This window comes from Micromonospora sp. SCSIO 07396, from assembly GCF_053667945.1.
The window spans coordinates 1,285,116-1,746,488 of record NZ_CM132210.1 but is presented as its reverse complement, the minus strand read 5'-3'; the positions used below and the strand labels follow the sequence as shown (position 1 = coordinate 1,746,488).

The window sequence follows — 461,373 nt, the reverse complement described above, 5'->3', positions numbered from 1 at the left end:
CGCGGCAGCGCCATCAACCAAGACGGCGCCTCCAACGGACTCACCGCACCCAACGGACCCGCCCAACAACGCGTCATCCACCAAGCCCTCCACAACGCCGGACTCCAACCCCACGACATCACCCTCATCGAAGCCCACGGCACCGGCACCCGACTCGGCGACCCCATCGAAGCCCAAGCCCTCCTCGCCACCTACGGACAACACCGCGACCAACCACTCTGGCTCGGCTCCCTCAAATCCAACCTCGGCCACACCCAGGCCGCCGCCGGCGTCGGCGGCATCATCAAAGTGATCGAAGCCATCCGACACGCCACCCTCCCCCCCACCCTCCACGCCGACGAACCCACCCCCCACGTCGACTGGACCACCGGCAACATCAAACTCCTCACCCACGCCCGACCCTGGCCCGACACCGACCGACCCCGCCGCGCCGCCGTCAGCAGCTTCGGCATCAGCGGCACCAACGCCCACGTCATCCTCGAACAACCACCCACCCCACCCACCCCACCACCACCACCCACCACCAACCCCCCACCCCACCAACCCCTCATCATCTCCGCCCACAACCACCACACCCTCACCCAACAAGCCACCCGACTCCACCACCACCTCACCAACCACCCCCACCTCAACCCCACCGACGTGGCGTACTCGTTGACCCGGCGCGCGGCGCTGCCGGTCCGGGCCGTGGTCGTGGGCGCGGACCGGGAGGAGATCCTGGCCGGCCTGGGCTCGGTGTCGGGCACTGTCGTCCCGCCGCAGGTGCGCACGGCGTTCCTGTTCACCGGCCAGGGCGCGCAGCGGGTGGGGATGGGTCGCGAACTGCGGGAGACCTTCCCGGTGTTCCGCGCCGCCTTCGACGAGGTGTGCGCGGCCCTGGACCCGCTGCTGCCCCGTCCACTGCGGGACGTCGTCGACTCCGGCGACGGCCTCGACGACACCGGCTACACCCAGCCGGCCCTGTTCGCCTTCGAGGTCGCCCTGTTCCGGCTGCTGTCCTCGTGGGGCGTCACCCCGGACTTCGTGGCCGGACACTCCATCGGTGAACTGGCGGCCGCACACGTGGCCGGCGTGCTGTCCCTGACCGACGCCGCCACGCTGGTCGGCGCACGGGCCCGCCTGATGCAGGACCTCCCCGCCGGTGGGGCGATGCTGGCGGTCGAGGCGACCGAGGCGGAGGTCGCCGAGGGGCAGCCCCGGCTCGACGTCGCGGCGGTGAACGGCCCCCGGTCGCTGGTGCTGGCCGGCCCCGAGGCCGTCGTCACCGAGGCGGAGGCGTCGTGGTCGCGGCGGGGTCGGCGGGTACGCCGGCTGGCGGTGTCGCACGCGTTCCACTCCTCGCTGATGACGCCGATGCTTGAGGCGTTCGCCGAGACGGCTGACGCGGTGCGGTACGCGACGCCACGGATTCCCGCCGTGTCGACGGTGACCGGCCGGCCCGTCCGGGACGAGTGGAGCGACGGCGGGTACTGGACGAACCAGATCCGCTCCACCGTCCGGTTCGCCGACGCGGTGGCGACCCTGGGCGAGCTGGGAGTGACCACGTTCCTGGAGATCGGCCCCGACACGACGCTGGCCGCGCTGGTCGACGGTGCCGTTGCGACGGGTCACCGGCGGACGTCCGAGACGCGGTCACTGGTGTCCGCCGTCGCGACGGCCTGGGCGCGGGGGGTGCCCGTCGACTGGGCCGCCTGGTTCGCCGGGACCGGCGCGACCCGGGTCGAGCTGCCCCGCTACGCCTTCCAGACCCGCAGCTACTGGGCAGTCGCGCAGACGCAGGCCGACACCGGCCCCGGCCGTACGGCCACCGGTCACCCGCTGCTCGGCGCGGCAGTCGCCCTCGCGGGTGACGATCTCACCTTCGACAGCCGGATCTCCCGACGGGACCTGCCGTGGCTGGAGGAGGTCCTGCCGGCTGCCGCCCTCACCGAACTGGTGGTCGAGGCCGGCGGGCGGGGCGGCACGCCCCTGCTGGAACAGCTCACGCTCAGCGGCCCCCTGGTGCTGCCCGCGGAGGACACCCTGGCGCTCCAGGTACGGGTGGCCACCCCGGACGCGCAGGGGCGACGCCCGGTGAGCGTGTACGTGCGGCCCGGTGACGACGGGCCGTGGCAGGTGCACGGCACCGGTGTGCTGGCCCCGGAGCCCCCCGAGTCGCCGACCGCTGCGCCGACCGGCGGCCCGCTGGTCGCCCTGCCCGAGCACCTCCACGACGAGGCGGGCCGCTACCGGCTGCATCCCGTCCTGTTCGACGCGGCCGTCCACAGCGACCTGCTCCCGGTCGAGGCGGGGACGGTCCTGGTGCCGACCGGGTGGCGCGGGGTGCACCTGCGGCACCGGGGCCCGGTGGCGGTCCACGCCGACGTCACCGTGCTCGACGAGCGGAGGGTCCGGGTCCGGCTCACCGACGGGGACGGCGACCTCGTGGGCACGGTCGACGAACTGACCTACACGGCAGTCGCGCCGCAGCAGCTGTCCCCGGCCGCCCCGGCCCTGCTGGCCCTGGGCTGGCAGCCGGCCGAGATGTCGACGCACCGGCCGGGTGGGGCCACGGTGGCCGAACTCCCGCGCTTCGACGCCCCCGTCGCCGACGCCGTGCACGCCGCCGCCGGTTGGCTCTCCGACCTGCTCGACACCGTGCCGGACGGCCGGCCGCTCGTGGTCGTCACCCGCGGCGCGGTGCGGGTCGACGACGACGACATGCCCGACGCCACCACCGGCGCCGTCCGGGAGCTGCTGCGGGTTCGGCAACGCTCCGCCGTGGGCCGGTTCGTCCTCCTCGACGCCGACGCCGACGAGGTCGCTCCCGACCTGGTCGATGCGGTCCTGGGCCTGGACGAACCCGACGTCGCGGTACGCCGCACCCGGCTCTACGTGCCCCGGCTGCGGCACGCCACCCGACCGGCCGGCCCGGGGTGCGTCCTGGACCCGACGGGCACCGTCCTGTTGACCGGGGCGGAGACGACGCCGGGTCGGATCCTGGCCGCCCAGTTGGCCCGCCGACGCGACGTCGGACGGCTGTTGACGGTGGGCGACGCACGGCTCGGCCGGGAGGCACTGGCCAAGATCCTCGCCGACGTCCCGCCCGGAGAGCCGTTGACCGCCGTCATCCACGCCGGGGACGACGATCCCGGCGAGGATCTGCCCGTACACCTGGACGAGCTTCTCCCCGGTCCGGGGCCCGCCGCGTTCGTGCTGGTCAGCACGCTGGACAACCGCGCCCTGGCGGAGGCGGTGGCGCGGCGGCGTGCGCACCGCGGACTGCCGGCTGTCGTCGTGGCGTGGGGGCCGCCGGCCGGGGACGCCGTCCACCGGCCGCTGACCACGACCCGGGCGGCCACCCTGCTGGACGCCGCGTTCGCCGCCGGACCGATCGGCGTCGAGCCGCTGTTGCCGGCCTCCGCCCTGGACCTGGCGGCGGTGCCGGCCGGCACCGACGTGCCGCCGGTCCTGCGTGACCTGGTCCCCCGGCCGACGGCACCGGCCACCCGCGACGACGGCGTGCGGCTCGTCGACCGCCTCACCGGCCTGGACCCCGACGCCCAGGAGCGGCTGGTCCGTGGCCTGGTGCTCGACCAGGCGGCACGGGCGCTGGGGCACGTCGACGCCACGGCCATCGGCCCGGACCTGCCGTTCCAGAACGCGGGCATGGACTCGATGACCGCCGTGCAGTTGCGCGACCGGCTACAGGCCGCCACCGGGCTGGTGCTCGCCCCGACACTCGTGTTCGAGCAGCCCACCCCGGCGGTCCTGGCCCGCTACCTGCTCGCGCAGCTCACCGCCGGGTCGGCCGGCACCGGTCCGGCCCCGTCGCTGTCGGCGCTGCTCGACCGGTTGGAGGCGACGGTGGCCGCCCGGGACGACGCCGACCCCGAGACGCCCCAGCTCGTCGCGCGCCTACAGGCGGTGCTGACCCGGCTCACCGACGAACGCGCGGCACCGGACGTCGACCCGACGGCCCGGCTCGCGACCGCCTCGGCCGACGAGATCTTCCACCTCATCGACACCGAACTGGGCCGCCGCGCCGACTGACGAAGGAGACGGACCCGATGTCCAACGAAGAGAAGCTCGTCGACTACCTCAAGTGGGTCACGGCCGACCTCCAGAAGGCACGCGGACGGATCGCCGAACTGGAGGCCGGCGACCGGGACCCGGTGGTGGTCGTCGGCATGTCGTGCCGGTTTCCCGGTGCCGCCAACGCCGACGAACTGTGGCAGGTCGCGGTCGGTGAGCGCGACGAGATCAGCGCCTTCCCGACCGACCGGGGCTGGGACGTCGAGGCGCTCTACCACCCCGACCCGGCCCACCCGGGCACGACCTACATCCGGGAGGCCGGCTTCGTCGACTCGGCCGGCCGGTTCGACGCCGCGTTCTTCGGGATCTCACCCCGGGAGGCGCTGGCGATGGATCCGCAGCAGCGGATTCTGCTGGAGGCCGCCTGGGAGGCGCTGGAGGACGCCGGCATCGACCCGACCGGCCTGCGGGAGAGCCGCACGGGGGTCTTCGCGGGGCTGGTGGAGCAGAGCTATCTCGGCCTCGACGCGCCTGCCGAGTTCGAGGGCTACCAGATGACCAGCAAGCTCAGCAGCATGGCGTCGGGTCGGATCGCGTACACCCTCGGGTTGGAGGGGCCGGCGGTGTCGATCGACACGGCGTGCTCGTCGGCACTCGTCGCGGTGCACCTGGCCGCGCAGTCGTTGCGCGCGGGCGAGTCCACACTGGCCCTGGCCGGTGCGTCGTACGTCGCCGCGCACCCCGGCGGGTATCTCGACGGGGCCCGGCAACGGGGCCTCGCCGCCGACGGCCGCTGCAAGCCGTTCGCCGCCGCGGCGGACGGTATCGGCTGGTCGGAGGGGGCCGGACTGGTCGTCCTCGAACGTCTCTCCGACGCCCGACGCCACGGTCACCGGGTCCTCGCGCTGATCCGCGGCAGCGCCGTCAACTCCGACGGCGCGTCCAACGGGCTGACCGCGCCGCACGGCCCGGCCCAGGAGCGGGTGATCAGGCAGGCGCTGGCGAGCGCCGGCCTGACCCCCGCCGACGTCGACGCCGTGGAGGCACACGGCACGGGCACCCGGCTGGGCGACCCGATCGAGGCCCGGGCGCTGCTCAACACCTACGGTGCGGCGAGGGCACCCGGACGACCGCTGCTCGTCGGGTCGCTGAAGTCCAACATCGGGCACGCCCAGGCCGCCTCCGGCATCGGCGGCATCATCAAGATGATCCAGGCCCTGCGGCACGGCGTGCTGCCCCGGCTCCTGCACCTGGACGAACCGACCCCGCTGGTCGACTGGTCCGTCGGTGACCTGGAACTGCTCGCCGAGACGCGGCCGTGGCCGGTGACCGGGGCACCCCGGCGGGGCGCGGTGTCGGCGTTCGGCGCGAGCGGCACCAACGCGCACCTGATCCTCGAACAGGCCCCCGCCCCGGACGACCCGCCCGCGGAGCCGGACGACGCGAAGGCCACCGCCCTGCCCTGGTTGTTGTCGGCCCGGACCCCGCAGGCGCTGCGGGCACAGGCCGCCCGCCTCGGCGGACACCTGCGGGACCTGCCGGAGGCCGCCGAGCCCGCGACGCTGCGGGACGTGGCGTTCTCGCTGGCCACCACCCGTGCCGTACTGGAGCAGCGGGCCGCCGTGGTCGGCCGGGAACTGCCCGAGGTGCTGGCCGGCCTCGACGCCCTGGCGGCGGGCGGGACGGCCGAACACGTGGTCACCGGCACGGCCGCCGACCGTGGCCGGACGGTCTTCGTCTTTCCCGGCCAGGGCAGCCAGTGGCCGGCCATGGCCGCCGAGTTGCGCCGCACCTCCGACGAGTTCGCCGACCGGATCGCCGAGTGCGTGAAGGCGTTCGAGCCGTACCTGGACTGGTCGCTCGACGACGTGTTGCGGGGCGCCCCCGACGCCCCGGGCCTCGACCGGCTCGACGTGGTGCAGCCGGCCCTGTTCGCCGTGCACGTCTCGCTGGCCGCCGTCTGGCAGGCGGCGGGGCTTCGGCCGGCCGCCGTCGTCGGCCACTCCCAGGGCGAGATCGCCGCCGCGGTCGTCGCCGGGGCGCTGAGCCTCCAGGACGGCGCGCGGGTGATCGCGGTCCGCAGCCGGCTCGCCCTCGCGTTGGAGGGTCGGGGTGGGATGGGGGCCGTCGCCCTGCCCCGCGCGGTCGTGGAGCGTCGGCTGGCCGACTGGGACGGTCGCCTCACGGTCGCGGTGGAGAACGGTCCGACGTCGGTGCTCGTCGCCGGTGACCGGGACGCCCTCGGCGAGTTCCTCGCCCGGTGCGCCGCCGAGGGCACCCGGACGAAACGCTTCCCGGCCGACTTCCCGTCGCACTCCCCGCAGGTGGCCGCGATCCGCGACGAGATGCTCGCCGCGCTCGCCGGGATCAGCCCGCGCCCCGGCACGGTTCCGCTGCTGTCGACAGTGACCGGGGACTGGCTCGACACGTCCACCATGGACGCCGGCTACTGGTACGACAACATGCGTCGGCCGGTGGAGTTCTCCTCGGCCGTCCGCGCCCTCGCCGACGCCGGGCACGGGGTGTTCGTCGAGGTGAGCGCGCACCCGGTGCTGATCGGCCCACTGCGCGACAACCTGGGGGAGGCGGCCGTGGTCGCCGGCACGCTGCGCCGCGACGCGGGCGGCCCGGCACAGTTCCACCGGTCCTTCGCCGAGCTGCACGTGCAGGGCGTCGCGGTCGACCGGGCGTACCCGTTCGCGGGGTCGGGGGCGCGGCCGGTCCGGCTGCCGACGTACCCGTTCCAGCAGGAGCGTTACTGGCACGTGGCCGGCGGGCGGTCCCGGGAGGCCGGCGGGCTGGGTCTGCGGGCCACCGACCACCCGTTGCTCGGGGTGGCGGTCCCGGTGGCGGGTAGCGCGGAGACGCTGTTCAGCAGCCGGTTGTCCCGGGCGGCCGTGCCCTGGCTGACCGGGCACACCGTGGCCGGCCAACCGGTGGTGCCGTCGGCGGCCCTGCTGGAGCTGGCGGTACGCGCGGGCGACGAGGTGGGTGCGAACGTGGTGGGCGAGTTGCGGGTCGTCGCACCGCTGGTGCTGCCCGCGCGGGGTGGGCTGCACCTCCAGGTCCGGGTCGGTCCCCCGGACGAGCGGCAGGCCCGGCAGGTCACCGTGCACGCCCGGCCGGAGGACGGCGAGGTGAGCTGGCGGCTGCACGCCGAGGGCGAACTCGGGGTCCGCGCGGCCCTCGACGTCACCCCCGACAGGCAGTGGCCGCCTGACGACGCCGTCGAGATCCCGTCCGACGAGGTCCACGAGCGGTGCTCCTGCGCCGACGTCCGGTACGAGCCGCAGCTGCACGCGGTGACCGCGGCCTGGACGGTCCCCGGTTCGTCGACCGTCCACGCCGAACTCACCCTGCCCGCCGGGCTGGTCGACGAGGTGTCCCCCTACGCCACCCACCCCGTACTCGTCGAGGCGGTCGCGCAGGCGGCGCGGCTCGCGACGCCGGGCGGGGCCCGGGTGGTCGCCGGCTGGCGTGGCTGGCAGGTGCACGCCGTCGGTGCGACGACGGTGCGGGCCCGGGTGACGCCCACGCCCGACGGCGCGTTCCGGGCCGTCCTCACCGACCTCGCCGGCCGGGTGGTGGCCACCCTCGACGCGCTCCGGTTCGCCGAACTCGATCCGGTGGCGCTCTCCCGGGCCGGTGACCGCGCCCACGATGCCCTGCTGCACCTGGGCTGGGAGGCGATCGAGCTGCCCGACCCGGCGACGCCGACGACCTGGGCCGTCCTCGCGCCCGAGGCCCCGGACCGGCCGGAGACGTTGGTCCGGGCGCTGGCCGGGGTCGCCGGGGCGGACGCCGTGCGCTACGACTGCCGGTCGGCCGCCGCGGGCGGGGCGGACAGCGCCGCCGAGGCCCACCGGCACGCCCGGCGCGTACTGCTGCTGGTGCAGGCGTGGCTCGCCGATCCGACGCTCGACGACGTGCCGCTCGTGGTGACCACCCGGGGTGCCGTCGGTGCGCCGGTGACCGACCCGGCGGCGGCCACGGTCTGGGGTCAGCTGCGGTCGGCCCAGTCCGAGAACCCGGGGCGCTTCGTGCTGGTCGACGGCGGGTCCGACGACGTCGGGTCCACCGGGCTGCTGTCGGCAGTCGTCCGGGCCGGCCTGTCCCAGTGCGCCGTCCGGGCCGGCCGGGTGCTGCTCCCCCGGCTGCGCCGGGCACCCGAGCCACCGGCGACGCCGCCGGTCTGGCGGCCGGGCGGCACGGTGCTGATCACCGGCGGTACGGGTACCCTCGGCCGGCTCTTCGCCCGGCACCTGGTCACCCGGCACGGCGTCACCGACCTGCTGCTGACCAGCCGGCGCGGCCGGCAGGCCCCCGGCGTCGACCTCCTCGTCGAGGAGTTGACCGCGCTGGGCGCACGGGTCACGGTGGCCGCCTGCGACACCGCCGACCGGGAGGCGCTCGCCGCGACCCTGGCGGCCCTGCCGGCCGACCGTCCGTTGACCGGGGTGGTGCACGCGGCGGGCACCATCGACGACGGCCTCGTCACGGCGGTGACCCCGGCGCGGCTGGCGGCGGTGCTGCGGCCCAAGGTGGACGCGGCCTGGCACCTGCACGAGCTGACCCGGCACCTCGACCTGTCGGCGTTCGTGCTGTTCTCCTCGCTGGCCGGCGTCATCGGCGGTGCCGGACAGTCCAGCTACGCCGGCGCGAACACCTTCCTGGACGCGCTCGCCGAGCACCGGCGGGCGCTCGGGCTCGCGGCCACCTCGGTCGCCTGGGGGCTGTGGGCGGTCAGCGGCGCGGACGGGGAGTTGAGCAGCGCCGACGTCGAGCGGATCACCCGGGCCGGTTACCCACCGATCGCCACCGAGCAGGGGCCGCCGATGCTCGACGCGGCGCTCGCGTTGCAGTGGGCGACCTCGGTGGCCGCACCGCTCGACCTCGCCGCCCTGCGCGGGCAGCCGTCGGCGGTGCCGGCGTTGTTCGACGGGTTGCTCCGTCAGCCGCGCCGGGGACGTGTCCGCAACGACGCGACGTCGGGCCCGTCGCTCACCGAGGCCCTGGCCGGCCTACCCGTCGAGGAACGCCGCGAGCTGCTCGTCCAGGTGGTGCGGGCCGAGGCCGGGGCGGTGCTGGGTCACGCCGACCCCGCCGGGATACCGGTCGGGCAGCCGTTCACGGAGCTCGGCTTCGATTCCCTGACCGGGGTGGAGTTCCGCAACCGGCTCGGCGCGCTGACCGAGCTGCGGCTGCCCACCACGTTCGTCTTCGACCACCCGAACGTCGACGCCGTGGCCACGTTCCTCGACGGGCAGCTCGGTGGTGACGTCGCGCCCGCCGCCCCGGTGGAGATCGACTTCGCTGCCGAGGTACGGCTCGCCGAGGACATCCGGCCCGCCGCCGACCTCGTCCGCGTCGTGGAGGATCCGCGTGCGGTGCTGCTGACCGGCGCGACCGGTTTCCTCGGCGCGTTCCTGCTGCGGGACCTGCTGCGCGACACCGACGCCCGGGTGCACTGCCTGGTCCGGGCGGCGGACGGGGAGGCGGCGTGGCAGCGGCTGCGCGCCAACCTGGAGTGGTACGGCATCGGGAACGAGATCGACGCGGAGCGGGTGGTGGTGGAGGTCGGCGACCTCGCCGCACCCGGACTGGGCCTGGACGGCGACCGGTACGACGTCCTCGCCCGTACGGTCGACGCGGTCTACCACGCCGGCGCGGCCGTCAACTGGGTGCAGCCGTACGCCACGGTGAAGGGGGCGAACGTGCTGGGCACGGAGGAGATCCTGCGACTGGCGGCGCGGTACCGCACCGTGCCGGTGCACCACGTCTCCACGCTCGGCGTCTTCGTCGGCAGGGACACCGCCGGGGTGCCCATCCGGGCCAGCGACCCGACCGGTCCCGGCAGCACCCTGCCCACCGGGTACACCCAGAGCAAGTGGGTGGCCGAGCAGATGATCGAGATCGGCCGCGCCCGTGGGCTGCCGATCTCCGTCTACCGGATCGACCTGATCGCCGGGGACGACCGTACCGGGGCGTGCCAGAGCCGGGACTTCGTCTGGCTGGCGGTGAAGGGCATGCTCCAGGCCGCCGCCGTGCCGGGGCGCATCCCGGTGCGGTTCCGGCTGATGCCGGTCAGCTACAGCAGCGCCGCGATCGTGCACATCTCCCGGCGGGCGCAGGCCGCCGGGGGCACGTTCCACGTGGCCAACCAGAGCGCCGTGACGTTCGGGGAGATGGTGGACGAGCTGCGGGCGGCCGGCTACCGGCTGACCGACCGCGACCCGCAGGACTGGCGGGCCGCGATCACCGGTGACCCGGAGAACGCGCTGCTGCCGCTGCTGGACGCCTTCGAGGTGATGGCGCAGGCCCCGGAGCGGTTCTACCCGCCGGTGGACGACCGGGAGACCGTCGAGGCGCTCGCGGGCAGCGGCATCGTCTGCCCACCGGCGACCCGGGCGCTGTTCCGCCGGCACGTCGAGTTCTTCGTCGCCCGCGGGTACCTGCCCGCCGCACCGTCCGACGGGTCGTGACCCGTCGGACGGTGCCGGGCCGGCGGCACCGTCCGCGCCCGGTCACCGGGCCCGCCGGGTGCGTACCCGGCGGGCCCGGTGACCGGAGGTGACCAGCTAGAAGACGATCAGGGTCAGCGGGTGGGAGATGCCGATGCCACCGCGGGTGTCGTACGCCCGGACGGTGAAGGTCGACGAACCGACCGCCGCCAGGTCGACCTGGAACTGGAAGCGCTGTCCGTTGCGGGTCGGCGTCGCGGTCGACCGGGTCGCGCCGAGGTACAGCTCCACCCGGTCGACCGCGTCGCCGGCGTCGACCTCGGTGACGTCGGCGGTCAGCGTGACGGTGGTCGGTCCGGGGAAGTAGGTCTGCCCGCCGGGGGTGCTCAGCGCCACCCTCGGTGGCTGGTTGGTGCCGCTGGTCGGGGGCGTGACCACCGTGATCAGCCGGGGCGGGGCACCGCCGGACAGCGACTGGTCGGTGCCGGCGGAGACGTACAGCTGGTAGCTGGTGCTGGTCCCGGGGGCCCCGACCGGCGGGGTCCACGACGCGTCGTACCGGTCGCCGGCGGACCGCACGCCCTGGGCCACCGTGACGCCGTCCACCCGGAACGACACCCCGGTGATGTGGTGGCCGCCGCCCACGGTCGCGGTCGCCGCGAGCGGGACGGGACCGGGTGCGGTGTACACCGCCCCGACGGCCGGGCTGAGCCAGGTGACGATCGCCGGGTAGTCGGCGACCGGTGGCGAGGTGGTCGGCCCGGTCGGTGTCATGCTGGGCAGCACCCCGCCGGTGCAGGCGACGCCGTTGAGGGTGAACGCCGCCGGTTTGGGGTTGCTGAGGAACCAGGCACCGACGAAACCGATGTTCGCCGAGCCGTTGGTGCCGAGGGCCGCGTTCCAGTTGAGGTTGGTCGCGCTGACCTGCTGGCCGGTCTGGGTCCAGGTGGCGCTCCAGCTCTGTGCGATCTGCTGGTCGACGGCGGGGAACGCGAACCGTAACGTCCAGCCGTTGACCGGCGCACCGAGGTTGGTGACCACGAGGTCGGCCTGGAAGCCGTCGGTCCACTGGCTGGTGACGACGTAGTCCACCCGGCAGCCGGCGGCGGCGTTCGCCGTACCGGCGTGCGAGACCGCCGCCATCGTCGCGACCAGGGCAACAACGACGGCGACCACCGCCGTCAGCGATTTTCGCATGGCACACCCCGCCATAAATCGTTGGGCATCAATAAGTACGACGACTGTCCTGCGGTCCCGCTAGCCTTGTCAAGACAAGGACGGGAGTCCTGCCGCCGGCAGGACGTCGGGGTGGCCGGCCGATGGTCCGGCCACCCCGACGAGACGTCCCGACGGGCCGCCCCGAACGCCCTATCCCCCGGCCGGGACGCGCGCCGTCACCGCCCGCAGGTGTCGCAGGCCGTCGGTGGCCAGCCGGTCCTGCGAGGGGGCCAACGGACGCCAGATCGCCGCCGCGGTGGCGATGGTGTCGTTCTCCGCCGTGAACGACTCGATGCAGACCGCACCCCGGTAGCCGGTCTCCCCCAGCACGGCGAAGAACCGCGGCCAGTCGAAGTGGTCCGACCCCGGGGCACCCCGGTGGGTGCCGCTGACCTGGACGTGCTTGACGTACGGGCCGGCGGCGGCGAGCGCCGCGTACGGATCGGACTCCTCGATGTTCATGTGGTAAGTGTCGATCATGATGCCGACGCTCGACGGCAACCCGTCGATCAGCTCGATCGTCTGCCCGACGGTGTTGACCACGCTCGTCTCGTACCGGTTCAGCGCCTCCACCCCGATGCTCACGCCGCACTCGCCGGCCTGCTCGGCCACCGGCGCCAGCGCCCGCCGGAAGTCCGCATGGCAGGCCGCCCGCGCCGCCTGCGACATCCGCCAGGTACGCCCGACCGAGGCGTACACCGGGCCGCCCACGCAGGGCGCACCGACCGCCGCCGCAGCCGCCACGCACCCCCGCAGGTACGCCACCGTCGACTCCACCACCGCCGGGGCGGCGTCGACCAGTTCCCGCCCCGGCGGGGTGACCGCGCAGACCGCCGCCGCGACCAGACCGTGCGCGGCCAGCAGGTCCCGGGTCCGGGCCGGGTCCCAGTCGCCGGGCTGCTCGATCGGCAGTTCCACCGCGTCGAAGCCGAACGACGCGATCCGCGGCACCAGCGTGGCGAGGGCCTCGTCGTCGACGGGCGACGCCCACACCCAGGGGTTCACCCCGAACGCGTACACCGGGCCTACTTCCAGCGCTGCGGGTAACCGGGCAGGTCGGTGCAGCCGCACATCGCGTAGTGCAGCGGCGGCATGCCCGGGTCCAGGTACCGGTCCAGGTTGTCCTGGGTGATGGTCGGCTGGGGCAGCTTCCACGGGTTGGCCACCTGCTGCCCGTCGAGGATGCGCAACGCCGCGATGACCGGCGTACGCCACTGGTACGTCGGGTACGTCGGCGCGATCGCGGTCAGGCCCTTGTCCTTCCACACCTTCAGGAAGTCGAGCTGGTCCTCCCCGTTGATCGGCGGCACCGGCTTGCCCGCGTCCTGGAACGCCTCGACGGCCGCGACGGCGACCGCGCCGGCGTCCATCCACACGCCGTCGATGGTGCCGTACCGCTGGAGGTAGTCGTCGACGATCTTCTTGGTCTTGGCCGGGTCGCCGTCGGTGAACTCGACCCCCACCACGTCGACCTTCGCCTTGTCGAACGCGACCTTCGCCGCCGACCAGCGGGTCTCCAGCACGTCGACGCCGGGCAGGATGCGCAGGGCGAGGACCTTGCCGCCCGGCTTGATCTTCTGGCTGACGAACTCCGCCCCGACGTGGCCGAAACCGTAACCGCCGATCGGGTTGATGAACGTCACCGGGCACTTCGTGCTGACCCCACGGTCGAACACGACCACCGGCAGGCCGGCCTTGCAGGCCGCCTCGACGGCCGGGGTCAGCGTGGCGGTGGTGTTCGGCGAGACGATCAGCGCGTCGCAGCCCTTGCCGAGCAGGTCGTTGATGTCGGCGATCTGCTTCTGGTCCTTGCCCTCGGCGTCGACGTGCACGAACTCACTGATCCGGCTGCCCTGCGCGGCCACCTCCGCCTGCATGGTCTTGAACCCGACCTGCCGCCACGGGTTGTTCAGCGCCGCGTTCGAGAAGCAGAGCTTGTGCGGGCCGGCCTTCCTGAACGTCGTGGTGTCCACCATGGTCGGGTTGAGCATCTGCTCCCACGGCTTGTCCGCCGGGCCGGTCGGGGTCGCGCCGAGCAGCGCCAACTCGGCGTCGTAGTCGGCCTGCACGAAGAACTTCGACTGCTCCCCGGTGCCCGAACCGGCGGCCGAGGTGGAACCGCCGCCCGGCCCTCCGCCCGGTTCGTCGGTGGCGCAGGCGGTCAGGGACAGCAGGGTGACGGCGGCCAGCGCCGCCAGGCAACGTCGCACTATGGTTTCCCCTTATCGTGACGAAGAACGGGTAGCCGAGACCGCCACGGCGAGCAGGATGATCGCGCCCTGGACGGTGGACCTGAGGGCGCCGGAGACGCCGTAGAAGTTCATCAGGGCGAAGAGCAGTTCGAGGCTGAGCGCGCCGAGCATCGCGCCGACGACCGAGCCACGGCCCCCGCCGAGCGCCACGCCACCGAGCACCACCGCGGTGATCGCCCCGAACTCCAGGCCCGCCCCGGCCTGGAAGGACACCCCGCTGTAGCCGCCGAGCAGGATCGCCGCCACGGCCGCCGCGAGCCCGCTGAGGACGAAGGCGACCGTCCGGGTACGCCAGACGCGCACCCCGCTCAGCTGCGCGGTGCGCGGGTTGTCGCCGACGGCCAGCAGGGTCCGGCCGAAGTCCGACCGCATCAGCAGCACCGCGAGCGCCGCGACGACCACCAGGACCAGCAGCGCGTACGGCATCCGGCCGAGCAGCGGCACGTCCTCGATCGCCCGCCTGCCGAACCGGCGGAACTCCTCGGAGAGGCCACCCTTCGGCGCGCCGTCCGACCACAGGTAGACCGCGCCGACCAGGATCAGGAACATGCCCAGCGTGGTGATGAACGACGGCACCCGCAGGCGCGTCGTGACCAGGCCGTTGACCAGCCCGACCAGCGCGCCGAAGACGAGCAGGAGCAGCACCACCGGCCAGGTCCGGGCCGGATCGCTGTCGATCAGCCGGGCCGCCACCACCACCTGCGCGGTGACCAGTGAGCCCACCGACAGGTCGAACTCACCGGAGACGATCACGAAGTACTGGCCGGCGGCGAGCAGGATGACCGGCGCCGACCGGCCGAGGAAGGACATCAGCGACGGCGGGTCGAGGAAGTCGGGCTGCCGGATGCCGACGAGCACCAGCAGCACCGCGAGGAGGGCCAGGATCGGCAGCACCCCGCCGGGGCGCAGCCGGACGCGACGCGGTGACGACGGACGACGCTGGACGAGCTGCATGGCTAGGACGCCGCCTTCCGCAGGGCCCGACGGGCGTAGACGGCGACCGCGGCGATGATCACCACGCCGCGGATCACCTGCTTGAAGAACGCGTCCACCTCAAGCTGGTTGAATATCGCGTCGATGCTGGCGAGCAGCAGCACCCCGCCGACCGTGCCGACGACCCCGCCCCGCCCACCGGCGAGCGCGGTCCCGCCGATCACCACCGCGGCGATCGACTCCAGGTCGTAGAGGCCCTCGGTGCCCACCCGGGGCGCACCCGAACCGAGCCGGCTGGCCAGGTAGATCCCGGCCAGCCCGGCACACAGCGAGCACAGCACGTGCGCGGCGACGAGGACCCGGTCGTTGCGGACCCCGGAGAGCCGGGCCACCTCCGGATCGCCGCCCACGGCGACCAGGTGGTGCCCGAAGCGGGTCCGTGCCAGCGCGAACCAGACCACCCCGGTCAGCGCCAGCAGCAGCAGGAACGACAGCGGCACCGGGCCGACCCGCTGGTAGCCCAGCGACTGCACCAGCGCGGGCGAGGTGGTCCCGGCCGGGCCGTCGTAGTTGCTGTCGAGGTACCCCTTGAGCAGCAGCCCGACGCCGAGGGTGGCGATGAACGCGTTGACCCGGAACCGGGTCACGAGCAGCCCGTTGAGTAGCCCCACCCCGGCGCTGACCGCGAGCGCCAGACCGACCGCCGGCAGCAGCGCGCCGTCGCTGCCGTTCATCGTCTCGGCCGCGACCAGGGTGCTCAGACTGATCACGTACGCCACGGAGAGGTCCAGCGAACCACCGAGGATGACCAGCGTCTGGCCGACGGCGACGAGCCCGAGACCGGCCGCGACGTGCAGCAGGCTCACCGTCGTAGCCTGGTTGAACAGCTGCCCGCCGTCGACCAGGACGACCAGCCAGCCGACCGCCAGGGTGAGCGCCAGCGCCACGAACACGCCCGGCATCCGACGTCGGACCGGCAACAACGACAGGGCGCTCACCGGTCGGTCTCCGTTCGCGACTGCGGGGCTCGCAAACCCGGCTCACTCCTCGCGCTCACCGGTCGGTCTCCGTTCGCGACTGCGGGGCTCGCAAACCCGGCTCACTCCTCGCGCTCACCGGTCGGCCTCCGTTCGCGACTGCGGGGCTCGCAAACCCGGCTCACTCCTCGCGCTCACCGGTCGAACTCCGGGGCGTGGCCGACGGCGAGGGCCACCACGTCCTCCTCGGTGGCGTCGGCGGGGAGTTCGCCGGCTATCCGGCCGTCGCGCATGACGACGATCCGGTCGCTCATCCCCAGCAGCTCGGGCAGGTCCGACGAGATCATCAGCACCGCCGCGCCGTCGCGGGCCAGCCGGCGGACGAGGTCGTGGATGGCCGACTTCGCCCCCACGTCGATGCCCCGGGTCGGCTCGTCGAACAGCAGCACCCGGGGGTCGAGCGCCAGCCAGCGGGCCAGCACCACCTTCTGCTGGTTGCCGCCGGACAGGAAACGGATCTCCTGGTCGTCGCCGGCGGCGCGGACCTCGACGGCGGCGAGCAGGTCACGGACCCGGCGGGTGCGGGCGGCGTGACCGGACCGGGCCGGGAAGACGGCCCGGCCGGCGAGCAGCGCGTTGTCGAGCACCGACTGCCGGGGCACGATCCCCTCGCCCTTGCGGTCCTCGGTGACGTAGGCGATACCGGCCCGCACGGCGGCGCGGGGTGAACGCAGCCGCACCGGCCGGCCGTCCAGCGTCACGTCGCCGGTGGTGAACGGGGAGACGCCGAACAGCGCACGGGCCAGCGCCGAGCGTCCGGAACCCTGCAACCCGCCGATGCCGAGCACCTCGCCGGCCCGCAGGTCCAGGTCGACGGCGCGCAGCTTCCGGTTGCCCGCGCCCCGGACGGTCAGGCGTACCGGGCCGAGGTCGTCAGGGGCGGCCCGGTCGGGGTAGTAGCTGGACAGTTCCCGACCGACCATGTGCCGGACGAGGTCGTCGGTGGAGGTGTCGGCGGTGTCCACGGTGGTGACCAGGCGGCCGTCCTTGAGGACCGTGATCCGGTCGGACAGGTCGAAGACCTCGGTGAGCCGGTGCGAGACGTACAGCACGCCGATGCCCCGCTGCTGGAGCCGGCGGACCAGCCCGTAGAGCAGCTCGACCTCGTGGTCGGCCAGCGCGGCGGTGGGTTCGTCCATGATGAGCAGCCGGGCGTCCAGGGCGAGCGCCTTGGCGATCTCGACGACCTGCTGCTGGGCGACGCCGAGCCGCCCCACCCGGGTGTCGGCGGCCAGGTCGGTCTCCCCGATCGCGGCGAGCAGGCTGCGGGTGTGCTCCCGCATCGCCCGCCGGTCGACCAGCCCGTGCCGCACCGGCTCGTGTCCGAGATGGACATTTTCGGCGACGGTACGCTCCGGCAGCAGGTTGAACTCCTGGTGGATGATGCCGATCCCGGCCCGCTGTGCGTCACGGGGGCCCCGGAGGACCCGGCGTGCACCGGCCACCTCGATGCTGCCCGTGTCCGGGGCGTACCCGCCCGAGACGATCTTCATGAGGGTGGACTTGCCCGCCCCGTTCTCACCGACGACGACGTGCACCTCGCCCGGTGCGACGTCGAGGTCGATCCCGTCGAGCACGCGTACCCCGAGGAAGGACTTGCCGATACCCCGGAGGGTCAGCAGCGGCGGCGGATCGGGCATCCCGGAAACCCTCACTGAAAGTAGTCATCGGCGTGGTCGATGTTCCGCGTCCGACACGGTCGGACTGCCGGACGGTGAACTTTCGCTGTCCCTCGTGAGCGCTTACGTCGCCAAGGAGCAAACTTTCCTTGACATCGACGAAACATCACACGTATGAAGATAGATGTTTCGATGCTTCTCCACAATCCTCGATCTTCGCGCGCCGCCGGTCCGGGCACCCGAGCGGCGTCGACACCGGGTCGAGGGTCGACGCGCGCCCGCAGCCGGATCGTCGAAACATCGAACCTTACCCCATCCATTGACAGCTATCGATGACTGACCCATCCTGGCCTCGCGGCCCACCGGGCGGGCACATCACCGACGTCACTCTGCGTGACGAAATGCGGGGCGGACGGCCGTTGCGGCGGACGGCCCGCCGACCCCGGCAGCACGCCCGCGCCCGCCACGCGTCCCGGCGTCCACCGGACGCGCGGACGGGCCGTGGTCGCCACCGGAAATTCCCGCCGACACCTAGGAGACGGCATGCGTCGCACCACGTTGCTCATCGGCATGATCGCCGGGCTGTTACTGTCACTCGGACTCGCACCACCCGCGTCGGCGGCCCCGGCCTTCCGCGCCCTGCTGTTCACCAAGACGGTGGGCTACCGGCACGACTCGATCCCCGCCGGGATCAGCATGTTCCAGCAGCAGGCGGCGGCGAACAACTTCGAGCTGGTGCAGACCGAGGACTCCAGCGTCTTCACCGCGGCCAACCTGGCCACCTTCGACGTGATCATCATGTTCCAGACCTCCGGCATGGTCTGGACCTCGGCGGCCCAGCGGCAGGCCGTGGAGGGCTACCTGGCCAGCGGCAAGGGCATCGTCGGCATCCACAACGCCCTGGACATGGGCATCGAGGGCGAGTACCCCTGGTGGGACCAGACCCTCAACGGCGGCGCCCACATGCCCGAGCACTCCCCCGGCGTACTGCCCGGCACCGCCATCGTCGCCGACAAGCAGCACCCGTCGACCACCGGCCTGCCGGACCGATGGAACCGCAGCGAGGAGTGGTACAACTTCGACACCAACCCGCGCGGCAACGTGCACGTGCTGGTGACCGCCGACGAGCGGACGTACAACCCGGGGTCCCGGGCGATGGGCCCGGACCACCCGATCTCCTGGTGCCGCACCGCCGCCGGCGGGCGGGTGTGGGCCACCGCGATGGGCCACGCGATCGACTCCTACAGCGAGACGAACTTCCGCAACCACGTGCTCGGCGGGGTGAAGTGGGCCGCCGGCAACCTGCCCGGCGACTGCGGCGGCACCGTGTGGGGCAACTTCGAGAAGCGCACCCTGGACGACAACACGGTCGACCCGATGGCGCTGAACGTGCTGCCCGACGGCCGGGTCATGTACGTCCAACGCGGCGGCCAGGTCAAGATCTTCAAGCCGGCCACCAACAGCACCGTCACCGCCGCCACCCTGAGCGTCTACACCGGCGGCGAGGACGGTCTCACCGGCATGGCGATCGACCCGAACTTCGCCACCAACGGCTACGTGTACCTCTACCACTCGCCGGCGAGCAGCAGCACCGACGTCAACCGCGTCTCCCGCTACACGCTGTCCGGTGACACCCTCAACCTGTCCACCGAGGCCCGGATCATCGACATCCCGGCGTACCGGGACCGCACCTTCCCCGAGCCCGGCCACACCGGCGGCTACATCGACTTCGGCCCGGACGGGAACCTCTACATCGGCACCGGTGACGACACCCCGCCGAACCTCGACCCCAACTGGCAGGGCTACGCGCCGCTGGACTGGCGGGCCGGCAAGTCCAACCTCGACGCCGCCCGCAGCGCCGGCAACACCAACGACCTGCGGGGCAAGCTGTTGCGCATCCGCCCGTCGGACAGCGGCGGCTACACGGTCCCGACCGGCAACCTCTACCCCCAGGGTACGGCGCAGACCCGGCCGGAGATCTACGCGATGGGCTTCCGCAACCCGTTCCGGTTCTCGATCGACCCGGCCAACGGCTGGGTCTACCTGGCCGACTACGGGCCGGACCGCAACCCGCCCACCACCAACCGCGGCCCCGAGGGCCTGGTCGAACTCAACGTGATCAAGTCGCCAGGCAACTACGGGTGGCCGTTCTGCCACGGCGACAACCAGCCCTACGCGCCGTTCAATCCGGACACCGGGGTGGTCGGCGCGAAGTTCAACTGCAACGCCCCGGTCAACAACTCCCCCAACAACACCGGCCTGACCAGCCTGAAGCCAGTCGTCGCCCCCAACATGTGGTACGGCTACGGCACCTCGCCGAACTTCCCGGAGCTGGGCTCCGGCGGCTCCGGCCCGATGGGTGGCCCGGTCTACCGCTACGACCCGGCGAACCCGTCGGCCACCAAGTTCCCGCCCTACTACGACGGGGTGCACTTCTTCTACGAGTGGTCGCGCAGCTACCTCAAGGAGGTGCACTTCGACTCGGCGACGGCGGTGACCCGCACCAACACGTTCCTGCCCGGCGGGCGGTTCAACAAGCCGATGGACCTGGAGTTCGGCAAGGACGGCTCGCTCTACGTGCTGGAGTGGGGCACCAACTTCGGCGGCGGCAACAGCGACTCCGGGCTGTACCGGATCGACTACATCCAGGGCGGCCGGTCGCCGATCGCCAAGGCCGTCGGGACGCCCACCAGCGGCCTCGCCCCGCTGAACGTCCAGTTCAGCAGCGCCGGCACGGCCGACCCGGACCCGGGCAACACGCTGAGCTACCAGTGGACGTTCGGCGACGGCACCACCTCGACGGCGGCCAACCCGTCGCACGTCTACACCACCAACGGCAACTACACGGCGCAGTTGAAGGTCACCGACAACACGGGTAAGACAGGCTTCGCCAACGTCCAGATCACCGTCGGGAACACCGCACCGGTGGTCACCATCACCACCCCGGCCAACGGCGGCATGCTCACCTTCGGCGACAAGGTGTCATACCAGATCAGCGTCACCGACCCGGACGGCGGCACCGTCGACTGCACCAAGGTGGTCGTCAACCCGGCGCTGGGCCACGACGACCACGCCCACGAGACCACCGAGTACCCGGGCTGCTCGGGCACCATCTCCACCGACCTGCTCGGCGGGCACCCCGACGGCGCGAACCTGTTCTACGTGCTCAACGCCCGCTACACCGACAGCGGCGGCCCCGGCGGCGCGTCTCCGCTCACCGGCACCGCGCAGGCGATCCTGCAACCCAAGCACAAGCAGGCCGAGTACTTCAGCAGCCAGTCCGGCATCCGGGTGGTCGACCAGGCCGCCGCGGAGAGCACCAAGCGGGTCGGTGACATCTCCAACAACGACTGGATCGCGTTCACCCCGATGAGTCTGTCGGGCATCTCGACGGTCAGCTACCGGCTGTCGTCGCCGTCCGGTGGCGGCACGATCGAACTGCGGGCCGACTCGCCGACCGGCACGCTGCTGGCCACCACACCGGTGCCGAGCACCGGGGGCTGGGACAACTACCAGTCCACCGCGCCGGTGAGCGTGGCCGCGTTGTCCGGGACGCACCCGCTGTACCTGGTGTTCAAGGGCAGCACGAACAACTGGTTCGACCTCGACTCGCACACCTTCGGCGGGGCGGGTGTCGGCGTGCCCGGCACCGGAACCGGCACCGGCGTGGCAGGGAAGACCTGGACGCTCACCGCGCTGCACAGCGGCAAGCTGATGGACGTCAGCGGCGTCTCCACCGCCGACGGCGCGCAGCTCACCCAGTGGGCGGCCACCGGCGGCAACAACCAGAAGTGGCAGGCCGTGGACGCCGGTAACGGGGCGGTCTACCTCAAGGCGGTGCACAGCAACAAGTGCGCCGAGGTGATCGGCGGCTCCACCACCGCAGGGGCGTTCCTCCAGCAGGCCACCTGCACCAACGGCAACCAGCAGAAGTTCACCGCGACGGCGACCACGACCGCCGGGGTCTACACGGTGCGCAACGTGCAGAGCGGGCTCTGCCTGGACGTCAACGGCGCCGCCACCACCGACGGCGCCCGCCTGTTGCAGTGGACCTGTCACGGGGCGAGCAACCAGCAGTGGCGGTTCACCCAGGTGTGACGAACGGTCCACCGCCGTCGCGGCGGCGGTAGGCCGGGAGGGCCGGCTCCGGATGTCGGAGCCGGCCCTCTGCGCTCGCGTCGGGCCCCGCCCACCCCGGGCGGTAGGCGGGCCATCCCGGTCCGGGCCGACAGGTCGGTACCCCGTGACCAGGGTTTCGGCGGGTAGACGGTGATCGGCAGGGCCCGGGGTGCGGGCCCTGCCGATCGGTGGTGCGCAGGTCGTTCCGGTGGCCCGGTCTGTCCCGGGCCACCGGCGGACCTCAGGAACCCCCGAGGTCCGCCGGTGTGCGCATGCTCAGCGCTGCCGGGTGAGCAGGCCCGGCCGGTAGGGCAGCAGGCCGTAGTCGACGCCGTCGGAGCTGGGCGACCGGCCCTGGTAGAGCAGTTGCAGGTTGCACGGGTCGATGGTCATGGTCTGGTCGGCGCTGGTGCGCAGCAGCTCGCCGTGGCTGATGTCGTTGGTCCAGGTGGCACCGCTGTTGACCTTGCCCGCGAACGGGTTGTTGTAGGTCGCCGCGTTCGGCGTCCAGGTGCCGTTCAGGCTGGTCGCCGTGAACGAGCGGAAGTAGCGCTCCCAGGAGCTGGTCCGGGCCTCGACGATCATCAGGTACTGGTTCTGGCCCGCGACCTTGTAGACCTGCGGCGCCTCGAACAGGTTTTCCGAGGTGTCGCTCATGATGGTCGTGTAGCTGGAGCCGAAGTTGCCGGGGAAGTTCCCGATCGGCATGCTGGCCCGGTAGATCTTGCCGTTGTCACCGGCGAAGAACAGGTACATGTTCTGACTGTCGGCGATCAGGGCCTGGTCGATCGGGCCGGTGCCGGAGCCGGAGATGCTGCCGGTGAACATCGTCTGGGCGGGGCCCCAACCGTTCGGGTTGGTCGGGTCGGTCGACGTGCGGTAGGAGAACGCCGCGCCGCCCCACTGGTAGGCGAGCACCCAGATGTTCTTCGGTGCGAAGTAGAACAGCGACGGCGCGACGGTGCCCTGGCTCATGGTGTTCTGCGACGCCGAGCCGAGCTGGTTGAGGTTGTCGACCAGGCCGAAGTTCATCGACCCCCACGAGCTGCCGAAGTCGTGCGTGGTGGCGTAGACGAGCTGCTTGCCGTTGTACGGGGCGACGGTGAAGTCCTTCAGCGACACCCAGCCCGACTTCGGGGTGGCCAGCGGACCCGTCGACGACCACCGGTACGACGACGGCAGCGTGCAGTTGCCGCTCGGCGGCGGGGTCGTGGGCGGCGGGGTGGTGGTGCCACCGAGCTTGACGAGTTGCCACTGCTGGTTGGTGCCGTTCCAGTCGGCGTACTGCACGATGTTGGCGCCGTCGGCGGTGGACGCGCCCTGCACCTCGACGGCCTTACCGCTGTTCCGGTTGATCAGTTGGATGTAGCCGTCGATGTCCTGGATGCTGAACTGCTGGTTGGTGCCGTTGTTGTCGGTCCACTGCACGATCGGTCCGCCGTCGGCGGTCGACTTGCCGGAGACGTCGAGCACCTTGCCGGACAGCTTCGACTTCAACCGGTAGTAGCCGCCGCCGGAGTCGACGAACTGCCACTGCTGCTGGCTGCCGTCGTTACGGGTCCACTGGACGATCCGGGCCCCGTCGGTGGTGGCCAGGTTGTAGACGTCGAGGGCCTTGCCGCTATTGCGGTTGACCAGCACGTACGACGCGCCGGTGTCGATCGTGGCGGCGGCGGCCTCCGTCTCGGTGGCCGCGACGACGACGCCACCGCTCAGGGCGGTCACGAGCGCGGTGGCCGCCGACAGCAGCCAGCGCCGACGGCCGGGACTGCGGGGAGCCGGGCTGGGATGGTCAGCCGGGAGGTGCATGGGGGTGCTCCTTCATGAGGACGGGTGGCCCCTGCGCGGCGGCCCCCGGTGACGTCGTCGCCGAGGGCCTGGGTGGTCTGACCGACCCGCGCTCCGTGGACGGAACCGGAGACGACCGGCAATTGTGAACGCTCACATCGACCGGCGCGGAGTCGGGCACATGCATGATCGGTTTGGTGGGGGCGAACGGACCGGCAGGGGTTCCATTCAGATCCGGCGATGTTACCAGAGGGTTTCCGACGGCTCAAGAGCTGGTCCGGGCACCCATCCAGGTCCGCACCGTGCGGCAGGGGCCACCCACGGGGCGACCTTCACGGCCGCGATGTTAACGCTCACTCTCCGGGTACCCCGGTTCGGGAGACGCCGGAACTCCTCCGCCGCCCGGCAGGCGACGGAGATCCCTTCCGATCCGGTGCGCGATGTGCCATCTTCGATGAATGCGGGTCAATGGCCGGGCAGGTGGACGAGGTCGCAGCCGCGGGCACGGGGCGGCGGCCCGGTGCCGCTGACCGGCCGGACACGGCCGGCGACCCACGCCCGGCCACGGACCGGGCTGGCCGTCGGCCTGCTGGTCGTCGCTCTGCTGGCGGTGGCCGGCGGGGTCGGCTACGCCGCCCTGGTGCACGTCCAGCAGGCCCGGATCCGCCACGAACTGGACTGGGCGATGGTGCACGGCCGCCCGGCCGACCCGTCCGGCTGCACCTGGATCTTCGGCGGCGCGAGCGACACCGGTCACGGTGGCGCGCCGCCGGCCGGGTTCCCGGAACACGGGGCGATCCACACCGTGGCCCGCACCGGCCGCCCCCAGGTCGGGCAGGTCGCCCGCAACGGCACCGTCTACCACCTGCGTACCCAGTGGCGCGACGGCGAGGTCGTCCAGGTGGTCTTCGACGCCCGCTTCCAACTCGCCGAACGGCGTTACCTGCTGTGGGCGGTGTCGACCGCCGCGCTGGCCGTCCTGGTCGCGGCGACCGCGACCGACCTGCGGCTACGTCGCCGGTCGGTGCTGCCGCTGGCCGAGGCGCTCGACCGGCAACGCCGCTTCGTCGCCGACGCGAGCCACGAGCTGCGCGCCCCGATCACCCGGGTGCACACGGCGGCCCAGTTGCTGGCCCAGCGGACGACCGGCGCGGCGCACGACGCGGACCGGCAGGATCTGGACCGGCTGCTGCACACCACCAGGCGGCTCGGGGAGATCGTCGACGAGTTGCTCCTGTCGGCCCGGCTGGCCGACCCGGCGGCGATGACCCGGCCGCCGGCCACAGTCGACCTCGCCGCGCTGGTCGTCGAGGCGATCGGGGCCGACGCGCCGCGCGCCGCCGCCCTCGGGGTGACGCTCGGGGTGACCGGCGCGGACCACCCGGTGCCGGTGCACGGTGTCGGGCCCGCACTGCACCGGGTGGTGGCGGAACTGCTGGCGAACGCCCTGCACCACACGCCGGCCGGCGGGCGGGTGCAGGTGCGGTTACGCCCGGCCGGCGCGGACCGGATCGAGCTGCTGGTCAGCGACTCCGGCCGGGGATTCGACCCCCGGTACGCCGGCCGGATCTTCGACCGGTTCCACCGGGGGCCCGACGCCGGGGACCGCCGGGCCGGGCTCGGGCTGGCGCTGGTCCGCGAAGTGGTCACCGCGCACGGCGGCACGATCAGCGCCACCGGCCGGCCCGGGGCGGGCGCCACCTTCACCGTACGGCTGCCGGTGGCCGACCCGGGGCGGGCCGGTGGCCCACCGACGGACGGCGACCCGGTCGGCGGCCGGTGGCCCCTGCGCTGGTGGGCGGGCCGGGACCGGGCGGGCGGGGAACGCGCGACCAGCAGATTCTGACCGGCGAGAAATTCCACCGGTCAACCTTCTGCCGTTTCGGTGCGACCATGAACGGATGACCGACCCGTCACCCCCGGCGCACGGCCCGTTGCTCCTGGTCGAGGACGACGCGGAACTGGCCGACATGCTGGTCGAGCTGTTCCGTCGGGCGGGGTACCCGATCGACCTGGCCCGCGACGGTCAGCGGGGTCTGCACCTGGCGCTGCGCGGCCCCTACCAGGTGATCATGTTGGACCGGCGGCTGCCCGCCATCGACGGGGTCGACCTGCTCGTCCGGCTGCGGCGACGCTCCGTCGCCGCCCGGGTGCTGATGCTCAGCGCGCTCGGCGACCTCGACGAACGCATCCGGGGCCTCGACGCGGGCGCCGACGACTACCTGCCCAAACCGTTCGAGGTGACCGAGCTGATGGCCCGGGTGCGGGCGTTGACCCGCCGCCGCTTCGACGGGGCCGAACTGATTCCCATCGGGGCCGGTCAGCTCGACCTGGCCCAGCGCGGGGTACGGCTGCCCGACGGGCGGGAGGTGACGCTCAGCGGCCGGGAGTTCGAGCTGATCCGGCTGCTCGCCAGCCAACCCCGGATGGTGCACAGCCGCAGCCAGCTCCGCGGACACGTGTTCGGCGCGGACCGTACCGAGGCGGTGGTCGACACGTACGTGCACTACCTGCGGCGCAAGCTCGGCGACCGGGTGGTGCGCACCGTGCACGGCCTCGGCTACCAGATCGGCGCCCTGTGAGCCGGCCGCCCGGGACCCCGACGGGCCCCGGGCGGCGCGGTGGCTCAGCGACCCGCGAACCGGGCCTGGCGTTTCTCCAGGAAGGCGGCCATCCCCTCGCGCTGGTCCTCGGTGGCGAACAGGGCGTGGAAGGCCCGCCGCTCGAACAGCACCCCGGCCTGCACCCCCACTTCCTCGGCCTGCCGGACCGCCTCCCGGGCCAGCATCGTCGCGAGCTTCGGATATCCGGCCACCACCGCCGCCGCGGCCTTCGCCTCAGCCAGCAGCCGGTCCGTCGGCACCACCCGGGACACCAGGCCCCACCGGTACGCCTGCGCCGCGTCGAGCTGCCGACCGGTGAGCACCAGGTCCATCGCCCTGGCCGCGCCCACCAGCCGGGTCAGCCGCTGGGTGCCGCCGATGCCGGGCATCACCCCCAGCCGCAGCTCCGGCTGCCCGAACCGGGCGTTGTCCGCCGCGAAGATCAGGTCACACATCATCGCCAGCTCGCACCCGCCGCCGAGGGCGTAACCGGCCACCGCCGCGATCTTCGGGGTACGCAGCCCAGCGAACGCGTCCCAACCGGCGAAGTGGTCGTCCAACGCCACGTCCAGGAAGGACTTCCCGGCCATCTCCCGGATGTCCGCCCCGGCCGCGAAGACCTCGTCCGAGCCGGTGAGCACGAAACAGCCCACCCCCGGGTCGCGGTCCAACGGGCGCAGCGTCTCGACCAGTTCGGTCAGCAGCGCCGTGTCCAGCGCGTTGCGCGCCTCGGGCCGGCACAACCGCACCGTGACCACCCGGTCGTCCTTCTCCACGGTGACCCTCATCGTCGCCTCCCTCTCCTCAGGAATCCCAGATCGCGCCGTACGCGGGCACCCCGCGTTCCTCCATGCCCCGCACCACCTGCCAGGTCAGTGGGCGGTTCGAGATGCAGATGACCGCCTCGGCGTCGTACCGGCGGCACGCCTGCCAGGCCAGCCGCAGCATGTCGGGCTTGCCGTCGCGGGCGGTGTCCCACAGCAACGCGTCGGGCTGGTGGGCGAGGATCTCGTCGACCAGGTCGTCGCCGAAGGTCTCCCGGTGCCGGCGGGCCACCCAGACCAGGTTCGCCGGCACCTGCCCGGCCAGCAGGTGCGGCAGCACCGGGCCGATCCCGCTGCCGGTCGCCACGTACAGCACCCGGCGGAACAGCGTCTCGATGTTGGCCACCCCGGCGGTGCTGATCCCCTTCACCCAGACCCGGCGCGGCGGGTCGTCGACGAACCGGCCGGTCCAGTCACCGGCCCGGCTCACGGTCAACCGGAACCCGCTGCGTCCCGGCGTCGGCACGTTGGCGAAGGAGTGCCACTCCCACAGCGGGCTGCGGCTGACCGCCGTGGACGAGCCGGGGAACGGCGTCACCCCGTGGTCGAAGTGGACCAGCGCCACGTGCGAGGACGGACGCTGCACCAGCACCGGCACCCAGCGCAGCCGCAGCCAGGGCAGGGCGATGCTGACGGTCAGCACCGCGAGCACCCCGCCCTGCGGGGAGGTGGCCAGCGCGGCCGGCCCGCCGGCCAGGAAACCGGCCTGCGCCCAGAGCAGCAGCAGGGCCGCCCAGCCGCCGAGGCGGTGGGTGCGCTCGAACAGGTCGTGCCGGCGGGACCGCACCGGTGGCAGCGCGGTGCCGACGACGGCCAGCAGCAGGACGGCCACGGCGTACCCGGTGACCAGTGCCCCCGCCGGGCCGCCGCGCACGGTCAACGCGCCGAGCTGGGCGAGGAACCAGGCGGTGCCGGCCAACGCCGCGCCGACGTGCAGCCCACCGAAGTGGTAGACCTTGCCCAACGTGGCCCGCACCCGCAGCGGCCAGCTGGTGGGTGCCCGGGTGGCCAGCCGGAACAGCAGGTTGATCACGTACTGCTGGCGGATCAGCACGGCCAGCGCGACGTTGCCCAGCGCGGCGGCTCCCAACGTGTCGGCCGCTGCGGGGCCGGGCCACCAGCCGGCGGCCAGCCCGTACGCCAGCAGCGCGGTGTTGCCGGCGAGCACCGCCGCGACGAGCCGGTGGTGGTGCATGAACCGGGGATGGGCCAGCACCCGGCGCAGCGTCGACACCGGCGGGGGAAGCATGTCGTCGGGGACGCCCGCCGGGCCGGTGCGCGGCGGCGTCGACGCGGGTCGCAGACCGGTCGTGCTCACGCCGCCGCCTCCTCGACGTGGGCCCACTGCCACCGCAGGTCGAGGGCGAGCCGGTGCAACGCGTCCCGGTCGACCTTGCCCCGGCCGGTCATCGGCAGTTCCGGCAGCGGGTGCACGGCCGCCGGCACGCAGTAGTAGGGCAGCGCCGCGGCCACCGTCTCCCGGCACCGCTGCGGGTCCAGCTCGGCGGGGGCGACGAAGGAGACCAGGTCCCGGTCGGTGACCCGCAGGGTGACCGCACGCCGGCAGCCCGGCACCGTCTCCAGCACGGTGGAGACCGCGTCCAGCTCGACCCGGAAACCCCTGACCTTCACCTGGTCGTCGGTGCGGCCGAGATGCTCCAGCTCACCGTCCGCGCGCCAGCGGCCCCGGTCGCGGGTACGGAACATCAGCCGGTCGCCGCCGAGGAACGGGTCCGGGGCGTACCGCTCGCTGTTGAGCGCGTCGTTGTCCAGGTAGCCGGCGGAGACGCAGTCGCCACCGGCCCACATCTCGCCCACCTCACCGATGCGGCAGGGCCGTCCGTCGGCGTCGAGGACGTAGACGGTGTTGTTCGGGGTCGGTCGGCCGATGGTCAGCGGCGCGCCCGGCCGGTGCCGGTGCATGGTGTTGACGATGGTGGTCTCGGTCGGCCCGCAGCAGTTGTAGAACACCCGGCCGGCGGCCCACCGGTCGGCCAGCGGACGCGGGCAGGGCTCCCCCGCCACCGCGACCACCCGCACCCCGGCGCACCGGTCCGGGTCGATCCGGGCGAGCACCGAGGGGGTGGCGACCACCACGCCGGCCCGGGCGGCGGTGGCGGTGAGGTCCCCGTCGCGCACGAGCAGGGTGCCGCCGTTGGCGAGGCAGCCGAGGATCTCCCAGGCGGCCATGTCGAAGGCGACGTTGAGCAGTTGGGCGACCGTCCGTCCGGGCCGTATCCCCAGGTCGCCCGGGGCGGTGAGCAGGATGTTGGCGACGTTGCCGTGGGTGACGGTGACGCCGTTGGGGGTGCCCGTGGTGCCCGAGGTGAACAGCACGTAGCAGCCGTCGTCGGCGCGTACCGGACGGTCCGGGACGGGGGCGGTGAGGTGCCCACCGGGTGGCAGCGGCTCGGCCATCAGCTCGTCGACCGCGAGCCGGGGCACACTGGGCAGCTCCGGCACCGCGTCCAGGGTGGCCGCGGTGGTGAGCAGCACCCGACAGCGGGCGGTCGAGGCGACCTGGCGCAGCTGCGCGGCGGGGGCGATCCGGACGTCCTGCGGTACGTAGGCCGCCCCGGCCTTGAGGGTGGCCAGGATGCCGACCAGCATCGGCAGCGACCGGCTGGTGAACACGCCCACGGTGTCGCCGGTGCGCACGCCGAGGGCGACGAGGTGGGCGGCGAGCCGGTTGGCCTGGCGGTCCAGTTCGCGGTAGCCGATCCGTACCCCGAGGTGCTCGGCGGCGACGGCGTCCGGCGTGGTGGCGGCCCACCTGGCGAACGCCTGGTGGATGCGCAGCTCGGGGGCGGGCACCCGGGGCCCCTGGCCGAACCGGTGGAACAGCCGCCGGTCGCGCGGTGGGAGGTGGTCCAGCAGGCTCGTCCGCCAGCCGTCCGGCCCGGCGGTCAGAAGGCCGACCTGGTGGATGGCGGTGTCGTCGGTGGACTGTCGTACGGACATGGGCCGCTCCTGTTCTGACCGGCCGCCCTGTGCGGCGATCGGAATCGATGCTGGCCAATGCAAATGGGAAATCTCTTAGACCCGTGGCGCGGCAGCCGACCGGGCGGCAGAGGCGCGGACGACACGCCGGAAAACTACTGATTTCGCGGTAACGTTCATCGGGGCGCGGCCACCTCCGCCACCATCCGTGGCACACCGGAGCCGAGGGCGTCCGAGCGGACGCGGCATTGGTACGACGTCTACCGCCGCAGCGCGGGTGCCAGCCCCCGACAGGCCGCCCTCGGCCGCACGTGGAAGCCGATGTCAAGGCATTGACGTTACACAATGGAAACTCTAACGTCTGATGTCTCGACCGTGCATGCCGGCACCACCCCACCTCCCACCCACGGAGGGTCTCCGTGTCCCGTCCCCGCACCCGGCATCCGGCGGCGGCCGGACCCGCCGGGCCACTCCCGCAGAAACGGAGCGAACACGATGAACCACGGACGTCTGGTGAGCGCGGGGCTGACGGTGCTGCTCGGCGCGACGGCCGCCCTCACCGCCGGCTGCGGTGACCGGGGGGCCGGGACCGGCGCGGGCGGCGGCAAGCCGCTCATCGGGGTCGACTACCCCCGCTCGGACACCGACTTCTGGAACTCCTACATCAGGTACGTGCCGCAGTCCGCCGGGCAGTTGGGGATCGACCTCAAGACCACCAACTCGCAGAACGACATCGCCAACCTCATCTCGAACACCCAGACCTTCATCAGCCAGGGCGTCAAGGGGGTGGTGATGGCCCCGCAGGACACCGCCGCGATCGCGCCGACCCTGGCCCAGCTGGAGAGCCGCAAGATCCCCGTGGTCACCATCGACACCCGGCCCGACACCGGCACGGTATTCATGGTGGTCCGCGCCGACAACCGGGCGTACGGGACGAAGGCCTGCCAGTTCCTGGGCAGCAAGCTCGGCGGCCGGGGCAAGGTCGTCATGCTCCAGGGCGGCCTGGACTCCATCAACGGCCGGGACCGCACCGAGGCGTTCAGCGAGTGCATGGCCAAGGAGTTCCCCGGGATCAAGGTCTTCGGGGAGGCGACCGACTGGAAGGCCGACGTCGCGGCGTCGAAGTTGCAGACCCGCTTCGCGTCCGACCCGGACGTCCGGGGCGTCTACATGCAGTCGTCGTTCGCGCTGTCGGGCACCCTGCAGATCCTCAAGCAGCGCGGCCTGCAGGTGCCACCGACCGACCCGAAGCACGTCTTCGTGGTGTCCAACGACGGCATCCCCGAGGAGCTGAAGAACATCGGCGACGGCCTGATCGACGCCACCGTCAGCCAGCCCGCCGACCTGTACGCCCGCTACGGGCTGGAGTACGCCAAGGCGGCGATCGAGGGAAAGACGTTCCGACCCGGCCCCACCGACCACGGCAGCACCATCATCCAGGTACGCGACGGCCTGCTGGAGGACCAGCTCCCGGCACCCCTGGTGACCCTGGACGGCGCACCGGTCGCCGGTCAACCCACGGTGCGGTACGACGACCCCTCGCTGTGGGGCCGACAGGGATGACCACCGCCCCGTACCACCCCGAGGGCGCACCGGCCGACGTCGACCCACCGGTCGTCGAGGCGGTCGACATCACCAAGCGCTTCGGCTCCACGCTCGCCCTGTCCGCAGCGGGGATCACGGTCCGGCGCGGCGAGGTGCACGCGCTGGTGGGCCGCAACGGCGCGGGCAAGTCGACGCTGGTCGGCATCCTGACCGGGTTGCTGGCCGCCGACGACGGGGTGGTCGCCTTCGGCGGCCGTCCCGCGCCGCCGCTGGCCGACCGGAACGCCTGGCGGCAGCGGGTCGCCTGCGTCTACCAGAAGTCGACGATCATCCCCACCCTCACCGTGGCGGAGAACCTGTTCCTCAACCGGCACGCCCGCTCCCGGGCCGGCCTGATCCGCTGGTCGAGCCTGCGGCGGGAGGCGCAGCACCTGCTGGCGCAGTGGTCGGTCGACGTCGACGTCCGCCAGCCGGCCGCGACGCTCTCGGTCGAGCAGCGGCAGTTCGTGGAGATCGCCCGCGCGTTGTCCTTCGGTGCCCGGTTCATCGTCCTGGACGAACCGACAGCCCAGCTCGACGCCGCCGGCATCGACCGGCTGTTCACCCGCATCCGGGACCTGCGCGCGCAGGGGGTGACGTTCCTGTTCATCAGCCACCACCTCCAGGAGATCTACGACCTGTGCGACCGGGTGACGGTCTTCCGCGACGCCCGGCACATCCGCACCGCCCCGGTCGCCGGATTGAGCCGGCAGGCGCTGGTCGCCGCGATGACCGGGGAGGACGTGAGCATGCCGGCGGCCGACCACCGACCACCGGCGGCCGACGCGCCGGTGCTGCTGGCGGTGCGGGACCTGGTCACCGCGTCCGGGGCCCGGCTGTCGGTGCGGGCCCGGGCGGGCGAGGTGGTCGGCATCGCCGGTGGTGGCGGCAGCGGCAAGGTCGAGGTCGCCGAGGCGGTCGTCGGTCTGACCCGCCCGGTGGCCGGGTCGGTCGCCCTGGCCGGTCGGGTGCTGCGGCCGGGCAGCGTGCCCGACGCCCTCGCCGCCGGCGTGGGGCTGGTGCCACAGGACCGGCACCGGGAGGGCCTGGTGCCGGCGCTGTCGATCGCGGAGAACGTCACGATGACCGTGCCGCAGCGGGTCGGGCGCTACGGACTCGTCTCCCGGGCCCGCCGGGACGCCCTGGCCCGCGAGACGATCGCCGCGCTGACGATCAAGGCGGCCGGGCCGCAGACGCCGGTGGCCGACCTGTCCGGCGGTAACCAGCAGAAGGTCGTGATGGGTCGGGCGTTGGCCAACGATCCCCGGCTGCTGGTGCTGATCACGCCCACCGCTGGGGTCGACGTGCGGTCCAAGCAGACCCTGCTCGGTGTCGTCGAGGATGTCCGCCGCCGGGGCACCGCCGTGCTGGTGGTCTCCGACGAGCTAGACGACCTGCGCATCTGCGACCGGGTGCTGGTGATGTTCCAGGGCCGGGTGGTCGCCGAGATGGCCCGCGGCTGGAGCGACAACGATCTGGTAGCCGCCATGGAAGGGGTGGACCTCCACCATGTCTGACACGCTGTCCACCGGCACGGTGCCGGCGTCGGCGCCCCCGCCGACCCGCCCGTCGTCGCGGCGCCTGGCCGTCGCCCGGCTGCGTGACCTGGCGCTGGTGCCGGCAATCGTCGCGGTGGCGATCGTCGGGTGGATCATCAGCCCGGTCTTCCTCAGCACCGACAACATCCTCAACGTGCTGCAGAGCATGTCGGAGATCGCGATCCTGGTGCTGGCCCAGACCATCGTGCTGATCACCGGCAAGATGGACCTGTCGCTGGAGTCCACCTTCGGGCTCGCCCCGGGCATCGCCGCCTGGCTGGTCGTCGACCCGGAGCTGACCCGGGGGCTGGGGCTCGACCTGCTCCCGGACGCCTGGGCGGTGCCGGTGACACTGCTGGTCGGGGCGCTGGTCGGGGCGTTCAACGGGCTGCTCATCGTCCGGTTCGGCCTCAACGGCTTCATCGTGACGCTGGGCATGCTGATCATCCTGCGGGGTCTGCTCACCGGCATCTCCGGCGGGCAGACCTTCTTCGCGCTGCCCGGCTCGATGACGTACCTCGGCTCGACGAGCTGGCTCGGGGTGCCGGCCTCGATCTGGGTGTCGCTGCTGCTGTTCGCCGCCGGCATCGTCGTGCTCGGCCACACCCGCGCCGGCCGCGCCCTGTACGCCATCGGCGGCAACGCCGACGCGGCCCGCGCCGCCGGCATCCGCACCGACCGGGTGCTGTGGGTCGCGCTGGTCGTGGCCAGCGTGCTCGCCGCCCTGGCCGGCCTGCTGATCAGCGGCCGGCTGGCGGCGGTGCCGGCGGCCCAGGGCGACGGCGCGATCTTCCAGGTGTTCGCGGCGGCGGTGATCGGCGGGGTCAGCCTCAACGGCGGCCGGGGCAGTGTCTTCGGCGCGTTCACCGGCGTCCTGCTGCTCTTCCTGATCATCAACGTGTTGACCCTGGCCGGGGTGCCCGCACAGTGGACGAACTTCCTCAACGGCGCGGTCATCCTGGTCGCCCTGGTGGTCTCCCGCATCACCGGTGGCAAGGCGCAGACCTGACCGGCCCACCGGCCGGACCCCGCGCGACCCGCCCACGAGGCGGGCCGCCGACGCATCCGACCCCCTCAACCAGGAGTTCCGTTGACTGAGCGCATCACCGCGGTGGACACCATCGACGTCCGCTTCCCCACCTCCGTGCACCGCGACGGGTCGGACGCGATGAACCCGTTCCCCGACTACTCGGCCGCCTACGTCGTCCTGCGGACCTCGGCGGGCGGCGAGGGACACGGGCTGGTCTTCACCGTGGGACGCGGCACCGAGATCCAGGTAGCCGCCGTCCGGTCGCTGGCCCCGATGGTGATCGGCCAACCGGTCGACGAGTTGACCGCCGACCCCGGGGCGCTGGCCCGGCGGCTCGTCGGGGACAGCCAGATCCGCTGGCTCGGTCCGGCCAAGGGGGTCGTGCACATGGCCGCCGGTGGCCTGGTCAACGCGGTGTGGGACCTCGCCGCCCGCCGCGCCGGCAAGCCACTGTGGAAACTGCTCGCCGACCTCAGCCCGGAGCAGATAGTCGCGCAGGTCGACTTCCGCTACCTGCGCGACGCCCTCACCGAGGACGAGGCGTTGACCCTGTTGCGGCGGGCCGCCGACGGCCGGGCCGAACGGGAACGGCGGCTACGCGCCGAGGGCTACCCCGCGTACACCACCACGCCGGGATGGTTGGGCTACGACGACGGGAAGCTGGCGCGGCTCTGCGCGGAGGCGGTCCGCGACGGCTACCGGCTGATCAAACTCAAGGTCGGCGGCGACCTGGCCGACGACGTACGCCGGATGGGCATCGCCCGGCAGGCCGTCGGGCCGCAGGTCCGGCTCGCGGTCGACGCCAACCAGATCTGGGGGGTGCCCGAGGCGATCGGGTGGATGCGGGAGCTGGCCGCGTTCGACCCGTACTGGATCGAGGAGCCGACGTCGCCTGACGACGTCCTCGGGCACGCCGCCGTCCGCAAGGCGCTCAGCCCGATCCGGGTCGCCACCGGCGAACACGTGCACAACGCGGTGGTGTTCAAACAGCTGCTCCAGGCCGACGCCGTCGACGTGGTGCAGATCGACGCCTGCCGGGTCGCCGGGGTCAACGAGAACCTGGCGATCCTGCTGCTCGCCGCACGGTACGGGGTGCCGGTCTGCCCGCACGCCGGTGGGGTGGGGCTGTGCGAACTGGTGCAGCACCTGGCGATGTTCGACTTCGTCGCGGTCAGCGGCAGCACCGAGGACCGGGCCATCGAGTACGTCGACCACCTGCACGACCACTTCGTCGACCCGGTCCGGGTCACCGGCGGACGCTACCTGGCCCCCACCGCGCCGGGCATGAGCGGGCAGATCCGGCCGGAGTCCCTGGCCGCGTACCGGTTCCCGGACGGCCCGCAGTGGGCCGACGCCGCCGCCACCCCGGGCCCGGTGACGCCGTGATCATCGACGCGCACCACCACCTGTGGCGGCCCGAACGCGGGTACACCTGGCTGGACGCGCCCGGACTGGCGGCCATCCGGCGGCCGTTCACCCCGGCGGACCTGACCACCGAGCTCGCCGCCGCCGGGGTCACCGGCACCGTGCTGGTCGAGGGCGGGCGCTGCCATCGCGACGAGGCCGCCGAGTTCCTCGGCTACGCCGCCGACACCGCGCCGATCCTGGCGGTGGTGGCCTGGCTCGACGTCGCCGCCGACGACGTGCCCGCCACCGTGGCCCGCTACCGCCGGCTACGCGGCGGCGAGTACCTGGCCGGGGTGCGCTCCCAGGTGCAGGGCGAGCCGGACCCGGACTACCTGGACCGGTCCGACGTCCGTCGCGGGCTCGCCGCGCTCGCCGACGCCGGGCTCGCGTTCGACCTGGTGATCCGCGCCGACCAGCTCCCGGCGGCGGCGCGGGCGGCCCGTGCGGTGCCGGGGTTGCGGTTCGTCCTGGACCACCTGGGCAAGCCCCGCATCGAGGCGGGCGACGCGGGGCTACGCAGCTGGCGTGGCCCGCTGGCCGCGCTCGCCGCCAACCCCAACGTCACCGCGAAGCTGTCCGGCCTGGTCACCGAGGCCGCCCCGGAGTGGACACCTGACGACCTGCGGCCGTTCGTCGCGGTGGCCGTCGCCGAGTTCGGCGCGCAGCGGCTGATGTTCGGCTCGGACTGGCCGGTCTGCCTGCTCCGGTCGGACTACGCCGGGGTGCTGCGGGCGTTGACGGCCGCGTTGCCGCCGCTGTCGGAGCGGGAACACCGGGAGATCCTCGCCGGCACCGCCGTGCGCACCTACGGGCTGGCCGACCGGGTCAGCGCGACCCACCCGGCGGGGCCGGCGTGACGCCGGCCGGGTCAGGCGGGCCCCGCGTTGGCGGCCAGCACCGTACGCAGCCACGCCTCCGACGTGTTGACGTGCATCAACGCGCTCGCCTGGGCGAGCAGTTGGTCACGCGAACGCAGCGCGCGGTAGATCGCGTGGTGCTCCTCGATGGTGGTGTGCGCCGAGTTGCCCTCGATCAGCCCGCGCCACACCCGGGCCCGCAGGGTACGGCTGGACAACCCGTCCAGCAGCGAGGTGAGGGTCTCGTTGCCGGTGGTGGCGACGACGGTGTGGTGGAACGCCGTGTCGAACCGGATCAGCTTCTCGGCGTCGTCGGCCGCCGCCCGCATCTCCTCCAGAATGCCGCCGAGGTCGTCGAGCTGGGCCTCGGTCATCCGCAGTGCCGCCAGCCCGGTGGCCATCGGTTCCAGCAGCCGGCGCACCTCCATCACCTCCAGCAGGGTGTCGTCGCGCAGCAACTCCACCGCGACCCCCAGCCCCTCCAGCAGCAGCCGGGGGGCGAGGCTGGTGACGTACGTCCCGTCGCCGCGGCGGACGTCGAGCACCCGGGCCGATTCGAGGACCTTCACCGCCTCCCGGACCCCGCTGCGCGACAGGCCCATCTGCTCGGCGAGTTGCGGCTCGGGTGGCAGCCGGGCACCCGGCGGCAGCTCGCCGCTCTGGACCATGCTCCGGATCTTGGCGATCGCGTCGTCGGTCAGTGCCATCACGTCCCCCTCCGGCCGGCCGGTCGCGCGTCGTCCCGGCCGCTGCGGCTGGGGCGGCCGGCGGCGACCCCCACCAATATAGAGACATCCGACGTTTTCGCCGACGGCGGTCGTCCCACCGCCGCCCACCGCCGTCGACCAGCGGCCACCACCCGCACCGGAGGGGCGTGACGTGCAGCGCTACGGCTGGGTGATCCGGCTCCGACCCGAGCAGCGCGAGACCTATCTGCGGCTGCACGCCGCCGTCTGGCCCGACGTCGAACGGACGCTGCGCGCCGCGAACATCCGCAACTACAGCATCTTCCTGCACGGCGACCTGCTCTTCGGCTACTACGAGTACGTCGGCGAGGACCACGACGCCGACCAACGGCGCATCGCCGCCGACCCCCGGACGCAGCAGTGGTGGACGCTGACCGACCCGTGTCAGGAGTCGGTCGCCGAACCCGGCTCGGGGCACTGGTGGGCACCGATGCGGGAGGTCTGGCACCTGTCCGAGGAGGAGTCGTGAACCACAGCGCGCACTACGTCGGGGACCACACCTTCGTCGTCGAGCGGACCGCCGTCGTACCGCCCGGACCCGGCGAGGTGCGTATCGACGTCGCGTACACCGGGATCTGCGGCACCGACCTGCACGTGGCGCACGGCGCGATGGACCAGCGGGTCCGGGTGCCGGCGGTGATCGGGCACGAGATGTCCGGACGTATCGCCGAGGTGGGCCCGGGGGTGGCGGGACACCGGGTGGGCGACCCGGTGACCGTGATGCCGCTGGACTGGTGCGGCGACTGCCCCGCCTGCCGGGCCGGCAACAGCCACATCTGCCACCGGCTCACTTTCGTCGGCATCGACTCCCCCGGCGCGATGCAGCGCTCGTGGACGGTGCCCGCACGGATCGTGGTGCCGCTGCCGGCGGACCTGCCGCTGACCCACGCCGCGCTGATCGAGCCGACCGCCGTCGCCGTGCACGACGTACGCCGCTCCCGGTTGACCGCCGGGGAGCACGCGGTGGTCGTCGGCGCCGGGCCGGTCGGCCTGCTCATCGGGACGGTCGCCCGGGCCGCCGGGGCCGAGGTGACGGTGCTCGAACTCGACCCGCGTCGCCGGGCCCTGGCCACCGAACTCGGGCTGCGTACCGTCGACCCGGCGACGGTCGACGTCGCCCGGCACGTGCACGAGACGACCGGCGGGGCCGGGGCGGCCGTGGCGTTCGAGGTGTCCGGGTCCGCCGCCGGGGTCCGCACCGCGACCGACCTGCTCGCCGCACGCGGCCGGCTGGTCGTGGTGGCGATCCACCCCACCCCCCGGGAGGTGGACCTGCACCGCGTCTTCTGGCGGGAGCTGGAGCTGATCGGGGTGCGGGTGTACGAGCGGGAGGACTACACCGAGGCCGTCCGGTTGGTGCACGCCGGGCTGGTGCCCGCCGGGCGGCTGATCACCCGGGTCGTGCCGTTGCCCGAGGTGGCCGAGGCGTTCCAGGCGCTCGCCGCCGGCGGCGAGGTGAAGATCCTCGTCGACTGCGGGGTCACGTGGTGAATCCCGGCCGTGTGATGATCGGCGGATGCGGGTGGTGCTGGCGACCGACGCGGGACACCCCGGGCGGGACAACGAGGACTTCGCCGGGGCGGTGCCGGCCGGCCTGGTGCTGGTCGACGGCGCGGGCGGCGTCCCCGGGGCCGGCGAGGTCTGCCGGCACGGCGTGGCCTGGTACGCCAGGCGACTCGGTGGCGCGCTGCTGGGCGCCCTGTCGACGGGCGGGAGCCTGCGGGCGGTGCTGGCCGAGGGGATCGAGCAGGTCACCGACGCGCACCGGGGCACCTGCGACGTCACCCACCCGAGCAGCCCGCACGCGGCCGTGGCGGTGCTGCGGTGCACCGATGGGCTGGTCGAGCACCTGGTCCTCGGGGACGCGGTGGCGGTCGTCGGCCGGGTGGCCGGCGGGCCGCTCGTCGCCCACGACCCCCGCGAGGTGGTGATCGCCAGGTCCTTCGAGCGGCGGCTGGTCGGCGTGGCCGAGGGCAGCGGGGAGCACCGGCGGTTGCTGGCCGAGCTACGGGGGCACCGCAACGCCCCGGGCGGCTTCTGGGTGGCCAAGGACGACCCGCTGGTGGTCGAGGAGGCGGTCACCGGCGACTGCCCGGCGGGCGGGGTGACGGCGGCGGCGCTGCTGAGCAACGGGGCGAGCCGGCTCGTGGACACCTTCGGGCGCACCGACTGGGCGGGCCTGCTGCGCCTGCTGGACACCGACGGGCCGGACGGGATCATCAGGCGGGTCCGGGCGGCCGAGGCCCGGCACGGGGTGGCCACCGACGACGCGACGGTGGTCGGGTGGCGCGGGACGGGGCCGGCCGCCGACGACTGAGCCACCCGGCCCGCCGGTCGGGGGTGGGCCACCCGGACATGGCCGGTTCGACCACGATCCTGTGCCATCGGGATACTTGTATACTCTGGTCCGCCGACCTAACAGCCCCTGGCAGAGAAGCAGTGAGCGGACCAGCAGCGAGCAAACCCCAGGTGAGCAGCAGGTCGGTCGTTCTCGACGCGATCCGCGCGGCCGGCACGATCAGCCGGGTCGGGCTGATCCGGGCCACCGGTTTCACCGCGCCGACCATCTCCACCCTGGTCCGCAAGCTGATCAACGAGGACCTGGTGGTCGAGACCGGCCACGCGAAGTCGACGGGCGGCAAACGTCGGGTCCTGCTTCAGCTCAACCACGCCTCCCGGTACGCCGTCGGCGTGCACCTGGACCACGGCGTCATCACGTACGCCCTGACCAACCTGGGTGGCACGGTGGTGGCCCGGATCTCCCGCCCGGGGGCCGGGGCGCAGGAGCCGGCGGCGGTGGTCGCCCGGATCGCCACCGAGATCGCCGCGCTGATCGACGGGGTCGGGGTGGAACGGGACCGCATCCTCGGCGTCGGCCTGGTGTTCCCCGGGCCGGTCAACGCCACCCGGGGCATGGGTGGCCCGCCGGACGTGGGGCTCGCCCCCGCGATGCGGCAGTGGAACGGGTTCCCGCTGGGCGCGGCGCTGGAGCGGCTGACGGCCCTGCCGGTGGCGCTGGACAACGACGCGACCGCGGCGGCGCTGGGCGAACACTGGACCGGCGGGTTCGGCACGGCGACCTCGGCCGCCGCCCTCTACATGGGCACCGGCATCGGTGCCGGGCTGGTCATCGACGGCAGCACCTACCGGGGGCCGAGCGGCAACGTCGGCGAGTTGGGGCACGTGTGCGTGTCGGCCGACGGGCCGCGGTGCTGGTGCGGGGCGCGGGGCTGCGTGGAGGCGCTGGCCGGGCCGGCCGCCGTGGTCGCCGCCGCCCGGTCGGAGCCGACGACGGCGCGGGCGGTGGGGTTCACGCCCGGTGTCCGCCGGCCCTCGGTGGTCGCCGACTTCGCCGCGATCAGCCGGGCCGCCCGTCGGGGCGAGCCGCACGCGTTGGCGTTGCTGGAGCGGTCGGCCCGGCACGTCGGGGTGGCCGCCCGGACGCTGGCGAACCTGATGGACCTGGAGGTGCTGGTGCTGACCGGGCCGAGCCTGGCCACCGCCGGGTCGGTGTACCTGCCGATCGTCAGGCAGGAACTGCGCGCCTGCTTCGCCCGGGGCACGCACACCGTCGACGTCCGGCTCTCCCGTTCCGCCGCGACGGCCTCGGCGATCGGCGCGGCGGCCCTGGTCCTCGAATCGGAGCTGGTCCCGCCGGGCCACGGGCCACGCCCACCCGAGCAGGTGGCCGGTCACCGGGTCCGGCTCACCGAATCGGCAGGCTGAGGATCCGGGGGTAGGCGATGGACGACACGTGGCGCACGAGCGCGGTGGGGCTGGTGCTGGCCCGGCCGCCCCGCCTGCTCGGCACCGAACCGTTCTTCATGGAGTTCATCGCGGGCATCGAGGAGCGGCTCGCCGCGCACGGCCGGTCGGTGCTGCTGCACGTCGTCGCGCACCACGACGCCGAGATCGCCGCGTACCGCCGGTGGGCGCGGCAGCGGCTGGTCGACGCGGTCGTGCTGGTGAACCCGTCGGTCGACGACGCCCGGCCGGCGGTGCTGCGGGAACTGCGGCTGCCCGTGGTGGTGGCGGGTGAGCCCACCGGGGACAACCCGGCGGTACGCCGCGACGACGCCGGGTCGATGCGGGCCGCCCTGGCGCACCTGGTGGCGTTGGGGCACCGGCGGGTGGCGCGGATCAGCGGCCCCGACGCGCTGCTGCACACCCGGACCCGCACGGCCGCGATGCTGGCGGCGGCGGCGGCGGCGGAGTCGGGGGTCGACGCGGTCGTCGTGGCGGGCGACTACTCGGCGGAGTCGGGGGCGCGGCTGACCACCGGGCTGCTGGACGGGCCCACACCCCCCACCGCGGTCATCTACGACAACGACCTGATGGCGGTGGCGGGCCTGCACGCAGTGACCGAGTTGGGGTACCGGGTCCCCCGGGACGTCAGCCTGATCGCCTGGGACGACTCCAGCCTGTGCCGGCTGGCCTCGCCGGCGCTGACCACGATGAGCCTCGACGTGCACTCGTTCGGCGAGTCGGTCGGCGAGTCGGTGCTGCGGCTGGTCACCGGCGAGTCGGTGCCGCAGCGCTGGTGCGCGACCGAGACGGTGGTCGCCCGGGGCACGACCGGCCCACCCCGGTAGGGCGGGAATGCGGTTCCACCTGGCGGTCCGTCGAAACGGCATCGATACGCTTGACTTAATAAGGCGAATAAAGAAAGCTCGCAGGCGCGCTCCCATCGACGCTCCCCTCTATGCCTAGGAGAGCTTCATGACACGTCGTCATGCCCTGCTGGCGGCGACAGCCGCCGGCACGCTGGTGGCCGCCAGCCTGACCGCGGCCACCCTGCCGGCCTCGGCCGCCGCCGCGGGCTGTGCCGTCACCTACACCGTGCAGAGCCAGTGGAACGGCGGGTTCAGCGGCAACGTCGCCATCACCAACCTCGGCTCGGCGCTGACCGGCTGGACGTTGACGTTCGACTTCCCGGACACCGACCAGCGGGTCACCCAGGGCTGGAGCGCCACCTGGTCGCAGTCCGGTGCCCGGGTGTCGGCGGCCAGCATGAGCTGGAACAGCGCGCTGAACACCGGCGCGTCCACCACGATCGGCTTCAACGGCGCGTGGAGCGGGACCAACCCCGTGCCCACCTCGTTCGCGCTCAACGGGACGACCTGCACCGGCGTGGTCAGCCCGACGACACCCACGCCCCCACCCACGACCACGCCACCGCCGACCACCCCACCGCCCACCACGCCGCCACCCACCACTCCCCCGCCGACCACCACCCCGCCGCCGGGCGGGGCCGCGCCGAGCCTGCGGGTGTCGGGCAACCGGCTGGTCACCGCGGCCGGGGCGACCTACCGCCTGCTCGGCGTCAACCGGGCCAGCGGCGAGTTCGCCTGCGTCCAGGGCAAGGGCATGTGGGACAGCGGCCCGGTCGACCAGGCCTCCGTCGACGCGATGAAGGCCTGGAACATCCGCGCGGTACGCATCCCGCTCAACGAGGACTGCTGGCTCGGCCTGTCCGGGTCGCCCAGCGGGGCCACCTACCAGCAGGCGGTCAAGGCGTACGTGAACCTGCTCGTCGCCAACGGGATCAACCCGATCCTCGACCTGCACTGGACCCACGGCCAGTACACCGGCAACATCTCGGCCTGCACCGACGTCAACGCCACCTGCCAGAAGCCGATGCCGAGCCGGCAGTACACGCCCCAGTTCTGGACCGGGGTGGCCACCGCGTTCAAGGGCAACGACGCGGTGCTGTTCGACCTGTTCAACGAGCCGTACCCGGACGCCGCCAACAACTGGTCGGACATGACGGCCGCGTGGCGCTGCCTGCGGGACGGCGGCACCTGCACCGGCATCGAGTACCAGGTGGCCGGCATGCAGAGCCTGGTCGACGCCGTCCGCGCCACCGGGGCCACCAACGTGCTGCTGGTTCCCGGTCTGACCTGGACCAACGACCTGACCCAGTGGCTGACCTACAAACCGACCGACCCGCGCAACAACATCGTCGCCTCCTGGCACTCGTACAACTTCAACGCCTGCGTCACCGAGACCTGCTGGGACACCCAGATCGCGCCGGTGGCCGCGCAGGTGCCGGTGCACGCCGGGGAGATCGGCCAGGACACCTGCGCCCACGACTACATCGACCGGTTGATGACCTGGCTGGACGGCAAGCGGCTGGGCTACACCGCGTGGACCTGGAACCCGTGGGGTTGCAGCGGCGGCAACGTGCTCATCGAGGACTACAACGGCACCCCGACCAAGAGCTACGGCGAGGGCTACCGGGCCCACCTGCTCTCCGTCACCCCGTAACCGACCATCCGACCGGTTCCGACCGGCCGGGCCGGCCACGGGTCGGCGCGACACCACCGCCCTCGGCGTGGCGGTGGTGTCGCGCCCTCCCGCGCCGGGCGCCCAGGGGTCAGGAGCAGTTCTTGCCCTTGTTGATGCAGGTCGCGATGCGTTGCATGGTCTGGGCGGAGTTGACGTTGACGAAGTCGTTGTGGTCGGAGAACGGGTTGTGGTTCTCCTCCGGGAACGAGTCGAGTGCGTACTGGCCCTTGAGCTGCACGTCCCGGGGGATGTCGTAGCCGACGGTGATCCGCAACTGCGGGATCGCCCGGAAGCCCTGCGGGCAGGCGCCGGTGGCCCGGTCGGCGAACGCGACGTGGTTGCGGTGGTTGTCGCTGTCGATGTTCCTGCCGTCCCAGCAGCCGGGGAAGTCGTGCACCCGCTGCACCTGGCTGCCGGCGGGGCAGATCGGGTACTTGTCGGCCAGCCGGTCGGCGAAGCCCGAGCAGGTCCAGGTGGCGCGGGCGTTGGCCGGGCCACGGCTGGTGGGCTTGGCGTCACCGGTGAGCGCCCGGAGGAACTTCGGCATCGGCACCACCCGGCTGACCGGGTTGCCGCGGTATTCGATCAGCACCTGCGCCGGGCGGACGATGCCGCCGGTGTTGCCGGGCAGTTCCAGGTCGGGCCCCTGCGGGTCGGGCAGTGCGGCTGCGGTGGTGGGCGCTGCGGTGGTGGGCGTACCGGCCGGGGCGGGGGCCTGGTCCAGGGTGCAGGTGGCGAACGCGTCGAGGCCCTGCGGGCGGGTGGCCTGCCGGCTGATCGCGATGGCGATCCGGTCGAGCACGGCGATCCGCTTGGCGCGTAGCGGGCCGAGGATGGCGTTGTCGACGAAGGCCGGGCCGCCCTGACCCCGGCTGGTGACGAGGCGTTCGTTGGCCTCGGAGAGCTGCCTGTCGAGTTCGTCGAGGTTGCGGTTCACCTCGGCGAGCGCCCCGGCCGGGACACCGGGCAGCTTGTCCCGCACGGTGGGGCACTGGATGCGTGGGTTGGCCGCCTGGGCCGCCGTGACGCTGGCGCGGTGGGCACCGGCGGGCATCCGGGCGTGCATGTCGTCGTAGCTGACGTCGCACTCGACCAGCGAGACCAGGCCGGGCTGGTTGCCGCCGGCGGCGGTGACCGTGCTGCTGATCTGCCTGATCGTCGTGGCGCGGCGGGCCCGCAACGCGTCGGTGACCTCCCGGTTGAACGCGGCGTCGATGCGGCCCCGGCTGGCGGTCATCCGCTGGTTCGCGGCGGCCTGCTGGCGGTCCAGGTCGGCCAGCAGCCGGTCGACGGTGCCCCGGGCCCCGGTGGGGACGGCGCGCAGCCGCTTGCCGACCGGGGGGCAGACGACCATCGGCTGGGTCTGGGCGAGGGCCTGCCGCACCTGGTCGTCGTTGCGGACGCTCTTGTCGATGCGTACCACCGGCCAGAAGTAGGACGACTTGTCGCCGTTGCGGCAGGTGGTGCCGGAGGCGTCCAGGTCGGCGTTGGAGGAGTTGGCGGTGATCGCCAGGTTGCCGACGAAGTCGTGGACGTGTTCGGCGCCGTTGCGGATGCCGGGCTGGGCCACCGGGTTGTCCGGGCTGAACTTGCCGTTGCCGTTCGTGCCGCAGTCCACGGTGAACCGGCCGGTCGACCCGCCGGGGGCCGGTTGCGGGTTGCGCACGTTCGGCGGCACCTTCTCGATCGGCACGAACTGGTCCAGGCTGGTGGCGGCGTCCGCGGTGCCCCTGCCACCGCCGGAGACGAAGGTGACGGTGAGCGCACCGGTGGCCGCCAGAACCAGTGCGGCCAGGGCGATCCGGGCCGGCCGGGTGTGGATCAGCGGGGTCCCGTCGGGTCTGCGGTTCATCGGAAATCTCCTCCAAGCCGGAAACCGGCTGCGGTGATGTGCTGTCGTGCGGGGATACGGCCCGGCGGTGGGCAACGGTCACCGTCGGCCGGGTGCGTCATGGTTCGGTAAGAAGTCCCGACCCGACCGGGCACAACCGGACGCGGCGGCCGGGTGACGGGGTCACCGGCCGCCGCGCGTGCCCGGCACCGTCGAGAGCAGGCGGTGGACTACCAGCCGGTCAGCAGCAGGTGGTTGACCGTGAGCGCCACCGCCGCCTGCACCAGGAGCCACCCGCGCCGGTCGGCCGCGGGGATCAGAGAAGCACCTGCCGTCAGCCAGACGGTGAACGGCAGCCAGATGCGTTCCACCTCGGCCTTGCTGTAACCGGACAGGTCCGCCGCGACGATCACCGCCGTGGCGGCCATCGGCAGCAGCCAGGCGGCGCGTTCGGGGTCCGGCAGCCGCAGCACGACGGCCCGCCACCCGGCCCGCACCGTCCGCCGCAGGATCACCGCCGCCACCGGGCCGGCGGCCACCACGACCAGCGCCAGGTCGGCCCAGACCCAGTAGCCGTACGCCCGGTCGGCGGCGACCCCCTGGTAGTAGCGTTCGACGACCAGGTGGTAGCCGGTCGGCCACCAGAATCCGGCGGCGGTGAACCCGGCGACGACCGGCAGCGCCCCGACGAACGCCCACCCCACGGTGCGGCGGTGCCGGTCGGCCAGCACGACGACCGCCAGCGCGAGCGGGCCCATCAGCACCAGCCCGTACGACAGGTAACAACCGGACGCCAACAGGGCCCCACCGGCGAGGGCCGCCACCGCGCGGCCCCGGGTGACGCCGTGGGCCAGCAGGGCGATCCCGGTGGCGGTCACCCCGGCGAACAGCCCGTCGGCCGACACCCCGGCCCACACCGCCCCGGGGAACAACACCACGAACGGCAGGACCGCGCGGGCCGCCGCCTCGGTACCGAGCAGCCGTACGGTGTGCGGCACGGCGACGGCGACAAGGCCCGCCACCAGGATGCACAGCATTCCCGCCCAGCCGCCGCCGCGCAGCCCGACCCGGTCGAGCCCGACGAAGACGAGCAGCGCCCCCGGCGGGTGGCCGGAGACGTGGGTGGTCCACGAGTCCGGTTGCCCGTCGAGGATGCGGCCGGCGAAACCGGCGAGCATGGCGGGGACGTCGGTGACGCCGGGGACCTCGTGCAGGTATTCGTAGCGGGTGGCCAGCCGGCCGGCGACGCCGCGCTGCCAGCCGTCGACCAGGGCCAGCGACAGCGTCCAGGCCACGGCGGTGGCGTAGCCGAGCGCGAGCAGCGGTCGCCAGGGCAGCCGGGCGGCCACCGCCGGCCCGTGCCAGCAGACCAGCGCGGCCAGCAGCAGGGCCGCCGGGGTGCCGAGGCCGACGTGCGGCAGCCACTGCGCGAACAGCGGCGCGGCGCTGGCGTGCACCGGGCGGCCCAGCAGGTAGAGCACCCCGCCGGTGACGGCGGCCACCGCGAACAGGCCGACGGCGGCAGCGGCGGCGATCACGTCGGCGCGCGGCGGGCGACGGCGCGGACCACCGTCCGGCTCCGTTCGGAGTCCTCCTGCGCCCTCGGGCGGAGCCGGACGGTTGCCGGGGGTGGCGCTCACCCGCGCAGCGGGGCGTGGGCGAACTCGGCGATCCCCTCGGCGAGTCCCACGGCGGCCCGGAACCCGAGTTCGGTCTCCGCCCGGGTGGGCGAGGCGACCACGTGCCGCACGTCGCCGAGCCGGAACTCGCCGGTGACCACGGGCGGCGGTCCGTCGGCGGCGCGGGCCAGCTCCGTGGCGACGTCGGCGATGGTGACCGGCCGGCCGGAGGCCACGTTGTACGCCCGCCAGCCGGTGCCGGTGCCGGTCGCGTCCAGCCCGGCGAGGTTGGCCGCCGCCACGTCCCGGACGTGCACGAAGTCGCGCCGCTGGCCGCCGTCCTCGAAGACCCGGGGTGCCCGGCCGGCCTCCAGCGCGGACCGGAAGATCGCCGCGACCCCGCTGTACGGGGTGTCGCGGGGCATCCCCGGCCCGTAGACGTTGTGGTACCGCAGCGCCACCACCGCGCCACCGGTCTGCCGGGCCCACGCGGCGGTCAGGTGCTCCTGGGCGGCCTTGCTGGCGGCGTACCCGCTGCGCGGGTCGAGCGGATCGTCCTCGTCGACCAGCCCGGGGGTGAGCGTGGTGCCGCACCGCGGGCAGGTCGGGTCGTACCGGCCGGCGGCCAGGTCGGCGACGGTTCGCGGCGCGGGGCGCACCGGACCGTGCCCGGCGCAGGTGTACGCGCCCTCGCCGTAGACCACCATGGAGCTGGCCAGCACCAGCCGGTGCACGCCCGCCCGGGCCATCGCGGCGAGCAGCACGGCGGTGCCGAGGTCGTTACAGCCGACGTACTCGGGCAGGTCGTCCAGGTCGACGCCGAGGCCCACCATGGCGGCCTGGTGCACCACCGCGTCGACCCCGTCGGCCAGGACGGCGGCGAGGGCGGGCCGGTCGCGGACGTCGAGCCGGACGAGCGGTGCGCCCGCCACGGTGTCCGGCAGCGGCCTACGGTGCGCGCCGGGGTGTCCGGAGTCCACCACGGTCACCCGGTGGCCGGCATCGTGCAGGGCGGTCACCACATGGGTGCCGATGAAACCGGCGCCGCCGGTGACGAGTACGTGGGTCACCCGCCGACGGTAGGGCCGGCGACCGGCGTCGCGCCGCGACGGCGACCAGCCGTCAGTGGTTCGTAAGAACTGCGGCGGCGGGCGGGGATCCGTCATCGTCAGGTAAGAATTTCCGGGCCGGTGGTGCCCTAGCGTCCCGCTGCATGACCGATGTGGTTCTTCCCTGCCGCGACGAGGCCCCGGCCCTGCCCGACCTGCTGGCCCGGATGCCGGCCGGCTACCGGCCGATCGTGGTGGACAACGGCTCGACCGACGGGTCGGCTGCGGTGGCCCGGGCCTGCGGGGCCGAGGTGATCAGCGTGGCCGAGCCCGGGTACGGCGCGGCCGTGCACGCCGGGGTGCTGGCCGCCGACCCGGTCGACGGGGTGGTGTGCGTGCTGGACGCCGACGGCTCGTTCGATCCGGCTCAGCTGCCCCGGCTGGCCGATCCGGTCCGGTCCGGCGCGGCGCACCTGGGCACCGGCCGGCGGCGGCCGACGGGACGCGGGGTGTGGCCGTGGCACGCCCGGGTCGGCAACGCCGTGCTGGCCCACCGGCTGCGCCGCACCACCGGCCTCGACGTGCACGACATCGGGCCGATCCGGGCCGTGCGCCGCGACGACCTGCTGGCGCTGGGGTTGCGGGACCGCCGCTTCGGTTACCCGCTGGAGTTGCTGATCGCGGCCGGTCGGGCGGGCTGGCGGGTGCTGGAGGTCGACGTCGACTACCACCCCCGGGCGGCCGGCACCCGGTCGAAGGTGACCGGCACCGTGCTCGGCACCGCCCGCGCCGTGCGGGACATGGGCACGGTGCTGGCCCGGTGAACGTCCACCGCCGGCCGCCCGCCCTCCAGGTGCTGGTGCTGGCCAAGACGCCGGTGCCCGGCCGGGTCAAGACGCGGCTCTGCCCGCCCTGCACCCCGGCGCAGGCCGCCCGGGTCGCCGCGGCGGCCCTGGCCGACACCCTCGACACCGTCGCCACCGCCACCGCCGACGCCCGGGTGCTGGTCGTCGACGGTGACCTGCCGGCCCCGCCCGGCTGGGAGCGGCTCGCCCAGCGGGGTGGCCCGCTCGCCGACCGCCTCGCCCACGCGTTCGCCGACACCCGGGTGGCGGGCGCGGCGACCCTGCTGGTCGGCATGGACACCCCGCAGCTCACCGCCGTGCACCTGGACACCGCGCGGCACCTGCTCGGCCGGGCGGACGGGCCGGACGCGGTGCTCGGACCGGCCGACGACGGCGGCTGGTGGACGCTGGGGCTGCGCGATCCCGGCCACGCCACGGCGCTGCGGACGGTGCCCACCTCGGTGGCGAGCACCGGCGCGCGCACCCTGGCGGCGTTGCGCCACCGGGGTCTGCGGGTGCACCTGCTGCCCCGGCTGCGGGACGTGGACACCGCCGTCGACGCGCACGCGGTGGCGGCGCTGTGCCCACCGGACAGCCGGTTCGCCCGCGCGGTCGCCGTCGACGTCCCGTCGCCCACGGCGGTGGCCTGGTGAACGCGGTGGCGCTGTTCGACGCCGTGTTCGACCGGGCCGCGGCGGGTGTGCCCGCCGCGTTCACCGCCCGGTATCCCGGTGGTGGGGTGCTGCGGTTCGATCCGGCGGTGTGGTGTCGGGACGCCGTCGCCGGGGACGCGTCGCTGCTGGCCCGGTGCACCGGCCCGACCCTCGACGTCGGGTGTGGACCGGGCCGGCTCACCGGTGCGCTGATCGACGCCGGGCAGCCCGCGCTCGGCATCGACGTCAGCGCCACCGCCGTCCGGTTGGCCCGGGGGCGCGGCGCGGTGGCCCTGCGCCGGGACGTGTTCGGGCCGGTGCCGGGTGCCGGGCGGTGGCGGCACCTGCTGCTGGCCGACGGCAACGTGGGCATCGGCGGTGACCCGTACCGGCTGCTGCGCCGGTGCCGGCGGCTGGTGGCCCCCGACGGCCGGTTGCACGTCGAGTTCGCGCCGCCGGGCACCCCGGCCTGGTCCGGTACGGCCACGGTGCGGACGCCTGACGGTGCGGACGGTCCGTTGCCCTGGGCCTGCGTACCCCTGGACGGTCTTGCGGCGCTGGCCGGGGCGACGGCGCTGCGGGTGCGCGACACCTGGACCGAGGGGGGCCGGTGGTTCGCCACCCTCGGCCCCGGGTGAGCGGCCGGCCGATGGTGCCACGGCGGCCGGCCCCGCCGGTGACCCCCGACCGGTTCCCGTCCCCGCTGCGGTCGACCCGGCTGACCAGCCAGCTCGGTGTCGCGCTCGGGGTGGCGTTCGCCGTCTGTTTCCTCACCGGGCTGCTCAGTCACCTGATCCAGCACCCGCCTGGCTGGTTCCGGTGGCCGGCACGGCCGGTGGGGCTCTACCGGTTCACCCAGGGGCTGCACGTGGCGACCGGGCTGGCCACGGTGCCGCTGCTCGGGGCCAAGCTGTGGTCGGTCTACCACCACCTGTTCCGCTGGCCGCCGGTGCGCTCGGTCGTCCACGCGCTGGAACGGGTGAGCGTCGGCGTGCTGGTCGCCGCAGCCCTGTTCGAGGTGGTCGGCGGGGTGTTGAACGTCGCCCGCTGGTACGCGCCGATGCCGTTCTTCTTCACCGCCGGGCACTACCGGGTGGCCTGGCTGGCGGTGGGTGCGCTGCTGGTGCACGTCGGCGTGCAGTTGCCGGCGGTCCGGGCCGCGCTGGCCCGCCCCGGCGGTGGGTCGCCGCAGGAGCGGCTCAGCCGGCGCGGGCTGCTCGCCGGGGTGGCCGCCGCGGCCGGGCTGATCACCCTGACCACGGTCGGGCAGACCGTCCGGCCGCTGTCCGGACTGGCGGTGCTCGCCCCGCGCCGGCCCGACGTGGGCCCGCAGGGGCTGCCGGTGAACCGGACCGCCCGCCGGGCCGGGGTGGACGTCGCGGAGCCGGCGTACCGGCTGGTGGTCGAGGGCCCGGGTGGACGGGTCGGGTTGGATCTCGCCGCGCTGCGTGCCCTGCCGCAGCACACCGCCGACCTGCCGGTCGCCTGTGTGGAGGGGTGGAGCGCGACCGGGCGGTGGACCGGGGTGCGGCTGCGGGACCTGGTCGCGCTGGTCGGGGCGGACCCGGACCGGGCGAGCGTCCGCGTCGAGTCGTTGGAGGCGGCCGGCCGTTACCGGGCGTCGACGGTCGGGCCGGCGCACGTACGTGACCCGTTGACGCTGATCGCGTTGCGGCTGGGCGGGGAGCCCCTGCATCCCGACCACGGCTACCCGGCCCGCTTGATCGCCCCGAACCGGCCGGGTGTGCTCCAGACCAAGTGGGTCGGCCGGCTCGTCGTACGGGAGGCGGAGTGAGGACCCGGGTGGCGCTGGTCGCGGCCGGCGTCCTGCTCATCGGGTACGCCGTGGTGGGCGCGTCGACCGACCCGGGGCTGGCCCCGACGGGGGTGCTGGTGTTCCTGGCCGGGGTGCTGGTCGGGCACGACGTGGTCTGGATGGCCGGGCTGCTGGCCGTCGGGGCGCTGCTCGCCCGGTTCGTGCCGCGCCGGCACCGGCCGGTGGTGCGGGCCGGGGCGGTCGGTGCCGCCGCGCTGACCGTCGTGGCGCTGCCCCTGGTGCTGGGCTTCGGCCGGCCGTCTGACGATCCTTCGGTGCTGCCGCTGCCGTACGGCCGCAACCTGGTCGTGGTGCTGCTGCTCGTCGCCGCCGCGACGGCGGTGGGCTGCCTGGCGGTGGAGTTGCGGCACCGCCGCCGCACGGCCGGTCGGGGCGGAGCGGGGGCGCGGCCACGGGCCGCCGACGAGGGGCCGCCGGGGCGCGTCGATCCACCCTGATCGCACCACGCGCCCGGCAGCGCGAACGACACTTGTCGATGCTTGACACCCCGGGGGCGTTCGGTGAGACTTGCCAGCAACACGCAGGCAACATTCAGGACACCCTTCGCGACCCGCTCATGTTAACGCTAACAGCGGTGGTCGCCCGCCGCCGGCACGCTCGGACGACATCGGCGCGATGTCCCGACCAGAGAGGCCCGATCACGTGACCGACCACTCCCCGCCCCGGACCACGTCACCCTCGGCGGCGTCGCGGCGACACCGTCCGCTCCGCCGGCTGCTGGTCACGCTGACCGCCGTGGCGACCGCGATGGTCGGCGGCGCGGTCGTCGTGTCGTCCCCGGCCGCCGCCGCCACCAGCGGGTTCCGTGGCATGAACTGGGCCGTGCTGGGCGACAACTTCAGCACCGGTCCGCTCGTCGTGCAGGGCCTCAGCTCCTCCGACAGCAACGCGACGGTACGGGCCAAGGCCAACGCCCTCTACGACGACATGGCCGCCACCATGGGGGTGAACACCGTCCGGCTGCCGATCAACACGCACACGGTCGGTACGGCGTGGTGGGAGGCGTACCGGGGGGCCATCGACGCCGCCACCGCACGCGGGTTCAAGGTCATCCTGGCGTACTGGGAGGACGGCGCCGCCTCCGGTGGCCGGATCACCAACCTCGCCGCCTGGAACGCGATGTGGTCCACGGTGACCAACACGTACGGCAGCAACCCCAACGTCTACTTCGAACCGATGAACGAGCCGCACGGCTACAGCTCGGCGGAGTGGCGCACGGTGGCCGCCAACTGGCTCAGCTACCACTACTCGGCGGTGCCCGGCCGGGTGCTCATCGGCGGCACCGGCTTCAGCCAGGACCTGCGGGACATCTGCAACGACAGCCGGTTCAACGCGACGCTGCTCTCCTTCCACCACTACGCGTTCTTCTACAGCGAGATGAGCTACGACGCCTTCCGCAGCCACATCCAGACCCGGCTGGGCAACTGCGCCTCCCGCGCCGTCGCCACCGAGTGGGGCGCGCCGATGAACGACGGCCGCAACTACGCCGACCCGAACAGCACCGACAACTTCGTCCGGCACATCCGGGCGATGGCCCAGGTGATGCGGGACAACCAGATGGGCGGCACCTACTGGCCCGCTCTCGGCGGCAAGCCCGGCACCATCGGCTACGACTGGTACTCGATGTACGCGCTCAGCGGCAGCGGCACCGACCTCAACCTGAGCATCCGTAACCCCTCCGGGGCCGACCGGGTCCGCTACGGGTGGGGCGACACCGTCGGCGACGGCCCCACCACGCCGCCACCGAGCACCGGCACGTACTACCGGGTCACCGTGCGGCACAGCGGCAAGGCGATGGACGTCCAGCAGCCGAACACCGACAACGGGGCGCGGGTCGGCCAGTACACCTACGCCGGCAACGCCTGGCAGCAGTGGCAGTTCGTCGACGCGGGCAGCGGCTACTGGCGCGTCGTGAGCCGGCACAGCGGGAAGTGCCTCGACGTGACCAGCGCCTCCACCGCCGACGGCGCCGAACTCATCCAGTACACCTGCGGCAGCGGCACCAACCAGCAGTTCCAGATGGTCACCAACGGCAGCTACTTCCAGCTCCGGGCCCGGCACAGCAACAAGTGCGTGGACGTGCCGGCCTCGTCGACCGCCGACGGCCAGGTGCTCAAGCAGTACACCTGCAACAGCGGCGCCAACCAGCAGTGGTCCCGTACGGCCGTCTGACGACCGGTCCGGTCGCCGCACCGACCCCGGTGCGGCGGCCGGGCGTCGGGCCTGCCGTGGGCCGGTGACCCGCGACCCGGGCACCAGGCTCTACCGGCCGTCGGCGGCCGGGCCGGGCAGGCGGCGGGCCAACTCCCGGCGCAGCAGGGCACGGCCGGGGCTCAGGTAGGCCAGGGGAACCCGGACCTCGTACGGCCGGCTCTGCCCGGCGACCGCCCACTCCCATCGGCCGAACGCAGGGACGGTCCGCGCCGGGTCGGTCGGCTCGATCACCAGGACCGGGTACAGCCGCCCCGTGATCTCCGCACGGGCGACGTTCGACCATCCGATGACCAGGGTGCGCTCCCCCGGGCCGGTCACCTCGAGGTGGTCCGGGGTGAGCCGCAGCGGCAGCCGGGCCTGGTGACCGGTGGACGGCAGCGGAGCCACCCCGCGCAGTAGCCCGAGGGCCAGAATCCACGCCGGTGTCCACAGCCCGTCCCACCACGGGTCGCCGGTGGCCAGGTTGACCACCACCGCCACCACCACCAGCGTCGACAGGCTCACCACCAGGACGGCGACCAGACGCCTGTGGGAACGACGGAACTCGATGGTGGGTGGTTCGTCGGCTACGGTCACCGGGGTGTCCTGCCCGGCCGGTCACCGAGTCAAACGGGCCGTCCCGCCAGGCGTGCCCGTTAGTGCAGTCGACGCTTCCAGTCCGGCGGCACCCGACCCTCGGGGCCGGGGGCCGGCTGGTCGGACGGACGCGACTGCGGCGGGGCCAACTGTGGGCCGTGCGGGTGGAACTGGTCGGCCGGGTAGTCCCAGAACCAGTCCTCGCCCGGTTCGAAACTCTGCACCACCGGATGCCCCTCGCTGGTGGCGTGCGCCGTGGCGTGCTGGCCGGGCGAGGAGTCGCAGCAGCCGACGTGGCCGCAGGCCGCGCAGCGGCGCAGGTGGAACCACCACCCGCCGGACGACTCGCACTCGACGCAGCCGGGGCCGCTGGGCGGGGTGGCCGGACTGATCCCCACCGTGGTCGCGGTGAGCGGCTCGGGTTGATCCTGCACGCGGTGTCCTCTCGACTCGCCGGCTACGGTACCCGGACCGCCGGGCCGGCGTCCCGTCCCGATGCCGCCCACGCGTACCCCGCCCGGGCCGGGTCACCCGACCGCACCGGTGCGCCCCCGTTCACCGTCGCCCGGTACCGCCGGGTCACCGTCGCGCCGGGCGGGGTCCGCCGGGTACGCGCCGGACCCGTCAGAGATCGGCCAGGATGGCTGCCAGTTCGACCGGCCGGCTGAGCATCGGCCAGTGCCCGGAATCGATGTCGACCAGGTCGACGTGCCGGGCCTTGGCGAGTTCGGGCAGGTCACCCGCGTCGATCAGGGCCTGCGCATCGGCCGGGGAGTACTCGGGGCAGACCAGCACGACCGGCACCTCGTACCGCCGGGTGTCGGTCAGCCGGACGGTCCCCCGGGCGACGGCCTCGGGCACCGGGACGGCGGCGTCGGCGAACTCCCGCCGGGCCCGGTCGTCGAGGTCGGCCGCGTCCGGGCCCTCGAAGGGCGCCCAGCCGGGGAAGGGCATCACGCCGTCCTCGATCGGGAAGAAGTCGGCGTAGGAGTCCCCGTCGGCAGGGGGGAACCCGCCGATCAGCACCACCCTGCGCACCGTCGAGGGACGGGCGTCGGCGGCCAGCCAGGCCAGGGAGCAGGCGGCCGAGTGCCCCACCACCAGCGATCCGCCAGGTGCCGCGTCGACGGCGGCCAGCACCGCGTCGACCTGGTCGTCGAGCGTCGCCGTGGTCTTCCCGTCACCCTGGCCGGGCAGGCGTACCGCCACCGCGTGCCGGCCACGCCGGGCCAGTTCGGCCAGCACCCCGTCCCACACCGGGGCGTCGAGCCAGAGCCCACCGACGAGGACGATCTGTTCATCCGTCATACGGTCAACCTAGAACGGGTTCCGGACGTTTTCCTTCCGGTACCGTCCGGGCGTGGAGAACGTCAGCCCCACCGCGCGTGCCCTGCGGACGCTCGACATCCTGCGCGACCGGCCCGGCACGACGGCCGCCCAGCTCGCCGCGGGCCTCGGCGTGACCGAGCGGGCCGCGCGCCGCTACGTCGAGGTCCTGCGGGAGGCCGGCATCCCGGTCGAGTCCGTCCGGGGGCCGTACGGGGGCTACCGGCTCGGCCGGACGGCGCGGTTGCCGGCCGTCGTGTTCACCCAGGAGCAGGTCCTCGGCCTGGTGATGGCCGTGCTCGACGGGCAGCCGGCCGCGGTCGACGCCGACGGGCTGGTCGGCGTCGCGTTGAGCAAACTCATCCGGGCGCTGCCCGACAGCGTCGGACGGCAGGCGGCGGCGCTGCGCGCGTACGCGGCGGCCGCCGCCGACCGGCGGGCGGTGCAGGCCGACCCGATCACGACCAGCGCGCTGGTCACCGCCGTGGCCGACCGTCGCCGGGTGGCCATCAGCTACACCACCGAGCGGGGCACGTCGTGGGAGGCCGAGGTCGACCCGTGGGCGGTGGTGGTGCGTCACGGCCGCTGGTACCTGCTGTGCCACTCGCACCGGGCGGACGCGGTCCGCACGTTCCGCATCGACCGGATCGGGGCGGTGCGGCACCTGGCCCGGCCGTTCACCCCGCCCGCCGACCTCGACCCCGTCGCCACCCTGGAGGCGCACCTGGGTTCCGGGTGGAAGTACCCGACCCGGGTGGTCTTCCACGAACCCTACGAACGGGTGGCCCCCTGGGTCGGACCGACGATGGGCCGGCTGGAGCCGGCCGGCGAGCGCTGCGTGCTCACCGGCAGCACCACCAACGCCCGGATGTACGCCGGGGAGTGGCTGGCCGCCGTCCCGTTCGGGTTCACCGTGGAGGAGGGGCCCGAACTGCGGGCCGCGGTGGCCGCGCTCGCCGCCCGCCTCACCGCCGCCGTGGCGGACACCCCCCGACCGGTGGTCACCGACCGCGCCACCCGTTCGGACGGGCCCCGGTCCCGCCGGTCGCCGCGGTAGTACGTGGCGTACGACCTACTGGGTATTCGGGCTACGCCGATCCGCTACCTGAAACGCCCCTGCCCGCTCTGCTAGTTTGATGCCGTAGTGGGGAGAGGCGGGTGTTTCCGAAATGACCGTCCGGCGCGGCGTTTACTTCCTGGCCAATGACTACGTACTGGATCGGGCAATCGCCTTCCTGAACAGCTTTCGCGCCCACCACGAGTCGTTGCCGTTGTGCCTGATCCCGTTTGCGGACGATATCGACGACGTGCTGAAGCTGCAGTCCCGCTTCGACTTCTCGGTCTGGTCGGGTGACCCGGCCGTCCTGGCCGCCTGCGACGACATCAGCCGGGCGTTCCACGGTGAGGTCAAGGGGCACTATCGAAAGCTGGCCGCCTGGGAGGGTGGGTACGACGAGTTCGTCTACGTGGACACGGACACGATCGTGCTACGCGACCTGAGCTTCGCCTACGACCTTCTCGACACGTACGGTTTCGTGACGACCACCTCGAACGTCCCGGCCAACACGAAATGGGTGTGGCAGCAATCCGTCCACGGGACCGGGGCGCTGACGGCCGAGCAGATAGAATATGCGGCCGGAACCCAGTTCATCGCCTCCCGCAAGGAGTGCCTGCGGTTCGCCGAGGTGCTTCCCCGAATGGATGCCGCACTGGCTCTTTCGGGGCACATGGCGCTGGTGACGCTGGAGATGCCGCTGCTGAACTATCTGATGGTGACGTCGGGTCGGCCGTACACCAGCCTTCGGGTGCTGGCCGGCGCGGAAGGTGGGGGTGAACCCCCACCTGGCGACATCCCGCAGGAACGGTGGGCCGGCGACCCGATCGGCCCCGTACGCGACGGCCGGCTGGTGACGCCCGGATCGCCGCCGGTCTTCCTGGTGCACTGGGCGGGCATGTGGTGGGAACTCGAACGGGGCGACCGCGTCGAACTGCCGCACGGCGACCTGTGGAGCTACTACCGGTGGCTGGGCGACGCCGGGGGTCACTTGGCGGACCTGCCCTGATTTCCTTCGATCAGGTAGGCGGCTGCGGCCTTGCGTACCGCGTCGACCCGGGAGACGGCGTCCAGCTTGCCGTAGATGTTGGTCAGGTGACGTTTGACCGTCGCCTCGGTGATCCGTAGCCGGGTGGCGATCTGGGCGTTGCTCAGGGCCTGGGCGGTCAGCCGCAGGACCTCCAGCTCCCGCTCGGTCAGCTCGCCCTCGTAGGGGATGCGCCGCTGCTTGACCAGGCGTTCGACGGTCCGCCGGGACACCGACAACCTGATGGTTGCCGGCTCGTCGGCAGCGGCGACCACCACCGCGATCAGTTCGGCCCGGTGGATGGTCTTGACCAGGTAGGCGACCGCCCCGCATTCGAGCGCCTCGTACACCACGTCGGCGTCGTCGTGCATGGCGAGCACGACGGCCCGGGTGCGCGGGCACAACCGGCGGAGCTGCCGCAGCACCGCGACGATGCCGGGGCCGGGGATCTCCACGTCGAGCAGGAGCACGTCCGGCTGCCGCTCGACGCAGAGCGCGATGGCCGCGTCGCCGTGCGCCGCCTCACCGACGACCCGCAGACCCGGGTTGTTGGCGAGCATCTCGCGGACCCCGTCGCGGAACAGGGTCTGGTCGTCGGCGAGGGCGACCGTGACCTGCTCGCTGGCGGGGCGGCTCACCGCCGTCCGCCGGCCGACGCCAGGGCGGGCCCGGACGTGATCCCGGGTACGTCGGCCCCCCGGCGTCCACCATTTCCTCCGGCCTGTGCGCTCCACAGAGGAGCGTCGCTCTCCCGGGTCAGTTGACTTCTCGGGACATCCAGAGCTTTATCGACAGTTTTCGGCACCCGTAGCCTCCTGGAGGGACCCTGAGCACGACTTATCGGATGCGCTGGAAGCGCTCCCAGCCAAAGTACCCAAAAAACACCCAACGGTCATCGGCGTCGACGGCTGAATCGCCGATGCACGAGGACGGACATTAGGCAATATTCGGGTCGAGCGTCGGCGCAGCGGGACAGTGCCGACGAACCACGCCCGACGATCATCAGATCCACCGGCTACAGCTTTGGTCGTAGGGTCGGCTACTACTTTCGTATATTGGCGTCGGTCTACGTCAGTTCGCTACTGTTCTGCCAGTCGCGCAGCACGGGCACGAATGGCGGAGGTGTTCGGGTGTCCATCAGCAATGCGTCCTTCCTGCAGGTGAGCGGTTCCAATATCGTCGATTCCAGCGGCACGCCCGTAACACTATTCGGCATCGGCGTCGCCGGCTGGCTCAACATGGAGAACTGGATTACCGGCTTTCCGGCGTACGAGGAGGGACAGCGGGCGGCGGTCGGGCAGGTACTCGGGCCAGGGCTGCGGGACTTCTTCTTCGACCGTTTCCTCGAACACTTCTTCACCGCCGACGACGCGGCCTATCTCGCCTCCCTCGGCATCAACATGGTGCGCCTGCCGTTCAGCTACAAGTACCTGGAAAGCGACGACGCACCTTTCGAGATCAACGAGAACGGCTTCCGCTACCTCGACCGGGTGATCGACCTCTGCGGCGCCCAGGGCATCCGCACGGTGCTCGACCTGCACACCGTCCCCGGATGGCAGCACCAGGACTGGCACTGCGACAACCCCACGCACACCTCCCAGTTCTGGGTGCACCGGACGTTCCAGGATCGGGTCGTCAACCTGTGGCAGGCGATCGCCGCGCGGTACAGGAACAATCCGTGGGTGGCCGGTTACAACCCGATCAACGAGCCGGCGGACCCGAGCGCCGAGAAGGTGGGCCCGTTCTACGAACGCCTCGTGGCGGCGATCCGGGAGATCGACCAGGACCACATCCTCTTTCTCGACGGCAACCGGTACGCCCTCGACTTCGACTTCTTCGGCGAGCCGTTGCCCAACACCGTCTACTGCCCGCACGACTACCCGGCACCGGGGTACACCCCGGGCAGCCGCTACCCGGGCAAGCACCGACCCATCCACGTGCTCGACGCCGGCCGGGGGCTGGCCGCCGCGGCCGAGAACGAGGCGTACTGGGACCGGGCGGAGGTCGAACGCAGCTTCCTGCACCGCACCACCTACATGCGGGAGACGGGCACACCCATCGTCGTCGGCGAGTTCAACGCGGTGTGGCCGGACGTGGAGGAGGAACGCCTGCGGCTGCTCGGCGACCAGCTCGACGTGTTCCGCAAGTACAACGCGAGCTGGACGTACTGGTCGTACAAGGACGTCGGATTCGCGGCCCCGCTACGGCTCGCCGCGAACGGTCCGTACCTGGAGCGCATCCGGCCGATCCTGGACAAGAAGGCACGCCTGGCAGTCGACCTCTGGGGTGGCGACCGCCGGAAGATGGGCCACGTGCTCGGCCCCATCCACCAGGCCCTGGCCCAGGAGTGTCCCGACTGGAACCCGTACCCCTGGGGGAGCGAGTTCATGGTCTGCCGTCTGGTCCTGCAGATCCTCTTCTCCGAGGCGTTGCTTCCGCAGTTCGGCGAGCTGTTCCGCGGCATGGGCGAGGACGACATCGACCAGATGATGCAGTCCTTCCGACTGGAGAACTGCCAGCCCTGGCAGCCGCTGGTCGACCTGCTGCGGCGTGACATCGCGACCCGCAGTCCGCAGTCCGCCGCCGTCACCGCCTGACCAGGACGCGGGACACGAGGAAGCAGGCCTGGCGATGCCTGACGCGGTAACGAGCGCCCCGACCGTGGGGGCGGGGGCGGCACTGCAGGCGACCATGACCGCCGGGTTCCGGCTCGACGTCGTCTCCGCCCTCTTCGCCCCGGACAACCCGACGCTGTCGTACGCCTGGGGGCCGGCCCGGCGGCTGCTCGTGGTCCGCGACGACGTGGCCGGTGAGCGCAGCGAACTGCTGGTCGAGTACCTACGCGCCGCGCGCCGCCGGGGCGACCTGGACGACTTCCACTGCATCGACGCGGACGCGACCGCCGGTGAGCCCAGGGCCGCCGGGGTGGGTGCCTGCGGCTACGTCGTCGAGGCCGCCGTGAAGGCACAGCTCGGACGCCGCGACGCGGTGGTCGCGTTCGGGGGCGAGCGCACCGGCCGGGTGGTGGCGGTGGCGGCGGCCTCGTTCCGGCGGCACACCGCGGCGATGCGCATCCACGGGGACCTGGCCGCCGTGCTGAGTTGCCTGCGGGACGGTCTGAGCGCATCCCTGTACGAGGAGGGGATCACCGCGATGGCCCGCCGTACCCATGTCCTCGTCGACGAGGACGGGTTGCTGGCGCGCCCGGCGGAACCGGCCGCGCTGCTCCTGCTGGCGCTGCTCGACGCGCGGTTGCGCGACCGGTTGGTGCGGGCCGACGTGACGGGCTGCCAGGCCGACGCGCTCGCCGCCGTCCTCCGGCTGTGCCGGCGGTTCCACACGGGCCACCCGGCGTGGCGAATCGGCGAGGCATGGCTGCCGCTGGCCCCCACCACGCTGACCGGAGCCGAACGACGCGCCTGGTCGTTGCTGACCGCCGCCCGGGTCGCCAGCCGACTCGGGCGGCTGCCGGCACCTGTGGTGAGCGCCCTCGACGGGGTGGCCCGGCGGCTGGGTCTGCACCGCGCCACGACCGTGGTGGACGCCCCGACGGCGCGGCGGTGGGCTGCCAACGCCGCGCCCGGCGACGGCCCGGTCGCGGTGATGCTGCCCAGCACGGACGGCGGTGGCGCGTCGGTGACCCTGGCTCGGGACACCCTGGCCCGGTTGCTCAGCGACCGGGGGGACGACTGCGGTACGCCAGGCCCGTCGACACCGGGTGCCCCGGACGGGGGGTCGACCCCGGACGAGGTGTCGACCCCGGGCGGCACGGCGGTGGCGCAGACGCCGCGCCGCGGTGTCCGGCCGGTGCTGGGCACCCGGCTGCGGGTCGACGTGTCCGCCAACTTCCCGGTGCGCTTCACCGACGACGTGCTGACACCCCACACCGACGCCCTGACCGACCTGCTGCCCGAGCGCTGTCAACTGCTGGCGGTCGTCGACCCGTACGCGCCGGACCAGGTCGACCGGGTGCAGCGGCTGTTGTCCGGGTTCCGGGACCGCGGGCACCTCGCCCGGTTCACCGTGCTGCCGGTCGTCGCGACCGAGCACACCAAGAACCTGACCCAGGTGGCCACCGTGCTGCGGGTCGCCGAAGGGCTCGGGCTGGGCCCGGACGACCGGCTGCTGGTGATCGGCGGCGGCACCCTGATGGACAGCGTCGGCTACGCCGCCTACCTCTACCGTGGCGACACCCCGTACATCCGGGTGCCCACCACTCTCGTCGGCATGATCGACGCCGGTGTCGGCCTGAAGGTGGGCGTCAACCTCAACGGGCACAAGAACCTGGTCGGCGCGTACCATCCGCCGCTCGCCTGCCTGCGCGACGTGGCATTCCTGCGCACCCTGGCCCCGGCGGAGCTGCGCTGCGGCCTCGCCGAGGTGATCAAGATAGCGGTCGTCTGCGACGCCGACCTGTTCGCCCTGGTCGAGCGGCACCACGCCGACGTGCTGGCGGCCCGCGACACCCCGCAGGTGAGGGAGATCCTCGACCGCGCGACCCGGGCGATGCTCCACCAACTCGCTGCCAATCCGTGGGAGGAGGACCTGCGCCGGCTGCCCGACTTCGGTCACGAGTTCGGCCACGCCCTGGAGTCCATGTCCGGCTACCGGCTGCGCCACGGCGAGGCGGTCGCGATCGGCATGGCGCTCTCGTCGTACCTGGCGTTCCTGATCGGCTACCTGGACCACGACGACCTCGACCGGCTGTTGGTGCTGCTACGCCGCAGCGGCCTCGCGCTGTGGAGTCCGGTGTGCGACCCGGCCGCGCTCTGGCGGCGACTGCACGGGGAGGTGGTGCCGCACAAGGCCGGGGCGCTGCACCTCGTGGTGCCGCGCCGCATCGGCGTCGGCGACTTCATCGATTCGATTGACGAGATCAGTGCCGATCTGGTCGCGGAGGCCTGTACGGCGCTCGCGGTCAGGGCCCAGGAGCCGGCGCGGTGACGAACCCGCGCGAAGGAGGACAACGGTGATGTCGCTGACCGATCCCGTGATCTGTGTCGACATGGGTGGCACCACGACGCGGATCGGAGCCTTCGCCGGCGGACGCCGGCTGACCGAGGTGGTACGGTTCGCCACCCCGAAGCCGTCGCCGGGCGGCTCGATCCGCGACGAGCACCTGGACCGGATCGCCGGGGCGGTGACCCGCCTGCGGGACGCGACGCCGGGTCAGCTGCGCGAGGTCGGAATCGCGGTCGGGGCCACCGTCGACGCCACGGGCCGGATCCGCAACGCGTCCATGCTGTGGCACGAGTCGAGCGACGGCTTCGACCTTTGCGGAGCCCTGGCCACCCGGCTGCCGTGGGCCACCATCACGGTGGCGAACGACATCGCCGCCGCCGCCTGGCGGTACCGGGCACTGGGGCGGTTCGGCCTGGTCACCGTCAGCACCGGAGTCGCGGTCAAGGTCTTCGACGATGCCCTGCCGGTCGACCGCAAACTGCTCCTCGACGCGGACGGGTTGGGCGGCGAGGTCGGCCACGTCCGGGTCGACCCGCCGGCCGGGCTCCTCGGCGCGGGCACGCCGTGGTGCGAGTGCGGCAACACCAGCGACCTCTGTTCGTACGTCTCGGGGCCGGCCACCATGCGGCTCGTGGCGCTGCTCGCCGGGGCCTGGCCGCAGCGGTGGCGCGACTCGAAGCTGTCCGCCTGCGCCGGAGGCGTCCCGGAACACCTGACCAGTCGTGATCTCGCCCGCGTCGCCGGCAGCGGCGACGAGTTCACCGCCGCCGTGCTCCGGGTGTCCACCCGCCCGCTCGCCGCGCAACTGTTGCACATGTCGGCGCTGCTCGGGTTGCGGCGCTTCGTGGTGATGGGCGGATTCGCCAACGGGGTGGGCACACCCTGGTACGCCGCGCTGCGCGCCAACCTCGACGAACTGCTGCCACAGGGCGGCTGGTTCACCGGATGGTCCGCGGCGGACGTGGCCGCGTTGGTGTGCCCGTCGCAGGACGACGACGACAGTCTCCTCGGCATGGCGGAGTTCCTGGCCGCCCGCCGCGACCAGTACCGCGAACTGCGTAAGCCGGTCGGTGAACCGACCACCCGGGTGCACTCGCGGCCCCGGCCACGCTGCGGCCGTGAGCAGTTCCTGGCCCGCGTGGCCTATGCCGGCATCTGTGGCACCGACCTGCAGATGCTGCGCGGCGAACGCGGATGCGAGCCCGGTGTGCTCGGCCACGAGTGCGTCGCCCAGGTCGTCGAGGTCGGATCGGCCGTGCACGCCGTCGCCCCGGGCCAGGTCATCGGGGTCAACCCGAACCACCCCCACGACGACCACGACAAGATCGGCCACAACCAGCCCGGAGTCCTGCGGGAGATCGCGGTGTGGGACGGCGCCCTCGCCGAGCGGGGCCAGGCGGTGCGGCTGCCGGATGAGGGGCGGGCCGAGTGGGTGCTGCTGGAGCCGCTCGCGTGCGCGGTGCGCTCCCTGCGGTTGGCCCGCGACCGGGGACGCGGCGGGCGGGTGCTGGTGATCGGCGGCGGGATCTCCGGCCTGCTACACGTGCTGCTGGCGCGCCGGTGGGGTGCGGAACGTGTGCTGCTGGCCAATCGCGGCGGCGACCGGCTGCGCCTGGCCGTCGACCGTGGTGTGCTGCCCGACGAGGACTGCCTGCCCCTGTCCGCCGGACTGCCCACGGCGGTGCTGGACGCCACCGGCGGGGCCGGCGTCGACACGGTCGTGGTGTGCGTCTCCGGCGGCGGACCCGACCTGTTGACGGGCCTCTGGCCCGCGATGGCCGACGATGCCACCGTCCACCTGTTCGGGGGTTTCCTGCCCGGCGACACCGTTCACCTGCCCGGGGGCGACGCGGTGCCGACCCACCCGATCCGGTCCGGACAACGGCGCACGGTCCGGTTGCCGGGTGGACGCACCAGCACGTTGCTCGGCTCGCGGGGCGCCTCGGCCGAGGAGTACCGGGAAGCGCTGGACCTGTGTGCCGGCCCGGACGGGCTGCGCCTCGGTCCGTTGGTCAGCCACGTGGTGTCGCTCGACGCCGCGCCGTCGGTCCTCGACGGTCTCGCGGCGACCGGTCGGGTGAACGGTGATCCGACCCTGCGGGTGGTGGTGGACCTGACGCTGCCCGGCCGGTCGGTACGCGCGGTCGACGGCACCGCGCTCCCCCACCTGCAAGCGGCGTCGTGACCGGCCACCCGTCCCCGGCCGGGCCGGTACGCGGCAGCGGGGTCGGCCTCGCCGGACTCGACGCCGACGAACTCTGGTCCGCGCTGCGCGCCGCCGCGGCGGGCTCGCGGGCGGGCGCGGCACGCGCCGTGGCCGACCGCTGCACGGTTGCGGGTTCGGCGCGGCTGGGCTGGGTCTCGCCGCCGCCGTGGCCCGTGGTCGACAGCGGCGTCGCCGCCGTCCGGGCCGCCCTCGGCGTGCCGGACGGGGCGGAGGTGGTGCTGTTGGGCACCGGCGGCTGGTGTTTCGCCGCCCGGGCGCTGATCGAGACGATCGGCGGATCCGCCGGCCTGACCCCGCTGGACAGCCTCGACCCGGCCGCGATCGGGCGCGTCCTGGACCCGCGCGCCGGGACGCCGCGCGGGGTCCTCGCGGTGTCCGGCTCCGGGACGACGCTGGAGACCCGGCTGCTGGCCGGGGCGGTACCACCGGGCGGTGGCGGACGACTCGTCTGGCTGCGGGACGAGGGGGCGCCCCCGGACGCGTTCGCGTTGTCCCCACGCGGTGTCCCCGACCAGGTGGCGATGCTCGGTGCCCCGCTGTCCACCGCCTTCCTGACCGCCGCCGCCGTCCTGGACGCCGCCGCGCTCGCCGCCGCGTATCCGCGTCTCGTGGCCCGCTGTCACCGGATCGGCCTCGCCGCGGCCCGCAGGGCAATGGCGGTGCCGACGCAGGGCGCCCCGAGGATACGGATCGTCGTGCCGTCCTGGGGCGGGCCGGGGCTGCGGAACTGGCTGCTGCAACTCGGGCGGCAGGTGCTCGGGGGAAAGACCGACGACTTCCGGCCCACGGTCGAGGTGACAGCCGACGACGTCGGCTCCGTCCCGCCCGATGTCGTGCTCGACCTCGGTGGGCTGCGTCGTGACCTGCCCGCGCTGATCGAAGGGCTCTACGCCGCCGGGGTGTTCGTCGCCTGTGTCGGCATCCGCGCGGGCCTCGACGTCGTCGACCATCCGAACGTGCGCGCCTACAAGGATCGCCTGGCGCACGCCTGTGCCGACCGCCCGTCCCACCGGCCCGCCGTCGCAGCCGACCTGCCCGGCCTCGCCGCGACCTGGCTGGCGCGGCATCCGGAGCTGACCCGGCTGCACGTCGTCGGATACTGGTCGGCCGCGGCGCGGACCCTCCCGTCCGCAGGTCGGTTCGCCGCAGTCACCGGACGCCCCTGCGAGGTGCACGAGGGTAGCGCCTGGAACCACCACTCCTTCCAGGCCGTTTACGCCGATCCGACCGTCGCGGTGCTGATCGCCACCACCGACACCGACACCGACGCCTCACCGCCGGTCCGCGCCGCCGCCCGGACGTTGCACACGATCGCCGCAGCCACCCACGGGTCGCTGCCGGGACGCAGCCTGCTGGTGACGACCGGGCACGGGCGCAGCGGTCACCCCGCAGCGGTCGCCGGAGGTGACTGAGATGCCCCTTCCCGCAGCGGTGCTCTTCGACGTCGACGGCGTGCTGCTCGACACCGGCGAGCTGTTCCGGCAGGTGTGGAGCCGTTGGGCGACCGGCCACGGACTGGATCCGGAGCAGGTGCTGGCCCGCACGTCCGGGCGGCGCACCGTCGACGTGCTCGGCGAGTTCGCCCCGCACCTCGATCCCCGGGTCGAACGGCTGTCGTTGGACGGTCTCACCAGGCAACGGATGGCCGAGGTACGTCCGGTGCCGGGGGCCGTGCCGCTGCTGCGGGACTGCCGACGGGTGCCCTGGGCCATCGTGACCTCCGGCAGCCGATGGTTCGTCGGCGAGTGCTTCCGCTCGACCGGTCTACCGCTGCCCGCAGTCGCCGTCTACGACGAGGACGTCCGGCACGGCAAGCCCTCCCCCGAGGGCTATCTCACCGCGGCCCGTCGGCTGGGCGTCGCCCCCGCACGCTGCGTCGTGGTCGAGGACGCGCCCGACGGCGTACGGGCGGCCAAGGACGCCGGATGCACGGTCCTCGCGGTCAGCACCACGCACACGCCGGCGCAGCTCGCCGGGGCCGACGCGTGCGCGCCGACCCTCGCCGCGGTGCGTGAGCTGCTGTGGACGGCACGGAACGAGGAGGTCACGGATGACTGACGAGATGGCCCTGCGGGTACGCGGCCTGCGCAAACGATTCCGGCAGGTGACCGCCGTCGACGGGGTGGACCTCAGTGTGGCCGCCGGTGAGCGCGTCGCGCTGGTCGGGCCCAACGGCGCGGGCAAGACCACCACGCTGATGAGCTGTCTCGGTGCCGTCGCGCCGGACGCCGGAACGATCGAGCTGCTGGGTCAGCACACCCGCCGGGCCCGCCGGGCGGCGCTCGCCCGGGTGGGGTTCGCCTCCGGATATCTGCCGCTCCCCCCGCATCTGCGGGTGCTGGAGTTCCTGACGCTGTACGCCCGCCTGTACGGCGCGGCGAACCCGGGCGAGCAGGCCCGCGCCGGGCTGCGACAGTTCGACATGGACGGCCTGGCCGACCGGTGGGGCAGCGACCTCTCCAGTGGCCAACGCACCGTGATCGGTGTGGTCAAGGCGACCATGCACGCCCCCGCGTTGCTGGTGCTCGACGAGCCCACCGCCTCACTCGACCCCGACGTCGCGCTACGGGTGCGGACCGGCCTGCTCGGCATGTGCCGCGAACAGGGCACCGCACTGCTGATAACCAGCCACAACATGGTCGAGGTGGAGCGGATGGCCCAGCGGGTGATCTTCCTGGCCGCCGGTCGGGTGCTGGTCGACGGGCCGTTGGCGGCGATCGCCGCCCAACTCGGGCAGTCCAGCCTGGAGGACGTGTACCTGCGGCTCCAGGAGGCCAACGCGGGCGGCAAGGCCACCAACGCCGGAGCGGCCTCGTGAGCACCGGGGCGACGGCCGCGACGACGGGTGGCGCGCTGCGCCGGATCGCCGCCGTGGTGGTCCGGCACTGGTACGTGACCCGACGCAGCCCGCACCGGTTCCTGGAGATCGGCGTCTGGCCGGTCTTCGACATGCTCCTGTACGGCTCGATCGCGATGTACGTGCGCAGTGCCGGCGGTGACGCGGCCGGCCGTACCGCGCTGTCGGTGGTGGCCGGCATCGTCATGTGGCACGTCGTCTACCAGTCCCAGATCGCCGTCTCGGCCAGCTTCTTCGAGGAGATCTACGCCCGGCAGCTGCCGAGCCTGCTCACCACGCCGCTGCGTCCGGTCGAGTGGGTGGCCGGTGCGGCCCTGCAGGGACTGATCCGGGTCGGCGTGGGCATCGCCGCGGTGTCCGTGGCGGCGGCGCTCATGTTCGGCTTCGACCTCAGCGACTCCGGTGGCGCCATCGTGCCGGTGATGGCGTTGCTGTTGCTCACCGGCTGGGCGATCGCGTTGATCGTGATGGGCGTGGTGATGATCCTCGGCTCGGGCACCGAGACACTCGCCTTCACGGTGCTGTTCATCGTGCTGCCGCTGTCCGGCGCGTTCTACCCGGTGTCGGTGTTGCCGGCGGTGGTCCGGCCGGTCTCGGCGGTGCTGCCGACGACGTACACCTTCGGCGCGGCCCGTGCGGTGGCTACCGGTGACCCCTCACCCTGGGGCGAGATCGGCGTGGCCGCCCTGGCCACGACGGCGTTGGCGGTGGCGGCGCTGGCGTTCGCGACGTTCTCGCTGTGGGTGTTCCAGCGGCGCGGCTTCGTCAGCCGCTACCAGTGAGGGTGGGTGACGGCGATGCCGACGACCACAGTGCCGCCGAACGTCGCGCCGACGACGCGGGTGGCCTCCTCGGGATATCTCGCCCTGCTCGCCCCGGGTGCGGAGCCCGCAGCGCCCCGGTCGTTCGACGGCGACGGACCGACTCGCGGCGTGACCGTGCTCATCCCCACCTACAGCCCGCCGGGCGGTGGGCGTACCGGGAGCCTGTCGCTGTGTCTGCACACCGTCCTCGCCGCCGCACCGGACGCCGTCGTGCTGGTCGTCGACAACGGCCTGTCCGGATCGGACGCCCGGGTCGTCGGCGAGTTGCTACGGGCGACCGGCTGCGATCACCGGATCGTGGCCGCGCCCCGGTCGCCGGGGACGCGCTACACGGCGGCGCAGGCACGCAACGCGGGCCTGGCGCTGCTCGCGCACCCGGACGGGGCGGTGCTACGCCGCCGGATGCTGCTCTTCCTGGATGACGACACCGCCCTGGCGTCCGACTCGCTGGACCGGCTCCGGGCCGTCCTGGACGCGAGCCCGCGCGCCGTGGCCGCCTGCCCCCGGGTCGTTCCGGTACCGAGCCTCGACGACTGGCGTCGGCGTCGGCCGGCGTCGCCCCCCGCCACCGCGGCGCGGCGGCTGCCCGGCGCGCTCAACCGCGACGGGTACGACCTGCTGTCGGTCACCTCCCACGGCAGCCTGGTCACCGGCCGCACGGTCGGGTTGCTCGTGCGGCAGGACCCGGTGCTGTGGTGGGTCCGCCACCGGGGGCCGCTGTTCTACGAGGGCACCCCCTACGGCAGCACCGAGGACATGCTCGCGATGGCGGTGCTGTCCCGCCTGGGTGAGCTGTGGACGGTGCCGGCCGCCGAGGTCGTCGACGAGGCGCGCCGGACCCCCGGCGCGACCCGTCGCCAGCAGTTCGCCTGGGGGTACGACCACGCCTGGCTGGCTCACGCCCTGACCGAGGCCGGTGCGATCCGCCCCGGGGTCCACGCGCTCTCCTGGCGGGACGACGGGTGGGAGGAGCAGCGGAGCACCGACTGGGGCCCGTACGCCGGATTCCTCATCAACCCGGCCGAGCTGCGCCTGGGCTACCGCATGCTGCACGCGATCGGCGCGGAGCCGGAGGTGGCGACGGCGATGTTCGGCGCGGACGCCGACCGGGTACGTGCCGGCACCCACGCCCTGGGCAGGGCGCTGCGGCGCTGGCACGCGGGTGCCGGCACGGCACGACGGCGGCCACGCCCCGACCTTCCGCCGTTGGCCGGCAGGGACTGGGCTGGCCTGCGTGACGGCCTGGACGCCCTGATCGGCCACCTGGCCGGGAACGTCGCGGGCAGCCTCGACCACGGACCGTCCTTCCTCTATGGCGCCCGGCAGCCGGCGGTCGCCCCACCCCTCGATTGGAGTACGCCATGAGCTACCGCGTCGGTATCGTCGGAGCGGGCTTCCTCACCCGACATTCGCTGATCCCGGCCCTGCGCGACATGCCCGGTGGCTGCCTCGCCGCCGTGCTCGACCCGGACCCGCAGGCCCTCGAGATGGCGCGTCGGGACTGCCCGGACGCCCTGTTCACCACCGACGAGGAGGCGTTCTTCGCCGTCGCCATGGACGCCGTGCACGTGGCCACCCCCAACCACCTGCACGAACGTTTCGCCGTCGGGGCCCTACGGCGCGGCCTCGCCGTCGTGGTGGACAAGCCGTTGGCGCACACCGTCGCGTCCGGACGGAACATCGTCGCCGCCGCCACCGCCGCCGGGCTGCCCGCCATCGTCGGCTACATGTCGAAACACAACGTCTACAACCAGGAGGCACGCCGCCTGGTGCGGGCGGGTGCCATCGGCACGCCGCAGACGATGGTCGCGGCCCGCCTGGGCTGGCGCAAGGACGACTGGCGCAGCAGACCGGCCGAGAGCGGCCTGGGCTGCCTGGCCGACCTCGGCATCTACCCCGTCCTCACCGCGATCGACATCTTCGGCGCCGACCCGGTGCGCTGCCAGGCCACCGCCTGGCCGGTGGGCGACCCGACCCGCACGGACCTCTACGCGCAGGCCACCCTCTGGTTCGACGACCGCCGTTACCTGCATTTCGAGACTGCTGCCACGTTCCACGAGCAGCCCGCCTCCGCCGAGGTGGCGAGCTACACGGTCGTCGGTGACGGCGGCATCATCCAGGTCACAGGGGCCTGGCAGATGGACGGCACCGGCGCGTTGAACAGGTGCGACGCCTCGGGTTGGCACCCGGCCGCCCGGTTGACGCCGAGCGATCCGTACCGCAGCCAGTACGAGTTGCTCGCCCGGTGCGCGGCCGGCGAGCCGGTGCCCGGGGACGTGTGCCTGGAACGTGGGCTACGCGACCTGGAGATCCTGTACGCGATCGCGGACACTGCCGCTGCCGGGGCGGGTGCCGCCGATGTCCGGCTGTCCGGTGGCGTGCCGCTGGCCGAGGTCAGGTGAGTGGCGTGCGTCCGGTCCTGCACAGCTACGCACTGCGCGACTATCCGCTGGAGCACGTGCTGCGGGTCGCCGCCGCCGACGGATGGCCGGCGATCGAACTGTCCTCGTGGCACTTCGACCCGGAGTTCGATGCCGACAACATCCGCACCGGCATCGCCACCGCCGTACGGATCGGTCGCCGGTACGGCGTGGAGGTGTTCTGCGCCGACTACTGGGCCGTCTTCACCGCCGCCGACGAGCGGGAACGCGCCATGTGGGTGGAGAAGGCGTGTCTGGTCGTCGACGCCTGCGCGGACAACGGCATCACGCTCGTCAACGGCGCCGGCGGGTGGCTGGTGCGCGACGGGACGGACTGGGACCGTGACTGGGCGGGCAACGGCAGCGCGTTGGCGTCCGACGTGCAGCGCGGGTGGGTCGCCGACTGCTACCACCGGGTGGCCGCGCATGCCGCCGAGCGGGGCGTACGCGTGGCGGTGGAGGTGCACCCCAACACGGTCCACGACACGGTGGCCGCCACCGCACACCTCCTCGACCTCGCCGGACACGACAACCTGGTCGTCACCCTCGATCCCGCCAACGCCGCCGCCCTCGGTGCCGACGACCGGGATCCCGCGGTCATCGACCTGGTGGCCGACCGGGTGGCCTTCTTCCATCTGAAGAACTGCCTGATCCGCGACGGTGTCACCGACTTCACCGTGGATGCCGCCGCCGGCGTCGTCGACAACTACCGGTGGCTGGCCCGGCTGGCGCAGATGCCGGCGGTGACCGACATCTGCGTGGAGTACTGCGGCGACGGTGATCCGCATCCACGGCTCGTTGCCGGCCGCCGGTACCTGGAGGACACCCTGCGGTTGGTGGCCGCCGACCGGGACTGAGCCCCGGCCCGGCGACGACCTGCGGCCCCGCCCTCCGGGGGCCTGGGGTGTCGTCGCCGGGTCGGGTCGCCCGGCGGACGGCGTGGCCTCCGCGCGCCGGAGGGAGCGCCGGATCGCCGCCCGTCCGGTCAGTAGACGAACGGCCAGCCGGCGGTGTCGTAGCCGAGCAGGTTGATGCCGAGCAACGACGTGCCGTTGTCGGCGTAGTAGTGGTAGACGAGCACCTCGGCGTCGGTGTCGGTGAACACCGCCTGGTGCCCGGGTCCGTGGATGCTGCCGTGCCCGGCGAGCACCTGGGTGCCACCGCCGGCGGTCATCGCCACCCCGTTGCGGTCGACGTACGGCCCGGTGACCGAGGTCGACCTGCCCACCATGACCCGGTAGGTGCTCGCCGCACCCTGGCAGCACCTGTCGAACGACACCCACAGGTAGTAATGGTTGCCGTGCCTGACGATCACCGGGGCCTCGATGGCGCCGCCGTTGCGCCCGGCGATGCTGAGGATGGTCGTGTCGGAGCGTTTGCCGGTGGCCGGGTTCAGCGCCACCATCTTGATGCCGGACCAGAACGACCCGAAGCTGAGCCACCACCTGCCGGTGGCGTCGACGACCAGGTTCGGGTCGATGGCGTTGAAGGTGTCGGACGTGCGGGACTCGATCACCAGACCCTGGTTGGTCCAGCTGCCCGAGGCGCCGGTGGTGCTGGTGGCCAGGAAGATCGCCGACCGGTTGGAGCCGAACGTGGAGGCGGAGTAGTACAGCCAGTACCGACCGTCGCGGTAGGTCAGGTCCGGTGCCCACAGGTTACTGCTGCCGCCGGTGTACGTGGTGGTCCAGGGTGCGCCGTTGGGGAAGACCGTGCCGGCGTTGCGGAACGCGGTCCGGTCGGTGGAGGTCTTGAGCGCGATGTTGGTGCCGGTGTGCGCGACCAGGTAGCCGCCGCCGGGGCGGATCACGATCGTCGGGTCGTGCACCCCGACGTCCCCGGTGACCCGACCCGGTCCGGGGTAGGCGGCGGGTGGGGTGGTGGGGGTGGCCGCCACCCGGGGCGCGGCGGTCGAGGCCGACGGTGATCCGGTGGCGATGCCGGCGCCCACCAGCACCGTCGACAGGGCGATCAACACCAGGCGGCGGACGGGTGCCGGGGGTACGGCGCGGAGCGTAGTGGTCATGACGGTTCCCTGGGTCGGGCGTCGGGCGGCCCGCTCGCAGGCCGTGCCGGTCGGGGCGTCCGCTGTGGCCGGCCCGACCGGGGCGGAACACCGTCGAGGATGTCACCTCGACGTTCCCTGGAAAGTTAACCTAAACATCGACGAGCGTCAACGAAATGGACATGGCCGGGCCGGTGCCGGTCACCGCTGGCGCAGGGTGGCCAGGGCGCCGCCCCAGGCCACCACCTGGTCGAGCATCCGGTGCAGGACCTCCACCTGGTTCCCGGCGGGCCGCACCTCGCCATCCGCGTCGATCTCGGTGAAGCAGTGCAGGCCGACCTGGTCGCGGACGTCGGCGACGTGCACTTCGGCCAGCACCAGCCGCAGGTGCTCGACGGCCCGGACGCCGCCGTTGAGGCCGTACCCCACGAATCCCGCCGACTTGTCGTGCCACTCGGCGTAGAGATAGTCGATCGCGTTCTTCAGCACGCCGGGATAGGAGTGGTTGTACTCCGGGGTGACGAAGACGTACCCGTCGTACGACGCGACGGTCTCGGCCCAGCGGCGGGTGTGCGCGGCGGTGTAGTGCTCGGGGCCCATGGCTGCCGGCACCGACTCGTCGAGGTGCGGCAGGTCGTGGTCGGCCAGGTCGACGACCTCGTAGACCGCGTCGCCCCGCTCGGCGGCCAGCCGGTGGACCCAGCGGGCCACCGCCGCGCCCCGTCGTCCCGGGCGGGTGCTGCCGATGATGATGGCGGTACGCATGAGATGACCTCCTGATCGGTGGGATGTGCCGGGTGGTGTCCCGGTCACCGGGCCTGCGCGCGTCGGGCGTGTCGTTGCGCCCGGTGCAGCCGGGCGGCCAGGGCGAGGGCGACCAGTGCCATCCCGGTCAGCCACCGGAAGGTGACCCGGAAGGCCGCGGCGACCTCGGCGTCGGAGCCGGCGTCGGCCAGCGCGCCGGAGAGCACCACCGCGCACAGCGCGCTGCCGAGCGCGCCGCCGACCCGGGACAGGGTGTTCACCTGCGAACTGGCGTCCGGCATCTGGTCGGGCCGCACCCGGGCCAGCGCGGCGGCGACGACGGGTGAGCCGGCCAGCGCCAGACCGACACCCCGGACGACCTGGAGCGCCTCGACGAGCACCAGGTCGGGGTCGGCCGGCAGCAGCGCCATCGCCACCGTGCCGGCCACGACGACCGCCAGGCCGACCAGGGCCACGACGCCGCCACCGTGCTCGTCTGCCAACCGGCCGGCGAGGGGAAACGTCGCTGCGGCGCCGATGCTGAACGCCATCAGCAACAGCCCGGTGTCGACGATGCCCCGGCCCATCCCGAGCTGGAAGTAGAGCGGCATCACGATCAGCCCGCCGAACAGGGCGGCACCGGAGAAGACGATGGTGCCCGCGGCGGCGGCGTAGACCGGGTCCCTGGCCAGGCGGAGGTCCATCAGCGGCTCGTCGGCGCGCAACGACCGGTGGACGAAGAGCGCCAACGCGACCAGCGCGGCCCCCAGCGGCACCAGCACCGATGACGCGAGCAGCCCGCCGCGGTCCGTCGCCCGGGTGACGGCGTAGGTGAGCAACGGCAGCCCGAGGGCGACCAGCAGCAGGGCCGGCAGGTCGAGCCGGCCGGCATGACCGGCCTCGCCGCGCGGAACCACCCGCAGGGCCAGCAGCAGTCCGACGATTCCGATCGGCACGTTGATCAGGAACATCCAGTGCCAGGAGAGGTTCTCGACGAGCAGGGCGCCGATGATCGGTCCGAAGGCCGGGGCCAGGATCGACGGGACGCTGGCGACGGCGACGACCCGACCCATCCGCTCCCGGCCGGCGACCTGGCCGAGGATGGCCATTCCGGCGGGGATGAGCAGTCCGCCGGTGAGCCCCTGGAGCACCCGGGTAACGATGAGCATGTCGGCACTGCGGGCGAACGCGCACGCCGCGGAGGTGAGCGTGAACCCGGCCAGCGACCAGAGCCAGAGCCGACCGGGCCCGATCCGCCGGCTGAGCCAGCCGCAGACCGGCAGTGTCGCGGCGAGTGCCAGCAGGTAGCCGCTACTGATCCACTGTGCCTCGGTCAACGAGGCGCCCAGGTCGCGCCCGATGGTCTCGATGCCCACGTTGACCAGCGAGGTGTCGAGGCCGGTCAGTACGGAGCCCGAGGCCAGGACGGCCGCGATCCACCACACCGGGACAGGCGCCGCCGTAGCGGGGACCCGCCCCGGTGCGGGTGCCGTGTCCGCGTTCCCGCCGGCTGCCGCCATCACCACCCCCGACCCAATATTGTTGGACCTCCAACGATATCAGAGAATCGTTGGAGGTCCAACGTTTGGGTACACTGGGCGGGTGACAGAGCGGACCGAACTCGCACCGGGGGCACCGCCGGCCCGGCTCCGACGGCTGACCAGCTGGCTGCTCCACCACGCGGCGGCCCGCGCCAACCGGGTCGTCACCCGGCACCTGGACCGTCCCGCCGACCGGATGCGGTACGCCATCCTCGCCGCGCTCGACGAGTTCGGCGACACCAGCCAGGCGGACCTGTGCCGCCGGCTCGGCATCGACCGGGGCGACGCCGTCGACACGCTCAACGGGATGGAGGCCGAGGGACTGCTGCGCCGCGAGCCGGACCCGGCGGACCGGCGTCGCAACGTCGTGCACGTCACCGCCGCCGGGACCGCCCGGATGCGGGAGCTGGACGCCCTGGTCGACGCCGCCCAGGACGAACTGCTCAGCGGACTCACCCCGGCCGAACGCGCCCGGCTCAGCCGCCTCCTGCACCGCCTGGTCGACCTGCCGCCGAGCTGACCGGCAGGCCATCGCCGGGCCGGCCGCGCCGAGCAGGCAACGCTCGGCCGGCCCGGACGCCGTCGGCCGGGCCGGCCGAGCACCCGGATCAGACCGGGACGACCCGGTTGTCCACGATCGAGGTGAACGTCGACTCGGGAGCGATGAGACCCCACTTCACCATCCACCGGTAGGTGCGCTCGAACTCGGCCTCCGGGTACGGCTCCGGGTCGACGTAGCGCAACCGGCCCAGCCGGAAGTCCGCCGGCTCCAGCTTCACCAGGTCCTCGGGCACCTCGGCGACGAAGTGGTGCAGGTACGGCCGGATGTCCTCGTTGATCTTCACAACCGCCCGGCGGACGGCCCGGTCGACGGCGGCGAAGGTTTCCGGGTCGACATCGGCGCTGGCGATCTCCGAGCCGACGTAGAACGCCTCGGTGATCAGTACGTAACCGAGCTTCTCGGCGGCGGTGGTCCACGGCTCCATCAGCGCGACCGCGTCGATCTCGCCGTCGCGCAGTTTGCGGAACCGTTCGGCCGGCCCGCCGGCGTGCACCACCTTGATCTCGTCGGGGTCCAGGAAACCCTCCAGGGACTGGATGGCCAGGTAGTGCGAGCCGTGGTGGAAGTTGACGCCGACGGTCCTGCCGGCCAGGGCCTGCGGATGCTTGATGCCGGAGTCGGGCCGGACGAAGATCGCCTGGCTGGCCACGGAGGCCCGCTTGGCGATGATCTGGCCGCCGCGTCCGCTGTCGTGGGAGCGGCGGATCTGCCCCCACTCGCAGGCCCGGTAGAGGGAGACGTCGCCGCTCTCGAACGGCGTGGAGATGCCGCCGAACGAGCTGACCAGCTCGTGCTCCTCGATCGGCTTGAGCACCGCGTCGTACGAGCCGGGGGCGACCAGTTCCAGGTCGATGCCCTCCTCGGCGAAGTAGCCGTGCTCCAGGCCGACGAGGTACGGCAGGGTGAAGATGGCGCCGCTGCGGACGCTCCTGACCTTCTTGAGTGTCACCGGGGTGGTCCCTTCTGCTTCGTTGTTGTGCGTTAGCTGGCGGTTGTCGCGGTCGGTGGTGCCGTCGGCGCGTCCTCGATCCCCACCACCTCCTCTCCCACCGGCCGGTCCGGTGGCGGCCGGAACAGCCGCCACGTCGCGTACGCGCAGTACGCGGCGGTCACCGCCACCAGCGCGTACGCGACGCGCAGGGCGGTGGTGAAGTCGTCGCCGGCCTCGGCGGCGACCCGGGCGATGTCGTCGGTCGGCTGGCCGGTCAGGGCCAGCACCGAGACCACCACCGCGCCGAGGACGGCGACGCCGAGGTTGGTGCCGATCTGCCGGGAGGCGCTGGTGATGGCGCTGGCCACCCCGGCCCGCTCCCGGGGCAGGCTGTTCACGGCCGTGTTGGTGGCCGGCGGGTTGACCAGGCCCATGCCCGCCCCGAGCAGGAGATAGCCGACGAGCAGCGGGGCCAGGCCCGCGTCGGCGGTGACGGTCAGGGCGAGCAGGGTCATCGACGCCACGAACGCCAGGTGCCCGACGGTGGCCGGCCGCCGGCCGCCGTACCGGCCCACGATCCGGCCGGAGACGTTGGCCAGCACCAGCGTGCCGAGGGTGGTGGGCAGGGTGAGCAGGCCGGTGGCCAGCGGGCTGAAGCCGCGTACCTGTTGCAGGTAGAACGTGTTGACGAAGGTGAAGCCGCCCAGCGTCAGGTAGGCCACGACCGCCGTGAGCACCGCGCCACGCAGCGCGGGGATCGCCAGGTGGCGTGGGTCGAGCACCGGGTCGGGGCGGCGGCGGGCGGCCGGCAGGTAGCCGACGGCGGCGGCCACCGCCACGGCCACGGCGACGAGGACGGGCCCGGTCAGCCAGCCCCGGCTCGGGCCGTCGATCAGCGCGAACGTGAAGCCGACCAGCACCAGGGAGGCCAGCGTGTTGCCCAACGCGTCGAGGCGGCGGGGTGGGCCGTCGACGACGCCCGGCGGCAGCAGCCGGGTGCCCAGGTACAGCAGCGCCGCGCCGCCGACGCTCACGGCGAACAGGCTGCGCCAGCCGGCGGCCTGCACCAGCACCCCGCCGACCAGGGGTCCGCAGGCGGCCGACACCCCGGCCGTCGCGCTCCAGGTGCCCAGCGCCCGGCCGCGGTGTACCGCGTCGGGGAACAGGTTGGCGATGAGGGCGAGGGCGGGCGGGGCCATCAACGCTCCCCCGACGCCCTGCACGCCCCGGGCGGCGATCAGGGCGGGCGCGTGCGGGGCCGCCCCGCACAGCACCGACCCCACAGCGAACACCAGCAGCCCGACCCGGAACGTCCGCCGCCGCCCGTACCGGTCGGCGACCGCACCGCAGAGCAGGGTGAGGCTGGCCCGCACCAGCGCGTTGCTGGTCGCCACCCACTGCAACTCGGTCGTGCTCAGCCGCAGTTCGCGGTGCACCGACGGCAGGGCCAGGTTCAACGCCGCGCCGTCGAGGACGCCGAGGAACAGCGTCCCGCAGCACACCAGCAGGGCGGCGCGGCGGCGCCGGGGCAGGGACATCGCCGGCTCAGAGCTTCTCGTACACCGGCTTGGCGGCCCGCTTCTTCAGCACGCCGACCTCGACGGCCAGGTCGATCTGCTTCTCCAGGTTGGCGAAGACGGTGTCGTCCCACACGTCGGCGTAGACGGGGGCGAGCCGTTCCGGCAGTAGTTCGATGGCCTTCTTCTCGGTGGCGGGGACGCCGTAGTCGGCGTGGTACCTCCCGATCAGGGTGGGGTCCTGTTTGATCAGTTGCCACGCTTCCAGGGTGAAGTCGACGTACGCCCTGGCGGTCTCCCGGTGGGCGGCCAGCCAGTCGCGGCGGACGGCGGTGCCGTTGAGGAACAGCGGGCTGCGCTCGCCGGTGCCCTTACGCCACAGCTCGTCGACGGAGGCGAGCTGCCGGTTGCCGGAGCCGACCAGGCGGGTGGCGTTGGGTTCGATGGCGATGATCGCGTCGAGGTCGCCGCGTTCGTACAGCGCGAGGTTGGCGATGGGCTGCCCGGTGAACAGCTTGAACTCCCGGTCGAAGCGGATGCCGTTGACGGCTGCGGCGAGCGCCGCCGCCCGGTAGGTGTCGCTGCTGGGTGGCTGTACGCCGACCTTCCTGCCCTTCAGGTCGGCGATGCTCTGGTAGGGACTGTCGGCGGGGACGATCCAGCGGCCGTGGTTCCACAGGGACGGTCCGACGATGACCACGTCGTGGCCGCTGGTGTTGACCTCGGTCGCGCCCAGCGGGCCGAAGGCGTAGATGTCGAGCACGCCGGTGAGCAGCTGCTCCTGTCCCGCGCCCGGACCGCCGCCGGCCTTGCGGTCGAGGCGGAGCCCGTGTTTGGCCTCCAGGCCGAACTGCTCGGCCACGGAGTCGCGGATCGCCCCCGCCGTGCCGGGGCTGCGGGGCTGTACCTTGGCGCTGCGGGTGCCGGCGGCGGCCGGCTCGTCGGTGCCGCAGGCGCTCAGCAGGGTGGCCGCGCCGGCGCCGCCGGCGACAAGCCCGGCGGCGCGCAGCAGGGATCGTCGAGTGAGGGGTGTCGTGGACACGGGGGTTCCTTCCAGGTGGTTCAGGGGTGCCCCGGCTCGCGGGGTGAGGGTGGCGGGCCGGTGGCCACGCCGAGGGGTGGGGCGGGTTCAGGTGAGGGCGGCGACGATGCGGCGGTGCACGTCGAACAGGTCGGGGTCCTCGGGGCTGCGGGGGCGCGGGCGGTCGATGCGGTACTCCCCGACCACCTCGGCGGGGCGTCCGCCGAGCACCACCACCCGGTCGGCGAGGAACGCGGCCTCCAGCGCGTTGTGGGTGACCAGCAGGCCGGTGCGCGGGGTGCGCAGCCAGAGCTGTTGCAGCAGCAGCCGCAGGCGGCGGGCGGTCAGCTCGTCCAGCGCGCTGAACGGCTCGTCGAGCAGCAGCACCTCGGGGCGGACGACGAACGCGCGGGCCACGGCGACGCGTTGACGTTGCCCACCGGAGAGCACCGACGGGTACGACCGGGCGTACTCGGTCAGGCCGACGGCGTCGAGGATCGGGGCGACCTCGGCGGGGTCGACCCCGGCCGCCGTCGCGGCGAGCCGCACGTTGGTCTCGACGGAGGTCCAGTCGAGCAGCCGGGGCTGCTGGAACACCATGCCGAGGCGGGGCCGCCCGTCGCCGGTGGAGACGATGCCCGCGTCGGGGCGTTCCAGGCCGGCGATCAGGTGCATCAGGGTGGTCTTGCCGGTGCCGGAGCCGCCGACCACGGCGACCAGTTCGTCGGGGGCGAGGGTGAGGGAGAAGTCGCGGAAGATCTGTTGCCGTTCGCCGGTGCGCCGGCTGGTGAACGCCTTGTCGACGCCGTCGAGGCTGATCCGGACGCTCATCGCAGGGCCACCCGCCGCCAGCGCACCGAGCGGCGTTCCAGGGTCTGTAGCAGCCCGTACTCGATGGCGGCCATGACCAGGGCGAAGGCGACGGTCCAGGCGAGCACGCCGGCCACGTTGTGCTGGGAGAACTCCAGGTTGAGCTGGTAGCCGACGCCGTCGGCGAGGCCGAAGATCTCCACCAGCACGATGACCTTCCAGGCCATCGCGATGCCCAGGCGTGCCCCGGTGAACAGGTCGGGGACGATGGCGGGCAGCCATACGTAGCGCAGTCGGGTCAGCGCGTCGAACCGGTAGACGTGGGCCATCTCGCTCAGCGCCGGGTCGACCGACCGGACGCCCTGCGCGACGTTGATGGTCAGTGCGGGGGCCGCCGCGAGTGCGACGGTGAGGACGGGGTTGAGCAGGCTCACCCCGAACCAGATGACGCACAGCAGGGCTTTGACCAGGCCGGGGGTGGCCAGTCCGATGAGCACGGCGGGCTCCAGGAAACGGCGCAGCCATTCGCTGCGGCCCATCGCGATGCCGGCGGCGACGGAGACGACGAAGGCCGCCGCGAAGCCGAGCACGACGCGGGTGAGGGTGACCCGGACGTTCTCCGCCAGCGCGCCGCTGGTGGTGATGTCGGCCAGGTTGCGGGCGACCGCGCCGAGGCCGGGGATCAGGGCGCTGCCGGCGGTGTGTGCCATGAGCTGCCAGCCGGCCGCGAGCAGGCCGACGAGCAGCAGCGCGGGCAGGGGCCGGGTGAGGCGCGCGGCGACGCCGGTGACGGGTGGACGGTCCGGCGGTGCGGGTGACCGCCCGCCGCCGAGCACGACCTCCTCGACGCCGACGGGGTGCGTGACGGTCATCGACATCCCATCCTTCGGTACATGGGCCGCGTCGTTCTCGACGCCGGCAGACCGGTGACCAGCACGACAATGCCAGCCCGTTCATTTCCTATCCTGCCGATAGGATTAGTAGGCTTGCAATGACCTTCTCACCTGACGGGATACGCCTTGTGGGGTAGTCGACCGAGCGCAACGGGTAACCGTCGCCGACCGGAGGCGTCCCGGGTCGAGCCTCCGGTCGGGCCGTCCGCCGGGAGGACCGGGCCGGACGGGAGGGCGGGCGGGCGGATGGACCACGGGACCCGCGTGCACACATGGACGGCCGGTGTGACCGCGGCTCCGAGGGGAGGCGGTCACACCGGCCGGTGTGACGGTCGGGTCAGGAGACGACGCAGCTGACCCCGTTGAGGGTGAAGGAGGCGGGCCGGGCGGTGTTGCCGGTGTGGGTGGCCTGGAAGCCGATCTCGGTGGAGCCACCGGCCGCCAGCGTCCCGTTGTACGAGACGTTGCGGGCGGAGACCTGGCCGCTGGTGCCGGTGTAGGTGGCGTTCCAGCCGTTGGTGAGCGTCTGCCCGGCGGGCAGGGTGAAGGCCAGGGTCCACCCGTCGATCGCCGACGTGCCGAGGTTGGTGATGCGGATGCTGGCGGTGAACCCGTCGTTCCAGGAGTTCATCGTGTAGCCCACCGCACAGTCACCGGACTGGCCCGGCGGCGGCGTGGTGGGCGGGGGCGTGGTCGGCGGCGGCGTGGTGGGCGGCGGCGTGGTGGGGGGCGGGGTGGTCGGCGGCGGGGTGGTCGGCGGCGTGGTGGTGAAGGTGATGTTCGAGACGTAGGAGTTGATGTTCCAGCTCGCGTCCGAGTCGGTCTGGCTGGTGACCGGTCGACCCTGGACGGTGAAGTTGGTGAAGTGCACCCCGCTGATGTTGACCGTCGAGGAGCGTCCGTGCAGGTTGACGACCTTCTTCACGTCCGAGGAGACGTTGGTGAAGTAGGCGTTGCGGATAGTCGAGGTGTTCTTCACCGTCCGCCAGGACGGCGGCCGGTCCTCCTGGAGATCGATCAGACTGTCGGTCTGTTCGACCCGGACGTCCTCCCACCGGGTGTTGGACACGACGGCGGTGTCGACGGCGTCGATCACCATCGAGCGCCCCGCCTTCACCACGTCGATGTCGCGGAAGACGATCCCGTCCATCGACGTGCCCTCGGTCTTGGTGCCGATCTTCGCGCAGGCGGAGTTGCTGTAGCAGACGACGTGCTCGTGGACGACGTTCCTGGTGTTGACGATGCCACTGGCGAACTCGTTCTTGGTCGCCATGTTGTCGTCGCCGGTGTAGAGGAACGCGTTCGACAGCAGGCTGTTGGTCGACTCGTCGAAGTCCACCCCGTCGGTGTTGTTGTACCCCGAGTTCGGCCGGCAGTTGATCAGCTTGTAGTTCCTGATGGTGACCCGGTCGCTGCGGTAGACGAGGGTGTTCCAGTAGCTGGAGTCGCGGACGGTGACGCCGTCGACCAGGATGTCGGAGCTCTCCTCGATCTTCAGCACGGCCAGGTTGATGCCCTGGGCCCGCAGGTACTTGCCGTTGCCGTCGATGACCCCACGGCCCAGCAGTTTCGCGTTGCGCACCTGGTACATCCGCAGCGAGGCGTGCTGCATGCCCTCGATGTTCACCCCGCCGCTGCCGGTGTTGAAGTCCGCCTTCTGGTTCGAGCCGTAGAGGACGGCGCCGGCGGCCAGGTAGAGGGTCATGTTGCTCTTCATCCACAGCTCACCGACCTGATAACGGCCCGGCGGCACGTACAGGATGTTCCGGGTGGCCCCGGACGCGGCGTTGATGGCGCTCTGGATCTTGGAGGTGACCAGCGTTCCCCCGGTGTTGTCGACGCCGTAGTCGGCCAGGTTCTTGACGTCGGCGTCACCCACCTGCGGCGCGTCCGCCTCGGGCGCGTCGATCAGGACGAACAGCAGCTCCTTGGCGTCGAACTGGACGATCAGGTAGTTGGGGCCGCTGGTGAAGCTGATCGTGTTGCCGCTGCGGGCGACGGCGAGTTTCCGGCTCTTGGGGCTGACGGTGTACGAACTGAAGCTCTCGGCGACGGTGACCGAGAACTGGGCGGTCCCTGCCGCCGCCATTGAGCAGTGCGCGTAGTGCACCTGCATCTCCGGGGCGTACTTGGTCATCTTCTCGACGAACAGCGGGTTGGCGTCCGCCGTGACGGTGTAGAGCGTGCTCTTCGTCGCGCCGCGCAGGGCGGGGTCGGCGACGCAGCCGCCGGCGGCCGCACCTGACGAGCCGTTCGCGGCCGCCGCGGTCGCACCGTGGACCGGTGCCACCACCGCGCCCGTCGCGACACCGCCGACGGCGAGGAGAGCGATCGTTGCCCAGATCGCGAGGCGTCTGTTCTTCATGGGGACCCTTCTCGGGAATGGATTGGGTGCCGCCCGGACGACCGCCGCCGCTCGAACACCGATACCGACACCGGCGCCGGCACCGGGGCGACCGCCGCCCGGGTGGGGCGGGATCCGCCCCCGTCCCGACGAGCCCTTCCGGGTCGCGATGTTTTCGTCGCGGCGGGGAAACGGAGCCGACAAAGGACCCCGTCAAGAAACATTTCCATAGCGGACACTACGCTTGACATGGATGTTCGTCAATTGTGAGGAGCCCAGCTCCTGGAAACTATCGGCGTGAGAGAGGAAACTTTCCGATCGATCACGCTGATGCCGGCGGCGGTTCGGGGCGGCGAGGAAGCGCGACGGCGAACCGTCGTCCTCCGGCGGTCGGGGCGACGAACCGGTCGGGTGCCGGCGGCCGCCCGACACCCGCCGGGCCGGGAACACCGACCCGCCGCGCACCCACCGTCACCGCGTCGTAGTCGGCGGCGGGCGGCACCCGCCACCGGCGACGACGCCGGTTCGACATCGGCTATTGACGTCGCCGTAACAGGGGGCTTAGCGTCTGTCGAACCGCTTCGTCGAACCGCTTCGACGATCATTTCCGTGCGGTTCGACGCTGCCCGGGGAGGTGCGCGATGGCCACCATGCACGACGTCGCCCGCCTGGCGCAGGTCTCGGTCAGCACCGTGTCCTACGTCCTCACCGGGACCCGGCCGATCTCACAGGCCACCCGGGCCAAGGTGCTCGCCGCCATGGCCCAGCTCGACTACCAGCCCAACGCGATGGCCCGGGGCCTGGCCAGCCGACGCAGCCGGATCCTGGGCCTGCTGCTGCCGATGGACGAGCGCGGGCTCGGCGCGACCGAGGCGGCGTTCGTCACCGGGGCCGCCGCGGCGGCCAGCGCCGTCGGCTACCACCTGGTGCTGTCGCCCGTCGGCGGGGGCGGCGACCTCGACGAGCTACGCCGGCTGGCCAGCCAGCGGATGTTCGACGGTGTCGTGCTGATGGAGGTGCAACTCGCCGACGAACGGGTCGACGCGCTCCAGCAGGCCGGGGTGCCGCTGGTGCTGATCGGGCGAACCGGGGACACCGACGCGCTCTCCTACGTCGACATCGACTTCGAGCAGACCGTGCGGGAGGCGGTGGCGCACCTGGTCGGCCTGGGGCACCGGCAGATCGTCTACGTCAACCACTCGGCCGGGACCCTGGCCAGCGGCTACGGGCCGGCGCTGCGGACCCGGGACGCGTTCGTCACGGCGATGACCGACCACGGCCTGGAGCCGGTCATGATCCCGGCGCAGGACAGCGCCGCCGGCGGGCGGGCCGCGCTGGCAGCCGCCGTCGCACGGGCACCGGGCCTGACCGCGGTGCTGGCCATGAACGAGACGGCGATCTTCGGCATCCTCGGCGAGTTGACCGCGCGGGGGCTGAGCGTGCCCGACGACGTGTCGGTGGTCTCGATGGTCACCTCGCCGCAGGTCGCCGAGCTGGCCACCCCGGCGCTGACCGCGATGACGTCGCCCGGCTCGGCGCTGGGTCGGATCGCGATCGAGGCGCTGGTACGCCACCTGGACGGGGCCGGCGACGAGCGCCACCAACAGTTGCTGCCGTGCGCGTTGGAGATCCGGGGATCGACCGCAGCACCCCGAAGCCGTCACCCCGATGGGGGTTGACCAGGTAAAACGGCCCGTCGCCGCGCGGCAACGCGACGACGGACCCAGTGAAGTACCGGGCTCGATACTCAACGAGGAGGATAGCAATGCAGCGATTCCGCCGGATCGTCGCCGCGATCGCCCTGGCGGCCACCGCGACGACCACCGTGGCCGCGTGCGGCGGCGACGACAGCGGTGACGACAGCGGGGCCAAGACCCTCAAGCTGTGGCACTACGAGGGCGAGAACAGCGCGATGGGGGTCGGCTGGGCCAAGGCCATCGAGATCTTCAAGACCGAACACCCGGGCGTCGAGGTGCGCTTCGAACGCAAGGCGTTCGAGCAGATCCAGCAGAACGCCGGCATGATCATCAACTCGTCCGAGGGTCCGGACATCATGGAGTACAACAAGGGCAATGCGACGGCCGGCCTGCTGTCGTCCCAGGGCCTGCTCACCGACCTCAGCGACGAGGCCGACAAACGTGGCTGGGCCGGCAAGCTCAGCCCCAGCCTGCAGACCACCGCCCGGTACAGCGACAAGGGCGTGATGGGGTCGGGCAACTGGTTCGGCGTGCCGAACTACGGCGAGTACGTCACGGTCTATTACAACAAGGACCTGTTCGACCGCAATGGCGTCACGGTGCCGACCACGCTGGCCGAGTTGACCGCCGCGATGGACACCTTCGTCAGCAAGAAGATCACCCCGCTGGGCATGGCCGGCGCCGAGTACCCGGCCGGGCAGCTGTTCTACCAGCTGGCCCTGTCCAAGGCCGACCGGCAGTTCGTCGACAACTACCAGCTCTACAAGAACCCCGTCGACTTCAAGGCCGACCCGCTCAAGTACGGCGCGGAGACCTTCGCCGAGTGGGTGCGCAAGGGCTACGTCGCCAAGGACTCGGCGAGCCTCAAGGCCGAGGACATGGGCACCGCGTTCATCGCGGGCAAGACCCCGATGATCGTCTCGGGCAGCTGGTGGTACGGCCGGTTCAAGGCCGAGATGAAGGCCAACTGGGACACCTTCCTGTTCCCGGGCAACACCCTCACCGCCGGCTCGTCCGGCAACCTCTGGGTCGTCCCGACCAACAGCAAGGCCAAGAGCCTGGCGTACGACTTCATCGACATCACCCTGCGCCCGGAGATCCAGGACCTGATCGGCAACAACGGCGGTATCCCGGTGGCCGGTGACCCCGCGAAGATCACCGACCCGAAGGACCGCAAGCTGATCGAGGACTTCAACACGGTCAGCAAGCAGGACGGCCTGGCCTTCTACCCGGACTGGCCGGTGCCCGGCTACTACGACGTGCTGGTCGGCGGGTTCCAGGCGCTGATCAACGGGTCCAAGTCCCCCGACCAGGTGCTCGACACGATCGCCAAGCCGTACGCCGACGGCGTCAAGGAGATCACCGGCAAGTGACACGGCGAGCGGCGGGCGCGACCGGCACCACCGGCGCGCCCGCCCACCCCCGCCGGGAAGGGTCCTCCATGACAGTCCCCGACACCGCCGCCGGCACCCCACCGGCGGCGATCCCGACCCCCTCCCCCGCGTCCCCACGCCGCCGCCGACGCGACGGCCGCGACGCGGCGTACTGGCTCTACCTGCTCCCCGGGGCGGTGCTGTTCGTCCTGGTCATCGGCGTGCCGCTGGTCGGCACCGGCTACCTGTCGCTGACCCGCTGGTCGGGCGTCGGCGACCCCACCTTCGTCGGGTTGGACAACTACCGGCGGCTGCTGGACGACGACGTGTTCTGGGCGTCGTTCCGCAACACCGTGGCGATGATCGTCGCGATGGTGGTGGTGCCGACCCTGCTCGGGCTGCTGCTCGCCTCGGTGCTCTTCGACGTCGTCGGGCGTCGGTTCCGGCCCCGGACGGCGGCGGCCCTGCGGGCGGCGTTCTACCTGCCGCAGGTGCTGCCCGTGGTGGTGGCCGGCATCGTCTGGGGCTGGATCCTGCGCCCCGACGGCGCGTTCAACAGTGTCCTCGACGCGGTCGGTCTCGGCGCGCTGCGCCACGACTGGCTGGGCGACCCGGACACCGCGCTGCCGGCGGTGATGGCGGTGATGATCTGGGTGCAGATCGGCTACCCGGTGGTCGTGTTCATGGCGGCGTTGCAGCGGGTCGACCCGGAGCTGTACGAGGCGGCCGAGGTCGACGGGGCGAACTGGCTGCGCCGGTTCCGGGCGATCACCCTGCCGCAGATCCGGCCGGAGACCTTCGTGGTGGCCCTGACCTGCACGATCGCCGCGCTGAAGGTGTTCGGGCCGATCTTCGCGCTCACCCGGGGCGGCCCGGAGAACGCCACCAACGTGCCGTCGTACTTCGCCTACTACACGTTCTTCAAGAAGCTCCAGGTCGGCTACGGCTCGGCGATCTCCACGGTGCTCACGGCGATCATCGTGGTGGTGGCCGTGGCCTTCATCGTCGTGCAGGCCCGCAGCGAGCGCCGGGAACGGGGGCGTTGAGATGACCGTGACGATCGCCAAGGTCCCGGTCCGCCGGAAGAAGGTGCGCGACCGCCACCACCGGGGCGTCAGCCGCTGGGTGGTGCTCGCCGGGGTCACCGTGGGCGCGCTGGTCATGCTGGTGCCGTTCGCGTTCATGCTGCTCAACGCGTTCAAGTCGCCCGGGGACTACTCGTCGGGCGGCCCGTTGAGCTGGCCGTCGGAGTTCTACACCACGGGTCTGCGGACGTACTGGTCGGAGGTGAATTTCCCGCTCAAACTGTGGAACTCGGCGCTCATCGCCGGGTCGGTGGCGGTGCTCGGCGTCGTCGTGTCGCTGCTCAACGCGTACGCGCTGGGCATCGGCCGGGTCCGCGGCCGGCTCTGGATCGTCGGGGTGTTCCTGCTGGCCAACATGCTGCCGCAGGAGGCGTTGATCTATCCGCTGTACTACGTCGCCAAGGAGATCGGCCTCTACAACACCCGACTGTCGGTGATCATCATCTTCACCGTGATCCAGAGCGCGTTCGGCACCTACCTGCTCGCCTCGGTGCTGGGCACGTTCCCCCGGGCACTGCTGGAGGCCGCCGCGCTCGACGGCGCCGGCAGGTGGACGGTGCTGTGGCGGGTGGTCTTCCCCAACCTGCGGCCCACCCTCGCCGTGCTGCTCATCTTCTTCTTCATCTGGACCTGGAACGAGTTCCTCATCCCGCTGGTCATGCTGATCGACAACCAGACCCAGACCATCCCGGTGGCCCTCGCGTCGTTGCAGGGTGACCGCCTGATGGACGCCCCCACCACCAACGCCGGCGCGTTGATCAGCCTGGTGCCGGCCATCCTGTTCTTCCTCATCTTCCAGCGCACCCTGGCGCGCGGCATCACGGCAGGAGCCGAGAAGTGAAGTTCACCGACGGGTACTGGCAACTGCGCCCGGGGGTCAGCGTGCTGCGCCCCGGCACTGTCGAATCGGTCGAACCGGACGACCGCGGTTTCACCGTCTTCGCGCCGGCCGGTCAGATCAACGGCCGGGGCGACACGCTCAACCGGCCGGTCGTCACCGTCCGCTTCTTCTCCCCCGCACCCGGCGTGGTCGGGGTGACCATCGGCCACCACAGCGGCGGGCTGCCCCGCGAACCCCGCTTCGGGCTGGACACCAACGACACGCACCCGGTCACCGTCGACATCACCGGGCTCAGCGCGTCGCTGACCACCGGCGAGCTCACCGTGCGGGTCGCGCTGGTCGACGGCTGGCGGGTCGAGTTCCGGCACGGCGACCGGCTGGTCACCGCGTCCACCGGGCGCAGCATCGGCATCGTCACCGACGGCGAGGGCCGCCGGTACGTGCACGAACGGCTCGCGCTCGGCGTCGGCGAGACGGTGTACGGGCTGGGCGAACGGTTCGGCCCGTTCGTCAAGAACGGGCAGACCGTCGACGTGTGGAACGCCGACGGCGGCACCGCCAGCGAGCAGGCGTACAAGAACGTGCCGTTCTATCTCAGCAGCGCCGGCTACGGGGTGTTCGTGGACCACCCGGAGCACGTGTCGTTCGAGGTCGGCTCGGAGGTCGTCGCGCAGACCCAGTTCAGCGTCGAGGGCCAGTCGCTGACCTACCACGTCATCGACGGGCCCACCCCGAAGGACGTGCTACGCCGCTACACCGCGCTGACCGGCCGCCCGGCCCGGGTGCCCGCCTGGTCGTACGGGCTGTGGCTGTCCACGTCGTTCACCACGTCGTACGACGAGAAGACGGTGACCGAGTTCGTCGACGGGATGGCCGAACGGGACCTGCCGCTGTCGGTGTTCCACTTCGACTGCTTCTGGATGCGCCAGTTCCACTGGGTCGACTTCGTCTGGGACCCGGCGACCTTCCCCGACCCGGAGGGCATGCTGCGCCGGCTGCACGAACGCGGCCTGAAGGTGTGCGTGTGGATCAACCCGTACATCGCCCAGCGGTCGTACCTGTTCGAGGAGGGCCGCCAGGCCGGCTACCTGGTGCGCAACCCGGACGGGTCGGTGTGGCAGTGGGACAAGTGGCAGGCCGGTATGGCACTCGTCGACTTCACCAACCCCGACGCGGTGGCCTGGTTCACCGGCAAGCTGCGGGCGCTGCTGGACATGGGCGTCGACTGCTTCAAGACCGACTTCGGCGAGCGGATCCCGACCGACGTGGTGTGGCACGACGGGTCGGACCCGCAGCGGATGCACAACTACTACTCCTACCTCTACAACAAGGCGGTCTTCGAACTGCTGGAGGCCGAACGGGGCGAGGGCGAGGCGGTGCTGTTCGCCCGCTCGGCCACCACCGGCGGCCAGCAGTTCCCGGTGCACTGGGGTGGCGACTGCGAGTCGACGTTCGTCGCGATGGCCGAGTCGCTGCGCGGCGGGCTGTCCCTGGCGTCGTCCGGGTTCGGCTACTGGAGTCACGACATCGGCGGCTTCGAGGGCACCCCCGACCCGGCGGTGTTCAAGCGGTGGATCGCGTTCGGCCTGCTGTCGTCGCACTCGCGGCTGCACGGCTCCGGCTCGTACCGGGTGCCGTGGGCGTACGACGAGCAGGCCGTGGACGTGCTGCGTCACTTCACCCGGCTCAAGCTCGGCCTGATGCCGTACCTGGCGGCGACGGCCGAGGAGGCGCACCGGGAGGGGATCCCGATGATGCGCCCGATGATCGTGGAGTTCCCGGACGACCCGGCCGTGGCGCACCTCGACCGGCAGTACATGCTCGGCCCCGACGTGCTGGTCGCGCCGGTGCTCAGCGCCGACGGGCAGGTCACCTTCTACGTGCCCGCCGGCACCTGGACCCACCTGGTCACCGGGGCGCAGCTCACCGGCCCGGCGTGGGTGACCGAGAAACACGGGTACGACAGCCTGCCGGTGCTCGCCCGGCCCGGTGCGGTCATCGGGTTCGGATCGCGCTGCGACCGGCCCGACTACGCCTGGGCCGACGGGGTGGAGCTACGGCTCTACGCGCCGGCCGAGGGGCAACGGCAGCGGGTGCGCATCCCGTCGCCCGACGGGGGCCCGGGTGCGCAGTTCGAGGTGGGATTCCGGGGCGGGGTGGCGACCGCCGAACTGGTGGCGGGCGAGTCGTCGGCGTACCACTGCGTGGTGGTCGGCGCGGAGAGGGCGGGACGATGACGGCACGCAACTTCCCGGAGAGCTTCGTCTGGGGGTCGGCGACGGCGGCGTACCAGATCGAGGGCGCGGCCACCGAGGACGGCCGGGGTCGGTCCATCTGGGACACCTACAGCCACACCCCCGGGCGGACGTTGAACGGCGACACCGGCGACGTGGCCGCCGACCACTACCACCGGTGGCCGCAGGATCTGGACCACATCGCGGCGCTGGGGCTGTCCGCGTACCGTTTCTCGATCTCCTGGCCCCGGGTGCAGCCTGGCGGTTCCGGCCGGTTCAACCCCGCCGGCCTGGACTTCTACGCGCGGCTGGTCGACGGGCTGCTGGAGCGCGGCATCCGACCGGTGGCGACCATGTACCACTGGGACCTGCCGCAGGAACTGGAGGACGCCGGCGGCTGGCCGGCGCGGGACACGGCGCTGCGCTTCGAGGAGTACGCGGCGGGGATCGTCGGCGCGCTCGGCGACCGGGTGCACACCTGGACGACGCTCAACGAACCGTGGTGCTCGGCGTACCTGGGGTACGGCTCCGGCGTGCACGCGCCCGGCCGCACCGAACCGGCGGCGGCGTTGGCGGCGGTGCACCACCTGAACCTGGCGCACGGCCTGGCCGGGCGGGTGGTGCGGGAGCTGACGCCGAGCGCCGAGCTATCGGTGACGTTGAACCTGCACGTCGTGCGGGGCGCGTCCGGGTCGGCCGCCGACGCCGACGCGGTCCGGCGGATCGACGCGCTGGCGAACCGGGCGTTCCTGGGCCCGATGCTTCAGGGGGCGTACCCGGCCGACCTGCTGGCCGACACCGCCGCCGTCACCGACTGGTCGTTCGTGCGTTCCGGTGACGAGAAGCTGATCGCGGTGCCGCTGGACGTGCTCGGGGTGAACTACTACTCCAGCACCCTGGTCCGCGCCTGGGACGGGCACTCGGCCCGCTCGGCCGCCGACGGGCACGGCGCGTCGGCCCACTCGCCGTGGGTGGGGGCCGAGGACGTCGACTTCCTGCCGCAGCCCGGCCCGTACACGGCGATGGGGTGGAACATCGACCCGCCGGCCCTGACCGAGCTGCTGTTGCGGCTGCGGCACGACTACCCGGGCCAGCCCTTGATGATCACCGAGAACGGCGCGGCGTTCGACGACGTGGTGTCGGCCGACGCAGGGGTCCACGACGACCGGCGGATCGACTACCTGCGCCGGCACATCGGCGCGGTGGCCGACGCCCGCGCGCAGGGCGTGGACGTGCGGGGATACTTCGTCTGGTCGCTGCTGGACAACTTCGAGTGGGGTTACGGCTACGACCGCCGCTTCGGCATCATCCGGGTCGACTACGACACCCAGGAGCGCACCTGGAAGGACAGCGCCCACTGGTACCGCCGGCTGGTCGCCACCGGCCAGCTGGACGGGTAGGTCGGCAGCTTCCCGGTGGGACCTCGGGGTGCCCCGGCCGTCCGGCCGGGGCACCCCGCGTCGTCCCGGCCGGCACCCTGGCGGCCGGCGGCGCGGTTCAGGGGCGTGCCGCGCGAACCCGTTCGAGGCCGAGCCGGGGACTGGTGACGAGGCGGTAGTCGGCCGACTCCGCGTCGGACAGGGGGTCGCCCCGGACCGGGGTGAAGTCGGGTCCGTCGGAGCCGGGTGCGTGCACCACCTGCAGTTGCGCCCGCACCGCCTCCTCCCGCAGCCGGTCGGTGATGACGCGGGTGGACGAGTCGGCCGCCTCCCGCAGGTCGGACAGGCCACCGATGATCTCCGCGAAGGAGCGGGAGGAGACGTCGGCGTCCGGCTGTGCGGACTGCTCGTCGCCGATCAGCCGGTCGGAGGTGCGGAAGAAGCCGTCCTTGCCCAGGTAGCGCTCGTACATGATGGTCACCAGCGCGAACAGCCGCATGTACGCGCGCCGGTAGGCGAACTCGAAGAACCTCAGCGCCTCGGCCTCGTCGACCTCACCACGGTCCACCGAGGCGACGCATGCGGCGGCGGTCAACGCGCTGTAGAGCGCGAGGTGCACGCCGGTGGACAGCAGCGGGTCCAGGAAGCACGCCGCGTCGCCCACTATCGCGTAACCCGGCCCGCAGAACTGGTCGGCGATGTACGAGTAGTCGGTCTCGACCCTCGTCACGCCGAGGAACTCCGCCCCCGCGGTCAGGCCCGCGATGGTCGGCGAGACCGCGATGAGGTGCCGGTACAGGTCGTCTGACGACTGGTGCTCGTGACGGTCCCGGGCGAAGGCGTCCTTGGTGGTGACGTAGCCGATGCTCATCCGCCCGCCGGCCATCGGGATCACCCAGTACCAGCCCTCCGGCGAGGAGATGATGTTGATCCCTCCGGACGGCGTTTCGGGCAGCAGCGTGGCACCGGTCCAGTAGCCCCAGATGCCGACGTTGCGCAGGTTGTTCAGCGGCTCACGGTTGCCGAAGTGCCGGGCGCTGAGCAGCCCGTTGCGCCCGGTGGCGTCGACCAGGAAGTCGAAGTCGTCGATGGTGAACGGTTCGCCGTCGTCCGGGGTGCACTCCACGGCCACCGGCCGGCCGTCGGCGAAGCGCACCGACCGACCGGTGACCCCGGTGGTGACGGCGACCCCGTTGCTGCGGGCGTGTTCCAGCAGCAGCGCGTCGAACTCGCTGCGGTCGACCTGCCACGACTGCACCCCGGACTGCGCCTGCCAGTCGAACGTCCACTGGTCGTCGTCCCAGTGGATGACGCCGCCGTTCTTCTTGACGAAGCCGTGGTCGTCGAGGATCTTCGACATGCCGATGGCGTCCAGCACCACCCGGCACGACGGGGTGAGCGACTCCCCCACGTGGTATCGCGGGAAGTGCGCGCTCTCGACGAGTCGCACGTCGAGGCCGGCCTGGGCCATCGCCGTTGCCGCGGTGCTCCCGGCGGGGCCACCACCGATCACGAGGACCTTCATGTCTCTGCCACCTTGCCGTTCCGGCCGTAGCCACGCAGGGATGGTGCACGACGACGCGCGTTTCCACGGCGGCCACCGGGGCCGCCGACGGAATCAGGGGGTGGTGCCGGTCACGGTCGGATCCGGCCGGCGGGTGCCGTGGGTCCCGTACCGGCGGTCGCGCGCCGTACGGGTCGAATCCGATGACGAACGAAGCAGCACAAGCATCCCCGTCCTCGCACGAATGAGATAGACGATCGTACATGAATATCGGTGCGGGCACCGCTACGCTCCGTAACCCGGCAGGCTGCGGCGGCAGGCCGGAGCAGCCACCCGTCCGGTGGCCGTACTAGGGTGCTTTCCGGGGCAAAGTGTCCAGGTGGTCGAGGGGGTCCGATGCGGCAGGCCAAACGGCTGAAGAGCGTCCGGTACGACATCCGGGGCCCGGTGCTGCGGCGGGCGCAGGAGATGGAGGCCGCCGGCCACCGGATCCTCAAGCTGAACCTGGGCAACCCGGCGCCCTGGGGGCTGGCCACCCCCGCGCCGATCGTCGCCGACGTGGTGCAGAACCTCGTCGAGGCGCAGGGCTACAGCGACGCCCGGGGCATCTACTCGGCGCGGGTCGCCGTCGCCCAGCGCTACCAGAACCTGGGCGTGACCGGCGTCCAGCCGGACGACGTGCTGCTCGGCAACGGCGTCTCCGAACTGATCATGATGGTGTTGCAGGCGCTGCTCGACTCCGGCGACGAGGTGCTGGTGCCCAGCCCGGACTACCCGCTCTGGACCGCCGCGGTGAACCTGTGCGGCGGGCAGGCCGTGCACTACCGCTGCGACGAGAGCGCCGGCTGGCAGCCCGACCTGGAGCACCTGGCCTCGCGGATCACCGAACGCACCCGCGCCCTCGTGGTGATCAACCCGAACAACCCGACCGGCGCGGTGTACTCGGAGCAGACCCTGCTCGGCATGATCGAACTGGCCCGCCGGCACGGCCTGATGATCTTCGCCGACGAGATCTACGACCGGATCGTGTACGACGGCGCCACCCACCACACGCTCGCGGCACTCGCCCCGGATGTGCCGGTGGTCAGCATGGGCGGCCTGTCGAAGGTTTACCGGGCCGCCGGCTTCCGCTCCGGTTGGCTGGCCACCAGCGGGTTCACCGGCACCGACACCGACTACGTGAGCGGGCTGCAACTGCTGGCCAACCTCCGGGTCTGCCCGAACGTGCCCGCCCAGCACGCCATCCAGACCGCGCTCGGCGGCTACCAGAGCATCGACGAGCTGATCCGGCCCGGCGGGCGGCTGCTGGAACAGCGCGACCACGCCTGGCGCGAGGTCGTCGCGATCCCCGGCGTCGACTGCGTCAAGCCGGAGGGCGCGCTCTACCTCTTCGCCCGCCTCGACCCGGCCGTCCACAAGATCCACGACGACGAGAAGCTCGTGATCGACCTGCTGGAGCAGCAGCACCTGCTGATCTCGCACGGCAGCGGCTTCAACATCGACACCCCGGACCACCTGCGCATGGTGTTCCTGGCCCCGACCGACGTCCTCGACGACGCGATCGGCCGCATCCGCACCTTCCTGTCCACCTACCGGCAGTAGGAGGCCGGCCCACCGCAGGCGACACCTCACCCAGGGGCTCGGACGGGGCTGCCAGGTCGGCGGGGAGGACACCCCCCGACCGCACGGTGCGACGACCGGTGGTGGGCGAGGATGGACCCATGACCGACGAGTTGACCGTAGGGGTACTGGGCACGGGCATCATGGGTGCCGCCATGGCCGGCAATCTCGTCCGGGCGGGGCACGTCGTGCGCGTGTGGAACCGGTCCCCGGACAAGGCGGCGGCCACCGGCGCGACCGTGGCGGACACCCCGGCCGATGCCGTCCGCGACGCCGACGTGATCATCACGATGCTGTACGACGGGCCAGCCGTCCGCGACGTGATCGGGCGGGCCGCACCCGGGCTGCGGCCGGGCGCGGCCTGGTTGCAGACGACCACGGTGGGCCTGGCCGACACGGCCGGCTTGGCCGAGGTCGCCGCCGGGCACCGGGTGGCGTTCTACGACGCACCGGTGCTCGGCACCCGGCAGCCCGCCGAGGCCGGTCAACTGACCGTGCTCGCCGCCGGGCCGCAGACCGGCCGGGAGAGGCTCGCCGCGGTGTTCGACGCGATCGCGGCCCGGGTGGTGTGGCTGGGTGAGGACGGCGCGCGGGGCGACGGCACCCGGTTGAAGCTGGTGGCGAACAGTTGGGTCCTGACGGTGACGCACGGCGCGGTCGAGATGCTGGCGTTGGCCGGGGCACTCGGCGTCGACCCGGACCGGTTCTTCGCGGTGATCGAGGGCGGTCCGCTGGACATGGGCTACCTGCACGCCAAGACCGACCTGGTCCGGCAGGGCCGGTTGTCGCCGGCGAGCTTCGCGGTGGAGACCGCCGAGAAGGACGCCCGGCTGATCGTCGCGGCCGGCGAGGACCACGGGGTACGCCTCGATGTGCTGGCCGCCGGTGCGGAGCGGTTCCGGCGCGCGGCCGCGCAGGGGCACGGGGACGAGGACATGGCGGCCTCGTACCACGCCAGCTTCGTCCCGTGACGCCGCTCCGGCGGCCGACTACCGGTGGTGGTGGGTGAGGCGTCGCATGGCGGCGTCTCGCGGGCCGTCGTCACCGACCGGTCGCGACGACGACGGCCGGAAACTCGCGGCCTGGTTCCCGCGACGGGAGCACGGGTGTTGCGCGTCGGGTCGCAGTGGTGATTGTGGACGGTGCCTGGATCGGGCATGCTGACACCGCGCGGTCGGGCTGTTCGGCTCGTCGGGGTGCAGACAGCGTGCCCGGACCGCGCCGGGCGGGCGGGGATGTGCCTGCCGGAGTGAGACAACGGCACGTCACACCATCCGCGTCTCCCGATTTCTGCCGCGAATCTGCTGTTTCCACATGCACGGAGGAGTTCCGGTGAAACCGTTCTGGAGAGCTATTCTCGCCGTGCTGTGCGGAGCCGTGCTGGTGGTCGGCCCGCAGACCCCCGCATCGGCGATCGCCGGCGGCACCACCACGTCGTCACTGCACGGGCAGGTGCAGATCTGGAACAACGGAGGGGCCAACTTCCGCTGTACCGGCTCGCTCATCCATGTGCACTACGTGCTCACCGCGGCACACTGCCTCGACAGCAGCCGCCTCGTGGTCAAGGCGGGCGACAAGCGTCTCGGCAGCGGTCAGCGCATCATCGTCGACGGCACGGCGGCGGCACCGAAGGGCTACGACATGGCGGTCCTGCATCTGGCGTCGAACGTCACCCAGAGCAATCTCGTCGTTCCCTACAGCCGAGACACGGCTCTGCTCAAGACCGGGGTCACCGTAGCCATCCGCGGCTGGGGGCAGACCGAGGAGAACGGGCCACCGGCGTCGACCCTGCGGGTGTGCAGCCTGCGGGTCGAGCGATCCATCGCCTCGGAGCTGGAGTTGGAGGGACTCGACGGGGTTCCCCTGGACGGTGACTCCGGGGCGGCGGTCTGGCAGAACAACCGTGTCCAGGCCGTGTTCACCCACTCCGACGACGCCCTGGGTGGACTGTCCGTTCCCACCGGTTTCCTGGCCGGCTGGATCAAGGGCGTCAGCGGGGTCGACGGAATCGACTGAACCCGGCCTGACCGTCCGGGCGGCGTGGGCGGGGTCGCCGTCAGGCGGCATTGACGCTGGAGAGGACGGCGTCCCAGGCCAGCTCGGCGGCGACCGTGCCGAGCCGCAGCGACGGGGCGGGCACCGTCACCTCGTCGGTGGTCAGGGCGAACAGGGTGTCGCCGTCGGCGATGGTGTGGAAGGGCTGGATGGCCCGGTGCATGGAGCTGTGCACCTGGGTGGCGAACTGGCCGAGTTCGGTGTCGGTCATCCGGACGTTGGTGACCACGGCGGTCAGGGTGGTGTTCCCACCCGTTGGCGCGAGGTCCGGGGTGGCCGCCGCGACCAGCTCGGCGTAGTCCTCGGCCGGGTGGCGACGCCGGCCGGTCGCCGGGTCGAGGTTGCCGCGCACGATCCCGCCGTCACGGTCGACGATCACACCCATCGCGTTGACCACGGTCAGCACCAGCAGCCGGGCCGGGCCGACGCGGGCGAAGGCGGCACCCTGCCCGCCCCACTCGGCGCGGGCGTTGTCGACCTTGCCGACGGTCGCGCCGACACCCGCGCCGACCCGCCCGACGGCCACCCGGTCGGCGCGTACCGCGCGCAGCCCGTCGGCACCGAGCCCGGCGTCGGGGTAGATGGCGTTGTCCCGGGGGGTGAAGTCGTAGACGACGGCCCCGGACACCACCGGCAGGCTGCCGAAATCGGTCGCGTAGCCGGTGCGGCGGAGCAGTTCGTCGTAGACACCGGACGCCGCGGCGAGACCGAAGCTCGACCCGCCGGCGAAGCACAACGCGTGGTGGTACGGGAAACCGCCGCTGACCCCGACGGCCCCGCCCCGCTTGTCGACGGCGGTCCGCGCGCCACCGGGGATGCTGAGCACGGTGACGCCGGTCGGGCCGTCGGGATACTCGGCGGTGCCGATCGCCACGCCGGGCAGGTCGAAGTCGACCCACCCGTCGCCCGCCGCGCCGAGCACCGCGGGTCGCCGCCGGTGGTCGTTGCCGACGGGTGCCGTCGTACGCGGCGGGGCCGGATGGTGCTCGGACATGAGGATCACCGTCTTCCGTGGGGGGTGTGGTGGTGGCGTGTCCCGACCGGGGTCCGGTTCCCTAGACTGGGTTGATGGCCCGTCCCGTCACGCTGCACGATGTCGCGCGCCGGGCGGGTGTCGGCAAGTCCACCGTTTCCAATGTGCTGTCGTGTTCCGGCCGGGTCTCCGAGGCGACCCGGGAACGGGTCCGCGCGGCGATGCAGGAACTGGGGTACGTCCCGAACCGGGCGGCCCGGCAGTTGCGGGGCGGGCGGACCGGCATCATCGGCGTCTACGTCCCGGGCGTGCCGTCCACGTCGGAGTTCTACATGCGGTTCGTCTTCGGCGTCATGGAACGCGCCGCCGCCCGCGACCGGGACGTCACCATCCTGACCGCCTCGGAACACCGCTCGCCCCGGGCGCTCGACGGGGTGATCGTGGCCGATCCGCACCGGGACGACGCGTTCGTGCCGGTCCTGATGCAGGGTGGCATGCCGGTCGTGTGTTTCGAACGCCCCCCGGCCGGGATGCACCCGGACGTCGTCCTCTGGGCGGACCACCACCGGGCACTCACCGGGCTGCTGGACCGGATGGCCGGGGCCGGGGCCCGGTGTCCTGCCCTGGTGGTGCCGCCGGAGACCGGTGACTGGGCAGCCCAACTGGCGGCGGCGCACCGGGACTGGTGCGCCCGGCACGGCGTCGCCGCCGTGGTGGCGCACCATCCGTGGGTGCCGTCGCCGCAGGAGGTGTCCCGGGCGGTCGAACAGGTGCTCGCCCGGCCGGGGGTGGACGCCCTGGTATGCGCCTCGGTGGACACCGCGCCGACGGCCGTCCAGGTGCTGCACCGGCTCGGCCGTCGGGTCGGGCGGGACGTCCTGCTGGCCAGCGCCACCGAGTCGAGCGCCCTGCGGCTGGGCCAGCCGCCGGTCACCGCGCTCGACCTGTCGCCGTTGGACGCCGGACGCCGCTGCGCCGACCTGCTCGACGAGCTGATCGGTGGCGGCCCGGGTGGGGTCTACGAGCATCCGGTCCACCTGTGGTGGCGGGACTCGACCCGGGGGCCGGTCACCGGGTCATCCGTTCCAGTGCCTCCTCCATCCGGTCGCCCGCTTCCACCGGGTTGAGTCCGGCCGCGAGGCCGTCCTGGTAGACCTGGTCGAGCAGGGGACGGAAGCGGGCGTAGCGGCGTTCCCAGTCGGCGGAGTCGGTGCGCCAGTAGCCCACGCAGACGGCGCGGTCGCGGGGCAGCCGGTGCACGGTGCGCAGCACGGACCGGGCCTGTCGGCACTCCCCCGCCTCGCCCGCGACCCACACGTAGCCGGGGCCGTCGGGCAGGGTCGTGTCCCGCAGCCGGTCGACGAGGCTGCCCGGGCCCCGGCCGTTACCGACCCCGACCCGGACGTCGACGTGCACCGTGGGGTCGTCGCCGGCGGCGGCGAGCAGGTCCCGGGCGTCGGCCAGGTCCGGCAGGTCCACCAGCACCCGTACCGGGAGGCCGGGGGTGCGTTCCGCGACGGCGCGGGTCGCGGCGGGCAGCCCGGACAGGTCGGTGGCGAGCACCAGCCAGCGGGTGTCGGCGGGGGGACGGAACCAGGCGCGGCACCGCCACAGCAGCAGGCCGGCGCCGGTCTCGGCCTGCCGCGCCCAGGACGTGGCGGGGCCGTGGTCGTGCAGGGCGAAGTCGATGGTCAGCCGTGCCCCGGCGGGGTCGACGGCGCGGACGGAGTAGTTGCGGCCGATGGGCGGGTGCTGCTCGTCGTGGTAGCCCCACACCTCGCCGCGCAGGGTCATCGGCGGCGGGGCCGACTCGCCGGGGCGGGGGAGGTAGAGCGTCACCGACTCGTCCGGCAGGCCCAGGGCGGGGAAGCGGACGAGGTCGGGGCCGCCGAGGACGACCCGTTGCAGGTGCGGGGTCAGCCGGCGGACCTCGTGCACGGTGGCGGTCCAGAAGCCGGGACGGGTGAGTGTGTCGGTCATTTCGCGCTGAACTCCGAGTCGGTGGCCGGGTCGCCGTCGACCGCGGTGGCGAGCGCGGGGACGATCTTGTCCAGGACGTAGGGCAGGCTCAGCACGGAGGCGAACGCCAGCGCGCCGTTGGCCTCGGTGCCGAGGAAGACGTCCCGGCGTTGGGTGCGGACGTCCAGCCGGGTGTAGAGCGGGTCGCCGAGCAGGGTGGTCACGCCGGGGTCGGTGGCCGCCTCGGACCAGACAGCGACGTCCACGTCCACCAGGTCGAACCGTTCGCGGCTGATGGTGGCGGACTGGTTGGCGTTCGCGGTGAGGGTGGTGACCTCGGGCGTCATGGTCAGCCCCAGGTCGAGCAGCACCTTCGAGGCGGTGGTCTCGGGGCTGAACAGGTAGTACTGGCCTTCGTAGGTGGAGGCGAACACGGTGCTGGCGCCCTTGAGGCGGGGATGCGCGCCGGCGACCGAGGCGATCCGCTGTTCCAGGTCGGTGACGAGTTTCTCGGCTTCGGCGCTGCGGCCGGTGATCTGACCGGCGGCCCGGGTCATCTGCTGCCAGGTCACCGCCCAACTGCCGTCCCCCGCCGGCTGGGCGACGGTGGGGGCGATCTTGGTGAGCAGGTCGTACTCCTGGCGGGACATGCCGGAGGAGAGGCCGACGATGACGTCGGGGCGTAGCGCGGCGATCTGTTCGTAGTCGAGTTCGGCGCGGGCCAGCACCTCCGGTTTGGCGGTGCCGAGTCGTTCCCGGGCCCACGGCCAGGTCGCATTCGGCATGTTGCCGTACCAGTCGCGGATCGCCACCGGCACCTCGCCGAGGGCGAGGAAGTAGTCCTGCTCCTTGAGGCCCACCACCACGATCCGTTCGGGCTTGGCGGTGAGGGTGGTCGCGCCGAAGGCGTGGGTGAGGGTGGTGGGGAACGCGGCGTCGGACGAGCCGGACGCGGGGTCGGCGGGGCTCGCCCCGTCGGCGGCGCAACCGCCGGCCACCAGCAGGGCGAGCGCCAGTGCGGCGGCGGTCAGGAGTGTGCTCAGCCGGCGTGGGCGGGAGTGTGACATGGCATTCGATCCTCAGGAGGGGCAGCGAGAACGACGTTCCCAGTGGCTTAGGGTAGGTTTACCTTAGCCAGTGATGGAACGTTCCACCATGAAGTGAGTCACAGTGTCGGTCGCCACCCCCGCCGGCTTACGCCGCCCCCGCCTGCTCGCCGCCGGGCTGCTCGCCTGCGCGCTCGCCCTGCTGGCCGCGATCACCGCCAGCCTCGCCGTCGGTGCACTGCCCCTGACGACCGGCACCGTGTTGCGGGCACTCGTCGCCCACAACGACAGCGAGGCGGGCCTGATCGTCTGGGAGGTCCGGCTGCCCCGTACGGCGATCGCGGTCTGCGTCGGCGCGGCCCTGGCCCTGGCCGGCACCCTGATGCAGGCCCTCACCCGCAACCCGCTCGCCGACCCCGGGCTGCTGGGCGTCAACGCCGGAGCCGCCGCCGCCGTGGTCGCCGGCATCCTCGCCGGGGTGAGCAGCCAACGCGGACACCTGCTGCTCGCCCTGCTCGGCGCGGGCCTCGCCGCCGGCCTGGTCACCGCCATCGGCGGCACCCGGGGGCCGGGCCGGGCCGAGGACGGCCGGCTGGTCCTGGCCGGCGCGGCCGTCGGCGCCTGCCTGACCGGGGCCGTCGCCGGGGTCACCCTGATCGACCAGACCGCGTTCGACAGGTACCGCTTCTGGGCCGTCGGCAGCCTCGCCGACCAGCCGCCGTCCGCCCTGCTCACCGCGGCACCGGCGCTGCTCGCCGGCCTGCTCGTCACCGTCGGCGTGATCCGGCCGTTGGACGTGTTGCGCTTCGGCGACGAGGGCGGCACCGCGTTGGGGGTCAGCCCCGGCCGCACCCGGCTGCTCGCGCTGGTCGCCACCACCCTGCTCTGCGGCGGCGCGACCGCCGTGGCCGGCCCGATCGGCTTCCTCGGGCTCGCCGTCCCGCACGCCGCCCGGGCGATCTGCGGCCCCCGGCTCGGGTGGATCGTCGCCTACGCCTGCCTGCTCGGCCCGATCCTGCTGATCACCGCCGACGTGCTCGGCCGGCTCCTGGCCCGCCCCGGAGAGATCGAGGTCGCGATCGTCATGGGCGCCATCGGTGCCCCCGTGTTCATCGCCCTGGTCCGCGCCCGGAGGATTCCCCGCCCATGACCACCGCCCCGACCAGCGCCCCGGGTCGCCGCACCCGCCGCCGGCACACCCGCCGCGCCACCCTGGCCTGCCTCGTCGCGCTGGCCCTCGGCACCGGGCTGGCCGTCGTCGCCCTGGCCAGCGGCCGGTACGCCACCCCGCCGCACGACCTGTGGCCGGTGCTGACCGGGGGCGGCGACCCCGGCCTGCGGTTCGTCCTGTTCGAGCTGCGGCTGCCCCGGATCGGCACCGCACTCGCCGTCGGAGCCGCCCTCGGCGCGGCCGGCGCACTCTTCCAGAGCGCCAGCCGCAACCCCCTCGGCAGCCCCGACATCGTCGGCTTCACCGTCGGCGCCGCCACCGGCGCACTCGTCGTCCTGCTGGTGCTCCACGACACCCGACTCACCCCGACCGTGGGCGCGGTGCTCGGCGGTGCCGCCGTCGCCGGGGCGGCCCTGCTGCTCGGCGGAACCGGGCAACGCCTCATCCTCGTCGGGATCGGCCTGTCCGCCCTGCTCACCTCCGTCAACGCGTACCTGCTGACCCGCGCCGAGGTGACCGACGCGCAGAACGCCGCCGTGTGGCTCGTCGGCAGCCTCAACGGCAGCGGTACGCACCTGCCGCTGCTGCTCTGGGCGCTCGCCGCACTGCTGCCACCCGCCGTGCTGGCGGCCCGGGGGCTGCGACTCATCGAGAACGGCGGGGACAAGGCACTCAGCCTCGGTGTACCCGTACGCCGGCAACGCCTCACCGCGACGGCCCTGGCGGTCGCGCTCACCGCCGTCGGGGTCGCCGGTGCCGGGCCGGTCGGCTTCGTCGCCCTGGCCGCCCCCCACCTGGCCCGCCGGCTCACCCGCGTCGCCGCTCCCCTGGTGACCACCAGCGCGGTGTTCGGCGCGGTGCTGCTGCTCGCCGCCGACCAGCTCGCCCAGCGGCTCGTCCCCGGGCAGCAGCTGCCCGTCGGCGCGGTCACCGGCGTGGTCGGCGGTGGCTACCTGGCTCTCGTTCTGGCCTGGACCTGGCGAGGGCGGCCCGGGTGAGCCGCCGCCCGTCCCGCACCACACCGCCATTCCGGAGGCAACCATGACCACCCCGCCCACGATCGAACTGGACTCGGTCACCGTCGGCTACGACCGTCGGGTCGTCTGCCGGGACGTCTCCCTGCGGATCGCCGAAGGGAGCTTCACCGTCTTCATCGGGCCGAACGGGTGCGGCAAGTCGACCCTGCTGCGCACCATCGCCCGGGTGTTGCGGCCCAGCGCGGGCCGGGTGGCCGTGGCCGGCCGCGACGTGCGCGGCTACCGCCGACGGCAGTACGCCCGCACCGTGGGCCTGCTACCCCAGGGCATCGAGGCACCGGCGGGGATGACCGTCACCGACCTGGTGCTGCGCGGGCGGCATCCGCACCGGTCGGCGTTGAGCCGCTGGACGGCGCAGGATGAACGGGCGGTCACCGCGGCGCTGGCCGCCACCGGCACCACCGACCTCGGCGACCGGGTGCTGACGGAACTCTCCGGCGGCCAGCGGCAACGCGCCTGGCTGGCCATGCTGCTGGCGCAGGACACCCCGGTCCTGCTGCTCGACGAACCGACCACCTACCTCGACATCGCCCACCAGTACGAGGTCCTCGACCTGCTCGCCGACCTGCACGCCGGCGGCCGGACCGTGGTCGCCGTCCTGCACGACCTCAACCAGGCGGCCCGCTACGCCACCGACCTGGTGGTGCTGCGCGACGGCCAGGTCGTCACGACCGGCCGCCCGGCGACGGTGCTCACCCCGGACCTCGTCGCCGACGTGTTCGGGCTGCGCTGCCGGATCGTGCCCGATCCGGTGACGGGCACGCCCGCGGTGTTCCCCGAGTCGTCCCGCCCCCACCCGACCGGCCCCGTGGTGGTGCCCGGTGGATGAGCGGACCACCCCCGCCGAGGGCGGGCCGCCGATGCGGCAGCCCGCCCGGTCGGCGGCGGAAGCCCCGGCCCTGGACATCACTACCTACCAGTCATGACCGACGGGGCTTCACCGCCGTGCGGCGCTAGCGCGGGCCCCGCCGGGGTCGGGGGACGATCTTCTCGGCGTCGACCACGGTGAACGAGGCGTACGGGTGGACGCCGCCGCTGACGACCGCGTCGGCCTGCCGGTCGCCCAGGAGCACCGAACGGAAGAACGCGGTGACGTATCCGGCGCTGACCTGCCGCTGTTCGGTCTCGGTCAGCTTGCGGGCCACGTGTGACCACTCGATCGGCGGTTCGGGGGTGCCGCTGTCCGGGTCCCAGTCCGGGAACGTCGGGGTGCCACACCAGCCCGGTGCCGGACCGAAGCCCTGGTCGTCGACGGCGCCGACCTGCCCGCTGCCGGGGGACCACTGGGTGTTGAGGAAGTTGTGGTTCGCGCCACGGACATGCCAGGTGTAGACCGGCTCGCGTGTGTGGCCGATCGCCAACTTCGCATAGTCGAGACCCTGCTCGCTGTCGCAGCCGCCGACCCAGACCGCGAGCGGTGCCGAGGTCACCCGGTAGAGCTTGGCATCGGGGGAACCCGGGTTGGTGGCGGTGCCCGAGCCGGCGGCGGCGAGGGCGAGGACGCCGGCCACGCGTACGCCTGCCGGAAGGTCGGCGCGGTGGACGTCGGCGGCGTGCCAGGCCACCGCCCGGCCGCCGCGTGAGTGGCCGAGTGTCCCCGTACGAGAGAAGTCGATCCTGCCTTTGAGGTCCGGGGTCGGGCCGTTGAAGTGGCCGGCCAGGGCGCCACGGCCGGTGCGGGCCAGTTCGGTCCAGAGCGCGAGATGCTTGTTGATGAGCTTCGCGCGCGCGTTGTCGGCCTCGGTGCCGATCTGACCGGCGTTGATCCCGTTGGCGCTGATCGAGACGACGACCATTCCCTGGGCGGCGAGCTGTCGGGCGAGGTAGTCGTAGCCCCGGTAGCTGGGCAGTGCGGCGACACCGGGCGCGCAGGGCCACTGCCAGAGCCGGTGGAGGGCGTCCAGCCAGCGCGGGTCGTCGTAGTAGTCGTCCGGCGACTCCTTCTCGATACGGGCCGCCTCGGCGTCGGCAGCCCGGTCGGCGCAGGTGGACCAGTAGCCGTGCGAGAGCACCACCAGCGGGAACGGCCCGTTGCCGGCGGCCGGGTAGTGCACGTTGCCGGTCAGTTCGATCGGTGCCAGGGTCGACGAGTCCGGGCCGTCGGTGTGGAAACCGGCGACGGTGAACGCGCGGTCGCCGAGGGTGTAGTCGAGCGACCTGACCGGATAGGTGCGGTCGTTCGCCTGAGCGGGTGACGTGGGCACGAGGCCGGCGGCGACCAGGGCCACTGCGGCCAGGCCCTTCAGCAATGACAACCTTTTCTCCTTCACGGGGACCGGGGGCTGGTACGTGCCACATCCTGGCGAACCCTTGTCAGGAACCTGTGGTGATCCGGTAGTGGTCCCGTTCTCCACCTGTTTCGATGTTCTGACGCCTCCTAGACTCGCCGCCGTGAACGCGAACGTGCTCGTCGCCGAGGACGACCCCAAGCAGGCCGAACTGCTCCGGCGGTACCTGGAGCACGAGGGTCACCGGGTGTCGGTGGTCCACGACGGCCGGGCCGCCCTGGACGAGATCCGCCACCGCCCGCCGGACCTGCTGGTGCTGGACGTCATGATGCCGCGCGTCGACGGCCTCGACGTGTGCCGCATCCTGCGTCGGGACTCCGACGTGCCGGTGCTGATGGTCACCGCCCGCAGCACCGAGGACGACCTGCTGCTGGGCCTGGACCTGGGCGCCGACGACTACCTGACGAAGCCGTACAGCCCGCGGGAACTGGCCGCGCGGGTGCGCACCCTGCTCCGCCGGACCCGGTCCACGCCTGCGCTGCCTGTCACGCCGGTGCTGCGGGTGGGCGACCTCCTCCTTGATCCGGTACGCCACGAGGTCACCGTCGCGGGCAGCCCGGTGGTGTGCACCCCGGGCGAGTTCGCCCTGTTGAGCGCGTTCGCTGCGGAGCCGGGCAGGGCGTTCAGCCGTGACCAGCTGCTCCGCCGGCTGCACGGGCTCGACTCGTACGTCACCGCACGCACGGTCGACGTGCACGTGATGAACCTGCGCCGGAAGATCGAGACGGATCCGCGACGGCCGGCACGGCTGCTCACCGTGTACGGCATCGGGTACAAACTCGCCGATGGCTGAGTGGTGCGGACGCGGCAGCCTCCTGGTCCGGCTGCTCGCCCTGAGCGTGGTCATCTCCGTACTCTCGATCTCGGCGACCGCCTGGCTCGCCGTACGCGACACGACCCGGGCGCTGCAACAGGAACGCGGCCGGGCGCTCGCCGACGACGCGCGGATCTACGACGCCCTGCTCGGGCACGCCGCGACACACCACGACTGGACGGGCGTGTCGCCACTGGTGCGGTCCCTCGCGGCCGACACCGAGCGACGGATCGTCCTGACCGACCGCAACCGCACCCCGCTCGCCGCGTCCGGTGCGGGAGCCCTGCCGCAGCGGGCCTCCGCCACCGTCGACCCGCTCGACGTCGACACCGATCTGGCGGGCACGGCGGGAGCCGGCGGCATCGACGCGCGGGCCACCGGCCCGTACCAGCTACCGGACGCCGAACGGACCGCGCTGCGCAGATTGGCGGTGCGGGCACTGGACTGTCTGCACGGGCCGCTCGACCCGGCACCGCTGACCGCGGCGGAAGGGTTGCTTCCGGTCCGTACCGACGCGGAGATCGTCGTCGCCCCCAGCGGCCGGCCCCGCATCACGTCCCGGGGCGCCACCGTCACCGGCGACGCGCGGTGCGCCGGGGAATTCGACGCGTTGGCCGAGCCGACCGCCACCGAACGACAAGCGCTGGACCAGCTCGACGACCTGGTCAACACCTGCCTGGGCCGCCAGCGGATTCCGGCGGTGCGAACCGACCTCGACGGACAGTGGACCCCGGCCGGGTCCGGCCTGATCGCCACCGAACGACGCGACGACGTCGACGGTTGTGTCGCCGGGGCCCGACGTACCCAGATCGCCGGCCACGTCGCGCCGCCCGTGCTGCTGTTCGTCACCGACCCGGGTACCCCGGCGCCGGTCGGCGCGTTCGACCTCACCCCGGCCAACCGGTTGCGGATCTTCGGGGTGGCCGGGGTGGTGCTGCTCGTCGCGGTCGGCGTCACGGTGCTGGTGGGGGTGCGGCTGGTCCGACCACTACACGCGTTGACCGCCGCGGCCGGGCGGATGCGCAACGGCGACACCACGGCACGGGTGCGGGTCGCCGGACGCGACGAGATCGCCCGGCTCGGCACCGCGTTCAACGAGATGGCGGAACAGCGGTGCCGGGTCGAGCAACTGCGCCGCGACATGGTCGGCGACATCGCCCACGAGATGCGTACGCCGGTGACGAACATCCGCGGCTGGCTGGAGGCAGCCGAGGACGGGGTGGTCGAACTCGATGTGGACCTGGTCAGCTCGCTGCTGGACGAGGCGCTGCTCCTCCAGCACGTCATCGACGACCTTCAGGATCTCGCCGCAGCCGACGCGGGCGAGCTGACACTGCACCGGCAACAGGTCGAGGTGCCCAGGCTGCTGCGCGAGGTCGCGGACGCCTTCGCTCCCGCCGCCGAGTCCGCCGGGGTCACGCTGGTCGTCGATGCCGTACCCGGCACGCTCGACGCCGATCCGATCCGGCTCCGGCAGGCCATCGGCAATTTGATCACCAACGCGATCCGGCACACGCCCGCCGACGGCCGGGTCACGCTCTCCGCCCGACACCGGGCAGCGTACGTCGAGATCGTCGTGGCTGATACCGGGCCGGGGATTCCGGAGGAACAGCGTGACCTCGTCTTCGAACGGTTCTGGCGGGCCGAGAAATCCCGCAACCGGCGGACGGGCGGCAGCGGTCTCGGGCTCGCCATCGTCCGCAAGATCGCCGAATCACACGGCGGCACCTCGGCGGTCTCCGGCACCGTCGGGACGGGGGCGGTGTTCACCCTTCGCCTTCCGGCCGCAGCCGGTCAGGCCGACCCGCCGCACGGAGCCCCGCTCCCCGACCGACCCTGACCCCGCACCGCAGTGACCGGGTGGGGACTCGCCTGCGCAATGCCGGGGCCACCGGCGCCGACCTCCCAGCCCCGCCAGCCCGCCCGTATCCCGAGCCGGTCGACGTGCCCCCGGGTGACGGTCGGCTGCGGCTCGGACCCGGGGCCGGCGGAGGGCTTCGGTGAACTCACCTCCCCATCCTCACGACCGACCGCCTCCGGTGCCAGTACGACGCCGCACAGAAGCCGGATGCAACCGGACACGGGACGAGCGGTCTCGTCGGACCGCGCGCGAGTCGGCGGCTCGTCGCGGCCGGCGGCTGGCCGGTCACGGGAACCCGTCAGCGGTTCACTGCACCTGGTACGCACCGCCGCACGCGTCGGCGAGGGTCGACCCGAACAGCGCCGCCGGCGTGTACGCGCCCGGTTTCCCCTGCCCGTCGAGCAGCCGCCGGACCACCTCGGCGGGCACCGTCGCCGTCCAGGACTGGGCCTCGCCGACCCGCAGCCAGCCCTCGCGGATGCTGCCGTCCGGCCATTCCACGACGGCGTGGCCCCAGGAGTGCTCGCGGGGCTTCGGGCGGGCCCTGGTCGCTACCGTGGCGAGCCGTCGCCGCAGGAGGGCGCGCACCGGGCCGATCGCGAGCAGCGCGGTCGCCACGGGCAGCACCGCGCGCATGACCGGGGAGGACGGGGCCTCGCTCGATGCGGCGAGCACGTCCGCTGCGCCGCTGGCCCGTTGGGCGGCCATCAGTTCGCCGAGCGGCATGCCGGCGGTGGTCACCGTGGACCCGTCGGGCAGGACCAGTTTCATCGGGTCGCAGCCGAGACGGGCCGGGGCGAGTCGTCCGTCGCGGTACCGGCGGCCCTGGAACCGCCCACCGCCCTCGACCCCGGGGATGCCCTCCACGATCGTGGCGGCGAGGGCGTCGCCGACGACGCCGTCCTCGGTGGCCAACGAGGGCACCATGTCGACCCGGACCCGCCGGGGTGTCGGCTGCCCCTGGCAGAGCTTCACCACGACGCTCTCGGTGGCGGTCACGCCGAAGCCGGCTCCCGTGACGGCCGTGCGTCCCGCTGTCGTCAACTCGCCGTGCCGGCCGAGGACCGCCGACACCGAGGCCAGATCGTTGGCGAGGTCGAGGTAGTGGCCGGTCGGGAGGCACGCGTCCAGCAGGGGCAGGGCCGTCTCGATGAACGGTCCGACGGTGTTGACCACCACGGCCGGCCGCTCCCGGCGGATCGCGGCCACGGTCTCGCGGACCGTACCGGCGAGCATCGTCGGCAGCCCGCCGGCGGCGGCCTTGAGCCGTTCGGCGTCCCGGCCGACCAGCACCGGCTCGATGTTCCGTCGGCGCAGTTCGGCCGCGATAGCGCGGCCGCTGCGGCCGGTGCCGCCGAGGATCCATACGTCGGTCATGGCACAGCTCCGCCCTGGTGCGGCATCCGCCCCAGTGACGACACGCCGTGTCATCACCATACCGGCGACGACATGCGATGTCATCACGACTACACTGGGACCATGGCCAGGTGGCGACCGGATGCCCGCGAGCGGCTGCGGCAGGCGGCGCTCGAACTCTTCGCCGAGCAGGGCTTCGCCGCGACCACTGTGCCGGCGATCACCGCGCGGGCCGGCCTGACGACGCGCACGTTCTTCCGGCACTTCGCCGACAAGCGCGAGGTGCTCTTCGCGGACGAGGCCGAGATCGGTGCCTACGCCAAGCAACTCATGGCCACGGCGCCCGCAGACGAACCGCTGGCGTTCATCGTCGCGGGCCTGCGCACGCTCGCCGAGACGTATTTCGAAGGTCGCAAGGACGACCTGCGGCAGCGGCGCGCCATCGTGGCGTCCGACCCGGGGCTGCGCGAACGCGACCAGCACAAGCGCGCGATGCTGGCCCAGGTGATGCGGGACGGCTTCCGGGCCGGCGGCCTCGATCCGCTGCGGGCCGACCTGCTCGCCGAGACGGCGGGAACCCTGATGTACGTGTCCGTCGCCGCATGGCTCGACACCGACGACGGTCGCCGGCTCGCCGACATCATCGACGCCGCACTCGCGACCTTGCGGACCGAGCTGGAAGGGCTGCCCACCTCGAACGGTCAGGTCGCTACTGCCAGGCGCCGCTGCGGCAGATGAACTGGGTGGTGCCGCTGTACTGGGTGGTGCCCCCGTCGACGTAGCTGTAGCTGGCCCGCACCGGGTGGCCGAGGTTGCTGGCCGGGCAGGTGGCGAAGAGGGTCGGCCCGGCGGTCGTGAAGGTGCCGACGCTGCCGGAGTACCAGGTGATGCTCCAGGTCGTCGTGCCGGTGCTGCTGCCGTCGCAGTAGAACTGCGACGCGCCGGACTCGCAGAAGGGCGCCGGGGCGGCGGCGAGGGCCGGCGTGGCCCCGGCGGCCACGAGGCCCAGGGCGGCAAGCGCGGAGGTGGCCAGGGCCGTGACGGTGGTACGCATGGAACTCCTCCCAACGTAGCCAGGTAACGACTGAGCGCGACGTCAGCCTAACCGTTGCATCGACGTACCCGAATTAGCTGTTCGGTCAGTCGGTCGCCCGGTGCAGCCAACGGTCATGGTGCACCGCCTCGGCGAGCGGCCGGCGTCGCCGCCACCCGTGCCGCTCCAGGTCGGGCACGGCCTCCAGATGGGTGACCGGCCCGACGCAGAGCCAGGCCACCGGCCGGATGCCGGCCGGCACACCCAGTAGGTCGGCCAGGAACGACTCCCGGTAGAAGGAGACCCACCCCACGCCCAACCCCTCGGCGGTCGCGGCGAGCCAGAGGTTCTGGATGGCCAGGCAGACCGAGTAGAGGCCGGCGTCGGCGATGGCGTGCCGCCCGAGCACCGCCGGGCCCCCGCGCTGCGGGTCGTAGGTGACGACGATGGACAGCGTCGACTCCAGCACCCCGTCGATCTTGATGCGCGCGAACCGTTCGGCCGCGGCACCGTCCAGAGCGGCGGCGAACGTGGCCCGCTCGGCCTGCACGTGCCGGTAGAACCGACGACGGACGGCAGGGTCCCGCACCAGGACGAAGTCCCACGGCTGCGAGTGGCCGACGCTGGGCGCGGCGTGCGCGGCGTCGAGGATCCGGTGCAGGGTGTCGGCCGGCACCGGCTCCCCGGTGAACTCGGCCCGGACGTCCCGGCGGCGGTGGATGGCGTCGTAGAGTTCCACAGGCAGGCTCCCGCTGCGCTCGGCCCACCCCCGACGGGTGGGCGGTCGACGCGAGGCCGGTCTTCGGACTCCCGGATCAACGCCGACCCGTCCGCCTTCCCAGCCGTACGGCCAGTGGCTGCGCTCCTCGCGCCTGGACGGTCGCTCCCCGGTCACCGCGGCGGGCCCGTGCCGGATTCACACCGGCTTCCCGATTCTCCCCGCAGTTGCGGGGCACCTCGCACGATCATGCCGCCGCCGATGCTATCGGTGGATCACGTACGGGTGGCGGTGGTGCGGCCACGGTTCCCGGTCGGGTAGTGCCTGCGCAGGTCGGAGGTCGTCATCCGGTCGAGCATCCGGTCGGGAAGGACGCGGGAGGCCCGGATGAGGAGGGCAGCCGTCGCGCCGATGGTGTAGCGGGTGCGGGGCCTGCGGTCGGTCACCGCCGCGGCGATCCTCTTCGCGGCGACGGCGGAGGTCACCCCGGCCCTGGTGAACGCCGCCACGTGGGAGGGGATCGCCTGCATCAGGGCACCGTAGCGCTCGTTCTGCTCCGGGGTCATCGTCTCGTCGAGACGGCCGAGGGCGGCGAGGCCGACGCGGGACATCTCGGTTTTGACGCCGCCCGGTTCGACCACCACCACCTGCACGCCGTACGAGGCCAGTTCGTTGCGCAGCGCGTCGCTCATCGCCTCCATGGCGAACTTGCTGGCGGCGTACGGACCGTAGCCGGCCATGGAGACCCTGCCGTTGAGGGAGCTGATGTTGACGACGCGCCCCTTGCCGCGCAGCAGCGCGGGGAGCAGGGCCTGGGTGACCGCGACGTGACCGAAGAGGTTCACCTCGAAGATGCGCCGCCACTCGTGCAGCGGCACCACCTCGACCGGGCCGGCACCGGGGACGCCGGCGTTGTTGACCAGCGCCCGCAGCGGCAGCGGATCCCGCCCGACGCGTGCGGCGAGCGCGGCGACGTGGTCGGGGTCGGTGATGTCGAGGATCACCGGCTCGATGCGGTCGGTCCGCAGGGGCGTGGCGTCGCCCTCGCGCCGCACGCCGGCGAGGACGTGGAAACCACGCCGGGCCAGTTCCCGCGCGGTGGCCGCACCCATGCCGGTCGACGCGCCGGTCACGACCACGAGTTCCCGACTTTCAGTTGACGTTGTCATCTCTCAAGTCTGCACCAATCAGATGACAACGTCAACCGAGTGAAGTGACTTAGTCATCACCGGCGGACTAGCATCGTCCGCGTGACCAGCCGCGCCGAATCAGCCGCCGCCACCCGCCGCGCCCTGCTCGAAGCGGCCGCCGAGCTGCTCGACTCCGGTGGCCTCGACGCAGTGACGTTGCGCGCGGTGGGAGCACGCGCCGGAGTGACGCGCGGAGCGCCCTACCGGCACTTCCCCGACAAGGAAAGCCTGCTGATCGCCGTCGGGACCCGGGCCTGGGACACGCTCGGGGACCGCATGCAGACCCTTCGCGCGACACCTGGCCTGTCGGCCGCCGAAAAGCTCCGCGGCGGCCTCCTCGCACTCGTCGACGTCGGCCGCCGTCAACCGCACCTCTACAAGCTCATGTTCAGCAACCCGCCCGGCGACCCCACCGCACTCGCCCGGGCCGCCCAGCGGAGCCAGACCGAGTTCCTGGCCGTCGTCGCCGAACTGGTGGGCGAGCAGGACGCCCGCCGGTACGCGGCCCTGCTCATCAGCAGCGCCAACGGAATCGCCGGCCTACAGGCCAGTGGCCAGCTCGCCGACCCGAAGTGGGGAGGCGTCAGCGCCGAAGACCTCACCGACACCCTCGTCGACATGGTCGCCGTCAGGAACCGGCACACCTGACCGGCGGGCAGCGGACTCGACGGCCGGTGGGGACCGGTCGGCACGTGGGCTCGGCAGCACCGGGTCCGGCAGTCTGACGGTAGTCGGCGGGCCGAGGACGGCACGGGGCCGACGAGCCGGCCGGTGGCCCGTGGGTAGGTCCGGGCAGGGCCGACCCGGGAGCCGGCCCTGCCCGACGTCGTCCGTCAGCGGGCGGGAAACCTCTCGTCGAGGGCGAGGTTGAGTTCCAGCACGTTCACGCCGGGCTCGCCCATGAAGCCGAGCGACCGGCCGGTGGTGTGCTTCGCCACCAGCGCCCGGACCGCTGCGGGGTCCGCGGCGCGCTCGCGCGCGACCCGGGCCACCTGGATCCGGGCGTACGCCGGGGAGATGTGCGGGTCGAGGCCGCTGCCGCTGGCGGTGACGGCGTCGGCCGGCACCGCGGGTGTCGCCGGAGCGTCACCCCGCACCGGCACGATCAGCCCGCCGGCGGCCACGTAGTCCTCGTCCGGCCTGGCCAGTTCGACAGGCACGCCCTGCCAGGAGCTGACGAACGGCGTGGCCGGGGCGACCTGGTTGACGCTGACCACGCGGATGACCGGGCCGGTGAGCCCGTCGGCGCGGAACACGGCAAGCACCGCGCCGACCCCGTCCGGTGTGCAGTACGGGCGTCGTCCGTCCACCCCGTCCAGTGCACCCACCGCCCTGGAGCGGGCGCAGACCTGGGTGAGCAGGCTCTCGGAGGCTGCCTCCGGGTCGGTCGAGAGGGTGTCGACGACGCTTTCCGGGCCAAGGTTGCCGGCCGCCGTGGAGGTCGGGTCGTAGCCGTCGCCAGCGGCGGACGGGCGGGACTGGAAATAGCGCGGGACGGGGTTGCCGTCCCCGTCGGTGAACGACTGCCCGATCAGCGCGCTGCCGACGGTCTTGCCGTCCACGGTGATCAGGGAGCCGTCCGCCGTGCCGGACAGGCCGGGAAGCTGCCCGGCCGCGACCAGGGCGAGCGGATAGGCCAAGCCGAGCAGCACGGTGAAGACGAGTACGGCGCGCAGGGCGGCCAGGTGTTGGGTGAGCCAACTGGGAAGTCGCATGTCAGATCCCCGGGACGAACTGGATGAGCAGGTCGATGAGCTTGATGCCGACGAACGGCACCACGATGCCGCCGAGGCCGTAGCGCAACAGGTTGCGGCTGAGCAGCTTCGAGGCGCTGGCCGGGCGGTAGCGCACACCGCGCAGGGCCAGCGGGATCAGCGCGATGATCACCAGGGCGTTGAAGATGACCGCCGACAGGATCGCCGACTCCGGGCTGGCCAGCCGCATGACGTTCAGCGTGTCCAGGCTCGGGTAGATGCCGGCGAACATGGCCGGGATGATCGCGAAGTACTTCGCGATGTCGTTGGCGATGCTGAACGTGGTCAACGCGCCCCGGGTGATCAGCAACTGCTTGCCGATCTCGACGATCTCGATCAGCTTCGTCGGGTCGGAGTCCAGGTCGACCATGTTGCCGGCCTCCTTCGCCGCCGACGTGCCGGTGTTCATCGCCACGCCGACGTCGGCCTGGGCCAGGGCGGGGGCGTCGTTGGTGCCGTCGCCGGTCATCGCGACCAGCCGGCCGCCCTCCTGCTCCTTCTTGATCAGCGCGAGCTTGTCCTCCGGCGTGGCCTCGGCGAGGAAGTCGTCCACGCCGGCCTCGTCCGCGATGGCCTTCGCGGTACGCGGGTTGTCGCCGGTGATCATCACGGTCCGGATGCCCATCCGGCGCATCTCGTCGAAGCGCTCGCGCATGCCGGCCTTGACCACGTCCTTGAGATGGATCACCCCGAGGGCGCGGGCCGGTTCCCCGTCGACGTGCTCGGCCACGACGAGGGGGGTGCCGCCGATGCCACTGATCTCGTCGACGATCTGCCCGACCTGCTCGGTGGGGTGGCCGCCGTTCTCGCGTACCCACTTCATCACGGCGGCGGCGGCGCCCTTGCGGACCCGGCGCGCCGGGTCCTGACCGGCGTCGGCGGTGAGGTCGACGCCGCTCATCCGGGTCTGCGCGGTGAACGGCACGAAGGTGGCGTGCGGAATGAGGCCGGGTTCGCGCTCGCGCAGCCCGTACCCGTTCTTGGCCAATACCACCACGGAGCGCCCCTCGGGCGTCTCGTCGGCCAGGCTGGAGAGTTGGGCCGCGTCCGCGACGGTGGCCGCGTCCACGCCGTCCACCGGCAGGAACTCGGCGGCCTGCCGGTTGCCGAGAGTGATCGTGCCGGTCTTGTCCAGCAGCAGCGTGTTGACGTCGCCGGCCGCCTCGACCGCCCGACCGCTCATCGCCAGCACGTTGCGTTGGACGAGGCGGTCCATACCGGCGATGCCGATCGCCGAGAGCAGCGCGCCGATGGTGGTCGGGATCAGGCAGACCAGCAGCGAGACCAGTACCACGCCGGTGACCCCGGAGTCGGTGATCGCTCCGGAGTCCGGCGCGGCGGCCTGGTAGCCCTTGGCGAAGATGGCGAGCGGTTGCAGGGTCACCACGGCCAGCAGGAAAATGATCGTCAGCGCGGCCAACAGGATGTTGAGCGCGATCTCGTTCGGCGTCTTCTGCCGGTTGGCGCCCTCCACAAGGGCGATCATCCGGTCGATGAAACTCTCGCCAGGCTTCTGCGTGATCTTCACGACGATCCGGTCGGAGAGGACCTTGGTCCCCCCGGTGACCGCGCTACGGTCGCCGCCGGACTCCCGGATCACCGGGGCGGACTCCCCCGTGATCGCCGACTCGTCGACGCTGGCGATGCCCTCGACCACGTCACCGTCGCCGGGGATGATGTTGCCGGCCTCGACCAGCACGACGTCGCCCTGCCTGAGCTCCGGTGCCGGCACGGCCTCGTCGGTGTAGGTGTTCGCGGCGGCCCCCGGCGTCCAGCCGACCAGCCGGGTCGCGATGGTGTCCTTCTTCGCCTGCCGCAGCGTGGCTGCCTGCGCCTTGCCCCGGCCCTCCGCGACCGCCTCGGCGAGGTTGGCGAAGAGCACGGTCAGCCAGAGCCAGATCGCGATCGCGATCGCGAACACCGACGGGTCGGCGGCGGCGAGCACCGTGGTGAACAGCGCGCCGATCTCCACGATCAGCATCACCGGGTTGCGCCACAACGTGCGCGGGTCGAGTTTGCGCAGCGCGTCGGGCAGGGACCGGAGCAGCTGCTTCGGATCGAGCAGACCGCCGCCGACCCGGTTGCCCTGGGTGGCGGGTGTACCGGCGGTGGCCGCGTCGGCGGTGCCGTGCGGTGCCGACGTGGACGTGGTCATGTCCTTCTCTCTCATGGTGGTCACAGCCCTTCGGCCAGCGGGCCGAGCGCGAGCGCGGGCAGGAAGGTGAGCGCGACGAGGACCACCGTGACGCCGACGACCATCCCGACGAAGAGCGGCTTGTGGGTCGGCAGGGTGCCCTCGGACGCGGGAGTCGGCTTCTGGCGGGCCAGCGAGCCGGCCAGCGCGAGCACGAAGATGATCGGCAGGAACCGGCCGAGCAGCATGCACAGGCCCAGCGCGGTGTTCCACCACGGTGTGCTGACCGTGATGCCGGCGAACGCGGAGCCGTTGTTGTTGCTCGCCGAGGTGAACGCGTAGAGCACCTCGGACAGGCCGTGCGGGCCGACGTTGAGGGCTGTGGAGTTGTTACCCGTCGCGAAGGCCGCCGCCGTCCCGGCCAGCACCAGCACGGGGGTGACCAGGAAGTACATCGAGGCGAACTTGATCTCCCTTGAGCCGATCTTCTTGCCCAGGTACTCGGGGGTACGACCGACCATCAGGCCGGCGACGAACACGGTGATCACCGCAAGGATCAGCAGGCCGTAGAGGCCAGCGCCGACACCGCCGGGGGCGACCTCGCCGAGCATCATGTTGCCCAGCAGCATCCCGCCGCCCAGCGCCGTGTACGAGTCGTGGAACGAATTGACCGCGCCGGTCGAGGTGAGCGTGGTGGCGGCGGCGAAGGTGGCCGAGTTCGACACGTCGAACCGCACCTCCTTGCCTTCGAGGGCCGCGCCGACCGCCTGCGGCACCGTGCCGTGCCCGCCGAGTTCGAACACGTTGGTCAGGGCGACGCTGGCGACAGCCAGGATGCCCATCACGGCGGCGACCGCGTAACCCTGCCGGTTCTGGCCGACCATCCGGCCGAAGACCCGGGGCAGGCTGAACGGGATCAGCAGGATCAGGAAGATCTCCAGCCAGTTGGTCCACGAGGTGGGGTTCTCGAACGGGTGGGCGCTGTTGACGTTGTAGAAGCCACCACCGTTGGTACCCAGCTCCTTGATGACCTCCTGGCTGGCCACCGGCCCGCCGGTGATCGTCTGGCTGCCGCCGGTCAGGGTGGTCACGTCGGTGCCGGCCGACAGGTTCTGCACCACGCCGCCGACCATCAGGGCGAGTGCGCCGAGCACCGCGATCGGCAGCAGGATCCGCAGCACGATCCGGGTCAGGTCGACCCAGAAGTTGCCCAGCTCGCCGGTGCGGCTGCGGGCGAAGCCCCGCACCAGCGCCACCGCGACGGCGATGCCGACCGCGGCGGAGACGAAGTTCTGCACCGCCAGGCCGGCCATCTGCACCAGGTGGCCCATGGTCGACTCACCCGAGTACCACTGCCAGTTCGTGTTGGTCACGAACGACACCGCGGTGTTCCACGCGCCGTGCGGCACCACCGGATCGAAGCCCAGCGACAGCCACAGCCTGTCCTGCACCCGCTGGAACAGATAGAGGAACAAGATCGAGACCGCCGAGAACGCCAGCACGCTGCGGGCGTACACGCCCCACGACTGCTCGGCGGCCGGGTTGACCCCGACCAGGCGGTACACGCCCCGCTCCAGGCGGGACTGCCTGGTGCCGGACACCACCCGGAACATGTAGTCGCCGAACGGCCTGTAGACCGCGACGAGGCCCGCGACCAGGGACAGGGCGAAGACGACGCCCGCTGTCGTCGTGGTCATCAGAACCGCTCCGGGAACAGCAGGGCGACCACCAGGAACACGGCCAGCCCGATCGCCAGCACCAAACCGACGGCGTTGACGGCGCTCACAGCTTCTCCACACCCCTCACCACGAGGGCGAGCGCTGCGAACAGCCCCACCGTCAACACCACGAACAGCACGTCAGACACCGCTGACTCCTCTGACCGGCAATGAGATCGTCACGACCGCCATCCGGTCGCGCCGGGCAATCACAACGCCTCCGACGTGCGACGAACAGGGTCGTTAACGCAACCATCACGCCGTCCGGGCGTTTCTTGACGCGCCTTTAACACCGCACGCTGATCAGGTGAAACGGCTCACATGCTTCGCGGGCTACTCACGGTGGACCACGTGCTTCCCGCTGCCGGTGCGGCGGACCCGGTTGGTCTCGCCGCGCTCGTTGCCGGCCCGTTCCGGCTCGGCCGGCAGCATGCCGCAGAACCGCTGTCTGCGGCATGCTGCCGAGAGGGTGCCGCCGGCGGCTTCCGGTACGCGACGGAGCAGCGGCAGGTCGTCGCCGGACACGCGGTTGCCTAGCGGGTGAGGGACTCCTGATAGATGTCGGCGTAGGTGCGCGTGCCCTTGATCAGATCGTCGCAGAAGGTGGCGACGTCGGTGCCCGTGACCTCCAGAACGCCCTTGCCGGCCGCGACACCCTCCTCGAAGAAGTCGACGATTCCGGGCAGCAGACCCCCGTCCACCAGATCGGTCGGCCCGACCTTGAACAGGTAGCGCTGCATCTCCTGGTAGACGATCCGGTAATCAGGCGGGAGAGCCTTGACCCGGGCGACGTGCGCCCGCCACTGCTTCTTGCCCTCGACGATGTCTCGAATGCTCATGTCAGTCTCCCAACCGGGCCAGTTTGCGTGCGACGTTCCGGTTCAGCTGCTCCCGCCACCGGTCGCGGTAGGTGCGGGCCCCCGCTCCGCCGGCCAGCGCCGCTGCGAAGCCGGGGATGTCGTCGCCGAGCACCTCGTCAACGCGCTGCCCGTCGGCTGCGGCCTCTTCGAGCAACCCGAGGGCGGCATCGGCGACAGGGGTCAGGTTGCGGCCCGTGAAGCTCCCGTACGGGAAGAGGCCCGCCGTGATCTGTCCCCACGCCGCCTGATAGTCGGCCGGCAACGCCTGCGCCCGATCCTCGAACGCTTTCCAGTCTCGGGTCAGATCGCTGCCCGTGATGGTCTCCCAGAAGCTCATGCCCCGCCCTCCTTGAGTTTGTCGATCCGCGAGGAGACGTACTGCCATTTCGCCCAGAACGTCGCGAGCTCCCTGCGCCCAGCGTCGTTGAGCGTGTAGAACTTGCGCGGCGGACCCACTTCGGACCGTCGCTTCGACACCTGGACGAGCTTGCCGCGTTCCAGACGCAGCAGGATGGTGTACACCGTGCCGTCGATGACGTCAGCGAAGCCGAGCGCGTTCAGGCGGCGCGTGATGGCGTAGCCGTAGGTCTCCTCACGGCTGATGATTTCGAGCACGCAGCCCTCAAGCGTGCCCTTCAGCATCTCGGTCAGATCCTCCACCGCGCCCCCCTCCACTATTCAGTGTCACCAACTACTGGTACACGGTATCACCGAATACCGGTAGTCGGTACCACCGGGCACCGGTGGATTTCCGCCCGCCACGGGCGGCGGCAGTCAGCTTCAGCAGCAGGTGACGGTGCGGAGCCCTGCGGCGTGGTCGCCGGAGGCGGCCTGAGCGGCGACGGCCCGGATCTGGTCGCGGGTGAGGTGGTGGCCGGCGCGGATCACGGCCGAGACCGAGGACAGGTTCGCGGCATCGGCGAGCGGGTCGGCGTCCAGCAGCAGGAAGTCGGCGTCCATCCCGGCCGCGATCCGGCCCATCCGGTCAGACCGGCCGAGATACGCCGCCGGAGCGGTCGTGGCGGCGCGCAGGATGTCCAGCGGCGGGATCCCGGCGGCCGCCCACTCGCCGAACTCCAGGAGCATCGTCTGGCCCGGGGTGGCGCCCTGACCGTCGGTGCCGGTCATCATGGGCACCTTGGCGGCGTGGAAGATGCCGACCATGCGCACACAGAGCTCGTACGCTTTGCGGTAGGTCTCGCGTGTCGTGGCCGGCAGGCCGTCGAAGGTCCTGAGAACGTCCTGACGCTCGGCTCGTTCCTCGGCGGACAGCAGGGCGGAACCGGGGTCCTGCCGGTATTCCGGGGCGTCGGCGAGGTACTGGGTACGCAGGCGGACGAGGGTGGGTGTCTGCCAGGTGCCGTTGGCCGCGAAGGTGCTGGCCAGCTCCCGCGCCCTGGCCTCGTCGAAGGTGTCGAGAGCCTGCCCCAGCAGGGCTACGGCTTCCTCCTTGGCGAAGGCGGCCGGATTGATCAGCCGCCTGTTCTGCTGGCCGGCCAGGACGTCGTCGGCAAGTGGCAGGCCCAGCGCCCATTGCGGTACGGGCAGCGCCGGCTTCTCCCGGCCCCACAACGTGTCGCGTTCCGTGGAGCAGGTGATCCAGATGTTGCTGCCGGTGCCGAGGTGCTCGACCGAGTGGTAGCCGAGCCGGGACGCCTCGGTCACGCTCACGTCGGGCGGCAGGTGCCCGGCCGTCGGGAGGCCCTCCTCCCGCGCCTGTTCGAGCGCCGCGAGGAAGGGCTCGCGGTCGTACACGACGATCTTGATGAAGTCGGCACCCTGCTTCCTCTGTCGCTCGACCTCGGCCCGGGCGTCGTCGGCGGATCCGGCGTTGAACGGCGACAGCAGTGCTCCCGGCATGGCGAGCAGGGCGGGGGCGTACTCGGTCAGCGGCAGCCGGTGCTGCGCCCGGTAGCGCAACAGCTCCTCCGAGGCGGCCATCTGGCGTATGCCGGTGACGCCCTCGGCCAGCATCGTCGCGAGGTAGCCCCGGGCGTCGCCGCCCTGCAACGTGTGGACGTGCATGTTGTTGTAGCCCGGGACGGCGAAGCGGCCGCCGCCATCGACGACGCGCACGTCCCCGGCGGTGGCCGCCGCGGAGCCGGTCACGGCGGTGATACGGCCGTCGCGCACCAGCACCGACCGGTGTGGACGCCGGGAACCGTCGACCGGATCGATCACCGTGACGTTGTCGATCCGGATCGGCGACGCCGTCGGGAACACGACCCGGTCGGGCTCCCTCCTGGTGAGCGCCCGGGTCGCCGGAATACCTACCGCGGCGGCCACGATGACGCCCCCACCCATGGCGAGGAAGCGACGACGGGTACGGCGCGGCTTCGCTGAGTCGTCGGACCTGCCCGGACCACCGGCGACACCCGGGTCAGCGTCCAGGCCCTCACCGCCTGGCCGCTGCTGCGACTCTCGGGTCCCGCCGCAGCCACCAGGCGACGGGACACCCGCATCCCGGGAGAGGTTCACCGGCACGCCGTCCCGGAGCCGCTCCCGGCCGGACGGACGTCGTTCCCGGTGATCGTCAGTCGGAGCCCGTCGGCGGTCGCGGCGGCCCCCCGGTAGACGAGGCCGGCGGGCAGCGTCGGCAGATCGACCGTACGCGACTGGGCCTTGTCGCCGAGACGGCTGGCCGGCAGCCGGACGCCCAGGAACGGGATCTCCACCTCCTCGGGCTCGATGCGCAGGACCCCGTCGACGATCTCGGGATCGGCGTACACCGTCACCTGCTGGGAGCGCCCGAGCAACTGGATCTGCATCTGCACGGTGAGTCGTCCGGCGTCGTCCGCGCCGTAGCCGGCCGGGCTCGTCGGGCCCGGGGAGCCGTGGGCGGCGGCCGTGCCGAGCTGGGCGTACGGCAGGGTGACGTCGGCGACGACCGACCCGGCGCTGATCCCCCCGGAGCCGGGCAGCCGCACGTCGTGCGCGGTCGCCTCCACCGCCGCGGAGAACCGGCCCACCGTCACCTGCGGCACCCGGACGTGGACGGTGCGGAAGGTCCCGCGAGCCAGTTGGATCAGGAACGGGCCGCCCCCGAAGTCGGCCTCGGGCGGCTCACTGAGCCCGGCGGCGCATTGCAGCCGGGCGGCGAGACGGTCGGATGCGTCGCCGGCGACGACCCGGTCGGCGGTGAACCCGATGCCCAGCACCAGCACGACCGGTGCTCCGGCGATGATCCATTTTCTGTGCACGGCCGATACCTCCAGGTGAGTCAGGACTGTGGCCCCCGCCGGACCAGGCCGGCCGGCACGCTGGACCATGGCGGTGCACAGGGCAGGGACCTGGGGCGAAGTCGTCGAACCGGCGCGCTACCGGTCCCCGGTGAACACGGCCGTACGGTCGTCACCGGCCGGCAGGGGCTCTCCTGCGGCGGCCCCGGCCGGAGGCCTGTCGAAGGCCGCCGGGTCGGCCTCGATCGAGATGCTGGGCAGGAACCGGTCGAGGAGCGGGGGCAACTGCCACTGCCGGTCACCGACCAGCACCATCACCGCCGGCACGAGCAGGCAACGCACGATGGTGGCATCGACCGCCACGGCGACCGAGAGTCCGAGTCCGAACATCTTGACGACGGGGTTCGAGTTGATCAGGAAGCTGGCGAAGACAGCCACCATGATGAGGGCCGCACTGCTGATGATCCGGCCGGTGTCGGCGAGTCCGAGGCTCACCGCCCGACGGTTGTCCCTGGTGGCATGCCAGTGTTCCTGCACCGAGCTGAGCAGGAAGACCTCGTAGTCCATGGACAGGCCGAACAGGATGGCGAACATCATCATCGGCACGTAGGACTCGATCGGCACCGGCCCGTCCAGGCCGAGCAGATGGATCCCCCAGCCCCACTGGAAGACCGCGACGACGACGCCGTAGGCGGCGGCGATGGAGATCAGATTCATCGCGGCGGCCTTGGCGGCGAGCCAGAGCGACCGGAAGGCGAGCAGCACGAGCACACAGGCGAACACCACCACGGCGCCGATCAGCAGCGGCAGCCGCTGGGAGATGCGCTCGGCCAGATCGGCCTTGGTGGCGGTCAGCCCGCCCACGTGACCTTCGGCGTCCTCACCGGTCAGGGCCTGCGGCAGCGTCGTGTCGCGAAGCCGGTGCACGAGCTCGACCGTGCTGTCGTCCGAGGGCGACGTCTGTCCGGTCACGTTGAAGACCGCCACGGCGGAGTCGGCGCTGACGACCGGGGCGCTGACCTCCCGTACGCCGGGGGTGTCGGCGAGTGCGGCACCCAGCGCGACCAGACGGGGGTCCTGGGCCCGCGGGTCCTGGCCGGCCACGGTCTTCGCGCCGGGCGGGGCGGTGGCTGGATCGACCATCTCGACGACGACCCGCAGCGGGCCGTTCGCGCCGGGCCCGAAGCCTTCGGCGAGGGCGTCGTGGGAGCGGCGCGACTCGGTGGAGGTGGGCAGTCTCCCGGAGTCCATCTGGCCGAGCCGCAGGGCGAACACCGGGGCGCTGAGCGCGAGCAGCACCGCGGTGGCGGCCAGCGCGGTCAGCAGGGGCCGTTTCGCCACGCGTACGGCCAGGCGGGCCCAGAGCGTGGTGTCGAGTCCTGCGTGATCGGCACCGGTGGTGGTGTGCCGGCTGCCCGGCAGGGAGAACCGGTTGATCCGGGGACCGAGCCAGCCGAGCATCGCCGGTGTGAGGGTGACGGCCGATCCCAGGCTGACGGCCACGACGATGGCGGCGGAGTATCCCAGCCAGCCGACGAAGGAGACGCCGGACAGGGCCAGCCCGCACACCGCGATGATGACGGTGCCGGCGGCGAAGACGACCGCCCCGCCGGATGTCGCCGTCGTACGGGCGGCGGCCTCTTCGGCCGACAGGCCACCGGCCAGCAGGCGTCGGAACCGTACGACCAGGAACAGTCCGTAGTCGATGCCGACCCCGAGGCCGATCATGGTGGCCAGGGTGGCCGCCACCGTCGGGATGTCGACCGCGTTGCCCAGCAGTTTGAGCAGGGCCAGACCGCTTCCGACGGACAGGACGGCGGTGAGGATGGGGACCCCCATGGCGACGGCCGATCCGAAGGCCAGCAGCATGACGATGACGGCCATCACGATGCCGATGAGCTCACTGGTGTGCACCGGGCTCCTGGACAGTCGCTGGCCCAGTTGCCCGCCGATGGACACGTCCAGCCCGGCGTCGGTGGCCGGGGCGGTCGCCTCCCGTACCTGCTCGGCGAGATCGAGGGTCGCCGCGGATCGCGACTGTGGTGTCACGGTCAGGTAGCCGATGCGGCCGTCCGGGCTGAGGGCGGGGGTGCCGGCGGCCGGCGGACCACTCACCGTGCCGACGCCCGGGACTGCGCGAATCCTCTCCGCGGTGGCCTGCAGGGCATCCTGGTACGTCCGGTCGGTCAGTCTGCCGCTCGGCGCCTCGACCACGACCGGGCTGGGGTCGACCGACCTACCGGGAAACGCCCGGTCCAGCAGGGTCTGCGCGACCGCGCTGTCGCTGCCGTCGACCGCGATGGCGTCGGCGTTGCCGCCGTCGAAACGGCTGCCGGCGAGGATGAGCGCCAGGGCCAGGACGACCCAGCTGACGGTCACCGCGCGGGCGTGACGTGCACAGAACCGGCCCGTCCGGTAGAGGAAGGTTGTCATCTCGCTGCGCTCACCCGGGACTCGTCGTTGCGGGGCCGCACGGCCGTTGTCGTTGCCACGTAGCTCAGCGAACCAGCGGATGCTTACCGGCAGCCGCCGCTGAGGCTGACGGTTGTCTGAGGGCCGCTGCGGCATCATGGGCCGATGAGTACCACCGGCCCCACCTCCCTCCTGCACCCCAGCCGGCCAGGCACGCCGGCCCGGATCCTGGTGGTCGACGACGAGGCGCACATCGTCGAGGTGCTGGCGGCGACGTTGACGTTCGCCGGGTTCGAGGTACGGGCTGCGCGCTCGGGTGCCGAGGCCCGACAGGTCGCCGCCGAATACCGGCCCCGGGTGGCCCTCCTGGACGTCCTGCTCCCCGACGGCTCCGGCTTCGATCTCTGCGACTCGTTACGGGAGGTTCAGCCTGAGCTGGGCGTGCTGTTCGTGACGGCCCGCGACGCCGTCAGCGACCGGCTGACCGGGCTCGGTCTGGCGGACGGCTACATCACCAAACCGTTCAGTGTCGCCGAGGTGATCGCCCGGCTCAACGTGCTGCTGCGTCGTCTGGACGCCAGGCGGCCCGACCAGACGGTCGATCCGGTGCTCCGGGTCGGCGACCTGGAGGTGGCCGTGCGGAGTCACCGGGTGAGCCGCCAGGGAGACGACGTGGAGCTGACACCGACCGAGTTCAGGGTGCTCACCTACCTCATGGGTCGCCCTGGACTTGTCGTCAGCAAACAGCACCTGCTCAGCGAGGTGTGGGGGCATCAGTTCGGCGACGTGACGGCCGTGGAGAAGGTCGTCAGCCAGTTGCGCCGCAAGATCGGGCCAGGGCTGCTGCACACCGTACGCGGATTCGGCTACACGGTGCGTGACGGCGCACCGTGAGCCGGCAGGGTGACGCGTGCCTCCAGGCCTCCCCCGTCGTCCCGCCGGTCGTGCAGGCTCAGCGTCCCGCCGTGTTGCTCGGTGATCTCCCGCGCGATGCTGAGCCCCAGACCGCTGCCACCGTTGGCCACGCGACCGCCGTCGGCCCGCCAGAAACGTTCGAAGGCGCGGGCGATCGACAGCGGGTCGAGGCCCGGCCCGTGATCCCGGACGAGGATCACGAGACGGTCGCCCGCGTGGGCGACGACGACGTCGATCGGGCTGCCCGCCGGTGTGTACCGGACGGCGTTGCCCAGCAGGTTACGCATCACCTGGACGAGCGACGTCTCGTCGCCCGGCACGATCGCGTGGGGCGGCTCCACCCGAAGTGAGATCGTCCGGCCGGGCTCGATCATGCGGAGATCGGTGACCAGGCCGCCGAGTGCGGCACCGACGTCGACAGGCATCCGTTCCAGCGGCCGGCGGGCGTCCAGCCGGGCCAGCAGGATCAACTCCTCGACCAGGCGCTGCATCCGGGTGGTCTCCGCACTGATGCGCGCCATGGCCAGGTCCACCTGCTCCCCGTCGGCGACGCCGCCGTTGAGGTAGAGGTCGCTCCAGCCGCCGACGGTGGTCAACGGTGTCCTGAGTTCGTGTGACGCGTCGGCGACGAAGCGGCGCACCCGGTCCTCGGCATCTTCCCGCGCGCCGAAGGCCGCGTTGAGCTCGGCCGCCACCCGACCGATCTCGCTGTGCGGATGCGGCACCGGGATACGGCGGCCACGCTGTCCGCCGGCTATCGCTCGTGCGGTGTCGGCCACGACCCGCAACGGCCGCAGACCGATCCCGAGGACCAGGTTCGCGGTCAGCACCCCGGCCGCGAGGATCGCCGCGGAGGCGATGACCTCGACGAGCAGCAGGCGGTTGAGCGTGGCGTCCACGTCGGCCAGGGAGATCCCGACGATCAGGGCGGCCGGCCGCACGCGTAGGCCGTCGATGCTCAGCGTGATCCCCGCGGCCACGCCGGAAAGGTCGATGATGGTCAGTCGGTAACCGGGGCCGCCGCCCGTGCTGGCGGCGGTGAACGGCCCGGAGGTGGCCCTGATCAAGTCCGGCAGGACCGGCGGCGTCAGATCCTCGTTGGCGGACACCGCCTCGTGCGCCACCAGCAGCGACCCGTCGTCACCCACCACGGCGACGTACTGGGTGCTGGGCGTCAGCATCCGCACCGTGCCCCAGCTGATCTTAACGTCGCTGTCCCTGCCGACCTGGTCACCGATCCGGTCCGCCACCGACTCCAGGGTCGCGTCGAGCCGGTTACGCAGGAACGTCTCCAACGCGGCGTAGGCGGTGACGTCGGCGACGAGCAGCCCGGCGGCGAGCAGCGCGAGGGTCCCGGCCAGCAGACGCCCCCGCAGCCCCTGCCAGGCGCTGGTGACACGCGGCACCGCCGGCAGCCTCACGCCGAGGGCTCCCGCATCGCGTAACCGAATCCCCGGACGGTGTGCAGCAGCGGCGGCACGCCGTCCGCGTCGATCTTGCCGCGCAGTTGGCTGACGAACTTCTCCACCACCGAGGTGTCGCCGCCCTCGTAGCCCCACACCTCGCGCAGGATCTGACGGCGTGACAGCACCAGTTCGACGTGCCGCATAAAGTACTCCAGCAGCCGGAACTCGGTAGGCGACAGCGTGATCGACCGACCGGCGCGGACGACCCGGTGGGTCTGCTCGTCCAGCTCCAGATCCCCCACCCGCAGGCACGTGGCGGGTTCCGCCGCCGACACCGTACGGCGCAACAGCACGTTCAGCCGGGCGACCACCTCAGCGGTGCTGAACGGCTTCGTCACATAGTCGTCGGCCCCCAACGCCAGGCCGGTCACCTTGTCCTCGATCCCGTCGCGGGCGGTCAGCAGCAGCACCGACAACTGTTCGTCGCGGGCCCGAAGCTCCAGGCAGAGATCGAGACCGGAACCGTCGGGCAGCATGACGTCCAGCACCGCAAGCTCCGGCCTGAACCCGCGCGCCAGCACCCGCGCCTCGGCGCAGCTCGCCGCCGCCCGTACGGTGAAGCCCGCGAACGACAGCATCGCGATCAGCACCTCCGCGATCGCCGCTTCGTCCTCGACCACCAGCACCCGGGCCGGACGCAGAGCGACGAGTCCGGCGGCGCGCGGGCCGACCTCACCCGATCGCCCCGGACCGGAGCGGTTCGCGGTTGTCACCGCTCAACCATGCCGCACCGTCGCCGCCGATGCCCCTGCGACAAGCTTCTCATCGCCTGCTGATTGGCTGAATGCGCCGTCCGATTCCGCTCACTGCCGATTGACGTCACCGGAACCGCGGTGCTTGCGGTCCACTTGGGCGGGTGAACGGTGCGGTCCAGATGCCTCTGTCGGCGTGAGCGGAGGCGTAACCGTCGCCGGCGTACGTCAGCTGCGGCCGACCTGGAAACCGACTCCGCGGACCGTCCGGATCCAACCGCTACCAATCGTGCTTCGCAGTGAGCTGACGTGCGTGTCGATGGTGCGACTGCTCCGGCTGTTCGCGACGTGCGGGGTGGGATCGCCCCACACCTCTGCCATCAACCGTTCCCGACTCAGCACGCTGCCGCCCTGCCGGGTCGCCGCCGAATCCGCGGTGTCGGCCGGTCCCACGTCGTTGCGGGAGTCGTTCGGGCGGCCGGGCAGCAGGCTGCTACCCGCCAGAATCACCAGGACGCAGGCCACGATCCACCAGTACACGAGCCGGAACCCGCCCATCGGATCGGCCTCACCTGCGACATCGACGATCAGCGCGACCACGGCGATGCCGACCGACGCGCCGAGCTGGTTGAGCATGTACAGCACCGAACTGCCCTGCGGCACCTGGTGGCTGGGAAGCGTCCGGTACAGCGCGCCCATGGTCGGCGCGCCCACGGCACCGAGCCCTACGCCGATGACGAACGCCCACAGCGCCGACCACGCCCCGTTGGTCCCGGCATCGACCTGGGTGAGCGCCAACGCGCCGAGCGCGGCAACCGCAGCACCGGTAAGGGCTGGACCCTGCGCCCCGACCGTGTCGCTGAGCCGGCCGGCGACCGGCATGGCCAGGACGGAGCCCAGCCCCAGTGGTGCGACGAGAAGACCGGCGGCCAGGGCACCGTCGCCCTGCCCGTGCAACTGCTGGTAGTAGAGGGGCAGCGCGAACAGGATCGAGTAGGTGGCGACCCCGACCAGGCCCTGCACCGTGACACTGGCGGAGAAGCTTCGGCTGGCGAACAGTCGCAGGTCGATCAGGGGCGGCACGGTCCGGGGACGCAGGGCGTGCGTGGCGTAGGCGACCAACGCGGCCACCCCGACCACCAGGGGAACCAGCACCCGCCAGGCGGTCAACGTACCCGCTGTGGCGACCTGGGACAGGGCGAGCACGACGGCAGCCACCCCCGGGCCGGCCAGGACGAGACCCAGCACGTCCAGGCGGCTGCGGGGGTTGAGCGTCTCCGGCGCGTCGGCCGGCACCACACGCAGCGCCAAGGCGAACGCGACCAGACCGATCGGGATGTTGACCAGGAACATCCACCGCCAGTTGGTGGTGTCAAGGACGAGGCCACCGATCACCGGGCCCAGCACCGGCCCCAGTGGCAGGACCGCGCCCATGAGGCCCATCACCCGCCCCGCGCGGTGTGGGCCCGCCGCACGGGCCAGCAGGGTGAGCACGAGCGGATCGAGGATGCCGGCCCCCACGCCCTGGACGACGCGGAACAGGATCAGGCTCGCCACGCTCCCGGCGAGGCCGGAGGCCAACGATCCCGCCATGAACAGCAGGAGGCCGAAGAGCCAGAGCCGTCGCGCGCCGAAGCGGTCCACCGCCCAGGTCGTGATCGGGATGGTGGCGGTCAGGGCGAGCAGATATCCGGTGGATGCCCAGCTGATGGCGCTGACCGAGGCCTGGAAGGTGGTGGTGAGGGTGTCCACGGCGACGGCAACCATGGTGCCGTCGAGGATGCCCATGATGCCGCCCAGCAGCACGACGCTGACCAGCCTGATCAGCGCTGGATCCAATCTGTTGTCTGCCTGGGTCACGGCGCTCTCCCGCTCGACTTAATGAACCTGCCGGTTCAAATTACCGGTCCAGCCGGACCGATCGCAAGAACTCCGTTCAATCCACTGGACTCACCGGTTCAAGTTGCTGGACGTCGGCTAGGATGTCCAGATGGCGGAGGTCGCGGAGCGTGAGGAGCAGCGAAAACGGGTTCACCGGGGGCGCATCGACAAGCGGAAGGCGATCCTCGACGCCGCGTTCGCCGTGTTCGCGCGTAAGGGCTACGCACAGGCCTGCGTCAACGAGATCGCCGTCGAGGCCGGGGTCGCCAAGCCCACCGTGTACAACCACCTCACCGACAAGGTGAACCTCTTCCGGCACGCGGTCGAGGCAGCCTCGGACGCCCTCATCTCGCAGAACCTCGCCACCATCGGCCGACTCGCCGATCCGGGCGACGACATCCGGGCGACGCTGCTCGCGGTGGGCAGCGAGCTGGCCCGGCTCGCCTGCAACGAGCAGGCCCAAGCATTGCGGCGGCTGCTCTACGCCGAAGCCGCCCGCTTTCCCGAACTCCTCGACGCCGTCCCCGGGTACGGGCCGGACCGGCTCACCGAGGCGCTGGCCGACCGCTTCGCCCGCCTCGCGCTGGCTGGTCGGTTGCGGATCTCCGATCCGGCCCTGGCCGCCGAGCAGTTTCTCGCGCTGATCACCGGGCCGCTGGAGACCCGGTCGCACTACGGCAACCGTAGTGTCTCCGTGCAGGAACAGCAGGCCGTCACCGTGGCAGCCGTGGACACGTTCCTGCTGGCCTTCGGATAGCGCGCTGCTGCACGGATTTCCCTGCCGCGCACGCGCTGGCGGGTCGCTGACGTTGTGCCAGTGGCGACGCCGGGCCGACGTCGATGCCGGGACCACGCCCGGCACGGCCACCAGTGAGTCGGCCGCCGAGGGGATCCCCGTGGCTGGCCCGACCCGTGAAACCACCTCGACCTGGCCGGCCAGGATCGGTGCGTGCCGCTGCGGGGACTGCCCCCGATAGATCGGCCCGGATATCATCGCTGAGGAACGAAGGAGGTCGCGTATGCAGCCGGTCGTTCCGTTCCAGCTCATCGCAAAGCTCGGGGCCTGCCAGATCGGCGGCGTATGGTCGGCCGTCGACGAGAACGAGCATTCTCTCGTCGTCGCCGTGCTCGACGCCGGTGTCGCGGGCGAGCCACGCTGGCGGGACGCCTTCGCGGCTACCACCAACGCTATCGCGCAATCGGCCTCGGCCGGCCCGACCTACGTCGGCGCAGACTTCTCCGCCGCCACACCGTGGGTCGCCTATCCACAGGAACTTCTTCCCACTGCGGAACGCACGTTCCTCGCCCTCGGAATGTCCTACGCGCCAGTTGTGGCCCACGCGGACGATCCCCCCACGGCAGAGCGCCACGTGCAGCCGGACGCCGCGCCGACGCCGCGCCCGACCGACCGACCACTGACGACGGCCGAGCAGACGTCTCCGGCGCGACTGGGCAGGACCCTCCCGCCGACCGACCCGTCACCCCCGTCGGACTCCCCGCCTCACCCACCCGCTGAGCCGCCGCCGCTGCGGCCCCCGCCTCGGGCCGGCCGGTGGGCGCTGCCTGCCATCGGCCTCATCGTGGGGCTGCTGGCTGGCGGCGGCCTGGTCCTGCTCGTAGATCCGGGCACGGACCCACCCCGCCCGCCGGCGGCGGCCAGCGCTTCGCCGTTACCGTCGCCGGCTCCCACGCCCGCGCCGCTGAGCCCCGGGCTCGAACCGCCGGTCGCCGGCCGCTGGCCGGCCGGGTGGGTGAGGTTCACCCCCGCCGACCGGATCCACACCGTGACCGGGCTGGATGGCGTGAGCTTCCCGGTCAGGCTGCCGCCGCGGTGGCGGTGCACGCTCGTCGAGCGAGCCGACGGGCTCAGCAGGCACCGGTGCGGCGGGCCGTCGGACAGCGGCGAAGATCTCGGTGGCGAGCTGGTCGTACGCGAATGCCCGGCACCGTGCGACGGACCTCGGCAGACCGCCATGCGTACCGCCGAAGAGGCCTGGGGGCTGCAGTGGGTGCACTGTGGGCCCACCTGCGCGTACGCCGAAACCAGCAGTCTCACCGTCGATGGCGCGCGACGGTACGGCCTGGTGGTGGTCGCCTACTGGCGCAGTGGCGACGGCGACATCGACCAGCAGGTGGTGTTGCGGATGACGGCACCCGTCACCAACGCGAACCTGCTACGCCGGGTCGCCAACTACCTTCGGGACGTCCTGCTCTTCTGACCCGGTCGTGGCCGGCTGGCCGGCCGGCCAGCTGGTCCACCTGATCAGGCAGAGCGGCAGCCAGGTCAGGTATCCGGCGAGGGTGACCGCCAGGTGCGACGCTTCCAGCCAGGAGATCCAGGCGAGTGCGATCAGGTAGAGCGCCGGCGTCGGATCGCCCCGTCCGAACAGGAGGACCGAGCGCCGCCAGACGAAACCGAGCAGGACCGCGAAGAGGACGACGGTGAGCAGGCCCCCGACGGCCAGCAGGTGGACCAGCACGTTGTGCCCGTGGGTGTACCGGCCACCGAGCGCCTCGACCAACTGCGGCTGCCGCTCGAAGTAGCCGGGTCCGTGGCCGACCAGTGGTCGATCGGCCCACCGGCTCAACAGGGCACGCCAGATCTGCCCCCGCTTGGTGAACATGGCCGGGTCGGTGACGAGCAGCGGGCTGAGCACGGTCAGGACGAGCCCGGCCGCCGCCGGACCACCGACGAGCACCGACCGCCGCCACCCCACACCCAGCCGACCAACTGCCTGCCAGTGGAGCAGTCCCCGGGTCAGCAGGACGACGAGGGCCGCCAGTTGACTGGTCCGGGAACCGGTCCAGACCAGCGCGACCAGGATCATGGCCAGAGCGACCCGGCGCGACCACCCGTGCCGCAGACGGAACACGAACGGCAGACTGAGCGCGAGCATGATTCCGAGCACGTTCGAGTGCGGGTACGCTCCGGTGAGCAGTCCGCCGACAGCCCAGCTCTTGGCCCCCACTCCGGCTCCGGTGAGCAGCGCCAGATCGGGCCGTAGCGCCGCCAGCAGAAGCGCACCGGCGGCGCTGACCGCCCCGAGCACCCCGATCGCGGCCAGTGCCGGCGTTCCCGGCTGGAGCGCCCAGATCGCGAGGATGGCAGCAGGCAGAGCCAACGCCACCGGCCCGGGGGGTTCGCCGTTGACCAGCCCGGCAAGGTGCAGGGCACCCAGCGGCGCCAGGGCCACGACAAGTTCACCCGGGCGGTGCTGGCGTGGCCTCCGCAGCCCGTACCCGGCAAGGAGCAGGGACAGCCCGATCACGGCCGCGGTGACGGCGTCGCCGAGGAGACGGCCGGTGGCGGGCATGGAATCCACTGCGGCGTTGAAGGTCGGTCGCCCGTTGGACAGCAGGTCCAGAAGTGAGGGAATGGTGACCCTGACCCAGGCCAGGCCCAGCAGGACGACCACGCCCCCGGTGGCGACCCGGTCCACGGTGGCGGGATCCCCGCGACCCAGGAAGCCCGCCCGCTGAAGGCCGGCGACCATCCGATCGCGGGACAACATACTCACCACTCGCTCCTGCCGCTGTCGGGTACCCGCGAACCGACGGTGTCCTGCGCCTCGGTCGGACTGTGTCGGGGCTCCCGCCGGGTCCACCCGAGCCGGGCACACAGCAGGCGGAGATCAGCGGCGTACAGCACGGTCACCGCGCGCAGTGACGGCACCACCACCAACCTGCGTACCGACCTGGCCGCGGCACCGGCAGCGACGACGTACCCGACCAGGCTCGCCAGGGCCGCACCCACCGCGCCCAACGGGGCCAACACCACGAGCAGCAGCACACCGGTGAGCGAGCCGGCGACCAGAGCGGCCGAGGACCGGGCCGGCTCCCCGTGGGCGAGCAGCAGGGCGCTGAACACCTGCACGCAGGTGTAGACGACGGTGGCTGCGCAGAGAATGACGGTGGGCAGCACCGCCGGGGCGAAAGCGACGCCGAAGAACCGGGGTACCAGCAGCCCCGCGCCAGCGGCGAGGACCGCGCAGCCGAACGCCGCCGCAGGTAGGGCCATCCGGGCCACCCAGAGCACCGAGGTGACGCCCTCGGCGTCCGCCCCGCCCATCAGGATGGTGCGGGCGGCGGTCGCGACCACGGTCGGCAGCTCCGCCACGCTCACCGCGACCGCGTAGAAGCCCAGTTCGCGTGCACCGAGCAGCGGCAGGCCGACGACCTGGTCGAGCCGGGCGCTGGAGGTCGCCGCCAGCACTCCCGGCAGGCAGACGAGCGCGTACCGGACCAGCGACCGCACGGGGATCGGCCCGGGCCGGTCGACCGCCCCGGCACGACGGGCTGGTCCGGCCGCGGTGTCGCTCTCCGCGTCGGCGCAGCTCCCTGAGCCTGCCCGACGACGGAGGCGGGGCAGCCCGAAGAGGACGCCGGTGGCCGTCGAGGTCAGGGCGAGCAGCGCCGACCAGAAGGGGCTCAGATCGAACGCCACGCAGGCGATGACCATGAGGACCGTTCGGAGTACGGCCGGCACGGCCTTCATCAGGTTGACGCCGCCGACGTCCGAGGCGCCGGTGAGCGCCCCGATGACCAGGTTCGTCAACAGATGCACCGGCGCGAGCAGTGTCAGCAGCATGAACTGCTGCCGCTCGCCGGCCGTCCGGTCGAACACGAACAGGCCCAGCACCCCCAGCAGCAGCACGGCGACCAGACCGAGTGGAACGGCGGCCAGCATGCTGACCCGGGCGGCGTCCCGTCGGGACAACCGGCGTTGGCGCACGTGGAAGGCGAGCGCGTCCTGCAGCCCGTAGGTGCCCAGCCAGCCGCAGACCACGATCGGCAGGGTAAGTGCGGCGAAGAGTCCCCGCCCCTCCGGTCCGAGCTCACGGGAGAGGAAGGGGCTGACGATCAGCCCGCTGACCGGGACGAGCAGGTTCGCGGCGGTGGCGGTGACCAACCGTCCGGCGACCCTCATTGCCCCGACCCGGTGTCGCCACCGGTGAGACACCCGTGCGCGGTGAGTGCCGTGAGCAGGCGCTCGGCGAACCGGGCCTCGGAGAACCCCTGCCCGACCAGGCGGGCGGCCTCGACGGCCATCGCGTCGAGTGCGCCCGGTGGGGTGCCGAGGATCTGTCCGGCCATCGCGGCCGGGTCCGGGGCGATCCGGACGGCGGGACTCGCCGGCAGCCCCTCGGCACCCACCCTCGTGGTGAAGACCGGAATCGCGTGGGCCAGCAGGGTAAGCGTCTTCAGCTTCACGCCGGCGCCGCTCCACAGTGGCACGATGCCGGCCCGGACACCGGCGAGCGCCGGACGCAGGTCCTCGACGTAACCCCGGACCCGTACCCCCGGGTGCTGTCCCAGTTCGGCCCGTGTCGACCCGGCAAGTCCCGAACCGAGGAGGGTGAGCGTGAAGCCGGCGCGGGCCAGCGGCGGCCATCCCTCGGCCAGGAAGCGCCGCAGGCCGGTCAGGTTCGGCTCGTAGGCGAAGCTGCCCAGCCAGACCAGCTGCCGTTCCCGGGGTCGGGGCAGGTGCCCCGTCGGGAGGGGGACGCAGCTGGGCAGCACGAAGGTGGCGTCCCGGCCGTGGTACCGGCGCAGCCGGTCGGCCTCGTCGTCACTGGTCACCGACACCGTCGCGCAGTGTGCCAGGGCCCGCCGCTCGAACCGGGTCGAGACCAGCGTCAGATAACGGGCGCGCAGCCGGCGCACCGGGTCACCTGCCGTCTCGATCTCCTGCCGGACGCTGGCGGCGAGCACGTTGGCCTTGTCCCAGTGCCAGCGCAGCCGGGTCCCCCGGAAGTAGGCTCCGGCCGCCTCACCGAGGGCCAACGCGACCCCGTCGCGTCGCCGGAGCTCGTCGTGCAGCGCTGCGCTGTAGCGGCTCCTGATCCAGGTCGGCAGCCCGTGCGCGAGGGCCTCCGGGTAGCGGCCCGCCGGCCCGAGGAGGTCACCGCGGAACGGGGTCGCCGGGAAGGTGTGGACCGGCATCGGGTCGAGCATCCGGCGCAGCTGCGCCACGTGCTCCTCGGTGGTGGTCGGGCGATGGACCACCAGCAGTGCGCAGCCCGGCAGCTGAGCCAGGGCTCGCAACGTCATCGACACCCGTACCGGGTCACCCCGGTCGGGCGGAGCGGGAAAGTAGGACGAGACGACCGTGAGGCTCACCGGTGGCCACCTCCAGGTGGCGCGATCGGCGAGGTCGGTCCGGTCCCGGCCAGGTCCCGCCAGACGGACAGCAACCGGTCGGCCTGCACCGCCGGGGCGAACTCCGACCGGAGCCGCGTCAGCAGCACCCCGGCCCGGCGTCGGGCCGTGCCGGGGTCGTCGACCACCGCCCCGATCGCGGCGGCGAGGGCTACCGGGTCGTCCGGGGGAACCAGCCAGCCGCTGCCCGGGCCGACCAGTTCCGGGATGCCGGAGACGGCAGTGGTGACCACCGGGATGCCCTGGCTGGCCGCCTCCATCAGGAAAACCGGAATGCCGTCGAGGTCGCCGTCCGGGGCGGGTCGGCAGGGCAGGACGGCGACATCCGCGCCGGCCAGCGCGGTCGTCGCCACCTGATGTGGCACCGCGCCGTGCAGCGTCACCGCCTCGGTCAGGCCCGCCGAGGTGACCCGGCGATTCAGGTCGTCGCGTAGCGGCCCCTCGCCGTAGATGTCGTACCGGACGGAGTGTCCGTCATCGGTGAGCCTGGCCACTGCGTCGATGGCGGTCTCCACTCCCTTCTTGGGAACCAGCCGGGCGACGGTGACGAGCCTCGTCGGGGTGCCCGGCACGGCCTCTGGTGGGGCATCGACCGGTGCGACGTCGAGGAGTCGGCCATCGACGGCGGCCCGGACGATCCGGTGCGGAATCGCCGACATCGGCACTCCCCGGTCCGTCAGTTGGTCGGCCGTCGCGGCGGAGACGACGAAGAGGTGCCGTAGTCGGCTCAGCCGCCGACGCAGAGCTACGGGGTTCGGGTCGAGCAAGAAGTCGGCGGCGTGCGCGGTTGCCGTCACCGGCCGTCCGAGCCGACGCCCGAGCAGGACTGCGACCGCAGTGGGCAGGTTGACGAAGTGGGCGTGCAGGACGTCCGGATCGAAGCGGTCGACCTCGGCGGCGAGCGCGGTGGCGGCGGCACTGGCCAGCGCACCACGGGCCAACGACGACCACTCGTCGTGGCGTGACGGCAGACCGAGCAGGCGCAGGTCGGCCGGGAGGTCAGCAGGTCGGCGGAGCAGCCGGACGGCGGCACGGCGCAGCTCGACGTGCCGGTTGGCGTCCGGGGCGACGACGAATACCTCGACGGTCGCCCCAGCCGCCCGCACCGCCCGGATCTCGGCGGGGACGAAGGTCTCGGTGAGCCCGGGTGGGCGGGCCAGGACGTACCCGATCCGCGGAACAGATCGGTTCACCTGGCGGGTCCCGTCACGGCCGCCCGGTGGACGGTGGCGAAGAACTCGGCGTGCCGGTCGACGCATTCGGCGTCGGAGAGCAGACCCGGGGTGCCGGCGGCGGCGGTCGCCAGGTCGTGCCGCAGCCGCGGCGAGCCGACCAGGGTACGCAGCACCGCGGCCAGCGCGTCGGGGTCCCCGGGGCGGACCAGGATCCCGTTGCTTCCCGAGCGGATCCACTCCCCCGGCCCGCCGCCCTCCGAGGCCACCACCGGCAGCGCCCGCGCCAACCCCTGCAACACGGTCTGTCCCAGCGGCTCGGGCCCGAGCGAGGCGTGCACCAGAATGTCGATCGAGTCGAGGAAGCCGGTGAGGTCATCGACGTGGCCGAGAAACGTCACCTGCTCGCCGATGCCGAGTTCGCCGGCGAGTTCCCGCAGCCGCGTCTCGTAGGCCGCCTCGCCGAAGAGCGGCGCCCCGCACAGGTACGCCCGAACCCCGGTTCCGCGCAGGGCTGCGGCGAATGCGCGGAGGAAGACGTGCTGGCCCTTCCAGTGCTGGAGGCGACCGACCATGCCGACGGCCCGTACCTCCGCACGGATCCGGGGCTGCCGGATCCGGTCGGTGATCCCGCTGGGGCTCTGGATCACCGTTCGATGGGCCGGGAACCGGGTGCTGCGGGGAACGCTGGCGAGGGTGAACCGGGAGTTGGCGATGAGCCCGTCGGCGCGGCGGACGGCAAGCGCGCGGAACGCGGGCAGGCCGATCGGCCCCAGGCTCTCGACGGTCAACGGGCCGCGCAGGTGCGCCACGAGGGGGCGTCGTCGGGTCCGGTCGGCGAGCGCGCAGATGATCGCGGCGGGGGCCGTGTTCGCGTGCACCAGGTCGGCCTCCCGAAACAGTGGGCTGCGCCGCAGCACCTGGGCTGCGTCCCGCAGGCCCGCCAGGTAGCGGGCCGCCAGCAGCGGGGCCCGGCTGCGGGTGCCCCCGGTGGGCAGCGCCGGCAGGTCCCGGGCCTGCAGCACCTCCTGGTCGGAGAGTTGGTCGAAGGCAGTGCCGTGAGACGGGCCGTGCAGGGTCGCCCGCCAGGGATGCGGCTGGGTGAGCAGCCGGGCCAGGGCCAGTTCGGCGCCGCCGGGTTGGGCCGTGTGGGTGACGTGCAGCACCCGCATCGGGTCACTCGCACTCATACGCGACCCATTCGGTCACCCGGCGGGCGAAGGTCTGCGCGGAGAACCGGGCCGCCTGCCGGGGCATCGACGTCGGGTCGAGCTCGTCGAGCCGACCGAGCGCTGCCGCGTGGTCGCGGGGATCGGCGGAGTCGACCAGGACCCCGGTCTCCCCGTCGACGACCGTCTCCAACAGGCCGCCGCGTCGCCACCCGAGCACCGGCGTACGGCATGCCTGCGCCTCGACCGGGACGATGCCGAAGTCCTCGTGGACCGGGAAGAGCAGGGCGCGGGCACCCCAGTAGAGCTGCCGCAGCCGGATCCGGTCCGGCCGGACCTCGAAGGTGACCGGCACGCCCGCCTGGTGCGCCAGACGCCGCAGGCGGGCTTCCTCCGGCCCCGACCCTACGATGACCAGCGGCATGCCGGCCGCCTCGGCGATCGCGATGACCAGGTCGAAGTTCTTGTACCGGACCCAGCGCCCGACGCCGAGCAGGTAGTCGCGCGGCTGGGCTCGGTCGGCGGCCGGGGCGGCGGCGAAGAAGTCCACGTCCACCGGGGGGTTGATCACCCGGGCGTCGCGTCGCCAGTGCCGCCGGATCCGGTCCCGTACCTCGATGGAATTGGCCGCGTAGCTGCGCACGTGCTGGCTGAGCCCGACGTCGAGGGCCCGCATCACCCGGCGGGGAACAGCCAGCAGCGGGCCGGTCGCCCGGTCGTCAACGGCAGGGTTCCACAGGTAGCGGGCCGGGGCGTGCACGTAGCTGAGATGCCGGGTGCGGTCGGGTCGCCCGAGCCGGACGGTGTGCGCGAAGGCGTGGCTGGAGGAGATCACCACGTCGAACCGCTCGCGGGTGAGGGTCCGCCAGACCAGCGGCATGAACGGCAGGGCGGCGGCCTTGTTGCCCCGCAGCGGGGTCCGGGCCAGCCACGACGCCCGCAGCTGCGGCGGGTCGGAGTCGTCGTCGCTCCAGAGCGCGAAACGCTCGGCGGTCGGGAAGACCTCGGTGAGGTGCCGGAAGACCTGTTCCGCTCCGCCGGTGGCGGTGAACCACTCGTGCACCAGCGCCATCGAGCAACCCGCCGACCTGTCGGGCCCCGCGAGTGCCACAGGTGTCCGCCCCGGGGGCGGGCGGTGTCGGTCGGGCGGAACACGCTGATCCATCACCTCGTACCCCCGCATAAGTGTGGACGGTCGGCGAAGCGCGCAGAGGCCGATGATAGCGAATATATTCAGCGTCACGCATCCGCCGGAGCTCTGAGATCGGCAACCGGACAGCACTCAGGAGCACAGATACCGATCTACTAAACTCGATGTCGAACCGTGTCGACGGAATGGTAAGGTCGCGACACGGATCTGCTCGCCGACCATCGGCGGAAGATCGCGATGATCATGATACGTCTCTCCCTGTTGGAATTCTCATCCGTGGTGTCACCATGACCGACGACGTGGCGCTGCTGCTGCGCCGGGCAGGGTTCGGGCCGACCGCCGACGAGCTGGCCGCCGCCCGGCGGGCCGGCTTCACCGCCACCCTGGCGGCGCTGACCAGCCCCGTCAGCCCCGACCTCGGTGCCACCCGGTCACCTCTGCCCTCGCTCGGCCCCGACCCGTACGCCGGCCGGCCCGGCCCCACCGACGCGCAACGGGCGGCGGCCGACGGGCGGCGACGCGCGCAGGCGACGACCCTCACCCGATGGTGGCTGGATCGGATGACAGTCGCCGACCACCAGGCCACGGAGAAACTGGTTTTCTTCTGGCACGGCCACTGGGCCACCTCGATCGTCAAGGTCAAAAGCCCGCAATTAATGTTGGCCCAACATTGCGCAATGCGGGAATCCCGCGAATTCGGCGAACTGGCCCGCCGGATGATTGTCGACCCGGCCCTGATCCACTGGTTGGACGGCCAGTCGAACAGCCGGGAAGCCCCGAACGAGAACCTCGCCCGGGAGTTCTTCGAGCTGTTCACCCTCGGTCTCGGCCAGTACACCGAGTCGGACGTGCAGCAGGCCGGACGGGCGCTGACCGGCTGGCGGATCGACCTCGGCGCACCACGGTCGGTGTTCGACCCGCGACGGCACGACGACGGCCCGCACACCATCCTCGGCGTGACCGGGCGGTTCACCGCCGACAGCCTGGTCGACCTGGTGCTGGCGCACCCGGCATGCCCCCGGTTCGTGGCCGCCCGGCTCTGGCACCGCTACGGCTCCAGCACCCGACCGCTGCCCGACCACACCCGGGAGGCGATGGCCGCCGCCTTCCCCGAACCGATGACCATGCTGCGGGTGCTGCTCGCCGACGAGGCGTTTCCGGCCACCCGGGCCACCATGGTCAAACAGCCTGTCGAATGGCTGGTCGGCGCACTACGACAGCTCGGGCTGCGCCCGGCCGCCCTGCCACCGGAGACGATCGTCGGGCTGCTCGACGGGCTCGGCGGCCTCGGCCAGCGCCCGTTCGCCCCGCCCAGCGTGGGCGGCTGGCCCGCCGGGGCGGCCTGGCTGACCTCCGCCGCCGCCCGGTTGAAACTGTCGCTGGCCGGTAAGCTCGCCAGCCAGCTCAGCCCGCAGCGACTGACCCCGGAGGAAGTGGCCCACCTGCTCTGCGTGGACACCTGGACCGACCGGACGTACCAGGTGCTGCGGGCCGCCGGCAACTCGCGACTGATGCTCACCCTCGGGCTGGTCAGCCCGGAATACCAGGTGACCTGACGATGGACCGGCTGACCCGTCGACGGTTCCTGCTCGCCTCCGGGGTGCTCGGGGGCGGTGCCCTCGCCACCGGAGCCGGCGCGCTCACGCTGTCCCGCCTGCTCGACACCGCCCGCCCCGGACAGCCGTCGGCGCGGCGGCCGGTGGACACCGTCGTCCTGGTCACCCTCTACGGCGGCAACGACGGGCTGAACACCGTCATCCCGTACGCCGATCCGGCCTACCGGGCGGCCCGGCCCGAGCTGGCCTGCCCGCCGGAGCAGGTGCTGAGGTTGGACGGTGAGCACGGTCTGCACCCCGCGCTACGCGGCCTGGCAAGGCTCTGGGCGGCGGGTCGGCTCGCCATCGTGCACGGGGTCGGCTACCCGAAGCCGGACCGCAGCCACTTCCGGTCGATGGACATCTGGCAGACCGCCGCGCCGGGCGGGCCGGCCGACACCGGCTGGGTGGGCCGGTGGCTGGACGACACCCGGGCCCCGGTCGAGGCGGCGGTCAGCTTCGAGCCGGTGCTGCCACCCCTGCTGGTGGGGCGGCGACGGGTCGGCGCCTGCGTCAGTTACCAGGGGCTGGAGCTACCCGACTGGGTGCAGCCGCCGATGGTGGCCGCGCTGGGCCGGGTGCAGCCCGGCGAGCCGGCGATGCAGGCGCGGGCCGCCGCCGCGTACGCCGATCTGGTCGAGATGGGCCGGCTGGTCCGCGAGGCGGGGACGCCGGCCGCCGGCCCGGCCGACGCGGACCCGGCCGGCACGGCCACCGGCACCGGCGGAGGTGGCGCACTCGGCGCGCAGCTCGCGCTGGTCGCCCGCTGCATCGAGGCCGGGGTGCCGACCCGGGTGTACTCGGTGAGCCTCGGCGGCTTCGACACGCACGCCGCCGAGCGGGACGCGCAGTCCGCGCTGCTCGGGCAGCTCGACGCGGCGGTGGCCGGCTTCGTGGACCGGATGGCCGGCACCGACGCCGGGCGGCGGGTCGCGGTGGTCGTCTACAGCGAGTTCGGCCGACGGGTACGCGCCAACGCCTCCGCCGGCACCGACCACGGCACCGCCGGGCCGGTGCTGGTGGCCGGGGCCCGGGTGGCCGGCGGCTTCCACGGTGAGCCGCCCAGCCTGACCGACCTGGACCGGGGCGACCTGAAGTCCACGGTCGACTTCCGGGACGTCTTCGGGGCGGTGCTCGCGTCGGTGCTCGATGTCGACCCGGAGCAGTTCCTCCTCGGCTATCGGGGCCGCCCACTCTCCCTGTTCCGCGCCTGACCGGCCTGTCCGCACGTACTGGCGGCTGCCGGCCGGAACTGCGGGGGTTGTCAGCCAGCTGCGCCCGCGACTGTCGCCCGGAACAGCGCCGGCTGTCGGCTGGACGACCACGATCTTCGCGCCGACCGACGAGAGCCAGGGCGACTGTCGCCCGAAGCTCCGGCAGCTATCGGCGGGGTCTGCTGGCGGCGAGAATGTCGCCGACAGCGTCGCGGCGGATGGCGGTGTAGAGCGCGCGGGCCCCGGCCTCGTCGGCAAGCACCACGCTCTCGCTGCCGATCATGCCGGTGCCACTGCTGGGACTGGTGACGAAGGTCAGGTTGCCGCCGCGCAGGTGCCGCAGCTCGGTCGAAAGGTCCACCAGGGAGAGGGTCTTGTCGACGGTGACCGCGTCGGCCGTGGCCCGGAGGAAATCGTCGAGCCGGGCCGGGCTCGTGAGCAGTCCACCAGAGGCGGCCTTGTCCAGCACGGCCCGAATGAGCTGCTGTTGGTGCCGGATCCGGGCGAAGTCGCCGTCGGGGAAGGCGAAACGCTCCCGGGCGTAGTCCAGAGCGGTGGCGCCGTCCATGGTCTGCCGCCCCTTGACGAACTCGCGCCGGCCGTCGGCGTTGAGCGAATGGGTGGAGGTGAAGCTCCGCTCGACGTCGATCTGCACGCCGTCGAGGGCGTCGACGATCTCCTTGAACCCGGCGAAGTCCACCATGACGACGTGGTCGATGCGGACCTTGGTGAACTCCTCGACGGTCTGCACCAGCAGCGGCACCCCACCCCAGGCGAACGCGGCATTGATCTTCGCGTCCCGGTTGCCGTGCCTGCCGTTCCTGGAGGCGGGCACGTGCACCCAGGTGTCCCGGGGGATGGAGACGAGCTGGGCGCTGGCACCACCCTCGGGGACGTGCGCCAGGATGATCGTGTCGCTGCGGGAGCCGCCGACGTTCTCCGGGTCGCGGGAGTCACTGCCGAGGATCAGCAGGTTACGGGCGTCGCGCGCCTCGGGCGCCTTCGGCGGCCGGGCCTCGGTCGGCACCTCGGTGAACGCGTCCACCCGCCCGACGTCGGACTCCACCGATTTCAGGTAGAGGCCGATGCAGGTTGCGCCTGCGAGGACAACTGCCAGTGCTACCAACGCAGCGAGACGAACGGATCTGCGCGTACGGTTTCCACGGGTCAACCTCAGTAAATTTACTTTCCTCAACTCCACCTTGAACGCCACCCGAAACCAGCCTTTCTTCGGGCCTACTGCCGCCAGGAAGACGCCACGTCCTGCAAACGCAGCAATACCGTGGCCAGATCTTCGGACACGGGCTCATCGCCGGCAAGAGCGTTGCCAGGGTCATTCAAAAATGCGGTTGTTCCGGCCGTCAGCGCATCGAGCACCTCTGAGATTGACGCAGAGGCGACCACTTCACTCCCGGCAACGATCTCCACCACGTCCCTCCTTCGTTGGAAACCCAACGAAAAGGAGGAGTCAGGCCCCACGAAGCGAAAGCGTGAATCCCGCCCCTCAGCCAGTTTCAACAAACCATCTACAAGATCGACAACAGCTAAGTAAATCATCATCGACCCACTCGGCCGACGACCTGCCGAGGAGAAATCCGCCCCGCCAACGATCAGGCGCATGTCCCCCAGGTCGTAGGACGACGCCGGGGAATCACCCTGTTGCCTCGAAAACTCGAATCGCACGTCACACCCCCCCACGCACCGGGAATATGGTGATAACACGGTTCGCGTCGCCAGCGTCGACAATCACCCTGACCAAGTCTCGGAGCCCGTTCACTTTCATCTTCTTCTCGAATGTCTGAATGCGGCGAGCCGGGTCCGAGACCCGAGTTCCTTGCTTGACGACGCGCTCGGCCGCAGCGGAGAGCTGGTCACGCGTCGTCCCGCTGGCAAAAAGGTCGCCCGGCCCGGTCGGATGATTTCCGGAAACGTGTCGTGCGTCCACATGCGCCCACCCCTCCTTGAGGTTTCCGTCCTCCATACGAGGGGTGGTGCGATGCGGGATCCGACAGGGCGAAAGACCAAATGGATCGATGCGGTAAGTGGGATTTTCGACGTAGGAATGCGGATCGGGTCCTGCATCGAGACCAAGGGGGTCGGTGGAGGCGTAACGGGCGGTGTCGGGGTCGTAGTAGCGGTGATAGTTGTAGGAGGCGCCGGTTTCCGGGTCGTGGAACTGACCGGGAAAACGCAGTGGACAGTCGACCCCCGTGGCACTGACGTGGGTCGGGATTCCCCAGATGGTGGTCCGCTGCTGCCAGGCGACCTCGCCGTCCGGGCTGACCAGCTCGGTGGGCGTACCCACCAGGTCGGTCACGATCGCGTAGAAGCGGCGGTCCACCTCGTCCTGGTCGTCCGCCGCGTCGGTCTGGCTGATCGGGGTGAAGGTGCCCGGGGCGTACTCCCAGGTGCTGGTGCGGTCGCCGGTCGCGCCCCGGTGGGTCTGCTCGATCAGGCGCGGGCCGTCCCAGGCGAAGTCGACCTGCTCGGCCACCCCGCCGTCGGCGTCGAGGCGCTGCTTGGCGACCCGGCGGCCGAGCGCGTCGTACCGGTAGCGCCAGCGGGTGCCGTCCGGGGTGGTCACCGCGACCAGCCGATCCTCGCTGTCCCAGGTGTAGCGCCAGGTCGACGGCTTGGTGGAGCGCTGCTTGACCTGCCGCAGGATGACCCGGCCGGCGGCGTCGTGCTCGTAGCGCACGTCCCCCGCCCGACGGATCAGGGTGCCTGTGTACTCCCGTTCGCCCCGTGCACCGCCGTCGCCATCCGTTGTGCCGGGCCCGGCGACGCCGCCGGCCGTGGTCCCCGGCCAGGTGGCGGTGGCGACGTTGCCGGCGTCGTCGTAGGCGTACCGCTCGGTCCAGTCGGCGGCCCGCACGGCGGTGATCCGGCCGGCCCGGTCGAGCTCCAGCCGACGCTCGCCGGTGAGCTGGTCGACGACGCCGACCAGGTAGCCGTCGGCGCGGTACCGGTAGGCGCGGTGGGCGACCAGTTCGGGCACCCCGGTCACACCACCGGCGCTCGCGGTGAGGATCTGGGAGAGCAGCCGGTGGTTGGCGTCCCAACTCTGCGTCAGGGCGAGGACGCCGACCGTGCGACGGGTCTCCCGGCCGGCCGCGTCGTGGGCGAAGCCGACCGTCGCGCCGCCGGTGTGCAGCGCCGTGGGCCGGTGGCCGGCGTCGTACTCCCAGGCGCTCTCCACCCCAGAGGGGGTACGTCGGTGGGTGCGCCGGCCGAGCGGGTCGTAGGACGAGGTGACCGCCTGCCCGTCCCGGATCTCGGTGAGCACCCGCCCCAGCGGGTCCCGGTCGAACCGGAGGTCGACCTCGGGCGAGGTGGCGTGCATCAACCGGCCCGTCGAGTCGTACCCGAAGGTGGTGGTGCCCTCGGTGGTGCGCTTCTCCGCGACGTTGCCGACGAGGTCGCGGACCAGCCCGATGGTCTGCCCGGCACCGTTGGTCCGGGCCACGACTTGGCCGGCGGCATCATGGGTGTACGTCTGGACGCGGCCGTTGAAGTCGGTCTCGGCGACCAGCCGCCCGGCCGGATCGTAGTCGTAGCGCCAGGTCAGTCCCTGCGGGTTGGTGACCGTGGTGAGGCGCAGCTCGGTGTCGTAGCCGAAGGTCAGCCGGGCGCCGTCCGGCCCGGTACGTGCCACCGGCAGGTCGAAGGCGCCGATCTCGAACTCGGTGGTCGCCCCGGTCGGGTCGGTGTGGGTGACCAGGTTGCCTTCCGGGTCGTAGGTCCACTCCTCGCTCGCCCCGTCGGGGGTGCGCCGCCAGGCGAGCCGTCCCTCGACCGTCCAGCCGAGGTGGGTGACGCCGCCGACCGGGTCGGTCAGCTCGGTGATCCGGCCGGCCCGGTCACGCCGGTAGCTGGTCACCGCGCCGGTGGGCTCGGTGAGCTGGCTGACAAGCCCGGCGGCATCGGTGGACACCCGCAGCGTGTTGCCGAGCGCGTCGGTCACCTCGGCCAGGTGACCCGTCTCGTCGTAGGCGTAGCGGGTGGTGGCGCCGGTCGGGTCGGTGACCATGGTCAGGTTGCCGCGCTCGTCGTACCCGCGACGCCAGGTCGCGCCGTCGACGTCGGTGACGACCACCGGCTGGCGCAGGTCGTCGTACGCGGCGGTCGCCCGCGCCCCGTCCGGGCGGGTGACCTCGACCAGGTTCCCGTCGTCATCGTAGGCGTAACGAGTGGTTCGCCCCAATGGGTCGGTTTCTGTCAGCTTTCGGTCGAGCCCGTCCCAGGTGGCAGCCGTGGCGTTACCCAGCGGATCGGTGAGCAGTTGGATCTGTCCGCGTTCGTTGAGGTGATAGATCGTGCTGTGGCCGAGGGAGTCGACGACCGTGGTCCTGCGGGCCGTCGGGTCGTAGTGCAACCGGGCGGCCAGGTATCCGCCCGACCCGTCGGCCGCCGTGCACCGCCCCTGCTCGTCGTAGGTGTAGCGGTACTCCTGCTCGTTGCGGTCCTGCCAGCGGGTGAGCCGCCCCTCGTCGTCGTAGGTGAACCGCAGTGGACGGCCCGAGGAGTTGGTCACCTCGGCGAGGTGGCCCTCCTCGTCGTAGCCGAACCGGACGAGCGTCAGAGCGTCCTCGGTGGCATCCGCGCCGAGCAGGGTCAGCGCCGCCACCCGGCCATGCAGGGTGTCCACCGCGACGCGGTAGCCGCCGCTGTGCCGGAGCTCCGTGATCTCGCCGGCCTGCCAGTCGAGGTCGAGCCGATGGCCGTTACGGTCGGTAACGGCACACAGCGGCAACACCTGGACGGGCGGTCCCTCCCCCTCCGGTTCGGGCTGGTCGGCAACGGCCTGGAAGTGCAGGCGCCGGCCGATGTCGGGCTGGTCGACGCGGTAGCCGCCGGTGGTCGGGGTGAGCGGCCAGCGCGGCCCGGTCTCGGGCATGGTCGCGGTCGCGCCGTCGTCGGCCGCGGGCGGCGGATAGGTGAGGACCATGCCGTCCTCGGTGACGAAGCAGACCCCGTCCTCGTCGAGCTCGATACGCTGGTCCAGGGTGGACGCCCAGGCCGGCCCGAACCACCTGCCGAGCCGGTAGGACGACAGGTGATTGCGCTCCAGCACGACCGGAAGCAGGCCGGGCAGCTCCACGTCGGTCTGGGTGAGGACCACCTCGCCGCTGGCCACGTCGATCGGATCAACCGCGCAGTTGCGCCCCCTCATGGGAATGCTCGGGCGGGGCAGGCCCCCGAGCGCCGAGCGGGCCCGGCCCAGGCCCCTGCCGAGCGCCGGCAACCCTCGTTTGGCCAGGGCCAGGACCGGTTTGCCGAGTTTCAGGATCCTGCCGATGGGCAGGACGGTGAGCGCCGCGTCGATCAGCAGGTCGGTGAGGCTGCCCTTGCCGGTGGCCGCGTAGAGCGAGGCGTCGATGATCAGGGCAGCAGCGCCGGCCGCGAGGGCGATCGGGCCCATGATCGGGGCGAGCACCGGGATGAACGAGAGCAGTCCGGCGACCAACGAGACGATCTTCAGCGCGCCGGAGAGTTGCCGCAGCAGTTCCTGATTGTCCCGGATGAAGTTCTGGGCCTGACCTTTCAGGTTCCACCACTTCGGGTTCTCCTTGAACCGCAGGCCCTTGGCCTCGTTGACCACCCGGACGCAGTCCCGCACTGCGGTGGACAACTCGGTGCGCAGCGCGCCGGCTTGGCCGACGCACTCGTCCCAGTCCCGCTGGGCCTGCGAGAGCGCCGCCCCGGCCGGCCCGCTGTCCGAGCGGTACGGGTCGGGTTTGGCGGTGGCCTTCTCCTCCGGCGGCCGGTCGTCCAGCTCCCGTTGGTGCTGCCGGTCGGCCTCCGCCGCGCGTTCGGTGCGACCCTGGGCACTCTGTAGCGCCGCCCACAGGGCTGGCGCGCGCTGCGCCAGGGGACGCATCCGGTCCTGCAACGAGGCCAGCTTGTCAGCGAAGGCGGTCAGGCCGCCGGAAACCCTGCCGAACGCGTCGCCGGTGATCCGCAGGTGCGCCGGCATCTGGGCGTTGAGCCCTTGCCGGAACAGGTCGCCCTCCGGCCCGACGAACTGACTGGTGTCCAGTCCGGTGATCTCGCTGGCGGCCTGTGCCGCCGCCGACCCGAAGCTGTGCCATCTGGCCGCCGACGACCGGATCGCCGACGGGTCGCCTTCCATCCTGAACAGATGCGCCGGAAATTCCGCCATCTCGCCTGGACCTTCCCGTGTCCACGCCTGGATGTCAGCTACGCCGGTCGGTGCTCACCGGGTACGGCCCTACGCCGCCGGTGGAGCGCCGGCATGCTGAGGTGATGCGTCCGGATCTGATCGGCGGACGGACGCCGCCGCCGTAGGCTGGATCAGCCCTGCAGGGTGCCGCGTACCTGGCCGCGCATCTCCTGCACGGAGGTGGTGGTCTGGCCCAGGGCCTGCTTGACCGAGTCGAGGATCTGCTTGACGGTGGTCGCCGCGGTGTTCCACTGGGTCTGGATCCCGTTGTAGATCTCCATCTCGTCGCCCTCCCAGTTGGCCTTGACCCGGGTGACGAAGTTGGTCAGGTCGTCGAGACTCGCCTGGACCCCGTTGGCGACCGAGGCGATGTCGCCCTGCGCCGATCCGGCGGTCGACTCGTCGTAACTGAAGACGTCAGCCATGATCCCCGTAACCTCTCCCGTCAGGCCCGGAACTTGGCGCCATCCCAGTTGGCCGACCCCATGGTCGACTGCAACTGGCTGGTCTGCTCCGAGTGGTAGGTGTCGTACAGCTGGCCGGCGGAGCCGACCCGTCCGGTGATGTCGGTCAGTGCCTTGTTGAGGTCGGCCATCGCCGTGTTCCACCGCTGGGTGAGTTGGTCCCAGCTCTGGAAGGCCGAGCCCTTCCAGACGGCGGGCAGCGGCTCGATCGCGCTGATGAAGGAGCGCGCCTGACTGTTCAGCGCGGCGACCGACGTGTCCAGATTGGAGGAGTGCTGATTGACTGCATTGTCAGTGATCGAAAACTTCGCGCCCATCGAAGCCTCCCGTGAGTCCGATCCGCAATCACCCAAACATAGACGCTTGACAAAGTTTGATCACCACTTGAGTCGCCTATCTCGCAGAAGGTGAAATTTGATCACCGCAGTCGCAGATCTTCCACGAGTCGGGCGGTCAGCCGAGAAATGACCTCCCGGGTGCCGGGGGCGAGTTCGGGCCAGCGCAGTGCACCTTCGGCGCGCAGCGCCGGGTCGTACGGCAGGACCTCGGTCGGCACGGCACCGAGCCCACCGGGCTGCGGCACCGTGGCGGAGGGCCGCGCGTCCCGGCGGGTCAGCACCTGCACGACGATCCGGTCGAGCGGTTCTCGCAGCAACGGGGCGATCCAGGACCGGCAGTCGGCCAACCGCCCGCCGGCGTGCGCGTCGTCCGCCGCCACGAGCACCACCCGGTCCGCCCGGGTCACCACGGCCGGCACGACCGGATCGACGGTCAACGGCGGGGTGTCGACCACCCGGACCGGGAACCACCGGCCGAGGGCAGCCGAGACCGCCCCATACTCGGCCGCCGTGACCGGCGGCTCGACATCGCCCACCGGGCTCGCCAGCAGCAGCGCCCGATCGGCCAGGGACAGGCGTTCCCGCAGCCACCTGTGGCCCACGGCGGGCCTGCGGTCGGTGGCCGCGCCGCGCAGACCGAGACCAGCCAGCACCGCCCGGGTCGAACCGTCGGGCCGGACCGCCAGCCGGTCGTGCAGGCCGCCGCCCCGACCGGCGTCCACGGCGAGCACCCCGACGCCCTGGTGCCGGGCCAACAGCGAGGCGACGAGTGCCGCCACCGTCGAGCGACCGCCACCCGGATCCGGTCCGACCACGGCGACCGTCGCCGGCCGGAGCCGGGCCGAGAGGACCGCCGCACGGTGCCGCTCGGCCCGCACCACAGCGGTGAGCCGGGGATCGAGGGCCCGCAACATTGCCCGACCGACCTGTCGGTATTCGGTCATCCGGTTCTCCCACATAGACGATGGTTGTTACCCTTGCTGCGCGACAGCGGGGAGGCGGGATGACGTACGTTCAGTATCCTTATGCGACGCTGGTGAGCCTAGGCGGAAATCTGACCACCCTCGGAGATCAATTGGAGACCGACCATCGAGGGGTGGTCGACTGCGCCGGGCTGACCGGCGATCACGCCGACATCCAGAGTTCGATCTCCGATTTCCGTGACGAATGGAAGACCAGCCTGTTGGAGTTGATGAACAACATCGGCGAGTGGGGTGGGCTCTCCAGCGCGATCGGTAAGATGGTCGCCGATTTCGACAACCAGGTGGCCACCGCGTTACGTCCGAAGGAATCGTAGGGACGCGGTATGAGTGACGTGTCCATGCGCGACCCGCTGCCCGCGCACGACCTGAAACTCAACCCCCACGCCCCGCATCCGGGGTTCGCGTGGCTGATCGGCATCCCGTCGGACTGGGCGCTGCTGGACACCAATCCGGAGTCCTGGCAGCGCAACGCCGCCCGGCTGGTGGACGAGCGGTTCCTCGGGCAGCGGCTACGCGCCGCCGAGCGTAGGGCGGCGCTCGACTTCGTCGAGCAACTCGTCGCCGACTGTCAACGTGCCGGCACCGTGTTGAGCCTGATCCAGCTGGGTCGGATGTCGACAGGCGTGGTCGGCAGCGCCGGGCTGCACCTGGGCTGGTTCGACTCCGCGCCCCAACCGGCCGGTCTCGCCCTGGTCCGGCAGACCCTGCCGCGCACCGGCACGACGCAGGAGGTCGAGACACCGGTCGGCCCGGCACTGCTGCACCGCGACGTCGCGTCCACGGTGCCGCCGGGTGGCCTGACCCGGGTGCGTTCGACGGTGCTGCAACTGTTCCTGCCATTGCCCGGCACCACCTGGACCGCCCTGTTGAGCGCCGCGACGCCCCATCCGGAACTGGACCAGGTCCTCACCGACGTGATCGTCGCGGTGGGCCGCAGCATCGCCCCGGCCGGCCCGGACGACCTGGCGGGCACCGACGGGACGACGCAGTGACCGCGCGCCGGCCCGGGTCGACCCGGGTCGACGAGCGGCACCGGGCCGGCCATGGCTGACAACCGGGACCGGGTGGTGGTCGAGGCGCACACGCTGCGCACCGCCACCGCCAAGGCCGCGTTGTTGCACGGGTCGCGACGTGGCCCGCGCGAACTGCGCCGTCCCTACGCGGCGGCGATCGCCAGTCTCGTCGTCGGCGCGCTGTTGCTGGTGGCGGTCTGGGCGATCACCACGATCGGTGGGTTGCTCGCCGACCAACGCCGCCCCCGGGCGGCGGGGGCAGTCGCGCAGTTCGCCACGGGCACGCCGGCCGTCACCGAGCCACCTGTCACCAGCGAGCCGCCGACGACCGCCCCGCCGATCGGGCCCGACGCACCGGTCACGCCCGACCCGCCGGCCACCCGGATCGCCTGATCGGTCGATGCGCGCAGCCGCGGACTCGACCGGTGGCCCGTCCGCCGGATGCCCCACCTGGCGGGCTGACACGGGGCACTCAGCCGGCCGCCCAGTCGAAGCCGCCGAACACCGCGATCGCCAACGGCACCAGGCTGACCACCGTGACCACCTCGACGAGGTCGAACAGCCGTCGCGTCCGGGCGGCACCGACGTCATCCAGACGCGGCCGTCCGGCCCAGAGCACCACCGCGGCCACCGCCAGGACACCGGCCACGGTCGTCCAGGCCGCGACCACCCCGTCGGCGTCGGCGAGTCGTACGCCGCCGATCACCACCACGGTGGCCGTGACCGCTGGCGGGACGAGCATGGGCAGCACCTGCCCCCGCCGGGTGAAGGCCCGCGACCGCAGCGCGAACACCAGCCCCAGCGCCCCGCCGAGCAGCGCACCGACACCGGCCCGCGTCAACAGCACCACGCAGACGGCGGTGGCGGCCAGGGCGATGCCGACCACCAGGCCGGAGAGTACGGACTGGCCACGGCGTACCGCCGCCGCGACCAACTGCCGGCCGACCCACTGGCTCTCCTCCTGGCGGCGCAACAGGTCGACCAGGCCGGCGGCACCGAGGGCGAGCTGCGGTGCCAGCCCCACCGCGAAGACGACCACCACCGCACCGACCGCCGCCGTGCGCTGCGGATCGAGTCCGGCGGTGAGCAGCACGGTGCCGAGCCCGCCGAGCACCGCCATCGTCAGGCCACCGGCGGCGACGCCGTACCAGCGTTCGCCGGCCAGGGCGAGCAGGGCGATGCCGAGCCCGACGCCGAGAGCGGCGGCGGTGTACCGGGCCGGTTCCGGCCAGTGGGCCGTTCGGGCCACCGCCAGGCCGGCGACCAGCCAGGCAGGTGCCGCCGAGGCGATCAGGAGCTCCCCACCGGTCGCGCGGAGCAGGCGGCCGGCCAGCGCCGTCAGCGCGGCCACCGCGACCAGCGTGGTCGCGGCGACGGACGCGGACACCGGCGTGGTGGTGATCGCGTACGTCAACGTCAACACCGCCACCCCGGCCAACCCGGCGCAGCCCGTCATCCGGGCGGAGTCCCGCCATTCGCTGCCGTCGTCGTCCAGGGTGGCCTGCACCTCGTCGACGACGTCGTCGACGATCGGTGGCAGTGGCGCCTGCTCGGGCGGGGTCAGGTAGAGCGTTTCGGCGTCGACGATGCCGGCCTCGTCGAGCGACCGGTGCGGGTCGAGCCCGCCCGCGCCCACCGTGGACAGTCTCCACCGACCGGCCACCTCGGGGGCCAGCGAGAGCAGCTCGCACACCTGTGGCACGAACTCCAGCAGCGGGCGGGACGCCGGAAGGCTGACGTCGAGGGCGCGTCCGCCAGCCACCACTGTCACCCGGGTGAATCGGGTTGCCATGACCCTCCGTCCCCGCACGGTCGGCTCAGCGTGTCGACCGGTACTACTCTAGGCAGTCAAAGCACTACCGGTCACCTGGCCGAGGCGCTGATCGGCCCGGCCCGGGAGGGGTCGCGATGACGCAACGGGTGATCCACCGGCCGGCTCGGGTTCCGCCACCGGAGCCGGATCCGACCGCGCTCGACGTGGTCTCACCACCGGGCATGCCCGACGGTGGCGGCGGGTTCGCCGGCGTCATGCAGGTCTTCCTCCCGATCATGGGTGGCGCCGGCATGTTGCTCATGATGATGGCCAACCAGAACCCGATCATGATGATCGCCGGCCTCGGCATGCTGATCGCCACGGTGTTCGGGGGGATCGCCGCCTACGTCACCCAGCGCACCGGCACGGCCCGCCGGTTCACCCGGCAACGGCAGCGGTACCTGGAGTACATCGACGGCGTACGCGATCAGATCCGGGCGGACGCGGCGGCCCAGCGGGTCGCCGCCCGGCACCGCCACCCCGCTCCGGAGGTGCTTCCCGACCTGCTCCGCGACCCGCACCGGCGGTGGGAACGGCGGCTGGCCGACCCGGATTTCCTCGTGCTGCGGGTCGGGCGCGGGCAGGACCGCCTCTGGCGGCGGGTCACCCTCCAGGCCGACGAGCACAACCCGCTCGTCGAGTTGGATCCGGTCACCCTCGCCGCCGCCCGGCTGGTGGTGGACCGGGACCGGCTGCTCGACGACATGCCGGTCGCGGTGCCGGTCACCGGTGTGGTCTCGGTGGTCGGCAGCCCGGCCGACACCCGCAACCTGGTCCGCGCGTTGGTGGCGCAACTGGTCACCCTGCACGCCCCGGACGACGTACGGCTGGCCTGGTTGCTCGGTGGCACCGCCGGGCCGGAGTTCGACTGGCTCAAGTGGTTTCCGCACTGCCTGCACCCGAGCGAGTACGACGGCCCGGCCCCGCAACGGCTGGTCGCCGCAGAGCCTGCGGCCCTGGCGTCGCTGCTGGCCGCCGAGCTGTCCCGGCGCGTCGGTGAGGTCAACCGGGCCCGCCGCCTCGGCGATCCGCACCACCGGTTCCGGGGCGGCCGGCTGGTCGTGGTGGTCGACCAGGTCTCCGCCGGACGCGTCGACCCGCTCGGTCACCTCGACGCCGGCCTGCACCCCGACGACCTGGGCATGGCGGTGGTGGTGCTGGTCGAGGAGCAGCAGTTCGAGCCGTCCGCCGTGGACGTCCGGGTGCGCTGTGTGGGCGATCAGGTCACCGTGGAGGATCTGCGGAAGGTCACCGACACCCGGGCCGAGGAGATCCTGGACCGGCGGAGGCGGTCGAGTGGCGCACCGGCCGGCACGGTGGACCGGATCGGCCTGTCGGAGATCGAGTCGCTGGCCCGGCAGGTGTCGCCGCTGCGACTGGTCGCCGACACCACGAACGACACCCCGCTGGAGGCCACCGTCGACCTGCGGGGCCTGCTCGGCATCGTCGACGAGGCGACCTACGACGTGGCAGCGCTGTGGGCACCCCGGCTGCTGCCGGACTTCCTCACCGTCCCGTTCGGGGTGGGGCCGGACGGCAGCCCGGCGTACCTGGACATCAAGGAGGCCGCGCTCGGCGGGATGGGCCCACACGGACTCTGCGTCGGGGCGACCGGCTCAGGCAAGTCCGAGGTGCTGCGGACACTGGTGCTCACCCTGGCGATGACCCATCCGCCCGAGCGGCTGAGCCTGGTCCTCGTCGACTACAAGGGGGGTGCCACCTTCGCCGGGCTGGAACACCTGCCGCACACCTCGGCGATGATCTCGAACCTCTCCGACGACGCCGGGCTGGTCGACCGGCTGCACGACGCGATCCAGGGCGAGATGAAACGCCGGCAGCAGATCCTGCTCGACGCCGGGCAACTGGCCAACATCACCGAGTACAACAGGCGGCGCGACGCGGGCCGTCCGCTGCCGCCGCTACCCAACCTGATGGTGATCATCGACGAGTTCAGCGAGCTGCTGACCGCCAAACCGGACTTCATCGAGCTGTTCATCGCCATCGGCCGGATCGGCCGGTCGATCGGGGTCCACCAGTTGCTCGCCTCACAACGGTTGGAGGAGGGCCGGCTGCGCGGGCTGGAGTCGTTCCTGTCCTACCGGTTGGGGCTGCGCACCTTCAACGAGCAGGAGAGCAGGACCGTGCTGGGGGTGCCCGACGCGTACCGGTTGCCGTCGCTGCCCGGTTCCGGCTATCTGAAGGTCGACACCACGGTCTTCGAGCGGTTCAAGGCGGCGTACGTCTCCGACACGTACCGGCCGCCGGCCGGCGAGGAGGTGGTCGACGCCGCGCCCGACCCGGTGGTCTTCCTGATGTACAACGTGGCCCGGCACCTGCCGAAACCGTTGGTCCCCGACGAGCCGCACCCGGACTCCGAGAGCGTGACCGCACCGAGCACGCTGGACGTGGTGGTCGGCCGGCTCCGTGAGCACGGGCGGCAGGCACACCGGATCTGGTTGCCGCCGCTGCCCGCCGCGCTGCCGCTGGACGCGGTCACCGGCCCGCTGGAGACCGATCCGGCGTACGGGCTGGTGGCCCCGGTCCAGCGGCGCGGACGGCTACGGATCCCGGTCGGCCTGCTCGACCGGCCCACCGAGCAGAAGCAGGAGCCGTTCGTCCTGGACCTCTCCGGTAGCGGAGGGCACGTCTGCGTGCTCGGTGCGCCCCAGACCGGCAAGTCGACTTTCCTGCGCAGCCTGGTGGCCGGTGCCGCGCTGACCCACACCCCGCAGGACATCGCGTTCTACTGCATCGACGTGGGCGGTGGGGCGTTGAACGCGCTGGCCGGGCTGCCCCACGTCGGCGGGGTGGCCGGTCGGCTGGAGCCGGACCGGATCCGCCGGACGGTCTCCGAGGTCGGCATGCTGATGACCGAGCGAGAGGAGCTCTTCGCCGCCCGGGGGATCGACTCGATCGACACCATGCGGCGGATGCACCGGGAGGGTCGGCTGCCCGAGTTGCCGGCCGCCGACGTCGTACTGGTGATCGACAACTATCCGGTGCTGAAAACCGAGTTCGAGGATCTGGCCGACCTGGTGCAGGACATCGGTGCGCGGGGTCTCGGCTACGCCGTGCACCTGGTGTTGACCGCGGGGCGCTGGGCGGATCTGCGGATGCAGCTCCAGGCGGTGATCGGCTCCAAGATCGAGTTCAGGTTGAACGATCCGCTGGACTCGACGATCAAGCGGCAGGCGGCCGAGAACCTGCGGGCCGACACCCCGGGTCGCTGCCTGACCCAGGACGCGCTGATGGCTCATGTGGCGTTGCCGCGCATCGACGGCATCGACGACGTCGGCACGCTGCCGAAGGGCCTGGACGATCTGGTCTCCCGGGTGGCCGCGGCCTGGACCGGGCCGCCCGCCCCGGCCATCCGGATGCTGCCCACCATGGTCGGGTACGCCGAGGTGGCCGCCGGGCCGCCACCCGAGGGGCGGATCCGGCTCGGGCTCGACGAGGCCGAGCTGCGCCCCACCATGCTCGACCTGTTCGGCACCGACCAGCACCTGCTCGTCTTCGGCGACGCGGCCAGCGGCAAGACCTCCCTGCTCCGGCTGCTGGTGCGGGACCTGACCGCGCAGTTCACCGATGACCAGGTCGTCTTCGCGGTCATCGACCTGCGCCGGACGATGCTGGACGTCGTACCCGAGCCCTATCGCGGTGCCTATGCGGGCACCGCGAGCGCCGCTCAGGGGTTGGTCCACGGCGTTGCCGAGGAGATCCGCCGGCGGCTGCCCCCGGACACGCTGACCGTCGAGCAGTTGCGGGCCCGCTCCTGGTGGTCCGGGCCGGAGGTCGTGGTGTTGTGCGACGACTACGACCTGCTCCCCGGCGGCGGGGCCGGGCCGCTGGCCCCGTTTCTGGACTTCCTGCCGCAGTCCCGCGACCTCGGCTTCCACCTGGTGCTGGCGCGGCGAAGCGGAGGTGCCGGCCGGGCGATCCACGAGCCGGTGCCGCAACGAATGAAGGAAGTCGGCTGCGCGGGACTGCTACTTTCGGGTGAACGGCAGGAGGGCCAACTCTGGCCGCAGACCCACCTCTCCGTCCAACCTCCGGGCCGAGGGCGGCTGATGCGTCGCGGCCGTCGCCCCACGCTCGTTCAGCTGGCGTACGTCGAACCGAGCTGAGCCTCGATCCACCGATGAACACCAGGTCGGCGGGCCCCTGAGCCCTCTGGACTGGAGGGACAGGAGTCACGAGCTTCCAGCTTCTCGTCGGCGGTCGCGGCGGGCAGGTCGATGGGACACCGGCCTCCCGCAGCGCCCGTGACCTGCCCGTCACGATGACAATGGCTCAAGCGTTCGGGGTGGCGTTGTGCTATAGGTCGGCGAAGGCGCCCGCGCGGGCGGCGGTGGTCGCACTACGGGCGACACGGTGGGGAAGGTCCGCGTCCGTCGCCGCCCGCAGGAGTACGAGCTCGTGGTACAGCGGGGCGGTGGTGGCGATGAGCAGTCGGCGCGTATCGGTGCCCGGCGGAATCTCACCGCGCTCGACGGCGCGTCGGGTGATGTCGGCGCAGCGGTCGTACCGGCCAGCCCAGAAGGCGCTCAGGGCCTGGGCGGCCCGCTCGGACCGGAAGGACGCGGTGATCAGCGCGATGGTCACCGGGTCGGTGGTCAGTGCGGTGTAGACCTCACGGTTGACCCCGACCAGGTCACCTTCGAGCGATCCCGTGTCGGGTGGACGCCAGGCGTCGGCACCCGCCTCGTTGAGGACGTCGGCGAGCAGGCCACCGACGTCCCGCCAGCGCCGGTAGACCGTCGTGCGGTGGACACCCGAGCGTTCGGCGATCACCTCGATGCTCAGGGAGTCGTAGCCGTGCTGGACCAACTGGGCGAGCGCGGCGTCGAGGACGCGGCGGCGGACCGCCGCGCTGCGTCCGCCGGGTCGGCGCGCGGGGCCGGTGATCGTCCCGTCGGATTGATCGCTTGTCGGTGGTGGCGACGCCATGCCAGGATGTTATCGCTACAACCGTAGCCTTAACGAGTGAGGTTCTCCGTGACACCGACCCGACGGCTCCTCACCCGGTGGCGACGCAGCCGCGTGTGGTGTTTCTCAAGCCGCCGGTCACCTCCCCCAGGATCGTCGTCGGGAAATACACGTACTACGACGATCCCGACGACCCGACCGGCTTCGAGCAGCGCAACGTGCTCTACCACCTCGGGCCGGAACAGCTGGTCATCGGCAGGTTCTGTGCCATCACGGCGGGAACCCGGTTCCTGATGGCCGGCACACCCGCCGAGATCGGACGCATCGCCGTCGACAACGAACTGGAGCGAACCCCGTGACATCCGTCGTCATCCAGGAACACCCGGTGGCCGACGCCGGCAGCGGCCTGTACGGCGTCACCACCGGACCCGACGGCGCCCTGTGGTTCACCCTCGCCCACAGCGGCCAGGTCGGACGTCTGGTCCCGGGCGAGGCACCCACCACCTACCTCGTCGACCCCGCCGGGCAGCCCACGATCATCGTCCCCGGCCCCGACGGCGCGCTGTGGTTCACCGAGTCCCGGGCCCACCGGATCAGCCGGATCACCACCGACGGCGAGACCACCCACTTCGCCGTACCCAGCCGCGACGGTGGACCGTACGGCATCGCGTCCGGACCCGACGGTGCCCTGTGGTTCACCGAGATGAACGCCGACCGCATCGGCCGGATCACCACCGACGGTGCGGTCACCGAGTTCCCGCTCCCGGTCACCGGCGCCTACCCGTCGGCCATCACCGCCGGCGTCGACGACGCCATGTGGTTCACGATGAACCAGGCGAACGCGATCGGCCGGATCGGCACCGACGGCACCGTCACCACGTTTCCGCTGCCCACGGAGGCCGCCGCCCCGGTAGGGATCATCGCCGGCCCCGACGCAGCCGTCTGGTTCGTCGAGATCACCGCCGGCCAGATCGGGCGGATCACCCCCGACGGCACGATCGACGAGTTCGCGCTACCCGACCGCGCCGGCCGCCCCCACGCCATCACCACCAGCGGCAGCGGCGCCCTGTGGTTCACCGAGTGGGCAGGCAACCGGGTCGGCTCCATCACCACCGACGGGACGATCGAAGTCCATGACCTGCCCACGCCGCACTGCGAGCCGCACGGCATCACCCGCGGACCCGACGGCGCCCTGTGGGCGGCCCTGGAGAACGGCATCCTGGCCCGCATCGACACCACAGGTCGGTGAGGGCGGGCGGGCCGCGTGCTGGTGCTTCCGCGTCTGCCGTGGGCCGGGCACTCGGCAGCGTCACCACCGGACGCTGACCGACGGGTGGCCACGGGCCGGCGGGTGGTTGACGCAGCAGGCGCGGTCGTGACGACGTGGTCGTCCGATGTGTGCCAGGATTCCGCTGTGGCGACGATCGAAGTGGTGCTGGGCGACATCACGCGGGAGGACGTGGACGTCATCGTCACGGCCGCGAACGAGTCGCTGCTGGGTGGCGGTGGTGTCGACGGGGCGGTCCACCGCGCCGCCGGTCCCCGGCTGGCCAGGGCAGGAGGCGCGATCGGCCCCTGCCCGCCGGGTGACGCGATGCCGACGCCGGCGTTCGACCTCGACCCGCCGGTACGACACGTCATCCACACGGTCGGGCCGGTCTGGGAGGGCGGCGGCCACGGCGAGGACGAGATCCTGGCCTCCTGCTACCGCAGGAGCCTGCAGGTCGCCGACGAACTCGACGCCCGGACCGTGGCGTTTCCCGCGATCGCCACCGGTGTGTACGGCTTCCCGGCCGAGCGGGCGGCACGGATCGCCGTGGCGACGCTCAGATCCACACCGACGAACGTGCACCGGATACGACTCGTCGCCTTCGACGACGACACCCGGGACCACCTGCACGCCGCACTGACCGCCACAGCCGACTGACCGGCCGGGGCGTCTCGCCATCGCGGCTGCGCCGGCGGCACGTGGCGTTCGTTCCATTGGCGCAGCTCTTCCTGAGCGATGTTCTCCGCAACGGCGACGACGTGCCGGTCAGACGCCAGGGTCCCGCTCGACGGCGTACGTGATCGGATCGTCTCCCGATCGCGTACGCCGTCGTCTCGCCGGGTGGTGACTACGGCAGCAGGACGATTTTGCCACCGGGCCGCCCGGAGCAGCTGAGGTCGGCGGCCTCCCGGACGGCATTGAGGGTGAAGGTGCGGGCACCACCGCCGGGGGGGCCGTACCGGACGCCAACCCGGCTCCGTCCGTAGGCCGTTTATCGGGTTGGGTGTCGCTGCGACCATGCATCTGGCCGCAGCGACACCCAACTCCGCTTCTATCCCTTGACGGTGACCTGGTGGTTTCCACAGGCAGCGATCAACCTGGGAACTGCGGCAGCCAGGTTGAACTGCCGGAAGTCCGCTGTTGCCGGCGAAGCGCGAGGATTCTGCACCCGCTGTACCGCGCCCGCCGCGAAGACCCCCGCAGACTTCAGATCCTCATGAGTGGAACGCTGAAACAGCTCCCCCACCCGCTGCACCTCATCGTCGGGAACAACCTCACCCCGCGCGGCCCGCACCACGAACCCCGCCGAGCGACACGCGGTCACCCCTGGATCCTCATCCTTCCGGTCAACGAACTGCCAGTATGCCGCCGCGCCACCGCCACCCAGAGCGAGCAGAACAAGGAACACCACCAACAGGCCGACCCACCGGCGTCGCCTCGGCACCTTGGCGGCGGACTCCGCCACGGAGGGGTCGTCAGTCACACGAACGTCCTTTCTGCACTCACAACGACAAGGGCGGCAGGTTACCACCCTGGTTGGGCTGAACTCCTCGATCAAGCCAATGCCGCGGCCCCTGCCGGCGCCAACCTCGACGACGCCCAGGAAATTCGTCTGCCGCTCCTCCATCACCTGCGGCTATACCGCCTTCACCGGCGAGCGCGACACCGCGCGAAATTCACCTTCCGGTAATCAAGGCGTGATGGCCAGAGCGTCCGAGGTGAGTCCGTCGCCGATCTCCCGGGCCAGGACGTTCCCCGCCGTCGCAACCCGGCTGAGCTCAGCGCGGAAATCGGCGCGCATCTAGAAGGCTTCTCCGTATGCTCGCTGCTGCTCCGGCGGAACCACGGGGATGGCGAGCCGCCGGATGTCGATTCGCAAGGACGCCTCAACCGGCAGCCGGTCACCAGTAGCACCCGGTCACTCGCGGTCAACTCACACCACTCCCGCACCGCCGCCGACAAATGAGCATGGCCGGTCACCGTGAAGACGCGTTGCCGATCCGCGCGGACCACCACGAGACCGGCACCTTCATGGATGTGGGCCTGTGGTGTGATCGAGGTTGTCAGATGACGATCCGGTCGCCGTAGGCGAGGATCAGGGCGTTGAGGGCCTTGGCCCAACCGTAGACCCGGCCGGTGATACTCCCGCCGCCCTTATGTTTCTGCTGGACGACGAGGTAGCGGACCTTCATCGCGGCCTGCTCGGTCGGGAAGTGCCCCGCCTGCGGGCGGCCCGCCGGAACCGGGCGTTCAGGCTCTCGATGATGTTGGTGGTGTAGTGAGGTAGTCGGCCCACTGCTTGGCACCCTCCCCGCCGGTCCCGGCCCACATACCGAGCACGTCGCGTCCCCCGTCGAGGCTGATACCGACAACGACATAGACGGGCCGGTTCGCGACCTGCCCCTGGCGGATCTTCATCACCAGGGCGTCGATGAACCCATCAAGGCGGCGGGCATGCTGGGGCACGATCCGGGGCGTGAACGACCCGGCCCGACCTCGGTCTGCACCGTCTTCGCCCCATGCCCGTTACGCACATTGGCCCGCCGACCCGACTCCTCGTCGACACCGGCCTCCTCCAGATGGGCATCCAGTTCGGCGTCGAGTGCTGACTCCAGGACGGTGCGGGTGATCCCCGCGAGAAGACCACCCGGCCCGACCAATGACACTCCGTCGGCCTTGGCCCGCTCAACCAGGTGCGGCGCGAACTCCACCTCCGCCGCCCGTCGGCTGCGGAAGCTGAACCGCCTTCTTCCTGTCTGCCATGACGCGGTCCTTCCTGGACAGGATCAACGTCCGGTCCAACGGACCACACCCAGGTCAAACACGGAAATCTACGCATTCCCGTTCCCAGATCACGCCTTCAGCAGGCCTCCACGGGTTCTCGACCGGGCCTGGTGACCATCGAAGTATGCCGACACTTTTCGAGCCGGTTCAGCTGGGTCGCCTGCGGCTACCCAGCCGGATCGTGATGGCGCCGATGGGCCGAGGGCGAGCCGATCAGCGCGGGACGCCACTGCCCTACGTGGCCGAGTACTACGCCCAGCGGGCTGCGGCCGGCCTCATCATCAGCGAGGCCACCAGTCCGGCTCCGCGCGCGGCAGGTCACGCGTACGGGGTGCAATGGCATTCCACTGCGGACACCGAGGCCTGGACCGCGGTGTCCGCGGCCGTGCAGGCAGCCGGCGGACGGATGGTGCTGCAGATCATGCACGCCGGGCGGATCGGTCATCCCGGCCTCTACGGTCACCAGCCGCTGGCGCCGTCCCCGGTGGCCGCTGCCGGCATGGCCCGGACATACGACGGTCCGCGTCCGTATCCAGTGCCCAGAGAGATGTCGTCGGCCGACATCACGGACGCGATCGAGGACGTCGTCCGGTGCGCCCGTGCGGCGATCGCGGCCGGCTTCGAGGGCGTCGAGCTGCACGGCGCCAACGGGTACCTGGTCCACCAATTCCTCTCCGCCGCGGTGAATCGCCGCACCGACGGTTACGGCGGCCCCCCGCACCACCGGGTACGGTTCGCGGTGGAGCTGCTGGAGGCGGTTGCCGCCGCGATCGGCGCGGACCGGGTCGGCCTACGGCTGTCCCCCGGGTTCGGTCTCAACGACATGAGCGAGCCCGATGCCGAGGTCGTCTACCCGGCACTGCTCGACGCGCTGCGGCCTGCCGATCCGGCCTACCTGCACCTGGTCCATGGCTCCGATCCGGCCCTGGTCCAGGCGGTCCGGGCGGGGTGGGCCGGACCGATCATCGTGAACCCGGGCACGGGCGACCTCGATCCGGGTGCCACCGCGAGCGTCGTGGCGGACGCGCTGACCGCCGGGTTCGACGCGGTCTCCTTCGGCAAGCAGTTCCTCGCGAACCCCGACCTGCCGCGCCGCCTGGCCGACGGCGCAGGCCTGAACCGGCCCGACCCGACGACCTTCTACCAGGGCGGCCGGCAGGGCTACCTCGACTACCCCACTGCCGACATCACGCAAGGAGAGGCGACGCCATGGTCGTTTTCGTCAACAAACTCACGCTGATCGGTGCCGCGGAGGACCTGGAGAGTCGCTACGCCAAGGTCGCCGAGTACATGCGAACCCGCCCCGGTCTGGTGAGTTACGTCTTAAGCCGCTCCCAGAAGGACCCGTCGACCTACTACAACATCGCCGAGTGGACGGACGAGGAGTCCTTCCGCAAGGCGCTGGAGGAGCCGGAGTTCCGCAGCCGGCTGGACCGGCTGACGGGCATCATCAAGGGTGAACCGCACCTGACCGAACCCGTCCTGCGCTACGACGCGACCAACTGACTGCACACGCGGCGGCCGCCCAGGCTCTTCCCCGGGTGGCCGCCGCGTGTGGTCGGTCGATGATCAGTAGTTGCCCAGACCGCCGCAGACGTTGACGGCCTGGGCGGTCATCGAGGCAGCCGTATCGGTGACCAGGTAACCGACCAACCCGGCGACCTCCTCCGGCGTCGAGTAGCGCCCGAGCGGGATCTTCGCCTGGAACCGCTCGAGCACCGCATCCTCGGTGACACCCCAGTGCGCGGCGTACCCCTGGCGTACCCGAACCGCCATCGGCGTCTCCACATAGCCCGGGCACACCGCGTTGACGGTGATCCCGCTACCGGCCAACTCGAACCCGAGCGCCTTGGTGAACCCGACCACGCCGTGCTTGGCGGCGGTGTACGGAGCGGCGAGCGCAACGCCCTGCTTTCCGGCGGTGGAGGCGATGTTGATGATGCGGCCCCAGCCCTGCTCCCGGACGCCACCGGCCCGGAGCACTTCGCGGGTCACCCGGAAGGTGGCGGTGAGGTTGGTAGCGAGCACGTCGTCCCAGAGCGCGTCGTCCAGGTCGGCCGTGACTCCGCCGCCGGATCGGCCGGCGTTGTTGACCAGCACGGTAATCGGTCCGAAACGGTCCACCGCGGCGGCGACGAGCCGGGTGACGTCGTCGGTGGATCGGACGTCGGCTACGGTGCCGTCGACGTCCAAGCCACGGCCGCGAAGCTTGTCGGTGATCGTGGCGATCTGCTCGGCATCGCGGGCGCAGAAGAAGGTCGCGCGGCCGCTCTCGGCCAGGCTCTCGACCACGGCCAGGCCGATACCGCTCGTGCCGCCGGTGACCAGGGCCGCGCCGTGGGTCGTCGATTCCGTCATCGTGGTGTCCTCTCTCGGGGGAATGACCTCACAGGCCGAGTACGACCCGACCGGTGACCTGGCGCTTCAGCAGTGCCTCAATGGCGGAGTCGGCGTCCACCCAGTCGGCTCGCAGCCCGACGTGCGGTCGTAGACGGCCGTCGGCGACGAGGCCGAACAGCGTTGCCAGGTCCCGGGCAGCGGGGCGACGCTCGATCTCGTCGAGCAGGAAGAGGTGCTCCAGGCGTACGCCCGCGCGGGCGTGCCCCCAGTCCGGTGGCAGGACCAGGTCGGCTCGGACGGTGTTGCCGAAGACCACCGCCACGCCACCCGTGCGCAGCTTGACGAACGCGTCGCGGAAGACGGTCCCGCCGACGCTGTCGATGACCACATCGACCGCCTCGTCGGGCGGCGCCGCGTAACCCGCGTGGATCCGGTGGCCCCGCTCGATCAGGTGCCGGCCGCGATCCGGTGATCCGGTCCATCCCAGTGCTTTCGCCCCGGCTGCGGCGGCCAGATCGGCCACGAATCCGCCGACACCACCGCTGGCACCGGTGACCAGTACCGAGCGGCCGAGCAGCCACCCGACCCGCTGCAGGGCGTACAGCGCCGTGAGGCCGGCCACCGGTACCGCCGCCGCGATGGCCGGCTCGATACCGTCGGGCAGTGCCGCTATGCGGTCGGTGCGTACGGCGCAGAACTGGGCCCAGCCGGTCGAGGCCGCCAGTCCGGCGACGGGCGTGCCGGCCGGCGGGCCGGTGCCGTCAGCAGCCGCCTGGACGACCGTGCCGGCGACGTCCAGACCAAGCTGCGCTCCCGGTGGGCACCGGGCGGCGAGCAGCAGGTCCGCCCGGTTGACCGCGACGGCCTGGACCTCGATCAGCGCTTCGCCGGGAGCTGGGCGCGGGTCGGGTAGAGATTCCAGACGGATTCCGTGGGACACGTCCGTGGACGTAACGAATGCCTTCACGAGGTCCTCCCTTTCGGTCCCTTCGTACCGGCGGCTCCTGGAGGCCCGGTGGAGAACGGCCAGTGAGACCGGCATCACGGCCGACCGCTTGCCAGGCTCGGATCGACGCGGGCAGGATGAATTGGCAACACAAAGGGCGATCGCGATACAACTTTGCGCAACCGACTGTCCAAGGGGGAGGACTCGGTGATCGATTTTCGCCTTCTCGGCGCATTGGACGTCACGATCGACGGAGTCCGGATGCCGGTACGCGCCCCGAAGCAACGCGCACTGCTGGTGACCCTGTTGTTGCGGGCCAATGACGAGGTGCCGATGGACGAGCTCTACTGGCGCTTGTGGGATCACCGGCCACCGGCAGCGCCGGCGGCGGCGCTCCATGTCCACGTCGCACGGCTGCGAGCGGTGCTCGGCGACCGTAACGGAACGGCCGAGCGACCAGGCTGGCCCCGGGTTCGCTCGCTTGGCGGTGGATACCTGCTGCAGACTCCGCCCGAGTCCGTGGATCTGTTCCGGTTCCGCGGCGCTTCCCAGGAAGCCCTGCTTGCCCGGCAGGCCGGCGATGCGCCAGGCGAGTTGACGCACATTCGGGCAGCCCTCGATGAGTGGCGCGACGACCCTCCAGCGGGATCGGCGATCGCCTCCCTCGCCGCCGTTCCCTCGCTCGCCGCCGAAGCCGGTCCGGCACTGCTTGAGGAACGGTTGCGGCTGCTCGAGCGGCGGTTCGAGCTCGAGGGAGATCCGCCGGGCGAGCTCGTGCCGCGTCTGCGCGCTCTGGTCGCCCTGCACCCGACGCGCGAGCGGCCATGGGCCCTGCTCGTGTCCGCACTGCGTCGCGCCGGCGACCGCGGGGCGGCGATGGCCGCGTACGAGGAGGCTACCGCGACTCTCCGGACCCGGCTGGGCCTGGCACCGGGGCCGGAGCTCGCCGCCGAGTACCGGCGGATCACCGGCGACCGCTGGCACTCGCGGACCGATGTGCCCGCACCGGCCGCCCACCGGACCCTGCGCGGCGATGGCTGGGCCACGGTCATCGATGCCCTGACCAGTCGGCACGACGGCACCGCGCTGCCGCTGGTCTGCCTGGCCGGCCCGTCCGGAAAGGAGCGGACTGCGGATCTCGTCGCGTTGGCCCGCCATCTCCGCGAGGAGTTTCCGGACGGCCAGTGGTACGTGCGGCTGGCCGGCCCCGACGGGCAGCCCCGCGATCCGGGCCCGTTGCTGGCCCGGCTGTTGCGGCTGTCCGGTGCGGCGCCCGACGCCATTCCGGTGGGCAGACGGCACCTGGTCAACGCCTATCGGGCCCGGCTCAGCGACCGGCGCGTGCTCCTCCTCTTGGACGACGCCCGGGACGCCGAGCAGGTACGCGACCTGCTACCGGGCACCTCCCGGTGTGCGGTGGTCATCGTCGGCGACGACATACGCCCCGAACTGGTGGCACTGCACGGCGCTCGGTCGATCGACCCGGACGGTAGCGTCGGAACCGGGCCGTGCCAACGCGACCGCCAGCGGCGTCATTCGTTGCTCATCGTCGCAGGACAGCCCGCAGAACCTCCTCCAGCCGAGCACCTGGATCATCCACCAGGTCAGGTGTCCGCCATGCCACGAAGCGGTCGGGTCGCACCAGTGAGGCGCCGGTGAGCCCGACTCCGTAACGGGCCGGGAATTCCTCGGCCGTGATGCTGTGCACCGTGAGGGGAACGCCGAGACGCTCGGCGGCACGGATCGCTGGTGCGGCCCAGTCTTCGCCCGCCGGGCCGGTCAGCAGCACGAAGCCGGCGCCGAACAGCGCTGTCGTCGACGACGCGACGCCCTCCGGGGTGGTCAGCGGTAGGTAGGGAGCCCGCGACCCGGGCCGTCCCGTCGCCGAGGCAGGGTCTTCCACCAGGGCACCGTCCTCGCCGGGTTCCGTCAGCACCGCTCCTGAGGGGTAGCGGTAGCCGAAGGCCAGCATCGTGGGCGGCAGTGGTTGGGGTACGTCGTCGTCGCGCAGTTCCGGCGCCACCCGCTCGACGAGGTTGGCGAACTGCTGCTCGACCAGCAGCCGGGCGTACGGTCGACGTTCGGTCTCGAAGGTGCGCAGGAGCTGGGGGCCTGCCCAGTCCTGTAGCACGGCGGCGAGCCGCCAGCCCAGGTAGAGCCCGTCCAGGATCGCGGTGTTGCCGCCCAGCCCGCCGGTCGGCGGCATCACGTGGGCGGCGTCCCCGGCCAGTAGTATCCGGTCGACCTGGAACCGTTTCGCGACTCCGCAGGCGATCGACGTCTCACCGGACTCGACGATATCCAGCGGTACGTCGTCGCTGAGTCCCAGGTCCGCGGCGATCTGCCGGACGATCCCGTTCGGGGAGCGGTACCAGCCTTCGGGAAGCTCGGGCGCCAGGTGGCGGAAGTAGCCGTACAGTCCGGGAACCTCGGTGTTGAACAGTACGGCGCGGCCGATGTGGAACGCCGCGAAGCGGGAGCTGTCAGCAGCCCCCGGGGTATGCGCGAGTGGCTCGCTGAGGTCCGCCTTGAACAACACCCGCAGGACCTGGCCGACCACTCCCCTACCCTGCAGTGGAATGCCGAGCGCCTCGCGGACCGGGCTGCGCCAACCGTCCGCGGCCACCACGTATCGCGCCCGGATCCGATACCGCCTGCCGGTGTCCGCCTCCTCGACGTGCGCGGTGACACCATCAGCGTCCTGGGCGAGACCGATCAGCCTGGTGCCGAAGCGCAACTCGGCGCCAAGTTCGTGCGCGCGCTCGGCCAATGCTTGCTCCGCGCCGGACTGGCTCGCCGTGCACCACTCCTCCGGGGACACGTGCCGCATGGTCAGTTCCCTGCCGCTGACCAGCGTACGCACGACGGGCCCGGCGAGCCGGGGCGCAAGGACCATGCTGAACTCGCTGCGGTCCGGGCGGCTCAGCTCGTGGATCCGCTCGGCCACGCCTGCGATGCGCAACGCCTCCATGGTGTGCGGGTACTGCCCGGTCGCCTTGACTGCGGTGGAGGTGCCGGGGCGGCGCTCCACCACCAGCGGACTGACGCCGTGCAGGCCCGCGAAGATCGCCGTGCTCAGCCCAGCCGGCCCGGCCCCGACCACCAGGAGGGGCCGATGCTCGATGGCGGTCACGGGACGAGCACCACGCGGCCGAGCTGACGACGGTCCTCGATGAGCCGGTGCGCCCGGGCCGCCTCCTCCAGGGGGAGGACCGTGTGCACGGCGACCCGCAACCGGCCGTCGCGAACCAGCTCGGTCAGCTCCCGCTGGTTGCGGGCCGCTTCCTGCGGTGCGGCGGCGAGCCAGGCGTCGAGGGCCGTACCGACGACGGTCCGCAGGCCGAGCAGATCGGTCAGCGTGACCCGACCGGCCTCGCCCGCGGCCCCCGCGAATCCGTAGTAGACGAGCCGGCCGAACGGTTTGAGCAAAGCGAGGCTCGGCGACAGGACCGCGCCTTCCACGCTGTCGAGGACCACATCGATGCCGGCACCGCCGGTCGCCGCACGGACCCGGTCGGGCCAGTCCGGCTGCGAGTAGTCCACCACCGCGTCGGCGCCGTGATCGCGGACGAAATCCGCCTTGGCCGGCGAGCCCACGCCACCGATCACGAGTCCCGCCCCACGCAGCCGGGCCAGCTGGGTGACGAGGTGACCGATCGCCCCGGCGGCGGCGTGCACCAGCACCGTCTCGCCGCGAGCGAGCCGGCCGACGCTCAGCACGCTCGCGGCGACCTGGGCCGTCGAGGCGAGAGCGGTGGCGACCGGTGCCGGAATATCGTCCGGCACCGGCACCGCCTGGGTGTCACCGACCAGCACCAGATCGGCGTACGCGTCGGTCACGCCCCAGGCGGCCAGCCGGTCACCGACGGCGAAGCGGTGGGCGCCGGGCCCGGCTGCGACGACCCGGCCGACCACGTCACCGTGCGGCGCCCGGGGCACCGGGGACGGGAAGGGCGCCGTACCGGAGCGCAGCTGGGTCTCGATGAAGTTGACCCCGACCGCCTCGACCTGGACCAGGAGCTGACCGTCGCCGGGCACCGGTTCCGGTGCCTTGTCGACGGTCAGCACCTCCGGACCACCGTGCTCGTAGTAACGGATGACACGCATGCGGGTATCCCTTCCGTTGCCGCGGCGGCGGAGCACCGCCGCTGCCGGTTGTAGCTGGCTGTGCTCGCGGCACGGTCGAGGAAGGCCCGAGCGTTACGCCCGTTGCTGCTCCGGGGCCCGCCACGGTCCGGGTACCAGGGACGCGGCGAACCCCGCCACCACGGCGAAGCCCGCCACCAGCCAGTACGTTCGGCCGTACGCTTCGGCGGGGAAGCCGGAGGTGCCACTGAGCCGCTGTTGCAAGGCGACCGCGACCACCGCGATACCCAACGAGCCGCCGATCTGGTTGAGGATGAACAGGGCGCTGGTGGCCCGGGGCGCGTCGTCGGGGCCGACCGCGAGGTACATGAACGCCATCAGGCCGGGCACCGTGAAGCCGATGCCGAAGCCGCCGACGCCGAATGCGATCGCGGTCAGGGCCGTCGAGGTGTGATCACCGACGCCGGACAGCACCAGCGCGGCGAGCGCGGCGAGCAGCATCCCGATCGGAGCGGTCACGCGTGCGGTGAGCCGGACGCCGGCCTTACCGACGGAGATCGCCCCAGCCGCGCCAAGGATGCCCGAGGGCACCATGAGCAGGCCCGCGTGCAGGGCTCCGAACCCGCGTGACTGCTGGTAGTACAGCGGCGTCAGGAACAGCAACGTGTTGGCGACCGCCCCGACGAGCAGCATGGCGACCACCGACATCGTGAAGCCGCGCTGAGTGAACAGCCGTACGTCTATCAGCGGCTCGGCCGCGCGGCGGGCGTGCAGCACGTACGCCAGCAGCAGCGCGACGCCGACGGCGAAGGCGGTGATCGCCGCCGGATCGCCGAAGTCGCCGCGGTGGGCAGCGGTGGTGAGCCCGTAGATGAGCACCGCGAAGCCGGGCGAGAGCAGGGCCAGACCGATGACGTCGAGGCGTGGCCGCGGCGCGGCGCGGTCCGGCGCGTCGGCCGGCAGCGTTCGCAGCGCGAGCAGCAGGGCGATGGCACCGACCGGCAGGTTGATGAGGAACATCCAGCGCCAGCTGATGTCGTCGACGAAGAAGCCGCCGAGGATCGGCCCCAGCACCGGCCCGATGGTCAGGGGGATTGAGATCAGGCCCATCGCCTTGGTAACCCTGCTCGGACCCGCAGCGCGGGCGATCGCGGCCTGCACGACCGGGAAGATCATTCCACCGCCGAGCCCCTGGAGCAGGCGGAAGACGATCAGGCTGCCGGCCGACCAGGCCAGTCCGGACAGCAGCGAACCGACGGTGAACAGGACGACAGCGAACGTCCAGACCTGACGGACACCGAAGCGGTCCACGCCCCAGCCGGAGATCGGCGTCGCGACGGCGACGGCGAGCAGGTATCCGGCGGTGACCCACTGGATGGTCGACAGCGTGGTCCCGAAGACGGTGACGAGGCGGTCCACCCCGACGTTGACGATGGTCTCGTCCAGCAGGGCCATGAGCAGTGCCAGCAGCAGGACTCCGGCCATCTTGAGGAATGCGGGATCGAGGCGGTCGGCCTCCGGGTCAGCGGGCTTGTCGCCGGGAGCGCGCTGGGGCGCGCTGGTGTCGCTGGCCATGGTCGTTACCTCCGAGCGGCAGAACGGTCCGGTATTGATGCGCACAGAATACATGTAGGTGCAGACATGATTAAGTTCGATCGAACCTTACCAGCAGTCATCTTCTGCTCGGAGCCCACAGGAAGTGGATGCGTATACATTGAATGCGCATGGACGTGTAGGGTGTAGGTCGACGACTCGGAGGGCGGGCGGATGGCGGAACGACGCGGCGGGCAGCCCGACGTGCTCGACCTGTGGCGACAACTGACGGTGCTCACCGGACGCCTGGGCCAGGCACTCGACAAGCGCCTCGTGCGGGAGTTCGACCTCACCCTCACCGAGCTGCTGGTGCTCGACGAGTTGATTCGCGGCAACCCACGCGGCATGCGCATCCAGGATCTCAGCCACGCGGTGGCCCTCGACCAGTCCTCAATGAGCCGTCTGGTCAGCCGCCTCACCGCCAAGCAACTCGCCGCCCGGGTCAGCTGCGAGCACGACCGCCGCGGCGTCTACTGCCAGATCACCGACCTGGGCACCGAGCGGTACGCCGCGGCCGCCCAGGTCAGCCGCGCCGAACTCGGTGCCGCACTGGACGCCGCCGCCTTCGACGACCGGCTGGCCTCCGTGGTTGCGCGGCTGACCCGCCCGGTCGTCACGCCCGCCGACACCTGAGACCCGACCGAGGGAGTCATCCCGTGCAGTTGTCGATCCTGGACCAGTCGATGATCCCGGAGGGATCCACACCGACTCAGGCGCTGACCAACACGCTCGATCTGGCCCGGACGGCCGACGCCCTCGGGTACCACCGCTACTGGCTCGCCGAACACCACGCCACGGCGTCGTTCGCCAGCCCGGCCCCCGAGATCATGATTGCGCGACTCACCGCGGAGACGACCGGCCTGCGTATCGGCAGCGGCGGCGTGCTGCTGCCTTACTACAGTCCGTTCAAGGTGGCCGAGACGTTCCGGGTGTTGCAGGCGCTGGCCCCGGGCCGGATCGATCTGGGCATCGGCCGGGGCGCCGGAGCCTCGTCCCGGGACGCCCGGCTCCTCAACCCCTCCCTGGGCGGCTACTCCGACCACGCCTTCGGCGAGCAAGTCAGTGCCCTACGGGCATTCCTGGGCGAGCCAGGTGACCGGGGTGGCGTCATGCCGACGGTGGACGGCGTGCCGCAGGTCTGGCTGCTGGGCGCGAGCCCGTCGTCTGCCATACTCGCCGGCCGGCTCGGCCTGCCCTATTCGTTCGCGCACTTCGGTCGTCCCGAGGTCGTCACCGAAGCGGTGCGGGCGTACCGCGACAGTTTCAACACCCGTGGCGGTGGCAGCCCGCGGGTGATGGTCGGCATCGGGGTGTACTGTGCGCCGACCCGCGCCGAAGCCGAGCACGTCTTCGCCAGCCAACGCCTGTTCCGGCAACGCATGACGCAGGGCGACCTGCGTCCGGTACCAGCACCGGAGACAGCGCTCGCGGAACTCCACCACCGTCCCGCGCCGACGGTCGGCGAGCGGGAGGAGTGGCCGCGATACGCGGTCGGCTCCCCCAGCGACGTCGCCGAGCAGCTCAGCGCGATGGCCACCGCGGTGGGTGTGGACGAGTTCGTGGTGTTGTCCACCATTCATGGACACAGTGACCGCGTGCGCTCGTACGCGCTGCTGGCCGACGCTCTGGGCCTACGACCCCGGACGAGTCCGGCCCTGCAACGCGCATGACACTTGTCAACCTTCGCGATCCCAGCTCGCAATATCGACGAGCAATGATGAAAGGCGTCGATTGCGAGGGAGGACCGTGTGAGCGTGCCAGCCGGCGACGAGGACGCCACCCCGACGGAGGAGTACCGCATCCTCGGGCCACTGACGGTGGTTCTCGGCGGCCGCCCGGCACCGGTGACAGCACCGAAGCAACGCATCATCCTGGCAACCCTGCTGCTGCGGGCCGGCACCTGGGTCACCGCCGCCGAACTAACGAAGGCCCTCTGGGACGACCGAGCGCCGAAGAATCCGCGCAGCGCCCTTCAAGTGCACCTCACCCGCTTGCGCGCTCTGTTCGCCGCCGTCCACCCCGAGAGACCGGACCTGATCGAGACCCGCCCCGGCGCGTACCGGATCGTGGTGCCGCCCGGATCGCTCGACCTTGACCGCTACCGGGACGCGATCGCGCAGGCGCGCTCCGCCCGACGCGCCGGGAACGCCGATGTCGAGCTGGGCTGGTTGCAGCGGGCTCTGGCCCAGTGGCGAGGCGATCCGCTCGCGTTGGTGCCGTCGGCCCGTATCCAGCGGGAGGTGGTCACCGCCCTACAGGATGACCGACTGCGCTGGATGGAGCGCCGATTCGAGTTGGCGTTGGCCACGGGCCGGCACACACAGGTCATCGGTGAACTGCGCACCGCGACCCTCGCTCATCCAGAGCGCGAGCGCCTGTGGGGCCTACTCATGGACGCCCTTGCCGAGACTGGCGACCGGGCCGCGGCGATAACCGTGTACCACCAGGCACGAGGCAGGCTGCGCGATGAACTGGATGCCCCACCGGACACGGAGCTGCGACGCCGCTACCGCCGACTGATCACCGAGCCAGGTCAGCGGCACCGCAACGCGGCGACCCCCAGGGCGGGCCTCGGCGAATGGCAGACGCAATGCCAACTGCCACCGGACATCGCCGACTTCGTCGGGCGGGCGGAGATCCTCCGCGAACTGTGTACAACCCTCGAGTCGGGCGACACACCGGTGGTCTGCCTCACCGGGGTGCCAGGGGTGGGCAAGTCGGCGCTCGCCGTACGGGTGGCGCACCGCCTCCGGACCCGGTTTCCCGACGGCCAGTGGTACGTGTGCGGCACCGGACGAACCTGGCCCGACATCCTCGCGGAGATGCTGGCCACCTCCGGAGTGGAACAACCGCCCACCGGCAACACGGCCGCAGTGTCCCTGCTCCGCCGACGGCTCGCCGGACGGCGACTGCTGGTGACCATCGACGACGCCCCGGAAGGCAACCCACCACACGGTCTACTTCCTCTCCCCGCCGGATGCGCCATTCTGGCCGTGCGGCGTGGCGACCCCCCGGCCCTGGACTGCGACGTCGCCCGCGTGGTCACCCTCGACGTACTCTCCCACACGGAAGCCTCGGCACTGGTGACCGACATCGTCGGTGCGGCCCGGGTCAGCCGTACGCCCGCCGCGCTGGAGGCGATGGTCGAACGCTGTGACCGGCTGCCACTGGCACTCCGGATCGCCGGCGCCCATCTGGTCACCCATCCGGACCGCGACATCGGCGAGTTCGCCGAACTGCTCGGCGCCGACCCTCTCGGCACGCTCAGCCTGCCTGGCAGCCGGCGGGCTGCGGTCCGCACGGCCTTCGAACTGGCCTACTCGGCACTGCCCCCGGCCGTCCGGCGGGTCTTCCGGTACCTCGAACTCGTACCCGGCTTCTCGCACCGCGTCGAGACGATCGCCGAACTGACCGGGACGTCACCGTCCCGCGCGGCCGGGCCCGTGGCGGACCTGGTCCGCGCCCGGATCGCCGAACTCGGGCCTGACGGGGTCATCCGACTGCACAGCCTGGTCGCCCGGTTCGCCGCCGAGCGTGGTCTCAACGAGGATCCCCCGGCAGACCGGCGGGCCGCCCTGGACCGGCTCGGAACGTGGTTGCTGAACGTCGCCGACGAGGCGGTGCGGCTGTGCCATCCGGATGTGGTCCGGGTCGGAACCGGCGCCGGGCACACGACCTTCGGCAACCACCGGGCGGCCCGCACCTGGCTGCAACGGGAGCGCCGGAACCTCGCCGCGGTGGCGGTGCAGGCCGCCTCCGCCGGACTGATCCCGCTCGCCGTGGGCCTGACCGACGCGCTGCGGGGTCCCTGCGGCGCAGACCGGCACCACGCCGACTGGCGGATCGCCGCCGAAGCCGCGGTCGCGGCCACCGACCCGCTACGCGAGCCCGCGTACGCCGCCGTCGCCCGGCTCAACCTGGGACTGGCCTTGCAAGGGCTCAACGACCTGAGGTCCGCCGAGATCCACCTGCGACATGCCTGCGACCAGCTACGCCGACGAGGTCCGGCCGAGTTGGAGGTCGTCGCCGTGACCGCTCTGGCCATGCACCGCCTGCAACAGCCGACCAAGCGGTTCGACGACGCTGTCGGTCTGCTCCACCGTGGCCTGCGACGGTGCCGGCAACTGGGGCTGCGGCACGCCCAGGCACGCTGCCTGCTGTACCTCGGGATGGCTCACCACGCGCGGGGGGAACCGCGCCTGGCGTACCGCCACTTCCGCGCCGCGGTGCGGATCGGCGAGCGGGCTGGTGACTACTCCGCCCAGGCGGAGATCCTGGCCCGGCTCGGTGGCGTGTGCGTCGAGCTCGGCGCGCACCGCGAGGCAGCTCGGCGGTTACGGACGGCGTTGCGGCTCGGCCGGTCAGCCCGCTCGGCGCACTCGGTCGCGCTCGCCTCCTACGGGCTTGCCCGGGTACGCCGTGCCGCCGGCCGACCGGAACCCGCCCACGCACACGTGGCCCGCGCTATCGCCTTCGCCGAATCCGGCGGTTACCTCGCCGTGCTGGTCAACGCCCGCAACCTGCTCGCCGGCCTTGATCGAGACGAGGGCCTGAACGGGCGTGCGGAACTGGAGTACCGGCGTGCGCTGCGCGAGGCCGAGCGGATCGGTCATCCGGGCGCCCAGTGCGAGGCGCTGACCGGTCTCGCGCTGCTGGCCCATGAGCGCGGCCGCGACCACCTGATCCCTGTCATGGCCCGGCAGGCGACCGGCGCCGCCCGGGCCGCCGGGTCACCCCGGCTGCTCTCGCAGGTCCGGGAGTTGCTCGCCACACTCCAGCCGGCTCCGAGCATGCGCTGAGACTCTGCCCAGCGACGCGCGCGGGCAGCGGGGGGGGTAAACGATGGTGGCGATCCGAGCACGGCGGCTCTTCGACGGCAGAAGCGTGATCCAGGCCGAACGGCCGACCGTGCTCGTGGACGGCGGCGTGATCCGATCGGTGTTCGACGGGCCGACACCGTCCGGGCACGAGGTGATCGACCTGGGTTCGGCCACGCTGATGCCAGGCCTCATCGACGCCCACGTCCACCTCGCGTTCGACGCCACGGCGGACACCGTGGCCAGCCTCGTCACCGCCGACGACGACGTCGTGCTGGACCGGATCCGGTCGGCCGCGGCCGCGACCCTCGATGCCGGCGTCACCACCGCTCGCGACCTCGGCGACCGCGGTTACCTGGGCCTGCGGGTACGAGCCGAGACCGCCGCCGACGTCCGTCTCGGTCCGCGATTGCTGCTGGCCGGACCGCCGATCACCTCGATCGGCGGCCACTGCTGGTTTCTCGGCGGTGAGGTCGAGGGCGTCGAGGCGATCCGCGCAGCGGTCCAGGACCGGGCGGCGCGGGGTGTCGACGTAGTGAAGGTCATCGTCACCGGCGGCCGGCTCACCGCAGGGTCCCACCCGCACGAAGTGCAGTTCGGGCCGGCCGAGCTGTCCGCCGTCGTAGCGGAGGCGAAGCGGCACGGTCTGCCGGTCACCGGGCACTGTCATGCCGCGGACGGAATCGCCGATGCGGTCGCGGCCGGATTCGACGGCATCGAGCACTGCACGTTCGTCACCGCCGACGGCACCGCCGACGACCCGGCGCTGCTGGACCGGATGGCAGCCGCGGGCACCCGGGTCACCCTCACCCTGGGATCGGTCCCGCAGTACGCCGAACACACCGGCCCGGGTGAGGCCGACCCCCGCCGCAAGGCTGTGCACGACGCGCTGTGGCGCGTCGCCACCTCGGGGGCGCCCGTCGCCTGCGCCAGCGACGCCGGCTGCGGGCCCGGCAAGCCGCACGGATCACTCGCCTACGCGGTGCAGGCGATGGTCGGTCTCGGATTCTCGCCGACCGAGGCACTACGAGCCGTCACCTCCGGTGCCGCACAAGTCTGCGGGATCGCCGATCAGGTCGGCCGAATAGCCCCCGGGTACCAGGGTGACCTGCTCGCGGTCGACGGCGATCCGGCCGTTGACCCGGAGGCGCTGCGGCACGTCGCCGCGGTGTTTCGCGCCGGGCTCCGGGTGCGGTAGCTCTCCAACGGCGCTGGACCGGACGTCGATCGGTACCCGGAACGCTCGGGTCGTAGCCCATCCGACCGGTAGGAGGACCGCCGTGCCCGAACCCAAAGTTCACACCACCCGGCACAGCATCGACGTCAACGCACCCGTCGACGCGGTGTATCCGATCATCGCGGACGTCACCAGGTGGCCGTACACGTTCGGGCCGACGGTCCACGTCGACCTCCTTGAGCGTCACACCGAGGGACCGGAGCAGACCGAACGGCTCCGGTTGTGGGCCACCGCGAACGACGTCGTCCGGTCGTGGACCTCGCGGCGCACTCTGTACCCGGCCACCGGTCGTGTCGCCTTCCGGCAGGAGGTGTCGGCGGCCCCGGTGGCGTCCATGGGCGGCGAGTGGCAACTTGAGACGCTCGACGGCGGCCGCACCCGGGTGGTGCTCCTGCACGACTTCACGGTCGTGGACGACGAGCCCGGCGCGGCCGCGTGGGTGAAACGTGCCGTCGACGCCAACAGCACGGCGGAGCTGGCTGCGCTGCGCGCCGCGGCGCGTTCCGCGAATGCCCGCACCCTGCTCTCGTTCGAGGATTCGGTCCGCGTTCCGGCCCCGGCGAGCGACGTGTACGACTTCCTGTACCGCGCCGACCGCTGGGTCGAACGGCTGCCGCACGTCGCCCGCGTCGAACTCGCCGAGGACGAGCCGAACGTCCAGACCCTGGAGATGGACACGGTGGCCCCGGACGGTGCGGTGCACACGACCAAGTCGGTCCGGGTCGCGTTCCCCGCCGAACGGATCGTCTACAAGCAGACCACGCTGCCGCCGCTGCTGGCGGCGCACGCTGGCGTCTGGACGCTGCGTCCGGAGGGCGACGGGGTGACCGTCACCTCGCACCACGCCGTCGTGCTACGCCCCGAGCGCATCGAGGAGCTGCTGGGACCGGGCGCCACCCTCGCCGCAACTCGCGAGCTGGTCCAGCACAACCTCAGTACCAACAGCATTCGCACCCTGGAGCAGGCCCGCCTGCATCTCCAGCCGGTCAGCGACTGACCGGCGGCGGACACAGCGATGCGCGGCGACCGGGACGGTCTGCCGCGCATCGCCGTACATCACACGCCGGTCAACGTACGGTTGACGTCTTCCAGGAACGCCCGGGGCGTGTCGCACCGCTCGACCACCTCGTCCGGCAGCGCCACCGCGAACTCGCGGGACACCCGTGAGACGGTCTCCAGGATGGCGAGTGAGTCGAAGCCAAGTTCGACGAACGGAGTGTCGAGGATGTCCCCGTCGATGTCGACGGTGTCGTCGTCACCGGCCGCCTCCCGCAGGATGCGCCGGAGGTCGTCGAGGCTGAGCAGTTCGCGGGTGGTCATGGCAGATGATCCCTTCGATTGTCGGGTCGCTCGGACGTCACTGCTGCGGCCGGCGGAGCACCGCGGCGGCGTTGAATCCGCCCCGGCCCCGGGCCAGCACCAGCACGCAGCTCAACGGCAACGGCCGGGGCGCGCCGGTCACCAGGTCAATCGGGCAGTCCGGGGCGGGCGCGTCCACGCCTTCGGTGTGCGGCGCGACACCATCGCGCAGAGCCAACAGAGCGGTGGCCAGATCCAGTGCGGCCGCCCCCGCCTGCAACCGCCCGACCATGCTCTTCGGCGCGGTGACGGGCACCGCCCGGGGCCCGAAGACCGCGGCCAGCGCGGCCGCCTCGGCCCGGTCGGCGGCCCGGTCGGCCGTGCCGTCGGCGAAGACGAGACCGACGTCGGCCGGTACCACCTGCGCGTCATGCAGGGCTCCGTTGATCGCCCGCTGCAGGCCCGTCTTCGGGCCACCGGCAGGATCGAACGTCGCGGCGTATCCAGCCAGTTCGCCGTACACCTTCGCGCCCCGGGCGCGTGCTGCGTCCCGGTCCTCCAGCAACAGATGGGCGCCGCCCTCCCCCGGCACGGCGCCGTCCGCGTCGGCGGCGAACGGCCGGTAGGCCCGGTGGGGGTCGGTTCGGGTGGTGTACCCGCCCGCACTCACCAACCCGGCGATTCCGAGTGGGCAGAGGGCGCCGTCCACCCCTCCGGTGAGTATCGCCGGGGTGCCGCGACGGATCTGCCGGCGCGCGTGCCCCACCGCGTCGAGACCGCCCGCGTGGTCGGTGACCAGGGCCGCACCGGGTCCCCGCAGGTTGTGACGGATCGAGATCTGCCCTGAATTGACCGCGTAGAACCAGGCGAACGACTGGTAGGCGCTGACATGGCTGCCGCCCTTGCTCCACAGGTTCTCCAACTCGCGCTGGCCGAACTCGAAGCCACCCATCGAGGAGGCCGTGGCAACGCCGATGTCGTAGCGAAGCCCACCGGCGTCCGACACCCCCGCATCGGCCAGAGCCTGCCCGGCCGCGTAGAGACTCAGCCGGGTCATCCGGTCGGTCTGCGGCAGCAGCCGCCCCGGCAGGTGCTCCTCCGCGTTGAAGCCGGACACCTCGCCGGCCAGGCGCACCGGGTATCCGCTCGGGTCGAAGCGGCTGATCTTGCCGATGCCGGGCCGACCGTCCAGAATCGCCCGCCAGTACGCCTCGGTACCCAGCCCGTTGGCCGCGGCCACCCCCAGGCCCGTCACGACTGCGCTGCTCATACCGTCCTCCGATCCGGACGGGCCAGCACGACGGCGCTCTGGAAGCCACCGAAGCCGCTGCCCACGCTCAACACGGTGTCGACCCGCTGTTCCCGGGCGATCAGCGGAACGTAGTCCAGGTCGCACTCGGGGTCGGCGACATACAGGTTCGCGGTCGGCGGCACGACGCCGTACTCCATGGCCAGCGCGCAGGCGACCAGTTCGAGCGCGCCGATCGCGCCGAGGGAGTGCCCGATCATGGATTTGATCGAGCTCACCGACACCCGGTAGGCGTGGTCGCCGAGGCTCCGTTTGAACGCCGCCGTCTCGTGACGGTCGTTCTGTTTCGTGCTCGATCCGTGCGCGTTGACGTAGTCGACGCCCTCCGGCGGGATCCGTGCCTCGTCCAGGGCCACCCGGATTGCCTCGGCCATCTCCACACCGTCGGGCCGTAGCCCGGTCATGTGGTACGCGTTGCTGCGACTACCGAAACCGGCAACCTCCGCGTACACGTGTGCGCCACGGCGCCTGGCGTGTTCCAGCTCCTCCAGGACGAGCACGGCTCCGCCTTCGCCGAGGACCAGCCCGTTGCGGGTGGCGTCGAAGGGGCGCGACGCGTGGGCCGCATCATCGTTGCGTGGACTGGTCGCCTTGATGGCGTCGAAGCAGGCGAGCGTGATCGGTGAGATCGGCGCGTCGGTGCCACCGGCGACGACCACGTCGGCGCTGCCCTCACGGATCAGTTCGGCGCCGTGCCCGACAGCGTCCAGCCCCGAGGTGCAGCCGTCGGAGATCAGCGCCACGGGTCCCTGCGCACCGACGGTGTGGGCTACCTCGGCCGCGGCCGAGCTGGGCACGAACCAGTCGTACAGGTGCGGCACCGCGTACTCCGGGTCGACCAGCCAGGACCGGCCGCCGTCGCTCAGCACGACGTACTCGCGTTCCATGCTGGTGGTGCAGCCGACCGCGCAGCCCACCGACACGGCCAGCCGCTCACCGTCCTTGCCGGGCAGGTCGAGGCCACTGCCCGCGACCGCCTCACGGGCTGCGGCCACCGCGAACTGGGTGGCCCGGTCCATCCGCCGCGCCTCCTGCGGACTGAGCCCGGCCTCGACCGGATCGAAGTCGCACTCGGCGGCGATCCTCGACCGGTACGGCGACGGATCGAAGGCGGTGATGGGCCGCGTCGCGGTGCGGCCCGAGCTGAGCAGATCCCAGTACTGCTTGAGGTTGATGCCACCCGGAGCGACGGCTCCGAGCCCGGTGACGACCACACGACGACTCATGGTGCGACCGTCACACTCGGGGCTCAAGTGCCGGTCGAGGCGTCCTGGAAGCGGCGGTGGCGACAGCGGACAGGGCCGCGGCGAAGGCGGCGAGGTCGTCCTCGGGGCTCCCGGCGCGCACGGGTAGCGCGGCCAGGGCCGTCGACTCGCCTCGTCGCACCGTTGGGTGACGTCTGACGAGCGCGGTGAGCCCATGCGGTGCGCCTGCCTCGAGAAGCACGCCTGGCCCTGTGGCACAGACCGCGTCGAGGGCGGCGGCGAAATGGACCGGCGCGACCGGCTGTCGGGCCCAGTATCGCGGGTCGGTAGCCACCGTCGGGGTCATCCGCGTGCCGGTGTAACCGGAGTACACGGGCAGCCGCGGAGGCCGCAACGGCACCGTGCGCAGCAGCGGTTCGGCGCGGGCAGCCTGCGCGGCGACGGCAGGACTGTGGAACGCCACAGTGGAACGGGCCGCCTGGCAGGTGAAGCCGGCTTCCCGCAGGCGCTGCGCGGCGTACGCGAGGGGTTCGTCGGGACCGGCGAGCAGCACCTGGCGCGGACCGTTGATCGCGGCGAGCGCCACCGCCGCGCCGAGGTAGGGCCGCACCTGCTCGGGGGTCGCCGCCACCGCGAGCATGCCACCGGGCGGCGCCTCGGCGAGATGGGTGAGCCGGTCCCTGAGGACGCGGACGGCGTCCGGCAGGCTCAGCACACCGGCGAGGGCCGCTGCCACGACCTCGCCGACGCTGTGCCCGAGCAAAGCCGTCGGCACCACGCCACGGTCGAGCACGCTCCGGCCGATCCCCCAACCGACCGCGAACAGCAACGGCTGGGAGCGGCGGAAGTCGTCCAACGGCACGACCGGATCGGCGGCGAGCCAATCCGCCCGGATGGCGGCGCCCTCGGGTCCCCACAGGGCGAACACCTCGTCCACGTGGCGGCGGAAATCGGGGTCGCCGCGGTACAGGCCGGTGGCCATGCCGGGTCGCTGTGCGCCCTGGCCGGGGAACAGGAGCGCCACCCCTACTGCTCTTCTCAGCTCAGACATGCTCGACAACGTCGCACCGGCCGCTTGAGACCGGCTCCAGGCGTACGCCGCTCGACGGCTTCTCGACCCCGCGCCGAGCGCGACACGCGACGGTGGCGACACCACGACGCGACCTCGCGGCCAACCCGCGGGAGCGTCCGTTTCCGAAGCCTGTCCCAACCCGGGCGGGCGACCGCCGCCGGCCCGGTGTCACGAGCATCGGGCCGGCGGCTCCACGGCACGGCGAGGATGAGGGCGGCATACAGATGGGCATCGGTGGAATTCACGTGGCCGGTGTGGCCGCGCACATTCCGGGCCGGCTACTGACGGCCGACGCGGTCAGCGCAGGGAGTTGCGCACGGCGACTGGCCGCGCAGACCGGAGTGCAGGCGGTGGCCGTGTCGGCCGACGAGTCCGCTCCGGACCTGGCGGTCCGGGCGGCCGAACTGGCGTTGAAGCGTTCCGGGCGCACCGCGCACGAGGTGGCGTTGCTGCTGCACGCCTGCGTCTACCACCAGGGGCACGACATCTGGGCACCGGCGTCGTACGTGCAGCGGATGGCCGTCGGTAACCGCTGCCCGGCGCTGGAAGTGCGGCAACTGTCGAACGGCGGGCTTGGCGCGCTCGACCTGGCGGTGGCGTATCTGAGCGCGGCGCCGGACCGGACCGCGGCGCTGCTCACCACCGGGGACCGGTTCGGGGCCCCCGGTTTCGACCGCTGGAACAGCGACCCCGGCACGGTCTACGGCGACGCGGGCACCGCCCTGGTGCTATCCCGCAACGGCGGCTTCGCCCGGCTGTTGAGCCTGGCCACCGTCTCCGAACCCGAGTTGGAGGGGCTGCACCGCGGCGACGATCCGTTCGGGGCCGCACCACTGGCCCAGCGACAGCCGGTGGACCTGGAGGTGGTCAAGAAGGCGTTCGTCGCGCGGACCGGAGTGTCGTACAGCATCAGTCGGGTGGTGGCCGGGCAGGCGGAGGCGCTCAGCCGCGCCCTCACACAGGCGGGACTGGAGTTCGCGGACGTGGACCGGTTCGTGTTGCCGCACTTCGGGTTGCGGAGGTTGACCTCGTCGTACTTGCAACCCTGGGGTCTGACGCCGGAGCAGACCACCTGGTCCTGGGCCCGGACCGTCGGCCATCTCGGTGCGGGTGACCAGTTCAGCGGTCTGGCGCACCTGGTGGAGTCCCGGCAGGTCCACCCCGGCGAGCACGTGCTGCTCGCCGGGGTGGGAGCGGGGTACTCATGGACGTGCGCGCTGCTGCGGATCGACGAGGTCCCGCACTGGGCGGTGTGAGGCTCCTCAGGCCGCCGGCGGGTTGACCGCCGAGCGCGGGATCCCGGCCGCCTCCAGGTGCCACTTGGCCAGGATTTTCTGGTAGGTGCCCTCGGCGACGAGTTCGTCGATCGCGGCGCGCAACGGTTCCGCCAGTCCAGCGCCCTTGTTCGTGGCGAGTCCGACGTCGCGGCGGGTGAGTTGCCCGGCGAGGCGCAGGCCCGGCTGTTGAGCGGCGGCGTACCGCAGCACGCTCGCGGAGCTGACCAGCACGTCGACGTGGCCCTCACGCAGTGCCAGGAAGTGGGCGGCGGCGTCGCTGTAGGTGCTGACCCGGTAGGGCTGCTTACCGGCCTGGGCGCACCGGTCCTGCTGCTGGCGCAGGTCGTTCTCGAAGGTACTGCCCGCACCGGTGCCGATCGAGGATCCGCACAGCTGCCCGAGGTCGGTGACCTCGGTGAGGGAACTGTCGTCGCGGACCAGGATGCCCGTCCCGTCGGTCAGGTACGTGGTGAAGTCCAGGACCTTTTTGCGCTCCTCCGTGACGGAGAAGTTGGCCGTGCCGACAGCAAAGCGACCTGCGGTGAGCCCGGTCAGCAACGATGCGCCGCTGACTTGGTCACGCTTGACGGTCAGGCCGAGTTTTCGGGCGACCGCGTCGGCGACGTCGATGTCGACGCCGCGCGGCGGCCCACCGTCCTGCGGGTGGAAGGCGATCGGGGGGGTTCCGACGGCCGAGCCCACGGTCAGCACCCCGGATTGTCGGATCTCCGCCGGAAGCAGCGCCTTCAGCGCCGGGTCGACCTGGACGGCGGAGACGACGTCTTCGGCGCCGAGGTCTTTCGGAGCTTCCTGGATGCTGCTGGCTGGTGCCGCGTGCAGGCATCCCGACAGCAGGACCAGCCCGACGGCGCCGATGGCAGCCCGACGAATTCGGCGATAGGACACGGTGTCTCCTTCAGCGTTGCTGGATGGTGGCGAAGAATCGTGCGGTCCGCTCCTCCCGCGGGCTGCCCAGCATCGTGGCCGGCGGTCCCTGTTCGACGATCCGGCCGCGGTCCATGAAGACGATCTCGTCGGCGACCTCGGCGGCGAAGCGCAGCTCGTGGGTGACGATGAGCATCGTCATGCCGCCGGCGGCGAGGTCCCGTACGACCGACAGCACCTCGGCGACCAGTTCCGGGTCGAGCGCGCTGGTCGGCTCGTCGAAGAGCATCACCTTCGGACGCAGGGCGAGCGCCCTGGCGATCGCGACGCGCTGTTGTTCGCCGCCGGACAACTCGCGGGGATACGACCGCTCCTTGTGGGCCAGGCCAACTCGTCGCAGGAGCTCCCGGGCCCGGGCTCGGGCGTCGGCGCGGCTCGCGCCCTGCACCGAGACCGGCGCTTCGACGATGTTCTGCAGGACCGTGAGGTGCGGAAAGAGGTTCAGTGCCTGGAACACCATTCCCACCGCTGTCCGGTGCCGGGCGAGCAGACGCGGTGGAGCTTCGATCACCCGGTTGCCGCGCCGGATCAGCCCGACCGGCTGCCCGTCGATGAGGACGGATCCGGAGTCGGGCCGTTCGAGGCGGTTGACGCAGCGCAGCAGGGTGCTCTTGCCCGAGCCGGACGGTCCGACCACACAGGTAACCGTTCCGGCGGGGATGGTCAGGTCCACCCGGTCGAGGACGACCACGTCCCCGAACGCCTTGCTGATCTGGATGAGCCGAACCATGGTGCGTGGTTCACCGGTAGCCACGGTCAGTTCCTCGGCGGCAGTGCTCACCGCTCCTCCCCGGCGAGGAGCGACAGGCGTGGTCCCACCGGGCCGGCCCGACCGCTGCCCCGCCCGAAGAACCGCTCCAGGAGGTACTGGACCACGCTGAGGAGGGTGGTGAAGAACAGGTACCAGAGGGTCGCCACGAGTAGCAGCGGAATCACGAGGTAGTTGCGGTTGTAGATGAGCTGGACGGAGAAGAGCAGGTCCTGTCCGGCGATGACGCTGACCACCGAGGTTCCCTTCAGCAGCGCCGCGGCCTGGTTGGCGGCCGGCGGAACGATGGCCCGCATCGCCTGCGGCAGCACGATGCGCCACAGGGTGCGCGGGCGTGAGAGGCCGAGGGCCTGAGCCGCCTCGGTCTGCGACCTCTCGACCGACAGCAGCCCGCCCCGGACGATCTCGGCGGCGTGCGCGGCCTCGTGCAGAGTGAGGCCGATGACCGCCGCCGCGAACCCGTTGATCAGACCGCGGGTGGGCAGGTCCAGGATTGTCGGGCCGAAGGGCACCCCAACCGTCAGCCGTGGATAGACCAGCGAAATGTTGTACCAGAACAGCAGCTGGACCAGGATCGGCACGGACCGGAACAGCCACGTGTAACCCCAGCTGATCGCCTGCAGCAGGCGGCTGCCGGACATCCGCATGACGGCCAGCACCGTTCCGAGGGCGAACCCCCCGATCAGGGCGATAGCGGTCAGCAACAGGGTGACCCGTAGGCCGTCGAGGACGATGTCGGCGGTGAGGTACCGGCCTACGACGTCCCACTCGAAGGCCGGGTTGCCCGCCATGCTCACCAGCGCGAGCAGGAGCACCACCAGCCCGGCCACGCCCGTGACCCACCGCAGGGGACGTCGCGCGGGCCGGGCGTCGGCGTAACTGTCGGCCACGACGGCCGTCGGGGTGGACACGGCGCGCTTCCGTCAGAACCTGGGCAGCACGTGCTCGGCGAACAGGCGCAGCGATGTGGCCGCCCGCTCGTACGGGACGTTGCCGGAGACCACCTGCAGGCTCAGGGTGACCTCACCGAACCAGCCGCGGATGGTCTCCACCGCGGCGACCACCTGCTCGGGTGAGCCGACGAGGGCCTTGCGATCAGCCACCTGGCGGTCGAAGTTGCCCTTACCGACCCGTTCCACGATCTTCTCGTAATCGGGATAGTCGCTGCTGCGGGTGTGTGCCCAGGACGATACGGCCGCGGCGAGCGCCCCGTGCGACTGATCGGCGTACCGGCGGCCGAGCCGATGCGCCTCGTCGGCGTCGTCGGCCAGGAAAGCGTTGTAACTCATGTGCACGTCCTCGTCGGTCGGCGTGAAGCCGCCGGCCGCCGCTGCCTTGCGGTACAACGCTAGGACGTCCTGCACCTGCTCCCGTGAGTTGATCGAGGGGACGAGCATGACGCCGTACCCGTTGCGGCCGGCCGCCTCAGCTGATTCCGGCGACTTGGCCGTGGCCACCAGGATCCGGGGGTGCGGCTGCTGGACCGGCCGCGGCAACAGCGTAACGGGACCGAATCGGTAGAACCTGCCCTCCCACACCGCCTGCTCCGTGGACCAGAGCAGCCTGCACGCGTCCACGCCCTCGTCGAAGCGCGCCCGGCTCTCGTCCAACGGGATGCCGAAGGCCTGGAACTCGTCGGGCAGGAACGCCCGCCCGAACCCGACGTCGAGCCGACCACCGGAGATGGCGTCGAGCATCGCGAGCTTCCCGGCGAGTTTCACCGGATGGGTGAACGCGGGCAGCACCGCGCCGGTGACCAGACGGATCTGCCTGGTCCGGGCTGCCGCGGCCGCCAGGAAGGTGACCGGGTCGGGGCTGTACCCACCGTACGGGGAGAAGTAGTGCTCAACTGTTTTGAGGTGGTGGAAGCCCAGCTCATCCGCCAGTTCCGCCAGGCGCAGGCTCTCCTCGAAATACTGGACGGCGGGCTTGTCCTGCGGACCGACGGTCGGGAAGAGGTTGATGCCGAACTTCATTCCAGCTCCCTCGGATTCGGGCGGACCGCTGCTGGCCCCGTATGGTGCCGACCATGGCGGGGGTCCCTAGAGGCCCGCTACACCCGTACTGGAGAGATCGACACCGCTCTCGGCGAGTCGGCGGCGCAACAGCGCGGTCGCATTGCGGTGCAGCGGAAAGTCCGACCCCGGCGGCAGGACGCCGGTCTCCTCCAGCAGCCGCAGGACCCGGGCTGTGATGACACAGAACCGGAAGGCGGCGTCGACCTCGTAGTAGGCCAGATGGGCCAGGGGTCGGCCGAGGACCCGGGCGTAGAACTCCTCGGTCTCGGCGCGGGTAGGCAGGCCGGGCAGCCGGGGAGCGCCGATGCCGTCGCTGAGGAACCGGTCCATGTGCAGGAACCATGCCAGGTCGCTCTCCGGACGGCCGACGTCGGTCATCTCCCAGTCCAGGAGCGCGGCCGGACGGTCGGCGGCGAACACGATGTTGCCGAGCCGGGCGTCACCCCACAGCGGGCTGGGCGTCTGCGGTGCCGGCGGGTGGTGGGCCTGCAGCCAGGTCAGCGCGGTTCGGGCGGCGTCGTTGCCCGCGGCGCCGAAATAGTCCAACTGCTCGGCGTAGAACGCCAGGTCGCCGGAGGGCGCGGGGGTTGCCCCCAGGGCCGCCGGATCGAGCCGGTGCAACCGGCCCATAGCGGACAACGCGGCGAACCACGCCGCCCGCTGCCGCTGCGGCGAGGCCGAGGCCAGCCAGCCTTCCCGGTGGTACGACGGCAGGTCGGCGGGCACCTCACCGGCTACCCGGCTCATCACGACGAACGGTGCCCCGAGTACGTCCGGGTCGGGTTCGGCTCCGAGTACGGGCGCGACCGGGACGTCGGTGCGAGCCAGCGCGATCTGTACGCCGACCTGTTCCGGCCAGCGCAGGTCAGGGAAGATCCGGTGCCCGACCGGCGCGACCCGGACGGCGAGCGGAGCGATCTGATGTCGTCCGTCCTGGACCCAGCTGGCGTCGCAGAGCAGGATCTCGGCGGAGAATCCGGCGGTCCTCGGCACGGTTAACGGCCCCACGGCGACGTCGCGGACGCCGCGCTGGTCGCGGAGCCAGTCGGCCAACCGGGCCCGGGTCAGGTCGGGGTCGCGTTGGACAGGTACGGGCACGGGGGAACCTCCGATCAGGACACGTCGCAGAACGGCGCGGGGACGAGAGTGGGGCGGCGGAACGTGGAGGTGGGCGGCTCCGTGGCCGCGCCGACGGGCGGTTCGAGCCAGGCCGCGCCGATCCGCACAGCACGATGCATCCGCTGCACCGCCGTCGAGGGTTCGACTCCGAGTTCACGCCTCAGCGCGGCGGACAGCCGCTGGTAGACCAGGACGGCGTCGGCCTGCCGCCCACTGCGGTACAGCGCGACCATCAGGCTGGCATGAATCGGCTCGCGCAGTGGATGCCGACGTGCGAGCGTGGTCGCCACGGCTACCACCTGGCGGTGCCGGCCACACCGCAGTTCGGCGTCGAGGTACCGGTCGACCAGCAGCAGCCGCCACTGGTCGAGGTGTCCGATGATCTCCTCGGCCACCGGACCGATCCGTACGTCGGCGAGGGCCGGACCCCGCCAGAGCATCAGCGCCTGCTGCCAGTCCCGTGCGGCGTGCGCCGGTCTCCCGGCCGCGGCGTGCTGGTCGCCCCGGCGGGCCCACTCGCGGACCACTCCCAGATCGGTCTGCTCCGGGTCGATCCTCAGCAGATATCCACGTCCGTCGGTCAGCAGCCGCGCCGGCGCCGCCGCCCGGGTCAGCACCCGGCGCAGATGCATGACGTACGTCTGCAGCGTGGTGGCCGCGCTGCGGGGCGGGTGGTCGTCCCACAGTTCCCGTACGCAGGTTGTCACCGGCACGGTCGTGTCCGCCCGGAGCGCGAGCAGGCCGAGGAGCTGCCGCTGCTTGGGTGCGGTCGGGCCCGCGTCAGCGCCGGTCGGGCCGATCCGCAATCCGCCGAGCACGTCGAGGTACATCAGCACACCTTCCGATCGAGACGCCGCCTCCAGTCGTCGCCGAGCGTGTTCGGGCCCACTGGGGTCTGGACCCGGGCCGTAGTACCGGAGGAGACATGACCACCACACCGTTCGGCCGGCTTGTGCCGTTGGCCCCCGCGGTGTTCGCCTACATTCAGCCGCCGGGTGGTTGGTGCGTCGGCAACGCCGGCATCATCGTCGGCACCGACCGGGTCGTGGTGGTGGACACCGCTGCCACCCGGCCCCGAGCGGAGGCGCTGCTGGCGTGCGTGCAACGGCTGGCGCCGGGCCGCCCGCACATCGTCGTGAACACTCATCACCACGGTGATCACGTCTTCGGCAACTGCGTCTTTCCCCGCGAGACCGAGATCGTGGCTCACGAGACCACCCGCTCCGAAATGGCCCGGACGGGGCTGGCGATGCGCGACCTGTGGCCGCAGGCCGACTTCTCCGGCATCGAGCTGAGGCTGCCGACCCGCACACTGCGGGACCGGCTGACTCTGGACCCCGGCGGCGTACGTGTCGAGCTGTTGCACGTCGGGCCGGCTCACACAACCAACGACGTGGTGGTGTGGCTGCCGCGACCGCGCGTGCTGTTCGTCGGCGACGTGGCCTTCTCCGGGCGTACGCCGTTCGTGCTGATGGGTTCGGTCGCCGGATCGCTGCGCGCGCTCACCTCGCTGCGCGAACTGCGCCCTCGGGTGGTGGTGTCCGGACACGGCGCGGTCGCGGGGCCGGAGGTGCTCGACGCCACCGAGGTATACCTGCGGTGGCTGCGCCGGGAGGCGGCGCACGGCGTCAGCGCGGGAATACCTCCGCTGGAGGCCGCTCGGCGGGCCGACAGCCCCTTCCAGAGCCTGCCGGATTCGGAACGGCTGGTGGCCAACCTGCATCGGGCGTACGCGGAGGAACGCGGTGAGCCGGCCGGCGTGTATCTCCCGTCCCGGCCGATCACCGACGAGATGGTCCAGCTCCACGGCGGTCCGCTCACCACATCGGTTTGACGGCATGCGCGCAGCGTTCCGGCCCGCACTCAATACCGGCTCCAGTATGGCCAGACCCCTGGTCCGGCAGCCGACAACAAAGGAGTTCTCATGATCCTCAAGGGCAAGGTCGCGGTCGTGACCGGCGGGACCGCCGGCCTGGGGCGGGTCGTCGCGCGAGCCCTCGCCGACGCCGGCGCCACCGTCGTGTCAGCGGCACGCGGCGCATCGGACGCCGTCGGCCAGTTCCCGGTCGACGTCACCGACGGGGCCTCGGTCGACGCGCTCTTCTCCGCTGTCCAGGAGCGTCATGGCGGACTTGACATCCTGGTCGCGAACGCTGGTGTCAACCGTCCCGGGCCGCTGGCGACGCTGCCACCGGAGCACTGGGACGAGGTGCTGGCCACCAATCTCACCGGCGTGTTGAACTGCGTGCGGGCCGCCGTTCCGCTGCTCCGGGCCGCCGGTGACGGGCGGATCGTCACGGTGTCCTCGCTGTTGGGGCGTCGGCCGATCGCCGGCGGCGGGGCGTACGGGGTCTCCAAGGCCGCCCTGGAGACGCTGACCCGGGTACTCGCCGCGGAGCTGGCCGTCGATGGCATCACCGTCAACGCCGTCGCCCCCGGGGTGGTCGACGAAGGCATGGGACGAGCGATCCTCGACAACGACCGGCTGTGGAACCGCCTCCGCGGTTCGCTCGCCAGCGCACGGCCCGGAACCGGCGCCGAGGTCGCCCGGGCTATCCTCTTCCTGGTCGCACCGGACAGCTCCTACGTCAACGGTCATGTCCTGAACGTGGACGGGGGCCTGAACTTCTAGGTCCCGTCGTGCACGATGCGTCGGCGGTGGACGAACCATTCGCCGCCCTGTCGTTGCAGCAGGTCCTCGGCGGTGGTGCTGAGATAGACCCGGGCATCGCCACCGCCGGGCGGCGTCTCGAAGACGGTCGCGTAGTAGCGGGTCCGCACCGCGTCGTCGCCGTCCGGCTCGGCGATCACATTGCCGTACCAGTGCCGCCGGGTGAGCCCCGATTCGGCGAGGCGGTCGATGCCTCGCCGCATCGACGCGGCGATCGCGGCGCGACCCCGACGCGGCTCGGGTTTGACGTTCTGCCCGAACTCGCCGTCCTCGGTGAACTGCTGAGACCACTGTTCGGCCTTGCCATCGTCCAGGAGCTGGAAGTGGCGGGCGTAGAACTGCAGGATTTCGGCGTACGTCCCCGCGTCGACAGAGCGCCCGGTGCTGTCGGTCGGCTGTGTCGTCGTCATGACGCTCTCCTTCGGTTGGTGGGATGGTCAACTGACGAGCAGATGGCTCGGGCTACGGTCGGCGGGCAGGTCCAGGGCCGGCTCGGCTCGTAGGATGGCCTGCTCCAGACTCTGTAGCCGCCGGGACGGCTCCAGCCCGAAATGCTCGGCGAGCGTGCTGCGGAACTGTCGTAGGACCGCCAGCGCCTCGGTGGTCCGGCCGCTGCGGTACAGCGCGAGCGCGAGCTGAGCGCGCAGATTCTCGTGGGTCGGATACCGGCGCACCAGGACTCGCAACTCACTGAGCAGTTCCCGGTGCCGTCCGACCCGCAGATCGGCCTCCACCCGCTCCTCGTGTACGGCGAGACGGACTTCGTGCAGCCCTTCCAGCCGGGCCCGCACGATCGAGCCCACGTGGACGTCGACCAGGGCGGGACCACGCCACATGTCCAGCGCCGACCGCAACAGCCGGGCCGCCTCCGGGTACCGGCCGGCGGCGAAGGCCGCACTTCCGGTGGTCGCGATCCGGTGGAAGTCGTCCAGATCGAGCTCACCGGGATCCATGTGCAGGGCGTACCCGCGCTCCCGGGTACTGATCCGGTCGTCGCCCCTGGCGGTGCGCAGGACCTTCCGGAGGTTCATGACGTACGTCTGCAATGTCGAGTGTGCGCTCATTGGCGGCTGCTCACCCCACAGCTCGTCCACACAATCGTCGACGGTGACGACGGTGTCGGCGTGCAGGAGCAGCAGGGCCAACAGTTGCCGCTGCTTCGGAGCGCTGGGCAGTCGCCCCGGCTCCATCCCCAAGGGACCCAGCACTGTGAACCGCATGATTTTCCTTCGTCGCTCGGTAACGCCAACGATCAGAACTATGCCGGTGAACGCTTTCACTCTCCTTACCGAGGATTCGCCCGTACCGCATTGACCTGCGGCAATCGGTTGAAAACCCAGGATCGGCGCACGCTCCGAGATCCCTATCAATACTGCTACGGCAGTTGGTTAGGGGTAGCCGTGTCGCCGGTAGTGGCAGGTTCGGGCTTGGTGTTGGCGGCGTCGTCGCCATCGAGACCAGGCCCAGACGTGCTCGGGTGGGTGGGTTGATCGCACTGCGAGTGCGGTGAGGAGTCTTCGGATCTCCGGTACCGTGTAGCCGATCATCATGCCGTCGTCGGCGCTGGTTCCCCTTTTGTCGCAAGGGATCTGGCGACGGATAGCCAGGCGTGGGCGGCCGTCGCGAGGGTGATGTGGGCGTACCAGGCCCGCCAGTCGCGGACCTGGTACTCGTCGAGCCCGGCTTCGTTCTTGGCCTGCTGGAAGCACTCCTCGATCGCCCACCTCGTGCCCGCGACACGGGCGAGGTCGACCAGGCGGGTCCGGCGTGGTCCGTAGCAGACGTAGTAGCCGATCTCGCCGGTGGTGATGCTGCGCCGGGCCAGAAGCCAGTGCCCGCGGCCCGGCCGCCAGCAGATCCGTACCGGCACCCGAGCCCACCAGTACTCGCGTGGGCCGTGCGCGCCGGCGCCGGCCGAGAGCCGGCACCACGCCCGAGCGGGCAGAGCGGCGATCAACTCCTCCGCGCGGGCGGCCCCCATGGTGGTGGTGATCATGTCGTCGTTGCGGCGGGTCGCGACCACATACGCCACATCCCGGTGTTCCAGCCACACCCGCAGGGACTTCGACTGCCCGTAGGCCTCGTCCATCGTCACCCACCCCACCGGCACCCCCGCGTCCAGGGCACGGGCGAGCATGATGCGGGCCATCTGCACCTTCGTGGCGAACTCCACCTCGTCGGGGATCCCGGCGGCCCGGCACCGGTCCCGGTCATCGGTCCACGACGCAGGCAGGTACAGCTGCCGGTCGATCAACGCGTGACCCTTCGCCGAGCGGTAGGCCAGGAACACCCCGACCTGGCAGTTCTCCGTCCGACCAGCCGTGCCGGAGTACTGACGCTGCACCCCCGCCGACCGGACACCCTTCTTCAGGAACCCCGTGTCATCGACGATCAACACCCCCGCCGAGTCACCGAGATACTCGACCACGTAGTCACGCACATCGTCTCGGACGGCGTCGACGTCCCAGTCCGCCCACCGCAACAACCGCTGCATCCCGTCCGGCGACACCTCACCGGCCTGCTCCGCCAAGGTCCAGCCGTTCTTACGACCCAGGCCCGAACCAACCCACACAGCTACTGCCGCGCCCGCCGACGCGGCTCCGACCGACGAAACCGAGGCCCAATCCGGGCATGCAGCCGGTCCAACTCCCCACGCCAACGATCAACATCAACGTCCATCACAGGCAGACCAACGAACCCGACCCGAAGACGATTCGCCTACTGCCGTTGCAGTACTAGACAGCCAGGCGACTGCGAGTGGCGGCGAGGGCTGGAAGCGGCAGCGGAGATCGCCTCATCGCTGCGGCAGGAGAACCAGGAGCACCACGTGCGCTGATCTGCTGACCAGGCAAGGCCACAGTGGGGATGACAGCCGAGCTGGCGTGTGTTGTCGCAGCTCTCGCCCCAAAGGGCCTACCACGAGGGGCAGCGCCAGCGGCGGTGTCGTGGGAGCTTAGGCGGTGGTCAAGCATACTTGACCACCGCTACGTCATACGGTGCACAGATGAAACGTACTTGTGTCCGAGGGGGAATCGATACCATAGCCCCAGGTGGGGCGGTTTCCGAAGCAGCGATATTCGTAGATTTCGAACCCTCGGCATAGCCGTCTGTGCCCTTGCGTCGAACCCGGTCTCACCTCGGCATTGGGTGGTCAATCCCGGCCCCGCCCCAAGGCTGGGCGGGGTTCATCGATGGGGTTTCGGTAGCCGGATGGGCCGGGACGTGGCCCGCTTCATTCGTTCGAGCGGGACGAGACGAGCCGCAGCCTGGTCGAGCAGGGAGTCCGGTCCAGGTAGCTGGTTGTCGAATGGAAGACGCGTGAGATGTCGGCGTCTCGAACCTCATGACAGACCATGTTGTCCACGGCAGCCCCCGCCAATGAATGGTCTGCATGAACTGGATGTTCTGGCAGTCGGTGGCCGGGCGCGGGCGTCCGGCCACCGACTGCGTCAGTGCGCGGGGGTGTTCTGGTACGCCGCGAGCAGCCAACGACCGTCCCGCTTGGTGAGCAGCCAGGAGGCCCGGATCTGCTGATCCTCGGCGACGGTCTCCGCACCGGGCGCCAGCACACCGCCCTTGGTCAGCAGCAGGGCGGTGTCCGCACCGAGGAAGGTCAGGTGGAAGGGTTCACCGGTGACCTGAGTGCCCTGGTAGGGCCCGGCGAACGCGGTGGCCATGAAATCCCGGATCTCGTCGCGCCCGCTGCGGTAGAGGCCGGGCAGGATCATGGTGCCGTCCGGGGTGAACACGTCGGCGAAGGCGTCGGCGTCGTGCCGCTGCCAGGCAGCGACGATCTGGAGGGGGACGGCGGCGACGGCCGCCTGCTCCTCGGCGGTGGGCGCGACAGCGGCCGACGTGCGGGGCGGAGTCATTCGGGTGCTCCTTCTGCGATGGCGGGCGGGCCACCCGGGCGGGCGGCCCGACGGTCCGGGTGGGTCAGAGGTAGAGCGTGTTGGGGGCGAGCCCGGCCAGCACCCGCCCGTGCAGCTCGGCGTTGGTGTCCGGGTTCATCAGCGCGTGCAGGCCGACCGCCTGCACGTCGTGCAGGATTCGCCGCATCGGCACCGAGCTGTAGATGGAGGATCCACCGGAGGCGGCGGCGAGGATCTCCACCGATTCCCGGGCCCGGCGGCCGGCCGCGCCGAGGTCGGCTCGGGCCCGGGTCCGCTCCAGCAGGCTCCAGTCGCTGCCGTCGACCGCCTTGGCGTCGACCAGGTCGGCCAGCCGCAGGGCGTGGAACTCCGCCTCGTCGGCGCGCATGGTGGCATCGGCCAGTTGCAGGTGGGTCAACGGGGCCTCGCCCTGGCTGGCGTAGTCGGTGTAGGTGATCTTCCGGTCCGGCAACCGCTCCAGGAAGGTCTCTTGGGCTGCTCGGGCCAGGCCGAGCACGGTGCCCACCGACGAGGCCGACGCCACCGGCAGCAGCGGCGGCCGGTAGATGGCCGAGTCGGCGTTGTGGTGGGACGCGGACTGGCCCTGCAGGACGGCACCGAGGGGCAGCACCCGCGCGGCGGGGACGAAGAGCTCCTCCGCGACGGTGCTGACGCTGCCGGTGCCCCGCAGGCCGGAGGTGTGCCAGTCATCGACCACGTGCAGGTCCGCCATCGGCACCAGGGCCATGATCGGCATCGGTTCGTTGTCGCCGTCGACCAGCACGGCGATGATCTCCTGCCAGTGGCTGTGCAGGGCGCCGCTGATGAAACCCCACTTGCCGTTGACGACGATCCCACCGGCGGTGGGGGTGGCCATCGCGGTCGGGCTCAGCGTGCCGCAGATCCGCACGTCGGGGGTGGCGAAGACCTCGTCCTGCACCTCGTCGGGGAACTGGCAGGCCATCCAGGTGGGAATCCAGTACACCGAGGTGGTCCAGGAACTGGCGCCGTCGCCGCGCCCCAGCTCGGCGGCCACCTCCACCAGGGTCCGGGTGTCGGCCTCGTATCCGCCGTAGCGCAGCGGCGTCCGGAGCTTGAAGAAGCCGGCCGCGGCCAGCGCCTCGATCGTCTCGCCGGGCAGCCGCCGGTGCTGCTCGGCCCACTCCGCGTTGCGGCGCAGCACCGGCAACAGATCGGCTGCCCGCTGGACGAGTTGTTCCCGGGTGGGAACGGCGGTCTGCAACACGATGGTCTCCTCGGGGGATCGGCCGGGACCGCAGCCGCGGCCCGGGTCGGAGCCGATGGGCACGGACGCCGGCGACGCCGGCGGTGGTCGGGGTGATCCGACGGGGCACCAGGGGGCGGGCGGTCACCGCGCTCCACCGACGATCGCAGCCGCCCCCACGGCGGCGCACCTTCGGGATTGCGGCGCCGGCACGGGACCGACGGGTCGGCGCGGTCAGCCGACGACGCGGGCGAACGCCCGTACGGCGGCGGTGTAGAGGTCCGGCTCCTCCAGTGCCGCGAAGTGCCCGCCCCGGTCGAACTCCTTCCAGTGCACGATGGTCGGCAGGTCCCGGTCGGCCAGGCGGCGCAGCGGCAGGAAGATGTCCTGCGGGAAGACCGCCACCCCTATCGGCACCGTCACCGGGGCCGGTGCGACGCCGGCAGTCATGTCACGCAGCCCGGCGGCGTCCTCGTAGTACAGCGCGGCCGAGGTGCCGGCCGTGGCGGTCAGCCAGTAGATTGAGACCAGGGTCAGCAGCCGGTCCCGCGCCACGGCGTCCTCGGGCACCTTGGCGGCGTCGGTCCATTCCTTGAACTTCTCCACGATCCAGGCGAGCTGCCCGACCGGGGAGTCGGTGAGCCCGTACGCGAGCGTCTGTGGCCTGGTCGCCTGCAACTTCATGTAGCCGGAGAGCTCGGCGTCGAAGCGCGCCATCCGGCCCAGCCGCTCCTGGTCGGAGGCGGTGAGGTCGACCAGCTCGGCCGGGTCGCCGGAGGGGAACGTCATGAGCATGTTGACGTGCACGCCGGCGACGTGTTCCGGGTCGACCCGGCCCAGCTCCATCGAGATGACGGCACCGGCGTCGCCGCCCTGGGCCAGGTAGCGGTCGTAGCCCAGCTGGCGCATCAGCTCCGCCCAGGCCCGGGCGATCCGGGCGGGCCGCCAGCCGGGGGCTGCGGGCCCGGAGAAACCGAAGCCGGGCAGGCTGGGAATGACCAGGTGGAAGGCATCGGCCGGATCGCCACCGTGCGAACGGGGATCGGTCAGCGGGCCGATGACGTCCAGGAACTCGACGACCGAACCGGGCCAGCCGTGGGAAATGATCATGGGACGGGCGTCCGGCTCGGGCGAACGCACGTGCAGGAAGTGCACGGTCGCGCCGTCGATCTCGGTGACGAACTGCGGGTACCGGTTGAGGTGGGCCTCGGCGGCCCGCCAGTCGTACGTCGTACGCCAGTACTCGGCCAGCTCGCGCAGGTACCCCACCGGTACGCCGCGGTCCCACCCGTCGTCGGCGAGCGGGGCCGGCCAGCGGGTCTCGGCCAGCCGGTGCTGCAGGTCGTCGAGGTCGGCCTGGGGGATGTCGATTCGGTACGGTCGCATGGGCTGGCCCTTTCTGGGGTTGGCAGGTCGGAGTCGACGCCGTCGCGCGGGCACCCGGTCCGGGGCCGCCCGACCGGCGGCGGGCAGCGCGGCGCACCCCGCCCGAGGTGGCGGCGGTCGGGGCGGGACCGATCAGCGGCTCCGCGCTCAGCGGCGCGTCGTGGCACGTCCCGACGCCGGCGGCCCGCCCACGATGCCGGGCCGCCGACGTGGACTCAGACGCCGTCGCGGCCGGGGGCCCTGCGCCGCGGCCGGCGGCCGGCGGCCGGCGTCGCCGGCGTCAGGTTTCCCGCAGTGGTGGCCGCCGAGGTCGGGGCGGGGGTCGCCGGGGTGGCGGGCGGGTCGGTCGGGGTGGCGGGCTGGGCCGGCGGGCGGGCCGCGCGCCGGTCGCGGGAGAGTCGCAGCACCCGGCGCACCATGCTCGGACGCATCAGCGCGGTCGGCGGTTCGATGAGACCGGCCACCCGCATGAACGCCGTGGTCACCGCCGCGTCCTTGGTGGCCGCGTACTGCACCCGGTTGAGGTAGGCGTTGCCCAGCCGGACCTTCGCCGGCCGGTCACCGGGCACCTCGGGGAAGTCGAGGTCGCCGCTGGTGGAGATCTGCCAGGGCGTGTCGACGACCCGCGCGATGTCACGCAGGAAGACCCGGGCGTCCGGCGGGGTACCGCGCAGCAGCAGCCGCCGCAGCGCCATCACCTCGATCGCCGCGACCGACATGCCCTGGCCGTAGACCGGGTTGAAGCTGCACACCGCGTCCCCGAGCACGAGCAGCCGTTCCGGGAACCGGGTCAACCGTTCGTAGTGGCGACGCACGCTGGCGGGGAAGGTGAAGCTCACCGGGTCGGTGAGCGGCTCGGCGTCGCGGATGCCGTCGTAGACGTCCGGCACCGGCAGCGAGCGGACGAAGTCGACGAAGCCGTCCGGGTCGGTCGGCGGCTGGTCACCCAGGATGCCGGTCAGCGACACGATGCACTCGTCGGGGCCGACCTGCCCGAAGAACGCGCCCCGGGGGTGCGCGGGAGAGGCCACCGGGTTGATCGACTGCGCACCGTCGAACATCTCCGGCCGGCTGCGGTACATCCGGGTGGTGTACGTCAGGCCGATCTTCATCTTCTCCTCGACCGGCCGGTCGTAGCCCAGCTGTTGCAGCCAGACCGGAGTACGGGAGCCGCGCCCAGTGGCGTCCACCACGAGGTCCGCGTCGAGGATGCTCTCCTGACCCGATGTCACGTCCCGCAGCGAGACCCCGGTGACCCGGCTGTTGTCGGGAGCGGCGCGCAGCCCGGTCAGCTCGGTGAGCTGCCGGTAGGTGACGTTGGGCAGTGCCTCGACCCGGGTCCGCAGGTAGTCCTCCAGCACCGGGCGGGGCGGGGTGATCGAGAGCAGGCCGGTACGGGCCGGTTGGAGTCGACGGCCGTCGAAGAACCAGCGCATCTCCCCCATGTCACCCACCGGGAACCCCCGGGCCTGGAGGTCACCCCGCAGCCCGGGGAAGAGTTCGGCCAGGATCAGGTAGCCGCGACCGTGCAGGCCGTGGGCGTGCCCGGTGTGTGGGGCACCGCGCCGTGGCACGGCGACGCCGAGCACCTCGTCGCGCTCCACCACGACGACCTCGCGGTAGTGGTCGGCGAGGACCCGGGCCGCGAGGGTGCCCGCCATGCTGCCGCCGAGCACCACCGCACGCTGGCCGACCAGCGGACCGTCACCGGTCGCGGGCACCGCGTCGGCGTCGGCCTTGCGGGCGGTACGCAGCGCGCCGAGAACGAGACCGGGCTTCATGAGTGCCGTCGGCGGGTCGACCAGGCCGGCGACCCGGAAGAACGCGCTGGTGAACCGTCCGTCGCGCTGAGCCGCGGTGTGCAGGCGTCCCATGAACGCGCCCCCGAGCTTGTCCTTGACCGTGCGCGGCCCCTCGACGCCGGGAAAGGCCAGGTCGGCGCCGACCGACGTCTCCCAGGGGCCGTCGATGACGGGACGGATCGCCTTGAAGTACTCGATCGGTCGTACCTGGCCGGCGTCCAGGTGCTCGCCGAGGGCGGCGGCCTCCATCGCGGCCACCGTCATGCCCTGGCCGTAGACCGGGTTGAACGCGCAGACGCCGTCGCCGATGACCAGGAGCCCCTGCGGGAACCGGGCCAGCTTGTCGTAGCGGCGACGGACGCTGGCAGGGATCTTGAAACCGGCGATCTCGCCCAACGGTTCGGCGGTACGCACCGCCTGGTAGATCTCCGGCGCGTCCAGGCTCCGGGCGTACTCGAGGAAACCCTCCGGGTCCCGTGGGGGGTGGTCGCCGAGCATCCCGGTCAGCGAGAGCAGGGCGACGTTGTCCGGGAACCTGCCGAAGAACGCCCCCCGGGGGTTGGCCGGCGAGGCGACCGAGTTGATCGCCAGGTCGGTGCCGAACGGGTCGCTATCGAGCCGGAAGTAACGCGACACGTACGCCAGGTCGATCTTGACCTTCTCCTCCTCCGGCCGCTGGTATCCCAGCTCCGCCAACCAGAGCGGGGTACGGCTCCCGCGCCCGGTCGCGTCGACGACCAGGTCGGCGGTGAGCGGATCCGGTTGCGGCTGCCCCGGCTCACCGCTGAGCTGCACGCCGGTGACCCGGCTGCGGTCCGGGGTGGCGGTCAGGCCCTGCACGCTGGTGCGTTCGCGCAGCCGCACGTTGGGCAGGCCCAGGACCCGGGCCCGCACGTGCGCCTCCAGCGTCGGCCGGTTCGCGTTGACGCTGAGCAGGCCGGAGTACGCCTGCTGCAACGGTCGCCCGTTGAAGTACCACCGCAGGTTCCCGGACAGGTCGCAGGTCTGCACCCCGTGCGCGGTCAGCTCGGCCTGCAGACCGGGTAGGAGCCCTTCGATCACCTCGTGTCCCCGGGCCAGCAACGCGTGGGCGTGATGGGCCTGCGGCACCCCCCGCCGGGCCTCGGTGACGTCGACGATCGCGTCTCGTTCGACCAGCACGACCTCGCCGTACCGATCGGCCAGTACCCGAGCCGCGAGCAGCCCGGCCATTCCACCGCCGAGCACGACGGCTCGCGCGCCAAGGTGTTCACGCATCCGGGGTTACCTCCACTGTGCAACGGGAACTCCTGTCCGATCGGACAGGGCACCAACGACGTCACGGGCGAGAAACCGCTCGATCGGCGGGCCCGGCGTGTGTCTCCTATGGTCGGCAGCGGCTCCGGGCACCGCACCTCCTGTCGTGCGTTCCGCGCCGCAGCTCGACATCGCGGCGGTGGCCGTGCCGCCGACCTCCGGGGACGGGACGGGAGCCGACCCGGCCACCGGACAGAGCCGACCCGGCCACGGACGGCCCACTCCACCCGGACGGCCCACTCCACCCGGACGGCCCACTCCACCGGGACGGCCCACTACGCCGGGCGGGGCCGGAGCCGCGCACCCCGCGCGGGCCCGGGGTCGCTCCCCGCCGGGGGTGCGGACGCCGACCTACCGGACCCCGGCCGCCGTGGCCGGTTCCGACCCGACGCTGCGGCCCCGGATCAGGTCGGCCGCCCGCTCCGCGACGGCGACGGTCGGCGCGTTCGTGTTGCCCCGGGGGATGAGCGGCAGCACCGAGGCGTCCACCACCCGCAGGCCGTCGACCCCCCGCACCCGCAACTCCGGGTCGAGCACCGTACCGATCGCGCAGGTGCCCGCCGGATGGAAGATCGACTGCGTGGTCGCCCGGACGAAGGCGCGCAGGTCGGCGTCGGAGTCCGACGCCGGGTGGGTGAACCGCCCCTGGGTGTACGGGCGCAGGGCGGCCTGCCCGGCGATGGCCAGCGCGATCCGCAGCCCGGCCAGCATCACCCGGACGTCGTCGGGGTCGTCGTAGTAGCGGTGCCGGATCCTGGGCTTGGCGGTGGGGTCGTCGGAGGCCAGGCTGACCTCACCCCGGCTGGCCGGCCGCAGCACGCACGGCCCGAAGGAGATGCCGTGCCCGGGTGGCACGCCGAGCGCGCAGTCGACGAACGTCACCGGCAGCGCGTGGAACTGCACGTCCGGCGCGGCCAACCCGTCCCGGGTCCGGACGAAGCCGCCCACCTCGGGGACGTTCGAGCTGAGCGGCCCGGTGCCCTCCTGCTCGAACTGCCGCACGTACCGTTCCTCGTTGGCGCTGAGCAGGCTCACCGGCTGGTCGTGGGTGAACACCAGGTAGGTCGACGGGTGGTCCTGCAGGTTGCGCCCGACCTCGGGCTGGTCGACCAGCACCGGGATACCGAGGCCGGTGAGCTGGTCGGCCGGTCCGATACCGGAGAGCATCAGCAACTGCGGGGAGTTGTACGCCCCGGCCGCGACGATCACCTCCCGTGCGGCGCGCAGCTCGACCCGTCGGTCCAGTTGCTGGCAGAGCACCCCGGTGGCCACCCTGCGCTCCACCAGGACCCGGTGGACCTGCAGGTGGGTCCGCACGGTCAGATTCGCCCGCCCGCGTACCGGATGCAGGTACGCCGCCGCGGAGCTGCACCGCCGGCCGTCACGCTGGTTGACCTGGTAGTAGCCGAAGCCGTCCTGCTCGGCGCCGTTGAAGTCGTCGTTGGCGGCGAAGCCCGCCTCGATCGCGGCCTGGACGAACGCGGTCGACATCGGGTTACGCGACCGGTTCTCCGACACCGGCAGCGGACCGCCGGCCCCGTGGTACGGCGACGCGCCGCGCTCGTTGTCCTCGCACCGCAGGAAGTACGGCAGCAGCTCCGGACCGGTCCAGCCCGGCTGGTTCCAGTCGTCGAAGTCGGTCCGGTGGCCCCGGATGTGCACCATGCCGTTCATCGCGCTGGTGCCACCGAGCACCCGGCCCCGCGGCAGGTAGAGCCGCCGGCCGTTGAGCTGCGGCTCGTCGTGGCTGTCGTAGTCCCAGTCGTACCGGGTGCGGCACAACTTGCCGCCCAAGGCCGGGACCCGGATGTTCTCCACGTCGTCGGTGGGGCCGGCCTCGACCAGGCAGACCGTGACGTCAGGATCCTCGGTGAGCCGCGCCGCGAGGACGCAACCCGCCGTACCGGCGCCGACGATGACGTAGTCGTAGGTCGCCCGATCGGGGCCGTCGGGCCCCGGTGAAGGCAGGCGCTCGTCGCCGTCCATCTCGTTTCCTTTCTGGCGGGACGTGCCGGTGGCCGGCGGGTGGGTGACCCTCAGCGCCGGCCGGCGGCGTCCGGGGTCCGAACGGTCGCCGGCCGGACCCGGCTGCCCCGACAGAACCGGCGGATGTCGGCCACCAGCAGGTCCGGCTGTTCCATCGCGGCGAAGTGACCGCCGCGGTCGTACTCGGTCCACTGCTGGATGTTCGGGAAGTCCCGGTCGGCGAAGCGGCGTACCGGCAGGAACATGTCACGCCCGAACGCCGCGACCGCCAACGGCACCGGGTTCGGGTACGGCCGGGCACCGACCACCGTGCAGGGCAGCAGCTCGACCACCTCCCGGTAGAGCTGGGCGGAGGAGCCCGCCGTCGCGGTGAACCAGTAGATGGTCACCGTGGTCAGCATCTGGTCACGGTCGACCGCGTCCTCGGGCACGTCGGTCGAGTCGGTCCACTCCCGGTACTTCTCGACGATCCAGGCCAGTTGCCCGACCGGCGAGTCGGTCAACGCGTACGCCAGGGTCTGCGGCCGGGTGGCCTGGACCGCCATGTAGCCGACGAGGTCGGCGTTGAACCGCGGCACCAGCGCCATCCGGGCCTGGTCCGCCTCGTCCAACTCGGCCACCTCACCCGGCTCGGACGGGCCGGTGAGCAGCATGTTGACGTGCACCCCCAGCACGTGCTCCGGGTCGACCTCACCGAGGTCGAGGGAGACTGCGGAGCCGAAGTCGCCGCCCTGCGCGACGTACCGGTCGTAGCCGAGGCGGCGCATCAGCTCGGCCCAGGCCCGCGCGATGCGCGTGATGTCCCAGCCGGTCCCGGGCAGCGGGGTGGAGAACCCGTACCCGGGCAGTGACGGAACGACCAGGTGGAAGGCGTCGGCCGGGTCGCCGCCGTGCGCGCAGGGATCGGTCAGCGGGCCGATCACCTGAAGGAACTCCGCCACCGAGCCGGGCCAGCCGTGCGTCAGCACCAGCGGCAGCGCGTCCGGCTCCGGCGAGCGTACGTGCAGGAAGTGCAGGGTCGCCCCGTCGATGGTTGTGGTGAACTGCGGGTACCGGTTGAGCCGGGCCTCGGCCGCCCGCCAGTCGAAGCCGGTACGCCAGTAGTCGGCCAGTTCCCGCAGGTACGCCCCCGGCACGCCGCGCGCCCACCCGCCCCCGTACGGCTCCGCCGGCCAGCGGGTGGCCGCGATCCGGCGGTGCAGGTCGTCGAGGCTCCGCTGGGGAATCTCGACGCGGAACGGCCGGATCGACTCGTCCGTCGGCGGGTTCACCGGGGCCGCCCGGCCAGCCCACCGTCCGCGTCGAGCCGGGAGACCACCTCGTACAGCGCCTCGGCGGCCCGGCCCACCTGCTCCTCGGCGATGACCAGGGGCGGGGCCATCACCAGGGTGTTGCCGTAGTCCCGGGCCACCATCCGGTGTGCCTCGCGGAGCTCGGTGGCGACCGCCCCGGCCAGCAGCGGCGCCCGGGTGTCCCGGTCGGTGACCAGTTCCACGCCGACGGTGGCGCCCGCCACCCGCACCTCACCGACCCGGGGCAGCCCGGACAGCGGGGCCAGGGCGGCCCGGAACCACTGGCCGACGGTGCCGGCGCGGGCCACCAGTTCCTCCTGTTCCAGCAGGTCCAGGTTGGCCAGCGCGATCGCGCACGCGGTGGGATGACCCGAGTAGGTGTGCCCGTGGAAGAGGTAGCTGCTGCCGCCGGCGACCGTCTCGCCGATCTCGTCCCGCAGCAGCACCGCGCCCAGCGGCGCGTACCCGCTGGTGAGTCCCTTCGCCACGACCACCAGGTCAGCCCCCATCCCCCGCGCCGCCGAGTCGAACCACGCGCCGGTACGGCCGAACGCGGTCACCACCTCGTCGGCGATCAGCAGGATGCCGTGCCGGGTCAGCAGTTCGCGTACCCGGGGCCAGTAGTCGTCCGGCGGGATGAGGATGCCGGCTCCGCCCATCACCGGCTCACCGATCATCGCCGCGATGTTGCCCGCGCCGATCCGGTCGATCGTCTCGGCGAGTTCCCGCAGCAGGAAGTCGGTGATCTCCGCCCCGCCGTACAGCTCGGCGGCCCGGTAGGGGTACGGCGGCGAGACCTTCTCCACGTGCGGCAGCCCCGGTCCGATGCCGGCGTGCATGCCCGGGATGCCGGTCGTGGTGCCGCTGCCGTACGTGCTGCCGTGGTAGGCGGCGTGTCGGGAGAGGATCCAGGTGCGGTCGGGCTCGCCCCGGTGGTGGTGGAAGAGCCGGGCGAACTTGATAGCGCTCTCCACCCCCTCGGAGCCGCCGTTGGTGAAGAACACCCGGTCCAGTCCGTCGGCCGAGCGCCGGACGAGGCGCTCGGCCAGCTCCAGCGACCGGTCGTTGGAGAAGATGTCGAAGCCGGTGAAGTACTCCAGCCTGCCGAGCTGCCGGGCCGCCGCGTCGGCCAACTCGCTGCGGCCGTGCCCCACCTGCGCCACCCAGTTGCCGCCACCCATGAGGTCGAGCAGTTCCGTGCCGTACGCGTCCCACACCGTGCAGCCGGATCCCCGCACGATGACGCAGCGTTCCCCGCGGGCCCCGCTCTGATGCGGGTGCAGGAGCACCCGGCGATCCAGCTCCTCCAGGTCACCGGCGGACCGGGTCACCGCCGGGACATCGTTGACGATCGGCATAGAGCTCTCCTTCGGGACGGGGCAGCCATCGGCACGGGGGTTCGCCGAACGACGCGGCGCGGACCACCTGGGACGTCGCGGTACACCGCCGTCGGCCGGGGCGTGGGCGGAGTGCGCGTGCCGGCAGGTCCATCCTTGGCCGTGCCTCGCACCGGTCGCACCTCTCATGTTGCGGTGCCGGCGCGCGTGATCGGGGAGATGCCGCAGGGGACCGCGGCACGGGGCACACCACCGGTCCGTGCCAACGGAGCCGCACCAACGACGGCCGCGCCGCGGGGGCCGCGCTACCGGGGGGGCCGCACCGTGCGTCTACGAGGGAGAGGTCGTGTCCGGCGCGCCGAGACGCGCCGACGGTTCCTGCGCCGCGCGGCCGACGTCGTCAGCCGCGCGGCGGTTTCCGGGGCCGGACCGGTGGCGCCGGACCGGATCCGGCGCCACCGGTCCGGCCACCTACTTCACAACGAACGCGACGTCCATCACCGGGTCGTCCGGCCCGGCGGTGGTGAAGTCGGTGAAGTACACCTCGCGTGCCGCGTCCGCTTCGACCAGACCGTGCTGCTCCAGGTGGGCGGCCACCGCCGCGAACGCCTCGCCCACCTGCGGCGGCACCGACTGCGACTTCGTCACCCGCACGAAGACCTCGTGGTGCGCCGGCTCCCGGCGCACCAGCGCGGCCACCGGCCCCGCCGGCTCCTGATGAATCGGCACGCAGGTCTCCACCGTGATGTTCTCCGGGTCGAAATCCTCACCCCGGTAGATCGTGAACGTCGGGCCGGCCACCCCACCGTGCTGTTCGGCCAATTGCGTCAACCGGCCCATCGCCGCGCGCAGATGATCGGCCAGATCATCCTGGCGCACCTGCTCATGGCGTTCGCAGAGCACCACCTGATCCGCCACCTCACGCCGCTCAATCAGAAACATCCGAACCTCCGCTGCTGTGGTACGAGATCGCCGGCACATGCCTCACCAGGCCGTCGTCAAATCGACAATCATAGTCTAGGTTCAATTGCTTCGGATTCGGTGGAAGATCCGGTCGGAGCGCGCGTCAGGAAGCGCAATCACCGAGATGCTGGGTCGCCGAGCCGGTGCCACGATGCCTTCAGCGGGGCCGGTCCCGTCGTGCACCCGGCCCCCGCCGCGGCCCGTCCCACGCGTCGCGCGTCGTGACGCGAACCGCGCCCCGACCCCACAGGGAGGCATCGTGTCCGACGTGCCGAGATGCACCGTCGTCATACCGACCTACAACCGATCGGACCTGCTGCGGCACAGCCTGGAGTCACTGACCCGGCAACGGATGCCCGCCGACGAGTTCGAGGTGGTCGTCGTCGACGACGGCTCCTGTGACGACACCGCCGACGTCGCCGCAAGCTTCCAGAGCCGGCTGAACCTGCGCTACCACTACCAGTCCGACGAGGGATTCCGCGCCGCCGCCGCCCGCAACATCGGCATCGCCGACGCCCGCGCCCCCATCTGCGTCTTCGCCGACGACGGCGTCATGCTGCACGCCGACAACCTGATCCAGCACGTCGCCAGCCACGAGGCGACACCCGGTCCGACCGCCGTGCTGCCGTACCTGTACGGCTTCTCCGGCGACGACACGAACATCGAGGTGGTCACCGAACGCCTCGACCTCGACGACATCGACGCCAGCATCGAACGGATGCAGGCCAAACGGGAGTGCCGCGACATCCGCGAACTCTTCTACGACCGCTACGGCGAGGACCTCACCCGCGTCCCCGCCCCCTGGCAAATCTTCTGGACCGCCAACGTCTCCGCCGACACCCGCCAGCTCCGCGCCGTCGGCAGCTTCGACGAGAAGTTCCGCACCTGGGGCGGCGAGGACATCGACCTCGGCTACCGACTGCACCGCGCCGGCGCGCGCTTCGTCCTCAACCGACAGGCCAAGGCCGTGCACGTGCCGCACGCGAAGCCCTTCGATGAGTTGATGAAAAGCGCCACGCAGAACTACCGCTACATGGCCGAGAAGTACGGCACGGCGCTGATGCGGCTCCTGGCCGAACTGCCGCCCAAGCGGTTCCTCGACTTCAACGAGCTGGCCACCGCGGCGAGCTGAGCGGCTGACCCGAAACCGCCGCGGTGCCCGGTCACCGGTACGCCCGGGTGTTGACGGCGACCAGTTCGGCGTACGGGCCGGAACCGGCGCTGAGCGTCGCGTGGTCGCCGGCCTCGACAACCCTCCCGTCGCGGACCACGACGATGAGGTCGGCCGTGCGGACGGTGGAGAACCGGTGGGAGACCAGCACGGTGATCGCCCCGGTCTGCCGGCCCACCCGGGCCGCCTGCTCCGCGTAGTGCTCGAACATGGCCAGCTCTGCCTCCGGATCCAGGGCCGTCGTCGGCTCGTCGAGCACCAACAGCATCGGCGCCGGGCGCACCAGCCCGCGGGCGAGGGCCACCTTCTGCCACTGCCCACCGGACAGCTCCGCGCCGCTGCCACCCTTGCCGAGCACCGTTTCCAGGCCGTCGGGCAGTTGGCGCAGCACGTCGTCGGCCCGCGCCAGGCGCAGCGCGTCACGCACCGGCTGGTCGGCGAAGCCGCTGTCCAGGTCGCCCATCCCGACGGCGTGCCGGGTCCGGAACTCGTAGCGCACCGCGTCCTGGAAGGCGACGGAGATGCGTGCGCGCCAGCTATCCGGCCGGAGCCGGTGCAGGTCGAGGTGGTCGAGCAGGATGCGGCCACTGCTCGGGCGGTACAGCCCGCAGAGCAACTTCACCAGCGTCGACTTGCCGGCGCCGTTCTCCCCCACCACGGCCACCGTGCTGCCGGCCGGCAGCGTCACGGTGACGTCACGCAGCGCCGGGGTGTCGGTGCCGGGATAGCAGAACGACACGTCCCGCAGGGTGATCCCGTGTCGCAGCCGGTCCGGCGGGTCCAGGTCGCCGGGGTCGTCGTCCACGACGACGGCGCGCAACTGCGCCATCCGCCCGTACAGCGCGGCCATCCGTTGCAGGTCGCGCAGCAGGGTGACGGTGGCGGTCACCTGCGCGCTGATCTGCGCGGCGAGGACCACGACCAGGATCACGTCGCCGACCCCGCGCCGGCCGTCGACGGCCGCCCGGACCAGCAGCAGCACCGAGCCGACGTAGGCCAGGGCGAACGTCACCTGACCGGCGGTACGCAGCGCGGCCGCTCGCAGGTCGGCCCGCAGGAGTCGGGCCGTCACGTCCGACCACAGCCCGGCGTGCCGGCGGCGCAGCTCGTCGGCGAGCCCGAACACCCGCAACTCGGCCGCGGCTGGCAGTCGGGTGGTCAGGTCGAACAGGTGCAGCGCCGAGCGGGTGGTCTCCGCGGTGTCCGTCTTGGCGGCGTCCACCAGGTGCTCGGCCCGCCGGCTGAGATACAACGACGGCACCGCCGCCAACGGCAGCAACAGCAACAGCGGGTGCAGCCGTACCAGCAGCACCACGGTGATGCCCACCGCGATCAGCAGACCGAGACCGTTGAGCAGCGCCTCCAGTCCCCGACCGAACTGCCGGATCTCGCGCTGCAGCACGGTCACCGTGTCGCTGGTCGCCGCCTGCTCGTGGTGGGCGATGCCGACCGAGCCGTTGGAGAGCCCGATGAGCTGCTCGTCGAAGTCGAGTTCGGCCAGTTCGGCCAGCTCGAAGTAGGCGAGGTGACCGAAATGGCCGAAGGTGACGGTGGCGAACGCGAGGACCCCGACGAACAGTCCGGTCAGCAGCACCACACCCCGGTGCCCGGCGACCACCGCGTCCGTCATCAGGCCCAGCGACAGTGCGAGCAGCGGGGCCGCCGCCGCGCCCGCCACGACGAAGAAGATCGCGGTGACCGTCCTGCCGCGGTTCACCCGCCACGCCGTGACGAGCATCTTCCCGCAGCCGGCGAACGTCGCACTCACCTGAGCACCTCCTGGGGGTCGACGTCGTCCGACGGGTTGTCCTGCGGGCCCAGCACCCGGTCGGCCTGCATCCGGAACAATCGCGCGTACCGGCCGCCGGTCGCCATCAGCTCCTCGTGGCTGCCCCGCTCGACCACCCGGCCCTGCTCCAAAACGACGATCACGTCGGCATGCCGGACGGTGGAGAACCGGTGGGAGATCAGCAGGCTGGTGACGCCCCTGGTCAGCTCGGCGAACTGGTCGAAGAAGCGGGCCTCGGCGCGCACGTCGAGATTCGCGGTGGGCTCGTCCAGGACCACTATCGGCGCGCCGTGCTGCACCGCGAACAGCGCCCGCGCCAGCGCCACCCGCTGCCACTGGCCACCGGAGAGTTCCGCGCCACCGGTGAGGTGACGGGCCAGCGGGGTGTCGAGGCCGGCGGGCAGCCGGTCCAGGGGCTCGGTCAGCCCCACGGACGCGACGGCCGTCCGCAACCCGGCCCGGTCGGCGCGGTGGTCGACCGCGCCGAAGGCGATGTTGTCGGCGACCGAGGTCTCGTACCGCAGGAAGTCCTGGAAGATGATGCCGATCGCGGCCCGCCACTCGGCGACGGGGAACGCGCGGATGTCCACCCCGTCGGCCCGGACCACGCCGCCGGTCGGCTCGTAGAGCCGGGCCAGGAGCTTGACCAGGGTGGTCTTGCCGGCACCGTTGACGCCGACGATCGCCGTGCACTTGCCGACCGGAATCCGCAGGTCGAGCTCGTCGAGGACGGTGCGGTCCTGGCCGGGGTAGTGGAAGCTCACCCGGTCGAAGTGCAGCTCCTCGCGCAGCGGCGGCAGCGGGCGCGGCGGCACCGGCCCGGACGTGGGCGCGGTCGCCGCCAGGCGGCTGACGAACCGGCGTACGTCGTCGTACGCGGAGATGCCGACGGCGGTCTGCATGTCGGCCTCGGCGTAGTAGCCACCCAGCGCGATCGCGCCCAGGGTCGCCTGCACCACCAGGGCGAACTCCGTCAGCGTCAACGTCGCCGGGGCGGCCAGGCCCACCGCCGCGAACACCGCGACGGCCATCACCAGGCTCGGCCCGGCGAAGACCAGGTACCGCCAGAGCAGGATCCGCCGACGGTAGGCCCACAACGGTCGCAGCCACATCAGGTGCACCCGGCGGTACGTGGCGGTCAGCCAGCCGGCGAGCCCGAACACCCGGATTTCCTTGCCGGCGGCGGGTTCCACCGCGAGCGCCCGCAGGTAGTGCACCCGCCGCTCGGCCCGGCTCAACCGCTGCCGCGCCTCGGCGTACCGGCTCAGGCCGCCCCGGGTGCTGTGCCGCACCAGCAGCACCGACAGGACCAGACCGGCCGCCGCGAGCCAGGAGAACGCCACCCCGATCAGCACGGCATACGCCAGGAGCTGGGTGTAGCGGGCCAGCAGGGCGAGCAGGCCGGCGCAGGCGTCGCCCGGGGTCTGGACGGCGAACTGCAACTTCAGCGCCGCCACCCGCAGCCGGTCCTGGTTCTCCTCGTCCTCCAGCGGCGCGACACCGACCGGGGACAGGGACGCGGCCATCAACTCGTCGTGCACCTGCTGGTCGATGCGGCGGCCCGCCAGGTCCCCGAGCGACGCCCGCAGGGGCGCGATCACCTGTGGTGCGACGAACGCCAGCGCCGCCGCGACGAAGGCGCTCACCAGCGAGTCCCAGGCCGGGGAGCTCAGGCCCCCGGCGACCGCCGCCGGCACCCGGCCGAGCAGGATGCTGGTCGCCACGACGAACAGCACCGGCAGTAGGCCCAGCAGCAGGTTGGCCACCACCAGCGCGGTGACCAGGCCGGCCCCGCCCCGGCGCAGCAGCCGCACGGTCTGCCATCGGGCGCGCAGCAGATTGGCCGGGCTGCTGGCCATCGTGTCGGCGCTCTCGTCCAACGGCACCTCGACCGGAAGATCCATCCGGTGATCGCCCACCACACCTCCCGCGTCGGTCCTGGTCCACCCGCGCTCCGGCGGCACGTGCGTCATGCGCCGGACTACGGCACGCCGCTCCACCTGCCGCCCTCATGCGCCGGGGCGGGGCCGGCCGAACCCGGACCCGCCCCGGCCGTCGTCACCGGGTCGGCCTCGACACGAGCCCGACCACCCCGACCATGCCGATCGCCCAGCCCCGCCGACGATGTCGGCCGCCGGGGGCGCTCGGAGCGGGTCGCGGGGGGCTCCCCGTCCATGCTCGACGCGGGGGACCAGGGGCGCATCTCCCAGCGTGCCCTGGCCCAGGCGACCCGACGTCAGGCTCCGGTGTCCCGCCGGTGGCGGCGCAGCTCGGCCAGCCGGCGGCGCGCGTACACCGGCTCGGCCCGCCAGCAGGTCGCCGTCTCCCAGGCCAGGCCGGCGGCGTGCAACGACGCCCGCCCACCCGGCCACGGCGTGGGCACCCCGTCGGGCAGGAAGGCGTAGTCGAACCAGGGCACGTCCACCCGCGCCTCGTCCCAGTCCAGCAGCGTGACCCGGGATCCGTCGACGAGCACGTTGGTGGGGCCGACATCGCCGTGCACCACGCAGCGCGGCCCGTGCTGCACCGGCAGCCAGGCGGCGCGCACCATCCGGGCCACCGGGGCGGGCATCGCGTCCAGCCGCACGTCCCCGCCCCGGTCCGCGGCGAGCAGCGCCCCGCTGGCGGCGAAGCCGGGGCGCTGCGGCCAGCCGGTCGTCGCCGCGTGCAGCACCGCGAGCTGGTCGGCCACCCGCCGCCAGTCGGTGGGGTCGGCCGGATACCGGCCGGGGACGAAGCCGGTGACCAGCACCCCGTCCACGTGCCGGCGGCCGTCGTCGGCGGGCACCGGCTCGGGCACCGCCACCCCGCAGCCGCGCAGATGGTCCAACAGGTCCAGCTCCCACTCCAGGGCGGCACGGGGGCGCACCGACCGGCGGACCACCAGCGGCACCCCCGCCCGCTCGGCCAGCAGCACCTCGTTGCGGTGCCCGCCGGGCAACGGACGGACCAGCTTCACCCCGGCCCACGCCGCGAGCGCGGCCCACCCGTCGCCGCGAGCTGGTTCGTCCACACCGCCACCCCCGTCGTCGCCGGCCGTACCAACCCAGGCTAACCGGCCGGACCGACGGGAGGTCCGGACGCGACCCCACCGGTTGGGGCGACGCTGGTGCTGGCCGCATGGGTACGCCCGCACGGTGAGCTGTCCCCGACCCGCGTCGATGGAAACACTGAGGGGCATGAGGGTTGAGGTGGCTGCCACGGACGACGACCTGTCCGGCGTCGCCCGGACCGCCCGGTGGACAGCGGCGGCGCGGGCACGGGAGACGGCACGACCGGACCGGCTCTTCGACGACCCGTACGCCGCCCTGCTGGCCGGCGCGGACGGCGAGGCGCTGCTGCGGCACTTCCACACCGGACGGGCCGCCGCCGACGGCAACCCGGTGCTGCCCATCCGCACCCGCTGGTTCGACGACGTCCTGCGCGACAGCGTGACCGAGGGATGCCAGGTGGTCGGGCTCGGCGCCGGACTGGACACCCGGGCGTACCGGCTGGACTGGCCGGCGGGCACCGTGCTGTTCGAGGTGGACCAGGCCAGCGTGCTGACGTACAAGCGGCGGCGGCTCGCCCGGGTCGGCACCGTGCCCCGTTGCGAGTGCCGGACGGTCGCCACCGACCTGACCGGTGAGTGGGAACCGGCCCTGCTCGACGCCGGTTTCGACCCGGCGGCACGGACCGTGTGGTTCGCCGAGGGGCTGCTGTTCTACCTGCCTGCGGCGCGGGCCGCCGCCGCGGCACGCCAGGCCGCCCGGCTCTCCGCGGCGGGTAGCCGGATCGCGGTGGACCTCATCGGCACGGGGATCTTCCGGCTGCGCTACATGCGACCCTTCCTCGACAAACTGGCGCGGGCCGGCAGCCCGTGGCGGTTCGGCACGGACACCCCGGCGGAGTTCCTCCGGCAGGCCGGCTGGGCGGTCGAGCGGATCACCGAGCCCGGCGCGGCCGGGGCCAACTACGGCCGCTGGCCGCAGGGCGGGGTGCCGGCGGACTTCCCGAACCTGCCCCGCAGCTATCTCGCCACCGCCGGCCTGCCCACCGGCCGGCCCGGACCACCGCCCGACGACGCCCCCGCGGCGTCGGGCGACCATCGCTGAGACAGGAGTTGGCCCCGATGCCCGTTCAGTTCTCCGGAGAGACGCATGGCTGTTTCTCCGACTCCCTCCAGATGGCCTTCGGCGACGAGGGCCCCGGTGAGACCGTGGTCGAGGTGCTGACCGGCTCGGCCTTCGGCATGTACCTGCACCATGACGGCCGCCCGTTCTTCGCCCCGGCCGGCTGGAACCCCGAGAAGGGCATCAACATGATGCTGGACCTGCTCGGCTGGACGTGCGAGCAGACCGGCGGCTCCCCGGACGAGGTGGCCGCCGCGCTGGAGAAGGTGGACGACCAGCACCGCGCGGTGGCCGGCCCGGTGGAGATGGGACTGTTGCCGCACCACCCCGGGCTGGGTCAGCCCATCGGCGCCGACCACTACCTGGTGGTCGTCGGCTTCGACGGGGGGAACGTGGTGATCCACGACCCGCGCGCCCACCCGTACACCGTGCTGCCGCTGGAGAAGCTGCTGGCCGCCTGGCGTACCGAGACGCTGTCCTACCGGGTGCCGGACTTCAACCTGCGGACCGGTTTCCAGCGGGTCCGCGCGGTGGACACCGCCGAGGCGGTGCGCCGGCTGCTGCCGATCGCCGCCGACATGGTGGCCCCGGAGGCGTCCGCGGCGGCGGCCGAGGGCGCGGCGAAGGTGCTCGACGGCGGACTGACCACCTTCCTCTTCTTCCACCTCGCCGACTTCATGGTGTGCGTGGGGGCACGACGCCGCAACGACGCGGCCGTGGTGCTGGCCCGGCACGGCTACACCGGGGTGGCGGAGGTGCTGGATCAGCAGGCCCGGTTGATCGGATCGATGGAGTACCCGCTGGTGGCCGGGGACTACGCCGCCGCGGCGGCGACGATGCGCCAGCTCGCCCCGACGTTCGCCCGGTTGGAGGCCGAACTGCGGGCGGCGGTCCGGTCGTGAGAAACGGCGGTACGGCAGGGCCGCGTCCGCGGGCGGGCGCGGTCGTCGTCCGAGGGACGGGAGACTGATCCGATGCACGCGATCCTGCTGGTGGGGGGCCGGGGCACCCGCCTGATGCCGCACACCAGCAACCGCCCGAAGGCGCTGGTGCCGATGGGTGAGCACTCCTTGCTGGAGATCAGCCTGCGTCGGCTGCGGGCCTGCGGCTTCACCCGGGCGACGCTGTGCGTCTCGCACCTGGGCTCGATGATCCGGTCCGCGTTCGGCGACGGATCCCAGCTCGGTCTGCAGGTCGACTACTGCGTCGACGAGCGTCCGATGGGGACCGCCGCGCCGCTGCTGCTGGTCCCGGACTGGACCGAACCCGCCGTGGTGATGAACGGCGACCTGCTCACCTCAATCGACTTCGGCGACCTGCACCGCCGGCACGTGGCCGGCGACGCCGGGTTGACCGTGGCGTTCCAGCGTCACTGGGTCTCCACCGGGGTCGGGCTGCTGCGCGCCGACGGCGACCGGATCCGGCGGGTGCACGAGAAGCCGACCTTCGAGTGGAACGTCTGCTGCGGGATCTACGTCGCGGACCCGGACGTCCGCGCGCACATCCCGCGTAGCACACCGACCGATATGCCGACCCTCATCAATGCGCTGACCGATGCCGGCAGACCGGTGAACGGCTACGCCTTCACCGAGTCCTGGCACGACGTGGGCACACCGGCCCACTACGAGCAGGCGCGGGCCGACTTCCTGGCGGATCCGGACCGGTACCTGCGGTTGACGCCGTCCCCGCACGAGGCGCAGCGCTGCCGCCCGGAACTCGACGTCTTCTTCCTCGACGAGCCCGTACCGGGCGGTGCCACGATCGAGATGTGGACGTGAGGGGCGAGGTGGGCGACGTCCTGGTGGTCTTCGCCGGCTACGGGGAAACACAGGCAGGGGCGGAGCGGATGGCGCTGCGCGCGACGCAGGGCCTGGCGGCCCGGTCCCGGCGGGTGACCGCGCTGGTCACCGCCGCACATCCGGACACCGTCGCGGGCCTGCGCACGGCCGGCGTGCCGCTCTTCACCGACGTCGGGCAGCTGCACCGGGCCCGCCCGGACTTCGCCCCGTCAGTGGTGCACACCTTCGACCTGGCCCGCCCCGACGCACCGGTCGAGGCGGTACGGCTGGCCCGCCGCTACGGCGCCCGCCTGGTGCTGACCCCCTGCTCGTCGCCGCAGGTGTGGCCCGACCCGGTTCGGGCCGGCGAGGTCTGCCGCGCCGCCGAGGTGGTCTTCGCCCTGTCCGCCGCGGAGGTGGCCGCGCTGCGCAACGTGGGCGTGCCGGCCACCCGAATCCGGCGTCTCCCGTCCGCCTCGGACCTCACCGGCCCGGTCGACACCCCAGGTTTCCGACGCCGGTACGGCATCCACGGGCCGTTCGTGCTCTTCGTCGGGCGTCGCACGGTCAGCAAGGGGTACCAGACGCTGCTGGCGGCGATGGACCCGGTGTGGCGGCAACTGCCCGACACCCGGTTCGTCTTCGTCGGCCCGGACGTCGACCCGGAGGTCGCCGGGCACCTCACCGCCCGGGCCGACCCGCGCCTGCACGACCTGGGCACGGTCGACGAACAGACCAAACACGACGCCCTGGCCGCCTGCGAGCTGCTCTGCCTGCCCAGTGTCGCGGACGTGTTCCCGCTGGTCTTCGTCGAGGCGTGGACGTGCGGGAAGCCGGTGGTCAGCGGGGCGTTCGCCGGCGCGTACGAGGTGGTGCGGCAGGGCGTGGACGGGCTGGTCGTCCCGCCCGGTCCAGCGCCCCTGGCCGCCGCGCTGATCGAGCTGCTCAGCGATGACGTCCGCCGGGGGCAACTCGGTGCGGCGGGGCGGCGGCGGGCCGAGCGGTCGTTCGGCTGGGAACGGGTCGTCGACGCCTACGAGTCCGGTTACGCCTCCTCGCCCGGCCTGGCCCCGCCGCCCGCGCCGGCACGGTGAACGGCCCACCGATCCCTGCCCAGATCGAGGAAGGACACACCGATGAGCGCACCGCCCGCCCGGCACTGGCGGATCACCCTGGCCGACAACACCGTCGACGAGCACGAGATCGCCGCGGTCACCGAGGTGCTGCGCTCGCGCTGGCTCTCGGCCGGCGCGCAGACCGCCGCCTTCGAGCGGGAGTTCGCCGACCGGATCGGCACCGACGACGCGGTCGCGGTCAGCAGCGGCACGGCCGCGCTGCACCTGGCGATGATGGCGCTCGACCTGCGGCCCGGCGACGAGGTGATCATGCCGGCGCTGACCTTCGTGGCCGGTGCCGCGGTGGTGGCGTTGGCCGGCGCCATCCCGGTCCTGGCCGATGTGCGCGCCCCGGACGACCTCACCGTGGATCCGGTGGACGTCGCGCGGTTGGTAACCGGACAGACCCGGGCGGTGGTCGCGATGCACTACGCCGGATACCCGGCGGACCTGGCCGCGCTGCGTGCGGTCACCGACCGGCACGGCGCGGTCCTGGTCGAGGACGCCGCGCACGCGCCGATGGTCGAGCACGACGGGCGGATGCTCGGCACGCACGGCGACATCGGCTGCTTCAGCTTCTTCGCGACCAAGAACGTCACCGCCGGTGAGGGCGGCATGGTGGTCGCCCGCGACGACGCGGTGCGCGACCGGATCCGGCTGGCCCGCTCGCACCACCTGACCACGTCCACCTGGGACCGGCTCCGCTCGGGTGACGCCAGCTACGACGTCGCGGGCTTCGGCTTGAACTACCGGCCGACGGAGGTGGCCGCCGCGTTGGGTCGGGTCCAGCTGGGCAAGCTCCCGCTGGACCGGGAGCGACGCCGGTCGCTGGTCGCCACGTACCGGGAGGTGCTCGCCGCCGCGCCCGAGCTGGTGCTGCCGTTCGCCGGGCGGACCGGCGACTCCGCGCTGCACCTGATGCCGGTCGTGCTGCCGGCGGGGACCGACCGGGGCGCGGTGCGCGAGGGCCTCGCCGCCGCCGGCGTGCAGACCTCGGTGCACTATCCCCCGGTGCATCACCTGTCGGCCTACCGGAGCAGCCCGGGCGCGGGCCGTTCGGCGCTGACCGTCACCAACGCGGTGGCTGCACGCCTGCTCTCCCTGCCGCTGCACAGCCGCATGTCCGACGACGACGCCGCACTGGCCGCCGCGGCGCTCCTGCGCTGCCTGCGGCAGCGCTGAATGTCGGGGCCCACGGCGAACGCCACCGCCGTCGCCCGACCCGACCCCACCATCCCCGCACCGACTGGACGGAGCACGTCATGACCTCCCCACCATCCGCCGCCACGGCCACTGCGACCATCGTCCGACTGCTGGCCGAGATGACCGGCCACGAACCGGCGTCGCTGACCGGCGACACCAGGATCTTCATGGAGCTGGGCCTGACCTCGTCCCGGATCCTGGAGCTGTTGATGCGGCTGGAGGACGAGTTCGACCTGCGGATGGTCGGTCACGTGGACTGGTTGCACATGGAGACCGTCGACGACCTCGCGGTGGCCGTCGCCGACCGGTCGGCCGGGCTCGCGCCCCGGTCCTGAGCGCCGCCCGCGGCGTCGACCCCGGCAGCGTCGTCTGCCGGGGCCGACGCCACTCACGCGTAGTTGTGCACCAGCACCTGAGCGACGCAGGCCGGCATCAGACTCCCCTCCACCTGGTACCGCAGGCTCAGGGCGAGCTGGACGCCGCGGCGTAACGGCTGGACCCCGCGCAACACCACCCCGGCCCGGATGCGGGACCCGACCGGCACCGGGGCCAGAAAGCGGACCCGGTCGCAACCGTAGTTCACCTTGAGGCGAACGCCCTCGGCGACGAGCACCTGCTCCAGGACCCGGGAGGTCAGCGCGAGGACGAGGAAGCCGTGGACGACCGTGCCACCGAACGGGCCGTCGGCTGCCCGCTTCGGGTCCACGTGGATCCACTGGTGGTCACCGATCGCCGCGGCGAAGCAGTCCACCTGCTCCTGACTGATCAGCATCCAGTCGCTGAAGCCGAGGTGCTGCCCCACCAGTGCGCGCAGGGGCTCGACCTCGGTACCGACGACGACCATGCCGACCTCTCCTGGCGCGGGTGCGGGGGCGACGGGTTCGGGCGGCGGGCTCATTGGACGAGGAAGTACGCCGGCCCCAGCCGCTCCGGCGGCGACCCGCCGGCGGCCCCACCCGCGCCCCGGTGGCGCAGCATCGGCACGTCCAGGTCCAGGTCGACCCGCCAGTACGCGCCGACGGGGCGGCGGTGCGCCGGCCAGTCGCCGTCGGCGAGCAGCCCCCAACCGGCCAGCGTCCGGAGGAAGAACGGATCGGCCGGCCACCACCGGCCCTCGACGTCACGCAGCTCCAGCCAGTGGTGCCGGTTGGCGAAGGGGCGCGACAGGCACAGGCCGGTGGCCGGTCGGGCCGGCACGCCGAGCTCACCAGCCCGCGCCACCAGATGGCGTACGGCCAGGGTGCAGTCGGCCAGGCCGGTCTCCCGCAGGAAGCCGAGGTCCGCGGTGAGGCCCGGCGGCAGCAGGTGGAACCGCAGTCCCGCGGCCTCGTCGAGGAGACGCCGCTGCTCGGGGGCCGGCGGCGGGGTGGCGTCGGCGGCGGCGAGCAGGACGTCCACCTCGAACCGGGACGCCTCGGGGCGACGGACCGCCACGACCTCCGGCGCGGAGGTCACCGCCGGGTCGAGGACGAAGGCGCAGCCGGCGCAGTGCTCCCGGTCCGGGCAGTACGCGCGCACGACCACGGTGCGCCGGACCGCCGCCCCGGCCCCGCCGGCGCGCAGGGCAGCCGCCATCGCCTCGTACGTCGCCCGCTGGGGTGACCGTACGCCCAGCAGCAGCGCCACGTTGCGCAGGTCGTAGCGGTCGAACAGCAGGCCGGTGGCGTCCGAGGAGTGCGGCAGACCCTGCTCCACCAGTTGCTCCAGGCAGGCCCGGGACAGCCGGTGGAACCGGGTCGCGTGCTCCAGCGACGTGTCGAAGTCGCGGTGGCCGTCGGGTACCAGGCGGACCTGGCCGACCACCGCCTCGGGGGTCGCCGGCGCGGACGCCGGCACGGGTGTGGACACCGCCGGCCTACCGGCCCGGCTTACGGGCCAGGAACAACCCGTTGCCCGGAGCGCTGCGCACCGGCTGGAAGTCCACGTCGACCAGCCCGGCGTCGGTCAGCCAGTCGCGCACCTCGTCGAGCGGGTACGTCTGCTGACCGACGCTGTTGAACATGCTCAGCGCCATCATGGCGCCGAAGCTGCGGCCGATCGGACCCAGTTCGGGGGCGGGGAACTGGTCGAGGATCACCAGCGAGCCGCCGGGCCGCAGGGCGGCGGCGGTCCGGGCGACCAGTTCCCGGTTCTGGACCGCGCTCTTGGAATGGATGACGTTGAACAGCAGCGCCATCGACGGGCTGCCCAGCTCGTCGGTGAAGAAGTCGCCGGCCCGGAAGTCGACCCGGTCGGCCATGCCGTTCTCGGCGATGGCCCGGTCGGCGAGCCGCTGCATCTCCGGGATCTCGAAGATGGTCGCCCGCAGCTGCGGGTGCCGGCGGCACAGCGCGATGCTGTAGAGGCCGTAGCCGCCGCCGAGGTCCAGCAGGTGCCCGGCCGGGTCGGGCACCGGCACCCGCTCCAGCACCTCGTCGATGTTCATGTTGGTGAGGGCGACCATGCCGTCCTGGAACACCCGCCACTGCCGGGCCAGCCAGCGCGGGGTACGCGGTTGGTCCGGCCCGAACGGCAGGGGCAGCTCGCCGCGCAGCCGGCCTTCCAGGTTCGCCCAGTCGGTGAAGACGATCTTCTCGAAGTACGGGATGCCCATCGAGATCATCGGCAGCAGTTCCCGGGTGGTGTCGGTGACCCCGTACCGGTCCCCGGCGCGGCGGACGTAGCCGACGCAGTCCAGGCAGTCGAGCAGGAACGCGATGCCACGGGGATCCAGCTCCGTCTTCTCGGCCACCTGCTCGCTGGTCAGTTCCTCCTCGGCCAGGGCCGCCAGCACGCCGGTGCGGAAGGCCAGGGTGACGGCCCGGAACCCCCAGGCCGAGAGCATGTCGAACATGAAGGCCGGCACCGCGTTGTCGGCTCCGCTCAGGGACCGCTCGGCACCCGGAAGCGTGATGGGCATACTGCTCTCCAATCGATGTGCCCCGCCGTTCGGCGAGGCTGGGCGGGGGTCAGGGCAGGGCGCGGGTGCTCGGGACGGCGCGGCGGCGCACCCCGGCGGGGCTCGGGCGGGTGACCAGCCGCCAGTCCTTGCCGTCCAGGGCCACCTGGCACCGCAGGTGCGCGCCGTCGGGCGTACGCCAGCGCAGGTGGACGCGGCGCGCAGTCGGCGCGTGGTTGACCAGCAGTACCTCGTGCGGGCCGGCGGCCCGGCCCGGCAGGATCTCCACGTCCGGGTCGGCGCAGTCCACCTCGGGGAACAGCCCTGCCAGGGCGGCGACCCGCCGGTAGAGGCGCTCCCAGGCGGCGGCGGTGAGCCGTCCGGGCACGTCGAGCTGACGCTCGAACGGGGCCGCGCAGAACACCACCTGGCCGAGGCCGAGCGGGTTGCGTACCAGGGCCGGGGTGCCGTTCGGGTACCGGCCGAGGACCTGCCCGGTGGTCGCCGCCAGCACCGACGGGCGGACCCCGGCGCCCGCCCAGTCCAGCGGCCACCGGTCGGTGTCCCACTCGACCCGGTCGTGCCCGGCGGTGAGCAGGGTGTAGTCGACCAGCTCCACGCCGGCCAGCTCCGGCCCCGGAAATCCGTGCAGGTGGTCGGCCATCGAGTAGTAGACCGTCGCCCCGTGGCGGGCCGCGCGACCCAGCCGCGTCAGGTCGGTCAGGGTGACGTGGCCGACCGAGGGACAGACCACCAGCCGGTAGCCGGTCGGGTCGCCGGCGACGATGTCGACGTCCAGGTGCGCGCGCTTGAGCAGCAGGTAGGCGTAGAACGTGGCCGCCGTGCCGACCCCGGTGTCGAGGTAGGAACCGCCGTCTGCCCGGACGCGTTGCGGCAGGTAGAGCGCGACCGGGGCCCGACCGGGGCCGGGCCGCATCCGGGGGGCGGCGCGCAACGTCTCCCGCAGCCCGGCCAGCGCCGGACGGGGTGTCCCGTCGAGACGGTGCAGGCCCACGAAACGCTCGCCGGGGCGCTGCTGGTAGGGCTCCTCGGCGGAGGCGATGTCCTGCCAGCACCAGGCCAGCACACCGGCGGCGCCGTTACCCAGGGCCGCGGCGGTGGCGGCCCGCAGGTAGGCCGCCGTGGTGGCCTCGTCGGTGCCGTAGCTGGTCAACTCGTCGACCAGCGGCACCCCGAACGCCCGCGCGTAGCGGACCAGGAACGGCACCAGGTTGCTCGCCTTGTAGGAACTGGTCGACTCGATCGACACCGGCGCCCAGGTGGGGAAGCCGTGCAGCGCGATCAGGTCCAGCCCGGCGGCGTTGTCCGGGCCGAACGGCGCGGCGCCGAGCACCCCGGAGGGGTCGTTGGCCTGGGTCACCAACAGCCCGGGGAGGTGCGCGCGCAACGTCTCGGCCAGGCTGGTCTGCCAGGCCGCGACGGTCTCGGGGGGCAGCCGGGCGGCGGTCGGGTCGACGTTGGCGATCTCGTCACCGAGGTCGACGGCGAGCACGTTGCCGGCGCCGTGGAGCGCGATCGCCGCCCGTCGGGCGTAGGCCCGCTGCCGGTCGAGCAGCTCCGGGTCGTCGATGAGGCTGCGCCCCCGTCGCCAGGGCAGATCCAGCCGCTGCCCGTTCATCCAGATCGTCAGCAGGGACAGCACGCAGGCCAGCCCCGCGGCGTCGGCCAGGTCCACGGCGGTACGCAGCCGGTCGAACACGACCGGGTCGTGGTGCCCGGGTGTCGGCTCGAAGTCCCGCCAGAACATAAAGATCCGGACGGTGTTCAGGCCCGCGTCGGCCATCGCCCGGAAGTCGCGGCGCAGCGCTTGCGGATCCCAGTCGGTCCAGATCCGGCAGCCGGCCGCCGACGGGTGGTAGTCCACTCCGGCGACGACGAACGGCGTCCCGTCGCGGCACAGTGTGCCGTCGCGGATCTCGAACGTCATGCCCGGTCCCCGGTGGTCGCGGGCGGGGCGGCCGCCTGGTCTGCGGCGTACCAGTCGAAGGTCTGTCGTAGCCCCCGGAGCAGGTCGACGCGGGGTGCGTACCCGATCGTGCGCCGCAGCCGGCCGAGGTCGGGCAGCCGGCGGTCCGGTGAACCGGGTGGGGGGTCGAAGACCTCGAAGGTGGGGGTGTAGCCGGCCAGCCGGCAGACCCGCTCGGCAAGTTCCCGGATCACGATTTCCTCGGTGTCGTTGCCGATGTTGGCCACGACCGGTTCGACGCCGGGCAGCCGGGTCAGCCCGACTGTCGCGTCGACGGCGTCGTCGATGTGGCAGAACGCGCGGGTCTGGGTGGCCCCGTAGATGGGGAAGGGGTCCTGGCGGACCAGCGCCCGGGCCACGAAGTGGGGTATCACGTGGTCGTGGCCCATCCGCGGGCCGTAGATATTGTGGTAGCGGCCGATGCGCACCGGGAACAGGTCGGCGCACTGGCGCAGCAGCGTCTCGGCGACGATCTTGCTGAGCCCGTAGGACGCCCGGGGCAGCGTCGGTTCGGGCAGCACGAAGGGCACGTCCTCCGGCACCGGGAACGGCGCCAGACCCAGGCGGGTGGCACCGTCGGCGACCTCGCTGGTGGAACTCAGGTAGACCCGCCCCGGCGGGCGGCGTCGGCACCAGTCCAGCAGGTTCAGCACCGCACGCAGGTTCACGTTGAGCGCCCGGGACGGGTTCTCGTTGTTCTGCCGCACCCCGACGACCGCGGCCAGGTGGTAGACCTCGTCGAAGTCCCCCGCGAGCAGGTCCACCGGAAGCGGGGTGGTCAGGTCGTGGCGTACCAGCCGGGCCTCGGCACGAACCTCGTCGAGGTCCCGGTCGGCCCGGCCACGGGACAGGTCGTCGAGCAGGGTCACGTCCGCGCCGTCGCGCAGCAGCCGGCGGGCGAGGTGCAGGCCCACGAACCCGGCGCCACCGGTGATCAGGATCCGGTCAGCCACGGCCCAGCCTCCGGTAGTCCACGTCGGCCGCCCCGGACAGCGCCGACGCCAGGTCGCCCCAGACGTCGACGACCAGGGCGGGGCGGTTCATACTGCGGCGCAGCAGCGCGGCGTCGAGGTCGGCGCGGTAACGCGGATGGTCCACCAGCAGCACCAGCACGTCGGCGTCGGCCAGACCGTCGGCGAGGGACGCCGGGGCGTACCCGAGCCGGGCGGTGACGTCGTCGGGGACCAGGTAGTCGTGGCCGGCCAACAGCCGGACCCGCTCGCGCAGGACGTCGGCGACGACGGTGGCGGCGGAACCCCGCACGTCGTCGGTCTCCGGCCGGCCCTTGTAGGCCATCCCGCAGACCAGGACCTTCGCGTCGGCCGGGGCCCGACCGGTGGCGGCCAGCGCCTTGAGCACCCGTTCGGTCACCAGGTGCGGGACCTGCTCGTTGACGGCGCGGGCGGCAGCCACCAGCGGTGGATGGTATCCGGCCGTCCCCGCCGAGTACACCAACAGGTACGGGTCCTTGGTCAGGCAGCTCCCGCCGACGAATCCCGGTCGGGCCAGGTCGGGCCGAGGGTAGCCCCGGTTCGCGGCGGCGATGACCTCCGTGGCGTCCACGCCGACCGCTTCGGCGATCATCGCCAGCTCGTTGCCGAAGCCGTACAGCAGGTCGGTGTGGGCGTTGCAGGCCAGCTTCACCAGCTCGGCCGTCTCCAGGTCGGCGGTGACGACCTGCTCGGGGGTGAGCCGGGCGAACAGTCGCCGGGCCCGGTCGGCGGAGCGGTCGTCCAGCCCGCCGACGACCTGCGGGAGGCTGGCGAGCTCGGCCAGCGCGCGGCCCTGGATGGTGCGTTCGGGGCAGCAGGCCAGCAACGGCTCGTCGACCCGCTCGCGCAGCAGGGGCAGCAGGGTCCGCCGGGTCGTCCCGACCGGGACGGTGCTGCGCACCACCACGAGGGTGTCCGCGGTGGCGGCGGCCGCCGCGGTCTGCGCGGCCAGCGTGAAGTGGCGCAGGTCCGGCCGGCCGGTGCCGTCGTCGAGCGGGGTGCCGACACAGATCACGACCGCGGCCGGCGTGACGCCGTCCAACGTGTCGGTGATGGTCAGCCGATCCGCCGGCAGGCTGCGGAGCAGCTCGTCGACACCGGGTTCGAACAGGGTCGGGGTGCCGGCCCGCAGCGCCGCCCGGGTGCCCGCGTCGGCTTCCACCCCGACGACGGGCACGCCGGCCTGCGCCAGGCTCACCGCCAGCGTCAGGCCCACGTACCCGAGCCCGATGACGGCGACGGGACCGCCCGGTCCGTCGGCGGGAGCCCGCGTCGGCGGGGGTGTGGGGTCGGTCATCTCAAGCCTCGCTTCCGATCGGAACGGTGGTCACGGTGGCGATGACGGCCTGCCGGTCGACCTTGCCCATCGCGGTACGGGGCAGCCGGGCCAGCGGGTGCAGTTCGTGTGGCACCTCGTACGGCGCGAGACCCCGCGCCCGGCAGTGCGCGGCGAGTTCCGCCGGCCCGGTACCTGGCGCGAGCACCACCGCCGCGTGCACCCGCTGCTCGCCGTCGGCGTCGGTCGCGCCGAAGACGAAGACCTCCCGAACCCCGGGGTGCTCATCGAGGACCCGGGCCACCCGGGTCGGGTTGACCTTGCGACCGCCGACGTTGACGAAGGTGTCCTTGCGGCCGAGCAGGTGCAGCCGGCCGGCCTCGTCGACGCGGGCCAGGTCGCCGGTGTCGTAGAAGCCGTCCGGGGTGCTCACCGGGCCGGACGCGCCCAGGTAGCCGTGGAACAGCGTCGGCGTGCGCACCGACAGGTGGCCGGTTCCGGCGGGGTCGTCCGGGTCGGCGCGGGTCAGCCGCAGGTGCACCCCGGGTGCCGGCACCCCCACCGACGTGTCGGGCTCGTCGCCGGGGTCGGGCTGGTAGCTGATCAGTCCGGTTTCGGTGCTGCCGTAGAACTGGCGCACCGACACCCCGAGCACGGCGCGCGCCTGGTGGCCGAGTTCGGCCGGCAGCGGCCCACCCGACGACACGGCGGCCCGCAGCCGGGCCGGCGTCGCGCGGTTGCGCAGCACCGGGGTGAGCAGCCGGTACACCAGCGGGGTGCCGAACAGGACGGTCCCGTCGGCGACGAGCGCGTCGGCGACGCGGCCCGGCTGGAACCGCCGCGTCGTACGGAGTTCGGCGCCGGAGACGACCGCGGCGGTGAGCGCACCGACCAAGCCGAACGAGTGCGCCAGCGGCACCGCGGCGACGACCACGTCGGCCGGGGTCAGCCCGAGCAGCTGGCGGTAGGTGTGTCCGCCGTGCCACACGTTCGCCGACGAGTGGCGGACGATCTTGGGTTCGCCGGCCGAGCCGGAGGTCAGTTGGAGCACCTCGCCGGCCCGGTGCGCGGGGGTTCCGGCGGCCCCGACGGGATGGACGCGGCAACGCTCGTAGCTGAGGAAGTCGACTCCCGCCGGCGCGGCGCGGGCGGCGCGGGCCGGGCCGACGACGGTCCGCACCCCCGGGTTACGGGCCGGCGCGAGCAGGTCGGTCAGCGCTGAACTGCCCTGCTCGACCGGCAGCACGTCCACACCCGCGCCGGTCAACCCGATCAGCGCCGCGACACTGTCCGGGGTGTTGTCCACGATCACCAGCACCGGGGCGCCCCGGGGCAGGGCCGCCGCGCCGGCCGCCACGGCGCGGGCGGTGTCGTGCAGCTGCGCCCAGGTGGCCAGGTGTCCGCCGGTCGACGTCGCGGTCCGCAGCGCCGCCGCGTCGGGGCGCTCGTCGCGGCGGCGGCGCAGCTCGGTCAGCAGCCCGCCGGGCACCGGGCCGGTCCCGTCAATGACGCGGCCCTCCGTCGATCACGGCCGGCACCGCCGCGTGCGCGGCGCAGACCGCCGCCAACCCGGCCGGGGTCGCGTCCTCGAAGATGGTCTCCAGCAGGGTGGACCGCAGCGCCTCGGCGGTCTGCCCCCCGGCTGGCCGGTAGACGTCGATGAGTCGCTGGAGCACGTCGACGGCGCGGACCGAGTCGCCGCCGCAGTCGAAGAAGTCCTCGTCCGGTGCGAGCGGGCCGCGCATCAGCGCCGTGCCCATCAGCTCACCGATCGTGGCGCTGACGTCGGAAAGCCCGTTGCCCATGTCGTCCCCGATCAGCTCGTGGCGGGTGGATGCGGCTGACGCCGCTGGCCGGGCGGGCACGCCGCGCCGCCGGGCGGGTGCCGGACTCACCCCGGCCGCCGTGCCACCAAGGTTCACCCGGTGCCGGCCCCGGGCAGAAGGCGCGACCGAGCGCCCCAGTGCCCTGCGCGAACGGGTATGGCGCAGTGCGTCGACCGGTGTTCCGGTAGCTGCCCGCCCTGACCGTCGGAGCGCCCGTTGGCGGCTTGTCCCGCGCCGTGCAGCGCCCAGACTGACCAGGGACGGCAGAACCGGGAGGCGATGGCATGACAGACGACGTCGGCGTGCAGGGAGTGCGGTTCGAGGAACTCGCGGCGCGGTACGGCACCCCGCTGTACGTGTACGACTCGGCGGTGCTGGGCGCCCAGTTCGACCGGCTCCGGGAGGCACTGGATCGGCGGCTCGAGTTCTTCTTCTCGCTGAAGGCGAACCCCAACGTGGCGGTCTGCGCCCGGCTCGCCGGCCTCGGCGCCCGCGCCGAGGTGTCGTCCCTGACGGAGCTGCTCACCGCCCGCCGGGCCGGGGTACGCCCAGAGGACATCATCTTCCTCGGCCCGGGAAAGAGCGCCGAGGAGTTGCAGGCCTGCCTGGCCCAACGGATCTACGCGATCGTCTGCGAGTCCCTGGGCGAGCTGCGGCTCATCGACAGCCTGGCCCGCGCGGCGGGCACCGTCGCACCGGTGGCGCTGCGGGTCAACCCGAACTTCACGGTCAAGGGTTCGGGCCTGACGATGGGGGGCCGGCCCCGGCAGTTCGGCATCGACGAGGACGAGCTGATGAGCCAGACCGGGTTGGGCAGCCGCCACCCCGGGGTCCGGCTGATGGGGGTGCACGTCTACCTGGGCACCCGCATCCTCGACGCCCGGGTAGTCGCCGACAACAGCCGGCGCGTCCTGGACCTGGCCGAGCGGGTCTCCACCCGGCTCGGGTTCCCGCTGGAGCTGGTCGACGTCGGCGGTGGGCTGGGCGTGGCGTACTTCGACAACGAGCAGGACCTCGACGTCGACGCCCTCGCCGGGCTGCTCAACCCGATCCTCGGCGAGTTCCGGGCCCGGCACCCGCGCACCCGGCTGGTGATGGAGCTGGGGCGCTACCTGACCGCCCCGGGCGGCATCTACGTGGTCCGGGTCCGCTACCTCAAGACCTCCCTCGGTCAACGGTTCGCGGTCACCGACGGCGGCACCCACCACCACATGGCGGCCGTCGGCATCGGCTCCTACGTCAAACGCAACTTCCCGATGCGGCTACTGCGCGCGGCGACCGGAGCGGTGGAGCCGTGGCACGTGACCGGCCCGCTCTGCACCCCGAACGACACGCTGGGCAAGAACGTCCTGCTCCCACCGCTGCGTACCGGCGATCTGCTCGGTGTGCTGCGGTCCGGGGCGTACGGGCCGACCGCCTCCCCCGTGCAGTTCCTCAGCCACGGCTACCCGGCGGAGGTGCTCGTCCACGACGGCCGGCCGTACCTGGTGCGCGAACGCGACCGGCCCGAGGACATGATGCGCCGCCAGCACCTGCCGGGCGCGCTGCGGGCCCGGACGTCCGTGCCGGCCCGCTGAGGGCGGGCCCCGGTCGACCGGGTCGACGCCGCCGGACGCCACCGACCACGGTGGCGCCGGCGGCATCAGCCAGCGACCGGTCCGCCCGGGTCGAACGGGCGGCCGAGTGACAGCGGCCGGGAACCGGCCGCCGCGCGGGCGAGGTCCACCGGGCGGCAAACGTGGTACCCGACGTCGAACGCCTCGGTGCCGGCCAGCGCCACAGCACCCCGGTAGCCGGGCGGAACCCGCAGGTCACGTACCCGCCACGGGCCCGGGATCCGGCCGCCGGGCCGGTGCACGAGCAGCCCGTCCGGGCCGGCCACCGGCAGGTCGAGCCCGTTGAGCAGCCGGTCCCCCGCCGCCTTGACGCAGGCCTCCTTACGGGTCCAGAGCGTCAGGTGGACGGCGGCCCGGTCGGCGGGCGGCGCGGTGGCGACCAGCCGCGCCTCGGCCGGCGGGAAGTAGCGCCGGGAGAACACCTCGACCGACCGGCCGGCGGGGGCCTGTTCGACGTCGACGCCCACGTCACGTCCGGCGCTCACCGCCAGCAGCGCGCACCGGCCGGAGTGCGAGATGTTGAAACGCAGCGTGCCGTCGCCGAGCAGCGGCTTGCCCCAGCGACCGGTACGCAGCGGCACCCGCGCGGGCGGCTCCCCCCGGTAGCTGCCGAGGATCACCCGCAGCGACCCGTACACGGCCAGGAACCGACGCCGTACGGCCCGATCGGCGTAGCTGTCCCGGCGGGCGCGTTCCGCCGGGGTCAGGACCTCGTCGAGGACCCGGGCCAGCGGCGGCGGCAGGGCCAGCCCCAGCCGCCAGACGTGGACCACCCCGGGGCCGATCACCGGTCGACCGCCGGCCCGTCGACGCCGGGGGGATATCCGGCGAAGGCGCCCCGGTCCAGCGCGGCGGCCACCGCCAGCCGCTGGACGTTGCCGGTGCCCTCCATGAACTCCAACGCCGCGGCGTCGCGGGCGAACTTGTCCAGCAGCGGCTGGTCCAGGCGGGCGCCCGGCCCGAAGCAGCGCAGCGCCCAGCGGGAGACGTCGGCGGCCAGCCGGGTGGCCCGCAGCTTCGCGGCCGAGGCGAGGTGCCCGCTGCCGCTGTCGGAGTCGACCGCGACGGCCGCCAGTCGGGTCAGCCGGCGTACCCCCTCGATCTCCCCCTGGGTGCGGGCCAGCGCGTCGCGCTCGGCCGGGCGCAGCGCGCGGCGGTGCTCCCGGACGTAATCGCAGGCGGCCTGGGCGAGACCCACGGCCATCGCCGCCACCGTGGGGCGCAGCAGGTTGAACGTCCGCTGCCAACCCCAACTGCCCCGGCGCATCGGGGAGAGGTGTCGACCGAGGAGTTGCCCGTCGGTGATCGGCACCGCGTCGAGGGTGAGCGCGCCGAGCTGCGCGCCGCGTACGCCGAGGGTCGGCACCGCGACGGCGGTGAAACCGGCGCTGGACGTGTCGACAAGCGCCGCGCCGAGGCCGAGCGGCCCGTCGCCGGTGCGGTGGAAAACCACCCCGACGGAGGCGCGCAGGGCGTTGCTGATGTAGCGCTTGCGACCGGTCAGGCGCCACCCGGAGCCGTCTGCCGACTCGGTGGCGCGGGTGCGCAGGCCGGCGGCGTCGGTCCCGCCGCCGGGTTCGGTGAGGGCGAAGAACGTCCAGGTGGGCCGCTCCAGGAGCCGGCCGTAGAACCACTCCTGCTGGGCACGGTCACCGATGGCGGCCACCAGCACCCCGGACATCGACGCGCCGGGCAGCGCCAGCATCATGCCCAGGTCACCGCGGGCGATCTCCTCGCAGAACACCACCCGTTCCCGCGCGGCGGTGAGGTGGAAACGCTCACCGGCCAGCACCAGCGGCGTCGGGTTGAACGCGGCGGGGATCTGCAGGTGCGCCGCGCAGGTCACCGCTGGGGCGTCCAGCAGCCGTAGCACCACGTCGGGGTCGCGGTCCAGGTCGAGGGCGTACGGGCGCAGCTCGGCAGCCCAGCCACGGGCCTGCCGGCGGAGCAGCCGCAGCCGGTCGTCGAGTTCGGGCACGGCCGGTCACCTCCGCACGCCGGAGCGCCGCACCTCGTGGCGGGCCGGCAGGTAGACGTCGGCGAGCAGGTGGGACAGGTACACCGCCCGCCCGGGGCCGTCCTCGGTGTAACCGGCGGCACCGAGCACCGGCAGCAGCACGTGATCCGAGGCGGTCAGCTGGTGGTGTGCCTGCACCAGGTCGACGGCCGGGTCCGGGTCGGTCAGCAGCGCCCGGACGGTCAGCTGGTCGGTGACCGCCTCGGCGAGGGTGGCCTGGACGAGTTGCTGGCGCAGTAACGGTCCACCGGCGGCCCGCCGGCCGGCCAGCTGGGAGCGGGCCCGGTCCAGCAGCCCCGCCGAGCTGCCCAACCGCAGCCAGGCCAGGCCGAGCAGCCAGGTCCGGTACGGCTCCCACCCGGATCCGTCCGGGCCAGGCAGGCCGCGTACGGCCAGCAGGTCGGCGTCGCGTACCGGCGCGGGCAGGGTCACGGCGGTGACCCCGGTGAGTTGCCGCAGGGGCGTCCCGCCGGGCCACACCCGGTCGGCGGCGCGGCCGACGTCGCCGGGCGCCAGCGCCTGCCCGGCGGGACCGGCGACCAGCGCCCCTGCGGCGACCTGGTCGTACAGGGCGGTGAGGGCGGCCTCGACGCCCCCGGACCGGGCGGTGTCGTACGGCCGGGTCCAGCCGTCGGTGGCGGTGGTCACCGCTGCCCCGCCGCCGGGACGTCGAGCAGGCAGGTAGCGAGTCGTTGCTGGTCGTGGTCGGCGATCAGCACCCGGGCCCCGTCGACCTGCCACCGGGGTAGCCGGGCGGCCACCTCCCGCCACACTCCGGTGACCGGCTGGCCGGGCTGCGCCGCCAGCACCCGCGTGCCGGCCGGTACCGGGGGCACCCGCCCGGCCAGGCCCGCGCCGGTCACCAGCACCTGCGGGCCGTACTCGGCCAGCGCCTCGACGAGGGCCGCCTCCGGTGGCCGGGAGACGGTCGGGACGCTGCGCGGCGGGTACAGCCGGCCGCCGTCGGCGGCCGGGTCGAACGCCAGCGCCGCCACCGCGTCGCGCGCCACCCGCAGCCGCTGCGGCACCGGCAGCTCGTGCAACAGCGCCGACTGGTCGACCGCGATGAGCAGCAGCCGGCCGGCGGCGTCCCGGCGGGCCCGGTTCGCCAGCACCTGCAGGGCGGTGAACGCGGTGATCAGGCCCTGGTCGAGCACGGCGAAGGCGAGCCCGGCGTCGGGCACCAGGGTGCTCAGGTGGCACATCGGGAACCCCGGCTGCGAGTCGGGGGTGGCGGCGGCGAGCACCGCCAGGTCGAACCGGTCGGCGTGGGGGCGCAGCTGGGGCAGCACCGCGACGACCATGTCGGTGAAGGAGTTGCGTCGCCCCTCGAACGCGCCGGGTGGGCAGGTCGTGCCGTAGGAGCGCATCAGGTCCGGGTAGTAGACGTGGTCGTCGTTGCCGAACGGCCGGCCGGGGCCGAACACCTGGTGCACCGCCCGAGCCAGGCCGAGCGGCGCGGGTTCCCCCGCCGGGGCGTCGGTCGCCGACCGACGCCCCGGGGCGGTGACGTACATCAGGCGTTCTCCTCGACCTGGCCGGTGACGTAGGTGACGAGCGCGCCGACGGTCTCGAAGTCGGTCGGCTCCAGGGTGTCGGTGTCGAACTCGACGCCCAGCTCCGCCTCCAGCTGGATGAGCAGTTCCAGCACGCTGGTCGAGTCGAAGGAGAGGTCCTCGAAGAGGCGTAGCTGCGGCGAGATGCCCGCCGGGTCGCGGCCCAGCATCTGCCCGAGGGCGCCGACCACCACACCGGTGATGTCGCTGGTGGCGGCCGGCGGGGCACCGCCGACGGTCGTGTCGCTCATGTCGTCTCCCTGTCTGGTCACGGTCCCCCCGGGCGGGTGGGGCCGGTGGCGTGGGCCGGTGCGGGGGGCACCGGCCGGGCGGTGCGCGGCCGGCCCGGGGCGGGCCGGCCGGGGTCGCGGCTAGGGCTGCCCGACGGTCGCGGGGCAGTCCCGCAGCCGGGCGGTGACCTCCCGGTCGATGGCGACGACCTGCCGGTCCGACTCGGCGGCCACCATGGCGTAGAGCCGGCCGCCGAAGCTGCCGCCCTCGCCGCCGGCGGTCCCGGCGGCGTTCACGGTGGCAAAGTTGTTGATCACCAGGCCTGGTCGGTCCGGCCGGTCGGCGAGCACGCCGTCCAGCAGCGCCCGCAGCTCACCGAAGGGCAGCGGCCTGGTCAGCCGCAGCGGGTACTGCCGGGCGAGCGCGACCGTCCCGGGGCCGTACCAGGTCCGGCGCAGCCGCTCCTGGTACGTGGACATGTTGTTGCGCGCGTTGATCTCGACGATCGGGTAGAGCCGGTCGTCGGTGGTGGTCAGGGCATCCACCCCGACCACCCCGAAGTACCCATCGGTGGCGAGCCGGCGGCCGATCGCCTCGGCGGCGGAGCGCACCTGCCGGTGCTGCCCCGGCGTCAGACGCGCCGGCATCCGGTGGCCCTGGTGCACGCCGTCGCTGGTGATCGCCTCCTTGACCACGTCGAAGTGCACGTCGCCGGTGCGGTCGACGGTCATCTGGTAGTTGAGGTCGTGGCGTTTGGGCAGCCACTCCTCCATGATCACGCCGACCCGGCCACCGCTGCGCCGGGCCCGGCGCGCGATCAGGGTATGCAACTGGGCGAGGCGTCGCCGGTCGCGGACGACCATGATGCCCCGGCCGGAGACACCGTAGGCGTCCTTGAGCACGATCGGGCGTCCGGTGTCGAGCCAGCCGCCGGCCCGGCGGACGGCCCGGTCCAGTTCGTCAACGTCGCGGCAGACCATGCCCTCGGCCTGCGGCAGCCCCACCTCGTCGGCGAGCAACCGACTGTAGATTTTGCTGTTGACCTGCTTGCAGACGGCCGCCGCCGGTGCGGCCAGGGGCAGGCCGGCCAGCTCCGCCAGCCGTTCCTCGACCGTCGACACGCCGTGCGGCCACAGCCGCGCGCCGAGGCCGGCCAACCGGCCCAGCGCGGCGACCAGCTGCGGATCGGCCACCGCGTCCTCGCTGACCGTGTGCTGCGGCTGCTGGTCCCGGACGGTCAGCACCCGGGGCAGGGCCACGCCCAGGTCACCGAGGTAGCGCAGGTACTCCTCGTCGGGGGGCGACTTGAGCACGACGTGGTCGTCCGGGCCGGCCAGCAGCAGCGCGCACTCGTCCATCCGGTTGACGATGGCCCGGCTGGCCGGCATGACGATTCCCGGCAGGCCCGGCTCGCCCCGCGCCCAGTGCTCCTCGACCTCGAAGTTGCCGAGCAGGACGAGGGGGCGGTCGGCTGCGCCGGTCAGCGCGGTACGCAGCGACGCCAGGACGTCACCGGTGAGTGTGTGCGGGTGCACGTGTCGCTCCAGGCTCGGGGATCAATGGACGAGGACCATCGCGGAGACAGTGGCGCCGAGCCCCACCGACGTCATCAGGTACGGGTCGCCGGGTTTCAGCCGGCCCTGCGCGCGGGCCAGCTCGTAGGCGGCGAAGGAGTCCGCGGCGAAGCAGTGCCCGGTACGGGGAAGGTTGTCCAGGACCAGCCGCTCGGCGTTGCGGATGTTCAGCAGTCGCAGTACCCGCAGCCAGGACACCCGGTTGACGTTGTGCGGCAGGATCGCCACGATCCGGTCCAGGTCCAGCCCGGCCTCGTCGACAGCCGCCCGGACCACCTCGGCAACCATGACCGGGTAGTCGTCACGGAAGGCCGCCGCGTCCTGCTCCGACATCCACGGCCCGGCGGAGAACCGGCCGTAGGTGCCGGCCGCGTAGGAGAGCACCCGGTCGCGCTGGCCGTGCGCGTTGACCAGCAGCGCCGAACAGCCCTCCCCCATCACCCCGGTGCCGGAGATGACCTGCGCGGAGGCGGTGAACGCCTTCTCACCGGTGAGCACCAGCGCCAACGCGGCGGGGTCGGGATCGTCGGCCAGCAGTGTGCCGGCCAGGTCCACGGCGAGCAGACCGGAGGCGCAGGCATGCTGGCTGACGGTGAACGTCGTGGCGTGGGCCAGGCCCAGCCGGCGGGCCGCCTCCCGCACCGGGTTGACCGGGTAGGGGGCCACCACCGGCATGGTCCGGGCGTGCAGGACGTAGCGGACCAGTTGCTCGCGGCCCCGCAGCGCGACCAGCCCGGCACCCCCGCCGACCAGCAGATCGGCCAGGCTGCCCTGCGGGTCGAGCCGGACCTCACGGAAGCCGTAGAAGCGCTCGTGCATCCGGATCTGGGCCGGCGAGAAACCGTAGGCGGCGAGGCAGTCACCCGCCGACACCCGGTTCGGTGGCAGGTAGGTGTGCACCGCCTCGATCGAGGTCACCTCGGCCCCCTCCCGCCGTCACCGGTCGTCCGACGATCCGACGGTCCCGGGTCGGGACCGCCCTGCGCCAACGACCCTCCCGCGCCCCGGCCGCACCCGGGAGCCGCCGACGGGCGCACCAAGACCCTGGCCGGACGAGCATGCCCGCAAGCGGGGGTTCTGGGCCCTGGCCTCGGCGCGAAGACTGACCTGGTCCGTCAACCGGATGGGCCAGGTCAGTGGGGAGAGGGTCCGTGTTCATGCCGATGACCATCGCGGGACGTTCCACGCGCTCCCCTGGGCGGATACCGGTGGAGGATCCGGCCACGGCCGACGTCTTCGCCGAAGCGCCGCGCTGCACGTCCGCGCAGCTCGACGACGCCGTCGTGGGCGCGGTCGACGCCTTCGACGCCTGGTCCCGGTCGGGTGCGGACCGGCGGCGGGCGGCGCTGCTGGCCTGCGGTTCGGTGCTGGCGCAGGCGGGTGACGAGTTGGCCGAACTACTCACCGCCGAGCAGGGCAAGCCGTTGCGTCAGGCCCGGGCGGAGGTGGCGCTCGCCGCCGACTGGTTCGGCCACACTGCCGAGCTGTCGCTGTCGCTGTCCCGGCAGCGGCTGGTCGCCGAGGAGGCCACCGAGGTCACCCTGGACCGGACGCCGGTGGGCCCGGTGGCCGCGATCGCCCCCAGCAACTACCCGGTCATCCTGGCCGTCACGAAGATCGCGCCGGCGCTGCTGGCCGGTAACACCGTCGTGCTCAAACCGTCGCCGGTCACGCCGCTGGCCAGTCTGCGGATGGGTCAGCTGCTGGCCGAGGTGCTGCCGCCGGGGGTGTTCAGCACGGTCAGCGGCGACGGTGACCTCGGGTCGGCGCTGGTGGCGCACCCGGCGATCCGGATGGTCTCCTTCACCGGGTCGATCCGCTCCGGCCGGGCCATCGCGCGCTGCGCGGCGGACTCGTTCAAGCGGGTGGTCCTGGAGCTCGGCGGCAACGATCCGTGCATCCTGCTGCCCGGCACGGAGGTCGGCCGGGTCGCCGGGGACATCTTCCGCCGGGCGACCGTCAACAGCGGACAGTTCTGCGCAGCCATCAAGCGGGTGTACGCGCCGTCGGGCCAGGTCGCCGAGCTGACCGAGGCGCTACGCGCCGAGGCGGCGGCGGTGACCGTCGGCGACGGGCGCGACCCCGGGACCGACCTCGGCCCGCTGGTCAGCCGGGCCCAACTGGAGCACGTCCACCGGCTGGTGGACGCCGCGGCGCGGGCCGGTGGCCGGGTGGTGACCGGCGGGGCGGCCCTGCCCCGGCCCGGACACTTCTACCCACCGACCGTGGTCACCGACCTGCCGCCCGGCACCGACCTGGAACAGGACGAGCAGTTCGGGCCGGTGGTACCGGTCATCGGCTACGACGACCTCGATGAGGCGGTGGCCCGCGCCAACGGCACCCGCTTCGCCCTGGGCGGTTCGGTCTGGGGCGAGCCGGCGGTCGCCCGGGACGTCGCCGCCCGCCTCGACTGTGGCACCGCCTGGGTCAACACCCACGGCGACCTGCGCCACGACGTCCCCTTCGGTGGCCTGCGCGACTCCGGCGTCGGCGTCGAGTACGGCCACTGGGGGCTGTTGGAGTACACCCAGATCAAGATCACCCACACCCTGCGGCGGCCCTGAACCGACGGGTGCCGCCGCCGGCCTATCCTCGTGGAGGTCAGCCATGTCCCGCCCCGTCACCCCGTCCCCCGGCCCGCTGCCGGAACCGGACGACATCAGCGCCAACCCGTCGGGCAACCGGCTCTTCGCCGACGTCCTCACCGTCCGGCTCTCCCGCCGGACCGCGCTCACCGGCGGCGTGGTGGCGGCGGCCGGCTTCCTGGGCGCTGGCGCGGCCGGCGACGAGGCGGCAGCCGCCGGCGGGGCGCGGCAGCGTCGGCGGCTACTGGGTTTCCAGCCGGTCGAGATCAGCTCGGCGGACACCCTCACCGTTCCCGACGGCTACACCGCGCAGGTGCTCATCCCCTGGGGCACCCCGATCCGCGCGAACGGGCCGGCCTGGCGTCGGGACGCCGCCAACACCGCGGCCGAGCAGGCCCAGCAGATCGGCATGAGCCACGACGGCATGCGGTTCTTCCCCCTGGGCCCCGACCGTGGCCTGCTGGTCCTCAACCACGAGTACGCCGACCAGCTGCTGCTCTTCCCCGACGGGGACGCGGTGATGACGGCGGAGAAGGTCGCCAAGTCGTTGGCGGCGCACGGGGTCAGCGTGGTGGAGGTGGCGCTGCGCCGGGGGCGGTGGGAGCTGGTGGACTCCCGGCTCAACCGGCGCGTCACCATGGCCACCCCGGTACGCTTCGCCGGCCCGGTCGCCGGCGACCACCCCTCGTTGCGTACCGGGGCCGAGCCGCGCGGGACGCTGAACAACTGCTCGTGCGGCGCCACCCCGTGGGGCACCTACCTCACCTGCGAGGAGAACTGGAACGAGTACTTCGCCACCGACGACCCGAGCTGGGTACCCACGCCGGAGCAGGCCCGCTACGGCGTGACCCGGGAAGGCTACGGCTACCGGTGGCACCAGGGGGATCCGCGCTTCGACCTCGCCGCCACCCCGCACGAGGTCAACCGGTTCGGGTGGGTGGTGGAGATCGACCCGCGTGACCCCACGGCGAAGCCGGTGAAGCGCACCGCGCTGGGCCGGATCAAGCACGAGACCGCCACGGTGACCGAGTCCCGGGGACGGGTGGTCGTCTACACCGGCGACGACCAGGTCGGCGAGTACATCTACAAGTTCGTCAGCGCCGGCCGCTGGCGGACGATGCGGGCCACCGGCCGGCACCCGCTGGATTACGGCACCCTCTACGTCGCCCGGTTCGACGACGACGGCACCGGTCGCTGGCTGGCGCTGGCCCACGGCACCGGCCCGCTGACCGTGGCCAACGGCTGGCGCGACCAGGCCGACGTGCTGCTCCGGACCCGGCAGGCCGCCGACGCGGTCGGCGCCACGCCGATGGACCGACCGGAGTGGATCGCGGTGCACCCGCACACCAACGAGGTGTACGCCACGCTGAGCAACGGCCCCGGTTTCCCGAACGCGGCCAATCCCCGGCAGCCCAACCCGTTCGGGCACATCGTGCGGTGGCGCGAGCGGCACGGCGACGCCACCGCCACCACCTTCGAGTGGGACATCTTCCTGCTGGCCGGTGACCCCGCCTTCGACCCGAGCGTGCCGCTCGACGCGGCGGGGATGTTCGGTTCACCGGACGGGCTCGCCTTCGACGGCGACGGACGGTTGTGGATCCAGAGCGACATCTCCAACTCGTCGCTGAACAACCCCCGGACGTACTACGTCAATCTGGGCAACAACGCGGTGCTGGCGGCGGACCCGGTCACCGGGGAGGTACGCCGCTTCGCGGTCGGGCCGCGCGGTTGCGAGATGTCCGGGATCTCCTTCACCCCGGACCACCGGACCATGTTCGTCAACGTCCAGCACCCGGGTGAGGCGGTGGCCACCATGGACCGGCCCACCCCGCAGAACCCACGGGCGGTGAGCAACTGGCCCGACGCCGACCCGGACGGGCGGCCCCGCTCGGCGACCGTGGCGATCCGTCGCCGCGACGGTGGGGTGATCGGTCGCTGACCCGGCGGCGTCGTGGGCCGGGGGACACCGCTCCCCGGCCCACGACGCCGCCCACCGACAGACCGCAGAGCCGGTGGACCGCAGAGCCGCAGGACCGGACCGGTGGACCGGGCAGCGAGCCACCGGCCAGCGGACGAGCGGGCGGCTCAGCCGGTCGGCGGCACGGCGGCGGTCTTCGACCGGCGGGGCCGGCCACCACCGCCGACGGCGGCGGCCAGGTCCCGGGCGGCGTCCGCCACGACCTGCTGCGCGTGCGCCGCGTCGGCCCCCGGGGCCAGCAACGACAGCACCGGCTGGCGGAACCCCAGCCCGCGTACCGACGTCGGGTAGATCCGCACCCCGTCGGCCCAGAGCCGGGCGAGCACCGGCCGCACGTCGTCGAGGTAGGACAGCGGCCCCCGGGTGCCGAGGGTGACCGCGTCGTGGGAGAAGACCACGCGCTCCGCCGGCCCCCAGCGATCCAGCAGGGCGATCGCCGGCATCGCGCCGCTGCGCCGGGCGTTGATCTCGGTGACGTGGTAGGCGCCGTCGTCGGCCAGGACGAAGTCCACGCACATCCAGCCGCGGAAGCCCCGGGCGTGCGCGGCGACCCCGATGCTCCGGCCGATCCGGGTCATCCGGTCCGCCTCCGCCCGGGGCACCGAGCCGGGTCCGACGTGCACCCCCTGCACCCGGGCGACGTCCACCGCCATCGCGGTGGGCACGATCTCCCGGACCCCCTCGTCGTCGATGCGCAGGTCCACCGCCGGGCAGCCGATTCCCGGGCGGTGCGGCACGAACCGCTGCACCAGCAGCGGGAAGGTGCGCAGGAAGGGGTCCCGCTCCACGGCGGTCCACAGCGCCCCGACGCCCGGGGCGTCGCGGCGCAGCACCACCGAGCCGTCGCCGCCGACGCCGTACGGGCTGCGCACGATGACCTGGTCGTGCAGGGTCAACAGGTGCTCGACCGCGCCGCGCAGCTCGACGTCGTCGACCACCAGCAGCCCGGACGGCACCCGCACCCCGGGCACGTCCCGGGCCAGGTCGAGACAGCTCAGCTTCGAATCCAGGTGCCGGCTGACCCAGTAGTCCCGCTCCGGCACCCCGTCCAGGCGCACCGTCAGGCCCCAGCCGCGCAGGGCCGCCGCGAGCAGGAAGACCTCCGGCGTCGCCCCCCAGGTGACCAGCCGTACCTCGTCGTGGCCGGTCAACAGGGCGCGCAGCCGGGCCAGCGCCGCGCCGTCGCGCAGCAGGTCCCTCGCCACCATCCCGCTGGCGGGGACCGGCGAGACGACCGGCGGCGTCGGCTCGTCCAGCAGCCGGTGCACGTCGGCGTACCAGTGCGGGTCGTGGCCCTGCGGCAGCACCAGCACCCGCCGGCCGCTGCTCCAGTAGACCGCGTAGTCGCCGAGGTGACCGGCGACCCGGGTGACCACGTCGGTGACGGCCGGGCCCAGCCGTACGGTCGGGTTGCGGGTGTTGAACTCGGCCACGTTGGGCACGACGACGTCGATCGGCTCTGTCATGCGCACCTTCCCGTCAGGGCTGCCGTACCGGCAGGTCGTCGGCGGTCACCGCGGTCAGTTCGGGGTGGCCGATGGGCGGCAGGACGGCGGCGAGCCGGCGGGCCACCGCCAGCGTCGTGCGGTCCTGCAGGTAGTCACCGGCCACCGCGATGCCGATCGGCAGGCCCCGCGAGTCGCGGCGGACCGGCACCACGGTGGACGGCAGATAGCTGACCCCGGTCAGGCCGGCCCAGACGATCTGGTCCCAGTAGGGGCGGATCACCCCGTCGACGGTGACGGTGCGCTCCCCGAACGGCCGGTGGTCGTGCCGGGCGGCCAGGTTCGGCGCCACCGGCAGCAGGATCGCGTCGTAGCCGGCGAAGAACTGCCGCCACCGGGCCCGCAGCCGGTTCCGCTGGTCGTCGGCCTCCACCCAGTCGCGGTACCGCTGGGCGACGTGCTCGCCGCCGAGGACCGCGCTGGGCGAACGCCGCCCGGCGGCGATCTCGTCGACGTCCTCGGCGGAGTGCTCGGGCATCGCCACCGACGCCAGCAACCGCCGGAAGACACCGTCGCTGCCGGCGAGCCGCACCCCGGAGGGGCGGGCCTCCTCGACGACGACGCCGCTGTCGGCGAGCCGGTCGGCGGCGTCCCGCAGCGCGGCCCGGACCTCGGTGTCCACCGGGCAGTACGGGTCGTCGAACCAGGCCGCGACCCGGCGCACCGGACGCGGCGGCGGCAGCGACAGCCGCCACGCCGCGGCGTCCCAGGGATGCGCCACGGCGATCGCCGTCAGGGCGGTCTCCAGATCCTCCACGGTGCGGGCGATCGGGCCGACCACGGCGATGTCGGCCTCCCGGGGCTTGAACGGGTAGGGCGGCACGTGGCCGACCATCGGCACCGCCCGGTAGCTGGGCTTGTGGCCGAACACGCCGCAGACGCCGGCCGGCACCCGGATCGAGCCGGCCACGTCGGAGCCGAGCTCCAGCGGGGTGAATCCGGCCGCGACGGCACCGGCCGCGCCACCGGAGGACCCGCTGGTGGTGTACCCCGGATGCCACGGATTGCGGGCCACGCCGAACAGCTCGTTGTAGGACTGCAGGTCACCCGAGCCGGTCGGCACGTTGGTCTTGCCGAACACGACCACCCCGGCGGCCCGCAGCGCGGCCACCGCCGTGGCGTCCTCGCGGGGCTGATAGGTACGCAGGTCGGCCAGGCCCCCGGTGGTACGCAGGCCGGCGGTGGCGAGACAGTCCTTGATCGTCACGGCCACCCCGTGCAGGGGGCCCCACCGCTCCCCCCGGGCGGTCGCCTCGTCGGCCTGTCGGGCGCGTTCCCGCGCCCGCTCGTCGATGGTGACGACCAACCCCAGCCCGGCGTTGTGCCGGTCGATCCGGGCAAGCTGGGCGTCGAGGCACTCCCGGGCCGAGATGCGACGCGCAGCGATCGCGTCGGCCACCTGCCGCGCCGACCACCAGCACGGATCCGGGCCAGCCTGTCCAGCATCGGGCACCGTACGCCACCTCGTTCCGCTGTCGTCGTCAGGTCGTCGCCCGCCCAGTCTTCGCGCCGGTCGTGGGCGCGCGCACCCCTCTCTTCAGCCCCCGATCGGCCATGGCCAAGCGGGGCCGGACGGCGGACGACCGGCTGCCCGCCGGACCGGAACCCGGGCCGCCCGTCGGGGCAGGGTCGGTGGGCCGCCCGTCGGGGCAGGGTCGGTGGGCCGCCCGTCGGGGCAGGGCGCAACGGCGGCCGTCGGCGGTTGGTCGGTGACGGCCCGGCTGGCCCAGGATCGCAGCGACCCCACCAGCGCCGGCGCGGCACCCCGTCCCGGCCCAGTCGCGAAGGTGCGCCGATGACCATGCCAGGAACGCGGGCCCCGGAGCCCGGCCGCCCGAAAATGCGGGCGGTCGTCTACCACGGCCCGGGAGCGGTACGTGTCGACGAGGTGGAACTGCCGCGGCTGCAGCACCCGCGCGACGTGATCGTCCGGGTCACCCGCACCGCCGTGTGCGGCACCGACCTGCACCCGTACCGGGGGGAGCTGTCGGGGTTCGCGCCCGGCACGGTGCTCGGGCACGAGTTCGCCGGCACCGTCCACGAGGCCGGGGCGCAGGCCCCCTTCGCCGTCGGCACCCGGGTCTTCGCCTCGGACGTGGTGGCCTGCGGGCGCTGCGCGGCGTGCGCCCGTGGTTGGCACTACCAGTGCCCGGCAGTGACCCTGTTCGGGTACGCCGACGTGGTGGGCACGCCGCTGGCCGGCGGGCAGGCCGAGTTCGTCCGGGTGCCCTTCGCCGACGTGGTGCTCGCCGCCACCCCCGACGACGTCACCGACGAGCAGGCCCTCTTCGTCGGTGACGTGCTGACGACCGGGCTGGCGGCGGTGCACGGCGCGCGGGTGGCCCCCGGTGACCTGGTCGCCGTGGTCGGCGCGGGCCCGGTCGGGCTGCTCGCCGGGCTCTGCGCGGTGACCGCCGGCGCCGCCCGGGTGGTGGTCGCCGACCCGACGCCGGCCCGGCGAGACCGGGCGGCCGACTTCGGGTTCACCGCGGTCGCCCCGGAGCAGCTCGACGAGGCGGTACGCGCCGGCGGTGGCCGCGGCGCGGACGCGGTCATCGAGGCGGTGGGCACCGATGCGGCGCTCGACTGCGCGGTACGGGCCGCCGCCGCGCACGCCACCGTCTGCGCGGTGGGCGCGCACCATTCCACCGCCATGCCCTTCCCCACCGGGCTCGCCTTCGCCCGGGAGCTGACGGTGCGCTTCGCCGTCGGGGATCCGATCCGGATGCGGGCGCCGGTGCTGGCGCTGATCCGGTCCGGTCGGCTGGATCCCAGCCGGATCGTCACACACCGGCTGCCGCTGACCGACGCCGGGTCGGCTTACCGGCTGTTCGACCGGCAGGAGGCGTTCAAGGTGGTGCTCTGCGTCGACCCGCCGACCCCGCCGGCCTGACCCCCACCGGCTCGGGCCGGACCGGGCGGGGGCCGGCGGGCGGGACGGCACCGGGGTCTCCCGGGTGAGGCGCAGGCGATGCACCAGCCGGGGCCGCCGCCCGCACCGGGCTCGGGCACGGGCGGGTGGCGGCCATCAGCGGTCCGTCCTCAGGCGGCAAGGGGGATGGGGACGACCTCCCGCTCGGCAAGGAAGTCCGGCCGCGGGCTCGCCACCGGCCGGGGCGCGTTGCGGACGCCGTTGTAGACCATCAGCAGCATCGCCCGGTCGAACGGTGACAGGTTCGGCGACGAGGCGTGCAGCACGTTCGGGTGGAACATCAGCACGGACCCCGCCGGCCCCTTCGGGCTGACCAGCCCGCCCTGGTTGGCCAACCGGCGGATGACGGCCCGGTCGACCTGGAACTTCTCGGTGGCGGTGAGGGTCGCCAGCCAGTTCGGTCCGTCCTCGTAACCCGCCGGCATGCCCTCGGTGTCGGTGCCGGCCAGCAGCCCGTGCCGGTGCGAGCCGGGGATGAACGTCAGCGGGCCGTTGAACTCGTTGACCTCGTCCAGGAACACCGTGACGTTGACCAGGTCCGGCGTGGGGATCCCGTCACGGTCCCGCCAGTTGATGTAGTCCTGGTGCCACTCCCACTGGTCGCCGGCGAAGGCCGCCTTCAGGTTGACCTTCGACTGGTGCACGTACACTTCGTCGCCGAGCAACTGCCGGGCCGCCCCGGCCAGCTGCGCCGACTGGCTGACCCGGGCCACCACCGGATCGGTGCGGTGCGGTCCGTACACCGATCGGACGGTGACCCCGTCGCGCTCCAGGACCCGCTGCGGCCCTTCCTGGGCCAGGATCCGGGGGGTGGCCTCGACCAGTTCGGCCAGCAGATCGGCGGGCAGGTGGTGCGCGGGCAGCAGGAGGAACCCGTCGCGGTGATAGTCCGCCACCATCTCGGCGGTCAGCGCCGTGGGCTCTGCACTGGGCCGCGCGGCATCGATCCCGGCCATCTGCGCTCCCTTCTCGTATGCGAACGGAACCCCGCCGGTGTCCGGCGGTGTCCGGCTGGTCGGGGCCCGGCCACCGCGTGGCGGGCCCCGGTATCCCCGCTAGTCAACCTCCATCGTCGCGGCGGGTCTGCTCCTCATTGCGACCTGGTCAGCTGGGCAGGTCGACTGCGCGCGCCTCCTGCGCTTCCGCTGGGCGGCCGGCACGCACAGGGTGGAAACGTGCCGCGTCGGGGCCTGCCGGTCCGCCGATGCCTGAACGATCTCGCCGGGAGAGTGAGTCCGATGAGCAGCACCGAGTTCGAAGCCGGCGACCTCGACGAGGTCACCCTGACCGACGACGAGGCCGCCCTGATGCGCGGCCTGTGCGCCGAGGCCGTCGAAGCCATCGGCAACGCGGACCTGGGCACCCAGGCGACCATGACCACCGTGGAGTTGCTCGGTTGCCGGCTGCCCGAACGCCTGGTCGCAGCCCTGGTGACCTTCCGCTGCGTCGGCAGCCCGGGTGGCGCGCTGCTGGTGCGCAACGTGCCGGTCGACGATCGGCTGCCCACCACACCCACCGACGGCTACCTGCCGGACTGGCGTGCGGCCGGCATCGCGACGGCCGCCCAGCTGATGGTCATGTCCCACCTGGGCAACATCATCGGGTACGCCGACGAGAAGCGCGGCCGGGTCGTGCAGGACGTCGCCCCGATCGCCGGGGCGGAACACCAGCAGGAGAACAGCGGCTCGGCCTACCTGGAGCTGCACACCGAGAACGGTTTCCACCCGTTCAAGCCGGACTTCCTGAGCCTGCTGTGCCTGCGCCCCGACCACGACCGCAGCGGTCAGACGCTTACCGGAGCGGCGACGCGGGTGCGGTCCCGGCTCTCCGAGTCCTGTGTGGCCGTGCTGCGCCAGCCGTTGTTCCGGATCCAGTTCAGCAGTTCCTTCGCCCAGCTCGGTTCCACCGGCTACTCCGAGCCGGTGGCGGTGCTGTCCGGCCCGGCGGACGACCTGGAGCTGACCGCCGACTTCCACGCCATGGAACCGATGACCCGGACGGCCCGCCATGCCCTCGACGAGTTGGACGCCGTGCTGACCGCGTCGCTGACCTCGGTGGCGCTGGACGTCGGCAGCCTGCTGGTGGTCGACAACTGGCGGGCCGTGCACGGACGTACCGGATTCACCGCCCGCTACGACGGCACGGACCGCTGGCTGCGCCGGTGCTTCGCGGTGGCCGACCTGCGGCGTTCCCGGGCGGTCCGGGCAGCCGGCTCGCGGGTGTTCGCGCCGCTGACCGCCATCCTGGCTGACCGGTCGCCCGTGCAGTCGCCGGCGCCGCTGTCCGGCGGCACCGGCTCGACCATCTCGGCATGAAGGGTCCACGATGCGTCGTTTCATCACCACGCTGGACGAGTTGACCGCCCGACCGCCCCGGCACCTGGTGCTGCTGTACTCCGGTGGTCTGGACGGCACCTACCTGCTGCACCTGCTCCGGGACGCGCCGGTCGACACGACCGCGCTGAACGTCCGCATCGGTGCGCCGGACGGCGACGGCCGGGCCCGGGAGCTGGCCGCCCGGTTCGGCGCGGCATACCAGGAAGCCGACGTCACCGACGAGTTCTTCACCGAGGCGCTGCCCGCCGCGATCCACGCCGACGCCTACTACCAGGGCCAGTTTCCGGTCGGGTCCACGTTGAGCCGACCGCTGATGGCGCGGGCGGCGGTCCGGGTGGCCCGGACGGTCGGCGGCGACGCCGTCGGGCACACCGCGACCTACATGCAGAACAGCACGGCCCGGATCGGGCGCTCGGTCGCCGCGCTGGACCCGGAGCTGCACGTCGTCGCGCCGTTCCTGGGCTCGAACGTGACCCGGGCGCAGAAGCAGGCCCGGCTGGCGGAGGCAGGCGTCACCCTGCCCGACGCCGTGCACAGCGTCGACGTCAACCCGTGGGCCCGGGTCATCGAGAACGGCAGCCTGGAGACCCCGGAGAACCGGCTCGACGAGTCGGTGTTCACCCTCACCCGGGACGCGGTCGACTGCCCCGCGGAGCCGGCCGAGCTGACCCTGGCCTTCGCGGCTGGGCTGCCGGTGGCCCTGAACGGGGCCCCGCTGCCGTTGCACGATCTGGTGCCCCGGCTCACCGAGCTGGCCGGCCGGCACGGCGTCGGCCGGTACTCCGGGCTGGAGGACACCGCGTTCGGGGTGAAGAACCACGAAGTGCGGGAGTCACCGGCGGCGACGGTCATCACGACCGCGCACCGGGCGCTGGCCAACGCCGTCCTCGGCCCGCGCGAACACGCGGTACGGGCGCAGCTCTCCACCGAGTGGACCACCACGGCGGTGCAGGGCGGCTGGTTCAGCCACCTCGGGCGTACGCTGCGGCGGTGCCTGACCGAGCTGGACGAGCCGTTGACCGGCACCGTGCAGCTGCGGCTGTACCGGGGTGCGGTGACGGTGCTGAAGCTGGCCACGCCGCACGGGTTGCACTACGCCCGGCTCGGCGTCGACTTCCACCACTGGATGGACGACTACGGGTACGGCTCCTGGCACCAGCTGATGACCCTCGCCGACACCGCCCGCACCGCGGTCGACGGCACCGCATCCGATCGGAGCGAACGTCGATGAACACACCGGCACCGCAGCCGTCCCCGACCGCAGCCGGGTCCGCCGCCCGGCTGGTCGACCTGTCGCACGTGGTGCGGCACGGCATGACGACCTACCCGGGTCTGCCCGGCCCGCACATCGAGGACCACCTGTCGCGGGAGGAGTCCCGGGCCCGGTACGCGCCGGGCACCGAGTTCCAGATCGGTCGGATGACCCTGGTGGCGAACACCGGGACGTACCTGGACGCGCCGTTCCATCGCTTCGCCGACGGCGGCGACCTGTCCCAGGTGCCGCTGTCGCGGCTGGTGGACGTGCCGGGCGTGCTCGTCGACGTCGGGTCCACGCCGACGCCGGGCATCGGCGCGGACGCGTTCGCCGGCTGCGCCGTCAGCGGCCGGGCCGTGCTGATCCGCACCGGCTGGGACCGGCACTGGGGCACCGAGGCGTACGGTGCGCCCGGTCATCCGTTCCTGACCGCCGAGGCGGTCTCCTGGCTCGTGTCGCAGGGGCCGGCGGTGGTCGGCATCGACTCGGTGAACATCGACGACATGGCCGACCTGCACCGGCCGGCGCACACCGGCCTGCTGGCCACCGGCATCCCGATCGTCGAGCACCTGTGCGGGTTGGCGGCGCTGCCGGCGGAGGGTTTCCGCTTCCACGCCGCGCCGGTCGCCGTGGCCGGCATGGGCACCTTCCCGGTCCGGGCGTACGCGCTGGTCGACCCCGTCTGATCCGGACCGCGTACGCGCCGGTGGGCCGCCATCCGTGACGGATGGCGGCCCACCGGCGCGTACGCGGCAGGGCGCTGGTCGGTCACTGCGCAAGTCAGGAGATGAGCGTCCCCGCCTGCCGATAGCACGATGGGTCTGTAGCCGATGGAGGTCGGCGGAGACGACTCACGCCATCCGGCGGGGGTCGACGTGCGGGGGCGACCCGGACGCACGAGGGCCGGCGGACGCCCGGCTCGTCCGCCGCCGCGGCTCGCACGGGCCGGGGCGGGCGCGTTCGGCGACGCGACTACCACCCTAGTCCAGGCGTCCCCGCGCCGCCGCCTCGCCGATCGGGCCTAGCCGATCGACGAGGGTACGACGTCCGCCGCCGGCCTCGGCACATCTCTGGCGACACAGTGGAGGTAATGACATGCACGGCATGCTGGAGGTCGACCACGACACGATGACCGTCGCGGTACTGGTGGACAACGAGGTTTTCGGCAGGGGCATCGAGGCGGTGCTCGGCAGTGTGCCGGAAGTGTCGACCGTGCACCGGTGCGGGTCGCGGGCGGACTACGAGACGCTGTCGCGGTTCGGTGGGATCGACTTCCTCATCGTCGCACCGCCGGAGGCGCACTGGCTGGAGAACGAAGGCCGGGCGGTACGCGGCAGCACCCACGTCATTCTGCTGGTCGACGAGGCGACCACCACCAACGTCACCCAGCTCGCCTCGATGCCGGTGGACGGCTTCGTGTCCCAGCAACGCCTCACCGCCGACCTGCTCAGCGACACCCTGCGGCGCAGTCGTCGCGGGGAGCTGCCGATGCCGCCCGCGCTGACCCGTGCCCTGCTCGCCCGGGCCGACGAGCCAGGGCCGGGCACCCGTACCCGGACGGTGAACCTGACCGCCCGGGAGACCGAAGCCCTCACCCTGCTGGTGAAGGGGTTGAGCAACAAGCAGATCGCCCGCCGGTTGTCCATCTCCAGTCACGGCGCGAAGCGGCTGGTGGCGAGCCTCATGCTCAAGCTTGACTCGCCCAACCGGACCACCGCCGCGATCAACGCCATCCGGGCCGGCCTGGTGCAGTGCGACTAGCGCCCGGCGCCGTGCCAGGTCGACACCCGAGCGACCATCCGCGCCGCACCCGGTAGTGCCGAACCGGCTCGACCTCTACCACCGGGTCAGGCCGACCAGGACGGGTCGGGGCGGACAGGTGGCAGCGACAGTGCCGTATCCCGATGGAGCGAGCCTGACCTGCGAGGTCTACGTCGAGACGAGCCCGGCACAGCTCTGGGGCTGGTGACCGACAGCCACCTTGCACCCCGGCTGAGCCCCGAGTTGCAGCGGGTGGAAGCTCTTCGCGCTCACGCCCGAGTCGACCGGCACCCGGCTGGGCCATTCGGTGCGGATCGACCCCGGCCGCTCCGGGCTGAGCCTGGTCATCGACGAGGCTCCAGAGCACGAGGAGACGATCGTCGCGTCCCGTCTCGGCGAGCCACGCACCAACATGGAGCTGCCTGCACGGCATCAAGGCCCTGGCGGAGTGACGGCACCCCGGTCGGGGCGGGTGCGCGTCGCGCCCGTCCCGACCGGGCGGATGGTCACGCCGGGTCACTCCTGCAACACGGACAGGATGTTGCCGGCCGGGTCGCGGAACCAGGCGATCGGAGGGCCCTCGCCCCGGTAGATCCCCTTGGCGTCGACGTGGTCGTACGCCTCGAACCGCACGCCCCGGCCGACCAGCATGTCCACCGCCTGCTCGATGTCGTCGACCGGGAAGTTGAGTATCGTGTAGGTGGCGGGCTGGTGCTCGGGCTTGGGGTACACGAGCACCTCTCGACCGCCGGCCAGCCGCAGGTGGAGCATGCCGTACTCCTCGTAGACGTCGAGGCCCAACGTCTCGCCGTAGAACCTCCTCGCCGCCGGGATGTCGTCGACGGAGAATCCGTTGAACGCCGGCGAGAGCGCCAACGCCTCACCCGCCGGCGGCCGGTCACCCTGCTGTGCCGCGAGGTACTCCTCGCTGAGCTGGATGACCTGGACGTAGTTGCCGTCCGGGTCGAGCAGCGTGCCGAACAGCCCGTCCTCGCGTTCCTCCAGGGGCGCGAGCCACACCACCCCCATGGTGTCGAGGTGGGCGGCGACCGCGCGGGCGTCGTCGACCTCGAAGTTGAGGATCATGCGACCCGGTTCGGCGTTCTTGCCGGCGATGTCGTCACGACCGTCCACCAGCATGTCGAACCCGCCGAAGTCGAGAAACCCCGACGGCGTCACCGTCGGGGAGAAGGCGGCGACGTACCAGGCGCGCAGGCGTTCGGGATCGGTGGTGCCAAGCAGGATGCTGCCGAGCCGAAGTCGTGCCATGTGCTCCTCCTCGTGACGTTCCCTGTGGTCCTCTGCTGCGTCTATAACACGAACGCGGAAGGCTCTCGCCGCACCACGCTGCGCGGGGGCGGGCCGGGACGGCTCAACCCGGTGCGGCGGCACCGGTCCGCCGGGCGAGCGCGTCGGTCAGGTGGACGGACCGGCCGATGCGGTGCGCCTCCGCCAGCAGGGCCTCACCCCAGCGGGGCCAGAGCCCGGCCAGCCGGGAGGTGAGGACCACGGTGTCCGCCGCGTCGTCGTCCAACGGGGTACGCAGGCCGATCGTGTGGTGCCCCACGTGCGGGGTGCCGGCGGTCGCCTCGGCCAGCAGGTCCGCGTCGAAGTCCAGCAGGGTCGCGGCGGGCAGGGCCGCCGGCACCCGGCCACCCGCGCCGACGACGACCAGCCGGCCGGTCAGGTCCAGACGGGGCAGCTCGGTTGCCAGCTCGTCGGCGACGTCGATCAGGCGCGCGCGATCCGTCCAGGAGAGCAGGACCTGGTAGCTGAGCTCCAGGTCCAGCGGGCTGGCGCGCTGCATCAGCCGCCAGACGATCTCGATGGGCGGCTCGGGGTGCTTCGCCGTCAGCCGACGCAGGTTGACCATGCAGTCGGCCATGAGCGCGTCCATGTCCCGCTCGTGCGGGGCGTGCAGCGCCCACGCCTGCCGGCTGAGGCGGATGCCGACGCCGTCCTTGAACATCCGGTAGGCGAACTCCAGATCCTCCAGGCCCCAGCCGCGGAAGTCCTCGTCGAAGCCGCCCAGCCGCCGGAAGTCGTCGGCGCGCAGGGAGCAGTTCATCCCCCAGAAGAGCACCCACGGTGCGGCCAGCCGCCCGAGGTCGAAGTCACAGTCGACAAACTGCGGTTGACGGGTGTCGGCGAAGCTCGGGTCGCCGGTAAACCGGGCGACGACCTGCTCGGGCGGCAGTTCGGCGGCCGCCGACGACAGGCCGGGCGTGGTGACCCCGCCGATGTCGTACCCGTAGACGTAGCCGGCCACCGCCGTGCGCTCCCCGCCGACGTGCGCGGCGAGGTGACCCGCCAGGTAGTCCGGTCCGACGAAGGCGCCGGTGTCCAGGAACAGCAGGATCGGGGCCGTGGCCAACCCGGCGCCGGCGTTACGCGCCGCACCCACCCGGTAGCCCTCGTCCGGCTGGAAGTGGTACCGGATGCGCAGCGTCCGCGCCGCCTCCCGCACCACCGCACGGGTGTCGTCGGACGACCCGTCGTCGGCGACGATGACTTCGAACGAGTCCGTCGGCAGCCGCTGACGCGCCAGGTTTCCCAGGGTCTGCCGGAGCATCCGGCTGCGGTTGAAGGTGGGGATGACCACCGACAGGTGCGCGCCGTTGCGGATTGAGGTCGACATGTCACCCTCCGAGTTGGCTCACCGGTCACCAGTCTGTCGACCGGGCTCCGCCGGCACATCTCGCAGCTTGCCGTCCTGCGCCGACCCGCGGCGGCGGAGAACCCCGGCGGGGGCGCGGCGGCGGGCGGCGACGCCCACCCGGCGCCGGGCCGGCACGCGCCGGACCGTCACTGGTAGGCCCTGGCCTGGAGCGCGTACAGCTCGGCGTACTGGCCGCCGGCGCGGACCAGCTCGGCGTGGCTGCCCACCTCGGCGATCCGGCCGTCGCGCACGACGATGATCCGGTCCGCCATCCGGACGGTGGAGAACCGGTGCGAGACGAGCACGGTGATCGCACCGGTCACCGCGGCGACCCGGCGGGACTGTTCGGCGTACCGTTCGAACAGGCCGTGCTCGGCCTCCGGATCCAGCGCCGAGGTGGGCTCGTCGAGCACCAGCAGCAGCGGGGTCTGGCGCATCAGCGCCCGGCCGAGCGCCAGCTTCTGCCACTGTCCACCGGAGAGTTCCGCGCCGTCGGCGTACCTCTTGCCGAGCGGGGTCTCCAGCCCGCCCGGCAGGTGGTCGAGCAGGTCGGCGCCCCGGGCGCGGTCCAGCGCCGCCCGCACCGCAGCGGCGTCGTCGATCTGGGCCAGGTCGCCCACGCCCACCGCCTGCCGGGCGAGCAGCTCGTAGCGGACGAAGTCCTGGAAGCCGGCGGCGATCCGCTGCCGCCAGGCCTCGATGGGCAGCTCGCGCAGGTCCACGCCGTCGACCAGCAGCCGGCCCCGGGTCGGCTGGTAGAAGCCGCACAGCAGCTTGACCAGGGTGGTCTTGCCGGCTCCGTTCTCGCCGACGACCGCGACGACGGACCCGGCGGGCAGGGCGAGGTCGACGCCGCGCAGCGCGACCGCGTCGCTGGCGGGGTAGCTGAACTCGACGTCGTCGAAGACGATGCCGGACCGTAGCCGCTCCGGCGGGGGGTGACCGGCGGACGTCGGGTCGGGCCCGGCGACCGTGGCGCTGATCTGTTCCAGCCGGCGGTAGGTGCTGGCCATCCGGTAGAGGTCCTGCATCAGCGCGACCGCCGTGGTGACCTGCTGGTTGACCTGGGCGGCGAGGGCCACGGCGAGCACCACCGCGCCGACGCTGTGCCGCCCGGTGGTGGCGTCGCGCAGGATCAGCAGGACGCCGCCCACGTACGCGGCGGCGAAGACCAGCTGCCCGGCCACCTGGGTGACGGCGGCCGCGGTCCGCGCCCGGTGCAGCCCGGCGGTGGCGTTCGCCCACAACTCGGCACGCCGGTGGCGCAGCTGCTCCTCCAGCCGGAAGACCCGTACCTCGCCGGCGTGGCGGGAGGAGGTGGCCAGGCCGAACAGGTTGAGCGAGAGGCGGACGGACTCGGCGTTGGCGGTCTTGGCCGCGTCGAGCCGCCGCTCGGCCAGCCGCCCGGTGTACAGCGGGGGGATCGCCGCCAGCGGCAGCAGCAGGAGCAGCGGGTGCAGCCGGGCCAGCAGCACGGCGGTCACCACCATGGCGAGCACCAGGCTCACCCCGCCGAACAGCGCCTCCAGCCCGGTGCGGAAGCGGCGGCCCTCGTGTTGCAGGACGGTCAGCGAGTCGGCCTGCTCGGCCTGCTCGTGGTGGGCGATGCCGACAGCCCCGTTGGAGAGGGCGATCAGTTTGCGGTCGAAGTCGATCTCGGCGAGTTCGGACAGTTCGAAGTAGAGCACGTGGGCGAAGTGGCTGAAGGTGAGCGAGACGATGGCCGCGACGGCGACCAGGACGCCGTACAGCGCCCCGTCGCGCCAGCGCCCCGCCACCACGGCGTCGGTCATCGCGCCGAGGCCGACGGCGAGCAGGGGCGCCGCGACCGCGCCGCAGGCCATCAGGACGATCGAGGCGATCGTGCGGGCGCGGTCCATCCGCCAGGCGGTGCCCAGGAGCTGCCGACAACCGGCGAGTACGTTGATCACGTCGCCACCTCCTCGGGCTGCGCGGTGCCGGTGAACCTGTCGGCCTGCAACCGGAACAGCCGGGCGTACCGGCCGTCGAGGGCGACCAGTTCGTCGTGGCTGCCCTGCTCGGCGACCTTGCCGTCGGTCAGCACGACGATGTGGTCGGCCTGCCGCACGGTGGAGAAGCGGTGTGAGATCAGCAGGGTGGTGGCACCCTGGGTCAGTTCGGCGAACTCGTCGAAGAACCGGGCCTCGGCGCGGACGTCGAGACTCGCGGTGGGCTCGTCGAGGACCACGACGGGTGAGCCGTGGCGCAGCGCGAACAGGGCACGGGCCAGCGCCACCCGCTGCCACTGCCCGCCGGACAGGTCGGTGCCGCCGGCGGTCTGCTTGGTCAACGGCGTGTCCAGCCCCCGGGGCAGCCGGCCCAGGTCGTCGGCTATGCCGGCGGCCCGGGCCGCGTGCTCGATGCCCTCGCGGTCGTCGGCCGCCTCGATCGCGCCGTAGCCGATGTTCACCGCGGCCGAGATCTCGTAGCGGGCGAAGTCCTGGAAGATGACGCCGAGCTTGCGACGCCACTGCACGACCGGGTACGTGCGGATGTCGACCCCGTCGACCCGGATCGCGCCGCCGGTCGGCTCGTAGAGCCGGGCGAGCAGCTTGACCAGGGTGGTCTTGCCGGCCCCGTTGAGGCCGACGATCGCCGTGCAGCGGCCCACCGGGATCGTCAGGTCGAGCTGGTCAAAGACGAGCCGGTCCTGCCGGGGGTAGGAGAAGGACACCTGGTCGAAGTGGATCGTGGCGACCGGGTCGGGTACGGCGGCCGGCGCGACCGCGGCCGGCTGGGCCGGATCCCCGTCGCGCACCTCGGCCGGGTACGCGTCGACCCGCTCCGCGAACCGCCCGACGGCATCGTAGGCGGTCATTCCCACGGCGATCTGGTTGTCCGCCTCGGGATAGAACTCCGACAGCCGCAGCGCACCGAGGCTGGCCTGCATGACCAGCGCGAACCCGGTGAGGGTGAGCTGCTCGGCCGCGGCCGTCCCGGTGAAGGCGAAGACCATGCCAGTGAGCACCAGCCCGACCACCGCGTACCGGAAGAAGGGCCAGAGATAGAGCCGTCGGCGGGCTACCCACAGGGGAGCCAGCCAGGACCGGTACGCCTCTTCGAGCGTCGAGGTCAGCCAGCCGGCGAGCCCGAAGACGCGGATCTCCTTGCCGGCCGCCGGCTGGATGCCGAGGTCACGCAGGTAGTCGATCCTGCGTTCGGGCCCGTCGAGGGCGTAGCGCAGCCGGGAGTAGTGGCGGATGCCGTTGCGCTGGCCGTAGCGGAACAGCAGCACCACCACGACCAGGGCCAGGGCCGCCCACCAGGCGAACGCGAGCGCGATGACCGCCGCATAGCCGATCAACTGCACGTACCGAGCGCCGAGGCCGAGCAGGCCGGCGCAGGCCTGGCCGGGGCTCTGGAAGCCGTACTGCACCTCGGCGACGGCCGCCCTGAGGTCCTGCAGCGCCGCCTGGTCCTCCAGCGGCGCGATGCCCCGGGAGCGCAGGGCGGCGGCCATCAGCTCGTCGAACATCTGCCCGTCGATCCGGCGGGCCACCAGTTCGCCGAGCGAGCCCTGGAAGGGCGCGACGATCTGCTGGCCGACGAAGGCCGCCGCGGCCACCGCGAAGATGGCCAGCACGGTGCGCCAGACCGCCGAGCCCGTGCCGCCGGCGACCGCCTCGGGCACCCGGCCGAGCAGTTCGCTCGTGGCGACCACGAAGACCACCGGCAGGACACCCAGCAGCACGTTGATCGTGGCGAGGCCGACGACCAGCCCCATCCCGGCGCGCGGCAGGATCTTCACGATGCTCCACCGCTTGGCGAGCTCCGCCAGCGCGGTGTTCCACCAGGTCGTCACCGGGCGTGCTTCCCGTCCATCCGGGTGGCGGCAGGCGGCAGGCGGAGCGCGGCGATCACGTCGTTGATGTTGAACGGGTGGATCGTCGGGGCAGCCAGCAGCAACGGCATCACCGGGGAGCGATACTTCTCGATCATGCAGTGGTAGTTGACCATCATGCTCTTCAGGTTCTGCGCGAAGTCCTTGGGATGCGGGTAGTGCACGGCGCTGGCGGCCCGGTCGAGCACGAAGCGGGCGTCGTCGCAGTGCAACCGGTAGGCCAGGTCCAGGTCGTCGCCACCGGTGTTGCGGAAGCTCTCGTCGAACATCCCCACGTCGCGGAGTTGGCTGGTACGCGCCGAGACGTTGCATGTCCAGTACATGATCCAGGGGGCCGGCAGGTCGGCGAAGTCGTCGTGGTAGCGACGGTAGAACTCGTCACGCACGTCGGGATGCTCACCCCGGGCGGCGAACCCGGCGATCGTCGCGTCGGCGTCCCACGGGTCGATCATCCGCTCCAGCTCACTGTCGTCGCCGTCGAGGGTGAAGCCGTAGACGTAGCCGATGACCGCGAGCGGGTCGGGCGTCGACTCGTGGCGGGCCAGGTGCGCGGCGAGCAGGCCGGAGTGCGCCATGACGCCGGAATCGAGCAGCACGCAGATCTCACCCGTCGCGCGCCGGATGCACCGGTTGCGGGCCCGGGTGACCCCGACGCCGTCGTGCTCCTGGAAGAGGTGGTGCAGGTCGAGCCGGTCCCGGTACCGGTCGATCACCGACGCGGTGTGGTCGGTGGACCCGTCGTCGCCGATCAGGACCTCGAACCGGTCGGTCGGCAGGCTCTGCCGGCTCAACGACTCCAGTGTGTAGGCGAGCAGGTCGGCCCGGTCGTAGGTCGGGATCACCACGCTACAGCGCCGCGAGTTGGCCATCTTGTCTCCTGGTGGTCAGCGGCTCGACCGACGCCCGCCCCCGGCGGTGCCCGCCCCGCCCACACGTGGTGACACGTGTGGGCGGGCAGCAGTGCCGGGAACCGGAATCCGCGCGGGCGACATGCGCGGCAATCGATCGAGGTTAACAGATTCTCCGGTGGTCGTGACGGTCCTCATCGGGTGGTCGCGGCCATCTGACCGGGCGGTCCGCCGGCGTCGCGCGGCTCGTCGGACGAGCCGGCCGCGGGCGTCGGGCAGCTCGTCGGGGTGGGCGCCCCCGGCCCGGTCCCGGCGCGCGTCGGGGGCGAGTCGATCTGCGCCAGCACGTCCCGGACGACGGCCTCGGCCTCGGCGGCGCTGGAGCCGGCCGCGACCAGCGCCATCATCGGTTCCGGGAAGGCGAGCCCCCGCACCGCCGTCGGGTACACCCGCAACCCGGCCGCCCAGGCCCGCAGGAAGGCCGGTCGTACCCGGTCGCGGTAGGAGACCGGACCCGGCCCGCGGACGCTGCTCAGGTCGTGCGACGACAGGGTCAGGTCCCGTTCCGCCCGCCAGGCGGTGAGCAGGCCGATCGAGTGCATGGCGCCGCTGCGGCGGGCGTTGATCTCGCTCAGGTAGATCTCCCCGTCCGCGCCGGCGATCAGGTCCACGCAGAGCCAGCCCCGGAACCCCAGTTCACCGGCCGCCGCGCCGAGCCGGTGGCCGAGGGGGACGATCCGGTCGGCCACCTCGGTCGGCAGCGATCCCACCCCGACGTTGACGCTCTGGAAGAGGTGCCCCCGCGTGGTGGTCACCGCGCTGAGCACGAGGTCGGCGACGCCACCGTCGACGACCCGGAAGTCGAGCGCGGGGCAGCCCAGGCCCGGGGCGTGGGCGACGAACTCCTGCACGATCAACGGGTAGGTACGGAAGTAGGGGTCGTCGTGCATCCGGTCCCAGAAGCCGGCGACGCTGTCGTCGTCGGAGTCCACCACGGCCGATCCCTGCCCGCCCACCCCGTACGGGCTCTTGACGATGGCCCGCGGGTGCCGGCGCAGGGTCGCGGCCAGCGCGCCGCGCAACTCGTCGCGGTCGGCCACGATGACCGACCGTGCCGTCGGGATCCTGAGGTCCCGGGCCAGGTCCAGGCAGCTGAGCTTCGAGTCGAGGTAGCGGCTGGCCCACTCGTTCTCGCGGGTCACACCGTCGACGTCCACCCGCTGTCCCCAGCTCCGGATGGTCTCCACCAGCAGGAACAACTCCGGTGTCGCGCCCCAGGACAGCAGCCGGACCGGGCGTCCGCCGAGCGCCTGGCGCAGGGTGGCCAGCGCGGCCGCGTCGTGCATCAGGTCGCTCAACAGCCGGCCGGTACGCGGCTGCGGCGACACCACCGGCGGCGGCGCCGACCCGAGCGCCTCGTGCACGTCGGCGAACCACAGCGGGTCGTAGCCGGCCGGCAGCAGGAGCACGCGGTCCGCCGTGCTCCAGAAGACGGCCTGGTCGGCGAGGTAGGCGCCGAATTCGAGGTAGCCGCCGGCGGCCCGCGGGCCGAGGTCCACGCGCGGATTACGGACGTTGAACTCGCCGTTGTTAGGTACGACCAGATCGATCGGGCCAGGCATGGGTCACCCTTTCGTCGGCTCCGGTGACAGCGGGACGGCGGCACCGCAACGGTGGCCTCGGGACGATCACGCGCAACGGACCCACCCCGGCGCTGCTCGACGGCGGTGGGGGAGGCTCGGCACGCCAGTCCGACCGGGTGACGCGCCCGGCGACACGGTGGCCACAGTGCCGGTGTCCGGGCCCGCGCCGAGCGGCAGGCGGGCGACGAAGCTCCGCCCCAGCGTGCCGGCGCGGCCGCCCGGGGCGCATCTTCGTACGTGCGCTCGCCGCCGTCGCCACCCTTCGGCACAGGACGGCAAGCTGGGAGATGTGCCGGCCACCGCCGGTCGTCAGACTGTCGTCGGTAGCCCAAACCGGAAGGGTGCCCATGTCACGTCCCATCTCGACCGAGCCGCACCTGTCGGTCGTCATCCCGACCTACAACCGCGCCGAGACGCTGCGCCAGACGCTGGAGCACCTGGCGCGGCAACGGATGCCGACCGAGATGTTCGAGGTCATCGTCTCCGACGACGGTTCGTTCGACGACACCCGCGCCGTCGTGGACGACGCCGCGGCCACGCTGCCCATCCGCTACCACTTCCAGCCGGACGACGGCTTCCGGGCCGGGGCCGCGCGCAACGCCGGCGCCCGGATGGCCCGCGCGCCGATCCTGGTCTTCCTGGACACCGGCACCTTCGTCGCCCCGGACTTCCTGGAACTCCTCCTCGCCGAGCACGCCGGGGCCCGGCGCACCGCGCTGATCGGCTACTCCTGGGGCTACGACATCGACGGCACGATGCCCGGCCTGGCGGAGGCGATGGACGGGGTGCTGCCCGAGGACGTCGTCGCCCGGTACCGCGACGTGCCGAGTTTCGCCGACCCGAGGCACCGGCAGTTCGCCGCCGGTGACTTCGACCTGGGGTTGCTGGCCACGCCGTGGGTGCTGTTCTGGTCGCTGAACTGCTCCGTGCGCGCCGAGGACTTCTGGCGGGTCGGCGGCTTCGACGAGGAGTTCCGCCGCTGGGGCGTGGAGGATCTGGAACTCGGCTACCGACTGTTCAAGGACGGTGTCGGCTTCCGCCTGACCCGGACGGCATGGGGGCTGCACGCGCCCCAGGGCCGGGACCGGGACGCGAACATGGTCGACGGCAAGGCCAACGTGCAGCCGTTCCTCACCAAGCATCCCGAGCCCCCCGTGGAGATCATCTGGAAGCTGATGCAGCGGACCAATCTGCTGGATCTGGAGGACAACTACCGGTTCCTGCTCGCCCATGCCGAGCGGGTGCGGGCGGTCGATGTGACAGCCGAGGTGGAGCGGGAACTGTCCCACCTCGACCCGGCGGGCGGGACGGCCATCCTCGGCGCGGGCGGCCGCCTGCCGGCGGGGTTGCGCCGCGCGGCGTTGGTGGACTTCGACGCCGACCTGCTGGCGAAGGCCGCTTCCGGCAGCCCGCACACGGCACACCACGCGATCGGCCTGCGCACGTCGTTGGCCGACGACGCGGTGGAGACCGTGTTGCTCACCTCCCGGCTCGCCGGGCTCTGGTCCCGCTGGGGCCCGGACCTGCTCACGGAGGCGCACCGGATCGGCCGCTCGGTACGCCTCACCGAGGCGCTGGCCCGGCAGGTCCGCGCCCTGCCGTACTGAACCGAGGCTCAGCCACGCTCGACGACGCCGGGCGGCGGGCCGGCCGCTTCCTCCCCCAGCTCGGTCAGCCGCCGGGTAAGGTAGCGGCGTTCCGGCTCGCTGGCCGGCAACGCCAGCGCCTCCCGGTAGCTGGTCGCCGCCTCCCGGTGCCGGCCCAGGCGGCGCAGCAGGTCGGCCCGGACGGCGGGCAGCAGTCGATAGGTGGCGGCGTCGGCGGTCAGCTCGTCCACCAGGCGCAGGCCGGCCGCCGGTCCCTCGGCCATCGCCACCGCCACCGCCCGGTTGACCTGCACCACCGCCGACGGCACCAGCCCGGCCAGCCGCTGGTAGAGCGCGGCGATCCGGGTCCAGTCGGTGTCCTGCGCGCGGGGCGCGGAGGCGTGGCAGGCGGCGATCGCCGCCTGGATCTGGTACGGGCCGGGCCGGGCCCGCCGCATCGCCTCGTCCAGCAGGGCCAGCCCTTCGGCGATCGCGGCGCGGTCCCAGCGGGAGCGATCCTGCTCCTCCAGCGTGACCAGCTCACCGGCGCCGTCGAGCCGCGCCCCGCGTCGGGCGTGGTGCAGCAGCATCAACGCGAGCACCCCGAGCGCCTCGGGCTCGTCGGGCATCAACCCGGCGAGGGTACGGGCCAGCCGAATCGCCTCGTCGCAGAGCCCCTGCCGGACCAGGTTCGGCCCGGCGCTGGCCGTGTGGCCCTCGTTGAACATCAGGTACAGCACGCCGAGCACGCCGTGGACCCGCTCGGGCAGCAGATGCGCCGGGGGCACCCGGTACGGGATGCCGGCGTGCCGGATCTTGCGTTTGGCCCGGACCAGGCGCTTGGCCATGGTCGCCTCGCTGGTCAGGAAGGCGCGGGCGATCTCGGCGGTGGTGAGCCCGGCGAGGGTGCGCAGGGTCAACGCGACCCTGGCCTCCAGCGCCAACGCCGGATGGCAACAGGTGAAGATCAGCCGTAGCCGGTCGTCGGTGATGCCGCTGGCGTCCGATGTCGCACCGATCCCGTCGAGGTTCTCCTCGGTGAGCACCGCCACCTCCCGCAGCCTGGCCGCCTCGACCGCCGAGCGGCGCAGCCGGTCCAGGGCCCGGTTGCGGGCGGTGGTGGTGAGCCAGGCCGCGGGGCGGTGGGGCACGCCGTCCCGCGGCCAACGCTCCAGGGCCTGCGCGAAGGCGTCCTGGGCGCACTCCTCGGCCAGGTCCCAGTCCCCGGTCAGGCGGATCACCGTGGCGACGATGCGCCCCCACTGCTCGCGGTAGGTGTCCTGCACGGCCACCCGGACCGCTTCGCCGATCGTCTCTGCCGTCACACCGAGCCTCTGGTCTGTGCTGTCGCGCGGGGCTGCGCCGTCACTCCGGCAGCAACGGCCGCACCTCGATCGTGCCGAAGGCCGCCACCGGATGCTTGGCCGCCACCTCGATCGCCTCGTCGAGGTTGGCGCAGTCGATGATGTCGTATCCGGCGATCTGCTCCTTCGCCTCGGCGAACGGCCCGTCGGCGAGGAGCACCTCGCCGCCGCGTACCCGAACGGCGGTCGCGTCGCTGACCGGCCGCAGGCGGTTGCCCTGCACCCGGACGTTACGGTCGTTCATCTCCCGCACCCAGACGTCGATGGCCGCCATCGTCGCCCGGTCCTCCTCCTCGGTGAAGGCGACGGACTCGTCCTCACAGATCAGCATCATGTACCTCATGGTCATTCCTCCAGTCGTGATCGTGCCACCACCACGGCCTCGGCCGGGGCCGGTGACCGGTCCCGGTCGGCCCTCTCCTGCATACGACGAACGGGATACCCGGTGATGGACACACCCGCCCGTACTTTTCCGCACCGGGCCTGCCCGCCGGCCACCCAACCCACGGAAACGACCGTGCCCGCCACGTCGTTACCGGACGTGACGGGCGCGGTCGGCGGTGTGTCGCGGGCGGCCCGGACCTGGGCCGGGCTCAGTGCGTCAGCGGCGGGTCGGCCCGCCGGGCCACCTCCAGGGCGGAGACGCCGAACCACTGCCCGAAGGGCGGGTCCACCACGCCCCACAGCGGGTCGAAGCGGCGTTGCTGCTCCGGCGTCACCCGCCACGGGTTGTACCGGCTGAAGTCCCAGGCCCGCGCGCCACCGGCGATGTCGCAGGTCCCGTCGGACGTGCCGGGAGGCTTCACCCACAGGTACGCGTCCAGCAGCGGCACGCCGGTGTTCGCGGTCGGGCGCAGGCCGAGGCCCCGACCGGGTGGGTTGCACCAGTTCCCCTCGGCCAGCGCGTCGACCACGGCGGGCGGCTGGTGGTAGGGCGCACCGGCGTACTCGCCCATCATGTTGGGGCCGTTGCCGTTGCGGCTGGTGTCGATGACGAACCTCGTCGTCGGCACCGCCCGGCCGAGGTTCTCGGCGTACCACTTGTCGGTCAGCACCCAGGTGCTGAAGTCGGTGTGGTCGGCGGGGCTGTACTGGCTGCCGCAGCGGTCGTAACGGCCCAGTCGCCAGCCGCCGTCGTCCGGGTTGTTCGCGAACGCCACACACTGCGAGATCCAGGTGCCGTATTTGCGTTCGTGTTCGGTGGGTTGGAAGTTCTCCGAGTTGAGGAAGAAGCCCTGCGTCCGCTGGACGCCGGCCTTCACCAGGCGGTACGCGCTCTCGTCCACGCCCAGCCAGTCGCTGTGCGTGCCGTCGAGGTAGAGGCTGACGTGGGGTTGGCGGGTCAGCCGGTCCACCGCGCCGGTGAGCGCGGCGAAGTGCTCGGCGGAGGAGGCGCCCGGCGGCGGGTTCCCGGCGGCGTCCGTCGGCCGGCACCACTCCTGCTCGCCCCACAGGTCGGTGTGGAAGGGGATGATGCCGAGGCTGTCCGGCTCCAGCAGGACGACGGCACGTCGACCGCCGATGCCGGCGGCGAAGGCGTCGATCCACGCCAAGTACTCGGCGGTGTTCCGGGCGCCGCCCGCGGCGTACTGGACGCAGTCCCGGAAGGGGATGTTGTAGGCGACCAGCACCGGGACGCTGTTCTGCCGGGCCGCCGCCGTCACGGTCTGCCGCACCTTCGACCGCACCTGCGCGGGGGTGCCACCGGTGAACCAGACCGCCTGCGGGGTGGTGACCATCCGCGTCAACAGCAGGGCGTCCCGTCCGTGGCCGGACCGGGCCAGGTCGGCGATCTGGCTGATCGCGGCCGGCGGGGGCGGCGGCGTGTAGAACCGGGTCGTCGAGGGCAGCGACGCCGGCCGGGCCTGGGCGGCGGAGGCGGCGGCCCCCACCGACAGGACGACAGCCACGGCCGCGACGACGGCGGGCAGGCCGCGGCGGAGCGCGGAACGGACCATGGTCTCTCCTGAGGTTGCAGATGGTCGACACGCAGGACCGCTCCCGGAACGGCTGCGGCACCGTGGCGCACGGCGACGACCGGTCCGGCCATCGACCGCCGCCCCTGGATGCGTCTTCACCTTCCCACGGCCGGTGACGCCCTACCGTCTCCTGCCGTGCGAGAAGCCGGGCGGGCGCGACGGACCCAGGGTCGCATGCCGCTGCTGGGCGCGAACGGTCTCGTCGATGGTCATCTCGACGGCGATCGGCGTGACGGATCAATGCGGGTAGGACATAGGCGGCCCTGATCCGCGACCGTCAACGGCGACCGGAGCCGGTGGCCGAAGGCGCCGGCCAGCCCGCGGGATCGGCCGGATCGGACGGCGCGGCGTCGCAGATGACGTACTGGCGTGGGGTGATGGCTGTGGGGTGGTCGGCGAGGATGGCCATGCAGCGGGCGTGCGCCTGTTCCGGCGTACGGACGGTAGCGGTGGCGGTGAGGTGAGCGACCAGCGGGCGGCCGTTCGACAGGATCGGCAGCACCAGATCCCGACGGTTGGCACGGTGGGCGACCACGGCGCAGACCGCTGCCCAGCACGGACGCCGGAGGCGACCCCGCCACCGTCGCCGCTTGGATGGCCGAGGTCAACGCCCAACGCGCCGCCGCCCTCGCCCAACGCGACACAGCAGCGGCAGCCCAACCACCCGCTCCCCACCGCCTCACCGAGGACAACATCCGACACCTCGTCGGCAGCTTCGACGACATCCGCAACACCCTGCGAGACGCCGACAGCAGGGACAAGAGCACCGTCTACCGGGAGCTACGACTCGCCCTCACCTACAACCCCGGTGAAAACAAAATCAGCGTCGAGGCTACGCCTGACGCTGATTACTGTGGGGTAACTGTACGTGTCCGAGGGGGGACTTGAACCCCCACGCCCTATACGGGCACTAGCACCTCAAGCTAGCGCGTCTGCCATTCCGCCACCCGGACTTGCCCGTCCAGCCTACCGTGTCGGCGCCGGCGGCTCTCACCCCGGTCAGCCGCCCTGGTGGGCCGCACGGGGCATTACTGTACACGGCCCGTATGGATCATGCACATCGCCGCCCGACCCACCGACGGGAGCCGGATCGTCGCAGGTCAGGACGCGGCTGGAGCGGGCGGGTAGCGTCCGGACCCGCTCAGACGGCAGCATTGCTTGCGTGTCCGTACCCTCACCCCTCGCCGCAGTCCAGCGCCGGGCCCTCGCCCTGCGTTCCGCCGGTGACCTGTCGGCGGCCTGCCGGCTGCTCGCTGACACGATCGCTTCGGCCCGTCCCGCGTACGGTGAGGACCACCCGGAGATCATGGGCACCGCGCACCTGCTCGCGAGGTTGCACCGGGAGGCCGACGATCCGGCAGCCGCCCGGCGGGTGCTGGAGGAGGCGTACGCGGCCGGCGAGCGGCGGTGGAACCCGGCCGATCCGCTGATGCTGGCCCTGGCCTTCGACCTGGCCGGGGTCGCCGAGGAACTGGGCAACCGGCACGAGGCCCGCCGCAACTACACCCGGGTGGCCACCGCCGGGCCCGCCGCGCTCGGCGAGCAGCATCCCGCCGTACGCGCCGCCCGTCAGTACCTCGGAATCCCCGACGGCCAGCCACTCTCCCCGTCCCCCGCTGCCGCGCCTGCGCCCTCGCCGCCGACTCCCCAGTCGGCCCCTCCCGGCCACGCCCCGCCGGCCCCGCACCAGGAGCACCGGCCCCTCCCGACGCCCCGGCCCGGGTCGGCACCGCCCTCGCCCCACCCGGTCTCCGCGCCTCCCACCCCGACCGCACCGGGCCCACCGACCCCGGCCGGCCACCCGCCGGCGTCGAGCCAGCCGGTACGCCCGCCGGCACCACGACCGGGCCCCGCACCGGCCGACCCGGCTCCGGACGCCGAACCCCGGGTGCCACTGCCCCGGCAGATGTACGGCGTCCAGCCCACCCACCGGTCCGGCGTACCCCGGCCCCGTCCGGCCTCCGCCGCACCACGGTCCGGGCCGCCGGCGTCACCGCCCGGCCCACCCACCGCCGCTGCACCGGCACCGGACGCCGCCCCGGCGCAGCGGTACCCGGCGTCACCCGCTCCGGTCTCCGGTGGCGCACCACCCACCTCGCCCTGGGCGCCGCCGCACCTGCAGCACCCCTCCACCGTGTCGCCGGGCGCGACGGGCGATGCCGTCCCGCCGGGAGAACCCGACCGGTCGGCTGCTCCCCCGGCCGCACCGCACCCCGGAGCGTCGACCGGGGGGCCGTCCGGTCCACCGGCCCGGCACGGGCGTCCGGTCCCGATCCCTACCGTGCCCACCGCCAGCCCCGCCCAGCCGGGCGGGCCAGCGGACGGCGCGCCCATCCGGCACGGGCAGCCGACCGCCCTTCCGCCCGCGCCGGGTGAGCCCGGTCCGGTCCATCCCCTGCCCACCGCCACCCCGCCCGCCCCGACCGGCGACGGGGCCGCACCGGGTCCTGCACCCGCTGATGCGCCGACTCCCGCACCGCCGGCAGCGCCCGCTCCGGCGGCGCTTCCCGCCGTCCCGCCCGCGCCGGGGCCGGCTGCGACCCCACCCGCGCCGGGCTGGGACCGGCCGACGGTACGGGTCCAGCAGATCGGCCCCCTGCTGGAGGAGGACCAGCAGCCCGGCCCCACCCGAACCCCGGCGGCGACCCCACCCGGCGGTACGGCACCCGCAGCGTCATCCGCCGACGCGGCACCCGGGGCGACGTCCGGCGATACCGCCGCCGAGCCGGCACCCACCGCAGCACCTCGCGGTACGGCCGACCCGGTTCCCGCCACAGCGTCCGGGGACACCGTCGAATCCGCTCCGCCGCCCACCCTGGCCGCACCCGTCGATCTTCCGACGGCCTCCACAGCGTCGCAGCCGCACCCCGCACCACCGGCACCCGCAGCCACCAGCGATGTCGACCTGCGGACCGGGCATCCGGCGGTGACCACTGCACCGCTCGACACTCCACCGGGCGGGGACGCCGGGGGCACGCCCGTCCCGGCATGGACCACCGGCCCCGCCGGGACGGTCGACGACGCGGGCGGGGACGACGAGGCTCCCGCCGACGACCCGACATGGGACGACGTCGCACCAGGTCGGTCGATCATCATGCCGCTGGTACCGATGACCGAGCCGCCGGCAGCTACCGAACAGACCACGGGTCCGCCGCCGTACCCGGGACGGACCGCCGGATCACCGCCGGTGGTGGCGCAGTCCTCCGGATGGCCATCGACCGCGGGGCCGACCCCGGGATGGCCGTCGGATTCGGGGCAGGCCGCCGGGTCCCCGCCGCATGCCGGGCGCCCGCCGGCACCGGGAACGGACGTCGGATCACCGGCACCGGCACCGGCACCGGACAGCACGCACGAGTTCAGGGCACCCACCGCCGCCCACGCGCCCGCGCCGTGGGCGACCACGGAGTCCGCGCCACAGGCAGCGGTGGAGCCCGGACCTCCCCCCGGGGCAGCCGGCCCGGGGGGCGGGGAGCGTGGCACCGACCGGGGCGTACCGCCGGCGGTGGAGGGGGCGGGATATCCGGAGCTTGCGCCGTCGTACCCGGCGCAGGACGGGCGGGCGCGCCGCCGGGGCCGGACGGTGGCCGTGGTGGCGGGGGTGGTCCTGGTGCTGGTCGCCGGGGGCACGGTCGGCGCGCTGGCCCTGGGCCGGGACGCGGACGGGCCGCAGCGGTCGACCGGCACCGCCCCCCGGCAAACGGCCGGTCCGCCCCCGACCGACCTGAGGTTGCGGGACGACGAGGCCACCATCACGGTCACCTGGTCCGACCCGAGCGGCGGCTCGGTGCCGTTCATGGTCGCGGGTGGACGCACGGGTCGGGCCCTCGGGGTGATGGCGACCGTCGACCCGGGACAGACGAGTTTCACGGTCAACGGGCTGAACGCCGAGGTGGACTACTGCTTCACCGTGTTGGCGGTCTACTCGACGGACTCGTTCGCCACCTCCGGCCAGGTCTGCACCGACCGGGTCAGGCCGTCGCCGAGCAGCTGAGCGCGACGGCCGGCCAGGGGCGGCCGAACGGAACGACTGACCGGGCGCTCCGGCCTGCGCCGCGACCGCAGGACACCCCACCGAACCGGCACGCTGGGTGTCCGAAGCGGAACGGTCCGGGTTTCCTCGTCCCGGATCGACCCCTATGATGTGCCACGGTTCAGGCGAGGGCGTCCGGCACCCGGCACGCCGTCTGAGGCCACCGGACGGAGGTCGACCCGCTGTGGCCAGCATCGACGATGCCGCGAGCGCCGGGAGTGGCGCGTCCCGCCGACGGTCCCGGTGGCGGGGTGGGCTGGTCACGGTCGGCACGGTGACCGCGCTGGTGGCGGCCCTGGGCCTCACCCTGCTCGGTCGGGGCGCCGCGGAGGAGGCGTTGGCCAGCTTCGACGCCAGCAGTTGGCTGTGGAGCAGCACGCGGGGCGAGTTGGCCCGGGTCAACGGGATCACCGCCAGGGTGGACACCCGCAAGGAGGTTCCCGGGGCCCGGCAGCATCCGGTGCAGGTCACCCAGACCGACCGGCTGCTCATCCTGCGTGATCTGGAGACCGGCCAGGTGAGCGCGCTGGACCTGGCCACCCTCCAGATCACGGCGACCACCCCCACCACGCCCGGTCTCGGGGTCAACGTGGTGCTGCACGACGATGCGGCCTTCGTGGTGGACGCGGTGCGCGGGGTGGTGCGTCAGCTCGATCCCCGTTCGCTGGTGCCGGTGGGTGACCCGGTGCTGTTTCCGCCGGGCATCACGGCCGGCGCGTTCGACGGTCGGGGCCGGTTGTGGATCGCGGTGCCGTCGGAGGGCACGGTCGCGGCGGTCACCGCCGCCGCGCTGCCGTCCGGGCCGGCGTCGGGGCCGGCCGGCACCCGGGGTCCGAGGCGGGTGCAGACGCATCCGGTGGCCGAGCCGAGTCACGAGTTGACGGTGTCCACCCTGGACGACGGGGTGGCGGTGCTGGACCGCACCACCGGCACGCTGGTGACCGTCCGGGGCGGACAGACCCGGCGTACGGTGCTGGAGGCCGCCGCGGGTGGCGCGGTGCCGGCGCGGACCAGCGGCCCGGTGGTGCCGGTGACGATCGGTGGGGAACGGCGGGTGCTCGCCGTCGGTGACGGCCGGGTGGTCACCCGGTTCGTCGTGCCGGGCAGCGGCGACCGGGTGGGGCCGGCCGTGGCCTGGGCGGGCCGGTTCTACTGCGCCGACGGGGTCACCGGCACGGTCTACGCGTTCGACGGGGCCGGGCAGCTGGTGGAGACGATCCGGCCGGGCCGCACGAGAGGCCCGCTGGAGCTGGAGGTGCGGGAGAACCACCTGTTCATCAACGCCCCCGGTGCGGCCACCGCGCGGGTGGTCGACGACGCGCACCGGGTACGCACCGTCGACAAGTACGCCAACGACGTGCTGGGCGGGGACCCGCCGCCCGACCCGCCACCGCCGCCTCCGCCGCCGAAGCCCCGGGTGGGTAAGCCCGGCGCGCCGGGTCAGGTCACCGCCACCGCCGGGGACGCGCGGGCCCGGGTCGCCTGGCGGCCCGCCGCCGCGAACGGCTCGGCCGTGCTGCGGTACGTGGTGCAGGGCGCGGGGAGTCGGCACGAGGTGGGGGCGAACCAGCGGTCGCTGGAGGTCACCGGGTTGACCAACGGGTCGACGTACACGTTCACGGTGTACGCGGTGAACGGCAGGGGCGACGGCCCGGCCCGGCGCAGCAATCCGGTGACCCCGACCTCGGCGGTGCCGGCCCCACCGGCCGGGGTCAGCGCGCAGGCCCGCCCCGACGGCACCGTGCTGGTGCGCTGGCCGGCGGCCGACGGTCAGGGCAACCGGATCGCCCGGTACGCGGTGACCGCGACGTCGGCCGGCGCGAACGCCCCGGTGGGTGAGTCGCGCCGCACCGAACTGGTGGTGCCGGCCGGCGAGTTGACCTACGGCACCCAGTACGCGTTCACGGTGATCGCGGTCAGTGACCGGGGGGCCGCCTCGGTGGCCTCCCCGTTGAGTGAGCCGGTGGTGCCGTTCGCCGCCCCCGGGCAGCCGGTGGACCTGCGGGCGGCGACGGTGGCCGACCGGGCGGGCACGGTCGCGGTGCAGTGGTCGGCGGCGGCGGCGAACGGCCGCCCGGTGACCCGCTACCAGGTGGACGTGGGCGGGCGGACCAGCGAGGTGACCGGCACCGGCACGACGGTCACCGGGCTGGGCGACGGGCAGAACGTGCTGGTGCGGGTGCGGGCGGTCAACGAGGCCGGGCCGGGGCCGCAGGCGAGCGTCACCGCCCGGACGGTGGCGGCGCCCCGGGTGACGGTGACCGGGTCGTCGGCGGACGCGACGTCGGTGACGGTGACGTTCACCGTGGACGCCGGGGGCGGGGAGTCGACCTGCACCGCCGCCACCGGCGGGAAGAGCGCCACGGGCAGTTGCGCCAGCCTGCGGGTGACCGGCCTGACCCCGGGCACCGCCTACACGGTGACGGTGACGGCCGCCAACGCCGCCGGTCGGGGCACCGCCACCAGAGCGCAGGGCACCGACCCGCTGTACGGGGTGGCGACCTGCGTCAACGGCCCGGACGGCGATCAGCGCACCTACTGCGACCGCGATGTGGACGGTCGCAACGGCAACGAGGTCTTCTCGGTGCCCCGGCAGGACAACGACAAACAGGTCGGTTGGGCGAAGCCGGGCACCCGGCTGCGGGCGTACTGTCGGCGGCAGGGCGAGAACGTCGACTCCTGGATCTACAACGGTCAGAAGCAGTCCACCTGGTGGGTGCGCGTCGACTACGAGGGGCGCAACTACATCCCCTGGGCCTGGCTCAACCTGGCCGGCGGTGACGACATCGCCGTGCTGCCCACCTGTTGACCAGCGCCGCCGCAGTCGAGGAGCGTCACGCCGTCGTGAACGACACCCCCGCACCGCTGAGCCAGCCGGAGGTCCAGGGTTTCGCCGCGTTGGCCGCCCGGCTGGCCGGGAACGTCAACGCGGTCGTGCTGGGCAAGCCGGAGGTGGTGCGGTTGGCGTTGACCGCCCTGTTCGCCCAGGGGCACGTGCTGCTGGAGGACGTGCCGGGGGTGGGCAAGACCACCTTGGCGCGGGCGGTGGCGGCGACCGTGCAGGGCCAGTGGCGGCGCATCCAGTTCACCCCGGACCTGCTGCCCTCCGACGTCTCCGGAGTGACGATCTTCAACCAGGCCAGCCGGGGGTTCGAGTTCCATCCGGGGCCGGTGTTCGCCAACATCGTCATCGCCGACGAGATCAACCGGGCCTCGCCGAAGACCCAGTCGGCGCTGCTGGAGGTGATGGAGGAGCGCACGGTCACGGTGGACGGGGTCCGGCATCCGGTGCCGCAGCCGTTCCTGGTGGTCGCCACCCAGAACCCGGTGGAGATGGACGGCACCTACCGGCTGCCCGAGGCGCAGCTGGACCGGTTCCTGGTGAAGCTGTCGGTGGGCTATCCGGACGAGGCGGTCGAGGTGGAGGTGCTGCGCGGGGCGACGGTCCGCTCCCCCGACTCGCTGCAACCGGTCACCGACACGGCCACCGTCGGGGAGATGGTCCGGATGGCCCGCCGGGTGCACATCGCCGAACCCCTCTACGGGTACGCCGTCCGGCTGGCCGCGGCCACCCGGTCGCATCCGCAGGTACGGGTGGGGGTCAGCCCGCGTGGGGTGATCGCGTTGACCCGGGCGGCGTGCGCGTACGCGCTGATCGACGGCCGGGGCTGGATCATGCCGGAGGACCTGAAGGCGCTCGTCGAACCGGTCTTCGCCCACCGGCTGCTGCTCACCGCCGACGCGCAGGTGCGCGGGGTGACCGCCGCCGACGTGCTGCGGCAGGCAGTGGCGTCGGTGCCGGTGCCGCTGCCGTCGGGCCAGTCGACCCCGACGCACGGCTGACCGGGCCGGGCGTGGGGCTCACCGCCCGGGGCACCGGGCTGCTCGTCGCCGCGACCGCGTTGCTCGGCGTGGGGTTGCGGTTCGCGTACCCGGAGCTTGCCGTGCTGGGGGCGGCGGGCGCGGTGGCGGTCGGGCAGGCGGTGCTGGCGGCGGCCCGCACGCCCCGGCTGGTGGTGTCCCGCACCGCCGACCCGGACCGGGTGGCGGTGGGCGAGCCGGCCCGGATGACGTTGACCGTCCGCAACGCCGGGCGGCTGCGGGTGGGCGGCCTGCTGGTCGAGGACCGGTGCGCGGGCCGGGCGGTGCCGGTACCGGTGCTGCGGCTGCGTCCCGGCCGGGACACCGGCCTCTCCTACGACGTGCCGACCCGTCGGCGTGGGGTGCTGCCGGTGGGGCCGCTGCGGGTGACCCGCCGCGACCCGCTGGGCCTGTACGCCGGCACCCGCGCGTACGGGCCGACGGCGGTGGTCCGGGTGCATCCCCGGGTGCACCCGTTGACGGCGGTGCCGACCGGGGCGGGACGCAGCCTGGATGGGCGGGTGGACGGGGTGCCGCACGGGTCGATCACCTTCGACTCGCTGCGGGAGTACGTGGTCGGTGACGAGTTGCGTCGGGTGCACTGGCGGACCAGCGCCCGGGTGGGTGAGCTGATGGTGCGGGAGAACGTGGACACCAGCCTGCCCCGGATCGTGGTGCTGCTGGACAACCGGGCCGCCGCCCACCCGGACCGGTCCGACGGGGTGGCCGCGTCGTTCGAGGCGGCCTGCGAGGCGGCGGCGTCGCTGGTGGTGGCCGCGTTCCGGCAGGACCTGCCGGTGGTGCTGCTGCTGGTGTGTCCGGCCGACGACGCGACGGCCGACCCGCCGCTGGACCGGCTCGCCGCGGTGACCCTGACCGACCTGCCGGGCCGGCGGCCCGACGGCGCGACGACGGGTGACCGCGACGGTGCGGCGCTGGACGCGACGGTGACCCGGCTGCGCGCCGACCGGCCCGGCGACACGCTGGTCTTCCTCACCGGCCCCGGTGGCCGCGACGACGTCGGCCGGGTGGGCGCGCTACGCGGGGCGTACCCGTCGGTGGTGGTGGGGGTGTTGGGGGCGGCCGGGCCGACGCCGGGCGCGGCCGGGCCGGTGGTGCTCGACGCGGTCGACGGCGCGGCGTTCGCCGCCGCGTGGGACGCGACCGGCCGATGGTGACGGTGACCGACCGGCTCGACGCCGCCCGACCGGACCCGACGCGGGAGGCTCGCCCGGCCGGCGGTGCGCCGGGCCGGACCGTCGTCCGGCTGCTGCGGGCGGCCGTCGTGCCGGCGACGCTCGTCGCCGCCATCGCCCTGGCCGGCGTGGCGCTCGACCGGGTGTACGCAGGTGACCTGCTGACCCGGCTGGTGACCGGCGCGGCCCTGGCGGCGGTGCTGGTCAGCGTGGCCGCCCGCCGGTTGCCGTCCTGGCAGGTCGCGCCGCTGTCGGTGGCGGCGATGCTCGGCGCAACGGCCTGGTCGGTGCGGCTCGCCGCCGCCCACGCCGACCTGCCCGGCGGTTTCCTCGACGTGACCGCCGACGCCGCCGCCAACGCGGTGCCCCGGCTGCTCACCGCGATGATCCCGGTCGAACCGGCCCCGGACACGGTGCTGGTGCCGGTGATCGCCGCCTGGTTGGCCGGGCTGGCCGGTGCCGAGGTGGCGCTGCGGGCCGGCCGGGTGCTGCTCGGTTTCCTGCCGGCCACCGCGCTGTACGCCGGGGCCGTCTACGTCGTCGGCCCGAACGCGGAACCGGCGGTCGGGCCGTCGGTGGTCCTCGCCGGGCTGGTCGCGCTCGCCCTGGCCGCCGGCCGCACGCCGGGCGGCGACCCGGCCGCCGGGCTGCCGCCTGCCGTACGCGGCCCGGCGCGGGTCCGGGCGACGGTGGTCTCCGCCGCCGGGGTGGCGGTGGTGGTCGGGTCGGCCGCGCTGCTCGGGCCGGCCCTCGCCGGGCGGATCGACGACCGGCCGGTCGACCCGCGCCGCTACGTGCCGCCGCCCCGGGTGGAGTCGCTGGACGAGAATCCGCTGATCCGGATCTCGGGCTGGGCGTTGGAGCCGCAGCAGGAACTGCTGGACGTGTCGACCCGGGCCCCCGGCGACGGGCCGACCACGATCCGGCTGGCCGTGCTCAGCGACTACGACGGGGTGACCTGGCGGGTCGGGGCGACCTACCGCACCGCCGGTCGGGTCCTGCCCGGCGGCGACCCGGTGGCGTCGGACACCGTCCGGCAGGAGATCACCGTGGCCGGGTTGACCGGTCGGCTGCTGCCCGCGGTGGCCACCCCCCGCACGGTCGACGGGGCCCGGGTGGCGTACGACCCGCAGAGCGGCACGTTGATCCGGCCGGAGGGGCTGACCCGGGGGTTGACGTACACGGTCACCTCGGCGCGGGAACGGCCGGACGTGAACCTGCTCGCCACCGCCGACGTACCGGCCGGGGCGCAGGTGGCCCGGGTGCTGCGGGTACCCGACGGGACGCCGGAACGGTTGCGCCGGCTCGCCACCCACCTGGCCGAGGAGAACGGTGCCCCGTACGCGCGGGCGGCGGCGGTGGAGCAGTTCCTCGCCGAGCACTACCGGCTGGTGGCGGACGCGCCGAGCGGGCACGCGTACCCGAATCTGGAGTTCTTCCTGTTCGGACCACGCGGTGGCGGCGGTCAGCGGGGCACCTCGGAGCAGTTCGCCGCCGCCTTCGCGGTGCTGGGCCGGTTGACCGGCCTGCCGACCCGGGTGGTGGTGGGGTTCACCGCCCGGGGCGACGGGCCGGTGCGGGCCGCCGACGCGTACGCCTGGCCGGAGGTGCTCTTCGCCGGGGTGGGGTGGGTGCCGTTCGACCCCCGGCCCCGCCCGGACACCACGCCCCGCCCGGTGGAGGACGACTTCCGCCCGGCCCCACCGAGCCCACCGCCGTCGGAGGTGCCCGAACCGACCGGCACCCCGCCGGCCACCCCACCGGCGGCGGCCGGGCCGGCCCGGAGCACCGGGGAACGCGACGGGCCGACGCCGCTGCTGCTGGGGTCCGCCGCCGGCGGGTTGCTGCTGGCCGGGCTGGTCCTCACCGGGCTGGTCGGGTGCCGCCGGGCGCAGACCCGGGCCCGGTTGGGCCGGGGCGACCCGGGGGCCCGGGTGGGCGGCGCGTGGCGGCACACCACCGACGCGCTGCGGCTGTCGGGACGACCGGTCGGCGGGGACCTGTCCGCCACCGAGGTCGCCGAACGGGCCCGCCGCGCCCTCGCCGAGGACACCGGCCGGGCCCGGGGCACCGGCACCGGTGACCCCGGTGCGGACCCGGTGGGGTTGGCGGAATTGGCCGGGCTGCTCAACCAGGCGGCCTTCGCGCCGGGCACGCTGACCGACGCCCAGGCCGACCGGGCCCGGGACGTCGCCGTGGGGTACGCGGCGGCGCTGCGGGCGGCCCGGCCCCGCTGGCGGCGGCTGCTCTGGTCGGCACATCCCGGCCCCCTGCGCTGGCCCCGCTGACCCGGCCCCGGCCCCGGCCCCCAGCACCGGAACCGGAGCCGGCGCACGGTGGGGCCCGCCGGACCGGACACGGCGGCGGGCCGGGAGCACCCCGACCGTGGGCCGGACCCCGACGGCGCGGAACCGGACCACCGTGGCTGCGGACCGGACCGTGGTGGGCCGGGGCCGGCTACGCCGGGGGCGGGTCGGCGGCGCGCAGCCGGCGGACCAGTTTGCGCAGGCCGGCCTGCCAGCCGTCCGGGTCCTGCGCGCGGCGCAGCGCGTACCCGGCGACCTCCGGGTGGGGCAGGATCAGGAAACGTTCCTCGGCCAGTCCGGCGACCGCCGCGTCGGCGACCTGGTCGGGGGTGAGCACCGGGCCGGAGGCGGCGATCACCCGGGCGGCCAGGTGGCCGGTGGCCAGCCCGTCGGCGAGCATCGGGGTGTCCACCCCCTGCGGACACAGCGCGCTGACCCGGATGCCCTGGTCCCGGTAGGTGACCGCCAGCCACTCGGCCAGTCCGACCGCCGCGTGCTTGGTGGCGGTGTACGGGGCGTCGCCGACCGCGGTCAGCACCCCGGCCGCCGAGCAGGTGTGCATCAGGTGACCGCCGCCCCGGGCCAGCATGCCGGGCAGCACGGCACGGGCGGCGTACACGTGGGCGAGGACGTTGACCCGCCAGGCCCGGTCCCAGTCGGCGTCGGGGGCCTCGATGCCGACGCCGGTGGCCACGCCCGCGTTGGCGCAGAACAGGTCGATCCGGCCGTACCGTCGCTCGGTGTCGGCGACCAGGTCACGGACCTGGCCCTCGTCGGCGGCGTCGACGGCGACCCCCCGGGCGACCGGGCCGACCGTCGCGGCGACGGCGGCGGTCGCGCGGGCGTCGAGATCGGCCAGGACGACGGCGGCGGCGCCCTCGGCGGCGAAGCGGCGGGCCAGCGCCGCGCCGATGCCCCCCGCTCCCCCGGTGATCACCACGACCCGGTCGGTCAGGTTCATCTCAGCCCCGCCCCGCCGGCCGTCCGGCGTCCACCGCCGACGGCGGGCCGAGCCGGGTGATCAGCTCGCCCAGGGCGGCGGCTCCGCCGGCGGTCACCTCCGGGGTGGGCAGCAGGGCCAGCACCGGCACGTCCACCCCGGCGTCGGCGTAGCGGCGGACCTGGTCGCGGCAGTGCTCGGGCGAGCCGTGCAGGATCAGCGCGTCGACCACCTCGTCGGGCACGGCCGCGGCGGCGGCCCGCCGGTCACCCGCCGCCCAGGCCGCCCAGACCGGGCCGAGCACCGCCTCCCGCCCCAGCCAGCGGTGGAACTCCGCGTACGCGGGGACGGTGAGGTAGCTGGTGATCAGCCGCCGGCCGAGGGTACGGGCGTAGCCGGCGTCCTCGGTGGGGCAGACGAAGATCCGGGCGACCACCTCGAAGCCGGGACCGCGCCCGGTCAGCTCGGCCAGGGCCTGTGCGACGTCGTCGGCGGCCAGCCAGTTGAGGATCACCCCGTCGGCCTCGGCGGCGGCCAGCCGCAGCATCCCCGGGCGCAGGGCGGCCAGCAGCACCGGCGGCGGGCTGGCCGGCGGACGTTCCAGGGTGAACCGGCGCACCCGGAACGTGTCGAACGCCCCGTCGACCGTCTCGCCCCGCAGCGCCGGCCGCAGGAACCGCAGCAGGTCGCGGGTACGCCGGAACGGTTCGGTGTACGGCACCCCGTTCCAGTCCCCCACCACCACCGGTGAGGACGCTCCGATGCCGAGGGCGAACCGGCCCGGGGCGGCCTCGGCCAGCGCCGCCGCGCTCATCGCCAGCAGGCCCGGCCCCCGGGTGAAGGCGGGGGTGATCGCGGTACCCAGCCGCAGCCCGGGTTGCCAGGCGGCGGCCAGCGCCAGCGGGGTGAACGCGTCGGTGCCGTTGACCTCCGACGACCACAGGTCGGTGAAACCGGCCTCCGCGAGGGCCGCGTAGCCGGCGGCGTGCTCGGCGAGCGGGACACCGGTCAGCGGCACGGTGAAGCCCCATCGGTTCGTCATCCGGTCGATCGTGCCCGCTCGCCCCGGCCGGAACAAGGCCGGAGCCGGGGCGGATTCGGCGATACCCGCCGCCGCAGCCGCCCGGGATGTTACGAACCCCTGGTGGGCCGGGCCGACGGCGACTGCCGACGAGCATGACGGGCGGCGACGGTGCCGCCCCGCTGCGGCGTACCGGCCCGGCCCAGCGGGCCACGTTCCTGGAACTCTTCTTCGACCTGGTGTACGTCTTCGCGCTCACCCGGATCTCGTTCCGCGCCTTCGAGGACCTGGCCCTGGAGCCCGGCGGCACCACCGGCTGGTCCCCGGTCACCGGGGGCGTCAAGACGCTGCTGTTACTGCTCGCGCTCTGGGCGGTCTGGCAGGGCACCGCGTGGACGACCAGCCGGTACGACCCGCACCACGGCTGGCTCCAGTTCGTGGTGATCACCGCCCTGGTCGGCAGCATGGTGATGGGGGTGGCGATCCCCCGCGCGTTCACCTCCACCGGCCTGGCGTTCGCGGTGGCGTACGTGGTGACGCAGGTGTCCCGCCCGGGTCTGCTGCTGCTGGCCCTCGGCAGCCACGAGTACCGGCGGCTCAAGCTGCGCATGCTGATCACCTTCGGTGCGACCGGGGTGCTCTGGCTGACCGGCGCGTTCCTGTCGCCCACCCCGCGGGGGCTGCTCTGGGCGCTGGCGCTGGTCGTGGAGTACCTGGCCGCCCGGTTCGGCTGGCCGGTGCCGGGGCTGGGCCGGTCGAGGGCGAGCCGCTGGGACGTCGCCGGGGAGCACCTGGCCGAGCGGTACCAGCAGTTCTTTCTGGTCGCGTTGGGCGAGACGATCCTGGTGGGCGGGCTGGCGTACAGCACGGGCCCGTTCGATCCGGCCCGGACCGGCGCGTTCGCGGTGGCGCTGGTGACCACGGTGCTGCTGTGGCGGATCTACGTGCAGCGGGCCGGGCAGGTGCTCGCCGAGGCGGTGGTGCGGTCCCGGCACCCGTCGGACACCGGCCGCTCGGCGGCGGACACCCACCTGGCGATGGTGGTGGGGCTGGTCGGTACGGCGATCGGGTACGAGCTGACCATCGAGCACCCGCTCACCTCCCCCGAGGCGGCGTGGGTGGTGCTGGTGGTGGGCGGCCCGGTGCTGTTCCTGCTCGCCCGCGCCCGCTTCGAGTACGAGGTCTTCGGCCGGGTGTCGCCTTCACGGTGGCTCGCGGCAGTGCTGCTGGTCGTGCTCTTCCCGCTGCTGCTGCACGTGGTGCCGCTGGTCTCCGCCACGGTGGCCGCGCTGGTGCTGGGCGGGGTCGCCACGGCCGACGCCCGCCGGGCCCGGGGCCACCCCCCGGAACCAGCCACCCCACCCCTATAACCCCCGCCCTACCCACCCGCCCCCTTGATCAGCCGCCCGCCTGAGTCCGGTGATCAAGAGGTTTGCGTCAAGTCTGATCATCAAGCTGACGCGAACCTCTTGATCACCGCGCGCAAACCTCTTGATCACCGGGCGCGGCGGGGTGGGTGGCGGGGGTCAGCGCTGGGCGGTGAAGGACAGGTGGGGCCAGGGGTGCGCGGTGATGATCCGCTGCTCGGCGGGAGTGAGCGGGGCGCGGCCGGTGGTCTTGAAGACCAGGGTGAGGGGGTCCCAGCCGAGCCCGTCCGGGACCGGTCGTCCCCCGGTGACCAGGTCGGCGATCACCCGCGCGGCGGCGGGGGTGAGCCACGGCTCGCGGTGCAGCGCCACCGCCAGGTCCAGCCCGTGCACGCCGACCTCCACCACCCGGGTCACCAGGAACTCGTGCACCGTCATCGGGTCACCGTGGCGGGTGCGGACGACCCGGTCGGCGGACTGCGCCCGCACCGCCGCGTCGGTGGCCCGCCAGGCGGCGGTGAAGGCCGCCGCGGCAGCCACCGCTTCCGTGGACCCGGTCGGGGCGGCGGGACCGCGGGCCGCCCGCCGGGCGCTGGCGATCCGGTCGGCGTCGACCTGCGGGGTGAACTTCGCCGGGCCGAAGTAGCCGGCGGCGTCCACCTCGGCGCGCGGCGGCGCGGGCGCGGCGAGCATGTCGACCAGGCGTCCGGCACCCGTTCGGACGTGGGCGACGAGATCCCGGACCGCCCAGGGCGGGCACGGGGTGGGCCGGTCCAGGTCCGCGTCGGTCAGCGTGGACAGGACCACCCCCAGCCGGGCGCACTCGGCCCGGAACGCCGTAGCGGCCACGGGCACCAGGTGCCGACCCCGGCCTCCGGTCAGCCCTTCCAGCGGGGTACCAGGCGGTGCACGGACAGCAGCACCAGCGCCGCCACCACCCCCATGGTGCCGGCGATCCCGGCGGCGCTGCCGGCGTACCCGATGAACAGGGTGCGGCGGGTCAGCTCGTCCACCGGCACCTGCTGCTGGTCGAGCAGGCCGGACAGGGCCAACCCGCAGCCGAGGACGGCGAGCAGGCCACCGATGCCGAGCACGCTGGCGGCCACCTTGTGGGCGTCGTCGGGGGCGACCTGCGCCTGCTCGTGCTGGAACACCAGCAGCAGCAGGCCGGCCAGCGCCGCCCATACCCCGACGACCAGGAAGGCGGCGACCGCGTCGCTGGGCCGGTGCCAGCCGGCGGAGAGGGTGGCCACCCCGGCCACGGCGGCGTACGCGGTGCCGAGGAACGCCCCGAGGACGCGCACCTTGGCCGGCAGCACCAGGATCAGCGCCAGCGCCACCGAGGCGGCGATGGTGGTGTGTCCACTGGGCAGGCTGTTGCCGACCGCGTCGCGTTGCGGGTCGATGCCGAGCGCGGGCCGGTCGATGACGTACTTGAGCACCTGGGTGGTGACGTTCGCGCCGGCGATCAGCAGGGTGGCCGAGATGGCGAGCGCCTTGCGGCCCCGGATCAGGGCGATGAAGAAGATCACCACCATGGCCGCCAGCAGGGAGACCACCGACATGGCGTTGAGGATCCGGTTGACCAGACCGTCGATGCGGTCCTGGCCGATCCGGTTGCCGGTCAACGCGACGGTGTCGAGCCACTGCCCGGTCCCGGTGTGCACGGCGAACCGCCACACCAGCAGAAAGGCCGCCGTCTGGGCCAATGCCAGCACGACCAACCAGACCGCGGTCCAACCCCTTGCCGTCGCACGCACCCGCACACCGTAGCGGCACGCGCGGCACGTCGCGCGTGGGCCCACCGGGGCGGTCCGGATACCTTGACACGGGACCACGGGAGGTGACGGTGACCGGCACACCACAACACGGACGATCAACCCGGCAGCCGCCGGACGGGGCCCCGCCGACACCGCACGGGCCGGCCCCGCAGCCACCGGCCGGACAACCTGCCCACGCCGTGCCACCGGCGGACAGGCGGCCGACCGGAGCCCTGCCACCGGCCGGTACGCAGCCGCCGGCCGACGCGCAGCCGGCGGGGCCGCCGGATCAGGTGGAGTCGCTGGCCGGTCTGCTCGGCGGGCGCAGTGGCGCGATCGACGCGACCCTGCCGCCGGTGGCGTTCACCGCCGGCTGGCTGGCGACCGGACGGTCGGTCGTCGGCGGGGTGGCGGTGGCGGTGCTGGCCGGCACGGCGGTGGCGCTGTGGCGGTGGCGGCGCGGAGACCGGCCCCGGGCGGTGCTGATCGGGCTGCTGGCCGTGTGCCTGGCCGCCGTGGTGGCGCTGCGGACCGGCCGGGCGGCCGACTTCTTCGCGGTGCAGGTCTTCTCGAACCTCGCCAGCGCGTTGGTCTGGGTGGTGAGCATCGTGGTACGCCGGCCGCTGCTCGGTGTGGTCGTCGGGGCGGCGCTCCGCCAGCGGGGCCGGTGGCGGCGCGACCCGGCGCTGCTGCGGGCGTACGGGCGGGGCAGTTGGGTGTGGGCGGCCACCTACGTGCTGCGGGTGGCGGTGTTCCTGCCGCTGTGGCTGGGCGGACAGGTGCTCGCGTTGACGGTGGCCCGGGTCGCATTGACCTGGCCGCTGGTGGCGGCGGCGCTGACGGTGAGCTGGGTGGTCATCCGCCGGTCGCTACCGACCGGCCATCCGGGGCTGCGGCACCCGGTGGAACCCGGGTGAGCCGCGCCGGCCCGCCGCCGACGCGCGGCGCGGGCGCGGCGACGCAGGCGTCAGGCGCGAGACGGGGGACGGGGCACCGACGGGGCGGGGGCCGGGGCACACACGTAAAAGGAGAGGCCGCCACGGGGGGAGCGGCCTCTCCGATCAACACGGTACTCCGTCACAGGGCGTCGCGTTATCCCACGCGCGCTCTTTTTTCGCCGCTTTCCCGCCACGGCGGGGAAGCGGGATGGTGGGGTGGGCCGGCCGCTCCGCTGCGTCGGCCGGACGGTCGACCCACCCCCGGCCTGACCGTGGGAATCAGGCCGCCCACCGACCGGGCTGTCCGCTCCCCCGGGCCCGGTCGGCCTCCGGGTGGGTGGCGCCGCGCCACCCACCCGGTGGGGTCAACTCACCCGTTCGGGAAGAGCATCCCGTAGTCCGCGTACGCCATGGCGATGTCGGACTGGGCCCAGAACCGGTGGTAGTTGAAGGTCGGCTCGGGGCCGCCCTTGAGGTACGCGTCGACCTTCGGCCAGTCCGGGTCGTTCTTGTAGAACGACCGGATGTCCAGGAAGCTCTTGCCGGCGGCGATGGTGTCACCGTTGGGCATCTTCCCGGTCCAGCCCGGCGGCACGTAGAGGCCCTGGCCGTCGGCGGCGTTGTAGACGTCGTCGAACCGCTTGTAGTCACCGCGGGTCTCGGTCGTCGACACACCCTTGCTGTCGCTGGCCGCCGAGAGCGCGTCCAGCAGACCCTTGCCGGTGGTCTTGGCCTGCGTGTTGCCGGACTTGGCCGCGTAGGCGATCAGGGTACGGGCGAGGGAGCCGGTGACGCCGACGTCCTGGCCCGTGGAGCTGACCTCCACGTGCAGACCGGTGTTGGACGCCGGGCTGCTCGGGTTCCAGTTGGCGGGCTGACCCGTCCACTTGAGCTCGGACGGGACCGACCAGTTGGTGCCCAGCGTGGTGTTGGCGATCGCCCACGGCACCCACTTGTCGAGCAGCGCCTTGGCCTTGGTGTTGCCGGTCTCCAGGTACAGCTCGGCGATGCGCTGCATCGACCAGACCTGCATGCCGAACCACTGGTTCGACGGCGGGTCGTTGTAGACCGGGTCGACGTCGTAGTACATGCCGTAGAAGGTGGCGGTGCCCGCCGGCGGCTGGGCGTAGCTACCGTCCCAGCTGTTGGTGGCGCCACCGGCGATGCCGCCCTCGGCGGACTGGAGCCAGGTGTAGAACTCCAGCTGCCGGTCGAGGCTCTTCTGCCAGTCGCCGACCGCGGTCGGGGACTTCGGCTTGAGCTCGTTCACGTTGGTCATCGCCCAGGCCGCGAACGGGTTCTGGTAACCGAAGTGGCTGTGGCTGGAGCCGATCCGCCAGGACCAGCCCGCGCTGGCGTCGTACGCGCCACCCCAGGCGTAGTACCAGGACAGCAGATAGTGCGCCGAGTCCTTGCCGGTGCCGGCGGGGCAGGTGCTGGCCCCGACGCAGTTGCCGATCTTCTTGAAGTACTTGTCGTACATCGCGTACCGCAGGTAGTCGCCCATCTTGGCGGCCTTGGCCACGGTGGCGGCGACGTCGGCCTGCTTGCCCTGCGCCTTGGCCCAGGTCAGCGCCCAGTACGCGGCCTGCACGGCGCGGGCGTCGGCGTCCGGGGCGTTGGTGTACTTCCACTGCTTGGCCGGGGCGCCCGAGTCCTTGACGAACAGGTCGAGGTAGCCGTACTGGCCGCCGTGCTTGAAGGTGTCGCAGGACGGCTGCGGGATGGTCTCCCACACCGACTCCTGGGTGCCGCGCTGGAAGGTGTTGATGTACGCCGGCTTGGTGGTGCCGTCACCGCAGCGGCCGAAGCCGTAGGTGTTGTCGACGTCCATCAGCCAGTGCATGCCGTAGATGTCGCCGGTGCCGTAGGTGGACTGCAGCTCCGAGCGCAGCGGGTCCTGGCCGACCGGGACGCTGGCGTTCAGCGCCGACGGGTACTGGCTGGGCAGGTTGTACTCGGCGGCGTACTGCGGGGTGCCGGCGACGCCCGCGGTGGGCTGGTCGGCGTGCGACGGGATGATGTACTTCTCCATCACCGTCCAGGCGTTGTTGAACGGCGCCCAGTTCTGGGTCACCCGGCCGTAGTAGGCCTCCAGCCACAGCCAGTAGCTGAACGCCTCGGAGGTGGTCTCGTGGCCGTGGTCGGGGGCCTCGACGATCAGCGTCTCGATCGAGTGGTACGGCACGCCCTCGGGGCTGAAGTAGCCCGAGTTCTTGATCTTGCCGTACTGGTCGAGGAACTTCGCCACGTAGGCGTTGTCGCCACCGGGGGTGTCGTTGTCGATCTCGGTGGCGGTGACCACCACCGAGGAGACCCCGGTGCCGGCCGCGGTGATGGTGGCGGTGCCACCGGCGGTGTCGGTGTCCTCCGCCGCGGCGACCGTGACGGTGACCCCGGTGCTCCAGTTGCTCGGGGTCAGCGTGACGCTGGCCGGCGAGACCGTGATGTCGGTGTCACCGGCACGGGTGAGGGTCACCGGCACGTTGCCCGAGGGCGCGGCGCTGAGCTTGAGGTTGAAGGTGCTGCTGCCACCCTCGTTGACGCTCACCGCGGAGGGCGTGGCGACCAGCGCCGGGCCGGTGGCGGGGCTGACGGTGAACGACTTCTCCGACACGCCGATGCCGTTGGCGTTGTCGTACGCCTTGGCCTGGACCGTGTAGCTGCCGGCCGGCAGCGAGGTCAGCGTGTACGCGTACGGCGCGGAGGTGTCGGTGTTGACCAGCATGCCGTTGCGGTAGAACTCGACCTTGCTGATCGTCCCGTCCGGGTCGCTGGCGGTGGCGGTCAGCGGCACGTCGGCCGGCGCGGTGAACGGGCCGGTGGGCACGCCGAGGGAGACCGTCGGCGGCTGGTTGGCCGGGGTGCCGTTGCACGGGGTGCCGTTGAGGGTGAACGACGTCGGCTTCGGGTTGCTGCCCGAGTAGGAGCCGTTGAACCCGATGGTGGTGGAGCCCCCGGTCCCGATGTTGCCGTTGTAGGACTCGTTGGTGGCGGTGACCTCGCTGCCGCTCTGGCTCCACTTCGCCGACCAGCCCTGGGTGACCCGCTGGCTGCTGTTCGGGAAGGTCCACTTGAGCGACCAGCTGCTGAGCGCGTCACCCAGGTTCTTGATGGTGACGTTCGCGGTGAAGCCGCTGCCCCAGTCGTTGGTGGCGTAGACCACGTCGCAGGCCGGCGCGGCCTGGGCCGCGCTGGCCGGCAGGCCCACCCCGCCGATGGCGAGTGCGGTGGCGGCGAGCATCGCCGTACGGCGACGTCTTGCCATGAGTCTCATGTGCGCGGTGTCTCCTCGGACCGGGCCGGGGCTGCGGGCCCCGGCGGAGGCACCTCCACGCGCTGATACAGGGGTGCGCGGGGGGACGGAGGTGCCGGAATGGTGGTCGGTCCGGCCGGTGGGCCGGGGCAGGGACGGGGTACGGCCACTCAAGCCGTCGTGCCGTTCCTTCGGGTGCCGTCCGGGAGACCCGGATGCCCTCGGCGACCCACTCACTCACGCGTGTCTGGCTCCGCTGCGTTGATTCGACAGTGTGCCATGGAAGCGCTCCCACAACAACTACCTCTGTCGAAACGCAGGTCGATGTTTCGATCTCGTTTAGGGGCTTTCACAAAGCCGTGACGGGCGTTACAGTCGCAGCATCGCCGATGGGAGCGCTTCCATCGACGGAGATGCAACAAGTGAAGGTCACAACCGTGGTCGCCCGACCACGGGGTTCAGCCCGAACGGCTGACGACGGGCCAGCCCGGACACCGTCGCCAGCCAACACCCACCATCACGGAGGGAGGTGGAACCAGAGCCACTCGCGTGGCCCGGCTCCCGCGCGACACGCACGGCCGGACGCCAATTCGAGCGTGCGTGTGTGCAACACAGGTGGGGACGGGGGTTGCCCTCCCCCGTCCCCACACTAAACCCCCGTACTCGACGGGAAAAGAGGCCGACGGGTCAGGCGTGCGCGCCGCCCGGCCGGCCTCGATCGCTATCTGCCCCTCGGCAGATCGGCCGACCGTCCCTGACGACGCCCGTCACACTCGCCATTCCCCATCCCGGCCGCCCACGCGCGGCCCTCTAGGCTGGCGGTCCGCCTCCCGAGGCGGCCGGGCCGTCGCACGCCCGCGCTGGGAGCGCTCCCGGCCGTCGGGGTGGCCCGCACCCTGAGGAGAAACATCCATGTCGATACTCACCCGGCGACGCCTGCTGCGCCGCGCCGCGCTCTCCGCCACCGCCACCGCCGGCGCCGGGCTCTCCGCCGCCGCCGCTGGCGCCGGACTGACCGCGGCCACCGGCGTCCTCGCCGCCGGCTGCGACGCGCCGAAGGGTGGCGATCCGACCGCCGACCCCGCCGCGGAGCGGGTGCGTTTCCCGCACGACTTCGGCTGGGGCGCCGCCACCTCGGCGTACCAGATCGAAGGCGCCGCCAAGGAGGACGGCCGGGGCGAATCGGTCTGGGACACCTTCAGCCACACCCCCGGGCGCACCCGCAACGGCGACACCGGCGACGTGGCCGCCGACCACTACCACCGCTGGGCCGACGACCTGGACCTGATGCGCGACCTCGGGCTGCGCAGCTACCGGTTCTCCATCTCCTGGCCCCGCATCCAGGCCGACGGCACCGGCAAGCCCAACCAGCGCGGGCTCGACTTCTACAAGCGGATCATCGGCGGCCTGCACGAACGCGGCATCGCCCCGATGGTCACCCTGTTCCACTGGGACCTGCCGCAGGCGTTGCAGGACGACGGCGGCTGGGAGAACCGGGACACCGCCCACCGGTTCGCCGACTACGCCGACACGGTCTTCCGGGGCATCGGCGACCAGGTGCCGGTGTGGTTGACCATCAACGAACCGAAGACCGTGGTGCAGAACGGCTACCTCTGGGGCCACCACGCCCCCGGCCGGCAGGACGCCGACGCCGCCTACCTGGTCGCCCACCACCTCCAGCTCGCCCACGGCCTCGCCGTGCGCGCGCTGCGCGCCACCGGCTACGACACCCGGATCGGCCCGGCGCTCAACCTGCACCCGTGCTACCCCGCCGACGACAGCCCGGCCGCCGCCGCCGCCGCGAAGCTGCACGACGGGTACGAGAACCGGCTCTACCTGGACTCCATCCTCACCGGCGCCTACCCGGCCGACGTGCTGGCCGACCTCGGCCCGGACAGCCGGATGGCCAAGGGCATCCGCGACGGCGACCTGGCGACCATCGCCAGCCCGATCGACCTGCTCGCCGTGCAGTACTACACCCCGCTCTACCTGACCGGCAACGGCAACACCGTCACCCGCTGGCCCACCAGCGAGGCGGACTGGCAGCAGATCTACCCGCAGGGCATGTACGACACCCTGACCCGGGTCACCCGCGACTACGGGCCGATCCCGATCACCGTCACCGAGAACGGCCTGCCCTGCCCGGACACCCTCGGCCCGGACGGCACCGTCGACGACGCCGGCCGGATCGCCTTCCTGCGCGACCACCTCACCGCCGCCCACCGGGCGATCGCCGACGGTGTGCCGCTGGAGAGCTACCACGTCTGGTCGCTGCTCGACAACTTCGAGTGGGCCGAGGGCTACGACCAGCGCTGGGGACTGGTCTACGTGGACTACCCGACCCAGCGGCGGATCCCGAAGCGCAGTGCCCACTGGTACCGCCAGGTCATCCGGGACAACGGCCTGTAGGCCGAGCAGGAACCAGAACACCACCGGCACGGCCGGACCGCGTGGGGGCGGTCCGGCCCGGCAGCCGACCGACCGTCAGCGGGGCAGCGCCTGCTGGAGTTCCGCGCGCAACGCCGGGGTCAGCATCTCGCCGGCCTGCTTGGCCAGCCGGGCCATCTCGTAGCCCACCACCCCGATGTCCGCGTCCGCGCCGGCCAGGGTGGCCAGGATCGAGCCGTCCCGGATCTGCATCACCAGGAAGTAGCCCCGGCCCATCTCGACCACCGTCTGCTTGACGACGTCCCCGTCGAACATCCGGGCGGCGCCCGCCGTGATGCTCATCAACCCCGACGTCACGGCGGCCAGCTTGTCCGCGTGGTCGCGGGGCAACTGCGCCGAGATCGCCACCAGCAGCCCGTCCGAGGAGACCACCACCGCGTGCGCCACCCCGGGCACCCGCTCGGCGAACGCGTTGACCAACCAGTTCAGGTCACGCGCCTCCTGGCTCAGTGTCATCACTGTCGTCCTCCTTCACTGCGCACACCCGGCGGCAGGATCAATTCGGTGGTCTCCTCGGCCTCGGCCCGGCGCACCCCGCTGTAGAGCCGGGACAGCATCCCGCCCACCGCCTCCGGGTCCGGGTCCTCGCGGACCCGGGCGGCCGGCGGCCGGGCCGGCTCGGTCACCGAGGTCAGCTGGGCCATCGGCACCCGCACCGGCAGCCCCCGGTCGTTGGTGCCGCCGGTGACCGGGACCAGCGGCGGCGGGGTGCTCCCGCCCAGCGTGGCCGGCGACGACGGGGCGGGACCCTGCCGGGACCACCAGCCGCCGTCGGCCGCAGGCACCGGTGTCCGCACCTGCTCGGCGCGGGCGGGCAACTCCGGCGGCGATGACGGGACCGGGCGACGGCCGGCCACCGGCAGCTCCGCCGGGTCCACCGCGCCGGGACCGGGCCACACGGCCGGACGCGAGGACGGCCCGACCGCAACCGACGGCGGCCCCACGGGACGCGACGTCAGGCCGGCGGGGGCGACGGAGGCCGACACCCGCGACCCGGATGACCCGGTCGGCGGTGCCCCGTCGGGCTCCGGTGCCGGGGCGAGCAGGGTCGCCGGCAGGGTCAGCCGGGCCACCAGCCCCTGCCCCTGCGCGGCCAGCCGCACGCCGACGCCGTGCCGGGCGGCCAGGTGGCTGACCACGAAGTGCCCCATCCGCTCGACCGCCGCCACGTCGGCCACCGGCGGCTCCGCCAACACCGCGTTGGCCTGCGCCAACGCGGTCGGGCTCATGCCCAGACCGGCGTCGGCGATCTCCACCACAGCCCCACCGCCCTCGGCCCACGCGGTCACCCGGACCAGGGTGTCCGGCCGGGAGAAGGCGGTCGCGTTCTCCAGCAGCTCCGCCACCAGGTGCACCAGCTCCCCGACGGCGTGCCCCACCAGGTACAGGTCGGCCACCGACTCGTGCCGGACCCGCTGGTACTGCTCGATCTCGGCGCTGGCCGCGAGCAGCACCGCACCCAACCGCACCGGCTTGTTCCACCGGCGGGTCGACTCGGTGCCGGCGAGCACCAGCAGGCTCTCGTCGTTCCGGCGCATCCGGGCGGCCAGGTGGTCCAGCTTGAACAGGTTCTCCAACTGGTCCGGGTCGGCCTCCTCCCGTTCCAGGTCGTCCAGCAGCTCCAGTTGCCGCTCCACCAGCACCTGGCTGCGCCGGGCCAGGTTGACGAACATCGCGTTGACCGTACGGCGGGTCTCCGCCTGCTCCACCGCGACGCTGACCGCGCTGCGGTGCACCGCCACGAACGCCTCGGCCAGCTCGCCGATCTCGTCCAGCGAGCGGACCACGGCGGGCGGCACGTCGATCGTCGGCACCCCGCCGTCGACGGTCCGCAGCCGCTTCAGGGCGTGCGGCAGCTCCACCTGGGCGATCCGCAACGCCTGGTCCCGCAGCCGCTGCATCGAGTTCGCGATCGACCGGCCGACCAGGACGGCCAGCAGCACCGCCAGGGCCAGCACCACCACGATGCCGCCCAGCACCAGCAGGGTGGTGCGCAACTGGTCGCCGCTGACCTCGTCGGCCCGGACCACCGCGTCGTCGAGCACCCGCTCCTCCAGCTGCCGCAGCAGTTCCTGCCGCTGCTCGCTGGCCGTCCACCACTGGTCGGCGGGCAGCACCGCGGGCAGGACGGTGCCCCCGGTGCTGATGCTCTTCTCCTCCAGCCGGGTGGCGTCGACGAACGCCCCGGTGCGCGAGGTCCGGTCGTACGCCTGGATCTGCGCGGTCGTCGCGGCCACCCGGAACGCGCCCAGCGCGGCGAGCTGCTGCGCCCGCAGGTCGGTGAGGTTGACCTGGTCCTCCAGGCCGTAGCGGCCGGCACGGCCGGCGGCGTACAACTGGCCCCGGATCCGCGAGGACAGCTCCTTGACCCGGGCCAGCTGCACGTAGCGCAGCACCGCGTCGGTCAACTCCGGACGCTCCGGCCCGGGGCTCGGCTCGGCGAGCAGGCCGAGCAGCGCCTCCACCGCCCGATGGTAGTTACCCAGGATGGTGTCGCTGCTCAGCACCGCAGGCGGCACCGCCGAGCGGATGTAGACCACCTGGTCGTACGCCTCCACCGCCTCGGCGTAGGCGACCTGCCAGGCGGCGTCGGCGTCGGCCAGCGGCCCGGCCGCCTCACGCAACGCCCCGAAGGCCGTATCGGTGGCGGCGTGCAGCGGCCGCAGCGCGACCAGCGCCGCATCCCGCTCGGCGGCGCTGCCCGCCCGGCGCAGCGCGGCCAGCTCACCGGCCGTACGGTCGCGTTCCTGCTGGAGCCGGTCCACCGCCGTGGTGATCTGCTGTCCGATGCCGACCTGCCTGGCGAAGTCGTTGAGCGCGGTGGTCCGCCCCACCAGCGCCGCGGTCTGCACCCCGGCCAGCACCAGGAACGCCACCGACGGGATGACCAGGACGGTGGCGAGTTTGGTACGCATCCGCCAGTCCCGCAGCCGCAACGGCGAACGCCGCCGGTGCGGCACGACCCTCTCGTCGAACCGGTTCCGACCCGGCGACTCCGCGCTCGGTGTCGGGTCGGGACCTGCGTCCACGTCTCGCCTCCTCGGCTCCCGTCCCCACGACAGGGGGCCGGGTCCATCCAACCAGGCCAGACAGCCGTGTCAACGGGTCGACGGCGCATCCGGGCCGGCGGAGCCGCCTGCTCCGGGGGCCGGGCCCGGCGAGGGGTCCTCCTCCGTACGGCCGGTGCCGGCGAGCCGGTCCGCGTCGGGCACCCGACCCAGCGCGACCAGCGCGGCCCCGGTCGCCCCGATCTCCCGCTCGGCGCGGTGCCGGACCGGACGCGGCGCGAGCGCGGCGGCGAACGCCGTACGCCACCACGTGGAGGCGGTCACCGCTCCCCCGCCGAGCACCACCTCGACGGGTGCGTCGACCCCGGACTCCAGCACGGCGAGGTCGTCGGCGACCAGCCGGCACAGCCCGGTCATCAGCCCGGCGAGGATGTCCACCCCGGTGCTGGAGAAGCTGAGCCCGCGCAGCTCACCCGAGCCGGCCGGGGCCAGCCCGGGTGGCCGGTCCCCGCCGAGGCGGGGGTCGGTCGGGAGCACGCCGTCCGGCGCGATCCGGGCCAACGCGGCGTCGAGGTCGGGCCCCTGCGGCAGCCGCAACTCCCGGTCGGCCCAGGCGAACAGGTTCCCGCCGCTGGAGTAGGCCGCCCCGGTCACCACGTGCTCATGGTCCACCCGGTAACGCCACAGCGAGGCCGGCAGGGGTGGCAGCGGCGTCCCGGCCGGAACCCGCTGGACCAGCCGCACCGCGGCCGAGGTGCCGACGGTGACCGCCGCCCGGCGCGGGTCGACACAGCCCGAGCCGACGTTCGAGGCGGCCCCGTCGCCGACCGGGGCGGCCCAGCGCGCCCCGGCCAGCTGCGGCCACCGGCGGGCGTACCCGGCGCGCAGCCGGCCCTGCCAGTCCATCGGGGCCAGCTCAGGCAGCTCACCCGGCCGCGCCCCGGCCACCGCGACGGCCTCATCGTCCCAGGTCAGCCGGCTCAGGTCGAGCAGGCCGGTGCCGGAGGCCATGGACACCGACATGGGCGCGTCGTCGAGCAGGTGACCCAGGACGTACTCGACCAGGCCGGCGAACCGGGTCACCCCGGCCGTACGGTCGCGCAGCCAGGGCAGCCGCACCGACCAGTAGCAGCGGTGCCACCATGCCCCGGTACGCGCGTGGAAGCCCTCCGGGTCGGCCGGGCCGGACGTCCCCGCCGGCGGTGTGGCCCGGGTGTCCAACCAGGTCAGCACCGGGCCGAGCGGGTCACCGGAGCGGTCCAGGGGCAGCACCGAGTGCCACTGCGCGCAGACCGCGACCAACCCGACGTCGCGCAGGTGACCGGCGGCGGCCAGCTCGTCGAGGCACTCGGTGAGGCCGGCGAGGTAGCCGGCGGCGTCCAGGGTGCCCGTGCCGTCCCCGGCGACGGTCAGCTGCACCCGGCGACGGGCCAACGCTCCCGGCAGCGGATCGGCGTCGGCGTCGAGCACCAGGCCACGGACCGAGGAGGTGCCCAGGTCGAGAGCGAGAATGTTCATCGCGGGTCACGGTACCCGGCGGTACGGGTGGGAACGCCCTTCCCCGGCGGGGGCGCACCGCCTAGGCCCTGTGTCGAAGTCGGTCATAGCCACTCGTTGATCGCGGCGATGTGAACGGTGGCTTCGTAGCGGACGGCGAGTTTGTCGAACCGGGTCGCTACGGCTCGGTTGCGCTTGAGTCGGTTGATGCCGCACTCCACGGCGTGGCGCTGCTTGTATCGCTCAGGGTCGAAGGCCGGGGGTCGGCCGCCCTTGGAGCCTTTCTTGCGTCGGTTGGCGTCTTGGTCGGCCTTCGAGGGGATCGTCGCGGCGATACCGCGTCGGCGCAGGTAGCGGCGGTTGGCCTTCGACGTGTAGGCCTTATCGGCCAGGACCCGGTCCGGGCGGGTCCGTGGCCGGCCGGCGCCGAGACGGGGCACCCGGATCCCGTCGAGTACGGCCGTGAACTGCGGGCTGTCCCCACGCTGCCCGGCTGTCAACACGATCGACAACGGCTTCTGCCCCTGCTCGCAGGCCAGGTGCAGCTTCGTGGTCAGCCCACCCCGCGACCGACCGAGCGCGTGATCGGTCGGCTCGACCCCGACCCCACCCGGCGGCTCTGCCTGCAGATCCCCCTTTTACGCGCCCCGGCAGCATGCTGATGCGCTCGGGCGACCGTCGAGTCCACCGACACGTCCCAGACCACCCGACCGGCCGCATCAGACACAGCCTGCAAGACGGTCAGGATCTTCGCCCAGGTCCCATCACGCTGCCAACGCCGGAACAGCCCGTACACCGCAGCCCAGGACCCGTAACACTCCGGAACATCCCGCCACGGGGCACCGACCCGTGTCCTCCACCGAATCCCATCAATAAGCTGCCGTTTCGTCCATCTCGACGGCCGACCCGGCCGACGCCCCGCAGGCAGCAACGGCTCCAGCGCCACCCACTGTGCGTCGGTAAGGTCATGCCGCCTCGCCACCACTAGGGTGTCCACGAGGTCTCCGGTGTTCGGGTTCTGCTTGGTCGCTGAACCAGATACCGGAGACCTCGCTACATCTCGAACACCAACACGCGAAGATCCTCACCCAACAGCCCAAACCCCGGCACCGACTTCGACACAGGGCCTAGGGTGTCGGTATGCCCGCGCACCTGACCTGCTGGTGGCCCGCCGACCCGGCGGCCATCCCCCGCGCGTAGCTATCCACGCGGCCGCCCGACGAGGCGGCCGACGGTCCTCCCCCGGCACCCGGGGCCGCCCGACGACGAGGCGGCCCGACCCGGAGGAGAAACCCGATGACCCACCTCTACGACCTGCTCGCCGCCGTCGCCGACGGCGTCGACCCGGGCCCGTTCGCCCTGCTGCGCCGCGACGGCGTCGACCACGTGGACCTGTTCACCGGCCCGGTCGACGTCGCCGGGCGGCTGGCCGACCTGCCGCTGCCCGAGGGTGGTCCGGGCCCGCGCACGCTGGCGCTGGTGCCGTACCGGCAGATCGCCGAACGGGGCTTCGCGTGCGTGGACGACGGCGTCCCGCTGGAGTACCTGACCGTCACCGGGCACGCCACGCTGCCCGTGGCCGACCTGCTCGCCGCCCTGCCGGCCGGGCCGGTGGTCTGCGCCGACGCCGCCTTCGACGTCGACGACGACGGGTACGCCCGGATCGTCGAGCGGGTGCTGGCCGAGGAGATCGGTCGGGGGGCGGGGGCGAACTTCGTCATCCACCGCACCCTGCACGCCACCGTGCAGGGTGCCCCGTTGGGTGCCGCGCTGGCCGCGCTGGGCCGGTTGCTGCGCGACGAGCGGGGCGCGTACTGGACGTTCCTGGTGCACACCGGCACCCGGACGCTGGTCGGCGCGAGCCCGGAACGGCACGTCAGCGTCGACGACGGGCTGGTCATGATGAACCCGATCAGCGGCACCTTCCGGCACACCGGGGCCGGCGCCGGGCGGGACGCGCTGCTGCGGTTCCTGCACGACCCGAAGGAGGTCGAGGAGCTGTACATGGTCCTCGACGAGGAACTGAAGATGATGGCCGGCGTGGCCGAGCACGGCGGGCAGGTGGTCGGGCCGTACCTCAAGGAGATGGCACACCTGGCGCACACCGAGTACCTGCTGGCCGGCCGGGGCACCCGCGACGTCCGGGAGGTGCTGCGGGAGACCATGTTCGCCCCCACGGTGACCGGCAGCCCGATGCAGAACGCCTGCCGGGTGATCGCCCGGCACGAACGGACCGGCCGGCGCTACTACTCGGGGGTGCTGGCGCTGCTGGGCCGCGACGCCGAGGGCCGGCAGACGTTGGACGCGCCCATCCTGATCCGGACCGCCGAGATATCCCCCACCGGGCGGCTGCGGGTGCCCGTCGGGGCGACCCTGGTCCGGCACTCCACCGCCGCCGGTGAGGTCGCCGAGACGCACGCCAAGGCCGCCGGGGTGCTCGCCGCGCTGGGGCTGGGCCCGCAGGCGTCGACCGACGGGCCGTACCCGCCGGTGCGGTGGGCCGACGATCCCGAGGTACGGGCGGTGCTCGCCGCCCGCAACACCCCACTGGCCCGGTTCTGGCTCGACCAGCGTGGCCCCGGTGCGGCGGCGCTGCCCGGGGCGGCCGGCCGGCGGGCGCTGGTGGTCGACGGGGAGGACACGTTCACCGGGATGCTCGCCCACCAGTTGCGTGCCCTGGGCCTGACGGTGGACGTGCGGCCCTGGCACGCCCCCGGCCCCGACACCGGGTACGACCTGGTGGTGGTCGGCCCCGGACCGGGCGACCCGGGCGTGGTCGACGACCCGAAGATGGCCGCCCTACGCGGGTTGCTGAGCGGGCGGTTGGCCGCGGGGCTGCCCACCCTGGCGGTGTGCCTGGGCCACCAGTTGCTCAGCGGGCTGCTGGGGTTGACGCTGCACCGCCGCGCCGCGCCCTACCAGGGCCTGCAACGGGAGGTTCCGCTGTTCGGGGTGCCGCGAAGGGTGGGTTTCTACTCGACGTTCACGGCGCGGGCCGACGCCGACCGGATCGGGTCGCCGTACGGGCCGGTGGAGCTGGCCCGGGACCCGGCCGACGGGGCGGTGCACGCGCTGCGCGGGGCGACCTTCGCCGGGGTGCAGTTCCACCCGGAGTCGGTGCTCAGCCGCGACGGCCTGGCGGTGCTGGCCGAGCTGCTGGGTCAACTGCTGACCCGGCCGGCGCTGGCGGCGCACGGCGACCCGGTGGGCGGATAGCGCGGCGGGTGGACGGTGATCGGACGGAACCCCCACCCGTCCGGTCCACCGTCCACCCGCCGGTGCGGACCGGCGACTCAGCCGGCGAGGCCACGCTTCACGGCGGCACCGATGCGGACCGCCCGCTTGGCGGTCAGCGCGGTGGCCGCGAGCGCCACGTGGTCCGGGGCGACCTCGCCGTTGTTGCTGGTGTGCGACGCGCCGTACGGGTTGCCGGCGACGAACTGGCTCGGGTCGGTGTAGCCGGGGGTCACCACCACGCCACCCCAGTGGTAGAAGATCGTGAACAGCGACAGCAGGGTCGACTCCTGGCCGCCGTGCGAGGTGGCGGTGGAGGTGAAGCCGCTGTAGACCTTGTCGGCCAGCGCGCCGTTGGCCCACAGCGGGCCGGTGGTGTCGATGAACTGCTTGAGCTGGGCGGCGATCATGCCGTACCGGGTGGGTGAACCGAAGATGACCACGTCGGCCCAGGCCAGGTCGTCGATCTCGGCCTCCATCACGTCCTGGGTCTCCAGGCGGTGCGCCTGCCAGCCCGCGTTGGAGCGGATCGCCTCGTCGGGCGCCAGCTCCCGTACCTTGCGCAGGCGCACCTCGGCCCCCGCCTCACCGGCGGCCTCGCAGGCCGCCTGCGCCATCTGGTAGGTGATCCCGGTCGCGCTGTAGTAGATGACCGCTACCTTGACCTGGCCGTCCATCGTCTGTGTCCTCCTCGGTTCGGGTCAGCTCCCGCGACTACCCGGTGCTTGCCGGATCAAACATCCGCCTATGGCATGATCCGGACATGCAGCTACGCGCCGCGACCCCGGGGGACTGGCCGGCGATCTGGCCGTTCCTGCGCGAGATCGTGGCGGCCGGCGAGACGTACACCTGGCCGCGCGACGTGGGTGAGGACGACGCCCGCCGGCGCTGGATGGTCGCCCCGCCCGGCCGCACGGTGGTCGCGGTGGACCACGACGCGTCGGTGCTGGGCACGGCGAAGCTGGTCGCCAACCAGGAGGGTCCGGGCGACCATGTGGCGAACGCGAGTTTCATGGTCGCGCCGGCGGCGGCGGGCCGGGGCGTCGGTCGGGCGCTCGGGGCATACGTGCTGGAGCTGGCCCGGCGGGACGGCTACCTGGCGATGCAGTTCAACGCGGTGGTGGCCAGCAACACCCGGGCGGTGGCGCTATGGCGGTCGCTGGGGTTCACGGTGGTCGGCCGGGTGCCCGAGGGGTTCCGCCACCCCGCCCTCGGCCCGGTCGACCTGCTGGTGATGCACCGCCGAATCGACTGACCTGCGGCGGGGCGTCGCGTCCCCCGGTCGGCTGTCGCACCCGGACGGCACCGGCGCGGCTCAAGATTTGCGCAAGTTCCAGCCGGGAACGCTCCCACGGGTGGGCCCGGCGACGATCCTGATGGGCACGGATGCCGGGGATAGCGGAAACCGGTGACCCGGGGGGACCTGCACGGGGGACCGCGCTCCGCCGGTTCGGCAACCGGCGTAGCGCGGTCAGGGGTGTCCGCCGGGTGTCGGTGCCTGCTCCTATGCTGACCGGCGTGGTGGAGCTGACCGGCGACGAGGCGTTGACGTTGCGGATGACCGCGTTGGCCCTGCGGGAGCACCCGGCCGGCCGCCCGTCGGGGGTCGCCGGCGTGGTGGAGTGGTTCGGGGCGATGCAGGCGCAGGACGCGGCGAGCGGCCTGTGGTCGCTGGGGTTGCGACTGCCCGGCCACACCGAGGCCGACGTGCGGGCCGCCCTGGAACGCCGCGAGGCGCTGCGTACCTGGCCGATGCGCGGCACCGTGCACCTGGTGCCCAGCCGGGACGCCCGCTGGATGCTCGACCTCACCGGCGTACGGGCGCTGGCCGGCGCACCGGCCCGGCGGGCCGTGCTGGGGCTGGCCGAGGCCGAGGCCGACCGGGCCGCCGACGTGCTCGGCGCGGCGCTGGCCGGCGGCGGCCGGTTGACCCGCGCGCAGTGCCTGGACACCCTCGCCGCCGCCGGGGTCGACGTCTCCGGTCAACGCGGCTACCACCTGCTCTGGTATGCCAGCCAGCGGGGCGTCACCTGCATCGCCCCGCACGTGGGCACCGAGCAGACCTTCGCGCTGCTCGACGAGTGGGTCCCCGACCCGCACCGGCCCGAGCGGGACGAGGCGCTGGGCATCCTGGCCGGGCGTTACTTCCGCAGCCACGGGCCGACGACCCGGCGCGACTTCACCGGGTGGACGGGGCTGGCCGCCGCCGACACGAAACGGGCCGTCGCGGTCGCCACCGACGCCGGGACGCTGACCACGGTCCGGGTCGACGGGGTGGAGTCGCACCTCGACCCGGCGCTGCTGGACGCGCCCCGGCTGCCGGTGGACGACGTGCACGTGCTGCCCGGCTTCGACGAGTACCTGCTCGGTTTCAAGGACCGCACCCTGATGGTCGAGCCGGCACACCTGAAGGCGGTGATCCCCGGCGGCAACGGCGTCTTCCAGTCCACCGTGGTGCGCGCCGGCCGGGTGGTGGGCACCTGGAAGCGCCGCCTCGCCCGGACCAGGGTCACCGTGACGGTGCAGCCGCTGGTCCCGCTGGACGCGTCGACCCGGCAGCGGGTGGAGGTGGCGCTGGAGGGTTATGCCCGCTTCCTCGGCCTGCCGCTGCACCTCACCTGGTAGGTCCGCACCACCCGCTCCCCAGGCCACCGGCGCTGCCGGCCCGCCGCGTCGCTGGTCCCCCGGTCCCGACATTCCTGAACGGCCTGCCGCATGACGGCGGCGCCCGCATCCGGCGGCACGCCACCTGCGGGGCGGGTGACGGGTGACGGTGGGTCACAGACGGACACCATGCGCCATCAGCGGCTCCATGACCGAGAGTGACCGTCGGTTATCCGCCGCCCTCCGGCCCAGCGCCCCACGGAACACGCGAAATAACCTTTGAGCTGGGATTTTGTCGCAACGCCCCGCCGACCACCACCAACCCCTCGCGGAGACTTTGCTCTGCTGCCGTCGACGCGACAGCTACTCGTCGTGGCTGTCGCGTCGACGGCAGCAGAGCAAAGCGTCCGGAGGTGATGGGGTGCGCCCGGGCATAATGTCACTGTCCGTGTCGATGGGCACGGGTGGGTAACGGGCTGACGGGCGGGCGACGAGACAGGAGGGTGGGCCGGGTCCCGTGGCACGGGCGGGAGGCCGGACAGCTGAGGGGCACCGAGGTAGCGGGCGGCGCGGGGCGGCAGAGCAGCAGGGCGGCGCGGAGCAGCAGGCCACCTGGGCGGCGGAGCAGTAGGGCAGCAGAGCAGGGGGATCGGTGGCCGCACGCCGCCGGGGGTGGGTAAGCGTGTGGCCACCGATCCGGGGTGAAGGGACGGGTCAGTCGCCGAGTGCGCCGGCCGACCGGCCCTCGTGCAGGGTCAGGTTCCGGCCGGAAGCAGGGTCGAACAGGTGGATCTTCTCCAGGTTGAACCAGACCCGCCGGTCCTCGCCCTCCTGCACCGGCGACTCGGCCGACAGCCGGGTCACCAGGTTGCCCCCACCGCCGCTGAAGTCGGCCCCGGCGTCGGCGGCCAACTCCTCCAGCTCGGCGGCGCTGGCCCGCTGCCCCTCGACGGTGAAGTAGACGTACTTGTCGGAACCCATCGACTCGACGATCTCGGCGGGGGCGGTGAACTCCATGCCCCGGGCCCGCGCCTCGTCGTCGATCAGCTCGGCGTCCTCGAAGTGCTCGGGGCGGATGCCGAGGATCAGCTCCCGGGGCGCGTCGGCCCCCTCCAGCTCGCGGCGGATCCGGTCACCGATCGGCACGTCACCCAGGGCGGTGCGCAGCTTCCCGTCCTCGACGGCGGCGTGCAGGAAGTTCATCGACGGCGAGCCGATGAACCCTGCCACGAACAGGTTGCGGGGGTGGTCGTACAGCTCCTGGGGCGGGCCGACCTGCTGGATCGCGCCACCCCGCATGATCACCACACGGTCGCCGAGGGTCATCGCCTCGGTCTGGTCGTGGGTCACGTAGACGGTGGTGGTGCCGAGCTTCTTCTGCAACCGGGACACCACGGTGCGCATCTGCACCCGCAGCTTGGCGTCCAGGTTGGACAGCGGCTCGTCCATCAGGAACGCCTTGGGCTGCCGGACGATGGCCCGGCCCATCGCCACCCGCTGCCGCTGCCCACCGGAGAGGTTGGCCGGCTTGCGGTCCAGCAGCGGGGTCAGCTCCAGCACCTTCGCCGCCTCCTCGACCTTGGCGGTGATGGTCTCCTTGTCGAGTTTGGCCAGCCGCAGCGGGAACGCCATGTTCTCCCGGACGGTCATGTTCGGGTACAGCGCGTACGACTGGAACACCATCGCGATGTCCCGGTCCCGGGGCGCCTTGTCGTTGACCCGTTCCCCGCCGATGCGCAGTTCCCCGGAGCTGATGTCCTCCAGCCCGGCGATCATGTTGAGGGTGGTGGACTTCCCGCAGCCGGACGGGCCGACCAGGATGACGAACTCACCGTCGGCGATCTCCAGGTCGACGTCCTGCACCGCGACGGTGCCGTCGGGGAAGCTCTTGCTCACCTTGTCCAGCACGATGTCAGCCATTTTGTCACCTATCCCTTGACGGCGCCGGAGGTCAGACCGGAGACGATGCGGCGCTGGAAGAAGAGCACGAACGCGATGATCGGAATGGTGATCACCACGGCGGCGGCGCAGATCGCCCCGGTGGGGTCCTCGAACTGCGACTCGCCGGTGAAGAACGACAGCGCCACCGGCACCGTCCGGGCCCGCTCGGTGGAGGTGAGCGTGATGGCGAACAGGAAGTCGTTCCAGCAGAAGATGAAGACCAGGATCGCCGTGGTGAACAGGCCCGGGGCCGCCAGCGGGGCGATGACCCGGCGGAACGCCTGCCCCTGGGTCGCGCCGTCCATCTTCGCCGCCTTCTCCAGGTCCCAGGGGATCTGCTTGAAGAACGCCGACAGCGTGTAGATCGCCAGCGGCAGCGCGAAGGTGATGTACGGCAGGATCAGCCCCGGCCAGGTGTCGAAGAGACCGAGCTGCCGTTCGATCTCGAACAGCGGCGACACCAGCGACACCTGCGGAAACATCGCGATCAGCAGGGACACCCCGACCAGCAGGCGCTTGCCGGGGAAGTCCAGCCGGCTGATCGCGTACGCGGCCATCGCGCCGAGGACCACCGCGATGAGGGTGGCGATCAGGGCGATGCCGATGGAGTTGACCAGGGCGCGGACGAACTGGTCGGTGTCGAAGATGGTCTTGTAGTTGTCCGGCGTCCATTCCCGCGGCCAGAACTTGCCGTCGGTGAGGGTGGCCGGGGTCTTGAACGACAGTGAGGCGATCCAGAGCACGGGGACCAGGGCGAACACGACGACGATGACGTCGATCAGGCCCCAGCGCAGCTTCGCCCGGGTGGTGGTGTCGGCCATGTCAGCGCCTCTCCCCGTCGTCGCTGCCCGGGGCAGCGGTGCCGAACAGCTTCACGAAGACGAACGCGATGATCGCCACCGTGATGAAGATCAGCACGGACATCGTGGAGCCGATGCCGAGGTTGAGCCCCCGGATCAGGTTGTTGTAGGCGAGCATCGACACCGACGAGGTCTCGTTGCCGCCGTTGGTGAGCACGAAGATGTTGTCGAAGACCCGGAACGCGTCGAGGGTGCGGAACAGCAGCGCGACCAGGATGGCCGGCTTCATCACCGGCAGCATCACCTTGGTGAACCGCTGCCAGGCCGTCGCGCCGTCGGTGGAGGCCGCCTTGAGCAGGTCCTCCGGGACCAGCGCCAGCCCGGCCATCAGCAGCAGCGCCATGAACGGGGTGGTCTTCCAGATCTCGGCCAGCATGATGATCGCCAGCGAACTGGCCCGTTCGGTCAGCGGGGCGCTGCCGTCGAACAGGTTCGCCAGGTAGCCGGTGCCGGGCGTCCAGGCGTACCGCCAGGAGAACGCGGCGACGACCGTGACGATGCCGTAGGGGATGAGCGCGGCGGTCCGCACGATGCCCCGGCCGACCAGCGTGCGGTGCATGACCAGGGCCAGCCCCATGCCGAGCACCAGCTCCACCGCGACGGTGACCACCGTGATCAGCATGGTCACCCCGAACGCGGTCCACCAGAACTCGTTGCTGAGCACGGTGACGTAGTTCTCCAGCCCGATGAACTCGCGCTGGTCGGGGAAGCGCAGGTCGAAGCGCTGCAACGACAGCCAGACCGAATAGATGATCGGGTACGCGGTGACCAGCACCATGACCAGCGCGGCCGGGGCGCAGAGCAGCCAGCCCAGCTTCCGTTCGGCCTTCTTGTTCTCGCTCAACGGGGCACGCCGGCTCACGGCAGGACCCCCTTGGACTGGAGCGCGTCGGAGATCGCCTCGCGTAGCTCCTTGGCGGTCTGCTCCGGCCGGATCGCCGACGGCGGCGACAGGATCGCCGACATCACCGTGGAGATGCTCTGGTACGCGGGGGTCAGCGGGCGGACCGCCGGCTCCTTCAGCTCCTCCAGGATGGTCTCCTTCATCGGGTACGCCTCATCCATCTCCGGGTCGTCGTAGACCGCCTCGATGGTCGGCGGCACCCCGTCGTTGACCGCGGAGAACTTCTGGTTCTTGGCGTCCCGGATGCACTTCGCGGCCTCGAAGGACTCCGTCGGGTGCTTGGAGTAGGCGCTGACCGCCATGTTGATCCCGCCGATGGTGACCTTGCTGGGGGTGTTCGCGTCGATGCCGGGCACCCGGGCCCACTTGACCTTCTTGGCCAGCTCCGGGTCGGCCTCCTGCAACGCCGGGTAGACGAACGGCCAGTTGACCTGGAACGCTCCGTTGCCGGACTGGAAGTCGAGCCGGACCGGATCCTCGGTGGAGTTGCTGAACGACGGCGACGTCACGCCCGACGTGGCGAACCGCTGGAGCTGGTCGAGGGCCTTGACGGTGCCCTCGTCCATCACGGCCTTCTTGCCGTCGTCGCTGAGGATCTTGCCGCCGGCACTCTCGGCCAGGGTGTTGTAGAGCACCACCAGGCCCTCGTACTGCGCGCCCATGGTGAGCACCCGGTACGGCTTGCCCTGCCCCTTGAGGTCCTTGGCGGCGGTGATCATGTCGTCCCAGGTGGTCGGGGCCTGCGGGACGAGGTCGCTGCGGTACCAGAGCAGTTGCACGTTGGTGTTCTTCGGCGCCCCGTAGAGCTTGTCCTCGTAGCGGGCGGTGTCCAGCGGGCCCGCCAGGGTGCCCTGCTCAACCTCGCTCTTGTCCTGGCCGGTCCACTCGCGGATCCACTTGGCGCTGGCGAACTCCTGGGTCCAGGTGACGTCCAGGCCGAGCACGTCCATCCCGGTGTCCTCGGCGGCCAGCCGGCGGACGAGCTGCACCCGCTGGTCGTCGGCCTGCCGGGGCAGCACCCGGTAGGCGATCTTGTAGCGCCCCTCGGCGCGGGTGTTGCAGTCGTCGACGACCTTCTGCAGGTTCTGCTCCGGCGGGTAGTACAGGTTGATCGTGGGCGTACCACCGCCACCGTCGTCGGCGCCGCACGCGGCCAGCGGCGCGACCAGCGCCAGCGCGGCGGCGGCCGCCCCGGCCCGGAGCACCGGCCGACGCCGGTGTCGGGCCGTTCCGGGGTCCGTCATCGCCCCTCCCCTCTCTTCGGCGAAAACCGGGGAGGTCACCCGCGCCCTGCCATCAGGCCGGTGAAGTGCGGAAACGCGCCGCCCCGGGGTGTTCCGTGGGCCTACACTGCCCGACCTGCGAAGTCATGAAACCTGTCGGTAACCGAAGTCGGGGCGGACGGGCCGGGCCCGCTGCGGGAGCGTCACCGGCGTCCGGGTCGTCCCCGTCCGAGCGGTTTCAGCGCCGGACTCTCGCCTAGGACAGGAAACGTTCGGTCATCCGGGCGACGCTGGCCGGTGGCCGGTTCGCCCCGGACGACGTCGACCGGATCGTGGCGTCCCGGCTCGAACGGCAGGCGAGGAAGTGGCGAAGTCATGGACATGATGACCCCGCAGTGGCGGAAGTCGACCAGGTCCGGCAGCAACGGCGGATCGTGCGTCGAGGTCGCCGACAACCTGCCCGGCCGGGTGCTGGTGCGCGACACCAAGGACCGCGAGGGCGGCACCCTGCACTTCGACCGCACGGCCTGGACCGCGTTCGTCGGCTACGCCAAGCGGCACTGACCAGGTCGGCCGACCCGGCTCCCCCGCACCGCCGGGAGCCTGGTCGGCCCCGGCTCGCCCCGCTCCTGGTCGCCCGCCCCGGCCGGCAAGATCGACTCAGTTGGAGCGGTACAGCGGTATCGCGGTGTGGCGGACACCGCAACATCGACCCCAAGGAGTCGATCAACCGCGCCGCCCCCGTCCCGGCCGGCATCGCGCGGCCCGACCCGCATCGCGCGTCCCGTCGGCTTGTCGACGACTGTCCGGATGGCGGGCGCGGTGGGCTGTCCCGGGCGTGCCGTGTGCACTAGCGTTGATGCACTCACTCCACCAAGCCAGCGCGTCGCCGTCGTAGTCGATACGCCTCCGGCCGACATCAGCCTGCCCGTTCGGTGGGTTCTCCCGCGAACTCCCACTGCGCGCCCCCGCTCCGGGCAGGATCGTCCTCAACGAGGAGGTGCCCCGTGGTGCAGGACACCCGCGCTCTCGCCCTGACGTTCGAGGTGAGCGGCCTGCCACCGGTGAAAACCGAGGCGCTGTCCATCTTCGCCGCCGGCCATCGGCAGGCGACGAGGGTCCGCGCCCTGCTCGAAGCGGCCTGCGCCGCGGCCCAGCAGACCGGCTGGACGCCGCTGGCCGGGCCGGTCGAGGTCGACCTGATCCTGCGGTGCCCACCCGGGCACCGCACCTCCGACGCCAGCACCCTGCTGGGCGGGGTGTGCGCGGTGCTCCAGGACAAGAAGCGGGTGGCGAACATCGGGTTGGCCCACCTCGGGGTCCTGGTCGACGTCGCGCTCTACACCGACGACCGGCAGATCCGCCGGTTGTCGTACCGGGAGGAACCGGCGGAGAACCTCTCGTACCAGGTCCGGGTGGCCGCCGCGCCAGCCGTGGTTTGACCGACGCCCGCGGTGGGGTACCGCGGACGCCGACGAAGGGAGCACCGATGTCGGAGCCACATGTCACGCTCGACCCGCGCGGGCTCGACCCGGTGCAGCAGAAGCTGCGCGGCCCGTTGGAGGATCAGCTGACCTCGGCGCTGCAGGCCGCCACCGACCGGGTCCGCGCCAGTTACGCGGGCGAACCGGTCGAGCAGGTCTGCCAACGGCTGCTCGACGAGACCCGCTCCGGGCTGCACCCGGACATCGCCGCCGGTTTCCGCCCCGACATGGACGAGTTCTGCCGGGTCGCGGTGGCGATCGTCCGCAACGAGATCTCCTGACCCCCCGGCGGGGTCGGCGTCCGCCGGCCCCGCCGCCACCGGAGACATCCGCCCCCGCCGGAGGCCGCACCCCGGTCGGTCAGTAGCGGCCGAGGTTGGCCGCCGGGCAGATCACGATGCGTGGCGCATGCCGTGGGTCCAGCCAGCGCAGCACCGACACCAGGTCGGCGTGGGACAGGCTGACGCAGCCGGCGGTCGGGCCGCCGGCCGGGGTGCTGAACTCGTGCAGGAAGATGCCGCTGCCCGCGTCCGGCACCGGCTTCGCCACGTTCGGCGGCATGTTGTAGGTGATCACCGCGAAGTGGGTGTACGCCGGCACCTCCCGCCACAGCGCCTCGCTGTAGCCGCCGGGGTTCGTGCTGCTGTGCTGGAAGGTGTTGTAGGCCGGCGAGTCGGGGTTCTCGTTCCACCAGTCGTTCGTGACCACCCGGTGGTACGGGAACCGGACGCCCGGGTCGGCGGCGATGCCGTACATGGTGGGGCCGAACGAATACACCCCGGTCGGGGTGGTCGCCACCCCCTCGGTGTGGTGGTCGCTGAAGCCCTTCGCGCCCAGCCGGGCGGGCAGCGGGACGGAGACCGGCACCCAGTGGCCGCCCGCCCGGTGGAACGTCTCCAGGGTGGCGTAGGTGGTCGAATAGCCGGTGCCGGTGACGATGACGACCTGCCGGGTCGCGGCGGGCAGGGTGGTCAACCGGGAGGCCCGGTTCGGTGGCGGGACCGGCCGCTCCCGGCCCGTCGCCGGGTCCGTGTCGCGCCCGTCCGTCCCGGGTGTGGTCTGCATTCCGCCCATGATCGCACCGCCGGCGGTTCTGCGACGCCCCGAGGGCACGACGCCACGCCGCCCGGAGCCGGTACCGAGCCGCCCGGAGCCGGTGTTCAGCCCGGGGGTGGGTGGGGCGGATGGTTGGGTCAGGGTCGGGTCCGCAACTCCCCGACCCTGACCGCCAGCCGTCCGGCCCGGCAGCGGGTCGCGCCGGTGCGGGCGCGACGGGCGGGTCAGGCCGTTGCGTCGGGCCCGGCACGCGGACCAGGCCCGCCGGCACTCAGCTCCCCGGTGCCCCGGTTCCGGACTTCGGCGCGCTCCCGACCACCCCGATCGGTCGTGAACGCCGGCCCAGGTTAGGCAGCCGCCGGAGGGCCGGGCAAGCAGGCCGACGGGGTCGCTGAGGTGATTGCCGCCGGGGCGCAATTGCGGCATTCCGACGTGACACGGCCAGCCGGCCGGACGCTGTTGGCTCTCAGAAGTGGGCGAGCAGATCGGGGAAGGCGGCCAGCCGCATCACCCCGGTGTCGGCCGGGTCGAGGTCGTCGTCCTCCAGCACCCAGGTGTTCTCGTTGGGGATGAAGACCGCCCGCATCCCCGCCGCCCGCGCCGGCAGGATGTCCGACTTCGGGGAGTTGCCGATCATCCAGGCGTCGGCCGGGGCGAAGCCGTGCTCCCGGGCCAGCCACCGGTAGGTGCCGGTGTTCTTCTCGGCCACGATGTGCGCCGCGCCGAAGTGGTGCAGCAGGCCGCAGGCGTCCAGCTTGCGCTGCTGCTCCTCCCGGTCCCCCTTGGTCAGCAGCAGCAGGTCGTAGCGGGCGGCCAGGGCGTCGAGGGTGTCGGCGACCCCGGGCATCAGCTCGACCTCATGGTTGACCAGCGCGGTGGCCAGCCGGTCGATGTCCGCGCGTTCCCGGTCGGTGGCCGGGCGCTCCCGCAGCCGCTCCAGGCACTCGCCGAGGCTGCGCAGGAACACCTTGCTGCCGTAGCCGTGGGCCACCGCGTTGGCCCGCTCGATGTCGTCGAGCACGGTACGGATCTGGGCCCGGTCGAGGGTGGGGTGGTCGACCCAGTCCAGGAAGTCGTCGATCACCCGCTCGAACAGGATGTTGTTCTCCCACAGTGTGTCGTCCGCGTCGAAGATCAGCGTCGTCGCGCGCCCACCGGCGACCGTGCCGGCCCCGTCCGACGTCGCCCCGGTCACATCCGCACCCATCCCGGCTCCTCCCCGATCCGTCGGCCGCCCGGCCGGGCGGCCGACGGACACGCTAGCGGCCCGGCCCGCCCGGCACATCCGGGTTGTCCCGGCGCAGGGTCAGGATCAGGTCGGCCACCAGCGCCGTCCACCCGGTCTGGTGCCAGGCCCCGAGGCCCGCACCGTTGTCGCCGTGGAAGTACTCGGGGAACGCGATCAGGTCCCGCCAGTCGGGATGGGTCTGGAAGAGCTGACACGCACCGTAGATCGGCCGGCGGCCCCAGCCGTCCCGGGTGAACAGGGAGATCAACCGGACGGAGAGGTCGTCGGCGATCTCGTCCAGGGTGCACTTGCGCCCCGACCGGGTCGGGTACTCCACCTGGAGATCGTCGCCGAAGAACGCCGCGTAGTCGCGCAACGCGCTGATCAGCAGGAAGTTCGTCGGCATCCAGATCGGGCCGCGCCAGTTGGAGTTGCCGCCGAACAACCCGCTCGTCGACTCGGCCGGCTCGTAGCCGACGCAGAACTCCTGCCCGCCCAGGTCGACCGCGAACGGCTTGTCCAGGTGCGCCCGGCTCAGCGTACGCAGGCCGTAGTCGGAGAGGAACTCGTCGGGGTCGAGCATCCGGGCCAGCAGCCGGACCACCTGCTCCGGGCCGACCATGGACAGCAGCCGTTGCTGGCGGCCGTCCGGGCCGAGCCGACGGGACCCGATCACGTCGGCGTACTCGGGGCGTTGGGTGAGGAACCAGCGCAGCCGGGCGCCCAACTCGGGCAGGCGGTGCAGGGTACGGGCGCTCAGCCGGGTGGTGGCCGCCAGCGGCAGCAGCCCCACCACCGAGCGCACCTTCAACGGCACCTGGCTGCCGTCGGCGAGGCGCAGCACGTCGTAGAAGAACGCGTCCTCGGCGTCCCACAGCCCCTGCGAGTAGCCGGCGGCGGCGATGTAGGCGAAGTGCTCGAAGAACTTCGTCGCGGTGTCCACGTACGCCCGGTCGTGCTCGGCCAGCACGATCGCCATGTCCAGCAGGTTGAGGGCGTACATCGCCATCCAGCCGGTGCCGTCGGACTGCTCCAGCACCCCGGCCACCGGCAGCGCCGCCGAGCGGTCGAACGGGCCGACGTTGTCCAGCCCGAGGAAACCGCCCTCGAACAGGTTGTTGCCGCCGGTGTCCTTGCGGTTGACCCACCAGGTGAAGTTGAGCAGCAGCTTGTGCATCACCCGGGCGAGGAACTCGTGGTCGCGCCCGCCGTCGATCTCGAACACCTTGAGCGCCGCCCAGGCGTGCACCGGCGGGTTCACGTCACCGAACGCCCACTCGTACGCCGGGATCTGGCCGTTGGGGTGCAGGTACCACTCGCGGAGCAGGAGCAGCACCTGGGCCTTGGCGAAGCCCGGGTCGACCCGGGCGATCGTGACGCAGTGGAAGGCCAGGTCCCAGGCGGCGTACCAGGGGTACTCCCACGGGTCCGGCATGGAGATCACGTCGAAGCTGGTCATGTGCCACCAGGCGCTGTTGCGCCCGTGCCGGCGGCCGGCCGGCGGCGTCGAGCCCGGATCGCCCTCCAGCCACCGCTTGACGTCGAAGTGGTAGAACTGCTTGCCCCACATCAGCCCGGCGATCGCCTGCCGGGCGACCAGTGCCTCGTCGGCGCTGGCCGCGGCCGGGATCACCCCGGCGAAGAAGCGGTTCGCCTCGGCCCGCCGGGCCCACACCACCGCGTCGAAGCCGGCACCCAGCTCCGCCGGGGGCGGCGCGGCGGACCCGGGCGGCGGCGCGGTGCGGGTCAGCCGCAGCCGGATCTGCCGCTGCCCGCCGGCCGGCACCTCGAGCACGTAGTGCAGGGCGCCCTTGGTCCCCTCCCGGTCCGGGTTGACGGTGGCCGCGCCGGCCACCACGTGGTCGTTGATCCCGTCCTTCGGGTACGGCGAGCGGCCGGCCAGCCCCCACAGCCGCTCGGCGTTGGTGTCGTTGTCGCACAGCAGCGGGGTCGGCTCACCGTCGCCCTCCAGCAGGAGCTGCCCCAGCACCCAGTGCTCGCCGACCAGCCGACTGCCCTCGCCGGCCAACCGGGGCACCCGGTCCGCGCCGGGCGGACCCCAGGCCCAGGTGTTGCGGAACCACAGCGTGGGCAGCACGTGCAGGGTGGCCGCCTCGTCGCCCCGGTTGGCGACGGTGACCAGCATGCACAGGTCGGTCGGGGACGCCTTGGCGTAGTCGACGGTGACCGCCCAGTACCTGTCGTCGTCGAAGATGCCGGTGTCGACCAGCTCGTACTCGGTCTCGTCCCGGCCACGCAGGGCGTTCACGGCGACCAGTTCGTCGTACGGGAAGGCGGCCTGCGGGTAGTGGTAGCGCCAGCGCATCCACGAGTGGGTCGGGGTGCTGTCGAGGTACCACCAGTACTCTTTCGCGTCCTCGCCGTGGTTGCCGCCGTCGCCGCCGAGGCCGAACATCCGCTCCTTGAGGATCGGGTCGACGCCGTTCCACAGCGCCAGCGCGAAGCAGAACGTCTGCCGGTCGTCGCAGACGCCCGCCATGCCGTCCTCGTTCCACCGGTAGGCTCTGGACCGCGCGTGGTCGTGGGGGAAGTAGTCCCACGCCGTACCGTGCTCGCTGTAGTCCTCCCGTACCGTCCCCCACGCCCGCTCGGACAGATAGGGACCCCATGCGCGCCAGTCCTGCTCCCCGGCGTCGGCCTGGGCGAGCCGGAGCCGCTCGGCGTCGGGGGACGGGGTGTCGGAGGGCGATCTGTCGGTGAACACCTGCACATTTTCGACGCCGCCGGGGTACTTGACCACAGCGGTCATTGTCGTCGTGGCGTGTTACACCTCGCCGCCACAGGAGGAAAGAAGTTGATCGAGTTCGGTTTCGGGCCGGGGGTCTGCGGTGAACTGGCCGACGGGGCGACCCGGGAATGGCTGGTCACCGACGGTCTCGGCGGATACGCCATGGGCACGGTGAGCGGGCTGCGGACCCGCCGCTACCACGGTCTGCTGGTGGTCGCCGGGGAAACTCCGGCCGCCCGCCGGGTGGGACTGGTCAGCCTGGACCCGGCGGTGGTCCTGCCGTCCGGGGCCCGGGTCCGGCTCGGCGCGCACGAGTGGAACTCCGGGGTGGTCGACCCGCGCGGCTTCGAGTACCTGGAACGTTTCGACCTGGTCGACGGGCTGCCCCGGTGGCGGTGGCGGATCGGCGACGTGGTGATCGAACGGGAGCTGGCCATGACGTACGGCCGCTCCGCCGTGGCGGTGGTGCACCGGCTGGTGGCCGGCGGCCCGGTCCGGCTGGACCTCTCGGCCGCCTGCACCTGGCGCGACGCGCACGGCGAGCGGCGGGCCGACGGCCCGACGCCCCGGGTGGAGCCGGCCGACGGCGGCGCGGTGGTCGAGGGCGCTTACCGCCTCGCCGGCCCGGACTGGACGCCCGAGGGGCAGTGGTGGCTGGGCGTGCACCACCGTGAGGAGGCCGCCCGGGGGCTGCACCCCGACGAGGACCTGTGGTGCGCCGGACGGTTCTCCGGCGCGCTGGACCGGCCCGGGGACACCGTGTCGGTGCTGGCCTGGGCCGGTGACCTGGCCGAGGAGCCGCCCCCGGCGACGCAGGTGGTGGCGGCGGTCCGGCAGCGGAACCGGGCGGTCGCGGCGGCGGCGAAACCGGCCGACGCGGTGGACGCCACCCTGGCGCTGGCCGCCGACGCCTTCGTGGTACGCACCGCCGCCGGGCCGGACGTGGTCGCCGGTTACCCGTGGTTCGGCGCCTGGTCGCGGGACACGATGACCTCCTACGAGGGGTTGTTCCTGTGCACCGGGCGGGCCGACGAGGGGCGGGAGCTGCTGCGGTCGTACGCGGCGACGCTGTCGGAGGGGATGCTGGCGAACACCGCCGACACCGGTCGGGTGGAGTACAACACGGTCGACGCGACGCTGTGGTTCCTGCACGCGGTGGGCCGGCACGTCACCGTCACCGGCGACACCGACCTGGGCGACGAACTGCTGCCGGCGCTGCACGGGGTGGTGCGGGCGCACCTGGCCGGCACCCGGTACGGCATCGCCGTCGACCCGGACGACGGGCTGATCACCCAGGGCGGCACCCCGGGCACAGCGCTGACCTGGATGGACGCCCGGGTGTACGGGGTGCCGGTGACCCCCCGGGTCGGCAAGCCGGTCGAGGTGAACGCGTTGTGGATCAACGGGTTGGCCGGGTTGGCGGAGCTGACCGAGCTGGCCGGGCAGGACCCGGACGAGCTGTGGCGGCTGCACGACCGGGCCCGGGAGGCGTTCGGCAAGCGGTTCCCCACCCCGGCGGGCTGGCTGCACGACGTGGTGGACGCGCCCGCACCGGCGTACCCGCTGGGTGGGGCGGCGCACCACGACGACGACCTGCTGCGCCCCAACCAGCTGCTCGCCTGGTCGCTGCCGTACGCGCCGTTGGAGCCGGACCCGGTGGCGCTGCGTCGGGTGGCGGCCGGGCTGTTCACCCCGTTGGGGCCGCGCAGCCTCGCCGCCGACGCGCCGGAGTTCGCACCCCGGCACCGGGGCGGGCCGGCCGAGCGGGACGGCGCCTACCACCAGGGGACGGTCTGGCCGTGGCTGGTCGGGCCGTTCGTCGAGGCGTACCGCAAGGCCGGGCTGCCCACCGACGACCTGCTGGTCGGTCTGGTCGGACATCTGGGGGAGTTCGGCCTGGGCTCGGTGAGCGAGACGGCGGACGCCACCGCCCCGCACGCCGCCACCGGATGCCCGTTCCAGGCGTGGTCGGTGGCCGAACTGCTCCGCGTCCGACGGGCCCGATAGGCACCCGTTACACACCGGCAACGGTGGCGTCTCCGCTGGTTATCCGGCCGTCGGCAGGATTGGCCCCGAACCCGGGCCAGCGCAGGACACCCTCATGGTGTCCTACCGGCGCGCGCCCAGGACACCACCCGAAGGGGGCCGCATGTCACCAGACGCCGACGTGATCGACATCCACCCCGCCCGGCACCAGCGGGTGCTCATGCTGTCCTGGGAGTACCCGCCGGTGCTGGTCGGCGGCCTCGGCCGGCACGTGCACGCGCTGGCCACCGCCCTGGCCGCCGCCGGGCACGAGGTCACCGTGGTCACCCGGCACGCCGAGGGGGCGCCCCTGGAGGAGTACGCCGACGGCGTACGCGTCCTGCGCGCCCCCGAGGATCCGGTGACCTTCCCCTTGGCCACCGGGTCGCTGCTGGCCTGGACGATGGCGTTCAACCACACCCTGACCCGGACCGCCCTGCGGGCCACCGACTCCGCCGGCTACGACGTGATCCACGCCCATGACTGGCTGGTCGGGCACACCGCCGTCACCCTGGCCGAGCACCTCGACCTGCCGCTGGTCACCACCATCCACGCCACCGAGGCCGGCCGGCACCAGGGCTGGCTGCCCGGGGAACTCAACCGCACCATCCACGGCGTCGAGCACTGGATCAGCAACGCCTCGACCCGGGTGATCGCCTGCTCCGGCTACATGCGTGCCCAGGTCAGCCAGCTGTTCGACGTACCGGCCGGGCGGGTCGACGTGGTGCCCAACGGGGTCGACGACCGGGCCTTCCGGGCCCGGCCCCGGGCGGTCGCCTCGGCCCGCGCCCGGTTCGCCGGGGACGGCCCGCTGGTCGGCTACGCCGGTCGGCTGGTCTACGAGAAGGGCGTCCAGCACCTCGTCGACGCCGTGCCCCACCTGCGCGACCGGCACCCGGGGCTGCGGGTGGTGATCGCCGGAGACGGCCCGTACAAGGACGAACTGGTCGACCAGGTACGCCGGCTGCACGTCGACGACAGCGTCCGGTTCACCGGCTTCCTCGACGCCGGGCAACTCCCGGCGATGCTCGCCGCCACCGACGCGACGGTCGTACCGAGCCTCTACGAGCCGTTCGGCATGATCGCCCTGGAGGCGGCGGCGGCCGGTGCCCCGCTGGCGGTGGCGAGCACCGGCGGGCTGGCCGAGATCGTCGAGTCCGGGGTCACCGGGGTCACCTTCCCGCACAGCGACCCGGGTGCGCTGGCCGGCGCGGTCGACCGGCTCGTCGGCGACGAGGTCTTCGCCCGTCGGGTGGCGCGGCGGGCCCGCACCATGGTCGGCGAGCGGTACGGCTGGGCGGCCATCGCCGCGCGTACCGCGGGCAGCTACGCCACCGCCCGCCGCGACCACGGCGGTTTCCAGGCCCGGCGGGCGGCGGGTCTGCTGGCCGGCGGCCGGCAACGGATCACCATCCCCGAGGGCAACCTGCTGCAATGGGACGGCGCGGCCTGCTGACCGGATCGAGACCAGACAACCGATAGGTCCGTCCCGATCCATTGGCTACGGTGTACCTCGGCCGATGGTGAGGAGAACGGTGCAGCAGGTAGTGATCGCCGGCCGGTACCGCCTGTTGAACTTGGTGGGCCGGGGTGGCATGGGCCGGGTCTGGCTGGCCCGCGACGAGGTGTTGCACCGCGAGGTGGCGGTCAAGGAGGTGGTGCCCCCCGCCTGGCTGGCCGACGACGAACGCGACGAGGTGCGGCTGCGGACCCTGCGCGAGGCCCGCACGGCGGCCCGGCTCAACCACCCCAACGTGGTCCGGGTCTACGACGTGGTGCAGGTCGAGGAACGACCGTGGATCGTGATGGAGTATGTCCTGTCCCGGTCGTTGCAGACGGTGCTGGACACCACCGGCCCGGTCGACCCGGCCCGCGCCGCCGAGATCGGGCTGGCGCTGTTGTCCGCGTTGCGCGCCGCGCACTCCGCCGGGGTGCTGCACCGGGACGTGAAGCCGCAGAACGTCCTGGTCGCCGACGACGGTCGGGTGATGCTCACCGACTTCGGGCTGGCCACCTTCGACGGCGGTGACGGGCTGATGACCCGTCCCGGCATGGTGCTCGGTTCCCCGCAGTTCGTCGCCCCCGAGCGTGCCGCCGACGGGGTGTCCAGCGTGGAGGCCGACCTGTGGTCGCTCGGCGCCACCCTGCACGCCGCCGTCGAGGGCCGCTCCCCGTACGCCCGCAGCACCGCGATGGCCACCCTGGCCGCCCTGGCCACCTCCCCACCGGACCCGGCCCCGCACGCCGGGGCGCTGCGCCCCGTGCTGGACGGGCTGCTGGTACGCGACCCCCGGCAGCGCATCCGCCACGACGAGGCCGCCCGCCGCCTGGAGGAGGTGGCCCGGGTGGCGCCCCGGCCCGAGCCGCCCACTGTGGTGCTCCAGGTCCCCCGTCCGATGGGGGTGGCCCGGCCGACGCCGCCACCGGTCACCGACGAGCCGGTGGCACCGCGTACCCGCGCGGACCTCGACGCCGAGCGGGACTGGGGACCACCCGGTCGCCGGATCACCGCCGACGCGCCCGAACGGCCCGTCTCCCCCGCGGCTGGCGGTGCCGCCGGCCTCGACCCGACCGGCCACCCACCGGCGGCGGGGGCGTCCCCGTCCGGCGGGGCCGGCCGGGAGCCGGCCGAGGTGACGTCGGGAGGGCCCGGCCGGACCGTCGTCGGGTCGGGTGACCCGGCCGGCTACCCGCCGGGGCCGGGCGACACCGACGGACGCGACGGCACGGCGGCCGGCGACCCGACCGGTTCCGGGCCGGGAACGGCCGGACCGCAGGTGCCCGGCCCCGGGCCGGGCGCAGGCACGCCTGGCGGACGCGGGCCGGGCCGGGCCGGCACGGGCGCGGGGTCACGGCGGGCGACCGGCACGGGCGGACCGGCCGGGATGCTCGCCCGGCTGCCCCGCAGCGCCCGGGGCTGGATCCTGGCCGGGGTGACCCTCGCGGTGGGGGCGACGGCCGGCATCGGCACCACCGTCGCGATCAACGACGAGGAGCACCGGGCCGCACCACGGCACACCGACGGGCCGGCCAGCAGCAGCACCCCCTCGACCCGCCCGTACGCCCCGCCGGCCGGTGGTCCGGGCCGGCCGGGTCCGCCACCCGGCGCCCAGGACCTCGCCCCGCCTCCGCTGCCGTGCCTGCGTCCCGACCCGGTCGGCACGAAGGTCACCGGCCGACCGGCGACCGTGGACGACGGTTTCCGTCCCCCGTCCGGCTGGACCTGGTACGACGGCACCGGCTACCGGCTCGCCGTGCCGATCGGCTGGCTGCGTACCCAGGACGGGCAGGTGACCTGCTTCCGGGACCCGGGCAGCCGACGGACGCTGAGCGTGGAACCGCTGACCGGTGGCGGCGGCGGGGCGCTGGACCGGCTCCAGGCCGAGGAACGCACCCAGCTCGGCTTCGGTGCCCTGCCCGGGTACGACAAGATCAAGCTGGCGGCGTTCGACGGCGACGGCGCCCAGTGGGAGTGCCGCTGGGACACCCCGTTCGGCGGCCGGGAGCACGGAATCCGGCTGATCCCCGGTCGGGACCTGTCCGGATACATGCTGAGCTGGTCGTCGGCGGACGAGGACTGGGACGACGCGGCCGACGAGTTGGCGGTGGTCCAGGAGAGCTTCCGGGGCCGGTCGACGGAGCTGACCTCGCCCACCTGACCCGCCCCGCCCCTCGGCCCAGGGCCGGCCCGCCCCGGGCCGCGTCCGCCGCTGCGGAACACCCAGGTAACCGTGGATATCCTGGTGGCGGGGGCAGCGAGGGGGACACGTCGTGCACGAGCAGCGGGTGGCCGGGCGGTACCGGCTGCTCGCTCTGGTCGGCACCGGCGGGATGGGCCGGGTCTGGTTGGCCCGCGACGAGATGCTGCACCGGGACGTCGCGGTCAAGGAGGTCGTCCCGCCGCACTGGCTCGCCGCGCACGAACGCGAGGAGCTACGGCTGCGCACGTTGCGCGAGGCCCGCACCGCGGCCCGGCTGAACCACCCCAACGTGGTACGGATCTACGACGTGGTGCACGACGGGGACAACCCCTGGATCGTGATGGAGTACGTCCCCTCCCGCTCGCTGCAACAGATACTCACCGAGGAGGGGCCGCTGGACCCGCACCGGGTCGCCCGGATCGGGTTGGCGGTGCTGGCCGCCCTGCGCGCCGCACACGCCGCAGGGGTGCTGCACCGCGACGTCAAACCACACAACGTCCTGGTCGCCGACGACGGGCGGGTGGTCCTCACCGACTTCGGACTGGCCACCTTCGACGGCGGTGACGGGGCGATGACCGGCCCGGGGATGGTGCTCGGCTCACCGCAGTTCGTCGCCCCCGAACGCGCCCGCGACGGGGTTTCCAACCCGCGTACCGACCTGTGGTCGCTGGGGGCCACCCTCTACGCGGCGGTGGAGGGGCATTCGCCGTACGCCCGGGGCAGCGCGATGGCGACGCTGAGCGCGCTGGCCATCGAGCCGCCCGACCCGGCGCGGCGGGCCGGGGCGCTGCGCCCGGTGCTGGAGGGACTGTTGCGGCGCGAACCGGAACGACGGCTCACCGCCGCCGAGACGCAGACCCGGCTGAGCGCCGCGCTCGCGGCGACGCCGGCCGCGCCGCAGGCGTCCATGCCGGCCGCGCCGCAGGTGGCCACCCCCGCCGCGCCGCGGGCGGCCGTACCGGCCGGTGGGCGGGCCGGCGGGGAGGCTTCGCCGCTGCCGGTCGGTGGGTCGCGGTGGCGGTGGCGGCGGATCGTCCTGGTCGCGGTGGCCGTCGTGGGCACGCTGGTCGCCGGGGTCGGGACGACGGTCGCGCTGCGGGACGGCACCGGCCCGTCGACGCCTGGCGGTGGCGTCGGCACCGCGGCGGCCCGGCCGGCGGCCTTCCCGTGCGCCGCGCCCGCGCCGGCCGACGCCGCCCCGGTCCGGTCCGCGCCACCGCCGCCTGGTGAACGGTTCGGCCTGGTGGCGGGTTGGACCTGGTACGCCGACCCGGACGGCTTCCGGATCGCCGCGCCGGCCGGCTGGCTGCGCTACACCGACGGACCGGTGACCTGCCTGCGTGAACCCGGTGGCCCCCGGGTGCTCAGCATCGCCCCCGGCGTCGCCCCGGCCGACCCGGTCGCCCACTGGCGGGCCGAGGAACGCCGGCTCACCGACGACGGTCGACTCACCGGCTACCGGCGGGTGGACATCTCCGCGCTGGACATGTATCGGGGCGGCGCGCTGTGGGAGTGCGAGTGGACCGGCCCGACAGGTGCCCGGCTGCACACCGCCCGGCTGCTGGTCCGGGTCGCCCCGCAGCGGGCCTACACCGTCTCATGGTTGACAGAGCAGTTCGACTGGCAGGTCAACGCGACATACTTCCTGATGATCCGGCAGAGTTTCCGCCCTGCCGCCGCCTGACACCCTCCCCTGTGGACCGACCAGGTTGTTGCCCTGTGGGCGGCGGTTCTGACACAGTGGCGTAGCGTTGTCGATCAAGAAAACGGGGAGGGGCGAGGCGACATGATGGGACCGTCCCACGCGCTGTCGGGCGCGGCGGTGTGGCTGACCGGGTCGTGGGCGCTGGACCAGCTCGCCGACTACCACCAGTCGCCGTTGGCCCTGGCCGTCGGCACCGCCGTCTGCGCCGGTGGGGCGCTCTTTCCCGACCTCGACCTCTCCGGCAAGGTCACCCGTAACCAGGGCGGCGCGACGGTGGCCCGTACCTTCGGGGTGTTCTCGCTGTTCGTCGCCGAGGTGATGGAGAAGATCTCGCTCGGCGTCTACTACGCCACCAAGCTCAGCCGCGACCCGCGCCGCAACAACGGTCACCGCACCCTGACCCACACCATCCCGTTCACCGTGCTGGTCGGTTGGGGCACCACCGCGCTGTGCACCGCGTACGGCAAGTGGGCGGTGGTCAGCATCCTGTTCTTCATGATCGGGCTGGCGCTGCGCGGGCTCTTCGACGAGTGGGCCGAGCGGGCCGGCTGGGTGATCGTCACCCTCGTCTCGGCCGCCGCCGCCTGGTTCACCTTCGCCAACCTGCCAGGTGACCGCGGCTATCCGATGATCGGGCTGGCCGTCGGGGTGGGCTGTTTCGTGCACATCCTCGGCGACATGATCACCAAGGCCGGGGTCCCGATCCTCTGGCCGATCCCGATCAAGCGCCGGATGTGGACGATGATCGGGCTACCCAACAGCATCGCGTTGCGTACCGGCAGCAAGGCCGAGGTGGTGGTGCTGCGGACCGCGCTGACGGTGCTCTCCGTGCTCGCAGCCGTCGGCCTGGTCGCCCCCTCGGTGCTGCAACGGTTCAACATCGAGGTCTGACCGACCGGCGTTCCACCCCTGGGACCAGCCGAACGTGGGACGGTCCGGGCGTCCTCCGCACGCCTACGATGCGTAGCATGTCCGCCGGCCCCGGGAACCGCCCCCTCGCCGGCTCCGGTCGCGGACGGCTCCTCGCCGGCCTGCTGACGCTGCTGTCGTCGGCCCTCTTCGCGGGCGTGCTCTGGGACGCCGGATACGCCCGGCTCTATCCGGCGGCACGCTTCCTGCACCGGCCGCTGCCCCTGCTCGGGCTCGCCATGCTGGCCGCGCTGACACTGGTGCTCGCCGGCTGGCTGGCCGCCAGGCAACCGCCCGCCAGGACCGTGCTGCGGTCGGTCACGCTCGGCTGCGCGGTACTGCTCGGCGTGGGCACCGGCGCCTGGGGCATGTACCGCACCGGTTTCGCCTCGACCGTCGAACGGGACTCCACGCTGGCCGTCTCCCCCGACGGCCGGTACGCGGTGGTCCGGCTGGACACCCGCGACTGGAAGGACCTGCCGCACACCGAACTACGGGTACGTACCCGGGCCGGGCTGCTCAGCCACGACGCCGACCGGGAACTGGTCACCTGCCGCTACGAGCGCCCCCGGGGGCGGATCGATGCCGAGTTCGTCGGGGAACGGACGGTCCGGGTCGCGCTGGTCGACCGGCCGGCGGTCACCGTCGCGTTCGACGGACGGCTGCGCCCCCGGCACACCGTCGACATCTGCCGCCCACCCGACGGCTGACCGCCGGCGGCGCGCTGGTTCACCGGCTGATCCGACGTCGCCGCCGGCTCGACGCCACCGCCCGGCCCGGCCGATCCGATGCCGCCGGCAGAACGGCCGATCCGACGCCGCCGGCGGCGCGCCTGATCCGACGTCGCCGGCCGGGTGGCGCTCAGACGCCGACCCGCTGGGGTGGCACGGTGAGGCCGTAGAGCGCCATCAGTTCCGGAGTGTCCACCCGGTTGCCGTCGGCCACCGAGTCGCAGGCGATGTCGACGATCTGGTCCTTGTGCGCCAGCAGGTACGGTCGGGCACCGATGTCGGCACCGGCCAGGGTCGCGATGCCGGCCCAGTGCCGTCGGCCGAACAGCATCGGGTACCCGCGCAGCCCGTCGTAGGTGGCGCAGGCCAACACGTCCGGGTACGGCAGCGCGGCCACCCGTCGGACCGCCTCCGGGGTGAGACCGGGCATGTCGACGGGTACCACCACCACCGCCTCGACCCGTTCGTCGGCCAACGCGGCCAGGCCGGCCCGGATGGACGAGCCGACCCCGGCCCCCGACGCCCGGTTGACCACCACCGTGGCGGGACTCAGGTCGGCCGCCGCCCGAACCTCGTCGGCCGCCGCCCCCAGCACGACCACCAGCTGCTCACAGCCGGCCGCCACCATCGTGTCGATCATGCAGCTGACCAGCAGCCGGTCCCCCTGGCGCAGCAACGCCTCGGGGCTGCCGAGCCGACGCCCCCCACCCGCCGCGATGATCATTCCTGCGATACGCACACCGGGTGCAACGAGCCCCCGCGGGATCAGTGTCGGCACGAAACGGATATTTCACGCGTATACCCTGAACCACCCCTCCCCACCCCTGCTCCCGACCCGCCGCCACCCGCCCGCCCTGGTGATCAAGAGCTTTACGCCATCCCACCCCCGCCAGCTGACCTTTTCCTCTTGATCACCGCCTCGCCACCCCGCCGGCCTCGGTGATCAAGAGCTTTACGTCACCCCCACCCCGCTGGCTGACCTTTTCCTCTTGATCACTGCCCGGCCCAGCCCACCCCGCCGAACTCGGCGATCACGAGGTTTGCGTCAGCGCGGGCGGCGAATCTGACGCGAATCTCTTGATCACCGGGGGCTGACGCAACGGGGCCGGCCGAGGGGGCTGGGGCCGCACAGTCAGGCTTGGGCGTAGGTGGTGACGGTGGAGAGGTCAAGGGGGAAGCGTACGGGGGTGGGGCCGAACAGCAGGGCCGAGGCGCGCTGCCCGGCGCGACGGACCGCCTCGGCCACCGGGTCGGCCAGCTCGGCCGGACAGTGCACGATCACCTCGTCGTGCTGGAAGAAGACCAGCTCCCCACCGACCCCGGCCAGCTCTGCCCGCAGCGAGGCGAGCAGCGTCGAGGCCCACTCGGCGGCGGTGGCCTGGATGACGAAGTTACGGGTGAACCGACCCCGGGAGCGGGCTGCCCGCGCCCGGGGCGAGCGCGGGTCCGCCCCGGCGTCCGGGTCCACCGGGGCGTCGTCGGCGTCACCGGAGCCGACCGTGCCCGGCGGGCAGGTCCGGCCCAGCCAGGACCGGACCAGGCCACCGGACTCCCCGGTACGCGCCGCCGCCTCCAGGTAACCGAAGGCGGTCGGATAGCTGCGTTTGAGCACGGCCAGCGCCGGCAGCGCCCCACCCCCGGTCTGCCCGTACATCGCGCCGAGCAGGGCGAGCTTGGCGCGGGCCCGGTCCCCGCCGAAGGAGTCCTGGGCCAGCGCCGCGTAGAGGTCCCCGGCCGCTCCGGCGGAGGCCAGCCGGGCATCACCGGAGACCGCGGCGAGCACCCGGGGCTCCAACTGACCGGCGTCGGCCACCACCAGTCGCCAGCCCGGATCGGCCACCACCGCCCGCCTGATCACCTTGGGGATCTGCAACGCGCCGCCGCCCCGGGTGGCCCACCGGCCGGAGACCACCCCGGCGGGGACGTACTCCGGGCGGAACCGGCCGTCGCGGACCCACGCGTCCCGCCAGGCCCAGCCGTGCGCCGTCCAGATCCGGTACAGCTCCTTGTATTCGAGCACCAACGGGACGGCCGGATGGTCGACGCCGCGCAACACCCAGGCCCGGGTGTTGGGCAGCTGCACACCGACCCGGGCGAAGGCGCGTAGCAGCTCCGCCGAGGAGTCGACGTGCACCTGCCGGACGCCGAACGCCTCGGCGACCCGGGCGGCCAGCTCGGCCAGCCGCCGCGGCGGCCCACCCACCGGGGACGCCTCACCCAGCAGCTCGGCGAGGATCTCGTCGTGCACGTCGGCACGCCAGGGCAGCCCGACGGCAGCCATCTCCACCGCGATCAGCGCGCCTGCCGACTCGGCGGCCACCAGCAGCCGGAACCGGCCGGGAAGGGCGGTGGCGGCGACCCGGGCGAGCTGGTCGGCGTACACCCGGGTCAGGGCGTCGATGCCGGGGGCCGGCGGGCCGGTGACGGCCTCGAAGAGCGCGGCCTGCCCGTGCCCCGGCGGCGCGGCCGGCCGGGGCGGCGGGTCGGGTGGGACGGCGGCCCCGGTGAGCCGGGCGTACGCGGCGGCCAGCGAGCGGGGCTCACCCCACCGGCCGGCGTGGCCCAGCAGCAGCCCCTCGGTCAGCTCGATGTCGTGGCAGCGCTCGACCCGCACCCCGGCGCGCAGCAGGGTCGGGTAGAGCGTCGCACCGGACGCCCAGACCCAGCGGGGGTGCTCGGCCGCCTCGCGGGCGGCCACGGCGGCGGGCAGGTCGTCGACCGGCTCGACGGGACCGGCCGGGTGACCGGCGGCGTCCAACGGCTGGAGGGCGCCACCGCCCCGCTCCCCCGCCGCCACCGCCAGCACCGCCACGGCCCGATTCTGCACCGCCCCTGTGACACCCCGGCCCGGGTCACCCGCTCCGGGTCAGCGGTCGGGATGGCGGGGTGAGGCGGCCCCGCCATCCCGACCGGTCACTTGACCGCGCCGGAGGTCAGGCCGGACTGGATCTGCCGCTGGAAGATCGCGTACACGATGATCATCGGCAGGATGGCGATGGTCAGCGCGGCGAACAGGCCGGACCAGTCGGCCTCGTAGCCGGCGTTGACCGAGATGTCGGCGATGCCCTGGGTGAGCACCCACTTGTCCTTGGCGTTGGAGAGCAGCACCAGGGGCAACTGGTACTGCGCCCATTGCCCGATGATGTTGAAGATCGCCACGCTGATCAGGCCCGGCTTGGCCATCGGCAGCATCACCTGGAAGAACAGCCGGGTGTGCGAACAGCCGTCGATCATGCCGGCCTCGGCCACCGAGTTCGGCAGCGTCCGGAAGAACGCGGCCAGGAAGAAGATGGTGAACGGCAGCGAGTAGGCGATGTAGACCAGGATCACCCCGGTGTGGGTGTCCAGCAGCCCCAGGTTGCGGACCACGAAGAACAGCGGCACCAGCGCCAGGAAGACCGGGAAGGCCAACCCGGAGACGAACAGGTAGTAGATCGCCCGGTTGCCCCGGAACTTGTACCGGGCCAGCACGTACGCGGCCATCGAACCGAACAGCATGGTGCCGAAGGTGCTGCACGACACCACGAAGACGCTGTTGAGGAAGTAGCGGCCGACGTGCGCCTTGGTCCAGGCCCGGCCGAAGTTCTCCCAGCGCAGCTCCGCCGGCAGCGTCCACGGGCTGCTGAAGATCTCGCCGGTGTTCTTGAACGCGGCCAGGAACGTCCAGAGGATCGGCACGATGACGATCACCGCCCAGACGGCGAGCGCCAGCTGACCGAGCCCGCTGAACAGTCGTACCTCGTGGTGTTCGCCCCGGCCCCTACGGGTGCGGGCGGCGGGCCGGCCGGGCGGGGTGTCCGCCGCGGCCGGCGGCAGCGTCGTCTGTGCGGCCATCTCAGTACTCCACGCTTTCCCGCTTGGTCAACCGCAGCGTCAGCGCCGCGAACGTGAGGGTGAGGAAGAACAGCGCCACACCCATCGCCGAGGCGTAGCCGTACTTCGAGTAGACGAAGGCGTTGCGGTAGATCTCCACCGCCAGCACCGTCGTCGCGCCGTCCGGGCCGCCGCTGTCCACCGAGAGCACCGCGACGATGGCGAACGCGTCGAACGCGGCGATGCCGAGGTAGACCCAGGCCACCTGGAGGGTGTCCCAGAGCAGCGGCAGGGTGACCCGGAAGAACAGCATCACCTTGCTCGCCCCGTCCATCTCGGCCGCCTCGTAGATCTCCCCCGGAATGGAGGCCATCCCGGCCGAGAAGAGCACCACGTAGAAGCCGACGGCCTGCCAGACCAGCACCGCGATGATCGACCACAGGGCCAGGTTCGGCCGGACCAGGAACAGCACCGGGTCCAGCCCGAGCTTCATCAGCACGCCGTTGATCAGGCCGGACTCGTTGGGCCGGTAGACCATCTGGAACAGCACCGCGATGATGGCCACCGCCAGGACCTGGGGGAAGAAGAACACCACCCGGTAGAACTTCGACCCCCGGACCCCCTGCCGCTGGCCGCCCACGCTGCGCCCACCCACGTTGAGCAGGAAGGCGAAGAACAACGCGATGGCGATCGTGATCAGCGGCAGGGCAAGCAGCAGTACGCCGTGGTGCTGGACCGCCTGCCAGAAGCGCCCGTCGTCGAGCAGCCGCCGGTAGTTGTCGAAGCCCACCCACTGCGGGGCGGACAGCCCCCGCCAGTTGGTCATCGAGATCTGGAACGCCTGCGCGTACGGTGCGATGACGAAGACCACGTACAGCGTGACCGGGGCGAACAGGAACCCGATCACGAACGGATACTTGCCGTGCCGCATGATCCCGCTTCTCCGATCGGTCAGCGCGTGAACTTGGCGACGGAGCTGTCCTTCTTGATGGCGTCGGCCCGCTTCTGGATCCGCTCCACGAAGGCGTCGGCCTTGATCCGGCCGAACATCAGCTCGTTGGTGGCGGTCCGCGCCTCGGTGTCCAGCTCCTTGTACCAACCGTCGAAGTACAGGTTGAACACGTCCTTGCCGGCGGCGGCGAGGGCGGCCTGGGAGCTGGCCACGCCGGGCGGGAAGGCGAAGCCGGTGCTGCCGGCGGTGACCACGGTCGGGGCCTTGACCACCTCGGTGAAGCCCTTCGCCCCGGCGACGGAGAGCATCTGGCGCATGTACTCCAGACCACCGCGCGGGTTCTTGCTCTTGGCCGAGACGAAGTAGCCCTCACCGGCGGTCGCCCGCACCGCGGTCGCCGGCAGCTTGTCCGAACCGGACAGGCTCGGCACCGGCATGAGCTGGTAGTCGAAGCCGGCCGGGGTGTCCTTCTTCTGCTCGCCCTCCAGCCAGTCGCCGCTGGGGTAGAGGGCCAGCTTGTACTGGTTCTGCCGCAGCTGCACGTCGGTGTGCTTGAGCCCCTCGAAGCTCTTGTCGACGTACTTGGCGCCGATCTCCTCCCACGCCTGCGCCGCCTGCTTGACCGCGTCCTGCTGCCAGGCGCCGTCCTCCAGGTTGTCGATGTTCTTGAGCACGTCGGTGCCGCCGATCTTCGCGGCGTGGGTCAGGATCACGTTCCACTGGTAGTAGGCCGCGTTCGCCCCGGCGTAGCCGTACGGGGTGATGCCCTTGGACTTGATGCCGTCGAGCAGGGCGGTGAACTCCGACCAGGTCTTCGCCGGTGCCCAGCCGTTGTCCTTGAACAGCTTGCCCGAGTACCAGATGCCGAAGACGGTGGAGACGTAGTACAGGACGTACGGCTTGCCGTTGAAGGAGCCCGCCTCGACCGTGCCGGGCACGACCGTGTCGCGGACCTTCTTGCTCGGGTCGTCGACCGACGGGGCGTCCCACAGCTCGGTGAGGTCCATCAGCTGCCCGTCGGCCACCAGCGACCCGAAGTCGATCAGCTTCTCGCCCGAGTTGTTGACGAACTCCGGCGGGTTGCCCGAGGCGAACCGGGGCTGGAGCACGGTGGAGACCGCCTGGGTGGACTGGTGCTTGATCTCCGCCTTGGGGAACGCCTTCTTGTACAGCGGCTCGTGCACGTCGGTGGCGTACTTCTCGCCGTAGCCGCCGTTGAAGATGACCACCTCCAGCGGGGCGTCCTCGGCGACGCCCAGCGGGTTGGCGGCGCTCTTGGTGCCCTCCTCGGCCTTGGTGGTGGTCTCGTCGGAGCCGCTGGTGGCGCAGGCGCCCAGCAGGCTGACCACCGGCGTGGCGAGCAGGCCCGCCGCGGCGGTGCGGCCCAGCAGGGTGCGCCGGTTCAGCGCGGCGGGGGTCTCGGGGGTATTCGACATCGTCGTCTCTCCTTGGGTGTCCGGGTCAGGCGGTGCGCCGGAGACGCCCGGCGTACCGCGACTCGAGGGCGAGGTTGTGCGCGTCCCCACCGGGGACGTTGGCGGAGAGGTAGATAGGGGGTACCTCTCCGGCCTGGTGGAACCGTCGGACGACCTCCGCGGTCACCAGTTGCGCCAGCAGCGCGGAGGTGACCGAGGAGACCGCACAGACCGCGCCGCCGCCCTCCAGCGGCAGCAGTGCGTCGCCGTACGGGGCGCCGTTGTCCAGCACCACGTCGGCGAGTTCGGCGAGTCGACGCCCGGACGGGTGGCGGGGTGCGACCCGTGCGGTGTGCGCGACCGAGGTGACCGCGATCAGCGGATGGCCGTGCCCGGTGACCAGCGTCGCCAGCTCGACGACCGAGCCGTTGATGCCGGACTGCGAGGCGATCAGGAAGACGTCGGCCGGCTGCGACCGGGCCAGCGGGTAGAGCTGGTGGGCCACGGCCGGGTCGCGTTCCAGCTTGGGGTCGGTGAGCACGTCGCGCGGGGCGTCGCCGTGCAGCACCAGGTCGTGCAGGCCGATCCGGTTGGTGGGGACCAGGCCGCCGGCGCGGGCCACCAGTTCGGCGGCGAACGCCTCGGAGTGGCCGGCCCCGAACGCCTGGAGCACCCCGCCGGCCCGCAGGCTGGTGGCGATCAGGTCGGCGGCCCGGCCGATCGCGTCGGCCTGGGTGTCGAGCAGCCGGTCGAGGACGGGCCGGACGGCCCGCGCGTACCCCTGGGCACTGATCATGAGGTGGTCCCCTTCGCGGCCTTGTGCCCCTGCACGGCCTGGGCGGTACGCCGGAAGGCCGCGTGGGCGCGGTCGTGGGTGCGCTGCGCCACGGCGATGTAGAGCAGGTCGAGCACGACGAGTTGGGGGTGCCGGGCGGACAGCGCGTCCGGCCGGAAGGTGGTGGCCTGGCTGGCCGTGAGCAGGACGATGTCGGCCAGTTCGGCCAGCGGCGAGCGCGGGAACCCGGTCAGCGCCACGGTGGTGGCCCCCCGGCTGTCCGCCTCGGCGAGCATCTCGATGGTCTCCCGGGTCTGCCCGGTGTGCGAGATGCCCAGCGCCACGTCGCCGGGGCCGAGCAGCGCGGCGCTGGCCAGCCCCTCGTGCACGTCGCTCCAGGCCCAGGCGGCGACCCCGATGCGGTGCAGGCTGAACTGCATCTCCTCGCCGACCAGCGCGCTGCCGCTGGCCCCGAAGATGTTGACCCGGGCGGCGCCGGCGATGGCGACGGCGGCCCGTTCGACCTCGGCGAGGTCGAGCAGGGTGGCGGTGTCGTGCATGGCCCGGGTGTCGGCGGCCATGATCTGGTCGAGCACCCGCTCCAGCGGGTCGCCGGGTTGGATCTCCCGGCCGATGTCGACGGTCCAGCCGGCCGAGCGCGCCCGGCCGGTCTCGGAGGCGATGCCGAGGCGCAGGTCGGCGTAGCCGTCGAAGCCCATCGCCCGGCAGAACCGGGTGATGGTGGCCGGTGAGGTGCCGCTGCGTTCGGCCAGCTCGACGATGGTGGCGCGGGCCGCTGCCTCCGGGTCGCTGAGCACCTGCTCGGCGACCCGGCGCAACGCTCCCGTCAACTCTCCCGCGCCGGCCCGGACCCTGGCCAGCACCCCGTCCGCGCTGCGCCGGTCGACCGGCTCGGCATCGACCACCGCGGTTGCCGCGGTGGTGTCCGCCTCGTGCTCGGCCATCGACGCGCCTTTCGGAAAAGAGTGTTAACTGTTAGTGGTAAAAGTTCTTACTGAAGGCCCCTTCCTGTCAAGACCATGGGCGAAGTTTTCAAACTGTTACCTGCCGCGCGGCCCACTCCCGACCCCCGGTCTTGCCCTGCGGCACCGCACCGACCAGCATGGACACCCCTGGACCAGCGCACTCCCGGGAGGCCCGCGAGGATGTCCGACACCGTCGTGGTCGGCCTCGACATCGGGGGTACGGCCACCCGGGCCACCGCCCTGACCCTCACCGGCGAACGCCTCGGCACCGGCCGGGCCGGCGGCGGCAACCCCACCAGCCACGGTGCCGAACGTGCCGCCGTCGAACTGTCCACCGCACTGCGGGAGGCGCTACGCGGGGTCGATCCGGCCCGGGTCCACGCCGGGGCGATCGGGCTCGCCGGGGCCGGCCGGTTACGCGCCGACCCGGCCGGTCGGGCCGCCTTCGACCGGGCCTGGTCGGACGCCGGCCTGCGCTGCCCGTACGCGGTGCACAGCGACGCCCTCGTCGGGTACGCCTCCGGCACCGCCGCGCCCGACGGCACGATCCTGGTCGCCGGCACCGGGGCGATCGCCGCCCAGGTGTGCGACCTGCGGCTGGACCGGATCGCCGACGGGCACGGCTGGCTGCTCGGCGACGCCGGCTCCGGCTTCTGGCTGGGCCGGGAGGCGGTCCGGGCGCTCCTGGCCGACCTGGACGCCGGCACCGCGCCCGGCCCGCTCGGCCGGCGGCTGCTCGCCGAACTGACCGGCACGACCGGGGTGGCCGCCCGCCCCCGGGACACCGTCGACGCGGTGGTCCAGGCGGTCACCCGTCGACCACCCGTGGAACTGGCCCGGTTCGCCCCGCTGGTCGTCGACGCCGCCGTCGCCGGTGACCCGGGCGCGGCCGAACTGCTCCACCGCGCCGCCGCGCACCTGGTCACCAGCGCCGGTCGGATTCGCCCGGACGGCGTGACGACGCCGCTGGTGCTCGGCGGTGGGCTGCTCACCGGCGACACCCCGCTCGGCGCGGCGGTCCGGGCCGAGGCGGGCCGTCGCTGGCCGGACGCCCCGGTCCACTCGGCCGGGGACGGCGCGGCGGCGGCGGCCTGGCTGGCCGCCCGCACCCTGCCCGAGATCACCGACCCGGTGACCCTGCACGCGTTGCTGGTCCCGCCGAGCGGCTGACCGGCCGAGTACCGGCCGCCGCGTGATCGTTGTCGGTCAGACCGCGTGCCCGACCGGGTCAGGTCTGGTGGGTCAGGTCTGGGTGGGGAAGCCGAGGTTCACCCCGCCGTGGCGCGGATCCGGCCAGCGGCTGGTGACCACCTTGCCCCGGGTGAAGAACCGTACCCCGTCCTCACCATGGGCGTGCAGGTCACCGAAGAGCGACGCCTTCCACCCGCCGAACGAGTAGTACGCCATCGGCACCGGGATCGGCACGTTGATCCCCACCATGCCCACCTCCACCTCGTGCTGGAAGCGCCGGGCCGCCCCACCGTCGTTGGTGAAGACCGCCGTGCCGTTGCCGTACGGATTGGCGTTCACCAGGGCCAACGCCGCGTCGTACGAGTCGACCCGGACGACACCGAGCACCGGGCCGAAGATCTCGTCGGTGTAGATCGACATGTCCGGGGTGACCCGGTCGAACAGCGTCGGCCCCAGCCAGAACCCGTTCGGGTCCCCGTCCGGGGTGACGTCCCGACCGTCCACCACCGGCACCGCCCCGGCGGCCACCCCGGCCGCCACGTACCCGCGTACCCGGGCCGCGTGCGCGGCGGTCACCAACGGACCCATGTCGCAACCGCGCCGCCCGTCGCCGGTACGCAGCCCGGCCATCCGCTCGGCGATCCGCGCCACCAGGGCGTCGGCGACCGGCTCCACGGCCACCAGCGCGGAGATCGCCATGCACCGCTCGCCCGCCGAGCCGAACCCGGCGTTGACCGCCGCGTCGGCGGCCAGGTCCAGATCGGCGTCCGGGAGCACCACCAGGTGGTTCTTCGCCCCGCCGAGGGCCTGCACCCGCTTGCCGCCAAGCGTCGCGCGCCGGTGCACCTGCCGGGCGACCGCTGTGGAACCGACGAACGACACCGCCCGCACGTCGGGGTGGTCGAGCAGCGCGTCGACCGCCTCGGCGTCACCGTTGACCACGTTGAGCACCCCGGCCGGCAGACCCGCCTCGACGAACCACTCGGCCAGCAGCAGCGCCGCGCCCGGATCCTTCTCGCTCGGCTTGAGCACTACCGCGTTGCCGCAGGCCACCGCCACCGGCACGAACCACAGCGGCACCATCACCGGGAAGTTGAACGGCGAGATCACCGCCACCACCCCCAGCGGCTGCCGCAGGCTGTACGAGTCGACCCCGGTGGAGACGTTCTCGCTGAACCGCCCGCGCAATGCCGAGGCGATGCCGCAGGCGTACTCGATCACTTCGAGACCGCGCTGCACCTCGCCGGCGGCGTCGGCGAGCACCTTGCCGTGCTCGGCGGTGATCACCTCGGCGAGCCGGTCCCGGCGGGCGTGGACCAGCTCCCGGAAGGCGAACAGCACCGCCGTGCGCCGGGCCAGCGAGGCGTCCCGCCAGCTCCGGGCGGCCCGTCCGGCCGCCCCGACCGCCACCGCGACGTCCGCCGCGTCGGCCAGCGCCACGATTCCGGTACGCCGACCGGTCGCCGGGTCGAACACGTCCCCGTGCCGGCCGGACGTCCCGTCGATCCGCCTACCGTCGACGAAGTGCCCGATCCGGGCAGCGTCCACCGTGGGCGCGGCCTGCGGGCCGGGTGACCGGGTCGCCCCGGTCACCGCGCCGCCTCCGCCGCCACCGTCGAACGGATCGCCTCGACCAGGATCGCCAGGCCCTCGTGGGCCTCGGCCTCGGTGAGGGTCAACGGTGGACCCATCCGCACCACGTTGCCGTGCAGGCCGCCCTTGCCGACCAGCAGGCCGCCCGCCCGGCACGCCTCGACGACCCGGCCGGTCAGCGCCGGATCGGGCTCCATGCCACCCGGCTGGACGAACTCCACGGCGAGCATCAACCCCCGGCCCCGGATCTCGGCCACCCCGTCGAGGTCGGCGACGGCGGCCCGCAACCCGTCGACGAGGATCGCGCCGACCCGGGCGGCGTTGGCCTGGAGGTCGTGGTCCCGCAGGTAGTCCAGGACGGCGTTGCCGGCCGCGGTGGCGAGCGGGTTCCCGCCGAAGGTGGAGAAACTGACCGCCGGCACCGACTCCATGATCTCGGCCCGGCCGACCACCCCCGCCAGGGCGAAGCCGTTGCCGATGCCCTTGGCGAAGGTGAGCAGGTCCGGGATGACCCCGTGCGCCTGGTAGCCCCAGAAGTGCGCACCGGTACGCCCCCAACCGGTCTGCACCTCGTCGGAGATCAGCAGGATGCCGTGCTCGTCGAGCACCTTGCGCCAGCCGGCGAACAACCCGTCGGGCGGGGCGACGAAACCGCCGACCCCCTGCACCGGCTCGGCGATCAGGCACGCCACGTCACCGCTGGTCTGGGTGGCGAGCACCTCGCGCAGGTCCTCCACGGCGGCGTCGATCCGGTCGTCGGCGGGCAGCCGGGCGAGCAGCCCGCGCAGCCGCTCCCCGGAGTGCAGCCAGGCCACCTGGAGCGGGCTGTGCGCGCTGGCCGTCCAGCCCCGGTTGCCGGTGACGCCCATTGCCGCGTACGACCGGCCGTGGTAGCTGTTGCGGACGGCGAGGATCTGGTGCGAGCGGCGGTAGCTGGTGGCGGCCAGCAGCGCCGCCTCGTTCGCCTCGGTGCCGGAGTTGGTGAAGAAGACCCGCGCGTCCGGGATGCCGGCGACCTGGATGATCTTCTCGGCCAACTCCACCTGCTGCCGGATCAGGTAGAGGGTGGAGGTGTGCACCAGGCCGGTGTCCAGTTGACGCTGCACCGCCTCGCGGATCTCCGGGATGTCGTAGCCGATCATGTTGGTCAGCACGCCGCCGAAGAAGTCCAGGTAGCTGCGGCCCCGGGCGTCGGTCACCCGACGGCCGGAGCCGGCGACCAGCTCGATCGGTTCGGCGTAGTAGAGCGGCATCCAGGACGGGAGCACGGCCCGGTGTCGGGCCAGCAGGTCGTCGGCGGTCATCGGCACACCCTTCCGCGGCGGGGTTCGCGTGCCCCGCACGCTGCCACCCCGGCCCGCCGCCGACAACTGCCACTGTGTAGCCCGGTGGCCGACCACGCTAACACCACGGTCAGCCGGCAGTGGCCCGGATCGCCTCGGCGAACACCTCGGACCGGTGCTCGAAGTTGCGGAACCGGCCGTAGCTGGGCGCCGCCGGGGACAACAGCACCACCCCGTCGGGCGGGGTCACCGCCCGCGACAACCGGACCGCGTCCGTCAGGTCGTCCACCACCTCGGTACGCACCTTCGGCAACCCGGCCAGCGCCGCCACGATCCGGGGGCCGCTGTCCGGAATCCCGATCACGGTCAGCTCCCGCTCGGCCAGGTGCTCGGCCAGCGGCGTGTAGTCCAACCCCCGGTCGGTACCCCCGACGATCACCGTCAACGGCCGCCCGTCGTACGCGTCGATCGCGTGCATCGCCGCGTACGGGCTGGTGGCGAGGGTGTCGTCGACGAAGGTCAGGCCGGACGGGTCGACGATCTCGGTGAGCCGGTGGGCCAGCCCGTGGAACCCGGCGACCGCCACCGCCAGGGTGTCCTTGTCGGCGACCACGTCCACGCCCAGCGCGTCGAGCACGGCGAGCGCCACGCAGAGGTTGCCCGCGTTGTGCCGGCCGACCAGCGGCAGCACCCCCCGGGCGAACAGCGGCCGGTCGCCGAGGTGGAACCAGTCGGTGCCGTCCGGGCCGGTGGCGACGTGCACGCTGTCGGGCAGGCCGGCCCGGATCGCCGTCCGGTCGCCCAGCTCCAGGGCGAGGCGGGGGTCGTTGCCGTTGACCACCACCGTGCGGGGGCCGTACGCGATCAGGTTCAGCTTGTCGCGGTAGTACTCGGCCTCACCGCCGTGCGCGTCCAGGTGTTCCGGGAACAGCGAGGTGACCACCGCCACCCGGGGCGAGTCGGTCAGGTCGCTGCACTGGTAGCTGGACAGCTCCAGCACGTACTGCCCGGCCTCGGGCAGGTCGAGGGTGGGCACGCCGATGTTGCCGCCCAGCACGTTGGGCCGGTCCACCGCGGCGAGCAGGTGGCTGATCAGGCTGGACGTGGTCGACTTGCCCTTGCTGCCGGTGACCCCGATCGTCCGGTCGGCATGGTCGGCCATCCACAGCGCGGTGCCCTGGGTGACGGTCGCCCCGTTCGCCCGCAACTCGACCAGCCACGGGTGGGTGTTGGGCACCCCCGGGGAGCGGACGACGACCTCGGCTGCGGCCAGCCGGGCGTACCCCTGCTCGCCGGTGACCAGCGGCGCGGCCTCGGCGAGCGGACCCTCCCAGGCCACCGTGAGGAAGTTGGCGCTGTCGTCGACGGCGACCAGGTCGGCCGGGCCGTGCGCGGCGATGGCGGTCACGGCGGCGCGGCCCTCCCGGCCGGCCCCCCAGACGGCGACGGTACGGCCGCGCAGATCGGACAGGCGCACGAACTCTCCCTGAGGTGTCGACGGCGGTGCGGCGGCCCGGTCCGGCGCAGCGGACCCGGCCGGACGGACCAGGGCCTAGTATGGCGTGTGCCCAACGAGCAGCTCCGGCGGATGGACGCCTTCACCTTCCCGTCGTACGCGTTCGACCCCGCCACCGGCGCGGCGTCGTTCGACTACGCCCTGACCGGCCCCGACGGCGAGCAGCGGTTCACCGAGACGATCACGCTGCCGGTGCCGGCCACGCCGCCGTCGGCGCAGACGCTGGCCACCCTGGGCCGGGTCCTGGAACTGCTGCACGTGGTGGCCGGGGTCAGCTACTACAAGGCCGCCGCCCCGCCCCGCCTGGTGCTGCCGACGCCGCTGGGCGCGGCGGCCACCGCGCTGGTCACCGCCGTCTACACCAAGGGCCTCGCCGAGTACGCCTACCGCAACCGGCTCCCGCACGTGCTGGAGCTGCGCCCCGAGGTGCCGGCCGGCGAGGTCCCGCCACCCCGGGTGTACGACGACTCCGACCGGCGTCCGCTGTCGGCCGTGGGCGGAGGCAAGGACTCCATCGTCAGCCTGGAGGCGCTGCGCCGGGGCGGCTTCGACCCGGTGCCGTTCTCGGTCAACCCCAACCACGTGATCGTCGCCGTGAACGAGGCGTCCGGGCTGCCGGCGCTGGCCGCCCGGCGGCGGCTCGACCCGGTGCTGTTCGACCTGAACGCCGCCGGGGCGCGCAACGGGCACATCCCGGTCACCGCGATCAACTCGCTGATCGCGGTCGCCACCGCCGTGCTGCACGGGCTCGGGCCGGTGGTGATGTCCAACGAGCGGTCCGCGTCCGACCCAAACCTGATCTGGAACGGTCACGAGATCAACCACCAGTGGTCGAAGGGGGTCGAGGCCGAGGGGCTGCTGCGGGCGGCGCTGGCCGGGCACGCGGGGCTCACCGAGCCGTACTTCTCGTTGCTGCGCCCGCTGTCGGAGCTGCACATCGCCCGGCTGTTCGCCACCATCGACCGGTACGACGCGGTGGTGACCAGCTGCAACGCCGCGTTCAAGCTGCGCGAGGCCAGCGCCCGCTGGTGCCGCGACTGCCCGAAGTGCCGGTTCGTCTTCCTCGCCATGGCCCCGTTCATGCCCCGGGAACGGGTGGTCGGCATCTTCGGCGGCGACCTGCTGGCCGACGAGACGCAGATCCCCGGCTACCGGGAACTGCTCGGCGTGGACGGGCACAAGCCGTTCGAGTGCGTCGGCGAGGTGGAGGAGTCGGTGGTGGCGTTGAGCCTGCTCGCCGAGCAGGACCAGTGGCGTGACGCCCCGGTGGTCCGCGCCCTGGTCGACGCGGTGCCCGCCGCCGCCTGGTCGACGGCGGCCACCTCCGACGTCTTCACCCCGGCCGGCCCCCACCACGTCCCCGCCGCCTACGCCAAAACCCTGGACACCCTGACCTGACCCGCTCCCCCGCGCCCTTTCCCCACCCGACCCTCATCGCCCCGGTGATCAAGAGGTTCGCGTCACCGGGGCGGCGAATTCCGACGCATTCCTCTTGATCACGGCGAACCTGCCGGCCGGACGGTCGGTGATCAAGAGGAATGCGTCACCCGGCCAGCGAAATCTGACGCGAACCTCTTGATCGCGGTCGACGGGCAGGCCGCGCGGGCGGTGATCAAGAGGTTCGCGTCACCCCGCCGACGGAATCTGACGTATTTCTCTTGATCATCGGAGACCTGCCGGGCGGGCACGGGCGGGCACGGGGCGGAAGGGTGGCGGGGCGGAAGGGTGGGAGCGGGGGGAGGCGCGTCAGGGGGTGCGGATGGCGTCGAGGGCCAGCAGGGCGACGTGCAGGGAGAGGCAGGCTTCGACCGAGTCGAGATCGACGCCGAGGATCCGGCCGATCCGGGCCAGCCGTTCGTAGAAGGCCGGTCGGGACAGGTGTGCGGCGACCGCGCCTGCCGACTTGTTGCGGCCCTGCTCCAGGTAGGCACGCAGGGTGCCGAGCAGTTGTTCCCGGGGGTGTTGGGCGTCGTGGGCCAACAGCGCGCCCAGTTCCCGTTCGACGAAGGTCTGCAACCGGGGCTCGTCGCGTAGCAGGTGCAGCAGGCCGGCCAGTCCGACGTGCGGCAGCCGGAAGACCGGCAGGTCACGGCTGTCCCGGCGGGCGGCCTCGGCGACCTGGCGCGCCTCGACCAGCGAGCGGCGTACCTCCCGTAGGCTCGCCACCCCGGAACCGGCGGCGACGAGCACGCGCGCCGGCTGGTCGGGGTGGCGGCGGCGCAGCGCGGCGGCGAACGCGGCCAGCGCGCGGTCCTCGGCGGCGGCCTCCGGCAGGGCGAGCAGGACCCCCACCGCCTGGTCGTCGACGGGGCTGGTCAGCCCGGTCAGTTTCGCCTCCCGTAGCGCCTGGCCGACCGCTTCGGCGAGGTCACGCAGCCGGGCCGGGCCGGCCTCGGCCGGGCCGCCCTCACCCGGTGCGCCGGATTCGGCCGGGGTGTCGCGGCGGAGCCGGACCATGACGCCGATCAGGTGCCGACGCTCCAGGGGCACCCCCAACGCCCGCGCCCGCAAGGCGATCTCGTCCACCGGCCGGGAGTGGTCGAGCAGGGCGGTGAGCAGCGTGTGGTGCAGTTGCCGTTCCAGCCCTTCGGCGTCGCGGCGGATCAGCCGGCCCAGCGCCAGGGTGGAGGCGGCCCGCTCCACCAGGATGGTCAGCCGGGTGGGCGGCGCACCGACGGGCCGGCCGTCGCCGAGGCCCGCCCGCGCCGGCCAGCGCAGCAGCAGCCGACCCCAGTCCTGTCCGCGCGCGCCGACGGTCGTGACCAGCCAGCCGCTGTCACTGTCGTACGCCGTGCGTCCGGCGGGACGCAGCCGTCGGGAGTGCTGCTCCCAACCGTCCAGCAGCAGCTCGGCGTTCTCCCCCGCCGGGTCGTAGGCGAGCACCTGCCGGGACAGGTTCTCCAGCACCACCGGGCAGCCGGCCAGCGCGGCGGCCTGCCGGACCACCTCGGCGGTCCCGGCGCCCTCGACGGACAGTTCGGTGAAGCGTTGGTGGATCTCCTCGGCGGCCCGCAGTTCGTGCAGTTGGGCGTCGACGATCAGGGCGTGCACCGCCTCGGTGATCCGCACGAACGGGGTGGGCCGGCGCAACTCGACCAGGGGCAGCCCGCGCCGGGCGGCGGCCACGGCCATCACCCGGGGCACCTCGGTCGGGTAGCGGCGGCCCAGTTCGACCACGAGCCCGGAGACGCCCACCGCGACCAGGTCGCCGATGAAGGCGCGTAGTCCGACGTCGTCGGCGGGCAGCCCGATGCCGGTGGTGAGCACGAGTTCACCGCCGCCGAGCAGGGTGGCGATGTCCGGCACCTCCGTCACGTGCACCCAGCGCACCGGCCGGTCCAGGCCGGTCTCCCCGGCTACCAGCCGGGGCGCGCCGCGGCGGACCGGGTCCAGCGCGAGCACCTCACGGACGGTAGGGAACACGGGCGACAACCTACCCCCGGTGACCCCGGGCCCCGCCATCCACCGTCCGTCACCGCCCCCGACCGACCACGAGGGCGGCTCCGCCGGCCGGGACGGTGAGGGCGGCTCCGCCGGCCGGGGGCGGGGACCGGTCCCGGCCGGCGATGCGACGGTCAGTCGACGCCGAACTCCATCGCGGCCCGGTCGAGGGCCTCGTCGTCGGCGGTGGCGACGCCCCGGGAGGCGATGGCCTCCGCGCCGCCCTGCGGCATCGCCCCGATCAGCCCGGTCGAGGCGGCCTGGGCCGCGCCGATCGCCCGCTGGGGGGTTCCGCCGCCGACCAGGCCGAGGGTGGCGTACTGCTCCAGCTTGGCCCGGGAGTCGGCGATGTCGAGGTTACGCATGGTGAGCTGGCCGATCCGGTCGGACGGGCCGAACGCCGAGTCCTCGGTGCGCTCCATGGACAGCTTGTCCGGGTGGTAGCTGAACGCCGGGCCGGTGGTGTCCAGGATCGAGTAGTCCTCGCCCCGGCGCAGCCGCAGGGTCACCTCGCCGGTGACGGCGGTGCCCACCCAGCGCTGCAACGATTCGCGCAGCATCAGCGCCTGCGGGTCGAGCCAGCGGCCCTCGTACATGAGCCGGCCGAGGCGACGGCCCTCGTGGTGGTAGTTGGCCAGGGTGTCCTCGTTGTGGATGGCGTTGACCAGCCGCTCGTACGCGGCGTGCAGCAGTGCCATGCCGGGGGCCTCGTAGATGCCCCGGCTCTTGGCCTCGATGATCCGGTTCTCGATCTGGTCGGACATGCCCAGGCCGTGCCGGCCGCCGATGGCGTTGGCCTCCAGCACCAGGTCGACGGGGCTGCCGAACTCCTTGCCGTTGATCGTCACCGGGCGGCCCTGGTCGAAGCCGATGGTGACGTCCTCGGTGGGGATCTCCACGGACGGGTCCCAGAACCGGACCCCCATGATCGGGCTGACCGTCTCGATGCCGGTGTCGAGGTGTTCCAGGGTCTTCGCCTCGTGGGTGGCGCCCCAGATGTTGGCGTCGGTGGAGTACGCCTTCTCGGTGCTGTCCCGGTAGGGCAGGCCGCGTTCCAGCAGCCACTCCGACATCTCCTTGCGCCCGCCGAGTTCGGTGACGAAGTCGGTGTCCAGCCACGGCTTGTAGATCCGCAGCTGCGGGTTGGCCAGCAGGCCGTAGCGGTAGAACCGCTCGATGTCGTTGCCCTTGAAGGTCGAGCCGTCGCCCCAGATCTGCACGTCGTCGGAGATCATCGCCCGGACCAGCAGGGTCCCGGTCACCGCCCGGCCCAGCGGGGTGGTGTTGAAGTAGGCCCGGCCACCGGAGCGGATGTGGAAGGCGCCGCAGGTCAGCGCGGCCAGCCCCTCCTCGACCAGGGCGGCACGGCAGTCGACCAGGCGGGCGACCTCGGCGCCGTAGCTGAGCGCACGTCCGGGCACCGAGTCGATGTCGGGCTCGTCGTACTGGCCGATGTCGGCGGTGTAGGCGCACGGGACGGCGCCCTTGTCGCGCATCCACGCGACCGCGACCGAGGTGTCGAGGCCGCCGGAGAAGGCGATGCCGACACGTTCGCCGATGGGCAGGGAGGTGAGAACCTTGGACACAAGGAAGATTATGCACCTGCCCGCATTCTCATGCAAATAGCCGGGGGTCGTGGTGACTACCCGTCGACCGGGTCGTCCCGGCCCAGCTCCCAGAACGCCACCGCCGCCGCGGCGGCCACGTTCAACGAGTCCACGCCACGCCGCATCGGGATCACCACCCGCACGTCGCTGGCCGCCTGCGCCGCCCCGGTCAGGCCGGGGCCCTCCGCCCCCAGCAGCAACGCCGCCCGCGCCCGCTGCGCCGGGGTCAACCGCTGCATGGGTACGGCGTCCGCCGCCGGCGTCATCGCGAGCACGGTGAACCCCGCCGCGCGTACCTCGTCCAGGCCGACCGGCCAGCGCTCCAGCTTCGCGTACGGCACCGCGAACACCTCCCCCATGCTGACCCGCACGCTGCGCCGGTAGAGCGGATCGGCGCAGGACGGCGAGAGCAGCACCGCGTCGATGCCGAGCGCGGCGGCCCCCCGGAAGATCGCCCCGAGGTTGGTGTGGTTGTTGATGTCCTCCAGGATCACCACCCGGCGGGCGGCGGCCAGCACCTCGGCGGCGGCGGGCAGGGGCTTGCGGTGGAACGAGGCGAGCACCCCCCGGTGCACGTGGAAGCCGGTCGCCTTCTCCAGCACGTCGGGGGTGGCCGCGTAGACCGGGGCGTCCCCGGTGTCCAGGTCGGCGAGCTGGTCGACCCGCTTCGCGTCGACCAGGTACGACCGGGCCGGGTAGCCGGCCCGCAACGCCCGGCGCAGCACCAGCTCCCCCTCGGCGATGAACAACCCGTGCGGGGGCTCCCAGCGGGTACGCAGCTCGACGTCGGTCAACGCCCGGTAGTCGGCGATCCGGACGTCGTCGGGGTCGGTGATCTCGTGTACGGGCACCGCCCGATTCTGCCCGTCCCCACGGTGCGCGCCCGCAGGGCGGTCCCCACGGTGCGCGCCGGCCCGAACCGGTCGGTCGGGCTCCGGGACCCGGTCGGGTTCTCCCGGGGCGACCGGGTTTCCCAGGGCCTGACGCGGGAAGGGGGCGGGAAGCGGACACGACCGGAGGGACCACCACGATGAGCGCAGCGGGCACCACCGACGGCCGGTTGCCGAAGAACGCCACGGTCGCCGACCACATCGTGGCCCGCCTCGCCGAGTGGGGGGTGCACCGCTACTTCGGCTACCCGGGCGACGGCATCAACGGGATGACCTCCGCCCTGCAACGGGCCGGCGACCGGGTGGAGTTCGTCCAGGTACGCCACGAGGAGACCGCCGGCTTCGCCGCGAGCGCCCACGTCAAGTACGGCGGCGGCCCGCTCGGCTGCGCCCTGGCGACCAGCGGCCCCGGCGCGATCCACCTGCTCAACGGCCTCTACGACGCCAAGCTCGACCACCAGCCGGTGGTGGCCCTGGTCGGCAACACCGCCCTCACCGCCGAGGGCGGCGGCTACTACCAGGAGGTCGATCTGCTCGCCCTCTACAAGGACGTGGCCTCGGACTTCCTGGCCCAGCTCGACGATCCGTCCCAGGTGCGGCACCTGGTGGACCGGGCCTGCCGGACCGCGCTGTCCCGCCGGACGGTGACCGCGCTGGTGCTCCCGTTGGACGTGCAGGACGAGCCGGCGGTCCCGGACCCGCCGCACGCGCACGGCTACTACCACACCAGCGCGGCCCCCAGCAGCATGCCGACCGTGCCCCCGGAGGCGGACCTGCGCCGCGCCGCCGAGGTGCTGCGCGGCGGCGAGAAGGTGGCGATGCTGGTCGGGCAGGGGGCGCTGGGCGCCGAGGCGGAGGTACGGCTGATCGCCGACCGGCTGGGCGCCGGGGTGGCCGCCGCCCTGCTCGGCTTCACCGCCGTCGACCACCGTGAGCCGTGGGTGACCGGGGCGATCGGGCTGCTCGGCACCCGGCCGAGCTGGCAGCTCATGCAGGAGTGCGACAGGCTGCTGATCGTCGGCAGCAACATGCCGTACTCGGAGTTCTATCCGCCGCAGGGGCAGGCCCGGGCGGTGCAGATCGACCTGGACGGCACCCGGATGGGGCTGCGCTACCCGACGGAGGTCAACCTGACCGGCGACGCCGGCCCCACCCTGCGGGCGCTGCTGCGGGAGCTGGGTGACGGGCCGACGCCGACCGCCTGGCGGGCGACGGTCGCGGACGCCACCTCGGGGTGGCGGCAGGCCCAGGCGGAACTGGCCGGGCAGCCGGCGCACCCGGTGAACCCGCAGTTGCTCTTCCACACCCTCAACGACGCGCTGCCCGACGACGCGATGATCGCGGTGGACTGCGGCACCGCCACCGCCTGGTACGCCCGCCACCTCCAGGTCCGCCCCGGCATGCTGGCCAGCCTCTCCGGCACCCTGCTGTCGATGGGCGGGGCCATGCCGTACGCGCTGGCGGCGAAGTTCGCCCACCCGGACCGGCCGGTGGTGGCGCTGATCGGCGACGGGGCGATGCAGATGAACGGGGTCAACGAGTTGATCACCGTGGCGAAGAACTGGCGGCAGTGGGCCGACCCGCGTTTCGTGGTGCTGGTGCTCAACAACCGGGACCTGGCGTTCGTCAGTTGGGAACAGCGGTCCACCGAGGGCACCCCGCGCTATCCGGCCAGTCAGGACCTGCCCGACGTGGCGTACCACAGGTGGGCCGAGGTGCTGGGCCTGGACGGTGTGCTGGTCGACTCCCCCGACCAGGTCGACGGCCTGTGGCGGCGGGCACTGACCGCCGACCGTCCGGTGGTGGTGAACGCGGTGGTCGACCCGGCGGAGCTGATGCTGCCCCCGCACTTCACCCTCGACCAGGCCCGCAAGACGGCGGCGGCCCTGCTGCGCGGCGACACCGACCGGGCCGGCATCGTCCGCCGGGGCATCCCGGCCACCCTGGCCACCTACCGCCCCCGCCGCCGCTGACACCCACCCGGTCCGACCCGCAGGCCGGGGCCCGCAGGCCGGATGCTGCTCGCAATGTCGCCCGAACAGCGGTATCAAGCGGCAGGGACACCCCTGTTGCGGCGACACTGAGTCGATCATGGAGTGCCGAGTCGGGATCGGGGCGACGGACGAGCCGGTTGCCCGGGCAGGGCCGAGTCACGCGTGGGACCCGGCCACGGCGGGACCGAGCCGGTTGCCCGGGTGGGGGCAGGCGACAGGGGTCCGTTGTCCGGGGTGGCTAGTGTGCCCGGGGTGCGACGATCGACGATGGTGGCGCTGGTGGGCGTGGACGGCTCCGGCAAGTCCACCCAGGCCACCGCCCTGGCCCGGCGACTGAACTCGGCGGGCGTGCCGGCGGTCTACCTGGAGAACGCCGGCGGCCGGCCGCTGTGGAACCGGCTGGCACAGGCGGTGGGCCGCCGCGACGGCGTGCACCTGTTCGGCCGGCGCTGCTATCCGCTGCTGGAGGCGACGGTGCGCTGGCTGGCGCTGGCCCGCGCGGTGGCGGTCACCCGGCTGACCGGGCGGGTCGGGGTGATGGACCGCTGGACCTGGTGCCAGTACGTGATCATGCGGGCCCGGGGTGACCGGGGCGTCCGCCTGGTCCGCGCCGCGTACGCCGTCTTCCCGGAGCCCGACCTGGTCTGCTTCCTGGCGGTCACCCCGGAGTTGGCCCGGCGGCGGGTGCTGGCCCGGGGCATCGACACCGAGGAGTTGGCGCACCTGACCGCGCTGGACGCCGGCTACCGGGCGCTGGCCGGGTTCGCCGACTTCACCGTGATCGACGGCGATGCCGACCCGGCGACGGTGGCCGCCGCCCTGGACCGGGCGGTCGCCACCGCCATCACCCGAAGGTAGGCCAGGCCCGCCCGACGGGTAGGCCCGCCCGCCCGGGGCGGGAGGCAGGCCCGGCCGGGAGGCACGCCCGGCCGGCGGTGGAGCGCAACAGCGGTATCCAGCGGGACGGACACCGCTGTTGCGGCGATGTCGCGTCAATCGCAGCCCGGCCGGGGCCGGGCGACAGCCGGTCAGCCCCGGCGGTTCTGGAGCCAGCGGAGCAGGTCGGACGGGAAGTTCTGGTCCTCCGGCTCCGGGGTCCGGGGCGACGGGCGGGGCGTGGGGCGCTGCGGGTTGCCGGCGAGTTCCCGGCTGGGGGCGGTGAAGTCCCGCACCGGCAGGCCGTCGACCGCGGTGCGGATGGTCCGGGCGACCGCGGTGATCACCTCACCCTGCACCGCCGCGCCGACCGCGTCGCTCGGGTCGTCGGGGTTGGCGGCGATACCGGCGACCGCCACCTGCGGGGTGAACCCGACGAACGTCTCGGTGGCGTTCTTCTCCGAACTGCCGGTCTTGCCGGCCACCGGGCGGCCCACGATCCGGTCCACCCCACCGGCGGTGCTGCCGTTGCACTGCCCGTACGCCGACTGCTGGCCGACCGGGCAGCGGGCCGCGTCGGTGGCCGCCCGCGCCACGTCCGGCGTCAGCACCTGCTTGCAGGACGGCGTGCCGACGGGAACGGTCGAGCCGTCCGGGCCGGTCACCGACACCACGGGCGTCGGCGCGCAGTACGTCCCCTCGGCGGCCACCGTCGCATAGGCGTTGGCCAGGTCGAGCGGGGTGGTCGCGGACACCCCGAGGGTGAACGCCCCCCAGTTGTCGGCGTCGTGTGCGGCGAGGTCGGCATCGGTCCCGGCCCGGAACGTGATCCCGAGGCGCTGCGCCATCTCCACCACCTTGGCCGGGCCGACCTGCTCCTCCAGCCACACGAAGTAGGTGTTCACCGAGCGGCCGAAGCCGTCCCACATCATCCGGTAGCCGTCCATCCGCGCCGGGTTGGCGTTCGCCGGGCACCACCTGCCGCCGCAGGAGGCCTCGCCCTCGGCGGGGAACCGGGTGGTCAGCCGGCTCGGCGAGTCGAAGCCGGTGGACAGGGTGCGACCGTTCTCCAGCGCGGCGAGCATGGTGAACAGCTTGAACGTCGAGCCGGCCTGGTAGCCGGTGATGCTGCCGCCGCCGGAGACCAGCGGGTTGACGGTCTGCCCGTCGCCCACCCCGTACTCCCGGTTCACGGCCAGGGCGAGCACCCGGCCGGTGCCGGGTTCGACGGCGGCGATCGGCAGGGCACGGGCGTCGTCGGCGGGGTAGACCTTGCGGGCCTCGGCGGCGGCGGTGGCCTGGACGTCCGGGTCGAGGGAGGTGACCACGGTGTAGCCGCCCCGGCGCAGCGCCTGCTCCCGCTCCTGCTCGGTCGCGCCGAAGGCGGGCTGCTCCAGCCACCAGCGGCGCAGGTAGTCGCAGAAGAACCCGGCGTCGGCGGTCACCGCGGCGGTGCAGCCGTTGGGCTGGGCGGTGGGGTGCAGGGTCAGCTTCTCGGCACGGGCCTGGTCGGCCTCGGCGGCGGTGATCGCGCCGGTGGCGACCATCGAGTCGAGCACGTACCCGCGCCGCTGCAGCGCCGCTTCCCGGTCCCCGTCGATCGGGCTGTACGCGTCGGGCGACTGCACCAGGCCGGCGAGCAGCGCCGACTCGGCGAGGGTCAGGTCGGCCGGCGCCTTGCCGAAGTAGCGCTGGCTGGCGGCGGCGACCCCGTACGCCCCGGAGCCGAAGTAGGCGATGTTGAGGTAGCGGTTGAGGATCTCGTCCTTGCTGAGGGTCTTCTCCAGCTCGGTGGCGTACCGGATCTCCTGGAGTTTGCGCCCGACGGTCTGGTCGGTGGCCGCCTGCCGCTCCTCGGCGGTCCGGCTGGGGTCGCTCTTGAGCACGTTGCGCACGTACTGCATGGTCAGCGTGGAGCCACCCTGGGCGGTTCCGCCGCCGGTGACGTTGGCGACCAGGGCGCGGGCCATCCCGCGCAGGTCGGCCCCACCGTGGGAGTAGAAGCGGCGGTCCTCGGCGGCGACGATCGCCTGCCGCAGCGTCGGGGCGATCTCGGCCAGCGGCACGTCGGTGCGGTTGACGTCGTAGAACGTGGTGAGCAGCGTCTTACCGTCGTTGGCGTAGAGGTAGGAACGCTGCGGGGTGGCCGGGGTGCGCAGCGCCGCCGGCAGGTCGTCGAACGCCCCGAGCACCGCCCTGGCGGCGAGCCCCGCAAGCAGGTTGCCCGGCAGCGCGGCGACCGCGAGGACCAGGCCGGCCAGCAGGCCGGCGAGCAGCACGGTGAGCAGCCGCGTCAGCGGCGTCCGGGGTGAGGACATGCGGGCAAGCATTGCCACCGCACGGGCCAGCGGCCCACTCCGGCAGCCGATTGTCAGGTAACTCACCGTGACCTGCCAGCGACTTCCCCGTCCCGCGGCCCTGCCGTCCCGGTCCGTCCGGTCCATCCCGTCTCTCCCCCCGGCTCGGTGATCAAGAGGTTTGGGTGCGTCCCGTCCGGATTCCTGACCCGAACCTCTTGATCACCGGGGCGGGCCAGGCGGGGCCGGGCGGGAGCGGGGAGGGAGGGTCAGGGGGTGGTGACGCTGGCGGTGGCGGCGTCGCGGGCGATGGTGGCCGGGACGAGGCGGCCGGAGCGGTAGCCGATGCCGATGCCGGCGACCAGCACGAAGATCGCCCCGAAGGTCTGTAGCGGGCCGAACAGCGCGCCGCCGAGGCCGAGCAGGGGCGCGGCGATCATCAACATCACCCCGTCACCGATCGCGAACGCCCCGGACCGGGCCACCGCCCAGCCGGTGAGCAGCCAGCCGGCGGTGTAACAGGTGGCGCCGAGCAGCACCAGCGTCCGGGCGGTGGTGCCGAAGACGGGGGTCTGCGCGGCGAGGCCGGCGAAGGGCAGCATCAGCACCGTACCGCCGATGCTGCTCAGCAGGCCGGCCACCGCGCCCCGCCGGCTGCGGGTGGCCGCGAGCAGTCCGGTGAGCGCGAGCAGGGCGAGCAGGCCCAGCCAGATCGCCGCTACCCAGCCGAGCAGGTAGAGCGGCTGGCCGTCGGCCGGGTAGGGGGCGTTGCCGACCCCGCCGTCGCCGGCCGTCGCCACCGTGCCGGTCAGCACCGCGTAGGCGGGCAGCAGCCAGACCGCGGCGCGGGCCAGCCGGCGCAGCGACCAGGCCCAACTGGCGTCGGTGGCCGGCGCGGCCGGCCCGGGGTCGCCGACGAAGGGCAGCACCCCGAAGCCGCCGCCGGTGCGCCGGGTGCCCAGCGGCCCCGCCGGGTCGTGTGCGCCGGGAACGGGGGTACGGGAGAACAGCCGCTGCGCCGGGTCCTTCATGCCTCACCTCGTCCGCTCCGCCGGGCTTCGCCGGCTGCCTGCACGGGCGGGCCACCCGGCCGACCCGTCTGCGGTGACGGGTGGCACGGAACGCGTCGACGCCCCGGGCCTGACCACCACCCGTCCCTCAGGACCGATCGTGGCAGGCGTCGGGGCGCCGGATGAGCGTTTTTCACATTTGCCGCCCGGGGTGAGCGGCGGCGGGGTCAGGCCCGTTCGCGCTGGTCGGCCGGGTCGGTGACCAGGCTGGCCGGGGAGACCGGCTCGGGTGCCGGCAGCCCCTTCGGCACGTTGCCGCCGGTGGCCTGCGCCTCGGCGACGCGTACCTCGTCGTGGATCTGCTGGGCGGCGCTCGCCGCCGCCTCGGCCGCCTCGGCGGCCTCCCGCTCGACCTCGCTGGCGGTGCGCTTCGCCTCGGGGGCCGGCTCGTCGCCGACCATCTTGCTCAGCCCGCCCAGCGCGCCGCCCATGCCCTCCAGCGCCTTGGTCAGCTCGGCCGGGACGATCCAGACCTTGTTGGCCGTGCCGTTGGCGATCTGCGGCAGCGCCTGGAGGTACTGGTAGGCCAGCACCTTCTGGCTCGGGTTGGCGGTGTGGATCGCGTCGAAGACCGTCCGGATCGCCTTCGCCTGACCCTCGGCCTGCAGGATGCGGGCCTGCCGGTCACCGTCGGCGCGCAGCACCGCGGCCTGCTTCTCACCCTCGGCGGTGAGGATCTGCGACTGCTTGTGCCCCTCGGCGTTGAGGATGGCGGCCCGGCGGTCCCGCTCGGCGCGCATCTGCTTCTCCATCGAGTCGCGGATGCTCGGCGGCGGCTCGATCGCCTTGATCTCCACCCGGGTGACCTTGATGCCCCACCGGCCGGTGGTCTCGTCGAGCACGCCGGAGAGGTGCCTGTTGATCTCCTCCCGGCTGGTCAGCGCCCGCTCCAGGTCGAGCGAACCGATCACGTTACGCAGCGTCGTGACGGTCAACTGCTCGATCGCCTGGATGAAGTTGGCGATCTCGTAGGTCGCCCGGACCGAGTCGACGACCTTGTAGTAGAGGACGGTGTCGATCGACACCACCAGGTTGTCGGAGGTGATCACCGGCTGCGGCGGGAAACTGACCACCTGCTCCCGCATGTCGACCTTGGTACGCACCGCGTCGACGAACGGGACCAGCAGGTTCAGGCCCGGGTTCAGGGTGCTCTTGTACTTGCCGAGCCGCTCCACCACGTCCTGACGCTGCTGCGGCACGATCCGCACCGCCTTGGCCAGCGTCACCACTATGATCAACGCTACGGCCACCAACAGGACCGCTACAAATTCCATACCGTCACCTTTTCGCTTCCGGCAGCTCGCCGGCTGAGGAAATGTCGTCCTGCCACACCAGGGCGGTCGCGCCCTGGACCTTTATCACCTGCACCCGCGCACCGGGGGCGAAGGTCTGCGTCGCGTCGTACGGACGTGCCGTCCACAACTCGCCGTCGATCTTCACCATGCCCTGTTCGGCATCGACCTGCTCGATCACCAGGGCGGTGGCGCCCTCCAGCGCCTGCACCCCGAACGGCTGCTCGCCGCTGTCGAGCGACGGCCGCATGTGCCGGCGGATGGTCGGCCGGGCGAGCGCCACCGTCAGCGCCGACACCACGGCGAAGACCACCGCCTGCACGGCGACGGGCGCACCCAGCGCGGCGGCCCCGGCGGCGGCGAACGCACCGACCGCGAACATGATCAGAAACAGCGTCGTCGTGAAGATCTCGGCGACGGCCAACAGCACACCCAGCACGATCCACACCACGGCGTCCACCCCCCGATCGTGACACGTCCACGCGAATCCACCCACTTCTGATGATCAGTAAGCTCAGTTCAGGCCCGTTCCGACCGCCGCCAAGGAGCCGATCGTGACCCTGCTCGCCGAGACCGTCCGTCGGATCGACACCCTGGTGGCACAGACCCAGGCCACCGGGCGTACGCCGTCGTTGGCGCTGGGCGTCGTACGGGACGGGACCCTGGTGCACCTGGCTGCCGCCGGCGACCACCCGCGCCCCCACGCCGCCCTCCAGTACCGGGTGGGCTCGATCACCAAGACGATGACCGCCACGCTGGTCATGCGGGAACGCGACGCCGGCCGGCTCACCCTGGACGACCCGCTGGAGCGGCACCTGCCGGGCACCGCCGTCGGCGGGCTCACCCTGCGCCAGCTCCTCGGCCACGCCAGCGGCCTGCTCCGCGAGCCCGACGGCCCGTGGTGGGAACGCACCGAGGGCACCGACCTGGCCACCCTGGTCGCCGGCGTGAGCACGGACAAGGTCGGCTACCCCGCCTGGCGCGGCTACCACTACTCCAACCTGGCGTACGGGCTGCTCGGCGGGGTGCTGGAGCGGATCACCGGGACGCCCTGGGCGGAGCTGCTGACCACCCGGATCCTCGACCCGCTGGGCCTGCGCCGCACCACCTACCATCCCACCGCGCCGTACGCGCCGGGATACGTGGTGCACCCGTGGCACGACACGCTGCGGGAGGAGCCGCGTACCGACACCGGGGCGATGGCCCCCGCCGGGCAGCTCTGGTCGACGGTGACCGACCTCGCCCGGTGGGCGGCGTTCCTCGCCGACCCCGACCCCGAGGTGCTCGCCGCCGACACCCTCACCGAGATGTGCGCCCCGGTGATACTCAGCGACCTGGACTCCTGGCGCGGCGGCCACGGCCTGGGGCTGGAGCTGTACCGCGAGGGCGACCGGGTGTACGTGGGGCACGGCGGCTCGATGCCCGGCTACGTCGCCGCGCTGACCGTGCACCGGCCCAGCCGGACCGCCGTGGTCGGCTTCGCCAACTCGTACGGGTTCCGCACCGGCCACATCGGTGGGTTGTCCCGGCAACTGCTCACCCTGGTCCTGGACGCCGAGCCGACGCCGGTCACGCCCTGGCGTCCGGCCGCCGCGCCACCGGCGGCGGAACTGGCCGAGCTGACCGGCCGCTGGTGGTGGATGGGCATCGAGTACGAGGTCCGGGCCGACCCGGCCGGCGAGCTGTGGGCCGGCCGACCCGGCGACCCGACGCTGCTGTTCACCCCGACCGGACCGGACCGCTGGCGGGGCCGTTCCGGTGAGGAGGACGGCGAGGTCATGGCCGTGCTCCGCGACCCGGACGGGCGGGCGGTGGGCCTGGACATCGGCACCTTCGTCTTCACCCGCACCCCCGACCAGGAGCCCTGACCGGGCCGCCCATCGGGACCGGTGGGTCGGCCGGCGGGTGTCAGTCGGGTTCGGTGACGAAGTCGATCAGGCGTTCCATCGCGTTGATCAGCGGCGTCTCGACGTCGGCGAAACTGTCCACCCGGGACAGGATGCGTCGCCACATCTCGGCCGGCTCGGCCACCCCGAGGGCCGCGCAGACGCCCTCCTTCCACGGCCGGCCGGGCGGCACCACCGGCCAGGCCCGGATACCCAGCGCGGCCGGCTTCACCGCCTGCCACACGTCGACGTACGGGTGTCCGGTGACCAGCACGTACGGGGAGTTCACCCGGGCCACGATCCGGCTCTCCTTGGAGCCGGGCACCAGGTGGTCGACGAGCACCCCCAACCGGCGGCCGGGGCCGGGGGCGAAGCCGCGCACCTCGGCGTCGAGGGCGTCGATGCCGTCCAACGGCTCCACCACCACGCCCTCGACCCGCAGGTCGTCACCCCAGATCCGCTCCACCAGGGCGGCGTCGTGCACGCCCTCGACCCAGATCCGGCTGGCCTTGGCCACCCGCGCCCGCACGTCGGCCACGGCGATCGACCCGGAGGCGGTCCGGCGACGGGCGGCGGGCACCGGGGCACGGGCCGGCCGGCGCAGGGTCACCGGCTCCCCGTCGAGCAGGAACGCGGCGGGCAGCAGCGGGAAGACCCGCCGCCGGCCGTGCCGGTCCTCCAGCACCACCGCCCCCGACTCGAAGCCGACCACCGCGCCGCAGAACCCGGAGTCGGCGTCCTCCACCACGAGATCCGGCTCGGCGTCGACCTCGGCGGTGACCTTCCGTCGTCGCCAGTCGCCCGCCAGCACGTCCTCGCCGTATCGCCCCGCCATGTCGATCACGCTATCCCCCGCTGCGCCCCGGCACCTCCCGACGCGCCCACCCGATCCGCCACGCGCCGCCGGCCCGGCGGGCCACCCGACCGGCCTTCGATGCGGCAGTCGAGACAGGGACGGCGGGGAGCACGTACCCTTTCGGCATGTCCTCCCCCGCAACGGGCGCGGCCACCCTGGCCGCGCGCCGGTCGAGCCGTTTCGTGGCCTGGGTACGCGCCTGGCGGGCCGGCCTGGTCCCCTTCGACGAGGTCGCCGAGTCGGTCGCCGGCGACGAGGAGCACCTGGTCGCCGACGCGCCGGGCACCTGGCGGGACGTGCCGCTGCGCGAGGCCCTGCCGGCGCTGGCCAAGCTCTCCCCCGACGAGATCCGGCTGGTGCTGCCCGCGCCGGGCGACCCCCGGGGACTGCCCGGTCCGGGCGACTTCGCCGGGGCCGCGCTGCTGGCCGGGGAGGCCGTGGTGGCCGGTGGGCTCGGGTTGATCCCCGAGGTGCGCACCCACACCTCCGGCTCCGGGATGACCTGGGAAACGGTGCTGTGGCGGGTCTATCCGCTGCCGGCCGACGCGCCGAAGGCGTCGCTGACCGCGCCGGGGGCCGCCGAGGCGGAGGCCGAACTGGCCACCGCGCTGGCCGAGTCGACCGCCGCGCTGACCCGGCTCGACGTGGCCCAGTGGCGGCCCGAACTGGCCGGGGCGCTGGCCGCACTACGTCGCCCGGACGGCGCGACCGACCTGCCGCCCGGGTTCGACCCGCGTTCCCGGCGGCTGTTCGCCCGCGCCGCGGTGCTCGACCGGGTACTCGCGCTGGCCGGGGAGAGCGCGCCCGGCGGGGCGATCAACAACCACGAGGCGCAGCAGCGCGACGCCGCGCTGCGCCCACTGACCACCGCCTGCCGGCAGGCGCTGGTGGCCGCCTGCAACGCCCCGCTGCGTCCCTGACCGCACCCGGCCGGGCCCGCCGGTCCGGTACGGGTCAGATCTCGTCGATCAGGTCGAGCACCGAGTCGACGATGCGCGACGGCCGGTACGGGTAGCGTTCCGTCTCGGCCCGGGTGCTGATCCCGGTGAGCACCAGGATCGTCTCCAGCCCCGCCTCCAGCCCGCACAGGATGTCGGTGTCCATCCGGTCGCCGATCATCGCGGTGCTCTCCGAGTGCGCGTTGATGGTGTTCAGCGCCGAACGCATCATCATCGGGTTGGGCTTGCCGACGAAGTACGGCTCCACCCCGGTCGCCTTCGAGATCATCGCGGCGACCGATCCGGCGGCGGGCAGCGCGCCCTCCACCGACGGGCCGGTGACGTCCGGGTTGGTGCAGATGAAGCGGGCCCCGTCGTTGATCAGCCGGACCGCCTTGGTGATCGCCTCGAAGCTGTAGGTGCGGGTCTCCCCCAGCACCACGTAGTCCGGGGCGAAGTCGGTCAGCACGTAACCGACGGCGTGCAGCGCGGTGGTCAGCCCCGCCTCCCCGATCACGTACGCGGTGCCGCCCGGCCGCTGGTCGGCGAGGAACTGGGCGGTGGCCAGCGCCGCCGTCCAGATCGCCTCCTCGGGCACCTCGAAGCCCATCCGGGTCAGCCGGGCCTGCAGGTCGCGCGGGGTGTAGATGGAGTTGTTGGTGAGCACCAGGAAGGGCTTGCCGGAGGACCGGAGCCGGTTGACGAACTCCGGTGCGCCGGGCACCGGCTGACCCTCGTGCACCAGCACGCCGTCCATGTCGGTGAGCCAGCTCTGCACCGGCTTGCGGTCAAGCATCTGTCGTCCCAAGGGGGTGTCGGGGAGGGCGGGTGGTCGGCATCAGGGGCGGCGCGCGGCCGGCACGCAGCACGGGGTCGGGCAGGTGTCCCACATCGGCAGCTCACCGAGGCGGCGGCGGGTCGCCGGCCCGTCGGGCGTGGTGCGTTCGGCCACCAGTTCACGCACCATCGCCACGAACCTCGGGTCGGTGCCGGGGGTGCCGGCCCGGACGAAGTCCAGGCCGAGCTGCTTGGCCGTCTCCAACGCCTCGGTGTCGAGATCCCAGACCACCTCGAGGTGATCCGAGACGAACCCGATAGGGCTGACCACCACCCCGGTGACACCCTGCCCGGCGAGGGCGGTCAGGTGGTCGTTGACGTCCGGCTCCAGCCACGGCACCTGCGGTGGGCCGGAGCGGCTCTGCCAGACCAGGTCATAGGGCAGGTCGGGCGCGGCGACGGCGTGCACCAGGCGGGCGGTCTCCGCCAGCTGCGCGGTGTACCGGCCGCCGTGCGGGCCGGCGGTGGCCGCCGCCGAGGTGGGGATGGAGTGCGCGGTGAAGACCAGCCGGGTGGTGTCCCGCCGGGCCGGGTCGAGCTGGGCCAGCGCCGAGCGCACCGCGTCGGCGTGCGGCTCGACGAAGCCCGGATGGTCCCAGAACTGGCGCAGCTTGTCGATCACCGGGGCGTCCGGGCCGACGGCGGCCCGCGCGGCGGCGATGTCCTCCTGGTACTGCCGGCACGACGAGTAGCCGCCGTACGCGCTGGTGACGAACGCCAGCGCCCGGGTGACCCCGTCGTCGCGCATCTGCGCCACGGTGTCGGCGAGCATCGGGTCCCAGTTCCGGTTGCCCCAGTAGACGGGCAGGTCGACGTCGTGGGCGGCGAGGTCCGCCCGGATCGCGGCGAGCAGCTCGCGGCACTGCTGGTTGATCGGGGAGACCCCGCCGAAGTGCAGGTAGTGCTCGGCGACCTCGGCCAGCCGCTCGGGCGGCACCCCCCGCCCCCGGGTCACGTTCTCCAGGAACGGCAGCACGTCCTCGGGCCGCTCCGGGCCACCGAAGGAGACCAGCACCAATGCGTCGTACGACATGGGGTCATTCTCCCCCGCGGTCGGCGACGGCCTGACGACGGCCCCTGGTCATGCGGGTTACGTGGGGGCCCCGCGCCGGGGCCCCCACGTGCGGCTCAGGCGCCCAGGGCGTGGTAGCCGCCGTCGACGTGGACGATCTCGCCGGTGGTGGCCGGGAACCAGTCCGACATCAGGGCCAGGCAGGCACGGGCGGCCGGCTCCTGGTCGGTGAGGCTCCAGCCCAGCGGGGCGCGCTCGGTCCACGCCTGCTCGAACTGCTCGAAGCCGGGGATCGACTTCGCGGCCATGGTGCGCAGCGGCCCGGCGGCCACCAGGTTGCTGCGGATGCCCTGCTTGCCCAGGTGCAGCGCGAGGTAGCGGGAGGCGGACTCCAGCCCGGCCTTGGCCACCCCCATCCAGTCGTAGACCGGCCACGCCTTGGTGGCGTCGAAGGTCAGCCCGACCACCGAGCCGCCCGGCGACATCAGCGGCAGCGCCGCCATGGCCAGCGACTTGTAGGAGTACGTGGAGACCTGCAGCGCGGTCGCCACGTCCTCCCAGGGGGCGTCGAGGAAGCCGCCGCCGAGGCAGCTCTGCGGGGCGAAGCCGATCGAGTGGACCACCCCGTCGAGGCCGTCGACGTGCTCGCGTACCTTGTCGGCCAGGCCGGCGAGCTGCTCCGGGCTGGTCACGTCCAGCTCGATGACCGGCGCCGGCTGGGGCAGCCGCCGCGCGATCCGCTCGACCAGCGAGAGCCGGCCGTAGCCGGTGAGCACGACCTGGGCACCGTTGTCCTGGGCGAGCTTCGCCACCGAGAAGGCGATCGAGGCGTCGGTGATGACGCCGGTGACGAGCAGCCGCTTACCGGCGAGCAGTCCTGACATGTGTTGGCTTCCTCCGTACGTTCTCAGTGACCCATGCCGAGGCCGCCGTCGACCGGGATGACGGCGCCGGAGATGTAGCCGGCGGCGTCCGAGGCGAGCCAGGTGACCACCCCGGCGACCTCGTCCGGCGCGGCGAACCGTCCGGCCGGGATGACCTTGCGGTACTCGGTGCGGCGCTCCTCGGGCAGCGCGGCGGTCATCTCGGTGTCGATGAAGCCCGGGGCGACCACGTTCGCGGTGATGTTGCGGCTGCCCAGCTCCCGGGTGATCGACCGGGCCACCCCGACCAGGCCGGCCTTGCTGGCCGCGTAGTTGACCTGGCCGGCGCCGCCGTAGAGGCCGATCACCGACGAGATGAAGATCATCCGGCCCCACTTGGCCCGGAGCATCTTGGACGAGGCCCGCTTGGCGCAGCGGAAGGCACCGGTCAGGTTGGTGTCGAGCACCCCGGTGAACTGCTCCTCGGACATCCGCATCAGCAGCGTGTCGTCGGTGATGCCGGCGTTGGCGACCAGCACCTCGACCGGGCCCAGCTCGGCCTCGACCGCGGCGAAGGCGGCGTCGACGGAGGCCGAGTCGGTGACGTCGCACCGGACCCCGAACAGCCCCTCCGGCGCGTCGCCGCTGCGGTGGGTGACCGCAACCCGGTCGCCCTGCCGGGCGAAGGCCTGCGCGATGGCCAGTCCGATTCCCCGGTTGCCGCCGGTCACCAGCACGGTACGGGCCACGGGTCCCCCTTCGGTTCCGCTGATCATTCCGGTCGGAGCCTAGGCGTTACCGGCAGGTAACCGCTAACGGTGCGCCACCGGACCCGGCGCGGCGGCCGGGAGGAATCGCGGTGCGACCACCCTCCGGGAGCGGCCGGACACCGTCCGGGGCGGGACGGCCGAATGCGCGGTGCGGGTGTCCCCGTTGTACGATGATCGGCGTCCGCGAGCCGAATGCGACTCGCGTTTTGGCCCCGCCGACCGCAGGAGGTGATCGCTGTGCGAGATAGCGATCCTCCCAGTCGTGGCCGGGCCGTCCGTCAGCCCCGCTGAGCCACGACTCAGTCGGTCGAGCTGACCCAGCTCCCGCTCCCCCGTCACCACCCGTTCCCGGCCCCGGCCGGCGGACCGGTCGGTGCTGCCGTCCCGCGCCGGGACGCCCCGGTGGAGCAGCCCGGTCACGACTTCGTGTGCGCGCCCTGACCCATCCCTGCGGTTCCGCCCGCCCCGCGGACCGTCCAGTCGCCACCGGAGCCATTCATGAGCCGCTACGTCGCCCCGCTGGGCTTCACCCTCGCCGCCGTCTGGGTGGCCGTCGTGTTCGTCCTGGCCGGCGGCGGTCACTGAGACCGCCACCGGCCGCCGCGCCGACCCGCGCACCCCGCCCCGGCCCCGGATCACCGCACCCGGGACGTCCGGGGTACGAGTCACCGCACCCGGGACGTCCGGGCCGGCCTCACAGCATCCGGGACGTCCAGAGCAGGCTCAGCCCGCCCGCGCAGAGCGCCAGCAGCAGCGCCACCCCCGCGTACCACTGGGTGATCTCGCGAGGCTCGGTGCGGAACCCGATCGACGAACCCATGTCCTGGTAGACCTGCTTCAACTCGGCCACCGAGGCCGCCTCGTAGAAGTAACCCTCGGTGGTCTCGGCGAGCTGGGCCAGCGCCAGCCGGTCCACCGGCACCCGCTGCAACTGACCACCGATGTCCACCTGCCCCGAGTCGGTGCCGAACGCGATCGTGGAGACCGGCACGTTCGCCGCCTGCGCCGCCGCCGCGGCCTCCTCCACCGACCGGCCCGACGTGCGGAACCCGTCGGAGAGCAGCACGATCCGGGCCGGCGGGATACCGGCCGCGCCGTCGGCCGGCACCGACCGGATCGCCTCCAGGCAGGTGAAGACCGCCTCGCCGGTGGCGGTCGCCTCGGCCAGGGTCAGCCCGTCGATCGCCGCCGTCACCGCGGCCCGGTCCTTGGTGGGCGCCACCAGCACGTTCGCCGCCTTGGCGAAGGAGACCAGCCCCAGGTTGTAGCTGGCCGGCAGCTCGCCGACGAACTGCTTCGCCGCCTCCTGGGCCGCCTCCAACCGGTTCGGCGACACGTCGTCGGCCTGCATCGACAACGACACGTCGATGGCGAGCATCACGGTCGCCCGCTCCAGCGGCTCCTGGGTGTCGATCGCCGGGCGGGCCATCCCGGTGGCCAGCGCCACCATCGCCAGCAGCAGCGCGGTCGCCGCCGCGTGCCGCCGCCACCCCAACCCCTTCGGCGCGAGGATACGCAGCAGGTCCACGTTGGTGAACCGCATCGCGTACGCCCGGCGGTGGCGCTGCCGCCAGACGTAGGCCGCGGCCAGGGCCAGCACCGGCACCAGCGTCAGCAGCCACCACGGTTGCATGAAACGGATCATCGCGTCGTCCCCCGGGTGCGGGCGTGCCGCTGGGCGGCCACGAATCGCACCATGTCCAGCAGCCAGTCTCGGTCGGTACGCAGCATCAGGTGCCCGGCGCCGGCGGCCCGCAGCTCGGCGGCGATCGCGCCGCGCTGGGCGGCGGCCGCCTCGGCGTAGCGGCGACGCAGCCGCGGGTCGGCGGTCTGCACCTCGTGCAGCTCCCCGGTCTCCGGGTCCACCACCGGCAGCACCCCCACGTCGGGCAACTCCAGCTCGCGCGGGTCGACCACCTCGATGGCCAGCACGTCGTGCCGGACCCGCAGCTTACGCAGCGGCCGGCCCCACTGTTCGGGCGGCGCGAGGAAGTCCGAGATCACCACCGCCAGGCCCCGCCTACGCGGCGGCCGGTTGAGCAGGTCGATCAGCGCGCCCAGGTCGCCGCGCCCGGGGCGCAGCGGGGCGTGCGCCACGGCGCGTAGCAGCGCCTGTGCCTCCCGCCGGCCGGAGCGGGCCGGCACCCGGGTCAGCACCCCCGGCCCGGCGGGCGGCACCGGCGGCGCGGACCGCCACCGACGCGCGGGCGCGGGCGGTGGTTGCTCCCCGGTGCCGATCACCGCGCCGATCCGGTTGCCGCCGCGCACCGTCAGGTGGGTCAACGCGGCGGTCGCGGCGACCACCACGTCCCGCTTGAGCCACCGGTCGGTGCCGAAGTCCAGGCTCGCCGACAGGTCCACCGCCAGCCAGGTCTCCAGCTCCCGGTCGGCCACCGTACGCCGCACGTGCGGGGTGGTGGTGCGGGCGGTCACCGGCCAGTCCATCCGGCGTACGTCGTCGCCGGGTCGGTACTCGCGGGACTCCCCCGCCTCGCTGCCCGGACCGGGCAGCAGACCCGCGTAGTCGCCCTGGAGCAGCCCGTCGAGTTTGCGGGTCACCAGCAGTTGCAGGCGGGACAGCACCGCCTCGGTCCGCTCCCCACCGGCGTCGGCCGGGCGTACCGGTGCGGTCACGGGTGCTGCCCGGGCCAGCCGGCGGCCGGCGGGCCGCTGACCGGCGGCGGCCCGGACGCCTGTTGCCGGGGTGCGACCGAGGGCGGCGGGATGGTCGACATCACCCGGTGCACCACGTGGTCGGCGGGCACGTCGTCGGCGAGCGCGTCATAGCTGAGCACCAACCGGTGGCGCAGGATGTCCGGCGCGATGTCCTGGACGTCCTGGGGCAGCGCGTAGTCCCGGCCGCGCAGCAGGGCCAGCGCCCGGGTGGCCCGGACCAGGCCGAGCGAGGCACGCGGGCTGGCCCCGTACTGGATCAGCCGGGCCACGTCGGGCATCCCGTGCTCGGCGGGACTGCGGGTGGCCAGCACCAGCCGTACGGCGTAGTCGACCAGGGCGTTGTGCACGAAGACCTGGTCGGCCTTGCGTTGCAGGGCGAGCAGGTCGTCGGTGCTGAACACCTGCGCCGGCTCGGGCGCGGCGACCCCCATCCGGTAGACGATCTCCCGTTCCTCGGCGTCGGTCGGATACCCGACGACGATCTTCATCAGGAAACGGTCCCGTTGCGCCTCCGGCAGCGGATAGACGCCCTCCTGCTCGATCGGGTTCTGGGTCGCCATCACCAGGAACGGGTCGGGCACCCGGTGGCTCTGGCCGCCGATCGAGACCTGCCGCTCGCTCATCACCTCCAGCAGCGCCGACTGCACCTTGGCCGGAGCCCGGTTGATCTCGTCGGCGAGCAGGAAGTTCACGAAGACCGGGCCCAGCTCGACGTCGAACTTCTCACTCGACTGCCGGTAGATCCGGGTGCCCATGATGTCGGCCGGCACCAGGTCCGGGGTGAACTGCACCCGGGCGAACTGCCCGCCCACCACCCGGGCCATCGTCTCCACCGCGAGGGTCTTCGCCACCCCGGGCACCCCCTCCAGCAGGCAGTGTCCCCGGGCCAGGAGCGCCACGAACATCCGCTCCACCATCCGGTCCTGACCGACGATCACCCGTTTGATCTCGAACAGGGCCCGCTCCAACAGCGTGGCGTCCTGGGCGGGGGTGGTCACCGCCGCGGGTGTCTCGGGGGCCGTCCCGTTCGGGGTCGGGGCGTCGGGCGTGGTCGGCTGGGCCACCGGTCCTCCACAGCATGATCGGGTCGTCGTGGCGTGGTGCGGTAACAAGACTCGCATGCCCGGCTGAGAGCCGAGGCGGGGAGAACCCGATTTCGGGTACGCCGTCCGGATCACCGAATCGCTGAACGAGGCTGGACACGAAGGGGTCTGCCGCGTGTACGATTCACCCCGTCGCCGGGCGGCTCCCCCCGTGGCCGCCCGGCGCTCATCTCTCCTCCGGTCCCGGTGCGCGCCTAGACTCCCCTGGTGACCGATCCCACCCCCGCCGTCTGTTCGTCCCGGGGCTGCCGTGCGCCAGCCGTGTGGGCGCTGCGCTGGAACAATCCCCGGTTGCACGACCCCGAGCGGCGCAAGACCTGGCTCGCCTGCCCGGCCCACCGGGGCAGCCTCGGCGACTTCCTCGACGCCCGCGGGTTCCTCCGTGAGGTCACCGCGCTCCCCGGATCGCATACCCTCGAAGCGTGAACGCTGCCGAGCCACCCCAGTCCCCGGTGAGCGCCCTGGAACCCTGGCCGGACACGGTCCACTGGCAGCGCATCTCGACCGACCTGATCTGGGTCGAACTGCTCCGCCTGGCAATGGGCCTGGCGGTGCTGCTGGTCGGGCTGGCGCTGGGCTGGGCGTTCACCGGGCACTGGCTGTTCGGTGCCGGCTGCGCCGTGGTGCTGCTCGGCGGCGGCTGGCGGGTGGCGACGATCGTCCGCGCCGTCCACGCCTGGGGGTACGCCGAACGCGCCGACGACCTGCTGGTCCGGCACGGGCTGCTGGTCCGCCGGTTGTCCATCGTGCCGTACTCGCGGATGCAGTTCGTCGACGTCAGCGCGGGCCCGCTGGAACGCGCCTTCGACCTCGCCACCGTGCAGCTGCACACCGCCGCGGCGGCCAGCGACGCCCGGGTGCCCGGCCTGCGGCCGGCCGAGGCGGCCCGGCTCCGCGACCGGCTCACCGCCCTCGGTGAGGACCGGGCGGAGGGGCTGTGACCGACGATTCGCCCGGCCCCGCCGCCCCCCACCCGGCGGCCCCTGAGGTTCCGGCGGTTCCCGGCACGCCGCGGGCGTCGCATCCGCCGGTGGCCACGGACGTCCCGGCGGCCCCGGAGGCTGCACCGGTGGGGACGGGCGGGCCGACCGGTGCCGAGCCGCGGCAGCGGCTGCACCCGCTGAGCCCGGTGTTGCAGGGGGCGAAGTCCCTGGTCGTGGTGATCGCCGGGCTCTCCTGGTCGACGCTGTCCCGGGTCGGCTTCGGCTGGTTCGCGGTGCTGGTGGCGGTGCTCGCCCTGGGTGCGACGGTGCTGGCGGTGGTGAGCTGGTACAACACCGGCTACCACATCGTCGGGCGGGAACTGCGGGTGCACGAGGGGTTGCTGTGGCGGCGGACCCGGGCGATACCGCTGGAGCGGTTGCAGGCGGTGGAGGTGGTGCGCCCCCTGCTGGCGCAGCTCACCGGCCTGGCCGAGCTGCGTCTGGAGGTGGTCGGCGGCGGCAAGACCGAAGCGCCGCTGGCGTACCTGTCGGTCGCCGACGCGGCCCGGCTGCGGCAACGGCTGCTCGCCGTGGCCGCCGGCCTGCCCGACGGCGCGACCACCGGCCCCGCCGCGCAGCCGGCGGGCCTCCCCCAGCCGGGCGGGGACGTCGCCGCGCCGGCCGACGACCGGGAGCCGGCCGGCCGGTCGTTGCACGCGGTGCCGAACACCGACCTGCTGGTCAGCCAGTTACTCACCCCGCAGGCGTTCCTGCTGCCGTTCGGGGTGGCCTTCGTGGTGGCGCAGTTCCTCTCCGAGGGCTCCTGGTCGTTCATCGCGGTGGCCAGCACCCTGACCGCGATGGCCGGCGTGCTGCTGCAACCGGTCCGCCGGGTCCTCGACGACTGGAACTTCCGGCTGGCCCGCGAGTCCGACCGGCTGCGCATCCACAACGGCCTGCTAGAGACGCGGATGCAGACCGTGCCGCTGGAGCGGGTGCAGACCGTCGGGGTGACCTGGCCGCTGCTCTGGCGGATGAAGGGATGGCTGCGGCTGCGGCTGGAGGTCGCCGGCTACTCGGGCGGCGAGGCTGACGACCGCAACCGGCCCGACCGGCTGCTGCCCGTCGGTGACCTGGCCGTCGGGGCGGCGATCGTCGACGAGGTGCTGCCCGGGGTGACGCTGACCGCGCTGCCGCTGACGCCCCCGCCGACCCGGGCCCGCTGGTTGCACCCGCTCAGCGCCCGGGTGCTCGGGGCGGGGCTGCACGAGCGGGTCTTCGCCGTCCGCTCCGGCCTGCTCACCCGGCAGTTGACGCTGGTGCCGTACGCCCGGATGCAGAGCGTCCGGGTGGTGCAGGGGCCGGCGCAGCGCCGGCTGCGGCTGGCCACCGTGCACGTCGACACGGCCGGCGGTTCGGGGGCCGCCGCGCACGACCGTGACCTGACGCAGGCGTGGGCGCTCGCCGCCGAACTGACCGCGCGGGCGCACGCCGCCCGCCGGGCCCGCTGATCAGCGTCCGACGCCGCCCGCCGGGGTGACGGTGGCCGGGGTGGGGGCGGGTCCGCCGGGCGGCGGACCGTCGGCGGGGGCACCGCGCCGGGCGCGGTGGGCCCGCCAGGCCCGCTCGGCCAGCCCGACCACCAGGAAGGTCATCCCCACGTACGCCCAGCCGACCAGGACGTCGATGACGTAGTGCTCGCCGCTGTAGACCAGCGTGAAGGTCATCGCCAGCGGATACGCCAGCAGCAGCGGCCACCAGCGGCGACGGGTCGACCGCAGGAAGAACAGCACCACGAACAACGCCCAGGCGGTGTGCAGCGACGGCATCGCGGCGACCGGGTTCGAGGCGATCTGCCCGGCGTTGAGCAGGTTGCCCGCGCCGTGCATGCCGAACTCCTTCCACCCCCGGGTGGAGATCCGGGCCACCTCGCTGAGCAGGCCGTTCTGCGCCGCCCACCACGGCGGCGCGGCCGGGTAGGCGAAGTAGGTGACCAGGCCCGCCGCGCACAGGAAGCCCCAGCGCCGCATGTACGCCCCCCAGCGCTCACGGCTACGCAGCCAGAGCACGGCGGCGGCGGCCAGCGTCACCACGAAGTGGGAGAAGTAGACCCAGCTCACCAGCACGTCCCACCAGCGCACGTCGGGCTGGTAGAGGTGCTGCTGGAGCCACACCGTCGGCACCTCGCCCCCGGTCGCCCAGCCGAACATCAGCCGGTCGGCGACGATCAGCTCGTAGGCGTGTGGGGTACGGCCGTTGTCGGCGAAGCCCCGGGACAGGTTATAGACGGCGAGCAGCAGCACCACCGGGATCCAGTCCCGGGCGAAGCGCAGGTGACTGCGCCACGGCCGGCCCCAGTTCCAGGCGACGGTGCCGGCCCAGATCCACAGGAAGGCGTACGCCGGGTCGGTCGGCAGGCCGATGGCCAGCCAGGTCACGACGAAGGCGACGCCCCAGACGGACATCGCTGTCACCCGCCGTCGCCCACCGACGGACGGGTCGGGGGTGTCGGTCGGGACGGGGGGCGGGGGCTCAGTCACAACGGCCATCGCGGTCAAGGTTAACGGTGGGCGACGCATCGACCACCGCCGACCACCGGTGCGCCGACGGGCGGGTGTCCCGGCCGGCCCGTCGTCCGGTCGGCCCCGGTGACCCCCCACTAGGCTGAGCGCATGCAGGAACAACCGGACGACCCGTTCCCGCCGGGGCTGACCGCCCGGGTCGAGCTGACCGTCACCGAGGCCGACACCGCGGCCGCCGTCGGCTCCGGTGACGTGCCGGTGCTGGCCACCCCCCGGGTGGTGGCCCTCGCCGAGGCGGCCACGGTGGCCGCGACGGCCCCCGCGATGCCCGCCGGGAGCACCACGGTCGGGGTCCGGGTGGAGCTGGCACACCTGGCCGCCACCCCCGTCGGGCGGACGGTGGTGGCCGACGCCCGGCTGGTCGGGGCCGACGGCCGACGGCTGCTGTTCGAGGTGACGGTGACCGACGGCGACACCACCGTGGCCTCGGGCCGGGTGGAACGGGCCCTGGTCGACAGGCAGCGTTTCGTGGCACGGGCGGAGCGGGCGTCGTGACGTTCCGGTTCACGGCGGTCGCCGACGGGGTCCACGTGCTGCGCGAGCCGCTGCTCGACGTCAACGTCACACTGGTGGTCGGTGACGGCGCGGCGCTGCTGGTGGACACCCTGTCCACCGCCGGGCAGGCCGCCGCGCTGGCCGACGCCGCGCGGGCGATCACCCCGTATCCGTGGACGCTTGTCAACACCCACCACCACTTCGACCACTGCTTCGGCAACGCGACGCTCGCCGCCGACCCGCCCCGCCCGGTGTACGCCCACGAGGTGGCCGCCGCCGCCATGCGTGACCGGCCGGACCGGCTGCGCCGGGCGGCGTACGAGGAGATGCGGTCGGCCCAGCCGGCGCTCGCCGACGAGTTGGCCGGGACGCCCCTGCTGGCCCCGACCCACACCGTGCACACCGAGACGGTGCTGGACGTCGGTGGCCGGCGGGTCGTGCTGCGACACCCGGGCCACGGGCACACCGACGCGGATCTGGTGGTGCACGTGCCGGACGCCGACGTGCTGGTCGCCGGGGACCTGGTGGAGCAGTCCGGGCCGCCGGCGTTCGAGGAGTCGTACCCGTTGCAGTGGCCGGACGCGGTGGCCGACCTGCTGCGGATGGCCACGCCCGACACGGTGGTCGTGCCGGGTCACGGCACGCCGGTGGACGTGGGGTTCGTCCGGGCCCAGCACGCCCGGCTGGTGGAGCTGGCCTGGTTGATCCGGGCCGCGCACACCGGCGGGGCCCCGCCGGAGCGGGTGGCCGCCGACTCTCCGTTCGGTGCCCGCCCCGGTCTCGTCGCCGCCCGCCGGGGCTACCGGGAACTCGACGGCACGCCCTGAGTCGCCGGCCGTCGCAGGCAGCCCGGACGGGCCGGCACCGCGCCGGGCACGGCCGGGCGGCCCGGCGACCGGGTGGCGCTCAGTCGGCGAAGCGGCGGCGGACCGCGTCCCGGGTGGGCATGGCGACCGCGCCGCCGGGCGACTCGCAGACCAGACCGGCGACCCGCAGGGCGAACGCGACCCGTCGGTGCCAGTCGTCAGGCGTGCCCGGCTCGCCGTCGGCCAGCAGTTCGGCGACGAGCGCGGCCATCACCGAGTCGCCCGCGCCGGTGGCGTCCACCGCGTGCACCATCGGGGCGGGCACCCGGACCGGGTCGGGGCCGGCGGCGACCAGCGCGCCGTCCGCGCCGAGGGTCACCACCACCGTGCCCGCGCCCACCTCCCGCAGGTACGCCGCGACCCCCTCGGCCGGCTCGTCGGGCCAGAGCAGGGCGGCGTCGGCGCCGCTGAGCTTCACCAGGTGCGCCCCGGCGGCGAACTCCACCACCACCTGGCGCAGGGCGGCCAGCTCCGCCGGGCCGGACAGCAGGCGGGGTCGGACGTTGGGGTCGAAGACCCGCAGGCCGGGCGCGAGCGACCAGGCCCGCCGGGCGGCGGCGAGCGTCGGTGGGCGCAGCAGCACGATCGAACCGCAGTAGAGCACGTCCGCGCCCTCGACCAGCGCCACGTCCAGGTCGTCGGCGGCGAGCAGGCCGTACGACGGTGGTTCGCCGTAGAACCGGAAGTCCGGCTCCGCCCCGGTGTGGGTGGTGACCGCCAGCGTGGTGGGTGCGGGCACGGTGACCACGCCGGTCAGCCCGACCCCGGCGGCGGCGAGGAAGGTCCGGATGCGGCCGGCGAGCACGTCGTCGCCGAGGGAGCCGACGAACTCGGCCGTGCCGCCGAGCCGGGCCACCCCGACGGCGACGTTGAGCGGGCCGCCGCCGATCGCCTGCCGGAACACCGGCCCGCCGCCGGACTCGGCGTCCAGCAGGTCGATCAGCGCCTCGCCGAGCACCACCGCGTATCCCATGTCGCCTCCCGGCACCTCGTCGTCCGGCTACCAGGCTGGCACAACGGCCCCCGCCGATCGGGGCCGGCCGGGCATCCCGGCCACATCCATCGAGCAGCGGCTATTGCAGGGTTCGTCCGGACGTGATGGTATTGGGGTGCCGGGCCGGCGCGGAGGGCTGCCGCACCCGTCCGGTGATCAGCTGGGGGCTCGACGCGAGAGGCACCGGTCCGTGGGCACGGACCGTCGACGGCACGCGCCTGTCGGCCCCGCGGGGCCGCCGGCCCGAGCCGCGATCGACGCATCCCCCACCCTCGTGCGGGGCGGGCGCGCTCGCGCCACCCCGCAGATCAGGAGAAGCTCGTGCTCCGTTCCCGTACGGCCGCGTTGTTCACCGCGGCCGCCACCCTCGCCTTCGGGGCCGTGGCCCTGACAGTGCAGGCCGAACCGGCTGCCGCCCACGGCACGCCGATCGTGCCGGGTAGCCGGACGTACCTGTGCTGGCAGGACGGCCTGACCACCACCGGCGAGATCAGGCCGAACAACCCGGCCTGCTCCGCCGCGGTCGCCCAGAGCGGCACCAACTCCCTCTACAACTGGTTCAGCGTGCTCCGCTCGGACGCCGGGGGCCGCACCGTCGGGTTCATCCCCGACGGCAAGCTGTGCAGCGGCGGCAACACCGGTTTCGCCGGGTACGACCTGGCCCGCACCGACTGGCCGCTGACCCACCTGACGTCCGGCGCGCGGCTCGACTTCAAGTACAGCAACTGGGCGCACCACCCGGGCACCTTCTACTTCTATGTGACGAAGGACAGCTGGAGCCCGACCCGGCCGCTGGCCTGGAGCGACCTGGAGGAGCCCTTCCTCACGGTGACCAACCCGCCCCAGCGGGGCGCGTCGGGCACCAACGACGGGCACTACTACTTCAGCGGGAACCTGCCGTCGGGCAAGTCCGGCCGGCACATCATCTACTCCCGCTGGGTGCGCTCGGACAGCCAGGAGAACTTCTTCGGCTGCTCGGACGTCACCTTTGACGGTGGCAACGGTCAGGTGACCGGGGTCGGCAGTGGCAACAACCCCACCACGCCCCCGCCGACCACGACGCCCCCACCGACCACCACCCCGCCGCCGACCACGACCCCGCCGCCGCCGACCACCACTCCGCCGCCGCCGACCACGACCCCGCCGCCGGGCAACAGCGACTGCATGGCGGTCTACAAGGTGGTCAGCGCCTGGTCCGGTGGGTTCCAGGGTGAGGTCACCATCATGAACCACAGCACCCGCACCTACGGGGGCTGGACGGCGAGCTGGACCTGGCCCAACGGGCAGGTGATCTCGCAGGTCTGGAACGGCACGTTGAGCACCAGCGGGTCGACGGTGACCGTCACCAACGCCGCGTACAACGGCTCGATCGCGCCGGAGAAGACGACCACGTTCGGCTTCACGGCCAGCAGCACCGGCACCAACGGGCTGCCGACGGTCTCCTGCTCCGGCCGGTGACCCGACGCTGAACGCGCACACACCGGAGGCCCCCGCCCGATCGGGCGGGGGCCTCCGGCCTGTCCGGGGCCCGGTGTCCGCCGCGACGTGCCGACGGGGACCGGGCCGGGGTCAGCGGACCATGCTGCCGACCACCGGCTTGGTGAGCAGCGCCGACTGGTTGCGCTGGATGCCCGGGTCGAGGGTCTTGGCCACGAAGATGGCGTGCCAGATGCAGAAGATCAGCACCGTCCACACCTTGCGGGAGTTGTCCGCCTCCTCGCGCTTGTGCTCCTCCAGCAGCCGCATCGCGTACGACAGGTCGATCAGGTCGCCGGCACCGGAGGTGGACAGCACGTGCCGGGCCCACTCGTACATCTCGCCGCGCAGCCAGACCCGGGTCGGGGTGGGAAAGCCCAGCTTCCTGCGGTTGACGATGGCCGGCGGCACGACCCCCTGCAACGCCTGGCGCATGGCGTACTTGGTGGCGTCGGAGCGGGGCGGCAGCTTCAGGTCGACCGGGATGGTGGAGGCCACGTCGAACACCATCCGGTCCAGGAACGGCACCCGCACCTCCAGCGAGTGCGACATCGAGATCCGGTCGGCCTTGACCAGGATGTCGCCGCGCAGCCAGGTGTACAGGTCGACGTACTGCATCTTGGTGACGTCGTCGAGTTCGGTGCACTCGGCGTAGATCGGGGCGGTGACGTCGGTGTAGCGCACCGACGGGTCGTAGCGGCGCAGCAGGTGCCGCTTCTCCTCCTCGGTGAACATCCGGGCGTTGCCGTAGTAGCGCTGCTCGATCGGGGTGGTGCCGCGCTCCAGGAAGCTCTTGCCCTTGACTCCCTGCGGGATCGCCTTGGAGACCGCCCGCAGGCCCTTCTGCACCCCGCCGGGCAGGCCGTTGACGGTGCCCAGGGAGAGCGGCTCGCGGTAGATGGTGTAGCCGCCGAAGAACTCGTCGGCCCCCTCGCCGGAGAGCACCACCGTGACGTGCTCGGCGGCCTTCTTGGCCACGAAGTACAGCGGGACCAGCGCCGGGTCGGCCACCGGGTCGTCCAGGTGCCAGACGATCTTCGGCAGCGCCTCGATCATGTCCTGCGGCCCGATCTTGGTGGCGATGGTGGTCACGTCGAGGTGCCGGGCCGAGTCCTGGGCCACGTCGATCTCGGAGTAGCCGGGCACGTCGTAGCCGACGGTGAAGGTGAGGATGTTGGGGTTGAACTCGCGGGCCAGGGCCACCACGGCGGTGGAGTCGATGCCGCTGGACAGGAACGAGCCGACCGGCACGTCGGAGCGCATGTGCATCCGGACGCTCTCCCGCAGCGTCTCCCGGATCTCGTGGTACAGCCGCTGTTCGTCGGCGACCGGGGCGGGCCGGAACACCGGCCGGTACCAGCGCCGCACGTCCAGCCGGCCCCCCGGCGACCAGGTCAGGTACTCCCCGGAACCGATCCGGCTGATGCCCTGGTGCAGGGTGCCGGGCTCGGGGACGTACTGGAGGGTCAGGTAGTGGCTGAGGTTGGCGGTGTCGATGCCGGCGTCGCCCTGGTAGTAGGAGTGCGCGAAGGGCAGCAGCGCCTTCTTCTCGGAGGCGAGGTAGAGCCCGTCGGCGGTCTCCAGGTAGTGCAGCGGCTTGATGCCGAAGTAGTCCCGCGCGCCGAACGCCCGGCGCTCCTGCCGGTCCCAGATGACGAAGGCGAACATGCCGCGCAGCCGGGTGAGCACCTGCTCGCCCCAGTAGTGGTAGCCGGCGACGATCACCTCGCCGTCCCCGGCGGTGGCGAACTGGGCGCCGAAGGTGCGGACCAGCTCCTCGCGCAGCTCGATGTAGTTGTAGATCTCGCCGTTGAAGGTCAGCAGGTAGCGACCGCCCGCGTAGGGCAGCGGCTCGTGGCTGGACGCCACGTCGATGATGGCCAGCCGCTTGTGCGCGAACACCCCGTCGGCGTAGTGGCCGGTGGCGTCACCGACCACCTCGACCCCTGTCTCGTCCGGTCCGCGGTGGTGCAGGCATTCCAACGCCCCCGCGATGTTGTCGCGGTGGGCGGCGGCGTTGCCGTTCGCGCTGAAGAAGGCCAGGAGTCCGCACATGGCCGACATCTTTCCACGCGGCGCAATCCGCCCGCGCGGCACCGCAGGCTCTGTCCCCCTCCCCACGACACGATCCGCCGGGCCCGGCCCCGGGCCCCGGACAGCATCGAGTCACCCGGACGGGGTCGGGCCGGCGGGGCGTCGGGTGCGGGACCGCAGGCACCCCGTCCGGGCGGAGCCGGAGTACCGTCTGGACGAGCGACGAGGCGAAGGGAGCCGACATGGCCGAGGAACGGACGGACGGCAAGCCGGCGGACGGCACCGAATCGCACGATCCGGACTTTCCGGAGGCGTTCCTGTCCTTCATGCGGCAGGGCTGGCGGGACACCAGCCTGCCGGTCGGCCCCCGGCCGGAGGTCCCGCACCACGCCAAGCGGCGGGAGGCCCTGTCCGCCGCCTTCCCGGGCGAGACGCTGGTCATCCCCACCGGCACCGAGAAGGTACGCGCCAACGACACCGACCACCCGTTCCGGCCGGGCAGCGACTTCGCCTACCTGACCGGTGACCACGACCCGGACAGCGTCCTGGTGCTGCGGCCCAACGGCTCGGGGCACGACGCGACGTTGTACATGCGTCCCCGGTCCTCGCGGGAGACCGACGAGTTCTTCCGCAGCCGGCACGGCGAGCTGTGGGTGGGGCGGCGGCACACGCTGGCCGAGAAGTCCACCGAGCTGGGCCTGGCCACCGAGGACCTGTCCGCGCTGGACGGGGCGCTGGCCCGGATGGCACCGGGGCGGACCCGGGTGCTGCGCGGCTTCGACCAACGGGTCGACGCGGCGGTGCGCCCGTGGGACGGCCCCCGCGAGGAGGGGCAGCCGGGCCGGGACCGGGAGCTGGCGATCACGATCGCCGAGTTGAAGCTGGTCAAGGACGAGTGGGAGGTCGCCCAGCTCCAGGAGGCGGTCGACGCCACCGTCCGCGGTTTCGAGGACGTGGCCCGCGCGCTGCCGGCCGACCGGGGCGTCTCCGAGCGGCTGTTGGAGGGGATCTTCGCGCTGCGGGCCCGGCACGACGGCAACGACGTCGGCTACGGCTCGATCGTCGGCGCGGGCGAGCACGCGACGATCCTGCACTGGGTGCACAACCACGGCGCGACCCGCCCGGGTGAGCTGCTGCTGATGGACATGGGTGTGGAGAACCGCAACCTCTACACCGCCGACGTGACCCGGGTGCTGCCGGTCGACGGCCGGTTCACCCCGCTGCAACGCCAGGTCTACGACGCGGTGTACGCCGCCCAGCAGGCCGGCATCGACGCGATCCGCCCGGGGGTCGGCTTCCGTGAGGTGCACCTGACCTCGATGCGGGTGCTCGCCGAGGCGTTGAAGGATCTCGGCCTGCTCCCGGTGAGCGTCGACGAGGCGATGGACCCGGCCTCCACGGTCTACCGGCGGTGGACCCTGCACGGCACCAGCCACATGCTCGGCATCGACGTGCACGACTGCTCGAACGCCCGCAAGGAGAAGTACCGCGACGGCGCGCTGGGCGAGGGCTACGTGCTCACCGTCGAGCCGGGGCTGTACTTCCAGCCGGAGGACGAGCTGGTCCCCGAGGAGCTGCGCGGCATCGGCGTCCGGATCGAGGACGACATCCTGGTCACCGCGACCGGCTCGGTGAACCTGTCGGCGGGTCTGCCCCGCCGCTCGGACGAGGTGGAGACCTGGCTGGCCGAGCAGCGTGAGGCAGGCCCCCGCCTGCCCGGCTGATCTTCCGCACCCACCGCCGACGGCCCCACCGCCGGACGCGTTCCCCGATCGGGTGACGCGCACCGACGGCGGGGCCGACTACATCGTGGACAACACCGTTGCCTCAGCTGGGACGGCTGTTCGCGCCCACCAGCGCTGCCTCGCCGATCATGGAGTTGTGGTGGGTAACAAAACGCCTACAAAGCCCCAAAATCAGCACCACAACTCCATGATCGCCAAGCGGGCCACTCCGCTCCCGGCTCACTTCGGTGGGCTGGTCGACAGCGTGGGCAGCCCGGTGGGGTACGGGGGCCGACCGGATCCGGCAGTTCCCGGCCCGGGTCACCGCCGCCGGCCAGCAGCTCCGCGACGCCGATCCCACCACCGAACGGGAGCACAGCAACACCGGGCACATCGCCGGCCAGCGGCAACACGACACCCGACCCACCACCCGACAGGCGCGACACGACACCGGGACGACCGCACGGCGTGCCGAGTCACCCGCGCGCACATGATCACGAGCTGATCACCTCCTGGTCGCCCCGCGTCGTCACGTCGGGCGCACCCCGTCACGATCACGCTCGAACCACGAAGTAGTGGCCTTCGGAACTACCGAGGCCACTACTTCGTGCTTTCAGCACGATCCTGCGGTGGTGGGTGGCGGTGGCATGCGACGCCCGGCCGTCCGGGAAAGCGCCTGACCGAAGCGCCACGTCCCCAAAGCGGGCTTTCTTCGTTTTTGACCTCATAGCGAGGAACCTTCTCATACCGTGGGTTTCGGGAGCTACAACCGATTTGTAGCAGGGGACGTCCGCTCAGGCGCGGCGACCCTGTCTGGTACGAGGAGAGGGCAGAGAGCTCCGATGTCCAACTACCTAACGAACAACGAAGCCTCCGCGCGGGCGACGGGGAGCAGGAGCCGTCGCAAGCTCTGGCTCGCCAGTGGCGTCGCCGGGTTGACAGGTGTGGTCAGTCTCGCCGCGGTGGGCGTCGCCGGCAGCGCCGGGGCGGTCGGGGTGAGCGGACTGAAGTGGAACACCACTCAGCAGGTCACCAAGGACGGCGGCGAGGGTCGTGGCGACGAGGGCCCGGACCGTGGCGGCAAGGACGACTACGACGGTAAGGACCGCGAGCGCGGGAAGGAGGTGCCCTGCGACACCGACCGGCTCATCCAGGCCATCGTCTTCGCCAACAGCCGCGACGGCGGCGTGCTGGACCTGGCCAAGGGCTGCACCTACAACCTGACCCGCAACCAGGACGGCAACGGCCTGCCGGTGATCACCCAGGACATCACCCTGCGGGGTGAGCACACCACGATCACCCGGGACGCCACCGCCGACTACTTCCGGATCCTCAACGTGGGTCCCGGCGGTCACCTGAGCCTCAAGGGCCTGACCATCAAGGGTGGGCAGACCATCGAGGCGTTGCAGCCGGTCTCGCCGGCCGCGGTGTGGGGGGCCTACTCGGACTCGCAGGCGATCGCCGCCCAGGTCAAGGCCGGCACCCCGCTGGCCCAGGCGCTCGCCGCCCGTAAGGCGAACCCGAAGGCCGGCCTGAAGGCCGCGCCGAAGGCCGCCCGCAAGGCCGCGGTGAAGGCCGCGCCGAAGGCGAAGCCGGGCAAGGTCGGCACGCTGGTCGAGGAGCCGGGCGTCAACGACGGCGCGGGGATCCTGGTGCAGCCCGGCGGTACCGCCAACCTGTTCGACACCTCGGTGGTGCTGAACCAGTCCGGCGGCAACGGCGGCGGGCTGGCCAACTTCGGCACCACGTCGCTGCGGCACACCGAGGTCGCCCACAACACCGCCTTCTTCTTCGGCGGGGGCGTCTTCAACGCCGGCCTGCTCCAGGTCGAGGAGTCCACGATCACCGACAACACCGCCATCGTCGGTGGTGGCGGTGTCGCCAACGGCGCCGCGGAGATCTTCACCGAGGACGTCGACGGTGGCACCGTCCTGATCGACAAGTCCAAGATCACCGACAACGAGACGCTCGGCTTCGGCGGTGGCGTGCTCGACATCGGCGGCAACACCACCGTGCGCTACACCGAACTGCTGTCGAACACCGCGGTGCTCGCCGGTGGCGGTCTCGCGGCGGCGGACGCCCAGGTCAACGTGCACCACTCGACGGTGGCCAAGAACAGCACCGCGGGCGTCGGCGGCGGCGTGGCCGTCGCGTTCGACAGCGCGGTCACCATCGAGAAGAGCTACCTGAAGGAGAACACCGCCGGCTTCTTCGGCGGCGGGCTGTTCAACGCGGACAGCGTCACCACGGTGCGCGAGTCCGAGGTCGTCGCCAACCGGGCCCTCGGTCCGATCGGTGTCGGCGGCGGCATCTTCAACATCTTCGGCGAGGTCAACCTCAGCCGGACGAAGGTCGCCAACAACTTCGCCACCCTCGCCCCCGGCGGTGTGTTCACCTTCGAGGGCGTGGTGAACGTGGACGACAAGTCCGCGATCGTCGCGAACCGTCCGACCAACTGCCTGGCCATCCCGGGTGACACCATCCCGAACTGCTTCGGCTGAGCACCCCGGGTGACGTGCGGCCGGTGACGGCGGCACACCGGGCAGGACACGCACCGGCCCCCCTCCGCGACACGCGGAGGGGGGCCGGTCGTCGTCGTGCCGTCCACACCGCCGGACCACGCCCGGCCGGGTCAGCGTCGGACGAAGACCGCCACGCTGCGCGCCGGAACGGTGAAGGTGCCCGCCGCCCGGTCGAACGAGGCGGTCCGCAGCACCGGGTCGGCCGAGTCGGCAAGCACCGGGTGCAGGGTGGTGTCCGTGCCCCGCAGCCCGGCCACCGTCTGCTTCGCCGTCGTCGGGGTGGCGTTGAAGACCACGGTCACCGACGTCCACCGGCCGCCCAGCCCCCGGGCGTCGAGGGTCATGGTGAGCACCCCCGGGGTCTCCTTCGCCCCGGACAGCGGGAACGCGACCCGCTGCTGCACCTGCGCGGCGGTGGTCAGCCCGAACACCGGCGAGGACCGCCGGATCTCCAGCAGTTCCGCGTACCGGGCGTCGGCCAGGTCGATCGCGGCACAACCGGGCACCAGGGCCGGATCGGCCAGCAGCGGTTTGGCGTACGGCCACTTGTCCTGGTTGTCCGCCGCCGGGGGCAGGCCGACGCCAAAGCCGTTGCCCTGGGCGCAGTCCCAGCGGATCTGGTTGAACCAGTCACCGGAGTTGTAGGAGTTGCGGTCCAGCGACTTGGAGCGCAGCCGCTCGGACCCGGCCGCCACGAACCCGGTGCCCTGCCCGAGCGCGGTGGTGGCCAGGGCCAGCACCTGCATCCGGGCCCGGTCCGTCGCCGAGGTGCCGGTGGGCAGCTTGTACGCCAGCGCGTCGTACAGGATCTCGTTGTCGTGCGCGTCGACGTAGGTGACCGCCTCGCCGGGGGCGGCGGTGTAGCCGGCCGGCGAGCCGTTGTAGTCCACCTGCGCCCCGGTGACCTGCCGGCCGGCGGAGTCGGTGAACCGGTAGTCGCGCAGGTTGCCGGTCAACCCCACCTTGATCAGGTCCTGCTGGTGGCGCAGCCGGGCCTGCTGCTCGGCGGCGGTGCCGTTGACGTCGTCGCCGTTGGGGTCGGTGTACAGGCCGGAGGCGAAGCCCTGCACGCGCGGGTTGCCGTCGAACGGGCCGCCACCACGTACCGCGTCGCGGAGCCGGTCGTTGAAGGTGCCGATCCCGGTGCCGGCCATGTTGGCCTGGGTGGCCTGCACGAACCGGGCGTCGTCGGCGACCTCGCCGAAGTTCCAGCCCTCGCCGTAGAGCAGGATCTTCTTCCCGTCGACGCCGTCGCGGGCGAGGGTCAGCCGGTCCAGCGCGGCCCGGACGGCCAGGATGTTGGCCTTCGGGTGGTGGCCCATCAGGTCGAACCGGAAGCCGTCCACCTTGTACTGCTTCGCCCAGGTGACCAGCGAGTCGACCACCAGCTTGCCCATCATGGCGTGCTCGGGGGCGGTGTTGGCGCAGCAGGTCGAGTTGGCGACGGTGCCGTCGTCGAGCAGCCGGTGGTAGTAGCCGGGCACCACCTGGTCCAGCACCGACTTCGGATCGGTGCCGGCGGCGGAGGTGTGGTTGTAGACCACGTCCAGCACCACCCGCAGGCCGGCGTCGTTGATCCCGGCGACCATCCGGCGGAACTCGGCGGTCCGCCGCGCCCCGTCCGGGTCGACGGCGTAGCCGCCCTCCGGGACGGTGTAGTGCAGCGGGTCGTACCCCCAGTTGTAGCCGTCGGTGTCGGCGACCGCCGCGACGCACGCCTGCTGCCGGTCGGAGTCCGGCGGCAGCGCCGCCAGGTCGCAGTCGGGCTGCCGCTGGTCGGCCCGCTTCTCCGGGATGGTGGCGAAGTCGAACACCGGCAGCAGGTGCAGGTAGTTGACCCCGGCGTCGCCGAGCGCCTTGAGGTGTCGCATGCCGGCCGTGTCCGGGTCGGTGAAGGCCAGGTAGGTGCCCCGCCGGTCGGCCGGCACGGTGGTGTCGGCGATGGAGAAGTCGCGTACCGACAGCTCGGAGATCTGCGCCTGCGACGCGGGCGGCGCGGCCGGCTTGCGCAGCCCGGACCAGCCGGGCGGAGCGAGCGCCGGGTCGGCCAGGTCGACGATCTGGCTGTGCGTGGAGTCGGCCGCGAGCGCCACCGAGTAGGGGTCGGTGACCGAGGCGGTGACGATCTTCTGGGCGGCCGGCTGCCAGGCTTGCACCCGGTAGCGGTAGTACCGGCCGGTCCAGTCGCGGCTGCCGCGTACCGACCAGACGCCGGTGCGGTCGTCGCGGCGCATCGCCACCGTGCGCGGCTGCGCCGACGGGGTGTCGGACAGTTCGAGGGTGACGGTGCGGGCGGTGGGCGCCCAGACCGCGAGGGTGGGCACCCGGCCGGCGAAGCTGACCCCGAGCGTCGCGTCGGTGGCGGCCCGGTAGACGTCGTCGAGCACCCCGGGGATCTGCACCCCGGTCGCGCGCAGCAGCGCGCCCTTGGCGTCCCGCTCGGTGACCACGAGCTGCCCACGCAACGCCGCCGGCACCTTCGCCAGGTCGGCCCGGTCGAGGTGGAACGCCTGGTGGGCCCACAGGTGCGGGAAGGCCGCCCGCTGGGCCTCGGTGAGCCCGTTGCGCTGCGCCCGCAACGGCAGCGAGGTGTACGTCCCGGACAGCTCCCCGTCGACCACACCCAGCCCACCCGCCGGTGCCGCCACCAGGGCGTACGCCTTGCCGTCGGTCGCACCGACGGCCCAGGTGAGGGTGGACCTGTCGATCCACTGTGCCTGCTGTTTCGTGATGTCGAGGTCCTTGGTCGTCCCGGTGGCGGTGGCGGGCAGCAGCCGGCCGGGCACCCCGCCCAGCAGCCAGACCTCGTGGCCGACCCCGGTCAGGTCGAGTCGCTGGTCGTCGGGCTGATCCTTGGTGTCGCCCCGGTGGATGATGTAGTTGAGCCCGGTCGCGCCGGCCGCCAGCGGCACCCGGAACAGCGCGCCGAAGGAGTCGATCTTCTCGGGCAGGAGCGGGCTCGACCAGTCGGTCGGGGTGGCCGCCCCGTCCCACAGGTGCAGGCCCCAGCCGGCGTAGTCGTTGTCCGCCTTGCGCCAGTGGATGACCGCCGTGTTCGGGTCGACGGGCGGGTCGGGTTCGCCGGTGGCGGCCTGCCGGGTGGGATAGAGCGCCGGGTCGCCCTGCTTGACCCAGACCTCACCGGTGGTGGTCACGTCGACGGTCCGGTCGTTGGCGACGTCCTTGGTGCCCGCCTTGTCGACCACGAGGAACCCGACGGACTTCGCGCCGGGCTTGAGCTTCACCCAGGCGAACCGGCCGTACGAGTCCTCGCCGGCGAACGGCTGCCCGGCGGGCCACTGCGTGACGTACGCCGGGTCGAGGTCACCCCAGGCGTAGAGCCCCCAGTCGGCGTAGTCCCCGGCGGGGCGCTGGTAGTGCACCACCACCCAGTCCCGGGACGCGCCCTGCGCCGGGGTGCCGACCACCCCGGTCGACCGGGTGGCGGCGGTGCGTCCCTTCCCGTCGCGGACGACCGCCTTGTACTCGACCCGGGTGCCCCCGGCCAGCCCGGTCAGGTCGTGGTGCACGGTGTACGGCGCGGTGTGCGCGCTGCCCAGCAGGGTCCACTTCCCACCCGCGACCCGGGCGGCGACGGTGACGGTGGCCAGCGGGTCACCTGTCACCTGCGCGGTGACGGCGGCCCGGGTGGCGACCGGGTCGACGCCCGGCTCGGTGAGGGTGACGGCCGGCTTGGCGGTGGCCTGCGGCACGGGCCGACCGGCCCGGAACACCACGGCCGACCCGGCGGGCACGGTCAGGCTCAGCTTTCCGTCGGAGCCGGCGGCCGGGGTGGCCGTGCCGCCGTAGATGCCGGTAAAGGTGGTGCCGGGTGACCAGGTCTGCACGGTGACAGTCTGCGGGGTGCCGGCGTTGTTCACCGCGGCGAGGTACTCGGTGCGGTCGGCCGGGGAGATCCGGGAGAAGGCGAAGACACCCGGCCCGTCGGCGGCGTACCGGGTGACCTGCACGCCGTCGCGCAGGCCGGGGTGCGCGGCCCGCAGCCGGCCCAGCTCGGCGATGGTGCGGTAGAGCGGGTGGGTGGTGTCGTACTGGTCGCTGGCGTGGGTGCGGGTGGTGCCGATCAGGTCGTCGTCGAGGTAGTCCGCCGTGCGGCTGGCGAACATGTCCTGCCGGGCGTCCTTGTCCCCGCCCGGCCCGGTGAAGCCCTGCTCGTCGCCGGAGTAGACGACCGGCTGCCCCCGGGTGAGGAACATCAGCTGGTGGGCGAGCCGGTCCCGGCCGAGCTGGCGGGCGTCGTCACCACCGGCGGCGGCGACGAACGAGCCGATCCGGCCCATGTCGTGGTTGCCGAGGAAGGTGGTCAGCCGGCCGGCGTCGGTGTCCCGCGCGGCGTACAGCGAATCCTTGGCGTAGACGTCGGCCAGCGCCTTCGCCGGCCCGTCGGCGGCGGTGTAGGCGCGGGCCGCCTCCTGGAAGGAGAAGTCGAGGGTGGCCGGCAGCCCGCCGCGCCGCACGTAGGTGGAGGTGACCTCCTGATCGGCGCTGTAGACCTCGCCGAACATGAAGAAGTCCTTCTTCCCCGCTTTGTCGGCGGCGCGCTTGATGCCCTGGCTGAACTGCGGCCAGAAGTCGAGGTTGACGTGCTTGACGGTGTCCAGCCGGAACCCGTCGACGTCGGTGCTGGCGATCCAGTCGCCGTACGCCTTGGTCAGACCCCGGACCACCTCGGGCCGCTCGGTCCACAGGTCGTCGAGGCCGTAGAAGTCGCCGTACTCGCTGTTCTCGCCGGTGAAGGTGGAGTCGCCCCGGTTGTGGTACATCGTCGGGTCGTTCAGCCAGGCCGGGACCTTGACCTTCGCGTCGGCGGGGCTGGCGAAGGTGGGCGTGTACGCCCCGGAGTCCCGGTTCACCGTCGGGAAGGCCCGGGTGCCGTCGGCGTAGTTGCGGTCCTCGAACTCGCGCCCCTGCGCGTCGGTGTACGGCGACGTCTTCTTGTCGATGTACGCGTACCTGCCCTCGGCGTAGGAGATGACGTCGGCGGTGTGGTTGACGATGACGTCGAGGTAGACCTTGATCCCCCGCTGGTGGGCCAGCTTGACCAGCCGCTTCATCTCCTCGTTGGTGCCGAAGTGCGGGTCGACCTGGGTGAAGTCGGTGATCCAGTAGCCGTGGTAGCCGGCGGAGACGTCCGCGCCGCTGCCCTGCACGGGACGGTTCTTGAAGATCGGCGCGAGCCAGATGGCGGTGGTGCCGAGACCCTGGATGTAGTCGAGCTTGTCGATCACGCCCTTGAGGTCGCCGCCGTGGTAGAAGCCCTTGTCGGTCGGGTCGAGGCCGGTGCGCAGCCGGTCCCCGGTGAGACCGCCGGTGTCGTTGCGGCGGTCGCCGTTGGCGAACCGGTCGGGCAGGACGAAGTAGAACTGTTCGGCCCGTCCCCGGCCGGTGCCGGCGGCGAGCAGCGCCTCGGTGGCGGGTTCGGCGTCCCACTGGGCGGCGCCGGCCGCGGCGAGGGCGTCGATGGTGGACGGTCGGTCGGTGGCGTCGGCACCGAGGTGGTGGACGGCGACCGGGACACCGACGAGGGCGAGGGTGAGGGTGGAGACCAGGGCGAGCAGCGCCTTGCGCGGCAGCGGGGGTTTCATCGACGGCCTTCCTATGGTCGCTGATTCGCCCGCACGCTAGCCCTTGCCGAAACATTCTGCAATACCTTGCAAACACTGCGGCAATACGGCAGCAATCTTGCAGAACGCGGCATGACCGATGGCCCGGGCGGCGACCGGTGACCCGGCCGGTGGGTCAGAGACCGGAGCAGGGCACCCCGTCGACGGTGCACCGCGACGGCCGGATGCTGCCGCCGGTGTTCTCGAAGTGGAACCGCAACGGCACCGAGGCGCCGGGTCCGACGTTCACCCCGCTGGTGTACGTGAACACCCCGCCGGACATCCGGGGGGTGCCCTGCGGGGCACCCTCGACCCACGAGGTGACCAGCCGGCTGCCCGGCGGCGGCACCAACCGCACCGTCCACGGCCGGGACACCCGGTCGCGGTTGTAGAGCAGCACCTCACCGATGAACGCCTCGTTGTTCCAGCTGTCCCGCACGCTGAACCGGCCGCTCACCGGCGACGACGGCGTGGCCGGCGGCGGAGGTGGCGGTGGCTGCGTGGTCGGCCGGGGCTGCCCGCCGGCCGGCTCGCCTGGCGGTGGCACGACCCCGCCGGCCGGCGGCTCGGGCACGTCGTCACCGGCCGACGGCCCGCCCGGGACGACCACCACGGGCACCTCGACCGGGGGCGGATCGGTACGGCGGGGCGTCAGCCCGGGGACGACCGGCTCAGGGAGGTTCGCCGCCACCCGGGCCGGGTTGGTCGCCCCCGATCCGGGCAGCGAGTAGGTCGGCAGCGGATCGGCCGGCCGGGCCTCGAACGCCGGCCCCCGGCTGCGGTACGACGCCAACGCGACGATCAGGAGCACCACCATCACCAGCACACCGGTGGCGACCACGACCCATGGCGACGACGCCAGCGCACCCGCTCCGTGTGCCCGCGGTTGCGCGCGACGCATGCCGGACATGACCCTCCCTGGTCGGCCCCGTCCGAGAAGAGTAACGATTCAGGCGATTGTCGGAAAGTGCCCAACGTCCGGAGTTTGTCCTAACCGGACAGTTCGTTTGTCCCGTCAGCCGCGCACCCGCAGCGCGTCCACCTGGAAGTAGACCCCGCTGCGCTTGACCGCCCGGATGGTGTAGCGCCCGACCGGCAGGTCCTGCACGCTGAACACGGTCTGCTGCGGTTGGTAACGCTGCGCCCGCGCGCTCACCCGCTGCTGCTTCACCGGTCGCCCACCGGAGTCGACGATCCACACGTCGGCGTCACCGTACTCGGGGTCGCGCGACGTGATGTAGTCCAGGCCGGTGCCGGTGAACGTGAAGCTGAACGAGTCCCCGTCATGGATGGTGTAGTGCACGTCGTCGCGGTGGTCGCCGAACGGCCGGTTCCGCGAGACCGCCCACCGCCCCCGGTAGGTGATGCCCGGGGCGTCGTCGTTGAGCAGCGTGGCCGGCGACGGCGGGAGGGCCAGGGGCGACGGCGACACGGACGCCGACGGGCTGGCCGACCGGGACGCGGCGGGCGTCCGGACTATCGCCGGTGGGGCCACGCCGGTCCCGCCGCCGGTGGCCCGCCGGGTGGGGGTGGGCGACGGTGAGGCCGACGCCGACGCCGACTCGGTCACCGCCGGCACCCCGGGCACCATCACGGCCTCGCTGCGTGACCCGGCATCGTGCGTGGCGTAACGATCGTGGCCCAGCACCGCCACCAACGCCTTGACCAGCAGCAGGAGCAGCACGATCACCCCGATCGAGGCGAGCAGCCAGGGCGTCGCGGCGACCGCCTGGGGCAGTCGGGACGTCCACCGCGTCCCACGCGTGCCAGGCATGGCCCTCCTCGGTCGACCCTGTACGCAGAGATTAGCGACCGTCCGGTAGGGATGATCACCGGGGGCGTGGCAGGGGGCGGCCGAACGGTCAGCCCGTCCGGACGACGGTGCAGATCGCCGGGCCGTCCTCGGTGCCGCGCAGCAGGTAGCGGTAGCGTTCCCCGGGCACCGCCCGGCCCTGGCTGTCCAGGAACTCCCAGCGCACGGCAACCATGGTCAGCAGGGCGGACACCGGTTCCACCTCCTCGATCAGCGCGTGCGCCGCGACCAGTTCCCGTTCCCGGTAGTCGGGCGCGGCACCCACGAAGGACAGCGCGACCGCCGCCATCGTGCTGAACGAGAAACTGTAGGTGTCGGCGACCACCAGCCCCGGCAGGGCGTAGCAGCCGGCGATGGCGGGCACGTCGCCGGTGGTGAGCGCCACCCCGTACCGGTCGAAGAAGTCGCTCAACGTGTCGAGGTCGGTGGAAGCTCTCACGGCGTCACCAATTGCCGTCCCCGGCCACCGGCAAACCTCACCGGGGCGGGATACGCACCTCGATCTCCGCGCCCAGCCGCGCGTCGCCGGCCAGGTCCAGGTCGTCGCCGCTCCAGAACCGACCCGGGTCGTACCAGTTGGGCCGCCGGCCGGCCGGCAGCAGGCCCATCGCCTCGTAGGTCACCGCCACCACCTCGGCGCAGTACGCGGTCTCCAGCGCACGGTCCCCGTCCGCCCGACCGGCCGGCTCGTCGTCCCGGTCCCGCCGGCCCGGCAAGGGCAGCGGCAGCGGCAGGCGCAGCTGGGGCACCCGGCCCCGGGCCCACCGCCAGGCCAGCTGGGCGGTGGACGGGAACGGGGTGCCGTCGAGCCGGGCCACCGTCCGCAGCACCGCCTGCTCCATCGTCGGACCGGCCGACGGTTCGAGCTGACGCAGCCAGGCCCGCTGGCCGTACCGGTTGGCCCAGACGCAGACCGCGTCCCGCAGGTCGTGCAGTTGGACGCCGCGGTGGTGGGTGCCGGTCCACATGTCCCGCAGCGACCGGCCCAGTTCGGCGTGCCACATCAGCGGGGGCATGTCGTCCAGCACCACCGCCATGCCGACGTGGTTGACGGGACTGTTGGTGGTGAACTGGATGGCCCGGTCCGGCACGCTGCGCCCCCGGAACACCCAGACGTCACCGGTGCGGGTCAGGTCGACGGCCTCGTCCAGGCTGATGCTCATGAGCGTCTACCCTAGGCCGATGCGGCAACGGATGCAGTGGTGGAAGGTCCTCGGCCTGGCGGGTCTCGCGGGGGTCGCCGCGACCGGGGTGGTCGTCGCCCGGGCCGAGCGGCGGCGTCGCGCGTACACCCCGGAGGAGATCCGGGACCGGCTGCGGGAGCGGCACGCCCAGGCCGCGACGTCCGGCGACGAGCCGGCCTGACCTACCCGCGGCCGACCGCCGACGGTCGACCACCGGCGGGGTCCACGGTGGCCCCGAGGGGCGGCCGGACGGGCCGCCGACGGCTAGGCTCCCCGGCATGGACGACGCGGTCGAGCAGCAGCCCTTCGTGTTGGCACCGCCCGCCGCGCCGGTGGAGCGGCACGGCCAGGTCGACCTGCACCTGCCGGCCGGCCCCGGCCCGCACCCCGTGGTGGTCGTGGTGCACGGCGCCCCCCTTCCACCGGGCGCGCCGGACCCCCGGGACTGGCTGCTCTACCGGGGATACGGGGCGCTCCTCGCCGAGCAGGGCCTGGTCGCCGCCGTCATCAGCTACCGGGTGACCGACCTCGCCGGGCTGCCCGCCACCGCCGACGAGATCGCCGGCCTGGTCGAGTCCGTCCGGGCCGATCCCCGGGTCGACCCGCAGCGGGTGGTGCTCTGGTTCTTCTCCGGCGGGAGCCTGCTGTCGGCCGACTGGCTGCGCGCCGCACCGGACTGGGTGCGGGGGATCGCGTTGACCTATCCGCTGCTCGTCCCGCTGCCCGGCTGGGAGGTGCCGGCACGGTTCCTGCCGATCGACGCCCTCGGTGCCGGCTCGACGACGCCGGTGGTGCTGACCCGGGCCGGGCAGGACAAGCTCCCCGGCCTGCTGGCCGGCATCGCGGCGTTCCTCGACGCCGCCGCCCGGGTCGGTCAACAGGTGCGCCTGGTGGAGGTGCCGGACGGCCAGCACGCCTTCGACATCCTGGACCACACCGAGCGGTCCCGCGACGCCGTCCGGGCGGCCCGGGACGCGGTGGTCGACCTGATCCGCGCCGACTGAACCAGGTCGACCGCCCACCGCGCCGGGTCCGGTGCCGGGCCGGATGTCCGGTTCGGGGCGGGAGGTCCCGCACCGGACAGACCCGTTCGTCCCCGATCGTCCCGTGGCCGGGGCCACCCGCACGGCGGAATCGCTGCCGGGGGCGGGGCGTTGTACCTGGCATACCACCGCCACTCCCCCGCCCCCGGGGGGACGGCCCCGGAACCCCGATCGCGGAATGCGGTCGCCACCGGGTCGGTTGACAATCCCCGGACGCCCGAGCAGGTCCCAGTGATCGCCCGGCGATCCCCTGGACTTCCGGCGACGCCCCACCCCCGGTGGGCGTGCGTCACACCCCCGATGCAGAGGAGCACGCGACCATGCGTACCGATCTGATCCGCAGGACCGCCCTGACCGCTGCCGGCCTCGCCTTCACCACCGGCGCCATCGCCGGCCCGCTGACCGCCGCCTACGCCGCCGAGGCCCGCACCGGCGCACCCGCCTCGGTGCAGGCCGAGCGCCGGCCCGCCGGTGAGCGTGAGCTGACGATGGACTACCAGGCGCAGCCGAACTTCTACTACTGCGGCCCCGCCGCGACCCGCAACGCCCTGTCCGTCCAGGGCAAGAAGATCGACGTCGACGCCATGGCCAAGGAGATGCGCACCACCGAGGCCGGCACCGACAGCATCAACGACATCACCCCCGTGCTGAACAAGGAGACCGGCCGCAAGGTGTACGAGAGCACCGAGATCCGCAGCGCCAAGGCCGACGACAGGCAGACCGACGAACTGCGCGCCGACATCGTGCGTGCCGTCGACGACGGCCGGGCCGTGGTGGCCAACATCGCCGGCACCGCCGTGGACACCGACGGCAACACCCACTCCTTCGAGGGTGGCCACTACATCAGCGTCATCGGCTACCGCGACGGTGGGAAGACCGTAACCATCGGTGACTCGGCCAACCCGGACACCGCGTCCTACCGGATGAGCGTGGACAACCTCGCCGACTGGATCGCCACCCGCGGCTACTCGTCCTGACCCCGTACACCGATCGGGCCGCCCCCACCCGGGGGCGGCCCGATCGTCGTCGGCACCCGCGCGGTTAGCGGTCGGTGCCGGCCGCCACCGGTTCGGCCTCGTCGGTGGTCGTCGTCGACTCCAGCCGGCGGGCGCGGCGGCGCAGCCACCAGGTGCTGGCCACCCCGCCGAGCACGGCCAGGACCAGACCGGCCCAGGAGATGTCCTTGAGCCAGTGCTCGGCTGCCCGGCCCAGGGTGTAGAGCAGGTAGGTCGTGCCGAAGGCCCAGACCAGGCCGCCGGCCGCGTTGGCCACCAGGAACCGCCGGTACGGCACGTGCAGCGCGCCGGCCAGCGGCCCGGCCAGAATGCGCAGCAGGGCGACGAACCGGCCGAAGAACACCGCCCAGACGCCGTGCCGGGCGAAGCTCTGCTCGGCGCGGGCGAGTTGTGCGGGCCCCAGGTGCTTCGGGAAGCGCCGACCCAGCCGGGCCAGCAGCGGACGACCGCCCCGGCGACCCACCGCGTAGCCGACGGAGTCGCCGACGATCGCGCCGAACGCCGCCGCGGTGGCGACCCAGTGCGGCTCGACCACCCCGGTCGCCGCCAGCAGGGCTGCGCTGACCAGCACGATCTCGCCCGGCAACGGGACACCCATGCTCTCGACGCCGATCACCCCGGCGACGATCAGGTAGACCACCCCCGGGGGAAGTGCCACGAGCCAGTGCTGAACGTCGACCACTGCCGCACCCCTTCCGACCCGACCTCGAACCCTACCCGCGCCGGATGGCCGGGCGGTCCCCCGGAAAAGGCGGTGCGGTGCGGTCAGCGGGGTGCGAGCAGGCCCCGGGCGGTCATGAAGGCGTGCAACGTCGCGGCGTCCTCGGCGGACATCAGCCAGCGGGGGATCACCGTCGCCGGCATCCGGCCGACGTACACGATCCAGAAGTCGCCGGCCTCCCGCACCTGGGCCACCCCGTCCCAGGCGATGCCGCCGGACTCCGAGCCGCTGCGCATCATGATGTTGTCGTCGGTGATGTCGTAGCCGCCCTCGACCGCGTAGTCGTCGGAACGGCGGCGGGCCCGCCAACGCACCCAGGGCGCGTAGAGCATCGACAGCAGCCCGCCCACGAGCAGCACCAGCCACAGCGACGAGAACCGGCCGCCCCCGGAGACGAGCAGGCCGGCCGCCCCGGCCGCCGTCAGCGCCGCGCCGATGAGGGTGAACCGGCGCAGCCGGACGCTGCTGAGCGCGGCGGCCACCCGGCCCGGGTAGGCGGGGTCGGCGGGTACGTCGAAACGGATGTGCACGGCGGAAACGATAGTGCGGCGCGACGGCGGTGGCTCAGTCGAGGCAGAACTCGTTGCCCTCGACATCCTGCATCACCAGGCACGACTCGTTGTGCCCGTCGGCGGTCAGCAGGCGTACCCGGGTCGCGCCGAGGGCGACCAGCCGGGCGCACTCCGCCTCCAGCGCGGCCAACCGCTGTTCACCGACCAGGCCGGTGCCGACCCGCACGTCGAGGTGCAGCCGGTTCTTGACCACCTTGCCCTCGGGCACCCGCTGGAAGAACAGGCGTGGGCCCGCGCCGGTGGGGTCGACGCAGGCGAAGGCGGAGCCCTGCCGCTCGGGCGGCAGGGCACTGTCGAACGCGCCCCAGTCGGCGAACCCCGGCGGGGGTGGGGGGACCACGTAACCGAGCACCGCGCACCAGAAGCGGGCGACCCGCTCGGGCTGCGCGCAGTCGAAGGTGATCTGGACCTGCCTGACCGACACCATCGGCACACCGTAGTGGCCGGGTCCGACACGGTGGCGCTCAGCGACCGGGGGCCGCCTGACGCGCCGTCCGGTCGGGCAGCGGGGCGACGAACTCCAGCCGGTTGCCGTGCGGGTCGGCGGTGTGGAAGCGGCGCATCCCGGGCAGTTCGTCGTCACCCCAGGTGACCGGGTGGCCGGCGCGGGCCAATCGGTCGGCGAGCGCGTCGAGGTCGGGACGCAGCAGGGCGGGGTGCGCCTTGCGGGCCGGCCGGAAGTCGACCTCGACGCCGAGGTGCAGTTCGGCGTCGTACCCGGTGAACCAGCAGCCGCCACGGGCGGCGAGGGCCGGCGGTTTGGGTTTCTCGGTCAGACCGAGGATGCCCACGTAGAAGGCCCGGGAGGAATCCTCGGAACCGGGCGGACAGGCGAGCAACACATGATGGATCATGGTGGCACCTCCTCGTCCCGAACCCTGGCACGAGGTTGCACGGATAGCAAGACGGACGTACGGTTTTGTTGGAAGACGACGAATCGGCAGTAAGTGTCACCTAACCTGGGCGGCCCTCCGCCCGGTGCGACAGACTGCTCAGGACTACTCACGGTCGCTGGTGTGAAGGAGTACGACGTGGCGAGCCTCGACACCTTCGGTGCGAAGACCCAGCTACGCGTCGGAGACGCGAGCTACGAGATTTTCAGGATCAGCCAGGTGCCGGGGCACGACAGACTGCCCTACAGCTTGAAGATCCTGCTGGAGAACCTGCTGCGGACCGAGGACGGCGCGAACATCACCGCCGACCACATCTCCCAGCTCGGCTCCTGGGACCCCACCGCCGACCCGAGCGTGGAAATCCAGTTCACCCCGGCGCGGGTGCTGATGCAGGACTTCACCGGCGTACCCTGCGTGGTCGACCTGGCCACCATGCGTGAGGCGGTCCGTGAACTCGGCGGCGACGCCACCAAGGTCAACCCGCTGGCCCCGGCCGAGCTGGTCATCGACCACTCGGTCATCGCCGACCTGTTCGGCCGGGAGGACGCCTTCGCCCGCAACGTCGAGCTGGAGTACGAGCGCAACAGGGAGCGCTACCAGTTCCTGCGCTGGGGCCAGACCGCGTTCAACGAGTTCAAGGTCGTCCCGCCCGGCACCGGCATCGTGCACCAGGTCAACATCGAGTACCTGGCCCGGACGATCATGGAGCGCAACGGCCAGGCCTACCCGGACACCGTCGTCGGCACCGACTCGCACACCACCATGGTCAACGGCCTGGGCGTGCTGGGCTGGGGCGTCGGCGGCATCGAGGCCGAGGCCGCGATGCTCGGCCAGCCGGTCAGCATGCTCATCCCCCGGGTCGTCGGCTTCAAGCTGTCCGGCGAGATGCCGGCCGGCACCACCGCCACCGACCTGGTGCTCACCATCACCGAGATGCTGCGCAAGCACGGCGTGGTCGGCAAGTTCGTCGAGTTCTACGGCCCCGGCGTCAGCGCCGTGCCACTGGCCAACCGGGCCACCATCGGCAACATGTCCCCCGAGTACGGCTCCACCGTCGCGATCTTCCCGATCGACGCCGAGACCGTCCGCTACCTGGAGCTGACCGGCCGGGACGCGTCCCAGGTGGCGCTGGTCGAGGCGTACGCCAAGGAGCAGGGGCTCTGGCACGACCCGGACCACGAGCCGGCGTACTCCGAGCGCCTGGAGCTGGACCTGGGCACCATCGAGCCGTCCCTGGCCGGGCCCAAGCGCCCGCAGGACCGGGTGCCGCTCGGGGCCGCCAAGACGCTGTTCCGCTCGGCGCTGACCGACTACGTCGCCGACGACTCCGCCGGCGAGCGCGACCTCAAGCCCGGCGTCGCCCGCGAGCAGCTGCCCCGGGGCGCGAACGGCCCGGCCGACCAGGCCAGCGCCGAGTCGTTCCCGGCCAGCGACCCGCCGGCCAACGACTTCAGCGACCCCGCCGACGAGCCGCGCGACCTGGACACCGCCGCCGTCGGCGCCGGGGGCCGGGCCAGCAACCCGGTCCGGGTCACCGGCAGCGACGGCGTGGAGTACGAGCTGGACCACGGCGCGGTGGTCATCGCCGCGATCACCTCCTGCACCAACACCTCCAACCCGCAGGTGATGATCGGTGCCGCGCTGCTGGCCCGCAACGCCGTCGACAAGGGCCTGAGCCGCAAGCCGTGGGTCAAGACCACGCTCGCGCCCGGCTCCAAGGTCGTCATGGACTACTACGAGCGGGCCGGCCTCACGCCCTACCTCGACAAGCTCGGCTTCAACCTGGTCGGCTACGGCTGCACCACCTGCATCGGCAACTCCGGCCCGCTGCCGGAGGAGGTCTCCGCCGCCGTCAACTCCGGCGACCTGGCCGTCGTGTCGGTGCTGTCCGGCAACCGGAACTTCGAGGGCCGGATCAACCCGGACGTCAAGATGAACTACCTGGCGTCTCCGCCGCTGGTGGTGGCGTACGCGCTGGCCGGCACGATGGACATCGACCTGGCCAACGAGCCGCTCGGCGAGGACACCGAGGGCAACCCGGTGTTCCTGCGCGACATCTGGCCCAACACCGCCGAGATCCAGGACGTCATCGCCCAGGCGATCGGCGCGACCGGGTTCAGCGCCGCGTACGCCGACGTGTTCGCCGGGGACGAGCGCTGGCAGTCGCTGCCCACCCCGACCGGCGACACGTTCGCCTGGGCCGACGACTCCACCTACGTGCGCAAGCCCCCGTACTTCGAGGGCATGCGGCAGGAGCCGAGCCCGGTGGTCGACATCGCCGACGCCCGGGTGCTGGCCAAGCTGGGCGACTCGGTGACCACCGACCACATCTCCCCGGCCGGCGCGATCAAGGCCGACTCCCCCGCCGGCCGGTACCTCGCCGAGCACGGCGTGCCGCGCCACGAGTTCAACTCGTACGGCTCGCGCCGGGGCAACCACGAGGTGATGATCCGGGGCACCTTCGCCAACATCCGGCTGCGTAACCAGCTGGTCCCCGGCGTGGAGGGTGGCTTCACCGTCAACCACCTCACCGGCGAGCAGACCACCATCTACGACGCCTCCACCGCCTACCAGGAGGCCGGCGTGCCGCTGGTCATCCTCGCCGGCAAGGAGTACGGCTCCGGCTCGTCGCGGGACTGGGCGGCCAAGGGCACCATGCTGCTCGGCGTCCGGGCGGTCATCGCCGAGTCCTACGAGCGGATCCACCGGTCCAACCTGATCGGGATGGGTGTGCTGCCGTTGCAGTTCCCGGTGGACACCACCGCCGAGTCGCTCGGCCTCACCGGCACGGAGACCTTCTCCATCACCGGAGTGACCGCGCTCAACGACGGCGACACCCCGCGTACGGTGCGGGTCAGCACCGACACCGGGGTGGAGTTCGACGCGGTGGTCCGAATCGACACCCCGGGCGAGGCGGACTACTACCGCCACGGCGGCATCCTCCAGTACGTGCTGCGCCGCATGATCGCCCGCTGACGTCCGGCACGTACGGCACGGGCCCCCTCCGGTCGCGGAGGGGGCCCGTCGCGTCGGCGCGCGGTGCGGTCGTGCTCAGCGGCCACCCGCCCGCCGGCGGGCCTCGCGGGTCTTCATCGCGTGCTCCAGCAGAGTGATCAGCACGGTGCGGCCGGACTCCCGCTGCCGGGCGTCGCAGAGCAGCAACGGCACCTCCGGGTCCAGGTCCAGCGCCACGCGGATCTCGTCGAGGCCGAACCGGCGCGCGCCCTCGAAGCAGTTCACCGCCACCACGAACGGGGTGCCCCGCCCCTCGAAGTAGTCGATGGACGGGAAGCAGTCGGCCAACCGCCTGGTGTCGGCCAGCACCACCGCGCCCAGCGCCCCCACCGCCAACTCGTCCCACAGGAACCAGAACCGGTCCTGCCCGGGGGTGCCGAAGACGTAGAGCACCAGGTCGTTGCTGATGGTGATCCGGCCGAAGTCCATCGCCACCGTGGTGGTGCTCTTACGTTCCACACCGGACAGGTCGTCGACGCCGATCCCGGTCTCGGTCAGCACCTCCTCGGTCCGCAGTGGACGGCTCTCGCTGACCGCCCCGACCAGCGTCGTCTTACCGGCCCCGAAACCGCCCGCCACCAGAACCTTGAGCGCGGTGGGCAGCACCCGCGCCCCCGCCGGACGTTCAGAGTGCCCGTAGTCCATTGATCACCGCCTCGTAGATGCTCTCGTCGTTGACACCGGCCGGCTCCCGGGGTTCCTGTACCCGGACCAGGTCCCGCGCCACCAGGTCACCGAGGAGCACCCGTACGGTGCCCACCGGCAGGTCCAGTCGGGCGGCGACCTCGGCCACCGACTGCACGCGTTGGGTCAGCGCCACGATCGCCACGTGCTCCGGGCCCAGCCCGGCCTCCTCGACCGCATTCGTCCGGGTCGCCGTGACCAGCGAGATCAGGTCGAACGAGCCGGTCACCGGGCGGGCCCGACCCCGGGTGACCGCGTACGGGCGGACCACCGGGCCCGCGTGGTCGTCGACCCACTGTTCGTCCGCGGGGTCGCCGTCACCGGCCATCGCGGTCAGTTCCCACCGGACGGCTGATCGATGCCCCGGGCCGGCGACGCCACGTACTTGCCCACCCGGGCGACGAGCATCGCCATCTCGTACGCGATCAGGCCGACGTCGGCGTCCGTTCCGGCCAGCACCGCCAGGCACGCGTTCGGCCCGGCCGCGGTGACGAACAGGAACGAGGACTCCATCTCGATGATGGTCTGCTGGACCTGCCCGCCGCCGAACCGTTTCCCGGCACCCCGGGCCAGGCTCTGGATGCCGGCGGCCATCGCGGCGAGGTGTTCGCCGTCGTCCCGCCCCATCCCCTCGGACGCGGCCATCAGCAGGCCGTCCGTGGAAAGCGCGACGGCGTGCTCGGCCTGCTTGACCCGGCTGACCAGATCGTCGAGCAACCACGTCAGGTCGGCACCGGATGCCGTCGTCTGGCCCACTCGTCGTCCTCTTCCCCGGCGCGTACGCCGTGCTCGTTGCCGTCCCGTGCCCGTTGCCGTCCCGTCGGCGGTGTCGCAGCCGTCGCGACGCCGTCAGCCCGCCGGGTTGTCCGCGTCGTCCGGCCGCTCGCCGGAACGGGTGCCCTCCGACAGCCGGGCCGCGTCGCTGCGGCCGCGTCGGGTACCCGACTGGTAGGCGCTCATCAGTTGGCGTACCTGCTCGGGGGCGCGCCGCGGGGCACCCGCGGCCGCGGTCTCCCCGGTGCCCGGGGCGGCCCGCAGCTCGGGTGCCAGGCTCGCCTGACGCACCCGCACCGGCAGGCCCGCGTCGGTCACCGGCCCCTCCACAGTAGGCGACGGCGGGTCGACGCCGTCGTCCGCCGTCCGCCCGTCCCCGGTCGCCCGGTCGGCCGGGTCGGGACTGCCCGACCGGTCCGTGGCCGGCCCGGTGCCGACCGGCCCGGCAGCCGCCGGGACGGGTCCGGGGGCCGCCGTCCACGGGTCGCCGGGTCGGGCCGGGCCGGTGGCCGCAGGGTCCGAGGTGGACGGTCGGACGCCGGTGATCGGCAGGCCGGTCGGGACGGTCGGCCCGTGCAGCGCGTCACTGACCGGCGGCGGCGCGGAGGTCGGGCCGTCCGGCTGACGCGGCGGCCGCTTGCGGGAGCGGGCCGGCAGCCCGGCCGGGGTCAGCGCGCCCGACGGCGGGACAGCCCACGGGGCCGTCGACGACGTGGTCCCGCCGGCCGGTGACGGAACCTCCACGCCCGGCGACGCGGTGACCGGCGCTGCTACGGTGACCGGCGACGGGGTGACCGGCGACGGGGCCTCACCGGCCGACGGGGCGGCGGGGGTGGCCGGGCCGGCGGCGAGGACCGGCTGGGCACCGGACGGGCTCGGATCACCGGGCACGACCAGCTCCGACGGGATCAGCACCACGGCGGTCGTGCCCCCGTACGCGGACTCCTTGAGCTGCACCTTCACCCCGTGCCGCTCGGTCAGCCGGCTCACCACGTACAGGCCGAGGCGGGCGGCGTCGGCCAGGTTCAACTCGGAACGGTCGCCGATCCGGCGGTTCGCCGCGGCCAGTTCCTCACCGGTCAGCCCCAGGCCACGGTCCTCGATCTCGATGGCGTACCCGGCGGTCACGAGTTGACCCCGCACCTCCACCGTGGTGGTCGGCGGCGAGAAGGACAGTCCGTTCTCGATCAGCTCGGCGAGCAGGTGGATCACGTCACCGACCGCCCGGCCGGCGAGCGCGACCGGCCCGAGCGGCAGCACGTCCACCCGGGTGTAGTCCTCGACCTCGGCGACCGCGCCACGCACCACGTCCACCATGGGCACGTTGCGCCGCCACGCCCGGCCCGGGGTGGCGCCGGAGAGCACGATCAGGTTCTCCGCGTTGCGTCGCATCCGGGTGGCCAGATGGTCCACCCGGAACAGGTCTTCAAGCTCCCCGGCGTCGTGTTCGCGCCGTTCCATCGCGTCGAGCAGGGTGAGCTGGCGGTGCACCAGCGCCTGGGTGCGCCGGGCCAGGCTGAGGAACACCCCGCGTACGTTGCGCCGCAGCTCGGCCTGCTCCACGGCCGTCCGGACGGCGGTCTCCTGCACGGCGTTGAACGCCCGCCCGAGCTGGCCGATCTCGTCGTCGCCGAAGTCCAGGGGTGGGGCCTCGCGGGCCACGTCGACGTCCTCGCCACGGCCGAGCCGGTCCACCACCCCGGGCAGCCGCTCGTGGGCCAGCCGCAGCGCGGCGTCCCGTAGCCGGGCCACCTGGCGGACCAGGTGCCGGGCGGTGCTGATCGACACCACGATGGAGGCGATCACGGCGATCAGGCCGAGGCCGGCGGCGAGCACCAGCCGGACGATGACGCCCACCGCGACCGGAGTGGCCTGGTCGATCAACGCGTCGCCGATGATCACCCCGAAGTCGACCTGGGCCTGCATCGCCGGCCCGACGGTCGACTGCCACTCCTGCGCGGTCAACGGCAGGGTGCTCCCCGACCGGGACTGCTGGATCACCCGGTCCTCCAGGACCCGGAACCGGGTCACCGCGTCGGAGCCGGCGAGCTGGTCGTAGCGGACCCGGTCGGCCGGGGACAGTTCGCCGGCCGCCTCCGCGGTCTGGTAGCGCTGGGCGCCGACCAGTTGGGCGAAGCGGGCGTACTCGTCGCCGGTCATCCGGCCCGCCGCGAGTACCCCGGTGATCAGCGCGTCCTGCTGGGAGATCAGCTCCCGCACCTGGTAGAGGTCGACCAGGGTCTCGCTCTCCGCGGCGATCCGCGGGTCGTCGAGCTGGCCGAGCGAGCCGTACATCCGCAGCACCGCGGCGAGGATGGCGGTGTACGCGGCCGACGCCTCGACCCGGTTCACCCCGGCGTCGCGCACCGACTCCCGGACGCCGGTGAGGCCACTGAGCCCGGTCAGCACCTCGTCCACCCGGCGGCGGGTGTCCTCCCCGGTGGCCAGTTCGGCCTGCCAACTGCCCACCGACGTGCCGAAGTCCTCCGACACCCGGTCGGTGCGCTGCCACTGGGCGGTCAGCGCGTCGAGCTGCGGCTGGCCGCGTTCGCCCAGGTAGGCGTTGGCGAGCCGACGCTCGTCCTGCAACGCGGTGAGCAACGACTGGCCCGGGTCGGCCACCCGGCTGTTGAGCGTCTGGACGAACAGCAGGGTGAAGCCGTCACGGACGGTCACCCAGGCCGCGAAGGACCAGAGCGCGACGAGCGAGGTGAGCAGGGCGACGATTTTGGTACGCAGACGCGTGCTGCCGGAACCCATCACACCGCCCCCGGGCCGGACCGTGGCCGCCGGACGCCCGACGCGTCACGACACACCTGAACCCGGCGCACGCTAGCAGTCGGCACCACCATCGCTCAAGCCATGCTGATCATGGAGGCGGGGCCGGTGCCGCAGGTCGGAGGCGATGGTGACCACCATGGATGGTACCGACCGACGGTGGGGGCGGGTCCGCCGGCACAACGGACGGGTCGGTCGCCGCTGCGGCCGGCCCCGATCGCGGGCGCGACCGACCCCGCTGTGCCAGGCTCAGGGGCATGGACGACAAGAGCATCCTGCACCGGATCTCGGAACTGGTCGACGAGGAGCACCGGCTCCGGTCGGCGGCCCAGGCCCACGAATCCGGCACCGACGACGAGGCCAAGGAACAACTGCGCGCGCTGGAGGAGTCCCTGGACCAGTGCTGGGACCTGCTGCGTCGCCGCCGGGCGGCCCGGGAGGCGCACGGCGACCCGGAGGCGCAGGGCGCCCGACCGGTGTCGGAGGTCGAGCGTTACCTCCAGTGAACGCCCGACGCCCCGGACGGCCGGCAGCCGCCCGGGGCGTCGCCGCGTCAGCGCACCCCCGCCTCCCGCAGCAGCAGCCCGGTGAGGGTGGCCGGGTCGGTGTCGGCGGCGGGGAGCCCCCGGGCGGTGAACCAGGTGGCCATCACCCGCACGTCGCGGGCGAGGAACTCCGGCCCCTGCGGGTTGGCCACCACGTCGACCACCTGCGGGAGATCGATCATGACGAGCCGCCCCGCGTGCACCAGCAGGTTGTACGGCGACAGGTCGCCGTGGGCGTAGCCGGCCCGGGCCAGCACCACCAGGGCGTCCACCAGTTGCTCCCACAGGGAGCGCAGCGGGGCCGGGTCGGGGCGCAGCTGGGCCAGCCGGGGCGCGGCGGTCCCCTCGTCGGGGTCGCCGACGAACTCCAGCATCAGCTCGGTGCCGAGCAGCTGCACCGGGTACGGCACGGCGATCCGTCCGGATTCCGCCCCGATCTCCCAGAGCCGGGACAGCGCGGCGAACTCGGCCGCCGCCCACTGTCCGGCGATCATCTGCCGGCCGAACGCCGTCCGGCCGGCCATCGCCCGGTTCTCCCGGGACCGGCGCACCCGGCGTCCCTCCAGGTAGCCGGCGTCGCGGTGGAAGAGCCGGTGCTGGGCGTCGCGGTACCGCTTGGCGGCCAGCAGGCAGGACCGGTCGGTGTCGGGCACCGCCCGGCGGACGAGGTGGACGTCCGCCTCCTTGCCGGTCTTGAGCACGCCGAGGTCGGTGTCCCGGGCGGCCAGCTCGGTGACCAGCCACCGCGGGTGCGGCTCGGGTCCGTGCACGGCCTGGTCCCAGGAGGACCAGTCGTCCTCCGGCTCGGGTCCGGGTTGGTCCTCGGGTGCGGTACGGGCCGGCTGCTGGCCGTACGTCAGGAAGGGTGTCTCGTCGTCGTCGAAGCGGCTCCTGCCGCGGCCACGGCGCAGCGGCGCCGGGAGGTCGTGTTCGCGCACGGTGCTGGTGATCCCTTGATCGAGGCTGATGGAGGCAGGTGGTACGACCCTGCGAAGACGGCCATGACCGACCCCCCTTCCTCGACCGGGCCCCGCCCGGCTGCGCGTGCGCGCCGGCCCATGCTGGCCGACGCCCCGCGCGGGACACAACCGATTTACCCGCCGGCGAGCACCACCGAGACGGCCGCGATCAACGAGTCGACGGTACGGGTCGGGGCGAACCGGGTGTCGGTCCAGCTGCGGCCCCGGTGCAGCCAGACGCTGGGCAGGCCGACCGCGGCGGCCCCGCCGATGTCCGCCTCCGGGCTGTCCCCCACCACCCACGCGCCGCGCAGCGGCAGCCGGGCCCGCTGGGCGGCCAGCGCGAAGATCCGGGGGTTGGGCTTGCTGACGCCGGCCTCCTCGGAGATCACCCAGTCGGCGACGTAACGGTCCAGGCCGGTCTGCCGGATCTTGGCGTCCTCCAGCCGGACGGAGCCGTTGGTGACCACCACCGGCAGCCACCCGGCGTCGTCGGCGATCCGCAGCGCGCAGGCGACCAGCGGGTCCAGCCGGGTATAGCCGACCACCCCGTCGTGCAGCTCCTCGACCAGGTCGATGGAGGGGATACGCAGCGCGTACCGGTCCCGGATGGCGTCGGCGATGTCCCACCTGTCGGTCAGCCCGTCGGCGTCGATGGACAGCAGCCAGTCGATGTCGGTGGCCGGCGCACCGATCTCGGCCAGGAAACCCTCGGCCCAGGCGCGGAACGGCCCGGCCCGGTCGAGCAGGGTGTTGTCCAGGTCGAGCAGGAGCAACGGCACTGAGGCACCTTACGGGAGAGGGGACCGCCGCCGACAGGGTCGAGCCGCCCCTCGTCGACCGTCGGGCAGCCGGGGGCGGGCGGGGGCGGTGCACGGGTGGGGGGAGGTGACCGGGGCTGTCGCCACCTGCCGATCCTAACCGGACGCGCGTCCGGCAGGCCGAGGTGACGGATCAATAGCAAGCCGTACGTACGGTTTGCCTTGCGCACGGTCACCTGGGACGATCAACCCGTGCCCAGAGTAAGTCAGGACCAGCTCGACGCGCGCCGCCAGGAGATCCTCGGCGCGGCCCGGGCCTGTTTCGCCAGGCACGGCTACGAGGGCGCCACCGTGCGCCGGCTGGAGGAGGCCACCGGGCTGTCCCGGGGCGCCATCTTCCACCACTTCCGCGACAAGGACTCCCTCTTCCTCGCCGTCGCCGAGGACGACGCCGCCGTGATGGTCTCCACGGTGGCCCGCAACGGCCTCGTCCAGGTGATGCGGGACCTGCTGGCCCGCGCGGTCTCCCCGGACACCACCGGCTGGCTGGGCAGCCAACTGGAGGTGTCCCGCCGGCTACGCACCGACCCGGCGTTCGCCAGCCGGTGGGCGCAACGGTCGGCCGCCATCGCCGAGGCGACCCGGGACCGGCTCGTGCGGCAACGCGAGGCCGGGGTGCTCCGCGAGGACATCGACATCGACGTGCTGGCCCAGTTCCTGGAGCTGGCGTACGACGGGCTGGTGCTGCACCTGGCGATGGGCCGGCCCGCCGGCGATCTCGGTCCCGTGCTGGACCTGGTCGAGGAGGCCGTCCGCCGCCGCTGACCTTGCCCGTGGCCCGGCAGGTCTCGGCTCGGTAACTCACCCACCGCCGCCGTGCCGGCGTGGCGGGGCTGTCCCACAATGGGGCCGCGATCCCCCCTCGCGCGACAGGAGCAGCCCATGAACACCCTTGCCGCAGCGGGCGACACCTGGGGCATCCCCGGCCCGCTATTCCTGAAGCTCTACCTTCTGGTGGCCGTCGTCGCCGTGGTCGGCGTACTGGTGCACCGGCGGCGCACGACCGCCGGCCCCGACGCGACCGGTGCCGAACAGCTCGGTCCGCAGCAGGTCGCCTACCTCAACGGCGGCGACCAGCTCGCCATCTGGGCGGCGCTGGGTGGGCTGCGTGGCGCCGGCGCGATCGACGTCAAGTCGAACGGCCGGTTGGTCGCCACCGAGTCGGCACCCAGCGGGCTCACTCCGCTCGACCACGCGATCCGGCACGCCGCCCGCCGGTCGGTCGCCGCCCGCGAGCTGCGCCGCAACGGCGGGGTGACCCGCGCCCTGGAGGAGCTGCGGCAGGGGTTGGAGCAGCGCGGCCTGCTGATCGACGCCGACGGGGTACGGGCCCTGCGGCGGGGACGGAACCTGCTGCTGGTGCTGCTGGCCCTGGGCGTGGTGCGGCTGGCCTCCGGCCTGATCAACGGCCGGCCGGTCGGCTGGCTGCTGCTCGCCCTGGCCGGACTCGGGGTGGCGTTCGCCCTGGTGGCCCGTACGCCCCGACGGACCAGGACGGCGAACGTGATGATGGGCCGCCTGCGCAGCGACAACCACCACCTCGCCCCCGACGCCTCCCCGGCCTACGCGACCTACGGTCCGGCCGGCGCGGCGATGGGGGTGGCCCTGTTCGGCACCGTCTCCCTCTACGCGCTCGACCCTGGCTTCGCCGCGCAGGCGGAGATCCAGCGGCAGGCGTTGAACGCGAGCAGCGGCAGTGGCTACACCGGTTCCACGGGCGTCACGTGCGGCGGCAGCACATCGTCCTGTAGCAGCGGCTCGTCGTGCGGCGGCGGCAGTTCCTGCGGCGGTGGCGGGTGCGGCGGATGACCCGGCCGCAGGGGGTGGGCATCGGCTGGCGGCCGGAGATCGCCGGTTTCGTCGGCGCGCTGCCCGGCCTGCGCTTCGTCGAGGTGGTGGCGGAGTCGCTCGCCCCCGACGCCCCCCTCCCACCGGGGCTGGCCGCGCTGCGGGGGCGCGACGTCACCGTGGTACCGCACGGGGTGCGGCTCTCCCTCGGCGGCGCGGAGCCCGTCGACCCGGCCCGGGTGACGCACCTGGCCCGGGTCGCCGAACTCGTCGACGCGCCGCTGGTCAGCGAGCACATCGCGTTCGTCCGGGCCGGTGGGCTGGAGGCCGGGCACCTGCTGCCGCTGCCCCGCACCCGGGAGGCGGTGGCGGCGGTGACGGCGAACGTCCGCCGGGCCCGGGCGGAGCTGCCGGTGCCGCTGGCGTTGGAGCCGATCGCCGCGCTGTTCGACTGGCCCGACGACGAGCTGGACGAGGCGGACTTCCTCACCGAGATCCTCGACGCCACCGACGCCGAGCTGCTGCTCGACGTGGCCAACGTCTATGCCAACGCCCGCAACCGGGGCCAGGACCCGCAGGCCCTGCTGGACCGGCTGCCGCTGGAACGGATCGCCTACGTGCACGTGGCCGGCGGGGCCGAGCACGGCGGGCTCTACCACGACACGCACACCGATCCGGTGCCCACCGAGGTGCTGGAGCTGGTCGGCGCGCTCTGCGCCGGCCGCCGCCCGCCCGCGCTGCTGCTGGAACGCGACGGCCACTACCCGGCCGCCGACGTGCTGCGGGCCGAACTGGACGCCCTCGCCTCCGTCGCCGGCCACCCGGTCGTCACGTGAGCGCCGCGCCCGCCGCCGAGCCTGGCCCGACCGGCCCCACCGCGCCGACAGGGCTGGCCGCCCGACAGGCCGCGCTGGTCGCCGCCCTGGTCGCGGGGGCCCCGCTACCGGCCGGCTTCGCCGCCGACCGGGTCGACGCCGCCCGGCGGGCACTGCTGCGCAAGCGGGCCGGTGAGGTCGCCCGGCACTGGCCGCTGCTCGCCGCCGGCCTCGGCGACGCCTGGCCGGCCACCTTCGCCGGCTGGGCGGCCGGCCGGCCCACCGCCGGCTCGCTGCGCGACGGCTGGGACCTCGCCCGCGCGCTGCGCGACCGGGGCACGCTCCCCCCGCTCGGCGAGCAGGAACTGGCGGCCCGCGAGGCCGCCCACCGCTACGACGGCCGGCACCCGCCGCGCCGCCGCCGGTTGCCGGCCCTGGCCCGCAGCGGCGACGCCGTCGCCCTCCAGCTCGCCGGCCGGGTACGCCTGCTGCGCCCCACCTCCCGCTGACCACCGGGCCGCCGCGCCGCCCCCCGCCGGATACGGCAGGATCGGTGGCATGGATCTCGGACTCACCGATCGGGTGTACGTGTTGACCGGCGCGTCCCGGGGGCTCGGCTTCGCGACCGCACGGTGCCTGGTCGCCGACGGGGCGCGGGTGGTCCTGTCGGCCCGGACGCCGGAGCGGGTAGCCGGGGCGGTCGACCTGCTGGGTGGACCCGGGCACGCCATCGGCCTCGTCGCCGACCTGGCCGACCCGAGTCTGCCCGAGCGGCTGGTGATCGCCGCGCGGGAACACTTCGGCCGGCTCGACGGCGCGCTCGTCTCGGTGGGTGGGCCGCCCGCCGGCACGGCCGCGCAGGTCAGCGACGCGCAGTGGCGGGAGTCCTTCGAGACGGTGTTCCTGGGCACCGTGCGCACGGCCCGGACGGTGGCCGCCGCGCTCACCGACGGCGGTGCGATCGGGCTGGTGCTGTCCACCTCGGCCCGGACCCCGATCACCGGCCTCGGCATCTCCAACGGGCTGCGACCCGGCCTCGCCGGGGTGGCCAAGGACCTGGCCGACGAGCACGGCCCGCGCGGCGTACGGGTGCTGGGCCTGCTGCCCGGTCGCTTCCTGACCGACCGTAACCGGGAACTGCTCGGCGACGACGAGACGGCCCGCGCCGCCGCCGAGGCGGGCATCCCGCTGCGCCGCATCGGCGATCCGGCCGAGTTCGGGCGGGTCGCCGCGTTCCTGCTCTCCCCCGCCGCCGGCTACGTCACCGGGGTCAGCGTGCCGGTCGACGGCGGCGCGCTGCGCAGCCTGTGACCCCGCGCCGCCGCTCAGCGGGGGCGGCTGGTGGTCACGGGGGGAGACCAGCACCGCCCAGCCCCGCCGCCGGCCCGACCCGGCCGGGCACGCCCCAGATCCGGCGGCCGGACCGGGCGGAGCTGGCCGCGGCGGCGGACCGCACCATCCCCGACGTGATCGGTCCCGGGCTGACGGTGCTCTTCGTCGGGATCAACCCGGGCCTGTGGTCGGCGGCCACCGGATGGCACTTCGCCCGGCCGGGCAACCGGTTCTGGCCGGCCCTGCACCGGGGTGGCTTCACCCCACGCCAACTGCACCCCAGTGAGCAGGACACGCTGCCCGGCTACGGCCTGGGCATCACCAATATGGTGGCGCGGGCCAGTGCCCGGGCCGACGAGCTGACCCCGGCGGAGCTGGTGGCGGGCGCGCGGACGCTGGTCGACAAGGTGACCCGGTACCGGCCGGCCTGGGTGGCCGTGGTCGGGGTGACCGCGTACCGGATCGGATTCGCCAGGCCCCGGGCGGGCTTCGGCCCGCAGCCGGAACCGCTGGCCGGCGCGCGGCTGTGGGTGCTGCCCAACCCGAGCGGCCTGAACGCCCACTTCACCCCGCAGACCCTGGGGGCCGCCTTCGGCGAGCTGCACACGGCGGTGACCGGCCTCCCGCCGTCCCCCGCCGGCTGACCGCCGTCGCGCCGGGCACTCACGGTACGTCGCGTCGCGCGTTCACGATGTGTCGTGTAAATGCCGACATTAAGGCAATGAATTGTGCACGACGGATCGCGTCACCATTGACACAGATTTATTTCGAGCGTGCTTTCGAGTTCACGTTGGTCTAACATTGGCCACGCAATCGGCAACACGCCGATAACGCATTTCCCCTCGTCTCGGGAGCAGTTATGCCACAAGTCCGTTCTTCCCGCTTCATCCGCCTGCTCGCCGCCGGTGCCGCCGGGGCCGCCGTGGTGGCCGCGTTGCCCGCGGTCAGCGCCCAGGCGGGCACCGCACCGATCAACGTCTCGGTCAAGGGTGGCTACAACAACAGCCAGTCCCTCGGCACCGCCACCGGAACCGTCACCGGGACGGGCAGCAACCAGGCGAGCTACTCGGTGACGCTGTGCGGGCAGAGCACCTACCCGAGTGCCCGGGTGGTCATCCAGGGCGGCACCGCCACCGCCGCGCACACCGTCTACTACCAGAACTGCGAGACCTTCACCGGCGACCTCGTCTCCGCCTACGGATTTACCAGCATCGAGGTCACGGTGTCCGGTTCCACCTTCTACCCGGGCAACCAGTACACGACGTACACGAGGGCCCGCACGATCTACTTCTGAGTTGCACGCGCGACATGACGAAACGGGCACCGAATTGACGACCACCGGCTCAGCCAGCCGGTGAACCGCACTCCGACGCCCGGCGTGGGAACCGCGTCAGAATAGGGACCGGGTCGGGGCCGCTCCCCCTCGGCCCGGTCCCGTACCGCCGCCGGCAGCACGCCGCCGCCCGGCGCACCCGCCACCCGACGGTCCGCACGGACACCGCCGACCGCCCCCGACCGGGGACGTCAGTTGGCCACGGCCGGGGGTCGCGCTTCCTGGGCGACATAGGTGCCCATCGGCACGGTGGTGACGATCGGCTCGGCCGGCTCGGCGGCTTCCGGGTACGGCGTGGGCGACTCGGCGACCGCGAACTGGGTGCGGTACAGCTCGGCGTAGAGCCCACCCACCGCGACCAGCTCGTCGTGCCGGCCCCGCTCGACGATCCGGCCGTCGTCGAGGACGAGGATCTGGTCGGCGTCGCGGACCGTGGAGAGCCGGTGCGCGATCACCAGCGCCGTCCGCCCGGTCAGCGCCACGGCCAGCGCCCGCTGCACCGCCGCCTCGCTCTCCGAGTCGAGGTGGGCGGTGGCCTCGTCGAGGATCACGATCGACGGGGCCTTGAGCAGCAGCCGGGCGATGGCGATGCGTTGCTTCTCCCCGCCGGAGAAGCGGTAGCCGCGCTCACCGACGGTCGTCTCCAACCCGTCGGGCAGGGCACGCACCAGGTCGGCCACCTGGGCGCCGGCCAGTGCCGCCCAGATCTCGTCGTCGGTGGCGTCCGGCTTGGCGTACCGCAGGTTCTCGGCGATCGTCTCGTGGAACAGGTGGGAGTCCTGGGTGACCACGCCGATCTCGTCGCGCAGCGAGGCGAGGGTGGCGTCCCGGACGTCGACCCCGCCGACCCGCACCTCGCCGTCGGTGACGTCGTAGATCCGGGAGATCAGCATGGACAGGGTCGACTTGCCGGCCCCCGACGGCCCGACCAGGGCCACCATCTGCCCCGCCTCGACCCGGAACGACACCCCCTTGAGCACCGGCTCGCCGACCGTCCGGTCGAGGGTGGCGACCTCCTCCAGCGAGGCCAACGAGACGTCGGCGGCGGCCGGGTAGCGGAACCGGACGTCGCGGAACTCGACCCGCCCGGCACCCCTGGGTACCGGCACCGCGTCGGGCTTCTCCTCGATGCCGGGACGCAGGTCGAGCACCTCGAAGACCCGGTCGAACGAGACCAGCGCGCTCATCACGTCGACCCGGACGTTGGACAGCGCGGTCAGCGGGCCGTAGAGGCGGGTCAGCAGCAGGGCGAGCGTGACCACGGTGCCGGCGCTGACCGCGCCGTTGACCGCCAGCCAACCGCCGAGGCCGTAGGTGAGCGCCTGGGCCAGCGAGGCGACCAGCAGCATCGCCACGAAGAAGGTGCGCGAGTACATCGCCGACTGGATGCCGATGTCGCGCACCCGCTCGGCCCGCGCGGCGAACCGGCCGGCCTCCACGTCGGGCGAGCCGAACAGCTTGACCAGCAGCGCCCCGGCCACCCCGAACCGCTCGGTCATGGTGGCGTTCATCTTGGCGTCGAGGTTGTACGACTCCCTGGTGATCTCGGCCAGCCGCCGGCCCACCCGCCGGGCCGGGATCACGAAGATCGGCAGCAGGATCAGCGAGAGCGTGGTGATCTGCCAGGAGAGGGTGAACATCACCCCGGCGGTGAGCACCAGCTGGATGACGTTGCTGACCACCCCGGACAGGGTGGAGGTGAACGCCCGCTGGGCGCCCATCACGTCGTTGTTGAGCCGGCTGACCAGGGCCCCGGTCTGGGTACGGGTGAAGAACTGCAACGGCATCCGCTGCACGTGGTCGTAGACCTTCGTACGCAGGTCGAGGATGATGCCCTCGCCGATGCGGGCCGAGTACCAGCGTTGGACGAGGGAGAGGACCGCGTCGGCGACGGCCAGCCCGCCGATGACGAGGGCGAGCCGCACGACCGTGGCACCGGCCTCCGGCCCGCCGCCGCTGATCGCATTGATCACGTGGCCGGCGAGCACCGGGGTGGCCACCCCGATCACGGCGGCGACCACCACGGTCACCAGGAAGACGACGATGTCCCGCCGGTAGGGATGGGCGAACGCCATGATCCGTTTGGCGGTGCCGCGCTTGAGCCGGTGGGAGGAGACCTCGTCGCCGTGGCGGATCGAGCGGAGCATGCTCCAGCCGGCCATGTTGCCGCCCGTCATCGGGTTGGACATCGGTCACCTCCGGGTCGGGGCAGCACGCGCCGTCAGGTCAATTCTCCCGACGCCTACGACAACCTCGGTGGTAACCCGGCTCTTCCCGGGCAGTCCTTACCGACCGCCGGCCGGCTACTCACCCCGGCCCGCGAGGTCACGCAGCCGGCGGGTCTGCGCCTCACGCTCGGCCCGCTGCTGTTCGGTGTGGGAGCGGCCGGCGGCACCGGCGAGCAGCGCCTTGATCTCCACCACCGCGTCCCGGTCGCCGGCGAGCAGGCCGGCCGTGAGGTCACGGACCGCCGCGTCCAGCTCGGCGTTCGGCACCACCAGGTTGGCCAGGCCGATCCGGTCGGCCTCGGCGGCGTCCATCCGCCGGCCGGTGGCGCACAACTCCAGGGCGCGGGCATAGCCGACCAGCTCGACCAGCCGCTTGGTGCCGGCCAGGTCGGGGACCAGGCCGAGGGTGACCTCGGCCATCGACAGCTTGGCGTCCTCGGCGAGGACCCGCAGGTCGCAGGCGAGCGCGAGCTGGAAGCCCGCGCCGATGGCATGGCCCTGGACAGCCGCCACCGAGATCACGTCGGGGCGGTGCAGCCAGGTGAAGCCCTGCTGGTAACCGGCGATACGGTCGGCACACTCCTGCTCGGGCAGGGTGGACAGCTCGGCGAAGGAACCAGGCCCCTGGGCACCGGCCACCGACAGGTCGAGGCCGGCGGAGAACGACCGCCCCTCGCCGCGTACCACCACGACGCGCACGTCGCCGGGGAGGTCCCGGGAGAAGTCGCTCATCGCGCGCCACATCGCCGGAGTCTGGGCGTTGAGCACGTCGGGCCGGCACAACGTGACCGTCGCGACCGGCCCGTCACAGTGCAGTAGCACCCCGGTCGTCTCGGCGGTCACCGGACCGCCCGGGGCGTGCTGACGGACGACGCTGGTGGGCGGGTCACGCCTTCTTGCGACGCCGGGCGCCGCCGCGCTGTCGCAGCTGCACACCGGACTCGGTGAGCACGCGGTGGATGAACCCGTAGGATCGCCCGGTCGAGGCGGCGAGCGCGCGGATGCTCTCCCCGCCGGTGTACCGCTTTACCAGGTCCTTGGCGAGCGTCTGACGCTCGGCTCCGACGATCCGGCGACCCTTCTCAGTGCTGGTGGCTGTGCCAGTGGCTGCCATGCTGATTCCTCACGTCCCAGACTGTGCGGTTCGATACGGTCCCACCTATTAGACCGTCTCGAACGATCATGCGCCAGATATCAACTCTTCGCCAACCGACACGCTATGCAGTGTCGTCAACCCGATAGAGTGACCCTCATCCCGGCCCGCGGCTGCTAGCACGCCGTGACGGACCTGGTGAACGGCCCGTACCCTTCCCAGTCGTGACCGAGCTCCTGGGCGACGTAAGCGGGGCGGCGGCCGTCTTCGGCGCCACCAACCTCGACGACATCGTGGTGCTGACCGTACTCTTCGTGACCGCCCGCGGTACGGGACGACCCCGCCCATGGCAGATCGTCACCGGCCAGTACCTGGGCATTGCCGCCCTCGTCGCGGCCGCCCTGGTGGTCGCCGCCGGCCTGCTGGTGGTGCCCGACCCGTGGACCGGCCTGCTCGGGCTGCTGCCGATCGGGCTCGGGGTCCGTGCGTTGCTGGCCCACACCGACGACGACACGCCGCCGGCCGTGGTCGGCGGTCTGCTCGGGGTCGCCGGGGTGACGGTCGCCAACGGCGCGGACAACATCGCCGTCTATGTCCCGGTGTTCCGCTCCCTCGACCCGACCACCGGACTGGTCTACCTGCTGGTCTTCGCGCTCCTGGTCGCCGTCTGGTGCGGTGCTGCCGCGCTGCTCGGCGGGCACCCCCGGGTGGTCCGCCTGGTCGGCCGGGCCGGGCACCGGCTGGTCCCCGTCATCTTCGTGGGCATCGGCCTGGTGATCCTGGTCAGCTCGGGCGTCCTCGGCCGGCTGGCCGCGGACGCCCACTGACCACCGGCCGGCCCCGCCCGCCGGCCACACCTGTCGTCGTGGGCGGGGTCGGGTCAGGCCAGTTCGACCAGTTCGAGGAGGTCGTCGCTCCAGGCGTCCTCGTCGCCGTCGGGGAGCAGGATCGCCCGGTCCGGCTTGAGCGCGAGCACCGCACCAGGGTCGTGGGTGACCAGCACGATCGCGCCGGGATAGTTGGCGATGGCGTCGAGCACCTGCTCCCGGCTGACCGGATCCAGGTTGTTCGTCGGCTCGTCCAGCAGCAGCACGTTCGCGCCGGAGCAGACCAGGGTCGACAGGGCGAGCCGGGTCTTCTCGCCACCGGAGAGCACCCCGGCGGGCTTGTTCACGTCCTCACCGGAAAACAGGAAGGCACCGAGGATCTTGCGCAGGTCGGTGTCGGACTGCTCGATCGCCGCCGCCCGCATGTTCTCCAGCACCGTGCGCTCCACGTCCAGCGTCTCGTGCTCCTGGGCGTAGTAGCCCAGCCGCAGGCCGTGCCCGGCGTGCACCTCGCCGGTGTCCGGCGGGAGCAGTCCACCGAGCATCCGCAGCAGCGTGGTCTTGCCGGCGCCGTTGAGCCCGAGGATGGCCACCCGGGAACCCCGGTCCACCGCGACGTTCACGTCGGCGAAGATCTCCAGCGAGCCGTACGACTTGGACAGGCCGGTCGCGGTCAGCGGGGTCTTGCCGCACGGCGCGGGGTTGGGGAACCGGACCTTCGCCACCCTGTCGGAGACGCGTACCTCCTCCAGGCCCGAGATCAGCTTCTCGGCCCGGCGGGCCATGTTCTGCGCGGCGACGGTCTTGGTGGCCTTGGCCCGCATCTTGTCGGCCTGCGCCATCAGGGCGCCGGCCTTCTTCTCGGCGTTGGCCCGCTCCCGGCGGCGGCGACGCTCGTCGGTCTCCCGCGCCGCCAGGTACGCCTTCCAGCCCAGGTTGTAGACGTCGACCACGGAACGGGTGGCGTCGAGGAACCAGACCTTGTTGACCACCGACTCCAACAGCGAACCGTCGTGGGAGATCACGATCAGCCCGCCCTTGTGGTTGGCGAGGAAACCGCGCAGCCAGGTGATCGAGTCGGCGTCGAGGTGGTTGGTGGGCTCGTCGAGCAGCAGGATGCCGCCGCCGTTCTCGCCCGCGTCACGGAACAGGATGCGGGCCAGCTCGATGCGGCGGCGCTGACCGCCGGAGAGGGTGCCGATGGTCTGGGCGAGGGCCCGGTCGGGCAGCCCCAGGTTGGCGCAGATCCGGGCGGCCTCGGCCTCGGCCGCGTACCCGCCCAGCGAGGCGAACTGGTCCTCCAGCGCGCCGTAGCGGCGGACCAGTTTGTCGTCGGCGCCGTCGGCGAGCCGCTGCTCGATCTCCGACATCTGGGCCATCAGCACGTCCAGCCCCCGGGCGGAGAGCACCCGGTCCCGGCCGGTGACCTCCAGGTCGCCCGTACGCGGGTCCTGCGGCAGGTACCCGATGGCGCTGCGCCTGTCGATCTGCCCGGCGTACGGCTGCCCCTCGCCGGCCAGTACCTTGAGGGTCGTGGTCTTGCCGGCACCGTTGCGCCCGACCAGTCCGATCCGGTCACCGGGCTGCACCCGCAGGGTGGTGTCGGACAGGAGGATCCGGGAGCCGGCGCGTAGTTCCAGGCCGGTGACACTGATCATTTCCGGTACTCGCTCTCGGGGGTCTGGAAGGGCTGACTCAGGGCACGCGAAAGCGCCGGCGGGTCGGTGGTTCCCGTCGGCGCGGGGCGGTTCAGCCTTCGCAGCGCAGCACCCGACAAGTGTACCGGGCGGCCCGACGCACACCGTCCGGATTACCGCACAAGATCATCGGGTACCGAAAACACCGTCCGGACCCGGTCCGGTACCGCAACCCTCAAACGTGACGAATCGGTGATCGGGGTCAACATGGAGCTGAACGAGAACGCGCAGGTCGACACCGGCCAGGTGGACGACCGGCGGGGGTCCGGCGGGGGCGGCGGGGCGGGCATCCCGATACCCCTCCCGGGCGGCGGCGGGCGCGGCGGCATCGTCGGCCTCATCATCGCCGTGCTGGTGGCCCTGGTGGGCGGCGGTTTCGGGCTGAACGCCATGACCGGTGGCGGGTCCGAAACGGGCGACAACACGGCGCTGGAGCAGAAGTGCTCCGCCGACGACGCGCTCAAGCAGCTGGACTGCCGCAACACTCTCTACGTCAACTCGATCCAGGCGTACTGGCGCACCGCGCTGCCGGAGCGGTTCGGCCAGCAGTACCAGCCATCCAAGACGGTCTTCTTCAGCCAGGGTGTCAACACCGGCTGCGGCCAGGCCGACTCCGGCGTCGGGCCGTTCTACTGCCCCGCCGACGACCTGGTCTACATCGACCTGACCTTCTACCAGACCCTCGCCGACCAGCTCGGCGCGGAGGGTGAGTTCGCCCAGCCGTACGTGCTGGCCCACGAGTACGGCCACCACGTACAGGACCTGCTCGGCACCGAGGCGCAGATGCGCCGCCAGCAGCAGCGGGACCCGGGCAGCGCCAACGCGCTCTCGGTCAAGCTGGAACTCCAGGCCGACTGCTACGCGGGCGCGTGGGCCAAGAACGCCACCGGCACCGCCGACGAGCAGGGCCAGAAGATCTTCAAGAGCATCACCGAGCAGGACATCGCGCAGGCGATCGACACCGCCGAGAAGATCGGCGACGACGCCATCTCCAAGCGGGCCAACCGCCCGGTCAACCCGGAGGAGTTCACCCACGGCTCCTCCGAGCAGCGCAAGCAGTGGTTCACCAAGGGCTACACCACAGGTGACCCGAAGTCCTGCGACACCTTCGGCGGCAGCCTCTGACCGGTACCGGTCGGCAAGTCACGGCGGTCGGCGGGGCTAAACGCCCCCCGGCCGCCGTCGTCGTTCCCGGGCGAGGGCGGGCCGGGGTGTGGCCGGCCCAGGGGCGTGCGCCGGCCGGGACGTGGGCCGGTGCGGGGGCGGGGGGCCGGGGGCCGGGATCAGGCCGGGTCGCGGACCAGGACGTGCACCGCGCGGGCGGCGGCGATCGCGCCGACCAGCACCGCGTGCCGGGGTTCGGGCACGTCGAGCAACCGCTCGGCCCGCAACCCGGCGAGCGGGGCCAACCGCCGGTCGGCCAGGACCGTGTCGACGGCCCGCCGGTCGCCGCCGCAGACCAACGCCGCCAGCGTCGCCGCCTCCGGCAGCAGCAGCCGTACGGCCAGTTCCGCCGCGTCGCCCAGGGCCGCCCTGGCCTGGTTGTCCCGCCGCCTGGCGAACCGCTGCTGCGACCAGCCCCCGGCGGCGGTACGACCCTGCACGTATCGGGTGTCCACCTTGGAGACCAGCAGGTCGGTGCCGAGCGCCACCCCGACCGCCACCGCGCCCTTGCGGGCGAGCAGCAGCCCGAGCCGGCGGGGCGCGACGGCGGCGTCGACGAACCCCGGCACGTCGTCGACCTGACGGGCCGCTGCCCCGGTGCCGCCGCCCGGTGGGAGGTGCAGCTCGGCGGTCGCCCCGTCGGCGGCGGCGAGCAGCAGGCCGTACCCCTGCGGGGAGACGACGGGCGGGCCGTGCCGGTCGGCGAAACCCTCCACCCAGCGGGCGACGCGGGTCGGATCGACCTCGATCCACCGGCCGCCACCGGCTGCGGGTCGGCTGCTCATCACCCGACCGTACGGCACGACAGGCGACCGCCCGGCGGGCGGTCGCCCGACGGAGGGTCGCCCGGCGGGCGGCTCACCGCACGACCAGCATGGAGACCGCCAGGGCGGCGATGATCAGGCTGGACAGCAGGCCGGTCACCAGTCGACCACGTGGGCCGACCAGCATCCGGCCGACCAGGGTGCCGCTGCCGGCGATCAGCAACTGCCAACTCACCGACGCGACGAAGACCCCGAGGACGAACAGCGCGGCGGCTGCCGGTGCCGCCCGTGCCGCGTCGGCACGGCCGAGGACCAGCGCCGCGAAGTAGACCACCGTAGCCGGGTTGAGCAGGGTCAACGCCAGCACCCCGGCGAACGCGCGGCCCGGCGTGTCCATCCCCCGACCCGCCCGGCCCCGGACGGCCAGATCAGGCTGACCCGATTCCACACGACCCGGCCGCGGCCCGCTCGACGGCGGTCGGGAACGCCAGCTCCGCCAGCCGCCGTGGACGGCGAGCGCCAGCAGCACCACCGCCGCCGCCACCCGCAGCGGCCCGGCGACCGGGGCCACCACGCCGGCCACCGCCGCACCGCCGAGCACCGCCACGGCGGCGTAGAGCCCGTCGGCGGTGGCGACGCCGAACGCGGCACCCGCGCCGACCCGCAACGAGGTACGGGCGCTGAGCCCGAGGATGAGCACCGCGATCGCGCCGACCGGGACGGCGACCCCGTAGCCGGCAACCAGCCCGGCGAGGAGGGCGGTGGTCATGACGGCAGGTGACGGGCCGAGCCACACCCCGGACGGGCCTGCTGTCGACGCGCGGTGGCGCTCGCGCGGACAGGCCCCTGCGCCGGGTACGTCTCGATCACCGGCCCATCATCGGCCCCGCGCCCGACGCCCCGCCACCGGATTACCTCCGCCACTGGTTGATCAACTCACCTGGGCGAAACAGCGCTGTCGACGGGGCCCGGATACCCCACCATCGGCCCCGGCGAGTCGATCACCCCGACCGAACACGGGCGCGGCACCCGGTGGGTGCCGCGCCCGTGAGTCGGACCGGAGGTCAGACGTTGAAGCCGAGGGAACGGAGCTGGTCCCGCCCCTCGTCGGTGATCTTGTCCGGCCCCCACGGCGGCAGCCAGACCCAGTTGATCCGGATGTCGTCGACCAGTCCCCCACCGGGGCCGGTGGTCAACGCCTGCCGGGCCTGGTCCTCGATCACGTCGGTGAGCGGGCAGGCCGCCGAGGTCAGCGTCATGTCCAGGGTGGCGACGTTCTGGTCGTCCACGTGCACGCCGTACACCAGGCCGAGGTCGACCACGTTGATGCCGAGTTCGGGGTCGACGACGTCCTTCATCGCCTCCTCGATGTCGGCGACGGCCGCCCGGGCACCGGCCGACCCGGTGGCCTCCACCGGACCGTCGGCGACCGGGGTCGCGGCGGTGTCCGCCGGGCCGGTGGCACCGTTGGTGGCCGGCGGCGTCACCGCGTCGGTCGTCGTGCTGGCGTCGCCGGTCTCCGGCGTCGCCGCGGTAGCGGTGTTCTCGCTCATGCCTCCACCTCCGTCGGGCTCACGCCCACCCCCGCGCGTGCCGCGGCGTCCTTGAACGCCATCCACGGCAGCAGCGCGCACTTGACCCGGGCCGGGTAGCGGGCGACACCCGCGAACGCCACCCCGTCACCGAGTAGTTCCTCGTCCGGCGTGACCTGGCCACGGCCGGACATCAACGCCACGAATCCCGCGTGCACGGCGGCGATTTCCTCCGCGCACCGGCCGGAGAGCCGGTCGTACAGCACGCTCGCCGACGCCTGGCTGATCGAACAGCCGACCCCGTCGTAGGAGATGTCGACCACGATGTCGTCGACGGCGGCCACCCGTACGGTGACCTCGTCGCCGCAGGTCGGGTTGACGTGGTGCGCCTCGCCCACCTCGGCGTCGGGGTCGTCGGCGTCGCGCAGCCCACGCCCCTGCGGGCGCTTGTAGTGATCCAGGATGATCTCCTGGTAGAGCTGGTCCAGCTGCATCAGTCGAAGATCCTCCGCACCTGTTCGAGACCCGCCACCAGGGCGTCGATCTCCTCCGTGGTGGTGTACAGGTAGAACGACGCCCGGGTCATCGCCGGCACCCCGAACCGGGTGCAGACCGGCTTGGCGCAGTGGTGGCCCACCCGCACCTGCACGCCGAGCGAGTCGAGGACCTGCCCGACGTCGTGCGGGTGCACGTCGCCGAGCGCGAACGAGATGGTGCCGCCCCGGCCGACCGGCACCGTCGGGCCGAAGATCCGCAGACCCGGCACGGTCGCGAGGGCGTCCAGCGCGTACGCGGTCAGCTCCTTCTCGTGCCACTGGATCGCCCGCATCCCGACGCCGGTGAGGTAGTCGACCGCCGCGCCCAGCGCGACCGCCTCGGCGATCGGCGGGGTGCCCGCCTCGAACCGGGCCGGCGGCGCGGCGAACGTGGACCGGGCCATCGACACCGTCTCGATCATCGAACCGCCGCCCATGACCGGGGGCATCGCGGCGAGCAGCTCGCCCCGGCCCCACAGCACGCCGATGCCGGTCGGCCCGCACATCTTGTGCCCGGTGAAGACGATGAAGTCGGCGTCCAGGTCGACCACGTCGATCGGCTGGTGCGGCACCGACTGCGAGCAGTCGAGCAGCAGCAGCGCGCCCACCTGGCGGACCCGCTCGGTGATCCTGGCGGTGGCGTTGACCGTGCCGAGGATGTTGGAGGTGTGCACCAGCGCGACGATCTTCGTCCGCTCGGTGACCAGGTCCGCCAGCCCCGACTCGTCCAGCCGGCCGGTGTCGGTGACCGGGAACCAGCGCAGCGTCGCGCCGGTCCGCTCGGCCAGCAACTGCCACGGGACGATGTTCGAGTGGTGCTCCATCTCGGAGATCACGATCTCGTCGCCGGGGCCGAGCCGGAACCGCTCGTCGGCGTCCGCGCGCAGCGAGGCGTTGGAGAAGGCGTACGCCACGATGTTGATCGCCTCGGTGGAGTTCTTGGTGAACACCACCTCGTCGACGCTCGGCGCGTTGACGAACGCGGCGATCTTCGCCCGCGCCCCCTCGTACGCCTCGGTCGCCTCGGTGCCCAGGGTGTGCACCGAGCGCGACACGTTGGCGTTGTGCATCGCGTAGTGCCCGGCGAGCACGTCGAGCACCTGCCGGGGCTTGTGCGAGGTGTTGGCGCTGTCGAGGTAGACCAGCCGGTGCCCGTTGACCTGCCGGTCGAGGATCGGGAAGTCGGCCCGCACCGCGGCCACGTCGAAGCGCGGCACGTCGTCGTACTGCGGCATCCCGTCCGGGATGGCGATGGTGGTCATCTCAGCGGTCCCCGTCCGTGTGTGCTCAGGCCCGCGCCGCGCCGGCTCCGGCGACGTACCGCTCGTAGCCCTCGTCCTCGAGCTTGTCGGCCAGCTCCGGGCCGCCCTGCTCGACGATCCGGCCGGCCACGAAGACGTGCACGAAGTCGGGCTTGATGTAGCGCAGGATGCGGGTGTAGTGGGTGATCAGCAGCAGGCCGGTGTCGCCGGTGTCGCGGACCCGGTTGACCCCCTCGCTGACCACCCGCAGCGCGTCCACGTCGAGGCCGGAGTCGGTCTCGTCGAGGATGGCGATCTTGGGCTTGAGCAGCTCCAGCTGCACGATCTCGTGCCGCTTCTTCTCGCCGCCGGAGAAGCCCTCGTTGACGTTGCGCTGGGCGAACGCCGGGTCCATCTGGAGCTTCTCCATCGCCCCGCGCAGCTCGCCGCCCCAGGTGCGCAGCTTCGGGGCCGCGCCGTCGATGGCGGTCTTGGCGGTCCGCAGGAAGTTCGCCACCGAGACGCCGGGCACCTCGACCGGGTACTGCATGGCCAGGAAGAGGCCGGCGCGGGCCCGCTCGTCGACGGTCATCTCCAGCACGTCGACGCCGTCGAGGGTCACCGAACCACCGGTGATCTCGTACTTGGGGTGACCGGCGATCGAGTACGCCAGGGTCGACTTGCCGGAGCCGTTCGGGCCCATGATCGCGTGGGTCTCCCCCGACCGCACGGTCAGGTCGACACCGGACAGGATCGGCTTGAGCTCACCCTCGGGCAGCTTGACCGACACCTTCAGGTCGCGGATCTCCAGGGTGCTCATTATCGGGTCACTCCATTGCTCGGCGTCGGGCGGCCGTCGGCGCCCACGGGAAGGTAGATGTCGCCGTCGCGGACCTCGACGGCGTAGACGGGAACGGGTTCGGTGGCGGGCAGCCCGCTGGGCTCGCCCGTGCGCAGGTCGAACCGGGAACCGTGCAGCCAGCACTCCAGCGTGCAGCCCTCGACCTCACCCTCGGAGAGGGCGACCGAGGCGTGCGAGCACTCGTCGTGGACGGCGTAGAACCCGCCGTCGGTGCCGTGCACCACGGCGATCGGGGTGCCGTCGACGTCGGCGCTGATCACGGCGCCTTTCGGCACGTCCTCCGTCGCGCAGATCCGGATCATGTCAGGCCCCGGCCTTCGAGAGCCGGGCCTCGATGGCGTCCCCCAGCCGCTCGCGCAGCGACTCGACCGGGATCTTGTTGATCACCTCGGCGAAGAAGCCCCGGACCACCAGGCGACGCGCCTCGTCCGCCGGGATGCCCCGGGCCATCAGGTAGAACAGCTGCTCGTCGTCGAACCGGCCGGTCGCGCTGGCGTGGCCGGCGCCGGCGATCTCGCCGGTCTCGATCTCCAGATTGGGTACGGAGTCCGCCCGCGCGCCGTCGGAGAGCAACAGGTTCCGGTTGATCTCGTACGTGTCGGTGCCGGTCGCCTCGGCCCGGATCAGCACGTCGCCCACCCAGACGGTGTGCGCCTGCTCGCCCTGCAACGCGCCCCGGTAGCCGACGTACGAGCGGCAGTCCGGCACGTTGTGGTCGACGAGCTGGCGGTGCTCCAGGTGCTGGCCGCCGTCGGCGAAGTAGACGCCGTACAGCTCGGCCTCGCCACCCCGGCCGGTGTACTCGACGGTGGTGGACTGGCGGACCAGATCCCCGCCCAGGCTGACCTGGATGTGCGACACCTTGGCGTCGCGGCCGAGGCGGACCTTCAGGTGCTGCGCCTGCACCGCGTCGGCGGCCCAGTCGGCCACCGTGACCAGGGTCAGCTTCGCCCCGTCGGCCACCGCCACCTCGACGTTGTCGGCGAGCGTCGTCGCGCCGACGTGCTCCAGCACCAGCACCACCTCGGCGAACCGGCCCACGTCGACGAACGTGTGCCCGAAGGCCAGCGCGGCGGCGTCGTCCCCGACCACCCGCAGGCTCACCGGCGCGTCGAGCACGGCCTCGGCCGCGACCTCGACCAGCAGCGCCTCACCGGCACCGCCGTAGGCCAGCGCGCTGACCCGGTCGACCGGGGTGAGCACGCTGCCCACCCGGGGGTCGTCCCGGCCGATCCGCCCGACGGTGACGCCGGCCGGCAGGTCGGCGTACTCGTGGCGGACCGTGCCGGTGGCGGCCTGCGCCCCGCCGGTCAGCCCGCGCAGCCGCTTGAGCGGGGTGAAGCGCCACTCCTCCTCCAGGCCGGTCAGGGCCGGGAAGTCGGCGACGTCGTACGAGCGGAGCGCCTGCGACTTGGTGCTGGGCGGCGCGGAAGCCTGGATAGTCATCTCTTCCTTGGTCTGTCTGTCCGGGACGACGGTGTCGTGGGGCGGGGGCGGCGTCAGCCGACCGCGCCCTCCATCTGGAGTTCGATCAGGCGGTTGAGCTCCAGGGCGTACTCCATCGGGAGTTCCTTGGCGATCGGCTCGATGAAGCCGCGCACGATCATCGCCATCGCCTCGTCCTCGCTCAGCCCCCGGCTCATCAGGTAGAAGAGCTGGTCGTCGCTGATCTTGGAGACGGTCGCCTCGTGCCCCATCGACACGTCGTCCTCGCGGATGTCGACGTACGGGTAGGTGTCCGAGCGGGAGACGGTGTCGACCAGCAGCGCGTCGCACTTGACCGTGCTGCGGCTGTGGTGCGAGCCCTCCAGCACCTGCACCAGCCCCCGGTACGAGGTACGGCCGCCGCCCCGGGCGATCGACTTCGACACGATGGTGCTGCTGGTGTGCGGCGCGGCGTGCACCATCTTGGCCCCGGCGTCCTGGTGCTGGCCCTCACCGGCCATCGCCACCGAGAGCACCTCGCCCTTGGCGTGCTCGCCGGTCATGTAGACCGCCGGGTACTTCATGGTCACCTTGGAGCCGATGTTGCCGTCGACCCACTCCATGGTGGCGCCCTCGTGGCAGACGGCCCGCTTGGTGACCAGGTTGTAGACGTTGTTCGACCAGTTCTGGATGGTCGTGTAGCGGCAGCGGGCGTTCTTCTTGACGATGATCTCGACGACCGCGCTGTGCAGCGAGTCGGACGAGTAGAGCGGCGCGGTGCAGCCCTCGACGTAGTGCACGTACGCGCCCTCGTCGACGATGATCAGCGTCCGCTCGAACTGGCCCATGTTCTCGGTGTTGATCCGGAAGTACGCCTGCAGCGGGATCTCCACGTGCACGCCCTTCGGCACGTAGATGAACGACCCACCCGACCACACGGAGGTGTTCAGCGCGGCGAACTTGTTGTCGCCGACCGGGATCACCGTGCCGAAGTACTCCTTGAAGACGTCCTCGTGCTCCTTGAGGGCGGTGTCGGTGTCCAGGAAGAGGACACCCTGCTCCTCCAGGTCCTCGCGGATCTTGTGGTAGACCACCTCGGACTCGTACTGTGCCGCGACCCCGGCGACCAGCCGCTGCTTCTCGGCCTCCGGGATGCCCAGCCGGTCGTAGGTGTTCTTGATGTCCTCCGGCAGGTCCTCCCAGCTGGTGGCCTGCTTCTCGGTGGAACGCACGAAGTACTTGATGTTGTCGAAGTCGATCCCGGTGAGGTCGGCGCCCCAGGACGGCATCGGCTTGCGGCCGAACAGCCGCAGACCCTTGAGCCGCAGGTCGAGCATCCAGGCCGGCTCGTTCTTCTTGGCCGAGATGTCCCGCACCACCGCCTCGCTGAGGCCGCGCTGGGCGGCGGCCCCGGCGACGTCGGGGTCGGCCCAGCCGTACTCGTAGCGACCGAGGGCGGCGAGCTGCTCTTCCTGGGTCAGGGGCTGGACGATCTGCTCGGTCATCTATCTGTCCTCACAGTGGTGACGGTGTTACCGGACTGGGCGCGCGGCTGGGCCGGAATGTGCGTGGTGCACACCCCGTCGCCGTGCGCGATGGTGGCCAGACGCTGCACGTGGGTGCCGACCAGACGGGAGATGACCGCCGTCTCGGCCTCGCACAGCTGGGGGAACTCGGCGGCCACGTGCGCCACCGGGCAGTGGTGCTGGCAGAGCTGCCCACCCGAGGCGATCGTCGACGCGTTGGCAGCGTAGCCCTCGGCGGTGAGCGCACTGGCGAGAGCCTCGGACCGGGCCAGCGGATCGTCGCCGGCGTCCTCCATGGCGGCCCGGCAGCGGGCCTCCAGCGCGGCGACCTGGTCGGCGGCGAACGCCTCGACCGCGTCCGGGCCGCCGTTGCGGGCGATCCAGCGCAGCGCGGCGGTGGCCATGTTGTCGTAGTGGTGGGTGCCGCAACGCCCCCGGGCCGCGTCGGTGAGCAGGAAGACCTTCGCCGGTCGACCCCGCCCCCGGCTGCCCCGCACGGTCTGCTCCCGGGCGACCACGTCGCCGTCGGCGAGCATCGCGTCGAGGTGCCGGCGGATCGCGGCCGGGCTGAGACCGAGCGCCGAGCCGAGCTGGCCGGCGGTGGCCGCCCCCTGCTCCAGCAGGAGCCGGGTCACCCGGTCACGGGTGGACAGGTCGGTGGGGGCGTCCGGTGCCGGGGCGGGAGTGGCACGCCGCGCGGCCTCCGCACCCCGTAGCACGGCACGGCGGGAGCGCACACCGACGCCGACGGCCGGGGTGGCCGTCGGCGGATGCCCGGAGAGCGCCGCCGCGTTTTTCACAACGCCAACGTTACGTAATTCGCCGGGGGCCCGCAAACCCGACCCCGGTGATTCCGCCCACCGGGGTGGCGGAGTCACCCGATCGGGATCAACTACGGTGCGTAGGATTCGCGGCGTGAAGCGATCCGTCCGGTTTCCGGTCCCCGCCGCGCTGGCCCGCCTGCTCGATCGCCGCCCGGTCTCGACCACCCTGCTGCGCCGCCTCGCGTACGCCTCGATCGTGGCCAACGTGGCCATCGTGGTGACCGGCGGGGCCGTCCGGCTCACCGCGTCGGGGCTGGGCTGCCCGACCTGGCCCCGGTGCACCGACGCGTCGTACACCACCACGGCCGAGATGGGCGTGCACGGGGTGATCGAGTTCGGCAACCGGCTGCTCACCTTCGCCGTCGGGGCGATCGCGCTGGCCACCCTGCTGGCCGTGCTGGCCCACCGGCCCCGCCGCGCCGGGCTGCGTCCGCTGGCGGTGGCGGTGTTCCTCGGCATCCCCGCGCAGGCCGTGCTCGGCGGGATCACCGTGCTGACCGACCTCAACCCGTGGGTGGTGGGGCTGCACTTCCTCGCCTCGATGGCAGTCATCGCCGCCGCGTACGCCCTCTGGCGGCGGATCGTCGACCCGGACGGGCCGGCGGTGCCGGTGGTGCCCGGACCGCTGCGTACCCTCGCCCGGCTGACCACCGCCGTCAGCGTCGCGGTGCTGGTGGTCGGTACCTGGGTGACCGGCAGCGGGCCGCACGCCGGTGACCACGGGGCGGCCCGCAACGGGCTGGACCCGGAGACGATCTCCCAGGTCCACGCCGACGGGGTGTTCCTGCTGATCGGCCTGTCCGTCGCGCTGGTCCTGGCGTTGCGGGCGGTCGGCGCGGCCGGCCCGGCCCGCGCCGCGCTGGTGCTGGTCGCGGTGGAGCTGGGGCAGGGCCTGATCGGCTTCGTGCAGTACTTCACCCACCTGCCGGGCGTGCTGGTCGCCGCACACATGCTGGGTTCCTGCCTGGTGCTGCTGGCCACCCTGGCGGTGCTCTGGTCGACCCGGGAGCGCCGGCCGGTCGCCGCCGACCCGGCGTCGCCGGCCGAGCAGCAGCGGGTGCCGGCCACCGTCTGAGCGTCACCGGGCCGACCGGGACCGGCCGCTGCTCGGTGCGGGTGGGGCGGCGCGGCAGCTCAGCGACCGCACCGGCCCCGGGGCGGCGCGAGCGCCGGGCCCGGGGCCGGACGGTCAGCGGCGGGCGAGGTGGACCAGCACCGCGTCGGCCAGCCGCTCGGCGGCGCCGTCGGCGTGGCCGAGGAACAGTGACGGCTCGGTCAGCTCCAGCTCGATCAGCACGGGTGCGCCGTCCGGGCCGGGGATCAGGTCCACCCGGGCGTAGAGCAGCCGCCGCGCGCCACCGGGGACCTCGGCCAGCACCCGCCCGGCGACGGCCAACTGCTCCCCGGTGGGGGTACGCGCGTCGATCCGCTCCGGCCGGTACAGCCCCTCGACGCCCAGATCCGGGCCGTCGAGCATGGCGCCCTTACGGATGGCGTGGCTGAACGTCAGGCCGTCCGGGCCGGCCACGAAGAGCAGGGCGGTCTCCCCGGCGGTGTCCACCGCGTCCAGGTACGGCTGGACCATGGCGGTCCGGCCGGCGGCCGTCAGCCGGCGTACGTGCGCCACGGCCAGGTCCCGGTGGGCGGGGTCGGCGGGGTCGTAGCGGCCGGTGTCGAGGCTGCCGGCGCTGACCGTCGGCTTCACCACGTACCGGCCGGGGGTCGGGGGCGGGGCCCAGTCGTCGCCCGGCACGACCCAGGAGGTCGGCACGGTGGGCACCCCGGCGGCGGCGAGTTCCCCGAGGTAGCGCTTGTCGGTGTTCCACCGCACCACGTCGGCGGGGTTGACCAGGGTCGGCACCGACGCGGCCCAGGCGACGAACTCGTCGCGGCGCGGGGCGTAGTCCCAGGGTGAGCGGAGCACCACCAGGTCGTAGCCGGCCCAGTCGACGCGGGGGTCGTCCCAGACGGCCGCCTCGACGGTGACGCCCCGGGCCGCCAGCGGGGCGAGCACGAGCCGGTCGTCGGGGTAGAGGTCGGCGAAACGGGAGCAGGTGACGAGAGCGACCCGGGGTCTCCCCCGGGTCGGCTGGTGGTGGGTCACAGTGTCGTCGGTCGAAGGGCCATCCGGGTCAGCGGGCCATCGTGCGCCGGGCCATCGACCGCCACAGGTCGTTGCTCGGCCGCATCTGGTCCATCAGCTCACGCTCCCAGGCGTTCTCGACGGTGACTCCCGCCTGGGCGCACGCCTCCCGGGCGGTCACGGTGTCCTCGGCGAACTGGTCGCCCCACGCACCGTCGGTGCCGACCAGGACGATCCGGGCACCACGCTTGCCGACGTACTCGATGACCGCCTTCGCGCCGCCGTGGGAGGCCGCGAAGGACCTGATCCCCGCGACCAGCCCGGTGGGGGCCGCTCCGGCGGTCTGCTCGGCCGTCATCGTCGTATCGGAACCTTCTGCCATGACGCGAAGCCTAAGCAGACTTGTGCACCTGCGCGCGAGAATCATGAACTATTTGTGATACCAATTACCCGAGGGTTTATCGGAAGCCCAATGTGCATTGCCCGGCTATGTCCGGATAAGGGTACGCATAACGACCAGGCGGGATCGACCTGATGTGTCCAGCTTGCGGCACTCATCGGACCCGGAATAATCTCATCATCCGGACAGGGGGCCGAACCGGACCGGCGTGTCGCGACCGCCCGCCGGGCGTACTGGGCCCGCCCACCGCCCCCGGGACACCCGGCGGGCGCGGCGGAGGTCAGAGCAGGGCGTCGAGGGCCACCGCGACGAACACGATGGTCAGGTAGGTCGTCGACCAGTGGAACAGCCGCATCGGCTTGACCGGCTCACCCCGGGTCACCCGCCGGCAGAGCTTGTGCGCCTCGACCAGGAAGACCGCGCCCACCACGGCGGTCGGCACCCCGTAGACCGCGCTCATGCCCAGCGGCCACAGCGCCAGCGAGGTCGCCACCGTCAGCCAGGCGAAGATCAGGATCTCGGCGTTGACCCGTCGGGGCGAGGCGACCACCGGCAGCATCGGGATGCCGGCGCGGGCATAGTCGTCCTTGTATTTCATGGCCAACGGGTAGAAGTGCGGCATCTGCCAGAAGAAGACCACCGCGAACAGCACCCAGGCCGCCGGGGCCAGCGACCCGGTCACCGCCGCCCAGCCGATCAGCACCGGCGCCGCCCCGCAGGCCCCGCCCCAGAAGGTGTTCGCCGTCGTGGTGCGCTTGAGCCAGAGCGTGTAGACCAGGTCGTAGTAGACGATCGCGGCCAGCGTCAGCGCGGTGGCCAGCAGGTTGGTGAACGTCGCCATCAGCGCGAGCGACACCGCCGCCAGCACCAGCCCGAAGACCAGGGCGCTGCGGGGCGACACGGTGTGCGCCGGCAGCGGACGCCGCTTGGTGCGCCGCATCAACTGGTCGATGTCCCGGTCGATGTAGCAGTTCAGCACGCTCGCCGCACCGGCGGCCAGGGAACCGCCGACCAGCACCACGGCCATCAGCCACAGCGACGGCAGGCCGCCGTCGGCAAGCATCATCGCCGGCACCGTGGTCACCAGCAGCAGCTCCACGATGCGCGGCTTGGTGAGGGTCACGTACGCCGACACCACCGCCCGGACGTCCCGCCGACGGGCAGTCGGCCGCCCGTCCACCGTGCGCACCGGCGGCTGCCCGGCAGGGTTGCTGACGGGGCGCTCGGTGATCATGCTCACGGATTGCCACCTTCCGGCGTCGGCAGGGGAAGTCGGTTCGGCGGGACCCCGTCGGGGTCCACACACCGCACCACACACTACGCGTCGTCGTTTTCGCTGCCCGGGCGACCCGACAACGGTGCGGGCCGTCACACCTGGCGGACGACCGAACGATCCGGCCGGCCCGCACGTAACTGCCTGCTGAGATCCCCGGGCGGACGTTTAGACCCGCTCGATAGGGTCACCAGTGAGGGTTCCGCCCATCTGCCGAGGAGCACAACCATAGTGGCTGCCAACCGACCCGCACTCAACTGGACCGACCTCGACCGCCGGGCCGTCGACACCGTCCGCGTCCTGGCCATGGATGCCGTGGAGAAATCCGGCAACGGCCACCCCGGCACCGCGATGAGCCTCGCGCCCGCGGCGTACCTGCTGTTCAACCGGGTGATGCGGCACAATCCGGCCGACCCGAACTGGCCCGGCCGGGACCGGTTCGTCCTGTCCGCCGGGCACTCCAGCCTCACGCTCTACATCCAGCTCTTCCTGTCCGGCTACCCGCTGAGCCTGGACGACCTGAAGTCGCTGCGGCAGTGGGGCTCGCTCACCCCGGGCCACCCGGAGCACGGCCACACCCCCGGTGTCGAGACCACCACCGGCCCGCTCGGGCAGGGCCTGGGCAACGCGGTCGGGATGGCGATGGCGGCCCGCCGCGAGCGGGGCCTGTTCGATCCCGAGAGCGAGCCGGGGCAGTCGGTCTTCGACCACCAGATCTGGTGCATCGCCTCCGACGGCGACATCGAGGAGGGCATCAGCCACGAGGCGAGCGCCCTGGCCGGCCACCAGCAGCTGGGCAACCTCACGCTGATCTACGACGACAACGAGATCTCCATCGAGGACGACACCCGCATCGCCAAGAGCGAGGACGTGGCGGCCCGCTACGCGGCGTACGGCTGGCACGTGCAGACCGTCGACTGGCGGGCCGGCGACGCCGACCAGGGCGACTACCACGAGGACGTCGAGGCGCTCTACCAGGCGCTGCTGGCGGCGAAGGCCGAGACCGGCCGGCCCTCGTTCATCGCGCTGCGCACCATCATCGGCTGGCCCGCGCCCAACAAGAAGAACACCGGCAAGATCCACGGCTCGGCGCTCGGCGTCGACGAGGTGAAGGCCACCAAGGAGATCCTCGGCTTCGACCCGCAGCAGACCTTCCAGGTCGACGAGGAGGTGCTCGCGCACGCCCGGGGGGTGCTGACCCGCGGCGGCGAGGACGAGCAGGCGTGGACCGGCGAGTTCGACGGCTGGGCGCAGGCCAACCCGGAGCGCAAGGCGCTCTACGACCGGATCGCCGGCCGGGTGCTGCCGCAGGGCTGGACGGACGCGCTGCCGGTCTTCCCCGCCGACGCCAAGGGCGTGGCCACCCGGGCCGCCTCCGGCAAGGTGCTGGAGGCGCTCGCCCCGGTGCTGCCGGAGCTGTGGGGCGGCTCGGCCGACCTGGCCGAGAGCAACAACACCACCATGAAGGGCGAGCCGTCGTTCATCCCGGCCGCCCACGCCACCAAGGACTTCCCCGGCCACGAGTACGGCCGCACGCTGCACTTCGGCATCCGTGAACACGCCATGGGCGCGATCCTCAACGGCATCGCCCTGCACGGCGGCACCCGCCCGTACGGCGGCACCTTCCTGGTGTTCAGCGACTACATGCGCCCCTCGGTACGGCTCGCCGCCCTGATGAAGCTGCCGGTGACGTACGTCTGGACGCACGACTCGATCGGCCTCGGCGAGGACGGCCCGACCCACCAGCCGGTGGAGCACCTGACCGCGCTGCGTGCCATCCCCGGCCTGGACGTGGTCCGGCCCGCCGACGCCAACGAGACCGCCTGGGCGTGGCGGCAGGCGCTGGAGCACACCGACCGGCCGACCGCGCTGGCGCTGAGCCGGCAGCCGCTGCCCACCCTGGACCGGGAGACCTACGCGGGCGCGGAGGGCACCGCCAAGGGCGGCTACGTGCTGGCCGAGGCGTCGAACGGCAAGCCGCAGGTGATCATCGTGGGCACCGGTTCCGAGGTGCAGCTCTGCCTCACCGCCCGGGAGCGGCTGGAGGCCGACGGCACCCCCACCCGGGTCGTCTCGATGCCCTGCCAGGAGTGGTTCTACGAGCAGGACGAGGCATACCGTGAGTCGGTGCTGCCGCGCGGGGTGCAGGCCCGGGTGAGCGTCGAGGCCGGGATCGGGATGTCCTGGCGGGGCATCGTCGGTGACCTGGGCGAGAGCGTCAGCCTGGAGCACTACGGGGCCAGCGCCCCGCACACCGTGCTGTTCGAGCAGTTCGGCTTCACCCCCGACCGGATCGTCGCCGCCGCGCACGCGGCGCTGACCCGGGTGGGCGACATCACCGGTTTCACGACCGGCAACTGAGGGGAGCGTGGACGACATGACGGACAGACTGGGTGACCTCACCGCCGCCGGAGTGGCGGTCTGGCTCGACGACCTTTCCCGGGTACGACTGAGCTCCGGCGGGCTGGACCGGCTCCGCCGCGAGCAGCACGTGGCCGGGGTGACCACCAACCCGACCATCTTCGCCAAGGCGCTCAGCGACGCCGACGAGTACAACTGGCAGCTCAAGGACCTCGCCACCCGGGGCATCGAGGTCGAAGAGGCCGTCCGGATGCTCACCACCTACGACGTGCGCTGGGCGTGCGACGTGATGCGCCCGTCGTACGACGGCAGCGCCGGGGTCGACGGGCGGGTCTCCATCGAGGTCGACCCCCGGGTCGCCCACGACACGGACAAGACGGTCGCCGAGGCCAAGGCGCTGTGGTGGCTGGTGGACCGGCCGAACCTGTACATCAAGATCCCGGCGACCGAGGAGGGGCTGGCGGCGATCACCGCGACCCTGGCCGAGGGGATCAGCGTCAACGTCACGCTGATCTTCGGGCTGGACCGCTACTCGGCGGTGATGGAGGCCTTCCTCGCCGGCCTGGAGCAGGCGAAGGCCAACGGCCACGACCTGTCCACCATCGGTTCGGTGGCCTCGTTCTTCGTCTCCCGGGTCGACTCCGAGATCGACAAGCAGCTCGACAAGATCGGCTCCGAGGAGGCCAAGGCGCTGCGCGGCAAGGCCGCCGTGGCCAACGCCCAGCTCGCCTACGAGCGCTACACCGAGGTGTTCTCCTCCGACCGGTGGCAGGCCCTGGCCGACGCCGGCGCCCACCCGCAGCGCCCGCTGTGGGCGTCCACCTCGACCAAGAACCCGGACTACCGCGACGTGATCTACGTCGAGGAGCTGATCGCGCCGGGCACCGTCAACACCATGCCGGAGTCGGTCGTGACGGCGTACGCCGAGCACGGCGAGACCCGGGGCGACACCATCACCGGCTCCTACGCCGCCGCCCGGCAGGTCTTCGCCGACCTGGCCGCCGTCGGCATCGACATGGACGACGTGATCGCCACCCTGGAGCGCGAGGGCGTGGAGAAGTTCGAGGCGAGCTGGAGCGAGCTGCTCGACGGCGTCCGCACGTCGCTGGCCGCCGCGGCGCAGGGTGCCGACGCCCCGAACGAGGCCGCCAAGGGCAACGCCGAGGCGGCCCGGCGGGCCGGCGGGAACGCGTGACGAACGGCGTCGGACGCGTCGCGGGGCCGGTCCCCGCGACGCCCCACGCCGCCGGCACCCCGACGGGGTGCCGAGGGTGAGTGACCTGTTGACCGGCCCGGCCGATGCCGCCGCCGGTCCCGCGGTGCACGGGGCGGACGCGGTCGCATCGACCGCGCCCGCCGCCGTACGGGCCGTTCCGCATCCGCGGGGCGGCCCGGTGGCGTCGGCCGGCCGACCCGGGCCGGTGCCACCGCCGCACCTGACCGACGGGCCGGCCGGGCCGGCCCGGCTGCTGGATGCGATCGGACGATGGCGGGCGTGACGATGGACGACATGGACCACACGGAGCGAGGAGGCGGCGTGAATCCGCTGCGCGACGCGCAGGACCGACGACTCCCCCGGATCCCGGAGCCGTGCGCCCTGGTGATCTTCGGGGTGACCGGTGACCTGGCGCGCAAGAAGCTGCTGCCGGCGGTTTACGACCTGGCCAACCGGGGGCTGCTGCCCCCCGGTTTCGTGGTGCTGGGCTTCGCCCGCCGCGACTGGGGCGACGGCGAATTCGAGGCGCTGGCCCACGAGTCGGCCAAGCAGCACGCCCGGACACCGTGGCGCGAGGAGGTGTGGGGCCGACTGGCCGGCAACATCAAGTTCGTCGGTGGCTCGTTCGACGACGACGCCGCCTTCGACAAGCTCGCCGCGACGCTCAACCAGCTGCGCGACAGCCACGGCATCCACGGCAACGCCGCGTTCTACTTCTCGATCCCCCCGACGGCCTTCCCGGTGGTGCTCAAGCAACTGGCCCGCACCGGGATGGCCGACAACGAGAAGTGCGGCGGCTGGCGACGGGTGGTGGTGGAGAAGCCGTTCGGCAACGACCTGCCCTCGGCGAAGGAACTCAACGACCTGGTCGACGACGTGTTCACCAGTCAGGACGTCTTCCGGATCGACCACTACCTCGGCAAGGAGACGGTCCAGAACATCCTCGCCCTGCGGTTCGCCAACAACCTGTTCGAGCCGCTGTGGAACTCCAAGTACGTCGACTCGGTGCAGATCACCATGGCCGAGGACGTCGGCATCGGCACCCGGGCCGGCTTCTACGACTCGGTCGGCACCGCCCGCGACGTGCTCCAGAACCACCTGCTCCAACTGCTCGCCCTGGTCGCCATGGAGGAGCCCACCAGCTTCGACGCCGACGAGATCCGGGCCGAGAAGCTCAAGGTGCTCAAGGCGATCACCCTGCCCAGGGACGTGGCCCGGGGCACCGTACGCGGCCAGTACCTGCCCGGCTGGGTGGGTGGCCAGCGGGCCGTCGGCTACCTCGACGAGGAGGGCGTACCCGCCGACTCGAACACCGAGACGTACGTCGCCGTGGAGCTGGGCATCCAGAACCGGCGCTGGGCGGGGGTGCCGTTCTACATCCGGGCGGGCAAGCGGCTGCCCCGGCGGGTCACCGAGGTCGCCATCATGTTCAAGAAGGCGCCGCACCTGCCGTTCAACGCCGCCGACATGGAGTCCCTCGGCCCCAACCAACTCGTCATCCGGGTGCAGCCGGACGAGGGCGTGGTGCTCAAGTTCGGTTCCAAGGTGCCGGGCACCACGATGGAGGTCCGCGACATCGCGATGGACTTCCAATACGGCGAGGCGTTCACCGAGTCCAGCCCCGAGGCGTACGAGCGGCTGGTGCTGGACGTGCTGATCGGCGACCGGACGCTCTTCCCGGACGCCGCCGAGGTGGAGCAGAGCTGGGCGGTGGTGGACCCGCTGGAGCACGCCTGGGAGGGCACCAAGCCGGAACCGTACCGCTCCGGCGAGTGGGGTCCCCGGGCCGCCGACGAGATGCTGGCCCGCGAGGGCCGCGCCTGGCGGCGGGCGTGAACGGGCACGAAGGAAACAGGCACAGCGGGCGGACCGGGAGGCACCAGTGATCGGGCTGTGGGACACCACCGGCAACGAGGTGGTCAAGGCGCTCGCCGCCGAACGGCGCAGCGCGGGCGGGGTGGCCAGCGGGATGGCGCTCACCCTGATCGTCGTGGTCGACGAGAAGCGGGTCCGCGAGGCGGAGGCGGCGGCCACCATCGCCGCCGCCGCCCATCCGTGCCGGCTGCTGGTCGTCGTGCGCGCCGACGTGGAGCGGGAACGCAACCGGTTGGACGCGGAGATCGTCGTCGGCGGCCGGTTGGGCCCGTGCGAGGCGGTGGTGACCCGGATGTACGGCCGGCTCGCCCTGCACGCCGAGTCGGTGGTGATGCCGCTGCTGGTGCCGGACGTGCCGGTGGTCACCTGGTGGCACGGCGAACCACCGGCGGAGATCGCCACCGACTTCCTCGGGGTGGTCGCCGACCGGCGGATCACCGACTCCGCGCAGGCCGCCGACCCGATCGAGGCGCTGCGGGAACGGGCCCGGGACTACGCCCCCGGCGACACCGACCTGGCGTGGACCCGGATCACCCCGTGGCGCACGCTGGTCGCCGGGGCGTTCGACACCACCGAGGCGCGGGTCACCGAGGCGACCGTGGTGGCCCCGCGCCGGGACCCGACGGCGGCGCTCATGCGGGGTTGGCTGGCCGCCCGGCTCGGCATCGACCCGCAGTGGCAGCACACCGACGACCACCCGAGGATGCGTCAGGTGCAGCTGCGCTGCGAAAACGGCGACGAGCTGACGCTGACCCGGGACGACAGCCTGGCGACGTTCCGGCGTACCGGCCAGGACGACCGGGTGCTGCCGTTGGTGCGTCGGCCGCTCGGCGACGAGCTGGCCGAGGAGCTGCGCCGGCTCGACACCGACCAGGTGTACGCCGAGGCGTTGGGCGCGGCGGCCGGCCTGTCCGGCCTGGAGCAGCGGCCAGCGCAGCGGGTGCACGTCTGGAAGGACCCGGCCACCGCACGGCGGGCTGAGGCGGGCGTCAGCGCGCACGCCGACACCAGCACGGCATCCTGACCGTACGCCGGTGGGCGGTCCTTCCGGGCCGCCCACCGGCCGTTGCGGTGCCGGCCCGCCCCGGCGGCGGCCCGGCACGACGAGATCCCCGGTGACACCGGCACCCGGCGGGCCTACCGGTTTCCGCCACGACGAGCAGGACCGCGTCGCGCGGTCAGGAAAGGCCAACATGAGTGAGGCGAGTGTCGCCGTGCACGCCGACGCCGACCTGCTGGCGCAGGCGGTGGCGGCCCGGCTGGTGGTGAAGCTGCTCGACGCGCAGGCGGAGCGGGGTGCGGCGTCGATCGTGCTGACCGGGGGCCGGATCGCCGCCGCGGTCTACCGGGCGGTGGGCGCGCTACCCGCCCACGACGCCGTCGACTGGTCCCGGGTGGACGTCTGGTGGGGTGACGAGCGTTTCCTGCCGGCGGGCGACCCGGAACGCAACGAGACGCAGGCCCGCGCCGCGCTGCTGGACGCGATGCCGCTGGACCCGGCCCGGGTGCACCCGATGCCGGCCACCGACGGCCCCACCGGCGACGACCCGGAGGCAGGCGCCGCCGCGTACGCCGGGGAGCTGGCGCGGGCCGCCCGGCCCGGCCATGCCGCGCTGCCCCACTTCGACGTGCTGATGCTGGGCGTCGGTGAGGACGGGCACGTGGCGTCGGTCTTCCCCGAGCACCCGGTGCACCACGACACCCGGCCGGTCAGCGCGGTGCGGGGCAGCCCGAAGCCGCCGCCGGTGCGGACCACCCTCACCCTGCCGGCGATCAACACCGCCGAGGAGGTCTGGCTGGTCGCCAGCGGGGCCGACAAGGCGCGGGCGGTGGGGATGGCGCTGGCCGGGGCCGGCCCGAAGCAGCTACCGGCGGCCGGGGCGCAGGGCGTCTCGCGGACCCTCTGGCTGCTCGACCGGGCGGCGGCGGCCGACGTGCCGGCCCGGCTGCGCAGCCTGCGCTGAGCGCTGGGCGGTCCGGCCGCGAGCCGGGTCAGCTCACGTCACCGCTGCCGGGGTGTCCGCTCCCGGCCGCAGCGTCGCCGCCGCGGCGGTCACTCCCGGCCGCGGCGGCGGCGCAGCGCGGCCAGCGCCTCGGCCAGCAGCGCCTCCCCCTCCTCCGGGGTACGCCGTTCCTTCACGTACGCCAGGTGGGTCTTGTAGGGCTCGGGACGGGTACGTCCCGGCGGGTTCTGCGCGTCCTGGCCGGCGGGCAGGCCGCAGCGCGGACAGTCCCAGACGGCCGGCTGCTCGGCGTCCAACGCCAACCGGATCTCGGTGGCGTGGTCGTTGCGGCACCAGTAGGTGACCGCGCGGCGGGGAGCCGGCTCGTACCGTTCGGTGGGGCGTTCCGGCCCCGAGCCGATGCGGGAACCACGGATGACGTTGCCACTGGGCACACTCGCTCCTGTCGTCGGAGGGGACCACCGCCTGAGGCGGGCGGTGGACGACGTGGCGGAGAAAAAAACTGCGCGCGGTCCGTGACGGACCGCGCGCAGATTGTACGACCTGATCGAGTCGCTCAGGACCCGCTGTTGAGCTGGAGCCGGAGCCAGAGGCCGAGCCCGATGATGCAGGCGAACCAGACGATGCTCACCAGGACGGTGTAGCGGTCCAGGTTCTTCTCGGCCACCGACGAGCCGGCCAGGCTGGAGCTGACCCCACCGCCGAACATGCTCGACAGCCCGCCGCCCTTACCCCGGTGCAGCAGGATGAGCATGGTGAGCAGAACGCTCGTGATGACCAGCAACACGATCAACGTGTATGCGAACCAGATCGGCATGGCTGGGGTCAGTCCTCTCGTTACGATCCTCGCCCGGACAGATCGGGCACGGCGGCACCGACCGGTGGACGGGCGGAGTCAAGAATAGCGAGCGATCAGGCGACCGTGTGCTCCGGGAAGCGGCAGATCTTCGCGAACTCCTCGGCGTCGAGGCTGGCCCCGCCCACCAGCGCCCCGTCCACGTCCGGCTGGGACATGATCGATGCGACGTTGGACGACTTCACCGAGCCGCCGTAGAGGATCCGGACCTGGTCGGCGGTGCCCTGGTCGTAGGTCTCGACCAGCCGCTTGCGGACCTCCCCGCAGACCTCCTGGGCGTCCTCGGGGGTGGCCGTCTTGCCGGTGCCGATCGCCCAGACCGGCTCGTACGCGACCACGACCTTGGTGACCTGCTCGGCGGTGAGCCCCTTGAGGGCGCCGTCGAGCTGGTCGCAGCAGTGCGGGACGTGCCGCAACTGCTCGCGGATCTCCAGGCCCTCACCGATGCAGAGGATCGGGGTGAGCCCGTTGGCCAGCGCGGCGGCCACCTTCGCGTTGACGATCGCGTCGTCCTCGTAGTGGTACTGCCGCCGCTCCGAGTGCCCGACCGTGACGTAGCTGCAGCCCAGCTTGGCCAGCATCGCCCCGGAGATGTCCCCGGTGTACGCGCCGGACTGGTACGGCGAGAGGTCCTGCCCGCCGTAGCCGATGAGCAGCTTGTCGCCGTCCACCGCGGTCTGCACGGTGCGCAGGTCGGTGAAGGGCGGCAGGACCACCGTCTCGACGGCGGTGAGCTGCTGCTCGGTGAGGCTCGCGGCCAGCTTCTGCACCAGCAGGTTGGCTTCGAGGTGGTTGAGGTTCATCTTCCAGTTGCCGGCCATCAGCGGCCGGCGGGTGACGCTCGCCATCAGTTCTCCAGGGCCGCGATGCCGGGGAGGGTCTTGCCCTCCAGGTACTCCAGGGAGGCGCCGCCACCGGTGGAGATGTGCCCGAACGACGACTCGTCCAGCCCGAGCGCCCGCACGGCCGCAGCGGAGTCCCCGCCACCGACCACGGTGAACGCGTCGGTCTTGGTGATCGCCTCGGCCACCCCCCGGGTGCCGTTCGCGAACGCCGGCATCTCGAACACGCCCATCGGGCCGTTCCAGAAGACCGTCTTCGCGCCGGACAGCGCGGCGGTGAAGCCGGCCACCGTCTCCGGGCCGATGTCCAGGCCGAGCCGGTGGCTGGGGATGCCGTCGGCGGGCACCGTGTCGTGCGCGGCGTCCGGGGCGAAGGCGTCGGCCGCCACCACGTCGACCGGGAGCAGGATCTTGCCGTCGGCGCGGGCCAGGAGGTTGCCGCAGGTCTCGACCATCTCCTCCTCCAGCAGCGAGGTGCCCACCTCGTGACCCTGGGCCTTGAGGAAGGTGAAGCACATCCCGCCGCCGATGAGCAGCCGGTCGACAGTCGGCAGCAGCGCCTCGATGACCGCCAGCTTGTCGGAGACCTTGGAACCGCCGAGCACCACCACGTAGGGGCGCTCCGGCTCGCCGGTCAGCCGGGACAGCACCTCCACCTCACGCAGCACCAGCCGGCCGGCGACGTGCGGCAGCCGGGCCGGTACGTCGTGGACGCTGGCGTGCTTGCGGTGCACCGCGCCGAACGCGTCGTCCACGTACGCCTCGCCGAACGCGGCGAGCTGGTCGGCGAAGGTGCCCCGCTCGGTGTCGTCCTTGCTGGTCTCCCCCTTGTTGAAACGGAGGTTCTCCAGCAGGGCCAGCTGGCCGTCGGCCAGCGCGTCCACGGTGGCGCGGGCGGACTCGCCGACGGTGTCGGTGGCGAAGTGCACGGGCGCGTCGAGCAGCTCACCGAGCCGCCCGGCGACCGGGCGGAGGCTGTATTGCGGGTCCGGGGCACCCTTCGGGCGACCCAGGTGCGAGCAGACCACGACCTTCGCCCCGGCCTGCACGAGCGCGCCCAGGGTGGGCAGGACGGCCCGGATGCGGCCGTCGTCGGTGATCTCCCCGGTCTGCTTGTCGAGCGGGACGTTCAGGTCGGCGCGCACCAGCACGCGCCGACCCGACACCCCCTCGGCGAGCAGGTCGTCGAGGTTGCGGATGCTCACAGCGAGGAACCCACCAGCTTGACCAGGTCGACGAGCCGGTTGGAGTAGCCCCACTCGTTGTCGTACCAGCCGACGACCTTGACCTGGTTGCCGATGACCTTGGTCAGCGGCGCGTCGAAGATGCACGACGCCGGGTCGGTGACGATGTCGGCGGAGACGATCGGGTCCTCGTTGTAGACCAGGATGCCCTTGAACGGGCCGTCCGCGGCGGCCTTGATCGCGGCGTTGACCTCGTCCACGCTGGTCTCCCGGCCGACCTCGACGGTCAGGTCGGTGGCCGAGCCGGTCGGGATCGGCACCCGCAGCGCGTAACCGTCCAGCTTGCCCTTGAGCACCGGCAGCACCAGCCCGATCGCCTTGGCGGCACCGGTCGAGGTGGGGACGATGTTCAGCGCGGCGGCGCGGGCCCGACGCAGGTCCTTGTGCGGCGCGTCCTGGAGGTTCTGGTCCTGGGTGTACGCGTGGATCGTGGTCATCAGGCCCTTCTCGATACCGAAGGTGTCCTGGAGGACCTTCGCCATCGGGGCCAGGCAGTTCGTGGTGCACGACGCGTTGGAGATGATGGTGTGCTTGGCCGGGTCGTACTGGTCGTGGTTGACGCCCATGACGACCGTGACGTCCTCGTTCTTCGCCGGAGCGGAGATGATGACCTTCTTGGCCCCGCCGTCGATGTGCGCCTTGGCCTTGGTGCCGTCGGTGAAGAAACCGGTGGACTCGATGACGACGTCCGCGCCGGCGTCGCCCCACGCCAGCTTCGACGGGTCCTTCTCGGCGAACGCCTTGATGGTCTTGCCACCGACGGTGATCTCGTCGGCGGTGGCCTTGACCTCGTGCGGCAGGCGACCGAGGATGCTGTCGTACTTGAGCAGGTGGGCGAGCGTCGCGTTGTCGGTCAGGTCGTTCACGGCGACGACCTCGATGTCGGCGCCGGACGCCAGCACGGCCCGGAAGAAGTTACGGCCGATGCGGCCGAAGCCGTTGATGCCAACCCGGATGGTCACAGGTCCCATCTCCTCGCGTTCTGGTCCGCCGACGTCAGAACCGGGCCGGCGGAGGTGTGTGCGCCGGCCGGTGAGCCGGCCGTTGACGATTCGTCTCGGCCACCCCGCCACGGTCTGGGAGGACCTGACCGCCCGAGGCGGCGTGCACGGCGAGGAGTGCCTGTGCCGGCCCCCTTGCCGTACCCATCGACCCTATCCGAGCGTGCCCCGCCGCCATGCGGCGGGTGGTGACCCCGTCGGGTCGACGGCACGGCACGCCCCACCCACCCGACCCGGGGCACGTCACGCCCGCCGGCCCGTGCCTCGCACGCGCCTGCGGGATGGCGGCCCACCGTCCTATCAGACCACGAGCATGTCGGGCGTGACGGCCGCTTCGGTATCCGGGATGCCCAGGTCACGGGCACGTTTGTCGGCGAGCGCCAGCAGCCGGCGGATCCGGCCGGCGATCGCGTCCTTGGTCAACGGCGGGTCGGCCAGCGCGCCCAACTCCTCCAGCGACGCCTGCCGGTGCTCCAGCCGGAGCTGACCGGCCGAGGTGAGGTGGTTCGGGGCGTCGTCGGCGAGGATCTCCAGCGCCCGGGTGACCCGGGCGGCGGCGGCCACCGCGGCCCGCGCCGAGCGGCGCAGGTTGGCGTCGTCGAAGTTCGCCAGCCGGTTGGCGGTGGCCCGCACCTCGCGGCGGACCCGACGCTCCTCCCAGGCCAGCACGCTGGAGTGCGCGCCGATCCGGGTGAGCAGCGCGGCGATCGCGTCACCGTCCTTGACCACCACCCGGTCCACCCCGCGCACCTCCCGGTTCTTGGCGGTGATGCCGATCCGACGGGCCGCGCCGACCAGGGCCAACGCCGACTCCGGGCCGGGGCAGGTGATCTCCAGCGCGCTGGAGCGGCCCGGCTCGGTCAGCGAGCCGTGCGCCATGAACGCGCCCCGCCAGGCCGACACCGCGCAGCACACGTTCGCCGCCACCACGTGTGGCGGCAGCCCGCGTACCGGGCGGCCCCGGACGTCGAGCAGGCCGGTCTGCCGGGCCAGCGCCTCGCCGTCCTTGACCACCCGGACGATGAAGTGGCTGCCCTTGCGCAGCCCACCCGAGGCGAGCACGTGGATCTCGCTGGGATAGCCGTACACCTCGGCGATCTCCCGGCGCAGCCGGCGGGCCACCGCCCCGGTGTCCAGCTCGGCCTCCACCACCACCCGACCGGAGACGATGTGCAGCCCACCGGCGAAGCGCAGCAGCGCGGCCATCTCCGCCCGCCGGCAGCAGGGCTTGGGCACGTCGACCCGGCTCAGCTCGTCCTTGACCGCAGCCGTCATCGCCATTGTGCGCCCCCTCACGGACCGGTACCGGCGTGTCGCCGGTGATTACGTACGTGCTTAACGATCGGCGCCCAGGACAGGCACCAGTGCCGCAGCCAGGGCGGCCGGATCGTGGCGGGGTGTGCCGTCGTCGACGGCGACCGGGGCGAGGACCAACCGGGCACCCAGCGATTCTGCCGCACGCCCGACCGGTTCGGGATCACCCACCGCCTTGGAGTCGGCCACCACGTAGTCCACGGTGAGCTGCGGGAGGTACCAGCGCAGGGCCGCCAGGTGGTCGGCCACCGACAGACCCAGGGTCTCCTGCTCGGCCGCCAGGTTGAGGGTGACCAGCCGCCGGGCCGGGCTGGTCACGATCGCCTCGGCCAGCCCCGGCACCAGCAGGTGCGGCAGGACGCTGGTGTACCAGCTCCCCGGACCGAAGATCAACCAGTCCGCCCCGCCGACCGCGGCCACCGCCTCCGCGCAGGCCACCGGGGCGTCCGGGGTGATCCGCAGCGCCTCCACCGTGCCGGTGGTCACCGCCACCTGGTGCTGGCCGCGCACGGTGCGCACCTCGTCGGGGCGGGTCGGGTCCACCCCGCGAACCTGGGCCTCGATGTCCACCGGTTCGGCGGACATCGGCAGCACCCGGCCGACCGCGCCGAGCATCGCCCCGGCGTGCGCGAGCGCGGCCACCGGGTCGCCGAGCTGCTCCATCAGGCCGCAGAGCACCAGGTTGCCCACCGCGTGACCGGCCAGCCCGTCGCGGGGGTCGCCGGCGAACCGGTGCTGGAACAGCCCGGCGCTGCGGCGGGTGGCCGGATGGTCGCCGGCCAGCGCCACCAGGGCCTGCCGCAGGTCCCCCGGGGGCAGGCCGCCCCGCTCGGCGCGCAGCCGGCCGCTGGAGCCGCCGTCGTCGCCGACGGTGACCACCGCGGTGATGTCCAGTTCGAGTTCCCCGGCGCAGTGCCGCAGTGCCCGCAGCGAGGCGGACAGACCGTGCCCCCCGCCGAAGGCGACCACCGACATCGCCGTCATTCCCGCCCCAGGTCCCGGTGCTGCGCGTTGGCGGCCAATCCCGACTGGCGCAGCCGCTCGGCCAACTCCTCGGCGATCGCCACACTGCGGTGCTTGCCGCCGGTGCAGCCGACGGCGACCGTCAGGTACCGCTTGCCCTCGCGTTCGAACCCGGCGGTGGTGGCGTTGACCAGGTCGGCGTACGAGGCGACGAAGGCGTCCGCGCCCTCCTGGCCGAGCACGTACGCGCTGACCGCCGCCTCCCGCCCGGTGTGCTCCCGCAGCTCGGGCACCCAGTACGGGTTCGGCAGGAACCGGGCGTCGAGCACGAAATCGGCGTCCGGCGGCAGGCCGTACTTGAAGCCGAAGGAGAGCACGGTGAGCCGCAGCCGACGGGCGTCCTCCCCGCCGAACAGCTCCTCGACCCGGCGACGGAGCTGGTTGACGTTGAGGTGGCTGGTGTCGATGATCACATCGGCCTGGTCCCGGGCCTCCTCCAGCAGCTCCCGCTCGACGGCGATCCCGTCGGCCAGTCGCCCCTCACCCTGCAACGGGTGCGAGCGGCGGACGCTCTCGAACCGCCTGATCAGCACCTCGTCGTCGGCGTCGACGAAGACCACCCGGGGCGAGAAACCGCGTTCCTTGAGCTCCCGGATCGCCCCGGCCAGGTCGGTGGAGAAGGCCCGCGACCGCACGTCCAGCACCATCGCGGTACGCCGGGCCGCCCCGCCGGCCTTCATCGCCAGCTCGGCCATGTCCAGCATCAGCGCCTGCGGCAGGTTGTCCACCACGTAGTAGCCGACGTTCTCCAGGGCGCGGGCGACGGTGCTACGGCCACCGCCGGACAGGCCGGTGACCACCACCAGCGTGGTGTCCGACTCCGCCGTGCCGCCCTCGACGTACCCGCCGGTTGTCCGCGCCTCGACCATCCCACCGCTCCCGCTTCGTGGCGGCGGGCCCCGGAGGGCCGCGTACCGCACAGGGTCAGTCGACGACTCTATCCCGGCGGGCGGCGTCGATCCCGGCATGCCCGGCGGCGGGTTGCCGGCGGGGTCGGCCCGGCGTTCGACAGGCGTCCGGAGCATTGCCTGGCGCAGAGCGGTATGCCTGTCCGTCATATTTATGACGGACAGGCATACCGCTCGACGGGAGAAGTGCCGGCGCCTCCGCACCGCGCCGGTCGCGGCCCGATCGCCCTAGTTGCCGTCCGGTTCGGTGGCGGTGAGGGGCGCGGGCTGGCCGGCCTGCGCCCGTAGCGCGCCCTCCCACACCGGGTCCGTGGCCGCCCACTCGGCGACCAGCGCCGCCAGCCGGCGAGCGGGCAGACCACGCGCGAGTACGGTCAGCTCCGCGACCCGGGGGTCGACCGCCGGATCCGCCTGCGGGGTGGCCGTCGACGACCACGCGAGGCCGTCGGCCAGGGCAGCGGCGGTGAGGGCCACCGCGTGCGCACACAGGTCGGTTTCGGTGGTGCAGTCACACTCGGCGGTGAAGCCGTCCGCCGTGACCCCCACCCAGACCTCGTACGGCGGCCGACCCACCTCGTGGACCAACCCGGATGCTCCGCCGCCGACCGGGACGACCTCCGCCGGTTGGCCGGAGGCCGTCAGCCTGTCCGCCGCTGCGCAGGCCTCGACCCCGGCCGCGTCCCGGAGTGCGTCGATATCGATGCGTACCGCCATCCGGCCATCCAACCGCACGGCGTCGGGGCCCTCGACAGCAGGTCGGCGACCCTACGGGGTCAACCGCGCAGGCGGTGCCGCAGGCCACCGAGGAACGACGACCAGGCGTCCCGGCCGAAGTGGAGCACCGGCCCGCCCTGGTCCTTGGAGTCCCGCACCGCCAACCCACCGGACACCTCAGCCACCTCGACACAGTTCGAACCGCTCGCGCTGCTCCGGCTACTCCTCCGCCACCCGGTCGCGTGAAGATCCGCAGCGGTCATTGGTCAGGCCCCTCTGTCCGAGTCAGTATTCGTCGGCCACCCGGGCCAGGAAACCGGCCGACTCGTCAGGGCCGAGCGCCTTGGCCATGAGGTGGTCGAACATGAGTCTATATCGGGCGACGTGCCGATCCTCCTCCAGCAGCAGCGTGCTGGAGTCGTTGTCGAGATAGACGACCGTGGGGTCCAGGGCTGGATCGGCATACCCGAGAAGGGTGAAGGGGCCACCCATCGCTGCGTGCGCACCAGCGGCAAAGGGCAGGATCTGGATCTCGACGGTGGGCAGCTCACACGCCTCAATCAGTCGAGCGAGTTGCGCTCGCATCACCACTGGGCCGCCCACGACGCGACGGATGGCCGCCTCGTCGAGGACCATCCACAGTCTCGGCGGCATGTCTCGGGAGAGCAGTACCTTGCGGCCCAGGCGGGCTGCCACCCGTCGGTCGATCTCATCCTGGTCGGCGGTGCTGCGTCCGGCCCGCACGATCGCCCGGACGTACTCCTCCGTCTGCAACAGGCCCGGCACGTAGAGGCTCTCGAAGGTGCTGATCGAGGTCGCCTCGGCCTCGAAGCCGACGTAGTCATCCGGCAGCACGTCGCCGTACGCGCTCCACCAGCCCTTCTGGCGTGCCTGCCGGAGCAATCCGGTCAGCGACTCCCGCTCCTGCTCGGAGACCTCGTAGAGGTCGAGCAGGGGCGGAAGATCCTTCGGCATGACCCGGGAGTGCCCGAGCTCGAAACGGATGACCTTGGTGCGGTGCCAGCCCAGGACCTTCGCCACCTCCTCCGCGGTGCGGCCGGTGCGGTCCCGCAGACGACGCAACTCACGCCGCAGGCGACGGGCTCTGATCGTGGGACTCGGCACCTGTGCCATCGCCAGCATCACCTCCACCATGAGTAGTCGATTCTTGTCTGCGGGTGACACAAAATCAACCACCTGTCTAGGAAAATGTGATGTTGCATTTTTGGTTGTAAGACCTCAATCTGGGTGTCTACTACGGAGAGGAACGCCCTGGTGACCGAGAATCAACCGACGCAGGGGAAACCGGCCGAATTCCAGGATGACCTGGCCGCCATCCTCGACGGGGCCGACGTGTCCGAGCGGGTCCGGGCCGCCATCGCCCATGCACTGACCACGCCGGACGCCGTCACCTCGTACGACAACTCGTTGGTCGGTCGGTATGCGACCGAGCGCGAGCGGCAGGCGGGCCGCAACAGACCGCCCAGCTCGGCCTACCGGCCTCCCCGCCGGTGGACGCTGCATCTGACCTACCAGGCTGCCGACCTGCGGGAGGCCCGGGAGCAGGCGGTCGTCTACACCGAGGGGCTCACCATCCTGCGCCCCGAGCTGCCGGCGAGCGCCGCGCTGCTGTCCCGGGCGGACGGCTGGAACCACGTCGAGCCGGTGTTCTGCGGCCGGATCGGCCCCGACAACGAGGTCTGCATGGACATCACCGGCCATCCCGGCTTCCACAGCGCCGCCGGCATCGGCGGCCTCTGCTGGGGTGACGGGGACAGCTCCGGGTGACGGCCCGCCGTGCCGGACACCCGCCGGCTCCGGCGGGGACGTGGGTGCCGTGGGAAGCGGTGCGGGTCGGGGCGGGTCCGGGGGCGTCGTGGACGGCGGTGTCGGGGCCGGCTCGTAGACTCTCCGGATGGCCTCCCCCACCGAGCTGCGTGCCTCCGACGCCCTCGACGTGCTCCGCCGGGTCTTCGGCTACGACGCCTTCCGGGGCTTCCAGCAGGAGGTCATCGACCACGTGGTGGCCGGCGGGGACGCCCTGGTGCTGATGCCCACAGGTGGCGGCAAGTCGCTGTGCTACCAGGTCCCGGCGCTGGTGCGCGACGGCGTCGCGGTGGTCGTCTCCCCGCTGATCGCCCTCATGCAGGACCAGGTCGACGCGTTGACGGCGGTCGGCGTCCGCGCCGGCTTCCTCAACTCGACGCAGGACTACGCGGCCCGGCGCGCGGTCGAGCAGGCGTTCGTCGCCGGTGAGCTGGACCTGCTCTACCTCGCCCCGGAGGCGCTGGGCACCCGGGGCGTGCAGCAGTTGCTCGACCGGGGCCGGATCGGTCTGTTCGCCATCGACGAGGCGCACTGCGTGTCCCAGTGGGGGCACGACTTCCGCCCCGACTACCTGGCCCTGTCGATGCTGCACGAACGGTGGCCGGCGGTGCCCCGGATCGCGTTGACCGCGACCGCCACCAGCGCCACCCGGGCCGAGATCGCCACCCGGCTCCAGCTCACCGAGGCGAAGCACTTCGTGGCGAGCTTCGACCGGCCCAACATCCAGTACCGGATCGTGCCCAAGAAGGAACCGCGCAAGCAGCTGCTGGCCCTGCTGCGCGACGAGCACCCGGGCGACGCCGGCATCGTCTATTGCCTGTCCCGCGCCTCGGTGGACAAGACCGCCGAGTTCCTGGTCGCCAACGGGATCGCCGCGCTGCCCTACCACGCCGGCCTGGACGCGGGCACCCGTGCCGCCAACCAGCAGCGGTTCCTGCGTGAGGACGGCCTGGTCATGGTCGCCACGATCGCCTTCGGGATGGGCATCGACAAGCCGGACGTCCGGTTCGTGGCCCACCTCGACCTGCCCAAGTCGGTGGAGGGCTACTACCAGGAGACCGGCCGGGCCGGCCGGGACGGGCTGCCGTCGACCGCCTGGCTCGCCTACGGCCTCCAGGACGTGGTGCAGCAGCGCAAGATGATCGAGACGTCGGACGGCGACCTGGCCCACCGGCGCAACCTCGCCACCCACCTCGACGCCATGCTGGCGCTCTGCGAGACGGTCCGCTGCCGCCGGGTGCAACTGCTCGAATACTTCGGCCAGCCCGGCACCGCCGACTGCGGCAACTGCGACACCTGCCTGACCCCGCCGGAGACCTGGGACGGCACGGTGGCCGCGCAGAAGCTGCTGTCCACCGTCTACCGGCTCGACCGGGAACGCAACCAGCGCTTCGGTGCCGGGCACTGCGTCGACATCCTGCTCGGCAAGCAGAACGACAAGATCAGCCAGTACGGCCACGACGCGCTGAGCACCTTCGGCATCGGCACCGAGCTGCGCGAGGCGGAGTGGCGCGGGGTGGTGCGGCAACTGCTCGCCGAGGGGCTGTTGGCGGTCGAGGGCGACTACGGCACGCTGGCGCTCACCGAGGCCAGCACGGAGGTGCTGGGGCGCCGCCGCACCGTGACCATGCGCCGGGAGCCGGAGAAGGTCGCCTCGGCCCGGTCGGCGAAGCCACGTGGCGCGGCCACCGTGGTCGCCGAGCTGTCCCCGGCGGCCGGGTCGCTGTTCGAGCGGCTGCGGGCCTGGCGGGGAGCCACCGCCAAGGAACAGGGTGTCCCCGCGTACGTGATCTTCCACGACGCGACGTTGCGGCAGATCGCCACCGACGTCCCCACCTCGCTGGCCGAGCTGTCGAGGATCAGCGGCGTCGGCGAGAACAAGCTCGCCAAGTACGGCGATTCCCTCCTCGCCGTCCTCGCCGACCAGCCCTGACCGCCGTCAGTCGGTCGGGGTGGGGGCGGTGGTCTTCGGGTCACCGTCGAGGGCGGCGAGGATCGCCTCGGCGGTGCGCCGGCCCACCCCGGGCACCTCGACGATCTCCTCGACGGTGGCGGCGGAGAGCCGTTTGAGCGAGCCGAAGTGGTGCAGCAGCGCCTTGCGGCGTACCTCGCCCAGCCCGGGGACGGTGTCCAGGGCTGATTCGGTCATCCGCTTGGAGCGCCGCTGCCGGTGGAAGGTGATGGCGAACCGGTGCGCCTCGTCGCGGACGCGTTGCAGCAGGTAGAGCCCCTCGGAGGTGCGCGGCAGGATGACAGGGTAGTCGTCGTCGGGGAGCCAGACCTCCTCCAGCCGCTTGGCCAGCCCGCACAGCGCCACGTCGTCGATGCCCAGCTCGGCCAGGGCCTGGGCCGCCGCCGCCACCTGCGGGGCGCCACCGTCGACCACCACCAGCTGCGGCGGGTAGGCGAACTTACGCGGCCGGCCGGTGGTCGGGTCGATGCCGGGGCGGTCGGGATCGGACGCGGTCTCCTCGCCCAGCTCGCCGGTCTCGGCGCGGGCGTCGAGGTAGCGGGCGAAGCGGCGACGCAGCACCTCGGACATCGCCGACAGGTCGTCGGTGGCGCCCCGGACGATGAACCGGCGGTACTCGCTCTTGCGGGGCAGCCCGTCCTCGAAGACGATCATGCTGGCCACCACGTCGGTGCCCTGGATCTGGGAGACGTCGAAGCACTCGATGCGCAGCGGCGAGGTACGCATGCCGAGCGCCTCGCTGATCTCGTCGAGCGCCTTGCTGCGGGTGGTCAGGTCGCCGGCCCGCTTGAGCTTGTGCCGGGCCAGCGCGTCCTTCGCGTTGCGGCCCACCGTCTCCAGCAGGGTCTTCTTGTCGCCGCGCTGGGGCACCCGCAGCGACACCCGGCTGCCCCGGCGGGCGCTGAGCCAGTCGGCGAGCGCCTCGGCGTCGCCCGGCAGCTCGGGGACGAGCAACTCCCGGGGGACGTCGGCCTCGCCCTGCTCGCCGCCGTAGACCTGGGTGCAGAAGTGGTGCACCAGGTCGCCGGTGGTCAGCTCCTCGGTCTTCTCCACCACCCAGCCGCGCTGGCCGCGTACCCGGCCGTCGCGGACGTGGAAGACCTGCACGGCGGCTTCGAGGGGGTCGTCGGCGAAGGCGACCACGTCGGCGTCGGTGCCGTCGCCGAGCACCACTGTCTGCTTCTCCATGGCCCGACGCAGGGCGGCCACGTCGTCGCGCAGCCGGGCCGCCCGCTCGAACTCCAACTGCTCGCTGGCCTCGGTCATCTCGCGTTCGAGGCGACGCACCATGGTGTCGGTGCGGCCGGCCATGAACTCGCAGAAGTTGTCGACGATCGCCCGGTGCGCCTCGGCGGAGACGGTGCCGACGCAGGGCGCGGAGCACTTGCCGATGTAGCCGAGCAGGCAGGGCCGGCCGACCTGCCCGGCCCGCTTGAACACCCCGGCGGAGCAGGTGCGGGCGGGGAAGACCCGCAGCAACAGGTCGAGCGTCTCGCGGATCGCCCAGGCGTGCGAGTACGGCCCGAAGTACCGCACGCCCTTACGCTTCGCGCCCCGCATGACCTGCAACCGCGGGTATTCCTCGTCGAGGGTCACCGCCAGGTACGGATACGACTTGTCGTCGCGGTACCTGACGTTGAACCGGGGGTCGTACTGCTTGATCCAGGTGTATTCGAGCTGGAGCGCCTCGACCTCGGTGCCGACGGTGACCCAGTCGACCGACTCGGCCGTGGTGACCATCTGCCGGGTGCGCTCGTGCAGCCCCCACGGGTCGGCGAAGTAGGAGTTGAGCCTGCTGCGCAGGCTCTTGGCCTTGCCGACGTAGATCACCCGGCCGGTGCCGTCGCGGAACCGGTAGACCCCGGGGGACTCGGGGATCGTGCCGGTCGCGGGGCGGTAGGTCGAGGGATCAGCCACGGCACCGAGACTATCCGTTGCCCCCGACACTCCAGATCACGCCGAGCTGGTCGACCTCGGTGCCGCTGCGGCCGAAGAAGCCGGCCAGCCGGCCCCCCTCGGGTGCGGTGAAGGTGACCGCCGCCGAGGTGGGCGTACCGGCGGTGAGGGTGCGGCCCTGGTCGGTGCTGAGCCGGGCCGAGAAGATCCTGGTCCGGCCGTCCTTCTGCCCCTGGGTGAGGGTGACCTGGGTGATCCGCTCGCCGGGGGCCAGGGTGAGGCTGCTCTCCGTCCCGCCGGTGCCGCCGTGGCGCAGCTGGCCGCCGTCGGCGAGGTCGACGCCGACGGCGTCGAGCCGGGAGCCGCCGCGCAGGGTGACCCGGGTGACCGCCGGGCCGACCCGGTCGGCGTCGGTGAACGGGGTGCCGTGCGGGCCGCCCCAGGTGTCGCTGGCCCGCAGCGTCGGGTCGAGGGTCCAGTCGAACCAGGCGGCGTGCGGATAGTGGTCGGACAGCGGGCCGCCGGTCGGGGTGAGGAACCGGGCGTGCTCGTTGTGGTAGCGGTTCAGGGTGAGGTTGACCAGCCTGTTGCCCCGGTAGAGGATCTTGTCGACCACCTCGCAGGCGTCGGTCACGTTCGCCTCGTCGCAGACCAGCGCCGGATCACCGGCGGCCGGCGGCTGGCCGCCCCGCTCCTGCTGCACCCAGACGTCGGTGAGGCCGTTGGCCGCCACCAGGTCGCGGATGTTGTCACCGGTACGGGTGTAGCGGACGTTCAGGTCCCCCATCAGCACCACCGCGTTGCCTGCCGAGTTGGCGGCGACGTACGCGGAGAGCTGGCTGAGGTTGGACCGCCGGGCGGCCAGGTCGGCGTCGGTGGTGCCGGCGTTGGGGTGGGCGTTGTAGAAGTCGACGTAGACGCCCTCGGCGAGCCGGATGCGGCTGGCGGTGAAGCCCTTCGGGGTCAGGCAGTCGGTGCCGTTGCAGGAGTTCCACTTCACCCGGGCGAAGTCGCTGTAGGGGTAGTTCGACAGCGTGTTGAGGCCGCTGCCGAACGGCACGCCTCCGCTGGTGGGCGTCCGGTACGGGTGCTGGTCGGTGGCGTACAGGTCGGCGTGGTAGTTGAAGTCCTCCTGGACGTGCACGATGTCGTACCCGCCGAGCCGTTCGCCGATCGGCCGGGTGTTGGTCGCCGGGTCGCCGCTGGACAGGATGTCCGGCAGGCCGGCGACGTTGTAGGTGAGCACGGAGAAGGCCCCCGAAGTGGGGGCGGCGGCGGTCCCGGCAGGGGCGGGGGCGGCCGACGCGGCGGCCGGCCCGGACGGGGTGAGCGCGACCGCGAGCAGCGTCGCGGACGCGAGCAGACGGACGACCTTCATCGACAATCCAATCTGGAGCGGGGGTCGAAGGCTATCCACGCGCATCGACCGGCCCGGTACCACCCGGCGAAGATCCGGCGGCCGTGCGATGGACGTCTTCCGATATCGACGGACGGAGATTACCATCCGGTAACCGAATGTTATTCACGTAAAGATCCCATCCTCATCGGAGGATCGCCATGCCCCGTCCCCCCACCGTCCGTCGCCTGCTCGCCGGCCTGACCGCCGGCATCAGCGTCGCCGCCCTGCTCACCACGACGCCCGCCGCACCCGCCGAGGCCGCCGCGCCACGTGCCGCCTTCACCCCCGAGGACTACTGCCTCGGCGAGTGCGGCGACATCCTGCCGCCCGGCCAGAACGGCAACGCCACACTGGTCGAGGTGCTGGGCAACCAGACCCTCGGCACCCTGCCCCGGCACTCCGCCGACCAGCTCGGCCGCTACGCCGACCTGGTCTACGGCTACGCCGGGCTACGCGAGGAACAGATCGGCTCGTTCTTCAACGACGCCTCCTTCGGCGTCCCGCAGGGGCAGGTCGAACGCGACTACTCGCCCCGCGCCGACGTCCGCATCCTGCGGGACAAGGCGACCGGCGTCCCGCACGTCACCGGCACCACCCGGGGCGGCACCATGTACGGCGCCGGCTACGCCGGAGCCGAGGACCGGCTGTTCACCATGGACCTGCTGCGGCACGTCGGCCGGGGCACCCTCACCTCGTTCGCCGGGGGCGCACCCGGCAACCGGGCCCTGGAGCAGAGCGTCTGGCGCAACTCGCCGTACACCGAGGCGGACCTCCAGGCGCAGGTCGAGGCGCTGCGCACGAAGGGGCCGCGCGGCCAGCAGCTCTACGCCGACGTACAGGAGTACATCGCCGGCATCAACGCCTACATCGGCGTCTGCATGGGCGCCCGCAACTGCCCCGGCGAGTACGTGCTCACCGGCCACCTGGACGCGGTCACCAACGCCGGCGGCCCGGAGCCGTTCCAGCTCACCGACCTGATCGCCATCGCCGGCGTGGTCGGCGGGCTGTTCGGCGGCGGGGGCGGCACCGAGATGCAGTCCGCGCTGGTCCGCATCGCCGCCCGCGCCAAGTACGGGGCCACCGAGGGCGACAAGGTGTGGACGGCGTTCCGCAACCAGAACGACCCGGAGACCGTGCTGACCCTGCACGACGGGCAGAGCTTCCCGTACGGCGACGCCTCCTCGGACGCGGCGAGCGTGGCGCTGCCCGACGCCGGCTCGGCCCGGGTCGAGCCGATCTTCACCGACCCGACCGGCTCCGCAGGCAGCACCGCCGCCCCGGCCCGGACCACCGGCAACAGCGCGTCCGGTGAGCTGGCCGCCGCGCTGTCCGGGCTGACCATCAGCCCGGCGCACCGGGGCATGTCCAACGCGGCGGTGGTCTCGGCCGCGAACTCGGCCACCGGGCACCCGGTCGCGGTCTTCGGCCCGCAGACCGGCTACTTCTCCCCGCAACTGCTGATGGTGCAGGAGTTGCAGGGCCCGGGTATCAGCGCCCGGGGCGCGGCGTTCGCCGGGCTCAACCTCTACGTGCTGCTCGGCCGGGGCCAGGACTACGCGTGGAGCGCCACCTCGTCGATCCACGACATCACCGACACCTACGCGGTGCCGCTGTGCACCACCGACGGCAGCACCCCCACCCTCGCCGCCGACCACTACCTCTACCGGGGCCAGTGCGTGGCGATGGAGGAGCTCGCCCACGTCAACAAGTGGACGCCGACCCTCGCCGACGGCACCGCCAAGGGGTCGTACAAGCTGGTGGCCTGGCGGACGAAGCTCGGCCTGGTGTCCTGGCGGGGCACCGTGGGCGGCAAACCGCACGCGTTCACCCAACTGCGCTCCACCTACCGGCACGAGGCCGACTCCGCGATCGGCTTCCAGATGTTCAACGACCCGGCCCAGATGGGCTCGGCGGACGCCTTCGTCGCCTCGGCCAACAACGTCGAGTACGCCTTCAACTGGTTCTACGTCAACTCCACCGAGTCGGCGTACTTCAACTCCGGGCTGAACCCGGTGCGGGCCGCCGGGTCCAACCCGAACCTGCCGATGAAGGCCGAGCCGGCCTACGAGTGGCAGGGCTTCGACCCGGCGACGAACACCGCAAGCTACGCCCCGCTGGCCGCCCACCCCCGGTCGGTCAACCAGGACTACTACGTCAGCTGGAACAACAAGCAGGCCAAGGACTTCGGCGGCGCGGACGGCAACTACAGCTTCGGCGCGGTGCACCGGGCCGACCTGCTGGACCGCCCGCTCAAGGCGGGCCTGGCCGCCGGCCGGAAGTACGACCGGGGCTCGCTGACCGCGCTGGTCGAGCAGGCCGGCGTGACCGACCTGCGCGGGGCCGAGGTGCTCGACGAGCTGATCCGGGTGCTGGAGAGCCAGCCCGTCGCCGACGCCGCGCTGGCCACCGAGATCAGCCGGCTCAAGGCGTGGCGGCAGGACGGCGCGCTGCGGGTGGAGACGGCGAAGGGGTCGAAGGTCTACCGGCACGCCGACGCGATCCGCACCTTCGACGCCTGGTGGCCGCTGCTGGTGCGGGGGATGTTCCGCGACCAGCTCGGCCCGGACCTCTACCAGTCGCTGATCAACGCGATCCAGATCAACGAGTCCCCCTCCGGGTACCAGCAGGGCGACAAGTCCAACCTGCCGACCTCGGCCAACGAGGCCCAGGCGCACAAGGGCTCGTCCTTCCAGTACGGCTGGTGGGGTTACGTCGACAAGGACCTGCGCGCGGTGCTCGGCGACCCGGTGCGCGGCGGGCTGGGCCGGGGCTTCTGCGGTGCCGGGAACCTGGCCGGCTGCCGGCAGGTGCTGCTGGACACGTTGCGTACGGCGGCGGCCACCCCGGCTGAGCAGGTGTACCCCGGTGACGCGAGCTGCGCCGCAGGTGACCAGTGGTGCGCGGACGCGATCATCCAGTCGCCGCTGGGTGGGATCAAGCACGCCACCATCGCCTGGCAGAACCGGCCCACCTTCCAGCAGACGGTGTCGTTCCCGTCCCGGCGGGGCGACGACCTGACCAACCTGGCCGCCGGCCGGACGGCGACCGCGTCCGGCAGCGAGCTGTTCTTCGGGGCGGCCAAGGCCGTCGACTCCGACCTCGGCACCCGCTGGGCGAGCAGCTGGGCCGACGACCAGTGGCTCAGCGTCGACCTCGGGTCGGCCCGGCAGGTGGGCCGGGTGACGCTGGCCTGGGAGTCGGCGTACGCCCGGTCGTACCGGATCGAGGTGTCGACCGACGGGTCGAGCTGGCGGACGGTGTGGTCGACCACAGCCGGCGACGGCGGCACCGACGTGGCGGCCTTCCCCACCACGACCGCCCGGTACGTGCGGATGCACGGGGTGACCCGGGCCACCACGTACGGTTACTCGATCTGGGAGATGGCGGTCTACCCGCAGTGACCCCGACCGGCCGGCCCGCAGGACGTCCTGCGGGCCGGCCGGTGTCGGTCAGGCCAGCGTGATCTGGTCGCCGTCGATCTTGAGTTCCTTGGCGGCCAGCGGTTTGGTCGCCGGCCCCTCCTTGACCGCGCCGTCGGCGATGGCGAACTTGCTGTTGTGGCAGGTGCAGTTGATCGTCCCGCCGTCGACGTTCGACACCGGGCAGCCCTGGTGGGTGCAGATCGGGTCGAACCCCTTGAACTCCCCCGCCGTCGGCTGGGTGATCACCACACCCTGCGCGGCGTAGACCTGGCCGCCGCCGACCGGGATGTCACCCGTCCTGGCGATCGCGGCGGCACCCGACCCGCCGGTGGTCGCGGCCGGTCCGCCGGTGGCCGGGGTGGCCGGCTCGTCACCGGAGTCGTCACCGCAGGCGGTCAGGAGGACCGCCGCCCCCACCGCGCCGGCCCCGGCCAGCAGGGCACGTCGGGTCTGCACACCGGGCACGGTCGGCACCTGGTCGTCTGTCATCTCCGGCCTTTCTCTCGACTACTGCCGCCGGTCGTCGACCCGCGCGGCTCACTGGAGCACACGCACCACTGTGCCCGACGGTTCACCCCGGCCGCCCGGGAACGCCCTGCGCAGCGGGCCGACGCGCCACCGCGCCCCGCCGCCGGGCGTGGACAGGCCCGGCGGCGTGGGCGTGCGGGCCGGGCGGCGGGCCGCCGGGTCAGCGGGCTCCGGCGGGCACCTTACGGGTACGCGCCTTCGGCGTCGTGCCGTTGGCGCGGGCCGCCCGGGTCACCGCCGCCTTCGCCCCCCGGGCCTGCCCGTCGAGCTTGAGCACGGAACGCAGGAACTGCCCGGTGTGGCTCTCGGCGACCTCGGCGACCTCCTCCGGGGTGCCGGTGGCGAGCACGGTGCCGCCCCGGTGACCGCCCTCGGGGCCCATGTCGATCAACCAGTCGGCCGTCTTGATCACGTCGAGGTTGTGCTCGATGGTGATCACCGTGTTGCCCTTGTCGACCAACCCCTCCAGCACCATCAGCAGCTTGCGGATGTCCTCGAAGTGCAGGCCGGTGGTGGGCTCGTCAAGCACGTAGACCGTCCGGCCGGTGGAACGCTTCTGCAGCTCGGAGGCCAGCTTGACCCGCTGCGCCTCACCGCCGGACAGCGTCGGCGCGGGCTGGCCCAGCCGGACGTAGCCCAGGCCCACGTCGTTGAGCGTGCGCAGGTGCCGGTGGATGGCCGGGATGGCGGAGAAGAACTCGGCCGCCTCCTCGATCGGCATCTCCAGCACGTCGGAGACGGTCTTGCCCTTGTAGTGCACCTCCAGGGTCTCCCGGTTGTACCGGGCACCCTTGCACACCTCGCACGGGACGTAGACGTCCGGCAGGAAGTTCATCTCGATCTTGATGGTGCCGTCGCCGGAGCACGCCTCGCAGCGGCCACCCTTGACGTTGAACGAGAACCGGCCCGGGCCGTACCCCCGGACCTTGGCCTCGGTGGTCTCGGCGAACAACTTGCGGACGTGGTCCCAGACCCCGGTGTAGGTGGCCGGGTTGGAGCGCGGGGTACGGCCGATCGGCGACTGGTCGACGCCGACCACCTTGTCGACGTGCTCCAGCCCGGAGACCCGGGTGTGCCGGCCCGGCACCAGCCGCGCGCCGTTGATCTGGTTGGCCAGCACCGCGTACAGGATGTCGTTGACCAGCGTCGACTTGCCCGAGCCGGAGACCCCGGTGACCGCGATGAGCTGCCCGAGCGGGAACGGCACGGTGAGGTTGCGCAGGTTGTGTTCGCGCGCCCCGTGCACCACCAGCTCGCGTTCCGGCGTCTGCGGCCGGCGCTGCCGCGGCGTCGGGATCTCCCGCCGGCCCGACAGGTACGCCCCGGTCACCGACTCGGGATTGTCCAGCAACTCCGGCACCGAACCGCTGTGCACGATCTTGCCGCCGTGCTCGCCCGCGCCGGGGCCGATGTCGACGATCCAGTCGGCCACCCGGATGGTGTCCTCGTCGTGCTCGACGACGATCAGCGTGTTGCCCAGGCCGCGCAGCCGCAGCAGGGTCTCGATCAGCCGGTGGTTGTCCCGCTGGTGCAGGCCGATCGACGGCTCGTCGAGCACGTAGAGCACGCCGACCAGGCCGGAGCCGATCTGGGTGGCCAGCCGGATGCGCTGCGCCTCGCCACCGGACAGGGTGCCGGCCGCCCGGTCCAGGGAGAGGTAGTCCAGGCCGACGTCGAGCAGGAACCGCAGCCGGGCGTTGATCTCCTTGAGCACCCGCTCGGCGATCATCTTCTGCCGGTCGGTCAACGTGATGCCGGCGAGCAGCTCGGCCGCCTCGCCCACCGACAGGTTGCACACCTCGGCGATGCTCCTGCCGGCAATGGTGACCGCCAGCACCTCGGGCTTGAGCCGGGTGCCGCCGCAGGCCGCACAGGGCACGTCGCGCATGTAGCCCTCGTACTTGTCGCGCGACCACTCGCTCTCGGTGTCGGTGTGCCGCCGCTCGATCCACTGCACCACGCCCTCGAAGCCGGTGTAGTAGGAGCGCTCGCGGCCGTACTTGTTGCGGTAGCGCACGTGCACCTGGTCGTCGGAGCCGTGCAGGATGATCTTCTGGGCCCGGGCCGGCAACGCCCGCCAGGGGGTGTCGACGTCGAAGTGCTGGCTCTCGCCCAGCGCCTCCAGCAGGCGCAGGAAGTATTCCAGGTTGTGCCCGGTGGCCCAGGGCTGCAACGCGCCCTCGCGCAGGGTGCGCTCCGGGTCGGGGACGACCAGCTCCGGGTCGACCTCCTTCTTGGTGCCCAGGCCGGTGCACTCCGGGCAGGCACCGTAGGGCGCGTTGAACGAGAACACCCGGGGTTCCAGGTCCTCGATCGCCAACGGGTGGTCGTTGGGGCAGGCCAGGTGCTCGGAGTAGCGGCGCTCCCGGGCCGGGTCGTTCTCGGGCAGGTCGACGAAGTCCAGCAGCACCAGGCCGTCGGAGAGGCCGAGCGCGGCCTCGACCGAGTCGGTCAGCCGCTGCTTGGCGCCCGGCTTGACGCTGAGCCGGTCGATCACCACCTCGATGGTGTGCTTCTCCTGCTTCTTGAGCTTCGGCGGCTCGGTCAGCGGGTGCACCACCCCGTCGACCCGGGCGCGGGCGTAGCCCTTGGCCTGGAGTTCGGCGAAGAGGTCGACGTACTCGCCCTTGCGGCCCCGGACCACCGGGGCGAGCACCATGAACCGGGTGCCCTCGGCCATCGCGAGGACCCGGTCGACGATCTGCTGCGGGCTCTGCCGGGAGATCCGCTCGCCGCAGACCGGGCAGTGCGGCTCGCCGATACGGGCGAAGAGCAGCCGCAGGTAGTCGTAGACCTCGGTGATGGTGCCGACGGTGGAACGCGGGTTGCGCGAGGTCGACTTCTGGTCGATGGAGACGGCGGGGCTCAGGCCCTCGATGAAGTCGACGTCGGGCTTGTCCATCTGGCCGAGGAACTGCCGGGCGTACGACGACAGCGACTCGACGTAGCGGCGCTGCCCCTCGGCGAAAATGGTGTCGAAGGCCAGGCTCGACTTGCCGGAGCCGGAGAGCCCGGTGAAGACGATGAGGGCGTCCCGGGGCAGGTCGAGACTGACGTCACGCAGGTTGTGCTCGCGCGCGCCACGGATGATCAGACGGTCGGCCACGGTGCGGGTGCTCCCGGAAGAAGAATATGAGGCGGATCTGTCCGCTCCGAGTGGGATCTGAGCGGTTTTACGGGGCGCAGAAGGAACGCCTGCGCAACTCTAGCCCCGGGCTACGACAACTTCCCGCACGCCAACATTCCCCCAGCTCACACCGGTCGGCCGACCCGCCGGGCACACCACCGCACCCGGCCCGGCCGGTCGGGACCGGCCGGGCCGGAGCGGGTCAGAACCCGCCGGGCAGGGGCGGCGTCGCCGGCCGGGCCGGCCGCCGACGGCCACCCCGCCAGCCGCCCCGCCGCTCGGCCGCCAACCGGCTCTGCCGGCGACCGCTCTCGTACGCCAGCTCCCGCTGGAGCCGACGCCAGCTCTCGAAGCGCCGGCCCGGCAACTCCCCGGTCTCCACCGCCTCGCGCACCGCACACGCCGGCTCGGCGGTGTGCCCGCAGTCGGCGTACCGGCAGCCGGTGGCCAGCTCGGCGATGTCGGTGAACGCCCGGTCCAGCCCGGTGTGCCCGTCCAGCAGGCCCACCGCCCGGACCCCGGGGGTGTCCAGCACCGCGCCGCCGCCGGGCACCGGGACCAGCGCCCGCCAGGTGGTGGTGTGCCGCCCCTTGCCGTCGACCCGGCGGATCGCCTGGGTCGGCATGACCTCCGCCCCGACCAGCGCGTTGACCAGGCTCGACTTACCCGCCCCGGACGGGCCGAGCAGGGCCAGCGTGCGCCCCGCCGCGACCAGCGGACGCAGCGGCGTCAGGCCGGTGCCCCGCTCGGCGCTGACCGGCAGCACCGGCACCCCGGGGGCGACGGCGGCGAGTTGCCGGGCCACCGCCTGCGGGTCGGCGGCCAGGTCGGCCTTGGTGAGCACCACCAGCGGGGTGGCCCCCGACTCGTGGGCCAGGGCGAGCAGCCGTTCGATCCGGGCGGCGTCCGGCTCCGGATGCACCGGCTCGATCACCGCGGCGGTGTCGAGGTTGGCGGCGAGCACCTGGCCGCTGGCGTCCTTACCGGCGGTGCGGCGGACCAGCGCGGTCCGCCGGGGCAGCACCGCGTCGACGGTCACCGGGCCGTCCGGCCAGCGGGCCAGCAGCACCCAGTCACCGGCGCACGGCAGGGCGGTCAGGTCACGGGCGGCGGCGGCCAGCACCGCCGGGCCCAGGCTGGCCCGGACCGGTCCGTCCGCGCCGAGCACGGTGCACACCCCCCGGTCGACCCGGGCCACCCGGCCGGGCCGGCGGTCCGGACGCCGCCGCGCGTACGCCGCCCGTTCGGCGTCGAGGCCGAGGGCGGTCAGATCGATGGTCATGTCATCCTCACCGGGGTCGGAACTGGTCGTGGCGCAACACGCGTACTGCGACCGGCATGACCACCACCCCCGTCCGTCGTCCCGGTACCGTGTCAGGCCGACGGTAGGCCGCCGGCCGACAGGCCGAAAGCGAATTCCCCGGCGGCGCAACGCTGTCCGGACCGTTAGGGTCGTGGCGTGACGACGGACCCACTGATGTTTACCGGTGAGGTGGTCGACTCGGCCGCCCGCCTGCTGGACACCGCCGCCGGGCTCGACGCGGCGGCCGTCGCCGCCCCCAGCCTGTTGCCCGGCTGGTCCCGGGGCCACGTGCTGACCCACCTGGCCCGCAACGCCGACGGGCTCGTCAACCTGCTCACCGCCGCCCGCACCGGCGAGGACATCCCGATGTACGAAAGCGTCGCCGCCCGCGACGCCGACATCGCCGCCGGTGCCGGCCGCCCACCCGCCGAGCTGCTGGCCGACCTGCGCCGCAGCACCGACCGGTTCGCCGAGGCGGTGGCCGCGATGACGGCGTCGGCGTGGAGCGCCACCGTGCAGGCCCGACGTGGCCCGTGGCCGGCCGCCCTGGTCCCCTGGGCCCGGTGGCGCGAGTTGGAGGTGCACCACGTCGACCTGGCCGCCGGCTACCGGCCGGCGGACTGGCCGGCCGCGTTCGCCCAGCACCTGCTGCACGAGGTGGCCGGTGGGCTCGCCGAGCGGCCCGACGCGCCCGCGCTGGTGCTGCGGCCCACCGACGGCAACCGGCCGGAGCTGGTGGTGCGCGACACACAGGACGCCCCGCAGGTCGCCGGCAGCTGCGCCGCGCTGGCCGCCTGGTTGATCGGCCGCAGCAGCGGCGACGGGCTGACCGTCACCCCCGACGGTGCCCTGCCGACCCCACCGGAATGGATATAGACCACACATGAGCTACACCGGAGACGTCACCCCCGGCGGCCCACCCGCCGTCCGGGAACTGGACCGGCTCACCGTCACCAAGGTGTCGGTCGGCCCGATGGACAACAACGCCTACCTGCTGCGCTGCCGCGACACCGGCGCGCAGGTGCTCGTCGACGCCGCGAACGAGGCGCCCCGGCTGCTCGACCTGATCGGCGACGCCGGGCTGACCTCGGTGGTCACCACCCACCGGCACATGGACCACTGGGTCGCCCTGGAGGAGGTGGTGGCCACGACCGGCGCGTCCGCCCTGGTGCACGCCGACGACGCCGAGGGGCTGCCGATCGCGGCGCAGCCCCTGACCGACGGCGACACCGTCGCGGTGGGCGACCAGACGCTGGAGGTGATCCACGTCAAGGGGCACACCCCGGGGTCGATCGCGCTGCTCTACCGCGACCCGGCCGGCACCCCGCACCTGTTCACCGGCGACTCGCTGTTCCCCGGCGGGGTGGGCAACACCGACCGGGACCCGGAGCGGTTCGGCCAGCTCATCGACGACGTCGAGCACAAGCTGTTCGACCGGCTGCCCGACGACACCTGGTTCTACCCGGGGCACGGCGCGGACAGCACGCTCGGCGCGGAACGGGCCTCGCTGCCGCAGTGGCGGGCGCGCGGCTGGTGAGCCGGTGACGGCCCGACGGTGACCGTCAGGCGTCGGTCAGCCCGGCTGGCCGACGCCGGTCAGCGCGCGCAGCCGACGCCGGGTGCCCAGCAGCACCAGGCCGGCCAGCAGCAGGCCGACCGCCATGGTGACCAGCAGCGGGTTGCCGGGCAGCAGCCCGGCCAGGGCCCGCGACGCCGCGCCGAGGGCCAGGTAGAGGCCGGCCCAGGCCGCCGCGCCGAGCGCGGCGCAGACGACGAACCGGCGGTACGACATCCGCAGGCTCCCGGCCGCCAACGGCAGCAGCGTGTTGAACACCGGCAGGAAGGGCGCGACGAGCACCATCCGCCCACCCCCGGAGCGCAGCAGCTGCTCGGCGGCCGACCAGCGGCCCTCGCCGATCCAGTCGCCGACCCGGCTGTGCCGCAGCCGCTCGCCGAAGATCCGCCCGGCGAGGAAGCTCAGGGACCAGCCGGTGAGGCAGCCGGCGACCACGGCGACGATGGTCGCCACGCCGGCGACCGGCCGGCCCACCCCCACCGCCGCGAGGATCGCCACGTCGCCGGGGACGAGCACCCCGAGCAGCGGTACGGCGTCGGCGAGCATCACCAGCCCGAGCGCCGCCATCAACAGGGCGGTCGGCAGGTCTCCGAGCTGGGCCAATTCGTCGAGCACGAGATGACGCTACGACCATCGGGCGTCCCGGCGCATCGGGTCGCGACCCTGATCACTCCCCGAGTTTTGCGGCGGGCTCCCCCGAGGTGGGGCCACGACGCGACGGGGGACGTGCCGGTGGGGGTGCTTCAGCGGGGGCGGAGCACCTGCACCCGGCGGACCGGGGAGTCGACCGAGGGTTCGGTGGTGGGCACCGGGTAGCTGGCCACCACCTCCAGCACGTCCGGCGGCAGGTGTCCCCGGTCCGGGTCGCCGACCAGCACCTGCGCCCCGCCGTCGGCGGCCCGCCGCAGGTACGGCAGCACCCGTCCGGCGAGGTCGCGGTCGTAGAGGACGTCCCCGGCGACGAGCAGGTCGGCCTGAATGCCGTCGTCGTCGAGCAGGTCCTGGTGGCTGGCCTGCACGCGGACCCGGTTGGCCCGCGCGTTGACGGTGACCGCCGCCACCGCGTACGGGTCGACGTCGTTGGCCACGACCTGGGTGGCGCCGGCCAGCGCGGCGGCGATGGCGACGAGTCCGGAGCCGGCGGCCAGGTCGAGCACCCGCCGGCCGGCGGCCAGTTCGGGATGGTCGAGCAGGTGGCGGGCGAGGGCCTGGCCGCCGGCCCAGGCGGACGCCCAGAACGGCGGGGGCAGGGTGTGCCCGGCGTTGGCCTCCATCCGGGCCCACCAGACGATCGCGTCCTCGGCGAGGTGCAGCCGCACCTCGGGCACGAAGGGGGTGGGTACCAGCCGCAGCCGGTCCAGCCCGTCGCCCGGCGCGTCGATCTCGCGTTCCAGCTCGGTCAACGCGTCGCCGCGCGGTCGGTTCACCGGTCGAGTGTGCCGCAGCGGCCCCCTTCCGGGGCGACATTCCGGCCACCTGCGAGTTTCCGTCCGCATCCTGCGGCTTTTCAGCCGGCAAAAACCGGATCGGCCGGCTACTGTCGGGGCAGTACAGGGCGATCGTCCGCCACAGCGGCGGGATCACCCGTTGTAAACAGGGAGAGATGCATGGCAACCGGCACGGTCAAGTGGTTCAACTCGGAAAAGGGCTTCGGCTTCATCGAGCAGGACGGCGGGGGCCCCGACGTCTTCGTTCACTACTCGGCGATCGCCACCAGCGGCTACCGGGAACTGCAGGAGGCCCAGAAGGTCGAGTTCGATGTGACCCAGGGGCAGAAGGGTCCGCAGGCGGAGAACGTCCGCCCGCTGTAAGTCTCCGTGCCGGTGGCGGCGGCCCGGGGCCGCCGCCACCGAGCGCTCTCCGCCGGCCACCGTCCGACAGGTCCGTCCGTTGCCGTAGCGCTCCGGTGGGTGGCGGGTCAGCCGTGGCCACGCACCAGCGGCAGAAAGACCTCGTCCACGATCCCGACCAGCACCTCGTCGGGAGCCGAGGGGATACCGCGCATCGCATACTCGGCGCGGAGCAACATCATCGGCGTGGTCGCCACCCGGTGACGGACGGCTGCTGCCGGAGCCTCCCCCCGTGTCACGGCCCGTTCGAGCATGCCGAGCCACACCTGGTCCATGGCGTCCACGCCGGACCGTTCGCGCATCAGGGTGAGCAGCTCCGGGTCGTCGGCGGCAGCGGCGAGCAGACCGCGTAGCACCGTTCCGTGCGGCGAGGACCACGTCCGGTTGGCCTGGCGGAGCATCTCCAGCGCGTCGCCCCGCAGCGTCCCTGTGTCCGGGTTCGGCAGGGCGGCGTCGGACAGGTGGCGGTACGCCGCGATGCCCAGTGCCGCCCGGTGCGGCCATCGGCGGTAGATGGCGTTCTTGTTGGTCCCGGCGCGGGCGGCGACCCGGTCCATCGTCATTCCCCCGTAGCCGGACTCGCGTAGTTCCTCGGCCGCCGCGTGCAGGATCGCCCGCTCCAACTCCTCGCCCCGGCGTCTCGTACCCACCCTTGCAGGGTACGCGACGTACTCTATAAGGTACGCGGCGTACCCTATAGGGAAGGGGAGTTCCTCGTGCGCGTCTTCGGCATGAACTACGACACCGGCTTCGTGAGCGCCGGGTCCACCACCCACGAGCCGTTCGACAGCGACGTCGTCCGCAGCGACCTGCGGGTCATCCGCGACGAGCTGCACTGCGACGCGGTACGCATCACCGGCGGCGTCCAGGACCGGCTGGAACTGGCGGCCCGGTCGGCGGCCGAGACCGGGCTGGAGGTGTGGTACTGCCCGTTCACCAACGGTCTCGACCGCGCCGGGCTGATGGCGTTCGTTCTCGACGGGGCCGAGCGGGCCGAGCGGCTACGGCGCGACGGCGTCCCGGTCGTCTACCTCGCCGGCTCCGAGATCTCCCTGTTCACCGACGGTTTCCTGCCCGGCCGGGACCTGACCGAACGGATGGCGCTGTTCACCGATCCGATGCGGCTGCGGGAGGCGGTCCCCGCCGCCCGCGCCGCCGTGCGGGACTTCTTCGCCGAGGCGGTGCCCGCGGTACGCGAGCGCTTCGGCGGCCCGGTCGGCTATGCCTCGATCCCGCTGGAGGACGTCGACTGGACGCCGTTCGACATCATCGCCAGCGACGCCGGCTACCGCGACGCGACCAACGCCGCAGCCTTCCCGCAGAGCCTGGCAGCGGCGGTGGGGCAGGGCAAGCCCTACGCCGCGACCGAGTTCGGCTGTTGCACGTTCCGCGGCGCGGGCGACGTCGCGGGCACGACGGAACCGGTGGCGTACGACGGGCACGGCCGGGCCGTGCGGCTCACCGCGGAACTGGAACGCGACGAGGAGGGCCAGGCCCGCTACCTCGTCGACCTGCTGCGCGACTACGAGGCCGGCGGGGTGGAAGCGGCCTTCGTGTACACGTTCGCCAACCGGCACCTGCCCACGACCGACGAACCGGGGCACGACTACGACCTGGCGGCACGCGGGATCGTGCGGGTGCTGCCCGACGGCTCGTGGACGCCCAAGGCCGCCTTCCACGCCGTCGCCGACTACGGCCGTTCTCGTCGGCGCAGCCGTTCCACCCGCTAGCCGTCGACGACGCCGGGCGCTCCACGATCGCGTCCCGCGCGGTGGCCGGCGTCGGCAGGCCCGGACGCCTGGTCCGGTGTGGACAACCGTAGGCACCCCCTCCGCAGGAGGCGGGGCGGAAGGGGTGCCACGGGGTCCGGGTCAGGCCACCAGGCGCTTGGCCAGCTCGTCGGCGACCTGCTTGGCGATGGTGGGCGGGATGGCGGCGGCGATCTTCTCCGGAGTGAGCCCGGCCAGGACCCCGGCGATGATCGCCTGCTCGTCGGTGAAGTCCTTGTTGGCCAGGGCGGTCAACGCGGTCTGCAACGAGGTCAGTTGCGCGCCGAGCGACTTCAGGGTCGGGTGGGTGACGACGAAGTCGGGGTTGGTGTGGTCCTCCCCCATCGCCATCCGGGTGTAGATCTGACCCACCGGGTTGCGGCCATCGAGGACGGTCAGGTTCTTGTGGACGGTCTCCAGCCAGGCGTGCTCTTCGGGTGTCATGTCGGTGTCCTCCAGTAGTCCGATGCCGGTCAGGTAGCGCCGGAACAGCGGGGTCTGGTCCCGTCCGGCCTTGGTCGAGTCGCGGAAGAAGCTGAAATGGGTGTGCCACAGGTGCGAGTCGTCGCCGGAGCTGCGCTTGCCCAACCGGTCCCACCGCCTGACGACCTTGCCGTCGGGCGAATAGATGATCTCCCGCAGGTCGCGGCTGTCCGGCGTGTTCGCCCGGCACTGGGCGACGCACCAGGTGGAGAACGTCTGGAGATTGTGGGTGGCACCCCCGGAGCGGACGCTGAACGTGCCCACGTCCAGCCCGGAGGCGTAGAGGGTGAGGCCGCCTGAGTCCCGGGGTGACTCCACCACCGAGTAGTCGTTGGTGACCACCCGGTCGGAGCCACAGTGGTAGCCGCCCCGGTGGGCCGGATCGCCGACGATCCCCACCGCAGCGGGATCGAGTCCCTTGATGGTGTCGAGCAGGAGCCGGCGGACCGCCAGCAGGTTGGCCGGAGCCGTCGTCATGACGCCCCCTCTCCGCAGCCGGAACCGGGAGGCGCCGACTGCTTCAGCAACAGGCCAGGGCCGGGGAATTTTCGCTACTCCGCGTATGGATCACCCATCGGGGAAGCCGAACCGACCGCTGGTGCACGTCATCGAGCGTTGCGACAGACGATAGTCCCAGTTGCGCGAAAAACCCCAGCTCAAAGGGGTTGTCTTCAGATAGGTGGAAGCTGGGAACCGGCTGGGACCACCGGCAGCACGATCCGCGACGGATGCGATGGATCATGCAGGATCTGCCGAATCCCAGCGCGGAGCGTGATCGCCTCGCCGAGCGGCTCACCGGTGCCGGGGTTGCGCGCGTAGCGGGGATGGGCACCCCCGGACACCTGCACCCGCAGCCGGTGCCCGGCCGCGAACCGGTGCGCCACCGGCCACAGCGGCACCGGCACCCGGGTCACCCCGTCCGGGTCGACCGGGAACCGGCCGGGAGCCACCCGGACCAGACCGTCGCAGACGTTCCAGGACCGGCCACGCCGGTCCACGTCGCACAACCGCACGAACACGTCCAGGTACGACAGTTCGCTGCGGACGTGGATCTCGGCGTGCACCGGGCCGACCACCTCGACCGGGTCGGTCAGTACCGCGCCGGTGTAGACCAGCACGTCGGGCCGGGCCTCGACGGGACGGTTGTCGACCGGCCCGGCCCGCTGGGCCACCAGCAGCGGGCCGCCCAGCGACGGGGTGGGGTCGGCCGGGTCGTACCGGATGGTGTCGGGGGGCGACGCGGCCGGCGGCTGCGGGGCGAGCCGGCCCCCGGCGTGCAGGTGCCACGGAATCGCGGTGGCCGGCGGCGGCCACTCGGGCAGGTCCCGCCAGCCGCCGCCGTCCCCGCCGACGTGCACCCGCACCGGGGCGCGCGGCGACGGCGGCCGGCCGTTCAGGTGGGCGTCGAGCCAGCCCAACCCCTCCCGCAGCGCCTCGGCCAGCAGGCCGGGGCTGCCGTGCGTCCACGGGCCGACGGTGAGCCGGGTGGGTTTGCCCGCCGCCCGCAGCGCGGCATGGTCGGCGAGCTGGGCGGGGAGGAAGATGTCCTGCCAGCCGGTGACCATCGTCACCGGGGCGCGCACCTCGGTGATCCGCGCGTCGAAGACCCGGGTCCGCCAGTAGTCGGCGTCCGGGGTGTGGTGGCGCAGCCACTCCTGGAAGAACGGCACGGTCACCCCGGTCGCCACCCGGTCGGCCTCGGCCAGCGGCAGGTGGGCCAGGGCGGCGGCCAGCCGGGGCTGCCCGCGCTTGAGTTCCCACTGCCGGGCCAGCCACGGCACGGTCTGCGCCTGGAGCAGCTCGGCCCAGGTGAGCACCGTGTCCAGGGCGAAGGACTCCCCCGCGTACGTCGAGTCGCGGGTGGTCGAGGCGGTGACCACCGCGACCATCGCGGCCAGCTCGTCGCCCGCGTCGGCGGCCAGCGCCCACTGGACGAAACCCTGGTAGCTGGCCCCGAACATGCCGAACCGGCCGGTGTACCAGGGCTGCCGGCGCAGCCAGTCGACGGTGTCCAGCCCGTCGTCGCGCTCGTGCACCAGCGGGTCGAACAGCCCGTCGGAGCCGTCGGTGCCCCGGCAGGACTGGATCACCAGGTGGAAACCGCGACCGGCGACGAGCCGGCCGAGCAGCCGCATCGGCCCGCCCCGCCCGTACGGGGTGCGGATCAGCACGGTCGGCGCGCCGGGCAGCCGGGGGGCGTAGTGGTCGGTGCGCAGCCGCGCCCCGTCGCGGGCCCGGACCGTGAGGCCCCGGGTGACGTCGACCCGGTGGGTGGCGGCGGCCGGCAGACGCAGCACGGCGGCGGCGAGGCGGGCGAGCGACAGGTCCGGCACGGCGGTCAGTCGGCCGGGCGGCGGGGCGGTTCGGCGCGGGCGGCCCGCATCGCGTCGCGGTGCTCCCGCATCGAGGCGACCATGGTGGCCAGGAACCGGTGCACGACCGCCAACTCGTCGTCGGTGAACCGGGCCATCACCTCGTCGGTACGCCGCCCGAGCGGGCCGAAGAAGCTCATCGCCAGGGCGGCCCCCTGGTCGGCGTAGTGCAGGAACACCTTGCGCCGGTCGGCGGTGTCGCGGTCGCGGCGGATGTGCCCGGCGCGTTCCAGCCGGTCGATCAGCGCGGTCACCGACCCGGAGGAGAGGTTGAGCTGTTCGCCGAGCCGGCCGGGGGTGATCGGGTCGCCGAGCAGTTCGGCGTCCATGACGGCGATCAGGGCGTGCAGGTCGGTCGGGTTGAGCCCGTGCAGGTTGGCGAACGCGTGCCCGATGTGCTGCGCGTCGACCGAGTACCGCCGCAGGTCGTTGGTGATGTCGGCCACCATCCGCCCGCGCGGGTCGTCCCGCCGCCGATACATCCCGTGCGTTGCCACGCCCGCCGTTGCCCCCTGTCGCTGCGCCCGGTTGCAGCATAGAACAGCGGCGGATAATCTCGGTCATCAAGATACTCGAACGGCGGGCTATCTCCCCGTCGGCGTTTCCACCGACAGACCACGAGGGCCACCGATGTCTCTGTTCACCCGCGTCGCCCGCAGCCGGCTCGCCGCCTGGCTCACCGTGGCCGCCGCGATCGTCGTCGGCGCGGTCGTCTTCGGGCTCCCGAGGCCCGACAACCCCGCCCCCGTCTCGGCCACCGGCCTGTCCGTGCAGTGGCAGTCGACCCAGGTGGAACGCCTCCAGGACCAGCTACCCGACAACGACGTCCAACCGGCGATCGTCGTGGTCAGCCGGGACGACGGCAGCCCGCTGACCGACACCGACCGGGCCGCCGTCACCGACCGCGCAGGCGCGCTGGGCCGGCTCGCCGTCGGCGGCCAGGTCAGCCCGCCCCAGGTCTCCCCCGACGGCACCGTCGCGCTGCTCGCCGTCCCGCTGGACACCGCCGGCGGTCAGCAGGCCGTCGCCGACGAGGTGGCGAAGGTCCGCGACGCCCTCGGCGGCCTGCCCGCCGGGCTCACCGCCGCGGTCACCGGCGCACCCGCGTTCACCGCCGACCTGACCAAGGTCTTCGAGGGCGCCGACCTCACCCTGCTCGCCGTCACCGCCGGCGTGGTCGCCCTGCTGCTGCTGGTCACCTACCGCAGCCCGTTCCTGTGGATCGTGCCGCTGCTCGTCGTCGCCGCCACCGAACAGCTCACCCTGCGGGCCGTCGACACCATCGTCCCCGCCGTCGGCATCAACCTCCAGGAAGGCGCGGTCACCGGCATCGCCAGCGTGCTGGTCTTCGGCGCCGCCACCGACTACGCGCTGCTGCTCATCGCCCGCTACCGGGAGGAACTGCGCCGCGACGAGGACCGGTTCGCCGCCATGCGCGCCGCCGTACGCCGCACCGCCGAACCGATCCTCGCCAGCGGCGGCACCGTCGTGCTCGGCGTGCTCACCCTGCTGCTGTCCGAGCAGGAGACCAACCGGGCGCTCGCCGTGGCCTGCGCCACCGGCGTCGTGTTCGCCATGCTCTCCGCGCTGTTCGTGCTGCCCGCCGTGCTGGTCATCTTCGGCCGGGGACTGTTCTGGCCGTTCGTGCCGAAGGTCGGCGGCCCGGCCCGGGAGGGCCGGCTGTGGGGCCGGCTCGGTACGGCCGTGGTCCGCCGCCCGCTGCCGGTCGCCGTGCTGTCCACCCTGCTGCTCGCCGGCCTCGCCCTGGGCGGGCTCACCCTGCGCACCGGACTGTCCGAGACCGAACAGTTCCGGGTCAAGCCCGAGGCGGTCGCCGGAGCCGAGACGCTGGCCCGCACCTTCCCCGCCGGCATCACCCAGCCGGTGGCGGTGCTCACCAACCCCACCGCCGCCGCCGAGGTCACCCGCACCGCCGCCGCCGTACCCGGGGTCGCCTCCGCCCGGCCCGGGGTGGCCGGCAGCGCCGTCGCCCAGGTCGACGTGGTGCTCACCGACGAACCGGGCAGCCCGGCCTCCGACCGTGCCGTCGAGGCGCTGCGTGACGCGGTGGCCGCCGTGCCCGGCTCCGCGCCGCCGACCGTCGCCGGTGCCGAACCGGCTGAGGGGGCGCTCGTCGGCGGCACCGTCGCGGCCACCTACGACTCCGACGAGGCCAACACCCGGGACCTGCGGCTGATCCTGCCGATCATCCTGGTGCTCGTCTTCGCCGTGCTGGTGGCGCTGCTACGCGGCCTGCTCGCCCCGCTGCTGCTGGTGCTCACCGTGATCGCGTCCTTCTTCGCCAGCCTCGGCGCGGCCTGGCTGCTCTTCGACCACGTGCTGGACTTCCCCGCGCTGGACAGCGGGGTGCTCCTACTGGCCTTCGTGTTCCTCGTCGCGCTCGGCGTGGACTACAACATCTTCCTGGTCACCCGGGCCCGCGAGGACGCCCGCCGGGCCGGCACCCGCGACGGCATGCTCTCCGCCCTGCGGGTCACCGGCGGGGTGATCACCAGCGCCGGCATCCTGCTCGCCGCGGTCTTCGCCGTCCTCGGCGTGCTGCCGCTGATCCTGCTCACCCAGATCGGCATCATCGTGTGCCTCGGCGTGCTGCTCGACACACTGCTGGTGCGCACCGTGCTGGTGCCGGCGCTGGCGTTCCTGCTCGGCGACCGGTTCTGGTGGCCCGGCCGGATCGACCGGGAGACCGACGACGCCGCCGAGGCGGCCACTCCCGCGCCGGCCGTCGCCGCCCGGGACTGACCCGCCCCTCCGACCCGGTCGGGGGTCCCCACCTGCACCAGTGGGGACCCCCGGCCGTCGGCGTACCCGGGTGGATGTGTCGCCCGTCACGGCCGCACCGGCCACCGGGAGCAGTGCCCGGACGGGCCCGCACAGGCCCGCGTACGCTTAGGAGACCGACCAGCAGGGTCGACTCCCCCGGCACCGACAGACCGAAGATCACTGCGGCCTCGTCCGCGGTGACCGTCGCGACGACCAGGTGCCCGGCCGCCCCCGGGTCGGCCGGCCCGCCGGTGGGCTCGGCAGACCCGCCGCTGGCACGGCCGGAACAGCAGTTCCGGCACAGATCCGGGCGGTGACGGGACGACCCCGACACCTGCCCCGGCAACCGCAGACAGGAGTATGGAGGGTATGCAGCTTCGCACCGACCTCCGCAATGTCGCCATCATCGCCCACGTAGACCACGGCAAGACGACCCTGGTCGACGCCATGTTGCGGCAGGCCGGCGCCTACGGGGCCCGTGGTGAGAACACCGAGCGCGTCATGGACTCGATGGATCTCGAACGGGAAAAGGGCATCACCATCCTGGCCAAGAACACCGGCGTGCGCTACCTCCCGGCCGACGGCTCCGACCCGGTCACCATCAACATCATCGACACCCCCGGCCACGCCGACTTCGGCGGTGAGGTCGAGCGGGGCCTGACCATGGTCGACGGGGTGGTGCTGCTGGTCGACGCCAGCGAGGGCCCGCTGCCGCAGACCCGGTTCGTGCTCCGCAAGGCGCTCAAGGCGCGGATGCCGATCATCCTGGTGATCAACAAGGTGGACCGGCCGGACGCCCGGATCAAGGAGGTCGTGGACGACACCTACGAACTCTTCCTCGACCTGGACGCCGACGAGGAGCAGATCGACTTCCCGATCGTCTACGCCTGCGCCCGCGACGGCATCGCCTCGCTGACCCAGCCCGCCGACGGCTCGGTGCCCGACGACAGCACCAGCCTGGAGCCGCTGTTCCGGACCCTGCTCGACACCATCCCGCCGCCCTCCTACGACGACGGCGCCCCGCTGCAGGCGCACGTCACCAACCTGGACGCCTCGCCGTTCCTCGGCCGGTTGGCGCTGTGCCGGGTGCGTCAGGGCACCATCGCCAAGGGCCAGACGGTGGCCTGGTGCCGCACCGACGGCAGCACCCATCGGGTCCGCATCTCCGAACTGCTGATGACCGAGGGCCTGGAGCGCAAGCCGGCCGACTCGGCCGGGCCCGGCGACATCATCGCCGTCGCCGGCATCCCCGAGATCATGATCGGGGAGACCCTCGCCGACGCCGAGAACCCCATCCCGCTGCCGCTGATCACCGTGGACGAGCCGGCCATCTCGATGACCATCGGCACCAACACCTCGCCGCTGGTCGGCCGGGTCAAGGGCGCCAAGGTCACCGCCCGGATGGTCAAGGACCGGCTCGACAAGGAACTGATCGGCAACGTGTCGCTGCGGGTCCTGCCCACCGAGCGGCCGGACGCCTGGGAGGTGCAGGGCCGAGGCGAGCTTGCCCTGGCCATCCTGGTCGAGCAGATGCGCCGCGAGTCCTACGAGCTGACCGTCGGTAAGCCGCAGGTGGTCACCAAGGAGATCGACGGCAAGACCTGCGAGCCCGTCGAGCGGCTGACCATCGACGCCCCCGAGGAGTATCTCGGCGCGATCACCCAGCTCCTGGCCACCCGCAAGGGCCGGATGGAGCAGCTGGTCAACCACGGCACCGGCTGGATCCGGATGGAGTGGCTGGTGCCGGCGCGCGGCCTGATCGGCTTCCGTACCGAGTTCCTCACCGACACCCGGGGCACCGGCATCCTGCACCACGTCTTCGAGTCCTACGAGCCGTGGTTCGGTGAGCTGCGTACCCGCAACAACGGGTCGCTGGTCGCCGACCGCTCCGGCGTGGTCACCCCGTTCGCGATGATCAACCTCCAGGAGCGCGGCCAGCTCTTCGTCGAGCCCACCACCGAGGTGTACGAGGGCATGATCGTCGGGGAGAACTCCCGCTCCGACGACATGGACGTCAACATCACCAAGGAGAAGAAGCTCACCAACATGCGGGCCTCGACCTCCGACGAGACCGAGAAGCTGATCCCCCCACGCAAGCTCTCCCTGGAGCAGGCGCTGGAGTTCTGCCGCGAGGACGAGTGCGTCGAGGTGACCCCGGTCGCCGTACGCATCCGCAAGGTGGTGCTGGACCAGACCCAGCGCGGCCGGATGGCCGCCCGCCGCAAGCACGCCGGCTGACCCACCCGGGTCGCACCCGTTGCCACACCCCGCCTCACCCGGAGCCCCGGTCCGCCTCACCCGGACCGGGGCTCCGCCCGTCCCCCGCCCCGGGCCCGGCCGACTCCACCCGGGGGCCGCCGGGCCGCCCCGGCACCCTGCCCCGGGAGCCGCCGGGCCCTCCCGGCGGGCCGGATTCGGCTAGCGTCACGGGCATGACCTGGGATGACCTCGACGCCCGGCTGGACCGGGTGCCCGGCACCGTCTCGGCGTACCTGGGTCGGCTCGACGCCCCACCCACCTGGACCCGCACCCCCGACGCCACCCACTACGCGGCCAGCACCATGAAGGTGGCGGTGCTGCTGGCCCTGCACCGGGCCGCCGAAGCCGACCTCCTCGACCTGGACGACCCGGTGCCGGTGGTCAACGACTTCACCTCGGCCCGACCGGACGCACCCCGGTTCGCCTGCGTCCGGGCCTACGACAACGACGACGCCGTCTGGCAGCGGCTCGGCGGGCGGGCCACCCCGCGCTGGCTCGCCGACCGGATGATCACCCGGTCCAGCAACCTCGCCACCAACCTGATCATCGAACTCCTCGGCCTGCCCGCCGTCGCCGAAGCCTGGCGGCTCGCCGGGGCCCGGCACAGCGTCACCGGCCGGGGCATCGAGGACGCCGCCGCCCGGGAGGCCGGCACCACCAACCTGGTCACCCCCGCCGACCTGGCCGCCCTGCTCGGCGGGCTGGCCCTCGGCGCGACCCGGCCCGGTCCGCTGGCCACCCCGGCGGCCTGCGCCGCCATGGTCGACGTGCTGCTGGACCAGCGCCACCGCGAGGACCTCGCCGCCGGGCTGCCCGCCGGCACCCGGATCGCCCACAAGAACGGCTGGGTACGCGGCGTACGGCACAGCGCCGGCGTGGTCCTGCCCGACGACGCCCCCGCCTACGTGATCGCCGTCTGCGCCACCACCGACCCCGCCACCGCGCCCGACGACGCCGACGCCTGCCGGCTGCTGGCGGAGGTCTCCGCGACGGCCTGGGCCGCCCGGCACGACCTCACCGGCTGACCGGCGCTCAGTCCAGCAGGTGGGTCCGCAGGGCATCCCGGAGCTGCGGGGTCACCCCCAACCCGTCGGCCAGGTACGCGTCGAACGACCCGTGCCGGCGGCGCACCTCGTCGAAGCCGGCGTCCAGGTACTCGGGGCGTACCTCCAGCACCGCCCGGGCCGTCTCCGGGTCCAGCTCCGGCCGGCGCCGCAGCATCGCCGCCAACGCCTCCCCGCGCAGCTCCACCGTCAACGCGTTGTGCCGCAGGTAGTCGGCCCGGACCGTCTCCTCGTCGACGCCGAGCGCGGTGAGCAGCACCACCGCCAGCCACCCGGTGCGGTCCTTGCCCGCCGAACAGTGGAACAGCAGCGGCAGGTTGACCGGGTCGGCCGCCAGCCGCACCGCACGGGCGAACCCCTCCCGGGCCACCGCGCCGCTGACGAACCACCGGTACAGCTCCCCCATCGCCACCGCCGCACCCCGCCGGGCCGCCTCGTCGTGACCGGTGAGGTCGTGACCGAGCAGCACCGCCGACAGGTAGCCGAACCCCGGGTGCGCCGGGTCGAGCACCGGCAGCCGGACCAGGTAGGGGTCCCCGACCAGCCGGTTCGGCGGGGCGGACGCCATCTCGGCGTCGTCGCGCAGGTCCACCACGCAGGCCGGGGCGAGCCGGCCCAGCACCGTCAGGTCGGTCTCGGTCAACCGGCCCAGCGCCGGGGTGCGGATCAGCCGGCCGGGGCGCACCCGCCGACCGTCACGGGTGGGGAGTCCGCCCAGGTCACGGGCGTTCGGCGCACCCACCAACGTCCAGCTTGCCACAGTCATCGGCGCGACTCCTTCGGTGACGACGTGCGTATAGGGTGCCGCACATGACGATCGCCGCGGTACGCACCCACCAGCTGTCCGCGCCGCTGCACACCCCGTTCGTCACCGCGCTGCGGCGCACCACCACGGTGGAGACCCTGGTGGTGGAGGTGACCGACGCCGACGGGCGGTCCGGCTACGGCGAGGCCCCACAGGTGTGGCAGGTCACCGGGGCGTCGGTGGCCGGCGCGGAGTCCTGCGTGCGCGACGTGCTCGCCCCGGCGGTGCTCGGCCGGGACCCCGACGACGTGCTGGCCCGCTGCGCCGAGGTCGCGGCGGCGGTGGCCGGCAACGAGGCGGCCCGGGGCGCGCTGGACGTGGCGCTGCACGACCTGGCGGCACGGCGGCTCGGCGTACCCCTGGTGCGGTTGCTCGGTGGGACGGCGCTGCGGGTGCCGACGGACGTGACGCTGGCCGCCGGGGCCGGCGCGGACCTGGCGGTGGCCGCCCGGCAGCGGCGCGACGAGGGCTTCGACGTGCTGAAGCTCAAGGTCGGCACCGACCCGGCGGGCGACCTGGAACGGGTCCGCGCGGTCCGGGCGGCCGTCGGCCCGCAGGTGCGCCTGCGGTTGGACGCCAACCAGGGGTGGACGCCCCGGGAGGCGGTCCGGGTGATCCGGGGCGTCGAGGACGCCGGCCTCGACGTGGAGCTGGTCGAGCAGCCGGTGGCCCGGTGGGACCTGGACGGCATGGCCTGGGTCGCCGACCGGGTGGACGTGCCGATCCTCGCCGACGAGGCGGTGTTCGGGGTACGGGACCTGGTCGCGGTGATCCGGCGGCGGGCGGCCGACCTGGTCAACGTCAAGCTCGCCAAGTGCGGCGGTCTGCGCCAGGCCCGGACCCTGCTGGAACTCGCCCGGGAACACGGGCTGGGCACCCTCGTCGGGTCCATGATGGAGACTCAGGTCGGGGTCGGCGCGGCGGCCAGCCTGGCCGCCGCCTACCGGACCAGCGCCGTCTCCGACCTGGACGCCGCCTGGTGGCTGGCCTGGTCACCGGTGCACGGCGGGCTGCGGTACGAGGGCGCCACGGTGGTGCTGCCGGACGCGCCGGGGCTCGGCGTCACCGCGGTGACCACAACCCCGGAGAACGAAACTAAGATTCAGCACCGAGGTTGATGATCGCAGATTTTCTTCCTATGGTCCGGATGGGGCACCGACACGTGAGCCGGAGGTCGACGTGAAGTTGGAGCCGGGCCGCGAGGCCCTCGTCCGGGTGGCCGTCGCCACCCTCTGGACCGACCCCGGCGCGACCCGCCCGGTCGACCGGCCCGCCCTGTCGGTGCCCTCGGACACCGACGGCTGGATCACCGGAATGGACGCCAACCAGCGGGTCGGTGACTGCGTGCTCAGCCAACTGCTGCTCGGCGAACGGGTGCTGGTGACCGCGCTGCACCCCGACGGCTGGGCCCGGGTCGTCGCCGTACAGCAGGCCGCGCCCCGGCTCGACCCGCGCGGCTACCCCGGCTGGCTGCCCGCCGCCCAGCTCGCCCCGGCCACCCCCGACGGCGGCCCGGCCGGCCCGCTCGTCGTCGACGCCGTCAGCACCGGCCTACGGGTCGCCCCCGCCGGCCCGGTGGCCCTGCCGGGGGTCGTCCTCGGCACCCGGCTGCACCCGGCCGGTCCCGCCGTCGACGGGTGGCGGCCGGTACGGGTACCCGGGCGGCCCGATCCGCTGTGGGTCCCCGAGGCGGACGTCACCGACCTTCCGGCCACCCCGCCGACCGCCGACGACGTGCTCGCCGTCGCCACCCGGCTGCGCGACGTCGCGTACGTCTGGGGTGGGCTCTCCGGGCACGGGATCGACTGTTCCGGCCTGGTCCACCTGGTGTGGCGACGGCTCGGCGTGACGCTGCCCCGCGACGCCGACGACCAGGCGGCGGCCACCACGCCCGTGCCGGCCGGTGAGGAACGCCCCGGCGACCTGTACTTCTTCGCCCGACCGGGGCGGGGCATCCACCACGTCGGCCTGGTGACCGCCGGCCGGGGGCCACGGATGCTGCACGCCTGCTACCGGCAGCGGCGGGTGCTGGCCGAGCCGCTGCCACCCGACCGGGTCGCCACCCTGGTCGGCGCGCACCGGGTCTGAGCGGCGACGGGCGTCACCGGCAGTGCGGTGACGCCCGTCGGTGGCACTACGGTCAGCGACGCGCCTCGGTCAGCTCACGCCGCCGGTCCCGGGACGACTTGACCAGGCTGGCCAC

383 protein-coding genes, 1 tRNA gene, 4 pseudogenes and 1 riboswitch (2 of these 389 running past the window's edge) are annotated in these 461,373 nt (G+C 72.8%); of the genes and pseudogenes, 160 read left to right on the top strand and 228 right to left on the bottom strand.

Annotated features, from left to right (window positions below):
* On the top strand, nt 1-4,032 hold the 3' portion of the coding sequence (locus ACWCHM_RS07705; protein WP_454221870.1) for an SDR family NAD(P)-dependent oxidoreductase. The gene continues 6,027 nt to the left of window position 1, outside the view; the window shows 4,032 of its 10,059 coding nt (coding positions 6,028-10,059); its start codon lies off the left edge, out of view; its stop codon occupies nt 4,030-4,032.
* Between the two features lie 17 nt (nt 4,033-4,049).
* Nucleotides 4,050-10,496, top strand: coding sequence for a thioester reductase domain-containing protein (locus ACWCHM_RS07700; RefSeq protein WP_454221869.1), 6,447 nt, complete (start codon nt 4,050-4,052; stop codon nt 10,494-10,496).
* A gap of 96 nt (nt 10,497-10,592) precedes the next feature.
* Here ACWCHM_RS07700 and ACWCHM_RS07695 read toward each other — a convergent pair whose 3' ends face one another.
* The 6 genes from ACWCHM_RS07695 to ACWCHM_RS07670 form a co-directional block, all read right to left on the bottom strand.
* A complete protein-coding gene (locus ACWCHM_RS07695; protein ID WP_454221868.1) occupies nt 10,593-11,672 on the bottom strand; it encodes a cellulose binding domain-containing protein in 1,080 nt (359 codons plus the stop codon).
* Nucleotides 11,673-11,843: 171 nt separating this feature from the next.
* A complete protein-coding gene (locus ACWCHM_RS07690) occupies nt 11,844-12,713 on the bottom strand; it encodes a sugar phosphate isomerase/epimerase family protein (RefSeq protein WP_204961779.1) in 870 nt (289 codons plus the stop codon).
* A 5-nt stretch (nt 12,714-12,718) separates the two neighbouring features.
* Nucleotides 12,719-13,903 carry a substrate-binding domain-containing protein gene (locus ACWCHM_RS07685; RefSeq protein WP_307821473.1) on the bottom strand — a complete coding sequence of 395 codons (1,185 nt, stop codon included), beginning with the start codon at nt 13,901-13,903 and terminating at the stop codon, nt 12,719-12,721.
* Nucleotides 13,904-13,915: 12 nt separating this feature from the next.
* Entirely contained in the window at nt 13,916-14,899 is a 984-nt protein-coding gene (locus ACWCHM_RS07680) for an ABC transporter permease (RefSeq protein ID WP_204961778.1), read from the bottom strand.
* 2 nt (nt 14,900-14,901) lie between these two features.
* The gene (locus tag ACWCHM_RS07675) at nt 14,902-15,876 is read right to left on the bottom strand and encodes an ABC transporter permease (protein WP_454221867.1); all 975 of its coding nucleotides are present in this window, start codon (nt 15,874-15,876) and stop codon (nt 14,902-14,904) included.
* Nucleotides 15,877-16,049: 173 nt separating this feature from the next.
* On the bottom strand, nt 16,050-17,555 hold the full coding sequence (locus ACWCHM_RS07670; RefSeq protein ID WP_454221866.1) for a sugar ABC transporter ATP-binding protein: 1,506 nt from the start codon (nt 17,553-17,555) through the stop codon (nt 16,050-16,052).
* Between the two features lie 522 nt (nt 17,556-18,077).
* Here ACWCHM_RS07670 and ACWCHM_RS07665 point away from each other — a divergent pair.
* Complete coding sequence (locus ACWCHM_RS07665; protein ID WP_454221865.1) at nt 18,078-21,632, top strand: ThuA domain-containing protein; 3,555 nt, start codon at nt 18,078-18,080, stop codon at nt 21,630-21,632.
* Between the two features lie 297 nt (nt 21,633-21,929).
* Here ACWCHM_RS07665 and ACWCHM_RS07660 read toward each other — a convergent pair whose 3' ends face one another.
* Complete coding sequence (locus ACWCHM_RS07660) at nt 21,930-23,462, bottom strand: non-reducing end alpha-L-arabinofuranosidase family hydrolase (RefSeq protein WP_281896243.1); 1,533 nt, start codon at nt 23,460-23,462, stop codon at nt 21,930-21,932.
* A gap of 499 nt (nt 23,463-23,961) precedes the next feature.
* Here ACWCHM_RS07660 and ACWCHM_RS07655 point away from each other — a divergent pair, with 499 nt between their 5' ends.
* The gene (locus ACWCHM_RS07655) at nt 23,962-25,287 is read left to right on the top strand and encodes a sensor histidine kinase (RefSeq protein ID WP_281896239.1); all 1,326 of its coding nucleotides are present in this window, start codon (nt 23,962-23,964) and stop codon (nt 25,285-25,287) included.
* A 55-nt stretch (nt 25,288-25,342) separates the two neighbouring features.
* The gene (locus ACWCHM_RS07650) at nt 25,343-26,023 is read left to right on the top strand and encodes a response regulator transcription factor (protein ID WP_204961772.1); all 681 of its coding nucleotides are present in this window, start codon (nt 25,343-25,345) and stop codon (nt 26,021-26,023) included.
* Between the two features lie 44 nt (nt 26,024-26,067).
* Here ACWCHM_RS07650 and ACWCHM_RS07645 read toward each other — a convergent pair whose 3' ends face one another.
* From ACWCHM_RS07645 to ACWCHM_RS07635, 3 genes are read right to left on the bottom strand one after another with little or no spacing between them, the layout of a single operon-like run.
* Nucleotides 26,068-26,832: an enoyl-CoA hydratase-related protein gene (locus ACWCHM_RS07645; RefSeq protein ID WP_454221864.1), complete on the bottom strand. Its 765-nt coding sequence runs from the start codon at nt 26,830-26,832 to the stop codon at nt 26,068-26,070.
* Between the two features lie 16 nt (nt 26,833-26,848).
* Nucleotides 26,849-28,186: a hypothetical protein gene (locus ACWCHM_RS07640; protein ID WP_454221863.1), complete on the bottom strand. Its 1,338-nt coding sequence runs from the start codon at nt 28,184-28,186 to the stop codon at nt 26,849-26,851.
* A complete protein-coding gene (locus tag ACWCHM_RS07635) occupies nt 28,183-29,829 on the bottom strand; it encodes an amino acid adenylation domain-containing protein (protein WP_454221862.1) in 1,647 nt (548 codons plus the stop codon). The genes ACWCHM_RS07640 and ACWCHM_RS07635 overlap by 4 nt, the downstream gene beginning before the upstream one ends.
* A 474-nt stretch (nt 29,830-30,303) precedes the next feature.
* Between ACWCHM_RS07635 and ACWCHM_RS07630 the strand changes: the two genes are divergently transcribed.
* The 5 genes from ACWCHM_RS07630 to ACWCHM_RS07610 all read left to right on the top strand — a co-directional run bounded on the left by ACWCHM_RS07630 (nt 30,304) and on the right by ACWCHM_RS07610 (nt 36,224).
* Nucleotides 30,304-31,371: a sugar ABC transporter substrate-binding protein gene (locus ACWCHM_RS07630; RefSeq protein WP_204961769.1), complete on the top strand. Its 1,068-nt coding sequence runs from the start codon at nt 30,304-30,306 to the stop codon at nt 31,369-31,371.
* The gene (locus ACWCHM_RS07625; RefSeq protein WP_454221861.1) at nt 31,368-32,909 is read left to right on the top strand and encodes a sugar ABC transporter ATP-binding protein; all 1,542 of its coding nucleotides are present in this window, start codon (nt 31,368-31,370) and stop codon (nt 32,907-32,909) included. Before ACWCHM_RS07630 ends, ACWCHM_RS07625 begins: the two co-directional genes overlap by 4 nt.
* Nucleotides 32,902-33,939, top strand: coding sequence for an ABC transporter permease (locus ACWCHM_RS07620; RefSeq protein WP_454221860.1), 1,038 nt, complete (start codon nt 32,902-32,904; stop codon nt 33,937-33,939). Before ACWCHM_RS07625 ends, ACWCHM_RS07620 begins: the two co-directional genes overlap by 8 nt.
* Nucleotides 33,940-34,020: 81 nt before the next feature.
* Nucleotides 34,021-35,346 (top strand): enolase C-terminal domain-like protein, encoded by a 1,326-nt coding sequence (locus ACWCHM_RS07615; RefSeq protein WP_454221859.1) that lies wholly within the window; start codon nt 34,021-34,023, stop codon nt 35,344-35,346.
* Nucleotides 35,343-36,224, top strand: a complete 882-nt coding sequence (locus ACWCHM_RS07610) for an amidohydrolase family protein (RefSeq protein WP_454221858.1) — start codon at nt 35,343-35,345, stop codon at nt 36,222-36,224. Before ACWCHM_RS07615 ends, ACWCHM_RS07610 begins: the two co-directional genes overlap by 4 nt.
* An 11-nt stretch (nt 36,225-36,235) precedes the next feature.
* Here the strand turns inward: ACWCHM_RS07610 and ACWCHM_RS07605 are convergent, their stop codons facing one another.
* The gene (locus tag ACWCHM_RS07605) at nt 36,236-36,931 is read right to left on the bottom strand and encodes a FadR/GntR family transcriptional regulator (protein ID WP_204961764.1); all 696 of its coding nucleotides are present in this window, start codon (nt 36,929-36,931) and stop codon (nt 36,236-36,238) included.
* A gap of 172 nt (nt 36,932-37,103) precedes the next feature.
* Here ACWCHM_RS07605 and ACWCHM_RS07600 point away from each other — a divergent pair, with 172 nt between their 5' ends.
* The 6 genes from ACWCHM_RS07600 (at nt 37,104) to ACWCHM_RS07575 (ending at nt 43,237) form a co-directional block, all read left to right on the top strand.
* Complete coding sequence (locus ACWCHM_RS07600) at nt 37,104-37,439, top strand: L-rhamnose mutarotase (RefSeq protein WP_204961763.1); 336 nt, start codon at nt 37,104-37,106, stop codon at nt 37,437-37,439.
* On the top strand, nt 37,436-38,461 hold the full coding sequence (locus ACWCHM_RS07595) for a zinc-dependent alcohol dehydrogenase (RefSeq protein ID WP_454221857.1): 1,026 nt from the start codon (nt 37,436-37,438) through the stop codon (nt 38,459-38,461). Before ACWCHM_RS07600 ends, ACWCHM_RS07595 begins: the two co-directional genes overlap by 4 nt.
* Before the next feature lie 25 nt (nt 38,462-38,486).
* Complete coding sequence (locus ACWCHM_RS07590) at nt 38,487-39,287, top strand: hypothetical protein (protein WP_454221856.1); 801 nt, start codon at nt 38,487-38,489, stop codon at nt 39,285-39,287.
* Nucleotides 39,288-39,439: 152 nt separating this feature from the next.
* Nucleotides 39,440-40,696, top strand: a complete 1,257-nt coding sequence (locus ACWCHM_RS07585) for an ROK family protein (RefSeq protein WP_454221855.1) — start codon at nt 39,440-39,442, stop codon at nt 40,694-40,696.
* Between the two features lie 17 nt (nt 40,697-40,713).
* Nucleotides 40,714-41,562: a LacI family DNA-binding transcriptional regulator gene (locus tag ACWCHM_RS07580; RefSeq protein ID WP_454221854.1), complete on the top strand. Its 849-nt coding sequence runs from the start codon at nt 40,714-40,716 to the stop codon at nt 41,560-41,562.
* A gap of 127 nt (nt 41,563-41,689) precedes the next feature.
* Nucleotides 41,690-43,237: a cellulase family glycosylhydrolase gene (locus tag ACWCHM_RS07575; protein ID WP_454221853.1), complete on the top strand. Its 1,548-nt coding sequence runs from the start codon at nt 41,690-41,692 to the stop codon at nt 43,235-43,237.
* Nucleotides 43,238-43,346: 109 nt separating this feature from the next.
* Here ACWCHM_RS07575 and ACWCHM_RS07570 read toward each other — a convergent pair whose 3' ends face one another.
* From ACWCHM_RS07570 to ACWCHM_RS07560, 3 genes are all read right to left on the bottom strand, one after another.
* The gene (locus ACWCHM_RS07570) at nt 43,347-45,110 is read right to left on the bottom strand and encodes a DUF1996 domain-containing protein (protein WP_454221852.1); all 1,764 of its coding nucleotides are present in this window, start codon (nt 45,108-45,110) and stop codon (nt 43,347-43,349) included.
* Between the two features lie 209 nt (nt 45,111-45,319).
* Nucleotides 45,320-46,627, bottom strand: coding sequence for a hypothetical protein (locus tag ACWCHM_RS07565; RefSeq protein ID WP_454223038.1), 1,308 nt, complete (start codon nt 46,625-46,627; stop codon nt 45,320-45,322).
* A 98-nt stretch (nt 46,628-46,725) separates the two neighbouring features.
* A complete protein-coding gene (locus ACWCHM_RS07560; protein WP_454221851.1) occupies nt 46,726-47,778 on the bottom strand; it encodes an NAD-dependent epimerase/dehydratase family protein in 1,053 nt (350 codons plus the stop codon).
* A gap of 143 nt (nt 47,779-47,921) precedes the next feature.
* Between ACWCHM_RS07560 and ACWCHM_RS07555 the strand changes: the two genes are divergently transcribed.
* From ACWCHM_RS07555 to ACWCHM_RS07530, 6 genes are all read left to right on the top strand, one after another.
* On the top strand, nt 47,922-48,581 hold the full coding sequence (locus ACWCHM_RS07555; protein WP_204961749.1) for a glycosyltransferase family 2 protein: 660 nt from the start codon (nt 47,922-47,924) through the stop codon (nt 48,579-48,581).
* Nucleotides 48,578-49,255: a TIGR04282 family arsenosugar biosynthesis glycosyltransferase gene (locus ACWCHM_RS07550; RefSeq protein ID WP_454221850.1), complete on the top strand. Its 678-nt coding sequence runs from the start codon at nt 48,578-48,580 to the stop codon at nt 49,253-49,255. Before ACWCHM_RS07555 ends, ACWCHM_RS07550 begins: the two co-directional genes overlap by 4 nt.
* Nucleotides 49,252-49,893 carry a methyltransferase domain-containing protein gene (locus tag ACWCHM_RS07545; protein WP_281896210.1) on the top strand — a complete coding sequence of 214 codons (642 nt, stop codon included), beginning with the start codon at nt 49,252-49,254 and terminating at the stop codon, nt 49,891-49,893. Before ACWCHM_RS07550 ends, ACWCHM_RS07545 begins: the two co-directional genes overlap by 4 nt.
* A complete protein-coding gene (locus ACWCHM_RS07540) occupies nt 49,890-51,050 on the top strand; it encodes a molybdopterin-dependent oxidoreductase (RefSeq protein ID WP_454221849.1) in 1,161 nt (386 codons plus the stop codon). The genes ACWCHM_RS07545 and ACWCHM_RS07540 overlap by 4 nt, the downstream gene beginning before the upstream one ends.
* On the top strand, nt 51,047-51,529 hold the full coding sequence (locus ACWCHM_RS07535; protein WP_454221848.1) for a hypothetical protein: 483 nt from the start codon (nt 51,047-51,049) through the stop codon (nt 51,527-51,529). Before ACWCHM_RS07540 ends, ACWCHM_RS07535 begins: the two co-directional genes overlap by 4 nt.
* Before the next feature lie 205 nt (nt 51,530-51,734).
* On the top strand, nt 51,735-53,264 hold the full coding sequence (locus tag ACWCHM_RS07530; RefSeq protein WP_454221847.1) for an RICIN domain-containing protein: 1,530 nt from the start codon (nt 51,735-51,737) through the stop codon (nt 53,262-53,264).
* A 90-nt stretch (nt 53,265-53,354) separates the two neighbouring features.
* On the opposite strand, the gene ACWCHM_RS07525 is transcribed toward ACWCHM_RS07530, so the two are convergent.
* The 3 genes from ACWCHM_RS07525 to ACWCHM_RS07515 all read right to left on the bottom strand — a co-directional run bounded on the left by ACWCHM_RS07525 (nt 53,355) and on the right by ACWCHM_RS07515 (nt 55,190).
* Nucleotides 53,355-53,882, bottom strand: a complete 528-nt coding sequence (locus ACWCHM_RS07525; RefSeq protein ID WP_454221846.1) for a hypothetical protein — start codon at nt 53,880-53,882, stop codon at nt 53,355-53,357.
* Nucleotides 53,883-53,941: 59 nt separating this feature from the next.
* Complete coding sequence (locus ACWCHM_RS07520; protein WP_281896204.1) at nt 53,942-54,316, bottom strand: UBP-type zinc finger domain-containing protein; 375 nt, start codon at nt 54,314-54,316, stop codon at nt 53,942-53,944.
* A 190-nt stretch (nt 54,317-54,506) separates the two neighbouring features.
* Nucleotides 54,507-55,190, bottom strand: coding sequence for an alpha/beta fold hydrolase (locus ACWCHM_RS07515; protein ID WP_454221845.1), 684 nt, complete (start codon nt 55,188-55,190; stop codon nt 54,507-54,509).
* A 52-nt stretch (nt 55,191-55,242) separates the two neighbouring features.
* On the opposite strand from ACWCHM_RS07515, the gene ACWCHM_RS07510 reads away from it, so the two are divergent.
* Entirely contained in the window at nt 55,243-56,265 is a 1,023-nt protein-coding gene (locus ACWCHM_RS07510) for a helix-turn-helix transcriptional regulator (protein ID WP_454221844.1), read from the top strand.
* A gap of 112 nt (nt 56,266-56,377) precedes the next feature.
* A complete protein-coding gene (locus ACWCHM_RS07505) occupies nt 56,378-57,271 on the top strand; it encodes a hypothetical protein (RefSeq protein ID WP_454221843.1) in 894 nt (297 codons plus the stop codon).
* On the opposite strand, the gene ACWCHM_RS07500 is transcribed toward ACWCHM_RS07505, so the two are convergent.
* Nucleotides 57,250-57,927: a response regulator gene (locus tag ACWCHM_RS07500; RefSeq protein ID WP_281896196.1), complete on the bottom strand. Its 678-nt coding sequence runs from the start codon at nt 57,925-57,927 to the stop codon at nt 57,250-57,252. The two genes, ACWCHM_RS07505 and ACWCHM_RS07500, sit on opposite strands and share 22 nt — an antisense overlap.
* 492 nt (nt 57,928-58,419) lie before the next feature.
* On the opposite strand from ACWCHM_RS07500, the gene ACWCHM_RS07495 reads away from it, so the two are divergent.
* The 10 genes from ACWCHM_RS07495 to ACWCHM_RS07450 are packed head-to-tail and all read left to right on the top strand — an operon-like array spanning nt 58,420 to nt 71,436.
* Nucleotides 58,420-59,886 carry a glycoside hydrolase family 5 protein gene (locus ACWCHM_RS07495; protein WP_204961741.1) on the top strand — a complete coding sequence of 489 codons (1,467 nt, stop codon included), beginning with the start codon at nt 58,420-58,422 and terminating at the stop codon, nt 59,884-59,886.
* 34 nt (nt 59,887-59,920) lie between these two features.
* On the top strand, nt 59,921-62,233 hold the full coding sequence (locus ACWCHM_RS07490) for a 3-dehydroquinate synthase family protein (protein ID WP_454221842.1): 2,313 nt from the start codon (nt 59,921-59,923) through the stop codon (nt 62,231-62,233).
* A gap of 28 nt (nt 62,234-62,261) precedes the next feature.
* A complete protein-coding gene (locus ACWCHM_RS07485) occupies nt 62,262-64,436 on the top strand; it encodes an ROK family protein (RefSeq protein WP_204961739.1) in 2,175 nt (724 codons plus the stop codon).
* Nucleotides 64,433-65,890, top strand: a complete 1,458-nt coding sequence (locus ACWCHM_RS07480) for a hypothetical protein (RefSeq protein WP_454221841.1) — start codon at nt 64,433-64,435, stop codon at nt 65,888-65,890. The genes ACWCHM_RS07485 and ACWCHM_RS07480 overlap by 4 nt, the downstream gene beginning before the upstream one ends.
* Nucleotide 65,891: 1 nt before the next feature.
* Nucleotides 65,892-66,536, top strand: a complete 645-nt coding sequence (locus ACWCHM_RS07475; protein WP_204961737.1) for an HAD family hydrolase — start codon at nt 65,892-65,894, stop codon at nt 66,534-66,536.
* Nucleotides 66,529-67,296, top strand: a complete 768-nt coding sequence (locus ACWCHM_RS07470; protein ID WP_204961736.1) for an ABC transporter ATP-binding protein — start codon at nt 66,529-66,531, stop codon at nt 67,294-67,296. Before ACWCHM_RS07475 ends, ACWCHM_RS07470 begins: the two co-directional genes overlap by 8 nt.
* Entirely contained in the window at nt 67,293-68,117 is an 825-nt protein-coding gene (locus tag ACWCHM_RS07465; protein ID WP_204961735.1) for an ABC transporter permease, read from the top strand. Before ACWCHM_RS07470 ends, ACWCHM_RS07465 begins: the two co-directional genes overlap by 4 nt.
* A gap of 15 nt (nt 68,118-68,132) precedes the next feature.
* On the top strand, nt 68,133-69,524 hold the full coding sequence (locus ACWCHM_RS07460; RefSeq protein WP_454221840.1) for a glycosyltransferase: 1,392 nt from the start codon (nt 68,133-68,135) through the stop codon (nt 69,522-69,524).
* A complete protein-coding gene (locus ACWCHM_RS07455) occupies nt 69,521-70,561 on the top strand; it encodes a Gfo/Idh/MocA family protein (protein ID WP_281896186.1) in 1,041 nt (346 codons plus the stop codon). Before ACWCHM_RS07460 ends, ACWCHM_RS07455 begins: the two co-directional genes overlap by 4 nt.
* 5 nt (nt 70,562-70,566) lie before the next feature.
* Nucleotides 70,567-71,436 carry a sugar phosphate isomerase/epimerase family protein gene (locus ACWCHM_RS07450; RefSeq protein ID WP_204961732.1) on the top strand — a complete coding sequence of 290 codons (870 nt, stop codon included), beginning with the start codon at nt 70,567-70,569 and terminating at the stop codon, nt 71,434-71,436.
* Nucleotides 71,437-71,564: 128 nt separating this feature from the next.
* On the opposite strand, the gene ACWCHM_RS07445 is transcribed toward ACWCHM_RS07450, so the two are convergent.
* The 3 genes from ACWCHM_RS07445 to ACWCHM_RS07435 all read right to left on the bottom strand — a co-directional run bounded on the left by ACWCHM_RS07445 (nt 71,565) and on the right by ACWCHM_RS07435 (nt 74,773).
* Nucleotides 71,565-72,605 carry an arabinan endo-1,5-alpha-L-arabinosidase gene (locus ACWCHM_RS07445; protein ID WP_454221839.1) on the bottom strand — a complete coding sequence of 347 codons (1,041 nt, stop codon included), beginning with the start codon at nt 72,603-72,605 and terminating at the stop codon, nt 71,565-71,567.
* 180 nt (nt 72,606-72,785) lie between these two features.
* Nucleotides 72,786-73,349 carry an NADPH-dependent FMN reductase gene (locus ACWCHM_RS07440; protein ID WP_454221838.1) on the bottom strand — a complete coding sequence of 188 codons (564 nt, stop codon included), beginning with the start codon at nt 73,347-73,349 and terminating at the stop codon, nt 72,786-72,788.
* 44 nt (nt 73,350-73,393) lie between these two features.
* Nucleotides 73,394-74,773, bottom strand: coding sequence for a DHA2 family efflux MFS transporter permease subunit (locus ACWCHM_RS07435; RefSeq protein WP_454221837.1), 1,380 nt, complete (start codon nt 74,771-74,773; stop codon nt 73,394-73,396).
* 157 nt (nt 74,774-74,930) lie between these two features.
* Here ACWCHM_RS07435 and ACWCHM_RS07430 point away from each other — a divergent pair, with 157 nt between their 5' ends.
* Entirely contained in the window at nt 74,931-75,389 is a 459-nt protein-coding gene (locus ACWCHM_RS07430) for a MarR family winged helix-turn-helix transcriptional regulator (protein WP_204961728.1), read from the top strand.
* Nucleotides 75,390-75,477: 88 nt separating this feature from the next.
* Here ACWCHM_RS07430 and ACWCHM_RS07425 read toward each other — a convergent pair whose 3' ends face one another.
* The 6 genes from ACWCHM_RS07425 to ACWCHM_RS07400 form a co-directional block, all read right to left on the bottom strand.
* A complete protein-coding gene (locus ACWCHM_RS07425; protein WP_454221836.1) occupies nt 75,478-76,380 on the bottom strand; it encodes an ABC transporter substrate-binding protein in 903 nt (300 codons plus the stop codon).
* A gap of 32 nt (nt 76,381-76,412) precedes the next feature.
* Nucleotides 76,413-77,900, bottom strand: coding sequence for an MFS transporter (locus tag ACWCHM_RS07420; RefSeq protein ID WP_454221835.1), 1,488 nt, complete (start codon nt 77,898-77,900; stop codon nt 76,413-76,415).
* Between the two features lie 7 nt (nt 77,901-77,907).
* A complete protein-coding gene (locus tag ACWCHM_RS07415; protein WP_204961725.1) occupies nt 77,908-78,921 on the bottom strand; it encodes an ABC transporter substrate-binding protein in 1,014 nt (337 codons plus the stop codon).
* A gap of 87 nt (nt 78,922-79,008) precedes the next feature.
* Entirely contained in the window at nt 79,009-79,731 is a 723-nt protein-coding gene (locus ACWCHM_RS07410; RefSeq protein WP_454221834.1) for an ABC transporter ATP-binding protein, read from the bottom strand.
* Nucleotides 79,728-80,582: an ABC transporter permease gene (locus ACWCHM_RS07405; RefSeq protein WP_281896170.1), complete on the bottom strand. Its 855-nt coding sequence runs from the start codon at nt 80,580-80,582 to the stop codon at nt 79,728-79,730. The genes ACWCHM_RS07410 and ACWCHM_RS07405 overlap by 4 nt, the downstream gene beginning before the upstream one ends.
* Nucleotides 80,583-80,940: 358 nt before the next feature.
* Nucleotides 80,941-82,968, bottom strand: coding sequence for a cellulose binding domain-containing protein (locus tag ACWCHM_RS07400; RefSeq protein WP_454221833.1), 2,028 nt, complete (start codon nt 82,966-82,968; stop codon nt 80,941-80,943).
* Between the two features lie 620 nt (nt 82,969-83,588).
* Between ACWCHM_RS07400 and ACWCHM_RS07395 the strand changes: the two genes are divergently transcribed.
* The 6 genes from ACWCHM_RS07395 to ACWCHM_RS07370 all read left to right on the top strand — a co-directional run bounded on the left by ACWCHM_RS07395 (nt 83,589) and on the right by ACWCHM_RS07370 (nt 91,577).
* Complete coding sequence (locus ACWCHM_RS07395) at nt 83,589-84,626, top strand: LacI family DNA-binding transcriptional regulator (protein ID WP_454221832.1); 1,038 nt, start codon at nt 83,589-83,591, stop codon at nt 84,624-84,626.
* A gap of 86 nt (nt 84,627-84,712) precedes the next feature.
* Nucleotides 84,713-86,017: an ABC transporter substrate-binding protein gene (locus tag ACWCHM_RS07390; RefSeq protein WP_454221831.1), complete on the top strand. Its 1,305-nt coding sequence runs from the start codon at nt 84,713-84,715 to the stop codon at nt 86,015-86,017.
* A 68-nt stretch (nt 86,018-86,085) separates the two neighbouring features.
* Nucleotides 86,086-87,063, top strand: a complete 978-nt coding sequence (locus tag ACWCHM_RS07385; protein WP_454221830.1) for a carbohydrate ABC transporter permease — start codon at nt 86,086-86,088, stop codon at nt 87,061-87,063.
* A 1-nt stretch (nt 87,064) separates the two neighbouring features.
* On the top strand, nt 87,065-87,943 hold the full coding sequence (locus ACWCHM_RS07380; protein WP_204961719.1) for a carbohydrate ABC transporter permease: 879 nt from the start codon (nt 87,065-87,067) through the stop codon (nt 87,941-87,943).
* Nucleotides 87,940-90,180: an alpha-xylosidase gene (gene yicI, locus ACWCHM_RS07375; RefSeq protein WP_454221829.1), complete on the top strand. Its 2,241-nt coding sequence runs from the start codon at nt 87,940-87,942 to the stop codon at nt 90,178-90,180. The genes ACWCHM_RS07380 and yicI overlap by 4 nt, the downstream gene beginning before the upstream one ends.
* On the top strand, nt 90,177-91,577 hold the full coding sequence (locus ACWCHM_RS07370) for a GH1 family beta-glucosidase (RefSeq protein WP_204961717.1): 1,401 nt from the start codon (nt 90,177-90,179) through the stop codon (nt 91,575-91,577). The genes yicI and ACWCHM_RS07370 overlap by 4 nt, the downstream gene beginning before the upstream one ends.
* Nucleotides 91,578-91,674: 97 nt before the next feature.
* On the opposite strand, the gene ACWCHM_RS07365 is transcribed toward ACWCHM_RS07370, so the two are convergent.
* Nucleotides 91,675-93,081, bottom strand: a complete 1,407-nt coding sequence (locus tag ACWCHM_RS07365; RefSeq protein WP_204961716.1) for an NAD(P)/FAD-dependent oxidoreductase — start codon at nt 93,079-93,081, stop codon at nt 91,675-91,677.
* Nucleotides 93,082-93,456: 375 nt separating this feature from the next.
* Here ACWCHM_RS07365 and ACWCHM_RS07360 point away from each other — a divergent pair, with 375 nt between their 5' ends.
* From ACWCHM_RS07360 to ACWCHM_RS07350, 3 genes are all read left to right on the top strand, one after another.
* Nucleotides 93,457-94,662 (top strand): pyridoxal phosphate-dependent aminotransferase, encoded by a 1,206-nt coding sequence (locus ACWCHM_RS07360; protein WP_454221828.1) that lies wholly within the window; start codon nt 93,457-93,459, stop codon nt 94,660-94,662.
* A gap of 119 nt (nt 94,663-94,781) precedes the next feature.
* Nucleotides 94,782-95,651 (top strand): NAD(P)-dependent oxidoreductase, encoded by an 870-nt coding sequence (locus ACWCHM_RS07355; protein ID WP_454221827.1) that lies wholly within the window; start codon nt 94,782-94,784, stop codon nt 95,649-95,651.
* 361 nt (nt 95,652-96,012) lie between these two features.
* Nucleotides 96,013-96,696 carry a trypsin-like serine protease gene (locus ACWCHM_RS07350; RefSeq protein WP_454221826.1) on the top strand — a complete coding sequence of 228 codons (684 nt, stop codon included), beginning with the start codon at nt 96,013-96,015 and terminating at the stop codon, nt 96,694-96,696.
* 40 nt (nt 96,697-96,736) lie between these two features.
* Here the strand turns inward: ACWCHM_RS07350 and ACWCHM_RS07345 are convergent, their stop codons facing one another.
* On the bottom strand, nt 96,737-97,729 hold the full coding sequence (locus ACWCHM_RS07345; RefSeq protein WP_454221825.1) for a P1 family peptidase: 993 nt from the start codon (nt 97,727-97,729) through the stop codon (nt 96,737-96,739).
* 74 nt (nt 97,730-97,803) lie between these two features.
* Here ACWCHM_RS07345 and ACWCHM_RS07340 point away from each other — a divergent pair, with 74 nt between their 5' ends.
* Complete coding sequence (locus ACWCHM_RS07340) at nt 97,804-98,835, top strand: LacI family DNA-binding transcriptional regulator (protein WP_454221824.1); 1,032 nt, start codon at nt 97,804-97,806, stop codon at nt 98,833-98,835.
* Here the strand turns inward: ACWCHM_RS07340 and ACWCHM_RS07335 are convergent.
* On the bottom strand, nt 98,777-99,688 hold the full coding sequence (locus tag ACWCHM_RS07335; RefSeq protein ID WP_454221823.1) for a siderophore-interacting protein: 912 nt from the start codon (nt 99,686-99,688) through the stop codon (nt 98,777-98,779). The genes ACWCHM_RS07340 and ACWCHM_RS07335 overlap by 59 nt on opposite strands.
* The gene (locus tag ACWCHM_RS07330; RefSeq protein WP_204961709.1) at nt 99,685-100,734 is read right to left on the bottom strand and encodes an iron-siderophore ABC transporter substrate-binding protein; all 1,050 of its coding nucleotides are present in this window, start codon (nt 100,732-100,734) and stop codon (nt 99,685-99,687) included. Before ACWCHM_RS07330 ends, ACWCHM_RS07335 begins: the two co-directional genes overlap by 4 nt.
* A 103-nt stretch (nt 100,735-100,837) precedes the next feature.
* Here ACWCHM_RS07330 and ACWCHM_RS07325 point away from each other — a divergent pair, with 103 nt between their 5' ends.
* From ACWCHM_RS07325 to ACWCHM_RS07315, 3 genes are read left to right on the top strand one after another with little or no spacing between them, the layout of a single operon-like run.
* A complete protein-coding gene (locus tag ACWCHM_RS07325) occupies nt 100,838-101,863 on the top strand; it encodes a FecCD family ABC transporter permease (RefSeq protein WP_204961708.1) in 1,026 nt (341 codons plus the stop codon).
* On the top strand, nt 101,860-102,882 hold the full coding sequence (locus tag ACWCHM_RS07320; protein ID WP_454221822.1) for a FecCD family ABC transporter permease: 1,023 nt from the start codon (nt 101,860-101,862) through the stop codon (nt 102,880-102,882). Before ACWCHM_RS07325 ends, ACWCHM_RS07320 begins: the two co-directional genes overlap by 4 nt.
* Nucleotides 102,883-102,925: 43 nt before the next feature.
* On the top strand, nt 102,926-103,750 hold the full coding sequence (locus ACWCHM_RS07315; RefSeq protein ID WP_454221821.1) for an ABC transporter ATP-binding protein: 825 nt from the start codon (nt 102,926-102,928) through the stop codon (nt 103,748-103,750).
* Between the two features lie 124 nt (nt 103,751-103,874).
* Here ACWCHM_RS07315 and ACWCHM_RS07310 read toward each other — a convergent pair whose 3' ends face one another.
* A complete protein-coding gene (locus ACWCHM_RS07310) occupies nt 103,875-105,176 on the bottom strand; it encodes a hypothetical protein (protein ID WP_454221820.1) in 1,302 nt (433 codons plus the stop codon).
* 136 nt (nt 105,177-105,312) lie between these two features.
* Here ACWCHM_RS07310 and ACWCHM_RS07305 point away from each other — a divergent pair, with 136 nt between their 5' ends.
* Both ACWCHM_RS07305 and ACWCHM_RS07300 read left to right on the top strand, forming a co-directional pair.
* Nucleotides 105,313-106,002 (top strand): response regulator transcription factor, encoded by a 690-nt coding sequence (locus ACWCHM_RS07305; RefSeq protein WP_204961701.1) that lies wholly within the window; start codon nt 105,313-105,315, stop codon nt 106,000-106,002.
* Nucleotides 105,995-107,863 (top strand): sensor histidine kinase, encoded by a 1,869-nt coding sequence (locus ACWCHM_RS07300; protein ID WP_454221819.1) that lies wholly within the window; start codon nt 105,995-105,997, stop codon nt 107,861-107,863. The genes ACWCHM_RS07305 and ACWCHM_RS07300 overlap by 8 nt, the downstream gene beginning before the upstream one ends.
* Nucleotides 107,864-108,190: 327 nt before the next feature.
* On the opposite strand, the gene ACWCHM_RS07295 is transcribed toward ACWCHM_RS07300, so the two are convergent.
* Complete coding sequence (locus tag ACWCHM_RS07295; protein ID WP_454221818.1) at nt 108,191-109,261, bottom strand: hypothetical protein; 1,071 nt, start codon at nt 109,259-109,261, stop codon at nt 108,191-108,193.
* A gap of 102 nt (nt 109,262-109,363) precedes the next feature.
* On the opposite strand from ACWCHM_RS07295, the gene ACWCHM_RS07290 reads away from it, so the two are divergent.
* A complete protein-coding gene (locus ACWCHM_RS07290; protein ID WP_454221817.1) occupies nt 109,364-109,978 on the top strand; it encodes a TetR/AcrR family transcriptional regulator in 615 nt (204 codons plus the stop codon).
* Here the strand turns inward: ACWCHM_RS07290 and ACWCHM_RS07285 are convergent.
* The 3 genes from ACWCHM_RS07285 to ACWCHM_RS07275 all read right to left on the bottom strand — a co-directional run bounded on the left by ACWCHM_RS07285 (nt 109,950) and on the right by ACWCHM_RS07275 (nt 112,160).
* Complete coding sequence (locus ACWCHM_RS07285; RefSeq protein ID WP_088645963.1) at nt 109,950-110,294, bottom strand: hypothetical protein; 345 nt, start codon at nt 110,292-110,294, stop codon at nt 109,950-109,952. The two genes, ACWCHM_RS07290 and ACWCHM_RS07285, sit on opposite strands and share 29 nt — an antisense overlap.
* An 85-nt stretch (nt 110,295-110,379) precedes the next feature.
* Nucleotides 110,380-111,012, bottom strand: a complete 633-nt coding sequence (gene bluB / locus ACWCHM_RS07280) for a 5,6-dimethylbenzimidazole synthase (protein WP_454221816.1) — start codon at nt 111,010-111,012, stop codon at nt 110,380-110,382.
* 37 nt (nt 111,013-111,049) lie between these two features.
* Nucleotides 111,050-111,248: riboswitch (cobalamin riboswitch) on the bottom strand.
* An 18-nt stretch (nt 111,249-111,266) separates the two neighbouring features.
* Nucleotides 111,267-112,160 carry an SDR family NAD(P)-dependent oxidoreductase gene (locus ACWCHM_RS07275; RefSeq protein WP_454221815.1) on the bottom strand — a complete coding sequence of 298 codons (894 nt, stop codon included), beginning with the start codon at nt 112,158-112,160 and terminating at the stop codon, nt 111,267-111,269.
* Between the two features lie 81 nt (nt 112,161-112,241).
* Between ACWCHM_RS07275 and ACWCHM_RS07270 the strand changes: the two genes are divergently transcribed.
* Nucleotides 112,242-112,829, top strand: coding sequence for a TetR/AcrR family transcriptional regulator (locus tag ACWCHM_RS07270; RefSeq protein WP_454221814.1), 588 nt, complete (start codon nt 112,242-112,244; stop codon nt 112,827-112,829).
* Nucleotides 112,830-113,014: 185 nt separating this feature from the next.
* Here the strand turns inward: ACWCHM_RS07270 and ACWCHM_RS07265 are convergent, their stop codons facing one another.
* The 11 genes from ACWCHM_RS07265 to ACWCHM_RS07215 form a co-directional block, all read right to left on the bottom strand.
* Nucleotides 113,015-113,896, bottom strand: a complete 882-nt coding sequence (locus tag ACWCHM_RS07265) for a potassium-transporting ATPase subunit C (RefSeq protein WP_454221813.1) — start codon at nt 113,894-113,896, stop codon at nt 113,015-113,017.
* Between the two features lies 1 nt (nt 113,897).
* Nucleotides 113,898-116,090, bottom strand: coding sequence for a potassium-transporting ATPase subunit KdpB (gene kdpB / locus ACWCHM_RS07260; RefSeq protein WP_281896120.1), 2,193 nt, complete (start codon nt 116,088-116,090; stop codon nt 113,898-113,900).
* A 20-nt stretch (nt 116,091-116,110) separates the two neighbouring features.
* On the bottom strand, nt 116,111-117,766 hold the full coding sequence (gene kdpA / locus ACWCHM_RS07255; protein WP_454221812.1) for a potassium-transporting ATPase subunit KdpA: 1,656 nt from the start codon (nt 117,764-117,766) through the stop codon (nt 116,111-116,113).
* The gene (gene kdpF / locus ACWCHM_RS07250; protein ID WP_074475088.1) at nt 117,766-117,855 is read right to left on the bottom strand and encodes a K(+)-transporting ATPase subunit F; all 90 of its coding nucleotides are present in this window, start codon (nt 117,853-117,855) and stop codon (nt 117,766-117,768) included. Before kdpF ends, kdpA begins: the two co-directional genes overlap by 1 nt.
* 264 nt (nt 117,856-118,119) lie before the next feature.
* The gene (locus tag ACWCHM_RS07245; RefSeq protein WP_454221811.1) at nt 118,120-118,311 is read right to left on the bottom strand and encodes a hypothetical protein; all 192 of its coding nucleotides are present in this window, start codon (nt 118,309-118,311) and stop codon (nt 118,120-118,122) included.
* 8 nt (nt 118,312-118,319) lie between these two features.
* Nucleotides 118,320-118,625, bottom strand: coding sequence for a DUF1048 domain-containing protein (locus ACWCHM_RS07240; protein WP_454221810.1), 306 nt, complete (start codon nt 118,623-118,625; stop codon nt 118,320-118,322).
* Nucleotide 118,626: 1 nt separating this feature from the next.
* A complete protein-coding gene (locus ACWCHM_RS07235; RefSeq protein ID WP_204961677.1) occupies nt 118,627-118,983 on the bottom strand; it encodes a DUF1048 domain-containing protein in 357 nt (118 codons plus the stop codon).
* Complete coding sequence (locus tag ACWCHM_RS07230; RefSeq protein ID WP_204961676.1) at nt 118,980-119,306, bottom strand: PadR family transcriptional regulator; 327 nt, start codon at nt 119,304-119,306, stop codon at nt 118,980-118,982. The genes ACWCHM_RS07235 and ACWCHM_RS07230 overlap by 4 nt, the downstream gene beginning before the upstream one ends.
* Before the next feature lie 120 nt (nt 119,307-119,426).
* Nucleotides 119,427-120,950: an amidohydrolase family protein gene (locus ACWCHM_RS07225; RefSeq protein ID WP_454221809.1), complete on the bottom strand. Its 1,524-nt coding sequence runs from the start codon at nt 120,948-120,950 to the stop codon at nt 119,427-119,429.
* A 170-nt stretch (nt 120,951-121,120) separates the two neighbouring features.
* Nucleotides 121,121-121,846 (bottom strand): LmeA family phospholipid-binding protein, encoded by a 726-nt coding sequence (locus tag ACWCHM_RS07220; protein ID WP_454221808.1) that lies wholly within the window; start codon nt 121,844-121,846, stop codon nt 121,121-121,123.
* Nucleotides 121,847-121,963: 117 nt separating this feature from the next.
* A complete protein-coding gene (locus tag ACWCHM_RS07215; protein ID WP_454221807.1) occupies nt 121,964-124,204 on the bottom strand; it encodes an MMPL family transporter in 2,241 nt (746 codons plus the stop codon).
* Nucleotides 124,205-124,402: 198 nt separating this feature from the next.
* On the opposite strand from ACWCHM_RS07215, the gene ACWCHM_RS07210 reads away from it, so the two are divergent.
* Nucleotides 124,403-125,131, top strand: a complete 729-nt coding sequence (locus ACWCHM_RS07210; RefSeq protein WP_204961672.1) for a response regulator transcription factor — start codon at nt 124,403-124,405, stop codon at nt 125,129-125,131.
* Here ACWCHM_RS07210 and ACWCHM_RS07205 read toward each other — a convergent pair.
* The 3 genes from ACWCHM_RS07205 to ACWCHM_RS07195 all read right to left on the bottom strand — a co-directional run bounded on the left by ACWCHM_RS07205 (nt 125,104) and on the right by ACWCHM_RS07195 (nt 129,170).
* Nucleotides 125,104-126,558, bottom strand: a complete 1,455-nt coding sequence (locus ACWCHM_RS07205; RefSeq protein WP_454221806.1) for a sensor histidine kinase — start codon at nt 126,556-126,558, stop codon at nt 125,104-125,106. The genes ACWCHM_RS07210 and ACWCHM_RS07205 overlap by 28 nt on opposite strands.
* Before the next feature lie 11 nt (nt 126,559-126,569).
* Nucleotides 126,570-127,331: a response regulator transcription factor gene (locus tag ACWCHM_RS07200; RefSeq protein WP_454221805.1), complete on the bottom strand. Its 762-nt coding sequence runs from the start codon at nt 127,329-127,331 to the stop codon at nt 126,570-126,572.
* A gap of 207 nt (nt 127,332-127,538) precedes the next feature.
* Nucleotides 127,539-129,170, bottom strand: a complete 1,632-nt coding sequence (locus ACWCHM_RS07195) for a DHA2 family efflux MFS transporter permease subunit (protein ID WP_454221804.1) — start codon at nt 129,168-129,170, stop codon at nt 127,539-127,541.
* A 130-nt stretch (nt 129,171-129,300) separates the two neighbouring features.
* Between ACWCHM_RS07195 and ACWCHM_RS07190 the strand changes: the two genes are divergently transcribed.
* Nucleotides 129,301-129,948, top strand: a complete 648-nt coding sequence (locus tag ACWCHM_RS07190; RefSeq protein WP_454221803.1) for a TetR/AcrR family transcriptional regulator C-terminal domain-containing protein — start codon at nt 129,301-129,303, stop codon at nt 129,946-129,948.
* Nucleotides 129,949-130,210: 262 nt separating this feature from the next.
* Nucleotides 130,211-131,410 (top strand): hypothetical protein, encoded by a 1,200-nt coding sequence (locus tag ACWCHM_RS07185; RefSeq protein WP_454221802.1) that lies wholly within the window; start codon nt 130,211-130,213, stop codon nt 131,408-131,410.
* Here the strand turns inward: ACWCHM_RS07185 and ACWCHM_RS07180 are convergent.
* From ACWCHM_RS07180 to ACWCHM_RS07155, 6 genes are read right to left on the bottom strand one after another with little or no spacing between them, the layout of a single operon-like run.
* Nucleotides 131,366-132,703 (bottom strand): O-antigen ligase family protein, encoded by a 1,338-nt coding sequence (locus tag ACWCHM_RS07180; RefSeq protein WP_454223037.1) that lies wholly within the window; start codon nt 132,701-132,703, stop codon nt 131,366-131,368. The genes ACWCHM_RS07185 and ACWCHM_RS07180 overlap by 45 nt on opposite strands.
* A 2-nt stretch (nt 132,704-132,705) precedes the next feature.
* Entirely contained in the window at nt 132,706-134,118 is a 1,413-nt protein-coding gene (locus ACWCHM_RS07175) for a lipopolysaccharide biosynthesis protein (protein WP_454221801.1), read from the bottom strand.
* Complete coding sequence (locus ACWCHM_RS07170) at nt 134,115-135,311, bottom strand: glycosyltransferase (protein WP_454221800.1); 1,197 nt, start codon at nt 135,309-135,311, stop codon at nt 134,115-134,117. The genes ACWCHM_RS07175 and ACWCHM_RS07170 overlap by 4 nt, the downstream gene beginning before the upstream one ends.
* Nucleotides 135,308-136,543 carry a glycosyltransferase gene (locus ACWCHM_RS07165; protein WP_454221799.1) on the bottom strand — a complete coding sequence of 412 codons (1,236 nt, stop codon included), beginning with the start codon at nt 136,541-136,543 and terminating at the stop codon, nt 135,308-135,310. Before ACWCHM_RS07165 ends, ACWCHM_RS07170 begins: the two co-directional genes overlap by 4 nt.
* Nucleotides 136,540-137,712 carry a glycosyltransferase gene (locus ACWCHM_RS07160; protein ID WP_454221798.1) on the bottom strand — a complete coding sequence of 391 codons (1,173 nt, stop codon included), beginning with the start codon at nt 137,710-137,712 and terminating at the stop codon, nt 136,540-136,542. Before ACWCHM_RS07160 ends, ACWCHM_RS07165 begins: the two co-directional genes overlap by 4 nt.
* The gene (locus ACWCHM_RS07155; protein WP_239486376.1) at nt 137,699-138,763 is read right to left on the bottom strand and encodes a glycosyltransferase; all 1,065 of its coding nucleotides are present in this window, start codon (nt 138,761-138,763) and stop codon (nt 137,699-137,701) included. The genes ACWCHM_RS07160 and ACWCHM_RS07155 overlap by 14 nt, the downstream gene beginning before the upstream one ends.
* A 365-nt stretch (nt 138,764-139,128) precedes the next feature.
* Between ACWCHM_RS07155 and ACWCHM_RS07150 the strand changes: the two genes are divergently transcribed.
* On the top strand, nt 139,129-140,397 hold the full coding sequence (locus tag ACWCHM_RS07150) for a DUF1800 domain-containing protein (protein WP_454221797.1): 1,269 nt from the start codon (nt 139,129-139,131) through the stop codon (nt 140,395-140,397).
* A 2-nt stretch (nt 140,398-140,399) separates the two neighbouring features.
* On the top strand, nt 140,400-141,650 hold the full coding sequence (locus ACWCHM_RS07145; protein ID WP_454221796.1) for a DUF1501 domain-containing protein: 1,251 nt from the start codon (nt 140,400-140,402) through the stop codon (nt 141,648-141,650).
* A gap of 166 nt (nt 141,651-141,816) precedes the next feature.
* Here ACWCHM_RS07145 and ACWCHM_RS07140 read toward each other — a convergent pair whose 3' ends face one another.
* The 6 genes from ACWCHM_RS07140 to ACWCHM_RS07115 all read right to left on the bottom strand — a co-directional run bounded on the left by ACWCHM_RS07140 (nt 141,817) and on the right by ACWCHM_RS07115 (nt 149,580).
* Nucleotides 141,817-142,716: an LCP family protein gene (locus tag ACWCHM_RS07140; protein ID WP_454221795.1), complete on the bottom strand. Its 900-nt coding sequence runs from the start codon at nt 142,714-142,716 to the stop codon at nt 141,817-141,819.
* A gap of 170 nt (nt 142,717-142,886) precedes the next feature.
* The gene (locus ACWCHM_RS07135; protein WP_454221794.1) at nt 142,887-143,270 is read right to left on the bottom strand and encodes a hypothetical protein; all 384 of its coding nucleotides are present in this window, start codon (nt 143,268-143,270) and stop codon (nt 142,887-142,889) included.
* A 64-nt stretch (nt 143,271-143,334) separates the two neighbouring features.
* Entirely contained in the window at nt 143,335-147,813 is a 4,479-nt protein-coding gene (locus ACWCHM_RS07130; protein WP_454221793.1) for a DUF6531 domain-containing protein, read from the bottom strand.
* Nucleotides 147,814-147,965: 152 nt separating this feature from the next.
* Complete coding sequence (locus tag ACWCHM_RS07125; protein WP_204961655.1) at nt 147,966-148,259, bottom strand: WXG100 family type VII secretion target; 294 nt, start codon at nt 148,257-148,259, stop codon at nt 147,966-147,968.
* A gap of 20 nt (nt 148,260-148,279) precedes the next feature.
* Nucleotides 148,280-148,615, bottom strand: a complete 336-nt coding sequence (locus ACWCHM_RS07120; RefSeq protein WP_396855018.1) for a WXG100 family type VII secretion target — start codon at nt 148,613-148,615, stop codon at nt 148,280-148,282.
* Nucleotides 148,616-148,716: 101 nt separating this feature from the next.
* Nucleotides 148,717-149,580: a hypothetical protein gene (locus ACWCHM_RS07115; protein WP_454221792.1), complete on the bottom strand. Its 864-nt coding sequence runs from the start codon at nt 149,578-149,580 to the stop codon at nt 148,717-148,719.
* 59 nt (nt 149,581-149,639) lie between these two features.
* Between ACWCHM_RS07115 and ACWCHM_RS07110 the strand changes: the two genes are divergently transcribed.
* The 3 genes from ACWCHM_RS07110 to ACWCHM_RS07100 are packed head-to-tail and all read left to right on the top strand — an operon-like array spanning nt 149,640 to nt 151,025.
* Entirely contained in the window at nt 149,640-149,933 is a 294-nt protein-coding gene (locus ACWCHM_RS07110) for a hypothetical protein (protein WP_204961652.1), read from the top strand.
* Between the two features lie 9 nt (nt 149,934-149,942).
* On the top strand, nt 149,943-150,611 hold the full coding sequence (locus ACWCHM_RS07105; protein ID WP_281896069.1) for a hypothetical protein: 669 nt from the start codon (nt 149,943-149,945) through the stop codon (nt 150,609-150,611).
* Between the two features lie 51 nt (nt 150,612-150,662).
* A complete protein-coding gene (locus ACWCHM_RS07100) occupies nt 150,663-151,025 on the top strand; it encodes a hypothetical protein (RefSeq protein ID WP_454221791.1) in 363 nt (120 codons plus the stop codon).
* Nucleotides 151,026-151,104: 79 nt separating this feature from the next.
* Here ACWCHM_RS07100 and eccD read toward each other — a convergent pair whose 3' ends face one another.
* The gene (gene eccD, locus ACWCHM_RS07095; RefSeq protein ID WP_454221790.1) at nt 151,105-152,424 is read right to left on the bottom strand and encodes a type VII secretion integral membrane protein EccD; all 1,320 of its coding nucleotides are present in this window, start codon (nt 152,422-152,424) and stop codon (nt 151,105-151,107) included.
* A gap of 116 nt (nt 152,425-152,540) precedes the next feature.
* Between eccD and eccCa the strand changes: the two genes are divergently transcribed.
* The gene (gene eccCa, locus ACWCHM_RS07090; RefSeq protein ID WP_454221789.1) at nt 152,541-156,569 is read left to right on the top strand and encodes a type VII secretion protein EccCa; all 4,029 of its coding nucleotides are present in this window, start codon (nt 152,541-152,543) and stop codon (nt 156,567-156,569) included.
* Between the two features lie 190 nt (nt 156,570-156,759).
* On the opposite strand, the gene ACWCHM_RS07085 is transcribed toward eccCa, so the two are convergent.
* Entirely contained in the window at nt 156,760-157,392 is a 633-nt protein-coding gene (locus ACWCHM_RS07085; RefSeq protein ID WP_454221788.1) for a TetR/AcrR family transcriptional regulator, read from the bottom strand.
* Nucleotides 157,393-157,469: 77 nt separating this feature from the next.
* Here ACWCHM_RS07085 and ACWCHM_RS07080 point away from each other — a divergent pair.
* The 3 genes and pseudogenes from ACWCHM_RS07080 to ACWCHM_RS07070 all read left to right on the top strand — a co-directional run.
* Nucleotides 157,470-157,673: pseudogene (locus ACWCHM_RS07080) on the top strand (antibiotic acetyltransferase); the annotation flags it as partial.
* 53 nt (nt 157,674-157,726) lie between these two features.
* Complete coding sequence (locus tag ACWCHM_RS07075) at nt 157,727-158,620, top strand: Vgb family protein (RefSeq protein WP_454221787.1); 894 nt, start codon at nt 157,727-157,729, stop codon at nt 158,618-158,620.
* Between the two features lie 165 nt (nt 158,621-158,785).
* Nucleotides 158,786-159,298 carry an O-acetyl-ADP-ribose deacetylase gene (locus ACWCHM_RS07070; protein WP_454221786.1) on the top strand — a complete coding sequence of 171 codons (513 nt, stop codon included), beginning with the start codon at nt 158,786-158,788 and terminating at the stop codon, nt 159,296-159,298.
* 394 nt (nt 159,299-159,692) lie between these two features.
* Here ACWCHM_RS07070 and ACWCHM_RS07065 read toward each other — a convergent pair whose 3' ends face one another.
* From ACWCHM_RS07065 to ACWCHM_RS07050, 4 genes are all read right to left on the bottom strand, one after another.
* Nucleotides 159,693-160,268: a hypothetical protein gene (locus ACWCHM_RS07065; RefSeq protein ID WP_454221785.1), complete on the bottom strand. Its 576-nt coding sequence runs from the start codon at nt 160,266-160,268 to the stop codon at nt 159,693-159,695.
* Between the two features lie 436 nt (nt 160,269-160,704).
* Nucleotides 160,705-160,833, bottom strand: a complete 129-nt coding sequence (locus tag ACWCHM_RS07060) for a hypothetical protein (RefSeq protein ID WP_454221784.1) — start codon at nt 160,831-160,833, stop codon at nt 160,705-160,707.
* Between the two features lie 58 nt (nt 160,834-160,891).
* The gene (locus ACWCHM_RS07055) at nt 160,892-161,059 is read right to left on the bottom strand and encodes a transposase (RefSeq protein WP_454223036.1); all 168 of its coding nucleotides are present in this window, start codon (nt 161,057-161,059) and stop codon (nt 160,892-160,894) included.
* A complete protein-coding gene (locus ACWCHM_RS07050; protein WP_454221783.1) occupies nt 161,059-161,352 on the bottom strand; it encodes a transposase in 294 nt (97 codons plus the stop codon). Before ACWCHM_RS07050 ends, ACWCHM_RS07055 begins: the two co-directional genes overlap by 1 nt.
* 197 nt (nt 161,353-161,549) lie before the next feature.
* Here ACWCHM_RS07050 and ACWCHM_RS07045 point away from each other — a divergent pair, with 197 nt between their 5' ends.
* Nucleotides 161,550-162,665 (top strand): alkene reductase, encoded by a 1,116-nt coding sequence (locus ACWCHM_RS07045; protein ID WP_454221782.1) that lies wholly within the window; start codon nt 161,550-161,552, stop codon nt 162,663-162,665.
* A complete protein-coding gene (locus ACWCHM_RS07040; RefSeq protein ID WP_421487941.1) occupies nt 162,635-162,931 on the top strand; it encodes an antibiotic biosynthesis monooxygenase family protein in 297 nt (98 codons plus the stop codon). The genes ACWCHM_RS07045 and ACWCHM_RS07040 overlap by 31 nt, the downstream gene beginning before the upstream one ends.
* A 63-nt stretch (nt 162,932-162,994) precedes the next feature.
* On the opposite strand, the gene ACWCHM_RS07035 is transcribed toward ACWCHM_RS07040, so the two are convergent.
* Nucleotides 162,995-163,783 carry an SDR family NAD(P)-dependent oxidoreductase gene (locus tag ACWCHM_RS07035; protein WP_421487940.1) on the bottom strand — a complete coding sequence of 263 codons (789 nt, stop codon included), beginning with the start codon at nt 163,781-163,783 and terminating at the stop codon, nt 162,995-162,997.
* Between the two features lie 28 nt (nt 163,784-163,811).
* Nucleotides 163,812-164,705 (bottom strand): zinc-binding dehydrogenase, encoded by an 894-nt coding sequence (locus tag ACWCHM_RS07030; protein ID WP_421487939.1) that lies wholly within the window; start codon nt 164,703-164,705, stop codon nt 163,812-163,814.
* Nucleotides 164,706-164,918: 213 nt separating this feature from the next.
* Between ACWCHM_RS07030 and ACWCHM_RS07025 the strand changes: the two genes are divergently transcribed.
* Nucleotides 164,919-166,370, top strand: a complete 1,452-nt coding sequence (locus ACWCHM_RS07025; RefSeq protein WP_454221781.1) for an AfsR/SARP family transcriptional regulator — start codon at nt 164,919-164,921, stop codon at nt 166,368-166,370.
* Here the strand turns inward: ACWCHM_RS07025 and ACWCHM_RS07020 are convergent.
* The 3 genes from ACWCHM_RS07020 to ACWCHM_RS07010 form a co-directional block, all read right to left on the bottom strand.
* Entirely contained in the window at nt 166,255-167,844 is a 1,590-nt protein-coding gene (locus ACWCHM_RS07020) for an FAD-dependent oxidoreductase (protein WP_454221780.1), read from the bottom strand. The two genes, ACWCHM_RS07025 and ACWCHM_RS07020, sit on opposite strands and share 116 nt — an antisense overlap.
* Nucleotides 167,841-168,818: a quinone oxidoreductase family protein gene (locus tag ACWCHM_RS07015; RefSeq protein WP_454221779.1), complete on the bottom strand. Its 978-nt coding sequence runs from the start codon at nt 168,816-168,818 to the stop codon at nt 167,841-167,843. Before ACWCHM_RS07015 ends, ACWCHM_RS07020 begins: the two co-directional genes overlap by 4 nt.
* A 93-nt stretch (nt 168,819-168,911) precedes the next feature.
* Nucleotides 168,912-170,372 carry a DHA2 family efflux MFS transporter permease subunit gene (locus ACWCHM_RS07010; RefSeq protein ID WP_454221778.1) on the bottom strand — a complete coding sequence of 487 codons (1,461 nt, stop codon included), beginning with the start codon at nt 170,370-170,372 and terminating at the stop codon, nt 168,912-168,914.
* A gap of 192 nt (nt 170,373-170,564) precedes the next feature.
* Between ACWCHM_RS07010 and ACWCHM_RS07005 the strand changes: the two genes are divergently transcribed.
* From ACWCHM_RS07005 to ACWCHM_RS06985, 5 genes are all read left to right on the top strand, one after another.
* Complete coding sequence (locus ACWCHM_RS07005) at nt 170,565-171,023, top strand: MarR family winged helix-turn-helix transcriptional regulator (RefSeq protein WP_421487934.1); 459 nt, start codon at nt 170,565-170,567, stop codon at nt 171,021-171,023.
* Between the two features lie 23 nt (nt 171,024-171,046).
* Complete coding sequence (locus ACWCHM_RS07000; protein ID WP_454221777.1) at nt 171,047-172,060, top strand: LLM class flavin-dependent oxidoreductase; 1,014 nt, start codon at nt 171,047-171,049, stop codon at nt 172,058-172,060.
* Between the two features lie 78 nt (nt 172,061-172,138).
* Nucleotides 172,139-175,189, top strand: a complete 3,051-nt coding sequence (locus ACWCHM_RS06995) for a BTAD domain-containing putative transcriptional regulator (protein WP_454221776.1) — start codon at nt 172,139-172,141, stop codon at nt 175,187-175,189.
* A gap of 43 nt (nt 175,190-175,232) precedes the next feature.
* On the top strand, nt 175,233-176,405 hold the full coding sequence (locus ACWCHM_RS06990; RefSeq protein ID WP_454221775.1) for an amidohydrolase family protein: 1,173 nt from the start codon (nt 175,233-175,235) through the stop codon (nt 176,403-176,405).
* Nucleotides 176,406-176,487: 82 nt separating this feature from the next.
* Nucleotides 176,488-177,441: an aromatase/cyclase gene (locus ACWCHM_RS06985; protein WP_421487930.1), complete on the top strand. Its 954-nt coding sequence runs from the start codon at nt 176,488-176,490 to the stop codon at nt 177,439-177,441.
* A 59-nt stretch (nt 177,442-177,500) separates the two neighbouring features.
* Here ACWCHM_RS06985 and ACWCHM_RS06980 read toward each other — a convergent pair whose 3' ends face one another.
* Genes ACWCHM_RS06980 through ACWCHM_RS06965 form a run of 4 tightly spaced genes read right to left on the bottom strand, consistent with a single transcriptional unit; the run spans nt 177,501 to nt 181,281 of the window.
* The gene (locus ACWCHM_RS06980) at nt 177,501-177,764 is read right to left on the bottom strand and encodes an acyl carrier protein (RefSeq protein ID WP_266244072.1); all 264 of its coding nucleotides are present in this window, start codon (nt 177,762-177,764) and stop codon (nt 177,501-177,503) included.
* 37 nt (nt 177,765-177,801) lie between these two features.
* Nucleotides 177,802-179,013, bottom strand: a complete 1,212-nt coding sequence (locus tag ACWCHM_RS06975; RefSeq protein WP_454221774.1) for a beta-ketoacyl synthase N-terminal-like domain-containing protein — start codon at nt 179,011-179,013, stop codon at nt 177,802-177,804.
* On the bottom strand, nt 179,010-180,278 hold the full coding sequence (locus ACWCHM_RS06970) for a beta-ketoacyl-[acyl-carrier-protein] synthase family protein (protein ID WP_421487928.1): 1,269 nt from the start codon (nt 180,276-180,278) through the stop codon (nt 179,010-179,012). Before ACWCHM_RS06970 ends, ACWCHM_RS06975 begins: the two co-directional genes overlap by 4 nt.
* 10 nt (nt 180,279-180,288) lie before the next feature.
* A complete protein-coding gene (locus ACWCHM_RS06965) occupies nt 180,289-181,281 on the bottom strand; it encodes an acyltransferase domain-containing protein (RefSeq protein ID WP_454221773.1) in 993 nt (330 codons plus the stop codon).
* 293 nt (nt 181,282-181,574) lie between these two features.
* Here ACWCHM_RS06965 and ACWCHM_RS06960 point away from each other — a divergent pair, with 293 nt between their 5' ends.
* Nucleotides 181,575-182,585 (top strand): ketoacyl-ACP synthase III family protein, encoded by a 1,011-nt coding sequence (locus tag ACWCHM_RS06960; RefSeq protein ID WP_454221772.1) that lies wholly within the window; start codon nt 181,575-181,577, stop codon nt 182,583-182,585.
* Between the two features lie 6 nt (nt 182,586-182,591).
* On the opposite strand, the gene ACWCHM_RS06955 is transcribed toward ACWCHM_RS06960, so the two are convergent.
* The 6 genes from ACWCHM_RS06955 to ACWCHM_RS06930 all read right to left on the bottom strand — a co-directional run bounded on the left by ACWCHM_RS06955 (nt 182,592) and on the right by ACWCHM_RS06930 (nt 188,287).
* Entirely contained in the window at nt 182,592-183,512 is a 921-nt protein-coding gene (locus tag ACWCHM_RS06955) for an ABC transporter substrate-binding protein (protein ID WP_421487925.1), read from the bottom strand.
* 10 nt (nt 183,513-183,522) lie between these two features.
* Nucleotides 183,523-184,332: an amino acid ABC transporter ATP-binding protein gene (locus ACWCHM_RS06950; RefSeq protein WP_454221771.1), complete on the bottom strand. Its 810-nt coding sequence runs from the start codon at nt 184,330-184,332 to the stop codon at nt 183,523-183,525.
* Nucleotides 184,329-185,231: an amino acid ABC transporter permease gene (locus ACWCHM_RS06945; RefSeq protein WP_454221770.1), complete on the bottom strand. Its 903-nt coding sequence runs from the start codon at nt 185,229-185,231 to the stop codon at nt 184,329-184,331. The genes ACWCHM_RS06950 and ACWCHM_RS06945 overlap by 4 nt, the downstream gene beginning before the upstream one ends.
* A 12-nt stretch (nt 185,232-185,243) precedes the next feature.
* Nucleotides 185,244-186,296, bottom strand: a complete 1,053-nt coding sequence (locus ACWCHM_RS06940; protein WP_421487922.1) for an LLM class flavin-dependent oxidoreductase — start codon at nt 186,294-186,296, stop codon at nt 185,244-185,246.
* A 66-nt stretch (nt 186,297-186,362) separates the two neighbouring features.
* Nucleotides 186,363-187,436 (bottom strand): phosphotransferase family protein, encoded by a 1,074-nt coding sequence (locus ACWCHM_RS06935; RefSeq protein ID WP_454221769.1) that lies wholly within the window; start codon nt 187,434-187,436, stop codon nt 186,363-186,365.
* A 14-nt stretch (nt 187,437-187,450) separates the two neighbouring features.
* A complete protein-coding gene (locus ACWCHM_RS06930) occupies nt 187,451-188,287 on the bottom strand; it encodes an AfsR/SARP family transcriptional regulator (protein ID WP_454221768.1) in 837 nt (278 codons plus the stop codon).
* 95 nt (nt 188,288-188,382) lie between these two features.
* Between ACWCHM_RS06930 and ACWCHM_RS06925 the strand changes: the two genes are divergently transcribed.
* Both ACWCHM_RS06925 and ACWCHM_RS06920 read left to right on the top strand, forming a co-directional pair.
* Complete coding sequence (locus tag ACWCHM_RS06925) at nt 188,383-189,291, top strand: MBL fold metallo-hydrolase (protein ID WP_454221767.1); 909 nt, start codon at nt 188,383-188,385, stop codon at nt 189,289-189,291.
* A gap of 90 nt (nt 189,292-189,381) precedes the next feature.
* Nucleotides 189,382-190,089, top strand: coding sequence for an SDR family NAD(P)-dependent oxidoreductase (locus tag ACWCHM_RS06920; protein WP_421487918.1), 708 nt, complete (start codon nt 189,382-189,384; stop codon nt 190,087-190,089).
* Here ACWCHM_RS06920 and ACWCHM_RS06915 read toward each other — a convergent pair.
* The 12 genes and pseudogenes from ACWCHM_RS06915 to ACWCHM_RS06860 form a co-directional block, all read right to left on the bottom strand.
* Nucleotides 190,086-190,538, bottom strand: coding sequence for a nuclear transport factor 2 family protein (locus tag ACWCHM_RS06915; protein ID WP_454221766.1), 453 nt, complete (start codon nt 190,536-190,538; stop codon nt 190,086-190,088). The two genes, ACWCHM_RS06920 and ACWCHM_RS06915, sit on opposite strands and share 4 nt — an antisense overlap.
* Nucleotides 190,539-190,565: 27 nt before the next feature.
* Nucleotides 190,566-191,348 carry an AfsR/SARP family transcriptional regulator gene (locus tag ACWCHM_RS06910; protein WP_454221765.1) on the bottom strand — a complete coding sequence of 261 codons (783 nt, stop codon included), beginning with the start codon at nt 191,346-191,348 and terminating at the stop codon, nt 190,566-190,568.
* A gap of 326 nt (nt 191,349-191,674) precedes the next feature.
* Nucleotides 191,675-192,807 (bottom strand): annotated as a pseudogene (locus tag ACWCHM_RS06905) (IS701 family transposase).
* 770 nt (nt 192,808-193,577) lie between these two features.
* Complete coding sequence (locus ACWCHM_RS06900; RefSeq protein WP_204958999.1) at nt 193,578-194,000, bottom strand: SgcJ/EcaC family oxidoreductase; 423 nt, start codon at nt 193,998-194,000, stop codon at nt 193,578-193,580.
* Between the two features lie 64 nt (nt 194,001-194,064).
* Nucleotides 194,065-195,243 carry an acyl-CoA dehydrogenase family protein gene (locus ACWCHM_RS06895; RefSeq protein ID WP_454223035.1) on the bottom strand — a complete coding sequence of 393 codons (1,179 nt, stop codon included), beginning with the start codon at nt 195,241-195,243 and terminating at the stop codon, nt 194,065-194,067.
* A gap of 216 nt (nt 195,244-195,459) precedes the next feature.
* Entirely contained in the window at nt 195,460-196,611 is a 1,152-nt protein-coding gene (locus ACWCHM_RS06890) for an epoxide hydrolase family protein (RefSeq protein ID WP_204959000.1), read from the bottom strand.
* A gap of 398 nt (nt 196,612-197,009) precedes the next feature.
* Nucleotides 197,010-198,308 (bottom strand): annotated as a pseudogene (locus ACWCHM_RS06885) (FAD-dependent oxidoreductase); the annotation flags it as partial.
* 384 nt (nt 198,309-198,692) lie between these two features.
* Nucleotides 198,693-199,625 (bottom strand): annotated as a pseudogene (locus ACWCHM_RS06880) (NAD(P)/FAD-dependent oxidoreductase); the annotation flags it as partial.
* A 435-nt stretch (nt 199,626-200,060) separates the two neighbouring features.
* Nucleotides 200,061-201,695, bottom strand: a complete 1,635-nt coding sequence (locus tag ACWCHM_RS06875) for a GMC family oxidoreductase (protein WP_281896048.1) — start codon at nt 201,693-201,695, stop codon at nt 200,061-200,063.
* A 50-nt stretch (nt 201,696-201,745) separates the two neighbouring features.
* Complete coding sequence (locus ACWCHM_RS06870; protein WP_281902991.1) at nt 201,746-202,942, bottom strand: epoxide hydrolase family protein; 1,197 nt, start codon at nt 202,940-202,942, stop codon at nt 201,746-201,748.
* 20 nt (nt 202,943-202,962) lie between these two features.
* The gene (locus ACWCHM_RS06865; protein ID WP_454221764.1) at nt 202,963-204,345 is read right to left on the bottom strand and encodes an aminotransferase family protein; all 1,383 of its coding nucleotides are present in this window, start codon (nt 204,343-204,345) and stop codon (nt 202,963-202,965) included.
* 450 nt (nt 204,346-204,795) lie between these two features.
* Nucleotides 204,796-205,266: a GyrI-like domain-containing protein gene (locus tag ACWCHM_RS06860; protein WP_204959003.1), complete on the bottom strand. Its 471-nt coding sequence runs from the start codon at nt 205,264-205,266 to the stop codon at nt 204,796-204,798.
* 289 nt (nt 205,267-205,555) lie between these two features.
* Here ACWCHM_RS06860 and ACWCHM_RS06855 point away from each other — a divergent pair, with 289 nt between their 5' ends.
* Nucleotides 205,556-206,419: a glycosyltransferase family 2 protein gene (locus ACWCHM_RS06855; protein WP_454221763.1), complete on the top strand. Its 864-nt coding sequence runs from the start codon at nt 205,556-205,558 to the stop codon at nt 206,417-206,419.
* A gap of 31 nt (nt 206,420-206,450) precedes the next feature.
* Here ACWCHM_RS06855 and ACWCHM_RS06850 read toward each other — a convergent pair whose 3' ends face one another.
* The 3 genes from ACWCHM_RS06850 to ACWCHM_RS06840 all read right to left on the bottom strand — a co-directional run bounded on the left by ACWCHM_RS06850 (nt 206,451) and on the right by ACWCHM_RS06840 (nt 211,260).
* Complete coding sequence (locus tag ACWCHM_RS06850; RefSeq protein ID WP_454221762.1) at nt 206,451-208,226, bottom strand: ABC transporter ATP-binding protein; 1,776 nt, start codon at nt 208,224-208,226, stop codon at nt 206,451-206,453.
* On the bottom strand, nt 208,223-210,151 hold the full coding sequence (locus tag ACWCHM_RS06845) for an ABC transporter ATP-binding protein (RefSeq protein WP_454221761.1): 1,929 nt from the start codon (nt 210,149-210,151) through the stop codon (nt 208,223-208,225). Before ACWCHM_RS06845 ends, ACWCHM_RS06850 begins: the two co-directional genes overlap by 4 nt.
* Nucleotides 210,152-210,483: 332 nt before the next feature.
* The gene (locus tag ACWCHM_RS06840) at nt 210,484-211,260 is read right to left on the bottom strand and encodes a phosphotransferase (protein ID WP_204959005.1); all 777 of its coding nucleotides are present in this window, start codon (nt 211,258-211,260) and stop codon (nt 210,484-210,486) included.
* A 166-nt stretch (nt 211,261-211,426) separates the two neighbouring features.
* Between ACWCHM_RS06840 and ACWCHM_RS06835 the strand changes: the two genes are divergently transcribed.
* The 6 genes from ACWCHM_RS06835 (at nt 211,427) to ACWCHM_RS06810 (ending at nt 216,790) form a co-directional block, all read left to right on the top strand.
* Nucleotides 211,427-212,341, top strand: a complete 915-nt coding sequence (locus tag ACWCHM_RS06835) for a class I SAM-dependent methyltransferase (RefSeq protein WP_204959006.1) — start codon at nt 211,427-211,429, stop codon at nt 212,339-212,341.
* Between the two features lie 17 nt (nt 212,342-212,358).
* Nucleotides 212,359-213,261, top strand: a complete 903-nt coding sequence (locus ACWCHM_RS06830) for a hypothetical protein (protein WP_204959007.1) — start codon at nt 212,359-212,361, stop codon at nt 213,259-213,261.
* 72 nt (nt 213,262-213,333) lie between these two features.
* On the top strand, nt 213,334-214,137 hold the full coding sequence (locus ACWCHM_RS06825; RefSeq protein WP_204959008.1) for a sugar phosphate nucleotidyltransferase: 804 nt from the start codon (nt 213,334-213,336) through the stop codon (nt 214,135-214,137).
* Nucleotides 214,134-215,231 (top strand): glycosyltransferase family 4 protein, encoded by a 1,098-nt coding sequence (locus ACWCHM_RS06820; protein ID WP_281896033.1) that lies wholly within the window; start codon nt 214,134-214,136, stop codon nt 215,229-215,231. Before ACWCHM_RS06825 ends, ACWCHM_RS06820 begins: the two co-directional genes overlap by 4 nt.
* 42 nt (nt 215,232-215,273) lie before the next feature.
* A complete protein-coding gene (locus ACWCHM_RS06815) occupies nt 215,274-216,434 on the top strand; it encodes a DegT/DnrJ/EryC1/StrS family aminotransferase (protein ID WP_204959010.1) in 1,161 nt (386 codons plus the stop codon).
* An 80-nt stretch (nt 216,435-216,514) separates the two neighbouring features.
* A complete protein-coding gene (locus tag ACWCHM_RS06810; RefSeq protein ID WP_204959011.1) occupies nt 216,515-216,790 on the top strand; it encodes an acyl carrier protein in 276 nt (91 codons plus the stop codon).
* Nucleotides 216,791-216,843: 53 nt separating this feature from the next.
* Here the strand turns inward: ACWCHM_RS06810 and ACWCHM_RS06805 are convergent, their stop codons facing one another.
* Genes ACWCHM_RS06805 through ACWCHM_RS06770 form a run of 8 tightly spaced genes read right to left on the bottom strand, consistent with a single transcriptional unit; the run spans nt 216,844 to nt 225,483 of the window.
* The gene (locus tag ACWCHM_RS06805) at nt 216,844-217,299 is read right to left on the bottom strand and encodes a MaoC family dehydratase (protein WP_431927968.1); all 456 of its coding nucleotides are present in this window, start codon (nt 217,297-217,299) and stop codon (nt 216,844-216,846) included.
* 50 nt (nt 217,300-217,349) lie between these two features.
* Nucleotides 217,350-218,303 carry a transglutaminase domain-containing protein gene (locus ACWCHM_RS06800; RefSeq protein WP_454221760.1) on the bottom strand — a complete coding sequence of 318 codons (954 nt, stop codon included), beginning with the start codon at nt 218,301-218,303 and terminating at the stop codon, nt 217,350-217,352.
* Nucleotides 218,304-218,310: 7 nt separating this feature from the next.
* A complete protein-coding gene (locus ACWCHM_RS06795) occupies nt 218,311-219,354 on the bottom strand; it encodes a methyltransferase (protein ID WP_204959014.1) in 1,044 nt (347 codons plus the stop codon).
* Between the two features lie 49 nt (nt 219,355-219,403).
* Nucleotides 219,404-221,281 carry a beta-galactosidase trimerization domain-containing protein gene (locus ACWCHM_RS06790; protein WP_281896025.1) on the bottom strand — a complete coding sequence of 626 codons (1,878 nt, stop codon included), beginning with the start codon at nt 221,279-221,281 and terminating at the stop codon, nt 219,404-219,406.
* Nucleotides 221,278-222,273, bottom strand: a complete 996-nt coding sequence (locus ACWCHM_RS06785) for an NAD-dependent epimerase/dehydratase family protein (protein WP_421487909.1) — start codon at nt 222,271-222,273, stop codon at nt 221,278-221,280. The genes ACWCHM_RS06790 and ACWCHM_RS06785 overlap by 4 nt, the downstream gene beginning before the upstream one ends.
* Complete coding sequence (locus ACWCHM_RS06780) at nt 222,266-223,609, bottom strand: nucleotide sugar dehydrogenase (RefSeq protein ID WP_204959017.1); 1,344 nt, start codon at nt 223,607-223,609, stop codon at nt 222,266-222,268. The genes ACWCHM_RS06785 and ACWCHM_RS06780 overlap by 8 nt, the downstream gene beginning before the upstream one ends.
* A 1-nt stretch (nt 223,610) precedes the next feature.
* Nucleotides 223,611-225,077 (bottom strand): class I adenylate-forming enzyme family protein, encoded by a 1,467-nt coding sequence (locus ACWCHM_RS06775; protein ID WP_204959018.1) that lies wholly within the window; start codon nt 225,075-225,077, stop codon nt 223,611-223,613.
* A 13-nt stretch (nt 225,078-225,090) separates the two neighbouring features.
* A complete protein-coding gene (locus ACWCHM_RS06770; protein ID WP_454221759.1) occupies nt 225,091-225,483 on the bottom strand; it encodes an acyl carrier protein in 393 nt (130 codons plus the stop codon).
* Nucleotides 225,484-225,698: 215 nt separating this feature from the next.
* Here ACWCHM_RS06770 and ACWCHM_RS06765 point away from each other — a divergent pair, with 215 nt between their 5' ends.
* Nucleotides 225,699-226,991, top strand: a complete 1,293-nt coding sequence (locus ACWCHM_RS06765) for a type III PLP-dependent enzyme (RefSeq protein ID WP_204959020.1) — start codon at nt 225,699-225,701, stop codon at nt 226,989-226,991.
* Nucleotides 226,992-227,056: 65 nt separating this feature from the next.
* Here ACWCHM_RS06765 and ACWCHM_RS06760 read toward each other — a convergent pair whose 3' ends face one another.
* From ACWCHM_RS06760 to ACWCHM_RS06730, 7 genes are all read right to left on the bottom strand, one after another.
* The gene (locus ACWCHM_RS06760) at nt 227,057-227,818 is read right to left on the bottom strand and encodes a 4'-phosphopantetheinyl transferase family protein (protein WP_204959021.1); all 762 of its coding nucleotides are present in this window, start codon (nt 227,816-227,818) and stop codon (nt 227,057-227,059) included.
* The gene (locus tag ACWCHM_RS06755; protein WP_204959022.1) at nt 227,815-229,008 is read right to left on the bottom strand and encodes an acyl-CoA dehydrogenase family protein; all 1,194 of its coding nucleotides are present in this window, start codon (nt 229,006-229,008) and stop codon (nt 227,815-227,817) included. Before ACWCHM_RS06755 ends, ACWCHM_RS06760 begins: the two co-directional genes overlap by 4 nt.
* A 6-nt stretch (nt 229,009-229,014) precedes the next feature.
* A complete protein-coding gene (locus ACWCHM_RS06750) occupies nt 229,015-229,695 on the bottom strand; it encodes a hypothetical protein (protein WP_302744762.1) in 681 nt (226 codons plus the stop codon).
* Complete coding sequence (locus tag ACWCHM_RS06745; protein ID WP_204959024.1) at nt 229,692-230,564, bottom strand: hypothetical protein; 873 nt, start codon at nt 230,562-230,564, stop codon at nt 229,692-229,694. The genes ACWCHM_RS06750 and ACWCHM_RS06745 overlap by 4 nt, the downstream gene beginning before the upstream one ends.
* Nucleotides 230,564-230,854 carry an acyl carrier protein gene (locus ACWCHM_RS06740; RefSeq protein WP_204959025.1) on the bottom strand — a complete coding sequence of 97 codons (291 nt, stop codon included), beginning with the start codon at nt 230,852-230,854 and terminating at the stop codon, nt 230,564-230,566. Before ACWCHM_RS06740 ends, ACWCHM_RS06745 begins: the two co-directional genes overlap by 1 nt.
* Nucleotides 230,855-230,974: 120 nt before the next feature.
* Complete coding sequence (locus ACWCHM_RS06735; protein ID WP_454221758.1) at nt 230,975-232,369, bottom strand: preATP grasp domain-containing protein; 1,395 nt, start codon at nt 232,367-232,369, stop codon at nt 230,975-230,977.
* A gap of 21 nt (nt 232,370-232,390) precedes the next feature.
* A complete protein-coding gene (locus ACWCHM_RS06730; protein WP_454221757.1) occupies nt 232,391-233,326 on the bottom strand; it encodes a 3-oxoacyl-[acyl-carrier-protein] synthase III C-terminal domain-containing protein in 936 nt (311 codons plus the stop codon).
* Nucleotides 233,327-233,565: 239 nt separating this feature from the next.
* On the opposite strand from ACWCHM_RS06730, the gene ACWCHM_RS06725 reads away from it, so the two are divergent.
* Nucleotides 233,566-234,972 carry an aldehyde dehydrogenase family protein gene (locus ACWCHM_RS06725; protein ID WP_454221756.1) on the top strand — a complete coding sequence of 469 codons (1,407 nt, stop codon included), beginning with the start codon at nt 233,566-233,568 and terminating at the stop codon, nt 234,970-234,972.
* A 43-nt stretch (nt 234,973-235,015) separates the two neighbouring features.
* Nucleotides 235,016-236,932 carry a PhoX family protein gene (locus tag ACWCHM_RS06720; protein WP_454221755.1) on the top strand — a complete coding sequence of 639 codons (1,917 nt, stop codon included), beginning with the start codon at nt 235,016-235,018 and terminating at the stop codon, nt 236,930-236,932.
* Between the two features lie 146 nt (nt 236,933-237,078).
* On the opposite strand, the gene ACWCHM_RS06715 is transcribed toward ACWCHM_RS06720, so the two are convergent.
* Nucleotides 237,079-238,437, bottom strand: a complete 1,359-nt coding sequence (locus ACWCHM_RS06715; protein ID WP_204959030.1) for a preATP grasp domain-containing protein — start codon at nt 238,435-238,437, stop codon at nt 237,079-237,081.
* Nucleotides 238,438-238,450: 13 nt separating this feature from the next.
* Nucleotides 238,451-239,875 (bottom strand): amidase family protein, encoded by a 1,425-nt coding sequence (locus ACWCHM_RS06710; RefSeq protein WP_204959031.1) that lies wholly within the window; start codon nt 239,873-239,875, stop codon nt 238,451-238,453.
* A gap of 396 nt (nt 239,876-240,271) precedes the next feature.
* Here ACWCHM_RS06710 and ACWCHM_RS06705 point away from each other — a divergent pair, with 396 nt between their 5' ends.
* Nucleotides 240,272-241,369, top strand: a complete 1,098-nt coding sequence (locus ACWCHM_RS06705) for an alcohol dehydrogenase catalytic domain-containing protein (protein ID WP_454221754.1) — start codon at nt 240,272-240,274, stop codon at nt 241,367-241,369.
* A 149-nt stretch (nt 241,370-241,518) separates the two neighbouring features.
* Here the strand turns inward: ACWCHM_RS06705 and ACWCHM_RS06700 are convergent, their stop codons facing one another.
* Nucleotides 241,519-242,364: a phytanoyl-CoA dioxygenase family protein gene (locus ACWCHM_RS06700; RefSeq protein WP_204959033.1), complete on the bottom strand. Its 846-nt coding sequence runs from the start codon at nt 242,362-242,364 to the stop codon at nt 241,519-241,521.
* A gap of 282 nt (nt 242,365-242,646) precedes the next feature.
* Between ACWCHM_RS06700 and ACWCHM_RS06695 the strand changes: the two genes are divergently transcribed.
* The 4 genes from ACWCHM_RS06695 (at nt 242,647) to ACWCHM_RS06680 (ending at nt 246,760) form a co-directional block, all read left to right on the top strand.
* On the top strand, nt 242,647-243,723 hold the full coding sequence (locus ACWCHM_RS06695; RefSeq protein WP_204959034.1) for a TauD/TfdA family dioxygenase: 1,077 nt from the start codon (nt 242,647-242,649) through the stop codon (nt 243,721-243,723).
* A gap of 10 nt (nt 243,724-243,733) precedes the next feature.
* On the top strand, nt 243,734-244,975 hold the full coding sequence (locus tag ACWCHM_RS06690) for an argininosuccinate synthase domain-containing protein (protein WP_454221753.1): 1,242 nt from the start codon (nt 243,734-243,736) through the stop codon (nt 244,973-244,975).
* Nucleotides 244,972-245,685: a cyclase family protein gene (locus tag ACWCHM_RS06685; protein ID WP_204959036.1), complete on the top strand. Its 714-nt coding sequence runs from the start codon at nt 244,972-244,974 to the stop codon at nt 245,683-245,685. The genes ACWCHM_RS06690 and ACWCHM_RS06685 overlap by 4 nt, the downstream gene beginning before the upstream one ends.
* 409 nt (nt 245,686-246,094) lie before the next feature.
* Entirely contained in the window at nt 246,095-246,760 is a 666-nt protein-coding gene (locus tag ACWCHM_RS06680; RefSeq protein WP_204959037.1) for a helix-turn-helix transcriptional regulator, read from the top strand.
* Between the two features lie 516 nt (nt 246,761-247,276).
* On the opposite strand, the gene ACWCHM_RS06675 is transcribed toward ACWCHM_RS06680, so the two are convergent.
* From ACWCHM_RS06675 to ACWCHM_RS06650, 6 genes are all read right to left on the bottom strand, one after another.
* Nucleotides 247,277-248,029 carry a VOC family protein gene (locus tag ACWCHM_RS06675; RefSeq protein WP_204959038.1) on the bottom strand — a complete coding sequence of 251 codons (753 nt, stop codon included), beginning with the start codon at nt 248,027-248,029 and terminating at the stop codon, nt 247,277-247,279.
* A gap of 103 nt (nt 248,030-248,132) precedes the next feature.
* The gene (locus tag ACWCHM_RS06670) at nt 248,133-249,398 is read right to left on the bottom strand and encodes a glycosyltransferase (protein WP_454221752.1); all 1,266 of its coding nucleotides are present in this window, start codon (nt 249,396-249,398) and stop codon (nt 248,133-248,135) included.
* A gap of 167 nt (nt 249,399-249,565) precedes the next feature.
* Nucleotides 249,566-251,350, bottom strand: coding sequence for an ABC transporter ATP-binding protein (locus tag ACWCHM_RS06665; RefSeq protein ID WP_454221751.1), 1,785 nt, complete (start codon nt 251,348-251,350; stop codon nt 249,566-249,568).
* On the bottom strand, nt 251,347-253,242 hold the full coding sequence (locus ACWCHM_RS06660) for an ABC transporter ATP-binding protein (RefSeq protein ID WP_281895994.1): 1,896 nt from the start codon (nt 253,240-253,242) through the stop codon (nt 251,347-251,349). The genes ACWCHM_RS06665 and ACWCHM_RS06660 overlap by 4 nt, the downstream gene beginning before the upstream one ends.
* Nucleotides 253,239-254,150, bottom strand: a complete 912-nt coding sequence (locus ACWCHM_RS06655) for a glycosyltransferase (protein WP_204959041.1) — start codon at nt 254,148-254,150, stop codon at nt 253,239-253,241. Before ACWCHM_RS06655 ends, ACWCHM_RS06660 begins: the two co-directional genes overlap by 4 nt.
* A gap of 173 nt (nt 254,151-254,323) precedes the next feature.
* Nucleotides 254,324-255,751 (bottom strand): hypothetical protein, encoded by a 1,428-nt coding sequence (locus ACWCHM_RS06650; RefSeq protein ID WP_454221750.1) that lies wholly within the window; start codon nt 255,749-255,751, stop codon nt 254,324-254,326.
* Between the two features lie 368 nt (nt 255,752-256,119).
* Here ACWCHM_RS06650 and ACWCHM_RS06645 point away from each other — a divergent pair, with 368 nt between their 5' ends.
* Complete coding sequence (locus ACWCHM_RS06645) at nt 256,120-257,379, top strand: glycosyltransferase (RefSeq protein ID WP_454221749.1); 1,260 nt, start codon at nt 256,120-256,122, stop codon at nt 257,377-257,379.
* An 8-nt stretch (nt 257,380-257,387) separates the two neighbouring features.
* Here the strand turns inward: ACWCHM_RS06645 and ACWCHM_RS06640 are convergent, their stop codons facing one another.
* The 4 genes from ACWCHM_RS06640 to ACWCHM_RS06625 form a co-directional block, all read right to left on the bottom strand.
* The gene (locus tag ACWCHM_RS06640) at nt 257,388-258,683 is read right to left on the bottom strand and encodes an RNA polymerase sigma factor (RefSeq protein WP_372445985.1); all 1,296 of its coding nucleotides are present in this window, start codon (nt 258,681-258,683) and stop codon (nt 257,388-257,390) included.
* A gap of 40 nt (nt 258,684-258,723) precedes the next feature.
* Nucleotides 258,724-259,065 (bottom strand): YciI family protein, encoded by a 342-nt coding sequence (locus ACWCHM_RS06635; protein ID WP_204959044.1) that lies wholly within the window; start codon nt 259,063-259,065, stop codon nt 258,724-258,726.
* 250 nt (nt 259,066-259,315) lie between these two features.
* Nucleotides 259,316-260,680: a glycoside hydrolase family 6 protein gene (locus tag ACWCHM_RS06630; RefSeq protein WP_454221748.1), complete on the bottom strand. Its 1,365-nt coding sequence runs from the start codon at nt 260,678-260,680 to the stop codon at nt 259,316-259,318.
* 298 nt (nt 260,681-260,978) lie between these two features.
* On the bottom strand, nt 260,979-261,203 hold the full coding sequence (locus tag ACWCHM_RS06625) for a hypothetical protein (RefSeq protein ID WP_454221747.1): 225 nt from the start codon (nt 261,201-261,203) through the stop codon (nt 260,979-260,981).
* 92 nt (nt 261,204-261,295) lie between these two features.
* Between ACWCHM_RS06625 and ACWCHM_RS06620 the strand changes: the two genes are divergently transcribed.
* Complete coding sequence (locus ACWCHM_RS06620) at nt 261,296-261,589, top strand: hypothetical protein (protein WP_239485502.1); 294 nt, start codon at nt 261,296-261,298, stop codon at nt 261,587-261,589.
* Here the strand turns inward: ACWCHM_RS06620 and ACWCHM_RS06615 are convergent.
* Nucleotides 261,571-261,654, bottom strand: a tRNA-Leu gene (locus ACWCHM_RS06615). The two genes, ACWCHM_RS06620 and ACWCHM_RS06615, sit on opposite strands and share 19 nt — an antisense overlap.
* 209 nt (nt 261,655-261,863) lie before the next feature.
* On the opposite strand from ACWCHM_RS06615, the gene ACWCHM_RS06610 reads away from it, so the two are divergent.
* The 5 genes from ACWCHM_RS06610 (at nt 261,864) to ACWCHM_RS06590 (ending at nt 272,076) form a co-directional block, all read left to right on the top strand.
* Nucleotides 261,864-264,692 carry a tetratricopeptide repeat protein gene (locus ACWCHM_RS06610; protein WP_454221746.1) on the top strand — a complete coding sequence of 943 codons (2,829 nt, stop codon included), beginning with the start codon at nt 261,864-261,866 and terminating at the stop codon, nt 264,690-264,692.
* Nucleotides 264,693-264,915: 223 nt separating this feature from the next.
* A complete protein-coding gene (locus tag ACWCHM_RS06605; protein WP_454221745.1) occupies nt 264,916-267,540 on the top strand; it encodes a fibronectin type III domain-containing protein in 2,625 nt (874 codons plus the stop codon).
* Between the two features lie 35 nt (nt 267,541-267,575).
* Nucleotides 267,576-268,574 carry an AAA family ATPase gene (locus tag ACWCHM_RS06600; RefSeq protein ID WP_421487882.1) on the top strand — a complete coding sequence of 333 codons (999 nt, stop codon included), beginning with the start codon at nt 267,576-267,578 and terminating at the stop codon, nt 268,572-268,574.
* Between the two features lie 11 nt (nt 268,575-268,585).
* Nucleotides 268,586-269,770 carry a DUF58 domain-containing protein gene (locus ACWCHM_RS06595; RefSeq protein ID WP_454221744.1) on the top strand — a complete coding sequence of 395 codons (1,185 nt, stop codon included), beginning with the start codon at nt 268,586-268,588 and terminating at the stop codon, nt 269,768-269,770.
* A complete protein-coding gene (locus ACWCHM_RS06590) occupies nt 269,764-272,076 on the top strand; it encodes a DUF3488 and transglutaminase-like domain-containing protein (protein ID WP_454221743.1) in 2,313 nt (770 codons plus the stop codon). Before ACWCHM_RS06595 ends, ACWCHM_RS06590 begins: the two co-directional genes overlap by 7 nt.
* Nucleotides 272,077-272,245: 169 nt before the next feature.
* On the opposite strand, the gene ACWCHM_RS06585 is transcribed toward ACWCHM_RS06590, so the two are convergent.
* Nucleotides 272,246-273,055, bottom strand: a complete 810-nt coding sequence (locus ACWCHM_RS06585; protein ID WP_204959051.1) for an SDR family oxidoreductase — start codon at nt 273,053-273,055, stop codon at nt 272,246-272,248.
* Nucleotide 273,056: 1 nt separating this feature from the next.
* A complete protein-coding gene (locus ACWCHM_RS06580; RefSeq protein WP_454221742.1) occupies nt 273,057-274,076 on the bottom strand; it encodes an LLM class F420-dependent oxidoreductase in 1,020 nt (339 codons plus the stop codon).
* Between the two features lie 134 nt (nt 274,077-274,210).
* Between ACWCHM_RS06580 and ACWCHM_RS06575 the strand changes: the two genes are divergently transcribed.
* The gene (locus tag ACWCHM_RS06575) at nt 274,211-275,425 is read left to right on the top strand and encodes a low temperature requirement protein A (RefSeq protein WP_454221741.1); all 1,215 of its coding nucleotides are present in this window, start codon (nt 274,211-274,213) and stop codon (nt 275,423-275,425) included.
* A gap of 156 nt (nt 275,426-275,581) precedes the next feature.
* Here the strand turns inward: ACWCHM_RS06575 and ACWCHM_RS06570 are convergent, their stop codons facing one another.
* Together ACWCHM_RS06570 and ACWCHM_RS06565 are read right to left on the bottom strand one after the other, a co-directional pair.
* Nucleotides 275,582-276,280, bottom strand: coding sequence for a maleylpyruvate isomerase N-terminal domain-containing protein (locus tag ACWCHM_RS06570; RefSeq protein ID WP_454223034.1), 699 nt, complete (start codon nt 276,278-276,280; stop codon nt 275,582-275,584).
* Nucleotides 276,281-276,300: 20 nt separating this feature from the next.
* Nucleotides 276,301-277,188: a phosphatase PAP2 family protein gene (locus tag ACWCHM_RS06565; RefSeq protein ID WP_204959054.1), complete on the bottom strand. Its 888-nt coding sequence runs from the start codon at nt 277,186-277,188 to the stop codon at nt 276,301-276,303.
* A 287-nt stretch (nt 277,189-277,475) separates the two neighbouring features.
* On the opposite strand from ACWCHM_RS06565, the gene ACWCHM_RS06560 reads away from it, so the two are divergent.
* Nucleotides 277,476-278,099 (top strand): DUF3159 domain-containing protein, encoded by a 624-nt coding sequence (locus ACWCHM_RS06560; RefSeq protein WP_204959603.1) that lies wholly within the window; start codon nt 277,476-277,478, stop codon nt 278,097-278,099.
* Between the two features lie 391 nt (nt 278,100-278,490).
* On the opposite strand, the gene ACWCHM_RS06555 is transcribed toward ACWCHM_RS06560, so the two are convergent.
* The gene (locus ACWCHM_RS06555) at nt 278,491-281,397 is read right to left on the bottom strand and encodes a glycoside hydrolase family 48 protein (protein WP_204959055.1); all 2,907 of its coding nucleotides are present in this window, start codon (nt 281,395-281,397) and stop codon (nt 278,491-278,493) included.
* Between the two features lie 891 nt (nt 281,398-282,288).
* On the opposite strand from ACWCHM_RS06555, the gene ACWCHM_RS06550 reads away from it, so the two are divergent.
* The gene (locus ACWCHM_RS06550) at nt 282,289-283,785 is read left to right on the top strand and encodes a GH1 family beta-glucosidase (RefSeq protein WP_281895971.1); all 1,497 of its coding nucleotides are present in this window, start codon (nt 282,289-282,291) and stop codon (nt 283,783-283,785) included.
* A gap of 75 nt (nt 283,786-283,860) precedes the next feature.
* On the opposite strand, the gene ACWCHM_RS06545 is transcribed toward ACWCHM_RS06550, so the two are convergent.
* The 4 genes from ACWCHM_RS06545 to ACWCHM_RS06530 form a co-directional block, all read right to left on the bottom strand.
* A complete protein-coding gene (locus tag ACWCHM_RS06545) occupies nt 283,861-284,280 on the bottom strand; it encodes a roadblock/LC7 domain-containing protein (RefSeq protein ID WP_255553967.1) in 420 nt (139 codons plus the stop codon).
* Nucleotides 284,280-286,853: a sensor histidine kinase gene (locus ACWCHM_RS06540; protein WP_454221740.1), complete on the bottom strand. Its 2,574-nt coding sequence runs from the start codon at nt 286,851-286,853 to the stop codon at nt 284,280-284,282. Before ACWCHM_RS06540 ends, ACWCHM_RS06545 begins: the two co-directional genes overlap by 1 nt.
* Before the next feature lie 69 nt (nt 286,854-286,922).
* The gene (locus ACWCHM_RS06535) at nt 286,923-288,350 is read right to left on the bottom strand and encodes an FGGY family carbohydrate kinase (protein ID WP_454221739.1); all 1,428 of its coding nucleotides are present in this window, start codon (nt 288,348-288,350) and stop codon (nt 286,923-286,925) included.
* Nucleotides 288,351-288,433: 83 nt separating this feature from the next.
* A protein-coding gene (locus ACWCHM_RS06530) for an IS5 family transposase (RefSeq protein WP_454218939.1) occupies nt 288,434-289,326 on the bottom strand; the annotation gives its coding sequence in 2 pieces (ribosomal slippage) (nt 288,434-288,943 and nt 288,946-289,326; 891 coding nt in all).
* Between the two features lie 299 nt (nt 289,327-289,625).
* Between ACWCHM_RS06530 and ACWCHM_RS06525 the strand changes: the two genes are divergently transcribed.
* A complete protein-coding gene (locus ACWCHM_RS06525) occupies nt 289,626-291,545 on the top strand; it encodes an anthranilate synthase family protein (protein ID WP_454221738.1) in 1,920 nt (639 codons plus the stop codon).
* Between the two features lie 77 nt (nt 291,546-291,622).
* On the opposite strand, the gene wrbA is transcribed toward ACWCHM_RS06525, so the two are convergent.
* Nucleotides 291,623-292,240: an NAD(P)H:quinone oxidoreductase gene (gene wrbA / locus ACWCHM_RS06520; protein WP_204959058.1), complete on the bottom strand. Its 618-nt coding sequence runs from the start codon at nt 292,238-292,240 to the stop codon at nt 291,623-291,625.
* Nucleotides 292,241-292,326: 86 nt separating this feature from the next.
* Here wrbA and ACWCHM_RS06515 point away from each other — a divergent pair, with 86 nt between their 5' ends.
* Nucleotides 292,327-292,818 carry a GNAT family N-acetyltransferase gene (locus ACWCHM_RS06515; RefSeq protein ID WP_281895960.1) on the top strand — a complete coding sequence of 164 codons (492 nt, stop codon included), beginning with the start codon at nt 292,327-292,329 and terminating at the stop codon, nt 292,816-292,818.
* Between the two features lie 251 nt (nt 292,819-293,069).
* The gene (locus ACWCHM_RS06510) at nt 293,070-294,188 is read left to right on the top strand and encodes a winged helix DNA-binding domain-containing protein (RefSeq protein WP_372445992.1); all 1,119 of its coding nucleotides are present in this window, start codon (nt 293,070-293,072) and stop codon (nt 294,186-294,188) included.
* A 693-nt stretch (nt 294,189-294,881) separates the two neighbouring features.
* Here the strand turns inward: ACWCHM_RS06510 and ACWCHM_RS06505 are convergent.
* Genes ACWCHM_RS06505 through ACWCHM_RS06490 form a run of 4 tightly spaced genes read right to left on the bottom strand, consistent with a single transcriptional unit; the run spans nt 294,882 to nt 299,116 of the window.
* Nucleotides 294,882-296,087: an ABC transporter ATP-binding protein gene (locus tag ACWCHM_RS06505; protein WP_281895959.1), complete on the bottom strand. Its 1,206-nt coding sequence runs from the start codon at nt 296,085-296,087 to the stop codon at nt 294,882-294,884.
* An 8-nt stretch (nt 296,088-296,095) separates the two neighbouring features.
* The gene (locus ACWCHM_RS06500; RefSeq protein ID WP_454221737.1) at nt 296,096-296,929 is read right to left on the bottom strand and encodes a carbohydrate ABC transporter permease; all 834 of its coding nucleotides are present in this window, start codon (nt 296,927-296,929) and stop codon (nt 296,096-296,098) included.
* A 1-nt stretch (nt 296,930) separates the two neighbouring features.
* Nucleotides 296,931-297,830 (bottom strand): carbohydrate ABC transporter permease, encoded by a 900-nt coding sequence (locus ACWCHM_RS06495; RefSeq protein ID WP_067308257.1) that lies wholly within the window; start codon nt 297,828-297,830, stop codon nt 296,931-296,933.
* Nucleotides 297,827-299,116, bottom strand: a complete 1,290-nt coding sequence (locus ACWCHM_RS06490; protein ID WP_454221736.1) for an ABC transporter substrate-binding protein — start codon at nt 299,114-299,116, stop codon at nt 297,827-297,829. Before ACWCHM_RS06490 ends, ACWCHM_RS06495 begins: the two co-directional genes overlap by 4 nt.
* A 360-nt stretch (nt 299,117-299,476) precedes the next feature.
* Between ACWCHM_RS06490 and ACWCHM_RS06485 the strand changes: the two genes are divergently transcribed.
* The 3 genes from ACWCHM_RS06485 to ACWCHM_RS06475 all read left to right on the top strand — a co-directional run bounded on the left by ACWCHM_RS06485 (nt 299,477) and on the right by ACWCHM_RS06475 (nt 300,860).
* On the top strand, nt 299,477-299,659 hold the full coding sequence (locus ACWCHM_RS06485) for a DUF397 domain-containing protein (RefSeq protein WP_204959608.1): 183 nt from the start codon (nt 299,477-299,479) through the stop codon (nt 299,657-299,659).
* 446 nt (nt 299,660-300,105) lie between these two features.
* Nucleotides 300,106-300,537 carry a RusA family crossover junction endodeoxyribonuclease gene (locus ACWCHM_RS06480; protein ID WP_088647574.1) on the top strand — a complete coding sequence of 144 codons (432 nt, stop codon included), beginning with the start codon at nt 300,106-300,108 and terminating at the stop codon, nt 300,535-300,537.
* A 47-nt stretch (nt 300,538-300,584) separates the two neighbouring features.
* Nucleotides 300,585-300,860 (top strand): hypothetical protein, encoded by a 276-nt coding sequence (locus ACWCHM_RS06475; protein WP_088647566.1) that lies wholly within the window; start codon nt 300,585-300,587, stop codon nt 300,858-300,860.
* A 79-nt stretch (nt 300,861-300,939) separates the two neighbouring features.
* Here the strand turns inward: ACWCHM_RS06475 and ACWCHM_RS06470 are convergent, their stop codons facing one another.
* The 3 genes from ACWCHM_RS06470 to ACWCHM_RS06460 all read right to left on the bottom strand — a co-directional run bounded on the left by ACWCHM_RS06470 (nt 300,940) and on the right by ACWCHM_RS06460 (nt 305,633).
* Entirely contained in the window at nt 300,940-301,644 is a 705-nt protein-coding gene (locus ACWCHM_RS06470; RefSeq protein ID WP_281895944.1) for a L,D-transpeptidase family protein, read from the bottom strand.
* 457 nt (nt 301,645-302,101) lie between these two features.
* A complete protein-coding gene (locus ACWCHM_RS06465; RefSeq protein ID WP_204959064.1) occupies nt 302,102-302,842 on the bottom strand; it encodes an HAD family hydrolase in 741 nt (246 codons plus the stop codon).
* A gap of 52 nt (nt 302,843-302,894) precedes the next feature.
* Nucleotides 302,895-305,633 carry an MGH1-like glycoside hydrolase domain-containing protein gene (locus ACWCHM_RS06460; protein WP_281895939.1) on the bottom strand — a complete coding sequence of 913 codons (2,739 nt, stop codon included), beginning with the start codon at nt 305,631-305,633 and terminating at the stop codon, nt 302,895-302,897.
* Between the two features lie 45 nt (nt 305,634-305,678).
* Here ACWCHM_RS06460 and ACWCHM_RS06455 point away from each other — a divergent pair, with 45 nt between their 5' ends.
* The 6 genes from ACWCHM_RS06455 (at nt 305,679) to ACWCHM_RS06430 (ending at nt 314,662) form a co-directional block, all read left to right on the top strand.
* On the top strand, nt 305,679-307,619 hold the full coding sequence (locus ACWCHM_RS06455) for an amylo-alpha-1,6-glucosidase (RefSeq protein ID WP_454221735.1): 1,941 nt from the start codon (nt 305,679-305,681) through the stop codon (nt 307,617-307,619).
* A gap of 142 nt (nt 307,620-307,761) precedes the next feature.
* Nucleotides 307,762-309,093 (top strand): glycosyltransferase family 4 protein, encoded by a 1,332-nt coding sequence (locus ACWCHM_RS06450; protein WP_454221734.1) that lies wholly within the window; start codon nt 307,762-307,764, stop codon nt 309,091-309,093.
* 139 nt (nt 309,094-309,232) lie between these two features.
* Nucleotides 309,233-311,296: a protein kinase domain-containing protein gene (locus tag ACWCHM_RS06445; RefSeq protein ID WP_454223033.1), complete on the top strand. Its 2,064-nt coding sequence runs from the start codon at nt 309,233-309,235 to the stop codon at nt 311,294-311,296.
* 172 nt (nt 311,297-311,468) lie between these two features.
* Complete coding sequence (locus ACWCHM_RS06440; protein WP_421490381.1) at nt 311,469-313,022, top strand: serine/threonine-protein kinase; 1,554 nt, start codon at nt 311,469-311,471, stop codon at nt 313,020-313,022.
* Between the two features lie 102 nt (nt 313,023-313,124).
* The gene (locus ACWCHM_RS06435; protein ID WP_454221733.1) at nt 313,125-313,934 is read left to right on the top strand and encodes a metal-dependent hydrolase; all 810 of its coding nucleotides are present in this window, start codon (nt 313,125-313,127) and stop codon (nt 313,932-313,934) included.
* Between the two features lie 77 nt (nt 313,935-314,011).
* Nucleotides 314,012-314,662, top strand: coding sequence for a hypothetical protein (locus tag ACWCHM_RS06430; RefSeq protein WP_204959070.1), 651 nt, complete (start codon nt 314,012-314,014; stop codon nt 314,660-314,662).
* Between the two features lie 151 nt (nt 314,663-314,813).
* Here the strand turns inward: ACWCHM_RS06430 and ACWCHM_RS06425 are convergent, their stop codons facing one another.
* The 7 genes from ACWCHM_RS06425 to ACWCHM_RS06395 all read right to left on the bottom strand — a co-directional run bounded on the left by ACWCHM_RS06425 (nt 314,814) and on the right by ACWCHM_RS06395 (nt 322,603).
* Entirely contained in the window at nt 314,814-315,407 is a 594-nt protein-coding gene (locus tag ACWCHM_RS06425) for a nucleotidyltransferase family protein (protein WP_204959610.1), read from the bottom strand.
* Nucleotides 315,408-315,815: 408 nt separating this feature from the next.
* Nucleotides 315,816-317,510 (bottom strand): bifunctional 3'-5' exonuclease/DNA polymerase, encoded by a 1,695-nt coding sequence (locus ACWCHM_RS06420; RefSeq protein ID WP_454221732.1) that lies wholly within the window; start codon nt 317,508-317,510, stop codon nt 315,816-315,818.
* 86 nt (nt 317,511-317,596) lie between these two features.
* Nucleotides 317,597-318,517, bottom strand: coding sequence for a carbohydrate ABC transporter permease (locus ACWCHM_RS06415; RefSeq protein WP_204959072.1), 921 nt, complete (start codon nt 318,515-318,517; stop codon nt 317,597-317,599).
* Between the two features lies 1 nt (nt 318,518).
* On the bottom strand, nt 318,519-319,427 hold the full coding sequence (locus tag ACWCHM_RS06410; protein WP_204959073.1) for a carbohydrate ABC transporter permease: 909 nt from the start codon (nt 319,425-319,427) through the stop codon (nt 318,519-318,521).
* Between the two features lie 20 nt (nt 319,428-319,447).
* Nucleotides 319,448-320,884, bottom strand: coding sequence for an N-acetylglucosamine/diacetylchitobiose ABC transporter substrate-binding protein (gene ngcE / locus ACWCHM_RS06405; RefSeq protein ID WP_204959074.1), 1,437 nt, complete (start codon nt 320,882-320,884; stop codon nt 319,448-319,450).
* Nucleotides 320,885-320,909: 25 nt separating this feature from the next.
* The gene (locus ACWCHM_RS06400) at nt 320,910-321,659 is read right to left on the bottom strand and encodes an SIS domain-containing protein (protein WP_281895915.1); all 750 of its coding nucleotides are present in this window, start codon (nt 321,657-321,659) and stop codon (nt 320,910-320,912) included.
* Nucleotides 321,656-322,603: a MurR/RpiR family transcriptional regulator gene (locus ACWCHM_RS06395; RefSeq protein ID WP_204959076.1), complete on the bottom strand. Its 948-nt coding sequence runs from the start codon at nt 322,601-322,603 to the stop codon at nt 321,656-321,658. The genes ACWCHM_RS06400 and ACWCHM_RS06395 overlap by 4 nt, the downstream gene beginning before the upstream one ends.
* Before the next feature lie 201 nt (nt 322,604-322,804).
* Here ACWCHM_RS06395 and ACWCHM_RS06390 point away from each other — a divergent pair, with 201 nt between their 5' ends.
* The gene (locus ACWCHM_RS06390) at nt 322,805-323,794 is read left to right on the top strand and encodes an N-acetylglucosamine kinase (RefSeq protein WP_454221731.1); all 990 of its coding nucleotides are present in this window, start codon (nt 322,805-322,807) and stop codon (nt 323,792-323,794) included.
* Between the two features lie 72 nt (nt 323,795-323,866).
* Here the strand turns inward: ACWCHM_RS06390 and ACWCHM_RS06385 are convergent, their stop codons facing one another.
* From ACWCHM_RS06385 to murD, 3 genes are all read right to left on the bottom strand, one after another.
* Nucleotides 323,867-325,348, bottom strand: coding sequence for a CoA-acylating methylmalonate-semialdehyde dehydrogenase (locus ACWCHM_RS06385; protein ID WP_454223032.1), 1,482 nt, complete (start codon nt 325,346-325,348; stop codon nt 323,867-323,869).
* A gap of 56 nt (nt 325,349-325,404) precedes the next feature.
* Nucleotides 325,405-326,712, bottom strand: a complete 1,308-nt coding sequence (locus ACWCHM_RS06380; RefSeq protein ID WP_454221730.1) for an aspartate aminotransferase family protein — start codon at nt 326,710-326,712, stop codon at nt 325,405-325,407.
* A gap of 109 nt (nt 326,713-326,821) precedes the next feature.
* Nucleotides 326,822-328,168, bottom strand: coding sequence for a UDP-N-acetylmuramoyl-L-alanine--D-glutamate ligase (gene murD / locus ACWCHM_RS06375; protein WP_454221729.1), 1,347 nt, complete (start codon nt 328,166-328,168; stop codon nt 326,822-326,824).
* Between the two features lie 87 nt (nt 328,169-328,255).
* Here murD and ACWCHM_RS06370 point away from each other — a divergent pair, with 87 nt between their 5' ends.
* Nucleotides 328,256-329,605, top strand: a complete 1,350-nt coding sequence (locus ACWCHM_RS06370; protein WP_454221728.1) for a hypothetical protein — start codon at nt 328,256-328,258, stop codon at nt 329,603-329,605.
* Nucleotides 329,606-329,953: 348 nt separating this feature from the next.
* On the opposite strand, the gene ACWCHM_RS06365 is transcribed toward ACWCHM_RS06370, so the two are convergent.
* The 3 genes from ACWCHM_RS06365 to ACWCHM_RS06355 form a co-directional block, all read right to left on the bottom strand.
* Nucleotides 329,954-331,630: a PucR family transcriptional regulator gene (locus ACWCHM_RS06365; RefSeq protein ID WP_281895908.1), complete on the bottom strand. Its 1,677-nt coding sequence runs from the start codon at nt 331,628-331,630 to the stop codon at nt 329,954-329,956.
* Nucleotides 331,631-331,782: 152 nt separating this feature from the next.
* Entirely contained in the window at nt 331,783-333,234 is a 1,452-nt protein-coding gene (gene argG, locus ACWCHM_RS06360) for an argininosuccinate synthase (protein WP_204959082.1), read from the bottom strand.
* A gap of 56 nt (nt 333,235-333,290) precedes the next feature.
* Complete coding sequence (locus tag ACWCHM_RS06355) at nt 333,291-334,106, bottom strand: TrmH family RNA methyltransferase (protein WP_204959083.1); 816 nt, start codon at nt 334,104-334,106, stop codon at nt 333,291-333,293.
* A 179-nt stretch (nt 334,107-334,285) separates the two neighbouring features.
* Here ACWCHM_RS06355 and ACWCHM_RS06350 point away from each other — a divergent pair, with 179 nt between their 5' ends.
* Both ACWCHM_RS06350 and ACWCHM_RS06345 read left to right on the top strand, forming a co-directional pair.
* Nucleotides 334,286-336,118: a thiamine pyrophosphate-requiring protein gene (locus ACWCHM_RS06350; RefSeq protein WP_454221727.1), complete on the top strand. Its 1,833-nt coding sequence runs from the start codon at nt 334,286-334,288 to the stop codon at nt 336,116-336,118.
* Nucleotides 336,119-336,391: 273 nt separating this feature from the next.
* Nucleotides 336,392-336,997: a dTMP kinase gene (locus tag ACWCHM_RS06345; protein ID WP_281895903.1), complete on the top strand. Its 606-nt coding sequence runs from the start codon at nt 336,392-336,394 to the stop codon at nt 336,995-336,997.
* Nucleotides 336,998-337,167: 170 nt separating this feature from the next.
* Here the strand turns inward: ACWCHM_RS06345 and ACWCHM_RS06340 are convergent, their stop codons facing one another.
* The 4 genes from ACWCHM_RS06340 to ACWCHM_RS06325 all read right to left on the bottom strand — a co-directional run bounded on the left by ACWCHM_RS06340 (nt 337,168) and on the right by ACWCHM_RS06325 (nt 342,134).
* Entirely contained in the window at nt 337,168-339,333 is a 2,166-nt protein-coding gene (locus tag ACWCHM_RS06340) for a transglycosylase domain-containing protein (RefSeq protein ID WP_454221726.1), read from the bottom strand.
* Nucleotides 339,334-339,581: 248 nt separating this feature from the next.
* Nucleotides 339,582-340,343, bottom strand: coding sequence for a hypothetical protein (locus ACWCHM_RS06335; RefSeq protein ID WP_454221725.1), 762 nt, complete (start codon nt 340,341-340,343; stop codon nt 339,582-339,584).
* Nucleotides 340,344-340,549: 206 nt separating this feature from the next.
* Nucleotides 340,550-341,656 (bottom strand): SPFH domain-containing protein, encoded by a 1,107-nt coding sequence (locus ACWCHM_RS06330; protein ID WP_281895897.1) that lies wholly within the window; start codon nt 341,654-341,656, stop codon nt 340,550-340,552.
* A gap of 4 nt (nt 341,657-341,660) precedes the next feature.
* Nucleotides 341,661-342,134 (bottom strand): NfeD family protein, encoded by a 474-nt coding sequence (locus ACWCHM_RS06325; protein WP_204959089.1) that lies wholly within the window; start codon nt 342,132-342,134, stop codon nt 341,661-341,663.
* A 94-nt stretch (nt 342,135-342,228) separates the two neighbouring features.
* Between ACWCHM_RS06325 and ACWCHM_RS06320 the strand changes: the two genes are divergently transcribed.
* Nucleotides 342,229-343,542, top strand: a complete 1,314-nt coding sequence (locus ACWCHM_RS06320) for a serine hydrolase domain-containing protein (RefSeq protein ID WP_454221724.1) — start codon at nt 342,229-342,231, stop codon at nt 343,540-343,542.
* A 40-nt stretch (nt 343,543-343,582) separates the two neighbouring features.
* Here the strand turns inward: ACWCHM_RS06320 and ACWCHM_RS06315 are convergent, their stop codons facing one another.
* Nucleotides 343,583-344,395: a DUF3097 domain-containing protein gene (locus ACWCHM_RS06315; RefSeq protein ID WP_204959091.1), complete on the bottom strand. Its 813-nt coding sequence runs from the start codon at nt 344,393-344,395 to the stop codon at nt 343,583-343,585.
* Nucleotides 344,396-344,541: 146 nt separating this feature from the next.
* On the opposite strand from ACWCHM_RS06315, the gene ACWCHM_RS06310 reads away from it, so the two are divergent.
* Nucleotides 344,542-345,336 (top strand): hypothetical protein, encoded by a 795-nt coding sequence (locus ACWCHM_RS06310; protein WP_204959092.1) that lies wholly within the window; start codon nt 344,542-344,544, stop codon nt 345,334-345,336.
* Nucleotides 345,337-345,370: 34 nt separating this feature from the next.
* Here ACWCHM_RS06310 and ACWCHM_RS06305 read toward each other — a convergent pair whose 3' ends face one another.
* The 7 genes from ACWCHM_RS06305 to ACWCHM_RS06275 all read right to left on the bottom strand — a co-directional run bounded on the left by ACWCHM_RS06305 (nt 345,371) and on the right by ACWCHM_RS06275 (nt 352,576).
* A complete protein-coding gene (locus ACWCHM_RS06305) occupies nt 345,371-346,150 on the bottom strand; it encodes an HAD-IIA family hydrolase (protein ID WP_088645665.1) in 780 nt (259 codons plus the stop codon).
* 42 nt (nt 346,151-346,192) lie between these two features.
* Nucleotides 346,193-347,224 carry a ferrochelatase gene (locus ACWCHM_RS06300; RefSeq protein ID WP_454221723.1) on the bottom strand — a complete coding sequence of 344 codons (1,032 nt, stop codon included), beginning with the start codon at nt 347,222-347,224 and terminating at the stop codon, nt 346,193-346,195.
* A gap of 95 nt (nt 347,225-347,319) precedes the next feature.
* Entirely contained in the window at nt 347,320-348,087 is a 768-nt protein-coding gene (gene fabI / locus ACWCHM_RS06295) for an enoyl-ACP reductase FabI (RefSeq protein WP_281895888.1), read from the bottom strand.
* A gap of 23 nt (nt 348,088-348,110) precedes the next feature.
* Nucleotides 348,111-348,815: a beta-ketoacyl-ACP reductase gene (fabG, locus tag ACWCHM_RS06290; RefSeq protein WP_281895886.1), complete on the bottom strand. Its 705-nt coding sequence runs from the start codon at nt 348,813-348,815 to the stop codon at nt 348,111-348,113.
* Nucleotides 348,816-349,530: 715 nt separating this feature from the next.
* Nucleotides 349,531-350,481 (bottom strand): VWA domain-containing protein, encoded by a 951-nt coding sequence (locus ACWCHM_RS06285; RefSeq protein ID WP_454221722.1) that lies wholly within the window; start codon nt 350,479-350,481, stop codon nt 349,531-349,533.
* The gene (locus ACWCHM_RS06280; protein WP_454223031.1) at nt 350,478-351,488 is read right to left on the bottom strand and encodes a DUF58 domain-containing protein; all 1,011 of its coding nucleotides are present in this window, start codon (nt 351,486-351,488) and stop codon (nt 350,478-350,480) included. The genes ACWCHM_RS06285 and ACWCHM_RS06280 overlap by 4 nt, the downstream gene beginning before the upstream one ends.
* Nucleotides 351,467-352,576 carry an AAA family ATPase gene (locus ACWCHM_RS06275; RefSeq protein WP_281895883.1) on the bottom strand — a complete coding sequence of 370 codons (1,110 nt, stop codon included), beginning with the start codon at nt 352,574-352,576 and terminating at the stop codon, nt 351,467-351,469. Before ACWCHM_RS06275 ends, ACWCHM_RS06280 begins: the two co-directional genes overlap by 22 nt.
* Nucleotides 352,577-352,822: 246 nt before the next feature.
* On the opposite strand from ACWCHM_RS06275, the gene ACWCHM_RS06270 reads away from it, so the two are divergent.
* From ACWCHM_RS06270 to ACWCHM_RS06260, 3 genes are read left to right on the top strand one after another with little or no spacing between them, the layout of a single operon-like run.
* Nucleotides 352,823-353,041, top strand: coding sequence for a hypothetical protein (locus ACWCHM_RS06270; protein ID WP_454221721.1), 219 nt, complete (start codon nt 352,823-352,825; stop codon nt 353,039-353,041).
* Nucleotides 353,038-353,556, top strand: coding sequence for a PH domain-containing protein (locus ACWCHM_RS06265; RefSeq protein WP_281895881.1), 519 nt, complete (start codon nt 353,038-353,040; stop codon nt 353,554-353,556). The genes ACWCHM_RS06270 and ACWCHM_RS06265 overlap by 4 nt, the downstream gene beginning before the upstream one ends.
* Nucleotides 353,553-355,049: a PH domain-containing protein gene (locus tag ACWCHM_RS06260; protein WP_374760018.1), complete on the top strand. Its 1,497-nt coding sequence runs from the start codon at nt 353,553-353,555 to the stop codon at nt 355,047-355,049. Before ACWCHM_RS06265 ends, ACWCHM_RS06260 begins: the two co-directional genes overlap by 4 nt.
* Here ACWCHM_RS06260 and ACWCHM_RS06255 read toward each other — a convergent pair whose 3' ends face one another.
* A complete protein-coding gene (locus tag ACWCHM_RS06255) occupies nt 355,050-356,087 on the bottom strand; it encodes a phosphatase PAP2 family protein (protein ID WP_204959100.1) in 1,038 nt (345 codons plus the stop codon).
* Between the two features lie 123 nt (nt 356,088-356,210).
* Between ACWCHM_RS06255 and ACWCHM_RS06250 the strand changes: the two genes are divergently transcribed.
* Together ACWCHM_RS06250 and ACWCHM_RS06245 are read left to right on the top strand one after the other, a co-directional pair.
* Nucleotides 356,211-356,615, top strand: coding sequence for a thioesterase family protein (locus ACWCHM_RS06250; RefSeq protein WP_454221720.1), 405 nt, complete (start codon nt 356,211-356,213; stop codon nt 356,613-356,615).
* Nucleotides 356,612-357,442 carry an MBL fold metallo-hydrolase gene (locus tag ACWCHM_RS06245; protein ID WP_454221719.1) on the top strand — a complete coding sequence of 277 codons (831 nt, stop codon included), beginning with the start codon at nt 356,612-356,614 and terminating at the stop codon, nt 357,440-357,442. Before ACWCHM_RS06250 ends, ACWCHM_RS06245 begins: the two co-directional genes overlap by 4 nt.
* 79 nt (nt 357,443-357,521) lie before the next feature.
* Here ACWCHM_RS06245 and ACWCHM_RS06240 read toward each other — a convergent pair whose 3' ends face one another.
* Entirely contained in the window at nt 357,522-358,454 is a 933-nt protein-coding gene (locus tag ACWCHM_RS06240; RefSeq protein ID WP_454221718.1) for a carbohydrate kinase family protein, read from the bottom strand.
* A 342-nt stretch (nt 358,455-358,796) separates the two neighbouring features.
* Here ACWCHM_RS06240 and ACWCHM_RS06235 point away from each other — a divergent pair, with 342 nt between their 5' ends.
* Nucleotides 358,797-359,933 (top strand): lytic polysaccharide monooxygenase auxiliary activity family 9 protein, encoded by a 1,137-nt coding sequence (locus ACWCHM_RS06235; protein WP_204959104.1) that lies wholly within the window; start codon nt 358,797-358,799, stop codon nt 359,931-359,933.
* A 111-nt stretch (nt 359,934-360,044) separates the two neighbouring features.
* Here the strand turns inward: ACWCHM_RS06235 and asnB are convergent, their stop codons facing one another.
* Nucleotides 360,045-362,006 carry an asparagine synthase (glutamine-hydrolyzing) gene (asnB, locus tag ACWCHM_RS06230; protein WP_204959105.1) on the bottom strand — a complete coding sequence of 654 codons (1,962 nt, stop codon included), beginning with the start codon at nt 362,004-362,006 and terminating at the stop codon, nt 360,045-360,047.
* 221 nt (nt 362,007-362,227) lie between these two features.
* Between asnB and ACWCHM_RS06225 the strand changes: the two genes are divergently transcribed.
* The 3 genes from ACWCHM_RS06225 to ACWCHM_RS06215 all read left to right on the top strand — a co-directional run bounded on the left by ACWCHM_RS06225 (nt 362,228) and on the right by ACWCHM_RS06215 (nt 366,210).
* Nucleotides 362,228-363,709 carry an aminopeptidase P family protein gene (locus ACWCHM_RS06225; protein WP_454221717.1) on the top strand — a complete coding sequence of 494 codons (1,482 nt, stop codon included), beginning with the start codon at nt 362,228-362,230 and terminating at the stop codon, nt 363,707-363,709.
* A 248-nt stretch (nt 363,710-363,957) separates the two neighbouring features.
* Nucleotides 363,958-364,203: a hypothetical protein gene (locus ACWCHM_RS06220; RefSeq protein ID WP_454221716.1), complete on the top strand. Its 246-nt coding sequence runs from the start codon at nt 363,958-363,960 to the stop codon at nt 364,201-364,203.
* A 348-nt stretch (nt 364,204-364,551) separates the two neighbouring features.
* A complete protein-coding gene (locus ACWCHM_RS06215) occupies nt 364,552-366,210 on the top strand; it encodes a right-handed parallel beta-helix repeat-containing protein (protein WP_281895872.1) in 1,659 nt (552 codons plus the stop codon).
* 131 nt (nt 366,211-366,341) lie between these two features.
* Here the strand turns inward: ACWCHM_RS06215 and pulA are convergent, their stop codons facing one another.
* The 5 genes from pulA to ACWCHM_RS06190 form a co-directional block, all read right to left on the bottom strand.
* Nucleotides 366,342-371,837, bottom strand: a complete 5,496-nt coding sequence (gene pulA / locus ACWCHM_RS06210; RefSeq protein WP_454221715.1) for a pullulanase-type alpha-1,6-glucosidase — start codon at nt 371,835-371,837, stop codon at nt 366,342-366,344.
* Between the two features lie 154 nt (nt 371,838-371,991).
* Nucleotides 371,992-372,765 carry a cellulose-binding protein gene (locus ACWCHM_RS06205; RefSeq protein ID WP_204959109.1) on the bottom strand — a complete coding sequence of 258 codons (774 nt, stop codon included), beginning with the start codon at nt 372,763-372,765 and terminating at the stop codon, nt 371,992-371,994.
* A gap of 105 nt (nt 372,766-372,870) precedes the next feature.
* On the bottom strand, nt 372,871-373,629 hold the full coding sequence (locus ACWCHM_RS06200; protein WP_281895868.1) for a hypothetical protein: 759 nt from the start codon (nt 373,627-373,629) through the stop codon (nt 372,871-372,873).
* Between the two features lie 88 nt (nt 373,630-373,717).
* The gene (locus ACWCHM_RS06195) at nt 373,718-374,107 is read right to left on the bottom strand and encodes a hypothetical protein (protein ID WP_204959111.1); all 390 of its coding nucleotides are present in this window, start codon (nt 374,105-374,107) and stop codon (nt 373,718-373,720) included.
* A gap of 37 nt (nt 374,108-374,144) precedes the next feature.
* On the bottom strand, nt 374,145-374,831 hold the full coding sequence (locus tag ACWCHM_RS06190; RefSeq protein ID WP_281895864.1) for a hypothetical protein: 687 nt from the start codon (nt 374,829-374,831) through the stop codon (nt 374,145-374,147).
* On the opposite strand from ACWCHM_RS06190, the gene ACWCHM_RS06185 reads away from it, so the two are divergent.
* The 3 genes from ACWCHM_RS06185 (at nt 374,830) to ACWCHM_RS06175 (ending at nt 376,872) form a co-directional block, all read left to right on the top strand.
* On the top strand, nt 374,830-375,033 hold the full coding sequence (locus ACWCHM_RS06185) for a hypothetical protein (protein ID WP_454221714.1): 204 nt from the start codon (nt 374,830-374,832) through the stop codon (nt 375,031-375,033). The two genes, ACWCHM_RS06190 and ACWCHM_RS06185, sit on opposite strands and share 2 nt — an antisense overlap.
* Nucleotides 375,034-375,130: 97 nt before the next feature.
* Nucleotides 375,131-375,856, top strand: a complete 726-nt coding sequence (locus tag ACWCHM_RS06180) for an alpha/beta hydrolase (protein ID WP_454221713.1) — start codon at nt 375,131-375,133, stop codon at nt 375,854-375,856.
* 359 nt (nt 375,857-376,215) lie between these two features.
* Complete coding sequence (locus ACWCHM_RS06175; protein WP_204959114.1) at nt 376,216-376,872, top strand: C39 family peptidase; 657 nt, start codon at nt 376,216-376,218, stop codon at nt 376,870-376,872.
* Between the two features lie 64 nt (nt 376,873-376,936).
* On the opposite strand, the gene ACWCHM_RS06170 is transcribed toward ACWCHM_RS06175, so the two are convergent.
* From ACWCHM_RS06170 to ACWCHM_RS06155, 4 genes are all read right to left on the bottom strand, one after another.
* Entirely contained in the window at nt 376,937-377,569 is a 633-nt protein-coding gene (locus tag ACWCHM_RS06170; RefSeq protein ID WP_281895856.1) for a DedA family protein, read from the bottom strand.
* 107 nt (nt 377,570-377,676) lie between these two features.
* Entirely contained in the window at nt 377,677-378,162 is a 486-nt protein-coding gene (locus ACWCHM_RS06165; RefSeq protein ID WP_454221712.1) for a YcxB family protein, read from the bottom strand.
* 34 nt (nt 378,163-378,196) lie between these two features.
* Nucleotides 378,197-378,631, bottom strand: a complete 435-nt coding sequence (locus ACWCHM_RS06160) for a VOC family protein (protein ID WP_454221710.1) — start codon at nt 378,629-378,631, stop codon at nt 378,197-378,199.
* Between the two features lie 37 nt (nt 378,632-378,668).
* Nucleotides 378,669-379,058, bottom strand: coding sequence for a VOC family protein (locus ACWCHM_RS06155; RefSeq protein WP_421487853.1), 390 nt, complete (start codon nt 379,056-379,058; stop codon nt 378,669-378,671).
* Nucleotides 379,059-379,220: 162 nt separating this feature from the next.
* Here ACWCHM_RS06155 and ACWCHM_RS06150 point away from each other — a divergent pair, with 162 nt between their 5' ends.
* On the top strand, nt 379,221-382,073 hold the full coding sequence (locus ACWCHM_RS06150) for an aconitate hydratase (protein WP_454221709.1): 2,853 nt from the start codon (nt 379,221-379,223) through the stop codon (nt 382,071-382,073).
* A gap of 75 nt (nt 382,074-382,148) precedes the next feature.
* Here the strand turns inward: ACWCHM_RS06150 and ACWCHM_RS06145 are convergent, their stop codons facing one another.
* From ACWCHM_RS06145 to ACWCHM_RS06130, 4 genes are all read right to left on the bottom strand, one after another.
* A complete protein-coding gene (locus ACWCHM_RS06145; RefSeq protein ID WP_454221708.1) occupies nt 382,149-382,757 on the bottom strand; it encodes a GTP-binding protein in 609 nt (202 codons plus the stop codon).
* The gene (locus tag ACWCHM_RS06140) at nt 382,738-383,124 is read right to left on the bottom strand and encodes a DUF742 domain-containing protein (RefSeq protein WP_454221707.1); all 387 of its coding nucleotides are present in this window, start codon (nt 383,122-383,124) and stop codon (nt 382,738-382,740) included. Before ACWCHM_RS06140 ends, ACWCHM_RS06145 begins: the two co-directional genes overlap by 20 nt.
* 5 nt (nt 383,125-383,129) lie before the next feature.
* The gene (locus ACWCHM_RS06135) at nt 383,130-383,552 is read right to left on the bottom strand and encodes a roadblock/LC7 domain-containing protein (protein WP_204959121.1); all 423 of its coding nucleotides are present in this window, start codon (nt 383,550-383,552) and stop codon (nt 383,130-383,132) included.
* 93 nt (nt 383,553-383,645) lie between these two features.
* Nucleotides 383,646-386,330, bottom strand: a complete 2,685-nt coding sequence (locus tag ACWCHM_RS06130; protein ID WP_454221706.1) for a nitrate- and nitrite sensing domain-containing protein — start codon at nt 386,328-386,330, stop codon at nt 383,646-383,648.
* Between the two features lie 275 nt (nt 386,331-386,605).
* Between ACWCHM_RS06130 and ACWCHM_RS06125 the strand changes: the two genes are divergently transcribed.
* Nucleotides 386,606-386,854 carry a DUF2630 family protein gene (locus ACWCHM_RS06125; protein WP_088645025.1) on the top strand — a complete coding sequence of 83 codons (249 nt, stop codon included), beginning with the start codon at nt 386,606-386,608 and terminating at the stop codon, nt 386,852-386,854.
* Nucleotides 386,855-386,901: 47 nt separating this feature from the next.
* On the opposite strand, the gene ACWCHM_RS06120 is transcribed toward ACWCHM_RS06125, so the two are convergent.
* Nucleotides 386,902-387,831 carry a serine protein kinase RIO gene (locus ACWCHM_RS06120; protein WP_454221705.1) on the bottom strand — a complete coding sequence of 310 codons (930 nt, stop codon included), beginning with the start codon at nt 387,829-387,831 and terminating at the stop codon, nt 386,902-386,904.
* A 155-nt stretch (nt 387,832-387,986) separates the two neighbouring features.
* Nucleotides 387,987-388,634 carry an HAD family hydrolase gene (locus ACWCHM_RS06115; protein ID WP_204926116.1) on the bottom strand — a complete coding sequence of 216 codons (648 nt, stop codon included), beginning with the start codon at nt 388,632-388,634 and terminating at the stop codon, nt 387,987-387,989.
* A 231-nt stretch (nt 388,635-388,865) separates the two neighbouring features.
* Between ACWCHM_RS06115 and ACWCHM_RS06110 the strand changes: the two genes are divergently transcribed.
* The 7 genes from ACWCHM_RS06110 to ACWCHM_RS06080 all read left to right on the top strand — a co-directional run bounded on the left by ACWCHM_RS06110 (nt 388,866) and on the right by ACWCHM_RS06080 (nt 393,902).
* Complete coding sequence (locus ACWCHM_RS06110; RefSeq protein ID WP_204959124.1) at nt 388,866-389,438, top strand: TetR/AcrR family transcriptional regulator; 573 nt, start codon at nt 388,866-388,868, stop codon at nt 389,436-389,438.
* 117 nt (nt 389,439-389,555) lie between these two features.
* Nucleotides 389,556-390,482 (top strand): TIGR04222 domain-containing membrane protein, encoded by a 927-nt coding sequence (locus ACWCHM_RS06105; protein WP_454221703.1) that lies wholly within the window; start codon nt 389,556-389,558, stop codon nt 390,480-390,482.
* A complete protein-coding gene (locus tag ACWCHM_RS06100) occupies nt 390,479-391,297 on the top strand; it encodes a DUF692 domain-containing protein (RefSeq protein ID WP_454221702.1) in 819 nt (272 codons plus the stop codon). Before ACWCHM_RS06105 ends, ACWCHM_RS06100 begins: the two co-directional genes overlap by 4 nt.
* Nucleotides 391,294-391,785, top strand: coding sequence for a hypothetical protein (locus ACWCHM_RS06095; protein WP_454221701.1), 492 nt, complete (start codon nt 391,294-391,296; stop codon nt 391,783-391,785). The genes ACWCHM_RS06100 and ACWCHM_RS06095 overlap by 4 nt, the downstream gene beginning before the upstream one ends.
* Before the next feature lie 49 nt (nt 391,786-391,834).
* The gene (locus ACWCHM_RS06090) at nt 391,835-392,587 is read left to right on the top strand and encodes an SDR family oxidoreductase (RefSeq protein WP_204959128.1); all 753 of its coding nucleotides are present in this window, start codon (nt 391,835-391,837) and stop codon (nt 392,585-392,587) included.
* A 98-nt stretch (nt 392,588-392,685) separates the two neighbouring features.
* Complete coding sequence (gene mug, locus ACWCHM_RS06085; RefSeq protein ID WP_454223029.1) at nt 392,686-393,252, top strand: G/U mismatch-specific DNA glycosylase; 567 nt, start codon at nt 392,686-392,688, stop codon at nt 393,250-393,252.
* A 215-nt stretch (nt 393,253-393,467) separates the two neighbouring features.
* A complete protein-coding gene (locus ACWCHM_RS06080; RefSeq protein WP_454221700.1) occupies nt 393,468-393,902 on the top strand; it encodes a hypothetical protein in 435 nt (144 codons plus the stop codon).
* A 230-nt stretch (nt 393,903-394,132) separates the two neighbouring features.
* On the opposite strand, the gene ACWCHM_RS06075 is transcribed toward ACWCHM_RS06080, so the two are convergent.
* The 3 genes from ACWCHM_RS06075 to ACWCHM_RS06065 form a co-directional block, all read right to left on the bottom strand.
* Nucleotides 394,133-396,118 (bottom strand): ABC transporter ATP-binding protein, encoded by a 1,986-nt coding sequence (locus tag ACWCHM_RS06075; protein ID WP_454223028.1) that lies wholly within the window; start codon nt 396,116-396,118, stop codon nt 394,133-394,135.
* A 126-nt stretch (nt 396,119-396,244) separates the two neighbouring features.
* A complete protein-coding gene (locus tag ACWCHM_RS06070; protein ID WP_145920847.1) occupies nt 396,245-397,012 on the bottom strand; it encodes an enoyl-CoA hydratase/isomerase family protein in 768 nt (255 codons plus the stop codon).
* Between the two features lie 43 nt (nt 397,013-397,055).
* Entirely contained in the window at nt 397,056-397,283 is a 228-nt protein-coding gene (locus tag ACWCHM_RS06065) for a helix-turn-helix domain-containing protein (RefSeq protein WP_007072022.1), read from the bottom strand.
* Nucleotides 397,284-397,486: 203 nt separating this feature from the next.
* On the opposite strand from ACWCHM_RS06065, the gene ACWCHM_RS06060 reads away from it, so the two are divergent.
* Complete coding sequence (locus tag ACWCHM_RS06060; RefSeq protein WP_454221699.1) at nt 397,487-398,089, top strand: cadmium resistance transporter; 603 nt, start codon at nt 397,487-397,489, stop codon at nt 398,087-398,089.
* 53 nt (nt 398,090-398,142) lie between these two features.
* Here ACWCHM_RS06060 and ACWCHM_RS06055 read toward each other — a convergent pair whose 3' ends face one another.
* Nucleotides 398,143-399,747 carry an ABC-F family ATP-binding cassette domain-containing protein gene (locus ACWCHM_RS06055; protein WP_204959133.1) on the bottom strand — a complete coding sequence of 535 codons (1,605 nt, stop codon included), beginning with the start codon at nt 399,745-399,747 and terminating at the stop codon, nt 398,143-398,145.
* Nucleotides 399,748-399,993: 246 nt separating this feature from the next.
* Here ACWCHM_RS06055 and ypfJ point away from each other — a divergent pair, with 246 nt between their 5' ends.
* Nucleotides 399,994-400,911: a KPN_02809 family neutral zinc metallopeptidase gene (ypfJ, locus tag ACWCHM_RS06050; RefSeq protein WP_281902965.1), complete on the top strand. Its 918-nt coding sequence runs from the start codon at nt 399,994-399,996 to the stop codon at nt 400,909-400,911.
* A 158-nt stretch (nt 400,912-401,069) separates the two neighbouring features.
* On the opposite strand, the gene ACWCHM_RS06045 is transcribed toward ypfJ, so the two are convergent.
* From ACWCHM_RS06045 to ACWCHM_RS06000, 10 genes are all read right to left on the bottom strand, one after another.
* A complete protein-coding gene (locus ACWCHM_RS06045) occupies nt 401,070-401,735 on the bottom strand; it encodes an acVLRF1 family peptidyl-tRNA hydrolase (RefSeq protein ID WP_454221698.1) in 666 nt (221 codons plus the stop codon).
* Between the two features lie 73 nt (nt 401,736-401,808).
* Nucleotides 401,809-402,483, bottom strand: a complete 675-nt coding sequence (locus ACWCHM_RS06040) for a LysE family transporter (protein ID WP_454221697.1) — start codon at nt 402,481-402,483, stop codon at nt 401,809-401,811.
* 295 nt (nt 402,484-402,778) lie between these two features.
* The gene (locus ACWCHM_RS06035; protein WP_454221696.1) at nt 402,779-403,267 is read right to left on the bottom strand and encodes an iron-sulfur cluster assembly protein; all 489 of its coding nucleotides are present in this window, start codon (nt 403,265-403,267) and stop codon (nt 402,779-402,781) included.
* Nucleotides 403,264-403,740: a Fe-S cluster assembly sulfur transfer protein SufU gene (gene sufU, locus ACWCHM_RS06030; RefSeq protein ID WP_204959136.1), complete on the bottom strand. Its 477-nt coding sequence runs from the start codon at nt 403,738-403,740 to the stop codon at nt 403,264-403,266. Before sufU ends, ACWCHM_RS06035 begins: the two co-directional genes overlap by 4 nt.
* The gene (locus ACWCHM_RS06025; RefSeq protein ID WP_204959137.1) at nt 403,740-405,044 is read right to left on the bottom strand and encodes a cysteine desulfurase; all 1,305 of its coding nucleotides are present in this window, start codon (nt 405,042-405,044) and stop codon (nt 403,740-403,742) included. Before ACWCHM_RS06025 ends, sufU begins: the two co-directional genes overlap by 1 nt.
* Nucleotides 405,045-405,069: 25 nt before the next feature.
* Nucleotides 405,070-405,843 (bottom strand): Fe-S cluster assembly ATPase SufC, encoded by a 774-nt coding sequence (sufC, locus tag ACWCHM_RS06020; protein ID WP_088645041.1) that lies wholly within the window; start codon nt 405,841-405,843, stop codon nt 405,070-405,072.
* Entirely contained in the window at nt 405,843-406,187 is a 345-nt protein-coding gene (locus ACWCHM_RS06015; RefSeq protein WP_454221695.1) for a non-heme iron oxygenase ferredoxin subunit, read from the bottom strand. Before ACWCHM_RS06015 ends, sufC begins: the two co-directional genes overlap by 1 nt.
* Nucleotide 406,188: 1 nt before the next feature.
* Complete coding sequence (gene sufD / locus ACWCHM_RS06010) at nt 406,189-407,331, bottom strand: Fe-S cluster assembly protein SufD (RefSeq protein WP_204959139.1); 1,143 nt, start codon at nt 407,329-407,331, stop codon at nt 406,189-406,191.
* A 53-nt stretch (nt 407,332-407,384) separates the two neighbouring features.
* Nucleotides 407,385-408,815: a Fe-S cluster assembly protein SufB gene (gene sufB, locus ACWCHM_RS06005; protein ID WP_454221694.1), complete on the bottom strand. Its 1,431-nt coding sequence runs from the start codon at nt 408,813-408,815 to the stop codon at nt 407,385-407,387.
* Entirely contained in the window at nt 408,812-409,555 is a 744-nt protein-coding gene (locus tag ACWCHM_RS06000; protein WP_454223026.1) for a helix-turn-helix transcriptional regulator, read from the bottom strand. The genes sufB and ACWCHM_RS06000 overlap by 4 nt, the downstream gene beginning before the upstream one ends.
* Before the next feature lie 196 nt (nt 409,556-409,751).
* Here ACWCHM_RS06000 and ACWCHM_RS05995 point away from each other — a divergent pair, with 196 nt between their 5' ends.
* Nucleotides 409,752-410,735 carry a COX15/CtaA family protein gene (locus ACWCHM_RS05995; RefSeq protein ID WP_454221693.1) on the top strand — a complete coding sequence of 328 codons (984 nt, stop codon included), beginning with the start codon at nt 409,752-409,754 and terminating at the stop codon, nt 410,733-410,735.
* A 114-nt stretch (nt 410,736-410,849) separates the two neighbouring features.
* On the opposite strand, the gene ACWCHM_RS05990 is transcribed toward ACWCHM_RS05995, so the two are convergent.
* From ACWCHM_RS05990 to ACWCHM_RS05980, 3 genes are all read right to left on the bottom strand, one after another.
* Complete coding sequence (locus ACWCHM_RS05990; RefSeq protein WP_454221692.1) at nt 410,850-411,764, bottom strand: ATP-grasp domain-containing protein; 915 nt, start codon at nt 411,762-411,764, stop codon at nt 410,850-410,852.
* A 28-nt stretch (nt 411,765-411,792) separates the two neighbouring features.
* The gene (locus ACWCHM_RS05985; RefSeq protein ID WP_204959142.1) at nt 411,793-412,125 is read right to left on the bottom strand and encodes a hypothetical protein; all 333 of its coding nucleotides are present in this window, start codon (nt 412,123-412,125) and stop codon (nt 411,793-411,795) included.
* Nucleotides 412,126-412,423: 298 nt separating this feature from the next.
* Nucleotides 412,424-413,383 (bottom strand): heme o synthase, encoded by a 960-nt coding sequence (locus tag ACWCHM_RS05980; RefSeq protein ID WP_454221691.1) that lies wholly within the window; start codon nt 413,381-413,383, stop codon nt 412,424-412,426.
* A gap of 264 nt (nt 413,384-413,647) precedes the next feature.
* Between ACWCHM_RS05980 and tkt the strand changes: the two genes are divergently transcribed.
* The 6 genes from tkt to pgl all read left to right on the top strand — a co-directional run bounded on the left by tkt (nt 413,648) and on the right by pgl (nt 420,832).
* A complete protein-coding gene (gene tkt, locus ACWCHM_RS05975; RefSeq protein WP_204959144.1) occupies nt 413,648-415,777 on the top strand; it encodes a transketolase in 2,130 nt (709 codons plus the stop codon).
* Nucleotides 415,778-415,793: 16 nt separating this feature from the next.
* The gene (gene tal, locus ACWCHM_RS05970; protein WP_204959145.1) at nt 415,794-416,972 is read left to right on the top strand and encodes a transaldolase; all 1,179 of its coding nucleotides are present in this window, start codon (nt 415,794-415,796) and stop codon (nt 416,970-416,972) included.
* 76 nt (nt 416,973-417,048) lie between these two features.
* Complete coding sequence (locus ACWCHM_RS05965; RefSeq protein ID WP_421487842.1) at nt 417,049-417,276, top strand: hypothetical protein; 228 nt, start codon at nt 417,049-417,051, stop codon at nt 417,274-417,276.
* Between the two features lie 11 nt (nt 417,277-417,287).
* Nucleotides 417,288-418,829, top strand: coding sequence for a glucose-6-phosphate dehydrogenase (zwf, locus tag ACWCHM_RS05960; protein WP_454223024.1), 1,542 nt, complete (start codon nt 417,288-417,290; stop codon nt 418,827-418,829).
* Between the two features lie 46 nt (nt 418,830-418,875).
* Nucleotides 418,876-419,892, top strand: a complete 1,017-nt coding sequence (locus ACWCHM_RS05955; RefSeq protein WP_281895794.1) for a glucose-6-phosphate dehydrogenase assembly protein OpcA — start codon at nt 418,876-418,878, stop codon at nt 419,890-419,892.
* Nucleotides 419,893-420,061: 169 nt separating this feature from the next.
* Nucleotides 420,062-420,832 carry a 6-phosphogluconolactonase gene (gene pgl, locus ACWCHM_RS05950; RefSeq protein ID WP_454221690.1) on the top strand — a complete coding sequence of 257 codons (771 nt, stop codon included), beginning with the start codon at nt 420,062-420,064 and terminating at the stop codon, nt 420,830-420,832.
* 89 nt (nt 420,833-420,921) lie between these two features.
* Here pgl and ACWCHM_RS05945 read toward each other — a convergent pair whose 3' ends face one another.
* From ACWCHM_RS05945 to ACWCHM_RS05895, 11 genes are all read right to left on the bottom strand, one after another.
* Nucleotides 420,922-421,266, bottom strand: coding sequence for an RNA polymerase-binding protein RbpA (locus ACWCHM_RS05945; protein ID WP_204926087.1), 345 nt, complete (start codon nt 421,264-421,266; stop codon nt 420,922-420,924).
* 122 nt (nt 421,267-421,388) lie between these two features.
* Nucleotides 421,389-421,649, bottom strand: coding sequence for a preprotein translocase subunit SecG (secG, locus tag ACWCHM_RS05940; RefSeq protein ID WP_204959149.1), 261 nt, complete (start codon nt 421,647-421,649; stop codon nt 421,389-421,391).
* A 95-nt stretch (nt 421,650-421,744) separates the two neighbouring features.
* Complete coding sequence (gene tpiA / locus ACWCHM_RS05935; RefSeq protein WP_454221689.1) at nt 421,745-422,536, bottom strand: triose-phosphate isomerase; 792 nt, start codon at nt 422,534-422,536, stop codon at nt 421,745-421,747.
* Nucleotides 422,536-423,735 (bottom strand): phosphoglycerate kinase, encoded by a 1,200-nt coding sequence (locus ACWCHM_RS05930; RefSeq protein WP_454221688.1) that lies wholly within the window; start codon nt 423,733-423,735, stop codon nt 422,536-422,538. The genes tpiA and ACWCHM_RS05930 overlap by 1 nt, the downstream gene beginning before the upstream one ends.
* Entirely contained in the window at nt 423,732-424,736 is a 1,005-nt protein-coding gene (gap, locus tag ACWCHM_RS05925) for a type I glyceraldehyde-3-phosphate dehydrogenase (protein ID WP_454221687.1), read from the bottom strand. The genes ACWCHM_RS05930 and gap overlap by 4 nt, the downstream gene beginning before the upstream one ends.
* A 339-nt stretch (nt 424,737-425,075) precedes the next feature.
* Entirely contained in the window at nt 425,076-426,056 is a 981-nt protein-coding gene (gene whiA / locus ACWCHM_RS05920; RefSeq protein ID WP_067304387.1) for a DNA-binding protein WhiA, read from the bottom strand.
* A gap of 54 nt (nt 426,057-426,110) precedes the next feature.
* Nucleotides 426,111-427,073 carry a gluconeogenesis factor YvcK family protein gene (locus ACWCHM_RS05915; protein WP_281895784.1) on the bottom strand — a complete coding sequence of 321 codons (963 nt, stop codon included), beginning with the start codon at nt 427,071-427,073 and terminating at the stop codon, nt 426,111-426,113.
* Nucleotides 427,070-427,981 (bottom strand): RNase adapter RapZ, encoded by a 912-nt coding sequence (gene rapZ / locus ACWCHM_RS05910; protein WP_204959154.1) that lies wholly within the window; start codon nt 427,979-427,981, stop codon nt 427,070-427,072. Before rapZ ends, ACWCHM_RS05915 begins: the two co-directional genes overlap by 4 nt.
* A gap of 267 nt (nt 427,982-428,248) precedes the next feature.
* Nucleotides 428,249-428,734, bottom strand: a complete 486-nt coding sequence (locus ACWCHM_RS05905; RefSeq protein ID WP_454221686.1) for a hypothetical protein — start codon at nt 428,732-428,734, stop codon at nt 428,249-428,251.
* A 59-nt stretch (nt 428,735-428,793) separates the two neighbouring features.
* Nucleotides 428,794-428,997: a DUF397 domain-containing protein gene (locus ACWCHM_RS05900; protein WP_281895781.1), complete on the bottom strand. Its 204-nt coding sequence runs from the start codon at nt 428,995-428,997 to the stop codon at nt 428,794-428,796.
* A gap of 22 nt (nt 428,998-429,019) precedes the next feature.
* Nucleotides 429,020-429,868 carry a DUF5753 domain-containing protein gene (locus ACWCHM_RS05895; RefSeq protein WP_454223023.1) on the bottom strand — a complete coding sequence of 283 codons (849 nt, stop codon included), beginning with the start codon at nt 429,866-429,868 and terminating at the stop codon, nt 429,020-429,022.
* A gap of 141 nt (nt 429,869-430,009) precedes the next feature.
* Here ACWCHM_RS05895 and ACWCHM_RS05890 point away from each other — a divergent pair, with 141 nt between their 5' ends.
* Nucleotides 430,010-430,522, top strand: a complete 513-nt coding sequence (locus ACWCHM_RS05890; RefSeq protein WP_454221685.1) for a hypothetical protein — start codon at nt 430,010-430,012, stop codon at nt 430,520-430,522.
* 127 nt (nt 430,523-430,649) lie between these two features.
* A complete protein-coding gene (gene recQ / locus ACWCHM_RS05885; RefSeq protein ID WP_454221684.1) occupies nt 430,650-432,494 on the top strand; it encodes a DNA helicase RecQ in 1,845 nt (614 codons plus the stop codon).
* A 6-nt stretch (nt 432,495-432,500) separates the two neighbouring features.
* Here recQ and uvrC read toward each other — a convergent pair whose 3' ends face one another.
* On the bottom strand, nt 432,501-434,450 hold the full coding sequence (gene uvrC / locus ACWCHM_RS05880) for an excinuclease ABC subunit UvrC (RefSeq protein ID WP_454221683.1): 1,950 nt from the start codon (nt 434,448-434,450) through the stop codon (nt 432,501-432,503).
* A 10-nt stretch (nt 434,451-434,460) separates the two neighbouring features.
* Nucleotides 434,461-435,807 (bottom strand): jacalin-like lectin, encoded by a 1,347-nt coding sequence (locus tag ACWCHM_RS05875; protein WP_454221682.1) that lies wholly within the window; start codon nt 435,805-435,807, stop codon nt 434,461-434,463.
* 179 nt (nt 435,808-435,986) lie between these two features.
* On the opposite strand from ACWCHM_RS05875, the gene ACWCHM_RS05870 reads away from it, so the two are divergent.
* Nucleotides 435,987-439,229 (top strand): penicillin acylase family protein, encoded by a 3,243-nt coding sequence (locus tag ACWCHM_RS05870; RefSeq protein ID WP_454221681.1) that lies wholly within the window; start codon nt 435,987-435,989, stop codon nt 439,227-439,229.
* 48 nt (nt 439,230-439,277) lie between these two features.
* On the opposite strand, the gene ACWCHM_RS05865 is transcribed toward ACWCHM_RS05870, so the two are convergent.
* From ACWCHM_RS05865 to rsgA, 3 genes are all read right to left on the bottom strand, one after another.
* Nucleotides 439,278-439,739 carry a Rieske (2Fe-2S) protein gene (locus ACWCHM_RS05865; RefSeq protein ID WP_454221680.1) on the bottom strand — a complete coding sequence of 154 codons (462 nt, stop codon included), beginning with the start codon at nt 439,737-439,739 and terminating at the stop codon, nt 439,278-439,280.
* Between the two features lie 199 nt (nt 439,740-439,938).
* Nucleotides 439,939-442,884: an excinuclease ABC subunit UvrA gene (uvrA, locus tag ACWCHM_RS05860; RefSeq protein ID WP_204959162.1), complete on the bottom strand. Its 2,946-nt coding sequence runs from the start codon at nt 442,882-442,884 to the stop codon at nt 439,939-439,941.
* A gap of 223 nt (nt 442,885-443,107) precedes the next feature.
* Entirely contained in the window at nt 443,108-444,187 is a 1,080-nt protein-coding gene (gene rsgA / locus ACWCHM_RS05855; RefSeq protein ID WP_454221679.1) for a ribosome small subunit-dependent GTPase A, read from the bottom strand.
* Between the two features lie 177 nt (nt 444,188-444,364).
* Here rsgA and ACWCHM_RS05850 point away from each other — a divergent pair, with 177 nt between their 5' ends.
* Nucleotides 444,365-445,084 carry a maleylpyruvate isomerase family mycothiol-dependent enzyme gene (locus ACWCHM_RS05850; RefSeq protein WP_454221678.1) on the top strand — a complete coding sequence of 240 codons (720 nt, stop codon included), beginning with the start codon at nt 444,365-444,367 and terminating at the stop codon, nt 445,082-445,084.
* A 7-nt stretch (nt 445,085-445,091) separates the two neighbouring features.
* A complete protein-coding gene (locus ACWCHM_RS05845; RefSeq protein ID WP_281895762.1) occupies nt 445,092-445,745 on the top strand; it encodes an MBL fold metallo-hydrolase in 654 nt (217 codons plus the stop codon).
* Nucleotides 445,746-445,781: 36 nt separating this feature from the next.
* Here the strand turns inward: ACWCHM_RS05845 and ACWCHM_RS05840 are convergent, their stop codons facing one another.
* Both ACWCHM_RS05840 and ACWCHM_RS05835 read right to left on the bottom strand, forming a co-directional pair.
* Nucleotides 445,782-446,399, bottom strand: coding sequence for a DedA family protein (locus ACWCHM_RS05840; RefSeq protein WP_204959166.1), 618 nt, complete (start codon nt 446,397-446,399; stop codon nt 445,782-445,784).
* Between the two features lie 128 nt (nt 446,400-446,527).
* Nucleotides 446,528-447,211, bottom strand: a complete 684-nt coding sequence (locus tag ACWCHM_RS05835; RefSeq protein WP_454221677.1) for a class I SAM-dependent methyltransferase — start codon at nt 447,209-447,211, stop codon at nt 446,528-446,530.
* 180 nt (nt 447,212-447,391) lie between these two features.
* Between ACWCHM_RS05835 and ACWCHM_RS05830 the strand changes: the two genes are divergently transcribed.
* The gene (locus tag ACWCHM_RS05830) at nt 447,392-447,595 is read left to right on the top strand and encodes a cold-shock protein (RefSeq protein ID WP_067314937.1); all 204 of its coding nucleotides are present in this window, start codon (nt 447,392-447,394) and stop codon (nt 447,593-447,595) included.
* A gap of 107 nt (nt 447,596-447,702) precedes the next feature.
* Here ACWCHM_RS05830 and ACWCHM_RS05825 read toward each other — a convergent pair whose 3' ends face one another.
* Entirely contained in the window at nt 447,703-448,284 is a 582-nt protein-coding gene (locus ACWCHM_RS05825) for a TetR/AcrR family transcriptional regulator (RefSeq protein ID WP_454221676.1), read from the bottom strand.
* 66 nt (nt 448,285-448,350) lie between these two features.
* Here ACWCHM_RS05825 and ACWCHM_RS05820 point away from each other — a divergent pair, with 66 nt between their 5' ends.
* Nucleotides 448,351-449,364, top strand: coding sequence for a hypothetical protein (locus ACWCHM_RS05820; protein WP_454221675.1), 1,014 nt, complete (start codon nt 448,351-448,353; stop codon nt 449,362-449,364).
* A 141-nt stretch (nt 449,365-449,505) separates the two neighbouring features.
* Here ACWCHM_RS05820 and ACWCHM_RS05815 read toward each other — a convergent pair whose 3' ends face one another.
* The 3 genes from ACWCHM_RS05815 to ACWCHM_RS05805 form a co-directional block, all read right to left on the bottom strand.
* Nucleotides 449,506-450,363, bottom strand: coding sequence for a hypothetical protein (locus ACWCHM_RS05815; RefSeq protein ID WP_088645071.1), 858 nt, complete (start codon nt 450,361-450,363; stop codon nt 449,506-449,508).
* A gap of 194 nt (nt 450,364-450,557) precedes the next feature.
* The gene (locus tag ACWCHM_RS05810) at nt 450,558-452,219 is read right to left on the bottom strand and encodes a CocE/NonD family hydrolase (protein ID WP_454221674.1); all 1,662 of its coding nucleotides are present in this window, start codon (nt 452,217-452,219) and stop codon (nt 450,558-450,560) included.
* Nucleotides 452,220-452,224: 5 nt separating this feature from the next.
* The gene (locus tag ACWCHM_RS05805; protein ID WP_204959622.1) at nt 452,225-452,740 is read right to left on the bottom strand and encodes a MarR family winged helix-turn-helix transcriptional regulator; all 516 of its coding nucleotides are present in this window, start codon (nt 452,738-452,740) and stop codon (nt 452,225-452,227) included.
* 148 nt (nt 452,741-452,888) lie between these two features.
* Here ACWCHM_RS05805 and ACWCHM_RS05800 point away from each other — a divergent pair, with 148 nt between their 5' ends.
* From ACWCHM_RS05800 to ACWCHM_RS05790, 3 genes are all read left to right on the top strand, one after another.
* Nucleotides 452,889-455,021, top strand: coding sequence for an MMPL family transporter (locus ACWCHM_RS05800; RefSeq protein ID WP_454221673.1), 2,133 nt, complete (start codon nt 452,889-452,891; stop codon nt 455,019-455,021).
* Nucleotides 455,022-455,411: 390 nt separating this feature from the next.
* A complete protein-coding gene (gene typA / locus ACWCHM_RS05795; RefSeq protein WP_454221672.1) occupies nt 455,412-457,280 on the top strand; it encodes a translational GTPase TypA in 1,869 nt (622 codons plus the stop codon).
* Between the two features lie 194 nt (nt 457,281-457,474).
* Nucleotides 457,475-458,326 carry a serine hydrolase gene (locus tag ACWCHM_RS05790; protein WP_454221671.1) on the top strand — a complete coding sequence of 284 codons (852 nt, stop codon included), beginning with the start codon at nt 457,475-457,477 and terminating at the stop codon, nt 458,324-458,326.
* Between the two features lie 7 nt (nt 458,327-458,333).
* Here the strand turns inward: ACWCHM_RS05790 and ACWCHM_RS05785 are convergent, their stop codons facing one another.
* Nucleotides 458,334-459,131 (bottom strand): tyrosine-protein phosphatase, encoded by a 798-nt coding sequence (locus ACWCHM_RS05785; RefSeq protein WP_454221670.1) that lies wholly within the window; start codon nt 459,129-459,131, stop codon nt 458,334-458,336.
* A gap of 44 nt (nt 459,132-459,175) precedes the next feature.
* Here ACWCHM_RS05785 and ACWCHM_RS05780 point away from each other — a divergent pair, with 44 nt between their 5' ends.
* Entirely contained in the window at nt 459,176-460,288 is a 1,113-nt protein-coding gene (locus tag ACWCHM_RS05780; protein WP_204959174.1) for a mandelate racemase/muconate lactonizing enzyme family protein, read from the top strand.
* Nucleotides 460,289-460,349: 61 nt separating this feature from the next.
* Nucleotides 460,350-461,258: a C40 family peptidase gene (locus tag ACWCHM_RS05775; protein WP_454221669.1), complete on the top strand. Its 909-nt coding sequence runs from the start codon at nt 460,350-460,352 to the stop codon at nt 461,256-461,258.
* Between the two features lie 52 nt (nt 461,259-461,310).
* Here the strand turns inward: ACWCHM_RS05775 and ACWCHM_RS05770 are convergent, their stop codons facing one another.
* A protein-coding gene (locus tag ACWCHM_RS05770; RefSeq protein ID WP_204959176.1) for a TerC family protein crosses the window boundary here: on the bottom strand, nt 461,311-461,373 show its 3' portion. The gene runs 936 nt beyond the window's last position; 63 of the gene's 999 nt are visible here — the last part of the coding sequence; the start codon falls outside the window, past its right edge; its stop codon occupies nt 461,311-461,313.

Excerpts from the sequence above, each read along its gene's own strand:
- ACWCHM_RS07665 (WP_454221865.1), top strand. The coding sequence starts at position 18,078 with ATGCGTCGCACCACGTTGCTCATCGGCATGATCGCCGGGCTGTTACTG.
- ACWCHM_RS07580 (WP_454221854.1), top strand. The coding sequence starts at position 40,714 with ATGGACGACACGTGGCGCACGAGCGCGGTGGGGCTGGTGCTGGCCCGG.
- ACWCHM_RS05895 (WP_454223023.1), bottom strand. The coding sequence starts at position 429,868 with ATGGCACAGGTGCCGAGTCCCACGATCAGAGCCCGTCGCCTGCGGCGT.
- ACWCHM_RS06545 (WP_255553967.1), bottom strand. The coding sequence starts at position 284,280 with ATGACACTGAGCCAGGAGGCGCGTGACCTGAACTGGTTGGTCAACGCG.
- eccCa (WP_454221789.1), top strand. The coding sequence starts at position 152,541 with ATGACGCAACGGGTGATCCACCGGCCGGCTCGGGTTCCGCCACCGGAG.
- ACWCHM_RS06040 (WP_454221697.1), bottom strand. The coding sequence starts at position 402,483 with ATGACCACCGCCCTCCTCGCCGGGCTGGTTGCCGGCTACGGGGTCGCC.
- ACWCHM_RS06780 (WP_204959017.1), bottom strand. The coding sequence starts at position 223,609 with ATGACCGACCCCACACCCCCGCCGACGCGGGCTCCCGCCGACGGACCG.
- ACWCHM_RS06795 (WP_204959014.1), bottom strand. The coding sequence starts at position 219,354 with ATGCCCATCACGCTTCCGGGTGCCGAGCGGTCCCTGAGCGGAGCCGAC.
- ACWCHM_RS06715 (WP_204959030.1), bottom strand. The coding sequence starts at position 238,437 with ATGACAGAGCCGATCGACGTCGTCGTGCCCAACGTGGCCGAGTTCAAC.
- ACWCHM_RS07355 (WP_454221827.1), top strand. The coding sequence starts at position 94,782 with ATGACCGACGAGTTGACCGTAGGGGTACTGGGCACGGGCATCATGGGT.
- ACWCHM_RS07100 (WP_454221791.1), top strand. The coding sequence starts at position 150,663 with ATGGCTGACAACCGGGACCGGGTGGTGGTCGAGGCGCACACGCTGCGC.
- ACWCHM_RS07360 (WP_454221828.1), top strand. The coding sequence starts at position 93,457 with ATGCGGCAGGCCAAACGGCTGAAGAGCGTCCGGTACGACATCCGGGGC.
- ACWCHM_RS07320 (WP_454221822.1), top strand. The coding sequence starts at position 101,860 with ATGACCACCGCCCCGACCAGCGCCCCGGGTCGCCGCACCCGCCGCCGG.
- ACWCHM_RS07515 (WP_454221845.1), bottom strand. The coding sequence starts at position 55,190 with ATGACGGATGAACAGATCGTCCTCGTCGGTGGGCTCTGGCTCGACGCC.
- ACWCHM_RS06620 (WP_239485502.1), top strand. The coding sequence starts at position 261,296 with ATGGCCGAGGTCAACGCCCAACGCGCCGCCGCCCTCGCCCAACGCGAC.
- ACWCHM_RS06835 (WP_204959006.1), top strand. The coding sequence starts at position 211,427 with ATGAGGGTTGAGGTGGCTGCCACGGACGACGACCTGTCCGGCGTCGCC.
- ACWCHM_RS07055 (WP_454223036.1), bottom strand. The coding sequence starts at position 161,059 with ATGAAGATCCGCCAGGGGCAGGTCGCGAACCGGCCCGTCTATGTCGTT.
- tpiA (WP_454221689.1), bottom strand. The coding sequence starts at position 422,536 with ATGGCGAGCGTCACCCGCCGGCCGCTGATGGCCGGCAACTGGAAGATG.
- ACWCHM_RS06920 (WP_421487918.1), top strand. The coding sequence starts at position 189,382 with ATGATCCTCAAGGGCAAGGTCGCGGTCGTGACCGGCGGGACCGCCGGC.
- ACWCHM_RS06825 (WP_204959008.1), top strand. The coding sequence starts at position 213,334 with ATGCACGCGATCCTGCTGGTGGGGGGCCGGGGCACCCGCCTGATGCCG.
- sufC (WP_088645041.1), bottom strand. The coding sequence starts at position 405,843 with ATGAGCACCCTGGAGATCCGCGACCTGAAGGTGTCGGTCAAGCTGCCC.
- ACWCHM_RS06655 (WP_204959041.1), bottom strand. The coding sequence starts at position 254,150 with ATGGCCAACTCGCGGCGCTGTAGCGTGGTGATCCCGACCTACGACCGG.
- ACWCHM_RS06075 (WP_454223028.1), bottom strand. The coding sequence starts at position 396,118 with ATGACGGGCGGCAACATGGCCGGCTGGAGCATGCTCCGCTCGATCCGC.
- ACWCHM_RS07590 (WP_454221856.1), top strand. The coding sequence starts at position 38,487 with ATGCGGGTGGTGCTGGCGACCGACGCGGGACACCCCGGGCGGGACAAC.
- ACWCHM_RS07285 (WP_088645963.1), bottom strand. The coding sequence starts at position 110,294 with ATGCGTACCACCGTCACGGCCCTGGCCACCTCCGCGCTTGCCGCCCTG.
- ACWCHM_RS06510 (WP_372445992.1), top strand. The coding sequence starts at position 293,070 with ATGCTGACCGGCGTGGTGGAGCTGACCGGCGACGAGGCGTTGACGTTG.
- ACWCHM_RS07605 (WP_204961764.1), bottom strand. The coding sequence starts at position 36,931 with ATGGCACTGACCGACGACGCGATCGCCAAGATCCGGAGCATGGTCCAG.
- ACWCHM_RS06845 (WP_454221761.1), bottom strand. The coding sequence starts at position 210,151 with ATGGATCTTCCGGTCGAGGTGCCGTTGGACGAGAGCGCCGACACGATG.
- ACWCHM_RS06740 (WP_204959025.1), bottom strand. The coding sequence starts at position 230,854 with ATGAGCGACACGACCGTCGGCGGTGCCCCGCCGGCCGCCACCAGCGAC.
- ACWCHM_RS06100 (WP_454221702.1), top strand. The coding sequence starts at position 390,479 with ATGACCCGGCCGCAGGGGGTGGGCATCGGCTGGCGGCCGGAGATCGCC.
- ACWCHM_RS07315 (WP_454221821.1), top strand. The coding sequence starts at position 102,926 with ATGACCACCCCGCCCACGATCGAACTGGACTCGGTCACCGTCGGCTAC.
- ACWCHM_RS06675 (WP_204959038.1), bottom strand. The coding sequence starts at position 248,029 with ATGGCACGACTTCGGCTCGGCAGCATCCTGCTTGGCACCACCGATCCC.
- ACWCHM_RS05865 (WP_454221680.1), bottom strand. The coding sequence starts at position 439,739 with ATGACAGACGACCAGGTGCCGACCGTGCCCGGTGTGCAGACCCGACGT.
- ACWCHM_RS06090 (WP_204959128.1), top strand. The coding sequence starts at position 391,835 with ATGGATCTCGGACTCACCGATCGGGTGTACGTGTTGACCGGCGCGTCC.
- recQ (WP_454221684.1), top strand. The coding sequence starts at position 430,650 with ATGGCCTCCCCCACCGAGCTGCGTGCCTCCGACGCCCTCGACGTGCTC.
- ACWCHM_RS06185 (WP_454221714.1), top strand. The coding sequence starts at position 374,830 with ATGAGCGTCTACCCTAGGCCGATGCGGCAACGGATGCAGTGGTGGAAG.
- ACWCHM_RS06685 (WP_204959036.1), top strand. The coding sequence starts at position 244,972 with ATGAACACACCGGCACCGCAGCCGTCCCCGACCGCAGCCGGGTCCGCC.
- ACWCHM_RS06155 (WP_421487853.1), bottom strand. The coding sequence starts at position 379,058 with ATGATCCATCATGTGTTGCTCGCCTGTCCGCCCGGTTCCGAGGATTCC.
- ACWCHM_RS05985 (WP_204959142.1), bottom strand. The coding sequence starts at position 412,125 with ATGGCAGAAGGTTCCGATACGACGATGACGGCCGAGCAGACCGCCGGA.
- ACWCHM_RS07185 (WP_454221802.1), top strand. The coding sequence starts at position 130,211 with ATGCAGCCGGTCGTTCCGTTCCAGCTCATCGCAAAGCTCGGGGCCTGC.
- ACWCHM_RS06190 (WP_281895864.1), bottom strand. The coding sequence starts at position 374,831 with ATGAGCATCAGCCTGGACGAGGCCGTCGACCTGACCCGCACCGGTGAC.
- ACWCHM_RS07625 (WP_454221861.1), top strand. The coding sequence starts at position 31,368 with ATGACCACCGCCCCGTACCACCCCGAGGGCGCACCGGCCGACGTCGAC.
- ACWCHM_RS06910 (WP_454221765.1), bottom strand. The coding sequence starts at position 191,348 with ATGCGGTTCACAGTGCTGGGTCCCTTGGGGATGGAGCCGGGGCGACTG.
- ACWCHM_RS06410 (WP_204959073.1), bottom strand. The coding sequence starts at position 319,427 with ATGCGGCACGGCAAGTATCCGTTCGTGATCGGGTTCCTGTTCGCCCCG.
- ACWCHM_RS06705 (WP_454221754.1), top strand. The coding sequence starts at position 240,272 with ATGACCATGCCAGGAACGCGGGCCCCGGAGCCCGGCCGCCCGAAAATG.
- ACWCHM_RS06700 (WP_204959033.1), bottom strand. The coding sequence starts at position 242,364 with ATGGCCGGGATCGATGCCGCGCGGCCCAGTGCAGAGCCCACGGCGCTG.
- ACWCHM_RS06440 (WP_421490381.1), top strand. The coding sequence starts at position 311,469 with ATGGGCCGGGTCTGGTTGGCCCGCGACGAGATGCTGCACCGGGACGTC.
- ACWCHM_RS07475 (WP_204961737.1), top strand. The coding sequence starts at position 65,892 with ATGCCCCTTCCCGCAGCGGTGCTCTTCGACGTCGACGGCGTGCTGCTC.
- ACWCHM_RS07160 (WP_454221798.1), bottom strand. The coding sequence starts at position 137,712 with ATGAGTGCGAGTGACCCGATGCGGGTGCTGCACGTCACCCACACGGCC.
- ACWCHM_RS07150 (WP_454221797.1), top strand. The coding sequence starts at position 139,129 with ATGACCGACGACGTGGCGCTGCTGCTGCGCCGGGCAGGGTTCGGGCCG.
- ACWCHM_RS06525 (WP_454221738.1), top strand. The coding sequence starts at position 289,626 with ATGACCCACCTCTACGACCTGCTCGCCGCCGTCGCCGACGGCGTCGAC.
- ACWCHM_RS07700 (WP_454221869.1), top strand. The coding sequence starts at position 4,050 with ATGTCCAACGAAGAGAAGCTCGTCGACTACCTCAAGTGGGTCACGGCC.
- ACWCHM_RS06205 (WP_204959109.1), bottom strand. The coding sequence starts at position 372,765 with ATGTCCGGCATGCGTCGCGCGCAACCGCGGGCACACGGAGCGGGTGCG.
- ACWCHM_RS07395 (WP_454221832.1), top strand. The coding sequence starts at position 83,589 with ATGGCCACCATGCACGACGTCGCCCGCCTGGCGCAGGTCTCGGTCAGC.
- ACWCHM_RS06805 (WP_431927968.1), bottom strand. The coding sequence starts at position 217,299 with ATGGTCGTCGTCGGTACCGAGGTCGAGCCCCTGCGCGCACTGGTGGGG.
- ACWCHM_RS07190 (WP_454221803.1), top strand. The coding sequence starts at position 129,301 with ATGGCGGAGGTCGCGGAGCGTGAGGAGCAGCGAAAACGGGTTCACCGG.
- ACWCHM_RS06250 (WP_454221720.1), top strand. The coding sequence starts at position 356,211 with ATGCAGGAACAACCGGACGACCCGTTCCCGCCGGGGCTGACCGCCCGG.
- ACWCHM_RS06535 (WP_454221739.1), bottom strand. The coding sequence starts at position 288,350 with ATGAACATTCTCGCTCTCGACCTGGGCACCTCCTCGGTCCGTGGCCTG.
- ACWCHM_RS05870 (WP_454221681.1), top strand. The coding sequence starts at position 435,987 with ATGCCCCGTCCCCCCACCGTCCGTCGCCTGCTCGCCGGCCTGACCGCC.
- ACWCHM_RS07125 (WP_204961655.1), bottom strand. The coding sequence starts at position 148,259 with ATGGCTGACGTCTTCAGTTACGACGAGTCGACCGCCGGATCGGCGCAG.
- ACWCHM_RS06680 (WP_204959037.1), top strand. The coding sequence starts at position 246,095 with ATGCACGGCATGCTGGAGGTCGACCACGACACGATGACCGTCGCGGTA.
- whiA (WP_067304387.1), bottom strand. The coding sequence starts at position 426,056 with ATGGCGATGACGGCTGCGGTCAAGGACGAGCTGAGCCGGGTCGACGTG.
- ACWCHM_RS06045 (WP_454221698.1), bottom strand. The coding sequence starts at position 401,735 with ATGAGCAGCCGACCCGCAGCCGGTGGCGGCCGGTGGATCGAGGTCGAT.
- ACWCHM_RS07400 (WP_454221833.1), bottom strand. The coding sequence starts at position 82,968 with ATGAAGAACAGACGCCTCGCGATCTGGGCAACGATCGCTCTCCTCGCC.
- ACWCHM_RS06670 (WP_454221752.1), bottom strand. The coding sequence starts at position 249,398 with ATGTCGACCTCAATCCGCAACGGCGCGCACCTGTCGGTGGTCATCCCC.
- ACWCHM_RS06015 (WP_454221695.1), bottom strand. The coding sequence starts at position 406,187 with ATGATCCGGATCTGCGCGACGGAGGACGTGCCGAAAGGCGCCGTGATC.
- ACWCHM_RS06175 (WP_204959114.1), top strand. The coding sequence starts at position 376,216 with ATGCGTACCGATCTGATCCGCAGGACCGCCCTGACCGCTGCCGGCCTC.
- ACWCHM_RS07110 (WP_204961652.1), top strand. The coding sequence starts at position 149,640 with ATGACGTACGTTCAGTATCCTTATGCGACGCTGGTGAGCCTAGGCGGA.
- ACWCHM_RS06475 (WP_088647566.1), top strand. The coding sequence starts at position 300,585 with ATGTCGGAGCCACATGTCACGCTCGACCCGCGCGGGCTCGACCCGGTG.
- ACWCHM_RS06130 (WP_454221706.1), bottom strand. The coding sequence starts at position 386,330 with ATGGGTTCCGGCAGCACGCGTCTGCGTACCAAAATCGTCGCCCTGCTC.
- ACWCHM_RS07405 (WP_281896170.1), bottom strand. The coding sequence starts at position 80,582 with ATGACCGTCACGCACCCCGTCGGCGTCGAGGAGGTCGTGCTCGGCGGC.
- ACWCHM_RS07365 (WP_204961716.1), bottom strand. The coding sequence starts at position 93,081 with ATGAAGGTCCTCGTGATCGGTGGTGGCCCCGCCGGGAGCACCGCGGCA.
- ACWCHM_RS06980 (WP_266244072.1), bottom strand. The coding sequence starts at position 177,764 with ATGACCACCCGCGAACTGCTCAGCCTCGACGACCTCCGGCGCATCCTG.
- ACWCHM_RS07035 (WP_421487940.1), bottom strand. The coding sequence starts at position 163,783 with ATGACGGAATCGACGACCCACGGCGCGGCCCTGGTCACCGGCGGCACG.
- ACWCHM_RS06145 (WP_454221708.1), bottom strand. The coding sequence starts at position 382,757 with ATGGACTACGGGCACTCTGAACGTCCGGCGGGGGCGCGGGTGCTGCCC.
- ACWCHM_RS06390 (WP_454221731.1), top strand. The coding sequence starts at position 322,805 with ATGTCCGACACCGTCGTGGTCGGCCTCGACATCGGGGGTACGGCCACC.
- ACWCHM_RS07390 (WP_454221831.1), top strand. The coding sequence starts at position 84,713 with ATGCAGCGATTCCGCCGGATCGTCGCCGCGATCGCCCTGGCGGCCACC.
- ACWCHM_RS06315 (WP_204959091.1), bottom strand. The coding sequence starts at position 344,395 with ATGGCGGGGCGATACGGCGAGGACGTGCTGGCGGGCGACTGGCGACGA.
- ACWCHM_RS06025 (WP_204959137.1), bottom strand. The coding sequence starts at position 405,044 with ATGACCACCATCGCCATCCCGGACGGGATGCCGCAGTACGACGACGTG.
- ACWCHM_RS06285 (WP_454221722.1), bottom strand. The coding sequence starts at position 350,481 with ATGATCCGTTTCATGCAACCGTGGTGGCTGCTGACGCTGGTGCCGGTG.
- ACWCHM_RS06465 (WP_204959064.1), bottom strand. The coding sequence starts at position 302,842 with ATGGGTGCGGATGTGACCGGGGCGACGTCGGACGGGGCCGGCACGGTC.
- ACWCHM_RS06555 (WP_204959055.1), bottom strand. The coding sequence starts at position 281,397 with ATGAGACTCATGGCAAGACGTCGCCGTACGGCGATGCTCGCCGCCACC.
- ACWCHM_RS06300 (WP_454221723.1), bottom strand. The coding sequence starts at position 347,224 with ATGTCGTACGACGCATTGGTGCTGGTCTCCTTCGGTGGCCCGGAGCGG.
- sufU (WP_204959136.1), bottom strand. The coding sequence starts at position 403,740 with ATGCAGCTGGACCAGCTCTACCAGGAGATCATCCTGGATCACTACAAG.
- ACWCHM_RS06590 (WP_454221743.1), top strand. The coding sequence starts at position 269,764 with ATGGTGACGGTGACCGACCGGCTCGACGCCGCCCGACCGGACCCGACG.
- ACWCHM_RS06550 (WP_281895971.1), top strand. The coding sequence starts at position 282,289 with ATGTCGATACTCACCCGGCGACGCCTGCTGCGCCGCGCCGCGCTCTCC.
- ACWCHM_RS07505 (WP_454221843.1), top strand. The coding sequence starts at position 56,378 with ATGACCGTCCGGCGCGGCGTTTACTTCCTGGCCAATGACTACGTACTG.
- ACWCHM_RS06575 (WP_454221741.1), top strand. The coding sequence starts at position 274,211 with ATGACGGGCGGCGACGGTGCCGCCCCGCTGCGGCGTACCGGCCCGGCC.
- ACWCHM_RS07295 (WP_454221818.1), bottom strand. The coding sequence starts at position 109,261 with ATGACCGACGTATGGATCCTCGGCGGCACCGGCCGCAGCGGCCGCGCT.
- eccD (WP_454221790.1), bottom strand. The coding sequence starts at position 152,424 with ATGGCAACCCGATTCACCCGGGTGACAGTGGTGGCTGGCGGACGCGCC.
- ACWCHM_RS06305 (WP_088645665.1), bottom strand. The coding sequence starts at position 346,150 with ATGCTTGACCGCAAGCCGGTGCAGAGCTGGCTCACCGACATGGACGGC.
- ACWCHM_RS05875 (WP_454221682.1), bottom strand. The coding sequence starts at position 435,807 with ATGAAGGTCGTCCGTCTGCTCGCGTCCGCGACGCTGCTCGCGGTCGCG.
- ACWCHM_RS06255 (WP_204959100.1), bottom strand. The coding sequence starts at position 356,087 with ATGGCCGTTGTGACTGAGCCCCCGCCCCCCGTCCCGACCGACACCCCC.
- rsgA (WP_454221679.1), bottom strand. The coding sequence starts at position 444,187 with ATGACCATCGATCTGACCGCCCTCGGCCTCGACGCCGAACGGGCGGCG.
- ACWCHM_RS07575 (WP_454221853.1), top strand. The coding sequence starts at position 41,690 with ATGACACGTCGTCATGCCCTGCTGGCGGCGACAGCCGCCGGCACGCTG.
- ACWCHM_RS07330 (WP_204961709.1), bottom strand. The coding sequence starts at position 100,734 with ATGTCACACTCCCGCCCACGCCGGCTGAGCACACTCCTGACCGCCGCC.
- ACWCHM_RS07385 (WP_454221830.1), top strand. The coding sequence starts at position 86,086 with ATGACAGTCCCCGACACCGCCGCCGGCACCCCACCGGCGGCGATCCCG.
- ACWCHM_RS06450 (WP_454221734.1), top strand. The coding sequence starts at position 307,762 with ATGTCACCAGACGCCGACGTGATCGACATCCACCCCGCCCGGCACCAG.
- ACWCHM_RS07660 (WP_281896243.1), bottom strand. The coding sequence starts at position 23,462 with ATGCACCTCCCGGCTGACCATCCCAGCCCGGCTCCCCGCAGTCCCGGC.
- ACWCHM_RS07695 (WP_454221868.1), bottom strand. The coding sequence starts at position 11,672 with ATGCGAAAATCGCTGACGGCGGTGGTCGCCGTCGTTGTTGCCCTGGTC.
- ACWCHM_RS06380 (WP_454221730.1), bottom strand. The coding sequence starts at position 326,712 with ATGACCGCCGACGACCTGCTGGCCCGACACCGGGCCGTGCTCCCGTCC.
- ACWCHM_RS05830 (WP_067314937.1), top strand. The coding sequence starts at position 447,392 with ATGGCAACCGGCACGGTCAAGTGGTTCAACTCGGAAAAGGGCTTCGGC.
- ACWCHM_RS07410 (WP_454221834.1), bottom strand. The coding sequence starts at position 79,731 with ATGAGCGTCCGGATCAGCCTCGACGGCGTCGACAAGGCGTTCACCAGC.
- ACWCHM_RS07115 (WP_454221792.1), bottom strand. The coding sequence starts at position 149,580 with ATGACCGAATACCGACAGGTCGGTCGGGCAATGTTGCGGGCCCTCGAT.
- ACWCHM_RS06395 (WP_204959076.1), bottom strand. The coding sequence starts at position 322,603 with ATGGCCGAGCACGAGGCGGACACCACCGCGGCAACCGCGGTGGTCGAT.
- ACWCHM_RS07490 (WP_454221842.1), top strand. The coding sequence starts at position 59,921 with ATGCCTGACGCGGTAACGAGCGCCCCGACCGTGGGGGCGGGGGCGGCA.
- ACWCHM_RS06180 (WP_454221713.1), top strand. The coding sequence starts at position 375,131 with ATGGACGACGCGGTCGAGCAGCAGCCCTTCGTGTTGGCACCGCCCGCC.
- ACWCHM_RS07455 (WP_281896186.1), top strand. The coding sequence starts at position 69,521 with ATGAGCTACCGCGTCGGTATCGTCGGAGCGGGCTTCCTCACCCGACAT.
- ACWCHM_RS07650 (WP_204961772.1), top strand. The coding sequence starts at position 25,343 with ATGACCGACCCGTCACCCCCGGCGCACGGCCCGTTGCTCCTGGTCGAG.
- sufD (WP_204959139.1), bottom strand. The coding sequence starts at position 407,331 with ATGACTATCCAGGCTTCCGCGCCGCCCAGCACCAAGTCGCAGGCGCTC.
- ACWCHM_RS06460 (WP_281895939.1), bottom strand. The coding sequence starts at position 305,633 with ATGACCGCTGTGGTCAAGTACCCCGGCGGCGTCGAAAATGTGCAGGTG.
- ACWCHM_RS06160 (WP_454221710.1), bottom strand. The coding sequence starts at position 378,631 with ATGGTGTCGGTCAGGCAGGTCCAGATCACCTTCGACTGCGCGCAGCCC.
- ACWCHM_RS06765 (WP_204959020.1), top strand. The coding sequence starts at position 225,699 with ATGACAGACGACGTCGGCGTGCAGGGAGTGCGGTTCGAGGAACTCGCG.
- ACWCHM_RS07670 (WP_454221866.1), bottom strand. The coding sequence starts at position 17,555 with ATGCCCGATCCGCCGCCGCTGCTGACCCTCCGGGGTATCGGCAAGTCC.
- ACWCHM_RS05785 (WP_454221670.1), bottom strand. The coding sequence starts at position 459,131 with ATGACTGTGGCAAGCTGGACGTTGGTGGGTGCGCCGAACGCCCGTGAC.
- ACWCHM_RS06350 (WP_454221727.1), top strand. The coding sequence starts at position 334,286 with ATGAGCGCAGCGGGCACCACCGACGGCCGGTTGCCGAAGAACGCCACG.
- ACWCHM_RS06925 (WP_454221767.1), top strand. The coding sequence starts at position 188,383 with ATGACCACCACACCGTTCGGCCGGCTTGTGCCGTTGGCCCCCGCGGTG.
- kdpA (WP_454221812.1), bottom strand. The coding sequence starts at position 117,766 with ATGACCACGACGACAGCGGGCGTCGTCTTCGCCCTGTCCCTGGTCGCG.
- fabI (WP_281895888.1), bottom strand. The coding sequence starts at position 348,087 with ATGTCAGGACTGCTCGCCGGTAAGCGGCTGCTCGTCACCGGCGTCATC.
- tal (WP_204959145.1), top strand. The coding sequence starts at position 415,794 with ATGACGGACAGACTGGGTGACCTCACCGCCGCCGGAGTGGCGGTCTGG.
- ACWCHM_RS07130 (WP_454221793.1), bottom strand. The coding sequence starts at position 147,813 with ATGGCGGAATTTCCGGCGCATCTGTTCAGGATGGAAGGCGACCCGTCG.
- ACWCHM_RS06580 (WP_454221742.1), bottom strand. The coding sequence starts at position 274,076 with ATGACGAACCGATGGGGCTTCACCGTGCCGCTGACCGGTGTCCCGCTC.
- ACWCHM_RS07680 (WP_204961778.1), bottom strand. The coding sequence starts at position 14,899 with ATGCAGCTCGTCCAGCGTCGTCCGTCGTCACCGCGTCGCGTCCGGCTG.
- ngcE (WP_204959074.1), bottom strand. The coding sequence starts at position 320,884 with ATGTCGAATACCCCCGAGACCCCCGCCGCGCTGAACCGGCGCACCCTG.
- ACWCHM_RS06975 (WP_454221774.1), bottom strand. The coding sequence starts at position 179,013 with ATGAGCAGCGCAGTCGTGACGGGCCTGGGGGTGGCCGCGGCCAACGGG.
- ACWCHM_RS07445 (WP_454221839.1), bottom strand. The coding sequence starts at position 72,605 with ATGACCACTACGCTCCGCGCCGTACCCCCGGCACCCGTCCGCCGCCTG.
- ACWCHM_RS06225 (WP_454221717.1), top strand. The coding sequence starts at position 362,228 with ATGGCCGAGGAACGGACGGACGGCAAGCCGGCGGACGGCACCGAATCG.
- ACWCHM_RS05790 (WP_454221671.1), top strand. The coding sequence starts at position 457,475 with ATGACCTGGGATGACCTCGACGCCCGGCTGGACCGGGTGCCCGGCACC.
- ACWCHM_RS07225 (WP_454221809.1), bottom strand. The coding sequence starts at position 120,950 with ATGGGTGGGGGCGTCATCGTGGCCGCCGCGGTAGGTATTCCGGCGACC.
- zwf (WP_454223024.1), top strand. The coding sequence starts at position 417,288 with ATGGACCACACGGAGCGAGGAGGCGGCGTGAATCCGCTGCGCGACGCG.
- ACWCHM_RS07645 (WP_454221864.1), bottom strand. The coding sequence starts at position 26,832 with ATGAGGGTCACCGTGGAGAAGGACGACCGGGTGGTCACGGTGCGGTTG.
- ACWCHM_RS07175 (WP_454221801.1), bottom strand. The coding sequence starts at position 134,118 with ATGAGGGTCGCCGGACGGTTGGTCACCGCCACCGCCGCGAACCTGCTC.
- ACWCHM_RS06630 (WP_454221748.1), bottom strand. The coding sequence starts at position 260,680 with ATGGTCCGTTCCGCGCTCCGCCGCGGCCTGCCCGCCGTCGTCGCGGCC.
- ACWCHM_RS05780 (WP_204959174.1), top strand. The coding sequence starts at position 459,176 with ATGACGATCGCCGCGGTACGCACCCACCAGCTGTCCGCGCCGCTGCAC.
- ACWCHM_RS06940 (WP_421487922.1), bottom strand. The coding sequence starts at position 186,296 with ATGAAGTTCGGCATCAACCTCTTCCCGACCGTCGGTCCGCAGGACAAG.
- ACWCHM_RS06035 (WP_454221696.1), bottom strand. The coding sequence starts at position 403,267 with ATGAGCGAGAACACCGCTACCGCGGCGACGCCGGAGACCGGCGACGCC.
- ACWCHM_RS06810 (WP_204959011.1), top strand. The coding sequence starts at position 216,515 with ATGACCTCCCCACCATCCGCCGCCACGGCCACTGCGACCATCGTCCGA.
- ACWCHM_RS06340 (WP_454221726.1), bottom strand. The coding sequence starts at position 339,333 with ATGTCCTCACCCCGGACGCCGCTGACGCGGCTGCTCACCGTGCTGCTC.
- sufB (WP_454221694.1), bottom strand. The coding sequence starts at position 408,815 with ATGACCGAGCAGATCGTCCAGCCCCTGACCCAGGAAGAGCAGCTCGCC.
- ACWCHM_RS06055 (WP_204959133.1), bottom strand. The coding sequence starts at position 399,747 with ATGATCAGTGTCACCGGCCTGGAACTACGCGCCGGCTCCCGGATCCTC.
- ACWCHM_RS07060 (WP_454221784.1), bottom strand. The coding sequence starts at position 160,833 with ATGAAGGTCCGCTACCTCGTCGTCCAGCAGAAACATAAGGGCGGCGGG.
- ACWCHM_RS07265 (WP_454221813.1), bottom strand. The coding sequence starts at position 113,896 with ATGCGACTTCCCAGTTGGCTCACCCAACACCTGGCCGCCCTGCGCGCC.
- ACWCHM_RS06065 (WP_007072022.1), bottom strand. The coding sequence starts at position 397,283 with ATGGCAGCCACTGGCACAGCCACCAGCACTGAGAAGGGTCGCCGGATC.
- ACWCHM_RS06500 (WP_454221737.1), bottom strand. The coding sequence starts at position 296,929 with ATGGCCGACACCACCACCCGGGCGAAGCTGCGCTGGGGCCTGATCGAC.
- secG (WP_204959149.1), bottom strand. The coding sequence starts at position 421,649 with ATGCCGATCTGGTTCGCATACACGTTGATCGTGTTGCTGGTCATCACG.
- ACWCHM_RS06690 (WP_454221753.1), top strand. The coding sequence starts at position 243,734 with ATGCGTCGTTTCATCACCACGCTGGACGAGTTGACCGCCCGACCGCCC.
- ACWCHM_RS07420 (WP_454221835.1), bottom strand. The coding sequence starts at position 77,900 with ATGTCCCTGCCCCGGCGCCGCCGCGCCGCCCTGCTGGTGTGCTGCGGG.
- ACWCHM_RS06415 (WP_204959072.1), bottom strand. The coding sequence starts at position 318,517 with ATGGCCGCACAGACGACGCTGCCGCCGGCCGCGGCGGACACCCCGCCC.
- ACWCHM_RS07145 (WP_454221796.1), top strand. The coding sequence starts at position 140,400 with ATGGACCGGCTGACCCGTCGACGGTTCCTGCTCGCCTCCGGGGTGCTC.
- ACWCHM_RS06930 (WP_454221768.1), bottom strand. The coding sequence starts at position 188,287 with ATGTACCTCGACGTGCTCGGCGGATTGCGGATCGGCCCGACCGGCGCT.
- ACWCHM_RS06745 (WP_204959024.1), bottom strand. The coding sequence starts at position 230,564 with ATGTACGTCACCGCCCCGGGGCGTCGGTCGGCGACCGACGCCCCGGCG.
- ACWCHM_RS06330 (WP_281895897.1), bottom strand. The coding sequence starts at position 341,656 with ATGGAATTTGTAGCGGTCCTGTTGGTGGCCGTAGCGTTGATCATAGTG.
- ACWCHM_RS06310 (WP_204959092.1), top strand. The coding sequence starts at position 344,542 with ATGTCCTCCCCCGCAACGGGCGCGGCCACCCTGGCCGCGCGCCGGTCG.
- ACWCHM_RS07570 (WP_454221852.1), bottom strand. The coding sequence starts at position 45,110 with ATGAACCGCAGACCCGACGGGACCCCGCTGATCCACACCCGGCCGGCC.
- ACWCHM_RS07635 (WP_454221862.1), bottom strand. The coding sequence starts at position 29,829 with ATGTCCGTACGACAGTCCACCGACGACACCGCCATCCACCAGGTCGGC.
- ACWCHM_RS06240 (WP_454221718.1), bottom strand. The coding sequence starts at position 358,454 with ATGGGATACGCGGTGGTGCTCGGCGAGGCGCTGATCGACCTGCTGGAC.
- ACWCHM_RS07180 (WP_454223037.1), bottom strand. The coding sequence starts at position 132,703 with ATGTTGTCCCGCGATCGGATGGTCGCCGGCCTTCAGCGGGCGGGCTTC.
- pgl (WP_454221690.1), top strand. The coding sequence starts at position 420,062 with ATGAGTGAGGCGAGTGTCGCCGTGCACGCCGACGCCGACCTGCTGGCG.
- ACWCHM_RS06585 (WP_204959051.1), bottom strand. The coding sequence starts at position 273,055 with ATGAACCTGACCGACCGGGTCGTGGTGATCACCGGGGGAGCGGGGGGC.
- ACWCHM_RS06215 (WP_281895872.1), top strand. The coding sequence starts at position 364,552 with ATGTCCAACTACCTAACGAACAACGAAGCCTCCGCGCGGGCGACGGGG.
- ACWCHM_RS06125 (WP_088645025.1), top strand. The coding sequence starts at position 386,606 with ATGGACGACAAGAGCATCCTGCACCGGATCTCGGAACTGGTCGACGAG.
- ACWCHM_RS07335 (WP_454221823.1), bottom strand. The coding sequence starts at position 99,688 with ATGACCGACACACTCACCCGTCCCGGCTTCTGGACCGCCACCGTGCAC.
- ACWCHM_RS06650 (WP_454221750.1), bottom strand. The coding sequence starts at position 255,751 with ATGCCTGGCCCGATCGATCTGGTCGTACCTAACAACGGCGAGTTCAAC.
- wrbA (WP_204959058.1), bottom strand. The coding sequence starts at position 292,240 with ATGGACGGCCAGGTCAAGGTAGCGGTCATCTACTACAGCGCGACCGGG.
- ACWCHM_RS06430 (WP_204959070.1), top strand. The coding sequence starts at position 314,012 with ATGTCCGCCGGCCCCGGGAACCGCCCCCTCGCCGGCTCCGGTCGCGGA.
- ACWCHM_RS07235 (WP_204961677.1), bottom strand. The coding sequence starts at position 118,983 with ATGAGCTTCTGGGAGACCATCACGGGCAGCGATCTGACCCGAGACTGG.
- kdpB (WP_281896120.1), bottom strand. The coding sequence starts at position 116,090 with ATGACCACGTCCACGTCGGCACCGCACGGCACCGCCGACGCGGCCACC.
- ACWCHM_RS07345 (WP_454221825.1), bottom strand. The coding sequence starts at position 97,729 with ATGTCCGAGCACCATCCGGCCCCGCCGCGTACGACGGCACCCGTCGGC.
- ACWCHM_RS07630 (WP_204961769.1), top strand. The coding sequence starts at position 30,304 with ATGAACCACGGACGTCTGGTGAGCGCGGGGCTGACGGTGCTGCTCGGC.
- ACWCHM_RS07440 (WP_454221838.1), bottom strand. The coding sequence starts at position 73,349 with ATGCGTACCGCCATCATCATCGGCAGCACCCGCCCGGGACGACGGGGC.
- ACWCHM_RS06505 (WP_281895959.1), bottom strand. The coding sequence starts at position 296,087 with ATGGCTGACATCGTGCTGGACAAGGTGAGCAAGAGCTTCCCCGACGGC.
- ACWCHM_RS07485 (WP_204961739.1), top strand. The coding sequence starts at position 62,262 with ATGTCGCTGACCGATCCCGTGATCTGTGTCGACATGGGTGGCACCACG.
- ACWCHM_RS07005 (WP_421487934.1), top strand. The coding sequence starts at position 170,565 with ATGGCGGAACGACGCGGCGGGCAGCCCGACGTGCTCGACCTGTGGCGA.
- ACWCHM_RS06790 (WP_281896025.1), bottom strand. The coding sequence starts at position 221,281 with ATGACGTTCGAGATCCGCGACGGCACACTGTGCCGCGACGGGACGCCG.
- ypfJ (WP_281902965.1), top strand. The coding sequence starts at position 399,994 with ATGGAGCTGAACGAGAACGCGCAGGTCGACACCGGCCAGGTGGACGAC.
- ACWCHM_RS07040 (WP_421487941.1), top strand. The coding sequence starts at position 162,635 with ATGGTCGTTTTCGTCAACAAACTCACGCTGATCGGTGCCGCGGAGGAC.
- ACWCHM_RS06860 (WP_204959003.1), bottom strand. The coding sequence starts at position 205,266 with ATGTTTCTGATTGAGCGGCGTGAGGTGGCGGATCAGGTGGTGCTCTGC.
- ACWCHM_RS06865 (WP_454221764.1), bottom strand. The coding sequence starts at position 204,345 with ATGCCGATCGTCAACGATGTCCCGGCGGTGACCCGGTCCGCCGGTGAC.
- ACWCHM_RS07620 (WP_454221860.1), top strand. The coding sequence starts at position 32,902 with ATGTCTGACACGCTGTCCACCGGCACGGTGCCGGCGTCGGCGCCCCCG.
- ACWCHM_RS06900 (WP_204958999.1), bottom strand. The coding sequence starts at position 194,000 with ATGACTCCGCCCCGCACGTCGGCCGCTGTCGCGCCCACCGCCGAGGAG.
- ACWCHM_RS07010 (WP_454221778.1), bottom strand. The coding sequence starts at position 170,372 with ATGGCCAGCGACACCAGCGCGCCCCAGCGCGCTCCCGGCGACAAGCCC.
- ACWCHM_RS06445 (WP_454223033.1), top strand. The coding sequence starts at position 309,233 with ATGGGCCGGGTCTGGCTGGCCCGCGACGAGGTGTTGCACCGCGAGGTG.
- ACWCHM_RS07300 (WP_454221819.1), top strand. The coding sequence starts at position 105,995 with ATGGCTGAGTGGTGCGGACGCGGCAGCCTCCTGGTCCGGCTGCTCGCC.
- ACWCHM_RS06970 (WP_421487928.1), bottom strand. The coding sequence starts at position 180,278 with ATGAGTCGTCGTGTGGTCGTCACCGGGCTCGGAGCCGTCGCTCCGGGT.
- ACWCHM_RS07045 (WP_454221782.1), top strand. The coding sequence starts at position 161,550 with ATGCCGACACTTTTCGAGCCGGTTCAGCTGGGTCGCCTGCGGCTACCC.
- ACWCHM_RS06140 (WP_454221707.1), bottom strand. The coding sequence starts at position 383,124 with ATGGCCGGTGACGGCGACCCCGCGGACGAACAGTGGGTCGACGACCAC.
- rapZ (WP_204959154.1), bottom strand. The coding sequence starts at position 427,981 with ATGGTCGAGGCGCGGACAACCGGCGGGTACGTCGAGGGCGGCACGGCG.
- ACWCHM_RS06335 (WP_454221725.1), bottom strand. The coding sequence starts at position 340,343 with ATGAAGGACCCGGCGCAGCGGCTGTTCTCCCGTACCCCCGTTCCCGGC.
- ACWCHM_RS06435 (WP_454221733.1), top strand. The coding sequence starts at position 313,125 with ATGATGGGACCGTCCCACGCGCTGTCGGGCGCGGCGGTGTGGCTGACC.
- ACWCHM_RS06720 (WP_454221755.1), top strand. The coding sequence starts at position 235,016 with ATGTCCCGCCCCGTCACCCCGTCCCCCGGCCCGCTGCCGGAACCGGAC.
- ACWCHM_RS06080 (WP_454221700.1), top strand. The coding sequence starts at position 393,468 with ATGCCACAAGTCCGTTCTTCCCGCTTCATCCGCCTGCTCGCCGCCGGT.
- ACWCHM_RS07460 (WP_454221840.1), top strand. The coding sequence starts at position 68,133 with ATGCCGACGACCACAGTGCCGCCGAACGTCGCGCCGACGACGCGGGTG.
- ACWCHM_RS06490 (WP_454221736.1), bottom strand. The coding sequence starts at position 299,116 with ATGACGGACCCCGGAACGGCCCGACACCGGCGTCGGCCGGTGCTCCGG.
- ACWCHM_RS05805 (WP_204959622.1), bottom strand. The coding sequence starts at position 452,740 with ATGTATCGGCGGCGGGACGACCCGCGCGGGCGGATGGTGGCCGACATC.
- ACWCHM_RS05800 (WP_454221673.1), top strand. The coding sequence starts at position 452,889 with ATGTCTCTGTTCACCCGCGTCGCCCGCAGCCGGCTCGCCGCCTGGCTC.
- ACWCHM_RS06875 (WP_281896048.1), bottom strand. The coding sequence starts at position 201,695 with ATGGACGGCGACGAGCGCCTGCCTTCACCGGGGCCCGACGGCCCCGAT.
- ACWCHM_RS05905 (WP_454221686.1), bottom strand. The coding sequence starts at position 428,734 with ATGGCGGTACGCATCGATATCGACGCACTCCGGGACGCGGCCGGGGTC.
- ACWCHM_RS06200 (WP_281895868.1), bottom strand. The coding sequence starts at position 373,629 with ATGCCTGGCACGCGTGGGACGCGGTGGACGTCCCGACTGCCCCAGGCG.
- ACWCHM_RS06425 (WP_204959610.1), bottom strand. The coding sequence starts at position 315,407 with ATGATCATCGCGGCGGGTGGGGGGCGTCGGCTCGGCAGCCCCGAGGCG.
- ACWCHM_RS05915 (WP_281895784.1), bottom strand. The coding sequence starts at position 427,073 with ATGACGGCGATGTCGGTGGTCGCCTTCGGCGGGGGGCACGGTCTGTCC.
- ACWCHM_RS06890 (WP_204959000.1), bottom strand. The coding sequence starts at position 196,611 with ATGCGACCGTACCGAATCGACATCCCCCAGGCCGACCTCGACGACCTG.
- ACWCHM_RS07210 (WP_204961672.1), top strand. The coding sequence starts at position 124,403 with ATGAGTACCACCGGCCCCACCTCCCTCCTGCACCCCAGCCGGCCAGGC.
- ACWCHM_RS07065 (WP_454221785.1), bottom strand. The coding sequence starts at position 160,268 with ATGGAGGAGCGGCAGACGAATTTCCTGGGCGTCGTCGAGGTTGGCGCC.
- ACWCHM_RS07340 (WP_454221824.1), top strand. The coding sequence starts at position 97,804 with ATGGCCCGTCCCGTCACGCTGCACGATGTCGCGCGCCGGGCGGGTGTC.
- ACWCHM_RS06515 (WP_281895960.1), top strand. The coding sequence starts at position 292,327 with ATGCAGCTACGCGCCGCGACCCCGGGGGACTGGCCGGCGATCTGGCCG.
- ACWCHM_RS07120 (WP_396855018.1), bottom strand. The coding sequence starts at position 148,615 with ATGGGCGCGAAGTTTTCGATCACTGACAATGCAGTCAATCAGCACTCC.
- pulA (WP_454221715.1), bottom strand. The coding sequence starts at position 371,837 with ATGAAACCCCCGCTGCCGCGCAAGGCGCTGCTCGCCCTGGTCTCCACC.
- ACWCHM_RS05900 (WP_281895781.1), bottom strand. The coding sequence starts at position 428,997 with ATGACCGCTGCGGATCTTCACGCGACCGGGTGGCGGAGGAGTAGCCGG.
- ACWCHM_RS06695 (WP_204959034.1), top strand. The coding sequence starts at position 242,647 with ATGAGCAGCACCGAGTTCGAAGCCGGCGACCTCGACGAGGTCACCCTG.
- ACWCHM_RS06400 (WP_281895915.1), bottom strand. The coding sequence starts at position 321,659 with ATGATCAGTGCCCAGGGGTACGCGCGGGCCGTCCGGCCCGTCCTCGAC.
- ACWCHM_RS06815 (WP_204959010.1), top strand. The coding sequence starts at position 215,274 with ATGAGCGCACCGCCCGCCCGGCACTGGCGGATCACCCTGGCCGACAAC.
- ACWCHM_RS07380 (WP_204961719.1), top strand. The coding sequence starts at position 87,065 with ATGACCGTGACGATCGCCAAGGTCCCGGTCCGCCGGAAGAAGGTGCGC.
- ACWCHM_RS06645 (WP_454221749.1), top strand. The coding sequence starts at position 256,120 with ATGTCACGTCCCATCTCGACCGAGCCGCACCTGTCGGTCGTCATCCCG.
- ACWCHM_RS06485 (WP_204959608.1), top strand. The coding sequence starts at position 299,477 with ATGATGACCCCGCAGTGGCGGAAGTCGACCAGGTCCGGCAGCAACGGC.
- ACWCHM_RS06830 (WP_204959007.1), top strand. The coding sequence starts at position 212,359 with ATGCCCGTTCAGTTCTCCGGAGAGACGCATGGCTGTTTCTCCGACTCC.
- ACWCHM_RS05815 (WP_088645071.1), bottom strand. The coding sequence starts at position 450,363 with ATGACGACGGCTCCGGCCAACCTGCTGGCGGTCCGCCGGCTCCTGCTC.
- ACWCHM_RS06915 (WP_454221766.1), bottom strand. The coding sequence starts at position 190,538 with ATGACGACGACACAGCCGACCGACAGCACCGGGCGCTCTGTCGACGCG.
- typA (WP_454221672.1), top strand. The coding sequence starts at position 455,412 with ATGCAGCTTCGCACCGACCTCCGCAATGTCGCCATCATCGCCCACGTA.
- ACWCHM_RS06990 (WP_454221775.1), top strand. The coding sequence starts at position 175,233 with ATGGTGGCGATCCGAGCACGGCGGCTCTTCGACGGCAGAAGCGTGATC.
- ACWCHM_RS07290 (WP_454221817.1), top strand. The coding sequence starts at position 109,364 with ATGGCCAGGTGGCGACCGGATGCCCGCGAGCGGCTGCGGCAGGCGGCG.
- ACWCHM_RS07085 (WP_454221788.1), bottom strand. The coding sequence starts at position 157,392 with ATGGCGTCGCCACCACCGACAAGCGATCAATCCGACGGGACGATCACC.
- ACWCHM_RS07240 (WP_454221810.1), bottom strand. The coding sequence starts at position 118,625 with ATGAGCATTCGAGACATCGTCGAGGGCAAGAAGCAGTGGCGGGCGCAC.
- ACWCHM_RS06105 (WP_454221703.1), top strand. The coding sequence starts at position 389,556 with ATGAACACCCTTGCCGCAGCGGGCGACACCTGGGGCATCCCCGGCCCG.
- ACWCHM_RS07275 (WP_454221815.1), bottom strand. The coding sequence starts at position 112,160 with ATGACAACGTCAACTGAAAGTCGGGAACTCGTGGTCGTGACCGGCGCG.
- ACWCHM_RS06725 (WP_454221756.1), top strand. The coding sequence starts at position 233,566 with ATGCCGATGACCATCGCGGGACGTTCCACGCGCTCCCCTGGGCGGATA.
- ACWCHM_RS07135 (WP_454221794.1), bottom strand. The coding sequence starts at position 143,270 with ATGCGCCTGATCGTTGGCGGGGCGGATTTCTCCTCGGCAGGTCGTCGG.
- ACWCHM_RS07470 (WP_204961736.1), top strand. The coding sequence starts at position 66,529 with ATGACTGACGAGATGGCCCTGCGGGTACGCGGCCTGCGCAAACGATTC.
- ACWCHM_RS07370 (WP_204961717.1), top strand. The coding sequence starts at position 90,177 with ATGACGGCACGCAACTTCCCGGAGAGCTTCGTCTGGGGGTCGGCGACG.
- ACWCHM_RS07105 (WP_281896069.1), top strand. The coding sequence starts at position 149,943 with ATGAGTGACGTGTCCATGCGCGACCCGCTGCCCGCGCACGACCTGAAA.
- ACWCHM_RS07155 (WP_239486376.1), bottom strand. The coding sequence starts at position 138,763 with ATGGCGCTGGTGCACGAGTGGTTCACCGCCACCGGCGGAGCGGAACAG.
- ACWCHM_RS06635 (WP_204959044.1), bottom strand. The coding sequence starts at position 259,065 with ATGAGGTACATGATGCTGATCTGTGAGGACGAGTCCGTCGCCTTCACC.
- ACWCHM_RS05845 (WP_281895762.1), top strand. The coding sequence starts at position 445,092 with ATGAGCTACACCGGAGACGTCACCCCCGGCGGCCCACCCGCCGTCCGG.
- ACWCHM_RS07555 (WP_204961749.1), top strand. The coding sequence starts at position 47,922 with ATGACCGATGTGGTTCTTCCCTGCCGCGACGAGGCCCCGGCCCTGCCC.
- ACWCHM_RS06470 (WP_281895944.1), bottom strand. The coding sequence starts at position 301,644 with ATGCAGACCACACCCGGGACGGACGGGCGCGACACGGACCCGGCGACG.
- ACWCHM_RS07015 (WP_454221779.1), bottom strand. The coding sequence starts at position 168,818 with ATGCGTGTCATCCGTTACTACGAGCACGGTGGTCCGGAGGTGCTGACC.
- asnB (WP_204959105.1), bottom strand. The coding sequence starts at position 362,006 with ATGTGCGGACTCCTGGCCTTCTTCAGCGCGAACGGCAACGCCGCCGCC.